This window comes from Ruegeria sp. D4 (assembly GCF_056534475.1).
Map to the genome: position 1 here is coordinate 450,095 of NZ_JBQFPJ010000001.1, position 340,102 is coordinate 790,196.

The window sequence follows — 340,102 nt, forward strand, 5'->3', positions numbered from 1 at the left end:
CTTGCGCCAGAGCGAATGCGGTTTCAAGTGATGAGACCGTGTCCTGTGCGATCGGCAGCATTCGCACCTCGGCGCCCAACCCCTGCAGCAATGCATGCAAGCCAAAGGTGTTGGAGGCGATGATCTGATCCGGGCCGGGTATTTCGCCGGGCATCACGAGTTCATCGCCCGTCGAGATCAACGCAACCACCGGTTTGCGTGTCACCGGAACGACCGGGATGTTCATGGCAGCCATCAGCGCCATGTCTTCGGCACGAATCTGGCGCGGCGCGGTGATTTTGGCACCGGCTCTGAAATCCACTCCGGCAGGACGTATGTTCGTTTTCTGACCAGGTGTATCCGTTATGGTGATCAGATCCCCCCGGCGCTCGACATCTTCTTGAATGACCACGAAATCGGCACCATCCGGTACCGGGGCGCCGGTGAAAATCCGAACGGCCTGTCCCGGGCCGACAGTTCCTTCGAAACGTTGGCCTGCTGCCGATTCACCCACCAGTTTGAACATCGCATGAAGTTCAACTTCGGTCGATTTGACGGCGTACCCGTCCATTGATGATGCCGCGAATGGAGGCTGATCACGCGTGGCTGCTACCTCTTGATTCAGAACGCGGCCTGCGGATTGGGCAAGCGGGACATGTTCGACTGGCAATGGTTCAACCAGGTCAAACAGCAGTTCCCGGGCTTCATCAACGGTGATCATTCCGCCTCATAACGCCCTGATTTTCCTCCGTCTTTCAGAAGAACGTGGATGCCTCCGATCTCCATCGCCTTGTCCACGGCCTTGGCCATGTCATACACCGTCAATGCAGCGGTAGACACGGCGGTCAGCGCCTCCATCTCGACGCCGGTCTGGCCGGACGTCTTAACCGTCGCCTCAATCCGAACACCCGGCAGATCGGGATCAAGCATCAGTTCCACCGATACTTTCGTCACAGGCAGGGGGTGGCACAGAGGGATCAGGTCTGGCGTCTTTTTTGCACCCATGATGCCCGCAAGGCGCGCAATACCCAGTACATCACCCTTTTTGGCCCGACCTTCGGAAATAATTTCAAAGGTTTCCTGTGCCATCCTGATGTGGCCGGTTGCAACGGCGATACGGTCCGTCACGGCCTTGTCCGACACATCCACCATATGCGCCTGACCCTGAGCGTCAAAATGGGTCAATGGCATCACATCACCCCGGGAACCAGAGGACGCGCCAACAGGGCGCGGGTCGCTGCCTCGACATCATCCTGACGCATCAGGCTTTCGCCGATCAGGAAGCAGCGCGCGCCGTATCGGGCAATATCAGCCAGATCTTCTGGCGATCCCAGACCGCTTTCACAGACGATGGTTCGATCGGCCGGAACCAGCTTCGATAGTCGCCGCGTTGTGTCAAGAGTGGTCTCGAACGTCTTGAGATTACGGTTGTTTATTCCGATCAACGGGCTTTTCAAAGCTGCCGCGCGTTCAAGTTCTGCCTCGTCATGTACTTCGATCAGGACGTCCATGCCCCAATCGAATGCGGTCTGTTCTAATTCGGCGGCCTGAGAGTCCTCGACGGACGCCATGATGATCAGAATGCAATCGGCACCAAGCGCACGGGCCTCAATCACCTGATAGGGGTCGTACGTGAAATCCTTGCGCAGAACCGGCAGGGAAACGGCCTCGCGCGCCTGAACAAGATATTCCTTCGCGCCTTGGAAACTGGGGGTATCGGTCAGAACAGAAAGACAGGCGGCACCACCATCCTCGTACGCTTTGGCCAGTGCGGGCGGATCAAAATCCGGGCGGATCAACCCTTTCGACGGGCTGGCTTTCTTGATCTCTGCGATCAGCCCATACCCAGAACGCGCGGCGGTGTGCAATGCTTCGGCGAACGCACGAACTTCGGGTGCTTCGCGTGCCTCACTTTCCAGCGTTTCCAGGGACTTATTCGCCTTGTCTGCCGCAACCTCTTCCAGTTTGTAGGCTTTGATTTTGTCCAGAACGGTCTCGGTCATGCGGCTTCCTGTGTAATTCGGGCAAGAGTTGTGATTTTTTCCCGGGCTTTGCCGCTGTCGATACTCTCAACGGCCATTTCTACGCCGTCGCGCAAGTCACTTACAGCATCCGCAACGACAAGCGCTGCAGCAGAATTCAGCAGAACGGCATCACGATAGGCCGATGGTGCGCCATCCAGTAGTGCCCGGAACGCAACTGCGTTTTCTTCCGGTGTGCCGCCAAGGATATCTTTGAACGGATGCACGGGCAGTCCGGCATCTTCGGGGTGCAGTTCGACCTCCTTAACGGTCCCGTCTTCCAAAGAGGCAACCCAACTGACGCCGGTGATTGTCAGTTCATCGGTTCCGTCCGAACCGTGAACCAGCCAGGCGTGCTCCGCCCCCAACAAGCCCAGGGTTTCGGCCATGGGCCGGATCAGATCGCGGCTGAACGCGCCGGTCAGTTGCCGTTTTACTCCGGCGGGGTTCGTAAGCGGGCCGAGGATATTGAAGATCGTTCGTGTGCCAAGTTCCTGTCGGCTTGGCATCACATGGGCAATTGCCGGATGATGCATGGGCGCCATCATGAAGCCAATGCCAGATTCTTTCAAAGCTTTTTCAACTGTTTGCGGACCGACCATCACGTTGATGCCCAGTTGCCCCAGCGCATCTGCCGCACCGGATTTAGAGCTGAGATTGCGATTGCCGTGTTTTGCCACAGTTACACCTGCGCCCGCCACAACAAAGGCGGTTGCGGTTGAGATGTTCAGCGTACCCTTGCCATCGCCACCGGTGCCAACGATGTCAATTGCCCCGGGTGGTGCTTTGACGGCATTGCATTTTGCGCGCATGACGGCGGCGGCCGCGGCGTATTCATCCACGGTTTCACCGCGTGTGCGCATGGCCATCAGCAACCCGCCAATCTGACTGGGCGTGGCTTCGCCATCAAAAAGAATGCCAAAGGCCTGCTCGGCCTCGGCACGGGTCAGTGGGCGGTCGGCCGCGGCCCCGATCAGCGGTTTCAGTGCGTCGCTCATGCGGGGACTTTCAGTTCTTGCAGGAAGTTTTTCAACAGTGCGTGCCCATGCTCCGATGCGATGGATTCGGGGTGGAATTGGACGCCATGGATCGGCAAATCCCGATGCTGCAGACCCATGATGGTGCCGTCCTCCAGTTCGGCCGTGATCTCAAGGCAATCAGGAAGGCTTTCGCGCTCCACGATCAGTGAATGGTACCGGGTTGCTTCGAACGGGGAAGGCAGGCCCGAGAAGACCCCTTTGCCTGTGTGGTGCATGATGCCCATCTTACCATGTACGATCTCGTGGCACCGCACGACTTTCCCGCCAAAGACCTGTCCGATGGTTTGATGTCCAAGACAAACACCCATCAACGGAGTCCGTGTCTCGGCGGCCGCCTGCGTCAGGGCCAGGCAAATCCCGGCCTGATCCGGGTCGCAGGGACCGGGGCTGAGCAGAATGCCGGCCGGGTTCATGGCCATTGCCTCCTGCACGTCCAGCGCATCATTGCGGCGAATGACCATTTCGGCACCGAGTTCGCCCAAATAATGTACCAGGTTGTAAGTAAACGAGTCGTAGTTGTCGATCAGCAGCAGCATTTGGGCACTTGTCTCAGCTTGGGCATTTCGGGCTGGCGATGCAACCACGGGCCACGGTATAATGTCGGGACATACATGCTCAGGCTTGTGGGGCAGCGTCAAGGGGACATCCCGCAAAGGACAGACCTGACAGGGAATTGCCGCAGCAGACGGCGCAGAAGCGATCGACGCAGAGAAAGACGAGAGGCAAAAGAAATGGGCGGATTTGTCGGAGGAATAATCGCCGGTGCGGTTGTCGTGCTGGCTTTGGGCGCGGTTCTGTCGTTGAACACGCCTTTGTCGTCAAAACCGGCCGTCTCAACGCACGCACCCGAACCTGCGCCGCTCGAGGATCCGGTGTCGACGGCCGATGCACCGGATGCCGGAACCGACGCCGATCTGGTCGAACTTCCGCCTGAAGCACCGGAACCCGTCGATGAACAATCAGATTCCCTTGCAGGGGTGACAAATGTCGACCCCACGCCGGATACGCAACCCGTCGTAGGAGAGAGTGAGCCCGCAATCGAAACGCCGGACGTAGCGCCCGAACCTGAAGTTGCGGTTGCCCCGGACGCACCGGTTGCACCACCCGCCCCTGCAATTCCCGCTGGCACGCCACAGGTCGAATCTTTGCCTGAGGTGGCCGATACCGCGCCGGAGCCTCCGGCACCACCAGCCGAAGAAGTCGCTGTTCTGGAACCGGAAGCAGAGCCTGCACCACTGCCGGGCACGCCGGAAGAACCGAAGGTTGAGAATCCGTTTGAAAACAGCCCCATTGCCGTGGAAGGGGATGAGGATACTCTTCCTCGCAATCTGCCCCGTATCGCGACCCTGCCGCAGATCGGGGGCGATCAGCCCGCAACGGCGGGCTCGACAATTGGCAGGCGTGTGGTTCCCTTGACTGAACGGGACGACCCTGTTGTGGAAGCCGAAGAGACCGAGCAGGTGCCGGTCGGAAAACCGATTGAGGCATACGCGGCAAGCTTCGAAAACCCCGAATCCAAGCCTTTGATGTCGATCATCCTCATAGACGACGAAGGTGCATTTGGGGCCGAAGCTTTACGTGATTTTCCCTATCCGCTGAGTTTTGCGATCAGCCCGTCGGATCCTGACGCCGCTGAAAAGATGGCGCGCCACCGCGAGGCCGGTTTTGAAGTAATGGCCATCGCGGACTTGCCGGAAGCCGCAAATGCACAGGACGCCGAGGTGTCTTTGGCGGTCTGGTTCGAGACGCTGCCGGAAACGGTGGGTATTCTGGAAGGTGTAAACACCGGCATTCAGGGTAATCGTCAGGTGGCGGATCAGGTGGCGGCGATTGCGGCCGGAACCGGGCGCGGTCTGATCACGCAGGACAACGGTTTGAACACGGTTCAGAAACTCGCTGCCCGCAACGGGACACCTTCAGGTGTCGTATTCCGCGACATTGACGGAGCAAGGCAGGACCCGAAGATCATGCGCCGCTTTCTGGATCAGGCTGCATTCCGGGCCGGGCAGCAGGGAACGGTTGTGATGCTGGGACGTTTGAGACCAGAAACGATTTCCGCACTGCTGCTGTGGGGGCTCGAGGATCGCGGCAACCGGGTTGCAATGGCACCGATCTCGGCCGTGATGTTGAAAGAAGTTCAGTAAACGTCAGGGAAAATTCAATAAAAGGCGGCTGGTCAGTGGATCGCCGCCTTTTTCTTTAGCTGTTTCCTGATCCCGTAAATCGGGCGGCGTCCGCCGCAGCGCGCCGGATCGCGTTCGATTTATGGACCGTTTCCATATATTCAGCCTCGGGGTCGCTGTCATAAACAACACCGCCGCCGGCCTGAATGTACAGTTTCTGGTCCTTCACAATTGCCGTCCGCAGGGCGATGCACATGTCCATGTCGCCACCGGCGCTGAAATACCCGACGCCGCCGCCGTATACACCGCGCTTTTCGGGTTCCAGTTCATCAATGATTTCCATCGCGCGCACCTTCGGGGCACCCGAGACCGTGCCCGCAGGCATCCCTGCAAAAAACGCGTCCAGCGCGTCTTTGTCCTCTGCCAGTTCGCCAACCACGTTCGAGACGATATGCATCACGTGGCTGTAGCGTTCGATGATGAACTCTTCCGTGGGGCGCACGGTGCCGATTTTGGAAACGCGCCCGGTGTCATTGCGGCCCAGATCCAGCAGCATCAGGTGCTCGGCCAGCTCTTTCTTGTCGGCAAGCAAATCGACTTCGTTCGCCTTGTCCTCTTCCGGCGTCGCTCCGCGCGGACGGGTGCCGGCGATGGGGCGGATCGTAACTTCATCCCCGAAGACACGTACCAGAATTTCCGGGCTTGCGCCGACAACCTGAAATCCGCCGAAATTGAAATAGAACATGAACGGCGAAGGGTTTGTGCGCCTCAGGGATCGATACAGCGCAAAAGGCGGCAGCGGGAATTCCTGTGTCCAACGCTGGGCCGGAACCACCTGAAAGATATCGCCTGCGCGGATATATCCCTTGGCCTTCTCCACCGCTTCCATATAGCCGGATTTGGTGAAGTTCGAAACGGGCGGGGCGATCTCATGCGCGTCGCCCAGATCCCTGGATTCGGTCGGCATCGCGCGTTCCAGATCGCGGACAGCATCCATGACGCGTTCGGCAGCCTGCGCATAGGCGGCCTTGGCGGATTGACCTTCGCTGACCCAGGCAGGGGACACGACCGTCACGTCGCCTTTGACCCCATCCAAAACCGCGATCACCGACGGGCGCAGCATCACCGCATCCGGCAGGCCCAACGGGTCGGGGTTCACATCCGGCAGGTATTCGACCAGCCGCACCATGTCATAGCCAAGATAGCCGAACAGGCCCGCCGCAGCCTGCGGCAGTTCTTCAGGCAGGTCGATGCGGGATTCGGCCAGGAGCGACCGCAGGTTGTCCATAGGATTGCCGTCCTGCGGCACGAAGGCGTCCGGATCGAACCGGGCAGAGCGGTTCAGCGAGGACGTCTTACCATGGCAATGCCAGATGAGGTCCGGCTTCATACCGATGATCGAGTAGCGCCCGCGGACTTCGCCCCCCGTGACCGATTCCAGAACAAAAGCGTCCTTCTGAGCCCCCGTCAGTTTCAACATCAGCGAGACGGGCGTGTCCAGGTCGGCGGCCAGGCGGGTATAGACGACCTGATTCTCGCCTGCCTCGTAGGCACGCGCGAATGCGTCAAATTCTGGGGTCAGGGCCATGTCCGCTCTCTTTTAGTAGCTCGCCTGCACGGCGTTCAGCGCACGCTGATCAATAACCGGGCGGGCACGAGTCTGGGCATCGCGCACATAGGCGTCAAAAATGTTCTGAGCCAGCGCCTGGTTCATCTGGACTTCCAGCGCGGCTTTCATCTGGCGCAGTTCGTCGGTCTCAGCCGGCGGCAGCAGTTTGTCCAGCCTGACGATCAGGGCGGCATCATTGCCGGGGACAACCCGCAACTCACCCGGCTCCATTTCAAAGACCTGGGTCATGAATCCGACCGGAGCGTCATCAAGGAAGGCGGTGCGGGTCAAAGCGTTCTCTACCCGGAACGGCAAACCTGTCGCGGCAAAGTCGCTGTCGGTCGCCAGTTGGGTCAAGACAGTGTTGGCCTGATCCTGCAGGGCCTTGCCTGTTTCAGCCTGAACCCATGCCTCGGCCACACGGTCACGGGCGGTCTCAAGCGGTTCAGGCCGCTGCGGCAGAACCTCATTCAGGCGCAACGCGAAAATCGAGCCGTCTTCGAGAAAGCCGATTTCGGGGAAGTCGCCTTCGCGGACGGCTTCGGCGGCGGCGCGAAAGCCCTCATACGCGGCGACACCTTCTTCGTTTTCACGGGTCCAGTCGATCTGGCCCAGTTCCATCTCGGTTTCGCCTGCCAGTTCTTCCAGGGTGGCCCCACCGGCAAGCATGTCGTTGATGTCCTCGGCCTGCGCCTCGATCAGACGCCGTGCACGCTCGGCTGCCAGTTCCTCGCGCAGGTCAGGGGCAGCGTCTTCAAACGGGATGTTGTTTGCTGCCAGTGATCCGTTGATCCGGAACAGCGCAGGGCCAAACACGGATGGCAGAGGTCCAACCACCACATCAAGATCTGCCCCAAAAACAGCATCGGCCGCTTCGCCGAGGTCCTCGCGGGTCACGTCGCCCAGATCAATATCGCTCAGTTCGAGCTCGCGATCACGCACGAGTTGTTCAAATGTCGTGCCGCCAACCTCGATCTGCGCCAGGGCATCCATAGCGGCCGCTTCGTCCGAAAAGGCCAGCCGTTCGACGAGGCGTCGTTCCGGTTGCTGGAATTCGGCGATGCGCTGATTGTAGAGGCTGCGCAAGGCGTCGTCCTGGACTTCAACGCTGTCGAGCAACATTTCGGGCGACAGGATCGCGTAGGTCAGGCGTTTGGTGCGGGGCAGGGTGAAACGATCCGTGTTTTTGTCGTAATACGTTTGCAACTGCTCGTCCGTGGGTTCAGCAATCGGTGCGGTCAGGGCATCGGCCCCAAGTGTCGCGACGGTAAAGCTGCGCCGTGCGCCGACATAGCCCGTCAATACGTCCGACAGCGTTGCGGGCATTACGACGCCGCCAACAACCGCCCCCTGGACAATGGTCCGCGCGGATTCCTTGCGAAGATCAGATTCGAACTCGGCATCGGTCATCCCCGCCTGTTCCAGTTGGAACTGGTAGGTTTCGCGGTCGAAATTTCCGTCCACGCCCTGAAATGCCGGGATCGCGACGATTTCCTTCTGCAGGTTTTCATCGCCAATCGAAACGCCCAGCTGAGCCACTTCGTTGTTCAACGCAGCCAGAGCCGTCAGACGGGACAACGCCAGTTGGCCCAGCCCCAACTCCTGTGCCTGCGACATTTGCAGGGCCTGACCTGTCTGGGCCTCGACTGCGCGGATTTCACGCTGCAGTTCGCGCACATATGCGTTGATAGGGACCACTTCGTCGCCGACCTGCGCCACCGTCCGCACCGTACCGCTGAGGTTTACGGCGCCGAACCCTGCAAGTCCAAGCATCAGCAAGCCCATGAGAATCCAGACGAAGGTCTTTGATAGGTTTTTCATGCCTGCGGCCATGGACGCCCTCTTTCATGCTTTTGTCGGCAGATGACTGCCCTGTTGGTTGCGGCCCTGAATACGACGCGGACCGCCGGGGGGCAAGATCAGATGGAAAGCGCCTGAAGACGGTCGAACAAACGTTCGATACCGACGCGGTCGATGTTGGCAAAAGCGATGCGAACCTGCCGTTGGCCCGCCGCATCCTCAGTGGGTGTGAACATGGTACCTGGCAACAGCAGAACACCAGCCTCGGCCACCAGCTTTTGGGCAAACTCATCTGACGGAATGTCGAATGGATGTTCAAGATATGCGAAATACGCCCCCAGACCAAGCAATCGCCAGCCCCTGGCCGTCAGTCTGGGCATCTCTTCCGCGATGGCTGCACGGCGATCCAGGATTTCATCACGTTCAGACGCAAGCCATTGTGACAGGTTCTGCATCCCCCACAGCGCGGCGAACTGGCCGATCTGACTCGGGCAAATAGCAACCGTGTCCAGAAACTTTTCGATCTCGGCCAAAAGTTGCGGACTTGCCGCGATGGCTCCGACCCGGTGGCCGGTCAGACGGAAGGCCTTGGAAAACGAGTAGAGATGAACAAATGTATCCTGCCAATCGGGCTGACGGAACAGTTCATGCGGAGCACCGGACCGGCTGTCGAAATCCCGATAGGTCTCGTCCACCAACAGTTTGATGCCGGCCTCACGCGCAAGATCATAGAACGCCCCAACCAGTTCCGAGGGGTATTCGACGCCGCCTGGATTGTTCGGAGTGACCAGCGCAATCGCGCGTGTCTTTTCGGTGATCAGGTCTCGGGCCCGGGCCACGTCCGGCAGCAGATCATCACCCGTGGGAAGATCAACAGCCCGCACACCAGCCATGTCGAGCCACATTTTATGATTGAAATACCAAGGGGTTGGCAGGATAACCTCGTCCCCCTGATCCGTGATCGCGGCGATCACAGCAGAAAATGCCTGATTGCATCCTGATGTGATTGCGACCTGTTCCGTGTCGACATGGGACTGATAATGTGCCCCGATCTGGCGGGCCAGCTCTGTGCGAAGGTCGGTATTGCCCAATACAGGCCCGTAAAGATGGGCGCTGTTTTCGGAAATCGCGAACTCTGCCATTGCCTTTCGCAGTTCGAGTGGCGGAGGGTCCACCGGCGCGGCCTGACTGACATTGATCAGAGGCCGGTCTTCGGGAAACTCGACGCCTTCCAGCCAGCGTCGCGCCTCCATCACCGGAGGGGCGAAAGTGGCGGTGGTGCGTGTATGTGTCATGCGGTTTTTGCGAGGCACTGCCCCGCGCTCCGAGGTATTTTGAACAGAAGAAACCGCGGCGTGGGATCAATCGGTGCCGCGATAAGGCTCGACATATTGCAGGGCCATGTCCCAGGGGAAGAAAATCCACGTGTCCTGGCTGACCTCGGTGATGAAGGTGTCCACCATCGGACGACCTTTGGGCTTGGCGTAGACTGTGGCGAAATGCGCGTTGGGATACATGTCGCGTACAAGTTCCAGCGTTTTGCCGCTGTCGACCAGATCGTCGATGATCAGCACACCAGTTCCGTCGCTCATCAGCTTGGCATCCGGTGCCTTGAGCACTTCGGCCTCGCCTTGTTCCTGATGATGGTACGAGCGGACGCTGATCGTATCGACCGTGCGAATATCCAGTTCCCGGCTGACGATCATCGCAGGAGCCATACCGCCCCGAGTGATGGCCACGACCGCACGCCAGGCGCCGTCGTCGGGCCCCTGGCCATCGAGACGCCACGCCAGGGCGCGGGAATCGCGGTGAATCTGGTCCCAGCTGATATGAAACCCTTTTTCGTGCGGCAAGCGGTCTTTGGCGCTCATCTGATCAACCCTTTTCAATATCCGGCGCATCGACGGCTTTCATGCCGACGATGTGATACCCCGAATCCACGTGCAGATTTTCACCGGTTACACCGCTGCTGAGGTCGGACAACAGGTATAGGGCGGATTTGCCGACATCGTCGATGGTCACGTTCCGGCGCAGGGGCGAATTATATTCGTTCCACTTCATAATATAGCGGAAATCGCCGATACCGCTGGCCGCCAGTGTTTTGATCGGACCCGCGGAAATAGCGTTTACGCGAATCCCGTCCTTACCCAGGTCTTCAGCCAGATATTTGACCGATGCCTCCAGCGCGGCCTTGGCGACGCCCATCACGTTGTAGTGCGGCATCACCTGCTCGGCCCCGTAATAGGTCAGCGTGATTGCGCTGCCGCCTTCGGACATCAGTTTTTCTGCGCGTTGCATCACTGCGGTGAAGGAATAGACCGACACGTCCATCGTCAGGTTGAAATTAGCCCGCGACGTATCGACATAGCGCCCGCGCAGTTCGTTCTTGTCCGAGAATCCGATGGCATGGACGATAAAGTCCAGCTTGCCCCATTTTTCAGAAAGCTGCGCGAACAACCCGTCAATGGATGCCTCATCACTGACGTCACAGGGCAACACGATATCGCTGCCCAACTGGGCCGCCAGTGGGTCAACCCGTTTTTTCAACGCATCGCCCTGATACGAGAACGCCAGCTCAGCGCCTGCTTCGGACAGGGCGCGGGCGATTCCCCATGCGATTGATTTGTCATTGGCCAGTCCCATGATGAGGCCGCGTTTTCCGGCCATCAACTGATTAGACATATTTGGATCTCCGCCTGTCCCGGTTTTATCAGAGTGGTTTAGGCCATTGGATGCGCTGCTTCAAGGCTGAGCGGGTCTTGCCCGCAGCGGGTTCTCGCCTTAGGGTCGTCAACATTACTTTCCAGGGGATGGAAATGAACGAGCGTAGCGGCATTTTTGCCGGAACTGATCCGTTTGAATTGGCGGAGCGGTGGCTGGGCGAGGCCAGAGAGTCTGAACCTAACGATCCGAATGCGATTGCTTTGGCGACCGTAGATTCGGACGGGATGCCCAATGTGCGCATGGTTCTGCTTAAGGAAATCGAGCCGGACGCCTTTGTATTCTACACGAACTATGAAAGCGCCAAGGCGGTCGAACTGGAAAGTGCCGGCAAAGCGGCTTTTGTCATGCACTGGAAATCCTTGCGGCGGCAGATCCGAGTTCGTGGTACAATATCGCGCGAGGATGGTCCGAAGGCGGATGAATACTATGCCTCGAGATCACTGAAAAGCCGTTTGGGGGCCTGGGCTTCCAAACAATCGCAGCCGCTGAGCAGCCGATCGGTTCTGATGGCGGAAGTGGCAAAAGTAACGGCGAAGCTTGGACCCAATCCGCCACGCCCGCCGTTCTGGGGCGGGTATCGGTTGGAGCCGACGGAAATCGAGTTTTGGGCCGATGGTGCATTTCGTTTGCATGATCGGTTCAGATGGCGGCGGGATCAATCGGGTTCCGCGTGGCAAGTGCAGAGGTTGAATCCATGACGTTCGCGTATCGTGAAATGCAACACGCAGAAAACAATGATTTTTTTCAGCTTGAATTTGCGCGCCATTCCCATACACATCAAACCCTTAACGAAGTGCTAATTTTCGCGATGGGAAAACAGTGCCAGAAGATCTGAACAACATGTACCGCGTACGTGGACACGTTAAATGGTTCGATCCCGCAAAGGGGTACGGATTTGTTGTGTCCGACGAAGGCGGCCCGGATATTCTGTTGCATGTGAACGTGTTGCGCAATTTCGGGCAAAGCTCGGTCGCCGATGGCGCCGGTATCGAGATTATGACGCATCGCACTGATCGCGGAGTTCAGGCGGTCGAAGTCGTGAGCGTCGATCCTCCCGCACGTGCAGATGCCATGCTGCTGGCCGATTTCGCCGATCTTGACCCGGTCGTGATTGCCAACGCACCGCTTGAGGCGGCGCGCGTCAAATGGTTCGACAAGGGCAAGGGCTTTGGCTTTGCAAATGTCTTTGGCCGTGATGAAGACGTTTTTCTTCACATTGAGGTTCTGCGCCGGTCCGGGCTGGCCGATCTTCAGCCGGGCGAGGCCCTGGCGATGCGTGTCATCGACGGCAAGCGGGGACGTATGGCGGCGCAGGTTCTGGCCTGGGAAGCTGCTCTGGACGCATAAGTGCCAATGATCAGGTTTCTCTCGGTTCTCATTATTCTTTCAGTAATGTGGGCTGAAACCGCGTTGGCGGCCTGTCGAGAAGACAGGATCTATGTCCGGAACGACAAAACTCACATTCGGTTTGATATCGAACTTGCGATCTCGCCTCAGGACCGTGCGCGCGGATTGATGTTTCGGGAATCACTGCCGACACAGTCGGGGATGCTGTTTGTCTTCGATCCGCCGCAACCCGTGGCGTTCTGGATGAAGAACACGCTGATTCCCTTGGACATGATTTTTCTGGATCAGTCCGGGTCCGTAATGAAAGTGCACCACAATGCGGTTCCGGGTGATCTGACCCCTGTCGACGGCGGGGGTAAGGTATTTGCGGTATTGGAAATTAATGCCGGTCTCGCGGCGCGGTACCTGATAACGCCCGGTTCCCAGATGCGGCACAAAGTTTTTTCGCGCGGACCTGCGATTTGGCCCTGTTAGGGCTTTTCAAATCAAATCGGCACGTTTAGGAAGGCGCACGGTCCGGGGCGTGGCGCAGTCTGGTAGCGCACCTGTTTTGGGTACAGGGGGTCGTAGGTTCGAATCCTGCCGCCCCGACCACTTCCAAGATTAAATTGGGTTTCCACCAAATTCGGTGTACAGCCGCGAAAAATCGCGATTAACCATCTCGCTTTGCACTGGAATCTTCACGGTCTTCCCACTTTTCTGCGGAACCAAAAAAAACAACTCGGCATCAACCCGATAGCCAGCCTGGATCTTGCTGGAATGCAAATAGGTCACGATCTGCGGCAGGTTCTGAGGATAACCGTCAAAGTTGAGAATCAGATAGGCCGTCATGTCGGGGGGCAGCAACTCGCGGCATTCGACGGTGTTTCGGTCGGTTTTTACATATTTGTTGCCAGGGCCCGCGCAGTCGGTTTCAAACGCACTGAACAGCTTTTGGGGATACTCCGGGAATTCAGCGCTGCGCGATGACGGGGACGTGTCTTGTGGTGTGCAGGACACGATCAGCGCGGCAACAGGCAGCAAATGAAGCAGATTCATATGTAAAACCAACAGGGTTCAGATTTTAGCGATGATTTCACTATGGCATGGGACCGGCGCGCGGGACGATGATTCTCTGGCCCGAGCATTAACATCGTGTTGCTTGATCATTGGCCGATAACCATGGCGAGAAAAAAGAGAAATCAATTTGAGCCGCCCGGCGGTCGGGTCCCTCGTGGAAGCGTCTTACCTGTGGAGGAATCGTGGACAAGTGAATTGCGAGTTCCTCATGGGATGAGGTCAACATAAAAGATTTGAAAAAAGATCGAAAAAGCCCGTTGACCACATATGGGTATATACGTCAGATTGTATGGGCCGAAAGACGTGCCACAATATCTGGTAGGCACTTACCAGAATAAGGCAACGGGCGAGGGACGGAAAGCATACCAATGCCACGTGCAGCCGAATTGTTCGGCTATGCGCTGTCAAAGGCAGCGACCGATACCCTTTTGTCCGGAAATCGGTGGCAGGCGGTCGACACCCCGCAAACAAGATTTGGTGTCGAAAACCGAAAATTAAGCTGGTTGTAGCTAGGGCGGCGGACATGAAGATTGACAGAAAATTCACCAAATCCGGGCAGGATGCATATGCAGATCTGGAGTTTGTTTCGGCAACATCCGAAATCCGCAACCCGGATGGGACAATTGTTTTCCGTCTCGAGAATATCGAAATCCCTTCAAGCTGGAGCCAGGTTGCCAGCGATGTCATCGCCCAAAAATATTTCCGCAAGGCTGGTGTTCCGTCCAAGCTGAAGAAAGTCAAAGAAAAGGACGTTCCCGAATTCCTGTGGCGCTCGGTTCCCGCTGAAGACGCTGAGTTTGACGGAGAAATCTCGTCCAAGCAGGTGTTCGACCGTCTGGCCGGCGCTTGGGCGTATTGGGGCTGGAAAGGCGGTTATTTCTCGACCGAGGATGACGCGCGCGCTTACTTTGATGAGATGCGCTATATGCTGGCGACCCAGCGCGCAGCACCGAACAGCCCGCAGTGGTTTAACACCGGTCTGCATTGGGCCTACGGGATCGACGGCCCGGCGCAGGGTCACCATTATGTCGACTACAAAACCGGCAAGCTGACCAAATCCAAATCCGCTTATGAACATCCGCAGCCGCACGCGTGCTTCATCCAGTCCGTTGATGATGATCTGGTGAACGAAGGCGGCATCATGGATCTGTGGGTGCGCGAGGCGCGCCTGTTCAAATATGGTTCGGGTACCGGGACCAACTTCAGCCATCTGCGTGCAGAAGGTGAGGCGCTGTCGGGTGGTGGCAAGTCCTCGGGCCTCATGGGCTTTCTCAAGATCGGCGACCGCGCCGCTGGCGCGATCAAATCAGGCGGGACAACCCGTCGAGCAGCAAAGATGGTGATCGTCGATGCAGATCACCCGGACATCGAGCAATTCATCGAATGGAAGGTGATCGAAGAGCAGAAGGTGGCCTCGATCGTTGCCGGATCGAAGATGCACGAGAAGATGCTGAACGGCATTTTCGAGGCCATCCGCAGCTGGGACGGCGCGCAAGACGACGCGTACGACCCCAACAAGAATGACAGGCTGAAGAAAGCGGTGCGCGAGGCGAAGAAAGTCGCGATCCCAGAGACTTACATCAAGCGTGTGCTGGATTACGCCCGGCAGGGCCACGATAGCATCGAGTTCCCGACCTACGACACAGACTGGGACTCGGAAGCCTATAGCTCGGTTTCGGGTCAGAACTCGAACAATTCCATCCGCGTGACCAACGCGTTCCTGACTGCTGTTGAGAAAGACGCTGATTGGGAGTTGATCAACCGGACGGATGGCAAGGTCGCCAAGACCGTCAAAGCACGCGATCTGTGGGAAAAGGTAGGCCACGCCGCATGGGCCTGCGCTGACCCGGGCATCCAGTTTCACGACACCGTGAACGAATGGCACACTTGCCCCGAAGATGGTGAGATTCGCGGCTCGAACCCGTGCTCGGAATACATGTTCCTCGACGACACGGCCTGTAACCTGGCCTCGTTGAACCTGCTGACCTTCCTCAAGGATGGTGAGTTCCAGGCGGCGGACTATATGCACGCCTCGCGCCTGTGGACGCTGACGCTGGAAATCTCGGTGACGATGGCGCAGTTCCCGTCGAAGGAAATCGCGCAACTGTCCTATGACTTCCGCACCTTGGGTCTGGGTTATGCCAACATCGGCGGCCTGTTGATGAACATGGGCTACAGCTATGACTCGGATGAGGGGCGTTCGATCTGCGGCGCGTTGACTGCGATCATGACTGGTGTGGCTTATGCGACCTCGGCCGAGATTGCCGGAGAGCTTGGCCCGTTCAAGGGTTACGAGCGTAACGCCGACCATATGCTGCGCGTTATCCGCAACCACCGCCGCGCGTCGCAGGGTGTGACCGAGGGCTATGAGAAGCTGGCCGTGAAGCCGGTACCTCTCGACCACGGAAACTGCCCGGATAAGCGTCTGATTGATCTGGCCATGTCGGCCTGGGATGAAGCGCTGAGTCTTGGTGAGAAGAACGGTTATCGCAACGCGCAGGCGACCGTGATCGCACCGACCGGCACCATCGGTTTGGTGATGGATTGCGACACTACCGGGATCGAGCCTGACTTCGCTCTGGTCAAGTTCAAGAAGCTGGCCGGTGGTGGTTACTTCAAGATCATCAACCGCTCGGTGCCGTCGGCGTTGGAAAAGCTGGGCTATTCCTCGTCTCAGATCGAAGAGATCGTGGGTTACGCGGTTGGTCACGGCACCATCGGCAACGCGCCGGGGATTAACCACACCTCGCTGACCGGACATGGCTTTGGTCCGAATGAATTGGCCAAAGTGGACGCCGCGCTGGAAAGCGCTTTTGATATCCGGTTCGTGTTCAACCAGTGGACGCTGGGTGAGGACTTCTGCACCGGCGTTCTGGGCATCCCGGCGACCAAGCTGAATGACCCGACATTCGATCTGCTGCGCCATCTGGGCTTTACCAAAGCGGATATCGACGCGGCGAACGACCATGTCTGCGGAACCATGACGCTGGAAGGTGCGCCGCATCTGAAAGAAGAACACTATTCGATCTTCGACTGCGCCAACCCGTGCGGCAAGAAAGGCAAGCGTTTCCTTGGGGTTGATAGCCACATCACCATGATGGCGGCGGCGCAAAGCTTCATCTCGGGTGCGATCAGTAAAACGATCAACATGCCGAATGACGCAACCATCGAGGATTGCCAGAAGGCATATGAATTGTCGTGGTCGTTGGGTGTGAAGGCCAACGCGCTGTATCGCGACGGCTCGAAACTGTCGCAGCCTCTGGCCGCGGCGCTGGTCGAGGATGACGACGAAGCGGCAGAAGTGCTGGAGAGCGGATCGGCACAGGAGAAAGCCGTTGTTCTGGCCGAGAAAGTGATCGAGAAGGTTGTGGTCAAAGAGATGATCCGCAGCCATCGCGAGAAACTGCCGCATCGCCGCAAGGGTTATACCCAGAAGGCGATCGTGGGCGGGCACAAGGTTTATCTGCGAACGGGTGAGTTCGAAGACGGTAAACTCGGCGAGATTTTCATCGATATGCACAAGGAAGGTGCTGGCTTCCGTGCGATGATGAACAACTTTGCCATCGCCGTGTCGGTTGGCCTGCAATACGGCGTACCGCTGGAAGAGTTCGTCGATGCCTTCACCTTCACCAAGTTTGAACCGGCGGGGATGGTACAGGGCAACGACTCGATCAAGAACGCGACGTCGATCCTGGATTACATCTTCCGCGAACTGGCGGTGTCTTATCTCGACCGCACCGACCTGGCCCATGTGAAGCCCGAAGGCGCAACCTTTGATGATCTGGGTCGAGGAGAGGAAGACGGGTTGTCGAACGTTTCGGAAATCAGCGAAACTGCGGCGTCCAAGTCCTTGGAAGTACTGAAGCAAATCAGTTCGACTGGCTACCTTCGCAAGCGATTGCCGCAGGACCTGATGGTGTTCAATGGCGGGCAGTCCGGCGCGAACGGCATGGCCGAATCTGCAGCACAATTTGCGGCACCGGTTGCGGAGACAGCCGTTGCGACCAGCATGGACGCCCGTACGAAGGCAAAGATGCAGGGATACGAGGGTGACCCGTGCGGAGAATGCGGAAACTACACGCTGGTGCGCAATGGCACCTGCATGAAATGCAACACCTGTGGCGCGACAAGCGGGTGTAGCTGAAGTTTAGCGCCCTGGCACCCCGGGGCGCAGGGGTCGGATGCTGCCTCAGTGACCGGCCCCGACGAATACGGAGAAAGGCTCTGAGACTTACCAACTGACCTTTCTCCACTCGGCCGACATGCCCGTGTTGGCCGGGAACAGGGTGGGGCGGAATATCGGTCCTTCCCACTCTTTCACGGGGCGGGTGCGCTCGTCCCATGCGCAGTCCAGGCCGCAGGCAAAAAAACACCGGGCGGTCAACGATACGAGCCTGGAAGGCGAAACTGACAGGGGGCTTCGGCCCCCTTTCTTTTTTGACCTGAGCAAAGCCTTGCCGGAATGCGCTCCTGTCATCGGGCAAGATCCGCCGAACAGAACCTCGAGTGTTTTTCTTGGCGGTGGACCGCAGATGCGACTCTGCAAAACACGCAATGATTGGCCTTAATTGCACACCCTCAACCATTGCGACTGACAGAAGACGTCACTCGGGTGTTTCTGGGGCCTGTCCGGACAGAAAACAGACAACAAAACTCTCAGGAGGCACCGAAATGAAACGCCAAAATCTGGCTGTATTCTCAGCAATCGTACTTGGATTGCCCACACTGGCCGTCGCTCAATCCTCAGTGGACACAAACGGGGATGGCGTACTGACAATCGAAGAAGTGCAGGCAATTCTGCCCGATGTCGACGCAGACGGGTTCTCGGCCATGGATGCAAATGGCGACGGCGCGCTGGATCAGGCCGAGATTGCCGTCGCACAGGAAGCGGGTTTGCTTCCATCCAGTGACGGCTAAATCCGGGTGCGGGAAAGCGGCCTGAGCATTTCAGGCCGCTTTTCAGTGTCTCATCTCGGCAAGTGAATGTTGAATCTGCTTCGAAGTTCAGCATCCAACAGCGGGTCGAATTGTGCCGGCGACGGTGCTGACAGGATTTCCTCTTTTCGCTTGATCGCTTTCTCAATCAGATCAGGTTTGCCGAGTTCCACCCATTCCTTGGGTGAGGAGCGATCTCCGAAGGTCGGATAGACATAATCTGCCTGCATGCGGCTGAGCGTTGCATCCGTGCCAAGATAGTGACCCGGTCCGCCCATGCAGACGGCCGCCATCTGGTCCAGCGCCAAAGTTTCGTCCGTCACTTCGATCCCGCGCACGCAGCGCTGCGCCTGGCCGATCAGGTCATCACTGAGGATCAGGCTTTCGAAGCAGAATCCCAACAATGAGGCGTGCATTCCAGCCGCTTCGTAGACCATGTTCAGGCCCGACAATCCGGCCATAACGTTCGAGCACATCTGCTCCCACCCGGCCTGCATGTCCGGCAGTTTCGCATCCGATGCTCCGGCGGCGGCACCGCCCGGAAGGTCGTAGAACCTGTGCATCTGGGCGCAGCCTGCGGTCAGAAGGGCCTGTTCACCCGAACCGATTGACATCGCGCCGGTGCGCAGGTCCAGACCAAAGGGCCAGGTGCCAAAAACGGCTGGCGCACCGGGTTTGACGGCATTGACGTAAACCAGACCGGCCAGGCATTCCGCCGTTGCCTGAGTGATTGCGCCCGCAATCGTCGAGGGCGCAGTTGCCCCGGCCATTCCCGCCGACAGCAGCAGGACCGGCATCCCGGCCTTAATGCATTCTTCCATGACTTCGCAGCTTTCCGTTGCGAATTTCATTGGCGGAACGACAAAGCAGTTCGAGTTGGACATGAACGGCCGCTCGCGCCATTTGTCCTCGCCGCCCGCGATCATGTGCAGCATTTCTATCGCCGGGGCCACATGGCTGGGTTCGGTAAAGGATGTGCCGATATGTTTGAACGTGCCCGAGGTCGTGGCGTAGACCGTGTTCAGATCCATCTCAAGGTTGTCCGCAATATCGCGGCAAACCATCGGACGCTGCACAAAGTGAATGTTGTCAAGCTGCTGGCAGATGCGTGATGCGTCATGCAGATCCTGCACGGTCGAATCGCGGTATTCCTGACCATGTACATCGACCATGCTGACAGCAGCGCCGGCCGTGCCGTAATGAACACGCGTGCCTGACAGTTCCAGATCGGTCTTTCCATCCCGGCTGTAAAGCGTCACGGAACGATTGGCTTTGGCGATGGTATCTTCCACCAGCGCACGCGGGAACCGGATGCGACCGTCATCACCCAGGGTACAGCCTGCGGCAACAAGATAATCGATCCCGCTTTGCGGCGCATCCGCAAGGCCAATCGTTTCCAGCGCTGTCAGCGCAGCTTCGTGAATGCGTTCCAACTGTGCCTGAGTCAGCACGTTCAGGGTGCCGCCCTCCATTCCGGGCCGCACGGGGCGCAGGTGATCGGGCAGGGCAGAGGCACGGGCGGCACGGCGCGCGGAGCGTCCGCCGCTGCGAGAGGAAGTACGGGTTTGGTCGTTCATGTGTTTGGTCCGGGTTAAGAGCTGTTCCTGAAGAGTGGCTTAATTCACCCTCAGAATGGCCTTCCCCGCGCCGCACGTCCGCGGTCCGCACCAATGGTGCGGCTGATCAAGCGGATTTTCCAGTAGTCGCTTTTCATGCGGACCTCTTTCGTTGGCCGTAGTTATCCTTCACCCGGCGACATGATCTGTCCTGTTTGCGACCCAAACTTAGAAATAGGTCGCCATTGCTCCCTTTCTTTGTCGAAAGGGTTTCAGCGTGAGATTTCTTCCCGTTCGGGTGGAAATCTGATATAGTCGGATCACTATTTATTAACCTGTCTGTTGTCAGAATTGAAATATCGGTTCTCGGACCCAATGTTCGGGTAAATGGTTTGTAAGCGCCTCGAAATTCCCGCTCATTGGGGCTGTAACATGTTGGAGACGTGAATGAAATTCAGCACGGCCCTCATTGTCGCAGTGACAATGTTAAGCGCCGTCCCGGCAGTCGCCGAGGATTGGACCGGGGGTTATGCAGGATTCAGCTTTGGGTATACTGAAGCGGATGGCCCCAACGGATCCAGCGGTGACGATTCCAGTTTTGGACTCCATGTCGGCTATGACCACGATTTCGGAAGCTTCGTTCTGGGAAGCGAATTGGAATACAATCACCTGTCGCTGAGCCTAGGTCAGGGGGAAGGGACATTAGACAGTCTGACACGGCTGAAACTGCGCGGCGGGTACGATTTCGGACCGGCGCTGGGGTATGTAGTGGTTGGGGCCGCACGGATCGATACCTCCGCCGACAATGACACAGCAGCGGTCTACGGAATTGGCGTTGCCTATCCGGTCAATGACAGATTTATCATCAGTGGCGAGGCGCTACGTCAGAATTTTGACAACGTGACCCGATCAAATGGCAGTCTTGGCGCCAACACGTTCAATCTGCGAACGACCTTCCGGTTCTGATCACTGGTTCGGCTTCTCCCGGGAGCGTTCATTGCCAAATCACGCAGTGTTTGCAGCGCTGCAATCAAGAGGTCGTTTGCGATCGTCATCGCAACCCGGATGTGACCAGCCGCAACGCTGCCCAAGCTCTCACCTTGCCTCACCGCAATGGAATGCGTTTCGAGCAGCGCCTTTGCAAATGCCTCACCACTTCGCCTGTTGACACGAACATTCAGCATCAAATACATGTCCCCTGTTCGGGCACCAGCCTGACAACGTTCCGAGTGCTCAACAGTTCGATAGCCAAGGTTCGCCGATTGCGGGCGAGTTCCGAGAATTCCTGTTTCATATCACTGCCCGAGTTCAACGCAATACTCGCGGCGTCCTGAATAGACCCGGGAACACCATTCATGGTGTGTGTTGCCAGATTAACCAGTTGGGTGTTGACGTCTTCAATCTCGACGATCCAACTGCGGCGCGAACCTGTCGTAAAATGTGATTTGGACATTGAGCCGACGACTAAGATGCGTTCGGCCATACCCGGCTCAGTACGAGGCGAAATATGGACGCCACCCCAAACCTGAGTATCATCGACTTCGTCCGAAATCAGTCAAAGGTCGCGTGTTCGGCAAATATCAGAGATGCTTTGAAACGGGTCGGCGGAAAAGACCGCTCCGGTTGGGTTGGTGGGCAAGGTTGATCTGCAAGGACAACGCCCCCGTCGGCTGCGGTATCGCTCCGTTCTGGGCGTGGCGCGAACTCGTTTTCCGGCCGGGTCTGAATGGCGTTGTATTGTCAATCAGCTACGAGGTGGCAACTCAGCCTGTACTTTTTTGGTAAGCGATTTGCGCACAATGTCATAGGAAGCGGTCAGCCGGTGGCGCATCTCGTCGGCATCCGTTTCCCATGGCAGCAGCAACCAGCTGCGGTGGAAATAGGGCGCTTTGGTGCCGACGCCCGCTTCGATCAGCATCTGCGCAGTGTCGACATCAGGGGTTTTTACTGAAACGCCGGTGCCCGCCGTGCCAATGCAGGCAAACATCTTGCCGCCAATCTTCCACGCGTCATGACCGCCACCCCAGGGGTCGGACACTTCCGCTCCGGGTAGGTCACGGCATATGGAGTTCACGAGATCTCGGCTCATACAAGGCAGAGTGCCCCGCCATCCGCGCGATCACAAGCCTTGGCTTGTCGTGCTTTACGTGGTAATCGGTCCTCATGAACCGGATGACCTGCATCATTATCTGCTGCATTACCTGCTGATTTCTCGAGCGGGCCGGTTTCTTTCGTTTTCATCCCTGAGACAAGTTGCTAAGCCCGCGCCAACGCGCAAGCTACTGCTGTTTCTTAGGAGCCCACCAGATGACGACCATCAGACTGCACAACACACGGACGCGGACGAAGGAAGATTTCGTGCCGATCGATGCCGACAATGTGCGGATGTATGTCTGCGGCCCGACCGTCTATGACCGTGCGCATCTGGGCAATGCCCGGCCCGTGGTGGTGTTCGATGTACTTTATCGATTGCTGCGGCATGTCTACGGCCCGGAACATGTGACCTATGTGCGCAACTTCACGGATGTGGATGACAAGATAAATGCGACGGCGCTGGCCCGAAAGCAGGCAGGCGCGTTCGGGTCGCTTGAGCAGTTGGTGCAGGAGCGTTCGGATGAAACCATCGGCTGGTATCTGCACGACATGGGCGCCCTGGGGGCGCTGGAGCCGAACGAGATGCCGCGAGCGACACAATTTGTCGATCAGATGATTGAAATGATCGAAGACCTGATCGCAAAGGGGCACGCTTATGCGGCCGAAGGTCATGTGCTGTTCGCGGTGGACAGCTGGAAGGAAGAATACGGAAACCTGTCTGGGCGGTCGGTCGACGACATGATCGCAGGCGCGCGGGTCGAGGTTGCGCCCTACAAGAAGAATCCGATGGATTTTGTTCTGTGGAAGCCCTCGACCGATGAGTTGCCTGGTTGGGAGTCGCCCTGGGGCCGTGGACGTCCGGGATGGCATATCGAATGCTCGGCCATGGCCTATGAACTCTTGGGCGAAAGCTTCGACATTCATGGGGGCGGCAATGACCTTATGTTCCCGCATCATGAGAACGAAATCGCCCAGAGCAAATGCGCTCATCCGCATGGTGAGTTTGCAAGGGTCTGGCTGCACAATGAGATGCTGCAGGTCGAAGGGAAGAAAATGTCCAAATCGCTGGGTAATTTCTTTACCGTCCATGATCTGCTGGAGCAGGGTGTGCCGGGCGAGGTGATCCGCTTTGTGTTCCTGCAAACTCACTACCGCAAGCCCATGGACTGGACCGAGAAAAAGGCGCGCGAGGCCGAGGGGACGCTGCGGAAATGGCGGACGCTGACAGCGGGCATCGAGCCCGCCGCCAGCGTGACGCCCGCGTTTGTGGAGGCGCTGGCCGATGATCTGAATACTGCGGGTGCCGTCGCGGAACTGCACCGGCTCGCAGCGAAAGGGGACGCTGCTGTTCTGTTGGCTGGCACCCGTCTTCTTGGTCTTCTGACGGATGAGATGGGGGACTGGGCGCATACAGATAGCGTCGATTTGTCCGGCCATGCCGAAAAGCTTGTTCAGGCACGGGCTGCTGCCATGCAGAGCAAGGATTTCGCTGAAGTGGATCGTCTGAAAGCCCTGTACGTTTCAGCAGGCATTGAAGTTCGGATGGGCAAGGATAGTGTCGAATTGGTCCCCGGCGCGGGCTTTGACGCATCCAAGCTGGAAGGTGTGTGATGACCAAGGAACGGCTCTATCTTTATGACACCACCCTGCGCGATGGGCAGCAGACACAGGGCGTTCAGTTCTCGACCGCTGAAAAGGTGCAGATCACACAAGCGCTGGATGCGCTGGGGATTGACTATATCGAAGGCGGCTGGCCGGGTGCCAACCCGACGGACAGTGCGTTTTTCGATGTGGCACCAAAGACTTCGGCCTGTCTGACCGCGTTCGGGATGACCAAACGTTCGGGTCGGTCCGCAGACAATGATGACGTTCTGGCGGCGGTGATGAACGCAGGGACGCAAGCGGTTTGTCTGGTGGGGAAATCACATGATTATCACGTGACCGACGCGCTTGGTATCGACCTTGCGGAAAACACCGAGAACGTGCGCGCCTCGGTCGCGCATGTCGTGGCGCAGGGTCGCGAGGCTTTGTTCGATGCCGAGCATTTCTTTGATGGATACAAGGACAATCCTGACTATGCGATCTCGGTTTGTCGCGCTGCACTGGACGCTGGTGCGCGCTGGGTTGTATTGTGTGACACTAATGGTGGTGCCTTGCCTGCGGAGGTCGGGCGCATCGTTTCCGAGGTGATCGCTGCCGGGCTGCCTGGGGACCGTCTAGGTATTCACACCCATAACGACACGGAAAACGCGGTAGCCTGTTCGCTAGCCGCTGTAGATGCAGGCGCGCGCCAGATACAGGGTACGCTGAACGGATTGGGCGAGCGATGCGGTAACGCCAATCTGACCGCCCTGATTCCTACGCTTTTGCTGAAGGAACCCTATGCCTCGACCTATGAGGTTGGCGTCAGTCACGAAGCTTTGTCAGGTCTGACGCGGATCAGTCGGATGCTGGACGACATATTGAACCGGGTGCCCAGCAAGCAGTCGGCTTATGTCGGGGCCTCAGCCTTCGCGCACAAAGCAGGGCTGCATGCCAGCGCGATTCTTAAGGACCCGTCGACTTATGAACATGTCGACCCGGCGACTGTTGGCAATTCGCGCATCATTCCGATGTCAAACCAGGCCGGGCAATCGAACCTGCGCAAACGCCTGACCGAAGCCGGGCTGACGGTCGAAGCCGGCGATCCGGCGCTGGGGCGCATACTGGAGCGGATCAAGCAGCGCGAGGCGGTTGGGTATTCCTACGACACCGCGCAGGCGAGTTTTGAATTGCTGGCCCGTGCGGAACTGGGGCAACTGCCTCAGTTCTTCGAGGTCAAGCGTTACAAGGTCACGGTTGAGCGGCGCAAGAACAAATACAACAAGATGGTCAGCCTCTCCGAGGCCGTCGTTGTAGTGAAGGTCGACGGGGAAAAGAAACTGTCGGTCAGTGAATCGCTGGACGGCGACGGCAGCGACCGGGGCCCGGTCAACGCCCTCGCCAAGGCGTTGGCCAAGGATCTGGGTCAGTATTCGCGGATACTGAATGACATGCATCTGGTCGACTTCAAGGTGCGCATTACTCAGGGCGGCACCGAGGCGGTCACGCGGGTCATCATCGACAGCGAAGACGGGCAGGGACGCCGATGGTCAACTGTTGGTGTCAGTGCCAACATAGTTGATGCCTCGTTTGAGGCGCTGCTGGATGCGATCCAGTGGAAACTGATACGCGACTGCAATCCGCGTTCGGAAGCGGCAGAGTGAGCGTGCAATTCGACGACGATCTCAAGGCCTGTGCGCAACTGGTGCACCGGGCGGATCCGGATCGATTCATGGCGGCAATGGCCGCCCCGGTTCCTGCACGCGCGGTCCTGTTTCCCATTTACGCACTGAATGTCGAAGTTGCGAGGGCGCCGTGGGTGACGCAAGAGCCGATGATCGCGGAAATGCGCCTGCAATGGTGGCGAGATGCGCTTCAGGAAATCGCCCAAGGCCCGACGGTAAGACGGCATGAGGTCGTGACGCCGCTATCCAGGGTTCTCAGCCCTCATCTGGCCTCGGCTATGGATGAATATGTGGCGGTAAGGCGTTGGGATATATACAAAGACTCTTTCGAAGATGAAGAGCACTTCGATACCTATATCGACCAGAGTGCGGGAACATTGATGGTCGCGTCAGCGCAGGCGCTCGGCGCTGCAGATGAAGCCGTTTTGCGCGATTTTGGCTATGGCGTCGGGGTCGCCAACTGGTTCCGCGCCATCCCCGAGCTTGAGGCGCGCGGCCGCATTCCTTTGTTGAAGGGAACACCCGATGCCGTACGCGCATTGGCGCAGGCTGGGCTGGATCGGCTGAACAGCGCGCGCGCAAGGCGGGCGGATGTTTCAGTGCAGGCCAGACCCGCGCTATTCGCTGGCTGGCAGGCGGACTGGGTGTTGAAGCAGGCGTTGGCGCAGCCTGAACGCGTCGCCAATGGCACATTGTGGCAAGGGGAAGTCAGTCGCCGCGCGTCACTGATGTGGCGGTCCGTCAGCGGTCGCTGGTAATACGTTTGTCAGGCTGTTTCGGCCTCGGCCGGTTTAAGAACCAGCCACAACAATGCGCCACCGGCCAGCGTCAACAATGGGATCATGGCCAGATTGACGGCCGTCCATCCCTCGACCGGTGAACCGCCCGAGCAGTTCATCAGTCCCCCCGATGCCAGCGACGCCAGAGTAACACCGCCAAATACCAGCAGATCGTTCAGTCCCTGCATCCGTCCACGCTCGTTCAAGGCGTGCGAGTCCGCGAGCATGCTGGTCGCGCCGATAAAGCCGAAATTCCAGCCGATCCCGAGCAGGATCAGGGCAACAAAGAAATTGCCAAGCTCAACGCCTTGCAGGGCAACGACGCCGGCCGCTGCCAGAATGGCCAGCCCGAGCGCGACGATCTTTTCAACCCCGAACCGGGCTATCAGTTGGCCGGTGAAAAAGCTGGGGACATACATCGCCAGAACATGGCTGGTCACGATATCCGCCGCGTCATTCGGGCTGAAACCGCAACCTACAACCGCCAGTGGAGTGGATGTCATTACAAGGTTCATCAGCGCATAGGACACCATGGCGCAAATCACCGCCACCGCGATGCGCGGCGTTCTGAGCATTTCGATCCGCGTTCTGCCCTTCGGCGCGTCTTCGGCGGGTTTTTCCGGTGTGGGAATATCGAGGAAAAAGAACAGGGCCGACCCGAATACGTTTACGGTAATCACGGCCAGATAGGTGCCGAGAAATGGAATGACATACGCTTGCGCCGTCAGCTTGACGATCTGGGGTCCTATGATTGCAGCGGCAAGCCCACCAGCCATGACGTAGGAAATCGCCTTCGGACGAAAGCCGTCTGACGCAGTGTCGGCGGCGGCAAAACGGTAAAAGCCGTGTGCGCTCATATAGATACCGGTCAGCAGGCTGCCCAGCAGGAAGATCGGGAAAGACCCCAGGTACAGGCCGTACGCCCCGACAACGCCACCACAAGCTCCGGCAGTTGCACCAACAAGAAAACCCACCCGGCGACCCCATTTCTGCATGATCGCCGAGATCGGTGTGGCGGCCAGCATCGACCCCAGCACGATCAGTGAGATAGGCAATGTTGCAAGGCAGGGGTTGCTGGCCAGCGACTGCCCCGCCAACCCGCCGACAATGAACATCATCGGCATTTGCGCGCCCAGAATGGCCTGCGCGGCAACCAGAACCGCTACGTTGCGTTTGGCCTGAGAATTGTCGGGAGAGGCAGTGATCATCGTCATGGGGCATGGGTATCGGTGAAATCCCCGGCACACAAGCGGGTTGCATATGCGGCATATGTGCCTAACGTGCGGCCCGTATCACATTATGGAGAGGCCATGTCCGTCGGACGCATCATCGAAACGCCCGAATGCGTTGCCGAAGGGGCAGGGTGGCTGGCAGAAACCTGTCCGCGCATGGCCTACGCGATGGACCAAACCGGGCCATTGCCCTTGCGTCGTCGCCCGGATGGATTTGCGCAGCTGCTCAGTGCGATTGTCAGCCAGCAAGTCAGCGTGGCCTCGGCCAATGCGATCTGGAAACGGCTGCAGGATGCCAAGCTCACTGGACCGCGCAAGATCATGTGGGCGACCGATGACGATCTGCGCGCCGTGGGGCTGAGCCGTCAGAAAATCCGATACGCCCGCGCGCTGGCCGAAGCACGTATTGATTACAGGGCATTGCGCGATGCTCCTAACGCGGATGTTGTGGCCACATTGACCGAAGTGCCAGGCATCGGCGTCTGGACCGCCGAGATCTACGCGATGTTCTCGTTGGGCCGCGCGGACGTGATCGCGCCTGGGGACCTGGCATTGCAGGAGGCTGCGCGAATTCTGTACGACCTGCCAAAACGCCCGACGGACAAGGAGTTGCGCCAAATGGCCGAAGCCTGGTCACCGTGGCGGTCGGTTGCGGCGCGGGTATTGTGGGCCTATTACCGGGTCGCGAAAGAACGAGAAGGGATCAGATGACACGGGTTTTGAATGCGCTCCGGAAAGAGCCGGTTTCGGGGGATACACGCTCGGTCGTGGTATTCGTGCACGGTTACGGCGCCAATGGGGCTGATTTGCTGGGCCTTGCCGACCCGCTGGGCGAACATCTGCCCGACACGCTGTTTGTGGCCCCGGATGCGCCGGAACAGATACCCGGAATGCCCAACGGGTTTCAGTGGTTTCCGATCCCGTGGATCGATGGCTCGTCCGAGGAAGAGGCGCGCCGGGGCATGGCGATGGCGGTTGAAGACTTCAACGCCTTTCTTGATGCTTTGATGGTGGATGAGGATCTGTTGCCGGAACAATTGGTTTTGTTCGGCTTTTCACAAGGCACCATGATGAGCCTGCACGTCGCCCCCCGGCGCGAAGACCCGGTGGCGGGTATCGTCGCCTTTTCGGGCCGGCTGCTGGAACCGGACATGCTGGTGGACGAAACTGTCAGCCGCATGCCGGTCCTGCTGGTGCATGGCGACGCCGATGACGTGGTGCCGCCGCAATCGCTACCCGAGGCCGCCGAAGCCCTGCAATCGGCGGGTTTCAAAGAGGTTTACGCCCATGTCATGAAGGGCACGGGCCACGGGATCGCTCCTGACGGGCTGAGCGTGGCGCTGGCCTTCATGCGCGACAAGCTCAGCCTGTAAGTCGTTCTTTGATCAACGATAAACAAGAAATGGATGCGATTTCACCGCCGCTTCCATTCAACAGAGATTCAAACCAAGAGCAGAGATCTGTCCGGCTTCTCGGATCATAGGCTCGCATTGCCCGGTGGTCGTATCCGCACCCGGATCGGCTATCTGGTCCAAGTCCACGGGTCAAAACCAGTATTTCGATCCCTCAAAATCCGGCCAATATCCCGAACGGCAAAGAAGTGATTTGGCAATTTTCATCCGATCCGGTTCAATGCCGGTGAAGGGGATTATCATGAAGAATTCTGAATCTTTCGAAAAGTTCTATTTCGCCAAAGTCGGTATGGGCGAAGCATGCGGCTGCGCCGAGCGGATTATCGATGTGTTCGAGTTCAACAGAACAGCCGGCGCGCATTCGAAGAAATCGGTAAAACAAGACCGGCGAAAACGCCGGTCCTTTCGGTCCTGGGCTGTCAAATACGGTTTTTTGAGCCGCAAGCGTCAGCTTTAGGAGCAGGACAAGCGCTTTAGAAATTCAGATATTGATGGGCGTCGCAGGTGACAAATGCCGAAAACGCGACGACGAACCCGGCCGCAATATCCGTCATTTTGCGCGGCCGTTTCTTTGGCTCCAACGACCATTCAGCCCATTTTTTATGGTCATCTTTGAGGTCAATATTGTCGCTACGCACCATGTTACCCCGGTTCAACTCTCACAGAATTACTGTTGTTTGTTTGGAAACAGTTTGTCCGGGAGAGGCTGAACGCACAAAAAACGCCTTGTTCACCTTGTGTTAACTTTTCCATGCGCTGCGCCAGTAGTGTGCTGCTCGCGTTATTGCCTGGTCTGACGAAACAATGGCGTGGGGTGTTGCCGGCACGATTGTTGATCGTTCAAGAAAGCCAGGAGAGCGCATCCTCAGTTGGTCCACACACCGATCCGTAACGCGCCGGGAAGATTAAAGGGAAATCATTTATCTGTTTTTGAAGATCAGAAATTACACTTCGATCCCTGTAGATATCTCCCAAAAGCAATATCTTATCGCAATCTGTGGTGCCCAAGGAGAGACTCGAACTCTCACGCCCGTGAAGGCGGGGGATTTTGAATCCCCTGCGTCTACCATTCCGCCACTTGGGCCACGAACACTGGATTATCGCCCAACGCGGGGAAGGTCCAGAGGCAAAAAACAACCAGTATCCGGATTGTTTGCCTTTGAACGGTTGACGCCCCGATGGGTGCATGGTTTGCCTTGCCGGGTGTGAGATTTGGACCTTAGTGTTTTATGTTGCGATCCCTTTATGACTGGACCATCCGTCTGGCCGAACATCCGCATGCTCTTTGGGCGCTGGCCATTGTGGCATTTGTGGAAAGCTCGTTCTTTCCGATCCCGCCGGATGTGCTGATGATTCCAATGATCCTGGCGCGGCCGTCGCGGGCATGGCTCATCGCGACCGTTGCCCTCGTGGCGTCGGTGCTGGGGGGGATGCTGGGATACGCGATCGGAGCCTTCTTCTATGAAAGCATCGGCCAACCGGTCCTTGAGGCGATGGGCAAAGGCCATGCCATGGAAGAGTTCAACGAGCGTTTCAACGATTTCGGATTCTGGGCTGTGCTGACCGCAGGTGTTACGCCATTCCCCTACAAGGTCATCACGATCATGTCCGGCTGGACCGGGATGCCCTTTGGGACGTTTGTTGCGACCTCAATTCTGGCACGGGCCTTGCGGTTCTTTGTTGTTGCAGGGCTTTTGTGGGGGTTCGGCGAACCGATACGCGATTTCATCGAAAAGCGCCTAGGCCTGATGTTTACCCTGTTCATCTTGCTGTTGTTCGGCGGATTTTTCGCGGTGAAGTACCTATGACCAACCGAAACAGATTAGTGCTGATTGCGGCCGCTGGGTCTGTCGCCTTGCTGTTGGGGGCATGGGGATTCCAGTACCTTGGCGGGTTGGCACCCTGCAAGATGTGCATTTGGCAGCGGTATCCGCACGCCGCCGCAGCGTTGATTGGTGCCGTGGCGCTTGCCTTGCCTCGGGTCACGGTTCTGCCGCTTCTGGGGGCTTTGGCCGCTGCGACCACGGCGGTTATCGGTGTGTATCACGCCGGCGTCGAGCAGAAGTGGTGGGAAGGTCCCAGCAGCTGCACGTCCAGCGACATTGGTGGGTTGTCGACGACCGAGTTGATGGATCAGATCATGAACGCGCCGCTGGTGCGCTGTGACGACATCCCGTGGGAAATGCTTGGCCTGTCCATGGCAGGATGGAATGCCGTATTGTCGGCCGGTTTGGTTCTGGTCTGGCTTGCAGCTTGGCGGGCCCGGTAAACGTCAGATCTGATCCAGTTCCGCATCCCAGTACAGGAAGTCGATCCAGCTGTCGTGCAGATGGTTGGGCGGGAACTTGCGCCCGATATTGCGCAGCGCCTCGGCATCGGGTTGGCGGGGTGGCTTGCGCAGAGACATGCCAGCTTGCCGCAGCGATTTTGACCCTTTTCGCAGGTTACATGGGCTGCATGCTGCCACCACGTTCTGCCAGCTGGTCACGCCGCCCGCCGCGCGCGGAACAACGTGGTCAAACGTCAGGTCGCCTCGGCTGCCGCAGTACTGGCAACAGAATTCATCCCGCAGAAATAAATTAAAGCGCGTGAAGGCCACGCGCTTTCTGGGTTTTACATAGTCTTTCAGAACAACGACCGAAGGTATTCGTATCTCGGTACTGGGACTGCGGACAACTTCGTCATATTCGGCCACGATGTCGACCCGATCGAGCCAGGCGGCCTTGATCGCCTCCTGCCATGGCCAAAGAGACAGAGGATAATAGGACAGGGGGCGATAATCAGCGTTCAGGACCAGTGCCGGATGACGCCTGAGTGCACCGGGTTCCCTGACAAATTCGGTCCTGAAGTCTCCGTCCATAACAGAATCGCTCCTCGCTCTGCACTGCCCGTTTTTTGACATCAGAGCGGGGAACACCCGCCCCGGCCTTAACTTAACTATATATCGTGTTAAAACTCTGACAAGCCCTGATTTTCCACAATATCTCGGGGATTGATTAATGCGAATCCGTAACAATCGCGTGACAGTTATCCACAGCTTGCGCTAGGTGGTTTCTGCGCGCTATGGCGTAGTTCATGTCCTGGTTCATTCGCTTCAATAAACCTTTCGATGTCCTGCCGCAGTTTACCGACAGGGCGAACGGAGATTCGCCGCGCAGCACGCTGTCCGACTACATCGATCTGCCCGGTGTCTATCCGGCCGGACGACTGGATCGGGACAGTGAGGGTTTGCTGCTGCTTACGGATCACGGAAAGCTGCAGGCGCAGATTTCCGACCCGAAACACAAGATGCCCAAGACCTACTGGGTTCAGGTCGAGGGTATTCCGGACGCTGCCGCGATGAAGGCGCTGCGCGAAGGGGTCGAACTGAATGATGGGTCAACCCGGCCCGCAAAGGCGCGGGTGATTGACGAACCGGAAAGTCTTTGGCCCAGGACGCCGCCAATCCGGGTGCGTCAGACGGTTCCTGATTGCTGGATCGAACTGACCCTGCGCGAAGGGCGCAATCGGCAGGTGCGCCGGATGACGGCAGCGGTCGGACATCCCACATTGCGTCTGGTTCGCGCCCGCATCGGGGATTGGACGCTGGAGGGATTGCAGCCGGGGCAATGGGAAAGCCTGCCCATGCCTGAGGTTTCCGCAGCACCGCAACGAAAGAGGGACCGCAGACCGCGACGGTGACAGAAGGCAGGGCCTGAGGTACACTGGGCTCATGAAAGTCACACCGGACATACCGCGCCCGTCGGCAGTTCTGGAGGCGGCGCTTTACGTCAATGATCTGGACGCGGCAGAGCGTTTTTACGGCGACATTCTGGCGTTGGAGAAAATCCAGCGCGTGGACAACCGGCACGTGTTCTTCCGCGTGGGCCGTTCCGTGTTGTTGTTGTTCAACGCCGAGGAAACGGAACAAGCACCGCGAAATCCTGACTTGCCGGTGCCGCCGCATGGCGCGCGCGGGCCCGGGCATGTGTGCCTTGCCATTTCGCGGGTCGAAATGGACGCAATGCGCAAGCATCTGCTCGATTGGAACGTACCCCTGGATGCCGAGTTTGATTGGCCAAACGGGGCCCGTTCGCTGTATGTGCGGGACCCGGCCGGCAATTCGGTCGAGTTTGCCGAACCGCATTTGTGGGGCTGAAAGGGACTGTCCTTGGATCGTCCGGGGGAAAGTTCGGGAAACACCGTCAGATATGCGGCTTTGCGCGGGCTTGCGGGATGCGGGGGTTGACAAGCGATGTATTGGAATGAAACGTCGTAAGTGTTGGGAGATTTTTGAAATTCAGGTGCGTGAGCCCGTTTTGTCGACGGGGGAACTTGCTGTGTTGACAAGCTCTTAGGAGGGGTTGTTTACGGATCTTCCGACCACAATAAAGATTTGGGAGATCACGAAAATGAAAAACAACAGCAAACTGGGCCTTGGCGCGCTTGTAACCGCTGCGCTGATGGCGCCTGCTGCTTTTGCGGAGGAATTCATCACAATCGGCACCGGTGGCGTGACTGGCGTTTACTATCCGACCGGCGGTGCGATCTGCCGTCTGGTGAACAAGGGCCGCAAGGAACACGGGGTACGCTGCTCGGTCGAATCGACCGGCGGTTCGGTCTACAACATCAACACCATCCGCGAAGGTGAACTGGAGTTTGGTGTGGCCCAGTCCGACTGGCAGTACCATGCATATAACGGTTCCTCGAAATTTGAAGAGGCTGGCCCGTTCGAAGGCCTGCGCGCCGTATTCTCGGTTCACCCCGAGCCGTTCACCGTTGTTGCGCGGGCCGATTCCGGTATCACCAACTTCGAGGACCTGAAAGGCAAGCGCGTCAACATCGGTAACCCCGGTTCCGGTCAGCGCGGCACCATGGAAGTCCTGCTGGGCGAAATGGGCTGGACCACCGGCGATTTCGAGCTGGCAACCGAGCTGAAGGCAGCCGAACAGTCTGCTGCCCTGTGCGACAACCAGATTGACGCGATGGTCTACACTGTTGGTCACCCGTCGGGTTCGATCCAGGAAGCAACCACCGCTTGTGACTCAGTTCTGGTGAATGTCAGCGGCGATGCGGTCAACAAGCTGGTTGAAAACAACTCGTTCTATCGTACTGCTACAATCCCCGGCGGGATGTATCGTGGATCGGATGGCGACACCCAGACCTTTGGTGTGGGCGCGACATTCGTCACATCGGCTGACGTTTCGGAAGACGCTGTATATGCAGTTGTAAGCTCGGTCTTCGAGAATTTCGATGACTTCAAAAAGCTGCACCCCGCATTTGCCAACCTCAAGCCGGAAGAGATGATTGCGGACGGCCTGTCGGCTCCGCTGCATCCGGGTGCCGAGAAGTACTACAAAGAAAAAGGCTGGATTCAGTAATCCGTCCTAAACAATTTGACGAGGCGCTTTTCGGCGCCTCGTTTTTCAACCGGTGAAACACCGGAACAAAAAACCGCGCCGGAAACCGGCCGCTGAACGGGGAGAGATTTGATGAGCGCTGATCAGCAGGGCAATCGTCCGCTATCCGAAGAAGAACTTCAGGAATTGGTCGCATCTTCGGATGCAGGGGCCCGTGATCCAGCCGGAAACGTGGGCCTGTTTCTGGCAATTGTCGCCGCGATCTGGTCGATTTTTCAGGTGCTTCTGGCGTCACCGATCGCAAACTATGTTCTTCCCGGCAGCATTGTGAATAACGCACGGCAGTTCCATCTTGCTTTTGCGATGTTCCTGGCCTTCGCGGCCTATCCTGCGTTGAAATCCAGCCCCAGAAACTACATCCCGATCCAGGACTGGATCATGGGAATTCTGGGCGCGTTTGTCGCGCTTTACGGTTTCTTCTTCTACGACAAGATCGTCAATGCGGGCGGTCTGGCAGACGACACGGACAAATGGGTCGCTCTGGGTGGTCTATTGCTGCTGTTCGAGGCCGCGCGCCGCGCGCTTGGCCCGGCGATGGCGATCATTGCCACAATCTTTCTTGCCTATGTATTCTTCGGCTCTTCCGAATGGGTGCCCGAAGTAATCCGCTGGAAAGGCGCGAGCCTCAAGAAGGCGATGAGCCACATGTGGATCACGTCCGAAGGTGTCTTTGGCATCGCCCTTGGTGTTTCGACGAAATTCGTGTTCCTGTTCGTGCTGTTCGGTGCATTGCTGGATAAGGCCGGGGCAGGGAACTACTTTATCAAAATGGCCTTTGGCGCGCTTGGCCACCTGCGCGGTGGCCCGGCCAAGGCGGCCGTGGTGGGTTCGGCGGCGACCGGCCTGATTTCGGGCTCGTCCATCGCCAATGTCGTGACCACCGGAACATTCACTATCCCACTGATGAAGCGCGTCGGCTTTTCCAGCGAACAGGCCGGATCGGTCGAGGTCGCCAGTTCGGTCAATGGTCAGATCATGCCGCCCGTTATGGGGGCCGCAGCCTTCCTGATGGTGGAGTATGTGGGCATCTCTTACGTCGAGGTGATCACCCACGCGTTCCTGCCTGCCGCGATTTCCTACATCGCACTGGTATACATCGTCCATCTTGAGGCGGTGAAGCGGAACATGCCAACGCTGGGCGACCGCGACGTACATCTGGCGCGAACCGTAGTCGGGATGCTGTCCTTCTTCCTGATCTTTGCCGGGCTCTGCTATGGCTCGCAATTTCCGGTCGATGCCGTGACCAGCTGGGTGCCGACGCAAGCCGGGCTTATCCTCAGCCTGATTGTCTGCGCGATCTATGTTGGCCTTTTGTATCTGGCGGCGCAGGTTCCGGATCTGGAGCCTGATGATCCCAATGCCAAGGAAGTCACGCTGCCGGTCATTGGCGAGATTTACAAGGCAGGTCTGCATTACCTTCTGCCAATCATCGTTCTGGTCTATTTCCTGATGATCGAACAGAAGTCGCCCGGTCTGTCGGCTTTCTGGGCCACGGCACTGCTGTTTGTGATCCTTCTGACGCAGAAACCGCTCAAAGCGCTGTTCCGGGGACAAACCAACATGTCCGCGACATTCAAGGAAGGAGTTGCTGACCTGTGGCAGGGCCTTATCGACGGTGCGCGCAACATGATCGGTATCGCGCTGGCCACGGCCACTGCGGGTGTGATCGTGGGGACTGTGACGCTGACGGGTGTCGGACAGGTTATGGCTGACTTGGTCGAGTTCCTTTCGGGCGGCAACCTGATCCTGATGCTGGTGATGGTGGGGCTACTCAGCCTGATCCTGGGCATGGGCCTGCCAACCACGGCGAACTACATCGTCGTCAGCTCGCTGATGGCGGGTGTCGTGGTTGAACTGGGCGCTCAAAGCGGCCTGATCGTTCCGTTGATCGCCGTGCACCTGTTTGTGTTCTACTTCGGTATCATGGCCGACGTGACGCCGCCGGTTGGTCTGGCCAGCTTTGCGGCTGCCGCCGTGTCGGGGGGCGACGCAATCAAGACCGGATTCACCGCGTTCTTCTACAGTTTGCGCACCGTGGCTCTGCCGTTTGTGTTCATCTTCAACACAGATCTTCTGTTGATCGATGTGACTTGGGTCGAAGGCATCATCGTGGCCATATCCGCGACGATTGCGATTTTGGTCTTCACGGCTGGAACGATGGGATACTTCCTGACCCACAGCCGTATCTATGAGAGCGTCGCGCTGATCTTTGTGGCCTTTGCGCTGTTCCGACCGGACTTCTTCATGGATCGCATTTCACCGCCATTTGAAACGGTCGAACCGTCGGCATTTGTCGAGGCGATGGGTGAAACACCTCCGGGCACCGAGGTTCGGATGGTCATCAGCGGGCCGGATTTCGACACCTTGCAGATGGTTGACACAACCATCGTCGTCCCGGTCGGCAGTGAAGAAGGCGGTGCCGCGCGTGTCGAGGCGATGGGCTTGCTGCTGATCGAAGAAGACGGATTGGTCAAACTGGAAGAACCCCTGTTCGGCTCGCCAGTGGCGGATGATCTGGGCAATTTCGACTATTACGGGGACGAGGCCGTGCGCCTGTCCTCGGTCAGTCTGCCGTCCAGCCAGCCGCCGAAACAACTGGTCTTCATCCCGGCGATGATCCTGCTGGGTCTGATCGCCTTCCTGCAACGCGGCCGCGCCGCAAGACAAGAGGTGCCCGCATGACACGTTCCGTTCTTTGCGCTGTTGATATCAGCAACGGGGATTTGGATGTCCCGGTCCTGAAAAAAGCCGGGGCGCTGGCCGAGATGGAGGGCGCGCAACTGGATGTCGTGTCGATCGTTCCGGATTTTGGTGAAACCTGGGTGTCCGGCTTCTTCGAACCCGATCATCACGAAAAGGCGCTACAGGACGCCCATGCCAGACTGTCGGAATTGTGCGAGGCCACACTGGGCAAAGAACGCAACGAAAAAGTGCGTCACGTGGTGGCAACCGGAACAGCCTATCAGGAAATCCTGAAGACAGCAGAAAGCGCGGGCAGCGATCTGATCGTGATCGGCGCGCATAAGCCCGATCTCAAGGACTATCTGCTGGGGCCCAATGCCGCCCGCGTCGTGCGGCACGCGAACGTTTCAGTTTATGTCGTCCGCTAGGTCAGCGCTGCTTCAGTAGCCTGTCATCTCAAGGTACCCACGACCTTCGTGGGTGCCTTTTATTTTGATCGGGCCTTCCCAGTATTCGAACCGGGTGCCCATCCACGCTTTTGGTGTCAGGGCCGATACTTCGACATCCAGGTCACGATCCGGTAACGTGACACGCCACCGAACCGGAATACCGCGTTCTGCGACGATTGCGGTTTCCAGCGGCGTCATTGAAACAGACCCATTCGGCAGGCTGGTAGCCTCTCCGTCCGCGCCGATCCAAGTGGCCGAGGTGAAGTCTCCGCGCGCGCCGCGAAGACGGAACGCCATGAGCTTGTCGCCACCGTCAAAGCTGAGCGAGAACCAGTCCCAGCCGGTTTGGTCCGCAGCCAAAGGTTGCGATGACCATTCGCGATCCAGCCACCCCTGACCGGTGACTTCCACATCCCGGTCCGGCAAGTGCAGTGTGCCCCGGACCGTGTAGGCGGGCTGAGAATAGTAGTAGCTGGCCTGACCATCTGCGGATTTGACTGAATACCCATCCTCACCGTGAAAAACCAGCGGTCCATCGGCTGTCAGCGACAGGTCATATCCAAAGGTTTCGCCATTTGCTGTCAACGACAGGGTATTCAGGTCCGGACCACCCATTCGCCACTCGTCAATCCATGCCTCGAAGGGGTGCGAGGAAACCCCGGCCTGCCCGATACCGCCACGCGACAGGCGCTCGGCAAAATAGTGGGTATCGGGCGTTGTGACAGCGGCGTGTCCCATCCAGATCTGAGGGCTCTGCCAACCACCAGTTTCAACCGGTTTCAGCGCTGAGCGAAACAGGGTCCACTGTACACCGTAATCCAGTCCATCTTCACCGCGCAGATTTGCCGTCAGGTACCACCATTCGATGCGAAAGGACGGATGCGGGCCGTGATCCTGCGGAAAATTGAATTGGTAGCCGGGTTCAGGAACATCAAAGCCCTCGGCGGAGCCGCCCAACCCGGCATAGCCCTGTGCCAAAGCCGGACAGGGAAGCGCCAATAGCAACATGAAAAGCATGGTCCTAACGTTCATTGGCAAACACCTTCAGCAGGTCCGCCGGGGGCAGGCGCAGCAGTCGCAAGGCGGGCAGGGCTGCGGCGGCAAGCGCTGCGACAACGGTCAATCCAAACAAACCCAGCCATTCCCTTGGAAACAGGAACATTGGTAACTGCCAGCCAAAAGCCTGCACATTGATGACAGTCAGCAGAACCCAGGCCAGAACAAGGCCCAGCGGCAGCGCCAGGCAGGCCGTCAGGATGGCCAACAGCCCGCTGCGCAGCAACTCCAGCCGGGCCAGGTGCGCGCGGCTCAGCCCAAGTGCCCAGACCGGCGCGATCTGCGGCAGCCGTTGTGTCCACAATGTCAGAAGGCTGGTCAGGATGGCGAATCCGGCAACGCCGAGTGTCAGAATGTTCAGCGCCGAAGTCACAACAAATGTCTTCTCGAACACAGTTATGGATTGCGCCTTCATCGCTGCCTGTTGGACAACGCTTTCGCGTGGTAATTCGAAACGGTCTCGGATTGCCTGCGCCAGCTTGCCAGCGGCTTCCGGGGAAACGCGTACACCAAAACGCCGAGCCGGAGTATTGGGCGCGATTTCATTTAGCTGTTCCATCGACACGATGGCCTGACCCGTCGGATTGCCGTAGTCGGAATAGACACCAGCAACTTCCAGCATCCGACCGGGTGTCAGGGCCAACTGATCTCCGGGCCACAGATCGGAACGGCGGGCCAGTTGCTCGTTTATCAGAACAACCTCTCCGGCCATGACGCGATCCCAGACATCCTGCGACGAAGCGATCAGCGGCCAGTGCTTCCGGTATGTCGCGTGATTGATCACACCGTATAGGAACAAGGGACCAGTTTCATGGGGCAGTTCGACCCGGCGGATCGGAAGAATGGCATCCACCTGTGGGGCGAGCCACTCGACGATTTCCTGGCTTTGTTCGTCATCTATGGCCGTGACGTACAATTCGGACGTCAGGCGCTGATCCAGCCAGCCAGTAAATGTCAGCCGAAAGCTGGACACCATCGTCCCGACACCGATATTCGCGGCCAACGCCAGCAGCAAAGCCATCAAGGCAAGTGAAAGGCCGGGAAGCTGCGCCCTCATGTCCGCCCAGACCCATTGCGCAACAGGACTGCGGGCCTTGCGCTCAAGGACATGAATGATCGCTGAAAGAAACGCAGGCAGCAGCAGGGCCGATCCGGTCAGGATACCAGCCAACAGGGCAAACCCGCCGATCAGCCCGGGGAAAACCAACAAGGCGAGGCAGCCCGCAACGATCAACCCGAGGCCGGTGAAGCCCGCAATCCGGCGTGAGCTTGAGACCTTGCCCCACGCCTGCAGGCCCGGACCCGCAAGAAGCGGCGTTCGAGACAGTCGCCATAGCGCGTGTCCACTGGCCATCAGCGTACCGGCAACGGCCATGGCGATGCCTACAGCGGCCCATTGAGGCTGCAACGACAACTGTCCGCTGACAGGGGCGCCATACAAACCGCGCAAGGTGGCTGCCACGTCAGGAAGTAACGCACCTGCCAGAAAGAAGCCAAGCAAAAGGCCCAGCCCGCCGCCGACCAGAGCAAGCATGGTCAACTCTGCGAAGATCAGGCAAACCAATCGACGCATGGAGACGCCCAAGGCCCGCAAAGTCCGGATCATGCCGCGTCGCTGGGCAAAGGCCAGTCCAACCGTACCGTGAACGATGAACAGGCCCACGGCGAAAGACAGCAGGCCAAAGGCCGAAAGGTTGAGATGAAAGCTTTCGGTCAGTTGCGCAGTATCCAGCTGCGATGACGGGCTGATCCGTTCCAGTTCGGGTGCGAGTTCCGACAAAGGCGGGACCGTGCGGGGTTGAACGGGCAATATGACCAACCGGCTTATTTCACCCCGTCTGTTCATAAGGGTTTCGGCAACGCCGATGTCGGTCAGGATAACGTCCGGTGGCAGAGACGCGCTCGTGATCGCTTTGGGCAGTCCGGAGTGTTCAGCGATCACAGGTTCCAACACCGGCGAGATCAAAAGCACCCCCGGGGCTGTCAGCACGTCGACCGGTTCGGGCGGCTCGGCGCTTTGTTCTGCCTGCGTAATTGCGGGCAGGGCGGGGTAGGAGATCATGTCCACGCCCATCAGGCGCAGCGTTCGATCAGCGATGCGAAACGGCCCTTCCAGAACCGCTGCAACCTGCCACCCGGCCTTGCGCAGCGCGACATAGCGTTCGATGAGGATCGGGCCCGCTGGGTTTCTCAGAATGTCATACTGGCCAATTGCCAGTTGTGAATTGGCGCGATCATAACTGGCCCGCGCCTCGGCATTGATGCCCTGCACTGCTGACCAAAGACCGGTTGCCAGCGCAATTCCAATCAGCAGCGTTGCCAGTTGCAACAGATGCCTACGCCAGTGAGACCACAGCGCCTGAACGACCACAAAGGTCATGCGATGTGTCCGCCAGCAAGGTGGGCGTGCTGGTCCAGTCGCGCGGCAATGGCATGGGAATGGGTGACCAGCAGCAGTGCCGTTCCAGTATCTGCGACCAGTGACAGCATCAGATCCAGTACCGCCGCGCTGGCGGTCTCGTCCAGATTGCCCGTTGGCTCATCCGCCAGCAAAAGCTTGGGCCGAACGCCCAATGCGCGCCCTATGGCGACCCTTTGTTGCTGTCCGCCGGACAAGTTTTCCGGATAGCGGTGCACCAGATCGGTCAGCCCCAGCCTGTCGGCCAGATGCGCAATCCAGTCCGGGTCGTGGCGATTGGCCAGCCGGGCGTGAAAGGACAGGTTTTGCCCGACGGTCAGCGAAGGGATCAGGTTGAACTGCTGAAAAACCAGCGCGACACTGTCGCACCGCAAAGCGGCGCGTCCCGGATCGTCCAGTGCCGACAGCGCTGTGCCGTCCAGAGTTATTTCGCCGTTATCAAAACTGTCCAACGCGGCAGCGAGGTTCAGTAAGGTGCTTTTGCCGCTGCCGCTTTCCCCGGTCAGCGCCAATGTCTGGCCTGCATCAAGTGACAGAGAAACGCCATTCAGAACCGGGCGGCCACCCGCGTACGATTTCCTGACCTGATCAACTACAAGCAACATCCGGGCATCCTGACTGGTTCCTGTCACAATGTGCAACGGGACGCGCCAGTGTCCAGTGCGCATGCTTTCCCGGTTCCTTTCGCCGCAGGTGCGGCACTGGTCGATGGCCGGGGTTGTTCCCGGCCGGGCAAAAGTCCATGCTGTGCCAACGGTTTCACCCTTCGGCACGAGGCGCGAGCGGATGTCCTTATCCGACCAGATCATCTGGGGCAGCATCTATCTGGGCATATGCTTTCTGATCGAGATTGCTTTGCTGACATGGTGCACGCAGTTGATTGAAAAACTGACTGAAAAGTGGCAGGACACGCACCGCTTTTTCACTACTGCCGCGCCGATCAGCGTGGCGCTGGTGTTCATCGTTCTGATTCACACCCTTCAAGTCTGGCTTTGGGCCATTGTCTGGGTCTTTGGTGATGTCTTGCCCGACTGGAACTCGGCTCTCTACTTCTCGTTGGTGACGTTCACGACGCTTGGATACGGCGACATCGTTCTGGGTGAAGAACTGCGTATCTTCGGGGCATTCGCATCCGTGACCGGCCTTTTGGCGTTTGGCTTGTCCACCGCTTTCATGGTCGCGTTGATGACTCGGGTGTTTCAGGAGGAGTTGTTGTTAAAGGATAGGGGCGAATAGACGCGCCAGAGGAGCTCCAAAGCGGATATGTGCCGGTTGTTGTTGCAGGGTGCGGGTCAGTTCGTAACTTTTCTCAAAGTCTGTGCGCAGCATACTTGCAGCAGCTTCAGCGGCCCGGGCGTCGAAGAACAAGGCCATCGCTTCGAAATTCAGGCGGAAGGACCGATTGTCCAGATTGGTCGTTCCCACCGCTGCCAAAGTATCATCAACCACGAAAACCTTCTGGTGCATGAACCCGTCGGCATATCGAAACACACGAACACCGCAGTCACGGATTTCGTCGAAATAGGCAAAGGCTGCAAGCCAGGGCAGGCGATGGTCGATCATGTCAGGGACCAGAATCCGCACGTCCACACCGCGCAGGGCGGCGTGTTGAAGGGCCGTCATGATGTCAATGTCCGGGACGAAATACGGCGAGGCGATCCATAACCTCTCTTTCGCTTCGGCGATGGCGGCAAAGAACATCATCGCGCCGGTCTCGGTCTCGTCCCCCGGGCCGGTGGCAACCAGCAGGGCGTTCATGTCCTGATCGGATTCACTGCCGGCCCAATCCAGATGGTCGATCAGGTCCTCTTCATGGGCCCAGTGCCAGTCTTCGGTAAAGATCAGTTGCAACTGGCGAACGATGTGACCGGTAATCCGGACATGCGTATCGCGCCAATGGCCAAAATGCGCGTTCTGACCCAGATATTCCACGCCGACATTATGCCCGCCTATAAACCCGGTCTCGCCATCAATGATCACAGTTTTGCGGTGGTTTCGGTAGTTCAGCTGAAACCGAAACTTCGGACCACGGCGCTCCTTGGGGTTTGCAACATCAATTCCCGCTTGCTGCAGCGATTCAAGATATGCGGTGGGCAAGCCATAGCTACCCACGGAATCGGTCAGGAAGCGTACGTGCACCCCACGTTCCGCCGCCGCAACCAGCCGATCCTTTAATTGCTGGCCCAACGTGTCATCACGTACGATGTAGAACTGGATCAGGACATAATTCTTGGCGGCATCGATTGCCTCAAAAATTGCGTCAAAGGTCGCCTGACCGTCGATCAGCAACGACGCGCCATTGCCACGGGACACCGGCAGATGCGCCAAGGCTTCGAAGGGGCGCGGATTGATCTGCATGCTTTCTCTGTCCGGCTTTGAGAAGTCTGCAAAGGTCTTGATGCCTTCGACAACCCGTTCACTTTCCTTTCGGGCAATGCGGTATCCGCGAAATCGGTGATGACCCAGAAACAGGTACATTGGCACTGCGAGCATGGGGGTTGCGATCAGAAAAACCACCCAGCCGACCGCACCTTGTGGCGTGCGGGCCGTCTGTGCAGCCCGTATCGAGAACACCACAGCGGTGACGTAGAGAAATATCAGAAACGCGGAAACAAGCAGTGTCCACATGAGGTTGAAAGCTCCGAACCTGTTCAGTTCGCCCCAGTGTAGATGCGCGACCAGTCTTGCGCCATATCAACAATGACCCATCCCATCCCGGGCCCTTTGTCCAGACCGTCGGCCAGTTTCCCAATCGGGCTTTCGCGGTCATATGCCCATTCGCGTTTGTCATCCGTGTGATGTATCAGGATGCCCAGTCGTGGTCCTTCGCCCGACGTCGTCCACTCCATCATGGCGAAATCTCCGTCCGAGTTTCCTCCTGCCAAAATCGGGCGTTTGCCGATTGTGCGTTCGATGTTGATTGGCTTGCCTTCCTTGTCGTCGATAAAGGCGATGCCCGGTGCCTTGACCAGAACTGGTGAGCCATCGACCGTTTCATAGCTGGTATTGCCGTATGTGCCGAGGACCTGCCAGGGCGGAATGCCATAGGCGCTTTCGGCAAAAACACGCATGAAATGAAGGCCGCCGCCGGAAACGATGTATGTCTTGAACCCTTCATCACGCAGGTAGCGCAGCAGCTCGATCATGGGTTGATAGGTCATCTGATCATAGCGGAGATCAGTTTGCGGATGGCGAGACTCGTCGAGCCATTGTGCGACCGTGTCCTGAAACTCGGCGACGGTCATGCCCGAATGCGAGGCGTTGACGACTTCGATCAAAGCATCATGTCCACCTTCCAGGACAGCCGCCAGATCTCCTTGCGCTGCTGCTTTCAGGATGGGTGTTGTTAGGATTGAGGGATCCTGTTCGGCCTTTTCGGCCAGACGGTCCATAGCGAAAATAAACTGAAAATACACAGGTTGCTCGGCCCAAAGGGTGCCATCATTGTCGAAAACAGCAATCCGGTCGGCAGGAGTGACATATGCTGGCCCGGACGGATCCGTTACCGATTCTACAAATGAAATAATCTGATCGCGGGTCTCGGTGTCTTGCCAGCTTGGCAGGGGATCAGCACTGCCGGTGACAGGAAAGGTCAAGGCAAAGACGATGGCAGACAATCGCAGCATTACACAACACTCCGTTCAAAATGACCGGGGCCACCCTTGCAGGCGGCCCCGAGTTGTTTGCAGTTTTAGTTGCTGGTTGGCGTTGACAGTTTATCCATCACCTGATCCAGGCTGAAGCTGGCAGCTTTCTGCCGCGGCGGGAATTCCTGGAACGTGCTCAGGAATTGCCCGACATATTGCTGGGCAGGCACTAGGAAATAGACCCGGTCGATCATCCAGTCGTAATATGTGTTGGACGTGCGATAGCCACGCTCGTACGGATCGCGGCGCAGATTCACGATGATCGGGACGCGCAGCGGGGTGAAGGGTTCCATCCAGGCGCGCAGGGTTGCCCATGCTTTCTGCTCGAGAAAGATCAGCTTCCAGTCATCGAACCGCAAAGCCGAAAGGTCGCCGTCATCGGTGAAATAGAACACCTCCCGGCGCGGACTTTCAGCGGTCTCACCTGTCAACAGCGGAAGAATATTGTAGCCATCCAGATGCACCTTGTAATCGCGACCCATCGCGGGCGAGGAATAGCCGGCCATCAGCTTTTCCTTGATCTCCGGATCACCGGCGACAGCAAGGTATGTCGGCAGCCAGTCCATGTGGTGCACGATCTCATTGGTCACAGAACCCGGCTCGATCTTGCCGGGCCAGCGCACCATTGATGGTACGCGCCATCCGCCTTCCCAGTTGGTGTTCTTTTCGCCCCAGAACGGGGTCGACGCCGCATCAGGCCAGGTGTTGTAATGCGGGCCATTGTCGGTGGAATAGTGGACGATTGTATTGTCGGCGATGCCGAGTTCGTCCAGCAGGTCCAGCAACTGACCGACCTGGATGTCATGTTCGATCATGCCGGCTGTATATTCATCGGCCACGCCGCCCATGATCTCATTTGCCTGATTGCGCATTTCCTCTTTTACATGGGTGCGGAAATGCATGCGGGTGCCGTTCCACCAGACATAGAAGGGTGTTCCATCCTGATTGGCCTTGCGAATGAACTCTATGGCAGCCTCGAGCGTTTCCTCATCCACCGTTTCCATGCGCTTTTTCGTCAGCGGACCAGTGTCTTCAATCGGACCTCCTGCGGTCGAGCGGATAACACCGCGCGGGCCATAAGCCTCGCGGAAGGTGCGCCCGTCGGGCAAAACCGCGTCTCCGGGATAGTCTTCATGTTCGGGCTCTTCCTCGGCGTTCAGGTGATAGAGATTCCCAAAAAACTTATCAAAACCGTGGTTTGTGGGAAGGTGCTCATCCCGGTCGCCAAGGTGGTTCTTGCCGAACTGGCCGGTGACGTACCCGTGGTCCTTCAGCAAACCCGCAATTGTCGGGTCTTCGACCTGCATCCCTTCTTTTGCGCCAGGCAGGCCAACCTTGGACAGGCCGGTGCGAAAAACCGATTGACCCATAATGTAAGATGACCGGCCTGCGGTGCAGGACTGTTCACCGTAGTAGTCGGTAAAAATCATACCCTCATTGGCAACGCGGTCGATATTGGGTGTCCTGTAACCCATCAAACCCATCGTATAGGCCGAGATATTGGATTGACCGATATCGTCACCCCATATCACAAGGATATTGGGCTTTTCATTCTGTGCCCATGCCGGAATTGCAAGGCACGCGGCAAATGTGGCCGCAGCTAGCCTACGTAATAGTGGGGTTGGTCTGAGTTCTTCTGATGACATCTTACGCTCCTGAAATGGCGGGTCGGAACCCGGTCGTTTCGAAATTGAGGTCTCAGCCGGAAAACTGCTGAAACATCATTTGTAAGGCGCTGATTCTCGTATTGAATTCTTTTTCTGAGAGAGCCTCGGGAAATGATTGAATAACTGTACCTGCGAAGGCAGAACTATCACATAGGAAGATTAAAATATACTAATTTCAGGTTAAACTTAGCGGAGGGGTGACCGGACCAAGTTAACTACTTTTCGTCGGACCCATCTTCACCCAATTGCCCGTCCAGTGACATCAGAATTGCAACCGGTCGCAATGCGGGAATATGGCTGAAAACGATCAAAATGCAGACGGTCAGCGGTACACTCAGGAATGCTCCGATCAGGCCCCAAACAGTTGTCCAGAAGGTCAGGGCCAGTATGACCAGAAACGTGGACATATTAAGCGATCTTCCCAGCAGGGCAGGGTCCAGGAAGTTGCCAATCAGAAACTGGATGGTGCCGCAGCCAAAAACGATGATCAGAAACGGGCCGATGGTTTCATACTGAACCAGTGCAATCATGGCCGGGAAGACAACGGCGATGATGGATCCGATCGAGGGAATGAAATTCAGCGCAAATGTCAAAACAGCCCAGGTTTCAGCGTATTCAAGGCCAAGAAGCCGGAACACCGCATAACTGATGCCGGCGGTAATCAGGCTGATAAAGGTTTTGACACCGACATAGCGTTGAAGACTGTCGGTAATTGCGTCCAGAATTGCGGCGAACTCGGCCCCGGCCAACGGGTTGCCTGCGGCCAGTTGGATCTTTTTGCGAAAAGCAAGTCGTTCGGCCATCAGAAAGGCGACGTATAGGCTGATGAGAAAGAAGTGATTGAGCAGAGAGGTGGCGCTGCCCAGCAGAATCCGGGCCACATAAGTCATGTCCAGGCTGACCAGATTGTCCCGTATGAATTTCGTGACATCGTTGCCGACCAACCCTGTGACGCGCTCTACCGCGCCGTCGAACTGACTTTCGTATGTGGTGACAGAACGGGCGAACTGCGTGGCTTGGCTGCCCACAATGTACATGATCATGAACAGACCTGCCAAAACCACGGTCACACCGGCAATGTTGGCCAGCCAGACCGGTGCGCGGGTAACGGCTATCACCCGGTCGCTGAGGGCAATGATCAGAACGTTTATCAGCAACGCCATGGTCAGCGGAATCAGGAATGCGGAACCGGCATATAGGCCAACCACGATCAGAGTGATGACAATCACAATGTCTCGCAGAACCGACAGCCTGAGCATGGGGCGGTCACTCGATTCTTGGGCTTTCAGATCCATGGAACGAACAGTTTCCGGTACATTTGTTAAGGGTCACGGTCCGATTCTGCACAGCGCGGCGGGTTTATGCAATGCGCTCAGGCATTTATACGCGTCTATTCGGCAACACAGGCCTGCACGCGGGTTCTTTGCAAGACTTATGCGGGTTAGACTCGCGACATGCACGCGTTCATGATTCCCTCGTTTGATCGTCCGCTTCGTGCCCTGTGGTTGGCAATCCGGCGGTTCGTCGACAAGAATGGTTTTGTGATGAGCAGCCATGTCGCCATGTCCTTGATGATGGCCTTGTTTCCCTTTGTCCTTTTCACCGTCGCGTTGGCTGGTTCGTTGTCGCAGGGCTACGTCACTGACGATCTGATCGACCTGATTTTCGGAGCGTGGCCTGAAGATGTGGCCAAACCGATCGTTGCCGAACTGCGCGCGGTGCTGGACAACGCCGGCTCGGGCGTCATAACGCTGGGCGGTTTGCTCGCCATCTATTTTGCGTCAAACGGGGTGGCCGCTGTGCGCGCCGCTATGAACCAAGCCTATCATGACAGTGACAGCTGGCCGTTCTGGAAGACCCGGCTTTTGTGTATCGGCCTCGTCATCCTCGGCGGTGCCTCCGTTCTGATCATCGCAATGGTAGAAGTTGTGCTTCCCTTTTACACAAGGCTGGTGACGGAAAACACGGCCGTTGATGTATCAGGGTGGTTGTCCGTGGACAGGCTGGGCTGGATTTTTACAGTTGCCGTGCCTGCGGGCTTGGTGATCATCGCACATCTGGTGTTGCCCACACGTCGGCATCGGTTGACCCAGATTCTGCCGGGCGCATTTCTGACCCTTTCGTTATGGGCCGCAGGCGGATGGGCTTTCTCCATCTATATCGGCAAATTCGCGACTTACAGCGCGACCTATGCCGGTCTTGCTGGGGCTATGGCGGCCCTGATTTTCCTGTACCTGTGCGCCGCCATGTTGATCCTGGGGGCGGAATTCAACGGTGCATTGATGGATCTTGAAAACGAGTCCCAAGCGAAAGACTAACAAAAGAAGGGCGCGCTGCCGGCGACCTGTTTGCTCGCATATAGGAGGCATTTGGCGTGAAATGCCGCTTTGTTCGGCATGTCAGCGCCTGTATTGCGCCATGTTGATGGCAAATTCCGCTGGCAATCTCAGGGCAGGGTACAAATCCCGGCATTCTTCATGAGGTCAGCCATGCCAGAACAACCAGCGCCCGAACCAAAGCGCACACGCCGCGTCACAATCGATCAGCGGATTGCGGAACTACAGGCCAGACCGCCCGTTTACATCAATCACGGTGAAGCTCTGCTTATTCAGGGGATGGCCACCGCCTCCTTCCGCGAACAACGCCTAAGCGGAAACCGGATACTCCTGGACGATTGAGTTCAGCCCCTAAATCCAGTTGCGACAACGAATTTTTCCGAACTATCTGACCGCGATGCAGGTGGTTTGACATTAGCCACCTTCTCGAATTTCTGTTTCAACAGCTTTTGTAGATCGCCCTCAGCGCCGCCGGCTAGAACCTTGGCGACAAAGGTGCCGCCTTCCTCGAGAACGTCAAATGCGAAATAGGCTGCGGTCTCGCACAGCGCCATGATCCGCAAATGGTCGGTCTGTTTGTGCCCCGAGGATGCAGCGGCCATGTCTGACATTACCACGTCAGCCTTGCCGCCCAGCCAGTCTTTGACCTTCTGGTCAGCGTCGTCCTCCATGAAGTCCAGCACATGAGCTGTCGCACCGGCGACCGGTTCAACCTCCTGTAAATCGACACCCAGAACAGTACCGATCCGCTTGCCGCTTTTCTCGCCCAGCGCGTTGACCCGTTTGACCGCGACCTGCAGCCAGCCGCCAGGTGCGCAGCCCAGATCCACGACACGGGCACCCGGAACCAGAAAGCGGAATTTCTCGTCCAGCTCCAATATCTTGAATGCGGCACGCCCACGATAGCCTTCGGCCTGTGCGCGTTTCACATAAGGATCGTTCAACTGCCGCTCGAGCCAGCGGGTCGAGCTGAGCTTGCGCCCGCGTGCAGTCTTGACCTTGACCTTAAGGTCGCGCTGTCCGCGACCCGAGGTATTTTTGCCAGTTGGTGTCTTCGCCATCAGAACGGTCCGTCTTCCAATACGCCGTCCGCGCTCATCTGTGCATATAGCAGACCTTCGCGCAGCCCCCGGTCCGCCACGGAAAGACGGTCGGTGGGCCAGCATCGTAACAAAGCCTGCAAAATGGCCGAGCCGGACATGATCAGGGCCTGCCGGTCATCGCCGATGCGCGGATCCCGGCGCCGACCCTGAGGGCCGAGTTCTAGATACCCACGTATGACTTTGTCAATCTGATCGCTGGTCATGCGCAGACCGTCCACTTTCGTCCGGTCATACCGTTTAAGACCAAGATGCGAGGCCGCAACGGTTGTCACCGTGCCACTGGTGCCGACGATCTGGAAGCCTTCCCGCGCCTGTTCGTCCTTGTAGGGCGCGAAGTCGGCAAGGTTTTCCTCGAAAAACCAACTCATCAGGGCAAAGCGGGCCGAGTCGTCTTCGACATCGTGAAACTGATCGCGCAAAGTGGCAACGCCCAGCGGAACGCTGATCCAATCCACCACCTTGGCAGCGGGAAAGGGGCTTTCAGCCGCGTGAAAGCCGTTGTGAAGACGCATGATTGCAGCAGGGCGATCCCGGCGCGGCACGGATGAGATATCGATCCACACCAGCTCGGTCGAACCGCCACCGATGTCTACAACAAGCAGCTGCTCGGTCTTGGTCGATACCAACGGAGCGCAGGAGATGACTGCCAGACGGGCTTCTTCCTCGGGCTGTATGATTTCCAGCGTCAAGCCGGTTTCGCGTTTGACCTGGCGGATGAACTCGCGCGAGTTCTTGGCGCGCCGACAGGCCTCGGTCGCGATCAGGCGCATTCGCTTGACGCGGTTCCGTTTGAGCTTCTGTTGACAAATCCTGAGCGCCTGAACGGTACGCGCCATAGACGCCCGAGACAGACGTCCGGTGCGTTCAAGCCCCGCACCCAGTTGCACGGACTTGGAGAAACTGTCTACCACATGAAACCCGCTGCCCTTGGGCTGGGCTATCAGCATGCGGCAGCTATTCGTTCCCAGATCCAGTGCCGCATATAGTGCATCCGGATCGGGTTTTGCCGGCGCGGGGCTTTCGACCGCTTTCGGGAACGCGCCCGCACCTTTGGGACGCTTGGGCGCCATCTTCACGCCCTCCGATTTTCGAGTTAACCTGACCCTAGGCGGCACATCGCCGTCGTGCAAGTGATTTCAAAACTCAATTTAAGGTGAATGTCACGCATCGTTCACACTGAAGTGCAACCTGTCTTGTCAGAACCCTGTTCGGGGTTCTTTACAAGCTTACAGCCAGATACGGAGTCTGCCATGAAAGACGAGCGCACCCTTTCTTTTGACGAGTATGATGAACTCATAAACCCACGCCCAGAGGAATGTGATTTTGACCGCGTCGTCGAACGCGCCCTGTCGCGCCGTGGATTTATGGGAAGTGTTCTGGCGATGGGCAGCTTTGCTGCGGTTGGGGGCTCGATTCTGCCGACAGGCGCGCGTGCCGCTGCCAACCGTTTCTCGTTCGACGCGATCCCTGTATCCACAGCGGACGATGTCGTTGTGCCCGCCGGTTACAAGGCAGAGGTCATGGTGCGCTGGGGCGATCCGCTGTGGTCGGATGCGCCCGAGTTTGATCACGCCACGCGCGGCACTGGTGCAAGTCAGGAACGCGCCTTCGGCGACAACACCGACGGACAGGATGTATTCTTCCATGATGGACACGTGCTGTTGGTGGTGAACAATGAATACACCAATCGCGATATCATTTGGGGCAACAACCCTGACGCCAAGCCGGCATCTGACGATGACGTGGCCAAAGGCATGATGGCACATGGTGTCACCGTTGTTGAGATTGCCAACACCGACGGCAAGTGGGGCATTGTCAAGGACAGCCCGTATAACCGCCGCGTCACTCCGCAGACCGACATGACGATCACCGGGCCCGCCGCTGGTCATGACCTGATGAAAACCGAAGCCGATCCATCGGGCACAGCTTGCAAAGGGACATGGAACAATTGCGGCAACGGGATGACACCGTGGGGCACCTATCTGGCCTGTGAAGAGAACTTCAACGGCTATTTCTCGACCGAAGATGAAAACCACGAAACCAGTGCCGAGCTTAAGCGTTACGGCGTGTCCGCCAAAGATTGGGGTTACGGCTGGGCAAGGATCGACGACCGGTTCGATGTCGCAAAGAACCCCAACGAACCAAACCGCGCAGGTTATGTCGTCGAAATCGATCCGAGAGATCCCAACTCGACCCCACGTAAGCTGACCGCCCTGGGCCGTTTCAAACACGAAAACGCTGACACCGTGGTCAACAACGATGGTCGCATCGTAGTTTACATGGGCGATGACGAACGTGGCGAGTTCTTGTATCGCTTTGTATCCGACGGCGTCTATGCGGCTGGAGTAGATACCAATGCGCTGCTTGAAAACGGGACGCTTTCGGTCGCTAAGTTCAACGATGATGGTACCGGCGAGTGGCTGGAGCTGACGCCCGAGACCACCGGGCTGGCTTCACAGGCCGAGGTCAGTATTCACACGCGCCTGGGCGCCTCGGCGGTGGGCGCAACTACGATGGACCGCCCGGAATGGGTCGCCTCGAACCCGAATGCGCCCGAGGTCTACTGCTGCCTGACCAACAACAAGAACCGAGGCGTCAAACCGAATGCTGGGGGCGACGACACATCCGCCAATGGCCCGAACCCGCGGGACAAAAACAACTATGGTCAGATCGTTCGCTGGCGTCCGGATGGCGGGGACCACACCGCCGCTGGATTTGGCTGGGATCTGTATGTTCTGGCGGGCAACCCCACGGTGCACAGTGACGCTTATGCCGGATCCGACAACGTAAACGCCGACAACATGTTCAACTCGCCCGATGGCCTCAAGTTTGACAGCAATGGCCTGCTTTGGATCCAGACTGACGGTAATTACGGCAACGACGGTGACTTTGCCGGCCAAGGCAACAACCAGATGCTGGCAGGGGACCCGGTGACAGGTGAGATCCGCCGCTTTCTGGTTGGCCCCAATGAATGCGAGGTCACCGGTCTGAGCTGGTCTCCGGATCGCCGAACCATGTTTGTCGGCATTCAGCACCCGGGTGAGGATGGAAACAGCCACTGGCCCGAAGGCGGTGACTCGGTGCCGCGTTCGGCGATCATCGCCATCACGCGCGAGGACGGTGGCCTGGTCGGTTAAGCCCCGCGTCTGAGTTGAATCATTCCCCGGACGGCAGGTTTGGTCCGGGGAATTTCTGTTTATGTGCCGTTTTCATCGAGAACTTGAGAATTTTGAGGTGCCCGCAGAGCACCGAAACGGGTTAGAACCCGCGGTATCCCGTTGTGGGCCGAAAAGGTCGCTTGAAAAGCGTTGTGTGTCGAAAACCGACCGACCCGAGCCCATATTGAAGTTTAGAACCGGTCCATCTGGTAAGGAGGAATCAAAGGCGATGCCTGACGTCACAATCGTTTTTTGGCGCGACATCCCCGCTCAGGTCATCGTTGGCAAAGGCCGGCGTGGCGCCAAGCGGCAGTTGGAGGAGCGGTTCGAGCAAGCCATTGACCGGGCTGCGATGAAGGTAAATGCCAAGGACAGTGATGCCTACCTGGCCGAATGGCGCAAGGCCGACCCGTTCGAGGTCGAGGGTGATCCGGCAGAAATCGCCGAAGCCGAGGCCGTGCGCCTTGAAACGGAATACGATCAGGACCGCATCAAGGCCCTGATCGCCAACGACGGTTGGGCATAGGCCCGGTTTTTACAAAGGGAGGCCTCAATGGCTTTGCTGAATTTCAAGAAACGTGATGTGGCCGAGAAGGCCCCGGTGAATCCGACCGTCGAAGCCTTTCTGCAAGGTTATTCGATCGAGGTGATGCCCCGCACCGCCGAGAAGGTCGAGGATTTCCGCGCGTTGCTGCCCGAAGGCACCCGCGTCTACATCGCCCATATCGAGGGCACACCGATCGAAGACATGGTCCAAACCGCCAAGCGCATTGCCGCCGAAGGCTATCCGGTCATGCCGCACTTCCCGGCGCGCATCATCAAGGATGCCGCGACGCTTGAGAACTGGATTTCGATGTACCAGGGCGAAGCAGGGGTCGATCAGGCGCTGATGCTGGCCGGTGGTGTTGCCAAGCCGCACGGCGATTTTGACAGCTCGATGCAGCTGCTGGAAACTGGCCTGTTCGACAAGGCAGGCTTCAAACGTCTGCACGTTGCCGGCCACCCCGAGGGAAACAAGGACATCGACCCGGACGGTTCGACCAAGAATGTCGACGACGCGCTGCGCTGGAAACAGAAGTTCAGTGAAACCACCGACGCGGAGATGGCGCTGGCAACCCAATTCGCCTTTGACGCCAAGCCGATCATCGCATGGGCCGACGGTCTGAAAGCGGCGGGCATTGATCTGCCGATCCACATTGGTATCGCTGGACCAGCCAAGTTGCAGACGCTGATCAAATTCGCGATTGCCTGTGGTGTCGGCCCGTCTCTGAAGGTTCTGCAGAAGCGTGCCATGGATGTCTCCAAGCTTCTGCTGCCCTATGAGCCGACCGATGTTGTGACCGAGCTGGCCAACCACAAGGCCGCCAACCCTGACTTCAACATCACCAACGTACATTTCTTCCCGCTTGGTGGTATCAAGACCAACGCCAACTGGGCAATCGACAACGGCGGCGCTTCGGCACAGCCTGTAAACTCCTAAGGAACGGACATGACCCGTACAGTCGTAGAATCAAAAACAAAAACCGCCGTTCTGGGCTTTGATGAACCGTTTTGTGTGATCGGTGAGCGGATCAACCCGACCGGCCGCAAGAAACTGGCCGCTGAACTGGAAGCGGGGGACTTCTCGACCGTTGAGAAGGACGCCATCGCTCAGGTTGCTGCAGGCGCGACCGTTCTGGATATCAATGCAGGCGTTGTCTACAACTCGAACCCCAACCCGAACGAGACCGAGCCGCCGCTGATGCGCAAGATCGTCGAACTGGTGCAGGGTCTGGTCGAAGTGCCGCTGTGCATCGACTCGTCGGTTCCCGGAGCCTTGGAAGCCGGTCTTGAGGCAGCTCAGGGCCGCCCGCTGCTGAACTCGGTCACTGGCGAAGAAGAGCGTCTGGAACTGGTTCTGCCGCTGGTCAAGAAATACAACGTTCCGGTTGTTGCGATCTCGAATGATGACACCGGCATCTCGGAAGACCCCGATGTCCGTTTCGAAGTGGCCAAGAAGATTGTTGAGCGCGCCGCCGATTTCGGCATCCCTGCGCATGACATCGTCGTCGACCCGCTGGTCATGCCCATCGGCGCGATGGCAACTGCTGGTCAGCAGGTGTTCGCTCTGGTCCGTCGCCTGCGCGAGGAACTGGGCGTGAACACCACTTGCGGTGCGTCGAATATCTCGTTCGGTCTGCCGAACCGCCACGGCATCAACAACGCGTTCCTGCCGATGGCGATGGGCGCTGGCATGACTTCGGCGATCATGAACCCGGTCGCGCTGCCGGTGACGCAGAAGAAGATCGCAGAGAAGAAAGAGCAGGTCACGGCGGCTGGAATCATCCTGCCTGAGGGCATGGATGATGAGGCCTTTGTTCAGATGTTCGGTCTGGGCTCGACCAAGCCACGCGCTGGTAAGGAAATGGAGGCCATTCGTGCTGCCAACCTGCTGACCAACAATGACGCGCATGGCGGAGAGTGGATCCGGTTCAACAAAGACCCGGAAGAAGCCGGTGCAGCCGGTGCTGCAGGTGGCCGTCGCGGTGGTGGCCGTCGTCGCCGCGCCTGAACCGTTTGCGACTTTTTTCAAAAGGCCGGGTTCTCCACCCGGCCTTTTCTTTTTGATATTGATCAATGCTGTTTTTCCATGCTGCCGCAGAATATCGTGATCGGAACGCTGCGATCAGGTGATTTCATGACCAAACATATTCCACCAAAACTGTCCGATGCGGACCTCAGCAAGAGACTGACCAAAAAGGAGTATTTCGAGCGGCTTGAGGGGCTTCAGGCGCAGCTTGCAAAGATACAGCAGGCTTTTTTGTTCCACGACCTGAAAGGCGTGATTGTGTTCGAAGGCTGGGACGCCGCAGGGAAGGGCGGAACCATTCGTCGGATCAGTCAGGCGCTGGACCCGCGCAGTTTCAAGGTCTGGCCGATCGGAGCGCCCCGAAACTACTATCTCAACCGGCACTACCTGCTTCGGTTTTGGGAACGTCTGCCACCTTCGGGCGCAATTTCCGCATTTGATCGAAGCTGGTATGGCAGGGTCCTGGTCGAACGGATCGAGGAGCTTACACCTGAAAAACGCTGGCGCGAAGCATATCAGGAGATCAACGATTTCGAACGCATGTTGGTGGATGACGGGACCCGGATTGTGAAGCTGTTCTTTCACATTTCAGAGGATGAGCAGATGCAACGTTTCACCCAACGGCTGACAAACCCGCTGAAACGCTGGAAACTGACCTACGAAGATTTCCGTAATCGTGAGAAATGGGAGATAACCGAGGTCGCCGTGAATGAAATGTTGGCCAAAACCTCGACGCTGAAAGCGCCGTGGCATGTGATCCCCGCGAACAACAAGAAATACGCAAGAATCAATGCTATGAACGTCATTGTTAAGGCGTTTGCAGAAGATGTTGATCTGAACCCGCAACACCTTGACCGGCAAACACTGGACGCGGCGGGCAAGGCATTAGACGTAGATCAATCGCTGATTGAAAGCCTGCGTGCCCGCACCGAGTAACGATCCTGCTTGATCCCGATCCGGCGACGATGCTATGCCAGCCAAAGAGGCGGGTATGGTGAAAAGGTATCACACGAGCTTCCCAAGCTCTTGTTACGGGTTCGATTCCCGTTACCCGCTCCAAGAAAATACTATAAGCGTCTATAAAATTTTAATAAAGTGCGCCTTCACTGCGCAAATTTTGAGTTTTGATAAACGCAGATTATGCAGCGTTATCTTCGATCAGATTCTCTGGTTCTTCAATTTGACCGTGTCTGCGCCGCTGACCTGTGGTCTTCAATCAGCTACCTCTTTTGGCCCGATTGATCGAGTGCCGCAATAAACCTGGTCGTCAAATAGGCACAGTGACACCAATCTTTGGCGCTTTGAACCAGCCTGACGATCCTGTTTTGGAGGTAGTCTCGGAAGCCCTTTGAATTTCTGCACCAGATGTTCAGATCAGGAACATCGGCATGTTTTCAACACTGCCTAACTCAATCTGGCAACGTCGTGACCGTCGATAACAATAGCAAAGTTCCAGAATTTCCCGACCTCTGCTTCAGCTGACCGTGCCGCTGTTTCCTCGTCAGGGATGCGTTCAATTCGAAAACCAAACTGTTCGAGCCCGCAATAATCAACTCGGCTCAGAATAATCGGAACCACATTTCTTTCGATTGCTGCGGCGGCGAGTAATCTTGCAACAGTATATGGAGACTTCGAAGGCTCAACGATCCTGACGCCAATATATGTGTGGTCCTCAACTTCGCGTTCCCAAAGTGCGGTTGACGGAAGTAAGTCCATATCGGGGAACAGAACTTTTCCAAATTGCCGCGTAGCTCGATCTCGGAGGATAACGTCATCCAAATTAGCCGGTTGTTCCGGCGTGAAGGTGTTGACTATCTTGTACCAGTTGTTTTCAGCCATTTTTTCAGCTCGTCGCTATGATTTCAGCAGCTGCGGACACACCGGATTCAGGCAGCTCTATTTGTTGCAGTGTTGTACGAAAGTCTTCCGCGCCCCCGTCATCCAGACAAACCTGTACCGTTCGTTCCAGCTTCATGAATTCCGCTTCCGTAATGGTTGCGCAAAGATTGCGGTCAGATAGTGCTCTTGCGCGTCGTTCCTGGTCGTCCAAATAAGGCGCAGACTGTGGGATAAGTATTGCGGGAATCTTGTGGTAGAGGATCTCGTGGACCGAATTGTACCCGGCGGCAGATATTACCAAGTCGGCGGATAGACATAGCTTTGTAGCCTCTAAAGTATGAACCACCTTTGAATTTTTCCAACCAAACGCGGCTGCCTGAACCGCGCTACCGGGCCAGGTTACGACCAGGTGAAGGCAGTCTGCGCGGCACTCAAGCATTCCTGAGATTGCTTGCAGTTGGGCGGACCTGTCAGAGGCAACTCCTCCGCCTAACATGCTGACAATCAGCAGCTTAAAGTCGTGACCAAACCGCTCGGCCAGGCGCGCACGTAAGTTTTCGGAGTCCTCGGGCGACTGCACTACCTGCCGAAAAATTGGCCCTATGTTGTGAACATGTTCACCGTAACTGTAAGCGTCGTTAAGCTCCTCAAAAGCCTCTGACGGCACGATGACCCGGTCGAATATGCCCTCACGACGAAGCATGATATGTCGGGACCGACCCTTGGGCCAAAGGCCACGGCGGATCCAGACTGCGGATAATCTGTGTTCCCGGATTACGCGATTGACGGAATCGAACACATAGCCACCGTCAAAAACGAACCGGTCGCCTTCTTGTAATGCGGCGTTCAAACGCCGGTAAGTCAGGATGTCATTCGCGTTGGAACCGTCGTTTACGTCTGATCGGGCGACCAGCGGTATACAGTCGATCCCCTCGCGTCGAACCATAGGAACACAACTTGGGAAGGCCGCGAACACCGGGGACATGTGTTTTGGCAAAGCCTTGGCGATCACAGTGCACCGCTGCGCATGTCCTAACCCAACTCCGTTAGTGGGTAAGAACAAGGTTCTCGGCGACGTCCGCTTGGGTGGTCGCGGTTTGGCGCTAAGCCCTGCGGCGGTCTCGAGCCGGGATATGTCTACTGTCCGCAGCCACGGAGACTTTCGTGTTTGGTCAGCGATGTGTGGTGTATTCCCGATAATTTTCCCTATCAGGTATCCGTCCAAAGCAAAAAGCGTCTTGGGTCCAAGTAACGCCGGCGCTCCGGACGATGTCAAAACCTCGTCTTCGGTGCAGTCGATCACGACGCCACCGGCTGCAATCACTTCAAGCGCAAGCTCGGCCATCCGATCGCCTGCGATGCCATTCCCAAACATCGCGAGGATATCCGTTGAATTTGCGAGGGTTAGAGGCGAAAGATCAGTATAAAGAACTCTGGGGAGATCGTTGAATTTTGACGCCTTTAGGAACTCATTCTGCGCACCGCTCACAACCAGCTTAAAGCCATAGCTGCCCTGATTGCTCATCCGGGACAGACAGGACAACGTTTCAGAGTCGTCCAACTCCAAGGAACCCAACACGACGGTTACATTCGCCAATTCACCAATTGGCCGGGTGATCGGTCGGGTTTCAGTTACCAGGGGGCTGACAGCTGAAGGTGAAATAGAACGCGGCTGAAGGTCCGATAGATCAATGACCGTTGCTTCGCGCCCCAGTGCAAACGCGAGACGGGCTTTTGCACTAATGTAGCTTTGCTGAGTACTGAACCGGCCAGTTGCGATTACCGGAACATCCGTCCCAAGTTGCTTTTGTCGCAATGAGGCAAGCAGCCGGTCATCTACTTCTTCCGCGCCGAGGATAAACACGGCTTCCGCTTCGAGTTCCTCCGTATCAGCGAGAAGTGTTGCAGCCTCGTAGTGTCTTCCGCGCCCTGCATCCTCAGGAAAATAGGTTGCATCGATGCAAACATCGAAACCACGCTTTCTGAGTTTCAGAGCAAATATCAACTGTGCGTCAAAAGACCGAACTGAAAGTGTACCCGCCTCAACAAAAATCATGTCAGCGCCTCTCTGTCCGCGGTCAGAATGGCGCCCAATCGCTCTTTGAATTTTTGGCCCGAGTAGCGCTCAAGCAGCGGCTGTGCCTCGGCAACTTTCTCATGATACCGGTTGGGGGACGAAATCAGGTCAGAAATGATCCGGTCCACATCCCCGGGGCTACAGGGGATTACGGCATTTCCGAATGTCTTTGCGGTTTCCGGATCCGTCAAGACGACCTTGCCGGCTGCGATAGCCTCCGCAATTACGCGCCCGAAACTCTCTCTCCAAGTCGGCGCTGTAAAGTAGACAAAAAAATCTATCATCTCAAAAAAATCTTCCAGACTGATCGCGTCAAATGGAAACAAAGTCCAATGCGGACGAACGATGTTCGTGTCCATCAACGCGTTGGCACCAAGAATGACATTGGACTTCGCGTGTTTGGGAAAACACAAATCAAGATCGGCGACAGATGGAAACTTTTCGAAGCCAGGCCGCGAGTGTCGACCGCGTCGGTCCTTTGGCTTTTCACATGGTTCGTCCTTGTCACTGAAAAAGATGTTGAACCAGTCATCTTCCAGGACATTCCAATGGCGGGCCCTGCGAAATTTGGACAACCAGCCTGTAACAGTCTCACGGTTATACGACGAAATTGGCGCTAGCGTTTTCCTAAGTGCGAGGGTCGACAAGTCTATCTGATCCAGGCAGTTTGAAACGTCGAAGCCTTCTTCGCCGCCCGGACGCAAGAAGTTTTCGTGGGTTACAACGACTATTTCCTGCGCATAAATCTCTGCGCTCAAAGAGTTTTGAAACTTCAGGAAAGACGGATTGTGCAAGATAACAAAATCAGCGCATATCCGGGGGGCGTCCCAAACCATTGGAATACGAAGCTCGTCCAACACTCGCTGCAGCACCGGCGCGACATGCTGACTGCTGCCAAACATCTTGGAGGTCCTCGCATGCACCACCAGATCAGCGAACTCGGTGGCCACGCGCAGTTCGGCAGCGACTGCCATGGAAGTGCCACCTAAAAAGCGGGGCTCAATAACATACGCGATCTTCACTTTATTAGGATATCGAATGCTTTGAAATTGCGTCATGATTTCAGTGCTGGGAAGAAGTGGCAAGCGCAGCGCTGCCAACCTGTGAAACCTCTGCACTGTTTGTGGCATTGCCAGCAAAACCGTAATCCACCTGGCCCCGTGAAACGGTGTCAAAAAAACTGCGCAACTCAAGTGATAATTCGTCATCACCCAATAACAAGTCCGGGTTCTTTTGAAGATAATCCCACAAAGCCTGGATGTTATTCTCGGACAAAAACTGATCTATCGTCAGCAATTGCTCCAATGTAATTTCGGCACGCACATGCTGAGACGGTAGTAAGAACAATAGGGCAGTTACTATCGCAACAAGTTTAGAGTTAGGCATCTTAAACCCCGATCTCCGATTGTTAACCTACATCGTTTTTGCCTCTTACACCAGAAACTGGCCGGTATTCATTGGTTTGTCGCCGTTTTTAGTTTGCTTAAAACCTGCCTTTTCAGCTGATCGACTTGATCCGAAGCAGAAGCGCTGAGACGAACCTTTTTCACTTTGGATTTCGTAGCACTATTGCCGGCCAACCATAATTCCACGACGCCGTTTTGCGTCTTGGACTTAGAGCCCGTGAAATCGCGCAACAAAGCACCGGCATCTTCTGCAAGCGCCGTTGCCTGAGCGGCATCTTCCTTGTGATAGAACCTGACGTTGGATTGTTTAACGCCAAAGCCAACGCGCGCTGTTCCACTTAACTCATGACCTGCCGCTACGAGGTTATTGACCACTGAGTTCACTGTCCGTGCGCCAAGGCTGTTTGGTATAAACAGCTTAAATTCTGCGCCGCTGCTGCTGGCAATCACTTCCGCTGATTCAGTGTCCTCGCGAGGCTTTGTTGCGCCATCTGTCGTCTCAGACGAAGTTAAAGGTGGTTCCAAATTTTCTTGCAATCTGACCACTGATTTTGGCGACACTTCTTCTGTTCTTGGTATGGGGGCTTTTGAAAGCTCTCTTAGATCAATTCCTGTTCGATCATTTGAATCAGGCGCGTCCGGCGGACTTACCTTGCCTGGAATGACGAGATTCAATTTCGGTAGATTATCAAGGCTGTTCAGGGCAAATTCCGTTTCGCTTGGCGCAGACCGAAACGCTACAGCTTGTTTCAGCGTTGAAGGTTGGTCTTCGGCATAGACCAATGAGACCAGCTCGACTGAAATCTCGGGAGCGCTTGAGCCTGGATCAGTCGCATTTGCGATAACAGCTTTCAAACTGTCGAAGATCGCAGGAACATCAGGCAAAACGATTGACGCTCTGAAATGCAAAGACGCTTGCGCTAATTGATCGTGTGACCAAGCTGAATTCAGGACGGAGCCTTGTGGATTCTGTGTGGCGGGAGTCCCGATTGGCCGCTTTGGCGTCTCAAGGGTCAGCAGATCCGGACGAAGCGAAGGAGCGACCGGCGGTAGCATTGGTTCGAACAGCTTGGGATCAGGCGACATCTCCTTCATGGGGAGTAAAGCAGACGCGACTATGCTTGAGTTCTCTGTCGTTGCCAAAATATTTCCGATGGAAGTCGAATTCGGCGACGCATCCGGTTGTGTCAACGACCAAACCGTCAGACGTGGCGGGAATTCTGGCCCCTTTATTTGCGAACTGGTTGATTGCGTAGAACTCTTTTCCGGCAGTGTACTGGTCCTGGAAGTGTCCACATCCAATTTACTGGAAGCGAATGGTTTTTCTCCATTATTTGATTCCCACCGGGCCAATACAAACATTGTCGAAAATGAAAATACGACACCAATTCCACACCCAATGGCTATTGAAGTTAATCGGCCTCTGTCCGGAGGTTGTTGTTTGGGCCAGCGGAAACTAAGCTTTCTGCGAATGTTTTCAGCGGCATCTTCGACCGGCTGGCCTGCACTTGAGGGCGAGCGAACACGACTCTCATGTTCGACACTCGTTTCGTCGTCTTTGGCGGGAACATCCCCAACCGGAAACAAACGTTCAAAGCCACTGTTTCTTTCTGAATTTGCGCCATTCAAAGACGCAATACTGGGCGCAAGCTGTTGATGTCTTTTTTGACCGGATGCCGCTGAGCCTGTTTTCTTTTGCAGGACTTCAGGAGGCGCGGCAGTTGCTCTTCCAGCACCATAGCCGACTTGCTCACCACCACCGACGTCCGACTCACTTGGCGCATGCTTTTCGGCTTCAGCCGAGGGACGCGCAAGCACCGCCTGCCTTCGCCTACGCGCTTCTTCCAGCCTGTCCCACAAGTGCTGTGGTCCGGAGTCATTCACCCTTTTGGTTGAGTGATCCTTTCCCGATTGATCAGGTTTGCGGCCCGAATTTTCATTGCGGTTCCCATCAAGTTCCGCAAGTTTTTTCTTCCGCTGTTTCCGCGCGTTTTCAATCTTCTGCTGCCATTCTTCTGACTGCAGAAAATCATGAATTTGTGACGCGTCATCACCGCCATCACCAGCAACTTCAGGTAGCGTACTCGTGTCGCTAACCTTAGACATAAGCAACCCCCAAAACGGTCATTGCGCTATGCTCTACATTATTGAAACAAGAGCAAAAAAAAGACGTTTTGCACAGTCTCTAATTATCTAACAATACACGAGAAGAGGTTATTAAAAATGCTGGTCAAAGACAAGTAAGCAGCCGGGATGCGTCGCAAACTGCTTTGACGGACGGTTCGGAGCTCGGAGGACAGTTGAAAAATGCCAGCCTTATCCTGCTTGCCTGTCTGCGACCATTGGGAACCGTGAACACGGGGCCATCGGTTTTGTTCGCCGCGGCACAATACGCGTCCGGTAGGTCGCCATGTTCACTGCGCCGGATCGTTCTCGGGGCTGAGTGGACACCGCGTCAGTGTCCTAGATGTCGTAACTTGGCAGATATATGTCTGAGCGTTCACAGTAGAAATGTTCCGGTTATTGTGAAACGACAGGCCCGCTGGTATCGCCCGTTTGCGTGGTCAGTCAGGGCACTAAGTTCACAAGCAATATGCTACGCGTTGCCCCGGTTTCGATCCTCGAGCCTTCAAGTGGTCCGGCGGGCCTGGAACAGGTTGATGGCAGCAGGGATGCGGATGCCATCATCTGTGGCGTACGTCGCGAAAGCTTCGGCGACTGCGGTCCGGATCGCCTCGATATCTTCGTCTGAGGCGCCAAAATGAGAAATGACCCGCGAGGCTGGGCCGACGCGCATACACAGTGCCGCAGTTTCCTCGAGTGTGTCCGGCCCGTGAAGGAACAGGGATACGGTTTCACCGCGAACGTCGCACAGTCCGGCGCGCGACATCATATCTGTCACATGTTCGATATCGTGGAAGGCCAAGGGGCCGGGCGCATAGCGATCTACTTTTGGGGGTTGGCCAAGCTGATTTGTGGCCGCGATATGGGGCAGCTTGAACCAGGGGTTGTCCGACAATGGTCCCCATGCTGCAAACGTCATCTGCCCGCCGGGTTTCAGCGCACTTGCCATATTCGCGAAGGCGGCGACCGGGTCCTCGAAGAACATCACGCCAAAACGGGAAATCACGGCGTCCTGCGTCTCTTCGGAAAAACCAAAAGTCTGGGCGTCCGCGCATTCTACTTCAACCTGCGTCAGCCCCAAATCCAAGGAACGTTCGCGCGTGCGATGTGCAAAGGGTTGTGAGAAATCGGCAGCCAGAACGCGGCCATTCCGACCGACTTCTTGCGCTGAAGCGATTGTGCTGGCTCCGGTTCCGCAACCGATGTCCAACACCCGCATTCCCGGCTTCAGCTCTGCTCGTTCCAGCACAAGACCAAGTACTGGCGCAAGAAGATGGTCAAGCTGGTCCTCGTGGATCAACCATTTGGCCCCAAGAACCGATTTTCCCCAATACTCAGCTTGCTCCTCATTTGCTGTAGTCATGACGGCCCCCTGTCAATGGCCGGATTATGACCTCCGGCGGCGGCGCCGGCCAGATTTTTCGTCATCTCCGCCACCTGTGTTGAACGATGGCGATGGCAGGGTGACAACTTGCGCCAGCTCCGGGAACGGATCTGATTTGTGTGGGATCGCGTTGGCGGCGACGAAGTGATCCTGGAATTTCGGCTCGATAGCGGTTTCGATCTTGGTGATTTCGCGCACAACACGTTCGATTTCGGACCGGGATGAGATGTTGCACAATGCAATGCGCGCGCCGGTCCCGGCGGCGTTACCTGCGCTGGAAACCTTTTCCAGCGGCGCATCCGGGATCATTCCCAATACCATCGCATGTTTGGTCGAGATATGCGCGCCAAAGGCTCCGGCCAGCACCACGCGGTCGACCTTGTCGACCTTCATTTCGTCCATCAAAAGGCGTGCACCGGCATAGAGCGCCGATTTCGCCAGTTGGATTGCCCGGATATCGCCCTGGGTTACAGTAATGCGCGGGCCGCCATCGGCACTGGCGTCGTGGATCAGGTACGAATGCGTCCGCCCCTCGGGGATGCAGCGCAGCGTGCCGGTCTGTTCGGCCGATCCGATCAGGCCGCCTTCGTCCAACAGTCCTGCAATGCGCATCTCGGCTACGGCCTCGATGATGCCGGAGCCGCAAATGCCGGTGATTCCGGTTGTGGCAACATCCAGATCGAAACCGTCTTCGTCGGACCATTTTTCCGATCCAATGATCCGAAAGCGCGGCTCCTTGGTGGCGGGATCGATTTCAATGCGTTCGATGGCGCCGGGGGCAGCGCGCTGGCCGGAACTGATCTGGGCACCTTCGAAAGCAGGACCGGTCGGCGACGAGCAGGCCAGAACGCGGCTGGTGTTGCCCAACAGGATTTCCGCATTTGTACCGACATCCACGATCAGGACCAGATCTTCGGATTTGCCGGGTTCTTCCGATAAAGCGACCGCAGCGCAATCCGCGCCTACATGGCCTGCGATACAAGGCAGGATATAGACCTGCGCGCGCGGGTTCATGTTGGTCAGATCCATCTGGCGGGCGGGCAGGGACATGCTTTCGGATGTGGCCAGTGCGAACGGCGCCTGTCCCAGTTCGACCGGATCAAGGCCAAGCAGCAGGTGGTGCATGACCGGGTTGCAGACAAACACGGTTTCCACAATCAGGGCGGCGTCGATCCCGGCCTCGTCCGCGATCGAGGTAGTCAGGTCATTGATCGCCTCACGCACGGCTTTCGTCATCTCCCGATCGCCGCCGGGGTTCATCATTGAATAGGAAACCCGGCTCATCAGGTCTTCGCCAAAACGTATCTGAGGGTTCATCAGCCCCGAGGACGCCTTGACCTCGCCCGTTTCCAGATCGGTCAGGTGCGCAGCGATCGTGGTCGAACCCAGGTCGATGGCAAGGCCGTAAAGGCCGCTCTCGTGCAGACCCGGCCAGATTTCGACAATACGCGCGACGCTATCGTTGTGGCCCTTGTGGACGGCGACCGTGACTTCCCACTTTCCCTTGCGCAGCACAGGCTGAAGCTTGGACATCAGCGACAGGTCTGCCGTCACGGCGTCAATCTTCCACTGTTCGCGCAGGGCCCGTTCCAACCGCTCCAGATCGCCGGTGGGCGAGTGCATGTCCGGTTCCTCGACCACCACGAAATACAGGCGCGTTGCGGGGTCCATTGTGATGGCGCGGGCGGCGGCTGCCTTGCGAACAACCTGACGGTGGACCTGGCTTTCGGGTGGGACATCAATCACCACATCGCCCTGGACCGATGCCTGGCACCCCAGACGGCGACCGGGTTTCAGGCCACGCTTGTCGTCATAGCGCTGCTCGACCGCGTTCCATTCGCTTAGCGCGCCGTCGGACACGGTGACGCCGTGCTTGGGAAACTCACCATAGCTGGGTGTGATCTGGCATTTGGAACAGATGCCACGCCCGCCGCAGACCGAATCGAGGTCCACACCCAACTGGCGGGCCGCTGTCAGGATCGGAGTGCCGATGGGGAAATGCCCGCGTTTGCCCGATGGGGTAAAGACGACAAGTGGGTCGGTGGTCATGGAAGGGCTGCCTTTTTGTATTCGCGTGTATGCCGGGCAAGATATGAGTTTGCGCGCAAAGGGAAAGGGCATTCAGCGGCACGTTTTGCGCAGCTTGCGTCGTTTTTTACCAGAGCGCCCGCCAACCGGGGCAAACTATTGGCACGCGGGGCTTTCCCTTGGGCTGAATCCGTGCAATAGGGTCGCCGTCAAACGGGGTTTTGCATGGGGTTAGCAAATGCAGATTCGTGAGGCACTCACCTTTGACGATGTTCTTCTGGTTCCGGGGGCATCCAGTGTCCTTCCTGCGACGGCAGATACAACCACGCGTGTGACGCGCAACATCAGCATGAACATCCCATTGCTCAGTTCGGCCATGGACACCGTGACCGAGGCGCGTATGGCCATTGCAATGGCACAGGCGGGCGGAATTGGCGTCATTCACAAGAACCTGTCGGTCGAGGAACAGTCCCGCGAGGTTCGGCGTGTCAAACGGTTTGAATCCGGCATCGTGTACAACCCCGTAACCCTGCGGGCGGATCAGACGCTTGCGGACGCCAAGGCGTTGGTCCAGCGCTACAATTTCACCGGATTTCCGGTAGTCGATGGCGATGGCCGCGTTGTTGGTATCGTGACCAACCGCGACATGCGGTTTGCTACGTCCGAGGACACTCCGATTCACATGATGATGACATCGGACAATCTGGCCATGCTGAAAGAGCCTGCGGACCTGGAAGAGGCCAAGAGCCTTATGCGTGCGCGCCGGATCGAGAAGCTTCTGGTTGTTGATGGCAGTGGCAAGCTGACGGGCCTTCTGACACTGAAAGACACCGAGCAGGCTGTTCTGAACCCCACGGCGTGCAAGGATCATCTGGGTCGCTTGCGGGTTGCAGCCGCAACCTCGGTCGGAGATGCGGGTTTCGAGCGTTCCGGAGAGCTGATTGACTCGGGCGCGGACATCATCGTCGTAGATACGGCGCATGGGCATTCACAGGGCGTTCTTGATGCCGTAAAGCGCGTCAAGGCCCTGTCGAATGAAGTCCAGATTATCGCGGGAAATGTCGCGACAGGTGAGGCAACCAAGGCACTGATCGACGCGGGGGCCGATGCCATCAAGGTTGGGATCGGTCCGGGGTCGATCTGCACGACACGGATGGTCGCAGGGGTCGGCGTGCCGCAGTTGACGGCCATCATGGATTGTGCCGCCGCCGCTGGCGAGGTTCCGGTGATCGCAGATGGCGGTATCAAGTTTTCCGGCGATTTCGCAAAGGCGATTGCAGCCGGCGCATCCTGCGCCATGGTCGGTTCGATGATTGCAGGTACCGACGAAAGCCCCGGCGAGGTGATCCTTTATCAGGGACGCTCTTTCAAATCCTATCGGGGGATGGGCAGCCTTGGTGCAATGGCACGTGGTTCAGCCGACCGCTATTTCCAGAAGGATGCCGCCAATGACAAGCTGGTGCCTGAAGGGATTGAGGGGCAGGTGCCCTACAAAGGGTCGGCCAGCGCTGTTGTGCATCAGCTTGTGGGCGGGCTGCGTGCCGCAATGGGCTATACCGGATGTGCTTCGGTTGAAGAAATGCGCCGCAACTGCACCTTTGTAAAAATTACTGGCGCGGGGCTGAAGGAAAGCCACGTTCATGACGTCCAGATCACGCGTGAAAGCCCGAATTATCGCGTTATGTAATTGCGATGGTTCAACAAGTGGCGCCCTTTACCGGGCGCCGTTTTGGTTTTTGCGATGATCTGTTCCGACCATTCGTTTGACGACGGAGTTGCCTTATGACCCCTGCCGCCCGCATTCAGGCCGCCATCGAAATACTGGATGAGATTCTGGATGGCGCACCGGTCGAAAAAGCATTGACCGGATGGGCCCGGCGCAGCAGGTTTGCAGGCTCGAAAGATCGGGCAGGGGTTCGGGATCACGTGTTTGACGGCCTGCGCTGCAAGCGCTCGTTTTCGGCACTGGGCGGATCTGAAACCGGTCGGGGTCTGATGATCGGGTCGGCGCGTGCCAAGGGCGAGGATATCGCCGGGTTGTTTTCCGGTGCACGCCATGCACCTCCCCCTGTTGCCGAACACGAGACAAGCCGGGGTTTTTCCTCGAAAGCTGAGGAATTTGACATCCCGGAATGGCTTTGGCCAAGGTTCAGCGCGTCTTTGGGTGAGGATGCAATTCCTGCCGCCCACGCCCTGCAGTCCCGGGCCCCCGTTCAATTGCGTGTTAATCTGGTCAAGTCCGATGTGACTGAGGCTGTTCGAGTGCTTGAGTCCGACGACATCCTGACCAGACCGCACCCGGCCTGCGACACAGCGCTTGAGGTGATCGAGGGTGCCCGCAGAATCTCGCAAAGCCGGGCATTTGCGTCCGGGATGGTCGAATTGCAGGATGCCGCGAGTCAGGCAGTCGCCGCATCAATCGACCTTGAACCCGGGATGCGCGTACTGGACTATTGCGCGGGCGGCGGCGGAAAAGCGCTGGCATTGGCGGCCCGGCCCGGAGTTCAGGTTTATGTCCATGATATCAACGAAGCCCGGATGCAGGATATTCCAACACGGGCAGAACGGGCAGGGGTCAAAGTCGAGCGACTGTCCGCTGACGACATCCTGCGGCAAGCCCCATTTGACGTCGTCTTGGCGGACGCGCCATGTTCCGGCAGCGGATCTTGGCGCAGGGCACCGGCTGGAAAATGGGCGTTGACCGAAGCAAAGTTGCAGGATCTTTGCGTCATTCAAGCACAAATACTCGAGCAGATTTCACAACTGACCCATTCAGGCGGGCTGCTGGCTTATGCGACGTGTTCTATGCTTGTCGACGAAAACGAGGCAATTGTGAACGCGTTTCAGACAATGCACCCGGATTGGCGCCTAGCGTTTCAGAAGTCATGGCAGGTGACACACAGAACGGATGGGTTTTTTACGGCACACTTGACGCGACAAGAAACGGACCATTAACAACCTTAACGAGAGAGTCCTGCATTGATGTTATGTTAAGCGGGAATTAACCGTATTGGGTCCGTCATACTCGGTATCCAACATTCCGAGTCGTTTATGTCTGACACCACTGAGTTTTTTCCTGATCCTTCCGTTCGTCACACACCTTACGTATCGCGCCTTTTGGCGCTGGCCTTGGTTGCGCTAGGATTGTGCTTTGCACCGTTTCTGAATGCGGTTCCGTCTGAATGGTCGATTGGGTTGATTGTTGTTGGCGGATCTTTGGCAGCTGCTGGAAGTATTGTCGTGTTTCGCGGGCAGTTGGCGGACAGGTGCGCAAGAAACGCAAAATCCGTTATGGCTGCGTTTGTTGAAAAGGACTTGTCCCCATGTCTGATCGCGGACAGTCAGGGTAATATTCAGATCATCAACCAGGCAGCCGTCAGGCGGTTTGGTGCAACGCAGGGGCAGCGTCTCGACCATTGTCTACGATCTGTCTTTGCCAACCCCGCAGCACTCTTGTTGCGGCTGCAATCGAAGGTCGCCCAAAATGGCCGTGCGCGCGAGGATGCCGTGACGCTGGGTTCGACCATCCCTGTCAGCGTTTTTGGCTTTGGCAATGGGTTGTACTGTTGGCGGTTCGGATTGGACGAAAGCTCGCGTTGGGAAGGTTTGGATATTCCGGTTCTGACGGAAGGTAGAAACGGATCCGTTCTGCAAGCCAATAGCGCTGCGCAGGCACTGTTGGGGGGACAACCCGAAACGTTGGATCAGGCCATTGCCGGTGACGTTCCCGAGCCGGGCAGCATTCTGCAGATCAAGACAGGTGAGGGCGCTGTCCCTGGAACGTTTGTTCAGGTTTCGCGATCGGGTATGGTGCGCGATCTTGCCCTTTTGCCGCTGAAAATCGCGCCCAAAAGCCGGACCCGGATGACATTCTCGGATTTGCCGGTGCCGGTTCTTTGTCTCTCTCCTGACGGATGCATTCTTGAAGCCAACATATTGGCCAACAAACTGATCGGAGATATTGAGCCCGGTGTGACCAATGTCGTCGCAATCATGCAGGGGCTGGGGCAGCCGGTTCCCGATTGGCTGTCACGCACGGTCGCCGGTGAGGATGGCCCGCGTTCCGAGTTCCGGAAACTGACGCGGAAGGACAAGGATATCTTTATCCAGGTTACACTTAGCCGTGTCCTGCATGAAGGGCAGGTTTGCCTGATTGCGGTTCTGAACGACGCGACCGAACTGAAGACGCTTGAAGCCCAGTTTGTGCAGGGACAAAAGATGCAGGCGGTCGGACAACTGGCCGGTGGCGTTGCGCATGACTTCAACAACCTTCTGACGGCGATCTCGGGTCACTGTGACTTGCTGTTACTGAGGCACGATCAGAATGATCCGAACTACGGTGATCTTGTTCAGATCAACCAGAACGCCAATCGCGCTGCGGCGCTTGTCAGCCAGTTGTTGGCATTTTCCCGCAAACAAACGCTCAGACCCGAAGCGTTGGATCTGCGCGACACGATTTCCGATCTCATCCATCTTCTGAACCGTCTTGTCGGGGAAAAAATCCGATTGACGCTCAATCATGATCCGGTGCTGAAGCCAGTTCGGGCAGACAAGCGGCAGCTTGAGCAGGTGTTTATGAACCTGGTGGTCAATGCGCGGGACGCGATGCCAGAAGGCGGTGAAATCCGGATTGAAACTGAAGTGATCGAGATGAGCCAACCGCTTAGGCGGGACCGGGCGACCGTTCCGCCGGGTGAGTATGTGACGGTCAAGGTGATCGACAGCGGTGTCGGAATTGCAGCGGACAAGCTGCAAAAGGTTTTTGAGCCGTTTTACACAACCAAAAGAACTGGCGAAGGCACCGGGTTGGGCCTGTCGACTGTTTACGGAATCGTAAAACAGACCGGCGGCTTCATCTTTGTCGACAGTGCCCAGGGCTTCGGAACCGAGTTCACTGTATTTCTGCCGGTTTCGGTGGCCCCGGCTGAGCCAGTGCCAGCGCAGCAGGATAGTCGGATTCCGCAAAATGCAAAACAGGGTGACGGAGTCGTCTTGCTGGTCGAGGACGAAGCGCCCGTTCGCGCTTTTGCCACGCGCGCATTGAGGTTGAAGGGGTACAAGGTGCTCGAGGCGGATTCCGGAGAAGAGGCTTTGCGCCTGCTCGAAGATTCCACTCTGAAAGTCGACGCATTCGTAACCGATGTCGTCATGCCGGGATTGGACGGTCCGACGTGGGTGCACAAAGCGATGGAAACCCGGCCCGATGTCAGCGTGATCTTCATGTCAGGTTATACCGAAGGCGCGTTCAGCGGTTCAGGTCCCGAAATCGCCAGATCGACCTTCCTGCCCAAGCCGTTTTCGTTGAATCAGTTGACTGAAGCGGTCTTCCAGCAACTGAATTGAACGACTTAGAGCGCGGAGTCATGCAGGGCGAACTCGGCGCCATGTATGTTGCGGAACATCTGTTCGGTTTCTTCTGACAGGGCCAGGTCGCCAGGAGGAGACACATTCTCCCACTGCAGATCAATTTTGACGCTCAGACGGTCCTGAAGAAAGTCCAGAATTTTGTCCTGATGCTCGTATTTGAAAACGTGACGTGCGCCGAAACCATTGCTGCGGGTGCGAAAGAACTGGCTTTGACTGCCGACATCCGCAAACTCAGGTCGCGGAACTTGCATGTAGGCTTGCACGAACTCATCAAAAGTCAGGCCACGTGTTGAGTGCGGATGACCAACGCGATCCTGGCGGCTGCGAAACCTGTACCAACTGCCCAGCCAATCTACGGGTTCGCGTACAACGGCCATGATTTCCATCTCGGTATCGAACACTTTGCGGAAAATGTGCTGAAAAAAGCGATCGTAGCGGCGAACGGGCGCATGTTTGAGTTCAGGCGGGCCAGTGACGACGATATCCGCATGATCCCGAAGGGCGGTGTGATAGGCGGTGCTGCCGGTTTTGGGGACAGACAAAAAAGCCAGTCGTTCTTTATAAAAAACAAGCATTTACCTGCGTCCTTCTTACGTTCGGCTTTGACGCAGATTGGCGTAAACGGATATTTAACACAATTCCGGAACAGTGAGTTACATAAGTTTTTGTTGAAATGTTCTACTTTTGGTCCCATAAGGAACAAGAGGCGAACAAAGCAGCGATTGCCGCCCGTTCAAGGGTGTGACAAAAGGGAAAGCGACAGGACAATGGCGGATCTTCTGACGATGAGCGACAAGAAAAACGCAGACAAGCAAAAGGCGCTGGACAGCGCCCTGGCCCAGATCGAACGCCAGTTCGGCAAAGGGTCGATCATGAAGCTGGGCGAAGACGCCAGGCAGGACATCGAAGCAAGCTCAACCGGATCGCTGGGACTGGACATCGCGTTGGGTATTGGCGGTCTTCCGATGGGCCGGATCGTGGAAATCTACGGCCCAGAAAGCTCGGGCAAGACCACGCTGACCCTTCACTGCATTGCCGAACAGCAAAAGCGCGGTGGTGTCTGTGCGTTTGTGGATGCCGAACACGCGCTGGATCCGCAATATGCCCGTAAGCTGGGCGTCGACCTTGATGAACTACTGATCTCGCAGCCTGACACCGGCGAGCAGGCGCTTGAGATCACCGATACGCTGGTACGATCAGGGGCCGTGAACATGGTTGTCGTCGATTCGGTTGCGGCACTGACGCCGAAGTCGGAACTCGAAGGCGACATGGGCGACAGCAGTGTCGGCGTGCAGGCCCGCCTGATGAGCCAGGCAATGCGCAAACTGACCGGCTCGATCAGTCGTTCGAAGTGCATGGTGATCTTCATCAACCAGATCCGGATGAAGATCGGCGTCATGTTTGGCAGCCCGGAAACCACCACTGGTGGTAACGCGCTGAAATTCTACAGCTCGGTCCGTCTGGATATTCGCCGTATTGGCGCGATCAAGGATCGGGATGAAGTGGTTGGCAACCAGACCCGCGTCAAGGTCGTGAAGAACAAGGTGGCGCCGCCCTTCAAGCAGGTTGAATTCGACATCATGTATGGCGAAGGCATCAGCAAGATGGGTGAATTGCTGGACCTCGGCGTCAAAGCCGGTGTGGTCGAAAAGTCGGGTTCGTGGTTCAGCTATGGCGACGAACGGATCGGGCAGGGCCGAGAAAACGCCAAGCAGTTCCTGCGTGACAACGCCCGTGTGGCCCTGGATATCGAGGATAAGATACGGGCGGCTCACGGCTTGGATTTCGAAATGCCCCCCAATGCGGACGAGGATGATATTCTCGAAGCGTAATCGTCGCGCCGGAGCGAACGACAGAAATCCCACGGTTCCTTTCAGAAGGATGTAGAAAGCACGGAACAGGGCGGTCCTCCGGGGTCGCCTTGTTTCGTTCCGCCAAACCAATGCTGTGGACACTGCGAGGGCACGGGGCTAAACCTTCGCAGACAAAGATGATTGCGCGCTGAGAGAGCCTTATGCCCACGCTGAACGATATCCGATCCACCTTCCTGAACTACTTTGCAAAACAGGGGCACGAAGTGGTGGCATCCAGCCCGCTGGTCCCACGCAACGACCCGACACTGATGTTTGTCAACTCGGGCATGGTGCAGTTCAAAAACCTGTTCACCGGAGTTGAAACTCGCGATTATCAGCGTGCCACTACTGCGCAGAAATGTGTGCGTGCGGGCGGCAAGCACAACGATCTGGACAATGTGGGATACACCGCGCGGCATCACACGTTCTTTGAGATGCTTGGGAACTTTTCATTCGGCGATTACTTCAAGAATGATGCAATCCCGTTTGCGTGGGAGTTGATCACCAAGGAATTTGGGATCGACAAAAGCCGTTTGCTGACAACGGTGTATCACACCGATGATGAGGCGTTTGAGATTTGGAAAAAGGTCGGTGTGCCCGAAGCCCGGATAATCCGCATCGCAACCAATGACAACTTCTGGCAGATGGGGCCGACTGGCCCGTGCGGCCCGTGCACCGAGATTTTCTATGATCATGGCGATCATATCTGGGGCGGTCCTCCGGGTTCGGCCGAGGAAGATGGAGACCGGTTCATCGAAATCTGGAACATCGTTTTCATGCAGAACGAACAGTTCGAAGACGGTTCGATGGTTGAACTCGACATGCAGTCGATCGACACCGGCATGGGGCTAGAACGGATTGGTGCGCTTCTGCAGGGCAGCCACGACAACTATGACACCGACTTGTTCAAGACGCTGATCGAAGCGTCCGCGGCGGCAACCGGCGTGGATCCGTACGGTGACCAGAACGTGCATCACCGCGTTATCGCGGATCACCTGCGGTCAACCTCGTTCCTGATTGCCGATGGCGTAATGCCTTCAAACGACGGGCGTGGTTATGTTCTGCGTCGAATTATGCGCCGGGCCATGCGGCATGCCCATCTGCTGGGTGCCAAGGACCCGGTTATGCATCGCCTTGTGCCTACGCTGGTCCAACTGATGGGCGCGCAATACACCGAACTGGGGCAGGCGCAATCGCTGATCGAGGAATCTTTGCTGCTTGAAGAAACCCGTTTCAAGCAAACCCTGGACCGCGGATTGAAGTTGCTGGACGAAGAGATGTCCGGACTGCCTGAAGGCGCGCCGCTGCCGGGGGATGCCGCGTTCAAACTGTATGACACCTATGGCTTTCCACTGGACCTGACGCAGGACGCGCTGCGCGAAAAGGGTCGGACAGTCGATACCGACGGTTTCGATGCGGCCATGGCCGAACAGAAGGCCAAGGCGCGCGCCGCCTGGGCCGGGTCCGGAGAATCGGCGGATCAGGCTGTGTGGTTCGATGTTCTTGATGCTGCCGGGGCCACGGATTTCCTGGGATACGACACCGAAAAGGCCGAAGGTCAGATCGCTGCGCTGATTGTTGATGGTTCATTGGTCGACACCATCGGGCAGGGCGACAGCGGCTGGGTCGTTGTGAACCAGACGCCGTTCTATGGCGAGGCCGGCGGTCAGGTCGGCGACGCGGGCGAAATTCGCCGTCTGGAGGACCGTGATGATGTGGCGCTGGTCGATGACACCAGAAAATTCGCCGACGGCAAAGTCTACGCCCACAAGGTGACCGTGGATCAAGGTACGCTTTCCAAGGGCGACGTAGTCGAACTTGAGGTCGATCACGTCCGCCGCACGGCAATTCGCGCGAACCATTCGGCCACGCACCTGCTGCATGAGGCTTTGCGCGAAACGCTGGGCGATCATGTGGCGCAGCGCGGCTCGCTCAACGCAGCGGATCGGCTGCGGTTCGACTTCAGCCATTCCAAGGCTCTGACACTGGAAGAGGTTAAGAAAGTCGAACGAGAGGTGAATGATTTCATTCGCCAGAACTCGGCCGTCGAAACTCGGATCATGACGCCCGACGATGCGCGCGAACTTGGCGCGCAGGCATTGTTCGGCGAAAAATATGGCGATGAAGTCCGCGTGGTGTCGATGGGCAAGGCGCCGACTGGCAAAGGCAGCGACGGGGAAACCTGGTCGATCGAACTGTGTGGCGGAACGCATGTGCGCCAGACTGGGGACATCGGCACATTCGTTGTGCTTGGTGACAGTGCCAGTAGTGCGGGTGTACGCCGGATCGAAGCCCTGACCGGGGATGAAGCGTTCCGATATCTGTCGGCACAGGATCACCGCGTCGCCCAGATCGCGTTGGAACTGAAGGCTCAGCCTGACGATGTTGTGGGGCGTGTGAAGTCCCTGCTGGATGAACGAAAGTCCTTGCAAAATGAGGTCGCTCAGTTGCGCCGTGATCTTGCCATGGCTGGTCCGTCGACCGGCGGTGGCGCAGAGGCCAAGCAGGTGAACGGCGTCAAATTCCTGGCTCAGGCCTTGAGCGGCGTTTCCGGGAAAGATCTTCCGTCGCTGATTGATGAACACAAAACCCGCCTCGGGTCAGGGGCGGTGCTGCTGATCGCCGACGCCGGCGGCAAGGCGGCCGTTGCGGCGGGTGTCACGCAGGATCTGACGGATCGAGTCTCCGCAGTCGACTTGGTGCGGGCTGCCGTGGCTGAACTGGGCGGAAAGGGCGGCGGTGGCCGTCCGGATATGGCGCAGGGCGGAGGCAAGGATGCCTCGAATTCGGATGCGGCGATCAAGGCTGCGGAACAGGTATTGGGAGGATAAAATGGCTGCACTCTGGATTGCGCACGTAACAGTGACTGATGCCGAGGCATATGGAAAATACGCCGAGTTGGCCGGCCCAGCCATCGCCAAGCACGGGGGTGAGTTTATTGCCCGTGCTGCGCGTTACGTTCAACTGGAAGGCAAAGAGCGTCCTCGCAATGTTGTCGCCCGCTTCCCGTCACTAGAATCAGCGGTCGAGTGCTACAACTCGGACGACTACCAGCAAGCGCTGAATCATGCCCGTGAGGCGAGCGAGCGCGAGCTGGTTGTGGTTGAAATCACTGAGTAACTGTCAGGTTACCAAGCTCGTCTTGTAGATTTCTCTAGGATACGGCGACAGATCGGCAATCTTCAGCCTATGCCACAATCCATTTCAAAAGCGCGGCCCGCCTATGCGGGTCGCGCTTTTTTAGCTAATAATAACAATACCTTAATCATATGGAGTTGCGCAGTCTTAAGGGTTTCGCGCCGCAATTGTGACCGCGCCATCTAATTTCTAGCGCGAAAAAGTCAGATTGAAGATCGAATTTTCGCCCTTTTTTCTGTCCAATTTTTTAAAGTGATTGCCCAAGCTGGGATGTTCGCAGGTCGTTTCGCAAGACGGAGTGCGGCCCTGTTTAATGCGCGATCGTGCAAAAAACACAGGATTGGGGTGTAGGAATGTCACTATTTATTACACTTGCGAAGCGCTTCCGCACCAGAGTTTTCCCAATATCGGCGGGCGTCACGACCGTTTGCATCTTGAGTATCTGCACGTTTATCGCGGCCCCGACAGCACACGCATCCGAGGGCGGCTTTATTCCAAGTGTCGCATCTTCACCGCCACCTTCCGGCGCCATCAATCTTTGCAGTCAATATAATTGGGCCTGTGTAGGAAAACGTTCTGTATCCATGTCCAGTCAACAGGAATTGAAGGTTGTGGAGCAGGTTAATCGGCGCGTGAATAACTCGACCCGCGAAGTGACCGATCAGTCCCAGTATAACACCCGCGAGAGATGGGCACTGCCAACGGCAAGAGGCGGTGATTGCGAAGACTTTGCCCTGCTGAAGAAAAGAGATTTGATCCACGCAGGGGTAGATCCAAGCAAACTGCTAATCGCTACAGTATTGGACAGACGCCGGGGGCCGCATGCAGTTCTGGTTTATCGTTCAGCCAACGGCGATTTGGTATTGGACAACCTCACAAACCGGATCAAGCACTGGACAGCGACGCGGTACCTGTTTCTTCGCATGCAGGACCCAAAACGACCTAGCCACTGGGTGGGTGTTTACGGTCATAGCTGAGCCCAACGCATCGTATTTGAGTTGCTGAGAAACGTTGCATGGGTGCAAATTCTTTGCACCCATGTTTTTCAGGTAGGTTTCAAAACACGAAGAGCTACGTGTGCGCTGCTAACTGTGCTATCTAGGATCAAACCCGGACGTCTGGCCGTAACTTCCGTGGTTCCTCAAGTTGGCTCTTCTTCACCGCCTGGTTCTTCACCGCCTGGTTCTTCACCACCCGGCTCTTCACCACCTGGCTGCTCGCCACCGGGCTGTTCACCACCGGGTTGTTCACCACCTGGCTGTTCACCACCGGGTTGTTCACCACCTGGCTGCTCACCGCCGGGCTGTTCACCACCCGGCTGCTCACCACCGGGAGTTCCTACTCCTGTGGTTTCTGGACCACCACTTGGACCGGTCGCTTCAACTCCGCCGCCCGAGCTTTCTCCGCCGGGAGTACCGGTATCGCGGTTTTCATCTGGGTGACCGTCCCCGGATCTTTGATTTGAGGTTCCGGTAGACGCTGTTGGAAAATCCGTAAGCAGTGCAGCCAGAGGCGCACACTCAGCGCCAAGTCGTGCCACGATCTTGTCGAAATCGGCGCGACGTTGGACATAACGTATCATTCTACTCGTAACCGCATCACATTCGCACAAGACTTGAGATGATGCGCCGGACTGGCGCGCAGTTTTTACGTCGCACACACCGGCAGCGAAAGACTCGTCAGCCGAAACGACTAAGAAAGCAGTCGCCACGAGGTAAATCGGAAAGTTGCGGGACAGGGTTCCCATGTTGCACTCCTTGGTACTTTTTACTCAACCATGCCGATCATAAGCACCGTCTAGTTCAAGGCGCGTATGAAGAGCATCACACAATTGACGCAAATACACCTTGATAAAAACCAAACCACAAGATGTAGTTTGGGGGAGCGATTGCGAATTAATGCAATTTAAGGGAGAGTCGTTATTCTTTTCAAAGGAAACCGGGCAATTTGCCCAAGTTTCCGCTTTTTAGTTTTAATCTTTGTTGGAAGCAAAAATGCCACACAATCGCCATTGTTTCCGTGTCGGACATGTGCAGCCTGCAGTTGATCAGGCTGATTTTGCCATACGTTTACGCTCATGCGGGTCCAGAAAACGCTTACGCAGGCGGACCGCGTTGGGGGTGACTTCGACCAGTTCGTCATCGTCGATATAGGCAATCGCCTCTTCCAGAGAAAACTGTACATGCGGCGTCAGACGCACGGCGTCGTCCGAACCGCTGGCGCGCACGTTGGTCAGCTTCTTGCCTTTCAGAGGGTTCACTTCCAGGTCGTTATCGCGCGAATGCTCACCGATCACCATGCCCTGATACACGTCGGTCTGAGGAGCAACGAACATGCGGCCACGCTCTTCGAGGTTCCACAGCGCATAGGCGACTGCCTGGCCGTTTTCCATCGAGATCAGAACACCGGCGCGCCGGCCCGGGATAGGGCCTTTGTGTGCCGCCCAACCATGGAAGACGCGATTCAAAACGCCGGTTCCACGCGTGTCGGTCAGGAATTCGCCATGATAGCCGATGAGACCACGAGAGGGGACATGAGCAATGATGCGGGTTTTGCCTGCACCAGCAGGGCGCATCTCGACCAGTTCACCTTTACGTGCACCTGTTACCTTTTCGATTACGGCTCCGGAATATTCGTCATCCACATCGATGGTGACTTCTTCAACCGGCTCCAGCCGTTGTCCGTTTTCCTCGCGGAAAAGAACCTGCGGGCGCGAGATGCTGAGTTCGAACCCTTCACGTCGCATGTTCTCAATCAGAACGCCCATCTGCAATTCGCCGCGGCCTGCGACCTCGAATGCGTCGCCGCCGGGCGTGTCGGTGACGCGAATGGCAACGTTGGACTCGGCTTCTTTCATAAGACGGTCCCGGATCACTCGAGACTGGACCTTTTTCCCGTCGCGTCCGGCAAGCGGAGAATCGTTGATCCCGAAGGTCACTGTGATGGTCGGCGGGTCGATCGGTTGCGCGGGCAGGGCCTCGTCAACCTGAGGCGACACCAGCGAGTCCGCCACGGTGGCCTTGCTCATACCTGCGATGGTGACAATGTCGCCGGCTTCGGCCACATCGATCGGCTGCTGGCTCAGGCCGCGGAAGGCGAGAATTTTGGACGCGCGGAAGTTCTCGATCAATTTACCGTCCCGGCTGAGCGCCTTGAGGCTGTCGCCCGCCTTCAGGGTGCCACTTTCCACGCGACCGGTCAGGATGCGGCCGATGAAGGGGTCGCTGCCCAATGTGGTGGCGAGCATGCGGAAGGGTTCGTTTTTCTTCTCTGCCTGCTTTGGGGCAGGGACGTGATCAACGATAAGATCGAACAGGGCGGTCAGGTCCTTGCGCGGCCCGTCCAGTTCCATGTCGGCCCAGCCCGAACGGCCCGAGGCATACATGGCCGGGAAATCCAGCTGGTCATCGTCGGCGCCAAGGTTGGCAAACAGGTCGAAGCATTCATCCAGAGCCCGGTCGGGTTCTGCATCCGGCTTATCAACCTTGTTCAGAACCACAATGGGACGCAGTCCCAGCGCCAGCGCCTTGGAAGTCACGAACTTGGTCTGCGGCATCGGTCCTTCGGCAGCGTCAACCAGCAAGACGACGCCATCCACCATGCTGAGGATACGCTCAACCTCGCCACCGAAATCGGCGTGGCCCGGGGTGTCGACGATGTTGATGCGCGTGCCTTTCCATTCGACCGAGGTTGCCTTGGCCAGAATGGTGATGCCACGTTCGCGTTCCAGATCGTTGCTGTCCATGGCGCGTTCGGCTACGGCCTGGTTTTCCCGGAATGCACCGGATTGTTTGAGCAGCTCATCCACCAGGGTCGTCTTGCCGTGGTCAACGTGAGCGATGATTGCGATATTGCGCAGGTCCATGAGAGGTCAGCCTTTGAACTGGAAGTTGTCGCGCGCATAACGCGGCGCGACAAAATATACCAGCCCTAACGCGCGTTCAGTGGCCTGCGGTCTTGGAAAACAGATGAATGATCAGGATTCCGGATAGAATAAAGGTCAATCCGATCACGGCTGGCCAGTCCAGCCTTTGGCCGAACACCACGAATCCAATGATGGCTATCAAAAATATTCCAAGCCCGGACCAGATTGCGTAAACGACGCCAACCGGCATGAATTTCAGTGTCAGTGCCATGAAGTAAAAGGCGAACCCATACCCCACAACAACCAGAACCGACGGCCAGAAGCGTGTAAACTGCTGGCTGGCCTGCAATGCTGTGGTTCCGATCGTTTCGGACAAAACGGCTACAAGAAGGAAGAGATAGGCTTTGGGCAATGGAAAACTCTCACAACGAATGTTCAGGTGTGCTTGAGCATAAAAACCTGTCAAACGGCAAGAATATTCTGTCATGCGGGGCAACGACAGTAGACGTCGAAAGGTGACCAAAGGTCAGGATTACCAGACTATTTGCAGAAGTCTGAATGTGATATGTCAGCTTTTGTATTAAGTTTAGTAGTTTGAAGAGTTTGTCATGACGAATTTTGCAAGAACCGTCATTATTTTATCGGTGTTGGTAGCGGCGCTAGGGTGGCTTGCAGACGGGGGGTCCGTCGACAGTGATGTAGCCCAGGTTGTTGAACGGTTAAAGGGTACACAGGTTTAAGTGTCCGCGAAACGCCAGAAAAAGGGGCTTCTGCCCCTTTTTCTTTTTGATGCACCCTTATCCGGCCGTAACTTCGAAAAACTCGGCTATTCTGGGTCTGAGCCAGCCCCAAAGCCGTGGAGCCCCGCGTTGAATGGGAACCCCCACCCGCTTTTCGATTTGCCCAAAAGTGACGTTGTAGTCGGCCCAGGTGCCGCCTTGGGTTTCCAGATTTCCAACAGGTGCCTGAAACCGGTCAACCGCTTTTGCGAACTGGGCGTCCGGGCTTTGCGCCGCTTCAAATTCTCGCCACAATGAATGGAACATTTGCCGTTGTGTCGCCGGCAAAAGTCCGAACAGACGTTCGGCTGCGGCTTCTTCCTCGGCGGCCTGCGCGGCGTGATCGACCTGCCCGTGGATCGGGTGATCACCGGCGTCGATTTCGACGATATCATGCAGTAACAGCATGCGCAGAACCCGATCGATTGACACAGATGGATCCGAGTATTCCGACAGGACCCAGGCATAGAGCATGATATGCCAGGAATGCTCGGCCGAGTTTTCGAACCTTGGATCGTACAAAAGACGCGAGGCACGGTATACGGTTTTCAACTGATCTGTTTCGGCCAGAAACGGCAGTCGGTCCCAGAAAGGATCGGTTTCTTGCAAGTCTGCGCCATCCAGCATTGCCCGGGACCGTCGGTACGCAAACGGAAATGCGGTTTCGAGATAGGCAGCGCGTCCACCATCCAGATTGTTCTGCACAACGGTCAGGTGTTCGGGGTCAGGATTTGGTGCGCAGAGCACCTGAAACATCGGCTGGCACCGATCAAGGATTTTGGCGAAACGGGCATCAGGTGTCGCATCGGCCTCGAACTCTGCCCAAAGGGACAAGAACTCCGAGGTCTGATCGAACGGTAGCAAGCCAAAAAGCGTTTCGGCGGCAGCCCGTTCTGCCTGCTCCACCGCTGACCAATCTGTCGCCAGATGGATCGGATGATCGCCAACGATGATTTCGACCAGATCGTGCAGCAGAAGCATTCGGATGACGCGATCAATATCGACATCTTCCTCAGCCAAGGGCACCATCACCAAAGCCCACAATGCCAGATGCCAGCTGTGTTCCGCTGAGTTTTCGTGCCGGGACTGATCCAGCAGTGTATTTGCCCGATCAACTGATTTAAGCCTGTCCGCTTGTTTCAGAAACGCGATCTGTGCGGACAGTCTGTCAGTCATTGTTTTTCAATAGCCTTGAGTTTCGAGCGATGTGCGGACAGGTGTTTGACCAGGAATTGTCGCGCCTTTCGCTCGGCCATGCGGACCCGGATTTCGGTCAGGAACGCCTCTTCCAATGATTGGGAAGCCGCCGCAAGAACCTCGCCAACTTCCACAAAGAACCGGTCATTGCCGGTTTCATCCATAACCTTCAACGTATCTTCGGCCAGCCTTGCCGCCAGAGTGCCGATGGTGTCCGACATCAGCGGGTGTTCTCGGTCAGGCGGCGCTTTACGTAGTCGGTTGTGGTATCGATCAGCGTGTCCATATGGCGGTCCTGGAAGAAGTGGTCTGCGCCTTCCACCTCGGTATGCGTGATGGTGATACCTTTTTGTTCGTGCAGCTTGCTGACAAGCGAAGTGGTATCGGCCGGCGGTGCGACCCTGTCCGAGGTGCCGTTGATGATCAGGCCCGAAGACGGGCAGGGCGCCAGGAATGAAAAGTCATACATGTTCGCCGGGGGCGACACGCTGATGAAACCGGTGATTTCCGGGCGACGCATTAGCAGTTGCATTCCGATCCATGCGCCGAATGAAAACCCAGCAACCCAGCAATGCTTGGAGTTGTTGTTCATCGATTGCAGGTAATCCAGCGCGGATGCCGCATCGCTCAGTTCACCCACGCCCTGATCGTATTCACCCTGGCTGCGGCCGACGCCGCGGAAATTGAACCGCAACACGGTGAAGCCCATGTTATAGAACGCGTAGTGCAGGTTATAGACCACCTTGTTGTTCATGGTCCCGCCAAATTGAGGATGCGGGTGCAACACGATGGCGATCGGTGCGTCTTTTTCCTTTTGCGGGTGGTAGCGGCCTTCCAGGCGGCCTTCTGGTCCGGGAAAGATCACCTCGGGCATATGTGCTTTAGTCCTGTCTTTGTACTACTGGCGGCCGGAAATACTTGACGGTTATCGTCGGACACCTTAGAACGGTTCTAATTAAGTTGCATTGCGTATGACGCTGCCTGACGGAGATACGCATTGGTAGCGGCGGCGTCAATGATTTCGCACTGAACTTGCCACGAAGGAAAGTGAATGAAGCTGTCGACCAAAGGCCGCTACGCAATGGTTGCTCTGGCTGATATCGCTTTGCAACCGACAGACGGGCTTGTGACACTGGGTGAAATCTCTGAACGGCAAGACATTTCCCTGCCATATCTTGAACAGTTGTTCGTCAAACTCCGGCGCGCAGAACTGGTGGCTTCGGTTCGCGGACCGGGGGGCGGTTACCGACTGGCACGCCCTGCGTCAGAAATCCGCGTTGTCGAAATTCTGGCCGCAGTGGATGAGTCCCTGGATGCTCTGCAAAAGGGCGCGGGCGCTTCGGGGGCTTCATCGGGAAGCCGGGCCCAATCCCTGACCAACCGCCTGTGGGAAAGTCTCAGCGCGAATGTCTATGTGTTTCTGCATCAGACGCGTCTCTCGGATGTCATCAAGAACGATCTGGCGCCGTGCCCGGCGGTTCCCAGTCTGTTTGCGGTTGTGGACTCATAAAAAATGAGTATCTCGGGCGGCAAAACGGCTTGTGCTTCTAACTTGGAAAAGATGCATCTATGAATCGCATTTATCTGGACCATAACGCTACCACGCCGTTGCAGCCCGAGGCGCGCGACGCGATGATCGCGGCGATGGATGTCTGCGGAAACCCGTCATCTGTCCACGCGGAAGGACGTGCCGCTAAGGCGCTTGTTGAACGCGCACGCGCTCAGGTGGCAGCCGCATTTGGGGCTGATGGGGCCGACATCGTGTTTACTTCTGGCTCCACAGAAGGCGCTGCTTTGGCGTTGTCGGGGCGCGGACTGCACGGATCAGCAGTTGAACATGATGCCGTAAGATCATGGATCGTTGAAGATTTGTCGGTTCTTCCTTCAGGTGAAGTTAAAGTGCTTGAACCCGAGAACTCATGCTTGCAGCTGGCCAATTCTGAAACCGGTGTCGTGCAATCCTTGCCCGCAGGGCTGGCCGTAACGGATGCCACGCAAGCTTTTGGCAAACTTCCCGTGGCGTTCAACTGGCTGAATGTGCAGATGGCCCTGATCTCGGCCCATAAGATGGGTGGGCCCAAAGGGGTTGGTGCGGTTGTGATGAAACGCGGAACGGATCTGCCGGCCCAGATCAAGGGCGGCGGGCAGGAAATGGGGCGTCGATCCGGGACGGAAAATGTCATAGGAATTGCAGGGTTCGGGGCTGCAGCTGAAGCAGCGGCGCGGGATCTGGCCAACGGCGTTTGGGATGAAATCGCAGAATTTAGAAATATTCTAGAAAACGCTCTTGAGGCCGGCTCCAAATCGACTATTTTTGTCGGAAAAGGTCATGAGCGCCTTCCAAACACGTTGTGTTTCGCGTCGCCCGGTTGGAAGGGCGAAACGCAAGTCATGCAGATGGATCTGTCAGGATTTGCGGTCAGCGCGGGTTCGGCCTGTTCAAGCGGAAAGGTTCGGGCCAGCACCGTATTGACCGCCATGGGATATGACGAGGTGACGGCCGCAAGCGCGATCCGCGTGTCGCTGGGTCCTCGGACGAGTGAAGAAGATGTGCTGCGTTTCGCCGAAACGTGGCTTGAAAAAGAGAAAAAGCATCGCGCGCGTGCCGCGTGATCTGACGGAGGGTGTCATATGGCCGCTTTGGACCAGACCCAGGTAAAAGAAGGTGTCGATCAGGAAACCGTGGATGCGGTGCGTGAGGTCGGGACCTACAAGTACGGCTGGGAAACCGAAATCGAAATGGAATACGCGCCCAAGGGCGTGAACCCGGATATCGTCCGCCTGATCTCAGAAAAGAATGAAGAGCCGGAATGGATGACTGAATGGCGCCTGGCCGCGTTTGACCGCTGGACCCAGATGGACGAACCGACCTGGGCGATGGTCAATTATCCCAAGATCGACTTTCAGAATCAGTATTACTATGCCCGCCCCAAGTCGATGGAAGAGAAGCCCAAGTCGCTGGATGACGTCGACCCTAAGCTGTTGGCCACATACGAAAAGCTGGGTATCCCACTGAAAGAACAGATGATTCTGGCTGGCGTTGAAGGGGCGGAAGACGCCCCTGCAGAGGGCCGCAAAGTCGCGGTGGACGCGGTTTTTGACTCGGTTTCTGTCGGCACGACCTTTCAGGCAGAACTGAAAAAGGCCGGTGTGATCTTCTGTTCGATTTCAGAGGCGATCAAAGAGCATCCCGAACTTGTCAAAAAATATCTCGGCACCGTGGTTCCGGTATCCGACAACTTTTATGCCACTCTGAACTCTGCCGTGTTCTCGGACGGATCGTTCGTATACATCCCCCCGGGCGTGCGCTGCCCGATGGAGCTGAGCACCTATTTCCGCATCAACGCGGAAAACACCGGTCAGTTCGAGCGGACCCTGATCATCGCCGACAAGGGCTCGTATGTGTCCTACCTGGAAGGCTGCACTGCGCCGCAGCGCGACACCGCGCAACTGCACGCAGCCGTGGTCGAAATCATCGTCGAAGAAGATGCCGAGGTGAAATACTCGACCGTTCAGAACTGGTTCCCCGGGGACGAGAACGGCAAGGGCGGCATTTACAACTTCGTGACCAAGCGTGCTGATTGCCGGGGCGACAGGTCCAAGGTGATGTGGACGCAGGTCGAGACCGGTTCTGCCGTGACCTGGAAGTATCCGTCCTGCATCCTGCGCGGTGATGACAGTCAGGGCGAGTTCTACTCGATCGCCATCACCAACAACTATCAGCAGGCCGATACCGGTACGAAGATGGTTCATCTGGGCAAGAACACCAAGTCGCGGATTGTGTCCAAGGGGATCAGCGCGGGTAAGGCTCAGAACACTTATCGCGGGCTGGTGTCGATGCACCCCAAAGCCAAGGACAGCCGCAACTATACCCAGTGCGACAGTTTGCTGATCGGCGACAAATGCGGGGCCCACACGGTGCCGTATATCGAGGTCAAGAACAACTCGAGCCGGGTTGAACACGAAGCGACGACGTCCAAAGTGGACGACGACCAGCTGTTCTACTGCCGCCAGCGCGGTATGGACGAAGAAGAGGCCGTGGCGCTGGTCGTTAACGGTTTCTGCAAGGACGTGCTTCAGGCGCTGCCGATGGAATTCGCGATGGAAGCGCAGCAGCTGGTTGCCATTTCTCTGGAAGGCTCGGTTGGCTGATGGCGCGTAAGCCTGGCAAGACCATCCGAAAGGATGACGTGTTGACCCTGTTGGGTTACGCACTCCCGGTTTTGGGCGGATTGCTGGGTGTTGCCTATGTCAACATCAATCACATGGACTTCATCAACCCGGTTTGGGCAGTCGGTGGAGGAGCGATCCTGGGATGGGTTGCTGCACGCCTCATGCGCCGGATGCTAGGATAGACATTGACTGGGGCTATCGGATGCCCCTTGCGGTACGCAAAAGGACAAAAAATGCTGGAAATCAAGAACTTGCACGTGAAACTTGAGGAAGAAGAGAAGCAAATCCTCAAAGGCGTCGACCTGACCGTCGAGGCAGGTAAAGTGCATGCGATTATGGGTCCGAACGGCTCGGGCAAGTCGACACTCAGCTATGTGCTGTCGGGCCGTGATGGTTACGAAGTGACCGAAGGATCGGCCACCCTGGACGGCGAGGATCTTCTGGAAATGGAACCGGAAGAGCGTGCCGCCGCGGGTATCTTTCTGGCGTTCCAGTACCCAGTCGAAATCCCCGGCGTGGGCAACATGACGTTCCTGCGCACTGCCGTAAACGCTCAGCGCAAGGCGCGCGGTGAGGAGGAGCTTTCGGCCGCCGACTTCCTGAAAGAAGTTCGCGCCAAGGCGAAATCGCTGAAGATCGACGCGGATATGCTCAAGCGTCCTGTCAACGTCGGCTTCTCGGGTGGTGAGAAGAAGCGGAACGAAATTCTGCAGATGGCGATGCTGGAGCCTAAGATGTGCATCTTGGACGAAACGGACTCGGGTCTGGACGTGGATGCGATGAAGCTGGTTGCCGAAGGTGTGAACGCACTACGCGACGAAGGCCGTGGTTTCCTGGTGATTACGCACTATCAGCGTCTGCTGGACCATATCAAACCCGACGTCGTGCACATCATGGCAGACGGTCGGATCGTCAAAACCGGTGGCCCGGAACTGGCGCTGGAAGTTGAAAACAACGGCTATGCCGACATTCTGGCCGAGGTGAACTGATGGGGCTGCCCGAAGTTAAACAAACCGCGACCGAGGCGCGGCTGGCCAGTTTGGTCATGCCCGACGCCGGATGCACGCGTGCCGCCCGCGAAGATGCGCTGGCGCGAGTTCTGGAAATGGGCCTGCCGGGACGGCGCGATGAGTATTGGAAATACACCCGCCCGGACACGCTGATTTCGCCCGAGGCCCCTCAGGCCGCTCTGTTCCGGTCCGACGAGCCGTTGCTGTTCCATGATCTCGACCGTTTGAAAATTGTGTTCATCGACGGTGTGTTCAGCCCTGAAGATTCCGATGACCTGACGCTTGAAGGTGTGACGATCGATCGGATCGAAGACATCTGCTGCAAAGATATCCATTGGGCCAAGGAGTTGTACGGCGTTCTTGAAGCGCGCGGGCAGACCCCGGTTCAGCGACCTCTGGCGGCGCTGAATACGGCCTTTGCGGCCGATGGTGTTGCGATTCACGTGACTGGCACGCCCAGCAAGCCAATCAGCCTGATCTATCAGCATGCCTCTGAAACCTCGGACGCCATGTTGCATCACATCGTGCGCGTCGAAAGCGGAGCCGAGGTGACCATTCTGGAAAACGGTCCGGCAGCGTCACGGTTTAACAAATGCATGGAGATCGACATCGCCGACGGCGGCACGCTGCATCACGTGCGCGCGCAGGGTCGGGATCATGAGCGCCGCGCAGCCACGCATATGTTCACGCGTCTGGGCCACGAGTCGGTTTACAAATCCTTTACTCTGACGGTGAACGGAGTTCTGACACGAAACGAGCAAGTGGTCGAGCTGACAGGCGATGACGCAGTTGCTCATGTGGCGGGTGCCTGCGTCGGAGATGGTAATTTCCATCACGACGACACGGTGTTCGTGACCCACGACGCGGTAAATTGTGAAAGCCGCCAGGTCTTCAAGAAAGTTCTGCGGAATGGCGCAACAGGCGTGTTCCAGGGCAAAATCCTTGTGAAAGCGGGGGCCCAGAAAACTGACGGCTATCAAATCAGCCAGTCCTTGCTGCTGGATGATGACAGCCAGTTTCTGGCCAAGCCCGAACTGGAAATCTACGCCGATGATGTGGCCTGTTCGCACGGGTCCACATCGGGTGCGATTGACGAAACGGCCTTGTTTTATCTGCGGTCGCGTGGGGTATCGCTCAAAGACGCCACGAACATGCTGACGCTGGCCTTTCTGGCCGAAGCGGTGGACGAGATTGAAAACGAGGTGCTTGCCCAAGCCATCGTGACCCGTCTGGAAGGCTGGCTGGCGCGTCGCAGCTGATGCCTGTGACGACGGATATCGTGGCCACGTACAGGGGGCCGGGGCGTGTCATGCGCCGGCTTCTGGATATGGGGCCACGTGAAGACCGGGCGCTGGCTTTTGTCATGGCCTTCTGCACAATCGCCTTTGTCGCGCAGATGCCTGGAATGGCCCGGCGCGCGCACCTGGAAGGTGTCGAGCTGAACATGCTGCTGGGCGGTGCCTTGTTGGGGTCGGTTATCATACTGCCATTGCTTCTGTATTTTGTGGCCCTTGTGTCTCATTGGGCTGCACGGCTTATGGGTGGGAGCGGTTCCGCCTACGGCGCGCGGTTGGCTTTGTTCTGGGCGTTGCTGTCGTCCGCGCCGTTGGTTCTTTTGAACGGTTTGGTGGCCGGATTTATCGGTCCGGGGCCTACCTTGTCCGTAGTTGGGCTACTTTGGGTTGCAGTCTTTGTCTGGTTCTGGTTGTCAGGCCTCAGACAAGCACAGAGGCCTGAGACATGAATCTGAGTTTTCTGGGGAACCTCGCGGTGATGACTTTGGTCAGCCCGGCCGAGGCAGCCCGACGCCTGATGAAACTACGCCCAGGGCGCGAGATCCTGTGGCTGGCGTTTTTTCTGGCTGTCGTGCTCAACTCCATTGTGCAGTTCGGCCTTGACTACTTTGTGTGGCTGTCTGGCCCGGATGTGGCGCAGGCACCCGGTCCGGTCCTCATGAATCTGGTAACGTCAGCGGGTGCAATGCTGCTTAGCGTCGCGTCATTTCTGTTTGTCGGACGACTTCTGGGCGGACGCGCGACGTTTGAAGACATCATGGTTCTGATGATCTGGCTGCAGTTCCTCCAGATACTTGCCTTGCTGGCTACGCTGGTCATTGCAATGACACTGCCGTTCCTGATGGTTCCAATGTTGCTGGCAACGGCGTTGGTCAGTTTTTATATCACCCTGCATTTCCTAAACGAGGCGCATCAGTTCGCATCCTTGGGAAAGGCGTTTGGCCTGATCGTGCTGGCCGCGCTGATTGCGATACCTTTTGTCCTCCTCCTGACCCCAAGCGGGCCCGTATAGGGAATATGACCATGTATGATGTTCAGAGAATCCGCTCTGATTTTCCCATCCTGTCGCGAGAGGTGAATGGGAAACCCCTGACTTATCTGGACAATGGTGCCTCGGCGCAGAAGCCACAGGTGGTGATTGATGCAGTTACCCGCGCCTATGCCGAGGAATACTCGAACGTGCATCGCGGTCTGCACTATCTGTCCAACCTTGCAACGGAAAAGTATGAGGCCGTCCGCGGCACGGTTGCCCGGTTTCTGGGTGTGGCGAACGAGAATGAAATCGTTCTGAACTCCGGCACAACCGAAGGCATCAACCTTGTCGCCTATGGCTGGGCCATGCCGCGCCTGAAAGCCGGGGATGAAATCGTTCTGAGTGTCATGGAGCATCACGCCAATATCGTTCCATGGCATTTCCTGCGGGAACGTCAGGGCGTGGTCCTGAAGTGGGTTGATGTGGACCCGGACGGCGGACTGGACCCGCAGGCCGTGATTGACGCCATCACACCGCGCACAAAACTGGTCGCAGTAACGCAATGCTCGAACGTGCTGGGAACGGTCGTTGACGTGAAGGCGATCACAAAAGGAGCCCACGCAAAAGGTGTGCCTATTCTGGTGGATGGCAGTCAGGGTGCCGTGCACATGCCTGTCAACGTTCAGGATATTGGCTGTGATTTCTATGCCATTACGGGGCACAAGCTGTACGGCCCCTCCGGTTCAGGTGCGATCTACATCACGTCCGACCGCATGGTCGAAATGCGCCCCTTTATCGGCGGCGGCGACATGATCAAAGAGGTCAGCAAAGATCAGGTGATCTATAACGATCCGCCTATGAAGTTCGAGGCTGGTACACCCGGGATCGTTCAGACAATCGGGCTGGGTGTGGCGTTGGATTATATGATGGATCTGGGGATGGAGAACATTGCCGCCCACGAATCCGCCTTGCGGGACTATGCCATGCAGCGTCTGACCGGCCTGAACTGGGTACAGGTGCAGGGCACACGCCCGGACAAGGCCGCTATTTTCAGTTTTACACTGGACGGGGCAGGGCACGCGCATGATGTGTCGACCATTCTGGACAAAAAAGGCGTCGCCGTTCGCGCCGGTCATCACTGCGCCGGTCCGTTGATGGATCATCTGGGGGTAACGGCCACATGCCGCGCCAGCTTCGGGCTTTACAATACCACTGACGAGGTCGACACACTGATCGATGCACTGGAACTGGCCCACGATCTGTTCGCGTGAAACCTGATGTCGGGCGACAGATTTGCAGTTGCACCCGGAACGGAACAAGGTTAGCTAACGGCCAAGGCACCTGTAGCTCAGCTGGATAGAGCGCTGCCCTCCGAAGGCAGAGGCCAGAGGTTCGAATCCTCTCAGGTGCGCCACATCACTAAATTAGATGTTCCGGGTTCATGGGCGTATAGCCTTTCCGCAGCTATTGCTTTGTCCGAACTCCCAACGTGTTCGTGCCTTCATCTACAAAAAAAGAGCGCCCAAAGGCGCTCGTCACTTCGAAATTGTACGTATTGGTTAGCCGCCCCAGCTGCGGACTTCGCCGCAGTCCATGTGGACAAAATTCGAGCGGTAGTATTTGCCGACGCCCCCCGCGCGGCAGGAAATGGCGGCTTTGGCCATTTGCGAAACCGAGCGTGAAGACAACCGCAAGTCAGCCGCCTGACCCTTCATGTGCAGGGAGTTCTTGGCAACGCGGCGGGATTTCGATCGCAGCATCGCGTTAGTCTGAGGGGACCGGTAGCCGGACAACAGCATATAGGGTTCGTTGACATCCAGCAGGTTGTGAGATGCGGCCATGATGTCAATTGTGCGCAGGTCCATGGACTTGGACTGATCGGTACGCCAGTCGCGCATGAAGTGGTTCACTTCCTTGACGGCGTCTTTGATGTAATTGCCGTCAACCCAGTAAATCATGTCAATGCGTTCACCGGTGCGCCCGGAATACATGCGAATGCGGCGAATATCACCGCCGCCGCGAAGGAATCCTGCTGCATTGGAATAGGTCGGTGCGGCTACTACCGCTGTGGCCGCGAACGCACCCAATAGGGCACGCCGGGTCAAGCCCGAAGCACTGCTCTTGGTCATTTCGTTTTTCGTCCCGTACTAGTTCCTGCCTGCACACGATGTTACGTGCGCCGTATTAATTTTTTCCCATCCCAGATGCGGAAGTTATGACACAGACGGATTCGTCCGCCAAGAAATCTTTCGGATACACCAATTCAAGGGGGAAATATCGGCAGGTTTTTGCGCAACTGATGCAGTGATGCATAAATTACAGAAGGTTAGGGAAATCACTTTCCAAGGCGATGCAATCACGCATCAGCAGATGTTAGAAGCGCAGATTTGATGAATTTGTGAATAGACAATCGGGCGGTCCGCCAATCATACTGGCTCGGCGCTGAATGTATCGGCGCAAAGCATTGAATAACCAAGGCCATCTCATGTTTTCTGTTTTCCGGACCTGTACCAGTATCCTCGCGACCGCCTGTTTCGCAGCAACAGCGGCCTTTGCCGATTCCAGGACAAACCCACCGACCGCCTTCCGCATGGCGGTTGCCGAGTCGTTGGATTCGGGGTCTTCGCTGGCTGAATATTACAAAACAAACGGGTTTTCGCCGATCTGGGCCGGGCAGACCGAACAACATGCTGAACGCCGGGCCGCTTTGATTAAGGCCCTGTCCAATGCCGCGTTCCACGGGTTGCCGGATGCGCGTTATGATGTCCAGGCTCTTCTGGACCAGATGCGCGCTGCCCGTTCCCAGAGGGACTTGGGTGCTGTCGAAGCGGATTTAAGCCGGGTTTTCCTGCGTTATGCTACGGATATGTACTCGGGCGTGTTGAGCCCTTCACAGATTGACGATGGTTTGGTGCGCGAAGTCGATCGCAGGTCGCCGCAGGAACATTTGCAAGGTGTCGCATCAGCCACAGGGGCGACGTACATAGAACAGCTGGTGCCAGAGTCCCTGCAATACCGGTCTTTGCTGAAACAGAAAAAGGTTCTTGAAAACCTGGTTGAGCAGGGCGGTTGGGGGCCGACTGTACCGGTTGCAAAACTCGAATACGGTGATACCGGACCCAATGTCATTCGGCTGCGTGACCGATTGGTGGCTATGGGTTACCTGAGACCAACCGCCAGCCCGGAATTTGATGCCGCAATGCTGGGGGCCGTGCGAGCGTTTCAGACTGCCCATGGGCTCGAAGCGGATGGCGTTGCCGGAAATGGAACCCTGACCGAAATCAACCGTCCGGCCAGCGACAGGCTCAAAGCTGTCTACGTCGCGCTTGAGCGGGAGCGCTGGTTGCCGCACTCACGAGGCGCGCGTCATATCTTGGTGAACCAGGCTGACTTCTCGGCAAAGATCGTGGATGAAGGTCAGGTATCATTTGAGACGCGGGCCGTCATCGGCAAGAACACCCATGATCGGCGCAGTCCCGAATTCTCGGACATGATGGAACACATGGTGATCAACCCGAGCTGGTACGTACCACGCTCGATCATCACCAAGGAATATTTACCAAAACTTCAGTCCAACCCTAATGCGGTCGGCCACATTCAGATCACGGACCGAAGTGGTCGGCAGGTCAATCGTGGTGCCATGGACTTTACGCAATTCACTGCACGGGATTTTCCGTTCGCGATGCGGCAACCACCCAGCAAAAACAATGCGTTGGGCCTGGTGAAGTTCATGTTCCCAAACAAGCACAACATCTATCTGCATGATACGCCGCACAAAAACCTGTTTGCCCGCGAAGTTCGCGCTTTCTCGCACGGTTGTATCCGCCTGGCGCAGCCCTTCGAGTTTGCCTATGCCTTGCTGGCCCGGCAGGAAGAAGACCCCAAGGCCTTTTTTCACAGGGTTCTGAATACCGGCAAGGAAACAAAGGTAAACCTCGCGCAGTCGGTTCCTGTTCACATCATCTATCGGACGGCGTATGTCGGTCCAAAGGGTGAAGTTCAGTACCGCCGGGATGTCTACGACCGCGATCGCAAGATCTGGGAGGCTCTGCAAAAGGCAGGGGTGGTCCTGCCGGACGTTCAGGGGTAATCACTGGGGCAAGTCCTGATACAAGGAAGCCCTCTATGCAATTCACAATCAAGCAAATCGCCGAAGCGCTGGACGCCGAATGCCTGGGCGATACCAGCCTGATCGTCTATCGTGCCGCCGAACCGGGCGATGCAGGCGCAGATGATCTGGCCATGGCCATGTCGCCCAAATACGCCGACGCATTGTCCGGTGGGTCGGCAAAGGCTGCGGTTGTGTGGGAAGGCGCGGACTGGCAGGGGATGGGCTTGCAGGCCGCTATCTTTGTGCCACGCCCGCGGATGGCGATGGCAGGAATTACGGCGATGCTGGACCGAGGCCAGGGGGTCGCTCCGGGTATTCACCCTTCGGCCGTAGTCGACTCGACCGCAACGATTGCCGAAAACGTTTCGATTGGCCCACTTACGGTCATTGGTGCGCGGGCTCGCATTGGGGCCGGTTCGGTTATCGGCGCGCATTGCGTTGTCGGCATGGACGCCGTTCTGGGAGAATCTGCGGTTCTGCGAGAAATGGTCAGCATCGGTGCACGTGCAAAGATCGGTGACCGCTTCGTCGCGCAACCGGGTGCGCGCATTGGCAGCGACGGGTTCAGCTTTGTCACTCCGGAAGTGTCTGGCGTGGAAAACGTTCGCAAAACGATGGGAGATGCGGGGGATGCCAAGGCCCAGAACTGGCTGAGAATCCATTCGCTGGGCGCGGTGGAAATCGGCGATGATGTTGAGGTCGGCGCGAACTGCACCGTTGACAACGGCACCATACGCAACACCGTCATCGGCTCAGGTTCCAAGCTGGATAACCTGGTCCACGTGGGACACAACACGCGCGTTGGGCAGGACTGCCTGTTGTGCGGGCAGACCGGTGTTTCGGGGTCCGTTGAGATCGGAAATCATGTTGTGCTGGGCGGCCAGACCGGCGTCGTGGACAACATTTTCATCGGGGATGGCGTGATTGCCGGCGGGGGCACCAAGATCCTGTCCAATGTTCCGGCAGGGCGCGTAATTATGGGCTATCCGGGCATAAAAATGGAATCTCATACCGATATCTACAAGGCCCAACGCCGCTTGCCGCGCATGGCGCGTGACGTAGAGGCGCTGAAAAAGGCTGTTTTCAAACAGTCTTTGAGCGATTAAATCACAACCACCGTGATAATCAGAGGACCGATATGAGCATCACCGACCGCGTCATCTCCATCATTGCTGAGCAAGCCGTGCTGGAGCCTTCGGATGTGACGCCCGAAAGTACGCTCGAGGACCTGGGTATCGACAGTCTGGGCCTGGTTGAAAGCATCTTTGCCATCGAGGAGGAGTTCGACATCTCGGTGCCGTTCAATGCCAACGAACCGACGGCCAGCGATTTCGACATCTCAAATGTTGCAGCCATCATTGCAGGTATCGAAAAGCTTGTGTCGGAAAAGGTCTGACTGAGCCTCATGAAACGCGTTGTCATTACCGGGGCGGGCACGATCAACTCGCTGGGCCATTCCGTTCCCGATACGCTGGAGGCCATGCGCGAAGGCCGCTGCGGCATCTCTGAACTTGAGTTTCGCGATGTCGATCGTTTGGCTATCAAGATCGGCGGGCAGGTCAGGGGGTTCGAGGCCGAAGGCCGGTTCAATCGCCAGCAAATGTCGCTCTATGATCGGTTTACCCAATTCACATTGACGGCTGCCAAAGAGGCCATCGATCAGTCCGGGATCGAATTTCATGGCGATCTTGCGGCGCGTTCCGGTGTCGTTCTGGGAACGGCCGGTGGCGGTGTTTCCACATGGGACGACAATTACCGGTCGGTCTACGAAGACGGCAAGAACCGCGTACATCCTTTTGTTGTTCCCAAGTTGATGAACAACGCAGCCGCCAGCCATGTGTCAATGGAGCATAACCTCAAAGGCCCGAGCTTTACCGTTTCGACGGCGTGCGCCTCGTCAAATCATGCTATGGCACAGGCTTTCCAAATGGTTCGCAGCGGGGCTGCGCCCACGATGATCACTGGCGGTTCGGAATCCATGTTGTGTTTCGGGGGCGTAAAGGCCTGGGAAGGCCTGCGCGTTATGTCCAAGGACGCATGTCGACCGTTCAGTGCCAATCGAAACGGTATGGTCCAGGGCGAGGGCGCCGGGGTGTTCGTGTTTGAAGAATATGAACATGCGCGTGCGCGCGGCGCTGACATCCTGTGCGAGGTTGTGGGTTTTGCAATGTCGTCTGATGCATCCGATATTGTCATGCCCAGCAAACAGGGGGCATCCCGTGCGATGGCCGGGGCCCTGGCTGATGCAAAGCTGAACGCGAGCGAAGTGGGCTACATTAACGCCCATGGGACCGGCACCGCCGCCAACGACAAAACTGAATGTGCAGCGGTCGCGGACGTTTTTGGACCGCATGCGGATGATCTTATGATCTCGTCCACAAAGTCCATGCATGGACATCTGATCGGCGGGACCGGAGCGGTGGAACTGCTGGCCTGCATCATGGCTTTGCGGGACGGGATAGTTGCCCCGACAATCGGCTATGAGGAGCCTGATCCGGAATGTGCGCTGGATGTGGTCCCAAATATTGCGCGCGAAGCAAAAGTTGACGTTGCACTAAGCAACGCGTTTGCCTTTGGCGGATTGAATGCAGTCCTGGCATTGAAGCGGATCTGAAGCCAAAATAGCTTACAAACCAAAAACGCCGCCGAAGATTATTCGACGGCGTCTTTGATTGTTGGTCCGGATGATGTTCAGTTGATTTCCAACTTGTCGAATCCTGCAGTGAACCCTGCCAGAGAAATCTCAATCTCAAGAAGTTGGTTGGGTGCCAGAACCGAGACGACAGACATTTTGGCCGTGCTGCCGGCTTTCATGGCATCGACATCGCCTTGAGTGAACCCAAGCTGGGCCACGCAGCCGATGGGGTTGCAATGGTGGTAGTCATAACGTTTCCCCGGAGCGCCATCGATCGACAAAGCCAGTTGCGCTTGCAACATGATTTCGAGCGGTACAATGACTGTTGCGCCTGCAACTGCTGCGACACCTTCGGGCAATTTGTTGACCGATATCTCCGCAATTGGCTGGCCTTCTTGCCCGGACAGCGTCTGCCGCAGCAAGCAGGGGTCCTTACCTGCTTCTGTTTTGAGGCATCTGATTTCCCAGTCGCCGCTTTGCTCTTTGACGTATTGTTCACCTACGCGCGGACCGGTTTCGCCCAGGTCGAGATCGGAAGCCGCTTCCGTCTGCGGTGTCTCTGCCGGAGTTTGGTCGTCCTGAGATGTTTCCTGCGCGGCTGCGGTGCTGCACCAGAGTGCCGCGGAAACAAGGCTGAAAGACAGGATGTTCTTGATCATGAGTGCCTCGGTTGCGTGATTGAGCTTTTTGCCCGGTCTATCACCGTTAAAACAGGGTGTCAGTCACTAAGCTGCATTATTGGACGGATGTGAACGGATTCTTGCCCATTTGCACTGGTATTTACAACGTCCGGGCCAATGAAAAAGGGAGCCGGTGGAGCGGCTCCCTTCCTAGAATTTTCTCCCCGTCGGACTGGCCGACTTATTTATGCGCAGACGTTACGAAAGGGGGGCGCACGGGTCAACTGCTAACCTGAATTTTTAATATACTGACCAGTTCATTTTAATGCGGGCCGAAAACAAAAATGCCGTGCCCGAAGGCACGGCCAGTCGACAGGGAGGAAGTCTGCCACCCCGGAGCCTTCGCCCATGAGGCGGCAAATAAACTATCGCAGTCAAAGGTTAACTTTGTATGCTGTCGTGGGATCGGTGATAAGCAAGGCGAATAATTCATGAACAACAGTATTTTCCTGGGTGGCGGTGGCAAGGATTACGCTGAACCGCAGGGTCTGACGCTGAAATATGCCAACCGACACGGTTTGATCGCCGGGGCCACCGGGACAGGCAAGACCGTTACGCTACAAATTCTGGCCGAAGGTTTCTCTAAGGCGGGCGTGCCTGTGTTTCTGTCAGATATCAAAGGTGACCTGTCTGGTCTGGCCTTGTCAGGAAGCCCGGATCACAAATTGCATCAGGCGTTTCAGGATCGCGCGCAACGCATCGGGCTGACTGATTTCGCCTACGCTGCCTGTCCGGTGACGTTCTGGGACCTGTTTGGCGAGCAGGGACATCCGGTCCGAACCACCGTCACCGAGATGGGTCCCTTGCTGTTGTCGCGTCTGATGGAACTGAGCGAGGCACAGGAAGGAATCCTGAACATCGCATTTCGTGTGGCCGACGAAGAAGGTATGCCGCTGCTGGACCTCAAGGACCTGCAGGCTCTGCTGGTCTGGATCGGTGAAAACCGCGCGCAGCTGTCCCTGCGATACGGCAATGTATCGACAGCGTCGATCGGGGCGATTCAGCGCCGTTTGCTGGTTCTTGAAAACCAGGGCGGAATCAAACTGTTCGGAGAGCCAGCGCTGGATCTGGCGGATCTGATGCGAACCGATCAGAACGGGCAGGGGATGGTGAATATTCTGGCCTCGGACAAGTTGATGGGCGCGCCTCGACTATACGCAACGTTCCTGCTGTGGCTGCTGAGCGAGCTGTTCGAAGAACTGCCCGAAGTGGGCGACCCCGAGAAACCCAAACTGGTTTTCTTTTTCGACGAAGCCCATCTGCTGTTCGATGATGCCCCGAAGGTTCTGGTGGACAAAGTTGAACAGGTCGCGCGCCTGATCCGGTCAAAGGGGGTCGGTGTGTATTTCATATCCCAAAACCCGGCCGACATACCCGAGGATATTCTGGGCCAGTTGGGCAACCGCATTCAGCATGCTTTGCGGGCTTTCACGGCGCGGGATCGCAAGAACCTGCGGTTGGCTGCGGAAACCTATCGTGAGAATCCCGAGTTCGATACCGAGGAAGCCATCCGAGAGGTCGGTGTGGGTGAGGCGGTAACGTCAATGCTGCAGAAGAAGGGCATACCCGGGATCGTCGAGCGCACATTGATCCGGCCACCGGGGTCCCAGCTTGGCCCGATCACGCAAAGCGAACGGCAGGCGATCCTTGATGCGTCGAGGATGCGGGCAAAATACGATCAGCCCGTCGATCGAAAGTCGGCGTTTGAAATACTTCAGGCCCGGGCCGACGCAGCAGCAAAGGAAGCCGAAGCTGCCGAGGCAGAAGAGCTGTTTGAAACACAGACACCTGCCGAGCGCGAGTTTGCCGCGGCCCGCAGGTATTCAGGGCAGCGCGTCAGCCGATCCTCTTCCCGCGTTTCGCGGAAACAGGATACGTTTGCATCAGCCATGAGTCAGGCGGTGATCAAGGAACTGAAAGGGACGACAGGCCGTCGCATCGTGCGTGGCATACTTGGCGGGTTGTTTCGCAATCGCTGAGTGAATGCGCCGTTCCTAATTGAGGCGGCGCTGACCTTCCTGTCGGCAGTATGCGTCCGCCTCGGCGACTGACATCTTGGTTGCCGGATAATCGATGGCCCGATCCCAAATGACCCGGTTCAGAGTATAGAGCTGGCAGGTCACAACCCCTTTTGGTGTTTGGACCTGGACAGGTGTTGTTTCAAGGCTTTCTGGGGACGGAACGCAGGCTGTCATAGCCGCGAGAACAGGCAGAATCAGGGCTGCTTTGGTGGTTGGTGCTTTCATGGTGGAACACAACTTTTCTAGGTTAACATACAGAATCGTTACAGATCGGCGGTTTAGGTGTGAGTGAGTGCCGAACAACAGCCAGAAACCATCTGGCTGATATACCCGTCTAGTCAGTTTTTCCTATCGATGCAACAAACCGCGCCGGCCAGCCGGCGCGGTTAACTCAATTGTAAGAAGTTTGAAATTATTTTTCGGGGATCAAACCACGCGGGCTGAATCTAAGAACAATCAATAGAATCAATCCCATGGTAAACAACCGCATATGCGCGGCGCTGTCGATCAGGTGCGCTTTGAGTGCACTTCCGTCAGGCATACCCGCAGTGATCAGATTCATCAGCCACAGACCGATGGGCTCTACCTGAACCCAAAGGAACCAGATCAGGAACGCACCAAGGACGGCGCCAAAGTTGTTGCCCGATCCGCCCACGATCACCATGACCCAGACAAGGAAGGTGAACCGCAGCGGGTTGTAGGTGCCTGGCGTCAGTTGCCCGTCCAGCGTGGTCATCATCGCGCCCGCTATGCCACAAATGGCCGATCCCAGAACGAAGATCTGCAGGTGGCGGCGGGTGACGTCTTTGCCCATCGCCTCGGCGGCGACCTCGTTGTCGCGAATGGCGCGCATCATGCGACCCCACGGGCTTTTCAATGCCATCTGCGCCATCCACAGCAGAACCAAAAGGACAATTAGGAACAGCAAGGAATAGCCAAGTTTCACGGACAGTGTTGAAGCCGTCACAGGGTCCAGTCCGAACCATTCGGCACGGGCAACGAAGCCGGGGTCATTCTGCAGGTCGACCTCATACCCGACCACAGGGGAAGGGCGGGGAATGCCGTAGACGTTCTTGACCCCACGCGCCAGCCAGTCCTCGTTCTTCATGATCGCGATAATGATCTCGGCGATACCGAGCGTCGCAATTGCCAGATAGTCCGAGCGCAAACCCAGCGCGGTTTTGCCAATCAGCCAGGCCGCTCCGGCGGCCAGCAGACCGCCAGCAGGCCAGGCCAGCAGAACGGGCAAGTTCAGACCGCCGATATTGCCTGCAACGGCAGGGTCAATCGCCTCGATTGCGGCAACGTTGGGATCGAAGATGGCGCGGTAGATAAAGAAACCAACGACCAGAATACCAATGATGGCGAGGGTCTGTGTACGTCCCTTGGGCATCTTCTGTGCAACCATCACGGCCGCAACGACGGTTGCGGCCCCCAGCAACAGCGCGAGGATCACACCAAAGCCACCACCGGACCAGGCGCCCGGCGTTGGCGCGGTCGAAACCAGCACAACAGCCAGACCGCCCAGCGCGACAAAGCCCATGACGCCGACATTGAAGAGGCCCGCAAAGCCCCATTGCAGGTTCACCCCGATGGACATGATGGCCGAGATCAGGCCCATGTTCAGGATCAGGATCGCCGCGTTCCAGCTTTGCGTGAACCCGGTCAGCAGGATCAGAGCGCCAACGACAACAAATAACAGTGTGTTTTTGACGGGCTCGCTCATATCACTTTCCCCTTAAACAGACCCGTGGGCTTAAACAGCAGCACAATCAGCAGGATCGCAAAGCTGACGGCGAATTTGTAATCGGTGGACAGGAACTGGACCAAGCCTGACGGCTCCAGACTTTCCGGCGCCAGATAGGTCAGTACCTTTTTCCACGCGTAGGTGATCGTCACTTCGGAAAACGCGATGATGAACCCGCCCGCGATGGCACCCAGAGGGTTGCCAAGCCCGCCTACGATCGCCGAGGCAAAGATCGGCAGCAGAAGCTGGAAATAGACAAAGGGCTTGAAGCTTTTGTCGAGGCCGTAAAGCACACCGGCCGTTGTCGCTAGCGCAGCCACGATGATCCAGGTGATCATCACAACACGTTCGGGGTTGATGCCTGACAGCAAAGCCAGATCCTCGTTGTCCGAATAGGCCCGCATCGATTTACCGGTGCGGGTCTTGTTCAGGAACCAGAACAGCAGCGCCACGGCAACAACCGCCACGATCACGGTAATGCCCTGAGAGGTCTTGATCGCCAGCCCTTCTTGCAGGCCGGTCATCGCCTTGAAATCCCGCGCCGAAACAATGAACCGCGCGCCGTCAGAGAACCTTTGGTCATCCGGCCCGATGATGAACCGCACAAGCCCGTTCATGATGAACATCACGCCCATCGATACGATCACCAGAATGACCGGCTTGGCCTTTTGTTCCCTATAGAACCGATAGACCAGCCTGTCCGTGATCAGTACCAGAACGATACAGCCCAGAATGGCAAAGGGCAGGGCCAACAAGGCGGTCGGCAGCGGCCCGAAACTGACCCCGGCGGCCTGCAGGCCCCATGTGACCAGCACGGCGATCATCGCGCCAAAGGCCATCGTATCGCCATGGGCAAAGTTCGAGAACCGCAGGATACCGTAGATCAGCGTCACACCCAGAGCGCCCAGCGCCAACTGGCTGCCATAGGCGATCGCGGGAACAAGGACGAAGTTGGAGAGCGCCACAAAGGCGTTGAGAAAGTCCAAGTGCTATTCTCCGCTCGAGGGTTGTTTAGACAAGTTCATATTGGCTCTGACTCTGTCACTGATGTCACAGAGGACGCCTAGCGCTAGTCCGGCTAGGAGCAGCAAGAAGCCTTGGTTCAGGAGTGGGATTTTGGGGCCGGTAGGCAGGCCGTGGACCTCGGAGAACTGAGCGTCAATTGATAACAACAACTTGACGCCCAGAAAAATTGATATGAGCGCAAGAGTGCAGGTCAATAAAGCGAATATCCGTCCTATGGATGAAAAACTCATTGCTCACCCCCCCAAGAAACTCTTACGGACTTCGGGATCTGCCAGCAGTTCCCTGCCCGTGCCAGTATAGGCATTCCGCCCCTGAACCAGCACATATCCCTTGTCCGCGATCTCCAGCGCCTGACGGGCATTCTGTTCCACCATCAGGATCGGCAGGCCGGTGCGCGAGACCTCGATGATCCGGTCAAACAACTCATCCATCACGATGGGCGAGACCCCGGCGGTGGGTTCGTCCAGCATCAGGACTTTCGGCTGAGTCATCAGCGCACGGCCCACGGCAACCTGTTGGCGCTGTCCACCCGACAGCTCTCCGGCGGCTTGGTTGCGTTTGTCGCGCAGGATGGGGAACAGGTCATAGACCTGCTCCATCGTCTGGCTGATATCATCGCGCCGGATGAAGGCGCCCATCTCCAGATTTTCTTCCACCGTCATCGAAGTGAAGATGTTCGAGGTCTGCGGCACAAACCCCATCCCCCGGATCACACGGTCCTGCGGGGTGAGGTTGGTAATGTCCTCGCCGTCCAGTCGCACCGAACCGGACCGGACGTCCAGCATTCCGAAAACGGCCTTCATCGCGGTCGACTTGCCAGCGCCGTTCGGGCCAACGATCACGGCGATTTCGCCCTTGTCGACGGCGATGGTGCAGTCATGCAGAATGTCCGGACCCTTGCCGTAGCCACCCGTCATCGTGTCGCCGATCAGAAAGGGACCACCTTCGACCCTGTGGGTTTCGCCGCTTTTGCTGTGTGCCGGCGTCATGGTGCCGGCACCGCGGGTGTTGGTGATCGAGGCGTCCTTGTTGCCGTGGTCATCCTGATAGGGATTGTCGCTCGTGCCAGCGGTCATGATTGGGCCTCCAGCTTGTCCTTGTTTTTCAAACCGGTGCCCAGATATGCTTCGATCACGTGCTCATTGGCCTTGATCTCGTCCAGAGTACCCTCGGCCAGCACTTTGCCCTCGGCCATACAGATGACCGGGTCGCAGATCTTGCCGATGAAATCCATGTCGTGCTCGATGACGACAAACGTATAGCCGCGCTCTTTGTTCAGACGCAGGATCGTGTCAGCGATGGTCATCAGCAGGGTGCGGTTCACGCCCGCGCCGACCTCGTCCAGAAACACGATCTTGGCGTCGACCATCATGGTACGGCCCAGTTCCAGCAGCTTCTTCTGCCCGCCCGAAACCTGACCGGCCTTGTGGTCGGCCAGATGCTCGATGGTCAGGAACTCCAGAACCTCGTCGGCTTTCGCGCGCAAAGCGCGTTCCTCATCTGCGATGCGCTTGCGTCCGAACCACGTGTTCCACAGCGATTCCCCTGATTGGGCACCGGGAACCATCATCAGGTTCTCGCGGCAGCTCATCGATGAGAATTCGTGCGCGATCTGGAAGGTGCGCAGCAAGCCCTTGTGAAACAGCTCATGCGGAGGCAGGCCGGTGATGTCCTCGCCATCCATGAACACTTTTCCGCTTGTGGGGGGCAGTACCCCGGCGATCACGTTGAACAGAGTGGTTTTTCCGGCCCCGTTCGGCCCGATCAGACCGGTGATTGAACCCTTTTGGATTTCCAGCGATGCCCCATCCACCGCATGAAACCCGCCGAAATGCTTATGCACGTCTTCGACGACGATCATATTATCCCCTTGCCGCCCTGTTCGGCGTTCTTGTTGTCCCATCCCCAGAGAAGAGGTGCGGTCTTTTGTCATTGAAACAGCCCGGACACAAGGCCCGGGCTGCTCGATTTATAACTTGTACTGAGGCGTCAACGGAAGTTGACTGTCTTGTTTTCGCCGTCGGTCACTTCGATCTCGCGGTAAGAACCAGCGCTCTCGCCGGGGCCGATCAGTTCCACGCCCGAGGCGCCGACATAGTCGATGTCCTGACCTGCGGCCAGCAGTTCCAGACCCTTGGCCAGTTCACCCGGATAGATCTTTTCACCCGGAGCGTTGGCGACGTCCATGATCTTGGCGCCGTAGTCCGCCGGGTTGGTCGACCCTGCGGCCTGCATGGCCAGCATGAACAACGCGGCGGCGTCATAGGATTCAGGCGAGTAGGGCGACGAGCCGTCGAAGCCACCGGCCTCGGCCATGGCAAAGTACTTCTCGGCACCTTCACCACCCGAACCGGCGATCTGACCGAACGAGCCGTTCAGGTCGGGTCCGACATTTGCGGGCAGCGAGTCACCGATCATGCCGCCGGGCAGACCGAACGTGTCGAATGCACCGCTGTCCAGTGCAGACTGGATGATGCCCAGACCGCCCTGGTCCAGATAACCGGCAACCACCAGAATATCGCCACCTGCCGACGCCAGAGCGCCAACTTCGGCCGAATAGTCGGCTTTACCGTCTTCGTGCGCCGCAACTATGGTGATTTCACCGCCAGCTGCTTCGAACGAAGTCTGGATCGCGTCCGCCAGACCCTTGCCGTAGTCGTTGTTGGTGTAAGTCAGAGCGATCGAGTTGATGCCGCGGTCTTTCAGAATGTCTGCCATCACCTGACCTTCGCGCGCATCCGAAGGTGCGGTGCGGAAGAACAGGCCGTTGTCTTCCATGGTCGACAGACCGGGCGACGTTGCCGACGGCGAGATCATGACCATGCCGTTCGGGATTGCGACGTTCTGCAGGATCGCGCCGGTCACACCCGAGCAGTCGCCGCCGATGATGCCGGCAACGCCATCGGCAATCATGCGTTCGCCGTTCGAGGTGGCCAGACCGTTGTCGATGCAGCCGGTATCGGCCCGGGTTCCGGTGACGGTTGCGCCATCCAGAAGTTTGCCGGATTCCGTGACTTCGGCCATCGCCATTTCTGCGCCGGACCCCATCGCCGGTGCCAGAGATTCAATCGGGCCGGTGAAGCCAAACAGGATGCCAAGTTTGACATCTTCGGCCATGGCGGTACCGGCCAGCAAAGCGGTTGCTGCAGTTGCTGTTAGCAGCTTTTTCATAAGGTTACTCCCATATTGGAACGTTAACGTCCGGCCATGACCCTAGGCAAGCAATGCGAAAAAGGGAAGTCCTAACGAAAAAGTGCTTTTGCTTGTCCTAACTCTATTTGTTTTGTTGGGTTTAACCAAAACTTGGGCGTCTGGCCAAAGCAGGAGGGTAATGATGATCAGGGTTTGCGCGATTCTTTCGCTGCTGGGGATTGCTGTGACCGCATGGGCGGATGAACTGCAAACCTCGCAAGGCCCGGTAAGTGTCGAGGAAATGGCCACCGGGCTGGATACGCCGTGGGCGATCGGGATAATCTCCGACGACATATTTCTGGTGACGGAGCGAGACGGCGATCTTTTGTATTTCGACGGGGACAGAAGCCAACAGGTCTCGGGCGTGCCTGCCGTGGTCGCATCGGGGCAGGGCGGTTTGCTGGATGTCACAATCGCCCGTGATTTCGCGCGTAGCAGAGAGATCTTTCTTACCTTCTCCAAAGCTCAACAGGGTGGTGCAGGCACAGCGGTCGCGGTGGCTCGTCTTTCGGAAGACGGAAAAAAGCTCACCAACGTCCGCATCATTTTCGAGGCTATTCCAGGCGGATCAGGTGGCCGCCATTTCGGCTCGCGCGTGGTCGAAGCAACGAATGGCAGATTGTTCGTGACGCTGGGCGAGCGTGGGGACCGTCCTGCGGCCCAGGACAGGTCCAATCATCTTGGAACGGTCATTCGGATCAACCGCGATGGCACGGTTCCCGCAGACAATCCCTTCGTTGGTCAGGCCGCGATACGGCCCGAAATCTGGTCTTACGGCCATCGAAACCCGCAGGGCGCAGGGCTGGACGCCCGGGGCCGTTTGTGGGTATCGGAACATGGGGCCAAGGGTGGTGACGAGGTCAATCTGGTTCAACCCGGCACCAATTACGGTTGGCCGGTTATCTCGTACGGTGTTCACTATTCCGGTCAGAAGATCGGTGAAGGCACGTCAAAGCCGGGCATGAAGCAGCCCGAACATTACTGGGACCCCTCCATCGCCCCTTCGGGATTGCTGGTCTATTCCGGCAATATGGTGCCCAAGTGGAAGGGGGATATCTTTGTCGGGTCGCTCAAGTTTGACTACATCGCGCGTCTGGCAGGTTCTCCGCTGCGCGAAGTGGAGCAGATCAAAGGCCCGATGACCGAGCGTGTGAGGGACATCGTCGAAGGTCCCGATGGGGCAATCTGGTTCATTTCCGTAGGACAGGGCGCGGTCTACAGGATGTCACGCTGAGCGCGCCAACCCCGCGGTCCTTAGACCGACAACCGCCCGCTTTGCGTTCCACGCTCACGATAAGGGGTGGTGTTGTAGTGCGCCCGGTAGCATTTCGAGAAATGCGAAGGGCTGGCAAAGCCGCAGGCGAGTGCCACGTTGATGACGCTCATATCCGTCTGCATCAGCAGGTTGCGGGCCTTGTGAAGACGCAGTTCCATATAATACCGCTTGGGTGATCGGCTCAGGTAGCGACGGAACAGACGCTCCAGCTGGCGGGTCGACATGCCGACTTCTTTCGCCAGAATCGAAGGCGAAATCGGCTCTTCGATGTTCTTTTCCATCATCAGAATGACCTGACTCAGCTTGGGGTGCCGCACACCGATCCGTGTCGGGGTCGACAGCCGCTGTGTATCCTGATCTGTGCGGATCGATGAATAGATCATCTGGTCGGCCACGGCGTTTGCCAGATCCTCACCGAATTCATCTGCGATCAGCTTGAGCATCAGGTCGATGGACGAAGTACCACCTGCAGTCGTCATGCGATTGCCGTCGATCAGGAACACCGATTTGGTCAGTTCCACTTCATCGAACTCCTCGATGAAACTGTCGGAGTTTTCCCAGTGGATCGTCGCCCGTTTTCCGTCCAGAAGACCGGCCTTTGCCATCGTGTAAGCCGCTGTACACAGCCCGCCGACCTTGAGCCCTCGGCGCGCCTCGCGACGCAACCAGTTCAGCACTTTTTTCGTTGTTGCGGTCTGAACATCGACACCGCCGCAGATCAGGACAACCTCGTCGCGGCGCAGTTCGATCAGATCGGCGTCCAGTTTGAAGGTTGTTCCGGCGGAACAACTGACGGTGTCACCGCCTTCGCCCACCAGTGACCACGTATAAAGCTGGCGACCGGCCATGCGGTTGGCGATCCGCAGGCTGTCCAGCGCGGACGCAAAGGACAAAAGTGAGAATTTGTCCAGCAAAACGAAAACGAAGTTTTGCGGATTGGACGCAGTGTCTGGCACCGTGACAACTTGGCGTTGCTCTTTCATGGCGTGATGTCCTTGATTCGGCGCCGGGTGATCGTTTTCCCGGCGTCAGCTTTATCAGTCACCATGACCAAAGCTTGTTTGCGGCGTCAAGGGGCGCAAATGGGATATGGTCACTCTTCAATACATTTTGTATAGAGGCGACCTGACTACTTCAGCGGAGATCAAAGCTATGACAGAATGGCAAAAAACGGACTGGCGCAACAAGCCACGGGTTCAGATGCCAGACTATACCGACGCGGCCGCCCTGGCCAAGGTCGAGGCCCAGCTTTCACAGTATCCCCCGCTGGTTTTTGCCGGTGAGGCGCGGCGCCTCAAGCAACATCTGGGTGCCGCCGGTCGCGGCGAAGCCTTCCTGCTGCAGGGCGGGGATTGTGCGGAAAGTTTTGAACAATTCAGCGCGGACGCGATCCGCGACACCTTCAAGGTGATGCTGCAGATGGCGATGGTGCTGACCTATGGCGCCAAGGTGCCGGTGGTCAAAGTCGGCCGCATGGCCGGCCAGTTCGCCAAGCCGCGCAGCGCCCCGACCGAGGTGGTGAATGGCGTCGAACTGCCCAGCTATCGTGGTGACATCATCAACGAACTGGCCTTCACGCCCGAGGCGCGGATTCCGAATCCGGACAAGATGCTTCAGGCCTACACGCAGGCGGCGGCCACGCTGAACCTGTTGCGCGCATTTTCGACCGGCGGATTCGCGGACATGAGCCGTGTCCATTCCTGGACTCTGGGCTTCACCGACAAACAGGATGTCCAGAAATATTCCGAGATCGCGGATCGTATTCAGGACACCATCGATTTCATGGGCGCAGCCGGGATCACGGCGGATACAACGCATGAGTTTTCGACGGTTGAGTTCTACACCAGTCACGAAGGGCTGCTGCTGGAATATGAAGAGGCCCTGACGCGTCTTGATTCCACATCCGGCAACTGGCTGGCTGGCTCCGGTCACATGATCTGGATCGGCGACCGGACCCGTCAGCCTGACGGCGCGCATGTCGAGTTCTGCCGTGGCGTTCAGAATCCGATCGGGTTGAAATGCGGCCCGACCACAACGGCCGAAGACCTCAAGGTTCTGATGTCGAAGCTGAACCCGGAGAATGAAGAAGGCCGCCTGACCCTGATTGCACGCTTTGGTGCGGGTAACGCGGGCGAGCATCTGCCGCGCCTGATCAAGGCCGTCAAGGAAGAGGGCGCCAAGGTGACCTGGGTCTGCGATCCGATGCACGGCAATACGATCAAGTCGGCCACGGGCTACAAGACCCGTCCGTTCGACTCGGTCCTGCGCGAAGTGCGCGACTTCTTCGGTGTGCATCAGGCCGAGGGCACCATCCCCGGCGGCGTTCATTTCGAGATGACAGGTTTGGACGTGACCGAATGCACCGGTGGCGTGCGGGCCGTGACCGAAGAAGACCTGTCAGACCGCTATCATACCGCCTGCGACCCACGCCTGAATGCGTCCCAGTCGCTGGAGCTGGCGTTCCTGGTCGCTGAGGAACTGACCAACCTCCGCCGCGACCGCGTTAAGCGCGAAGCCAGCTGATAGTGCTTCCCAGAAAAGCAGAACGGCGGGCCATGGTGCCCGCCGTTTTCATTTGATCGGATTAGTTCAATCCTTTCGCGAAACGACAAGCCGCAAATGAGAGGCGGGGTGTTTGAACCCTTCTTGTTTCTCGGCAAACCCCTCCACCAACTGTTTCTGTGCGATTTGGGGGGCTTGGATTTCGGAAACAGCGCGGATCCGACTTTCCTTGATCGCAAAACGTCTGGGTGTGGCACCAATGGTGCCGTCGCTGACCATCACGCCCAGTATCCGGCTGACATCGCCCAGATCGCTTCTCAGTGGCAAAAGGATCATGCGTGCCTGCAAACGCGCGCTGCCCAAACGTCCTTTTGAGATCAGGTCCATCTCTGCCAGCGCGGGTTCCGAAAAAACCCGTTCCAGAACTTCGGTAATCTGCCGCCTCGCAGAGGTCTCGAAAAATGCGGTAAGGGGCATGCCGCGGACTTCCATGCCAGCCAGTTTGGTCTGATGGCTGCCTGCAAGGCGGAACCGCGCCAGACCGGGGGCGATACGTTCAAGAACAAAGGTGTATTCCAGAATATTCTCAAGTCCGCGCGGGTCGATCTGTGACCGCATCGGAACGCCGTCACCGGTTAAAAGAGCCGTCCAGTAGGCTTCGGCCTGACGGATCGGAGTAAGACTGCGCCCACTGTCAAAACGATCCATTGCAACGATCTTTCCAAATTTGGACCCGGAACCATTCCCGAAAAGAGACTTCACTTTCGTCACCCCGTACCAATCAAACGCCATTTTCATAAAATGCTACGCATTACGGCCATAGGCGTTCCAACAACCATGAAAGGAAGATTGGCACGGGTTAACTCAATCTTGGAGGAATTCTTTAACGAATGGTTAACTTCCGGGAGTTCACGCAATCACAGCAAGGTCTTGCCCTGTGGCGGTCTATGGCATTAGGTGCGGCAAGCACGCAGGAAATGGCATCGACAGAAAGGGCAGGCATGATCAGATCCATGACCGGATTTGCCTCGGGTAAGGGGGCTTTCGGGCCGCATAGCTGGACGTGGGAGCTCCGCAGCGTGAATGGCAAGGGTCTGGACATGCGCCTGCGCCTGCCGGATTGGCTGACCGGATTGGAAGCCGCCTTGCGGGGAGAACTGTCCAAATCTCTTAGCCGCGGCAATGTGACTTTGTCGTTGCGGCTGAGCCGCGAAGAAACGGCACCAGATCTTGTGCTGAATGAAACCGCGATGGAATCGGCGCTGGATGCGCTGGCTCGAACAGAAAACATGGCTGCAGCGCGGGGTTTGACGCTTGCGCCATCCTGTGCCGCAGATTTGCTTGCGTTGAAAGGCATGATGGAAGCGGGCAATGATACGGACGATGCCGCGCCTTTGGTCGCACATCTTCAGTCTGAATTTCCTGCACTTCTGGGCGCCTTTATCGACATGCGGCGGGCCGAGGGGAAAGCGTTGGCCGGTATACTTGACGGGCAACTGGATCAGGTCGCGGCGCTGACAGCTCAGGCGGCTGAGTTGGCCGAAAAGCGCAAAGGCAAGGCTGCCGAGGCGTTGCAGGAGAACCTGGCCCGCGTTCTGGACAACGCTCAGGGTGCGGACCCGGACCGCGTCGCGCAAGAGCTTGCGCTGATCGCCGTTAAGGCGGATATCACCGAAGAGATTGACAGACTGGGTGCTCACGTGACCGCCGCCCGCACTTTGCTGGCGCAGGACGGGGCGGTAGGACGCAAGCTAGACTTCCTGATGCAGGAGTTCAACCGCGAGGCCAACACCTTGTGTTCCAAGGCGCAAAGCGCGGAGCTTACTGCCGTAGGTCTCGAACTTAAGGCTGTGATAGATCAGATGCGCGAACAAGTGCAAAACGTGGAATAAGATCGGAGCGTAAGGATATGGCGGATAGACGAGGCCTTCTTATCATTCTGTCCTCGCCATCGGGCGCGGGCAAATCCACGCTGGCCAAACGGTTGATGAGTTGGGACACAGAGCTGGAGTTTTCAGTTTCGGCAACAACCCGCGCGCCGCGACCGGGTGAAGAACACGGGCGCGACTACTATTTTTTAAGCGAAGACACGTTCCGTCAGCAGGTTTCAGACGGTCAGATGCTGGAACACGCGCATGTTTTCGGAAACTTCTATGGTTCTCCCGCAGGTCCGGTTCGCGAGTCGATCAACAGTGGCAAGGATGTCCTGTTCGATGTCGACTGGCAGGGTGAGGTGCAGATCCGGAACTCGGATCTGGGCAAACATGCGCTTTCGATCTTTATTCTTCCGCCTTCGATTCCGGAATTGCGTCGCAGGTTGGAAAGCCGGGGGCAGGACAGTGAAGAAGTGATCGCCAAACGGATGCTCAAAAGCTGGGACGAAATCAGCCATTGGGGGTATTACGATTACGTGCTGATCAATGACGATCTGAATGCAACCGAAGAAAAGCTGAAGACGATCGTCAGCGCCGAGCGAATGCGCCGCATTCAGCAACCCGCGTTGCAGGATCATGTACGGACATTGCAAAGTGAATTCGAGGGTTTGTCATGACCATCTACGCACTGGGCGAACACACACCGCAACTTCACGAGGATACCTGGGTTGCGCCCGACGCCAATTTGATTGGGAAGGTCGTGCTGGAGCAAGGCGCCTCGGTCTGGTTCGGCTGCACCATCCGCGCCGATCACGAGGAAATTCGCGTAGGTGCGGGCAGCAATGTGCAGGAAAACTGCGTCATGCATATCGACGCCGGTTTCCCGCTGACCATCGGGGCCAATTGCACCATTGGCCACAAGGTCATGCTGCACGGCTGCACAATCGGTGAGAATACCTTGATCGGGATGGGTGCCATCGTTCTGAACGGGGCCAGGATCGGCAAGAACTGCCTGATCGGGGCCGGGGCGCTGATCACCGAAAACAAGGAGATTCCGGACAATTCCCTGGTCATGGGATCGCCCGGAAAGGTCGTGCGCCAGGTGGATGAGGCGACGGCGCAGCGGCTTACACTCAGCGCGCAGCACTATCAGGAAAATATGCGGAGATTTCGTGAATCCCTGAAGCCGATTTCATAGGCCTTTTGACGAGACAAGTAGAAAGGCTGCAGCAATGGCAGAAAATCAGCTAAACGAATTTGTTTCGGCCATTCCCATGCCAGCATTGATGGTCGACCAGACAGAGCGGATCGTTGCCGCCAACACTGATGCCATAACTCTGTTAGGCCGCAACATTCATGGCCGGCATTTCGCAACCATCCTGCGGCAGCCTCAGGTTATCGAAGCGATGGAGCAAAGCCTGAGCACGAAAGGGGCCGCGAAAACAAAGCATCTGTCCAACGACGGTGCGCAGGACACCACGTTCGAGGTCCAGTGCAGATACGTAAACGGGGTCGGTGCCGTTTCGGGCGGGGCAGTTTTGGCCATCTTCCAGGACGTGAGCCATCTGGAACAGGCCAGCCAGATGCGGCGGGACTTTGTAGCGAATGTCAGTCACGAGTTGCGCACCCCCTTGACCGCCCTGATGGGGTTCATTGAAACACTGCGTGGCCCGGCCCGAAAGGATGAGGCCGCGCGGGACCGGTTCCTGCAGATCATGATGGATGAGGCGAACCGGATGAACCGTCTGGTGGGCGATCTGTTGTCGCTAAACCGGGTCGAGAGCGAGGAACGTATCCGGCCAAAGGAAGCAGTGGACCTGACGGGGCTGTTGCAATCAACGATAAATACGCTGCGCCCGCTGGCAGAGGATGTGCAAGTCGCTTTGTCTCTGAACGCGCCGCCGGATTCCGTGTCGCTGCCGGGTGATGCCGATCAACTGCGTCAGGTCTTCACCAACCTTATCGAGAACGCCATCAAATACGGCAGCAGCGGCGGCGTCGTTGATGTCACGCTTGAGCTTTTGGAGCGTGACGCGACCGTACGTGGCCCGTCTGTGCGTGTTCAGGTGGCGGACAAGGGGCCAGGTATCGACTCAGTACATTTGCCCCGGCTGACGGAACGGTTTTATCGGGCCGACAGCCACCGGTCACGTCAGTTGGGGGGGACGGGACTTGGGCTGGCGATCGTAAAACACATCGTCAACCGGCATCGCGGCCGGTTGCGTGTGGAAAGCGAATTGGGGCAGGGCACAACGTTCACTGTGATCCTTCCCATCGGGCACAGCGAAACCTGAAACCTGCTCACGGAAGCCTTGCGTCGAGTGCATGACAGCTTTGCGCAAAGTTATGCAACTTTCCTCCGGCTTGTCATGAAACTGTTACACACCTGTCACACAAGGCTTACGCGCGCCTCTTAGAGGTTCGCCCAAGATCATCATGGGGATGATCACTACATATCTTTGTCAAGGAGACTGAAATGTCCTTTGTAAAACTGTCGGCTTCTGCACTGGCCATCGCGGCCGTTTCGGCGACTACTGCTGCTGCGCGTGATCAGGTACAGGTTGCCGGTTCGTCAACCGTGCTGCCTTACGCTTCGATCGTTGCTGAAGCCTTCGGTGAAAACTTTGACTTCCCGACACCGGTTGTTGAATCGGGCGGTTCCTCGGCGGGTCTGAAGCGTTTTTGTGAAGGTGTAGGCGAAAACACCATCGACGTTGCGAACGCTTCGCGTGCCATCCGCGAAAAAGAGATCAAAGCCTGCGCTGAGAACGGCGTGACGGACATCATCGAAGTTCAGATCGGTTATGACGGCATCGTTTTCGCATCCGACATCAACGGCAACTCGTTCGAGTTCACGCCGGAAGACTGGTACAGAGCCCTGTCCGCTCAAATCGTCGTCGACGGCGAACTGGTCGACAACCCGAACAAAACCTGGGCCGACGTGAACCCTAACTTCCCGGCACAGCCGATCGCAGCCTTCATCCCGGGCACCAAGCACGGCACCCGTGAAGTGTTCGAAGACAAGGTGATCCTGGCCGGTTGTGAGCATCTGGGCGACTTTGACGTCTACAAGGCTGCCAACGGCGACGACAAGAAAGCAGCTGAAAAAGCCTGTATCGCGCTGCGTACCGACGGCGTTTCGGTCGACATCGACGGCGACTACACCGAAACCCTGGCCCGTATCGAAAGCAACAAGGACGGCATCGGCGTCTTTGGTCTGGCGTTCTATGAGAACAACACCGACAAGCTGCAGGTCGCGACCATGTCTGGCATCGTTCCTTCGACCGAGTCGATCGCATCCGGCGAATACCCGGTTTCGCGCCCGCTGTTCTTCTACGTGAAGAAAGCCCACATCGGCGTAATCCCCGGCCTGAAAGAGTATGCCGAGTTTTTCGTCGCTGACGAGATCGCAGGCCCCGATGGCCCGCTGGCAGAATACGGCCTGGTATCCGACCCAGAGCTGGTCAAAGTACAGGAAACAGTAGCCAACGAAACCGTTCTGGGCGGCGGCTCCTAAATACTCATATGAACGGAGCCGGGGCGTTTTCTTCGCGTCCCGGTTCCTTTTGACTCCTACTCTGCCATACTTACGGAGTTCTCATGGCGCTATCCTGGCTGTTGGTTATCCTGCTTGCACTGGCAGTGATTGGATTTTTCGCGGGCCGGTCCCGAGCATTGGCAAGCGCGGCCGGAGAGGCCCGTGATTTGCATTCTCTGCCATCATACTATGGCTACAACGTTGCTCTGACAGCTTTGGTTCCGGCATTGGGTGTGCTGATCATCTGGCTTCTGGTGCAGCCGATGATCGTGAACAGCACTGTTTCCGGCCTTATTCCTGATCAAGCGATCCCCGAGGGTTCGGACCGCGGCTTGGTCATGAGCGAGGTCCGCCGTGTGGCTTATGGTCTGGACGGCGCTGTGGCCACTGGCGCGATGGCTGAGCCGCAGGCCCGGGATGGCAATGCCGATATCGAAGCCCTGACCAAAACGCTGAAAGAGTCCGGACAGGTTCTGACGCAAGACATCACACAGCCAATTTTGGTGGCAGCGCAGAAGTACCGCAGCATGACGTCAACCGGGAAGGTGGCAATGCAGGTCGTCGTTCTGGCGATTGCTCTGTTTGGTGCCGCTTTTGCCTATATCAGAACGCACAAGGATTTCCGGGCTCGCAATGTGGTCGAGCAGGGGGTTCTGGCGCTGTTGCTGCTCGCCGCGTCGATTGCAATCCTGACAACCGTCGGCATCGTTCTGTCGATGTTGTTCGAGACCATGAACTTCTTCCAGCTGCATTCCTGGAAAGACTTTTTCCTGGGAACCACCTGGGCCCCCAACTTCCGTGGCGGAAGTGAGCTGTCGATTCTGCCGCTGCTCTGGGGCACGCTATACATCTCGCTGATTGCGCTGCTGGTTGCTGTGCCGATCGGTCTGTTCGCCGCAATTTACCTGTCGGAATATGCATCCGGTGCGACCCGGTCGATCGCCAAACCTCTGCTCGAAATTCTGGCGGGTATCCCGACCATCGTTTACGGTTTGTTTGCCTTGCTGACGGTTGGTCCCGCGCTTGTTTCCCTTTTCGGTGATGGTGGCGCTTTGGGGGTGGGCTGGATGGCCAGTTCCAACGCGGTTCTGACGGCCGGTCTGGTGATGGGGATCATGCTGATTCCGTTCGTGTCCTCGCTGTCGGACGACATCATCAACGCTGTACCGCAATCCATGCGTGACGGTTCTCTCGGCCTTGGGGCCACGCATTCGGAAACCGTGCGCAATGTGATCCTGCCCGCAGCGCTGCCGGGCATCGTCGGGGCAATTCTGCTGGCCGCCAGCCGTGCCATTGGTGAAACGATGATCGTTGTGATGGCCGCCGGTGCGATAGCAAAGTTCTCGGGCAACCCATTCGAGGCGATGACCACCATCACCACTCGGATCGTCAGCCAGTTGACAGGTGATACCGACTTTGCCAGCCCTGAAACGCTGGTCGCGTTCGCGCTGGGTCTGACACTCTTTGTGATCACGCTGGGCCTGAATATCCTCGCCCTCTACATCGTACGCAAATACCGGGAGCAGTACGAATGACCGATATTTCCCAAACACCTGGCGCTGCTCCGACCGCGAAAACCAAGGACGGATCGCTGTTCGAAAAGGACGCGCGCACCAAGCGGCGCAATGCGGCTGAAAGCCGGTTCAAGATGTACGGTATCGCCGCCATCGGTATCGGGCTGCTGATGCTGGTCGTTCTGGTTACGAATATCGTAACCGCCGGCACCGGGGCATTTCAGCAAACCTATCTTGAGCTGGATGTCGACCTGAAGGCCGACAAGTTGGACAAGAAGGGCAACCGCAATATTGAGGACATCAAGAAGGTGTCGACCTTTGGTTATGCGCCTCTGATCGCGTCTGCGCTGGAATCCGAAGTTGCAAAACTGGGCATCCAGACTGAACTGACACCTAAACAGATGGGCGGTATCCTGTCCAAAGCTGCGCAGGCGGAATTGCGGAACTACGTCATCGCCAATCCTGATGAGATCGGCAATACGGTCAGCTTCCGGTTTCTGACCAACAGCCGCGTTGATGGTTACATGAAAGATCGAGTAACCCGCGACTCGATTGCCAACGACAAGAGCATCTCGGTCGAACAACTTGATTTCGTTGACCAGTTGCGGGATGCCGGTGTTCTGTACAAGGCGTTCAACCCCGACTTCATCCTTGGTGCTGATGCGTCCGACCAACGGCCCGAGGCGGCAGGGATCGGCGTCTCAATGCTGGGTTCGCTGTTCATGATGTTCGTCGTGCTGGCGCTGGCGCTGCCGATTGGCGTTGCAGCCTCGATCTATCTTGAGGAATTCGCGCCGCAGAACCGGCTGACCGATATTATCGAGGTGAATATCTCGAACCTGGCTGCCGTTCCGTCCATCGTGTTCGGTATCCTGGGTCTTGCCGTGTTCATCAACTACATGCACCTGCCAACGTCCGCTCCGCTGGTCGGCGGTTTGGTGCTGACGCTGATGACCTTGCCGACGATCATCATATCGACCCGAGCGTCGCTGAAGGCCGTGCCGCCGTCGATCCGCGATGCAGCGCTTGGGGTAGGGGCCTCGAAAATGCAGGCGGTGTTCCACCATGTTCTGCCCCTGGCCGCACCCGGTATTCTGACCGGAACCATCATTGGTCTGGCGCAGGCGCTGGGTGAAACGGCTCCGCTGTTGCTGATCGGAATGGTGGGCTTTATCGCCTCGAACCCGCCCGACGGCATCGTTGCGGGCTTCCTGTCCCCGAACTCGGCCATGCCGGCGCAGATCTACGAATGGTCCAAGCGCGCCGACCCGGCCTTTTACGAACGCGCATGGGGGGGCATCATCATTCTGTTGATCTTCCTCGTCACAATGAACACGATTGCGGTCATCCTGCGCCGCCGCTTTGAACGCCGCTGGTAAGTGGAGGCAATAATGAACGACATGACACGAGTGGAGAGAACCGTGGACTCCGAAGAAATCAAGATCGCCGCGAAAAACGTTCAGGTCTATTACGGCGATGCCCACGCCATCAAGGACGTGAACGTGGAGATCGAAGACAAGAAGGTGACGGCCTTCATCGGCCCGTCGGGGTGCGGCAAATCCACCTTCCTGCGCTGCCTGAACCGGATGAACGACACCATTGACATCTGCCGGGTCGAAGGAGACATCCTGCTGGACGGCGAAGACATCTATGACAGGCGTGTCGACCCGGTGCAGCTGCGCGCCAAAGTGGGGATGGTGTTCCAGAAGCCCAACCCGTTCCCCAAGTCGATCTACGACAATGTCGCTTACGGCCCTCGCATCCACGGCCTTGCCAAGAACAAGGCAGAACTGGATGAGATCGTTGAGAAATCCTTGCGCCGGGGTGCGATCTGGGATGAGGTGAAGGACCGGCTGGATGCCCCGGGCACAGGTCTGTCCGGTGGTCAGCAGCAACGCCTGTGCATCGCTCGCGCCGTCGCGACCGAGCCCGAGGTTCTGCTGATGGACGAACCCTGTTCGGCGCTGGACCCGATTGCAACGGCGCAAGTCGAGGAACTGATCGATGAGCTGCGCGCGCAATATTCTGTGGTGATCGTGACCCATTCTATGCAGCAGGCCGCCCGTGTAAGCCAGAAGACCGCTTTCTTCCATTTGGGAAACCTGGTCGAGTTTGGCGAAACCGGCCAGATCTTCACCAACCCGGTGGATCCCCGCACGGAAAGCTACATTACAGGCCGGATCGGCTGAGTACAGGTAACCAGATATGACCGAACAACATATTGCATCCGCATTCGACCGCGACCTTGAAACGATCCAGGCCCACATCATGAAGATGGGCGGTCTGGTCGAGGCCGCAATCATGAGCTCGGCCCGCTCGCTTGAGACGCGCGACGAGGAACTGGCGCAGCAAGTCCGGCAGGGCGACAAGGCCATTGACGCGCTTGAAGAACTGATCAACGAAGAAACCGCGCGTCTGATTGCGCTGCGGTCCCCGACGGCCGGCGATCTGAGGCTGGTGTTGTCGGTCCTGAAGGTTTCGGCCAACCTGGAACGCATTGGCGATTATTCCAAGAACATTGCCAAGCGTACCACGGTTTTGGTCAACGCAGGCGAGATCAACGGAAGCGCTGCGGCTCTGCGCCGTATGGCGCGCGAGGTCGAGCGTATGCTGCGGGACGCGCTGGATGCCTATATCCAGCGCGATGCCGAACTGGCGGCTGACGTGATCGAACGGGACGAAGAGGTGGACCAGATGTATAATGGTCTGTTCCGCGAATTCCTGACGTTCATGGCCGAGGATCCGCGCAATATTTCGTCGTGCATGCATTTGCATTTCATCGCCAAGAACATCGAGCGTATGGGCGACCATGTCACTGCAATCGCTGAGCAGGTTGTTTATCTCGTGACCGGTGAACGACCCTCCGAGGCGCGGCCCAAGGCTGATATCACCTCGCAAACCGTCTAGGAGATCGCGATCATGTCCGCTGATCAGCCCACAGTTCTGGTTGTCGAGGATGAACCGGCGCAGCGCGAAGTGCTGGCCTACAATCTTGAAGCAGAAGGGTTTCGCGTCTCAAAAGCCGCCAACGGTGACGAAGCCCTGCTGCTGGTCGATGAGGATAGCCCGGACATCATCGTGCTAGACTGGATGATGCCAAACCTCAGCGGGATCGAAGTCTGTCGGCGTCTGAAAACCCGGTCGGATACGCGCTCCATTCCGATCATCATGCTTTCGGCCCGTACGGAAGAGGTGGACAAGGTGCGCGGGTTGGAAACCGGCGCGGATGACTATGTGGTCAAACCCTATTCAGTCGTCGAACTCATGGCACGGGTGCGATCCCAACTGCGGCGTGTGCGTCCGGCGACGGTTGGTCTGCGGCTGGAGTATGACGACATCGTTCTGGATTCCGAGACACACAAAGTCAGCCGCAACAGCAAACCGCTGAAACTTGGCCCGACCGAGTTTCGCCTGCTTAGCACTTTCATGGAAAAGCCAGGCCGGGTCTGGAGCCGCGAGCAATTGCTGGACCGGGTCTGGGGGCGGGACATTTATGTCGATACCAGAACAGTTGACGTGCATATCGGACGCCTGCGCAAGGCTTTGACACAGCATGGGGGCGACGATCCGGTGCGCACGGTACGTGGTGCTGGCTACGCCTTGGGCTGAACAAGGGGTAGGGCGGCCCGGTCAGAAACTATGCGATTCACTCATGGGTGATTGCTAAACTCTTGCTGTCTTTTGCCAGCGCTCCGGGTTATTTTGCCGCGAAGCCGACTGAGCGGAGAATGATCATGAACGCCCCGACCCCCAAACCCACCTTGCGCGCCAAGGATACCCCGGATCTTGGTAAATTTGCCTGGGATGATCCTTTTCGCCTGTCTGATCAGCTGAACGAAGACGAACGCATGATTGCGGACAGCGCCCGTGCTTATGCTCAGGAAAAGCTGCAACCCCGGATTACGCAGGCGTTCGAGGAGGAAAAGACAGACCCCGAGATCTTTCGCGAGATGGGCGAAATGGGTTTGCTGGGCGCCACGATTCCCGAAGAATATGGCGGGATCGGTGCCGGCTATGTCTCGTACGGGCTGGTGGCGCGTGAAGTCGAGCGTGTGGATTCCGGCTATCGATCGATGATGTCGGTGCAAAGCTCACTGGTGATGTATCCGATCTATGCCTATGGCAGTGAAGAACAGCGGCAAAAATACCTGCCCAAGCTGGCCAGCGGAGAGTGGATTGGTTGTTTCGGTCTGACCGAAGCAGACGCGGGTTCGGATCCGGCGGGTATGAAGACCCGCGCTGAAAAGATCGATGGTGGCTATCGGTTGAACGGCAGCAAGATGTGGATTTCCAATGCACCGATCGCGGATGTGTTTGTTGTGTGGGCCAAATCCGATGCGCATGACGGCAAAATTCGCGGTTTTGTGCTTGAAAAAGGCCTCAAGGGTCTGAGCGCCCCTAAGATTCAGAACAAGCTGAGCCTGCGTGCATCAATCACCGGTGAAATCGTCATGGATGGCGTCGAAGTTGGTGAAGACGCATTGCTGCCCCATGTTCAGGGTCTGAAAGGTCCATTCGGCTGTCTGAACCGCGCAAGATACGGCATCAGCTGGGGGGTCATGGGGGCTGCTGAATGCTGCTGGCATGGCGCACGCCAGTATGGACTGGACCGCAAGCAATTCAATCGTCCCCTGGCGCAAACGCAATTGTTCCAGCGCAAACTGGCCGACATGCAAACCGAAATCGCGCTGGGGCTGCAGGCCAGCCTGCGGGTCGGACGCCTGATGGACCTGGCCGAAGCTGCGCCGGAAATGATTTCGATCGTGAAGCGCAACAATTGTGGCAAAGCTCTGGATATCGCGCGTCTGGCACGCGACATGCACGGTGGCAACGGGATCTCTCTGGAGTTTCACGTTATCCGCCACATGGTCAATCTGGAGACCGTGAATACCTATGAAGGCACTCACGATGTCCATGCATTGATCCTGGGGCGGGCGCAAACCGGCTTGCAGGCGTTTTTCTAAGCGCCGGATTTCGACGGCGAACATTCTGCCACTCGGCTGCTATATTAGCAGCCGGGTGGTTGTCGTTGGTAAGATTTTATTCAGAGGTTCGTGAGTTGACGTCAGCTTGGCCGTCAATTTTACAGGATACACAAATTCGTATAATCGGTATTATGGTAAAAAGTCTCCTTCGCGTTCTTGGTGACACGTTCTTGGTGACACGTTGCTAATCAAAAGTAGTCTAACATCATAACAATCGGTTAGAAGAGATCTCTAACCTTGTTTGACAGCCTTCCGCATCAGGCCTTCCTGTGCGACAGAAGCCACAAGTTCGCCATTCTGAGAAAAGATCGAACCGCGGTTAAAACTGCGACCACGGCCTGTCCAAGGTGAATCCATCGAATACAAATGCCAGTTCTCGAAGTGAACCGGTGCATGGAACCACAACGCATGATCTAGGCTGGCGCTGTTGACTTCGCCAGTATACCAGCTCAGGCCATGCGGCCGCATCCCTGACGTCATCAGGTACATGTCTGACGCGTAGGCCAACAACAGATGTTGTGTGATTGGATCAGTGTCAGCCGCTGCTGACATGCGAAACCAGATTTGGTTGCGGTCATCGGATTTCACCGGATGGATCGGACTGTGGTGATTGACCTCACGAACTTCAATCGGACGTTCCCGAAGCAGTTCGCCATGCAGCCGTTTCGGAACTTGATCCAGCAACTTGTGATACAACTCTGATCGCGCGGGATACGAGTTCGGTGAATTCGACTCTGGCATGGGATGTTGGTGATCCCACCCATCATCCTGAATATGAAATGACGCCGACAAGTTCAGGATTTGTTTCCCGTTCTGGATTGCTACAACCCGGCGAGTCGTGAAAGAACCTCCATCTCGTGCTCTATCCACTTGATATATTATCGGAATATCAGGATTTCCGGGTCGTATGAAATACGCATGAAGCGAATGGCATAGCCGGTCGTCCACTGTCCTGTATGCCGCAGCCAGTGCTTGAGCTATGACCTGACCGCCGAAAACTCTTGTTGGGGTTTCCCCGCCGGATCCGGTGCCCCGAAACAGGTCTTGTTCAAGCCTTTCAACGTTGAGAAGATCAAGAAGGATACGCTCGGCTTCGGTCATATTGTGTCTCACTGGTGTATTTCTTCAGGCGAAGTAACAGTCGCCGACCGGTCATTCAATGATTGTACCCAAAACCAGTGATTTTAGCTCGGCACGGGACGGGTACGAACTAGAAGGAGACAACTGTGTGAAGAACACCGAAGTCAGATCGTTCTGGTAGTCGATCCAGAAAAACGTAGAAGCCATTCCGCCCCAACTGAAATCCCCTTGGGACCCGGCAACCCGGGTGCGACCCGGTTGGATAACAACAGCGCCCGCAAGTCCAAACCCCATTCCCTCCATTGGTTGTTCCGCAAAACTGCGCGGGCCCATCGATGCGATGTCACCCGGCAATTGGTTATGCATCATAAACTCAACGGTCTTGGGGCCCAACAGGCGGTGGCCGTTCCCCTGCCCCCGATTTCGCAGCATTTCCGCGAAACGGGCATAGTCATCGATCGTGCTTACCAGACCGCCACCTCCGGAATACATCGTCGCGCGTTCAAACGGAGATTTCCCGGCTTCGTCTACAAGCCGCAGGCTGTTTTCCCCGACATCGGCGGAATTGAGGGCCATGGCATCGCCAGCCAAGGGGGTGTAAAGCGACGCAAATCTGCTGGATGCTCCATGTGGGACTGAAAAACCGGTCTTTGTCATGCCCAATGGGTCAAAAACACTTTGCAGAAGGAACCCGTCCAAGGACTGTCCGGATACGATTTCGACGATCCGGCCAAGAACGTCTGTCGCGACGGAGTATTCCCACCTGGTCCCTGGTTGGAACGCCAGTGGCAGGGTCGCGAGTTTTGTTACGTTGTCCGCCAGAAAGCCCTGATCCGGCTTGAAAAATAGTTCCTGCGCTTCCATGGCTTCCGGCAGTATTCCGGGGTTAAAGGAATAGCTAAGGCCACTTGTGTGTGTCAGTAGCTGGTGCACCGTCGGGGTCGTGGCAGGTTCTGTCTGATCAATCCTTGTTGCGTCAGACACAAGCGCCTGCATATCCGCGAACTCGGGCAAAAAGTCAGATACCAGCGCGTTCAGAGGAAACAAACCGCGTTCAACCAGCATCATGATGGCGACGGACGTGATCGGTTTGGTCATCGAATAAATTCGAACCACTGTGTCACGTTCAAAAGGCAGTTCGCGCGCAAGATCCCGATGCCCGCAGGTATGGAAAAACGCCTCTCTACCGCCCTGGATCAGCAACAACGAAGAACCTGCGTATTTGCGCTGATCGACATAGCGTTGCATCCAGTGGCGGATGTGTTGCGTCCTGTCAGGGTCAAGTGTCGACTGGCGTGCCATGTATTTCCAAACCTGTGTTGTATTGCGGATTTCGCTGCTCCAGCCAGCCAATGCAGGTGTCGGCCGCCGTTTTGTATGTATCGCAACGGAGTTATTACATATTTTTATACAACAATGGCATGTAGACATCTTCCCCATTTCACGTTTATCAAACTGTTATGGGGACAGTAAAATAATGCGCAAAATTCTGGTATTAAATGGGCCAAACCTCAATTTGCTGGGTACGCGGCAACCTGAGATTTACGGCAGCGTCACTTTGAAAGACGTCGAAGATCTGTGCATAGCGCATGGAAAGTCGATTGGGCTGTCAGTATCACATCTTCAGTCCAACCACGAAGGCGCGCTTATTGATGCCATCCACGCGGCGCGTGGGGTTTATGATGGGCTGGTACTGAACGCCGGCGCCTATACGCACACTTCAATTGCATTGCTGGACGCGATTTCGTCGGTCGAGCTGCCGACGATTGAGGTCCACCTGTCAAACATTCATGCGCGAGAATCCTTCCGCCACAAGTCCTACATCGCCAAGGCGGCGCTTGGTCAGATTTGCGGATTTGGGGCGCAAAGCTATGTGCTGGCTTTGGATGCGTTGGCTTCGCATCTCAATGACGGAGGTGGCGCGGCGTGAACCTGAAAGAATATCTTCATTTCCTGAGCTATACGAAAACTCTGGAAGAGCTATGGGACGCACACTGCCGTCAAATGGCTGAGTTTGGGTTCGAGCGTCTTTTGTACGGCTACACGTTGTTCCGGACAGAAACGTCGCTGGGAGACCCCGAAGATTTTGTCATCCTCACAAACCACGGCCGGGCGTATTTGGATGGTTTTTTGCAGGGTGGACTGTATTTCCATGCGCCAATGTTGAAATGGGCGCTGAACAATGAGGGTGCGCAAAGTTGGAATCTGGCACAATCTTCGCAGAGCAACGGTTCGTTGTCTCCTCAGGAGAAGCAGGTTCTGGATTTCAACAAGTCCATGGGCGTTGTTGCCGGATATACTGTCAGCTTCAATTCCGTGTCGATGCGCACCAAGGGCGCAATCTCTCTGGCGGCCGGAAGTGATCTGAGCCAGGATGATGTTGACGCGATATGGGATGAGCACGGCGAAGACATTCTGCTGATGAACAATGTCGCCCATCTGAAGATCCTGACACTGCCCTATCACGCCCCCAACCGGGCCCTGACAAAGCGCCAGCGTGAGGCGCTGCAATGGGTCGGCGATGGCAAGACAACGCAGGATATTGCTCTGCTCATGGGGCTGACTTCAGCGACAGTAGAAAAGCACCTCAGGCTCGCGCGCGAGTCACTTGCAGTTGAAACAACAGCGCAGGCTGTCCTGAAAGCTTCGCTGCAGAACCAGATGTTCGTTATGGAGGCATAACGCATCAATTTTGACGCTAAATTGCGTCAATTTACCTTAGGTAAGGAAATCATGACTTTCCGAATCCTTACCATAAGTTGCAAAGTGAGAGTGTTCCGTGAGTGGTGGCTTTAGCCAGGGAACAATTGATCGGATCTTTGCAATACCAGGGCTCTCCGGTCGCTCTGACTCAAATGCGTCTATTGGTCCACGTAGTTGAGTCGGAAATTTTGGGGGGCCTCGACCATCCCCATCATGCGGGGCCCCTCAATCAACCTTTTCTCCAATTTTGCGGTAGTCGGCAGCGTTCTGCGTACGTGCATCCGGAATACAAAAAACCGGTCACGCTTTCACGTAACCGGTTCCTATTTCTTAGTGGGGGTATCTGTTGATACCCCGCATTCTCAGCCCTGAGCAGCCTTGGCCACTTCGGCTGCGAAGTCTTCTTTTTCGACAACGATGCCTTCACCCACTTCCAGACGGACGAAGCCGGTGATGGTCGCGCCAGCTTCTTTGGCAGCGGCTTCAACAGTCAGGTCAGGGTTCACAACGAACTGCTGGTTCAGCAAAGTCGATTCTGCGACGAATTTCTTCATGCGGCCTACGATCATCTTTTCGATCACCTGCTCGGGCTTGCCGGATTCGCGGGCGATGTCCATCTGAACCTGCTTTTCCTTCTCGACAACAGCCGGGTCCATATCATCTTCGGACAGGGCCGCCGGGTTTACAGCTGCGATGTGCATTGCAACCTGTTTGCCGATTGCTTCGTCACCACCGGTCAGAGCAACCAGAACACCGATTTTGCCCATGCCATTGGTGGCAGCGTTGTGCACGTAAGACACAACGGTGTCGCCCGACAGTTTGGCCATGCGGCGAACCGACATGTTTTCTCCGATGGTGGCGATCTTGTCGGTCAGCGTGTCGGCAACGGTCTTGCCGCCCAGATCAGCAGCCAGCAGCGCCTCGACATTGTCCACGCCTTCGGCGGCGTAGGCGATTTTGCCAACCATTTCCTGGAACTCGCCATTCTTCGCAACGAAGTCGGTTTCCGAGTTCACTTCGACAGCGACACCGGTGCCACCGTCCACGTGAACTGCAACCAGACCTTCTGCCGCGGTACGGCCAGATTTCTTAGCCGCTTTGGCCAGGCCCTTGGTGCGCAGCCAGTCAACGGCTTCGTCCATGTTGCCGCCGGTTTCGGTCAGCGCTTTTTTTGCGTCCATCATGCCTGCGCCGGTCGAGTCGCGCAGTTCTTTAACCATTGCTGCTGTGATTGCCATCTTTTGGCTCTCCTCAATTCAAACGGAATTGGGGCAGGTCTACCCTGCCCCATATGTCATTTTGGTGACGGGCAGCTTACGCTTCAGCAGGTGCTTCTGCTTCGGCCTCTTCAGCAACGGCTTCTTCAACCGGAGCTTCTTCGAACGCACCCAGGTCAACGCCCGCAGCACCCATCTGAGCGGTCATGCCGTCCAGTGCGGCGCGTGCGGCCAGATCGCAGTACAGAGCGATTGCGCGTGCAGCGTCGTCGTTGCCGGGGATGATGTAATCAACGCCGTCGGGCGAGCAGTTGGTGTCGACAACTGCCACAACCGGGATACCCAGCTTGTTGGCTTCGGCGATGGCCAGTGCTTCTTTCTTGACGTCGATGACGAACAGCAGATCAGGAACGCCGCCCATCTCGCGGATACCGCCCAGCGAAGCCTGCAGCTTGGACTGGTCACGCTCCATGCCCAGACGCTCTTTCTTGGTCAGGCCTTCGGCGCCCGATTCCATTGCTTCGTCGATCTGGTTCAGACGGTTGATCGATTGGGAAACGGTTTTCCAGTTGGTCAGGGTGCCGCCCAGCCAGCGGTGGTTCATATAGTACTGCGCCGACTTTTCAGCGGCTTCAGCGATCGGCTGAGCAGCCTGACGCTTGGTGCCAACGAACAGAACGCGGCCACCTTTTGCGACGGTGTCACGAACAGCCTGCAGAGCCTGATCCAGCATCGGAACGGTCTGGGTCAGGTCCATGATGTGGATGCCATTGCGCGAGCCGTAAATGAACGGGCCCATGCGGGGATTCCAACGCTGTGTCTGGTGACCAAAGTGAACGCCAGCTTCCAGCAGCTGACGCATGGTGAACTCGGGAAGAGCCATGCTTTACTTTCCTTTTCCGGTTTACGCCTCGGCGGGGGTGAAAGAAGCGGATGCTCCAACCGGCGGTCTTGATGAGGATGTCTCCCTCAAAAAGGCCAAACCCCGCCTGCGGGTTTGAATGGCGCGCGTATACGGCAGGTTGAGTGGCAGCGCAAGGGTCTTTCGCCCTTATTTTTCGAGCCGCGCCAGGCTATGTGCGTGCCGAACCGCCTCCTCGCAATGTGCAGCCAAAGCCTTGCGGTTCTCAAAGTCGCTGACTTTTGCGGGGGCGTGATAGATCAACTCAACCGAGCCTTGCTTGTGTGCGCCGAGTGTCTTGAGAAGGTGCGGTCCGAAATCCATGTCGCCCCACCAGCCATAAAACCGCGCAGGCCGCCCATCCGGTGCATGGAAAACCACCGTGACCGGCTGGACATACATGAACTCTCGCAATTCTTTTGTAAAGAACGCCTCGAAAAGTGTTGTTTTAAATGGCAAAACACGCAAACCATCAGTCGAGGTGCCTTCGGGGAAAAACAACAGCTTGTGCCCGGCTTTCAGTCGGGTTTCGAACACCTTGGTCTGCTCGCGCGCTTTCTTTCGGTCACGTTCAATGAACACGGTGCCGGTTGCGCGGGCCAGCCACCCAATGCCGGGCCATTTGGCAACTTCGGCCTTGGAAACAAAGTAGACGCGCTTGCGCGCATTGAGTGCGAAAATGTCCAGCCAAGAGGTGTGATTTGCCACAACCGCGCCTTGTTCCCGCATCAATTCGCCTGAGGTTCTATACCCCATTCCGAGTATTCGAAATGCATTCCTGCAGACGAACTGTGTGATGAAAGGTGTAACCGGCCTTCGAACGTCGTAAAGTGGCCGTTCGATCAGGCGAAGGGCCAAAAGGATGATCAGACCACCAAACACCAAAACCGCCAAAGGCAGCCCGCGCAGGATCACCAGAAGCCAACCGCCCAGACCCAATCGGATGGGATCCGGCGCATTCTCGCTATTCCAAAGCGGGTCGTTCACAGGATTACGCCCCGCTGTAGATGCGCTTTTGACGCTGGTTCATGCGGGCTGTGTCCAGGATCAGGCAGACATCGGTGGTGTTGAAGGCATGATCAATAAAGGCCCCCTCGCCCACAAATCCGCCCAGCCTCAGGTACGCTTTGATGAGTGATGGCACCTGCACCATGGCAGCACGCCGATCCAGATCCTCGGGGGCGACAAGGTTCATGTCCTGAAAGACACCTGGCTGGGTACGTACCCGCAGATCAGGTGGTGCCAGATGGTTGTGATGCAGCATCGACAGGGGTTGAGCAAGCGCCTGAACATCCGTGCCGTGAAAACTGGCGACACCAAACAGAACTTCGATGTTGCGGTCTTCAACGTATTTCGCAAGTCCATTCCAGATGTAATACATCGCCGTGCCGCCCCGATAATCGGGGTGCAGGCACGATCGCCCAAGTTCCAGCAGCTTGCGCCCGCTTTCTTTCAGGACAGTCAGATCATATTCATCTTCCGAGTAGAACTGCCCCAGTTCAGCAGCCCGATCACCGGGCAACAACCGATAGACACCAATCACTTCGCCCGTCGTATCGTCATAAGCCAGCATGTGATCGAAATGCGGATCGAAGCTGTCCTGCTCCAAACCGGCATCATGGTCAACCATCCGCCCACCGCCGCCCAACTCGCGCACGAACACGTCATAGCGTAGCCGCTGCGCCGCCCGAAGCTCCGCCTCGTTTTCGGCAAGTTTGACTGTGAAAGATGGGCCTGCGTCGGGCATGTGCGATGTTTGATCCTTTTTGGTACTGGTCCGCCTGATACAGCAGTTTTTTGCGGCTTAGCAACATGCGCTGCTCTGGCAGGTTCCGTTAACTTTTCCTAAACCAGTTTCAGAGATCAAAGACCGGCACCAGGGCAATACGTGTCCCGTCAATCACCACTTTCCCCTGCTCGCGAAAGTTCACGGTGATCTTGCCTGCGATGTTGGACTGAACCTGTCCGACGCCCCAATCGGGGAAATCCGGGTGGCGGACATACATGCCCGGTGCAAGAATAGCATTGAGGTCTGTCATGCGGTGGCTCCGGTCCGGCGGCAGATACAGCAGGAGGTACGCATGGGCGGCACGGACGTCAACCTGGCCGAGTTGATCGGTTCCCGGATCTGTCACGATCTGATCAGCCCTATAGGTGCGATCACCAACGGGCTGGAACTGCTTGAGATGGTTGGCAGCGTGCAAGGTCCTGAGATGGAGTTGATTTCCGGCAGCGTCGGCAGCGCCGGTGCCAGAATTCGCTTTTTCCGCGTGGCGTTCGGCGCTGCGGGCGACCAGCCGCTTGGACGAACCGAAATTGCAGATCTGTTACGGGATATCGAACGCGCAGGCCGCGTTCGGATCAATTGGACCCTGGGCGAACCCGCACCCCGCAATCAGGTGAAACTCACCTTTCTGGCATTGATGTGCTGCGAAAGTGCAATGCATATGGGAGGCGAGGTCGAGATTTCCCTGCATGACGGGAAATGGACCGTGGCCGGGAACGCGGACAAACTGAATATCGATTGCGATCTGTGGAAGCACGTCGCGACCGGTCGGTTTCCCGGCAAGATAACACCAGCTCAGGTGCAGTTTGCCCTGCTGCATGAGACTTCGGCGGCCATGGGACGGCGGATTGCGGTTGAAACTTCCGCAACCCGGGTTGCTTTGCGCTTTTAGGTTCGGGTCGTCCCGTTCCCGCGAACAAGATACTTGAAGCTGGTCAATTGCGCTGCCCCCACCGGGCCGCGTGCATGCATCTTGCCGGTGGCAATCCCGATCTCAGCGCCCATTCCGAACTCCCCGCCGTCGGCAAACTGAGTTGAGGCATTGTGCATCAGAATAGCACTGTCCAACCGCTCGAAAAAACGCGCGGCTGCGTCGGCGTCCTCGGTCATGATGCAATCGGTATGGTTTGAGCCATTGGCCCGGATATGCGCGATGGCCGCGTCGATGTCGGCAACCGGTTTTGCCGCGATAATGCTGTCGAGGAACTCCTTGCCCCAATCCTCATCGGTCGCGGCGATTGTGCCTTCGATGGCCAGATCGCCCTCGGCATGGACTTCGACACCGGCCGCCATCAAGGCGGATACAACGTCGCGTCCCAGTGTCTTCGCAACGTCCTCGTGAACAAGAAGACATTCTGCAGCGCCACAAATGCCGGTGCGTCGCGTCTTGGCGTTCAGGACCACATCCAGCGTTTTTTGGGGATCGGCAGCCTTGTCCACGTAGATGTGAACGATGCCTTCGAGATGCGCAAAAACAGGCACACGTGCTTCGCGTTGCACCAGCCCTACAAGACCCTTGCCGCCGCGGGGGACGATGACATCCACGTAATCGGTCATGGTCAACAGTTCCTGAACCGCAGCCCGATCCCGGGTCGGGATCAACTGTATCGCGTCCTCGGACAGGTTGGCGGCTTTAAGACCCTCAACAAGGCAGGCGTGGATCGCTGTCGACGAGTGAAAGCTCTCGGAACCGCCCCGAAGAATCACGGCATTGCCGGATTTCAGGCAAAGTGCACCGGCATCGGCGGTTACGTTTGGCCGGCTTTCATAGATCACACCGATCACGCCAAGCGGTGTGCGCACACGCTGAATATTCAGACCCGACGCCATATCCCATTCAGACAGAACTTCGCCCACGGGATCTGGCTGTTCAGCGACGGCGCGCAAACCGTCGACCATGCCGCGGACACGGTCCTCATCCAGCATAAGGCGGTCCATCATGGCGGCGCTCAGGCCCTTTTCGCGACCAAACTCCAGGTCTTTCCGGTTGGCCTCAATGATTTGCGCGCGGTTTTCCCAAACCGCATCGGCGGCTGCAATCAGCGCAGCGTGTTTACGTTCGGCGCTGGCAAACCCAAGCGCGTTCGACGCTTGCTTGGCGCGTTTTCCGAGATCGGCCATCAGGGCGGGAATGGTGTCGAAATCCTTCATGTCATGTGCCTTTCAGGTCCGAGTGTTCTGCGTTGCGGGGAACGTCACTATAGCGCCAGATCGTCGCGATGGATCAGGGCGGCCCTGCCCGGATAACCGAGCGTCGCCTCGATTTCCGAAGATTTGCGCCCCTTTATCGCATCGGCTTCCTGCGCAGTGTAACGGCTTAGGCCCTGCGCCAGACGCCGCGCCACGGGATCCAGAATCGCTACGGGATCGCCACGCCCGAAATCACCGGTCACTTCGATAACACCTGCTGGCAGCAGGCTTTTGCCGTTGGCCAGCGCACGCGCTGCCCCCTCGTCCACTTTGATTTCTCCGCGCGGCTTCATCGCCGAAATCCAGCGTTTGCGCGCGGCGTGCGGATCCAATGTCGCCGTGAACCATGTGCAATTTGCGCCGTTCTCGAGCGTTTTCAGCGGGTTCAGCGGGGAACCTTCGGTAATCGCCATATCGCAGCCGGCGGCGATTGCCATCTTGCCAGCCAAAAGTTTCGTCTTCATACCGCCCTTTGACAGCCCGGAACCCGCATCGCCTGCCATGGCCTCAATCTCGGGCGTGATCTGTTCGATCACGTCATAGCGGGTCGCCTTCGGGTCGTCGTTGGGATTTCCGGTGTAGAACCCGTCAACATCAGACAACAGGATCAGCTTGTCGGCCCCAACCGTCACAGCAATCTGCGCGGCCAGACGGTCATTGTCGCCATAGCGAATTTCATCCGTTGCAACGGTATCGTTTTCATTGACGATCGGGACCACGCCCAGGCTCAACAGCGTCTCAAGCGTCGCCCGCGAATTCAGGTAACGGCGCCGGTTTGCGCTGTCTTCCAGCGTTACCAGAACCTGAGCGGTTTTGATGTCATGAGGCGCAAGAACCTCTTCATACGCGCGGGCCAGCCGAATCTGACCGACAGCAGCAGCGGCCTGCGACTGCTCTAATGGCAGGTTGGCCATAGGCAGGCCCAACACGCCACGCCCCAGAGCGATTGAGCCCGAGGACACCAGAATGACATCCGTCCCCTGATTCTTGAGCCAGACCACATCCTCGGCCAGAGAGCGTAGCCACTCGGATCGAAGCAGGCCCGTCTCGCGGTCCACCAGCAACGCGGACCCGATTTTGACAACCAAACGTTTTGCAGTGGTCAGGGTTGCCAAGCTTGTGCCTCCTCGTTGGGCTTTTGGCGCAGGCGGTCTTCGTCGATCTGCGTTCTCAGGGCGCGGAGCACCTCGGTCACACCCAGATGCGCGACGCCCGACATGGTCATGACGGGGCCGCCGACCGCCTCTTCCAGTTCGGCCTTGACCATTTCCGTTTCATCGGCATCCAGCGCGTCGACCTTGTTCAGCACGGTGATGCGCGGCTTTTCCGCCAGTTCGCCACCATAGGCTTCGAGTTCGTGAATGATGGTGCGAAAATCCTCGGCCACAGTTTCCGAGGTTCCGTCAACCAGATGCAGCAGAACCGCGCACCGTTCGACATGGCCCAGAAAGCGGTCGCCAATCCCGCGCCCTTCATGGGCACCTTCGATCAGGCCAGGAATATCGGCCACGACGAATTCCACATTGTCGACGCCCACGACCCCCAGGTTCGGGTGCAGTGTCGTGAAGGGGTAGTCGGCGATCTTTGGGCGCGCGTTCGACGTTGCCGCCAGAAAGGTCGACTTGCCGGCGTTGGGCATCCCAAGCAGCCCCACATCGGCAATCAGTTTCAGCCGCAACCAGATCGTGCGGTCGATACCTGCCTGCCCCGGGTTCGCCCGTCGTGGCGCCTGGTTTGTCGCCGATTTGAAGTGCAGGTTGCCAAAGCCACCATTGCCGCCCTTGGCCAACAGTACGCGCTGGCCAACCTCGGTCAGGTCGCAGATGACCGTTTCTTCATCTTCGTCCAGAATCTCGGTGCCGACGGGCACGCGCAAAACAATGTCGTCGCCATCTTTGCCGGTGCGCTGCTGCCCGCGTCCGGGCTGGCCGTTTTTGGCAAAGAAATGCTGCTGATAGCGAAAATCGATCAGGGTGTTGAGCCCGTCCACGACCTCGGCCCAGACAGACCCGCCTTTACCGCCGTCTCCGCCATCGGGACCGCCGTATTCAATGTACTTTTCGCGCCGAAAGCTGACGCACCCGCCACCGCCGGCCCCGGACCGGATGTGGACCTTTGCAAGATCGAGAAATTTCATGACTGTCCCCTACTGCAAAGGCCCCATCGGCCACAAGTCAGAGTTTTTTGCTGTATGTCCAGGTGGGCACATTCGCGTCGCGCGCCACCGAATAGCTTTCCGCATCACCCAGATACTGGAACCCGCAATGTGTCAGCACTCGGGCCGAAGCCGGATTGTCCTGAAACACGCTGGCGAACATGGTGGCGTTCTCGAGCGGGTTGGCATTGACCAGGGCCTCGACGGCCTGAGAGGCAATGCCAGTGTTCCAATACAGGGGCGCGACCCAATATCCGACCTCGGACTGATTGCGATCCAGCCGCATCAGTGAGATCACACCGATCAGCTCAGGCCCGCCATCCTTGGTGGCGTCCATGGCCCAGACATCCTCGTCGCGGTCGTCGGCCATTGAGCGGGTCACAAATGCCTCGACCGAGCCGGGCGGCAATGGGTGCGGGATCGACGTCGTCATGCGCGCCACGCGTTTTTCGCCTGCATAATACTCGATGAGACCCATATCCGACCTGCGCAGCGGGCGCAGATCGAACCGCTCGGTTTCAATGACCGGCTGATTGATTATTGTCTCAAGCTTCATGAGTTCGTTCCTCCTCCGAACAACACAAAAAATACGGACGCAACTGTCAAACTCGCCAACGTCCACATCAGATATTTTTCCACCGGGCGACCTTCAACCGCATGGGCAATTCTATCTCCGGCAAATGTCCAAATCGGGTGCAAAATCACCTGGCAGGACAATAAGCAGAGAGCGATCGTGAGCGTCGCGTCAAAACTCGACGTTCCGGCAGCAACAAAACCAGTAAACCCGGCGACGATCATCGCCCAGGCCTTGGGATTCAGCGGGTGAACAATCAGCCCCGCCCAGAACCCCGGAGCGGCTTCACGCGTGGTACCGCGCGACAGACGCAAGTTCGCAATTTTCCACGCAAGCCAGCAAATATAGGCCGCTGAAGCGTATTTCAGGACTGAAAACACCAGGGGCGCCTGTTCAGCCAATTGCAGCAGTCCAAAACCCACGGGCCAAATGATCAGTTGTTTGCCCAAGATGACGCCGGCCACAAACGGCAACGCCGCCCGAAAGCCATAACGCGCACCGGTTCCGAGCAGGACCATGTTGGCCGGTCCCGGCGTACCGACCTGACTGGCGGCAAAGATCAAGAAACTGGTGGTGGCGACTGTCATCGGTTCTTGTGATCACGACTGCGTTAAAACGAAAAAGGGACCGGCATTTTCTGCCGGTCCCCCATGAATTTTTTATTAAACCTTCTGGGTTTCGGCTTACTCTGCGGCCTCCGCCACTGGCAGGACCGAAATAAAGGTGCGGTTCTTGAGGCCCTTGTGGAACTTCACGGCGCCATCGACAGTTGCAAAGATGGTGTGATCTTTGCCCATGCCTACGCCTTCGCCCGGCCAGAACTTGGTGCCGCGCTGACGCACGATGATGTTGCCTGCAATGGCGGCCTGACCACCATAGAGTTTCACGCCAAGGCGACGACCTGCTGAGTCGCGACCGTTACGGGAGGAACCGCCAGCTTTTTTATGTGCCATTCTCTCTCTCCTTAGCCTTTGGCCAGCTCTTTGGCCTGCTCAACCCATTCGGGTTTCACTTTGACCGTTTCGATAGCAGCAATCTGCTCGTCCGACAAGGCGGCCAGAGCGGCAAAGCTCTCGATACCGGCCTCGGCCAGCTTTTTGGCAGCGGCAGGACCAACACCGTTCAGCTGGGTCAGATCGTCAGCGGAAGCAGCCGCAACGGGTGCCTCTGCTTTGGCTTCAGCTTTCTTGGCAGGCTTTTTTGCCGCCGGAGCAGCTTCACCAGCCGGAACGGAACCGGTTGCAGCTTTGATGCCCGACTTGTCAGCGCCCGACGCCAGGATGTCGGTGATTTTGACCAGAGTCAGTTTCTGACGGTGGCCAACAGTACGCTTCGAGCTGTGCTTACGGCGGCGTTTGACGAACTTGATGACCTTGTCACCTTTGACCTGTTCGATCACTTCGGCCTGAACGCCTGCGCCTTCGATGAACGGTGCGCCGACAACCGGAGCGTCGCCGCCCAGCATCAGAACATCGTTGAATTGAACTTTTTCACCTGCGTCGGCAGCCAGTTTTTCAACGCGGAGCACGTCGCCCGCCTGAACTTTGTACTGCTTGCCGCCAGTCTTGAGGACCGCAAACATGCGTCTTTCCTTTTCCATACCGCGTTCTGTGGTCCCCTTTTGGGCGTTTTGGCCGAAGCCACCTCGAACAGCGCGCCCTTTTCGGGCTGTGTGACGACCTAGGGCAAAACCCTGAGGTCAAATAATAACGAGACCCGGCGCGGAGATTCCGGCCGGGATGCGCGCTTATCCATAGATTGCCCGAGAAAGTCAACACCAATGCGGTGCTAAAGATCAGATGCCCTCATCGAGTGCGCAACCGCCCTGCCCAGTTGATACGAAATCTCGTCAAACATTTGGTCAAAGCCCGTAAACAGCGCCTTGTTCAGGGCTCGGCCTGTGTCTGTACGGGAAAAGGCGATGTTCTCTCGCATTTGCGCCTCGGTCAGGGGTTGATAGGCCAGAAGAAGGAAGGAATACAGCCAAACGGTAGCGTCCTCAGTCCTTTCCTTTGTCTGCGCCAATAGCTGGGCCCAGAGTTCGGCGTCATCCTGGCTTTCTTCCAGATCAAGGCCGCGAAAGAAAAAGAAATCAGCGCTGAGAGAGTTCTGAACGTTCTGATTGATCAGGTCATTGACCTGAATGTACTCATCCACCAGCTTGAAGAACTTGTCGTCGCGGGGCTCATTTTCATACGCGTGCCGGGCCATCTCCTCGATCGTTTCGTCCGAGATTGCATCCCGCGCCGAGTTTTCCAGTGACACCACAGTTTTGCCGACAGCGCTTTCGAAAAACAGAATAGCCTGATCCATATGAACGCTGGTCAGATTCTCGGTCAGGGCCGAGGTTATCTGGGACTGCATCCAGACGGTGTCGTAAATATCCTCGACTTGCGCTTCCAGGAATGAGCCGCCCTTTTGGTCCAGATGGGTTTCATCCAGTTCCTGCCGGTGCGCCTGACCTTCCTTCCGAAGGATCTCCATGATTTGGCTCAGCTGCAATGCCTCGGCAAGTTGATCCACCTTTTCGGATGCAGCGACCGTTCCGCATGCAAACAGTCCAATAAGTAATCCTATAACAAGACGCATCAGATATCCTGAGCTGGATGCAATTCTGCCATCCGGGCCGCCAGAATTTCGAATTTCATGGCCATGATTTCGTATTGAATTGCATTCAGCAGCTCATAAACTTCCTGCATTTGCGGATGCTCAAGAGCTTTTGTGTAGGCTTCGACATCCTCGTCCGAGAAGTCCTGATAAGTATATGCGGCGCCTGCCAGAGCCGACAATTGCATCGCCTGACGCATCCCACTTTCGTTACGGCGCAGCATTTCCCGCAATTCATCGGCGCTGAACTGCAGGTCGATAACTCCAGACGCGCTGGCCGCCAAAAGAAAGCGCAGTTGCACTTCCTGCAGCGCACGAAGGGCGGTTCCACTTGAATCGACGGCACGATTCATGCGCTTCAGGGTTTCGACCCTGTGCGAGCCGTCTTTGACAAGCTCTGAAATGATCTCCTGCCCCTGTTTTTGTTTGTCGTCCTCGTCTTCGTACAGATGAGAGGCATTTTCAGCCTCGACAAGCCGTTGGCCGAGGTCCGACGCATAAAACTCTACGGCGTGGTTCAACGAGTCGTCGCTCAACGTCTGTTCAAGGATTGATACGGCGATTTCGTGCATATCCTTGAGGTCAAAAACTTCTTCCGCCAGGCGCGTCCAGTCCGATCCGAACCCCTCAGGATCGATACCAAGCATTTTGGGGGCTGACGCCGACGTCAGAGCTATACTTTCCAGCGCAACATCAAACCCGGTCGTTGTCAGGAAGGCCTCAATCCGGTCCCTGCTGGCAGCAGAAGGCGATTGCGCCATAGCTGCCACCGCAATCAACGGCATCAGCACGGACAGAAGGACGTTTCGAACAAGCTTCATCATGAGTAAGAGCCTAGGTGATTTAGAATGACAGGCAATGGAAAATCAGTCCAATTCGAAATTCGGGAATTTTCCGCTTGCACCCCTGCGCGTTCCTCACTAAATCCCCCCCTCACAGACCCCCGCGGAGAGGTGCCGGAGTGGTCGAACGGGGCGGTCTCGAAAACCGTTGTGGGTGCAAGCCCACCCAGGGTTCGAATCCCTGTCTCTCCGCCATACTCCCCACAAGTATTGTTTGAGCCGACTTAGGAGGTTGGTGCATCGGCGTGTTGTGGCTTTTGTCGCGTTAACATTCGCCTGTACGCGGTTGAAAGAAGACAAAATCATTGCCTGAAAAACATGAGAGTGTTTCTTTCTAAACAGCCCGACGTCAATCACCGGATCGGTCTTTTTCAAGAAAGCCAACACCCAGGACCAACGTAGCGGCACATTCTTGCCGCTGTTGCACAGTCGGATCAGCGTGCTGTGGCCCAAGATCCGAATTTGCAAAGAAATCCAGAGATTTCCCCCTTTGCCCGAGGATAGATTTGACCCATCTCGACCGAGTAGAATTGAAGGAGACACTCATGTCGCGCACTTTAATTATCGGAATCGCCATCGCCGCCATTGGCGCAGGCGCCTATTACATCCTGAACCAACCCGAGCCGACACCGGCAGAACAGTTGCAATCGGCCGCCGAGGATGCAGCCGACGCGGCCAGCGAAGCTGCATCCGCCGTGCAGGATGCCGCCAGCGAAGCGCTGCAAAACGCAACGGAGCAGGCCAGTGAAGCCGCCTCATCCATCTCGGATCAGGCGGCAGAGCTTGCCGAGCAGGCCGGACAGACCGCAACAGACCTGGCCGATCAGGCCGGCGAGCAGGTCGCATCGCTGAGCAGCGAAGGCCAAGAGTTGCTTTCGTCCTGGATCGAAGAAGGCGCATTGACCCTGCAGAACTTTGACTATGACAAGATGGTTGCAGCGGTTCAGGAAAGCACTCTGACTCAAGACGTCAAGACACAGACGATCAAGATTCTGGATGAAATCAAGGCTTCGCCGGAAACGATTGCTTTGAAAATTCAGGAACTGCAGCAGCTGTTCACGCAGCAATAAATCTGATGGGGTCGGTTTCCGGACCGGCCCCCGTCTTGCATTATCCAACAATGCACTTGTTCCCATTTTCCCAAGGCCCTTTGCGGAGAATGAGCGCTGGAAAAATGAAATTTCAGAAAGGCTTATCTCGGGAAATTTTGCCGTCAACCTACTGGGGCCGCGAAAAAAGAGTTACGAAACGGTGATTATCGCGCCATAGTATTTTCAAGCCGCGGCGTCCTTCGAACGACCGGGCACCAATGATGCCGGACATACCGGACGTGGGAGGTGATTTTGGACAACGCGCAGTTGCTGGTCAGCGGGTTGGCAAACGGATGTGTCTACGGTCTGATCGCGCTTGGCTTTGTGCTGATCTACAAAGCAACGGAGGCCGTGAATTTCGCACAGGGCGATTTCATGATGCTTGGGGCGTTCGTGACCATCGGCCTGACGAATACCGAATATATGGGACTGCCTTTCTGGCTTGCTCTGCCAATTTCCTTCACGGTGATGGGCGCTTTGGGCTATCTGCTCGAGCGTCTGATTATCCGACGCCTGTTTGGTGAAAGTCAGACTGCCGTTGTAATCCTGACAATTGCTCTGGGCTTTGTCATCCGGTTCGCCGCCGGTTTGATCTGGGGGCACGAGCCGCAAACTCTGCAAAACCCGTTGGCGGGCAAAGAGGTCCGGTTCGGCGGACTGGTTCTGGGGATGGAAGACGTGGCCGTCATTGGCGTCACTTTTGTTCTGACCTGGGGTCTTTATGCGTTTTTCAACAGAACAAAGCTCGGGCTGGCGATGCAGGGGGCTTCGCAGAACCAACTGGCGGCCTATTACATGGGCATCCCGGTGCGGCGCGTTCAGGGCTTTGTATGGGCACTGGCAGGTGTTGTCGCAGCTATTGCGGGTGTTCTGTTCGCCGCCAAGGGGTCGGTCGACCCGACAACAGGATTGCTTGGCATCAAGGCCTTCGCGGCTGCGGTTATCGGCGGCTTCGGAAGCTTGCCCGGCGCTTTGGCGGGTGGGTTGATTGTTGGGGTCATCGAACCGTTTGCAAGCCGTTACATCGCGGCGGGTTACAGCCAGATCGCCCCTTACGCCTTGCTTCTGGCCGTGCTGGTTTTCCGACCCAACGGATTGTTCAGCCAAGTACGTATCAAGAAGGTCTGATCATGCGTGTTGTTTTCAAAACAAGTTACTTGCAGGACATCAGACCGTGGAAGGACGGGTACCAGTTGGGAATGTATCTGGCCTTGCTTGCCATCGCCGCCGCCGCACCCTGGTGGCTGGACGATTTCTATCTTGGTGAACTGACAAACGTTCTGATCTGGGCGGTCGCAGGACTGGGATTGATGCTGCTGACCGGCCACACCGGTCAGGTCAGCCTGGGTCACGCTGCCTTTCTGGCCGTTGGATGTTACGCCAATGTCATTCTGATCGAGGCTGGAATTCCCTTTGTGGTCGCGTTTCCGCTGGCCGGGGTTCTGACCGGCATCGCCGGAGTAACTGTTGCCATCCCTGCCCTGCGGTTGCATGGGATTTACCTGGCGATCTTCACGATGGCTTTGTCCATTCTCATGGATGACATAATAGTGCTGGCCGAACCCATTACCGGAGGTGTCTCGGGTAAGTATTTGGGCGGGGTCGAGATTTTCGGGCATCCGGTGGATCGCTGGGCAACGCCGTCCTGGTTCTACTGGCTGGTTCTGTCAATTTCGGTTGTTGTCACATTGGGCTATATCAACCTTCTGCGCTCGCCTTTGGGGCGCAGTTTTATCGCCGTGCGGGATTCCGAGGTATCCGCACAGGCCATGGGCGTGGATATTGCCCGAACCAAAATGATCTCGTTCGCCTTGTCCTGCATGGTCACGGGCTGGGCTGGCGCGCTGATGGGCATGTTTGCCGGCGCATTTAATAACGAGACTTTCAGTGTCCTGATTTCGATTCAGTTGCTGATGATGATCGTGATCGGCGGGCTTGGATCAATCCACGGTGCCTTTCTGGGCGCGATCGTCATTGGTTTCCTGCCGCAATTCCTTTCCATTTTTAAGGAATACGTCGGGGCCTTGATCGGCGGGAACACGGTCGCCATTCCGGGACTGGAGTTTGGTATTTTCGGGATGATCCTGATCGGGTTCATTCTATTTGAACCGATGGGCATTTACGGCCGTTGGCTGAAAATACGCACATGGTTTGAGCTGTTTCCCTTCTACCGAAGAGATATGTTCAAAAGGCAGAAATCCTATCTCAGAACGGAGCGTCTGAGATGAGTTTTCTGAACTTCGAAAACGTCACCCTCAAGTTTGGCGGACTGACGGCCGTAAATGACTTGTCGTTTTCAGTTGAAAAGGGTGAGGTTTTCGCAATCGTTGGTCCGAATGGTGCGGGAAAATCTACCGTTTTCAACCTGATATCCCGGTTTTATGATCCAGTTTCCGGATCCATCAAATTCGACGGACATGATCTGCTGAGGGTTAAACCCTCTAGCGTTGCCGGTTTTGGTGTTGCGCGCACATTCCAAAATATCGAACTGTTCGAGCATGCCACGGTCCTGCAAAACCTGCTGGTCGGGCGGCATCGGCATCGTAAAGCTAATTTGCTTTCTCAGGTTCTGTTCACACCGTCCGCAAAAAGACAGGAGGTTGAAAACCGTGAGAAGGTTGAAGAGATCATTGAATTCCTCGACCTGCAGGCCTTTCGCGACAAGATGATATCGAGCCTGCCCTACGGTGTCCGCAAAGTCGTCGAGGTAGCGCGGGCATTGGCCACCGAACCCGGCCTTTTGATGCTGGACGAACCGGCCTCGGGTCTTTCCGTTGAAGAGACAACTGACATGCGATGGTGGATCGACGATATCAGGCGGCAAATGGGAATCACTGTGCTGATGGTGGAACATGATATGGGGTTGGTGTCCGGCGTGTCAGATCGGGTTCTGGCCATGGCGGATGGTGCCCGGCTGGCCTTGGGAACACCGGCAGAAGTTCAGTCGCATCCGGCCGTTATCGAAGCGTACCTGGGGAAGGCTTCATGAGCGAACCGATCCTGACCATCCGCAATGTAGAAAGCTTCTACGGCCCTATCATGGCTATACGCGGTGTATCTTTGGAGGTACACGAGGGCCAGATCGTTTCCATCCTGGGCGCGAATGGTGCTGGCAAAACGACCCTGATGAAAACGATCTCGGGTGTAATGGACCCGGAAAAGGGGCAGATCAGCTTTGAAGGTTGCGACATTCAGGGGGCCGAACCGCACATCGTCGTTCGGAAAGGAATTGTGCACGTCCCTGAAGGGCGCGAAGTTTTTCCGTTGCTGACAGTGGACGAGAACCTGAGCCTTGGAGCCTATACTTCGACCGACAGAACACGTGTCGAGCAGGACCGGGAACTGGTTTTTTCCTATTTCCCGATCCTGAAAGAAAGGCGGCATCAGGAGGCCGGGACGCTTTCGGGGGGGCAACAGCAAATGCTGGCAATCGGGCGCGGACTGATGGCGAACCCGAAGATCATGCTGTTGGATGAGCCGTCGCTGGGGCTATCACCCATTTTGGTGCAGGAGATTTTTGGCATCCTGAAACGTCTGAACGAAGAACAGAACATGACAATGATGCTGGTTGAACAGAACGCAAACGCAGCGCTGGAACTGGCACATTATGGATACGTGATGGAAGTCGGCCGCATCGTCATGGACGGCCCTTCCGGCGATCTGATGAAATCCGACGATATCAGGAACTTCTATCTGGGCGTGCAAGAGGACGGTGCGCGCGAAAACCGGCGTTGGAAACGCAGAAAGACGTGGAGGTAGGCGATGAATATCAGCCCCCTGCCCCCTCAGACTACGATCAACGGTGTTCAGTACAATGCAATGCCAGGTCAGCGCCCGGTTTGCGTGGATGGCTGCATCACCATCGGTCAGTTGTTCCGAAAACGTTGTTTGGAACTGGGTAGCCGGACGGCACACCGCGAAAAGGATTATGGTATCTGGAAGTCCTACTCGTGGAATGACTACTGGAAACATGCCGAATGGATCGGGCTTGGACTGCGGAAACTTGGCCTGCAACGGGGCGAGGTCGTTTCAATCCTTTCCGAGGACCGCAAAGAATGGGCCTGGTTCGACATGGGCATTCAGGCCGTCGGTGGCATCGCTTCAGGGGTTTATACAACTGACTCGGCCAAGCAGTTGAACTATTTGATAAATGACAGCGGCAGCCGATTTCTGATTGTCGAAAACGAAGAGCATCTGGACAAGTATCTCGAGATACAAGGCGACGTCCCCGGTCTTTTGAAGGTCATCATCCTTGAGGACGAAGGCCTGCACGACCTGGATCATCCACATTGCCTGATGGTCGATGACCTGTATGAGATCGGGAGACAGGCCGCTGCAGAAGAACCGGATCGGTTTTCGGCAGAAATTGCCAAAGCCTCACCTCCGGATACGGCATTGCTGGTCTACACGTCCGGCACCACCGGAATGCCGAAAGGCGCAATGCTGAGTCACGAGAACATTCTGGCCGCCATCGAAGCCGGAGCGCACTCCATGCCGACCATGGCCAGTGACGAACAGCTTTGTTTCCTGCCTCTGTGTCACATTCTGGAACGGGATGTATCGGTATTCTTCCCCCTGGCCGCGAAGTGCACGGTGAACTTCGCGGAAAGCCCGGAGACGGTTTTTGCCAACCTGCAGGAGGTTTCGCCCACAACCTTCACGGCGGTTCCGCGGGTATGGGAGAAGATCTTCTCACACGTTCAGATCATGGCGCAGGAGGCTACGCCGATAGGGCGCGCAGCCTATGGAATGGCCCTGAAGGCCGGCTACCGCCGCGCTGAATACCTGCTTTCCGACAGGCCTGTTCCGATGGGTGTGTCCGCGTCCTTCTGGCTTTGGGACGGGCTGGTGCTGCGAAATCTCAGGCGCATGCTGGGGCTGGATCGAATTCGGCGCGGTGGCACAGGGGCAGCGCCGATTTCGCAAGAGCTGCTGAATTGGTACTGGGCCATCGGCGTGCCGTTGATCGAAGGGTTCGGCATGACGGAAACAGCCGGGCTGGCGTCCATCAACACGCTGACAGACAACAAGATCGGTTCTATCGGCAAGGCTGTCGCGAACAACGACATCCGGATTTCGGACGAAGGTGAAATTCAGATCAAAGGGTTGAACATCTTCCAGGGTTACTGGCGCAACAACGCGAAAACGGCCGAGACATTTACGGCCGACGGTTGGCTTAAAACAGGCGATATGGGCCGCATCGACGAAGATGGCTTTGTGTCCATCACGGGACGCCTGAAAGATATCATCATCACAGCTGGCGGCAAGAACGTCACCCCGGCCGAAATTGAAAGCCGCCTTAAGTTCAGCCACTACATTTCGGACGCGGTCATCATCGGGGATCAGCGCAAGTATCTGACCGCCCTGATCATGATTGACCAGGAAAACGTAGAAAGATACGCGCAAGGCCGGAAAATCCCGTTTTCAAGCTTTGCGTCCCTGTGTGCAGCCCCCGAAATACGGGATCTGATCGGCGCCGAGGTTTCGTCGGTCAACGACGACTTTGCCCGCGTTGAGCAGATCAAGGACTTTCGCCTCATCGACGTTCTGCTAACTGCCGATGATGACGAACTGACCGCCACGATGAAACTCAAACGGAGTTTTGTTGAAAAGAAGTACGCACATCTCATTGAAAATATGTACGAATAGACATGGTGTACCCCAAAGGGAGGATGAACATGAAGAACGTGATGAAAGGACTGGCAGCATTCGCCGCCCTTTCGGTTTCGCCGAATCTGGCGATGGCCGAAACGCAGGGCGTCACTGATAGTGAAATCGTCATCGGTTCGGTCAATGATCTGAGCGGGATCTTCGCTGCAGTTGGTGTTCCTGCCACAAAGGGCGCAAATGTGGTCTTTGACCGCGTGAACGCCGAAGGTGGCGTTCATGGCCGGACTATCCGCTTTGTCGTCGAAGACAACGGCTATCAGATGCCACGCGCCATGCAGGGCTATAACAAGCTGCTGAATCGCGACAAGGTTTTTGCCATGTTGCAATCGCTGGGAACACCAATGAACTTGGCGGGGTTCAAGCTGTTGGATCCAAAGGGGATTCCCAACGTTGCCCCTCTGACAGCCGCGCGTCAGATGTTGCAGGAGCCCATGCGCAACAAATTCACGTCCTTCTCGACCTACTTCGATCAAAGCCGTGTTGGTGTGAAGTATCTGGCCGATCAGTTCGGGTCTCAGGCGGTGTGCAGCATGTATCTGCCAACAGACTTCGGGGAAGAAATCCTTGAAGGAACGAAGGCAGGTGCGGAAGAAGCAGGCATCAGCTTTGCCGCCGAGACCACGCACAAGCCGGATGAGACGGATTTCGTCGGCTCGCTCAGCAAATTGCGGGATGAAGGCTGCGATATCGTGACGATAGCGCTTGGGGTAAGGCAGGCGATTACCGTTGTGGGCACTGCCAAGAAGATGGGCCTTGAGGATATGAAATTCCTCGGCACCTCGGCCAGCTTCCTGACTGTGGTCGCCCAGGTGCCCGGCGGCGTGACCGAAGGCTTTTACGCCGCAGCCTCCTGGCAGGACTTGTGGGCGCGGGCAGATGAACCTGCGCCCGAAGCCTTCATTGAAGAATACAAAGCGGCTACCGGCGAAGACCCGGTGGGCTTTGCGATGCTGGGGTATTCAGCGGCGGAAATGATGGTCATGGCGCTTGAGGCCGCAGGCCCTGATCTGACGCACGACAGCTTCATCGCCGCGATGGAAACGTTGGACTATCAGGACGAGTTGATCGGGAATCACATGTCATTCGGCCCCGATGATCATCAGGGCGCCGATTCAGTCTATGTCAACGTGGTTGAAAACGGAGCCTGGAAACTGGTTTATGAGGAATAGCTCAGGGACACTCCTTACCTGAATTCAACAACAACGACCCGCCCGCTTGGGCGGGTCTTGCGTATTGGAGGCATGGCGCTGATCTCGGCACCCGCTAAGCTTGCGCTGTTACGAAACTGTTATTATCTGGCGGTATGGCTACATCTCGAATCGAAAATCGGCTGAACCTGCAAAACTGCGAAGTCATAGCGCAGGGAAACCGTCAGTTTGTTTATCAACACCCTGACTCGCCGGACACGCTTCTGAAAATTCCGCAACCGCATACCCAGGACGAAAACGCGAACCTGGTGACGGACACGTGGTTCGACCGTCATTTTCGCCGGTCTACTGTGTTCAAAGGGTTCTTGCGCGAATTTCATGAGTCCTTTGACCTGATGGTTCGCTATCAGAACCGAGACGAACCTATTCCGGTCTGTGAAGTCCGCGGCGTCATCCAAACCAATCTGGGTCTTGCGCTGATGTATGAGCGTATCTCGGAACCGGACGGCCAATTGTCACCCAGCCTTAAGGAGCTGGCCCAAAGCGGGCGTCTCACGCAGGAGCATCTGGATTCACTGAACAAACACTTTGACATGTTGGTCGAAGAACAGGTCCTTATCAGCAACAAGAATGCTGGAAATATTGTCTATCAGTCGTTCTCGGACGGGTCCGGGCGATGGGTATGGATCGACAGTTTTGGCAGCAAGCAGATGATACCCATACGACGCTGGTCGCGCCGTATGAACAAGCGCAAACTTGATCAGATTAGGCAAAGGTTCATGGGCCTCGCCGAAGCGGCGGTGCAACAAAGCAAAGCTGAACATTAACCTGCGTTCAAACGAAACCAGCGGTTTATCACCTGCAACTGGCGCAAGCGCCTGAACAAAAAAACGGTCGCAATTTCTTGCGACCGTCTGAATTCTGAATCTCTGTAGCTTATTAACGCTTCGAGAACTGGAACGAACGGCGTGCCTTGCGCTTACCGAACTTCTTACGTTCCACAACGCGGCTGTCGCGGGTCAGGAAGCCAGCGGCTTTCAGGGCGCCGCGCAGGCTGGGATCGTACAGCTGCAGGGCTTTCGAGATGCCGTGCTTGACCGCACCGGCCTGACCGGTCAGGCCACCGCCTTTGACGGTTGCGACAACGTCGAACTCACCTTCCACGCCGGCAACCTGGAACGGCTGGCGCAGGATCAGCTGCAGAACGGGACGTGCAAAGTAGACGTCCTGATCCTTGCCGTTCACGGTAACCTTGCCGGAACCCGGCTTGATCCAAACGCGGGCAACAGCGTCTTTACGCTTGCCGGTAGCGTAGGAACGGCCCAGCTCGTCACGTACGGGTTCACGCACGATGACTTCTTCGGCCACGGTTTCAACGCCTGCGACGGCGCTCAGCTCTTCGAGAGTATTGATCTGATCAGCCATCGGTCATTAGCTCCGGGTGTTTTTCTTGTTCATGGACTTAACGTCCAGAACTTCGGGGGCCTGGGCTTCGTGCGGGTGCTCGGCACCGGCATAAACGCGCAGGTTGGTCATCTGCCGGCGCGCCAGACGGTTGCCCGGCAGCATGCGCTTGACCGCCTGGGTCACGACGCGCTCGGGGTGTGCACCCTCGAGGATCTGCTGCTTGGTGCGCGATTTGATGCCGCCCGGGTGGCCAGTATGCCAGTAGAAGTTTTCTTCGCGCTTCTTGCCGGTCATCTGGATTTTGTCAGCGTTGATTACGATGACGTTGTCGCCCATGTCCATGTTCGGGGTGAACGACGCTTTGTGCTTGCCACGCAGACGCATGGCGACGATCGAGGCAAGACGGCCCAGAACAACGCCCTCGGCGTCGATCAGGATCCATTTCTTGTCGATGTCTGCAGGTGTTGCAGAAAAGGTTTTCATGGCAGGATAGTCCTGTTTGATGTGAAAGACCGCCCCTGGAGGAGCGGCCCGAATTCGATGGATGGGGTTTAGACCTACTGCAATCCCCGGTCAATACATGCAAACGTGATTTAATTAAGTAATTACAGCAGGTTAAAAAATAGGTATTATTTTACCCCAAAAAACTTGGTCCAAAATGGCCATCATTCACCACACTGATACAGTCACAGGTATTTCATGTCTCTTGGATGCGGAGAAGTCGAATGAAGGAACTGACCCGGACAATAGCCAAGTATGGAGCTGCCTGGCAGGAAACTGATGCGAATAAGCGCCTTGAATTGCTGACGCAGTGTTTCGCAGAAAATGGTCGATATGTAGATCCAACCGCTGATGTTTCGGGCCGAAAGGAATTGTGCGCGCATATTGGGAATGTCCTGAAGGATGCGAATGGCCGCGTCGACATTACCAGCGGCCCGACATCACATCATGACGTGGTCCATTTTACGTGGCACATGGTGGCGCCCGATGGCTCGGTCATGGTTGCGGGACATGATTTTGTTCATCTGGATGCACAAGGAAAAATTGCGCATTTGGCCGGATTCTTCGGGGACCCATCGCCTCTGCCTTAGCAATCAGACACTGATTTGTTCGGGTGGGTTGTCTAGCAGAGCCCGTAAGCGGTGCATCGCATCTTCAAATCGTTCAAGTGACACGTGCCCGTTCATGGCAATGCGTACCGCGTTCGGGGCGCGACCATCGCGCAGTGCGAATTCATCTGCCGAGCGCAGTTGAATTCCTTCACGCTCCGCCGCGCGGCTGAAGGCTGCGGCGCGCCACCCCGATGGAAGGTTTAGCCAGACAAACGGCACGTCCGGTGCCCAGTTCAGATCGAAGCCGCCCAGTGCGTTTACCGCCACGCGCACATATTCCCCCATCCGTTTGCGCACATCCTGCGTCACCTTTCGGGTCCGGGGATCTGACAGCAACAGACGTGTCAGTTCGGCCAGCGGCTGCGCCAGGCCGAAATATCCGTATTCTGCCGAACGGCGCAGATCCACGCTACGCTCCCTTGGTGCGATGGCGAACCCGACCCGCAGAGCCGGCGTCAGAGTTTTCGAGATCGAAGAAACGTGCCATCCCCTTTCTGGCGCCAACGCGCGATAGCTTGGCTCGCGGGCGTCCCCCATGCGATAACAATCGTCCTCGATAATCTGAACGTCATAGCGGCGGGCGACCTCGACAACCTCTTTTCGCCGTTCCAGTGGCGTGTGTGACCCGGTCGGGTTTTGTACTTCGGGCGAGACGCAAACAGCCTGTGCCGGGGTCTGGCGCAAAACATGCTCCATCGCGTCCGGATCAATTCCCCACCGGTCCATTTTGACGCCGACAACTTGCGCGCGCATCAACTCTCCGGCCCGGCGGAACCCGGCGTAAGACAAGTCTTCGACCAGAACGACCGGCTTTGGGCCACGCAAGATAGTCTGAAACACCAGGCACAGCCCGTTCTGTCCGCCGTGTGTCAGTACAATATCATCATGGGTCAATGCGCCCAGCGGCAGATCTGAAAGCCAGTTGACCACCGCCTGACGCATCGGCTTGTACGCGTCACGCGTTGGGTAGTTCAGGAAAAGGCCGGGATCGGACTGAGCCACCTTCTGGAGGCATTCCCGGATCAAAGCCACCTGCCCTGCATCGGCCAGGCGTGGGCTGAACAGACTTACATTTGCGTTGTACTTGTCATCCCGCAAATGCAGTTGCCTGGCCCAGACATCGTCCAGAATGGGCGATTGTGGCGGGGCTACAAATGTACCACGCCCGACCTCGGCGTGTAGCAAGCCCTCGTCCGTCAGAATCGTATAAGCGCGTGCAACAGTGCCGGGCGTGATCTGCAGTCGATACGCAAGCTCGCGGACCGGAGGTAGTTTCGCACCAACTTCCAGAATATTGTTATCAATGGCTTTTCGGATTGTGTCGGCCACCAATGTATACTTGGGGCCTTTGGATTTGGGCAATGACTCTGGCCAAATTGTATCCATTACAATTCTTCCTTTGATTTTGACACAATCCTGAATGTATCAATCATATGTACCGAACATTTACGCTTTGTGTCAATACAATTTGAAAGGAACCATGACATGACACGCGCAATGCACAACCCCGCTCTTATGCTGCTGACCGACAGCCCCCGGCTGCCGCTGATCGCCGCGCTGGCAGTGCGGTTTGCAGCGACGGTCACCAAATGGGAACAACGCCGCCGCAGCCGCGTCAATCTTGGAAAGCTGGACGATAAATTGCTGCAGGATGTCGGTTTGACCCGGCATCAGGCCTATCGCGAAACCAAACGCTATTTCTGGATGAACTAGAAATCCCCAGTCCCATTATTGGGACCTCTTCCCTGGCCGGGGCATGCCCCCGGCCTTTTTTATCCAAAAGCGGCCGCAGCCGATCCGTCCGGCGGAAGAGAATATGTCATGCTGGCCCGCGCGGCGGGTTTGTCCGAGCCTTCTGAAAACATCAGAACGTCACCGACAGCCAATGTCCGCCCCAGTTTCAGCAAACTACAATGTGCAATCATGTCCGCGCCGCCATCGGGTTTGCGCAGGAAATCCATTGAAGCGCTGGTCGTAACCGCTAAAGCCTGCCGCCCTTTTCTGGCCAGAACCATCGCATAGACACTGACATCGGCGAGCGCAAAGATGGAAGGGCCCGAAATGGTACCGCCGGGCCGAAGGTGCCGGTTAGCAACAATCAGGCGCATTTTGACCGAGTCGCAAGACAATTCTTCGACCATGAAATCCTCGCGAACCTGCGGAAAGACCTGCGCCAGATAATCAGACAGTTCTTTTTTGTTCAGCGCCAACGACATACTTCCACTCCTCGCCTTGTCGCCCTAGAGTTGGCGCACAGCCAGCAGGAGGGCAAGATGGCAATTCTGGAACGTAACGACACCGGCGCAATCGCACATCTGAAAATGAACGCGCCCGAACGCCTGAATGCCCTGAGCGACGAAATGCTGGCGGCGCTGCAGGCCGAGCTTGACGCTCTGAAATCCGATGCCTCGATCCGCGCAGTGATCCTTTCCGGTGCCGGGAAAGCATTTTGCGCAGGCCACGACCTGAAGCAAATGACCGCCGGTCGCCAGGCTCCGGACCGTGGGCGGGGGTATTTTCAGGACCTGTTCGCGCGGTGTGCCCGGATGATGATGTCCATCCAGTCCCTGCCCCAGCCCGTCATCGCGCAGGTACATGGCATCGCGACCGCCGCGGGCTGCCAGCTTGTCGCGACTTGCGATCTGGCGATTGCGGCCGAAGGCACGCGGTTTGGCGTCAATGGGGTAAATATCGGGCTTTTCTGTTCAACGCCGATGGTTGCGCTTAGCCGGAACATCCCGCGCAAGCATGCATTCGAGATGCTGACCACCGGCGACTTCATTTCTTCCGAAAGGGCAGCTGAGATGGGGCTTGTGAATCGGGCAGTGCCGGAAATGCTGTTGGAACATGAAACGATGTCTTTGGCCGAACACCTGGCGACCAAACTCGGAACCGCCGTAAAAATTGGGAAAGAGGCGTTTTACCAGCAACTCGAAATGCCAATCCAGCAGGCCTATTCCTATGCCGGCGACGTAATGGCGGAAAACATGCTGCATCGGGATACCGAGGAAGGAATCTCGGCTTTTATCGAAAAACGGCCGCCAAATTGGCACCAATGAGGCAATTGTTTTACATTTTTTTCCTCACTGTCCGTATTTTTGCACTTTTCAAAAGGGCGACACTGTGGCAATGCTGGTTCGAGGCTAAGGCCTCAACGATACTTTTGGGTCGCCGTGGGCGGAAGGTCCCTCCGAGCTGGTCTCTCTCACCGGCGCAGACATTCCCGCAGCGGCGACCCCAAGATCCCCCTCTCAATCCGCACTCTATTCGACGCGTGCAGTTCTGTTGCGTCGGTCAGCACTCTGCCCTATGTGGCAGATTATGACACAGAAACTGCATATCGTGGGCGGCGGCATGGCCGGGTCCGAGGCGGCCTGGCAGGCTGCGGAGCTTGGCGTGGATGTCGTGATTCACGAAATGCGGCCCAAGGTGGGCACATTTGCGCATCAGACCGGCAATCTAGCCGAGATGGTTTGTTCGAACTCTTTCCGGTCCGATGACGATGAACAGAACGCCGTCGGTCTGCTGCACTGGGAAATGCGCGCTGCAAACGGGTTGATCATGACGACCGCAGATGCGCATCGACTGCCCGCCGGTGGCGCGCTGGCGGTTGACCGCGATCCGTTTGCCGAGGCTGTTACCGCTAAATTGCGGGCGCACCCTCGTATAGAGATCACCGGAGAGGAAATCACCGCCCTGCCCGATGACGGACAATGGATTTTTGCGACCGGGCCGCTAACATCGCCGGAATTGGGTGAAGCCATCCGCAAAGAGACCGGAGCCGAGTCGCTGGCCTTTTTCGATGCCATCGCACCGATCGTCTACGCCGACAGCATCGATATGAGTCGGGCCTGGATGCAGTCGCGCTATGACAAGGGCGAAACCGAAGAGGAACGAACGGCATACCTGAACTGCCCCATGGATCGCGATCAGTATGACGCGTTCATCGACGCGTTGCTGGCTGCGGACAAAACCGAGTTTCACGAAGGCGAAACTGCAGGGTATTTTGATGGCTGCCTGCCGATTGAGGTCATGTCGGAACGCGGTCGTGAAACCTTGCGGCACGGGCCCATGAAGCCAGTTGGCCTGACGAACCCGCATCAACCGGACGTGAAGCCCCATGCGGTGGTTCAGTTGCGCCGCGACAACGCGCTGGGAACGCTGTTCAACATCGTCGGCTTCCAGACCAAAATGAAGTACGGGGCCCAGACGGAGGTGTTTCGCATGATCCCGGGGCTGGAGAACGCCAGTTTCGCGCGTCTGGGTGGCATTCACAGGAATACCTTTATCAACTCTCCGACATTGTTGGATTCGCAGATGCGACTGAAATCCAAGCCAAATATCCGATTTGCTGGCCAGATCACGGGTGTTGAAGGCTATGTCGAAAGCGCGGCGATGGGTCTGTTGGCCGGTCGTTTGGCCGCCGCTGAAATCATGCGTCTTTCGAAACCTGAAGTGCCGCAGGACAGTGCCATGGGTGCCCTGATCCATCACATCACCGGAGGGGCCGAGGCCAAGACTTTCCAGCCGATGAACGTAAATTTCGGCCTGTTTCGCCCAGTTGACGGCCTCAAAGGCGGACGGCGCGGGCGAAAGGACCGTTACAAAGCCTATACGGACCGAGCTAAAGCTGAATGGAAGAACTGGCTTGCGCATTGGTGACTGGACGCGCCGGGCAAACCGGGCCTAACATACCGGTATGAGCGACAAATACCTCAAAGACACTTACGATCTGGATGGCCCACAGGAAACCCGGGCACATTATCAGAAATGGGCCCCGTCCTACGATGACGAGGTTGGCGCCAATGGCTATGCCACGCCGGGACGTGTTGCCGAAGCGCTTTGGTCCAAAATGCCCGAGGCGCAGACACCAATTCTTGATTACGGGTGCGGTACAGGCCTGTCCGGGGTCGCATTGCGGGATGCCGGTTTTCAGATCGTCGACGGTGCTGACCCGACGCCGCAGATGCTTGAAGGGGCCAAGGCGAAAGGGGTTTATCGCAACCTGAAGACCTTCGACATCACAAACTCAAAACCTTTGACGGCTGGTGAGTACAAGGCAATCACAGCGATTGGCGTGATCGGCATCGGCGCAGCCCCGCCCGAGACATTGGATATGCTGATGCATGCGCTTCCCAAGGGCGGGTTGCTTGCATTTTCTTTTAACGATCATGCGCTTGCGGATCATACTTACACCGTTCGATTGAATGACTGGCTGGATATGGGCGCGGCGCGCCTATTGTTCCGCGAATACGGTCCGCACCTGCCCGGCCTGGACCTGAAGTCCGAAGTGTATGTCGTAGAAAAGACGTGACTTTTGTAACCCGGTTTGCTCCGTCACCCACAGGTCCGTTACATCTGGGGCACGTGTACTCTGCCTTGCTTGCCGGTGAAATGGCCATTGCCGAAGGCGGAGAGTTTCTTCTGCGCATTGAAGATATCGACCGTTCCAGATCGCGGTTGATGTGGGAAGACCAGATTTATGAGGACCTGAGATGGCTGGGCCTGCATTGGCCTGAACCAGTCATGCGCCAATCCGCGCGTTCGGCGATTTATGAAAAAGCGCTTGATGATCTTTGGGTTCAGGGCCTGCTTTACCCTTGTACTTGCAATCGAAGGGACATTCTGGCTGCCGCCAGCGCTCCACAAGAAGGTGCGCCGTTGCATGGTCCGGATGGAATCATCTACCCCGGAACGTGTCGTGGAACTCTGAAAGAACGAGGTTCAGGCCGAGACAGGCGGCCATCGGACATCCCGCTTCGTCTGGACATCTCGGCAGCAACCAAAAAAGCCGCCAGCCTTTTCAAAGACCGCAGGATACCAGGAGGACCGGTGAAATCGGTAGCGAGTTTCACGGAATTGGGTGAAGGCCCGAACGGCGAGACCGGAGTGATTGAGTTCACTCCGGAGGAGATGGAAACCTGCATCGGTGATGTAGTCCTGTCTCGGCGTGATATGGGAACCTCATACCACCTTTCCGTCGTTCTGGATGATGCGGCACAGGGCGTCTCGCATGTTGTTCGCGGACAGGACCTGTTCGAAGCCACCCGAATACATGTTCTGCTGCAGGCGCTGCTTGGTCTTCCGACGCCATTCTACCACCATCACCGCCTGATCCGGGATGATACCGGCAAACGGTTGGCCAAGCGTGATGATGCCAGGGCGATCGCCAAATACCGCGCCGAAGGGGTCAGCCCCGGTGATATTCGTGCGATGGTCGGACTATAGCGGCCGCTACGACATCGGGGCCATCAATTCGACTTCCTCACCATCTCTTACGGCAGTGTAGAAACAACTGCGTCTGTTGGTATGACAAGCCGGTCCTTTCTGGCGCACAAGAACCAACAGGCAATCCCGGTCGCAATCGACCCGGAAATCCACCAGTTCCTGGACGTTCCCCGAGGTTTCACCCTTGACCCAGAAGGACTGACGGGACCTGGACCAATACGTAACGCGGTGCGAATCCAGCGTGCGCTGAATGGCTTCAGCGTTCATCCATGCCATCATCAGAACGTCGCCTGTCTGCTCATCTTGAGCGATGGCGGGGACCAGACCGGATTCGTTGTATTTCAGGTTGGACGGATCAAAGACGGGTGTTTCAGACATGACAAAAACCTTTTGCATCCCGAGGGCTGGCCACTATGTATGAGGAACAGCCAATGAGGGAAAGCCATGTCCGGCGAGAACGATCTAATCAAGCTCTATTCCGGCCGCATTCTGGCGCTTGCATCGGATATTCCGCATTTGGACCGGCTGGATCACCCTGACGCGAGCGTCAAGAAAAGGTCGCCGTTGTGCGGGTCCACTGTCACCGTTGACGTCAAACTGCGTGATGGGCGGATTTCTGATTTTGGACAGGATGTGAAAGCCTGCGCGCTTGGGCAAGCCTCTGCTTCGGTTGTGGGTCAGGCCATTATTGGCGCGACCCGGGCGCAAGTGGAACTGGCGCGCGAACAGTTGTCGGCTATGTTGAAAAAAGCGGGCCCTGCTCCCGATGCGCCGTTTGACGGGCTTGAGGTGCTGATGCCTGCCCGCGATTACAAGAACCGGCATGCCTCGATCTTGCTGGCGTTGGACGCGACGGCCGAGGCGATGGAAAAAGCAGAACAGGCCAACTGCGCCTGAACGTGGTATTTTTTTGAAAATCTCTCTAGTCTCCGGGCTGAAATTGGGGAGAGAGAGTTTTGGATAATTTACTTGAGCATTTCGTGACCCTTTGGGTTGTGATCGACCCGATCGGTACAATTCCAGTCTTTGTTGCCGTCACGGCGGGTATCGAGGCTTCGGCACGTCGCAAGACGGCATTACTCGCTGCGTTGATCAGTGCCGGTGTGTTGCTGTTTTTTCTTGTGTTCGGTCAATTGCTGATCGAAGCGCTGGATATCGGCCTGAACTCGTTTCAGGTGGCTGGGGGGATCATCCTGTTCCTGTTCGCGCTGACGATGATTTTCGGGGAAAGTAAATCGGAAACCGATCAGCGCCTGGTCGAAGAGGATTCTGCGATCAGCACAAGTAAGCCCAACCCGGCAATCTTTCCGCTGGCGGTGCCGTCCTTGGCGTCACCCGGCGCTATGCTGGCTGTTGTCATTCTGACCGACAACAATCGATACAGCTTTGCGGATCAGGGAATTACCGCGCTGGTGATGCTGGTGGTTTTGGCAATTGCCGCGGTATTGATGTTGTTGGCCGACCCCATCATCCGGGTCATCGGGCATTCCGGATCGGCCATCATCAGCCGCGTCATGGGAATGATCCTGGCCTCGGTCGCGGTCAATTCAGTTCTATCGGCGCTGATGGAAATCTTCAGAACGGGCCAGTTGTAAAAAAAACCGCCGCACCTTCCGGGCGGAAAGGGCGGCGGCAGGTAATGCGTTTCTCGTGGGGGTCCGGATATCCGCGTGGGGCCGAGGCATGGCCCCTCAAGGGAATTGGGACAGGCAGGTCACCCTTGACTGAAATGGGGAAACAAGCGCGGCTTAATCGGCACGAGATCGCAGGCAGAAAGGCTTAGAAACCCACGGGAAGGTGAAGGGCAACCACCAGCATGACGACCAGTGACACCGCGCCCGCCGCATCCTGAACAAGTGTGGCTTGGGAGCGGGTAATGGCGGATTTGATCTGGGTCAGCATGGGTTCACCTCCGGTCAGGGCTTTAATCCTTTGTTGACCTTTTGTTCTCATATTTTGCCGAGTCGGTAAAGAACTTTTTGAGAACATTTGTGAACTAAACGGAACTTCTCACCTAACCTACTGAAATCAAACGGATGGCCTGATCCTGTTTCATCAGCCATAGCAGAACTCGCGCGGCCTTGCCCCGGTCTGACGTCAGATCCGGATCCGCAGACAGCAATGCCCTGGCGTCTGACTGGGCAACCGCCATCAATCCGGCCTGACGTTCCAGATCGGCAATACGGAACTTCGGCAAACCGGATTGCGCGGTTCCAATCAGATCCCCGGCTCCTCGCATCTGCAGGTCGGTCTCAGATATGCGAAACCCGTCCTCCGTCTCGCGCAAGACTTCAAGACGTTTGCGCCCGCCTTCGCTCAGCGGTGGTTGATACATCAACAGACAGGTGGATGCGTCCTGGCCCCTGCCGACCCGCCCACGCAATTGATGCAATTGCGCCAGCCCGAATATCTCGGCGCGTTCGATTACCATGATCGTGGCATTTGGAACGTTTACGCCCACCTCGATCACCGTCGTTGCTACCAGAACTTTGGTGTTGCCAGATTGAAAGGCTTCCATCGAGGCGTCTTTTTCGGCCGGGGGCATTTGTCCATGCACTAGGCCGACCACGTCATCCCCCAGTATCGCGCGCAGCCGCTTGAACCGTTCCTCGGCAGCAGTCAGGTCTGAAACCTCGGATTCGTCCACCAGGGGGCAAACCCAATAGCACTGCCTGCCTTCTTCGATGGCGTGCCTCAGGTGGGCCACAACCTCATCCATGCGTTGCGTGCTGACAACGGCTGTTTTGACAGGCTTGCGTCCGGGCGGCTTTTCATCCAGCACCGAGACATCCATGTCTCCGTATTGCGCGAGCGCCAGACTGCGCGGAATCGGCGTGGCGGTCATGACAAGGACATCGGCGCCCTTCCCCTTGTCCGACAATTCCATTCGCTGGCGCACACCAAACCTGTGCTGCTCATCCACAATGGCCAAATGCAGGGCTTTGAATTCCACATCGCCCTGAAAAACGGCATGTGTGCCGACAAGTATCTGAATATCACCCTTTCTCAGCGCGGCCAGCTTGGCTTTGCGTTCAGCGCCTTTGTCCCGTCCGGTCAGGATTTCCAGCACGACACCAGCCTCGTCCGCGAGTGGGCGCAATCCCTCCAGATGCTGCCGCGCCAGAATCTCGGTCGGCGCCATCATGACGCCCTGCCCGCCGGCCTCCACCGCGATCAGCAACGCCATGAAAGCGACCAACGTTTTGCCGGCGCCAACATCCCCCTGCAGCAAACGGTTCATTCGTGCGGCTGACGCCATGTCGGCGGAAATCTCCTCGATGGCCCGCAATTGTGCACCTGTGGGGCGATATGGCAGGCTGCTCAGCACCTTCGATTGCAAAACGCCGGTTGCCGTACTGACAATTCCGCGCGACTTCCTTTCCCGGCTTCGGGCCAGGGCCAGCGTCAACTGATGGGCCAGCAATTCGTCATAAGCCAGACGCTCACGCGCGTGTGCAAACATTGCTACGTCATCTGCACCTTGCGGATGATGTGCCGATTGGATGGCGGTTTTCCAGCTCTGCCAGTTCTGACGCGCCACCTGCGCCGGATCGATCCATTCGTCCAAATCCGGTGCGCGGGCCAAGGCGCTTTGCGCCGCCTTGTATGCGGTCTTCTGGGTCACGCCTTGGGTCAGATGATAGACAGGTTCAAACTCCGGCAGCTCTCCGGCCTGTTCCGGCGAAACCACGTGATCGGGGTGTACCATTTGCGCCATTCCGTCGAACAGCTCCAGTTTACCTGACACCAACCTGCGTGCCCCTGGCGGCAGAATTTTTGTAAGGTAGTCGCCACGCGCGTGAAAAAACACCAGCTGGAAATCGGCCTGACTGTCCTCGACGTGAATACGATACGCGCCGCCTTTCGTTCTTGGGGGGCGATGCGTGCCGACCGTGACCTCGACCGTCAGTGTTGTTGGCAGGTTTGCACCCTGAATAGTGTCACGCCGCCGCCGGTCGATGACGGCATATGGCAGAGCAAACAAAACGTCACGAGGTGACTCGATTCCGATCTGCCCCAACAACTGAGCTGTTTTCGGACCCACACCTTCAAGTGTTTCAAGCCGGGCGAAAAGTGGGAACAGGGGTTCAGGGCGGCCGCTCATGCATCCCCGATCAGCTGCAGCCAGCCGTCTTCATCCAACGTCGTAATCCCAAGATCCGCCGCTTTCTTGGCCTTTGACCCCGCGCCGGGACCTGCCACAAGCAGGTCGGTTTTCTGACTGACCGAACCTGAAACCTTGGCACCCAACGCTTCTGCCCGAGCTTTAGCTTCCGCACGCGTCATCTTTTCAAGCGTTCCGGTGAATACAACCGTTTTTCCGGCAACCGGGCTGTCGGATGCCGGGGCCTCCGGCGTTATGATCGTCAGGTGTCTGCGCAAATCGTCAAACGCCTGACGCTCTTCCGAGTTTGCGAAAGCATCGGACAAGGACAGCCCCAAAGTCGCACCGATGCCGTCAATGCCTGTCAGATCGGACCAGGCCTGTGCAGCCGCCTTCGGGACATCCAACCCGGTTATCGCGGCATCGCGCGCTTCCTTGATCCGTGCTCTTCGGTTGCCGGCTGTCGCGGCTTGGCGCTCAGCCTCCTCTGCTTCATCCGCAGCGCGTTGGGCCAGGGCAGCCGGCCGGGCTGCATCAATGGCCTGCGCCATCGCTTCCCAATCCCGATAGAACAACGCAAGATCCCGTGCGCCCACTTCACCAACGTGGCGTATCCCCAGCGCAAACAGTAGTCGCGCCAACGGGATCGTGCGCTTCTCCTCAATCGCTTCAAACAGATTTCCGGCCGAGGTCTCGCCCCACCCATCCCTGTTTTTCAACCGCGCCAGGTTTTTGGCGTCACGCTCTTTCAGAGTGAAGATATCCGCAGGCGTGTTGATCGGTAGCGTCGGGTCGTCATGAAACATTTCGATCTGTTTGGCGCCCAGACCTTCGATATCGAAAGCCTTGCGAGATACAAAATGCTTCAGCTTTTCAACGGCCTGTGCCGGGCAAATCATACCTCCCGTACAGCGGCGAACCGCATCCCCGTCCTCCCGGATCGCTTCGCTTCCGCATTCAGGGCACCGTGTTGGAAATTCGAAAACAACAGAGTCGACGGGACGCTTTGACAGATCCACGTCCGCCACTTTTGGGATCACATCGCCTGCCCGATAGACCTGAACCCAGTCGCCAACCCGAATATCTTTACCATCTCGGATTGTTCCGCCTTTTGCATCGCGACCGGCTATGTAGTCTTCGTTGTGCAGCGTCGCGTTGGAAACGACGACCCCGCCAACCGTCACTGGGTGCAGCCGGGCCACGGGGCTAAGCGCGCCGGTTCGGCCGACCTGAATATCGATGGCCTCAAGCCGGGTCCAGGCCAGTTCTGCGGGAAACTTGTGCGCCACCGCCCAGCGAGGTGTGGTCGACCGAAACCCAAGCCGGGCCTGAAGAGCTAGTTCGTTCACCTTGTAAACAACGCCGTCGATGTCATAGCCAAGCGTTGCGCGTTGCGCCTCGATGTCCCGATAATGGTCCAGCATCTGACCGGTTGTTTCACACAGCCGGGTCAGCGCATTTGTGGCAAACCCGAAACCTGCAAGCCGTTCAATCGCAGCCATTTGCGTGTCGGCCAAAGGTTCTGACAATTCGCCCCAGGCATAGGCAAAGAACCGCAACGGGCGCGTCCGAGTAATTGAGGCATCCAACTGACGCAAAGACCCGGCCGCGGCGTTGCGGGGATTGGCAAATGTTTTGTCGCCAGCCTGTGACTGACGCGCATTCAGGTCGTCGAAATCGACATGTGACATGTAAACCTCGCCCCGAACCTCAAGAACTTCTGGTGCGTTTTCAATGGTTTGAGGAATGTCCGAAATCGTGCGCGCGTTTTCGGTTACGTTCTCGCCCACCTCACCGTCGCCACGCGTTGCGGCCTGAACCAGTTTTCCACCCTCATACCGCAAGGACAAGGACAGACCGTCAATCTTCGGTTCTGCAGTGAAGGCAAGCGGCGCATCATCCCGCAACCCCAGGTATTTCCGGATCGAACGATCAAAATCCCTGACGTCTTCGTCGTCAAAGGCATTGCCCAGGGACATCATCCGCACAGAATGTGCAACTTTGGAAAACCCTTCAGCGACGCGCGCACCAACCTGTTCGCTTGGGCTGTCCGGACGTTTCAGATTCGGAAACCGCGCCTCGATTTCTGCGTTTCTGCGCTTGAGCCGGTCGTACTCCGCATCCGAAATCTCGGGCGCGTCTTCTGTGTGATATTGGGTATTGGCGCGCAGCAGAAGGTCAGAAAGGCGCGCCAGTTCTTCCTGCGCTTCCTGTTCTGTCAGGTCGGTTACCGAAATGGAGTTGCTCATGGCCTCGCCCTGTCACGTGATCTTGGACCTCAGTGATAGGGCGAGGTCATGGCCAGGTCCAGTCGTGCTGTTCGTGAGTGAGGGTGCCGCCCTGAACCGGCAGCGGCATTTTCAGATTTCGCTCAGGCGCCGACTGCCATTCGGGTTTCATCGAGGTTGTTGTTTTGCGGATCGCGCAAAACATAGCCCCGCCCCCAAACCGTATCGATGTAATTTTCACCTCCGGTTGCATTGCTCAGTTTCTTGCGTAGCTTGCAAATGAAGACATCAATGATCTTAAGTTCCGGTTCGTCCATTCCGCCGTATAAATGATTTAGAAACATCTCCTTTGTCAGGGTTGTTCCCTTTCGAAGGCTCAGCAGTTCGAGCATTTGATATTCTTTGCCTGTCAGGTGAACCGCTTTCCCCTCGACCTCAACAGTTTTTGCGTCAAGGTTGACCGCGACACGCCCGGTGTGAATGACGGACTGTGAATGCCCCTTCGAGCGCCGAATGATCGCGTGAATACGGGCAACCAACTCTTCACGATGGAAAGGTTTGGTCAGATAGTCATCGGCACCAAAACCGAACCCTTTGATTTTGCTTTCAGTATCGTCCGCGCCCGAGAGAATCAGGATCGGAGTTTCGACCCGAGCGATCCGCAATTGCCGCAACACTTCATGTCCGGTCATGTCCGGCAAGTTGAGGTCCAGCAATATCAGGTCGTAGTCATAAAGCTTTGCCAGATCGATGCCTTCTTCGCCGAGATCCGTTGCGTAAACGTTCAGGTTGGCATGTGTCAGCATCAGTTCGATGCTTTTGGACGTTGTCGGATCATCCTCGACAAGAAGTATACGCATTCACTGCTCCAATTCAGGTCAATATTGCAATTTCAATTCAACCTTGATCAAAAATAGTTAACCCGGTGTTACCGTTGAATCATTTATTCATGCTCTACCTTGGGTTGTCTATATTTTTTTAACGCTGTCACTTTTAATGCGTCCACCCCGTAGTCTGCGACGGCGGCGACCCACCCATTGAATTCCTCGTCACTGATTCCATATCGTTTCTTTGCGTCCGATAGGGTAATCAGCCCATACACAACGCCCCGAACGACAGTTGCCTTGCGCGAGGCGACCCAGCGGCGCGTTTCCGCCGGAGGCAGATCAGCCCGTGATAAAACCGTTCCATCCGGCAGGGTTACCGATCTTGGCCCCTCAACTTTGTGCAAATACATCGTTCGCCTCACTTTCTGCTGCGACAAAGCTGCGTCCAGCATACTTAAAGCCACATGAAACCGCCCCTTGAGAGTGTCTAGAATTTTCCTATATTCTGCCGGTCTTTCTTAATCCGCACTGGAAATGCCATGGCCCTCGATACCGAGACTCCGCTGAACTCGCTTGGATTTGCCAAACCGCCCTCGGAAACCCGGGTGGTCGTGGCCATGTCCGGTGGTGTGGACAGCTCTGTTGTGGCCGCCTATCTGGCTGATCAGGGGTATGACGTCGTGGGCGTAACGCTGCAGCTTTACGATCACGGCGCGGCACTGGCCAAGAAGGGTGCCTGTTGTGCCGGTATCGATATTCACGATGCACGTCGCGTGGCCGAAGAGCGGGGCTTCCCGCATTACGTGCTGGACTACGAAAACATCTTCAAAGACGCAGTGATCGACGAGTTCGCTGACAGTTATCTGGCGGGCGCAACGCCCGTTCCCTGTATTCGTTGCAATGAGCGTGTGAAATTCAAGGATCTGCTGGAAACCGCTAAGGATCTCGAGGCCGACTGCATGGCAACCGGCCACTACATCCAGCGCAAGGTTGGTCCCAATGGGCCCGAGCTGCACAGCGCTGAAGATGCAAACCGCGATCAGTCTTATTTCCTGTTCTCGACCACGCCGGAACAACTGGATTTCCTGCGTTTCCCTTTGGGGCACCTGCCTTCCAAGGACGCAACCCGCGAGATGGCCGCGCAGTATGGCTTGTCCGTTGCAGATAAACCTGACAGTCAGGACATCTGTTTTGTTCCTGATGGAAACTATGCCGGCGTGATCGAAAAGCTGCGCCCCGGAGCTGCCGAACCGGGTGAAATTGTTCATGCGGACGGTCGCGTTCTGGCACAACACAACGGCGTCATTCACTACACCATTGGCCAGCGGCGTGGGCTGGGCATCGGTGGGCTGAGCGAACCGCTTTATGTCGTCAAACTGGACGTGGACAAGAAACAGGTTGTTGTTGGTCCCAAGGAAATGCTGGCCACACGTACCGTTCCCGTACGCGAGATCAACTGGCTGGGGGACACTCCGTTCACGTCACAAAAAGAATGGCATGTCTCGGTCAAGGTTCGTTCGACCCGCCCACCGCGCGAAGCGATTGTCAGGCCACTGTCGGACACGACCGCCGAGGTGGAATTGCTGACCCCGGAAGAAGGCATCTCGCCCGGTCAGGCTTGTGTGTTCTATGAAACAGATGGAAGCCGCATTTTTGGCGGCGGATGGATCTGGCGGGGATACTAACGTGGCTTCTGGCCTCAGTCTGTCTGGGGCCTAAAGGGCATCCGTCCCGGTATTGAGAAGAATATACAGACCGACCGCGACCATAATATAGGGTGCGATCCGGTCCAGCCGGGCCATTCTGGGTGCAAACAATTTGGCCTTAGGTGCCCCCCAGGCCGCAACTCCTGTCAGTAGACAAGCGGCGGTGACAGCACCAAACAGCCCTGCCCATCTGTATGAGGCCGAGGATTCCGCAAGAAGCGGTGTCATGACTGCAAACGTGTCTATGGACAGGCTGAGAAACAACAGAACAACCGAGATCACGGCCCCTTGCGGCTGGGTGTCGGTTTTTCCTCGCCCGGAAATCTGCAACCAGATGCCCCGGATACCCAATGCAAGTGGTACAATGCCAAGGTATCCAATAGTCGTTGGATATGTGCTGTGGCTCAGCCCGATGGCGACGGCGGTTGCCAGTAGAAGAACGACGGTTTGCGCGACGGCGAACCCCACGACCGGACGACGTCGGCCCATGACAACGATCAGACCGAACAGCACTGCAAGGTTGTCCAGATTTGTCGAGACCTGCGCGATTCCCGCAGACAGTGCAAACAGAGCGTGATCAATCATGCCCGTTTCGCATCCGTGCCAGCACGGCGCGGGCCGCACGCAACCCCGGGGCCTCTCCACCTCGCCCAAGACGGTCCATCGTGAGGGCCATGGCCTCCTGCTGAGCCTCTGGTACTTCCATGACCTTTGACAAGGCTGCGGCAATCTTGTCGGGGCGGCAATCGTCCAAAAGGCATTCGGGCACAGTGCGGGTGTCTGACACCAGATTGACCAAAGTCACCGTATCCAGCTTGACCATGCGTTCGGCCATCTTCTGGGTTAGCCAGGTCAGTTTATAGGCGATGACCATTGGGGTGGATTGCGCAGCGAGTTCCAGCGACACTGTGCCAGACGCGGCCAGTGCGACATCTGCCGCTGCAAACGCAGCACGCTTGCGAGACGCCGCATGAACCGCCTCTAGCTCGCGTGGGTCGATCACTACGGGTTCGCCCGGCCATGATCGGATCTGATCGCGCACCGTATCGACGATGTGCGCAACTGCCGGGACCACGACGCGCATGTCCGGATGATCGCGCAAAAACAAACTCAGGGCTTCACCAAACACCGGGGCAAGCCGTTCGACTTCCCCGCGGCGTGATCCGGGAAGCGCCAGCAGGATCGGTGCTTCTCCCAGATCATAGGCGCTTCGGAATTCCGATATGTTCGTATCCGTTGCAATAGGTTCGTTGACGACTGGATGGCCGACGAAATCGCATTCCATGCCGGCCTTTGTCATGTATTGCGGCTCGAACGGCAACAAGGCCAGAACGTGGTCGATGACCTTGGCCATTTTGTCGGCCCGACCGGGACGCCAAGCCCAAACGCTAGGCGCAACATAGTGAACGGTGCGAATGTTGCTGCCCGCCTTCACCAGCTTGGCCACACGAAGCGAGAAATCCGGGCTGTCGATGGTAATCAGTACATCAGGCTGCGTATCCAGCACCGCTTGTGCGGTTTCGGCAATGCGGCGTTTGAGGTGGAAGAACTTCGGCAGCACTTCAACCAGGCCCATGACAGACAGTTCTGACATTGGGAATCGGCTGTTCAATCCCTGCGCCTGCATCAAAGGGCCGCCTACCCCGTCGAATTCGACATCCGGGACAAGCGTCTTCAACCCTTCCATCAACGCGCCGCCCAACCGGTCGCCCGAGGGTTCACCGGCGACCAGAAACACGCGCATCAGACCGACCGCTCACGAACGAGAAGGAAAAGACCCAGTCGGTTGCATTCCTCGACGACCCGGTTGCGTTGAAGGACGATGACCCCACCTTTTACGACAACGATCCCCGATAGACCTGCTGCAACCGCATCTGACACTGTATCAGGCCCGATTGCAGGCAGATCAACACGATGGTCCTGAGAGGGTTTTGGGGCTTTGAACAGAATGCCGCCGCCAGCATCCGGCCTTTGGGTCAGGGATTGCAGCATCCAGGCGGTTCCGAAAATCCCCTCAACCGCCATGGCCTGCCCCTTGGAAACCACGCAGGCCTGACCAATGTCGGCCGCTCCCATGGCCCGCACGATCCCGGCAGCGCGGTCCGCATCCGCCAGATCCGCATCAGAAGGCTGGGTTTCGGTCAAACATCCCAACGGGGGCAACAGTTCAGGCGCGAGATCCTGTGCCGCACGAACCGAAAGCCCACTGTCTTCCAGAATACTGATCACAGCGCGCAACGCGCCGTCGTCGCCAGAGACAATTGCCTTCTGAATAACCGGAACCAATGGCATCGTCGCCGCATCGATCCGCGAAGGATCAATGTTCGGGCGACGCACCGCGCCGGCCATGCAAATCTCGGTCACTCCACGGGTTTGAATATCAGCAATGAAACTGCCGAACCGCTCTATAGGGAAAACGATGTCTGGCGTCAGGTCATCAGGCAGAAAGCCCTCGAGCGCACAGATCACAGGGCGCTCGGGCAAATGGCTCAACACCTCGGTCGGCAATTTCCCGGTTCCTGCGATCAGAGCCAGCACGGTCCTACTTCCCCGGTGTCAGGAATGAACGGTCACTGTGTCCGGTCACGAAATCGACGATGCGCCGCACATACTCACTGTTGTTGCCTTCGCCGATCCGGTGGGCCCGGTCCATGAACGTCCCCTCGCCGCTCGACAGCTCGCGGAAAGCCGCGCGCAAGGCGGCGATATCTTCGCGCGGAACGCCCCGGCGTTTCAAACCAACGAGGTTCAACCCGTCGAGTTCGCCACGAGGTGCCTGAACAAGTCCATATGGAATTACGTCGTTGGCGACCATTGTCAGCGCCCCGATAATGGCACCGCGACCAACGCGGACCCATTGGTGCAAACCGGATATGCCGCCGACGATTACGTCATCTTCGACAATGCAATGCCCTGCAGCCCCGGCGTGGTTGACCATGATGACCCGATTGCCGATCTGCACATCATGCGCCACATGAACACCCGCCATCAAAAGACAATCGTCGCCTACCCGCGTAACACCGCCACCACCATCTGTTCCGGTGTTGATTGTCACATGTTCGCGAATGCGGTTCCGCTGACCAATTTCCAGCCGGGTGTTTTCGCCACCGAACTTCAGATCCTGCGGTATCTCACCGATGACCGAAAAATTGAAGATAACGGTATCCTCGCCAACCGACGTATCGCCGGTCACGACAACATGCGATTTCAGTTCCACGCGATCTGCCAGTTTGACCTGCGGACCGACATAACAGAACGGACCGATGGCACAGTCCTGCCCAATCTGCGCGCCGTCTTCGATGATTGCGCTGGGATGGATGCGGCTCATGTTGTTTTTTCCATGTCCCAGTCGACATAGGCGGAAAACTCAGCCTCGGCCGCAACCTCGCCATCTACGGTTGCCCGACCGCTGAATTTGAAGATCTTGCCGCCCTTTTTGCCACGCACGGTTTCAACGTGCATTTCGAGCACATCTCCGGGAACCACTTTCCGGCGAAATTTGCACTTGTCGATGTTCATGAAATAGATCAGCAGCTCGCTGTCGATGACATCCATTCCGACACCCAGCATGACACCGGCGGTCTGGGCCATTGCCTCGACAATCGTCACCCCCGGCATGATCGGCGTTCCAGGGAAATGACCCTGAAAATGAGGCTCGTTCATGGTGACGTTCTTGACGCCGACCGCGGACTGATAGCCGGAAATGTCTACCACCTTGTCGACCAGCAGAAACGGATAGCGATGCGGAAGGATCCGCTGGATCAACTGAATGTCGGCGCTCTTGGTTTCCGTCGTCATGGTAAACGAGTCCCTTCGTGGATTTCTCTTTTTCGAGTGGTTAGCAAGACCCGCGAACAAGGGCAAGCAAGCCTATTCGCTTGCCTTGTTATCCAATCTTCTACCATCGCCGATCATCGCATTGATCCGACGGATGGCCATGTTGGTGATATCGGACGATTCCGCACGGAACAAAACATTCGACTGTTCGAGGATTACCGATGCCCCGGTCTCTCGCAAGAGGTCGACCAGAACCGGTTGCACCATCTCAAAAAACAGCTTGCGGGAGTTTTCGCTCCGGCGGGCGAGCGCATCAAGTTTGGCCCGCTGTCCTTCGCGGTGGGATTGCACCTTGTCATCGAACGCTTCGGCGAGTGGCCGGAACTCTTCGGCTGTCAACGTCGACCGCCTTTCCGTCAGTTCCTTTTCTTCCTTGCTCAATTCGGCAACGATTCGTTCGTTTTCTTCCGCCAACAAGGCACTTTCGGCGTCAATTTCGCGCAGGATGCGCTGACCGAATTCTGACCCAGCGAAAAGGCGTTCGCTGGACAATGTCAAAACACCAGATTGCGGCACACCCAGTTGCTGTGCCGTACCTTGCGTTGCAACTCCGCCAAGCAAAAGCAGAATGACAAAAAGGGCCCGAACCGGGCCCTGAATGTCTGGAATAAACCGCATGACCATCAAAGGATCAGAACTGAGCCTGAATGGTCAGGTCAAAGCTGCGCTCCTGGTCAAAGTCTTCCTTTTTGAGTGCTTTGGAGAAGTTAAAGCGCAATGGGCCAAACGGTGTATCCCAAAGAACTGACACGCCCAGAACATGGCGAATTGAGCCATCAGCACCGACGATATTCGCCCCTGCGGTATTGACGTTGTCGATGTTGTAGAGGTTGCCGACGTCGTAGAAAACACCACCGCGCAGGCCCAGTTCTTCGGGGAGGCCAAGCGGGAAATCAGATTCGAAGCGGGCCACCCAGTAATAGTTGCCGCCAATCGCATCATCCTGACCGTTCGACAGATCGCGCGGGCCGATACCAGCCGGATCGAAGCCGCGGAAGGTACTTGGGCCAAGAACAAAGCGATCCACGGTTCGGCTGAAATCGTTGCCTCTCCAATGGAATGCGCCCATTTCCAGTGAAGCGCGCAGGACGACCTCTTCGCTCAGAACACGTGTCTGGGCGATGCCGCGCGCGGTCGATTTGATGAACTTGTCGTCGCCCCCAAGTCCGGCCGCGTCCACACCGACCTCAAACAGGACACCAGCGTTTGGATTCAGACCGGCGAGCCGGCTGTCATACACATAGGAAATACCCAAGGCACTGCTGCTGCGTTCCCCTTGCGCAATTTCCGAGGCAATCACGGCACCGTTGATCTGGTTGTCCTGCTGCGTCATTTCACTGCGGTCCCAGCTGTAACGCAGGCTCAGCGACGAAAGTTCGCCAATCGCATAGCTGATTTGCGGGGTGAAGAAGACTGTGTCGGTGTCATAGCTTGCAAAGCTCGAATTGGTTGTCGAAAGACCAAGGCCTAGATCGAAGCGCAGCTTCCGGCCCAACAGATAGGGTTCGGAAAAGTTGATGACGTATTGTTCCGAATCCTGCGCGGTTGAAAGCGAAAGACCCAAGTTCTGTCCGCGTCCCAGGAAGTTGGATTCGTTCAGACCGATCGCAATACCAAATCCGTCAGCGGCCGAGAAACTACCGCCAAGGCTGAGAGAGCCGGTTGGCTGTTCTTCGACGTCCACATCAACGATGACCTGACTGGGCGATGACCCTTCACGAGGTTCCACATCCGCCGTTGCGAAGAAACCAAGGGCACGAATACGCTCGGCGCTCTGGCGAATTTCGCGGGGGTTGAACGGATCACCTTCGACGGTATCGAACTGACGGCGGATCACACGGTCCAAGGTCGTCGTGTTTCCTTCAATGTCGATCCGTTCGACAAAAATCCGCGGACCGCGGGTCAGAACAAATTCGACGTTGAGCGTCAGATCTCTCTCGTTACGGGTAACACGCGGCTCTACCCGCAGGAAATCAACGCCCTGCTTCAGACCCAACCGTTCCTGCCGGGCGATCGAGTTTTCGACCAGAGAAGGCGAATACGTTACGCCCGGCTTGATTTTCAGGGCTTGCTGGTACGCGGCAGCGTCTACGCCGGGAATTTCGCTGACAGTCGTGATTTTTCCAAACGAGAACTTCTGGCCTTCGGTGATGTTCATCACCAGAAAGAACGCATCCCGTTCGCGGGTGAATTCTACATTTGCGCTGTTGACCCGAAAGTCGACATAGCCCCGTGACAGGTAAAAGTCGCGAATAACCTGTTTGTCGAATTCGATACGGTCCGCGATAAACGTGTCGCCGCGCAGGAAAGTCCGCAGGATGTTCGCTTGCTTGGTCTCCAGAACCCTGCGCAGGCGCCGGTCGGAATATGCGCGGTTGCCGACAAAGCTGACCCGCTCAACTTCGATCGTTGTGCCTTCGGCAATTTCGAACACCAAGTCGACACGGTTATCGCTGCGCCGGATAATGCGCGGAATGACAGTTGCAGCAACGCGACCCTGTGCCGAGTAAATATCAGCAATCAGGTCCGCGTCCGCTTCGGCAACCTGAGGCGTAAAGACCCTGCGCGGCTGCGAGGAAATCGCATCCATCAGGACATTGTCCTTAACGCGACGATTGCCCTCGATGCTGATCTGGTTGATCGTGGGGTATTCCTGAACCTCGATTACCAATATCGACCCGCGCGGTGTCAGTTCGACTGTTTCAAAAACACCACTGTCAAGCAATCGCTGATAGGCATCATTCAACTGTCCTGCCGTCACGGTTTGACCCGGTTCGATTCCGGTCCGCGAGATAATCGTCGAGGTTTCGATGCGTCGGTTACCTTCCACCTGGAAGGAATTGATCGTGAAGTTCTGGGCATGTGCCGTCTGCGGCGCAGCCACGAAACTCATTGCACTAAAAAGAAAAAGAAACGTTAGTGTGCGCCACAAAATATTGTTTGCAGTCTTGTTCACACCGCAGAATATGCCCACGCCCCGCCTGTCCGTCATTTTTTTCACTACCCAGAATTTTCAGACTTTTAATGCTGAGTAACGGGATTGAAGGGTCTTGTCAAAAGCGCAAAAACACAAAACGGCCCAGCGGGCCGTCTAAATCAATCAACATGTTGGGCGAGAATCACATACCTGCCAGGTATGCCCCACCTGCAAGCGCCAGAGCTGTCGCGCCAAAGCACAAAAGAACATCCCAGTTCAATATGAACAGAACGCTGAACCCTTGATAGGATTTTTGCAGAGTCTTTGGCATCGGTCTCTAAACCTGTCTTTCAATACACCAAACAATCTTAGCCATGGATTTGGGCAAGATTGCGGCATCAATGTGCGCGGGGCGTCACATTCAGCAGAACAGGTCGTTGCTAACAGAAAACAGCATCAGTCCAAGTATCAAACTGATCCCTACTCCCATCAGAATCCGCAAGACTGCGTCGCTTGGCGGTTTGCCCGCGACCGCTTCATACGCGTAGAACACCAGATGACCGCCATCCAATGCCGGGATCGGGAACAGATTCAGAAGGCCTACGGCCGTCGACAGAACCGCGATGAAGAACACAAAACTCTGCGCGCCCTGACTGGCCATTGCTCCGGATGTCTCGGCAATACCGATAGGACCGGACATGTTGCAGGTGCTGATCGCCCCAGTAATCATATGCCAGATGCCAGACAAAGAACCGTTGATCACGCGCAAAGTCTGTCGTGCACCGCCCGTCAGGGAATCCAACAAACCCGCCGGAACGGTAGCCGGTTCCAGCATCATCCCGCCAACGATCCCGATACGCCAATGCGTTACGAATCCGCCGTCCGGCTGAGGTTCATCCGTACGTCTTGGGGCTAAGGCAAATTCCAGATCGGCGCCGTCCCGCCAGACGTTCAGCAACAGCACACGCCCGTCAGATCCTTCGACCCGCTCTTTCAATTGCTCGAAGGCAAAAATGTGGTCTCCATCCACTGACGTAATCACGTCGCCCGATGCCAGTTGAATGTCCATTGCAGCACTGCGCGGTGTAACCTGCTGGATCAGCGGCGGAAACAGCCAGGGCGCGGACACATTCAGTGTCTCGCCGTCCCGGATGATGGTGTATTCCAGGCTCGGTTCAACCGGCAGAGACTCGGTAAACTCGGTCCACGAGATTTCCTCGTCGAAATCCGGGGTAGGAATACCGGCAATTGCGATGATCTCATCGCCTTCCCGCAACTCCTGAACAGAACCGGGCAATGGTTGGAGTTTGCCCACCGTTAGTGGCTCTCGTGAAACACCCTGAGACCAGAAGATCAGCCCGAAAACCAGGATGGACATTGCGAAGTTGAACGCGGGCCCCGCCGCGACGGTCGCCGCACGGGCCCACAAAGGTGCACCGTGCATGGTACGGCGTACTTCTTGAGGGCTTTGTTCTGTAATTTCGTGCATCGCAGCTTCGTCCTTGCCCGAAGCAGCGTTGGCATCCCCCAGAAACTTGACGTAACCGCCGAACGGCAACAGTGCGATCTGCCATTTTGTCCCGCGCTTGTCCATGCGGCTCCACAGGACAGGCCCGAATCCGATGGAAAACACCTCGGCATGAATGCCGGACCAACGTCCAACGATATAATGGCCGTATTCGTGCACCGCGACGATGACGGACAGTGCAACCACAAAAGCAACAATCGTGTACAGCAGGCTGCCGAATTGAGGGATCAGGGAAAGAGTGTCCAAGGGTTTATCCTGCTCGTTGGAGTATGGCTTCGTCGACCCATTGACGTGCCAGATGGTCCGTTTTTTGCACATTATCAAGGGTCATAGGGGCATCAATAAGGCCATCTTCTGTATCAAATCTGTCCAGAACCGCTGCAACGGTATCGCCCATCTCAAGAAATCCGATGTCCTTGGCGATAAATCTGTCAAGAGCACGTTCTTTGGCCGCGTTGAAGACGGCACCGGAAAGACCCCCACGGGCCATCACCTCGCGCGCCAGCCGCAACGCGGGGTACCGCGATTCGTCAGGGTCCTGAAACCGAAGCTGCCCAAGCCGTGCTAGGTTCAGACGGTCGACCGGCAGGCTCTGCCTTTCGGGCCAGTGCAGAGCGTAGCCAATGGCATGGCGCATATCCGGTGCACCCATATGGGCCATGACAGCGCCGTCACTAAACCCGACCAGTGCATGTACAATCGATTCCGGGTGGATCAGAACTTCGATCTGGTCCGGGTCTATTCCAAAGAATTCTTTCGTTTCAATTACCTCCAGCGCCTTATTGAACATTGATGCGCTGTCGATGGTAATCCGTTGTCCCATGTTCCAATTGGGGTGACTCGACGCTTGCTCGACCGTCGCGAGGGCCAGGTCCGACAAGGGCCAATCACGAAACGCCCCGCCGCTGGCGGTAATGATCACCCGTTCGACGGTCTCAATGTTTTCTCCGACCAGCGCCTGAAACACGGCCGAATGTTCACTGTCCACAGGCAGCAGGCGCGCGTTGTGTTTGCGCGCAGTCTCCAGAACCAGAGAACCAGCACACACCAGCGTCTCTTTGTTTGCCAAGGCCAGCGTCGCCCCTTGTTTCAGGGCTTCGATGCCCGGAGTTAACCCGGCTGCACCCACAATGGCCGACATTACCCAGTCGGCCGGGCGGGATGCAGCCTCGGCCAGTGCTTTTTCGCCTGCCGCGACCGCAACCCCGCTGCCGGAAAGGGCGTCCCGCAAATCCTCAAGCCGGTTTTCATGGGCGGTCACGGCCAGATCGGCGCCGAGCCGGCGCGCATCTTCGGCCAGTTGTCGGATGTTTGCCCCGCCCGTCAGAGCAACAACATCGTAGGACGAGGGATTTCGGGCGATCAGGTCAATGGTGTTTTGACCGATGGAACCGGTCGCGCCAAAAATTGAGATCTTGCGCATTACATAACCCCGGGGGCGTAGAACAACCCTGCGATCAATACGAACAAGGCAGCCCCCATCATTCCATCGAACCGGTCAAGAAAGCCGCCATGCCCTGGTATCAGGTTCGAGCTGTCCTTGACGCCAAACTTTCGTTTAACCGCGCTTTCCACGATATCTCCGGCCTGACTGGCCATCGACGCCAGCACCGTAATCAGCACAAACAACACACCAAAGCCTGCCTGCATCGCGACAACACCGCCAACAATGGCTGCGGCAACCCAACCGCCGGCCGTACCGGACCATGTTTTCTTCGGGCTTACCTTGGGCCAAAACTTAGGGCCGCCAAACGTTTTGCCAACAAAATACCCTGCAACATCTGTTGCGACGACAACGGCGATCAGCCAGACCATCCAGCCAAAACCCATGGTTTCACGGATCGAGATGAAACCCAGGCCAGCAGCAGCGATCCAGAAGGCAAACGCGGCATAAAGCCCTTTTGCCCGACTGATCTGCCCTGCCCCGACCAGCGCAGGTGCCAGCAAAAACGGCAACGTGTAAAGCGCAGGCAGGTGATAGCTGAGAACAACGGCAACCCCGGTCAAAATCCCCAACTGAACCGCCAGACCGGTTTGACCCGGATCAATCATGCGAACCAGTTCCCAGGTCATGATGGCGCAGGCCGCAGCGATGAATGCTTCGAACCACAATCCGCCAAGCCACACTTCCACAGCACCGATAGCAACCAGAACAGCTGCCGACAGAATTCGGGCCGTCAGGTCAGACCATCGACCATCACTCATGCGAGAACTGCGCCAAAGCGGCGCTCGCGCGAGCCAAAGTTCCGACACAAATGTTCAAGTTCAGCTGCTGTGAAATCCGGCCAAAGCGTGTCGATGAACTCATATTCGGAATAGGCTGACTGCCACAGAAGAAAGTTCGAAATCCGCGCTTCGCCGCTGGTGCGAATTACAAGGTCCGGATCCGGAAGAACATGCGTATCCAAGTATCTTGGAAGCGTTTCTTCATCCACATCTTCGGGGCGCAACCGGCCCGCTGCCACGTCGCGCGCCAGACGTTGCGTAGCGCGGGCAACTTCATCCCGCCCGCCGTAGTTCAGGGCAACCGTGAGATGGACCAAGTCATTGTCTCGGGTTTCTTCCTCAAGCGAGTCCATCAGTCTGGTCAGCTTGGAATCCAGACGCACCCTGTCACCGATAAAGCGAACGCGAATACCGTTTTCCTTCAGCGTTCGCGTTTCTTTGATGATGTATCGGCGAAACAGGCTCATCAGTCCGGCGACTTCAACCTGTGTTCGTTTCCAATTCTCTGTCGAAAAGGCGAATACGGTCAGATACTTCACGCCAAGACCGGGGCAAGCTTCGACCACCTCGCGAACACGCCGCGCACCTGCGTGATGTCCATACAGCCTAGGCCGGCCACGTGCTTGAGCCCAACGACCATTGCCATCCATAATGATGGCGACATGGCGCGGTCCGGCGGCGATAGGAGTGCGGGGATCGTTGGGCATTCTTCCGGCTCAGACCTGCATAATTTCTGCCTGTTTGGTCTCTAGTGCGGTATCAACCGATTTAATCATCTCATCGGTCAAATCCTGCACCTCGGTCTCCCAGAATTTCTGGTCGTCTTCAGACATGCCGTCGGACTTGGCCTTCTTGATCTGGTCCATGCCATCCCGGCGCACGTTCCGAATGGAGATCCGTGCGCTTTCAGCGTATTGCCCTGCAACCTTGCCCAGTTCGCGACGACGCTCTTCGTTCAACTCGGGGATCGGCAGCATGATGATGGTGCCGTTCAGTTGAGGATTTATGCCCAACCCACTTTCCCGAATGGCTTTTTCCACTTTGCCGACAAGGGACTTGTCCCACACGTTCACGGTGACCATCCGGGGTTCCGGCACGTTGACGGTACCCACCTGGTTGATCGGGGTCAGCGAACCATAGGCATCTACCATGATCGGCTCCAGCATCGACGCTGATGCCCGGCCAGTCCGCAGGGAAGCAAATTCGGTTTTCAGGTTTGCCATTGCGCCGTCCATGCGGCGTTTCAAATCATCAGTGTCCAGTTCAAAATCGTCAGACATGCTGCTCACTCCCCGTTTTCAGGTACTGTTGGAATGGGTCTTAAGCCATCGCAAATGGGATGTATAGCAATGATGAGCCGGAATTGCGCCAATGACCAGAGGTGTTTCCGGCATTTTTGAGGTGTTTCCTCGGCAAAAGAACCGGCCAGCATTGGCGCTGGCCGGTTAGAAAATCACTGGCTGCGTCACGCGTTTACATCAACGACAACACGGCCCTGAACCTGTCCTTGAAGAATATCCGCGCCAAGTTTGGGCAAATCGCTTAGGGATGCAGGCTGTACCATGGCGTCCAGTTTTTCCATTGGCAGGTCTGTCGCGGTACGTTTCCACGCACGCACCCTGTTGTCATAAGGCTGCATCACGCTGTCGATTCCCAACAGGTTGACGCCCCGCAGCAGGAACGGGATGACCGTCGCAGGCAGGGCCGCCCCACCGGCCAGACCAACCGCGGCAACCGATGCGCCATATTTCATCTGTCCCAGAACCCGGGCCAGCATCGCACCGCCTACCGCGTCGATGCAGCCTGCCCAGGTCTCGCTTTCCAGCGGGCGTTTTGTGGTCTCGTTCAGATCCTCGCGCGGAACGATCGTGGTCGCGCCCAGAGATTTCAGATAATCGGCAGCTTCCGCGCGCCCCGTTACTGCGGCAACTTCATAGCCCAGGTTGGCCAGTATCGCAGTTGCCACGGACCCAACGCCGCCGGCCGCGCCTGTTACCAGCACAGGACCCTGACCCGGCTGCAGGCCATGGTCCTCCAGCGCCATGACCGCAAGCATGGCAGTGAAACCAGCTGTTCCCACAGCCATCGCCTGCCGCGCGTCCAACCCATCGGGCAACGGAACCAGCCAGTCGGCCAGTGCGTTGGCTTTCTGCGAATAGCCGCCCCAATGGGCCTCACCCACGCGCCAGCCGGTCAGAACCACTTTGTCGCCCGGATTGTATCTGTTGTCCGAAGACGTCTCGACCGTTCCTGCGTAGTCGATGCCGGGTATATGCGGATAGCTGCGGACCAGCCCGCCGCCTTTGGCCGACAAGCACAGACCGTCCTTGTAATTTATGGTCGAGTATTCGACGGCGACTGTAACCTCGCCATGGGGCAGATCATCAATCGACAGTTCTTTGATCGACGCACTGGCCAACCCGCTTTCTTCGTCTTTCTCCATTACCAACGCATTGAACATCGTGCTTTCCTTTCCTTTTCACAGCCAGGACATCGCATTTACCTGGTAAGATTTTTCGGGGTGGTGTGCAGTGACGAGGGCATAGCCCCTGCCCGTCAGGCCCAGAATTTGGCCTGAACAACCGCCTTGCGCATGCCCCGTGAAGTTTGAATTTCCAGTTCCGTACCCGCAGCCCAATGGCTGGCGTGTACCATTCCGATTGCAACATTTGTTTCGAAATCCGGCGACCAGACGGCCGATGTGACCTGCCCGACCCTGTTCCCTTCGCTGAAGGCTGGCCAGGCCCGGTCGCACGGGGGTACTGGATCGCCGTCAATCGCGACCGGCCGGATCTGCTGTTTGGGACCCTTCTCGGAGGCCGTCACCAGAGCGTCCCGACCCACACATTCCGTCACGACGTCCGTATTGCAGAACTTGCCCAACCCGCATTCATGCGGGGTGTTTTCGTGGGTCATGTCGTTACCATAAGACAAAAGCCCGCCTTCGATGCGTTCAATCAGGTTTGGGCAACCGGCGCGCACATGCAGATCTTCCCCGGCTTGGAAAAGGGCGTTCCATAGCGGCATACCGATATCACTGCCGTCTACATAAACCTCGAACCCGCCCTGTTTCGAATATCCGGACCGCGCGATAACAAGATCGCGCCCTTGAAACTGGAACAGGCCGAACCGGAAAAACCGGATGTCGCGGATCCCATCGCCGATAACACGCGCCATCAACTCATCAGATTTTGGGCCTTGAATCGCCAGAGGCGAGACATCCGGTTCCCAAACCTGAACATCCAGTGCAAGCCCATTCGCCAAGCCATTGACCCAGAACAACAAGTCACTGTCCGCTATCGAGATCCAAAAGCGGTCTTCGGACAATTTCAGCGCGACGGGGTCGTTCAGCATACCTCCGGCTTGGTTCACGATCGGAACATAGTAGCACTGACCGGTCACCATTCTGCTCAGATCACGCGGGGTGAGCATCTGCAGCAGGCGCGCCGCATCAGAACCGCGAACCTCGATCTGACGCTCGCAAGAAACATCCCAAACCTGAACGTGGGTCTTGAGATGGCGACAATCCGCTTCAAGCGACTCGAACACCGTCGGCAACAACATCCTGTTGTAAACCGTGTACGCTTTGACACCCGCTTCCTCGACGCCTTCGGAAAAAGGTGTTCGGCGCAGTCGGCGTGACGGTGAAATCAGGGCCATTCAGGCACCCTCCGGCAGAAAAACCAGATCACTGACCGGCGCGGATGAGCCGGCTTCCGTCAACATCTTGTGCAACTGTCCCCGATGATGGGTCTGGTGATTGAACATGTGGATGACGCATTGCGCGTAAGGCTTTGTAACATCAGCTTCTTTTGCGGCTGAAAACCAGGTAAAGTCTCCGGTCAAGACGTCGTCACCCAACTCGTCGGCCCATTTGGCAATACGGACATCAACAGTCTCACGAAGCGGTAGCCAATCGGACAGACCAGCGCAGACAGAAGTGCTTTCCGGGATCCCGCCACCCGGTCCCGTTCCCTTGTCAAAGCGCGAAATCCAGATCCAGTCACCCCACAAAAGATGGTTGGCCGTTCCCATGATCGAGCCAAAGAACGCACCACGCTCACGCGTCAGTTCTTCTTGTGGCAGCGCTTGCAGGAATCCTTTTAACTGGCTGTTCTGCCAGTTATTGTATCTGGCCATTTGACGCGCATAGGCACCTGTAATCATCATTTGGGCCCATGCCAGTCGATGGGGCAGATTTCAGCGGACTTGCCACCAAAATCCCAGACCCGGCCATAATCGCGAACCTTTGATTTGTTTCCCTTCGCGACAATGATGTCCGGTCCCATCCAATACTTCGAGTTGGAGACCATCACCGGATGCTCGGGGTCTTTGCCTGCCAGCATTTCAATTTCACCCTGAATCTTCCGGCCGATCATTATGCGACGTTTGGTACCGTCCCGCTCAATCTCGACCGGAGCACGCTCGGCCCCGATGATTTCACTGACCAGCATTGTAAAAAGCCCGGTCGTTCCGCCGGCCTGCCCGCTGAATATCTGAAGCAAGCCATTATACGCCTTGCCGCTGGCGCGTTCGTCCACATACGCGGCCACTTTCCACTGGCCTTCCCCCATACGGCCGGGAATATCGACCAGCAATCCCACGTTCAGGCCCGACAGGTCCTCACCTTCATAGTGCCCCTCATCAATGATGATACCCATCCAGGCGTGGCAGTGTCCCTCGGTCGGGGGATGCGCGCCCAGCGAAACCACGCAGGGGCAAAACACATCGCAGGAGCAATTCAGGATCAGCTCACCCTTGATGGACCAGTCCGTCGGGCTCATCTCGCGGCGTTTGGGGTTCGGCATGCGACTGTCGATCCGCTGGCTGATCGGAAGCTTGTCGGAATCCTTTTTTCTGTTTTTAGCCATAAGCTTACCCTCCGTAAATAATAGGATACACGAGCAGAAGAAGGCCACCCGTGATCAATGCGAACCCCAGCGGTCGTGTGACCGCGTGACCGATCTGGGGTAGTTTTTCCAAAACCATGAACAGGGTCGCCAGACCCATCCACAACAGGCTCATGACACCGCCCACAAACCCCAGCGCCATGAAGCCCCAGCAACAGCCAACACAAAATGCGCCCAGCCCAAGCCCCATCCGCAAGCCACCCAGGAAACCGGTCTTCCAGTGGCCAAGGAAGTACGTCATCGGGGCGTGACACACACCATGACACACCTCTTTGGCGCGACTGAACTGAAAAGCGCCCACAACGATCATAAGTCCAGCGGCGAAATAGCCGGATTTGGCGATACCGAGCATGTCGATAATGCCGCCAAAAAGCAGCGAAAGCTGAACCGCGGCGATAAAGGCGGCAAATCCAACCCAAACCAGAAAATACCCAGCCAAAACGCCGACCCAACCGGCACGCGTTCCATTGGCGCTGTGGATAAGATCATCGTAACTGCGCAGCGTCGGAACCAAAGTCGGCAACATCATGGCCGCCATCATGATAGCCCACATCCAGAACAGAGGACCAAACTCCGCCATGGGCATGTACATGTCCATGCGCGGGTCCATCACGCGCATCGCCTCGCCCATCGGACCCGGACGCCCGATCAGATCGAGGTCCATGTCGCGGCTCATTGAGAACATCATCCACCACGCCCAGAGGATCGTGATGTAGAAACTCAGCCAAAGACCGCTGCGTAAAACTGCGCGACTCACTCGCTCCTCCCGACTCAGTCCTTGCATTTCAAATGTCAGACTTTTAAATGTCAGACAAATAAAAACTGAGTTTTGGCGTGTCGGACATGAAAGTTGATCCCAAAAAACCGGCTGACTTGTCGGCACAGATCGCTCAGGCCATTCGCGACGCCATTGTCTCGGGTGAGTTGATTGTCGATGCGCGCCTGCCGTCCGAGGCCGAGTTGTCGGAACAGTTTGAGGTCTCACGGCCGACCGTGCGCGAGGCGCTCAAAAGGCTCGCCGCGCAATCGCTTATCCGAACCCAGCGTGGCGCTTCAGGTGGTGCTTTTGTCAACAAACTGAGCTTTGAGGACGCCTATTCGCAGCAAGTCACCACCTCGACCCTGTTGCTGTCAATGAATGCTGTCAGCTTCGACACCGCCTGCGAAGCCCGTTACGCGCTCGAGCGGGCCTGTGCCGCCCTTTCGGCAGAGCGTCACACCCCGGATCACCTGGCCACAATGCGGGCCGAAATCTATCGTCAGTCACAACCCGGGCTGACGGATGAAGCTTTTTGTGCCTCGGATGTTGCCTTTCATCGCGCTTTGGTCGACGCCGCAGGCAATCCGGTTTTGTCCTACCAGCTGGCGGGTGCGGTCGAAGCGATGCAGCCGCTGATGAACATGATCACCTTCTCCGCCCGCTCCCGGGAAGAGATCATTGCGCTGCACAACCGGATCGCCGATTCGATTGAGGCGCGGGATGCGGTGGCGGTGGACCGCACGCTCGTCGAACTGGAAACCTACACGAGGCAACTGGCCCATGACGTGGCTGAACGCCGACGCAACCCAGCCTGATTTCGCATCAGATAAAGCTTGACGGAGGAGGCAGACGAAAACGACACTCGGGCAGGCAGCATGACAGCCGGCATGAAGACCGGATCTCTCAATGCAAATTGAATTACAATTACTTACGGGAGGACGTTATGAACCAAAGACCGGACCCAACCTTTTACCCATCCGCCAAGCTGGCGATGGAGGGCCCAACGGAAACTCTGGCCTTCACGCTGATGCTCAGCCCCGACTTTTCGCAACCGGATGGTCTGGCTGTCGTTAACGTCGATCCGACTTCGGCGGATTACGGAAAAATCGTTCATGAGGTGATCATGCCCGAAAAGGGTGACGAGTTTCACCATTTCGGCTGGAACGCCTGCTCATCATCGCTGTCGCCGCTCAGCGGCCATGCATTTCTAGAACGCCGCTATCTGATCATTCCCGGCATACGGTCCAGCCGCATTTACATCATCGATGTCAAAAACCCGCTGGAAGCGAAGATTCACAAGATCATCGAACCCGAGGAAGTTTTTGCCAAGACTGGATATTCCCGGCCTCATACCATTCACTGCGGCCCCGAAGGCATCTACGTCAGCACATTGGGTGGCGGTGGCAAAGACGGCACAGACGGCCCGCCGGGTATCTTCATCATGGATTGCGAAAGCTTCGAGATCATAGGCCGATATGAAATCGAACGCGGGGTTCAGGACAAACACTATGACTTCTGGTGGAACCTGCCGCGCGATTACATGGTCAGTTCCGAATGGGCGCTGCCGCCGCAGTTTGAAAACGGGATCGTGGCCGAGGATCTGCTGTCGAACAAGTACGGCCACCGCATCCATTTCTGGAACCTGCGCAGCCGCACGAATATCCAAACCATCGATCTGGGTGAAAACCATCAGATGGCGTTGGAAATCCGCCCGGCGCATGATCCGGTCAAACAACACGGCTTCTGTGGGGTTGTGGTCGATACCACGAATTTACAGGGGGCTATTTTCACCTGGTGGCGCAACGATGACGGGACATTCGAAGCCAAGAAGACCATCACAATCGATCCGCAACCCGCTGATCCCGATGATCTTCCCGATCTTCTCAAGGGGTTCTCGGCCGTTCCGCCTCTGGTCACGGATATCGATCTGAGTCTGGACGACAAGTACCTCTACGTCGCCTGTTGGGGCACCGGTGAGATGCATCAATACGATGTGTCGGACCCGATGAACCCGACCCTGGCCGGCAAGGTCGAGATCGGCGGGATCGTCAAAAAGACCAAGCATCCCAACGGCAATGATTTTGGTTACGGACCGCAGATGGTTGAGATCAGCCGGGATGGCAAACGCGTCTACTGGACCAACTCGCTGTACTCCACCTGGGATGATCAGTTCTATCCGGGCGAACGCGGCGCAGCCATGGTCAAGGCCGATGTCGGTGACAATGGCGGCCTGACACTGGACCCGAAGTTCTGGGTCGACTTCCCCAAGGGCTATCGCAGCCACCAGATCCGGCTAGAAGGCGGCGACTGTTCGACGGACAGTTTCTGCTACCCGTCCGTCTGATTTGGAGTTCCTGATGACATCAACGGCCGGCCTGTGGCTGGCCGTTGTGCTTAGCGGTGCATATCACGGCCTGAACCCCGGCATGGGCTGGCCGCTGGCCGTTTCAGCGGCATTGATGGAGCAGAAGCAATCGGCCCTTTGGCGGGCGCTGACTGCCTTGGCTGGGGGGCACTTTCTGGCCATGCTCGGGGTCTTGCTGCCGTTCGCGCTGATGGCGGTTTTGGTGGATTACCAGCGCGAAATTAGGATCGGCGCAGCCCTGATCGTTATCGCCATGGGCCTTTACATCGCGATTGTCCGTCGCCACCCCCGCGCCCTGTCCCGGGTTGCTCCGGGAAAGCTGGCATTGTGGTCATTTCTTGTCGCTCTGGCCCATGGCGCCGCGCTGATGTTGGTTCCAATCTATCTGGGACTATGCAATCTGGATGAGCTGGACGCCGGGCATCGTGCGGTTTCCGAGATCATGACGACCAACGGTCTTCTGGTGCTGGCCGTTGCCGCGCTTCACACAGCAGCGATGGTTTTGGGCGGAGGCATTCTGGCCTATGCCGTCTATCGCTGGTTGGGTCTGCAATTCCTGTCACGAAGTTGGTTCAACCTTGAACTCATCTGGGCACTTAGCCTTATCTTTGTGGGGATACTGGGCCTGTGGTCGGCAATTTAGGTTCTTTCCTTTGCGAAGATGCGCATTACTCTCCCTTTCAACAAAAACGACATGAGACCGGAATGACCCCGACCCTGAATATGCTTGCCGCAATACTGACAATCGGCTTTGGCCTTTTCGGCTTTCTGGCTCCAGCCTGGACTGCGGCTTCACTGGATTTAGCCCCAACAAACAGCACCATGGGCCTGAGCGAGATGCGCGCTTCAGTTGGCGGATTGTTCGTAGTCACCGGTCTTGCCGTCTTGTGGTTCAGTAGCCCAATGGCCTACACGATGCTTGGCGTGGTCTATGCCGGCGCGGCATTGGGCCGGTTCGTATCGATTGCGCTGGACAACCCTCCGTTGGCCAAGGCGATGGTTTTCGGCGGAATCGAACTGGCGTTGGCAATCTGGCTGATCCTGGCAAACTTGAACAAATCAGTTTAATATTCTGAAAAGAAACAATTACATCTGTCAAATTCTGGGTTTGCATCCAATCGGAACGTCACTTATATATGAAGGGTCCTTCGGGACTATGGACATAAACGCGCTCGTAATAAGCGGATCGGACCCGGGGGCGGTACCCGGCGGCTCCACCAATATCCTTCGTTTGGGGAACATGGGGCCGAAACAGGATCGACGAACGTCTAAAGGGGTTAGCTTTGTCTCGGCTGTCTGCCACCGTTATCGGCGAAAATAGTACAATTGCAAACGACAATCGTGCTCCGGTTGCAGTTGCTGCGTAAGCAGTAGCAAGACCGAAACTTAAGTCCTTGCGCCTAGCAGCGTAAGGCGGGGTTCGCAGGTACCTGGCAACAGAAACCTGCATTTCAATGCAATTTGTCCGGTCAGAAACACTCTCTTGTTCAGGGATTGTTCATTCCTTTTTGCCATCGTCACTTCCATCAGAAGGGAGAGCGGCGATGTCACATTCCGAATTGCTCAGGCAGTGGTATTCAGAGGTTTGGGAAAACGGCAACACAGAAGCCATCGGACAGTTCTTTGCCCCCGACACGCTGGCCGAGGGGTTGATCCCGGAAATGCAGGTCGGCGCTGACGATTTCCGTGATCTGGTGACCGCATTCCGGCATATCCTTGGCGACATAAAAGTCGACCTGCCGAAGATAATCGAAGACGGTGATTGGGTTTCTGCCATTGTCCATCTACAGACGACCCGCGCCGACAATGGCGCACCACTACAGGCAAGCGGCAGCGTCATCGCGCGTATCAAAGACGGGTACATGGTCGAGGCTTATAATCAGTTCGACTTTATTTCTTTTTTTGAACAGCTTGGACAGTTTCCCGAAGATACCCTGCCCGTCTGCATGACCGGACAACGACTGGACTGGGCCTGATCAAAACCTGCGACCTTGACCATGAAAGCCGTTCCACGTTAGCAAAGGGTATGGGGTAACATTGCGAACGCCCCGTGAGGCGTCAGCCCAAGTTTCGCATGTATCCGAACGCGACAGGAGACATGCCATGGCTGCGCCAAATTCCATCACCTCCAAACAACTGCTGCGACTGATCGGAACACCGACAGCGCCGGTTTTGGTGGATATCTGCCTCGAGGAAGACTTTGCAGCGGATCCGGTCCTGATTCCGGGTTCAGTACGGCATTCCGCGTCAGACATGCAGGGCCTTATGGCGACGATCGATGGGCGCTCCAGTGTAATCATTTGCCAAAAAGGCAAAAAGCTGAGCCAGGGCGTAGTTTCGTGGCTGCGCAGCGAAGGACAACAGGCCGAGTTTCTGGAGGGCGGTATACAGGCTTGGCGCGATACGCCGGGGGCGCCAAGCGTCCCCTACTCCGCTATTCCGCCCCTGGTTGACAATCGGACGCTTTGGGTGACCCGACACAGGCCCAAAATAGACCGCATCGCATGCCCTTGGCTGATCCGGCGTTTTGTCGACCCCAACGCGCGTTTTCTGTTTGTCGCGCCGTCGGAAGTGAAGGAAGCGGCCAGAATATTCAGTGCCACCCCATTTGATATTGAAAACACGGTCTGGGGCCATGACGGGGACAAATGCACCTTTGACACAATGCTGGACAAGTTCGACCTTCACACGTCCGCGCTTGACCGGATGGCGACTGTTGTCCGGGCGGCGGACACAGATCGTCACTGTCTCGCACCCGAGGCGGCCGGTCTGCTCGCTCTTTCCGTTGGCCTGTCCCGCCAATACCGGGATGATCATGAGAACCTGTCGGCTGGCCTTGCACTGTATGATGCGCTGTACCGCTGGGCCCGGGACGGGTATGAAGAAGGCCATAACTGGCCCGGCGAGCAAAAATAATGACACCCGACTATTCCAATTTGATCCGGGTTTTCGGCCGGATTGGGCTGCTGTCGTTTGGTGGTCCCGCAGCACAGATTTCACTTATGCATCAGGAACTGGTCGAACGCAGACCATGGCTGGACGAACAAAGCTATTTGCGCGCTTTGTCCTTATGCATGTTGCTACCGGGGCCCGAGGCGATGCAGCTTGCAACCTATGCCGGCTGGCGCCTGCGCGGTGTGCTTGGCGGATTGATCGCGGGTGGCCTTTTCGTCATACCTGGCGCCATCATCATTGCGGTTCTGGTTGGTCTTTATGTCGCCTTTGGAGAACTTCAGGTTGTACAGGCCGGGTTTGTGGGCATCAAGGCGACTGTAATCGTCATCGTCCTGCAGGCTTTGCGTAACCTGTCGCGAAAGGCTCTGTCCGATGCCGAACATCGCATCCTTGCATTGCTGGGCTTTCTGGCAATTTTCGCACTTAACCTGCCGTTTCCACTTATCATATTTGCAGCCGCTCTCTGGGGCTTCGCGACCTTCAAAGGTCAGCACCCTTTGACACCCGCGCCAGCTGCCCTGACCATGTTCCGTCCGATCAGAACTGCGGTGATTTGGCTGGCCCTCTGGCTTGGGCCCTTGGCAGTTCTGACCCTGACGGGGCAGCAACTTCTCAGCGATCTGGGGTGGTTCTTTGCGCGCCTCGCAGTTGTGACTTTTGGTGGTGCCTATGCCGTTCTGGCATACATGACGCAAACAGTCGTCGACACATATCAATGGATCAGCACGGATCAGATGATCGATGCGCTTGGGCTGGCTGAAACGACACCGGGCCCATTGATTTTGGTGACTCAATTCGTGGCCATGTTGACGGGTCAGTTGTCTGGGGGCGCATCCATGGCTATCGCGGCGGGTGCCGTGGCCCTTTGGGCCACGTTTGTTCCCTGCTTTCTGTGGATTTTTCTTGCCGCGCCGTTCCTGGATCAACTGGCGGCCCGCCCGCGCCTGTCTGCGGCTCTGCACGGGATTACCGCTGCGGTTGTAGGGGTGATTCTCAACCTATCCTTGTGGTTCGCCCTCAATGTTCTATTTGGACAAGTTCCGGAAAGAACTCTGGGTCCTGTATCAATTCCCGTACCCGATATTTCGACTTTGGACGTCGCCGCTTTGATACTGACGTTAGCTGCCGGAGTGTTGATTTTCCGCCTAAAAATATGGATGGTTCCGACTTTGGGTCTGATGGCCTGCGCCGGAATCTTACTGAACCTCCTATGAACAATCAGGTGGAACGCGGCCTTTCGTTTCCTTTGAAATCCCCTATGCTAGACGCTACCACTTTTGAGGATGACACATGTCGCAAGACATCGACTATGGAAACCTGATGCACACCGCCATGCGCGGTCTGATCAAAACGGTTTTGACCGGCGTATCGGAACATGGACTGCCAGGCGCGCACCACTTTTTCATCACCTTCGATACCCGGCATGATGGTGTTGAACTGGCCGACTGGTTGCGTCAACGCTACCCGCAGGAAATGACGATCGTCATGCAGCATTGGTTCGAAAACCTTGAAGTGGGCGATGCAGGGTTTTCCATCACTCTGAATTTTGGTGATGCGCCTGAACCGCTTTATATTCCGTACACGGCCATCAAGACTTTTGTTGATCCGTCTGTGGAATTCGGGCTGCGTTTCGAAAGTCCGGAAGACGAGGAAGAAGCGGACGAAGATATCGAAGAAATCATCGAGGTCGAAGAACCGGATGAGCCGCATGACGCGGATGTGGTTTCCCTGGACAGTTTCCGGAAATAACCAAGCTTCTGCGTGCAACAGACCCCGCCTTGGGCGGGGTTATTCTTTTTTCAGAAACGTTTCCACCGAACGGGATTTAACCCCATCGCGAAACCGCGAAAACGACAGGTTCAAACCGCCTTCGGCCAGGGTTCGGTCAAACTGCTGCAATTCGTACCCACCGGTTTCCGAGATAAATAGGGAAAACACGGTCAGCGTTTCACCATCAATACGCCCCCAGACAAATGGCTCTCCTTTCATGGGGTCCAGGGGAACCTCGTGCCCAAACACGTTGCGTTTCATCGCAGCAGAAAACACGTCTGGCCGGTCCGACGGTTGAAAGTCGATCGAGAATTTCTGTTCCTTGATCCGCCCGTCAGCCTTGTAGGTGGTCGTCGTCCAACTCACATTGAAGCCGTTGTCGGTTTCGTGAATTGAAACGCTCATGTCTCTGGGCGTCTCGCTCCCGTCTTCGTCCACGAGATTGGCTGACCCAGTATAATCACCCAAAAACGGCGCGATGCTGGACGCCTGCGCCGGATGGCTGGAAACAAGCACCCACGCAAAAGCACACATCACTATTGCGACAAGTGTCGGGGAAAATGTCGTGCGGAAAACGTGCATCAGATCCTCCATCGCAATAATGCTTATATTGTAGCTCAGCATGGCGCGGGCACAATGGGACGGATGCGCCCGCCGACAACAAAATTGTCGCTGCTCTCTGCCTATACCTTTGTCACCCTTGAGTTTAAGGTGCGCGCAACTGGCCGATTGCGTTGCAACCCGCTTGGCGCTAAACGGCATACAATTGCATACATGACGGAGTGACAGATGTCTCAGACCCGCACCGAATCCGACAGTTTTGGCCCGTTGGAAGTGCCCGCTGACAAGTATTGGGGCGCTCAGACACAGCGTTCGATCATGAACTTCCCGATCGGGTGGGAAAAGCAGCCGGTTGCCATCGTTCGCGCGCTGGGTGTGATCAAAAAAGCTTGCGCGATGCAGAACAAAGCCACCGGTAAGCTGGATGCGAAAATTGCGGACGCGGTCATTCAGGCGGCCGGAGAAGTGATCGAGGGCAGGTTTGATGACAACTTCCCTCTGGTCGTTTGGCAAACCGGATCCGGCACCCAGTCGAACATGAACTCGAACGAGGTCATCGCGAACCGCGCCATCGAGATTCTGGGTGGCGTTATCGGTTCGAAAGAGCCCGTACATCCGAACGATCACTGCAACATGGGGCAGTCATCCAACGATACCTTCCCCACTGCGATGCACATCGCAACAGCAATGAGCGTTCGCGACGTCCTGCTGCCGGGTCTTGAAAAGCTGGCTTCCGGGCTCGAGCAGAAGGCCGAGGAATTCAAGGACATCATCAAGATCGGACGCACGCATACGCAGGATGCGACGCCCCTGACCCTGGGGCAGGAGTTTGGCGGGTACGCTCATCAGATTCGCCAGGGAATTTCCCGTGTGCATGCCGCAATGCCCGGCATTTATGAATTGGCGCAAGGTGGTACCGCTGTTGGTACCGGTCTGAACACACAGCACGGTTGGGACCAGGCGGTTGCCGCAAACATGGCCGAAATCACCGGCCTGCCCTTTGTCACGGCACCCAACAAGTTCGAAGCACTGGCCGCGCATGACGCGATGGTGTTCCTGTCGGGGGCTTTGGCCACGATTGCCGGTAGTTGCTACAAGATCGCCAACGACATCCGCTTTCTGGGCTCGGGTCCCCGGTCGGGGCTGGGCGAACTGATCCTGCCGGAAAACGAACCGGGTTCGTCGATCATGCCGGGCAAGGTAAACCCGACCCAGGCCGAGGCGCTGACGCAGGTGGCCGCCCATGTCATGGGTAACGACGCCGCAATCAAGTTCGCTGGCAGCCAGGGTCATTTCGAGTTGAACGTCTACAACCCGATGATGTCCTACAATCTGTTGCAATCCATTCAATTGCTCGGCGACGCCGCTGACAGCTTTACCGAACGGATGCTGCTGGGCATCAAGGCCAACGAGTCGCGCATCGAAAAGCTGATGACGGAATCGCTGATGCTGGTCACTGCGCTTGCGCCGACCATCGGTTATGACAATGCCACGACCGTTGCCAAGACTGCCCACAAGAACGGTACCACCCTCAAGGAAGAAGCCATCGCACTTGGCTTTGTGGATGAGGCCACTTTCGACGCAGTGGTACGCCCTGAACAGATGATTGGCCCGAAAGACTGATGGGTAAACCGGTAAATTTGAACCGGTATCGAAAACAGAAAGCGCGGGCTGAAAAGAAGGCCCGCGCAGATCAAAACGCTGTGGCTTTTGGACAGACCAAGGCCGAGAAAGAGGTTGTCAGGCTTCGACAAGACAAACAGAAGCGTGACCTCGACAATCACGAGCTGAAGGAATGAGTGGCCGCCCGGTCAAACGCTCGCTGACCCTTCAGGGACACCGCACTTCGGTTTCTTTGGAAGACGAATTCTGGCGCGCGTTCCGTGACATCGCACAGGAAAAAGATAAGCCGATCAATTCCTTGGCGGCGGAAATTGATGCGGCCCGCGATCCTGAAACAGGTTTGGCTTCCGCCATTCGAGTCTTTGTTCTGAACTGGTATCGCAACCGGGATTGAGGCTTGTAAAGGTCTGGCAGGCAAGTGTACCTTGATTTGGAACAAAATAGGTACAGACATGAGCAAAACGACCACCGGGCCTGACGGTCAACCGCGCTGCGCCTGGTGTCAGGCCGCGCCGGAGTTCTTTGAGTATCATGATCAGGAATGGGGCTATCCGGTCTCAGACGACCAGCGTCTATTCGAAAAATTGTGCCTTGAGAGCTTTCAGTCAGGACTGAGTTGGCGCACCATCCTGTCAAAGCGCGAAAATTTTCGGGAAGCGTTTTGCGGCTTTGATTTCAACAGGATTGCAGAGTTTACTGAAGCAGACGTTGAACGCCTTTTGCAGAATGCGGGCATCATCCGGCACCGCGGCAAAATCGAGGCTGTCATCAACAACGCCCGCCGCGCACAGGAACTGATCAAGGTTGAGGGTTCTCTGGCCGCATATGTCTGGCGGTATGAGGCTGAAACTCCCCCACCGCCGCAAACAGCGTCAACTTCACCGGAATCGGTCGCAATGTCGAAAGACCTGAAGAAGCGCGGATGGAAGTTCGTGGGGCCCACCACCGTTTTCGCGTTCATGCAGGCTATGGGATTGGTCAATGATCACGCCGAAGGCTGCATCATGCGTGAAAAAGCGGCGCAAATGCGCCGCGATTTCAAGAAGCCGAATTAGATACGAGTCAGACCGAAGCTTGATAGATCTTGTCGATATTGCCGCCCAGGGCCGCGTTGAACTCGGCATCGGACTGCTGTTTTGAGAGACCTTCGGTCAGCGCGCGCGAGAAGGAAGCGATCATCTTTCCATTCTGGTTCAACAGGTCGCAGGCCTGTTTTGTGGAATAGCCGCCTGACAGGGCCACAACCCGCAGAACGCGCGGGTGATCTGCCACTTCGTCATACAGATTGGCTTCGCTTGGGATCGTCAGCTTTAGCATGACGTCTTGGCCCTCGGCCAACTGGTCCAGATTCTTGAGGATCTCGGCTTTCAGGATGCTCTCAGCCTCGGCCTTGGTTTCCGAATGGATGTTCACCTCGGGTTCGACAATCGGGACCATACCCGCGCTGATCACCTCGCGTGCGACGTCAAACTGTTGAGCCACAACAGCGGCAATACCTTCTGCGTTGGCCTCGTGAATGACCGAGCGTTCTTTTGTTCCAAAGACACCATCAGCCTTGGCCAGCGTTTCTGCCAGACCGGGGATCGGTTTCATCATCTGAACGCCGTTGGCCTGATCCTCCAGTCCCTTGTCGATTTTCAGAAATGGAACGATGCCCTTGGCCGACCACAGAAAATCGGCGACTTTGCGGCCTTCGATTTCCTCGTTCAGGGTGCGTTCGAACAGGATAGCGCCAATCACCTTAGCTTTGGTGAAGTCGTCTGCCAGAATGATGCGTGCGCGCATCTTCTGGATTTCTCCGAACATCTCTTCTTCCGAGGTGTAGTCCGAGGCTTCAACACCATAAAGCGCCAGCGCCTTGGGTGTAGAACCGCCGCTTTGATCCAGTGCCGCGATGAAACCTGCACCGTCGGACATTTGCGCGCGCTGTTCTGCTTTGGACATATCTGTTTCCCGTTCAATAATGATTCCGTGTTTTCCATCGCATACAACAAGGCGTTGACCGATGGTAGTTTGTTAGCGCTCAACCAGCCGCAGCCATATCCCGTCTTTCGAGCGAACCGTCAGATGCGCGACCGGAACAGGATCGCGTCCGGTCACTGGCTCAAACCGATAGTGCTTTATTAGCATCGACAGGATCAGCGGCCCTTCAATCATCGCAAACCCTGCCCCGGTACAAACCCGCGATCCGGCGGAGAAGGGAATGAAGGCGTTCCGCTGGCAGGTCTTGCCGTTTTCCGTCTCCCACCGCGCTGGATCAAAGGCATCCGGGTTTTCCCACAGGCGCTCATGACGGTGCAAATGCCACGGGCTGATAACAATTTGCGATCCCTGCGGGACATCCCGATCTCTGAAACGCTCGGGACAGGTGGCTTCTCGCACCATCATGGGCACGGGTGGATAAAGGCGCAGGGTCTCGCGAAACACACTGCGACTGAGCTTCAAGCCTGAAACGGCGGCAAATGAAGGATCGTCCAATGCCGTCGCCTCTGCCGCGACCTTATCCTGCCATTCCGGATACAGCGCCATCAGATAAAGTGCCCAGGCCAGTGCCGAGGCGCTGGTTTCGTGCCCGGCCAGAAAGAAGATGGCCACCTGGTCGATCATCTCCTGCGTCCCGAAACAACGCCCTGTTTCCGGGTCTGGCGTGGTCATGATCTTTGTTGCAAGGTCATCGGGTGCTTTCCCCAGGGCTATTGCCTCCGCCCGCTCGTCCGTGAGGCGCGCAATCAGGTCCCTGATTTCCCGCGCTGTCCTTCGGGTCTTGCGGGAATGAAACCGGGGCACCCAGCTAGGGACAGGTACAAAGGCCGCAAGGTTTAGCAGCGGTTGTTCCCGCTGATAGGTGCGAAACTTGTCAAACACCTGTGTCGCCACGGTGTGTTCGATCGGAACCGAGAACAAAGTACGAAAGATAACATCTGCGGCAACGTGGCTGGTGACTTCTTCGCATTCGATGTCCTGGCCGACGCGCGTTCGCAGTCGGTCAACACTGGCCTGCGCCGCTGCATACATGGCCGGAAACGTATCCTTCAACCGCCCCCCCTCAAACGCCGGATCAATGATGCGGCGTTGGCGTTTCCAGGTTTCGCCATTGGTCAGGAAAACGGAGTCGCCCAGCAGCGGGCGCAATCCCTCGCTGATCCGGCCGGATTTCGGAGAATCGTCGGGGCGTTGTTTCAGCACCAAATCAATGAGTTCAGGCTGATTGATCATGTAAGACCGAAAGAACGGCGTCCTGAACTCGGCCATCCAGGCCCGATACAAGCGTTGCGGTTGTGCCGAGAGGATATCCTGACGAAAGAGCTTCAGATAGCGCCACAAAGACACCTTGTCGGGACGAGAGACGGGTTTTGGCGGGGTCACGAGTGCACCGACGTGTAACCTGACACCGCCTCTTCGATCCGCGAACGCGATGGTGCCCGGTTGCGAAACCGTTCCCCCAATGTCAGTGGCCCGGCAGTGATGCGGAAATAGTCATAATCGCCGGGCTGGTCGAAGGCGCAGAGATATTGAAAATGCAGTCGAAAAAACCGCCAGCGTAATGCCTTCCAACGGTCTGCTGAAAGGGTTTGCGTGAACGCAGCAGACAGAACCAGAGGCCAGCGCTTATCAGATCCGGCGACGCCGCTGACGCACACAGGATCGCACAAGGCAAATGCGCAGCCGTCGCCCGGGGCCGAGACATCGATCCAAGTCAGGTCTGTCCTGGACGACATGAATTGTAGATCACTGCGCAACTGATGGGCATCGGGCAGAAAGGACACCATAGGGACCACCTGCCCCAATGTCAGAAAGGATAACACAGGTCCGTCTTCGGACACGGGTTCTGACCGCAATAGGTCGGCCAGAACCGATACGCCCAGATGCGCGCCCGAGCTGTGCCCGACCACCAGAACCTCGTCCACTTCTGTTTCCATAGCTTGCCCGATCAGTTCAACAAACTGGCGCATTCGAGATTGCATTTCCGGCGACACACCGCCCCATTCGCGCGAGGAGTAGGCGTAGTCATGCATCAGGTAATAGGCCAACAGCCGATTATCGATTTTTCGAAACCAGCGCAGCAATACAAGCGCCACCAAAAGCCCCGCTGCCAGACCGGGCCAACCCAGCAAGGTAAAACCAGCCCAGACCACGCCAAAAGCCGCCATCAATTGCGCCAGCAACATGCCCACCGGGTAAAGCGCTGCAATTACCGGGCCTTTGCGCAAGCGCATCAGGCGCCAAATTGCCCCCGTGGACAGGTAGATCCAGACCGTCCGCGCCAATTGAAGATAAGTCGCGGCTATCGAGGTATCCATGCTGTCGCGGACAATGTCTGACCAAACCAGAACTTCAAAATCGGTATCGACCGCAAGCCCGTCCTGACATGAGGAAACATGCCAGCCATATGGACCGTCATTCGTTCGGGCCGACAACGAAATGTCATAGCCGGAAATTTCGCCCTGTGCGCGCCCTTCCTTCCGATAAAGCTCGCGATATCGGCGCGGGTGAATGGGATCGTATCCCGGAATGTAGAACACCCGGCGCTTGCGCACCTGCGACTGGTTTTTCTGACTGCTCATGCTCGTACCTTCTGCGACGCAGGTTAGCGCAGCATTACGGCCAAGGTAAGATGGATCGGAAAATCAGCCCAGCGTCGCCAGCGCAGGAAAGGTTTCCAGCAGCCACCAACTGAACTCGGTGAAAAGGCCGGTTATCAACATGATACCGACAAACAGAAGAAGCCCGCCCATCGCCTTTTCAATCGTACCCATATAGGGCTTGATGCGGTTCATGACCGACATTGACCGGTTCAGGAACATAGCGGCCAGAAGGAACGGAATTCCAAGCCCTGCGGCGTATATACCCAGCAGGAATGTTCCCCGGGCCACCGAAGCCTCAGACGCGGCCAGCGACAGAATAGCCCCCAATTGCGGTCCGATACAGGGCGTCCAGCCGAATGCAAACGCAAGGCCCAGAATGTAGGCTCCGAACACGGACCCGCTGGAATCGCCGGTTTCCATGCGCGCCTCGCGGTCGAGGATCGGAATGCGGAATACGTTCAGAAAGTGAAGCCCGAACACGATGACAACCGCGCCAGACAACTTGGCGAACAGTACCTGATTGGTCAGAACAAAGGCGCCAAAAGCTGAAGCTGTGAAGCCCAACAGCAAAAACACCGTCGACAGGCCCATGACAAAAAACAGGGCCGCCAGCGTTGCCTTGCGGCGGGCTTTGGTTTCATCCTGCATCTCGTTGATGGTCACACCACTCATATACGCCAGATACGGCGGAACGATCGGCAAAACGCAGGGTGACAGAAAACTGATCAACCCGCCGATCATGGCGATGAACATGGCAGGCAAAAGTCCCGCATCGATGATTTCAATTCCGAACATGAAACAGCACATAGGGTATGAAACCGGCGGCGTCACGAGGCCATTCGGTCACATCCTCGTGCTTGCCTGCTGGACACCGTGACAAAGTGGAAATATCTGAACGATATGTCTGAACCGACCGAAACCCTTGATGCCTTGGGGCTGTTGTGCCCGTTGCCCGTGCTCAAAGCGCGCAAACGTCTGAAATCCATGCCGGCGGGTGCTGTGTTGCGCATGTTGGCCGACGATCCCGCTGCAATCATCGATGTCCCCCATTTCTGTGCGGAAAGCGGACACAGCCTGCTGTCGCAGCAGGAAATCGACGGACACCAGGTTTATCTGATCCGGAAATCGGCCTGAATTTGAGATCATGCCGTAAATTAAAAAGGCGGGCATTGTGCCCGCCTTCCGTATTATTGGCCCAACGACCACCATCCGCGCCGCTTGGGCTTTGGTGGCTGGGCGGGTTCACGTTCTTCGACCACGGTTTCCAGAACAGGTTCCGGAGTTTCCTCGGCAGCTTGCACGGGCTCCTCAACAACGGGTTCAGAAACGTCTTGCGCTGCTACCGGTTCGGCCTTCGGCTCCTCCGGAACGACAGGTTCCTCTTGCGCTGTTTCGTCCACCTGCGGCTCTGAGGTTTCTTCTTCCGCGCCCGCCTCAGGTTCAGCCGCAGCAGTCTCCACTTTTCCCTCAGCTTCCTGCGGCTCATCCGCAGTATCTTCCGAAACCGGTTGATCAGCCAGAGCCTCGGGTGCCTCTACTGGTGCTTCTGCAGCAACCTCGGCCTCGGCGTCTTTTTTGCGGCGACGAGGTGCGCGACGTTTCTTGGGCTTGGGTTCCGGCTTTTCGCTTTCATCCTCACCCTCGGACACACTTGCATCCTGGGTTTCGACATCAGCAGCCGCAACCTCAGTTGTTTCCGTTGGTGCATCGTTGTCATCAGACGCCGCCTCTTGGGTGTCCGATACTCCGTTGTTCTTTTTCCGGCGACGGCGGCGACGCTTGCGTTTTGGCTTGCTTTCGTCTTCGGCCTGCACCGTTTCTTCTTCCGGCTGATCCTCATCTGTTGCATCGACCAGATCCATCAGTGACGCATCAACGGAAACGACAGGTGCCGTTGCCTCGGGAACGATCCGGCTGGCGGTCTTGAACTTCTCCAACGAGAAATCCGGGCTAACCAGATGCACATCGCCTTCGATGCGAACCGACAGCCCATAACGCGATTCAATCTGGGCGATATGTTCGCGTTTCTGGTTCATCAGGAAGTTAGCGATGCTGACCGGGCACCGAACCAGCACCTCGCGCGAGCGGCGGCGAGTGCCTTCTTCTTCGATCTGACGCAGAATGGTCAGCGCCATGTTGTCGTCCGAGCGGATCAGTCCCGTACCATGGCAGGCCGGGCAAGGTTGCGTTGTCGCCTCCAGCATACCCGGCCGCAGCCGCTGACGGCTCATCTCCAACAGACCAAAGCCCGAGATCCGGCCAACCTGAATGCGGGCCCGATCTGTCTTCAGCTTCTCTTTCAGACGCTTTTCGACAGAGGCGTTGTTCTTCCGCTCGTCCATGTCGATGAAGTCGATCACGATCAAACCAGCCAAATCGCGCAGACGCAACTGGCGCGCCACCTCTTCGGCAGCTTCAAGGTTCGTCTTGAGAGCGGTTTCCTCGATCGAGCCTTCCTTGGTGGCGCGACCCGAGTTCACGTCAATCGCAACCAGTGCCTCGGTGACGCCAATGACGATGTAGCCACCCGATTTTAGCTGCACGGTCGGGTTGAACATCCCCGCCAGGTAGCTTTCAACTTGGTAGCGCGCGAATAACGGCAGCGCGTCTTCATACCTTCTCACGTTTTTGGCGTGTGACGGCATGATCATCTTCATGAAGTCCTTGGCGATGCGATACCCGCCCTCGCCCTCGACCAGAACCTCATCGATATCGCGATTATAGAGGTCACGGATCGAGCGTTTGATCAGGTCGCCTTCTTCGTAAATCTTCGCTGGCGCGATGGACTGAAGTGTCAGTTCCCGGATCTGTTCCCACAGGCGCTGAAGGTATTCATAGTCCCGTTTGATTTCGGATTTGGTTCGCTTGGCGCCCGCGGTACGGATGATCAGCCCCGCACCCGTCGGCACGTCGATTTCTGCCGCGATTTCCTTTAGCTTCTTCCGGTCTGGCGCATTGGTGATCTTGCGGCTGATCCCGCCGCCACGGGCGGTGTTTGGCATCAGTACACAGTAGCGCCCAGCCAGAGACAGATACGTGGTCAGAGCGGCACCCTTGTTGCCCCGTTCTTCCTTGACGACCTGAACCAGCAGAACCTGGCGAACCTTGATGACTTCCTGAATCTTATACCGACGCGGGCGCGGTTTGCGCGGCGGGCGGATATCCTCGCTGTCATCTTCATCCGCCACGGACTCGATCGTTTCATCTTTGGTGGAGGCATCCAGCAAAGCTTCGGAATCATCCGCGTCCTCGGCGCCTGCCCTGTCGTCCTCGGCGTCGTCCTCGACCGCTTCTTCAAGCTCGGAAGCTACGGCGTCTGCCTCGCTGGCCACTTCTTCAGATGCAACGGCTTCCGATCCATCTTCCGGCTTGGCCTCAATTGATTCTTCCTGGTCTGCTGTGTCGACGGGTTCAGCCTCAGGTTCTTGCCCGGCATCCTCAGCCGCGCCTTCCGCCTCCTCGGGCGCGTCAGCATCGTCAACGGGTTCTTCAACCGGGGTTTCGCCAACAAGCTCAACCGGAGAGGTTCCTTCGGGAACGGCCAGATCAGCCGCCTCTTCACCTTCATCAAGATCGATCGTTTCCATGCCCGTGGGTTCGGACGAAACCTCGATGCTCTCGACGGCATCGTCGGATTTCACATCCGCCGCCTTGGTCCGCGAACGGGACCGGCGCTTTTTGGGCTTTGATTCTTCGGCTTCGTCCCGCGCCTTCATCGCTTCGGCGTAGGCGCGTTCCTCTTCCATCAGCGCTTCGCGGTCAGCGACAGGGATCTGATAGTAATCCGGGTGGATCTCGGAAAACGCCAGAAAACCGTGTCGGTTTCCGCCGTAGTCCACAAACGCCGCCTGAAGCGACGGTTCAACCCGTGTTACTTTTGCAAGATAGATGTTGCCGGCAAGCTGACGTTTGTTTTCGGATTCAAAATCGAATTCCTCGACCTTGTTTCCGTCGACCACCACGACGCGGGTTTCCTCCGCGTGGGTGGCATCGATAAGCATTTTCTTAGCCATTTGTCCTTGGTGCACCGCGCCAAACGCGTTGTCCTTACCCGTCCGGGGGGACAGGCGCTTTTGGGGTGGTGTCTTGTCAGGGCGATATCGGACGGCGCGCGGCAGGGTCTGGCGCTTTGGCCCCCTGCCCGGTCACTCAATCGTTGCGCGCGCGTCATCGCGGTTCTTCTCCGACAGGCGCGGTCGTCCGCTACCTGCCCATTTATTCCTTTCACCCGCCATTTAACGGGTTAAGGCGTTCAGATGCCCCTATTGGGGCACAATCGGTCTGCGTCGCCTGGCGGGAAGGTGCACCACCTTTTGCGGCGTCGCAGCGAAACTCAAAGATTCGGGACTTTAGAGCGCAAAAACTGCCCTGCCCGTCCGGACACAATAAAAGCAGTCCTGTGGAAAAGACAATGGGCAAACTGCATCTGACCGCACGGACACATCCGACGCCCGGCTTATTCTGTTCAAAAATGCCTCAAGAGGGGGCTGGCCCCCTCTGAAATACGTCACAGGTAATCAGAACGTTGCAGGCCGTATTTGGCCATCTTTTCGTTCAGTGTCCGACGCGGCAGGCACAATTCGTCCATAACAGACGCAATCGAACCTTTGTGGCGGCGCATCGTGTTGTCGATCAGCATCCGTTCAAACGCCTCGACATACTCTTTCAGCGGCTTGCCCTCGGTCGTCATCACCGGTTGCATCTCTTCATGATCAGACATCAGCAAAGACGCAATGGTGCCAGACCCACGCCGAGATTGCAAAACCGCGCGTTCGGCAATGTTTATCAGTTGACGCACATTTCCGGGCCATGGAGCCTGCAATAGCTGCGCCGCCTCCTGCGCGCTGACCTGCGGCGCATCACAGCCATATTCTTCGGCGAATTGCTCGCTGAGACGTGTGAACAACGTCAGAATGTCCTCACCCCGCTGGCGCAACGGCGGCATGGTGATCCGCAAAGCCGCAAGACGATAGAACAGGTCGGGACGCAGCACATCCTCGCTTGTCTTGCCGGCTTCCTGCAGGTTCGAGATCGCGACAATCCGCGTTTCGGCCGGAGTACCCTGATCGTTCATGACACTCAGCAGACGTGCCTGCAGCGTATCGCTCAACGCTTCGACATCCTCCAGAACAAGCGTGCCGCCGCGCGCTTCTTCGATGGCTGGCAACTGTGCGTCTTCCGGCATCATCGGGCCAAACAAACGCTTGGACAGCGCCTCTTCCTCAAGCGCAGCACAGGAAACCAGAACGAATTTCTTGCCTGCGCGGCTGCCCACTGCGTGCAGTGCATGCGCCACCAGCGTTTTGCCCGTGCCGGTCTCACCATCGATCAGAACGTGACCATCAGCCTGACCCAAATCGAGAATATCCTCGCGCAGGCGCTCCATCACCGGGCTGGCACCGATCAGCTTATTCATGATCTGCGTACCACCTGACAACTCGCGCCGCAGTGCGCGGTTATCCAGGGTCAAACGACGCGCATTGCTGGCGCGCTTTGCCAGTTCGGACATACGATCCGGATTGAACGGCTTTTCAAGGAAGTCGAACGCCCCGACCCGCATAGCCTCGACCGCCATCGGCACATCGCCGTGGCCCGTGATCATGATGACGGGCAACGTGCTGTCGGCCCCCATCAGCTTCTTCAGCAACTGAATGCCGTCCATTCCCGGCATCTTGATATCCGAAATGACGATACCGGGGTAATCCGGACCCAGAACCTTGAGCGCGTCTTCGGCGCTGGAAAAGGTCTCGGTGTCATATCCTGACAACGCCAGCCATTGGCTGATCGACTGGCGCATGTCCTGTTCGTCGTCCACAATGGCGATTTTCATGGCCTGTGCCATAGTCATTCCTCGTTATTCAGCGGCCTCAAGGCCGTCGCTTCCAAGTATCGGCAGCTGCATCTCGAAAACTGCACCACCGTGCTGTCCGTTGCGTGCGGTCAGCCGTCCGCCATGGTCGTTCACGATCCCCGACGAGATGGCAAGCCCCAGTCCAACACCGTCACCCGGCTGCTTGGTGGTGTAGAACGGTTCGAACAGGTTCTCGATATCTTCTATACCATACCCGTTGTCGCGCACCGTCAGTACCGCAGTATCGCCCGCCGCAAGGATAATTTCCACATCCGGGTCTGCCACCGATTTGGTGGCGTCCAGCGCGTTCCGCAAGAGGTTGACCATCACCTGTTCAATTCGCATCCGGTCGCCCATCACGACCACCGGCTCCTCGGGCAGAATTTGCGTGATCTTCACCTGCCGTTGGCGCAGTTGCGGCTCCATCATCGACAAGGATGAGGCCAGCGCTTCTCCAAGATTTACAGGGGAAAACGCGTCCGCTCCCTTGCGTGCATATGACTTGAGCTGCCGCGTGATCGCGCCCATCCGTTCGATCAATCCGTCAATGCGGCCAAAGCTTGCAAGCGCTTCTTCCGGGCGGTTGCGGCGCAACAAAAGACGCGCGCCGGCCAGATAGGTTTTCATGGCGGCCAGCGGCTGGTTCAACTCGTGACTGACGGCGGCCGACATCTCACCCAAAGCGGCCAGTTTCGAGCTCTGGGCCAGCGTTTGTTCGGCCACTTCCAGTGTCTTTTCAACCCGTTCCCGCTCAGCGATTTCCCGCTGCAACCTTGCGTTCAATGCGCGAAGCTCTGCCGACTCGCGCTGAATCGATACCATCCGAACAGCAGCGCGTCGGCTGAGCGCATAGAAGGCCAGCGCCAGAAGAATCGCAAAGCCCATGATCTCCAGGGCCAAAACGCTGTTCACCTTCTCCCGGATCGAGGAATAAGTCGTGAAGGACGTCATCTGCCAGCCACGGAACGGAATGCGGGTCTCCATCCGCATCACAGCCTCACCTTGCAGATAGGCATCGGGCGGAAGGACCGTCCAGTCAGTGGTCGCGCGTATGGCGCGCTGAATCGCGCCCTGCGGAGGCTGGCGCAGCATCGCGGCCTTTTCGTCCAGTCCCCGCCATTGCGGTTCGGTCGAAAGAATGATGGTGCCGGTGCTGTCCACGACCATGACCGCATCGGAGATCCCAGCCCAGGCGCGTTCGAATTTTTGCAGGTCGACCTCGACAACGATCACGCCCAAGGTCTCGGTTCCGGCTTCCATGCGACGGGAGTAGACAAAGCTGTAGCCGCCCGATTCCCGTTCGATCACGGTAAAGATCGTCGAGTTCGATCGCGCCGCATCGACAAAATACGGCGAGTTGCGATGCAACTCACCCAGACGATTGCGGTCAGTGGCGGCGACCGAGCGACCATCACGGTCCAGCAGCATCAGCGAGGCCGCGCCGATCTCTTCAACGAAGGAAATCAGGCGTTGGGTCGAAAGGGAAAAATCGCCCGACTGCAATGCCGCGATCAATGTCGGGTCGCGCGCCAGCAACTGCGGAACGATCGAATTTCTGCGCAGCTCGCTCAGCAGGTTTCCGGAATACAGAGTCAACCGCAACTCAGCCCGGTTGCGGGTGGATTCGGTAAACCTGTCTGTCAGTAAACGGTTCGTGACCCACACGGTGGCTGCGGCGGCCACCAGCAAAACGATAACCGCAACCCGCAACCGCCATCCAAGCGGCGCGCCGCGAAGCGGTTTTGCGATTTTGGGCATGTTCGTGGGCGCGTCGGAGCTCATACGTGAAATTTACGCGTCCGGCGTTGCGACCTCAAGTCACGCTGGTGCCAAAACCCCGGACAATGCGCGGAACAACGCCGTTCCGTCGGTGCCGCCGTGCCCTTCGTCCGCTGCCCGCTCGGGATGGGGCATCATTCCGAGAACGCGACGGTTTTCCGAAAGAATGCCCGCAATATCGCCGACCGACCCGTTCGGGTTCTCGGCATAGGTGAACGCAATGCGGTCATGCTCTCGCAGCGCCGACAATGTTGCGTCATCAGCGAAGTAATTTCCATCGTGATGAGCAATCGGAATTCCGATCACATCCCCCGAATTGTAGCCTTGCGTAAACGCGCTGTCGCTGGTTTCGACCTTCAAGCCGACTGTGCGGCAGATGTATTTCAACCCGGCATTGCGCAGAAGCGCCCCGGGCAGAATGCCGGTTTCGGTCAGAATCTGGAATCCATTGCAAACGCCAATGGCGTAACCACCACGCTTGGTGTGGTTGACAACGGCCTTGCAGATCGGCGACTGGGCAGCAATTGCACCGCAACGCAGGTAGTCGCCGTAAGAAAATCCGCCGGGCACACCGACAATGTCGACGCCTTCGGGCAATGTGGCATCCTTGTGCCAGACCATCTCGACCTGGAAACCCGCCTGTTCAAAAGCAACTGCAAGGTCCCGATCGCAATTGGATCCGGGGAATACGATTACGGCTGCGCGCATGGCCGACCCTCCTTGATCAGATCCGAGAAAGCTCAGACCAGTTCGATTTCGTAGCGTTCGATGACCGTGTTAGCCAACAGCTTTTCGCACATCTCGGTGATGTCCGCCTCGGTCGCGCCGTCTGCAAGTTCCAGATCGATCACCTTGCCCTGACGCACGCCCTGGACCTGATCAAAGCCCATGGCACCCAATGCATGACGCACCGCTTCGCCCTGAGGGTCCAGAACCCCGTTCTTGAGCATGACATGCACCCGTGCTTTCATTTTCGAAACTCCACCTGTGGGGCGAAGGTCCAGGCCCCATTTCGTTGCGCGGGGGATAGCGCGGTTGTGGGCGCTGGACAACCCTTCTTGGCGGCTACGGGGTATGCAGTTTGACGCAGAGGCATCTGTCACCTTTTGAAAGAACCCCAGACATGCTCCAACACGCCGGATTGGCAAATGCCGAACTGAACAAAGAAAAAGCGCCCCCTCAACCGAGGCAGCGCTTTGTTCCAAATCGAACAGACCTGCTAGGTCAGTTGATCAATGTCGGCTTGGTCACGTTACTTTTGGGCAGAACGCCCAGGCGCCGGGCGACCTCGGAGTAGGCGTCGGTCAAATTGCCCAGATCGCGCCGGAACACGTCTTTGTCGAGCTTCTGGCCGGTTTCGATGTCCCACAGTCGGCAGCTATCCGGGCTGATTTCATCCGCCACGAGCAATCGCTGAAAATCACCTTCGAAGACGCGGCCTATCTCGATCTTGAAGTCGATCAGGCGGATACCCACAGCCAGCATCACACCGCTCATGAAATCGTTCACGCGCAGCGCCAGGCTAAGGATATCTTCCATATCCTGCTGGCTAGCCCAGCCAAAGGCCGCAATGTGTTCTTCCGAAACCAGCGGATCGCCGAGCGAGTCATCCTTGTAGCAGTACTCGATGATCGGACGCGGCAACTGTGTCCCTTCGGCGATGCCCAAACGCTTGGACAGCGAGCCTGCGGCATAGTTGCGAACGATCACTTCCAACGGCACAATCTCGCAGCTGCGCACAAGCTGCTCGCGCATGTTCAGACGGCGAATGAAATGGTTCGGCACGCCAATCTGGGTCAGGCCGGTCATGAAAAACTCGCTCAGCCGGTTGTTCAACACGCCTTTTCCGTCAATGACGTCTTTCTTTTCGGCGTTGAAAGCCGTGGCGTCATCCTTGAAATACTGAACGATTGTGCCCGGTTCCGGGCCTTCATACAGGATCTTGGCCTTGCCTTCATAGATTTTCTTGCGACGCGCCATGTGCGACCTTTCCAGTCTGCTGAGCGGGAATGAGTCCCCTCACGTTGGCGTTCTCATAGTCCAAGCCCCCCTTTCCCGCAAGTTCGTCAACCCGAGAGGCTTTGACGCAGCGCAAATCCCTTGCGTCCACAACGTGCAATAGTCATATCATGAAGACAGAATTCGAAACTCAAGGGGTCCCCGACAAATGACCACATTTGACGAACGTGAAGCCGCGTTTGAAAACAAATTCGCGCATGATGAAAAAATGCAGTTCATCGCCAGAATGCGCCGGAACCGCTTTATGGCCGTTTGGGCATCCACGCTTAAGGGTGAGACGGTAGAACAAGCCCGCAAATACGGTCAGGAACTGGTGCACACAGATCTTCAAAACGTAAGCGAAGACGACGTTGTCGACGCCGTCAAAGGGTATCTGGGCGACCTTGCTGACGAAAAGACCATCCGCGTAAAGATGGCTGAGTTGTTGGTGGAAGCCAAAGAGCAGGTCATGGCGGAAGTAAACATCTGACCTCCAAGATACAAAGCTCATGATCTTCATGAGTTTTATGAATTTGATTTAACGCCCCGGTCGTGAGACACGGGGTGTCTCAATTTTCAACGGTCGAATGCACCTTTATTCGGACGACTCGCATGACAAACGCGCTTAGCACACTTTTGGAAACCAAGGATGCCATTCTGGCGGACGGGGCAACCGGCACCAATCTGTTCAATATGGGACTGCAATCGGGCGACGCGCCGGAATTGTGGAATGTGGATGCACCGGACAAGATCAGGGCGCTGTACCAGGGATCCGTTGATGCCGGCAGCGATCTGTTTCTGACCAACACTTTTGGCGGAACAGCCTCGCGTCTGAAACTGCACGATGCACAGGATCGCGTTGCAGAACTGAACCGAATCGGCGCCGAACTGGGCCGTGAAGTCGCCGACAAATCAGGTCGCACGGTGATCGTCGCTGGGTCGGTCGGTCCCACCGGTGAAATCATGGAACCGGTCGGAAGCCTGTCACACGCGGATGCCGTCGAGATGTTTCATGAACAGGCCGAAGCCCTGAAAGCAGGCGGCGTCGATGTTCTCTGGCTGGAAACCATCAGCGCGCCCGAGGAATTCCGGGCCGCAGCAGAAGCATTCGCGCTGGCTGACATGCCCTGGTGCGGTACCATGAGCTTTGACACCGCGGGTCGCACCATGATGGGCGTGACATCGGCCGATTTTGCCTCGCTGGTTGAAACGTTGCCCAATCCGCCCGTGGCTTTCGGCGCCAATTGCGGGACCGGGGCGTCGGATATCCTTCGCACGGTGCTGGGTTTTGCGGCACAGGGAACAGAACGGCCTGTGATCTCGAAAGGGAATGCGGGCATACCGAAATATGTCAATGGTCACATCCACTATGACGGAACGCCCGAGTTGATGGGCCAGTACGCGGCCATGGCTCGTGACGCGGGGGCGACCATCATTGGCGGCTGTTGCGGCACGATGCCTGAGCATCTTCGTAAGATGCGCGAGGCGCTGGACACAACCGCACCGGGAGATCGACCGACACTGGATCAGATAACGGGCGCACTGGGTCCGTTCTCTTCAGCCTCTGACGGCACTGACGAGGATGCGGCAGTCCCGGACCGCCGCGCGCGCCGTCGCCGCCGGGCTTGAGCTTCAGCGCCCCTCGAATTTCGGGGGGCGTTTTTCCATGAATGCAACGACGCCTTCGGCAAAATCGCGGGTGCGACTGCAATCTCCCTGCAAATGAGCCTCGGTCGTCAATTGCTGCGTCAGGGATTTGTCGTAAGTTCCGCGAATGGCCTTCTTCATCGCAGCAAACGCAGCGGTTGGCCCATTGGCCAGATAAGACGCCCGCTTGCGCCAGTGCGCGTCAAACTCTGCATCACTGACGGATTCCCAGATCAGCCCCCAGTCATCGGCTTGACGCGCGGTGATCTTGTCCGCGAACAGCGCCGCGCCCATCGCTTTGGCCATCCCCATCTGACGCGGCATGAACCATGTACCGCCGGCATCCGGCAGCAAACCGATCCGCGCGAATGCCTGTAAAAAATAAGCGCTTTCAGCCGCAATCACGACATCCGCGCACAAAGCCAGATTGGCCCCAGCCCCGGCGGCTGCCCCATTTACCGCGGCGATTGTCGGAACCGGGCAATCGTGGATCGTTTCCAGCATCGGTTCGTATTCGTCGCGCAAAGACCTTTCCAGGTCGATCTTGCCAGTGCTTGAAGCATCCCCAAGATCCTGCCCCGAGCAAAACGCGTTGCCAGCCCCGGTTATCACGATCGCCCTGGCGCGACGGGCCGCATGTTTCATCGCATGCATGATCTCGGCCCGCATTTGCGTGGTCAGCGCGTTCATCTTATCCGGCCGGTTCAGCGTAAGAACCGCCAGATCGTCCGCAATGTCCAGAAGGACCGTTTCATATTCCATGGTTTCCTCCCAAACTCAGAACCCTGGGTGAACCTGATGGATAAATGCGGGAAGGAAAAGCTAAACCGAACGTCAGTCTTCGAGAATTTGGCGCAGACGCTCTTTCTCGTCTTCGCTCAGGGCGTCTGCTTCGGACGCGCCCTGCCCTTGTGACCGCTTACGCAAAAAGTTCCAGCCCATTCCGGCGGCGATCAGCAGCATTATGGGACCGGCCAGCCAAAGCATCAGGTTTGACCCGGTCACTTTCGGCTTCAAAAGAACATATTCGCCGTAACGGTCAACGATATAGGCCACAGCCTCTTCGTCGCTGTCCCCGGCCACCAACCGCTCACGCAACAACAGGCGTAAATCGCGCGCCAGTTCGGCATTGCTTTCATCAATGCTTTCATTTCGGCAGACAAGGCAGCGCAACCCGGTGCTGATGTCGCGTGCCCGCGCTTCGAGTGCCGGGTCATCCAACACTTCATCCGGTTGAACAGCCATCAACGGGGAAGCAACAAGCATCAGGATCAGAGCCAGACGTCTCATTCCGCAGGTACTCCGCCAGCCGGGGACTTGCGGGCGCCGGCAGCCACACGAAAACGACGATCAGACAGGCTGAGAACTCCGCCAAGCGACATCAGAATACACCCGCCCCAGATCCAGTTCGCCAGTGGTTTGATGTAGGTTCGCATGACCCAACCGCCATCGGCCTGCTGGTCGCCGATCACGACATACACATCCCGCAGGAAACGATAGTCGATCGCCGCTTCGGTCGTGGGCATCCGCGCCACGGGATAGTCGCGTTTTTCCGGATGCAGCGTTGCGATGGGCCGCCCGTTCTTTTCAACGATTACATCTGCCATGGTCGAGAAGTAGTTCGGCCCCTGTACCCGGCGCACATCATTCAGGGTCAGGGTGAACTGCCCGACTTCAAATGGCTGGCCCGGTTGCGCAACGCGTATGTCTTCGACCTCCCACGCGGTCAGGCCTGCAATGGCAAATATCGTTACCCCCAACCCTGTATGAGCGACCGCCTTGCCCCAATCCGCACCTGGAAGACGCACCAGGCGGTTCAAGTTGTTTTTGCGGCCCGTGCGGCTCCACAAATCCACGATTGCACCGAATGTGATCCATGCGCCAAGGAACAGACCTACCGGCCCCAAAGCGCTGCGTCCTGTCTGCATCGCCCAGACCAGCAACGCCAGTGCAAGCGCCAGCAGAAACGCGTAGCGCAGCGACCAGGCCGTTTTGCCAAGCTTGCCCCGTTTCCAGGGCAGCATGGCACCAACGGGCAACGCAATGCCCAACGCGACCATGAAGGGCGTAAAGGCCGCATTGAAGAAAGGTGCCCCAACAGAAAGCTTACGATCAAAGGCCATTTCCGCCACCATCGGCCACATGGTTCCCACAAAGACGACAAAACAGCTGACAGCCAGAAGGATGTTGTTCAGTATCAACGCGCTTTCGCGGCTGACCATTCCAAACACACCCTTCGCCTCCATCGCCTGTGCGCGGGTGGCAAACAGGGTCAGCGAACCGCCGATAAAGAAAATCAGAATCAGCAGGATGAACACGCCCCGTTCCGGGTCGTTTGCAAAAGCGTGAACCGAGGTCAGCAGGCCGGACCGTACAATGAAGGTTCCGATCAGCGAAAATCCGAAGGCTATAATGGCCAACAGAATCGTCCAGCTTTTAAGGGATTCGCGCTTTTCCACAACAATCGCCGAGTGCAGCAATGCGGCAGCCAGCAGCCACGGCATGAACGAGGCATTTTCTACCGGATCCCAAAACCAGAAACCGCCCCAGCCCAGTTCATAGTAGGCCCACCATGACCCCAGCGCGATGCCGATCGTCAGAAACACCCAGGCCGCCAATGTCCACGGTCGGACCCAACGCCCCCATGCCGCATCGATTCTGCCCTCGATGAGGGCTGCAACGGCAAAGCTGAACGCCATGCTCAGCCCGACATACCCCAGATACAGGAACGGCGGGTGGAACGCGAGGCCGGGATCCTGCAACAGCGGGTTCAGGTCGCGGCCGTCAAACGGCGCGATGACCAACCTGTCAAACGGGTTCGAAGTGAACAGAATAAAGGCGAAAAACGCGACAGCGATGGCCGATTGAACCGCCAGCACGCGCGCCTTGAGCGTTGGTGGCAGACCACCCCCGAAGAACGCGGCCATGGCACCGAAAATGGTAACAATCAGCACCCACAACAGCATCGAACCTTCGTGGTTCCCCCATGTGCCGCTGATCTTGTACAGCATCGGCTTGGCGGAATGACTGTTCTCTACCACGATACGCAGCGAAAAGTCCGACGTGATGAAGGCCCACGTCAACGCACCAAATGAAAACGCGGTTAGCAAGAACTGAGAGATCGCAGCCGGTTCCGCAAACGCCATCCAGCCGGTCCATCGTTTTGCAGCACCGATCAAGGGCACCACGCTTTGAACGATGGCGACAAAAAAGGCGAGGATCAGGGCAAAGTGGCCAAGTTCTGTAATCATGGCCAACGATATAAACCTGTCGCGGGGCAAGCACCAACAACAATCGCCAGGATTTGGCGCACATAGTGTCGCGGGTCAGTCACCGCGCAGGCGCTTCCAGTCCTCCAACGCGCGGTTTTCGTCAAGGTCGACGGCCGCCTCGACCTCGGGTTGGTCCGCTCCGGCGTCTACATGCGTCGGCATATCCTTGTCCAACGTTTGCAGGGTTCTGAGATTCTCGACGACGACAGGAACCCGCGTCATACCGGCGGCAATTTCCCGTTGCAGATCCTGCACTTTGCTGTGGTGACGCGCGCCAAAATAAAAGGAAACGATTACCCCCAACAGCCACCACAAAGGTTCAGGTACAAGCGCAATCCCCTGCATGCGGGCCGCAAACCAGATCGGGTCGACCATGGCCGCCACAAACAATCCCAACGTCCCCAAAGCCAGCGCCGGTCGCGGAACTCGGTTCAACCCATCCATAAACCGATCGAATGCACCTTTTTGCACTTTGTGAAACTCAGCGCCGAACTGAGACATCGCCTGCCCCTGGACTGTTATGGAGCGCTCAGCTGCCGCATCGGCGTTCTCGTGGAAAACTTCGACTGTTTCCCGCACAAGATTTCGCCCGCCCCCGAACAGAAATGCCAATACGCCCGAAATCAGTCCCATCGTGCAACTCTCCTTTGAAATTCCGCGTCGCTTAGGTGGTAGTCGGTTGAAAGGAATTCTTCCGCCCGTCGAATCCAGCCCCCCTTTTCCCCCAAGACCGGGTGCGCGCATATTTGCGGGACTCAGGACGCCGATCTGCCAGTTGAAAGTAGTAGTTTCGTCGGGCGACACCGTAGGCATCACGCAGCGCCGCCGCATCAGGCATCGCCGCTTCCCGGCAAGCTTCTGCCGTCTGCGGACCAACCACGCCATCCACCGTGACCGCGAAACCCATTTGCACCAACAACCGTTGCAGGATTCGGACGGCATGCGCACCGGCATTTACGTACATGTCAAAAACAGTCGCGTGCAGCATTTCTGGCAACAACCCAAGGCGGGGTTCCTCGAAATAGTATTGCAGAAAGATCTCAACTGCCTGATTTCGCGACAATGCACGCACGTCAGCGTGCGAAATCTCTCCGTCTCCGGTCAGGTCCAATCCCAACCGCCGCAGCGTGCTGATTGTAACACCGAACTTCGTGGGTCCGCCGGGGTCATCCGGATCATCCACATACCCGCCTTCCCGTGCCACTATGCCCCTGGCGATTTGCCGAACCGTCTGCATGCCGACCTCATTTCAACTATCAGGTCAGACGGTCAGTCAAAGGCATTAACAACGCGCAAAAAGAAAGGGCGCTGCATGTCCGTCACATGCAACGCCCTACTTCTTTTTGTTCAAGGTTACGCTGCCGCCGGAGGCATGCGGATCAGATGAGGTCAGCTCTCATCGGCCTCTTTGTAGACCCCTTGTTCTTTCAAGGCATCCACGACCTCTTTCGGCATATAGGTCTCATCGTGTTTTGCCAGTATTTCCGTGGCTTCAAAGACACCGTTCACGTAACTTCCGGTTCCCACCATACCCTGATTTTCCGAAAACAGGTCCGGCAGTACACCCGTGAATGCCACTTTGACGGTTTCGCCGCCGTCTGTGACGCTGAAATAGACCGTCTCGCCCTGTCCGCGAATGATTGACCCTTCTTCGACCAGCCCGCCAATCCGGAATACTTCGGTCGGTTTGGGAGGTTCCGCGATGACCTGACTTGGCGAGCGGAAAAAGTTGATGCCGTCCCGCATGGCGTACCCAATCAACGCCGTCGACAATGCCAGGGCAACAGCTGCCAGCAAAATGATCTGTACTCGACGGCGTTTCTTGAGCGTTTTCATCTTTTCCTCACGGGAACAACGGGGCCATCATCAGCCCGGCGGTTTCATTTTCACCTAACATCAGGTTGGCGTTCTGCAAGGCTTGGCCACTGCTACCTTTTGTCAGGTTATCAAGTGCCGCGACCACAATCGCGCGACGTTCAATCCGATCTGCAACCACGCCGATATGGCAGAAGTTTGACCCCCTGACATGGTGGGTCGAAGGCGTTTCACCAAAGGGAAGCACCTGCAGAAACGGCTCTGCTTCATAGGCCTTGCTCAGTGTTTCATAAATGCTGTGTGGGTCGCCCTTTACATAGGTCGTTGCCAAAATCCCCCGATTGGCGGGGATCAGATGCGGTGTGAACTGCACATGCACGGTCCGCCCCGCCAGTTTCGAGAACTCCTGATCGAACTCTCCCAGGTGACGGTGCGTCCCGCCTACGGCATAGGCGTTGTACCCTTCACTGAGCTCTGCGTGCAAAAGGTTTTCTTTCAACGACCGACCCGCCCCTGAAACGGCGCATTTCAGGTCGAGAATGATGTCATCGAGATCAACCACACCCGCTGTTATCAGCGGCCGCAATGCGTATTGCCCGGTCGCCGCGTTGCAACCTGTGCCAGCAACCAGTCGCGCAGCCCGGATTTCATCGCGGTAGAATTCGGTCAAGCCATAAACAGCCTCTTCCTGCTGTTCCAATGCAGCGTGCGGGTTGCCGTACCACTTCTCGTACTCCGCCGGATCGCGCAGGCGGAAATCAGCGGACAGGTCGATAATCTTCAGGTTTTTCGGCAGATCACGGATTATTTCCTGGCTGGTTTTGTGCGGCAATGCGCAGAAACACAGGTCAATCTGCGAGAAATCAATTTCCGAAATCTTGCACAGATCCGGCAGGTTCATATGCCGCAGATGTGGGAAAACCTGCGCCATAGGCTGCCCAGCCTTACGTTCAGCGGCCAGAGCGGTGATTTCCATATTCGGGTGCTCGGCGATCAGCCGCACCAGTTCCGCACCGGTATAGCCGGAAGCGCCAAGAATTGCGATTTTGTGGGTCATGTCAGACCTCTTGCATGAGTGTGTCACATATCACGACCGCCGATGTGACGGTCATCGGATTAAGGAATGGGGGTCCGGGCGTCCTTGACCTAAGTCAGGCCGCCTCAAATGTGATTTGTCGTCGGAGAAACTGAGTGGCCCGATCGCTGACAATGCCCGGTTTGCCGGTCGTCAGAAACCCGCCCCCGCCCCCGCCCGAGCCAAGCATGTTCGGATGGCGTTGCAGGTAATCCGCAAGGCTTTCCGCCACCAGATCTCCCTGACTGAACACTTGAACATCCGGACCAAGCGCCTGCTGAAACGTTTTGGCCATCAAAGGGTAATGCGTGCAACCCAGAATGGCGGCCTGTGGTTCGGGCATCTTCCGCTTCAGGGCATCCACGTGGCTGCGCACCAGCGCTTCGGCCAGAATCATGTCGCCATCTTCGATCGCGTCAACAACACCGCCACATGCCTGCGCCTCGACATCTACACCGATGGCCCGAAAGGCCAGTTCCCGCTGAAACGCACGACTTGAAACGGTGGCCGGGGTCGCAAACAGAGCAACATGCTTCACGGCGACCTCTCGCGGGGGCGAGTTGTCGCCCCATTGGCGTTCCGTCAGGGCCTCGATCAGCGGCACAAAGACGCCGAGAACCCGCTTGCCGTCGGGCACGCCCTCTTCCTGCATCCGCCGCAACGCAGCCGCGCTGGCGGTGTTGCAGGCGAGAATCACAAGATCACAGCCCTTTGCCCACAGGTCATGAACTGCCTTGCGGGTCAGTTGATAGATATCCTCAGCATCGCGCACACCGTACGGTGCGTGCGAACTGTCCGCGAAATACAGGAAATCCACGTCCGGCAGACGTTTCCGTGCGGCGTCCAGAACGGTCAGCCCGCCGAGACCAGAATCAAATATACCTACTGCCATTTGCCCTTCAGGCGCGATGCCGTTCCTCGAATTCATACCCGTAGTCATAGGACTTTAACGGTTTCGGAGACAGCTCATACGTCGCTTTGCGCAAGAAATCCATCATCTTGCGCGTGTCCTTGCCCAAAGGGTCCAGAACATCCCGGCCAATGGGCTCACCGATGACCACCTTAACCGGCGTGTCGACCCGGTTCTTGAACTCTTTGATCAGCAACCCCATGCGCAGCGTATTGTGCAAATGACTGGCAATCTGAAACAGGCGTGAGGTGTGCCCGTCAAAAAAAACCGGCACAACCGTCGCATTCGATTTCGCGACCATTCGGGCCGTAAAGCCGCGCCAGCCTGGATCCATTGGGTGCGAGAACGGTTTGGCTCCGGTGCTGACCGTTCCGCCCGGGAAGATCCCGATGGCACCGTCACTACCCAGATAATCCAAGGTCGTCTTCCGCGTTTCGAGGTTTAGCCTCATCGCCTCCTTCGTATTATCGAACGAAATTGGCAGGATGATACGATTCAGATCCTCGGCCTTTGTGAATACATGATTGGCCAATATCCGAAAATCTCCGCGCGTCCGAGACAGGATGTGACCCATCATCAGACCATCCAGAATTCCGTACGGATGATTTGCAATCAGGATCAGCGGCCCTTCAGCGGGTATGTTCGACAAAGATCCGCCGACGATATCCAGTGACAATCCGTACCGCTCGACCATAACCGCCCAGAAATCCCGGCCGTTGGCGACTTCGCGCTCGTACCCATCCGCCCGTTTGATCAGACGCAAACGCCCGGTCGTATTCTCCATAAGCTTGATGACCATCTTCCCGCCTCTGGTCTCGGCGGAATAGGCATAGGAAATGTCACGGGCGACATGACGGCGCGAAGGCATGCGATACTCCGGTCTGTTTCACGCAATCTAGGTGCAGGTGAGCCTTTTGCACAGATGCCGTTACAGGATTATGACATGTCATTCGGCCGCGGCACGCATCTCGGGACCGCCGTCGCGGATGATCGCCAGCAATTCCTCGCGCTTTTTGGCTGCTTTGGCTTCGTTCTCCCTCAGAACAGGTCCAAATCCGCGAATCTCCAGCGGAAGCCGCGCGAGGGCCGCAAATGCGTCACGTGTGTCGGCCGTGATCAATGGCGTGATCTCTCGCAGGTCGGATTCGTACTGACGGATCAATGCACGTTCCATCTTGCGTTCGGCACTGTAACCAAAAATGTCGAAGGGTGTACCGCGCAGGAATTTCAGTTTGGACAGAAGCTTCATCGGTCCAAGCATCCATTCCCCAAAAGCACGCTTGCGCGGTCGCCCGTTCGGTCCGGTCCCTCCCATTATTGGCGGTGCCAGATGAAAGGTCATCTTGAAGTCGCCATCGAACTCGGACTTTGCCTGTTCCCGGCTATCCAGGAGAAGGCGAGCAACCTCATATTCGTCCTTGTAGGACAGCAGTTTGTGATAACCTTTGGCCACAGCCTCGCGAACCGAGGCGTCCTCGAAAGCGTCAACCACCTTGCGGTAACGTTTTGCCAGACGATTGCCCTGATATTTCTTCAGATGATCGGTCCTGAAGTCGATCATCTGCTCCAGCGATTTGGGCAACTCTGCAACGGAAGGCGACAGTATCGCATCGACTTCCTGGGAATGCAGAACTGCCCACCGGCCAATATCAAAGGCGCGTTTGTTGCGTTCGACCGCAGTGCCGTTCAGTTCGATGGCTTGCAGTACGGCCTGATGTGAAACCGGCAGCAGGCCCTTTTGCCAGGCAGCACCAAGGACCATCATGTTTGAATAGATCGAATCTCCCATGACAGCGCGCGCCAGCTCAGTTGCATCGAACATCGACACGCCGTCCTTCAACCGCGCCTGCAGCGCCAGTTCCAGCCGGTCGCTGGGGATCTGGAAATCGGTGTCCCGGGTGAAGTCGCCGGTGATCGTTTCATGGCTATTGACCACCGCGCCGGTTTGGCCGGTTCGGGTCAGACCCAGTGTTTTGGCCCCGGCAGACACGACCAGATCGCCGCCGATCAGCGCATGTGCTTCTCCGGTCGCGACACGGATGGCGCTGATGTCTTCGGGACGGTTGGCCAACCGGCAATGGATGTGCACCGCACCGCCTTTTTGCGCCAAACCCGCCATTTCCATCATGCCAGCACCCTTGCCGTCGATCTGGGCCGCCTGCGCCAGAATGGCACCCAGCGTCACAACCCCGGTGCCGCCGACGCCAGTGATGACAACGTTATGAGTTCCATCAATACGCGGAAGTTGCGGCATAGGCAGATCGGGCAAGTCGATCTCGGTCGTCGCTTCCTTTCGGATCTGAGCGCCTTCCAACGTCACGAATGAAGGGCAAAACCCGTTGAGGCAGGAAAAATCCTTGTTGCAGCTGGACTGATCAATGGCGCGCTTGCGACCAAGTTCCGTGTTCTTCGGAATGATCGAGACACAGTTCGACTGAACACCGCAATCCCCGCAGCCTTCGCAGATGTCAGTGTTAATGAACACCCGCTTATCCGGGTCGGGAAATGTTCCGCGCTTGCGGCGGCGGCGTTTTTCGGCGGCGCAGGTCTGCACGTAGACAATAACCGACACGCCCTCGATCTCGCGAAAACGTTCCTGCACCCGCATAAGTTCGGCGCGCTCGAAGGTTTCGACATTCGCGGGCAGCGCCTTGAAGTTCACGTCTTCCTTTTCGTCATAAACAACAGCCACCGTCTGAACGCCCATTGCCTTGACCTCGGCCACAATACGTTCGGCCGTCAAACCGCCCTCATTGTCCTGCCCGCCGGTCATGGCAACTGCATCGTTGAACAGGATCTTGAAGGTGATGTTTGTCCCCGCCGACAATGCCGCCCGGATCGCCTGAACGCCCGAGTGGTTGTAGGTTCCGTCCCCAAGGTTCTGGAACACATGCTTGGTGGTCGAAAACGGCGCTTCCCCAATCCAGTTTGCGCCTTCACCGCCCATCTGAGTGAACCCTGTCGTCTCACGATCCATCCACTGAACCATGTAGTGGCAGCCGATACCGGCATAAGCGCGGCTTCCCGTCGGCACGCGGGTAGAACTGTTGTGCGGGCAACCCGAACAGAAATATGGCAGGCGCGTCGCGATTTCCTGGGCGTTGTCGGCCCTGCGGGCTTCGGACAGTTTTGCCAGCCCGGCGCGAACGCCGTCTGTATCGTGCCCCTCTTCGATCAGGATCTCACCGATTTTCTCGGCGATCATGATCGGATCCAGCGCGCCGCGTGTCGGGAACAGTTCTTCTCGGTGCAAGGTGCCGGCACCGCCCTTGTACCAGCCATAGACACGGCGGCCGCGGCGATCGTCGAAAATGGCCTCTTTGACCTGAACCTCGATCAGCTTGCGCTTTTCCTCGACAATCACGATCAGATCCAGGCCTTCAGCCCAGTCGTGGAACCCAACCATGTCTAGCGGGAAGGTCTGCCCCACCTTATAGGTGGTAATGCCCAGCCGCTCGGCCTCGTTTGCGTCGATGTTCAGCAGGGACATGGCATGAGTCAGGTCCAGCCAGTTTTTGCCCGCCGCAACAAACCCGATTTTCGCACCCGGCTTGCCCCAGATGCGCTTGTCCAGCTTATTGACATGGGAAAACGTTTCCGCCGCAAAACGCTTGAAGTCGATAATGCGCCCTTCCTGCAGGTGAGGCGTGTCGCCCAAACGGATGTTCAACCCGCCCTCGGGCATGTCGAACTCGGGCATCACCAGCCCCATGCGATCCGGGCTGCCGTCCACGACGGAAGTCACCTCGATCGTGTCTTTCATCGTCTTCAAGCCAACCCAAACGCCGGCAAAACGGCTGAGCGCAAAGCCGTAAATACCGTAATCCAGGATCTCCTGAACACCTGCCGGACTGACCACAGGCATGTACATGTCGACCAGAGACCATTCCGATTGGTGCAACACGGTCGAGCTTTCACCGGTGTGATCGTCGCCCATTGCCATCAGCACACCGCCATGGCGCGCGGTTCCGGCCATATTCGCATGCCGCATCACGTCACCGGACCGGTCCACGCCAGGGCCCTTGCCGTACCACAACCCGAACACGCCGTCGTACCTGCCATCTCCACGCAACCCGGCCTGCTGGCTGCCCCACAGGGCTGTTGCCGCCAGATCCTCGTTCAGACCGAACTGAAAGGTGACATCGCTTTCCGAAAGCTCTTTTTGCGCTCGCATCATCTGCTGATCGACCGCGCCAAGCGGCGAACCACGATAGCCCGTCACCAGTCCGGCGGTGTTCAAACCCGCCTTCTGGTCGCGCGCTTTTTGCATCAGCATCAGCCGAACAAGCGCCTGCGTTCCGTTCAGAAGAACGGGATTTCTGGTCAGATCAAAGCGGTCATTCAGCGTAATCTTGGGCTCGCTCATCGGACGCCTCCCCTCGTCAGATCAGGTTGCTAACTTAACACATATTTTAGGTCATAATTTCTGACCTGTATAGACGCTATCCTCTGAATTGTAACGATTTCACAGTTTGAATGTAGAACTTGTTACCTATTTCATATAGGGCTTCCTTAGGATAACGAAAGTTGCGGCGATGGACTGGGACAAGCTTAGGATATTTCACGCGGTTGCAGACGCGGGCAGCCTGACGCACGCCGGAGACAAGCTTAACCTGTCCCAATCGGCCGTCAGCCGCCAAATCCGCGCTCTGGAAGAATCACTCGATGCCACCTTGTTTCATCGCCATGCCCGAGGTCTGATTCTGACCGAACAGGGCGAATTGCTGTTCGATGCGACCTCGGCCATGTCCAAACGTCTGGACGCTGCCGCCGCGCGCATCCGCGATAGTGAAGAAGAAGTGTTTGGGGTTCTTCGAGTAACAACCACTTTCGGTTTCGGAACCCTTTGGCTGGCCCCTAGGCTGCCGAAATTATATGAACAATATCCCGACCTGAACATCGACCTGATGTTGGAAGAACGGGTTCTGGACCTTCCCATGCGCGAGGCCGATGTTGCCATCCGTATGAAAGAACCCAGCCAGGCGGATCTTGTACGAAAACGCCTTATGACCGTCCAAATGCAGCTTTATGCAACCAAGGAATACCTGGACACACATCCCTCACCTGCAACGATTGAGGAAATCTCCAATCACCGGCTAATTTGCCAGACCCCCGCCGCGCCGCAGGTCGGCGCCAGCGCAGCAATGGTCAGGCATTTAATGACGCACAACCCCAGCTCCCTGCTGACGGTCAACAACTACTTCGGGGTTTTACAAGGTGTACTGCATAACCTTGGCATCGGTGTTTTGCCCGACTATGTCACGCAGAACTTTCCGCATCTGATTTCTATCCTGGCAGATATCGAAAGCGCCGAAGTTCCGGTCTATCTCGCATACCCCGAGGAATTGCGTCACTCGAAACGTGTCGCTGCCTTCCGGGATTTCGTTCAGGATGAGATCATCGAACAGCGGAAACAGTTGAAGAGGCTGGGAAAACTGTAGCTATGCACATTTGGCATAGCGGGCATGAGCAGCAAACAGCCTAATAAATCTTGAACGAAAGAAAACCGCACACTAAATGAGCACTCGAAGGCGGTGATGCTGAAACGCTCATCATCTTCATACCTCCCTGTTGGACTACGGCCGAGCTTATTGCTCGGCCTTTTTTTTGGCCCGAAAGCCAAGCCCTCTGAAAACAAGCCAATTTTTCTGGGAATCGTTCCACACTCCCTCTATGCTGCCGGAAAACAAAAATTTTCTACTTTCGAGGGAAATCTCATGTTCAATCTGCTTCGCCTAATGCTGGCGATGATCGTATCCGTGTTTATTGTGGGTACGGCGCTGGCTCAGGAGTCTGACACAGGCTCATCCTCTACGGTGGCGGCCCCGGTCGTTCCTGATGACCTGAGCCCCGAGCAGGTGGACGATTTGGTTGCGCGCATGTCTGACGATCAGGTGCGCGCCCTTTTGTTAGAGCGGTTGGATGCCGTAGCCGAGAAGAGGGCCAAGGAGGCAGAAGGACAGGAAGACCCGCTGACCGAAATCAACGAAATATGGGCGGCGATGGTTGCCTCATGGACTAATGTTCTGACGACACTTCCAAACATTTTCAGCGCGCAGGTTAAAGCATTTAGCAACTTTTCCGAAACTCTCGGATCGACCGGTGTGCTTACTTTGATCGGGCTGGTCGCAAGCGTTCTGGTTGTGGGATTCATAGCTGAAAAGTTGTTCGATCTTTTAACCAGAAGATGGCACAAACACACCGAAGTCGGGGATGAGGCCGACCTTTGGGGTGCCGTGAGCTTTTTGTTCCGCCGGTTTTGCCGCGAGATCGCCGGGTTGATTGTTTTTTATATCGTCATCCGGACTCTGGGCCGGATCCTTTTGACACCCGAGCAGCTCAAATTTGCGGGCCCTTTCGTATTCTATCTTATCTGGATCCCGCGATTGGGCGCGGCGGCGTCGCGGTTCATTATGGCACCAAACAACCCAAAATTCAGACTGGTCAACATTGACGATCACTGGGCAAAATACCTGCATCGGAATCTGATTGGTTTGCTGATCCTGATTGGGGTTACGCTGTTCGTTGTCCGCTTTAATGGTTTGAACGGTATCACTCCCGGCGATACCCGCATCGGTTTCTGGCTAAATAGCGCTATTCATATCTACATTGGCGTGATCGCCTGGACCGCGCGCGAGGGCCTGTCGCAGATGATGCTGGGCACCGATCCGGATCACACAAAATTCGATGAAGAAGTCGCGCAATATTATCCGTACTTCGCAATCGGCGTTTCGGCGGTGACCTGGCTGCTGGTCGAGTTCCTTGCCGCACAGCGCGACCCGGCAATCCTGGCGCTGTTGGTCAAAGGCCCGCATTTCACGACTATGTTCTGGTTGCTGATTGCACCCGCCCTCGACACTCTGATCCGTGGATTGGTGCGCCATCTGCAACCGCCGATGTCCGGCGAAGGCCCGCTTGCCGAACGCGCTTATCGGTCGACCAAGCGCAGCTATATCCGCATCGGCCGTGTTCTGGCAGGCCTGTTTGTCGTGATGATGATTGCGCAGGCATGGCAGTTGGATTTGCGGCATGTCGCTTCCGCTGGCATCGGCGCCGAAGTTGGTGGGGCCGTGATCGAGTTTCTGCTGATTATTGCCGTCGGTTATATCATGAACGAGGTCGTCTCGCTTTGGATCAACCGTCGTCTGGCCAAAGAACAGACAGCCGCCGAAGCTTTGGACGAAGAAGCTGGTGGCGAAGGCGGCGGTGCGGGCGGCTCGCGTCTGGCGACCGTTCTGCCATTGCTGCGCATCACCGCGCAGGTGACGATTGCCGTCATCTTCGGCCTGCTGGCGCTCGGGGCACTGGGCGTCAACATCACGCCGCTCCTCGCCGGTGCCGGTGTTCTCGGCCTGGCCATCGGCTTTGGTGCGCAGAAGCTGGTTGCCGACATTGTCGGCGGCATCTTCTTCCTGATCGATGACGCCTTCCGCGTTGGTGAATACGTGGATGTGGGCGGCACTATGGGAACCGTCGAAAAGATCTCGATCCGTTCGATGCAATTGCGCCACCATCGCGGGCCGGTTCACACGATCCCTTATGGTGAAATTCAGAAGCTGACGAATTTCAGCCGTGACTGGGTCATCATGAAACTGAAGTTCACGGTGCCATTCGACACTGACCCCAACAAGGTCAAGAAGATCTTCAAGAAGATCGGGGCCGATATGATGGCGGACGAAACTCACAAGGAAGGTTTCTTGCAGCCCTTCAAATCTCAGGGTGTGTTCGACTTTGACGATGTCGGGATGATCATCCGAGGCAAGTTCATGGCCAAACCGGGCAAGCAGTTCACGCTGCGCAAGGAAATCTTCAACCGGGTCAAGGCTGCCTTCAACGAAAACGGAATCGACTTTGCCCGCCGCGAAGTCCGTGTTGCGATCCCCGGCCTGGAAGAGGCGGAAACCCTGACCGAAGAGCAAAAGGCCGCAGTTGGCGCCGCCGCTGCTGACTCGTTGAACAAGCAGCAAGGTGGTGCTTGATAAGCTCTGCGCGCGGTAGCTGCCCTAGCTGTCGGGTTTTGGACCAAATTCTTGAAGAACCGGCGCACCGCGCCGGTTCTTTTTTGCCCGGGTAATTGCTCTCCTCCTAGCTTTCGGCCCGGTTCTTGCGCCCTGCGCGGTCTTGACCCTTCCCACGGGCGCGCCCATGGCCTAAAAGGCGCGCAATCTCGGCCATCTCGGACACAGGACAAACCATGCAAGAGCCCGCCATCACCCCGGATCTGATTGCAGCACACGGGTTGAAACCCGAAGAATATGACATGATCCTGGAGATCATCGGGCGCGAGCCGGCATTTACCGAGCTTGGCATCTTTTCGGCCATGTGGAACGAACACTGTTCCTACAAGTCCTCGAAGAAATGGCTGCGCACGCTGCCCACCTCGGGGCCTCAGGTCATTTGCGGCCCTGGTGAGAATGCGGGCGTGGTGGATATCGGCGACGGTCAGGCCGTCGTCTTCAAAATGGAAAGCCACAACCACCCCTCGTATATCGAGCCCTACCAAGGGGCGGCGACCGGCGTGGGTGGCATTCTGCGCGATGTATTCACCATGGGTGCGCGTCCCATTGCGTCGATGAACGCACTGTCCTTTGGAGAGCCGGGCCACCACAAGACACGCCAACTGGTCAACGGCGTGGTTGAAGGGATCGGCGGCTACGGCAACTGTTTCGGTGTGCCCTGTGTGGGCGGCGAAGTCCGTTTTCACCCTGCCTATAACGGCAACTGCCTTGTGAACGCGTTCGCCGCCGGCCTCGCTGACAGCGACAAGATCTTCTATTCTGCCGCATCGGGCATCGGTATGCCTGTCGTTTATCTGGGAGCCAAAACCGGCCGCGATGGCGTTGGCGGTGCGACAATGGCTTCGGCTGAATTCGATGACACCATCGAAGAAAAACGCCCCACCGTGCAGGTTGGTGACCCTTTCACCGAAAAGCGTCTGATGGAAGCAACGCTGGAATTGATGCAGACCGGCGCGGTGATTTCGATCCAGGACATGGGCGCGGCCGGTCTGACCTGTTCGGCTGTTGAAATGGGCGACAAGGGCGGCCTTGGTGTGCGTCTGGATCTGGAAAACGTGCCTCAGCGCGAAGAAGACATGACCGCGTATGAAATGATGCTGTCGGAATCCCAGGAACGGATGCTGATGGTCCTCAAGCCGGAACTTGAGGCCCAAGCCCGTGCAGTATTCGAAAAATGGGATCTGGATTTCGCGATCGTTGGTGAAACGATTGCCGAAGACCGCTTCCTGATTATGCACAATGGCGAAGTCAAAGCTGACCTTGTCCTGTCGAAACTGTCCTCGACCGCACCGGAATATGACCGCCCGTGGGAGCCGACGCCGGAGGCCGAGGAACTGGCCGACGTGCCACAGATCGATCCGATCGACGGATTGAAGGCCCTGCTGTCCTCTCCCAACTACGCGGGCAAGCAATGGGTTTATGAACAGTACGACACCATGGTGATGGCGGATTCCACCCGCACACCGGGATTGGGCGCTGGCATGGTTCGCGTTCATGGCACTGACAAGGTATTGGCCTTCACCTCGGACGTTACCCCGCGCTATGTGCGCGCCAACCCGGTTGAAGGCGGCAAGCAGGCCGTGGCCGAAGCCTATCGCAACCTGACAGCCGTTGGGGCCAAGCCGCTGGCCACGACCGACAACCTGAATTTCGGCAACCCGGAAAAGCCCGAGATCATGGGCCAGTTTGTCGGCGCCATTCAGGGCATCGGCGAAGCCGTTGGCGCGCTGGACATGCCCATCGTGTCCGGCAACGTGTCGCTTTACAATGAAACCGACGGTCAAGCGATCCTGCCGACCCCGACAATTGGCGCCGTGGGTCTGCTGCTGAATTCTGACGAGATCATCGGCAACGAAGTCCGCGAAGGGCATGTGGCACTGATCATCGGCGAAACCAAAGGCCATCTGGGTCAGTCCGCCCTGCTGGCCGAGGTGTTCAACCGTGAAGACGGTGATGCGCCCCATGTCGATCTGGCGGCTGAGGCCCGCAACGGTGATTTCATCCGCGCCAACCGCAACATGATCAAGGCGTGTACCGATCTGGCCGACGGCGGCCTTGCTCTGGCCGCTTTCGAACTGGCCGAAGCGTCTGGCGTCGGCGTTCAGTTGGACGAGGCGTCGACCGAGTTCCTGTTCGGTGAAGATCAGGCCCGTTATCTGGTCGCCTGCAACTTCGATCAGGCCGAGGCGCTGATGATCGCCGCCGGTCAAGCCGGAGTCCCTCTGGTCTCGGTTGGCAGGTTCACGGGCGATGCTGTCAGGATCGGAAGTTCGGAAGCGCCGCTGTCGGAACTGGCGGATATCTTCCGTGGCAGCTTTGCCGCTGCGGTGGCCTGAAGCCCACCCTGCATACATCCTAAATTCAGAAATCCTGCGCGCGCGACCGGGCGCGGGATTTGTAAACGGGGTACCCCCGAGGCACCTTGCACGCCCCTGCGCATCGCTCTACATCTTGGGAAAGACCTTCAGGAGTAACCTTTATGCCAATGAGCGCCCACGAAATCGAACACCTGCTGCGCGAAGCCTTTCCGGATGCGGAGATTCAGGTTGGCGGGCATGATGGTGTTCATATGTCTGCCATGGTCGTTGACGAAAGCTTTCGCGGAAAGAACAGAGTGCAGCAACAGCGCGCAGTTTACGCCGCGTTGAAAGGCAAAATGGATGGCCCGGATGGTGAGCTGCACGCGCTGGCGTTGACTACAAAAATTCCGGAATGATCAGACCCGGCGTCATCACTCGCAAACCCCAGTGGAGGCCTGAACATGAGTGATCTGATGCTTGGCGTTTGCATTGTAGTTGGATTGATTGTTGCCGCAGCACTTATTGAAGCCTATTTGAAGCGCAACAAGAAACGCTCGCTGGCCGATATCCGTCCTGATCCGGACGAAATCAGCCAGGTGGGCGGAATAGAGAGATACGGGCTGGATCCGTTGTCTTTGGCGCAGGCCGAGCATCGGCGGCTCGAAGCGGAAGGATGGGGTCCAGAGGCCCCACAAAACGAAACAACCGCCCCGGATGCGGGTGAAGAGGACAAGCAAGATGAGCGACGTTAAGACCCAGATCGACGAAACCGTCAAAGCCAATGATGTGGTGCTGTACATGAAGGGCACCAAGGAAATGCCGCAATGTGGTTTCTCGTCTCGTGTGGCCGGTGTTCTGAACTATATGGGTGTTGACTACACCGACGTGAACGTTCTGGCCGACGAAGAAGTGCGTCAGGGCATCAAGGACTATTCCGACTGGCCGACCGTGCCGCAGCTTTTCGTCAAAGGCGAGTTCGTAGGCGGCTGTGACATCGTTACAGAAATGACCCTGTCGGGTGAACTGGACACGCTGTTTGACGAAAACGGCGTCGGCTACAACAAGGAAGCAGCCGACAAAATCCGCGAAGCAAACGCCTGATCGGCGCTTACCGGCTGCTGCATTCCTGATAAATGACCTGCTCACTGGCGGCGCTTCCTGCCGCCAGATAGCTGATCGAAGCGTTCCAGCCCTTGGAACGCAGAATATACGTTCCCTCTGTCCCCAGAGACTCGTAGCGAATCCCAGATCCGCTTTCGACTTGGCGCATGGCGACCAGAGTGTTGTCGACCATGACCGCCGCAGCACCTGATCCATCGGTCGAATTAAAGTAGCTCACATGCAGCGGCACTTCGTTTTCGCAGGTGAAAGTCACTGATAATATGTCGATCTCGGCCATAGCGGCCGATCCTGATATCAGCAGTCCAAAGTATGCCAGATTGCGCAGCATTCTCATCCCGCGGACTTCTCTTCCAGCATTGACGCCAGCGCTTCGGCCCGCGCAGCCAGTTCTCCCAAGGTGTCGGTCACCGATGGCGGCACGACTGCCACTTCAACACGCTCGGGTTCCGGCGGTGGTGCATTTCGCAGCGTCTCTAGCTCCGCTTGGAACTCGGCGAGCTTTGCCTCAAGGGATTTGACCTTTTCTTCGGTTCCGGCGGTTTTGTCCGCCAGCATCAGGCCAGCCATCAGCAGCATTCGTGATTCCGGCATGCGCCCAATCTGGTCCGACAGAACCTGAGCCTCGTCGTCCAGCATTTGGGCCGCTGCCTGCAGAAATTGCTCTTCACCCTCCTGGCACGAGACGTCAAAACCACGACCACCGATATGAATGGTTACTTCGGGCATCACTCCACCTCACCTTCTGCCAGCTTTGCCTGTGACAACAAAGGTTCCAGCCGTGCCAGAACCGCATGCGCCTCGGCTGCATCCGTCGCCTGAGCGGCACGCGTTGCTTCCAACTCGGCAACTGTGGCGCGGTTCAGCATCTCCGCATCCGGCAGACCGTCCTGCACGGCGGCGCGCAACTCATCAACCGAACGCCGCAACTGTTCGTTGGCTTTGCGCATGCGCTGCAGGTCGTCATCCAACCGCGACATCGCGGCCCCATGGCTTGACCGTTCCGCCCTCAGCATTTCCAGTTCGGCGTTAAGTTCTTCCAGACGCTCGGTGTCGGCGATCTCTGACAGCAGCCGGGCATTTTCGGCCTCAATCTCCTGCAGCTTTCCACTCAATGCTCTTAACCGAGTGTTTTCGGCCTTCAGCGCCTCCAGTTCCTCACGGTTGTCCAGCGCAGCCTTGGCGTCGGCAAGCTCTGCCCGCGCAGCCTCAACCGAGGCCAGTCTGTCATTGGCATCGGCAAGTTGTTGGCGCAGGGCCGTTTTCTCGGCGTCATCAACAGGAAAGTTGCGCAAAGCCTCCATATCGGCGCGCATCGCGTCGACTTCCTGTTCGTGACGTTCTTTCAGAGATTTCAGCCGCTCTTCCAACTGCGCATTCGCCACACGCTCGTCCTCAAGCGCGACGCGCAGTTCGTCATCTGCGCCTTCTTTGGCTGGTGCTGTGTCCTGAATGGCCGCTACACCCGCGCCAATCCGCTCCATCGCGGCGGTCAGGCGACGCTGTAGTTCTTCGATCTGGCTCATGCCCCTGTCACCTCATTATCAAGGTTCGTTATCTCTCGGGTTTGTCCGAATCAATGCAAACCACTTCTCTGCCTAGTCTAACGGATTGTTCCGGAAAATACCCACTGTTTGCTTTCAAAGACTTGGACCGTCTTCTTGAAGCGGCCACCTCATGGAATGCCCGGTTCCACTTGAACTTTGGGGGCTGAGTGTTATTGAGCGCGCAACCTGCCTGTAACCCAAAGGAACAACGCCCGTGGACCTGACTGCGCTGCGCAATGCCAACCCCGAACACTGGGACAAGGCTGCGGCCATCCGCACCCTGACCCTCGACGCCGTCGCCGCCGCCAATTCCGGCCATTCCGGCATGCCGATGGGCATGGCCGATGTTGCGACCGTACTGTTCGAAAAGCACCTGAAGTTTGATGCGTCAGCCCCGAACTGGCCCGACCGCGACCGGTTCATTCTGTCGGCGGGTCACGGCTCGATGCTGGTTTATTCACTGCTGTATCTCACCGGCCATGCAGATGTGACGCTGGATGAGATCAAGAACTTCCGCCAGTTGGGCGCAAAAACGGCGGGCCACCCGGAAAACTTCCTGATCGAAGGTGTTGAGACAACCACCGGCCCGCTGGGTCAGGGCATCTCGAACGCCGTCGGCTTTGCCATGGCCGAGGAGATTCAGCGCGCGCATTACGGCAAGAAGGTCGTCGACCACTACACCTACGTGATAGCGGGCGACGGCTGCCTGATGGAAGGCGTCAGCCAGGAAGCCATCACTCTGGCCGGCCGTCATGAGTTGAGCAAGCTGATCGTCTTCTGGGACAACAACAACATCACCATCGACGGCACCGTCGATATGGCCGACCGCACCGACCAGGTGCGCCGTTTCACGGCTTCGGGCTGGCAGGTGATCGAAATCGATGGCCATGATCCCAAAGCTATCGACGCCGCCATCGTACAGGCAAAGAAATCCAACAAACCGACCATGATCGCCTGTGAAAGCCATATCGCACTGGGTCATGCGGCGCAGGATACATCCAAAGGGCACGGCGCACTGACCGATCAGGATCAGTTGAAGGCGGCAAAAGACGGCTACGGCTGGCCTCATGACGCATTCGAAATCCCCGCCAACGTGAAGTCTGCCTGGGAAGTCATCGGCGCCCGTGGCGCGACCGAGCGCGCCGCATGGCAGGAGCGTTTTGCACAACTGTCCGAACGCAAGCAGGCCGAGTTCAACCGCGCCTACGCGTTTGAAGCACCCAAAAAACTGGCCGGTGCTATCCGCTCGTTCAAGAAACAGATGTCGGAAGACCAGCCGAAACTGGCAACTCGGGCCTCGTCCGAGAAGGTTTTGAATGTCGTGAACCCGATCATGACCGAGACCGTGGGCGGTTCGGCTGACCTGACCGGTTCGAACAACACCAAATCCGCCGATATGGGCGTGTTCCTGCCGGAAAACCGCAAGGGCCGTTACATTCACTACGGCATTCGCGAGCACGGTATGGCCGCTGCGATGAACGGCATGGCGCTGCACGGCGGCATCCGCCCTTATGGCGGCACATTCATGGCCTTCACCGACTATGCCCGCCCGTCCATGCGCCTAGCCGCACTGATGAAGGTGCCTTCGGTCTTCGTCATGACCCACGACTCGATCGGTCTGGGTGAAGACGGCCCGACCCACCAGCCGGTCGAGCATCTGGCGATCTCGCGCGCGACACCAAACACCTACGTGTTCCGCCCCGCGGATACGGTTGAGACAGCCGAAGCCTGGGAACTGGCACTGACGTTCAAAGAAAGCCCCTCGGTCCTGTCCCTGACCCGTCAGGGCGTGCCCACCGTACGCAAGGACCACAAGGCCAGAAACCTGACCGCACAAGGCGCATATGTTCTGGCCGACGCGGAAGCCAAGCGTCAGGCCATCCTGATCGCCACCGGTTCGGAAGTCTCGCTGGCGATGGAAGCCAAGGCGATGCTCGAGGCCGAAGGCATCGGCACCCGTGTTGTGTCAATGCCCTGCATGGAACTGTTCGCCGAACAAGACGAAGCCTATCGCAAACGCGTTCTGCCCGCAGGCGCCGTTCGTGTCGGTATCGAGGCCGCCGTCCGCGCCGGTGGCTGGGATCGCTGGCTGCTGGGCGAGCGTGGTCGCGAGGCCAAGGTCGGTTTCATCGGCATGTCGAGCTTCGGCGCTTCGGCCCCGGCTGGTGAGCTTTACAAGCATTTCGGTATTACTGCCGAGGCTACTGTTGCCAAGGTCAAGGAACTTCTGGGCCTTTAAGCGCAACCAGAACAAACAAGCGAAGGGCGGCTCTGGCCGCCCTTTTCCATTTGGTTTCAGTGAGATCCGGACTTTCCAAAGATCGGCATTATCACTTTGGTTGCAAGCGGGATAAGGATCAGACCCCAGACCAAACCGAACACGCCGTCCATAGTGGCCTTGGATATCCACTCCACCGCTCCAACCCACTGATCGGACACGGAATGACCGATGGCATAGGCCCAATCATGGATGTGGTGGCCCAGCCAGCCAAACCCAAGAACTTCCATCCCGTGGATTACAATTGAACCTCCGACCCACAGCATCGCGGCAGTTCCCACAATCGACAAGGTTTTCATCACAGCAGGCATGGCCCGCACAAGTCCCCTGCCCAGCCCCCGGCCAATAGGTGTCGGGGCGTTTTTCGCCAGATAAAGTCCCACGTCGTCCATTTTCACAATCAACGCGACCGAGCCGTAGACCGCTACCGTCACCCCGATCCCGACAACGGCCAGTGTTGCGGCCTGCATCCATAAGTTCGGGGCCTCGATCGCCGCCAGCGCGATGGTCATGATTTCAGCAGACAGGATAAAATCGGTTTTGATGGCACCCCTGACCTTCTGTTCCTCAAGATGGCCCGGATCGCGCACGCTCATATCCTGTTCAATCGCGTGGCTTCCGTGCGGGAACAGAACATGAAAGATCTTTTCGGCCCCTTCGAAACACAAGTATGACCCGCCAAGCATCAAAAGTGGTGTGATCAGCCAGGGTGCGAAATTGGCCAGCAGCAAAGCCACCGGCAGCAACAGAATGATCTTGTTGAAAATCGAGCCGCGCGCGATACGCCAGATGATCGGCAACTCCCGTGCTGGCGCAAAGCCCTGCACGTATTTGGGAGTAACAGCCGCGTCATCAATGATGACCCCTGCGGTCTTTGCCCCGGCCTTGCCGGCGGCAGCCACCACATCGTCCACCGAAGCTGCTGCTACCTTGGCAATCCCTGCCACATCGTCCAACAGGGCCAACAGACCACTCATCGCGCTTCCTTTCCTGTCACCTGCCGCAATCGAGACCCTACCCGATCTCACGGCTAGCGCAAGCGTTAGCGCAATCGCGTGAGGTTTGCGCTAACACCTTAAAAATATGCCATTTTTGCCCTTTTGAGAATTCGCTTTCACCGTTATATGGCCCCCAAAGCAAGCGCATTTGGAGACGTCATATGACCATCAAGGTCGGTATCAATGGTTTTGGCCGCATTGGCCGCTGTACCCTGTCACATATCGCGGCATCCGGCCGTAACGACATCGAGGTGATCAAGGTCAACGCCACCGGACCGCTGGAAACCTCGGCACACCTGCTGAAATATGACAGCATTCACGGACGTTTCCCGCGTGACGTTTCCATCAACGGCAACACCATGGATCTGGGCCGCGGCCCGATGCAGATGTTCTCGACCTACGACATGAGCGAACTGGACTGGGAAGGCTGTGACGTCGTTCTGGAATGCACCGGCAAGTTCAATGACGGTCTTAAAGCAAAGACCCACCTGGACCGTGGCGCGCAGAAAGTTCTGTTGTCGGCACCGGGCAAAAACGTCGACAAGACAATCGTGTTTGGCGTGAACCACAACGGTCTGACTGCTGCGGATAAAATGGTTTCCAATGGCTCCTGCACCACCAACTGCCTTGCTCCGCTTGCCAAGGTACTGGACGAAGGCATCGGCATCGAACACGGCATCATGACCACGATCCACGCCTATACCGGTGACCAGCCGACCCTGGACCGCCGCCACAGCGACCTATACCGCGCCCGCGCAGCCGCCATGTCGATGATCCCGACCAGCACCGGTGCCGCCAAGGCGCTGGGTGAGGTTCTGCCCAACCTGAAAGGGCGTCTGGATGGGTCAGCCATCCGCGTTCCAACACCGAACGTTTCCGCCGTGGACCTCAGCTTCCGTGCGTCGCGCGATGTCACGGTCGAAGAGGTTAACGCGATCGTGCAGGAAGCGGCGCAAGGCCCGATGCAGCGCGTTCTGGGCTACGAACCCGCGCCGCTGGTCTCGACCGACTTCAACCACACCGAGGAAAGCTCGATCTTCGCGCCGGACCAAACCCGCGTGGTCGACGGACGTATGGTCCGCGTTCTGGCATGGTACGACAATGAATGGGGCTTCTCTGTCCGCATGGCGGATGTCGCTGTTGCAATGGGTCGTCTTAACTAAACCAGCCGACTGTTATTGAACATTTTGGCCCGCTCAGGTTATCTGGGCGGGCTTTTTCCTGCGGTGCGCAAATGACCAATCAAATCGCCATCTGGCTCGGCCTGTTCATCCTCGGCGGTTTCTTCCTCGACTTTGCATTGTTCGGAACCGAACATTTGTTGTTCCTTGCCAAAAAACTCTACAGCTTTCTCGACTGGCTCGCTTTCTGGCGCTGACAGAGGTTTTACTTGACATTTCCTGTTATCTGGCTTTGTTAGCGCTAACCTTATCCAGGCCCACAATCGACGGAGCAGAAAATGACACTAAAGCTGGCAATCAACGGATTTGGGCGGATCGGACGTGGTGTGTTGCGCGCGGTCATGGAAACAGGCCGTACAGACGTCGAGATCGTGGCAATCAACGATCTGGCAAAACCGGAAATAAACGCCCATCTTTTCGAATTCGACAGCGTCCATGGGCGTTACACACGGCCTGTTCGGTTGACAGATGCCGGATTGGATGTCGGATCCGGACCGATCAGACTTTCCAGTGAACGCGACCCCGAAAACCTGAACTGGTCCGATGTGGACGTGGTTCTTGAATGCACTGGAGTATTTCGCACGCGCGAAGCTGCATCGCGTCACTTCGAAAACGGTTCAAAGAAGGTCCTGATTTCGGCCCCTGCGCGCGGTGATGGCGCGGTCAAGACAATCGTATTTGGGGTGAACGACAAAGACCTGACGGCCGCTGACACTGTTGTATCAAACGCGTCGTGCACAACGAACTGCCTGGCCCCTGTTGCCGCGGCACTGGATTCCGGGCTGGGCATTGTGCATGGCAACATGACGACGGTGCATGCCTATACGGCCAGTCAGCCGGTCCACGATACCGCAGGCAAGGACCCTTACCTGTCACGGGCCGCCGCGTTGTCGATGATTCCCACTACGACGGGCGCAGCATCTGCTGTCGGCCTCGTGCTGCCCCAACTGGCCGGCAAACTGACGGGCCAGGCCATTCGCGTTCCCACACCGAATGTGTCGGTCGTTGACCTGGTCGCCGAGGTGTCGCGACCAACCACGGAGGCCGAAGTAAATGCGCTGTTTACGGGTGCTGCTTCCAGGATCCCGGGTGTTCTGGCTGCCGAGACCCGTCCGCTGATTTCAGTGGATTTCAACCACGATGCCCACAGCTCGACCGTGTCCCTGCCGGAAACAAAAGTCACTGACGGAACACTGGTCAGGGTTCTGGCGTGGTATGACAATGAATGGGGCTTTTCGAACCGGATGCTGGATACTGCCGCCGCGATGGGTGCCCTAGCCTAACCTCTTGCGCAAGGCGTCATTGACGAGGGGCGTAACGAATTTCGATACGTCCCCGTCCAGCCGGGCAATCTCTTTCACAAGTTTCGAGGCAATGGCCTGGTGTCGAGCCTCGGCCATCAGGAAAACGGTCTCAACCGTATCATCCAGCGCCCGGTTCATTCCGACCATCTGGAATTCATATTCAAAATCCGCCACAGCGCGCAATCCGCGCACAATGATCTGGGCGCCAACATCGCGCGCGCAGTCGATCAGCAGATTTTCGAATGGATGGGCGACGATCTCGGTCCCGGTCTGATCGCTCAGATGGGCACATTCGGCCTCGATCATGGCCACGCGTTCTTCCAGCGAGAACAACGGCCCCTTGTCGCGGTTGATTGCAACGCCGATGACCAGTTTATCAACCAGGGCCGAGGCGCGGCGGATAATGTCGATATGTCCCAGGGTGATTGGGTCAAAGGTTCCCGGATATAATCCAACCCTCATCGAGACCTCCTGCGCAATAAAATTTCTGCGCAAGCAAACACAACTCTGCCGCAGGTGCAAGAGGCCCCGTTACATGCAAAGGGCATCAATGCCCCATGATCATGCCTTCCAGCGCATCTTTCTCCATCGCCAGTTCGGACAGCTGCGCTTTGACAACGTCGCCCAAAGTGACGATGCCGACCAGCTTGCCATCTTCTATCACCGGCATGTGTCGAAAGCGCCCTTCGGTCATGCGCGACATGATGTCCTGCACGGAATCCTGCCGCGATGCGGTCACAAGCTCGCGGGTCATGTACGTGCTGACCGGCTGGGTCAGGCATCCGCTGCCGCTTGCGGCAAGTTCGCGCACAATGTCGCGTTCCGACAAGATACCGGCCGCTGTTTCTCCGCCATCATCTGACACAACCACCGTACCGATCCGTTTATCCGCAAGGATCTGGGCCGCCTCGGACACGGTAGCCGAAGGTTGAACGGTCACTACCCCGCTGGTCGCCTTGGATTTGAGAATGGCCTGTACAAGCATTTGCAAAAAACCTCCGGACTAACGTACTGTTTTTTCAAAGCCTTGCCCGAATGTTTGCACCTGTCAAGGTGCAGCTTGAGCCTCAAGCCGCGCGACCTCTTCGCGGATGCCCTGCGTCAACGCGTCGGCAAAGCGATTCAGTCGCTCATTGCGCTGATCTCCGAGGTGCCGGACCAGATGGAAACTGCGTGTCAGACTGACCTGATCCGTCAATATTTTCCGCAGGTTCGGATGGAACGGAAGCGTGAAATCATGCGCGACGCAGATGCCGCTGCCAAGCGTGACCTGGCGCAGCTGAACTGAGACGGAATTCGATGCAAGCGCGACACGGTCAACGCCAAGATCGACGAGATAATCCAGTTCACGATCAAAGATCATATCAGGAATGTAACCAATCATCCGGTGCCCTCGCAGGTCGTCCACAGAATGAATGGCGTCATGCTGTGCCAGGTATTCCTGCGTGGCAACCAGATGCAGTCGGTAATCACTGATCTTCTGGACAAGCAATTTCCCTGCCGTCGGGGCGCTGACGGTAACCGCCATGTCAGCCTCGCGCCGGGACAGATTGATGACCCGCGGCAGGGCCAGAATCTGGATGTCCAGATCCGGGTTTGCATCACAGATCTTTGCGCAGACCTGGGGCAGCAGGTAATTGGCGCTGCCATCAGGTGCACCGATCCGTATCTGACCGCTCAGCGTTTTGGAGGATCCCGTAACTGTTCCGGCTGCTGCCCGCATCGCCTCTTCGGCTTGTAATCCATGCTCGACCAACCGTTCGCCGGCAGTGGTCAGAATGTATCCCTGCTGAGATTTTGAGAATAGCGGTGTTTCCAGCGCGGTTTCCAGCCGGGCGATTCTACGCCCAACGGTTGCAGCGTCGATCTTCAACAGGCGGCCGGCGGCAGACAGGCTTTGTTCACGGGCCACCGCCAGAAACACCCGCATATCATCCCAGTTCCGGTTCATCCAAGGCCTTTGCATTTTTGCAAAACTTCTTTGAGACATTGCCTCTGTTCAAGTGATTTATGCAAGCCTATTGTGCGCGCAACTTACTTCGGAGGAATTCGCTATGACTGAACTGACCCATTTCATTAACGGCGAAAACGTGGCGGGATCGTCCGGCCGCTTTGACGACGTCTTCAACCCTGCAACGGGCGAAGTGCAGTACAAATGCCCGATGGCAAGTGCCGCTGAAACCACTGCTGCAATTGCCAGCGCCGCCGCCGCACAACCGGCCTGGGGCGCGACCAACCCGCAGAAGCGTGCGCGGGTGATGATGGCCATGGTCGGCCTGATGAACCGCGATATGGATAAACTGGCCGAGGCGCTGAGCCGCGAGCATGGCAAAACCATTCCCGACGCCAAGGGTGACCTGCAGCGTGGTCTGGAAGTCATCGAATACTGCATCGGTGCGCCTCAGATGCTGAAGGGTGAATTCACCGACAGCGCCGGTCCCGGCATCGACATGTACTCCATGCGCCAGCCGCTGGGCGTTGTCGCCTCGATCATGCCGTTCAACTTCCCGGCAATGATGCCCCTGTGGCATGTCGGCCCTGCCCTGGCCTGCGGCAACGCCGTGGTGCTGAAGCCGTCCGAGCGTGACCCGTCCGTGCCGCTGATGCTGGCCGAACTGTTCGTCGAGGCCGGTCTGCCGAAAGGCGTGTTCCAGGTCGTCAATGGCGACAAAGAAGCTGTGGATACGCTGCTGGACAGCGAAGTCATTCAGGGCGTGTCCTTTGTTGGATCGACCCCGATCGCGCAATACATCTATTCGCGTGCCACCGCGAACGGCAAGCGCGCGCAGTGCTTTGGCGGCGCAAAGAACCACATGATCGTCATGCCTGACGCGGATCTGGATCAGGCGGCCGATGCGCTGGTTGGCGCAGGCTTTGGCGCGGCGGGCGAACGCTGCATGGCCATTTCCGTCGCCGTTCCGGTAGGTGAGGAAACAGCCGACGCGCTGATCGAGAAACTGATCCCTCGTGTCGAAAAGCTGAAGGTCGGCCCCTACACCGCGGGCGACGATGTCGACATGGGCCCGGTTGTCACCGGCGCCGCGAAAGAGCGTATTCTCGGCCTGATCAATTCCGGCGTGGAGCAAGGCGCGAAACTTGTCGTCGACAACCGCGACTTCAGCCTGCAGGGCTATGAGGACGGCTTCTTTGTCGGCCCACACCTGTTCGACCACGTGACGCCAGAGATGGACATCTACAAGCAGGAAATCTTTGGCCCGGTTCTTTCGACTGTCCGTGCCGGCTCCTATGAAGAAGCGCTGAAGCTGGCGATGGACCACGAGTACGGAAACGGGACCGCGATCTTCACCCGTGACGGTGACACCGCGCGTGACTTTGCCAGCCGCGTGAACATCGGCATGGTGGGCATCAACGTTCCGATCCCGGTTCCGCTGGCCTACCACACTTTTGGCGGCTGGAAGAAATCCATGTTCGGCGACCTGAACCAGCACGGTCCGGACAGCTTCAAGTTCTACACCCGGACCAAAACCGTAACGTCGCGCTGGCCGTCCGGCATCAAGGAAGGTGGCGAGTTCAACTTCAAAGCGATGGACTGATCTGCACATCGGACCTGAAAAACGATATGCCCGGCCTGCCACAGGCCGGGCTTTTTTCGGCGAAGCGTCGCCAACGGGGACCATTTCACGAAAAATTCAGACGAAAAGCTCTGGAAAACCGAACCGGCGGACAATATTTTAGCGCCAAATAAATACCCGAGCAGTTCCTGAACCGGAGGCCAACTTGTCAAATCCCCGCATGACCCGCCGCTCTGCATTGCTGGGCGCAGCGACCTTTCTGGCGACGCCTGCCCTGGTACGCGCGCAAAGCTCTGATGCGTTTCCGCAGGAAGAAGAAGCCATCAGCACGCAGTTGCCGGTGCGCCGCAATGTGTCCTCGTTTTCGCAGCAGAACTGGCAGGATCACTTCAATGAATTGGGCGTCGGATGCCTGCTGGCCGATATTACCAGCCGCGCCGTTCACTACTGGGCCCCGGATGGGACCTATAAACTCTATCCCAGCTCGGTTCCGATGAGCGAGGAATTGACCAAACGCGGGTATACCGAAGTTGTGCGCAAGCGGGAAAACCCCAGCTGGACCCCGACTGCATCTATGCGCGAGCGTGATCCGAACCTGCCTGTGCGAATGGAAGGTGGCGACCCGGGCAATCCGCTGGGAACCCGCGCAATGTATCTGGGCTGGCCTGCCTATCTGGTGCATGGAACGCATGATACGCGCAAAATCGGTCGTCAAAGCTCGTCCGGCTGCATTGGTTTGTACAATCAGCATGTCGAACAATTGTACCCGCTGGTGCAGATCGGCACACAAGTCAGACTGATCTGACAAAAAAACCCCGGCCTCAAAGCCGGGGTTTTTCATTTTTTGTTGGGAAACTTATTCAGGCAGGATTACCGCGTCGACAACGTGGATCACGCCGTTGCTGGCTTCGATATCAGCCTGAACCACCTTGGCACCGTTAACCTTGACGCCGTTCTTGGCGTTCACACTAAGGCGGTCGCCCTGAACGGTAAGCACCTTCGCGCGCTTACCTGCGATGTCCCCTGACATAACTTTGGCCGGAACCACGTGATAGGTCAGGATGGAAACCAACTGATCTTTGTTTTCAGGCAGCAGAAGCGATTCAACGGTACCCTCGGGCAAAGCCGCAAACGCCTCGTCGGTCGGGGCAAAAACAGTGAAAGGTCCGTCGCCTTTCAAAGTGTCAACCAGCCCTGCAGCCTGAACTGCGGCGACAAGAGTGGTGAATGATCCGGCCGAGACGGCGGTATCAACAATATCGGACCCGGCACGAGCCTGCATTGGCAAAGTCAGTGCAATCGCGGCGGCGGCGCCCAGGAATGTGCGGCGAAACATGGCTGTCATCTCCTCTCCAGCTTGTTATGGAAAGGGTTACGGCAGCCCCGGCGTGGCGGATCACTTTGAAGTCAAGATTTTCTGAGCTGAACCCAAATACTCTGCGCCCGACCATCCTTCAGGAATGGCAAGGCCTCGACCGCGTCCGGGCGTTCCCGCTGAAGGTAATATCCCGGCCAAAGCATTGAATATAAACTCGATTGCAGCAATGCGTGCAGCATGTACTGTTCGCCCCATCCGGGGCAATCATAGAAGAAACGAGTGGGGTATTCGTAGGGCAAAAAAACATCGTGCACGTGGATGACGACACCTGGTTTCAGGGCCGGAATGATGCGACAGAACAGATGCGCGACGTCGTTGCTCATGCGGACCACATGGCTGGAATCGATGAAAAGAACGTCGCCTTCTTGCAGGTTTTCAAACAGCGTCGGATCGACCTCTTCCAGTCGTTTTTGTTCAAAATCATCCACGACATGCGCAATATCCGCCCTCGGATACGGATCGATTGCCGTAATGCGGGTGTTCAGCCCGCCATCAATGATCGCCTGTCGCGTGACGCGGGTTGAATTGCCACACCCGACTTCGATCACATGTTTCGGCTTGAATCTACGGATCATCAGATAAAGCGCGTCCGCATCCGGGCTGTCATAGTATCCGTTCCCGATGCGATAGCCGGTCTTGTTGCGCGACGGGTCCTTCAATGCCGCAAGCGCATCGGCATGTTCGTGATATTCCTCGACCAGCGGGCCGACATCGAACCCATCCATTCCCGGAGAAAGGGCATATGCAGGGCGTTCCAATCCGCCAGCCCGTTCAAAGCTTTCCAGCCGGGCGCGCTCATCCCGTTCAGTGACTTTGTCGATCAGCTTGACGCCGAAGCGATCCAGAATTGCATTGGTCCGCGGGAATTTCCTGGGTTTCACGCCGCCGTCTCCGATCCGTGGTTGAACACTCCCCGCTCCTTACCTGTGCCGACCAAGGCTTCGCAAGCACCTGCGCGGCAAACACTTGGCAAAAGGGCAAATTCCGTATTCACTGGCGTGAACATAAAGACCGGAGGGCCGCCATGCAGCAGGAATTCACGCTGGGTATTGAAGAGGAATACCTGCTTGTGGACCGCGACAGCCTGCAATTGTCCGAAGCACCTGCCGCTTTGATGGATGCTTGCCAGGCCGATTTTGAAGGTCAGGTCAGCCCTGAATTCCTGCAATGCCAGATCGAGGTGGGAACCCGCCCTCATGCCACGATTGGCGCGGCCCGTGAGGACCTCAAGCGGTTGCGGTCTTGCGTTGCCACGCGCGCCGCTGAATACAATCTGGCTCCGATTGCCGCATCCTGCCATCCCTTTGCAAAGTGGAAAGACCAGCATCATACACGCAAGGATCGCTATGACGCCTTGCAACATGCCCTTGGCGGTGTTGCGCGACGCATGCTGATCTGCGGCATGCATGTTCACGTCGGCGTCGAAGACAAGGCGCTGCGTGCCGATCTGATGCCACAACTGTCCTACTTTTTGCCGCACCTGCTGGCTCTTTCCACATCCTCTCCGTTCTGGAGCGGTGAAGACACAGGGTTGTCCTCCTATCGGCTGACCGTGTTCGACAACCTGCCCCGAACCGGATTGCCTCCGGTACCGGCCAGTTGGGCTGAATACGAGCGTACGACAGGAATCCTTGTGGAACTCGGCGTCATCGAAGACACCTCAAAGATATGGTGGGACCTGCGCCCCTCGCATCGGTTTCCGACGTTGGAAACCCGTATCATGGATGTGCAGCCCCGGCTGGAACACGCCCTTTCGCTGGCTGCGATGATCCAGGCGCTGACCCGGATGCTGTGTCGTTTGAAAGACCGCAACCTGCGCTGGCGTCACTATGACCGGTTCCTCATCGGCGAAAACCGCTGGCGTGCACAACGGTACGGCGTTGGCGAAGGGCTGATCGATTTTGGCGACCGGTCAATCAAGCCAATGCCTGAACTGATTGGTGAACTGATGGGAATGCTTGCGGAAGATACCGAGGCGTTGGGCACGATGACCGAATTGGCCCGCCTTCGGCAAATTGCGGAAAACGGAACGTCCGCCACACGCCAGCGCCGTGTACACGCCGAGGCCGTGGCAAAAGGGGACGATCCCGGTCAGGCGGTCGTGAAGCACCTGATCGAGGAATTCCACGAAGATCTCTGATATCGCGCACCCGGGCCGATCAATACCATAACCTTACTTCCCGTGATTGCTGATCGTGCAAAATTTCTGTAACGATTGGGAAATAAACAATCGTTCAATTCAGCATCGACGGGAAGGATTGGCATGGATTTCGCGCTGACCGAGGAACAGACAGCTATCTTCGACATGGCCTATGCATTTGGGCAGGAAAACATCGCTCCGTTTGCACGGCAATGGGAGGCGGATGGAACCATTCCCAAAGACCTTTGGCCCCGGATCGGCGAACTGGGCTTCGGTGGCTTGTATGTCTCTGAGGACGCAGGAGGATCGGGTCTGAGCAGGCTGGATGCAACGCTGGTTTTTGAAGCTTTGTCCATGGCCTGCCCGTCGGTTGCAGCCTTTCTGTCGATCCACAACATGTGCGCAAAGATGCTGGACAGTTTCGCCAGTGACGAGCTGAAATCACGTATCATGCCGCAGGTGCTCAGTCTTGATACGGTCCTCAGCTACTGCCTGACCGAACCGGGCTCGGGCTCGGACGCTGCAGCCCTCAAAACCCGCGCCGAGCGTACAAACGAAGGTTACACGCTGAACGGCACCAAGGCGTTTATCTCGGGCGGTGGCTACTCTGATGCTTATGTCTGCATGGTGCGCACAGGTCAGGATGGTCCAAAGGGGATTTCGACCGTTTATGTCGAAGACGGAACGCCCGGTCTCAGCTTCGGGGCGCTTGAGCAGAAAATGGGTTGGAAAAGCCAGCCGACGGCGCAGGTGCAGTTCGATGACTGCAAGATACCATCGGGGAACCTGGTCGGCACCGAAGGGGATGGATTCAAGTACGCCATGATGGGACTGGACGGCGGGCGTTTGAATATCGCCTCCTGCTCTCTGGGTGCGGCGCAAACCGGCTTGGACATGACCTTGCAATACATGTCCGAGCGTAAAGCATTCGGTCAATCCATCGACCAGTTTCAGGCCCTGCAGTTCCGCCTGGCCGATATGGAGATTGAACTGCAGGCCGCGCGCGTCTTCTTGCGGCAGGCCGCGTGGAAGCTGGATCAAGGCACGCCCGATGCCAGCAAGTTCTGCGCGATGGCCAAAAAGTTCGTTACCGAAACGGGATCAAAAGTCGTCGATCAATGTCTGCAGTTGCATGGCGGGTACGGCTATCTGGCCGATTACGGGATCGAAAAGCTTGTGCGTGATCTGCGTGTGCATCAGATATTGGAAGGCACCAACGAGATCATGCGCGTGATCGTCGCCCGCCAGATGCTTGCCCAACGCTGAGGATCAAATGCCAGATATCGACATCCGTGTGACAGGCCGCGCCGGGCGCATCACTTTGACTCGGCCCAAGGCGCTCAACGCTCTTAGTTATGACATGTGCATGGCCATAGACAGCGCCCTGCGGAACTGGCGCGAAGATGACTCGGTTGACCTGATCATTATTGATGCCGAAGGCGACAAGGCCTTTTGCGCCGGAGGTGACATTGCCGAGCTTTATGAAACGGGCATGAAAGGCGATTTCGCCTATGGTCAAACCTTCTGGCGCGATGAATACCGGCTGAATGCCCTGATCTTCGAGTACCCCAAACCGGTGATCAGCTTTCTGCAGGGTTTCACAATGGGCGGCGGTGTTGGCATCGGGTGCCACGGAAGTCACCGGATCGTGGGCGAGACCGCGCAGATCGCATTGCCTGAATGCTCCATCGGACTGGTTCCGGATGTCGGCAGCACGCTGATGCTGGCCCTGGCGCCCGGCCGGTTAGGTGAATATCTGGGGACAACCGGACGACGCATGGGGCCAGGTGATGCGATTTATGCCGGATTTGCCGATCACTATATCCCGCAGTCCCAATGGTCCGATCTCATGGAGCTGCTCGAAGCCTCTGGTGATGCCGAGATACTGGCCAAACACGCGCAGACTCCGCCGGAGAGTACATTGGAGCAGGACCAACCTGTGATCGATGACATATTCTCGGGCGAGGCGCTGGGCGACATCCTGACCAATCTGCGTAACGCTGATCCGGAATTTTCCACCAAAACTCTGGCCACACTCGGACGGCATTCACCTTTGTCGATGGCGTGTTACGTAGAAATGCTGCATCGATTGCGTGGGCCATCGCTGACGATACGCAAAGCGTTGGAACTGGAATTCCGGTTTACGTTCCGCGCCATGGAACACGGGGATTTTCTGGAAGGCATTCGCGCGCAGATCATAGACAAGGACCGCAATCCTCGGTGGAGCTTTGCGGATCAATCCGTACCCGCAGTCGTTGTTTCGAAAATGCTGCAACCACTGGGCGCGGACGCACTGACATTCGAGGAGGAATAAGGATGAAAATCGGGTTTATCGGCCTTGGCAACATGGGCGCACCGATGGCCGCCAATCTGGCGAAGGCCGGGCATGTCGTGGTTGGCTTTGACATGGCAGACGTCACGGTCGAAGGGGTCACCATGGCATCTTCCGGGGCCGAGGCCGTCGCCGGAGCAGACGTGGCAATTACGATGCTTCCAAACGGTCAGATCTTGCGATCTGTCGCGGACGAGATTGTTCCGGCCATGCAGAAAGGCGCCACCTGGATTGATTGTTCAACCGTCGACGTCGACAGCGCGCGTGCGGTGGCGGATCAGGCCCTAGCTGCCGGGCTAAGAGCCGTTGACGCTCCGGTTTCAGGCGGTATCGGGGGCGCCGCCGCTGGTACGCTGACTTTCATGGCAGGTGGTTCGGAAGAAGCGTTTGCAACGGCTGAACCGCTGTTCGACATCATGGGCCAGAAGGCCGTTCATTGCGGCGACTCCGGCGCAGGTCAGGCGGCAAAGATCTGCAACAACATGATCCTCGGCGTCACCATGATCGCGACCTGTGAGGCTTTTGCACTGGCCGACAAGTTGGGGTTGGATCGCCAAAAGATGTTTGATGTCGTCAGTACATCGTCCGGATATAGCTGGACAATGAACGCCTATTGCCCTGCCCCCGGTGTTGGCCCCACCAGTCCGGCCGACAACGGCTACAAACCAGGTTTTGCAGCAGAGCTGATGCTGAAGGATTTACGCCTTAGCCAGCAGGCCGCGGAAGGGTCGGATGCGGACACACCCATGGGCCAGGCTGCAACGGCCTTGTATGAACAATTTGTCGAAGCTGAAGATGGGTTGGGGAAAGACTTTTCCGCCATGCTGCCCCGGTTTGAAAAGAGAGGCCGGAGCTGAGGCGCGTAAAGCAGTTTTTTGCTGACCCGAAAATAGTTGTTTGTCGTCACTTCTTTGTCCCGGTCTGTACGTGCTAAAACCAGTGCAGAATAATTGCAGGGGCCGCCGATGAAGACTCTGAGAATTTTTGGATCCATCGCTTTGCTGGTGATCAGTACGGCTGCGGTCGAAGCTGGCAACGGAAAGGCCGGGCACTGCCCGCCCGGTCTGGCCAAAAAGGCAGTCCCCTGCGTGCCACCAGGACAGGTCAAAAACCTATATCGGACGGGCGACCGTATCGAACGGGACTATGTCTGGATCGACGATCCCTATCGATACGGCCTGAAACGAGGCGGCAATTACGTTCGCGCCGGCGACTATGTCTACAGAATCGATCCTGAAACGCGGAAAGTTCTCAACCTGATCGGCGCCGTGGCGGATATCCTGTACTAGGAAACTGACGGGCCGCTATTCTGCAGCGACCCGGTCCAAATTCAACATCGGCCTGAGGTAGTGCCCGGTATGGCTGCCCTCACACTCCGCAACTTGCTCGGGTGTGCCCTCGGCAACAATCTGTCCGCCGCCATCGCCACCTTCCGGGCCAATATCGATGATCCAATCGGCGGTTTTGATCACATCCAGGTTGTGTTCGATCACAATGACCGTATTTCCCTGATCTACCAGTTCGTGCAGTACTTCCAGAAGCTTACGGACATCTTCAAAGTGCAGGCCGGTGGTCGGTTCATCCAGAATATACAGCGTCCGCCCGGTCGAACGTTTGGACAGTTCCTTTGAAAGCTTGACCCGCTGCGCCTCACCACCCGAAAGCGTGGTGGCCTGCTGTCCGACCTTGATATAACCCAGACCAACCCGCGCCAGTGCGTCCATCTTGTCGCGAATGGAAGGCACAGCTTTGAAGAAGTCCTGCGCGTCTTCCACCGTCATATCAAGAACATCCGCGATGGACTTGCCCTTGAATTTGATCTCCAGTGTCTCGCGGTTGTACCGCGCACCCTTGCAGGTTTCACAGGTCACGTAGACATCCGGAAGGAAGTGCATCTCGATCTTGATGACCCCGTCACCCTGACAGGCCTCGCACCGACCTCCCTTGACGTTGAAGCTGAACCGTCCCGGTTTGTACCCTCGTGCCTTGGCCTCGGGCAGACCGGCAAACCAGTCGCGGATCGGGGTGAACGCCCCCGTGTAAGTTGCTGGATTTGAACGCGGAGTCCGCCCGATCGGCCGCTGGTCGATGTCGATGACCTTATCCAGATGCTCCAGTCCCTTGATCGTGTCGCACGGCGCAGGTGTCTGGCGCGCGCCATTCAGTCGCATCGACGCCGTTTTGAACAGCGTCTCAATGGTCAAAGTGGATTTCCCGCCGCCGGAAACTCCGGTCACACAGACAAACTTGGCCAAAGGAAACTCAGCCGTCACATTCTTCAGGTTGTTCCCGGTCGCATTGACCACCGACACCTTCTTCTTGTTGCCCTTGCGCCGTTCAGCGGGCACTGCGATCTCGCGCGTTCCGGCCAGATATTGCCCCGTGATCGAGGCCGCATCCGCCGTAATTTCCGCAGGTGTTCCGTGGCTTACGACCTGCCCGCCATGCACACCGGCGCCGGGACCAATATCAAAAACGTAATCAGCCTCACGGATGGCTTCTTCGTCATGCTCAACAACGATCACGGTATTCCCTTGATCGCGCAGGTTCTTGAGCGTTCCAAGCAGACGGTCATTGTCGCGCTGGTGCAACCCGATTGACGGCTCGTCCAGCACATACAGAACCCCTGTCAGACCCGAACCGATCTGGCTGGCCAACCGGATCCGCTGGCTTTCGCCACCAGACAGGGTTCCACTTGAACGTGACAGCGTAAGGTATTCCAAACCAACATTATTCAGGAATCCAAGTCGTTCGCGGATTTCCTTCAGAATTGCGCGCGCTATCTCGTTTTTCTGCGTGTTCAGATGGTTCGGAGCATCCTCGATCCAGGCCAGAGCCTCCTTGATCGACATCTGAACCACCTGCCCAACATGCAGGCCCGCGATTTTGACGGCCAGGGCTTCGGGACGCAGACGGTAGCCATCACATGTCCCGCAGGGGCGGTTATTCTGATAGCGCTCGAATTCTTCACGGATCCAGGCGCTGTCGGTCTCGCGGTAACGGCGTTCCATATTGGGAATTACGCCCTCGAAACTGCGAGTCACTTGATAAACCCGTCCACCTTCGTCGTAACGGAACTGTATTTCCTCGTCGCCCGACCCCCGAAGAAACACCTGCTGCACCTTCTCCGGCAGGTCTTTCCATGGGGTGTTCTTGTCGAACTCAAAGTGGCGGGCGATGGCTTCGATGGTTTGAAGGAAGTACGGCGATTTACCCTTTCGCCACGGCGCCAGTGCACCATCATACAGTTTCAGTGTCTGGTCCGGCACCACGAGACGCTCATCGAAGAACAGTTCCACTCCCAGACCGTCACAATCCGGGCATGCCCCAAAAGGTGCGTTGAACGAGAACAGGCGCGGCTCGATCTCGGGGATCGTGAAGCCACTGACCGGACAGGCAAAATTCTCGCTGAAAGTGATACGTTCGGGGTCTCCTTCGCGTGGCGCGGTTTCCAGAATCGCGATTCCATCGGCCAGATCCAGCGCGGTCCGCAGGCTGTCGGCCAGACGTGTTTCCATCCCTTCGCGTACAACCAGACGGTCGACTACGACGTCGATGTCATGGCGAAACTTCTTGTCCAGAGTGGGCGGCTCATCAAGTTCATAGAACTCCCCGTCCACCTTGACGCGCTGGAAGCCCTGCTTACGCAGTTCGAGGAATTCTTTTTTGTACTCCCCTTTCCGGTCCCGCACGATGGGTGCCAGAAGGTATCCGCGCGTCCCTTCCTCCATCGCCATGATGCGGTCGACCATGTCCTGCACCTGCTGCGCTTCAATGGGCAGACCCGTGGCAGGGCTGTAGGGCGTCCCTGCACGCGCGAACAACAGTCGCAAATAATCATAGATCTCGGTGACCGTACCAACGGTGGAGCGTGGGTTCTTCGACGTCGTTTTCTGCTCGATGGAAATCGCCGGGGACAGGCCGCTGATATGGTCAACGTCGGGCTTTTCCATCATGTCCAGAAACTGGCGCGCATAAGCGGACAGGCTTTCGACATAGCGCCTTTGACCTTCGGCATAGATGGTATCAAAGGCCAGCGACGACTTGCCCGAACCAGACAGACCTGTAATCACCACAAGCTGATCCCGTGGAATGTCAACATCAATACTTTTGAGGTTATGCTCGCGCGCTCCGCGCACCTCGATATTCTTCAGCTCAGCCATTTCGGCCCCCAACAGACAAGTGTCCTAGAAATAGGCGAGCCAGGCTGAGTCTCCAACACAAAAGTTAGAACAAAGTGTGAACAGTCGGATTATTGCCGACAACTCCTGACATTAGCCCCATGTCGATTGCCCCAATGGGCAACTGTTTTCGGTCATTCAACGAAATCAGGGAAATGGCGCGGTTGACGGGGCTCGAACCCGCGACCCCCGGCGTGACAGGCCGGTACTCTAACCAACTGAGCTACAACCGCGCATTTAGGGTCTATGTCTGATCCATTGACCCGGATCAAAGGCTGGCAGCGATGGCGCGGTTGACGGGGCTCGAACCCGCGACCCCCGGCGTGACAGGCCGGTACTCTAACCAACTGAGCTACAACCGCCCGCTGCCCGTTCGCTCTGAACGTTGGGGTGTATTATGGCCACGCCCCGGCATCGTCAAGCGGCGTTTTCAAGTTTTTTGCCTTATCCTGATTTTTTCCCGAACCCACCCTTTGAACAGGCGCCGGGTTCTGCGTGAAATGCGCTGAGGGCAAGCAAAGTTTCTGCGCCACCTGCATCTGATCTTGCGAACCGGACTGACACACTGTAAGAGGCGGCCTCACGGGTGATTAGCTCAGTGGTAGAGCGCTTCGTTCACATCGAAGATGTCAGGAGTTCAAATCTCTTATCACCCACCATCTTTTCAATGACTTGTCGGATCTGGCGACAGGAATGGGTGCCAGAAGCCAAAACGCGGCCAGGCGTCCAAGCCTCATTTCTCTAAAAGAACCGCCTCTACGATCAGTTGCAAAGTGATACTTCGCTATCTAATCTGCAGACATTGATAGAGGGTATTGCGATGAAACATATATTTGCGGCGTTAGCCGTGTGCTTGGCCAATGCAGCCAGTGCTTTGACGGTTACGTTCGATCACAACCCGGTTTATCCCAATGCGGGTGGTGGACCTGCGACGTCCAACGGGTTCATCTACGATTACAGCACGACCTATCTGGGAGGGAACTACCTGTACCTGCATTCCGATAGTGGCATTCTGACGTCAACAATCAGAGCCATAAGCGGAACAACATTCACGGCAAAATCTATTGATGTTTGGGGCGCATTGCGGATTTTCATGTCGGGATCGGGGCCTAGACCGGCAGACGATAACAGCCAAGCCTACTTCCAGTGGGCAACGTCAGGAATTGCGCCGGTGGCAACTCTGACTTTCACTGGAGTGCGAAACGGGGCTACGGTGGCTACGCAGTCGATCGGCCCGACGCAGACACAACTTACGTCGGACAGTGTCATACCGAAACTAAAGAAGCTTAGGTTATCTAGCGGGTTCTCTCATATCGATCAGTTGATACTTACCGTGAACAACCCGATCAGTGGCCCCTATTGGAATGACTTGTACGACCCGTTCGGACCCAACACGGTTTGGTGTAACGATTGGTGTGCCAGTTATCGGGTGGACAATCTAAAAGTATCAGCCGTTCCGCTGCCCGCCAGCGGACTGCTACTGATAGGCGCAATAGCTGGGCTGTTTGGAATCAGGCGACGTAGAATAACCGCCTACTAGAGTCTGGCTGGGAGCCCGGTGACACCTAGGCTGGCTTACGCGTGCCGCCAGAACTGTCTCAATACCAACAAGTTGAGCTGATTGAGGGTTGCTCGAGAGCAAGCTTGTCACAGCGCGATCCCCCCGCCTATCCTGACCGGAATTGATCGGTAATTCCGGGCATTGTTTTCAGGATTGTTTATGGCTGAATTGAAGCGCGATATTGGTCTTGTTGGCCTGACGTTCATTTCGGTTGGTGGCATTATTGGCTCGGGCTGGCTGTTCGGGCCTATGCTGGCCGTGCAGCATGCTGGTCCTGCGGCCATCCTGTCCTGGATTATCGGCGCGGTTGCCATGTTTGTTCTGGCCATAACATTTGCCGAAATCTCGGCCATGCTGCCGATATCCGGTGGAATTGCACGGGTGCCTCAGTTTTCGCATGGCAACATAGTCTCGATGGCCATGGGGTGGACAGCCTGGATCGGATATAACACCACCGCACCAATCGAAGTTGAGGCGATGTTGAAATACCTCGCGCCCTATGCGCCCTGGCTGCATGCTGCGGATACCGGCGATCTGACCGGGGCTGGCATCGCGGTTGCGCTGGTTTTCATGCTTCTGTTCGTCGCGGTCAACGCATTGGGGGTGAAGTTTTTCACGCAGGTCAACGCTGCGCTGACGTGGGCCAAAATCGCTATCCCTATCGTTCTGTCGATCCTGCTGATCGCGACACGGTTCAACACCGAAAACTTCACTCAGCCAGGTGGTTTTGCGCCCTATGGATTGCAGGGCATCATGGCAGCGGTGTCGACCGGAGGCGTGATATTCTCTTTCATCGGATTTCGCCACGTCGTCGACATGGCCGGTGAAGTTCGAAACCCCAAATTCGCCATCCCCGCAGCCCTGGTTCTATCCATCGTTATGTGCGCGGCCCTGTATCTGGGACTTCAGATCGCATTCATCGGCGCGCTTGATCCCGAAATGCTGAAAAACGGTTGGGCACAATTGAACTTTGGCGGTCAGGGTCCGCTGGACGGAATAATCATGTCCGTGGGGATCATCTGGTTTCTCAGCCTGCTCAACATCGGCTCGGTAATCGGACCTTTTGGCAACGGATTGGTGGCCACTGGCTCGAACGCGCGTATTGCCATGGCGTTGTCCAAAAACGGCTTCCTGCCGCAACGCCTGCAAATGCTGTCTTCGTTCGGCGTGCCGCTTTGGGCACTGGCGCTGAATTTTCTGATCGGAACGCTCTTCCTGCTGACCGTACCTTTCGCCACAGTAATCGCGTTGAACGGAGCGGCCATCGTCCTGTCATTCGCCGTCGGCCCAATCGCCGTGGTCTGCTTGCGCCACCTCATGCCCGATCACCCACGTTCGATCCGCATCCCGGCCGTCAAGGTGGTCGCCGTCACGGCCTTTGCCGTTGCCACATTGGTCGTCTACTGGAGCGGTTGGGACACGGTCTGGCGACTTGGCATTGCATTGATCGTTGGAATGGTTCTTCTGCTGCTGCGGTTCCGCAACCGTCTTGACGAAATGGACGTGACCGAAGCTTTGTGGCTGGCGCCCTATTTTGCCGGTATCGGGCTGATCTCTTTCCTTGGGCAATTCGGCGAAGGCGCGCAAAAGCAGATCCCCTTTGGTTGGGATATTCTGCTGTGTATCCTGTTTTCCGCCGTGATCTTCAGTCTTGCCGTCCGTTCAGCCCTATCCACTGAAAAGTTTCAGGAATACATCGCCGAAGAAGAAATACTGGATCCCAAGGAACCCGTTGTCGGGTTCTGAATAACCGAGTGACCCAAATGAAAAAGCCCGCCGCAATTGCCGCAGGCTTCTCCATATTCTCTTAGGTGGCCAGTATCCCGGCCCTGACTTCCGGTAACTTAATGTGCAGTCGCCGACGGTCCGGTGCTTTCGGGTGCCTTGGCGGCGGCTGCCGCTGCTTCCTCGGCCGCTTCGTCCCATTCGATGGGATCTGGCGCGCGAACAAGTGCCTGTTCCAGAACTTCCGAGACATGCTTGACCGGAATGATCTTAAGGCCTTCCTTAACGTTATCCGGAATGTCCGCCAGATCCTTCTCGTTCTCTTCCGGGATCAGCACCGTCTTGATGCCTCCCCGCAGGGCAGCTAGCAGCTTTTCTTTCAAACCGCCAATCGGCATTGCATTCCCGCGAAGCGACACCTCGCCCGTCATGGCAATGTCCTTGCGCACCGGAATTCCGGTCAGGACCGATACGATCGACGTTACCATCGCCAAACCGGCCGAAGGACCGTCCTTGGGGGTTGCCCCATCCGGAACGTGCACGTGAATATCCAACGTGTCGAACTTGGGCGGTTTCACACCGATCTGAGGTGAAATCGACCGCACGTAAGACGAGGCCGCGTCGATGGATTCCTTCATCACGTCGCCCAGCTTGCCGGTGGTCTTCATCCGCCCTTTGCCGGGCAGTTTCAGCGCCTCGATATGCAGCAGATCACCCCCTACCGAGGTCCAAGCCAGACCGGTAACAACACCAACCTGATCGTCCTGCTCAGCAAGACCATAGCGGAACTTCGGCACGCCCAGGAATTCATCAAGATTGTCCGGCGTCACCGTGACGGATTCAGCCTCTTTCTTGATGATCTTGGTCAGCGATTTCCGCGCCACCTTGGCGATTTCACGTTCCAGGTTCCGCACCCCGGCTTCACGGGTGTAGATGCGAATGATCTTCTGGAGCGCCTCGTCAGTCAGATCAAACTCCTTGGTTTTCAGACCATGGTTCTTGACCTGTTTGCCGATCAGGTGCTGTTTGGCGATCTCGCTCTTTTCCTCTTCTGTGTAGCCGGCCAGCGGGATGATCTCCATCCGGTCCAGCAAAGGCCCGGGCATGTTGTAGCTGTTCGACGTGGTCAGGAACATCACGTTCGACAGGTCATATTCCACTTCAAGATAGTGGTCCATGAACGTGCTGTTCTGTTCCGGGTCCAACACTTCCAGCATTGCCGAAGCCGGGTCGCCACGGAAGTCCTGCCCCATCTTGTCGATTTCATCGAGCAGGATAAGCGGGTTCGTGGTCTTCGCCTTCTTCAGCGCCTGGATAATCTTACCCGGCATCGACCCGATATAGGTTCGACGGTGGCCCCTGATCTCGGATTCGTCGCGCACGCCACCCAGCGAGATTCGAATGAACTCGCGCCCCGTGGCTTTAGCAACGGATTTACCGAGCGAGGTCTTACCCACACCCGGAGGGCCAACGAGGCACAGGATCGGACCTTTCAGCTTCTTCGAACGCTGCTGCACCGCGAGATACTCGACGATCCGTTCCTTGACCTTCTCAAGCCCATAGTGATCGGCATCCAGAATATCCTGCGCCCGGCCCAGATCCTTTTTGACACGGGACTTGGTGCCCCATGGCAGCGACAGGATCCAGTCCAGATAGTTGCGCACAACGGTCGCTTCGGCAGACATCGGCGACATGTTCTTGAGCTTCTTCAGCTCGCCTTCCGCCTTTTCCAGCGCCTCTTTCGACAGCTTGGTCTCGGCGATCTTGGCTTCCAGTTCGGCAACTTCATTGCTGCCGTCTTCGCCATCGCCAAGTTCCTTCTGAATGGCCTTCATCTGCTCGTTCAGATAATACTCGCGCTGCGTCTTCTCCATCTGGGATTTGACGCGGGTCTTGATCTTTTTCTCGACCTGCAGAACCGACATTTCGCCCTGCATCAGGCCGTAGACCTTCTCGAGCCGTTCGCTGACGGACAGAGTTTCCAGCAACTCCTGCTTTTGCTCGACTTCAATGCCCAGATGACCCGACACGAGGTCAGCCAGCTTGGCGGGCTCAGTTGTCTCGCCAACTGCTGCAAGCGCTTCTTCGGGAATGTTCTTGCGCACTTTGGCATAGCGCTCGAACTCGTCCGCAACGGTGCGCAGCAGCGCCTCGGTCGTGGTCACATCGCCGGGTATCTCGGTCAGATACTCCGCACGAGCTTCGAAGAAATCGTCGTTTTCGAGGAATTCGGTGATCTGCACGCGTGCCTGCCCTTCAACCAGCACCTTGACGGTGCCATCGGGCAGTTTCAGCAGCTGCAGAACGTTCGCCAGAACACCGGACTGGTAAATCCCTTCGATGGTGGGATCGTCGTCACCCGGATCAATCTGGCTGGACAGCAATATCTGCTTGTCGTCCTGCATCACTTCTTCCAGTGCACGGACGGATTTTTCCCGCCCCACGAACAGCGGCACGATCATGTGCGGAAAAACCACGATGTCGCGCAAAGGCAGTACGGGGTATGAGGAATTCAGAGGCTCTTGCATGCTCAATCCTTATCATTGGCAAGACGGCACTGGTCCCTAGAAAGGCAACCTTTGGCCATCTCCTGTCTTGGACGATAAAGGTGGGGCGCTGACCGCCTGTTTTCAACCTCATCGCCGTTTGTCGGCAATCAGAATGACCGGATGATTTACCGACTGCAAGGCGTCGCGCTGACATATCCACGAATTTTGTTGAAACCCAACCCGATTTGCCGCCTAAACAGGCTCAATATCCCCTTCCGCACGCTGCGCGTGAAAGTCACCTTGCCAAGCCGCAAACCGACCTTCGTAAATAGCGTCTCGCATTCCCTGCATAATCTCTTGAAAATAGTGCAGATTGTGCCATGTCAGCAGCATCCCCGAAATCATCTCGTTCGAACGGAAAACATGGTGAAGGTAAGCGCGCGAGTAGTTTGAACAGGCCGGGCAACTGCAGGCTTCATCCAGCGGGCGCGGGTCGTCCGCGTGACGGGCATTCTTGATGTTGACCACACCGCGACGGGTGAAAACCTGCCCTGTTCGCCCAGACCGCGACGGCAGCACGCAATCCATCATGTCGATCCCGCGTGCGACGGCACCCACGATGTCGTCAGGCTTGCCAACACCCATCAGGTAACGGGGCTTGTCCGAGGGAAGATAGTCCGGCGCGTATTCAAGGCAGTCGAACATGGCTTCCTGCCCCTCGCCCACGGCCAGACCGCCGACGGCATAGCCTTCGAAGCCGATTTTCTTCAATGCCTCGGCGCTTTCCTCGCGCAGGTCGCGTTCCAGCCCGCCTTGCATGATCCCGAACAGTGCATGGCCCGGACGGTCCCCGAACGCCTCGCGCGACCGGCCGGCCCATCGCATCGACAGGCGCATGGATTCTGCGATGCGGTCCCGATCGGCTGGCAACGCTGGGCACTCATCGAAACACATGACGATGTCCGATCCCAAGAGCCGCTGGATTTCCATTGACCGCTCGGGCGTCAGTTCATGTTTTGATCCGTCGACATGGGATTTGAAGGTCACGCCTTTTTCCGTCAGCTTGCGCAGCCCGGCCAGCGACATGACCTGAAATCCACCCGAGTCCGTCAGAATTGGCCGCTCCCAGTTCATGAATTTATGCAATCCGCCCAGGCGATCGATCCGCTCAGCGGTGGGGCGCAACATCAGGTGATATGTATTGCCCAACAGGATATCGGCCCCCGTCGCGCGCACGCTTTCCGGCATCATCGCCTTGACGGTCGCGGCTGTCCCGACCGGCATGAAAGCAGGCGTGCGAACCTCACCCCTCGGGGTATGGATCACACCGGTTCTGGCCTTGCCGTCGGTGGCCTTTAGGTCAAAGGAAAAACGGTCTGTCATTGTGTCGCCTCGGGGTCGCTGAACCGGGCAGGATTTGCCTGATCCGCCTGCCCTTTGCAACCCGTCAGGGCAAAGTGACAACGCGCTCCGTGAACAACGCCACAACGCCTTCGCCGTCGACATCCCTGCAAACGCGAACTGCGGGACGCGAGGGATCCGGCCGCGTGGCACCGTTTTCCTCCCCACCGACGATCACGCGCAGGCCTGTCTGGACCGTGTCGAACATCGGTTCGTGAGAGCATGCAATTACGGCGGTCGAGTCGTGCAACCCGCATCCTTCCAGCCCACCGACTTCCTTATAGAACTTGAGGTAGAACTTTGAAATGTCGCGCAAAAAAGCGCCCATGTCTGTTGACTTTTCGGCCAGCGCATCGAAGTCCGCGCCCCGGTACAAGGTCTTCAGCGTGACGTCCAATCCAACCAGAACCGTATTCGGGGGGGCCGCAAAAACGAAATCCGCTGCTCGGGCATCGTGGTAAATGTTGGCTTCTGCGTGGGCGGTAATGTTTCCGGGGCAATACACGGCGCCCCCCATGATCACCAGCCGACCCAGATTTTGGGAAAACTCCGGGTCCAAGCGCATCGCATCGGCGATGTTGGTCAACGGACCAACCGCACAAACGACCAGTTCGCCTTTGTGTTCGCGTGCCATTTCGACCAGAAATTCTGCCGCTGGCAGGGGATGGTTTTCACCGATCTGCGGGATCTCCGTCAGGTCTCCGAACCCTTCCGGCCCGTGGACATGTTCGGACGGCACATGTGCGTCCGTCTCAAGCGGAAAGGCTGCGCCTTCCGCGACTGCAGCATCAAGGCCGAGTTTGTGCAGCAAAAACCGCGCATTACGGCTGGATTGATGCACATGCGTGTTTCCGAAAATGGTCGTCAGACCAATCAGGTCAATTTCCGGCGCGGCGGCGGCGTAGGCAATAGCCATCGCATCGTCGATTCCCGGATCAGTGTCGATAATCAGTTTCATATGCGCCCGATACCGCAATCATGGCGGGATGCAAAGCGGACACATCTGTTGTTTTCCCTCGAACTTCGACGCCTTCACTGGTTTGCATCCGAGTCCAATCTGTCCATACCAGAGTTGAAATCGGGCGACTCAACCCCCAAGTGTATACCATAGTACACAATAAAGAGGACAGAAATGACCGAAGATCAAATCATCGGATTGCTTTCATCGAACATCATTTACCTGCTGGCGGCGGCCCTAATCGTAATCGTCATCCTGAAGGGCATTAAGATCGTCCCGCAATCCGAAAAGTTCGTGATTGAACGCTTCGGTCGGCTGCACTCGGTTTTGGGGCCCGGAATCAATTTTATCGTTCCTTTCCTGGATGTTGCGCGCCACAAGATATCCATTCTTGAACGTCAGCTTCCAAACGCGACGCAGGATGCGATCACCAAGGATAACGTTCTGGTCCAGATCGATACATCGGTGTTCTACCGCATTCTTGAGCCTGAAAAGACAGTCTACCGAATCCGTGATGTCGACGGTGCGATTGCGACCACGGTGGCAGGTATCGTGCGCGCTGAAATCGGTAAAATGGATCTGGATGAAGTACAGTCGAACCGCGCCCAGTTGATCTCCCAAATCCAGGAAAGTGTCGAAACAGCCGTCGATGACTGGGGGATCGAAGTGACCCGCGCCGAAATTCTGGACGTTAATTTGGACCAAGCGACCCGTGACGCCATGCTGCAGCAGCTGAATGCCGAACGCGCGCGCCGGGCTCAGGTAACCGAAGCCGAAGGCATGAAACGCGCTGTTGAACTGCAGGCAGATGCCGAACTTTATGCGGCGGAACAAACCGCCAAGGCCCGGCGTATTCAAGCCGAAGCCGAGGCTTATGCGACCGGTGTCGTTGCCAAGGCAATTCAGGACAACGGTATCGAGGCCGCTCAATATCAGGTCGCTCTGAAACAGGTCGAATCGCTTAACGCATTGGGCAACGGGACCGGAAAACAGACGATCGTCGTGCCGGCAAACGCCCTTGAGGCTTTCGGTGATGCGTTCAAGATGCTGAAAGGAGCAAAATGATGGCAGATCCCTTCTGGCTGACCTGGTGGATCTGGATGGCCGCCGCATTGGCCTTGGGAATCCTTGAAATCGTGCTGCCGGGTTTCATCTTTCTTGGCTTTGCCATCGGTGCCGCAATCACGGGTATCCTGCTGATTTTGCCGGGGCTTACACCCTCGCTGCCGATACTGTTGCTGATCTTCGCGGTGTTGTCGCTGGTGTCCTGGCTGGTTCTTCGGCGCATATTCGCGCTGCCTCATGGTCAGGTCAAAACGTTCAACCACGATATCAATGACTGAACGGGGGTGGCGCCCAAGGCGGGCGCCATTGCCGCACTGGACGCTGGTCCGGCCTTTCCCTATATATTTTCTCAGGTAACAAACCCGAGGCAATAATGACGCATCCCAGTGAACAGTTTGAGGGCACGCCGCTGATTGCCCCTTCGACCATCGAACACCCCTTGTACGAGGCCGTGGTCGAGGCATGCCGAACGGTTTATGATCCTGAAATTCCAGTGAATATCTATGATCTCGGGCTAATCTACACAATCGAGATTGCCGAGGACAATGCAGTCAAAGTCATCATGACCCTGACCGCACCGGGCTGCCCCGTCGCCGGAGACATGCCGGGCTGGATCGTTGAAGCCGTTGAGCCTGTTGCCGGCATCAAGGAAGTCGACGTTGAACTGACCTGGGAGCCACCCTGGGGAATGGAAATGATGTCTGACGAAGCCCGACTGGAACTCGGATTTATGTGACCAGAGAATTATCTTCAAAAAACAATCTGTTGTCCTCAAAAAGTCATCCAACTGTTACACAGCTGTAGCAAATCTTTCATACACCTGCGCAACAAATCGGTGTGTCGACGAAATAGTGCATTCCATTTGTCGCTCGCACGGGCTGCTGGATCGCCTGCCCTCCTTGAAATCTCCGGCCCGAATATTGGACCGCTCTTGCCCGAGGGCGGTCCAGAACGTTCAGGGTAAACTGCAATTTACTGATTGCCGCAGGTCGATTTGATCTCTGCTGCCCTATCGTCCAATTGCTTGACGTAATCTCCGGACAGCATTTGCAGTCTTTTGCCTTCGGTGCCGGTAACCAGTCCAAGCAATGCGCCCGCAGGCGTAATTGCCGCCACACTTTCCAACTGCTTGTCTTCGGCATGCTTCTTTTCTGAGGCAATCGCGCGCAGATCGCCTTCAGCGGTTGCGCAATTGACAGGGTGTCTGGGCCCGTCCGACGCAGCCCACGCAGTGCCAGCCAAAACGGCAAAACTCAGCCCCAACAGCGCCAGCGGCGCATTTGATTTCAGATATTTTGACCGCACTGCCATATTTGCAAACCTCGTGATTGTTGTTGCACCAAAGGACGGATATCTGTTGCCCCTCCGGATCAGGCTAATCCGGCCAGCGGCGCTGGTGCAAGGCGACCGGTGCCCGCAAACCGGCTGTTTCAAAGTAAATCTTCGCATTCATAGGCCGCGCTCACTTGAGCCCGGTGATCGAAAGCCCTAAATTAGTGTCAACGCGACGACGGAGATCCCCTGATGTTTGGCATTCCTGGCAAACAGGCTGTAACCATGACGCCCAAGGCGGCCGAGCAGATTGCTCGTCTGATGGCCTCGGCCGGACATGCCGGGCTGCGCATTGGCGTGAAAAAAGGCGGATGCGCCGGCATGGAATATACCATGGACTATGTGGATCAGGCGGACCCTAACGACGAAGTTGTCGAACAGGACGGTGCACGGGTCATGATTGCACCCATGGCGCAAATGTTTCTGTTCGGGACCGAGATCGACTACGAGGTCACTCTGTTGGAGTCCGGCTTCAAGTTCCGCAATCCAAATGTTGTTGATGCATGCGGCTGCGGCGAGTCGATCAAGTTCGACGAGGCGCTGACTGAACAGCGATAAGGCGTCTGTGCGTCGCATCAACATTCTCCCCAAGGTTCCCGGGTTTCCGGCCACCTATTGAACAGGTGTGCCGTATGTATTGGCGCAGACGGAATTTCCGGCGTTTGACCGTCCAGCACCCCTTGCGCGGAATTGTCAGGTGGGGCGTAGGGTGCTATCCGAAAATGAAATGATGTCAAAATGAAGAGGTGCAGGGATGCGGCGCAAGTTGGCGGCTGGAAACTGGAAAATGAACGGAACCAGCGAAGCGCTGGGCGAGCTTGAGGTGCTGGCCAGCACCCACCCTGCCCCAACTGTCGATATTCTGATCTGCCCTCCGGCCACACTGGTTCACCGCGCCGCGCAGGCGACGCAGGGAACCGGCATTACTATCGGCGGCCAAGATTGCCACGCGGCCCCGAACGGCGCCCACACCGGCGATATCAGCGCCGACATGCTGGTCGACGCTGGCGCAACGACCGTCATTCTGGGGCATTCGGAACGACGCGAGGATCATTCCGAACAGAATGAGGACATTCGTGCCAAAGCCCGCGTCGCGATGGACGCCGGTCTTAAGACCGTTATCTGCGTTGGTGAAAGTCTGGAACAACGCGAAGCCGCCAATACGCTTGATATTATTGGCGGCCAGATGTCGGGGTCCATTCCGGATCAGTCGACCGGTGAGAACCTCATCGTCGCATACGAGCCGATCTGGGCCATCGGAACCGGAAAAGTTCCCACGCTCAACGAGATCGGAGAGGTCCACGACTTTATCCGCGCGCGTCTGGAGCGCCGCTTTGGCGAAGGTGTGGGGCGCTCGGTCCGGTTGCTTTATGGCGGTTCGGTAAAGCCCAGCAACGCAGCAGATATTTTCGCCGTCTCCAATGTCGATGGTGCGCTGGTTGGCGGCGCAAGCCTGAAAGCCGCAGATTTCTCGGGGATCATCGAAGCGCTGGAAAACGCCTGATCAGGCAAGCTTCATCGTGATCATCCCCGCCACGATCAAAACCGCCGCGCAAATGCGCGTGGCGGTTACCGCTTCGCCCAGAAACAGGATACCGACCAGAAACGCGCCAACGGCGCCAATCCCTGTCCAGACGACATAAGCTGTGCCCAATGGCAGCGTGCGCATTGCCAGCGCAAGCAGGGCGAACGATCCCAACATCGACACGCCCATAATCGCGGTGGGCCAAAACCGGGTAAAGCCGGCCGATTGCTTCATGGCAAAGGCCCAGACGATTTCAAGCAGTCCGGCAGTTAACAGAATGATCCAGGGCATATGAGAGACCTCGTTTTGCCCGGGCCGTCCCGGAGAATTTCCCATTTTGGGGAGGTCGTCCTCTGAGTGGCAGATAGTCACTCAATTCTGTTCTTCAAGACAAAACCGGGCGGATCGCGCCGCCCGATTTTTGCGTTGTCATGTAGACGCTGTCTAATTGGTCACGATTTCGGGCCCCATGAAGGTATTGGGCAGGAAGGTCGACAACCACGGAATGTACGTCACCATGATGAGGAAGACGAACAGCACCGCAAGGAACGGCAGCGCGGCCTTCACAACGCCCATCATCGGCATCCCCGCAACACCCGAGGTCACGAACAGGTTCAGGCCGACCGGTGGCGTGATCATTCCAATCTCCATGTTCACCACCATGATGATGCCCAGGTGGATCGGATCGATGCCCAGTTCGATGGCAATCGGGAACACCAGCGGCGCAACGATGACGAGCAGGCCCGAGGGTTCCATGAATTGACCACCGATCAGTAGGATCACGTTGACCACAATCAAAAACGTAACCGGTCCCAGGCCTGCCGACAGCATTGCGCTGGCGATATGCTGCGGCACCTGTTCGTCGGTCAACACATGTTTCAGGATCAGTGCGTTGGCAATCACGAACAATAGTGTGACGGTCAGCTTTCCAGCCTCGAACAGCGTGTGCTTTGTATCCGGGTGAAAGAGCGCCGTGACCAGTGCATAGGGTTTCTTCAACAGTGAGATATTCTGCGCGTCACCCTCGCTGCTTAGCGGTCCCATGTCCTTGTAGACGAAGCAGGCGATCAGGAACGCATAAACCGCGGCCACCGCTGCAGCTTCGGTCGGCGTGAAGATGCCGCCGTAAATGCCGCCCAGGATGATCACGATCAGGAACAGGCCCCAACCAGCTTCACGCGCTGATGCGAATATCTCGCCCCAGCCTTTCCAGTCGCCCTTAGGCAGGTTCTTGACCTTCGCCATCACATAGATTGCGACCATCAGCATCAAACCGGCCAACAGGCCCGGAATGACGCCTGCCAGGAACATGCGGCCGACCGAAACCTCGACTGCCGCTGCATAAACCACCATGACGATAGAAGGCGGGATCAGGATACCCAGGGTTCCTGCGTTGCAGATCACACCGGCCGCAAATTCTTTGGAATATCCAACCTGTCGCATTCCAGCGATAACGATCGAACCGATGGCGACCACCGTTGCAGGGGATGACCCCGACAAGGCTGCAAACAACATACAGGCAAAAACGCCCGCAATCGCCAGCCCGCCGGGCAAATGGCCCACACAGGCAATCGAAAAGCGAATGATCCGGCGTGCCACGCCCCCTGTCGTCATGAAGGACGACGCCAGGATAAAGAACGGGATCGCGAGCAGAGTGAAGTGCCCCTCGAACGCCTCAAACAGCGTACCAGCAACCGAAGCGAGCGAACTGTCGGAATAGATCAGCAGGAACAGAGTAGAGCTGAGGCCAAGTGCAACCGCGATCGGAACGCCGATCAGCAGCAGGCCAATGACCATCGAGAAAAGAAGAACTACATCCATCAGTCATGCTCTCCTTGCTGAGCCCGGACTTCTTCGATCTCGTCCTCGACTTCGTGGCTGGCGACCAGACGATCGGTTTCACCGCGCCAGATTTGCACTGCGACTTGCGAAAAGCGGATCACCAGCAGCAGCATGGAAACTGGCAACACCAGATACGGCACCACCTTGGGAAGCTTCTCGTATTCCTCGCCATAGTTGATGAGGCCCTCAAGAAAGCGCAGCGGCGCGACCATGGGAATATCGTCAACCTCGTAGAAACTCTGGCTGCGCGCTCCGGTATCGAACCCTGTCGGGAACCAGCGTCCGGATGTGGGTGGCAGGTCGGCAAACACCGCCCAATAGTCATACGACCCTTTCAGCAGCAGCAGCGAAAACACCAGACAGCACGCTACGGCGATCAGCGCCAGTATGCGGCGCGGCGCCGGGGCCAGCATATTCAGGATGGCGTCGACCCCCAGATGCGCGTGCTTCTTCACCGCATAAGATGCGCCAAGCAACACCAGCCAGCCAAACATGAACACTGTCAGTTCAAGCGCCCACAATATGTTCGAATTAAAGAAGAAACGCGCGATCACATTTGCAAATGTAACGGCCGTCATCAGGCCCAGGAGCAACGCAATCATGGTTTCTTCGATATGGTCGACCAGCCCGCCATGGCCGGATTTCGCACCAGACATCTATCTGTCCCCACATTTTTATTGTTGAGAAGGATTGGGGCGGGCCTTTTCGGCCCGCCCGGCCTGCGCGTCGATAACTCCCCAGTCCCCTGACGCGCGGCCTTGACCGGGATCAGAACCCGGCGTTGATTGCCTGAGCGGCGTCGATCTTTTCCTGACCTACGTCATCAGCGAACTTGTCCCAAACGGGCTTCATTGCATCGACCCAGGCCTGACGTTGTTCAGGGTTCAGTTCGCGAATAATTCCACCGGCGTCCGTGATTGAGGCTTTGGCCGCTTCGTTCACGGCAAAGGCTTCCTTGTTCCGGGTCTCGGTCACTTCGCTCAGAATGGTCAGGAACTGATCACGCACTTCCGGCTCGAGGCTGTCCAGCCAGTCGACCGACGTCACCACCAGATAATCGATGATACCGTGGTTGGTTTCGGTGATGCCGTCCTGCACCTCGAAGAACTTCTTGCCGTAGATGTTCGACCAGGTGTTCTCCTGTCCGTCCACAACGCCCTGCTGCAGCGCGCCGTAAACTTCCGAGAATGCCATCTTCTGCGGGCTGCCACCGATGGCTTCCATCTGCGCAACCAGAACGTCCGAAGACTGAACCCGGAACTTCAGGCCATCCGCATCAGATGGGTCAACCAGCGGTTTGTTCGCCGACATCTGCTTCATGCCATTGTGCCAGAAGGCCAGACCCTGCAGGCCGCGGCGCTGCATACTGTCTTTCATCGCCTGACCGTCCGCCGAGGCCTGGAAGGCATCCACGGCGTCGATATTCTTGAACATGAACGGCAGGTCGAACAGGCGGAACTGTTTGGTGAACTTTTCGAACTTCGATAGCGACGGCGCGGCCAATTGAACGTCGCCCTGCAACATCGCCTCAAGAACCTTGTCGTCATTGTAGAGCGTTGAGTTCGGATAGACCTCCACGCACATGACGCCCTGCATCTCGTCGTTGACGCGTTGTTCCAGCAGCGAAGCAGCGATACCTTTCGGATGCTTGTCGGTGTTGGTCACGTGTGCAAACTTAACGACAATTTCGCCATCTTCGCACGCCGCCATCCCGGCAGTAGCCGTCACAGTCAGCGCAAGTGCGGTTGCAGCTGTTGTCAGGATTTTCATCTGTATTGTCCTCCCAGACTTCCTAGAACCCTTCATCGGGCACTCTTCCAGCGCCCCATGACGCGAAGTGAACCGAATCAAATCTCTTCTCACAACTTTTTGTTTCATAGCTGTTCTTTTGATATTCTATTGTTTTTTATTAGATACTTATATGAACTGAATACCTGAAACTTCAGGTTCTCCAAGAAGCCATGTGCGGAAATCCGCACAGACGTTTGGCGCACTGTGCGGATTTCCGCACTACAGCGACTCACGAGTTCCGAATCAAACACCCGGAGATTCGCACCGGTAGCAGCTCCCTTGGGGGGGGATACTCCGCCAAGCGCGCATAACCGTAGAATTTTTAGGTGAAGCTGGGCCGCACGGCCGCGTCACCGCCGATAGTCTTCCGGGCGGATGCCGTAGCGTGCCAGTTTGTCGTAAAACGTCTTTCGCGGCAGCTTCAGTGCACGCGCCGCTTCCGTGGCCTTCCCGTTATGCCGACCCAAGGCGGTTATCAGCAGCGAACGTTCGACACGCGCCATCTGCTCGCTCAGCCCCAGATCAGCAGCCTGCGCCACATCTTCGGGCATTCCCAGAACAAATCGCATCGCAGCGGACATCAGCGACCGCGCATTGCCCGGCCAGTCGCTGGCCATCAAGGACGCCAGATGTTCCGAGGTGATCTCGGGCGCGGCAATCCCCGCCTGCTCAGCGGCCTGCGCGACATAGTGGCGAAAGATCACCGGAATATCCTCGGGACGCTCTGCCAGCGACGGGATGCGCACCCTCATGACGTCAAGGCGATAGAACAGATCCGCATGAAAGCGGCCCTGCGAAGACAATGCCGACAGGTCCGCTGTGGTGCCCGCCAGAATGCGGACCCCGGCGCCCTGCTCGACAATCTCAAGCGCGGCGTACTGCGTGGCCTCGGGCATGGCCGACACTTCATCCAGAAACAGCGAGCCACCAGCGGCGTCATGACAGACCTGCACCAGCTCCGCCGCGGTCAGACCCGAGGATGGCCGCTTGACAAAGGGCCCCTGCGCCTGCGGCGACATCATATGGACCACTTCGGCAACCTTGGATATTCCACTTCCAGCCGGCCCGGTTACCAGAACCTCGGCGTTGGTCGGGGCTACGGTGCGGACACGTTCGCGCAGAGCTTCGGCCTGCTGGGACAGTCCGAACAACAATCGGGCGGCGGGATCGCCCCGCTCCAATTCGCGTTTTAGCGCGCGCTGTTCCAGAACCTGCGCACGGGCTTCAATGGCCCTCTTAAGAACCGCCAGAAGGTCGGTAGCGGCACAGGGTTTTTCAAGGAAATCGAAAGCACCCTGCCCCATGGCCTGCACCGCCATCGGAATGTCGCCCTCTCCGGTCAGAAGTATGACCGGCAGATCGGGGTCGATTTCATGCGCGTAATTCAGCAGATGAAACCCGTCTCGCCCCGGCATGCGGATGTCCGAGATGATGACACCGGGAAATTCGGCCTGGATATGGTCCTTCGCGGCCACAAATGACCCTGCTGGAATCGGAGCGTAATCGGCCAGTTCCAGCGTCTGCGCCAGGGCGTCCCGAACCGCCGCATCGTCGTCAACCAGTAGGACTTTGTGCATCATGCGGCCTTGTCATCCTCGTAATAATCCAGCTCGACAGTAAAACACGCGCCACTCTGCGAATTGTAACCCCGAATGTCGCCGCCGAAACTCTGAACCAGCCCATAAGAAATCGACAGGCCCAGCCCCATCCCCTCGGACGAACCAACGGCCTTGGTCGAATAGAAGGGTTCAAACAGCTTTTCGGGATCCTCGATTCCCGGACCGTTGTCGCGCACGGTGACGGATACTCGCGCATCGGTGTCGATCCATATGCGAATATATCGATCGTCCTGTTCGATCATGGCATCTGCGGCGTTGTTGATGAGGTTGACGAAAACCTGAACAAGCCGAACCTCACCACCCCAGGCGAAGACCGGTTCAACATCGGGCTGCCAATCCACTGTGACCCCTTCAGCGTGCAACCGTGCCGAGGTCAGTTCGACGGCTGTATTGATGACTTGAACAAGATCCACCTTTCCCATCGGTTCGCTTTCATTTCTGGCGAAGGCGCGCAGGTTCTTGATGATACGGGCCATACGCGCCGCCATTTCTGAAATACGCCCCAGGTTTTCGCGGGCCTTTTCACTCCGACCGCGCTCCATGAACGCGGCGCCATTATCCGCAAACTGCTGAATGGCCATAAGCGGCTGGTTCAACTCGTGGCTGATACCGGCTGACATTTGCCCCAACGCGCTCAGCTTTCCGGCCTGCACCAGATCAGATTGCGCGCGCTTCAGTGCGGCTTCCGCTTCCATCCGCTCGGACACTTCGCGCCGCAAGGCCAGGTTTGCATCCGTCAGATCACGGGTCCGCCGCGCGACTTTGCTTTCCAGAACAGTGTTTGCCTCGGCCAATGTGCGCCTGCGCTCAGTTGCCAGAAAAAGTAACGCCCCAAAGGCCAGACAGATTGCGGCAACTGCGGCGGCCTGTAATCCCGCCAAGCGCCGGGCCGGTGCTACGTCCACCAGCACCTCGGCCGTCATATCGATAACCGGCAGGTCAAGCGTCAGGTGCAGCGCGTGACGGGGCAAATAACGCCCCCAGTTCAGCGTCCACAATTCATGCCCGGCGACCCGGGTCGAGCTGAAATCGACCGTGCCGCCATCCGGCGGTGAAAGCCCTTGTTGTCCCTCTGCGCGCCGCCAGAACAGAAGATCGGACCTGTTCGAGATGAAGACAACGCCTTCCGCATCCACGAAGAATACCGCTTCGGTGCTGCCGCGCCAGGTTTGCTCAACATCCTGCACGTCCGCGACAACCATCAAAGCACCCTCAACCTGCCCCGACGGTCCAAAGGTCGGAGCCGCATAGGAATAAATCCGATCACCGCTTTCCGGCAGGGCCCCATGGGCACTTCCCATGGCCCCCTGCATGGCGCGCTCAAAAGCAGGATATCCGGCCATGTCGGGCTGCCTTACCGGCTGGGCCGCGACCAGAACCTGCCCGTTGGAATCCAAATACATCATGTTCACTGCAGCAGTCTTGTCGGACACATCCAGCAGCAGGGACCGGGCCGCCAGCCTGTCTGCCGGGGTTTCTAACTCGTGCAGGGCTGGATGATCGGCCATCAGGACCGCGAGTTCCTGATACACCTGCATCTGCGTGCTCAGCCGGTCTGCTGCAAGTTCAAGATCTGCCTCGGCCTTTTCGCTCAGTTGCGACAGGGCTTGACGATAGGCGTAGGACCAGACCCCGGCAGACAACAGTCCGACGACAAACAGAAATCCAAGGATCACCCAGACTCGATACATGACATAGGGTCTTGCATTCGACGCGCCTCATGGCAAGTCTGCGCCGCATGAAGACGATTTTTCAATCGCCGGTCGAGCCCGGCTTCGTGCAGAACCCCTACCCATTCTATGACGAGGCGCGCCAGTACGGCGACCTTGTGTATTGGGGTGACTACAACAAAGTGGCCGCTGTTTCTTATCGCGCTGTGCAGGCCCTGCTGAAGGATCGGAGGTTTGGCCGAGAGGTTCCGGCAGAATTGCAAGAACCCGGGCCAGCCCATCTGGCGCCGTGGTTGAATGTCGAAGCGCATTCCTTGCTTGAAGCTGAACCTCCACGGCACACGCGGCTGCGCGCCCTCGTCATGCGCGCCTTCACCACACGTTCAATCGCGTCCCTGGCGCCTTCGATCGAGCAGCTTTGCCACACCCTGATGGACCGGTTCCCCGCGACAGAGTTCGACCTTCTGTACGCCTATTGCACTCAGGTACCGGTCATTACGATCTGCCGACTTCTGGGCGTCTCCGAGGACATTTCACCACAGTTGCTGCGATGGTCGCATAACATGGTCGCGATGTATCAGGCCAGCCGGAATCACCAGACCGAGGACAACGCGGCCAGGGCCGCACAGGAATTTACCGATTTTCTGACCCGCTATATCGAACAGCGCCGCAGCGATCCCCGCGACGATCTGATCACGCGCCTGATTGCGGCCGAAGAGGACGGAGAAAAACTGTCCCGCGACGAACTGGTTGCCACTTGCATCCTGTTGCTGAACGCCGGGCACGAGGCCACGGTTCACTCCCTGGGGAACGGGGTGAAAACCCTGTTGCAAACCGGATTCCGTCCACTTGCGCCCGACGATAACGATGCCGCCGTTGAAGAAATTCTGCGATATGATCCCCCACTGCACATGTTCACGCGTTATGCCTATGAGGATGTGGAGATCTTTGATCACCGCTTCAGCCGTGGCGATGAGGTTGCGCTGTTGCTGGGTGCCGCAAACCGCGACCCCGCGGTCTGGAATGCACCGAACACCTTCGATCCAACCCGGCCCATTGTCACAAACACCAGTTTCGGCGGCGGCCTGCACTTTTGCGTCGGCGCCCCGCTGGCCCGTCTCGAGATGCGCATCGCACTGCAGGTGTTGTTTCAGCGGGTGCCAGAATTACGACTGTCGGCACAGCCGGAGTATTCGAACAGCTATCACTTTCATGGGCTTACCCGGCTGCTTGTTCACGTCTGAGTTCCAGAACATGCTGACTGAATAGCGCATAATGCGCTATCGCTCCGGCGGGAATATTTATAGCCAGATGAAATCCGGATCCTTTATTCATCTGGCCCCAAATATCCCGGGGGAGACGCGCGGCAGCGCGGCGGGGGCAGCGCCCCCCCACTTCGTTAACCAACTACCAACGCACCCAGCGGCAGCATCGTCGTCGATTTGATCTCTTCCATCGACAAAAGAGCCGTGACGTTGTGCACCCGCACTTCCGAGATCAGGGTCTGATAAAAATCGTCATAGGCGCGGGCATTTCTGACGCGTACCTTGAGGATGTAGTCGATGTCCCCAGCAAGGCGGTGCGCCTCCTGCACTTCTGGACGGTCCCGCAGCGCCTTTAGGAACTTTCGCTGCCACTCGGCCTCATGTTCGGAAGTTCGGATCAGAACAAAGAACGTCGCCTCGAACCCCAGTGCCTCGGCATCCAGCAACACTGTCTGTTGACCAATGACCCCTGCGCTTTTGAGTTTTCGGATTCGGTTCCAGACCGGTGTCTTGGAACTGCCGACCCTTGCAGCGATTTCATCCAGTGACTGACTGGCGTCGCGTTGCAGCTCAACCAGAATTTTCCGATCCGTATCATCAATCCGCACCGACATTCCAATTTCCTTCCATTTCCGGAACCCGCGTCCCAAAGCCCATCCTATTTGGAACGTATGTTCTTATTTGTTCGCCCATATGGCGTTATTTCGGGAATATTTCCTATATTGAGGGTCAAGTCAAACACAGGTCGAGATCCTCAGATGCGGCAATCGCACACATATACGGATACAGGGCACGTCGATTTCGTCGGCGCAGGTCCGGGTGATCCGGAATTGCTGACGCTTAAGGCGCTGAACGCGTTTGAGCGTGCGGATATCGTTCTGCATGACCGCCTGATCAGCCCCGAAATTCTGGCGCTGGCCGGCAAGACCGCTGAACTGGTCGATGTTGGCAAGGCCGGCTTTGGACCTTCATGGAAACAGGAAGACATCGACGCATTGTTGGTGGACTACGCACTGAAGGGTCAGCGCGTGGTCCGCCTGAAGTCGGGGGACCCAACTGTATTCGGACGTCTGGATGAAGAAATCGAAGCGGTCGAGGCTGCAGGTGTTTCCTGGCAGATCATTCCCGGCATCACTGCCGCCTCTGCGGCTGTTGCTGGCATCGGTCAAAGCCTGACGCGTCGTGGTCGCAATTCCTCGGTGCGATTCCTGACGGGTCACGACATGAAGGGTTTTGCCGATCACGACTGGAATGCACTGGCGCGTCCCGGTTCCGTGGCTGCAATCTATATGGGCAAGAAATCCGCCCGTTTCATTCAGGGCCGTCTGATCATGCACGGTGCTGACCGCGCAACCCCTGTCACCATCGTCGAAAACGCGTCGCGCCCAGGCCAAAGGGTGCTGTCCACGACGCTGGACCAATTGCCCACCGATCTGCATGCCGCCGCAATGGACGGCCCCGCACTGACCTTTTATGGCCTCGCACCGCGCCGTGCAGCCGAGGCCCTGACCGAATTCAACAAGGAGCTTGCCTGATGGCCCGCGCTTTTACACCCAAAGTGGTTACAGCCAACGACCTGCTGGAAGGAGACGTCATTTATCTGACTGAAGACGATCGCTGGTCACGCGATCTGTCCGAGGCTGAACTGATTACTGACGAAGCTCACGCACAGGTGCGTCTGCTGGATGCCGCACGTCAGGCGAATACCATCGTTGGCGCCTATCTGGCCGACGTGGTCGCTGGCGAACGCGGCCCCAAGCCCACTCATTTTCGGGAAGACTTCCGCCGGACTGGTCCGTCCAACTATGCCCACGGCAAACAGGAAACTTCCCCGCAGCCCCGGGCCTGACCTCTGGCCCCTCACTCTCCCCTACAAGGCCCCATGGTTCGGGGCTGCAACTAAGGACAGCTAATCATGTATCGCTACTCCGAGTTCGACACAGCATTTTTGGCAGAACGTAACGCGCAGTTCCGCGCGCAGGTCGAGCGTCGCATCGACGGCTCGCTCACCGAAGACGAATTCAAACCTCTGCGCCTGATGAACGGCCTGTATCTGCAACTGCACGCCTACATGCTGCGTGTGGCGATCCCTTACGGGACGCTGAACAGCGCTCAGATGCGTCAGCTGGCCCTACTGGCCGAAAAGTGGGACAAGGGCTATGGCCATTTCACCACCCGTCAGAACATCCAGTACAACTGGCCGAAACTGAACGACGTGCCGGACATGCTGGACGCGTTGGCAGAGGTTGGCATGCACGCCATCCAGACCTCGGGCAACACCATCCGCAACGTGACCGCCGACCATTTCGCCGGTGCCACCGCGGATGAGGTCGCCGACCCGCGCCCCTATGCCGAACTGCTGCGCCAGTGGTCGACCGACCACCCGGAATTCCAGTTCATGCCCCGAAAGTTCAAGATCGCCATCACCGGCTCGGAAAACGACCGCGCCGTGATTAAGGCGCATGACATCGGCCTGCAACTGGTCGAGCGTGACGGCGTTCTGGGGGCTCGTGTCATCGTGGGTGGCGGTTTGGGCCGTACGCCAATGATTGGCAAGGAACTGTCCGAATTCGTCGCCTTTGACGACCTGCTGGCTTATCTCGAAGCCACCGTTTCCGTGTGGAACCAGATCGGCCGCCGCGACAACAAATACAAGGCGCGCATCAAGATCACCGTGCATGAGCATGGCATCGACGCCATCCGTGCTAAGGTGAACGAGCGGTTCCTGAAGGTCCGCCCGCAGTTCAAAGGCGCGGACATGTCGCTGCTGGACGAAATCAAGGCCCATTTCGCTGCCCCTGCCTTCCGAGAGGGTTCGGTTGCGTCGTTTGAATCCGCCTACACCAACGATCCGGTTTTCCGCTCGTGGGTCGATACCAACATCGCGTCGCACAAGAACGCAGACCACGCGATTGTCACCATCTCGATCAAGAAGCACGGCCAGACGCCGGGCGATGCAACGGCCGAGCAGATGCGGGTCATGGCCGATATGGCCGAAGAGTTCGCCTATGACGAACTGCGCATCAGCCATGAGCAGAACGTGATCCTGCCGCATGTCCATAAATCGGACCTGCCTGCGGTCCACGCGAAGCTGAAGGAACACGAACTGGCCACCGCCAATATTGGCCTGATCAGCGACATCATCGCCTGCCCCGGCATGGACTACTGTGCGCTGGCGACGGCTCGTTCGATCCCGGTTGCGCAAGAGATTGCAACCCGCTTCGACGAGTTGAAGCTCGAGCATGATATCGGCCACCTGAAGATCAAGATTTCAGGCTGCATCAACGCATGTGGTCACCACCACGTGGGCCACATTGGCATCCTGGGTCTGGATCGTGCCGGCGTCGAAAACTACCAGATCACTCTGGGCGGTGATGCCACCGAAAGCGCGGCCATCGGCGATCGAACTGGTCCGGGCTTTGCTTACGATGAGATCGTCCCCGCCGTGGAACGCATCGTTGAAACCTACTTGAACCAGCGTGAAAGCGCAGAGGAGACGTTCCTGGAAACATACCGCCGCGTTGGCATGGCGCCGTTCAAGGCGGCGCTTTACCCCGAGGCACAGGCCAATGCCGCTTGACCTGATCCAGACGGAACTGGGTAAAGACCGAAGTGAACTGACTGAACGGGTCGAGGACCTCAACGCCCGATTCCGCCACCACAGTGCACACGACGTGATGCATGGCGCGATTGAAGAGATCGATGAGCTTGCCCTTGTGTCAAGCTTTGGGGCGGAATCGGTGGTGTTGCTGCACATGGCCGCTGTTGTCGACAAGGCAACGCCTGTCCTGTTCATCGACACTCAGATGCTTTTCACCGAAACGCTGGAATATCAGCAGGAGGTCAGCGAGCGTCTTGGACTGAGAAACGTTCGGATCGTCAGGGCGGACGATGAAGACATCCTGCGCGATGACCCCTATGGCGCCTTGCGCCTGCGCGACACGGATGCGTGCTGCAACCTGCGCAAGACATTCCCGCTGCAAAAGGCTCTTATGGGCTATTGCGGCTGGATCACCGGGCGCAAACGGTTTCAGGCCGGCACCCGCGCCGCGCTCGACTTTTTCGAGGTCGAGGACGGAACAGGCCGGATCAAGGTCAACCCGCTGGCGCATTGGGCACCTGAAGATGTGCGCGCCTACATGGACGAAAACCGCCTGCCCCGGCATCCGCTGGTGGCAAAAGGATATCCTTCGATCGGCTGTGCGCCCTGCACCTCGCCGGTCAAAGAGGGCGAAGACCCCCGCGCCGGACGCTGGCGCGATCAGAACAAGGAAGAATGCGGCATCCATTTTGTCGACGGCAAGATGGTGCGTGTTGGAGAAAAGCAATGAATGTAATCGTAACGGATCAGGGGTTTTCCCCCGATGATTGGACCGACGGCTTTGTTTCGCTGGATGATGCCGCCAATGACGTGGTTGCCCTGGATGTAAGTTCAGACACCGACCCGGATGAACTCTACGATCGTCTTGGCCGAGCCGAACTGGTGCGGGTCGATTTCCCGTCCTTCGCAGATGGCCGCGGCTTTACCATCGCCCGCACCCTGCGCCTGAAAGGCTATACCGGGCGTCTGCGCGCCAAGGGGCACGTTCTGGCAGACCAATACGCGATGGCGCGGCGCAGTGGCTTTGACGAGGTCGAGATTGATGATGGCCTTGCCACCCGTCAGCCCGAAGATCAGTGGCTTGCCCGCGCCAACTGGAATGAGAACAACTATCAGGCCCGCCTGCGCGGTTAAGGCCGCACATCGCCAGCTTGTGACAGAAAGGGGGCAATCTGTCCCCTTTTCCTGACTTGGATCAACGATTAAACGGAGATGTCGGTTTAGCAGACCGGCAGGTAAACGATGACAGAGATGAAGCCCGTGAGCGAAGTAACTGCCGTAAAGGCCCCCGTCCTGCCGGACGCGCAAACTGTAATTGACGTGAAACACTGGACCGACAGCCTGTTTTCTTTCAAGGTGTCGCGCCCTGCCTCGCTGCGGTTCCGTTCGGGCGAATTCGTGATGATCGGGTTGTTGGGCGATAACGGAAAGCCGCTGCTGCGCGCCTATTCCATCGCCTCGCCTTCGTGGGACGAGGAACTCGAGTTCTACTCGATCAAGGTGCAGGACGGTCCGCTGACCTCGAAGCTGCAACACATCAAACCCGGCGACCAGATCATCCTTCGCCCCAAGCCCGTTGGTACCCTGGTGCACGACGCGCTGCTGCCCGGCAAACGCCTGTGGTTCTTTGCCACCGGCACTGGTTTCGCGCCCTTCGCTTCGCTGCTGCGCGAGCCGCAGACCTATGAGGATTATGATGAGGTCATCATCACGCACACCTGCCGTGAAGTGGCTGAACTGGAGTACGGCCGCCAGCTGATCGAAAGCATCCGCCAGGACGAACTGCTGGCAGAACTGATCGGCGAAGGTTTTGCAGACAAGATCCGCTACTACCCGACCACCACCCGGGAAGAGAGCCCCAAGATGGGCCGCATCACCAACCTGCTGAAAGACGGCACCGTATTTGCCGATCTGGGCATCGATGGCGGAATCAAACCCGAAACCGACCGCGCGATGGTTTGCGGCAGCCTGGCTTTCAACCTCGATATCAAGGAAATTCTGGAAGAGTTTGGACTGCGCGAAGGCGCAAATTCCGACCCCAAGGAATTCGTCATCGAAAAAGCCTTTGTCGGCTGATCTTTGGAGCTGGCCGGGTAATTGACGACCCGGCCAGCTCAATCCCGCCAACAAAGGCGGGTTTTTCGTGTTTTCCGGCCTTTATGCTGCTTGAAACGCCTTTCGCACCGGTCTAAATTCCGGTCTCGAAATTCTGCAATCATCAAAGGAATGAACCCATAGCCCGCAGACCCCACAACGCGCCGCCGCAGAGAGACACCGGACCGCGCGTCAATGAAAAGATCCGTGCCCCTGAAATCCGCCTGATCGGCGCTGACGGTGATAACGTAGGGGTGGTTCATCCCGCCAAAGCTATGCAGATGGCCGCTGATGCCGGACTTGATCTGGTCGAGATCTCGCCCAATGCCAATCCTCCGGTTTGCAAAATCATGGATTTCGGCAAGTTCAAGTACGAACAGCAGAAACGCGAAAGCGAAGCCCGCAAGAAGCAGAAAATCATCGAGGTGAAAGAGGTCAAGTTCCGGCCCAACACCGACACGCATGATTACGACGTCAAGATGAAGAACGTCGTCAAGTTTCTGGAAAAGGGCGACAAGGTCAAAGTCACCCTGCGCTTCCGTGGCCGTGAGATGGCGCACCAAAACCTGGGTCGCGAGCTGTTGGAGCGTGTTGCCGAAGACATCAAGGAAATCGGCAAGGTCGAGAACATGCCGAAGATGGAAGGCCGTCAGATGATCATGATGATCGGCCCGCTTCCGCAGAAATAAGTTCTGCAAGCAACCAATTTCAAACCCTGTCAGAGTTGCTCTGGCAGGGTTTTTTGTTCACCGAAAATTCAATCCTCGCGATTTGTACACACCTGTCCCCGTCCGCAAATCTTTAAGGCTGGAAAGCGACAATAGGTCGATTTCAGGCGATCTGATTTCGACCGCGCGCTGGCGAAAACTGGAATGCGCGGAATCGCAATGCGGTTAAGCGTGAGGTGCCGGATAAAGGGGAGGTAACGATGGGTGAAATGTCATTCGCGGGCGGCGTTTATCAATCGCTGCCGACGCAGGCCTATTGCGATGAGGCCGTTTTTTCCCAGGAACGCACCCGGATATTCAGGCGGTCCTGGCATTTGGTAGGCCATTTAACCGACATCCCCAACTTCGGTGACTATGTTGTCGAAGACATCAGCGGCGTCTCAGTGATCGTGATTCGGGGCCAGGACGGCGATATCCGCGCTTTTTACAATGTTTGCGTTCATCGCGGCCATGAATTGCTGAATGGCAAGGGTTGCACCAAAAAGATGACGTGCCCCTATCACGCATGGACCTATGACACGACCGGACAGTTGCGCGCCGCGCCGAATGCCACCGCGTTTCCGGGCTTCGACAAAAACCGGTACAAGCTGCGCCCGGTTCAGGTTGAACTGTTCTTCGGACTCATTCTGCTGAACCTGGACCCGGACGCCCGGCCAATGGCCGAACTGGCCGAAAGCGCGTTTGGCGAAATCGCTGAATACGCGCCCAACCTTCCCAACTATAAACGAGCGGACCGGACGGAACGGTTGGCCAGCGCGAACTGGAAAGTCGTCGCCGAGAATTTCAACGAATGCTATCACTGCGCTGTGGTTCACAAGACTCTGACAACTGGTGTGGTCGATCCGGACCAGTACCGGACGCGCGGCCATGATTACGGCATTCGCCATGCAAGCCCGGCCCGTCCGGACAGTCAGAAATCCTACAGCTATGTCGCCGACCCCGAAGCGCGCACGGACAAGTTCCTGACCTGGTGGTTCTTTCCTCTTTTTGCCCTGCAAGTTTACCCCGGTGGGATCGTGAACACCTATCGCTGGACCCCGGTCAGTGTGAACAAAACCAAGATCGAAGTTGACTGGTGGCTGCCCGAATCCGAACCGAACGCCGTTGAACAAGAGATCATCCTGCAACACCGCAACACCACCTTTGCCGAAGATGGCCCGATTGTGGATTCGGTTCAGAAAGGGTTGGAAAGTGGCGCGATCGGATTTGGGGCACTGGTGGTCGATGACGCGTGTTCATCGCAATCAGAACACCCGATCATGGCGTTCAATGCGCATTACCAGAGGGCCATGGAAGGCACGGCCCTCTGAGAATTCTCTGACTTGATCAGGCCGGCAGCGAAACCTGGATGGCTTTGCTTAGTTTTGCGACCAGTTCATCAATCTGCTCGTCCTCGATGATAAAGGGTGGTGCCAGCAGGACGTGGTCACCTTTCCTACCGTCGCGCGTTCCGGACATTGGGTAACAGATCAGCCCTTCGGCCAAAGCGGCCTTCTTGATCTTTCCCGCGACACCCAGCGCAGGGTCAAAAGGCGTGCGGCTTTCCCGATCGGCCACCAGTTCCACCCCGCGGAACAACCCCCGGCCGCGGATATCGCCAATATTCGGATGCTGTCCAAACGCAGCCTCAAGCGCTGATTGCAGCTTTTCACCCATCACGCCAGCTCGGGTCGGCAAATCGCGGTTAGTCAGCTCCCTTACAACAGCCAAGGCAGCAGCCGTCGCAACCGGGTGCCCGATATAGGTGTGTCCGTGCTGGAAGAAACCGGACCCATCCCGGATCGCATCATAAATTGCACCGGAACACAGCATCGCACCAATCGGCTGATACCCCGCGCCCAGACCCTTGGCGATGCACAGGATGTCCGGCGCCACCCCATCATGGTTGCAGGCAAACAGATGCCCAGTCCGGCCCATGCCACACATCACTTCGTCCAGAATCAACAACACGCCATACTTGTCGCAGATCTCACGAATGCGTTTAAAATACCCCTCAACCGCAGGAACTGCACCCAATGTCGCGCCAACAACCGGCTCTGCCATGAAAGCCATCACGGTATCGGGACCAAGCCGTAGAATCTCGGTTTCCAACTCATTGGCGACGCGCTGACCATAGTCAAAGCTACTCTCACCATCGGGTTTTTCAGCGTATTCGAAACAGGGCGCGATATGGGTCATCTCGATCAGCATCGGCGCGAACTGCGCCCGCCGCCACGCGTTTCCACCTGCCGACAACGCACCCAGAGTGTTGCCGTGATAGCTCTGCCGCCTTGCGATCACATGCCGGCGTTCGGGCTGACCGATTTCAAGATAATACTGGCGCGCCAGCTTGATCGCGGCTTCGGTGGCCTCAGACCCCCCGGAAACGAAGTACACCCGGTCCAGATCACCCGGCGCGTGTTCGATCAGCAAATCCGCCAATTCCTCTGCCGGTTCCGAGGTCATGAAGCCTGTATGGGCAAAGGCGATCTTTTCAACCTGTTCCTGTACCGCCTTGATCACGGCCGGGTTGGAGTGCCCCAGACAGGAAACCGCCGCATCCCCACAATCCAGATAGCGCCGCCCGTCAGCGTCAATCAGGTAACATCCGTCACCGCCTGCTGCGACCGGCAGTTCGGCCTTGGTGTGACGTGGAAATACATGGCTCATATCAAAATCCTCTCAATTTTTGCGACCAGCGCTGCTACCGATGCCGCATTGTCTGTCCATGTTCGACCTTGTGCGTCGGTCAGGCTGTTTTCGAAACCAACCCGCACATCACCGCCTCGCTTTGCGGCTTCGGCAAGGCACATATGTTCCTGTTTCCCAAAGGCGCAGATCATCCACGGCGCCGGATTTTGCGGGAAACCATCAATATCTTCAGGTGTCGATTCTCCACCTGTTGTGTAGCGGCCCAGAACCAGCAGGCGATCCGCCTGCTCTTGTCGCACAATCCCTTTGTCCCGCCACTGATCCAGCAAAGCAGTATCTTCTGCATCATAAAGGATGTGCTGAACCCGTGTACCCTGTTCCGCACAAAGTCCATAAAGCCGTGCCGCAAGCTCCGGCGCGCGGGCAGTTTCACGGACGGAAATCGAAGCCCAGCCAGGGTTGACCTGCTTCACACATTCAAACTGCGCCGCGACATCAAAAACGCCCGCGGCCTCGGTTGTGATCTGAATGTCCATCTCCGGCACAGTGCGGCTCAACTCGGCAATCGCTTCTCGGTATCGCCCAGCATCCAAAGAATGGGCACCTTGGTCGTCACGGACATGCAAATGCAGCCCCTGTGCACCGGCATCAAAACACGATTGGGCCGTCGCCAATATTTCATCCAGCGAAACAGGCAGCTTCGGATGATCAATGTGACTACGCCGCGCGCCATTGGGCGCGACCATTACGTAAGGTCTGAATGATTCATTTTCCGGACGTTGCATTCCCTGCTCCAACCCCAGCCGCATTCCTGCACCCCATTTACTTGCCGACCGCGTGTTTTCAACTTGCCTTTTTCATAACATATGTTTTTCTAGAAACATGCCGGAATCTCCAACCCAACTGACCAGCCGCCTTCGCCGCACCATCGATGACCTGCCGACACAGCTTCAGGCAGCCGCAAAATACATTATCGATCATCCGGCAGATTTCGGTATCGACCCGGTTCGAGTTACCGCCCAAAAGATCGGCGTCAGTTCCAACGTTCTGGTCCGATTGGCACAGAGGCTGGGCTTTGACGGGTTTGACGCCTTTCGTCAGCCATTTCGGCACGCTCTGGCCACAGACCGAGAGGAACAGCTGGGACAGGACTGGCTGTCCAGCCTCAGACAAGAAGGGCAATTCGCTACGGCTCAATCCCAATTCGCACGGAATGAGTTGAACGTCGTCACCCGCTCGTTGCGGCAGATAGACCCCAAGAAAATGCAGATGGCCACGGATATCATATCCAATGCAAAGCGTTGCTTTGTGACGGCCACACGGGCCAGCCATGCACTGGCCTCGTATTTTTGCTACGCCGGACGCATGGCACAACCCGGAATGCAGCTTATCCCTCGGCAAATGGGCTCCGCGATTGATGATCTGATCGAAGGGGACACGCAGGATTGTCTGTTCGCAATCACGGTCCAGCCTTATTCAGCGGACACGATTCAGGCCATGCGGTATGCCCGCGACATGGGAATGAAGATCATACTTTTGTCGGACAGTGACGTCATCGCCCCGGGCGTCAAACCCGACGTTGTACTGGCAGTCAGCACCCGATCCCTGCACCACTTCTCAAGCTTTTCGGGCGCAATGGCCGTTCTGGAATGCTTGCTTGGTCATCTCTTTGACGCCGGCGGCGACGCCGCACGAATTCGCGTGGAAGAATATCAGAAGGCTCGTGAGGAAACCGGCGCGTACTGGCGCCCTTCAAAGCCGCCCAGAGTGCGTCAAAAGATCAACCCCCGGTAAATCCGGGGGTTGCACCTGTTCATAGCGCTGTTTACATCGTCGCTTCGACAGCCCGTCTGGTCATCACGTTGACCAGATGTGCGCGATACTCCTTGCTGCCATGCAAGTCCCCAATCATGTTCGCGGGATTGACCCTCAGATCCATCAACGCATCCGGCCGGAACTCCTTGTTCAGGGCCTGCTCAGCCTCACCCCATCGAAACACGCCATCTTCGCTGGCCCCGGTTACGGCAACCCGAACACCGTCAGCGAAACGGGCAAGAAACACACCCACCAACGCAAAACGCGACGCCGGTTGCAGAAACTTCTGGTAACTCGCCGCCTGTGGCACCGGAAAGCGGACAGACGTAATGATTTCACCCTCATCCAGCGCAGTGGTGAACATGCCCTGAAAAAAATCATCTGCCGCAATCTGGCGTGTATTGGTAACGATGGTCGCACCTGATCCCAGAACACCCGCAGGATAACAGGCTGCAGGATCATTGTTTGCCACCGACCCGCCAATTGTACCGCGGTTGCGCACTGCCGGATCGCCGATCTGACCAGCCAGCGCCGCCAGTGCCGGGTACGACCCCGCCGCATCACGCGCCACCGAGGCATGAGTCGTCGCCCCACCGATCGCAACCGAGCCATCGTCTTCAATGCAAACACCCTTCATCTCGGCAATTCCGCTCAGGGATACCAGGGATGACGGCGCCGCCAGTCGCTGTTTCAGCGTCGGGATAAGGGTCTGCCCTCCTCCCAACGCTTGTGCATCCTCGGCCGCCAACGCGGCAACCGCATCGGCTATGGTCGAGGGTTTTTCAAACTCGAAACTGTACATTTCGCTTTTCCTTTCCGAAGGGCGTTTCCCGGCCCTTCATCTTTTTGGAAATACTCCGGGGGTCCGGGGGCTGGCCCCCGGTCCACCCTCTCAACTCAGCCGTTCATGGCTGCCCAGACGCGCGACGGGCTGACCGGCATGTCGATGTGGTCCACCGCCTTCCCGCCCGAATTCAGCGCATCCAGCACCGCATTGACAACTGCCGGCGGCGATCCGATCGCGCCCGCTTCGCCACAGCCCTTCACACCCAATGGGTTATGCGTGCACGGCGTCTGGCTGGAATGGTCGACACCATAGAATGGCACATCATCGGCACGCGGCATGGCGTAATCCATGAAGGACGCACTCAGCAACTGGCCATTCTCGTCATAGGCGCAGTTCTCCAGCAGGGCCTGACCGATGCCCTGACCGATACCGCCATGGACCTGGCCGTCAACGATCATCGGATTGACGATATTGCCAAAATCATCCGCGGCCGTGAATTTCTCGATGCTGACCTGACCGGTGTCCGGATCAACCTCGACCTCACAGGCATAAGCACCTGCCGGGAAGGTGAAATTGGCAGGGTCATAGAAGGCGGTTTCCTCAAGCCCCGGCTCGACCTCCAGCGGATAGTTGTGCGGGACATATGCCGTCAGGGTCACATCCCCCCAGGCAACCGATTTATCGGTGCCCGCGACACTGAACTGACCTTCCTTCAGCTCGATATCGGCCTCGGACGCCTCAAGCAGATGTGCAGCGATCTTTTTCGCCTTATCGATCACCTTCTCGGTCGCCTTGACCATGGCCGACCCACAGACCGCAAGCGAACGTGAGCCGTAGGTGCCCATCCCGAACGGGATCTTGGACGTATCCCCATGCACGATCTCGACCATCGACTCGTCGATGCCGATCATGTCCGCCACGACCTGCGGGAAGGCGGTTTCATGCCCCTGCCCATGGCTGTGCGCACCGACCATGACGCTGATCGAACCAGTCGCGTTCACGCGCACCGTCGCAGCGTCATAGAGACCCGCGCGGGCCCCCAGCATCCCAACGATGTTCGAGGGCGCGATGCCGCAGGCCTCGATATAGCAGTTGATCCCAAGACCGCGTAGCTTGCCTTTGGCCTCACTCGCCGACCGACGTGCAGCAAAGCCCGCCAAATCGGCAGCGGCCTCAAGCTTGTCCATCGTCCCGTTGTAGTTTCCAGTGTCATAAGTCAGCGCCACCGGCGTGTCATAGGGGAACTGAGTGATGAAGTTCTGACGGCGCAGTGCAATCGGATCGACGCCCAGCTCACGTGCGGCCTTGTCCACGACGCGCTCCAACTGGAAGGTCGCCTCGGGGCGGCCTGCACCGCGATAGGCATCCACCGGCACCGTGTTGGTGAACATCGCTTTCACGTTTACCTGAATGACCGGCGTCTTGTAGTTGCCCGCCATCAGTGTGCCGTGCAGCCAGGTCGGAACCGAGCTGGAGAAGGTCGACAGATACGCGCCCAGATTGGCATAGGTGTTGGTCCGCAGGCCGACAAAATTATTGTCCGCATCCAGCGCCAGCTCGATCTTGCTGACGTGATCCCGACCCTGCGCATCCGACATGAATGCCTCGGACCGGCTGGCGGTCCACTTGACCGGACGCCCGCAGGCTTTTGCCGCAAAGGTACAGAACGCTTCTTCGGCATAGTGGAAGATCTTGGTGCCAAAGCCGCCACCCACATCCGGGGCCACCACGCGGACCTTGTGTTCGGGCAGACCCAAAACAAAGGCACACATCAGCAGACGGATCACGTGCGGGTTCTGCGACGTCGTGTACAGAGTATACTCTTCGGTCGCGCGGCTGTACTCGGCCACGGCCACGCGCGGCTCCATCGGGTTGGCGACCAGACGGTTGTTGACCAGATCCAGCGAGGTCACATGAGCCGCGTTGGCAAAGACCTCGTTGACCTTGGCGTCGTCCGCTTCGCCCAGCTGCCAGTCGTAGCAGATGTTGTTCTTGAGGTCGTCATGAACCAGCGTCGCGCCATCTTGCGCTGCGGCCTTCATATCCATGACGGCTGGCAATTCATCGATATCCACGTCGATTGCCTCGGCCGCGTCGCGCGCCTGTTCAAGGCTATCGGCCACAACGGCGGCGATGGGATCGCCAACGTGACGCACTTTGCCCTGCGCCAGAATGGGGTGCGGCGGTTCCTGCATGGGTGCGCCGTGTTTGTCGGTGACTTCCCAGCCGCAGGGCATCCCGCCCACGCCTTCAAAGTCCTTACCGGTGAACACTTTGACCACACCTGGCATGGCTTCCGCCGCAGATGTGTCTATGGATTTGATCCGGCCATGTGCGATGTCGGATCGCAGAAAATGTACATAGGCCTGACCACGTACGTTGATGTCGTCGGTGTAATTGCCCGCTCCGGTCAGAAAGCGCACGTCCTCGCGCCGCTTGGAACTGGCTCCGATGCCACTGTCTTTGGGCATTGCTTGTTCTCCTCCCTGGGAAAGAATTTTCGCTGAAAATTCTTTGCGACCGCTTTATTCGGCGGCGATGCTGGAAACGTCCTGGCCCGATGCGGCCATGATCGCCTTGACGATATTGTGATACCCGGTGCAGCGGCACAGGTTGCCTTCCAGATATTTCCGGATCTCGGCCTCGGTCGGACGCGGGTTATCTTTCAGCAGCGCGGCGGCGCTCATCACCATGCCGGGCGTGCAAAAGCCGCACTGAAGGCCATGGTGATCCTGAAACGCCTGCTGGATCACGTTCAGCGAACCGTCCGGGTTGGCCTGCCCCTCAATCGTGCCGACGTCGGCACCGTCCGCCTCAAGCGCCAGCATGTTGCAGGATTTGACCACCTCTCCGTTCACGTGAACGACGCACGCGCCGCACTGCGCGGTGTCGCAACCAACATGTGTCCCGGTCAGCGACAGGTGATCGCGCAGAAAGCTGGACAACAAGGTCCGGCCTTCGACATCACCGCTCACGGGTTTTCCGTTCACGGTCATTGAGACCTGTGTCATAAGTTCCTCCCATTTCGTTTTTTTGCTTGTGCCGAGTTAAACACGGGAATTTTCGTTTGAGAACAAAAATCTTTGGCAGGTGCACGAACAGGGGGATTGGCCAAACACAACAGCTTAGCCCGCAATGGCGACCGGGCAAAATGCCCCTACGTCACACCTTCTTTCTGGCCCGGGGCTGCGGTCGTGTCGGAATTTCCTTGAGCAATCCCCCAACCCCCATCCCGGCGATATCCGCACTGGTCACGGGGATACCGCAGGCCACGCGGGACAACACCCAGTCGGCCCCGTTCAAGGCAGGCGCACGCGCACATCCCGGCAGACCAATGACGGGACGATCCGACAAGCTGCCAAGAAACAGCAGGTTGCCGGGATCGACCGGCATACCAAACCTGTCTACCTGACCCCCAGCCGAGCGCACGGCTTCGGGGGCCACGTCGGCGGGGTCCGATGTCGCAGACCCCGTCAGAATCATTACGATATCCTCTTGCATGGCGGCAATGGCTTCGGCCAGATCTGGCGTTCGATGCGGCACGATGCGGATATCGTTCAACTCCATCCCAAGCGCTTCGACACGTCCGCGCATCGAAGCAATGCCCTTTTCATTCGGTGGACCGCCGGGGATGTCGGTCACGATCAATCCGGCAGTGCGGTGGACAGGCGTGGCCAGCCGGATCGAGTTCTCGGCCAGTCGCGATGCCCGCAACACGTCACCGCCGGGAACCGCATACGAGATCACCTTGATCGTTGCGACCATTCCACCGGCTTCCATCTGCTGGTGCTGGGGGACAGTGGCGACCGTTATCATTGGATTGACCAGATTGAACTGCCGCAGAGCATCTGTATCCAGAACCACGACGCCGGGCCCGTCCGCCAGCAGGTTGACGCGCCCGGTAAATGGCTGCGTTACCCGAAGACCGGCAGCGGCCGGGTCTGGCGCCAGAGCCTCGGCCAGCATTCGGGCGGCTTCGTCCTCGTGGCGATCCCCTGGTTCCAGCCGGGCCACGATAACCTCGGAATGGCCGGCTTGTGTCAGTTGTTCAAGGTGTTCACGCGACAGGATCACGCCTTTGCGCAGTTTGGTTGTACCAGCCTGAATCGAGTGCGCCAAAACTGTCCCTTCGGCTTCGGACACCAGAACCGGCCCGAATTTCACGCCTTGCCCCGCAATACGGCGGTCATTTGCGCCAGTATGGCAACCGCTATTTCCGAAGGATCCGCAGCGCCGATATCCAGTCCGATCGGACCGTGGATTCTGGCAATCTGCGCATCTGTAAAACCAGCCTGCGTCATGCGGTCCACTCGTTTGGCGTGTGTGCGTGTAGAACCAAGTGCGCCTATATAGAACACATCAGCCTGCAACGCGGCCTGCAACGCCGGATCATCCAGTTTGGGATCGTGGGTCAGCAAAACCACTGCGGTCCGCGCATCCAGCCCCAGTTGAGCGACCGCCTCGTCTGGCCATTCCGTCAGAATGGTTTCACCGGGAAACCGCGCGCTGGATGCGAAAGCCTCTCGCGGATCAATGATTGCAGGATCATACCCGGCGACCCGCGCCATTGGAACAAGCGCCTGCGCAATGTGGACCGCGCCCACGATGATCAGCCGCAGCGGAGGGTTGTGGACAGCCACAAAGGTCTTGCCGTCCGCTTCAAAACCGGACCGGTCCATGCGGAGCCTCTCGTGATACGCGTTCCGGCGTAAAGCCCGGTGCCCTGTGTCGATATTGACTTCATACGCGACGGCTTCACGCTCTGCGCGCGCCGCAACCAGATCCGTCAGCATGTTTTCCGTCAGAACCGAGCCGACAGGCTCGACCAGAACACGTATCGTGCCGCCACAGGCCAGACCGACGGCAAAAGCGTCCTCGTCACTGACACCGAATTCCAGCAAGCGCGCCTCGCCTTCATCGATGGCTTCCATTGCTTCGACGATCACGGCGCCCTCGACACATCCACCGGAGACCGACCCTTCGATCCGGCCATCTCCCCCGATCACAAGCTGCGATCCCACCCGGCGCGGTGCACTGCCCCAGGTATCGACGACGGTCGCCAGGGCCGCGCCACGGCCCTTGCGGAACCAGTTCAGTGCTGTCTCCGGGCTATTGTCGAATCGGTCCATCGAAACCTCCTGGCGTTTCCCGTTCCAACATAGGCAGGTTTGCTGCAATGAAAAGTCAGCCCTGCGGCGAGGTCAGCAAGAAAACCATTGCTGGAAGACAAACGGATCCTCGGGGCAATCTGACGGCTTCATCATATTCAAATAACCCTAGGATTGATTGTTTTCGGCGCAGGATTTAGCCTAACCCCCGCATCTGGCAAGCTGCCTGATGTTCTGCCACTTTTTTTGAATCGGAGAGAAAATTGAAACGTATTCTTTCACTGGGGACCGCATTGGGGCTGATGGCCTCGACTGCTGTATGGGCTGATACATTCGAACGGTATGGAGAAGTCGAGGGCTGGAAAGTCTTTGTGGACAAGGAAAAGAAGTCCTGTCTGATTGAAGCCGTGGACAGTGCCGAAAACGTGGTTCAGATGGGGTTGACCGAAGACCGCGGGGTTGGCTACGTCGGCATATTCACCAAGGAAAAAACCGATATCAAACGCGGTGAAAAAGGTGCGGTCGCAATCATGCTGGGTGACAACCTGTATGTCGGCGAAGGTACTGGCATGAAAGGGAACATCACCAAGGGCTATTCCGGTGGCTATGTCCTGTCGGACAACCCGCAATTCGCCGACGATCTGGCCAAACAGAAGGTCATGGTCGTTTTTCCGGAAAAGGAATTCGCCTTTACCGTCGATCTAACGGGCACCTACAAAGCCATGGAAATGGCACGAGAGTGCAATGAAAAGCAGCTAGGCTAAGCCTGCTCTGAAAGCGCGGTCAACAGCCGCGCTTTCTCGCCGTTGTCGTCGGTCTGCGATATGACTTGGGCCAGTTCCTCAAGCGAGGCGATGGAATGACCCGCCCGGAAGCTGTCGACATGGGGCAGCATGGCCGCAATTCCCTTGGCTTTGGGTGCAAAGCCATCCCATCGCAGCAGGGGGTTCAGCCAGATCAGGCGCCTTGCAGAGAGATGCAGCCTCTCAATTTCCTTCGCCAGTGCATCCGGCTCACCGCGATCCAGCCCGTCTGAGATCAGCAGAACCACCGCGCCCTGCCCCATGACCCTTCGGGACCAATCACGGTTGAAAGCATGAAGGCACTCCCCGATACGGGTTCCTCCTTCCCAGTCCTGCGCCTCGGCCCCGGCGGCGGCCAGCGCTGCATCGACATCGCGCTGATGCAGGTGTCTGGTGATGTTCGTCAGTCGGGTTCCGAAAGTGAAAGCATGAACCCTGGCCCAGCCCGCGCCGCGCGCATTCGAGACGGTGTGCAAAAAATGCAGGATGATCCGGCTGTATTGACTCATCGAGCCCGATATATCGCAAAGAACGACAAGGTTGGGCCAGCGCGGTCTGGGCCGTTGCCGGGCGATGTCCCGCATGTCCCCACCCTGCCGCATCGCGGCCCGCAACGTTCGGGCCCGGTCGATACGATGACCCAGATGGCTGACTTGACAACGGCGTGAAGCAATGGGTTTGACCGGCAGAGACAAGCGCGACAGCATCCGTTTGGCCTGTGCGATTTCGTCGGTGCTCATCTGTTCGAAATCCAGATTTCGCAGTCGTTCTTCGGACGACGCGGTCTGAGAGGCATCAATGTCGAGTTCGGTTTCCTCACCCTGATCCTCGACTTCCGGCAGATCCTTTTCGACACCATCCAGCAGGGCCTCGGCTGCCCGCTTTTCGGCTGCATCCGCTTTGCGCTCCTCCTGAACACCGCGAATGGCCGGCAGCATCATGGACATCATGTGTTCGAGATAGCGTGGATCCCGCCAATACAGGCGAAACACCTGTGCAAACACGGTGCGGTGTTCCGGACGACTGACGAAACAGGCGTGGAGGGTCCAGTAGAAATCCTGCTTGCGGGTAAAACCGGCGGCTTCAACGGCGCGGATGGCATCAATGACGCGGCCGGTTCCTATCGGCAACCCGGCCTTGCGCAGAGCGCGGGCAAAATGGGTGATATTCTGCGCCAGTTTGGGATCATCGGGAATGTCGATAGGCAGTTGCTCGGCCATCACAATGCATGGGGGCGCTGCCCTCATACCCCCGGAGTATTTCGGAAAAGATGAAGCATCACGCCGGTTCGAGTGAGGCTTTGGCCTGATCCAGAATGCGTTTCGCCTCGGACCCCTGCAGTTTCTGGATATCGTCCTGGTATTTCAGGATTGCGCCCAGTGTGTCGCCGATCACTTCGGGGCTGAGATTGATGACATCCAGCGCCAACAGGCACTTGGCCCAGTCGATCGTTTCGGCGACGCCGGGCTTCTTGAACAGGTCCTCGGTCCGCAGATGCTGGACAAAGGCCACAATTTCACGACTGAGGGCGTCGGCAGCCTCGGGCGCGCGGGCATGCAGGATTTCGATTTCACGGTCGAAATCCGGATAGTCGACCCAATGATACAGGCACCGTCGTTTTAGCGCGTCGTGGACCTCGCGCGTTCGGTTCGACGTGACGATCACAATTGGAGGTTCCGGCGCTTTGATCGTACCGAGCTCCGGGATCGTCACCTGAAAATCACTGAGAGCTTCCAGCAGAAAGGCTTCGAATGGCTCGTCCGTCCGGTCCAGTTCGTCAATCAGAAGTACAGGCGCGCCGTTTTCATCAGGCTGCATAGCCTGCAGCAAGGGGCGTTCCACGAGGTAGTCTTTGGAAAACAGTTCGGCCTGCAGGGCGGATCTGTCGGCAGCACCTGCCGCTTCGGCTGTCCGGATTGCTACCATTTGCGCAGGAAAGTTCCACTCGTAAACGGCCGATGCGGCATCCAGCCCCTCGTAGCACTGCAACCGGATGAGCCGCCGCCCCAGACCGGAAGCCAGCGCCTTGGCGATCTCGGTTTTGCCAACCCCGGCCTCGCCTTCCAGAAACAGCGGGCGACCCAGTTTGAGAGACAGAAACACAACGGTCGCCAGAGACCGGCCGCAGACGTATCCCTGCGCGCCCAACATCTTCTGAACCGCATCAATGGATTGGGGGTGGTTCATCAGCCAATCTCCTTTCGCACACAAGGGCATGGTGCCGGTCTTGCGTCAACCCCACGGGTCTTTCTGGACTTACTGCGATCAGATGGTTCGACAAGGTCTTTCACGATTGCGACCCTTGTGCTAGCCGGGGCACATGACAGACAGCATCACGATCCGCCGCCCCGACGACTGGCATCTGCATCTGCGCGATGGCGCTATGTTGCAGACCGTTTTGCCCGAAACAGCACGCCATTTTGCGCGCGCCATCATCATGCCGAACCTTGTGCCCCCTGTCGTCACCGGCGCACAGGCCGCAGCCTATCGGGAGCGTATTCTGGCCGCGCTGCCGGAAGGAATGAGTTTCGAGCCGTTGATGACGTTGTATCTGACTGAAGATACGGACCCGGATGATCTGGCCGCCGCCCATGCCAGCGGTCTGATCAAGGCTGTCAAGCTGTACCCGGCAGGCGCGACGACGAATTCTGCCTCGGGCGTGCGCGATTTCGACAAGGTCCGCCATGTACTGGAAAAAATGGCGAGCATCGGTTTGCCGCTTTGTGTGCACGGCGAAGTAACCGATGCAGAGATCGATATTTTCGACCGTGAGGCTGTGTTCATCGACCGCGTTCTGGATCCGATCCGCAAGGCGACGCCCGAACTGCGTGTTGTGATGGAGCATATTACGACGAAAGACGGTGTCGATTATGTCAAATCGAATGAGGCCGGACTGGGCGCAACGATTACGGCGCATCACCTGATCATCAATCGCAACCACATTCTGGTTGGCGGCATCAAACCACATTATTATTGTCTTCCTGTCGCAAAACGGGAAGAACACCGCCTTGCATTGCTGGCCGCAGCGACCTCGGGCGATGCGCGGTATTTCCTGGGCACGGACAGCGCGCCGCATACGGATGCTAACAAGGAAATGGCCTGCGGCTGCGCCGGGTGTTTCACGGCGACAAACACCATGTCGCTGCTGGCGGAAATGTTCGAGCGTGAAAACGCGCTGGACAAGCTGGAAGGGTTTGCCTCGCTCAACGGTCCGGCATTCTATGGCTTGCCTGTGAATGAGGACAGCCTCACCCTGACGAAGGGTGACGCGGTGACCTACCCGTCCAAAATTGAGACAGGGGATGGCCCTGTGACCGTGTTCGACCCGGGCTTCCCGCTGCACTGGCGGGTTGATTAACCTACAGGATTGATTGGCAATTCGCGGGCGCGGCCCCCGGTGCGCAGCATCGACCAGACCGCGTCCGCGTCTTCGTGTCCGATAAGTTTGGCGGCCTTGCCGCGGACGCGGTCTTCGCGGTCCGACAGAGCCATGGGCGTCAGCAGATCATGCTTCGCCTTACGCCGGACGCCATCGCGGCGCAGAAGAGATATCTGCGCTTGCGTTTCAGACAGGCTGTCATCGGCATCGACTGAAATCCGGTTTCGCAGGGACACAATGCGCGGGTCGGCGCAGGTTCTGGCCGAATAGCTTTCCGGCAATGCGGTATCGAATCCCAGCGCCTGCATCGCAATCACCGTTCGATAGGAAAACTTGGCACCCAATCCGGTGTCCGGCGACATCTGGTTACACACGCTCATCCAGCGCGGGTGCGTCTTGATCTTGATCTCGGCCACTTCGGGTTCCGCGATGTCAAGGTCACGCGCCGCTTCCAGCGCGGCGTGCAACCCGTGGCAGCAGGCATGGAACTTGTGGCTGACGGACTCGAACAGCCATTCATCGCCCAAACCCTCGAGTGCAGAGACGATGTCGCCCTCTCCGTGATGAGTGGCGCCAAACCCGTACTGCCCTTCAAGCGCGGCAGAGTTCGGTTCGAACCCGTGCTGAACGAGCAGCGCCGCCTCGACTCCGGTAGATGATGCCATACCGGCGTTATATGGTTTACCCATGGTTCCAAACTGCGCCTTAAGCCCGGCGGCGCGTGTCGCAGTAAGCCCCAGGGCTCTTTCCATTTGCCCGGCATCGAAGCCCAATATCCGCCCGGCGGCAACGGCCGCACCAAACGCACCCGCCGTTGCGGTCTGGTGAAACCCAGCTTGATAATGACCGCGTCCCAGCCACAGCCCGATGCGGATGGAGACCTCCATACCAACCAGCGCGGCCTCAAGAAGGTCAACGACAATACGGTCGTCCCATTCTGCCAAGGCCAACGCAGCAGGCAAAACCGCTACCGAGGGGTGTCCGATATGGGCAAAATGCGTGTCGTCGTAATCCAGCGCATGTGAGACCGCACCGTTGACCAACGCGGCCGCGCGCAAGGGCGCCGAACCGCCGCCGAACAAGCGGGCCTGTTGTAGGCCGGCCTCGGCCAGAACCATTGCGCGGACGGTTTTCGACACAGGTTCGTCCGCGCCCGCCCGCCCTACCGCGATCCAGTCGAGCACGGACAGGGATGTTACGATCCGGGTCTGGGATGAGGTCGAAACGGGGCCAGCGGCGAAAGCGGCAATCTTGGTAGTGAAATCGGTCATGAGCGCAGTCTAGCGTGCGCCCGTCTCCGGTAAAGCCTCAGGATTGGGACATTAACCGTAAAGTTCCGCGGCCCGGGCTTCGAACGCGCGTACGATCCGCTGCATTGCTTCGTTGAATACAACGCCGATGATGCCTTGCAGGATGGCATTCTTGAATTCGAAGTCCACATGGAAAGCGATATTGCAGCCGCCATCCGGGGCGTCCTCGAACTGCCAGTCGGACTTCATGTATTTGAACGGACCATCCAGGTATTCGGTATCGATCCTTTTCTGATCCGCAAACAAAGTCACGCGGCTGCCGAAACGCTCGCGAAAGACTTTGAAAGAGATGACCAGATCGGCCTCCATCACCTGCGCTTCTCCAACAGCAAAGGTCTTGCGGACCCGCGCCGCGGCACACCATGGCAGGAATTCCGGATATTTGGCCACATCGGCAACCAGATCATACATCTGCTGAGCGGTGTAAGGCAGGTGGCGGTTTTCCGAATGAATGGGCATGGCGTCCGGTATTTGCAGGTGACAATGGCGCGTCATGTCGTATGTTGCGCGCCAAAGATCAAGGGGGCAGCAATGAGCGACCGCGCATATGTGATAGATGAGATGATCTCGGCCAAGGCGATTGCCGCGCGGATCGAAGAGCTCTGTCGCGAGATCACCGATGAGTTTGGCGGTACGGACAAACTTGTCGTTGTTGGCTTGCTGCGCGGCAGCTTCGTGTTCATCGCCGACCTGGTGCGGGAACTGGACTTGCCGATTGAGGTCGATTTTCTCGAGGCATCCTCGTATGGAGACTCGATGGAAAGCAGCCGGGAAGTACGCATTCTCAAAGACTTGCGCGGCGCAATTGAAGGCCGGGACGTGTTGGTTGTCGAAGACATCGTCGACACGGGCCACACCCTGAACCATGTCACCCACCTGCTGCTGAGCCGGAAACCCAAACGACTGAAGTCTATTGCTTTGCTGGACAAGCCCAGCCGACGCGAAGTTGACTTCCGCTCGGACTGGATCGGGTTCGAAATTCCGGATGATTTTGTCGTGGGATACGGAATCGACTACGCACAGCGTAACCGCAACCTGCCTTTCATCGGCAAGGTTCGTTTTGTCGAGAATTGACCGAGGACCGTACGGACCCTCGCCGCGTTCTGCGCAGTTTAGGTGGGGCCTACAAGCTAGTATTCGGCGTAATATTTCAGGGTCTTTCAATCGCCGTATTGTGTGCTTGGCTTGTTGGTCAGGTAGTCCGTGACTAACCCCTGAAATGTCTACTGTACGAAAAGTCAATAAATTCAAGCAACCGAATATCAATGGACAATGTGCTCAACCGCAGACTACCCTTAGAAGAACAAAGGAGGTTTCTGCTGATGAAAGTGTCGTCTATTGGTCTTGTGGCTGCCTTTACAGTCGCTCTGACAACTGGTTTTGCGGATGCAAAAGATAACAAAGGCAAAGCTAAAGGTGCGGACAAATCCAAAGTCGAAAAGGCGATAAAATCCAATAATGGCGTCGCTGTTCCGCCCGGGCAGGTAAAGCGTTACACGCGAGGCCAAAAACTACCGAAAGATCTGCAATTCGACTACTTGGATGACCTTGATGGCTGGAAGTTGAAACCGTTACCTCCCGGTCAGAGATACGTCCGCGTGGATGACGAAATTTTGTCGATCTCGGACGACACACAAACCGTCATTGAGGCTGTGGGAATTGTCAGCGATTTGGTGAATTGAGCGATCAACCAACCAGTGAGCGAATTGCAGCCGAAAAAACCGTGGCACCAACCGGGATCAGCGCATCCGGGAAATCGTAGTCGGGATTGTGCAGTTGCGGGTGATCGGCCCCTGCCCCAAGCCAGAACATCGCCGTTTTCGCCGCTTTGCCGAACTGCCCAAAATCCTCAGAAAATTTCTGCGGCTCGGAAGTAATCTGGTAGGCCACATTCCGAGACGCGCAGGCGTCGGAAAGGATTTTGACCGCCTCGGTGTCGTTCGTGCACGCCTCGAAGATGTCATCATAGGTAATTTCGACCTGCAGCCCTGCTTTGTTTGCCGCTCGTCCGACCAGCGTCTCGGCCTCTTCGACCAGATTTTTCATCCGCCCATCCGAAACGGTTCTTAAGGTCACCCAGATTTCCGCCTGCCCAGGAGCGACGCCAAAAGTCTGCTCGCCCAAGCTGGCATGCGTCACGGTTGTCAGGGCAAAATCATCGGTCAGCGGACCGCCTGTCCCCAACCCGGCCAGTTCCGGCAACAACCAAGCAAGCGCACCGATCGGCGAAATCCCGTCCTCGGGCGCGGCGGCATGTGAGGTTTTTCCCGTCAGAACCACCCGCATACCGCGCGAGGCGCAGTTCGCCGCGCGCTGGCAGATTTCGACATGACCCAGGTCAAGCCCGGGCAGATTGTGCAGCGAAAACACATAATCCGGGGAAAACTCAGAAAACCTCGGATCGGCCCGATAAGCGGCGGCACCCTTTCCCGTCTCTTCCGCGGGTTGAAAGATCAGAACCACACGACCGGATTTTGGCGGGTTATCTCTGAGGTCTTGGGCCACGCCCAGCACCATTGCCATATGGCCGTCATGCCCGCACAAATGACCTTTGCCCGCGACCCGCGAAACGTAGGGCGCGCTCGAAAGCTCCTGAATAGGAAGCCCGTCCAGTTCGCACCTGATGGCAACACAGGGCCCCGGATGGCCGCTGTCATATACTGCTGCTACGCCATGGCCGCCGATATCAGTCAGAACACGACCCGCACCAAGAGACCGCAGCAGGTCGGCAACCCGAGCGGCTGTTTTTTGTTCTTCACCGGACAGTTCCGGAAATTGATGCAATTCGTGTCGCAGCGCGGTCAGGCGCGACAGGGTTTCAGGTTTCACCCTTGCTCCAGCTTCTTTTGGCGCGCGGCGCGCAGCCGAGCGAAGTCATCCCCAGCGTGGTACGAAGACCGCGTCAGCGGAGTGGCCGAAACCATAAGGAACCCTTTGCCGTAGGCCGCCTTTTCGTACGAAGCGAATTCTTCGGGAGTGACAAACCGGTCCACACCATGGTGTTTGGGCGTCGGTTGCAGGTATTGACCGATGGTCAGAAAGTCGATGTCGGCAGCACGCATGTCATCCATGACCTGCCGTACTTGCTGCTCGTCCTCTCCCAACCCGACCATGATGCCCGATTTGGTGAAGATCGAGGGATCCAGTTCCTTGACCCGTTGCAGCAGACGCAACGAATGGAAGTAACGGGCACCAGGACGCACTTCGGGATAAAGACCCGGGACCGTTTCCAGATTGTGGTTGAATACATCTGGCTTGGCCTCGACAACAACTTCCAGAACTGCCGGATCGCATTTCAGAAAATCTGGTGTCAGAATCTCGATCGTCGTTTTGGGCGAACGATGGCGCACAGCCCTAATGGTCTGGGCGAAGTGATCCGCCCCGCCATCTTCAAGATCATCACGATCGACCGAGGTGATGACAACGTGGTTCAGTCCCAACTTCTCGACTGCATGTGCAACGCGCCCCGGTTCGAACACATCCAGAGTATCCGGCCGTCCGGTCGCGATGTTGCAGAAGGTGCATCCGCGCGTGCAGATGTCACCCATGATCATCATGGTGGCGTGGCCCTGGCTCCAGCATTCGCCGACATTGGGACAACCGGCTTCTTCACACACCGTTACAAGGTTGTTGTCCCGCATGATCCGCCTGGTGTCGGCGTATCCTTTGCCACCAGGCGCCTTCACCCGAATCCAGCTTGGCTTTTTCGGCTGAGCGTTGTCGGGGCGATGCGCTTTTTCAGGGTGGCGTTGTTCGGGAATCTTCAGATCACGCACGGCTCGGTATCCTGACTTTGGGTCAATTTTCTTTCCCTAACATAGTCCGCATAGCCGATCTACACCACAGGTGCATAGCCGCCATGCTGCCGATTGATGCAGGCGCAGCATCCTCTCAGCCGATTAATGCTAAAACTTTCAATTCCAGTGGCTTCCGATGGCATCCGCCAACCGTGCAAATGCAGAATAACGGTCATTGATTGCGATTTAGAACTGTTTTAGATCACACCTCAATCAGACTTGAATCACAGGAATACGACTATGAAAACCGGTGCAAAACTCCCTGACGTCACCTTCCACACCCGCGTTCGCGACGAAGCCATCGGGGGACCAAACCCGTTCCGCTGGGAAGACAAAACCACGGCTGACTATTTTGCCGGCAAGCGCGTCATCCTGTTTTCGCTTCCGGGTGCATTTACGCCCACATGTTCGACCTATCAATTGCCCGGATTCGAAAACGGCCATGCCGACTTCGCCGCCCAAGGTATCGACGAGATTTACTGCATGTCTGTCAATGACAGCTTTGTCATGAATAAATGGGCACAGGATCAGGGCCTGAAAAACGTCAAGGTCATCCCGGACGGTTCGGGTGAGTTCACCCGCAAAATGGGAATGCTGGTCGACAAGGACAATCTGGGCTTTGGCATGCGTTCGTGGCGCTATGCAGCCATCGTCAATAACGGTGTGGTCGAAGCGTGGTTCGAAGAGCCCGGCCTGATGGATAACTGCCCCGAGGACCCCTATGGCGTTTCGTCGCCCGAGACCCTGATGGCGCATCTGAGCGAGGCGAAAGAGCCCGCACTGGCCTAAGTCCGAAAGTTGAAAAGGCCCGCCCAAGTCGGGCCTTTTTCTTATTCGCGGGTCGCGGTCACGATCTCTTCGCCGACCTGTCTGATTACACCGGCCAGTTTGTCGAACCAGTCCTCTCCGGTTGTGGATTTTCGACGTACCAATCCCACGGTCCGTGCCGGTTGTGGTGCCCCGAACCGCATGAGTTGTAGCCCCGGCACGGCCTCGGTTTCAGAACGGGCGGCCAGTTCGGGCATCAAAGTCAGGCCAAATCCCTCGGCCACCAGTCGCGACAGGGTCGCCAGAGAAGACGCGCCCATATTGATCAAACCGCTGCTTCTGTCCTGCCCACACACGTCCAGCGCCTGATCCGTCAGACAATGGCCGTCTTCCAACAGCATCAGTTGCGCAGTCTGCAGATCGACAGGTCGCAGGGTTTCCGGATTATCCGCCAGTCTCTGTACGCGGGCCGCGCTGCCTGCCAGCAGAAACCTGTCCTCGAACAAGGGCAGTTCAAACAATTCGCTACCGCCCGACGGAAGCGCCATCAGCCCAGCGTCAATTTCACCGCCCCGCAACATGTTCAGCAAGCGTTCGGTTCGGGCTTCGCGAATCTGAACGCGCAACGACACGTCTGCTGATCTCAGACCAGCCAGAACTCCGGGCAACAGATACGGTGCGATAGTCGGAATGATGCCGATCGACAGGGACCGGTGCCCGCCCGAGTGATCCCTTGCAAACTGATCCAGCCTGTCCGCAGCGCCAAGCACCTGACGGGCGTGTTCAAGAACGTCCCGACCCAGCGGGGTCAGCAGGATGTCCCGGGCCTGACGTTCGAACAATGTACCGCCCAGTGTTTCCTCAAGCGTTTTGATCTGCACGGACAAAGCCGGCTGCGACACATGACAAATTTGTGCCGCACGCCCAAAGTTCCGCTGTTCTGCAACAGCCCTGAAATACTGCAACTGCCGGAGGGTGAAGTTCATAATCATTGACTATCACTTACCCCAACCAACGCAAGACTCTCATATCGCCAAGGGGGCCGCTCATCCGATCATGCGATTGAGCCCGGTCTGCGTTTCATAGTGGCGTTTGAGACGTTGCAGCGCGATGCGCAGAACGATCTTTCCTGACCGGGCAGACCATCCCATACGTTTTTCGGCCAATTCCAACCCTTCAAGGTAACAACAGCACCGCAACGCCACATCGCTCAAGCCCGGCCCTAGGTCCGACAGCGCCCGCGCGACGCGATCTCATGCATCCGACGATCCGTTTCCAACATGGGGGCTGTTGCCGAAAGAACCACGTCCACCGCCTGTCAGATACAGGTCCCAGTTCTGCGCCACCTTTGGTCCGATCTGGGCAAGTTCGAAGTCCTCGCGCAGACGCTCACCTGCGGCGACCAGTGTTTCGTCCAGGAAAAGCTTGCCGTCCCGATCGCGCCTGCGGGCCAGCGCGATCAACGGGCTTTCAGTGGCGCTATACCGGATTCGCCGGGCGCGCTCGGGCTGAGATGCAGTCGTGTTGCCCGAAGCCGAGTGCGCCTGAAACGACGCCTGCGCTTCGGCCATGCCAAGATCATTCCCGGCGCGAGCCTTGTTTTCGGCTTGGGCAATCAGACGGGTCAGAGCCGCCCGTCCTTGCGCCGTAATTCGGTACCGTGAAATCCGACCCGGGTTGTCGCAGTTGATCCAGTCCTTCAGCGCAAGCGCCTGGGCGATCCGGCAATCAACTACTGCGGTCCGGGTGGCAGCGCTGTTGCCGGTATCGCGAACAACGACGGCCTTGTCCATTTCTTCGGCGACCGCCAGTACCGCTCCGGTTTCGCAAAGCCTGCGCAAAACCCTGAGAGCTTCGCGAGTGAACTCCTCATCCCGGGCGGCGGCCAACCCCTCGGGCGTCCCGTCTGAAACATCGGAACTGAAACCGCCGCTGACTTTGGATTCAGAGAAATGTGTCTCGGCCAGAGACTGGAGCGCCGCGTCCACAAGGGGGTCATCCCGGCGCGTCTCGATCCGTCTGATCTGCCTTAGAATCGTCGAAGCATGGCACCCTGCTGTTCGCGCAATTTCTCGGATCGACCGGCCGGTTTCCGTGTGATCCAGATAACGTTGCGCGCCTTCCGGCACCCATGCCGGAACAGTGAAAGCCATGTTGTTTTCCATAGTCATTTGTCCTCGCCGACAAGAAATTCTGTCTAAGATCGCCCTCGGAGTATGAGTTAACCAATTCTAACTAGGGTTTCTTTCGTTACTCGTTCGTTAACCCCTGAAGGCGAAAACCAGATTTGATTCAAATTGATAAACACTCATGAAAGCAGCGTTTGGCGCGAATATAAACAAGGCAACACGCGCTTAGATTGTGCAACAACTGGCCTCGCAAAATCAAAAGTTACGGAGCCCGAGAATGCAGGACCTGATGACAATGATCACGACGCTACGCCGCCCACGCCTGTTGACTCGCGCGGCCAAGTTCGGGGCGCAGGAGTACAACCGTGACCGGCATTTGCAACGTATTCTGGGATACGGATCACTACCCGGAACCGGTTCGGCCCTTGTGCGATTGATGGATATGGAGAAGGAAGTAGAGGCGCAACGACAGAGCGATGACGCCGCCTATTCACTGGTGCGGCATCTGGATCTGCTGATTGCGATTTCAGGCGAGGCGCAGCTGTATCAGGCCAGCCGCGCCTCGCAGTTTCAGTAATCTATCAGGTGAAGGCGTCCGGCATCGAGGCTTTCTTTTCCGCCACATACGCATTCAGCGCTTCGTTGATTGCGGGATCGAGTTGCGGCTGCTGGTAATTGGCCAGCAGGTGTTCGACCCGAGCCGAGGCCAGTTGCCTCGTGTCGCGCCCACCTTCGTCTTCCCAGGTCTCGTAGGGCTTGTAATCCAGCAGGTCAGACTTCCAGAACGCTTCTTTGAAGTTCGCCTGTGTGTGGGCACAGCCCAGATAGTGACCGCCGGGTCCAACTTCACGGATGGCTTCCATGGCTTGCGCGTTTTCGTCATAAGCCACGCCTTTGGCCAGGTGGTGAAGAACACCCAACTGGTCAGCGTCCATGACAAATTTTTCAAAGTCGGCAACCAGACCGCCTTCGAGCCAGCCACAGGAATGCAGCATGAAGTTCACACCGGCCATCAGCCCCATGTTCAGCGAATTCGACGTCTCATAAGCCGCCTGCGCATCCGGCAGTTTCGAGCCGCAGAATGAGCCGGCCGAGCGGTAGGGCAAGTTAAGCCGCCGCGCCAGCTGACCGGCACCATAGGTGATATGCGCGGCCTCCGGCGTACCAAAGGTTGGTGCACCCGAGTTCATGTCGATTGAAGTAACGAACGCGCCGAAGATCGCAGGTGCACCCGGGCGGATGATCTGGCTGTAGGCAACGCCTGCCAGAACCTCGGCCAGAACCTGAGTCAGTGTGCCGGCTACCGAAACCGGCGCCATCGCGCCGCCTACGATGAAGGGCGAGATGATGCAGGCCTGGTTGTTCTTCGCATAAACCTCAAGCGACCCCATCATCACATCGTCAAAGGTCATCGGCGAGTTGATGTTGGTCAGCGAGGTCATGACCGTGTTTTCCTGAACGAACTCTTTGCCGAACAGGATTTCACACATTTCTACCGAATCCTGCGCGCGGCTGGGATCAGTGACCGATCCCATGAACGGCTTGTCCGACAGGGTCATGTGCGCCATCAGCATATCCAGATGGCGTTTGTTGACCGGAATGTCGGTCGGCTCGCACACGGTGCCGCCCGAATGGTGCAGCCACTTGGACATATACGCCAGCTTCACGAACTTGTTGAAGTCATCCATGGTCGCGTAGCGGCGGCCGCCCTGTGCGTCACGCACAAACGGCGGGCCATAGACCGGGGCAAGAACCATATTTCGGCCGCCGATGACAACCGATTTTCCCGGATCGCGCGCGTGTTGCGTGAACTGGCTGGGCGCTGTCTTGATCAGTTGGCGGGCCAGTCCGCGCGGGATGCGCACACGCTCTCCATCGACATCCGCACCGGCCTCTTTCCAGCGTTCCAGAGCGGCGGGATTGTCGACGAAGTTAACGCCGACCTCTTCCAGAATGGTCTCGGCGTTGGTCTCGATGATTTCCAACGCTTCTTCGTTGAGAATCTCGAAGTTGGGAATATTGCGCTCAATGTACTTGGCGGTTTCGATCCGAACCGCAGTGCGCTCTGCCCGGCGGGCGGCTCCGCCCCCACCGCGACTCCGGCGACGTGCTGATGCTTCAGCCATTTGCTTTCCCCATACTCAGGTAATTTCAGATTGTGTTCCTATTTATCGTGACAACTGTTCGGAACATTGGAAGATAACGGCCATTGGAACATAAAAGCGACATAGTTTGTGCCCCGGATCAACGTCAGCTTTCGGTAAATCGAACCGCTCGAAAGGAATTATGAGATAGAGATGAAGAGGCCAAAGTGCGCGTTTCACCCCCGCGATTTTAGAATCCCTGCCTCGCCCGCCTGCCAAAGCTGATAGACCAGCAGCGTCAGCCCAAGGTGGCAAGCATCCCCCGTCAGCATCGCAACCTGCACTTCCGACCTGATCTGCACGACGACGATGACCTTACACTTGCGAAATTCCCGTGCTTGGCCTATGGCGCGGACATGAGTGATACATCCCATGACCGCCTTCTGATCATCGACTTTGGTAGCCAGGTTACGCAGCTGATCGCTCGTCGCCTGCGCGAACTGAATGTCTATTGCGAAATTCACCCCTATCAGAATGTCACGATGGAGTTTGTTCGGGAAATGGCCCCCCGGGCCGTAATCTTCTCGGGCGGTCCTGACAGTGTGACGCGGGAAGGTTCTCCGCGCGCGCCGCAAGAGATCTTTAACTACGGTGTTCCGATCCTTGGCATCTGTTACGGCCAGCAGGTGATGATGCACCAACTGGGCGGCAAAGTCGAAAGCGGGCACGGCACAGCGGAATTCGGGCGCGCCTTTGTCACCCCCAAAGGGCAGTTGGATATCCTGAATGAATGGTTTGCCGACGGTGACGAGCAGGTCTGGATGAGCCATGGAGACCATGTCAGCGAAATCGCCCCCGGCTTTGAGGTGTTCGGCACCTCGCCCAACGCGCCATTTGCGATCACTGCCGACACCGATCGCCATTTCTATGCTGTGCAGTTCCACCCCGAGGTGCACCACACCCCCAAGGGCGCGAAGCTGTACGAGAATTTCGTGAAACTGGCAGGTTTCAGCGGTGACTGGACCATGGGCGCCTACCGCGAGCAAATGATCGAAAAGATTCGCGAGCAGGTCGGCAACAAAAAAGTCATCTGCGGCCTGTCCGGCGGTGTAGACAGCTCTGTAGCCGCAATCCTGATTCACGAAGCGATCGGCGATCAGCTGACCTGCGTCTTTGTCGATCACGGTCTGCTGCGCAAGAACGAGGCTGAAGAAGTCGTCGGCATGTTCCGAGACAACTACAACATCCAGCTGATTCATGCAGATGAGAGCGAGTTGTTCCTGGGCGAGCTCGAAGGCCAGAGCGATCCGGAAACCAAACGCAAGATCATCGGTAAGCTGTTCATCGATGTGTTCCAGAAACACGCCGACACCATTGATGGGGCCGAGTTTCTGGCTCAGGGGACGCTGTATCCCGACGTAATTGAATCGGTGTCTTTCTCGGGCGGCCCATCGGTGACCATCAAATCGCACCACAATGTCGGCGGGTTGCCAGAAAAGATGGGCCTGAAGCTGGTCGAACCCCTGCGCGAACTGTTCAAGGACGAGGTCCGCGCGCTGGGCCGGGAACTGGGCCTGCCGCAGAGTTTCATCGGTCGCCACCCCTTCCCCGGCCCCGGTCTTGCGATTCGGTGCCCCGGCGAAATCACCCGCGAAAAGCTGGCGATTCTGCGCGAAGCCGACGCAGTTTACATCGACCAGATTCGCAAACACGGGCTGTATGACGACATCTGGCAGGCATTTGTGGCGATTCTTCCCGTTCGCACGGTCGGTGTGATGGGCGACGGACGCACCTACGATTATGCCTGTGCGCTTCGTGCCGTAACGTCAGTGGATGGAATGACAGCGGATTACTATCCGTTCAGCCATGAATTCCTTGGCGAAACGGCCACTCGGATCATAAACGAAGTCAAAGGCATCAACCGCTGCACTTATGACATAACATCCAAGCCGCCGGGTACAATCGAATGGGAATGACAAAAAGCCGGGTCCACCCCGGCTTTTCTGTTTATTTCCCTTTGAATTTATTGTTCCTTTTCAATCGCATGATCCACTAACATCATGGACTTGACGTGAACGGGACCAAAACTCAGACGGGCAAAGCTGCCCTATGGATGACGGGTGCGATTGCATCCTTTTCGTCAATGGCTGTCGCCGGGCGCGAACTAAGCCTGTTTCACGACACCTTCGAAATCATGATGTATCGCAGCATCGTGGGCTTTGCGATCGTTGCAACCGTACTGACCCTGACAGCCAATTGGCATCAGGTTACTGCCCAACGACTTGGGCTTCACGCCCTGCGAAATACGCTGCATTTCACGGGTCAGAATCTGTGGTTCTACGCGGTTGGTGTTATTCCGCTGGCGCAGGTCTTTGCATTGGAATTCACCCAGCCGATCTGGGTTATCCTGCTTTCCCCACTGCTGCTGCGCGAGCGTCTGACCGCGTTGAAAATGCTGTCCGCTTTGATAGGATTTGCCGGAATCCTGCTTGTCACGCGTCCCGGTGCCGCCCCGCTTAGCCCGGGTCTTGTTATGGCCGCCGCGTCTGCTGTTTTCTTTGCGTTTACAACGATTACCACCAAGAAACTCACACAGACCGCACAGATCGGCTGCATTGTTTTCTGGCTCACCGCGATGCAAGGCGTACTGGGTTTTGCTGCCGCTGGTCTTGATGGCGAGATCGGGCTGCCAAGCGTACAGACCGCGCCCTATTTGGTGCTGGTAGGCATAGCCGGCTTGCTGGCGCATTTCTGCATCACCAACGCGCTGGCGATTGCACCTGCCACCGTGGTCATCCCGTTTGACTTTGCCAGGCTGCCGACCATCGCCATCGTCGGCATGGTGCTCTACTCCGAACCGTTGGATAATTGGACGCTTGTGGGGGCGGCTGTAATCTTTTCGGGGATATTTCTGAATGTCTGGTCCGAGAATCGTAACAGTTCGGCAACAGTCAGTCAGGATAGTCGCAGCCAGTAACGCACCGTCACCGATTGACGTTAAAACAAACGAAAAGCGAGTATCCGCAAATCTTACTACCGGGGCTCACTCTGCCATTCACTCAACCCAAGCAGAGCGACCGTTATGAGGCAAACAGGGAGGAATACATGAAGAGAGCGCTACTACAGGCGTGCATGATATGTGCCGGTGCATCAGCCGCGCAGGCTGGGGGGCTGGACCGAAGCGGACAGGGTATCAACCTTATTTTCGAAAAAGGTACGGTTGCCCAATTCCGTTTGGGGTATACCGACCCAAGCGTCAGCGGCACCATGCCCAGCTTGAATCCTGCCACCCTGGGCCAGCCCGTTGATTCAGGCGATGTGGCCAACAGTTTCTTCACACCCCACCTCGGCTTCAAAACGTCACTGACCGACAAGCTTGATTTTGCGGTCATGTACGATCAGCCGTTCGGGGCGGACATTTCATACGCAAACAATTACCCGTTGTCATTGAACCCAATTCCGGGCGGCCGCTCCGGTGTTCTGGAAGCAACGGCTGATACCGACGCAATCACGGCGCTGCTGCGCTACAAGTTCGACGGTGGCTTCAGCGCCATCGGTGGTATTCGCGCTCAACGTGTTGAGGCATCCGTTACCGTTCCGCTCGCCGCCGGATATCAAGTGGATACCGATGCCGATATCGCGTTTGGCTATGTGGTTGGTGTGGCGTGGGAGAAACCCGAGATCGCGGCACGCGTAGCACTGACCTACAACTCGAAAATCAGCCATGACTGGTCGCAGACGGAATCGCTGAACCCTCCACCGCGCCCCCCGATCACACCGGGAACCGTGGCAACATTCGACACGTCGAGCGAGATTGAAACACCGCAGTCCGTAAACCTGGACTTCCAGACCGGTGTGGCGCCTAAGACCCTTCTGTTTGGCTCGATTCGCTGGGTCGACTGGCCTCAGCTGGTATATAATCCGCCAAACTATCCGCCGACCTCGAACCTGGTCGATTACGACGAAGCCACGTTCACCTACTCTCTTGGTCTGGGATATCAGTTCTCGGAAGAATTCTCGGGAGCTGTGACACTGGGCTACGAATCCTCGTCAGGCAATCCGGTTTCCAACCTGGGGCCGACCGACGGGTTCTGGAGCATTGGCCTGGGCGGAACGTACTCGCTTGAAAAGGCCAAGATCTCGGGCGGCGTTCGCTACACCGATATCGGCGATGCGACGGCAGACGGCGCGGGACCGTTGGCACGGGCAGACTTCTCAGGCAACAGTGCGTGGAGCGTGGGCTTCCAGATCACATACGCTCTGGACTGATCGCCAAGACACGGAATTGACCCCGCATGACGTGCGGGGTCTTTTTTTTCGCAGGATCCGGGTCGTCGTGCACGTCCGGACGTGCGAACACAAACCATGACTTCTCAAAAACACTTCTCCGCCCGCGCCTGGTCCGAACTTTGTCTGTTGGGCCTGATTTGGGGCGCATCCTTCGTTGCCATTCGTATCGCGCTGGACTCGGTGCCTTTCGTGACTTCGGTTCTGCATCGGGTGTTCTGGGCAATGCTGGTGCTTTGGGCTGTGGTTTGGTTTCAACGGCTTCCTGTTCCCCGTAACCCACGCGTCTGGGGGGCGTTTCTGATCATGGGTCTGCTGAACAATGCCATTCCGTTTTCGCTGATGGCATGGGGGCAGCTTTATGTGACATCCGGTTTGACGTCGATATTGAATGCCGCAACCGCCATTTTCGGCGTGATCGTGGCGGCACTATGCTTCAACGACGAACGTTTGACGCCAGCTCGTATCGTCGGTGTTGCGCTTGGCTTTGCAGGCGTCACTATCGCCATTGGACTTCAAAATTTCACAAGCTTCTCACTGCAAAGCACGGCACAGATCGCGATTGTCGCGGGAACAGTCTCCTACGCTCTGGCCGGGGCATGGGCCAGGGCAACCCTGTCCGACCTGCCGCCACAAGTCGCTGCGGCTGGAATGCTGACGGCGTCGACGATATTGATACTGCCGTTCGCTCTGTTTCTGGATGGTGTCCCGACGCTTGACCTGCCCGTTTCCGCATGGGTGGCAATCGGGTATTACGCATTGATTGCTACTGCCGGGGCCTATCTGCTGTATTACCGGATTCTGGCGATGGCAGGCAGTGGAAACCTGATGCTGGTGACATTGATAATTCCACCCGTCGCCATCGTGCTGGGGGCAGTTATTCGTGGCGAAACGCTGCAGCCCAATGCGTTTGCGGGATTTGCTGTGCTGGCACTGGGCCTGCTGATCCTCAACCGCTCGGGTCCGCGAGATTGACGCCGCTCGCTGCCCGATTTAGCTAGGTTCCAAAAGGAACGGCGGGTCATGATCTACAAATCAGCGAAAGACTGGCGCGAGGCTGCGCGGAAAAAGGTTTTGTTCTTCGGCATGTCGGGCTTGGGCAAGACTTACGTATCGAACGTTTTGCGTGACTCGGGGGATTGGTTTCACTACTCGATCGATTACCGGATCGGGACCCGTTACATGGGTGAGTACATTACCGACAACGCCAAGGCGCAGGCGATGAAGGTGCCCTTTCTGCGCGACCTGCTGCTGTCGGACTCGATCTATATCGGGTCGAACATCTCATTCGAGAACCTCAAGCCCGTCGCGACATACCTGGGCAAACCGGGCGACCCGGAATTGGGTGGAATGGAACTGCAGGAATATCGCCGCAGGCAAGAACAGTTCCGGCTGGCAGAAATCCACGCTTTGCTGGATACCGAGTATTTTGTCGACCGGGCTCAGCGGCTTTATAAATACCCGCACTTCATCTGTGACACGGGCGGATCGATCTGCGAGTGGGTCGACCCAAGCGATCCCAGAGATCAGGTCTTGTCAGAACTGTCCGGCCAGACACTGATGATCTGGATCAAGGGCGACGAAAACCACACCTCCGAACTGATCCGCCGCTTTGACAAAGCCCCAAAGCCAATGTCCTATCAGCCGGAGTTTCTGACCCGCGTATGGGACGAATACCTGACCCTGAATGACTGCGCCCCGACCGAGGTCGACCCCGATGCCTTCATCAGGTGGACCTATGCGCAGGCTCTGGCGCACCGCCAGCCGCGTTACCAGGCAATGGCCGACAATTGGGGCGTCACTATTCCCGCGCGTGAGATTGCGTCGGTCCGGGACGCCGGAGATTTCGACGAGTTGATCGAACGCACACTTGAGACCCGCCGCAACCGAACATAGTTTTCAAACTTACCTTGTTCCCGCAAAGGCTTGACCAGTATGCCAATCAAGATCCCATCTGACCTTCCCGCATTTGACGTCCTCAGCAACGAGGGCGTCATGGTCATGGCCGAGGATCAGGCAATGCGGCAGGACATCCGGCCATTACGCATCGGGTTGCTGAACCTGATGCCGAAGAAGATTCAGACCGAAAACCAGTTCGCCCGCCTGATCGGCGCAACGCCTTTGCAGATCGATCTGTCGCTGATCCGCATGACCGAGCACCAGACCAAGAACACCGCCGCCGAGCATATGCAGGAGTTCTATCGCCCTTTTCAGGAGGTGAAGGACGAGAAATTCGACGGTCTGATCATAACCGGCGCGCCGATTGAACATCTGGATTTCAACGACGTCACCTATTGGGACGAGATCAGTGAAGTCTTCCAGTGGACACAAACCAACGTGCATTCCACTTTCGGAGTGTGCTGGGGCGGAATGGCCATGATCAACCATTTTCATGGCGTCAGGAAACACATGCTGGGCGCGAAGGCATTTGGCTGCTTCCGTCATCGCAATCTGAAACCATCCTCGCCCTTTCTGCGCGGGTTTTCAGACGATTGCGTGATCCCTGTCAGCCGTTGGACCGAGATGAAACAGGCTGAGATAGACGCAGCACCCGGATTGATCACCTTGCTGGGCAGCGATGAAGTCGGGCCTTGTCTGGTCGAGGACAAGGCCCACCGCGCGATCTATATCTTCAACCATTTCGAGTATGACAGCGACACGCTGAAACAGGAATACGATCGCGACGTCGCCAACGGCATGCCGATCAATGTCCCGCTGAACTACTATCCCGATGACGATCCAACAAGGACACCGCAGAACCGTTGGCGAAGCCATGCGCATCTGCTTTATGGTAACTGGATCAGCGAAATCTACGAAACCACCCCCTATGATATCACTCGGATCGGTATGGAAATGACCGACCTGCGGGCCTGACGCGGGTCGATGCGTGTTGCCGTCATCCTCCTGACTGCCCTCGCCCTGTTCTGGGCCTTCACCCTGTGGCGAGCCGCGCGATATCAGGAAAGCGCAGAGGCCGCTTTTCCGCCCGAAGGGGAAATCCTGACCGTTGACGGCATTGCGGTTCACGCGGTGGTCATGGGCCAAGGACCGGATGTGGTGTTGATCCACGGCTCCAGCGGAAACACGCGGGACATGACGGTTGCGCTGGCTCCGATCCTGGCACAAAGCTTTCGCGTCATCGTGTTTGACCGGCCCGGCCTCGGATACAGCCAAAGCTTTAACCCGAATGGCGAAACCATCACGGAGCAAGCCGAAATCCTGCAACGTGCGGCCGCCCAGCTTGGGGCCGAGAAACCCATTGTCGCCGGGCAAAGCTATGGTGGTTCCGTTGCATTGGCATGGGCCGTGACCCGGCCCGAGAACATTTCGGCGCTGGTTTTGATCGCGCCGGCAGCCATCCCTTGGGAAACACCACTGGATGGTTTCAATCGGCTCGCCTCGACCACGACGGGGCGCCTTGCGGCATTGCCGTTCGTGTCCGCATACACGCCGGACTGGTTTGTCGAACGCGCATTGGATGAAGTGTTCGCGCCGCAGAAAGCCCCGGAAGGCTACGCCGCGCATTTCGGCCCCGGGCTGACGATGCGACCCGATTCAATGCATGCCAATGCACGGCAACGCGCCAACCTGCTGAACGAGATCACTGAGCTGCAACCACGGTACGGAGAGATTTCCGTGCCAACCGAGATCGTACATGGCACGGCTGACACGACGGTTGAAACCGACTGGCACGCGGAACCGCTGACCCAACAGATCCCCGCTGCGGAATTGATCCTGCTTGATGGAATCGGGCATATGCCGCAAGTGGTCGCCGCGCCCGAGGTTGCCTCGGCCATCGACCGGGCCGCACAACGCGCCGGTTTGCGTTAGGCTTCCGGCTAATCCATAGTCAGGTATGGATTTTATCGCGAGGTAAGGCATGGCCCGTTCGGACAAAGGTTTGATCGAAGACTACTACCGGAATGATGCGCCCAAAGACGTTCGCTCTGCGATTGAGGATGCCGGAAAACGCGAAATTCTGAACCCCTCTTTTCCCTACTCGGAAAAAATGAAGGGCAAGGAATACGATCGGCAGATGGAGGCTTTGCAGATCGAGTTGGTCAAGATGCAAGCCTGGCTGAAAGAATCGGATCATCGCGTGGCGCTGATCTTTGAAGGCCGCGATGCGGCGGGTAAAGGCGGCACCATCAAACGCTTTCGCGAAAACCTGAACCCGCGTGGCGCGCGGGTTGTGGCGCTCAGCAAACCATCGGATGCCGAACGCAGCCAGTGGTATTTCCAACGCTATATCCAGCATCTGCCCTCGGCAGGTGAAATCGTGTTCTTTGATCGCAGCTGGTACAACCGGGGTGTGGTGGAAAACGTTTTTGGCTTTTGCACCTCTGAAGAACGGGAGCGCTTTTTCCGTCAGGTCGCCCCGCTGGAAACCGGGTTGGTAAATGACGGCATTCATTTCTTCAAGTTCTGGCTGAATGTCGGGCGCGCGGAACAGCTCAATCGCTTTCTGGATCGCGAAAATGACCCGCTCAAGCAATGGAAACTCAGCCCGATCGATGTTGCCGGTCTTGGAAAATGGGATGAGTACAGCCAATCCATCGCAGAAACGCTGAGCCGCACCCACTCGGATCACTGTCCCTGGACCATCATCCGCTCGGATGACAAGAAACGTGCGCGACTGGCCGCCATTCGTACGGTGTTGCACGCGCTGGACTATGACGAAAAGGACAAGAGCGCGATCGGAGAGATCGATCCCCTGATTTGCGGCGGGCCGGACATCTGGGAGTCGTAGGCGTACGATTGACTGGCAAACATGGTGCAGTTGTTGGACGGGCCAGCCTGCTTACTTTACAAGTTATGACAACAAAAGACGCCTGAGGCCTGGATGACAAAACGCGGGTATCACCACGGAAACCTGAAACAAGCGCTGATCGAGGCGGCATTGTCCTTGATCGAAGAAAAGGGTCCCACCGGGTTCACCCTGTCCGAGGCTGCCAAGACGGCGGGCGTAACGCCTGCCGCAGTGTACCGGCATTTTCACGGTCGCGAAGACCTGATCGCCGAAGCTGCGCGTCAGGGGTTCGAGATGTTTGCGGATCTGATGCAGTACGCATACGACAAAGGCCAACCCTCGGCCCTGGCCGCGTTCGAGGCGACCGGGCGTGCATATCTGGCCTTTGCCCGCAAGCATCCCGGTCACTACATTTCGATGTTTGAAAGCGGTATTTCCCTGAACCGGACCCCGGAACTGGCGATGGCCGCCAACAGGGCCAAGGCCGTTCTGGAAAAAGCCGCCAGTGAGCTGTCCAAGCACATTCCGCCGGAAAAACGCCCGCCCGCATCGATGTTCAGCGCCCATATTTGGGCAATGAGTCATGGAGTCGTGGAACTGTTTGCCCGAAATACCGGCGCAAGCTCTCCCTTTCCGCCCGAAGACCTTCTGGAGACCGGCATCGGCATCTACCTGAGGGGGCTTGGCCTGGTTCCGCAGGACGACTGAACCCGATCAGAAGACCTTTCTGGGTTGCGGTACGCTCAGGCCGGACGTCACATTGATCAGGTCCATTTCACCCATGCCCTTGATTTCCACGCGCCCAAGATCGGAGACCTGAAATTCGTCAATCAACGCATACTTCATTTCTTCCGGAGCAACAATTTTCATCGGGTTCGCAAAGACTTGCAATCTGGACGCAATGTTCACGGCCGGGCCAAAAACGTCGTAGACGTATTTCTGGATACCGACCACCGACCCCACCGCGGCGCCCATGCCCAACCCGATACGGGCCTGCCATTTGTGGGGGTGTGTCTCGTTGCGCCGCTCGAGATACCTGAGGAACCGGACCGCGCAATGGGCGACAGCCGTTGCATGGTCCGGCGTCGCATCGGGCATGCCGGACACCGCAAGATAGGCATCTCCGATCGTTTTGATCCTTTCACATCCATATTGTTCCACGATGCGGTCAAATGCCGTGAAAATATCATTCAGCTCGCTCAGCGTGACTGTCGGGTCTGTTTTCGCAGCAAAATCGGTGAATCCGACGAAGTCCAGCATAACCACCGACACTTGTTCATAAAGCTGCGGTGTCACAACGCCGAACGTCTTGAACTCCTCGTAAACCGCACGAGGCATCAGGTTCAGCAGCAACCGCTCGACCCGCTCCTTTTCCCGCTCAAGTTCGCGCGTATTGCGTTCCACCATGGTCGAGTAGCTGTCAATCATGCTTTCCAGTTCACGAATGCGGGTGATGTTCTGGCACTCAACAACCAGGACCTGCTCGGAAAGGCCATTGGCAAGGGAAACGGCCGTGGCAAATATCAGGGTCCTGCGTTTCGGCTTGATCTGCAACTCCACTGAATAACGCAGACCGGATTGTTTCACATCCTCCAGTTCGCGCATATCCAGGTCCGGAAGGAAGTCCATCAGGGTTTGTCCTTCGGCTGGCGTGCCGAACCATTCGCTGAAGGGTCCATTATAGAAGACAAAACTTAAATCTGAGGCACGGACAACAGCCACTCCTACCCCGATTGCACGCAGCAGTTGTTCATTGATTGCAAGAATACTCATGCAGCGTCCCGCGCCACGATGATAGCGCGCTTCCCTTCGATTGCAGCCAGCGCCGTTTTCACATCACCGTCCGACATTCCGTGCATCGACAATGCCTGCCCGAACAATTCGGCCATCTCGTCAAAGTCCGAGTGGCTGATGTTCAGGTTCCGATGCACCGCCTCGATCCGTTCATCACTGAACGATGCCGGTCCGCCGACCAGTGACGAAACGAACTTGGTTTGGTGATCGATCAGACGCGGCATGTCGATGTCCTCGAAGAACCCCCCGATTTCATCGGAGTCCAGCGCCATTTCGTAGAATGTCATCACGATACGGCTGATGGTTTTGAACCCGCCGTATTTTTCATAAATAGTCTGACCCACACCAATTACCTGCGCGTTAATTCTTCATAACACTGCAAGGTTATATCAAATTGACAGTTTTGTTAACGATTATGACCGGAACACAGATTTCAACGACATGAATGGCCCGGTAGCCGTAGACGTCAGACTCTCAAATCTTCGGCGCAGGGAATGAACCCTGCATAGCCGCCCTGACTCAGCAGACGCTTTTGCCGCCCCATTCGCCAGCGCAATTTTCGACCCGCCGCCTGCAGTTCGCGCCGAACCCGAAACCAACGCGGCCCCTTGTCCAGACCGCTATTCGTTGTCTTGTCCTGTGACCGTTCGCTGACTTTGACAGTTTCCACCGTCTGACCCTGTTGCTTCGACCAGATCATCTGTACGCCAACCGCAGGGAACACCTGAAACATGCGCCAGTCGGGGCGCGGAATAGATACGAAATCGTCCAAATGATCCGAGTAGGTTTCCGACCACGACAAGAGCTTTCGGCACCCGTCCTGCGAAAGAATGTACGCAGCCGCACTGGGTGCCATTTCCAGCATCGGTCTCGCCATTACACCACCAATGGTCTCCTGTGGCCCGAAACGCAACGGTTTGGGGGAATAGTCAAGCTTCACAAAATCAAAGACCTGGCCATTTGAAAGAACTGTCTCAATCACCTGTCCGGCGCTGGCAGACATTTCCACATCGTCTTCGAAAATCGCGGCAGCTTGCAGTCCCTGGTCCACGATCTGTTTCCAGACAGCACGGTGGCTTTCAAAACAGGCAATCTCGCTTTGCTTCAGGCCCCAACGGCTGCCAGTTCCGGGGACATATCCGTTCCCCTCAAGCGCCCCTTCTGCCTGCGCGTCCGTCGCACTGAAGCGAATTGCGTTGCTCAACCCGGCTTTGGCGAACTCGGCCTCCATGAACTCCCGCCGCTCGGGAACGCGGTCCAGGTTGATATAAAACACACCGGTCAACTGATCCTGCCTCTGACGCTCCACTACCGTTCCTTTCGTTCAATTAGCGCAGGCCGGTCCTGCCTGATCCGGAAATCAACCCTGTACGCGGGCCACGATATGGCAGGCCGAGGATTCGCGGATCAAAATTCGCCAAAGCTGCCTGACATGCGCTTGCGTCTCCGCAAGATGGAATGCTGATACGCACGTTTGCTAAACAGCGTCAAAGGCAGAAGAACCCTTTCACCCAGCCCGTCAATCACGACCAGACGCCCGCCCCTTTGTTCAGCGCGAACAACGTTTTCCAACCCCATGTCGCCCATCAGAATGTTGCCGCGTTCCAGATCATCCAAAAGTTCCATAAACTCGTCGTGCAGCGTACGGATTTTGTCTTTGTCGCCGTCGTACGAGACAAATTCCTGATACACCGTCGGTGCCAGATCGCCGCCCGGGCCGGTCATCTTCTCCACGACCAATGCCGGTCCCGCTGATGTCGACGCGTATCCCATAAACCGGGCCAGACGCTCGATTTCGGGGCATCCTCGGCTCAGTGCGGCCAGGTACTCATTTGCCTCGCGGTTCCACTGCCGCAGATTGCCATAACGCCATTCGGCGTATCGCGGTAAAAAATGACTGCGAACCGGTTTATCCGTTCTGACCTTGAGCAGCGCGTTGTCTTGTTCAGGGTGCTGGAAAATCAGGTAATTGCGGCTTTTTCGCAGTGGTTCAAAAGAACTCAGATCGATCATGAAGCGTTATTCCAGTAGGTCAAATTCACCGCAACTGTCTTGCAAAGCCACAGCATGTGCCAGCCAGATATAAAAGCGCCGCTGTCTTGATACAATGCAGCATCCAGTCAATTCACCACTGATCGCCCCATCAATCCACGCGCGACCAACCGACATGACGAACAGTGATCCAGGGTGGTAGGAATGGGGCTGGCGCCGTACGTTCTCTGACGAATAGTTCGGCCTGAAAACGTAGACGCATTGTCCTACATCACGCTGTAACCGCCATCCACCGGTATCGTCACGCCTGTCACAAATCCGGCCAGATCTGATGATGCAAGGTAAAGAACTGTCCCGGTCATTTCCTTTGGCTCACCCCAGCGCGCCAAAGGTGTTCGCCGGACGATGGAAGCACTGAACGTGTCGTTTGCCTGCGATCCTGCGGTCAGGTTGGTCCGGATCCATCCTGGCGCAATGGCGTTTACCCGTACGCCGTCACGCGCATAAGCGACCGCAAGCGATTTGGTCAGGCCAACGATCCCGGTTTTGCTTGCAGCATAGGCTGGCCCCGATCCGCTTCCGAAGTAGCTGTACATCGAGGCGATATTGATGATGCATCCCGGCCGTTTGGCCAATTTCGGGTACAGGCCGTGGCTTAGGCGATAAACCGAGTTGAGGTTGATAATCATGTTTCGATCAAACCCCTCGGGTGAGAGGCCTTCAGGAGGATCAACAAAGGTTCCCGCATTGTTGACAAGAACATCAACCTGACCAGTCGCGGCGACCAGGGAAGCTACCGAGGCTTCGTCTTCCATGTTCACCTGATGGTATCGGAAGGAGGAAAGGTCCGCCTGATACTCCCCGACCGATCCCCTTCTGCCGGTAACCGTTACCGTAGCTCCAGCGTCTGCGAACGCTTCCGCGACGGCGAGCCCGATGCCGTTTGAGCCGCCTGTCACCATGACGTTCTGCTCTGAAAAATCCAGAATGCGCGCCATTTCTCTCCTCCTGTCCAAAGTAAGCCGCCGTCGGGATCCTGTGGGCCAGCATTCAGGGGAAACTCGACAGCAAGTCCTTTCAATCTGCACGCGCCCATTCCAGCACGGCCGTTCCACGTTTCCCTCCAAACGTCGCGTTCTTGCCACGAAGCGTAAGCCGATCTTTTGCGACCTCAATTTCCCGCTGCAAGGTCAGGCCTACAAAATCCTGCAAAACCGAGACTAGTACTTCATGATTGACCGTTTGGTCAGAGACTTGAAACGTACCGCAATAGGAGATGTGGCTGCCGAGTGCCGCTTGGGCGGCCTCGCCTGTTGCGGTCGAACTGTCCGAACCAAGAGGTTGTCTACCAGCCGCCATCATGTGCACGAATACATGCCCGTCCTCAGAATAGTGAAGCATTCCAATCGGATCGGGCCCGTATGGTTCCTCGTGCGTGCCATCGTCGTAGTCAAAGCGATAAGCGACAAGTTTCCATGTTCCGAGAACAGACTTTTCCGAGAGCCTTTCCGAGCCGTTCATCCAAAAACTCCAGCTTCAATGCGTGGATCGGCATCAAACGCCGTGCGCCTGACGCAGTCGACAAAAGCGGCCTTTTTGAATGGGTAATTTGTTATTGAAAGAAGGACCGCTGGTCAGTCAGCTGCAAGGATATGACTCGACCAAAATAGGTCAAACGAAAAAAGTCTGAATCAGCGGCTCTCAGAAGACGGCTGGATCTCGGCTTCGTTCGGTTTATGGCGGTGCTGGGAGACCAATGCGAACCAGTCTCTACTAAAATGGCGGCACGCGAGAGCACCCGGCGAACTCCGGGCGATTTCCTAACTTTCTGAATTTTTTCGGTTTTGATCGAGCGAAACGACTTCGAACTGAAGGTCGCTCTACTCAGGAGTGCCCCGCACCTGGTGCGAAACGCCGCCTACTCGTTTTCACCAGCCCCTGCCCCGGAAGTTCCGAGAAGGCCGTCCAAAACATCGAGCAACTGAAGAAGGGCCTCGCGAGTTTCGTGAAGTCCCGCCCCTACCTTCAACTCGCTCCGCCCGGCCAACGAAAGCACAGCGTCCGACACCTCGTTCGAATTCCGCATGAGCTCGACCAGGTGCTCACCAGCCGGGCCATGGGCGCCCGCGATCCAGTTCTTCGCCGTTCGCTCCGAGACACCCGTCCAACGCATCACAATCTTGATCGCCCGGTGAGAACCACCGAGCTCCCGCTTCAGCGCAGCCGCAGTGGCCATTTGATATTTTAGTCGATTGACCTTCGCTTCGTCGTCATCTGGAAAAGTCTTGCCCATCTTAGGAAACATTTTCCCGAACCTCCGCGTCTATGCTTCGGCTCCATGGAATCACATGCATTCCCAGCGACTTGGCGATTGATGAGAATGAAAGGCTCAGCACTTGAGTTGGAAGGTCGGACATGACGGAGGCGCGATGACGCCAAAGGGAGCGCAGCCTCGGCGCGCCGCTCAATACGTCCGTATGTCGACCGAGCATCAGCGCTATTCTACAGAAAACCAGTCTGACGCCATGGCGCACTATGCAGAGCAGCGCGGCATAGAAATTGTTCACACGTATTCGGATGCAGGAAAAAGCGGGCTACGCATCCAAGGGCGCGATGGCCTGAAGCAACTGATTGATGACATTCAGTCCGGTCGCGCGGATTTCGAAGTGGTGCTCGTTTACGACATCAGCCGCTGGGGCCGGTTTCAGGATGCGGACGAAAGCGCTTATTACGAATACATCTGCAAACGCGCTGGCATCTCCGTCATCTATTGCGCCGAGCAATTCGAAAACGATGGCAGCCCCGTCTCGACGATCGTCAAAGGCGTCAAGCGCGCCATGGCCGGAGAGTACAGCCGAGAGCTCTCGCAAAAGGTTTTTACAGGCCAATGCCGCCTGATCGAGCTCGGCTATCGCCAAGGCGGTCCGCCCGGCTTCGGTTTGCGGCGCATGCTGATCGACGAACAAGGTATCACAAAAGGAATCCTGGAGCGCGGTGAGCACAAGAGCAATCAGACGGATCGTGTCACCCTGGTCCCGGGGCCAGCCGAGGAAATCGCCGTTGTTCAGGAGATATTTCACCGCTTCGTCGACGATCGAAAGTTCGAGACCGAGATTGCCGAGGTTCTGAATGCCCGTGGCATCCTGACGGATCTCGGTCGCGCCTGGACGCGCGGGACCGTCCACCAAATCCTGATCAACGAGAAATACATCGGCAACAACGTCTGGAACCGCAGCTCCTTCAAACTGAAGAAGCGGCGTGTGCAAAACGATCCCGGCATATGGGTTCGCGCCGAGGGTGCTTTCGAGGGGATCGTCGATCCAGATCTGTTTGCAGCCGCCAACGCCATCATCAGCGCGCGATCAAGCAAGCTGACCGAAGACGAAATGCTCGAAGGTTTGAAAGAGGTTTACGAGGCTCAGGGCTTCCTGTCCGGCCTCGTTATCGATGAAGCGGAAGCGCTGCCATCGAGCAGTGCGTACCGATCAAGGTTCGGGAGTCTGCTGCGTGCCTATCAACTCGTTGGGTTCAAACCGGATCGGGATTACAGATACATTGAGATCAATCGACGCTTGCGCGAGCTTCATCCGGATATTGTCGCCGAGACTATTGCAGGTATCGAGGCGTCGGGCGGCAAGGTGGAGCGGCATCCAGGAACAGACCTGCTCACCATTAACGGCGAATTCACCGCGTCTCTTGTCATCGTCCGTTGCAACGAAACCAATGCGGGGTCTCTGCGTTGGAACATCCGCTTCGACATGAGCCTCAAACCCGACATAACGATTGCCGTCCGCATGAATCGGCCAAACCTACGGCCGCTCGACTACTACCTGCTCCCCAGCCTCGACATGACTCTTCCCCGCATCCGGCTGGCCGAGCACAACGGCTTGTCGGTCGATGCCTATCGCTTCGAGAAGCTGGACCCGTTGTTCGACATGGCGATCCACGTCCCAGTACCGGAGGTGGCCTGATGCCAGACCCGCAATCGCAAACCGCCGAATTGATCCCGATGAATCGCATCACTGTGGTGAACCCGCGGGTTCGCAATCGGAAAGCATTTAGGGAGATCGTCGACAACATCGCCGAGCTCGGACTGAAACGGCCGATCACCGTCGCAGCCCGCCAGAGCGATGATGGCTTGCGATACGATTTGGTCTGTGGCCAGGGGCGCCTCGAGGCTTTCCAGGAACTCGGACAAACAGAGATCCCTGCGATCGTGATCGATGCCAGCAGCGAAGATTGCCTGGTGATGAGTCTCGTGGAGAACCTGGCGCGTCGTCAACATCGCGCCCTTGATCTTCTGCGCGATATCAAAGGCTTGAAGGAGCGTGACTATTCTGGCCCAGAGATCGCGCGGAAAACGCATCTGTCCCTCAAATATGTCCGTGGCGTTCTTCGGCTCCTTGAGAGCCGCGAGCATAGATTGCTCAGAGCTGTTGAAAGCGGAAAGCTTCCTGTCAGTGTCGCCGTCGATATCGCGGAAGCAAAAGACTCGGACGTGCAGGACGTTCTCCGCGAGGCCTATGAGAACAACCAGCTGCGCGGAGGTCGACTGATGGCCGCAAAACGCCTGGTCGAGGCACGTCAGCAATATGGGAAAGGACAACCCAGCGCAGACCGAACGAAGAGACGAACGCTGTCGGTCGAAAGCTTGATCCGGACCTATCAAAACGACGTCGAGAAGAAACAAGTCCTTCTGCGTAAGGCGACCGCGACACGTAACGAGCTAATGTTCATCACGGAGGCCCTTCGCAAACTCTTGAATGACGAAAACTTCGTCACGCTGCTCAGGGCCGAAGGGTTGGCGACGATCCCCAAGAACCTCTCTGACCGCCTAGCCGCTCGAACGGGAGACCTCTGATGGCGCGATCCGGACTCACCAAATCGATCAACATGGCGTTTGAGAAAGAGCTCATTCAGTTGCCGATTGAACAGATTTGCCCGCTCTACGCCGTTCGGAAAGAAACCAAGGATACGGTGAAATACCGCCAGGTCGTCGCCTCCATCAAAGAAGTCGGGCTCGTCGAGCCCCTCGTCGTCGTCCGCGACCAATCCGATCCCGAGAAATACATGCTGCTTGATGGGCACGTGCGCCTCGCGATCCTGGCGGATCTCGGCGTGCAGGATGCGCCGTGTCAGGTTTCGACGGACGACGAAGCCTTCACATACAACAAGCGCATCAGCCGCCTCGCCACCATTCAGGAACACAAAATGATCCTGAAAGCACTCGAGCGCGGCGTTCCCGAAGAACGGCTGGCCCGGGCGCTCAATGTGAACGTCAAATCCTTGCAGGACAAAAAGCGCTTGCTAGATGGCATCTGCCCTGAGGCAGCTGAGCTTCTCAAGGACAAGCAGGTCGCGCTGACCGGGTTTCAAATCCTGAAGAAGATGAAGCCGATGCGTCAGATCGAAGCCGCAGAGCTCATGGTGACGATGAACAAATATACCGTCAATTACGCCCGCTCACTTTTGGCTGCGACGCCGGCCACCCAGTTGAAAGATCCGGAGAAGCCGAAAGCTGTGAAAGGGGTCTCCCGCCAGCAACTCGAGCTGATGGAGCGCGAGTCCGCGAATTTGGAGCGAGAGTTGCGCCTGGTCGAGGACACATACGGCAGTGATCACCTCGATCTGGTTCTTGCGCGTGGCTACGTCTCCAAGCTCATCACCAATGCACGCGTCACGCGGTATCTCGAGATGTATCACCCCGAGTTTCTGCCTGAGTTCGAAAAGATCACGGAGACGGAGGCGCTGGCCTCCTGATCCGAGCAGTTCGGTCAATTTCGGCTGAGCTGCATTCGGGGACCCGGACCCATAGAAGCGCGGGGACCGCAGGAGACGCCGCACTGTGGGGCGGATCAAGTGCGGCGGTGGGGATGGCGGCGATCCCGCGCGGGGCCCACCAAGCCGAGATTATCCACTCGGTTGTACGCGCGAGAATTATCTCGCATTGGAGCCGAAGCAACTGACCTGGCGGCAGACTGCTTCGGCTCATCATTCCTAGCAGCCTTATACGAATTGTTCCGAATTCAATGGGTTGGAGGAATCATTTGATACGTTAGACTGCTCTGGAGGTGACCGGAATGGCGCGCGAGCGAGCAGACAGTTTTTTATCAAGATTTTTGTTTCGTGGTTCCAAGGAGCGCGAGCAAGAGGCCGTGGGCGCCGGTATTGAGGCCACACTCGCGTCCGAAAGCGTCACCGAGCATGAATTGGTCTGGGCGACGAACGGTGAGCAATCCGTCCAAAAGCTCGTTGAGCGCACTCTGAATGGATCAGGCGCTCTCGTAGTGACCGGATACCAGGACTTCCTGTCCGCGATGTCGATCATACTTCGCGTTCGGCCAAGCATTGCATCCGAGCCCCCTGGAACGATCCGGATCATATTTGGGACGAATACTGACAATCAAAACCGCATGGACGGTGGTGGGCGTGAGCTGTCGGAAGAGGCCCGTGACTATTACCTCGAAGCACGTGGGCTTTCGCTACACTCACTCGACGATCTACGGGCTGTCCTCGCCTACGATGCGATCGCATCGGGAGCTATCTCGCTCCGCATCTTCGATACTGACTTGGCCCGGGAGCGGTTTGGGCGGGGTCACGCGATGCTTCACGCAAAACTCTTTATCAGTGACTCCGGCGTGCTCGCAGGTAGTGCCAACTTTTCGGTAGGCGGACTGAGACGCAACCTTGAGTACGTCGATGATCTTCAAGCTTTCCCAGACCTTGCTGCAACACGTCGCGCGGCCGCCGACGACTTTTGGACGTTTGGTGCCGACTGGACTGAACAGGCTCTTGAGATCCTGCGTGCGCTTCTGAGGCCCGTGAGCGCCGAAGAAGCCCTCACCCGAACAGTTCACGAAATGACATCTTTTGCACCTTGGCGCGTCGGCGGAGATGGCGCTGCAGGGCGTCCGCCTCTACCGTTCCAAACAGACCTCGTCTATGAGGCAGCCGGCACGGCTTACGAACACGGTTTTGCTTTCGTCGAAGCACCGACAGGTGCAGGTAAGACAGACATCGGCAAGCACCTGGCGACGGTACTGCCGACAATGCACTCCAGTGTAGTGCTTCGGCATGGCACCGAACGACCTGATCAAACACGCAATGGCGCGCTCGGGATTATACCAGCAAGCGTTCTAAGCAACTGGATCAAGAACAAGCCTTCGAACCTCGATCTCATCAAGCACAGCCAATTGTCCAAAAAGAAGGACGATTTGGACGAAGAGCTGGCTGAGATCAATCGAGGCGCTCGATCGTCAGCCTCTATGATCGTGGACGAAAGCCATCGATTGAACTCCCGCTATCTCGCCCCGTCGAGACGTTCTCTTGTCTTTGAACAAAGCCCTGCGATCTGGACGTCGTGCCTGTCAGCGACCCTTATGGGAAACCAGGGCTTGGACGGATTGCTCGCCTTTCATGAACGACGCGCGTCGATCTACGTACCCCCCGAAATCACGGCAAGGATCAACGACAACCTCAAACGTGGCCGAGAGCGGGCGACGGAATTGAACCAACTCCGCGCGCTCCGTCAGCACTTTGATGATCGTCAGCGATCTGGCATGGAAGACATGTTTCTGTCTGAAGCAGACATCGCGCAACCAATCAAAGAAGCCGAAGAACGTCTCGCCGGCAAACGGCTCGAGCCGCGCGAAATCCAGGCCAACATGGCGGAAGCACTGGCGCCCTATGTCGTTAGGCGTCAGCGCCATTGCGTCGGACAATCTAAAAAACGCGGACCCGGTATCTATGCGTATCCTGAGATCGAAAGCATCAGAATCGACGCCGATCTCACGCCCGAGCAATCGGCCATCCTAGACGAAATCAGAATACTAGCTGAGAGCATCTCGACGGGCACAACCCTGGTTTCTGCCGACCCAAAACGAGCGGGCCATACAGAAGTCCGTTTTCATGACAAGGCGCGGATCCACATTCGGAACTTTCTGGCGATCTTGAGGTCGTCGATCACCTTCGCAAGGGAAGATTGGGACCGTAGGCGGGCCTCCGATGCAGATGCGCGCGGCCGCACGTCGATTGGCGAGAGCCTTAGGCGCTCGGAACGTGAAAGCCGCGGCGGGAAAACCGCAATAATTACAATCAAACCGAAGAGCGGCGAGCTTCCTCTCGACAAACGAACGACGACGCCGATTTGCGACCGCATCGGTGAATTGCTGCAGAGCCCGGAACTTGATGCGATCGATGAGCAGCGTGCCGAACATATGGCAGAGATACTCAATGAGCATCGCCAGGTGATCTTCCTTTCTGAGCGGATTGGCGTTCTGGAGGGCTACGCGCGCCTCCTCTCTTCCCGTAAGGGCCCTAAGCCGGACGTGATCCTAGTAGCTGCCAACCACAAGTTGGGCCCTGGTACTGGCATTACCGTCGCCCGAAATGGTGCAGAAGCCCAAGAATACCTTGCTCTCGATGGCAAGAAGGCGTCCGATGACAAACGCCGAGCCATGTTCATGACCTTTCAAATGGCAGAAGGCATCAACCTTCAGCGCGCACGCGCCCTCGGTATCGTCGGCGTGACCTCGGACATAAAGAGCATGCTTCAAGGCCTGGGGCGGATCGACCGGATTGATAGCCCGCACGCCAAGATCACCTACACCACCTTCGATCTTCCCGGGCTTGTCCTGTCGTCCGACAAGAAAGGCCGTGATCGCATCGAGTCGATCGCTCTGCTTTCGGGGGTCGGTGCTTCAGATCTCGCGGACGAATACCTCGAATTCTCTGCTGGCGACCTGACAGACCTGATCCTGGAGCAGCACAAGAAGCCGCGGCCACTTCGCCGGAACAACCTCTACGATCTGGTTGAAGACATGCGGCGCACGCTGCCAAACGATCTCCTCAAATCCATGGAGCGCATCAAACCTCAAAGTCTTTGGGGCGCTGAGCTTTGTCTTCTCGCCGGCAAATCACCGATGACGATCATTGCCCTTGGTGGGCGCGCGCCTTCGCTGGTCGAGGCATCCTATTTGCCACCCCGACTATTGGCCGTTCGCGAGACCGGCGATCGTCAGGAAATCATCCGGGATCAGCCAGAAGTGACAAGACTGCTGCGCGAGTCCTACGGCGAGACCGTCAAATCCGGGAAACACCGGGACCGACCGACAGAAACAGAGCTGAGCTATGTGATCGAGGGCCTCCAGCCGACTTTGGAAGGTCTGGCTCACTGGGATATTCGTCCCGAGCGAACGGTTTCACTCTTAGAGTCTTTGGATAGGTTTCTCGCGTCGGGCCCCTCCAAGAACCAAGGTTACAATCGGTTTGGACATCTGACGCTCCCATCTTTGGAGAAACTGGCAGAGGCCTGGGCCCAAGAGCTCGATCCCCACTGGATTGAAGCCAAGAAGGACGTTAGCCAACGCAGCGAAAAAGAAAGAGATATCCCGGATTATCTGGGGATCGATGCGATTTACGGTTTCTTTGAGCAGCAGCCATCAAAGACTCTCTCAGAAGTGCGTGCTCGAATGGAAGAGTTGTTCGGCGCGGCGGAACAAGCGTCAAGAAACGCAAACACGCAGATCTTGGATAGGGTCGCTGTAATATTTCTAAGCAAATAGCTGAGATACGTGAATGACAAAAGAAAACGATTTCAAGAAATGGCTCGAACAGGGCGGTGCTCAAACGGAGGCAGGACGCAATTCCCGCGCATATGCGATCCGAACGATCGACCGAAATCTTGCTGAACTCGGCATGCCTTACCAAAACCTCAATGAGGCGTGGGAAGCTGATAGATTTGAGGCGCTTAGGGACAGAATTAGAAAAATCCGAGAGAACGCCCGAGACGGCGGTCAGGACTATCGAATTCTGATGCCGGATTCCGACAATCCCCACAATCGGCTCTCAAATTGGGGAAGTTGGCTTGGGCAGTACGGGCGGTTCTTGGCAGGTGACCCTCCTGGAGCAGCGAAGGACGCCGATCGAATCCGCCAATATGTTCTGGAGCACTATATCGAACCCGCTCGCGAGGAAGGTCATGACCACGTCGAGGTTCTTGTCAGAGACGTAAATGCTGCTCTAGGCCTCAAGGAAGGCTGGCCGAATATCTGCCAAGCACTTGGTGGACGGATATTTCAGGATATGGCGCGGATCCCGGAACCTGAGCGGATCGGCGCGGACCAAAGCTCAGCTACGGTGTTTCGCTTCAAGCTTGATGAAGCCGTTCGGTCCGGCGATGGCCGCCCATTTGTCCTTTTCGATGCGACGGGCGCCCCTTTTCAGCCGGTTAGGAACTTCAATCGCACCTCTGGTGTCTCGGCATTTCGGATCAAGCCGCGGGGCGCAGGCAACAGGGCGGATGAGGCTATTGAGACCGAAGACATCGTCGATGTTGCCCGCGCGATGCTCGTGGATGGCCTGGCATCGCGGGTTAAAGCGATCGCTGGCGGACCTGTGAATTACCTGACCTACGGAGGCGACAAGCTCGTCAGCTACGAGCTTGCTCCGGAAATAGCTCAGGCGATCGGCGTTCCACCACGAGGCGGCGTAAACGGAGTGAGTAATGCAAACAACAACGGCGCGAGTGACGCCAGTATCCAGCAGGAATTGCCCCCTATGAACCTCATTCTTTACGGCCCGCCCGGCACAGGTAAGACCTACACCACCGCCGCAGAAGCGGTGCAGCTTTGCGGCGAACTCGTTCCGGACGATCGAGCCGAGCTTATGGCAATCTATCAGAGGCTCACAGCGGCTGGGCGAATAGAGTTCGTCACCTTCCACCAGTCGATGAGCTACGAAGAGTTCGTTGAGGGCCTTCGACCGGAAACACAAGGCGCAGAGGGCCAAGAGCTGGACGTCGAAGAACTGGATTCAGCTGGTTTTCGGCTGAAGGTTGAGGACGGCGTTTTCAAGCGAATCTGCGAACGGGCGCGCTTGGATTCAGGCGAGGATCCGGGCGATCACCGACTGGATCGAACGCGTCCAATCTTCAAAATTGCGCTGGGAAGACGATTCCAAGAAGAGGCGCAAATCACCAAAGCCCTCGATGCAAAAGAGATCCGCCATGGCTGGGGTGGAAGTATCGACTGGTCAGAAGAGCGTTTCGAAGACTGGGCGGAGATCAAGAACGAGCTGGAACAACAAACTGGAAAGGAGGTTAGCAGTCACGCCGGTGAACTCGTTTGCACCTATTCCTTTAGGTCGGATATGCAATTGGGTGACTATGTCGTCGTCTCAGACGGGCGTGACAGAATGCGCGCCTTCGGTAGGATCACCAGCGACTATTTCTTCGAGGCTGATGCCAAGCACCACCCCCACCGCCGTAGCGTCGAATGGCTATGGCGCGACGACCAAGGAACAGAGCGCTCACGATTTTATTCAAATGGTTTCCGACAGCACACTGTTTACAAGTTAAACGGTGGCCTGGTCGACTGGGACGGGCTGGAGGAAGTCGTCTTTGGTGTCGACCGATCAATACCTGCGGAAGGCGCTCGCCCACACGTACTCATCATTGACGAGATCAATCGGGCGAACATATCTAAGGTCTTTGGAGAGCTTATTACCCTTCTAGAGCTTGATAAGAGGCTTCGGGCTGACAATGAGATCAGGCTCACACTACCCTATTCCAAGCGCCTTTTCGGAGTGCCGGCAAATCTGAACGTGATTGGCACAATGAACACTGCGGACCGGTCAATTGCGCTTCTCGACACCGCGCTTAGGCGGCGCTTCACCTTTAGGGAGATGATGCCTGATGCTTCTGTGCTTCGGAATGCCGCTCAGAGATGCGGTATCGATCTACCGCGGCTCCTATCCACGATCAACGAGCGGATCGAGTATCTGTACGACCGTGAGCATCAGATCGGCCACGCCTACTTCACCGGGTGCAGTTCCCGAGCCGAGTTAGACGAAGTGATGCGCCACAAAGTCATTCCGCTATTGGCGGAGTACTTCTTCGAGGATTGGGCCAAGATCGCTGCGGTGCTGGGTGATTTAGAAACTCACGAAGGCCTTATCACTGGTGGATTCCTCAAACGGTCGATCTTGAAGGCACCTCCGGGTCTTGAGGATGGAGGCGCGGTTCCCCGGTTTCGTTGGGATGTGCGGTCCATGGATGAGGGCTTCGACTACGGGAAGTTAGTCGGAACATGACCCGTCACACTATCCGGGAATGGGAGCACCTTACATACGGGTCAGGCGAACGCGAGATCCCGGAAGCGCAGGCTGATCGGATCGCAGCAGTCGCGCGGGCCTCGGTCTTTTCCGGTCGTGGGCATGAGGGTGTGCTGGAACATGGTCGCAAGGGACTTCGCGCTCGAGGCATCGTTGGGGTTATCGCCACACCAGACTGCCAGCTCGAAATTCTTCCGAAGATCGAAGGTAGAGGCGAGACCAACGTTTCCGATGCGACCCTAAGGGCCAGACTGATACACATGCTCGGAGTGACCTATGATCTGCCAATCGAGGCAGGGTCCATGACACAGCTTGGCTGGCAGCGCGAAACCGTTCTCGAACTGCTGATCCGACTGTTTTGCGGTAAGCTCACTGACGCAGTACGGCAAGGAATGCCGCGGCACTACCTCGAACACGAAGATGATTTGTCTGCGCTTCGAGGGCGCCTGAACGTAACACGGCAATTCTCTTCACTTGCGGTGTCGCCGCAGAAACTCGCTTGCCGTTTTGACACGTTGTCGCCGAACATTGCGTTGAACCAAGTGATGCGTGCAGCAGTCAGCAAACTTTCACGTTTGTCCGGAGCGCCGGATAACCAGCGTTCGCTACGCGAGTTGAGTTTCGTATACGCCGATGTCAACGACATTCCTACGAGCGCACTTGGTTGGGATCGGATCGTCCTCGATCGCACTAACCGGCGTTGGCAAGAACTTCTATCACTGGCACGTCTATTTCTTTCGGATCGGCACCAACAGACCAGTGCCGGGACCATCGATGGCCACGCGTTGCTCTTCGAAATGAATGTTCTATTCGAGAAATATGTCGAACAAATCATGTCGCGGGCGTTAGCCGGTACGGGCTTTCGCGTGTCGTCCCAGGGGGGGCACCTGGACTGCCTCTACGATGGTGAAATCGGGCGTTTCCGTACGCGGCCGGACCTAATAGTCCGGCAAGGCGATGAAGTCGCGATGATCATAGACACAAAGTGGAAGCGCATCACCCCGCGTGTCGATGACCCAAAGCAAGGCGTCAGCCAGTCGGACGTATACCAGCTGATGGCCTACAACAGGCTTTATGACTGCTCGAACGTCGTGCTGCTCTATCCGCATCATGGTGACCTGCCCCATGACGCGATCCAGCGGCGGTACTCAATCGCGACCAAAGACGCGGACGATACGCTAACAGTCGCAACTCTGGATCTAGCCGGAACACAGCATGACCATCGGCATGCCCTTCAAAAGCTAGTCATGGATTGCTTAGGTGTGGAGGACAGAACCGGAGCAGAAACCAGATCGCAGGACGTGCTTGCCAGCGCGACATGAGAGCCTCCTTGCTCTTCAGACGCCGACCTCCGTCTTCGACTTAGCGGGACGCAGCATTCGGCTGCCGCGCAACAAATTACAAACGATCATGTACCTTGGTTCTTAGCGACCTAAACTGCAAATCATCTACGGTTTTGAATTCTCGAGTTCGCATGCAAACTCAAGGTACCTGCAGAATGCGTTGGCAAGTTGTATCTGCCGCGGAGTCCGACATTCCGCAATGAAAGTGGAAACCGGATGTAAAGCATCACCGCAAGACGAATGATCTCGGGACTGGTCTTGAAATATTTGAATGGTGCTGTCAGACAAATTCGAACCAGTCTCTGTTAGGCCAGTGACGCTGTCCTTTATTCCGTGCCAAGTTCGCGCCACTCGGCGAGAGCAGCACTGCGTGTCAGCTTGAAGGTGTCTCGGCTGGTGAGCGATCTCTCCTGGTTGAAGTGGTTGTAGACGGAGGAATGAACGGCAGCGAATTTCTGCAAACTTCGCATACGCCTGAAACGCTGCATTGCGCGTTCTCGTCGTCGGAACGGCAGGTGAGAGTTCTCAACGCGGTTGTTGAGCCACCTGCCCGTACTTTGTTTTTCGAGTGCGCCCATTTCTCTTAGCGCAGCCTTGTAGGAAGCGAAGCGATCCGTCACGATCTCCTCCGCACAGCCATGGCGCTTCATCAGTTTCCTGAGGAATTTCAGTGCTGCGGCTTTGTTTCGACGTTTCGTGACGACAGCTTCGAGCACCTCTCCTTCGTGATCGACGGCGCGCCAAAGATAATGCCGCTTGCCATTCACCTTCACGAATACTTCGTCCACGTGCCATTTCCATTTTGAGAATGCACGCAGTTTCTGGACCCGCTTTCGTCTGATCTCGGAGGCAAACATCGGACCAAATCGGTTCCACCAGTAACGGACGGTTTCATGGCTCACGTCGATACCACGCTCGTGAAGGAGATCTTCGACATTCCGCAACGAAAGTGGAAACCGGATGTACAGCATCACCGCAAGACGAATGATCTCGGGACTGGTTTTGAAATACTTGAAGGAGGCAGGTTTGGTCATTCCCAAACGCTACGCAAACCCCCTGCCCGCCTCAACCCAAGTTCTTCTGACAAGACCGGTGCGAATTCTCAACCCGGTTGTTGAGCCACCTGCCCGTACTTTGTTTTTCGAGCGATCCCATTTCTCTAAGTGCAGCCTTGTAGGATGCGAAGCGATCTGTGACTACTTCTTCAGCTTTGCCGTGCCGCTTCATCAGTTTCCTGAGGAATTTCAATGCTGCGGCTTTGTTTCTGCGCTTCGTGACGACTGCTTCCAGCACTTCACCCTCATGATCCACCGCGCGCCAGAGATAATGTCTCTTGCCATTCACCTTCACAAATACCTCGTCCACGTGCCATTTCCATTTCGAGAATGCGCGCAGTTGTTGAACCCGCTTTCGTCTGATCTCGGAGGCAAACATCGGCCCGAACCTGTTCCACCAGTAGCGGACGGTTTCATGGCTCACGTCGATACCACGCTCGTGAAGGAGATCTTCGACATTCCGCAAGGAAAGTGGAAACCTGATGTACAACATCACCGCAAGGCGGATGATCTCAGGACTGGTCTTGAAATACTTGAATGAGGCAGGTTTGGTCATTCCCAAACGCTACGCAAACCCCCTGCCCCGCTCAAGCAAAGTTAATCTGACATGACCCCTTTTAGAGTGCGGCTTCCGAATGATAGTCTAGTTCTCATTATGGTTTGGCTTGCTCTGTTTTTCCTTGAAGTCGTGGCGATTTACTTCGCTTGGCGATCAATACAGACAGCGAGAACGCCTCAAGGTGCTGTAGGTTGGGCAGTATTCTTGGTGACCGCCCCATATCTTGGTGTGCCCTTGTACCTTTTCCTTGGGCATCACAAATTTCGTGGGTATGAAATCAGCCGTCGCGATAGCGAACGTATTGTCGAAGCTGTCGCGGACTTTGGGAAAAGGCATAAGCCCCTTCGGAAAACTGAAAAAGACACAATTCTTTTCGAAAAACTTGGAGATCTTCCCGGTGTTTCGGGAAACGGCCTAAAAATTCTTATCGACGGCGATGAGGTTTTTGGTCAGATTTTTGAGGCGATTGACCAAGCCAGCACCTATGTTTTGGTACAATCTTACATTGTAAACAATGATGGCGTTGGACGTCAGCTTGCTTCACGAATGATTGCAGCGTCAAAACGGGGTGTGATTGTGCGCTTCATTGTTGACGCGATTGGAAGCAAGGGTTTGCCAGATAATTACTTTGATGAGCTGAGGAGCGCCGGCGTCCAGTGTGTCGACCCAAAATCAATGCGCGGACCAAAGAACCGGTTTCAGCTTAACTTTAGAAATCACCGGAAAACCATAGTTATCGATGGACATGTAGCTTTTACCGGAGGTTTGAATTTTGGGGACGAATACAAAGGGTTAGATCCAAGGTTTGGCCAATGGAGAGACACACATGCTCGTCTGACTGGGCCAGTGGTATCTCAGCTCCAACTTGTGTTCTCCGAAGACTGGCATTGGGCCACTGATGAACTGTTAATCGACGAATTGAATTGGGATGCAAAATTGGACCCAGAGGACATGACGGCTCTAGTCGTCGCGACGGGTCCAGGAGATGAGCTCGACTCGGGCGCGCTTTTTTTTATAAGTTGCCTTGCCGAGGCCAGAGAAAGGATATGGATCGCTTCACCATACTTCGTTCCGGATATAGACGTACTTAGCGCAATGAAACTCACTGCGCTCAGGGGCGTCGATGTTCGCCTTTTAGTGCCGGAGGTGATCGATCATAGAATCCCTTGGCTAGCCGCGTTTGCTTATTTCGATGAAATCCGCGATGTCGGTGTAAAAGTCATGCGCTACAACGAAGGTTTTATGCATCAAAAGGTGGTCCTTGTTGATGACGCTCTGGCAGCTGTGGGGACTACAAACCTGGACAACCGCTCCTTCCGGTTGAATTTCGAGGCAATGGCCGTTTTCTTCGACAAGCGTGCTGCAAAAGAAGTTCAAGACATGCTCGAAGCCGATTTCGCAAGATCATTTGAGTTAACCAAATCTTTAAATGAACAGCCTTGGAAAATTCGAGTGGGAGCACCTCTGTCGCGGCTACTCTCACCGCTTTTGTAGACCGCGCTCGTTTTCAAGGTACGTCATTAAAGTAGTATGTGCATTTACTTCGACTACATTTGTTTGCGAATAGTAAGAAGAATTTGGCCCAAGGCAGGCTGTGAGCTCGCCTCACTTCTTCAATGTTTTCAGCAAGATTGATAACAATGGACCCAACAGATTCTGACCTGCGACGCTCCACGGGTCCTTTGTAAACTGACCGAAGCCCTTAGCGAGATCTCTCACTTCGTCCACAGCGTTTTCAACTTCCGCTTCGATGTCCTCCAATGCGAGGTCTCGCACCTCAATTGCCGGTTCCAGCTCGGGCTCCGCAGTCAAGCGTACCGCGATCATAACCAAGACACCGGCGATCAAAAAGTCAATCAGGCCAACGAGAAGCCCAGCGGTAGTATTTCCAAACCGTTCGGACAGAAAAAAGAAGAACGCGATACTAATCATGATAACGCCGATCCCGGCGATAAGACCGGCGAATGCCATTAATCCTGTCTGAGTTCTTACTACAGCTAAACGACGTCGCGCTATTACTCGTTCCGCGCGGAATGCCACGGTTAAGTTCCGTCCGATACGACCTTTGCTTTTTCGGATTTCCTTTGTGATGTCTCGGTTCATGGTGTCATTCTCATTTCGATGATCTGCCCAGCAAAAAGCCTAATGCAAATGCTGCGGCAACAGTCAAGACGGGCTTCTGTTTGTGAAGGTCGTCCAGCTCGTGAACAAGTTGCCGAAAAATTTCCTCTACACTTTCTCCATTCGACCCAAAATCCAAAAGTTCCTTCGAGAGGTCGGATTTATCTTCTGCAGAGCGGTTTGATTGGGGTGCAGTTACGGATAACTCTTCATGGTCTTCGCGTTCTTTCAGTTTCTCTCGCAAGTCTGCCAATTCTGCTTCAAGTTCGGCTTTGGTGACCATGGTTTTCCTCACACTAAAACTTTTTGAATCGTGAGTGACCGAGAACTCAAAATCCAATGAGGCACAAAAGGTTCAGAACTGTCTTTGGTGATTTGGGAGATTAAATCACTCTATGACTTTTTCATTCGGTCGTACGCTTCCTTCATTTTCAAGCCGAGTTCTTTTGCAGCTTCTCCGACTTCATCGGCACTTTTCTCAAACTGGGCACGGCTCAAGAACTTGTCCCAATCTTGCATCAAAGTTTCCCACTCATCCTCTGCTTCACGCGCACCCAGATGTAGTTGCAGACGCAGTTCGTCCCTTTTCTTTTTCAGCTCATCAATAAGGTTTGAATTACCAGACATCTTAAAGTCTCCTAGAGGTTCATTGGTAATTCTGTGATTAGGAATAATGCATCAAATTCTTTGAAAAACATAACGAAATATCGTGATACAGTAATGAAAATGGCACGCGTCAGAGGGCTTGGACATGGCAAAACCTACACCTGAAGCTCTACGATGGTTTGCGTTATTCTCAATCACTCTAATAGTGTCAGCGTTGTTTTTTGGAATGGTGCAACCGTTTTTGGTCGCACTTGTTCTGGCAGCTATAACTTCAGCGATGTCAGCGCGTATTTTTGCTAGAATGATCGTCCTGACACGTCGTCGAAGTGCTTTGGCGTCTGGGTTGACACTTGCTCTTCTCACCATCGCCGTCATAGCCCCATTGATGGGAATCGTCTGGATCTCTGTATTGCAGGCCCAGGGAATAGCAGATGAGGCTAGTAGACTGGTTGTACAGCTGACCAACTTGTCGACAGATGAGCCTTTGCCTGATTGGGTACCATTTCGTGACTTTTTGGGCGAAAGAAGCGCTCAAATAATGGCTAAGCTTGGCGAAGTAGCCAGCGCGATAGGCGGATTTTTCGTTTCGGCTCTTGGTGACATAACGCGCGGCACAGCAAGTTTTTTCTTAAGCCTCTTTGTATACTTTTATGCTGTGTTCATTTTCTTACAAATGGATCGTCCGGTCATCGATCTTATCCTCGCTTACACTGGTTTGGATCACAAAACCCAATTTGCACTTCGCGATCGAATGGTTTCGGTCAGCCGAGCTACGATCAAAGGAACTCTGGTCATCGGCATTGCGCAGGGCGTTCTAGGTGGCCTAGGCTTCTGGGTCGCAGGAATAGAGGGTGCAGCGTTTTGGGGAGTAGTTATGGCCGTTCTGTCGGTCATCCCAGGACTGGGTCCTTTATTTATAATTTTCTGCGGAGTAATATGGCTTTTTACGCAGGGTGAAACGACCGCGGCAATCGGCCTGGCCATTTGGGGTATGGCTGTAGTTGGGACAATCGACAACATTTTAAGGCCAATTCTTGTCGGTAGGGATGCTGCGCTTAACGATATAATAATCTTGATTTCTACTCTTGGCGGCCTTGCGTTTTTCGGAGCCTCAGGGCTGATCTTAGGACCGGTGCTGGCCGGGTTATTCGTAACACTTTGGGACACATTGGCCGAGCAGTCCGGCAACTCTGATGTCAAGGCAACGCCTAGTTCTGACGTTGACGAAAAGACTGAAATTGGCACCAGTTCAGTTCTGGACGATGAGCTTGCAAAAGAACTAGATGAACTAAAAAAACGTAGAGACGAACGGGTTCAGCGAGACGAAGAAGACTAGCTCGCGGCCAGTGTTCTCAGCTTCAATTTTCTTTTACGCCCTCGGCCAGATGTATCGTTTGGGTGGGATAGGCTAACTCCGTGCCTGCTCGTGCGACGGTTTCGATAACCTCTAGGGTCAGTCGTTCACTTGTTTCAAGGTAGTCCAAATAAGTCCCAGACTTAGTCCAAGCATAGAATTGAATGTCGATGGAACTGTTGCTTATGCCTAAGACGTTGACGTATTTTGGAGCGTCATCATGGAGCGCGAAGTCGCCACTGTTCTTCAAGAACTCATCCAGATCACATCGAACTTTTTCGACTTGATCACGGGTCGACGACAAAACTAGCGGAATTGTAACCAGGATACGCCGATGCTGCATTCTTGAGTAATTTTTAACAACAGAATTTGACAGGTCCGCATTCGGAACATGGCGGGGCACTTGGTCGAAACCAACAACGAGTGTGGAACGCAGATCGATCCTTTTGACCGTCCCCAAAAACTTGCCATCAACTTCAATTGCGTCTCCGGTGACAAATCGAGCCTCGCTTTGGTTGGTCATTCCCGCGATCAAATTTCGTACTAAGTCCTGCGCAGCGATCGCAAGCCCTGCGCCTAAAACACCGACGCCAGTAAGAGCTCCACTGATATCGACGTTCCAGACCTTCAAAATCGCAGTAAGTCCAAAGATAAAAATAGCGAAGCGAGTAACTCTAGTGGTCCAATCTGCTTCAAGGGTAACGTCCTGAAACTCACCCGTTTTTAAAATTGAAACAAAGTTACCCGCTAATTCGTACCAAGTTGCAAACACAGCCACGATGGCAGCAGTCGCTAGAACGCTCCTAAAGAGACCACCGGTAAACTCGGGAAGTTCCAGAGCTTCAGAGACAAGGAAAATCGATAGGGTTATAAGAAGTACCTGCGTAGCCGAAACGAGGCGTTCACGCGTCGCCTCACCAATCTCGGAAGATAAGTTTGACAACAATGCGTTAAGCGCTGACACCACCGCCCTAGCAAGCGCGCGACGAAAAACCAAAATCGCCGCGCAAAACACCATCGCGGCAAGCGCCGCGGGTTGATCCACTGAGATCCACCATCGTGACAGAGTATCACCGTACGAAGAAAGTGGCTCTCTAATACTGTTTTCTTCCATAAATTCGATTTGTAACTCCAGCAAACGGATGTGTCGAACCCGCTTTGGAATTTGGCGGGTTCGTTATCCCGTTAGCTGAGTGCCTCGCCTGCCAACTTAGCTGCTTTGCTCAAAAGAGCTTTTCTTTGAGAGTATTCCTCTTGAATCTCTGCTTTTCTTTTTTGGAACCGGTCTTTTGTTTTTTCTGTCGCCGAGGCGATTTGTTGGTCGATCGCATCCAACCTGGCATCAAACTCCGCGTCGATCTCGTCTACCCGAGCGTTAATACGGTCATTCGTTTCCTTGACCTTTGCTTTGGTCTTTTCAATTCCTTCCTGAATGTCTGCTGATATTTCGTCAGCAGCTTCGGCTAGTTCGTCTTCCATGGAAGTCAGCTCTTTGTCCAATGCAACCATTTCTGCTTCTATCTGCTCATCAACTGCATCAGTCCGAAGCTTCCTGAAAATGGTTCCGCCATTTTCCTTCATTTTCACATCAAGCGGAGCGGTCCAGACCTCGTCAACAGAGGCGACTATGCAATATTTGCCGGGCAAGAGCTCGACTGCAACGTTGTCCAGCATTGCAACATCAACACCCGAAACCCAAAGATCTCGGTATGCACCAAAAACACCGCCCGTCATCGAGCCCAAAGCCATACCACTTGCAGCAGCCTGAGCAGCTGCCGCCGAACCCGCCACTGCCGCTCCAGAAGCGACTGCCGCCGGTCCTGCCAAGACACCTACCATTGCGCCAAGCATGAGCCCGAAAGCAGTTCCAATTGGCCCTTCATCTGCAGATTTCTTAACCTCGACATTACCCTCATTGTCTTTTGCAATGATACCGGCCGCATATACAGCAAGTTCGCCATTACTATGCAGGTCGCGTATTGCATCTGCACCTTTGTACGCGGCCTCTTCAGTATCAAAGACTACAGCAATAAACTTTTCCATCAGGTTCTCCCTTCTTCTCATAAGTATGGAAACAACTCATTTTTGAAATTGCATATTAACAGCGAAATACACTTGCGTTTTTGGCAATCCTGCGCCGCGATCCGCTATGGACCACTGTGGTTCCAAAAATAGATTGAAAATGGTTTTGTCCCGTTTGAAGACTTTTCCTATTCGGATTCCCAGAGGCACCGAGTACGCGTCATTCTGAAAGTTGTAGGTCCAAATTGGTGCTCCGCCGGTGTACCAACCTTGCCCAAGCTGGTAAAAAGCAAAAGGTTGAAAAGCCCCGAGGCTCACGCGTGGGTTTCCATCTGTATCGCCAATGCCGCCGCGCCAAGTTAACAAGTATCCATATTGAAACTTTGGTGACTTGGCGTTGAAGTATACATTTGCGACGCCCAGTTGCCATTGATCCGAACCAAGTAGATCACTTGTAGCGGTAGGAGCTACTAACTCCGGGCCTATAGCAAAACTGACCGCTGGATCTCCGGTGTTGATCTGATAGGCCGCGAATACATCAAAATCACCCAACCCGCTTTCGGTTGATCCATTAGCGCCAACAGGAAAGCTGTTGTAAGGAAGGGAGGCTCTGATCAGCCATTGCGAGTTTCCGATGGAAACTGGCTGCGCATACCGCAAGACGAACTGATTTCCACTTTCTCCGCTCGGCCCAGTAAACTCGTCTATGTAATAGTTTTGCAAATTAAACGCAGTGATGTTCGCCAGAGGGTTGTTTGCCTGAGCGGCTGCTTCAGCGTCATTTTGCGCAAAGGCAGCTTCGTAGCCTGACAAAAGCCAGATACACCCCATTATTGCGATCAGGTAGCTTTTTCTCAAAATGTATTTCATTCGAAAGCTCTACTAATTGGCTATTCAGACCAGATTGAAACTTCGTGCTGCAACTGGAACACGGTTGAAGATCAAAGTGAGGCCTACAAAGCCAAACTAGGTTTCTCGCGAACTCTGAAGCTCTGACCTTTCACGGCGAATACCAGATTGGCGAAGTGTATGCGCGGTCTTGCAATTGCATCCGAGTACCCTCTGGCATTTGGACATTAAAGAATTTCGCGTCGTAAGCCGTCCAACGCGGCGTAGGAATTTCGATGACGCGAACATAGTAAAATGCGCTCTTTTCCGGATCAAACTCCGGATCAATCCAAAACCCGGTCAAGAGCGGCTCACCGATCGTATTGGTGTAGGAAGCATTTGCCACGTCAACAGTGTTGCCCACATCACCATCACAGTTGTCATCAATGATCGCCCGATCACCGCAGGCTACGTCAAAGATTTTTTCTGAGGTCGTTCCGTCGGGGTTCAGCCAACCTTTCACGATCTGAACGCGATCGAGATTGGCACCGTCGGGGTCTCGCAGAGCCCGGATCATCAATGTCGGAGCGCCACCTGCAGGTGCGTTGGTCAAATCTCCACCCATTGGCACGCCGCGCGCATAGCCGGTGCGAGCGAAATCAGGGCGCGAAACCTCTTCGGCTTTGAAGTCCCAACCCGCAAAAACCCGTACAGTCAGACGCGTACCCGATGTTGCATAGGTTTCCTTACGAGCCATTGCGTCCCAAATAGACTCCCGAGTGTTTTCTCGAGCCCAAACCGCGGCAAGACCCGAGGCACCAACATCGGCTTCCATAATAGACAACGCGGGGTCGTCTGCAGCAACGAGTGGGTGGAAAGCGCGATCGGGGGCTGGTTCCACGAATGAAGCTTTGGAAAAGTTATTCTCCTCTCGCGATGTGGGCAGTGCTGTATGATTGTCAGTCGAACCGATCATGCCAAATTTGAAAGGGTTAACACCAAGACTTGCCTCGACTATGAGGCCGGTCTTCAATGCCTCTCGGGCGTATTCTGCTGGGAGCATCTCCCGCGTTTTCGCGCCTTGACCGTTAAGATTACCGGCGTCGATTGTTTCAAAGTCGGCAAATGCATCGTCGGGGGACAAAAGCGGATGAGCCTCACCATCACCTTTTTGTTGAGTGACTTCCGCTATAGGTTCCCATCGAATGCGCTTTGCAGCGTAGTCCGCATCGATCGGTTCCCCTGAAAGAGTGGACCCTTCAATGGTTTCTAACGCAAACATAAGCCCATTCGACAAATTGCCGTTGTGCGGGATCGCTAGGACTTGACCACCGGTTTTTTCCTCGTACGCCGCCATGTAGTCCCATAGATCTTCGGGATTAGTTGAGTCGTACTGCGAAAATGGGAACACTTGCGAGGTGCGGTCTTTGCCATCGCGGAAGATCACTACGCGATGCATGTTGTTGCCACCGGGATGCGAAGTCCACTCAAAGCCGTGAAATGTGGTGAAAGTGCCTGGCCTGTAGTATTCGTCAGCATTGGTTGTTGCACCGTCCCATGCGGTAGCAAGTAACTTCGGCTCGTTGATCAGGTCGTTGTCGTTCGCGCGCAGCCACTCAAGGAACGCGTCATATCCGTTCCCGGCTTTTACCATATCATGCCAGCGTTTGCCGGTCTCATTAGCCAAAATGAGCGGGTCAGAGCGGCGGATAAAGTCGGCTAGGCCGAGGTTCTCAGCGTGATCGGCCATCACCACAAAGTCGAGAGGTCGGATCAGCTTTACGCGCCAGCCGAGCGCACTTATCACTTCCTCGCCGCGTGATACGCGATACCCAGCATCCTGGTCCAATACTCCGCCGGCCATACCAGAGTCCGTAGACCACGAGGAGTGTAGGTGCGTATCGCCAAAAAGAACACGATTTGGAAAATGGTCATCGGCGTAAGGCGAATATTCTAATCTTGGCGCATCGACAACATCAGCGGGCGGTAAAAGGTCCTGTGCAGAGGCTGCTGTCAGCGTGGCGGCCAGCGTAAAGACCGTAACTACGGTGGAGTTTCTGAATTGCATTAACGACCTCCATTTCCTCGGTTTTGATCCAATCTTCATCGGTCAATTACCCTCAACCAGGTGTGTACCAAATCGGTGAGGTGTAGGCGCGGTCCTGCAGGAACATCGGAACTTCGGGATCCATTGCGACCCCGTAATAGGCTGCGTCGTGGGCCTGCCACGTGGGTTTCGGTATTTCTAGCACGCGAACATAATAAAAGGCGCGCTGTGTTGGATCAAAGTCGGGGTCGGTCCAAACGACGTTCAACATCGGGTCGCCGATGGTGTTGGTGTAAGTGGCATTCTCCACGTCCACTGTGTTGCCCACTTCACCGTCGCAGACGTGATCGACAATCTCGCGCCCGTCGGAGCAAGCCATGTCGAATACAATCTCTGAGGTTGTACCATCCGCGTTTAGCCAGCCCTTAACCATCTGTACGCGGTCGAGATTGGCGTTGTCAGGGTCACGAAGAGTTCGAACCATGAAGGTCGGGGCCTTTCCCTCGGGAGCGCTCATCAGGTCACCCCCCATTGGCACACCTGCTGCATAGCCACGCTGGGCGAAGTCAGGCCGTTCAACTTCGTCAGGTGCAAAGTCCCACCCACCAAAGACGCGCACTTGAATGCGAGAGCCGGTGGTTGCATAGACTTCCTTTCGATTCATGGCGTCGAAAATCGCCTCACGAGTATTCTCCCTCGCCCAAACGCCGGTCAGGCCAGAAGCCAGTGTTTCCCAGTTGTAGTAATCCGTACCTTCCAGCTCGCCCTTCATGAAGACATGGCTCCAGCGGTTCGGATCGGGCTCAGCGGGTGGGTTCTTACCGAAGAAGTTATCCTCGCGAGTTGTCGCCAATGACGTATGAGCATCTGTCGAGCCAATCATTCCAAACTTGAACGGGTTGGTGCCAAGTTTCGCCTCATGATTAAGTCCAAGGCGCAGTGCGGACCGGGCGTATTGATGCGGTAGCATCTCTTCAGTTATTCGGTTTCGCCCACCGAGATCGCCCTTGTCCCATGTTCCGAAATCCGCCCACGGATCGTCTGGAGACAGCGCTGGATGGGTTTCGCCGTCGCCCTTGATCTGGGTCATCTCGTAAATCGGTTCGAACCGCATCCGCTTTTTGGCATATGCTTCGGTCAGCGGCTCGCCATTGTTGCGATTGTCCGCAAACATTAATCCGGTTCCCCAGTTGCCGTTGTGTGCGGCGGCAATTGTACGCCCACCAGTGTTGGCCTCATAAGCTTCCATCCAGTCCCACAAGTCCTCTGGATCGTCGGAATCAAAGGTGGAAAATGGTATGTTTTTGCCGGCACGGTCAACGCCATCGCGGAACATGACTACTCGATGTAGATTGTTTCCGTTTGAGGACGATGACCACTCAAATCCAATAATCGAAGTGAAGACGCCGGGGTTGTAGTAATGTTCAGCATAGGCGGTTGACATGTCCCAAGCGGACCGCTGGATTGAAGGGTTTTCAACTAAGTTTTCAAGACGTGCCGCAGAATCTACGACTTCGTAGAAGGCCTGCATCCCTTGGTCTGGGTCACCGCTTTGGCGCATATCGTACCAACGCTTGGTCACCGGGTCTTCCATGATGACCGGACTTCCTTTGGCCAGCATGTCGGCAAGTCCAAAGTATTCAGCGTGATCTGCAACAACGAGCCAATCGAGTGGACGGTGAAGTTTCACTCGGCTCCCTGTACTAGAAACCAATTCCTCACCGCGTGCAAAACGGTATGCATCTCCCGGATCAAGCGTATTTCCAAAAAAGCCACCATCGATCGAATAGGAGGTATGCAGATGAGTGTCACCCCAATAAACACGGTGGGGCATGTGCTGATCGACAAACGGAGAATAATCGGGCGTTTCGACGTTGACATCCGTGGAATCGAGGGTGCCATAACCAAGGGCCTCTTCCCGATCCTGAGCAGCTGCGGATGACACACTAACGGTCAGCGCTCCCAACGAAATTGCCGTAATGGTTCTAAGTTTCATAGTACCCTCCCGAAGTGAACAACATTTTGATTTTGTGCCGGCTACTCAGGTTCGAACGGTCGCACTCCGCGGAACTTGACCGGGAATGCACCGCATCAATTCACATATTCGTCGAAGCTATCAACGCGTTGAATGTTCGGCAGTTGGTACGTGCCGTCGAAGAACTCTGCGTGTGCTCCGTAGGCCCTGATGTAAGGGAACCAGCCGCGACCAGGCAGCGTACGAACATAGTTGCTTTCCCAGCCATCGGGAGCAGTGTCAGGCCCAAGCATCACAGCAAAGGAACCATCTTCGTTCTTCCTTGGTTTGTGCCCGAGACTATCTATGGTTACGTCATCGCCGGACTCCAGTCCTCGATTGTCGAGAAGAACACGTGTGTCGGGATCGTAAATCGTCAGAGACCAGAACAAGTCGGTTTTCGGTTCTCGGTCGAACAGCATGACGTAACGTTCTTCGCCCTTGAGCCGTTCGCCGTTCGAGTCCTCGAATTTAGCGACATAGCCTTGCGCTTTCCCTGGCCGTGGCACTGTCATCGAAGGTGAGGTCAATTGCGCTTCGTAGGTATACCGAGCTCGGGGATCAAAAATATCAAAATTCTGAGTGCTTTGATCGTACTTGATACCGTCGCCCCATTCGCCGCCAAGCACGTAGCGCCAGTCGAACTCACGGAGGACACCATCCAGCCGCTCGCTGAACACGAACGACTTTGCCATCATCTCGCCCACCTTGGCACCGTCCAGCAATGCCGCTGTTTGACGCTCATTCGGATCAAACGGCTTTCCACGCTCAATGCCGAGGGAGCGCAGCCAATACATAAACAGGCGGTCGCGTTCGGCGAGGTGCTCATTGTTGATTGCGGCGTGTACGACCTCCCAGAAGGCCATTCCACGAGGTTGGATCGTCGGAAGGAACTTGTCCTCGCCGGCATGCACTGTGGTAGCTGGTTCGTCACCATAGCGATACATCTGGATCTGGTTCCAGGTTTTCTGAACCGTATCCACATCTGCACCGGCCACACGCGCTAGAACGACGGCCCTATCAGTTCCAATCTCATGAACCTGGAAGTCATCGCCTAGCTTTTTCTGATCAGGTCGCATGTGTTGCGGCGTGTTTGGCCCCACAATGACGTGCTTTCCCCCTTTGCCTTCGAAGGGCCCAAAGATTCCAATGTCGGTGGGCGATTCCTGCCACATGTCAATGACCATGCCGATAACCACACCCGGTGGAATATCGAGCACCGTCGCGGCTCCGTTGGTGTTGAGCAGGCCTAAGGCGTAGTTAGTGGTCTCATTGGCGGTCAGGTATCCGCGCCTTTCGTTAAATGACTCGATGCGTACGAAATCACCGTAGTCAAAGTCAAAGTTATTGAAGTAGTTCTGGGCAAGCCGTTCCTGCGCCACGATTGGCAAAGCCCAAAGATAGAGTTGCGACGCACGCTGGTGGTCAATCAGTTCGTAAATCCGGTCAGCGGTCTCTTCTGTGGGGAAGCTGTGTTCTAGATCAAAGTTCCCAAAATAGGTTTCGACAGATCCCGTGACCGGCATTGCACCGGCGAACTCCTCATCGCTTTGGATATCAGAAAGCCGGATCTCGTCGGCTTTGGTAAGTGTGCCTAAAAAAGCAAAGCTAGTTAATGCAGATGCCAGATACAAGTTTCGTGTTTTCATAATCTAAACCTCCAACTCAAGGCAACTAGACAGCTTGATTGCCCATAGAATAGGTACCCACTCGAAAGATAGATCATTTCCCGGTGGGTGTGTGATCGATCAGCTGCCAAGATCCAGGTTGACTACGACCTTTTCTATCCCGCCTGGGAAGTCGATTGGCACATGGTAACTTTGGCTCACTGGCTTGCCTGCATCCGACCCAAAATCGAAAGTATCAGCAAGCGATATCCGGTAAACCATCAGCTCACGCATCAGAGATGTCAGCGATTCTTCCTAGACCATAATGCACGGCCTGCCTCCGCTAAACAGCAGTTAACTTTATCCCAAAAATGCAATCTGGCTTTCAGAATTCATCTTTAGTTGAAATTTCCGCTTCAAAACCCCTAAGATATTGAGATGCTTGAGTTACGGACGGAGACCATTGACGGTTATGCAATTCGTGCAGCATTCGACCTACGAAACAAACGATTTCGAGGACCTGCAAAAAGCAGCATCTGCTTGGGATCAGGAGTACACCCAGCTTTCACCGGGAAAGTTCTACGGCAGCATTGAACTTACAGAAGTCGGCACGACACAAGTGATGCGCGAGAAGTGGGGGCGCAAAATGAGGTACCGAGGTGCTGGTGTACCGAGTGGATTTGGTTTTGCACTGCCGCTGGGATCAACGGACTCGGTGTTTTGGCTTGGCAGCAAAGTTGAGCAAAACTCGGTTGTCATACAGTCGCCCTATCTGGAAGGTCAACTTGTTTCCGACGACGAATGGGACAGTTTAGTTTTATCATTCTCGGAGGAAGAGGTTTGGAGCATTGCGTCGGCTCTTTCTGGTGGCCTAGACTTGAAGCGTAAGCTCCATGGAAACCTTGTCTTGGATAGGTTGACCGCCAAAAAGATCAAACGTGCAGGTCTGAGCTTTTTGCAAGAAACAAAGTCCTGTTCCGAAAAAGCCTATATCATGTATGCTGTGCAAGTAGATCAATTCAAGAAACTGTTCATTTGGGCACTGTCAGAAGCCCTCAACGAAACCAAGGTTTCTTCTCCACCCTCAAAACGGGGGGTAATCGTTCGACAAGCGACGGACCTAGTCTTTGCTGATCCTCAAAAAGTCCCTGGGCTGACAGAGATCTGCAAACATCTGGGGATCAGCCTTCGCTCGTTGCACTACGCTTTCCAAGATGTCACAGGAATGTCTCCCGCAACGTGGCTTCGCCGCATTCGGCTGAACCACGTCTACAAAACCTTAAAATACACTGACCCAAAGGAAACTAAGATTAAGCGCATCGCTGCAGAACATGGCTTCCTGCATCTCGGGCATTTCAGCAATCAGTATAAGCATCTTTTTGGGCACTTGCCGTCGAAAACTCATCGGATGAAATGAAGACTTCCTCTGTGCTCAAACGAAATTAAATCTGTAAATTTGCTATTGCATTTGGCAGCGCTTCAGCTGGAAGTGCTGGACCTATCCGTTTCTGTTTACAGCCAGTTTTCAAAAAGCACACAAGTAGTGGATGATAAGCCCGCAGATCTTTTGCTGCTGAGAGTCGTGGGAATGCACACTATATGCCTTGGTTTGAATCAAGTAATGCACTGCTCGCCTTAACAAAGCATTTGTTTGGTTCGCGGTTGCGCTCTTTACGAATTGCGACCCACCTAGTATCTGCCTGTTATGTTGCACCAATTTGAAGTTTTAGCGGATACAATTGCTTTCACGCGTCTTCGAAATTTGAGGTATAGATGTCGAGATCAAAGCAGATAGCGGCAAAGTCACAAGATTCACGTTATGTCCGCCAATCCCAATAATACATCCGCAGCCACGCCTATGTGGTTTATGTTGACGATATCGATACCGATCGTTGTCGGTTTGTTGTGGTTCGGACGAGGTTTTCTAATCCCGCTTGCGGTCGCGGGGCTTCTTTTCATCCTGTCTTTAGCTTTGATCGATAGGTTTATGCGGTTTGAGCTTCTTGGCTGGTCGCCGCCGGGATGGCTGGCCCGGTTGCTAAGCGTAGCGACGGTATTCGCCGCAGTCTTATTGTTTGGCATTGTTGTCTCTTCATCAATTGATGAAGTGCAGGATGCCCTGCCATTGTACCAAGAGCGCTTAAAAGGGTTGGCCAATCAGGTCGAGTCGTTTGTCGGGCCCCAGGTGATCTCGACGGTTAGCGGCGCGTTTGCAGAGACCGACGTAGGTGCATGGCTTGGCGCGGCAGCAAACCAGCTGTTCGGTGTGATTTCGACTGTCGCGCTTGTGGTGCTGTACCTGGCCTTCCTGCTGTCGGAGCAGCATGCCTGGGTGGAAAAACTACCGCGTCTCGCTGGAACAGCTGAAGGGACTAAACAGGCGCAAAAGGTGCTGGGTCGGATTTCTACTGGTGTGAAGCAATACATGTGGGTCAATGCGGTGACCAGCGCTATGAGCGGAGCGGTTGCTTTCCTGATTTTCTCGTGGATTGGGCTCGATTTCGCGCCTCTCTTGGCGCTAACGGTGTTTGTCGCTGGTTTTATCCCGAATATCGGCGCCTTCATCGGGATTGCCTTGCCTTCTCTCGTAGCGCTTATCCAGTTCGACACCTTTACCCCGTTCCTGATCGTATTCTTTGGCTACGGCTTTGCAGACCAGTTCATCGCGAATGTCGTTCAGCCGTCAATGCAAGGCCGTTCGCTAAACCTAAGTACCTTCGTGGTCATGATATCCCTCACGTTCTGGGCAACGGTTTGGGGCGGGATCGGTGCATTTCTTGCAATTCCAATGATGGTGGTGGCCATGGTCGTATGCGCCGAAATTCCTGCTGTTCGCTGGATCGCAGTCCTTATGTCGACCGATGGGCTCTTGGATGTTGAAGATTCTGTCCAGCCGGGGCTCCTTAAGGAAAACCTTGTACCGGCGGGCGGCGGCCGGCGCCAAAGAAAGCAAGCCGAATTCGAGGCAGAAATCAGAGAATTGCGCGCCGAGCTTGAGAACCGCGACACCTGAACCCGCGCGTGGCTACTGTAAGGTGCATTCGAACCAGTAATGGCACGTTAAGTAAGCTGATTTACTGTTGTCGTGCCAATCCGTTCCCGAATATTAAACACATCAGTCCGCTTGATGAGCGCGTGCGTAACCAACCGTTCCCGCCCCAAGCCAAATGCTCCCCAAAAGACCACTTTTCTGAGAACTTTGAGGCCCGAACAGTGATGTATTGCGTCAACAGCACACGGAAAACGCGACGATCCTAGTTGGGATTTTCTTGTGCAGCCCGCATTGTGGAATTCAACTTCGGGTACGTAGCGAACGAGGGCTAAGAAATGAAAAACAAAATCTTATGGATTCTCATGGCGGCAATATCGATTCTGGGCGGCATCTATGCGTTGGCGAACCCAGTGCTGGCCAGTGGTTTCGCAACTATTCTGGTTGGCTGGGTATTCATAGCGTTGGGCGTCGTTCAAGTCGTTACTGGATTTCGAGCGGAAAGCGCCGGTGCAAAGGTTTGGACCATCCTGCTTGGAGCACTTGCCGTATTCCTCGGCGTCACAATTCTTGGACATCCGCTGAAGGGTATGATGGCTTTGACGACGATGCTCGCAATTTTGTTCCTTTTTGGAGGCATGGCGAAAATCGTTCTATCCTTCGCACTTGAAGACAGAAGGTTTTTCTGGGCCGTTCTGATTTCCGGTATCGCGTCTATCGCATTGGCGGTAATCATTTTTATGAACTGGCCGGTTTCCGCAATTTCCGCTCTTGGCATCTTGTTGGGAGTTGAACTAATTTCCGACGGAATCTCTTCTCTCGCGATGGCATTCAGCGACGACGGCGAAGAAGCGCAATCCGCTTAAGCGGCCGAACTCGGCAGCGTTCAACACGATGCCTGATATCACTACCGGAAGAATCGCGCCCAAAGAGCCGTCACAAGCTCTTTGAGCGTAAGATTACTCCGCCTAGTCTTGTTCGCCTGGACCAAGCGGCAAGTTCGAGACAGAAAAACTCTCGGGCTTCTGCCGTTGCGGAAATTCTTTGAACGTCGCCACCAGCTTGGCCATCTGTGCCTGAGCAAGCTGAATTGTATACATGCGAGAGGCGGACCATTTTGTATACATACCGCCAACATTCACAGCGGTCTCAAATGGATCGGCGCGTAAGTTGGTCACATCGGGCCAAGCCAGAGGTGTCAATGGCTGTTTCCAAACACCGAAGCCATGACCTTCTTGCTTAGAGAACATGACTTTAAGATCGCCTACACGTACGGCCGAAATGTCGCCTGTGTCGGTAAAATAGTAGATCTCGTTTCTTGGACCTGCTCCTTCGCCACCAGATTTCAGGTACTCAAGCATGTTGTAGCCATCCAGATGTACTTTGAAATTTTTGTCTCCAGCTTGATAGCCGTCCAGAAGCTGTTCTTTAACGCCTGGAACGCCCGCGGCTGCCAAAAGGGTCGGCATCCAATCCATGTGGTGTACAATTCCGTTTACGACTTTGCCTTCTGGAAATTTACCGGGCCACCGCACCAAAGCAGGAACACGAAAGCCGCCTTCCCAAGTGGTTGCTTTTTCGCCATGGAAAGGGGTTTGGCCTCCATCAGGCCAAGTAAACACTTCTGCACCGTTGTCCGTGGAGTAGAGAACGATGGTGTTGTCGGCTACCCCAAGTTCGTCGAGTTTATCGAGAAGTTGGCCAACATGACCATCGTGTTCAACCATTCCATCCGCGTATAGACCAACGCCTGTCACGCCTTGAGACTCAGGCTTGAGGCGTGTCCAGACGTGCATCCTACTGGCGTTGTGCCAAATGAAAAATGGCTTTTCTTGTTGAACAGCCCGTTCCATGAAGTCAATTGATGCTGCAAGAAACTCTTCGTCTGCAGTTTCCATCCGCTTTTTCGTCAGATGTCTTAGCCCCGTAAAACTGTGCCACTATTTTGGTGTCACGGAAGGGATGATGGATGGCTCGGAAGCGGTATTCGGATGAAGATGCGTTG

At 56.7% G+C, this 340,102-nt stretch carries 327 protein-coding genes, 8 tRNA genes, 1 other RNA gene and 3 pseudogenes (1 of these 339 only partly in view); 163 read left to right on the plus strand and 176 right to left on the minus strand.

Annotated elements, in window-relative coordinates; genetic code table 11:
- The 5 genes in view from ACR0MI_RS02255 to ACR0MI_RS02275 are tightly spaced (each overlapping or abutting the next) and all read right to left on the minus strand, a layout consistent with a single transcriptional unit that may run on beyond the window.
- Window positions 1-700, minus strand: partial view of a molybdopterin molybdotransferase MoeA gene (locus ACR0MI_RS02255; protein ID WP_170614925.1) — the 5' portion only. The gene continues 473 nt to the left of window position 1, outside the view; the window shows 700 of its 1,173 coding nt (coding positions 1-700); it begins with the start codon at window positions 698-700; its stop codon lies beyond the left edge, outside the window.
- Window positions 697-1,170, minus strand: coding sequence for a cyclic pyranopterin monophosphate synthase MoaC (gene moaC, locus ACR0MI_RS02260; protein WP_170816557.1), 474 nt, complete (start codon window positions 1,168-1,170; stop codon window positions 697-699). Before moaC ends, ACR0MI_RS02255 begins: the two co-directional genes overlap by 4 nt.
- Window positions 1,170-1,982: an indole-3-glycerol phosphate synthase TrpC gene (gene trpC / locus ACR0MI_RS02265; protein WP_170816556.1), complete on the minus strand. Its 813-nt coding sequence runs from the start codon at window positions 1,980-1,982 to the stop codon at window positions 1,170-1,172. The genes moaC and trpC overlap by 1 nt, the downstream gene beginning before the upstream one ends.
- Window positions 1,979-2,998, minus strand: a complete 1,020-nt coding sequence (gene trpD / locus ACR0MI_RS02270) for an anthranilate phosphoribosyltransferase (RefSeq protein WP_480853522.1) — start codon at window positions 2,996-2,998, stop codon at window positions 1,979-1,981. Before trpD ends, trpC begins: the two co-directional genes overlap by 4 nt.
- Window positions 2,995-3,576: an aminodeoxychorismate/anthranilate synthase component II gene (locus ACR0MI_RS02275; RefSeq protein ID WP_170805641.1), complete on the minus strand. Its 582-nt coding sequence runs from the start codon at window positions 3,574-3,576 to the stop codon at window positions 2,995-2,997. The genes trpD and ACR0MI_RS02275 overlap by 4 nt, the downstream gene beginning before the upstream one ends.
- A 195-nt stretch (window positions 3,577-3,771) precedes the next feature.
- Here ACR0MI_RS02275 and ACR0MI_RS02280 point away from each other — a divergent pair, with 195 nt between their 5' ends.
- Entirely contained in the window at window positions 3,772-5,184 is a 1,413-nt protein-coding gene (locus ACR0MI_RS02280; RefSeq protein WP_170816555.1) for a polysaccharide deacteylase family 2 protein, read from the plus strand.
- Window positions 5,185-5,239: 55 nt separating this feature from the next.
- Here the strand turns inward: ACR0MI_RS02280 and trpE are convergent, their stop codons facing one another.
- The 5 genes from trpE to fabI form a co-directional block, all read right to left on the minus strand.
- The gene (gene trpE, locus ACR0MI_RS02285; protein WP_170614931.1) at window positions 5,240-6,751 is read right to left on the minus strand and encodes an anthranilate synthase component I; all 1,512 of its coding nucleotides are present in this window, start codon (window positions 6,749-6,751) and stop codon (window positions 5,240-5,242) included.
- A gap of 12 nt (window positions 6,752-6,763) precedes the next feature.
- Window positions 6,764-8,605 (minus strand): SurA N-terminal domain-containing protein, encoded by a 1,842-nt coding sequence (locus ACR0MI_RS02290; protein WP_480853525.1) that lies wholly within the window; start codon window positions 8,603-8,605, stop codon window positions 6,764-6,766.
- 86 nt (window positions 8,606-8,691) lie between these two features.
- Entirely contained in the window at window positions 8,692-9,867 is a 1,176-nt protein-coding gene (locus ACR0MI_RS02295; protein ID WP_170618968.1) for an aminotransferase, read from the minus strand.
- A gap of 66 nt (window positions 9,868-9,933) precedes the next feature.
- On the minus strand, window positions 9,934-10,443 hold the full coding sequence (gene gpt, locus ACR0MI_RS02300; protein ID WP_170614934.1) for a xanthine phosphoribosyltransferase: 510 nt from the start codon (window positions 10,441-10,443) through the stop codon (window positions 9,934-9,936).
- A 4-nt stretch (window positions 10,444-10,447) separates the two neighbouring features.
- Entirely contained in the window at window positions 10,448-11,254 is an 807-nt protein-coding gene (gene fabI, locus ACR0MI_RS02305) for an enoyl-ACP reductase FabI (RefSeq protein ID WP_170614935.1), read from the minus strand.
- Window positions 11,255-11,388: 134 nt separating this feature from the next.
- On the opposite strand from fabI, the gene pdxH reads away from it, so the two are divergent.
- The 4 genes from pdxH to ACR0MI_RS02325 all read left to right on the plus strand — a co-directional run bounded on the left by pdxH (window position 11,389) and on the right by ACR0MI_RS02325 (window position 13,237).
- Window positions 11,389-11,994 (plus strand): pyridoxamine 5'-phosphate oxidase, encoded by a 606-nt coding sequence (gene pdxH / locus ACR0MI_RS02310; protein WP_170618969.1) that lies wholly within the window; start codon window positions 11,389-11,391, stop codon window positions 11,992-11,994.
- A 142-nt stretch (window positions 11,995-12,136) separates the two neighbouring features.
- Complete coding sequence (locus tag ACR0MI_RS02315) at window positions 12,137-12,643, plus strand: cold-shock protein (RefSeq protein ID WP_480440326.1); 507 nt, start codon at window positions 12,137-12,139, stop codon at window positions 12,641-12,643.
- Between the two features lie 6 nt (window positions 12,644-12,649).
- Complete coding sequence (locus ACR0MI_RS02320; protein ID WP_170614938.1) at window positions 12,650-13,117, plus strand: DUF192 domain-containing protein; 468 nt, start codon at window positions 12,650-12,652, stop codon at window positions 13,115-13,117.
- Between the two features lie 43 nt (window positions 13,118-13,160).
- A tRNA-Pro gene (locus tag ACR0MI_RS02325) sits at window positions 13,161-13,237 on the plus strand.
- Between the two features lie 9 nt (window positions 13,238-13,246).
- On the opposite strand, the gene ACR0MI_RS02330 is transcribed toward ACR0MI_RS02325, so the two are convergent.
- Window positions 13,247-13,666, minus strand: a complete 420-nt coding sequence (locus ACR0MI_RS02330; protein WP_480535378.1) for a hypothetical protein — start codon at window positions 13,664-13,666, stop codon at window positions 13,247-13,249.
- Window positions 13,667-14,225: 559 nt separating this feature from the next.
- Between ACR0MI_RS02330 and ACR0MI_RS02335 the strand changes: the two genes are divergently transcribed.
- Together ACR0MI_RS02335 and ACR0MI_RS02340 are read left to right on the plus strand one after the other, a co-directional pair.
- Window positions 14,226-17,846 carry a vitamin B12-dependent ribonucleotide reductase gene (locus ACR0MI_RS02335; protein ID WP_170614940.1) on the plus strand — a complete coding sequence of 1,207 codons (3,621 nt, stop codon included), beginning with the start codon at window positions 14,226-14,228 and terminating at the stop codon, window positions 17,844-17,846.
- Between the two features lie 527 nt (window positions 17,847-18,373).
- Window positions 18,374-18,619, plus strand: coding sequence for a penta-EF hand family protein (locus ACR0MI_RS02340; RefSeq protein ID WP_170614941.1), 246 nt, complete (start codon window positions 18,374-18,376; stop codon window positions 18,617-18,619).
- A gap of 50 nt (window positions 18,620-18,669) precedes the next feature.
- Here the strand turns inward: ACR0MI_RS02340 and ACR0MI_RS02345 are convergent, their stop codons facing one another.
- A complete protein-coding gene (locus ACR0MI_RS02345) occupies window positions 18,670-20,214 on the minus strand; it encodes a trimethylamine methyltransferase family protein (protein ID WP_170614942.1) in 1,545 nt (514 codons plus the stop codon).
- A 426-nt stretch (window positions 20,215-20,640) separates the two neighbouring features.
- Between ACR0MI_RS02345 and ACR0MI_RS02350 the strand changes: the two genes are divergently transcribed.
- Window positions 20,641-21,159, plus strand: a complete 519-nt coding sequence (locus ACR0MI_RS02350; RefSeq protein ID WP_170614943.1) for a porin family protein — start codon at window positions 20,641-20,643, stop codon at window positions 21,157-21,159.
- A gap of 217 nt (window positions 21,160-21,376) precedes the next feature.
- On the opposite strand, the gene ACR0MI_RS02355 is transcribed toward ACR0MI_RS02350, so the two are convergent.
- Both ACR0MI_RS02355 and ACR0MI_RS02360 read right to left on the minus strand, forming a co-directional pair.
- Window positions 21,377-21,676, minus strand: a complete 300-nt coding sequence (locus ACR0MI_RS02355) for an aminotransferase class I/II-fold pyridoxal phosphate-dependent enzyme (RefSeq protein ID WP_170614944.1) — start codon at window positions 21,674-21,676, stop codon at window positions 21,377-21,379.
- Between the two features lie 261 nt (window positions 21,677-21,937).
- Window positions 21,938-22,282: an MmcQ/YjbR family DNA-binding protein gene (locus ACR0MI_RS02360; RefSeq protein ID WP_170614945.1), complete on the minus strand. Its 345-nt coding sequence runs from the start codon at window positions 22,280-22,282 to the stop codon at window positions 21,938-21,940.
- Between the two features lie 218 nt (window positions 22,283-22,500).
- On the opposite strand from ACR0MI_RS02360, the gene cysS reads away from it, so the two are divergent.
- Genes cysS through ACR0MI_RS02375 form a run of 3 tightly spaced genes read left to right on the plus strand, consistent with a single transcriptional unit; the run spans window position 22,501 to window position 26,311 of the window.
- Window positions 22,501-23,898 carry a cysteine--tRNA ligase gene (gene cysS, locus ACR0MI_RS02365; protein WP_170618970.1) on the plus strand — a complete coding sequence of 466 codons (1,398 nt, stop codon included), beginning with the start codon at window positions 22,501-22,503 and terminating at the stop codon, window positions 23,896-23,898.
- Entirely contained in the window at window positions 23,898-25,532 is a 1,635-nt protein-coding gene (gene cimA, locus ACR0MI_RS02370; protein ID WP_170614947.1) for a citramalate synthase, read from the plus strand. The genes cysS and cimA overlap by 1 nt, the downstream gene beginning before the upstream one ends.
- Window positions 25,533-25,534: 2 nt before the next feature.
- Window positions 25,535-26,311 carry a squalene/phytoene synthase family protein gene (locus tag ACR0MI_RS02375; RefSeq protein ID WP_170615109.1) on the plus strand — a complete coding sequence of 259 codons (777 nt, stop codon included), beginning with the start codon at window positions 25,535-25,537 and terminating at the stop codon, window positions 26,309-26,311.
- An 8-nt stretch (window positions 26,312-26,319) separates the two neighbouring features.
- On the opposite strand, the gene ACR0MI_RS02380 is transcribed toward ACR0MI_RS02375, so the two are convergent.
- The gene (locus ACR0MI_RS02380) at window positions 26,320-27,546 is read right to left on the minus strand and encodes an MFS transporter (protein ID WP_170816553.1); all 1,227 of its coding nucleotides are present in this window, start codon (window positions 27,544-27,546) and stop codon (window positions 26,320-26,322) included.
- Window positions 27,547-27,642: 96 nt separating this feature from the next.
- Between ACR0MI_RS02380 and ACR0MI_RS02385 the strand changes: the two genes are divergently transcribed.
- From ACR0MI_RS02385 to ACR0MI_RS02395, 3 genes are all read left to right on the plus strand, one after another.
- On the plus strand, window positions 27,643-28,275 hold the full coding sequence (locus ACR0MI_RS02385) for a DNA-3-methyladenine glycosylase family protein (RefSeq protein ID WP_170614949.1): 633 nt from the start codon (window positions 27,643-27,645) through the stop codon (window positions 28,273-28,275).
- On the plus strand, window positions 28,272-28,937 hold the full coding sequence (locus ACR0MI_RS02390) for an alpha/beta fold hydrolase (RefSeq protein ID WP_170614950.1): 666 nt from the start codon (window positions 28,272-28,274) through the stop codon (window positions 28,935-28,937). Before ACR0MI_RS02385 ends, ACR0MI_RS02390 begins: the two co-directional genes overlap by 4 nt.
- A gap of 280 nt (window positions 28,938-29,217) precedes the next feature.
- Window positions 29,218-29,433 (plus strand): hypothetical protein, encoded by a 216-nt coding sequence (locus ACR0MI_RS02395; RefSeq protein WP_170614951.1) that lies wholly within the window; start codon window positions 29,218-29,220, stop codon window positions 29,431-29,433.
- A 541-nt stretch (window positions 29,434-29,974) separates the two neighbouring features.
- On the opposite strand, the gene ACR0MI_RS02400 is transcribed toward ACR0MI_RS02395, so the two are convergent.
- Window positions 29,975-30,060, minus strand: a tRNA-Leu gene (locus tag ACR0MI_RS02400).
- A 145-nt stretch (window positions 30,061-30,205) separates the two neighbouring features.
- Between ACR0MI_RS02400 and ACR0MI_RS02405 the strand changes: the two genes are divergently transcribed.
- Both ACR0MI_RS02405 and ACR0MI_RS02410 read left to right on the plus strand, forming a co-directional pair.
- Window positions 30,206-30,784, plus strand: coding sequence for a YqaA family protein (locus ACR0MI_RS02405; RefSeq protein WP_170614953.1), 579 nt, complete (start codon window positions 30,206-30,208; stop codon window positions 30,782-30,784).
- Window positions 30,781-31,245, plus strand: a complete 465-nt coding sequence (locus tag ACR0MI_RS02410; RefSeq protein WP_170816552.1) for a disulfide bond formation protein B — start codon at window positions 30,781-30,783, stop codon at window positions 31,243-31,245. Before ACR0MI_RS02405 ends, ACR0MI_RS02410 begins: the two co-directional genes overlap by 4 nt.
- A gap of 3 nt (window positions 31,246-31,248) precedes the next feature.
- Here the strand turns inward: ACR0MI_RS02410 and ACR0MI_RS02415 are convergent, their stop codons facing one another.
- A complete protein-coding gene (locus tag ACR0MI_RS02415) occupies window positions 31,249-31,836 on the minus strand; it encodes an HNH endonuclease (protein WP_170614955.1) in 588 nt (195 codons plus the stop codon).
- Window positions 31,837-32,051: 215 nt separating this feature from the next.
- Between ACR0MI_RS02415 and ACR0MI_RS02420 the strand changes: the two genes are divergently transcribed.
- From ACR0MI_RS02420 to ACR0MI_RS02440, 5 genes are all read left to right on the plus strand, one after another.
- Window positions 32,052-32,657 carry an rRNA large subunit pseudouridine synthase E gene (locus ACR0MI_RS02420; RefSeq protein WP_170614956.1) on the plus strand — a complete coding sequence of 202 codons (606 nt, stop codon included), beginning with the start codon at window positions 32,052-32,054 and terminating at the stop codon, window positions 32,655-32,657.
- A 31-nt stretch (window positions 32,658-32,688) separates the two neighbouring features.
- Window positions 32,689-33,114, plus strand: a complete 426-nt coding sequence (locus ACR0MI_RS02425; RefSeq protein ID WP_170614957.1) for a VOC family protein — start codon at window positions 32,689-32,691, stop codon at window positions 33,112-33,114.
- A gap of 253 nt (window positions 33,115-33,367) precedes the next feature.
- Window positions 33,368-34,336 (plus strand): TAXI family TRAP transporter solute-binding subunit, encoded by a 969-nt coding sequence (locus ACR0MI_RS02430; RefSeq protein WP_170614958.1) that lies wholly within the window; start codon window positions 33,368-33,370, stop codon window positions 34,334-34,336.
- Window positions 34,337-34,447: 111 nt separating this feature from the next.
- Window positions 34,448-37,057, plus strand: coding sequence for a TRAP transporter permease (locus ACR0MI_RS02435; RefSeq protein WP_170614959.1), 2,610 nt, complete (start codon window positions 34,448-34,450; stop codon window positions 37,055-37,057).
- Window positions 37,054-37,485 carry a universal stress protein gene (locus ACR0MI_RS02440; RefSeq protein ID WP_170614960.1) on the plus strand — a complete coding sequence of 144 codons (432 nt, stop codon included), beginning with the start codon at window positions 37,054-37,056 and terminating at the stop codon, window positions 37,483-37,485. Before ACR0MI_RS02435 ends, ACR0MI_RS02440 begins: the two co-directional genes overlap by 4 nt.
- Window positions 37,486-37,497: 12 nt before the next feature.
- Here the strand turns inward: ACR0MI_RS02440 and ACR0MI_RS02445 are convergent, their stop codons facing one another.
- The 3 genes from ACR0MI_RS02445 to ACR0MI_RS02455 are packed head-to-tail and all read right to left on the minus strand — an operon-like array spanning window position 37,498 to window position 41,586.
- Complete coding sequence (locus ACR0MI_RS02445; protein WP_170614961.1) at window positions 37,498-38,538, minus strand: lipocalin-like domain-containing protein; 1,041 nt, start codon at window positions 38,536-38,538, stop codon at window positions 37,498-37,500.
- Window positions 38,528-40,942, minus strand: a complete 2,415-nt coding sequence (locus tag ACR0MI_RS02450; RefSeq protein ID WP_480853537.1) for an ABC transporter permease — start codon at window positions 40,940-40,942, stop codon at window positions 38,528-38,530. Before ACR0MI_RS02450 ends, ACR0MI_RS02445 begins: the two co-directional genes overlap by 11 nt.
- Entirely contained in the window at window positions 40,939-41,586 is a 648-nt protein-coding gene (locus tag ACR0MI_RS02455) for an ABC transporter ATP-binding protein (protein ID WP_170614963.1), read from the minus strand. The genes ACR0MI_RS02450 and ACR0MI_RS02455 overlap by 4 nt, the downstream gene beginning before the upstream one ends.
- Window positions 41,587-41,767: 181 nt before the next feature.
- On the opposite strand from ACR0MI_RS02455, the gene ACR0MI_RS02460 reads away from it, so the two are divergent.
- The gene (locus ACR0MI_RS02460) at window positions 41,768-42,217 is read left to right on the plus strand and encodes an ion channel (RefSeq protein ID WP_170614964.1); all 450 of its coding nucleotides are present in this window, start codon (window positions 41,768-41,770) and stop codon (window positions 42,215-42,217) included.
- Here ACR0MI_RS02460 and cls (ACR0MI_RS02465) read toward each other — a convergent pair.
- From cls (ACR0MI_RS02465) to ACR0MI_RS02480, 4 genes are all read right to left on the minus strand, one after another.
- Window positions 42,197-43,609: a cardiolipin synthase gene (gene cls, locus ACR0MI_RS02465; RefSeq protein WP_170614965.1), complete on the minus strand. Its 1,413-nt coding sequence runs from the start codon at window positions 43,607-43,609 to the stop codon at window positions 42,197-42,199. The two genes, ACR0MI_RS02460 and cls (ACR0MI_RS02465), sit on opposite strands and share 21 nt — an antisense overlap.
- A 23-nt stretch (window positions 43,610-43,632) precedes the next feature.
- Complete coding sequence (locus tag ACR0MI_RS02470) at window positions 43,633-44,607, minus strand: HAD family hydrolase (RefSeq protein ID WP_170614966.1); 975 nt, start codon at window positions 44,605-44,607, stop codon at window positions 43,633-43,635.
- 65 nt (window positions 44,608-44,672) lie between these two features.
- The gene (locus ACR0MI_RS02475) at window positions 44,673-46,274 is read right to left on the minus strand and encodes an arylsulfatase (protein WP_321252850.1); all 1,602 of its coding nucleotides are present in this window, start codon (window positions 46,272-46,274) and stop codon (window positions 44,673-44,675) included.
- Between the two features lie 236 nt (window positions 46,275-46,510).
- Window positions 46,511-47,554: an AI-2E family transporter gene (locus ACR0MI_RS02480; RefSeq protein ID WP_480440315.1), complete on the minus strand. Its 1,044-nt coding sequence runs from the start codon at window positions 47,552-47,554 to the stop codon at window positions 46,511-46,513.
- Window positions 47,555-47,761: 207 nt separating this feature from the next.
- Between ACR0MI_RS02480 and ACR0MI_RS02485 the strand changes: the two genes are divergently transcribed.
- Together ACR0MI_RS02485 and ACR0MI_RS02490 are read left to right on the plus strand one after the other, a co-directional pair.
- On the plus strand, window positions 47,762-48,613 hold the full coding sequence (locus ACR0MI_RS02485) for a YihY/virulence factor BrkB family protein (RefSeq protein ID WP_480440313.1): 852 nt from the start codon (window positions 47,762-47,764) through the stop codon (window positions 48,611-48,613).
- Window positions 48,614-48,784: 171 nt separating this feature from the next.
- Complete coding sequence (locus ACR0MI_RS02490) at window positions 48,785-48,973, plus strand: hypothetical protein (protein WP_170614969.1); 189 nt, start codon at window positions 48,785-48,787, stop codon at window positions 48,971-48,973.
- Window positions 48,974-48,975: 2 nt separating this feature from the next.
- Here the strand turns inward: ACR0MI_RS02490 and ACR0MI_RS02495 are convergent, their stop codons facing one another.
- Both ACR0MI_RS02495 and ACR0MI_RS02500 read right to left on the minus strand, forming a co-directional pair.
- A complete protein-coding gene (locus tag ACR0MI_RS02495) occupies window positions 48,976-49,692 on the minus strand; it encodes an RlmE family RNA methyltransferase (protein WP_170614970.1) in 717 nt (238 codons plus the stop codon).
- Entirely contained in the window at window positions 49,692-50,804 is a 1,113-nt protein-coding gene (locus ACR0MI_RS02500) for a Ppx/GppA phosphatase family protein (RefSeq protein WP_170614971.1), read from the minus strand. Before ACR0MI_RS02500 ends, ACR0MI_RS02495 begins: the two co-directional genes overlap by 1 nt.
- Window positions 50,805-50,984: 180 nt before the next feature.
- On the opposite strand from ACR0MI_RS02500, the gene ACR0MI_RS02505 reads away from it, so the two are divergent.
- From ACR0MI_RS02505 to ACR0MI_RS02530, 6 genes are all read left to right on the plus strand, one after another.
- Window positions 50,985-52,871 carry a PhoX family protein gene (locus ACR0MI_RS02505; protein WP_170614972.1) on the plus strand — a complete coding sequence of 629 codons (1,887 nt, stop codon included), beginning with the start codon at window positions 50,985-50,987 and terminating at the stop codon, window positions 52,869-52,871.
- A 250-nt stretch (window positions 52,872-53,121) separates the two neighbouring features.
- Complete coding sequence (locus ACR0MI_RS02510) at window positions 53,122-53,418, plus strand: virulence factor (RefSeq protein WP_170614973.1); 297 nt, start codon at window positions 53,122-53,124, stop codon at window positions 53,416-53,418.
- Between the two features lie 27 nt (window positions 53,419-53,445).
- On the plus strand, window positions 53,446-54,372 hold the full coding sequence (locus ACR0MI_RS02515; RefSeq protein WP_170614974.1) for a methylenetetrahydrofolate reductase: 927 nt from the start codon (window positions 53,446-53,448) through the stop codon (window positions 54,370-54,372).
- Window positions 54,373-54,381: 9 nt separating this feature from the next.
- Complete coding sequence (locus ACR0MI_RS02520; protein ID WP_170614975.1) at window positions 54,382-55,443, plus strand: methyltetrahydrofolate cobalamin methyltransferase; 1,062 nt, start codon at window positions 54,382-54,384, stop codon at window positions 55,441-55,443.
- Between the two features lie 78 nt (window positions 55,444-55,521).
- Window positions 55,522-56,397: a polyphosphate kinase 2 family protein gene (locus ACR0MI_RS02525; protein ID WP_480440311.1), complete on the plus strand. Its 876-nt coding sequence runs from the start codon at window positions 55,522-55,524 to the stop codon at window positions 56,395-56,397.
- Between the two features lie 49 nt (window positions 56,398-56,446).
- Window positions 56,447-56,520: transfer RNA gene (locus ACR0MI_RS02530), tRNA-Gly, on the plus strand.
- 345 nt (window positions 56,521-56,865) lie between these two features.
- On the opposite strand, the gene ACR0MI_RS02535 is transcribed toward ACR0MI_RS02530, so the two are convergent.
- The 7 genes from ACR0MI_RS02535 to ACR0MI_RS02565 all read right to left on the minus strand — a co-directional run bounded on the left by ACR0MI_RS02535 (window position 56,866) and on the right by ACR0MI_RS02565 (window position 66,340).
- On the minus strand, window positions 56,866-57,300 hold the full coding sequence (locus tag ACR0MI_RS02535) for a hypothetical protein (RefSeq protein ID WP_170614977.1): 435 nt from the start codon (window positions 57,298-57,300) through the stop codon (window positions 56,866-56,868).
- A gap of 4 nt (window positions 57,301-57,304) precedes the next feature.
- The gene (locus ACR0MI_RS02540) at window positions 57,305-59,356 is read right to left on the minus strand and encodes a glycosyltransferase (RefSeq protein ID WP_170614978.1); all 2,052 of its coding nucleotides are present in this window, start codon (window positions 59,354-59,356) and stop codon (window positions 57,305-57,307) included.
- The gene (locus ACR0MI_RS02545; protein ID WP_170815623.1) at window positions 59,353-60,477 is read right to left on the minus strand and encodes a glycosyltransferase family protein; all 1,125 of its coding nucleotides are present in this window, start codon (window positions 60,475-60,477) and stop codon (window positions 59,353-59,355) included. Before ACR0MI_RS02545 ends, ACR0MI_RS02540 begins: the two co-directional genes overlap by 4 nt.
- Complete coding sequence (locus ACR0MI_RS02550) at window positions 60,440-60,763, minus strand: hypothetical protein (RefSeq protein ID WP_170614980.1); 324 nt, start codon at window positions 60,761-60,763, stop codon at window positions 60,440-60,442. Before ACR0MI_RS02550 ends, ACR0MI_RS02545 begins: the two co-directional genes overlap by 38 nt.
- A gap of 68 nt (window positions 60,764-60,831) precedes the next feature.
- The gene (locus ACR0MI_RS02555; RefSeq protein WP_480853546.1) at window positions 60,832-62,889 is read right to left on the minus strand and encodes a hypothetical protein; all 2,058 of its coding nucleotides are present in this window, start codon (window positions 62,887-62,889) and stop codon (window positions 60,832-60,834) included.
- A 523-nt stretch (window positions 62,890-63,412) separates the two neighbouring features.
- The gene (locus ACR0MI_RS02560) at window positions 63,413-64,270 is read right to left on the minus strand and encodes a class I SAM-dependent methyltransferase (RefSeq protein ID WP_170614982.1); all 858 of its coding nucleotides are present in this window, start codon (window positions 64,268-64,270) and stop codon (window positions 63,413-63,415) included.
- 24 nt (window positions 64,271-64,294) lie between these two features.
- Window positions 64,295-66,340, minus strand: a complete 2,046-nt coding sequence (locus ACR0MI_RS02565) for an ASKHA domain-containing protein (RefSeq protein ID WP_170614983.1) — start codon at window positions 66,338-66,340, stop codon at window positions 64,295-64,297.
- A 217-nt stretch (window positions 66,341-66,557) separates the two neighbouring features.
- Between ACR0MI_RS02565 and guaB the strand changes: the two genes are divergently transcribed.
- The 3 genes from guaB (at window position 66,558) to ACR0MI_RS02580 (ending at window position 71,662) form a co-directional block, all read left to right on the plus strand.
- Window positions 66,558-68,006, plus strand: coding sequence for an IMP dehydrogenase (guaB, locus tag ACR0MI_RS02570; RefSeq protein WP_170614984.1), 1,449 nt, complete (start codon window positions 66,558-66,560; stop codon window positions 68,004-68,006).
- A 95-nt stretch (window positions 68,007-68,101) separates the two neighbouring features.
- A complete protein-coding gene (locus tag ACR0MI_RS02575) occupies window positions 68,102-69,274 on the plus strand; it encodes an RsmB/NOP family class I SAM-dependent RNA methyltransferase (RefSeq protein WP_170614985.1) in 1,173 nt (390 codons plus the stop codon).
- Window positions 69,275-69,370: 96 nt separating this feature from the next.
- A complete protein-coding gene (locus ACR0MI_RS02580; RefSeq protein WP_480853550.1) occupies window positions 69,371-71,662 on the plus strand; it encodes an ATP-binding protein in 2,292 nt (763 codons plus the stop codon).
- Window positions 71,663-71,667: 5 nt separating this feature from the next.
- On the opposite strand, the gene ACR0MI_RS02585 is transcribed toward ACR0MI_RS02580, so the two are convergent.
- The gene (locus tag ACR0MI_RS02585; RefSeq protein ID WP_170614987.1) at window positions 71,668-72,261 is read right to left on the minus strand and encodes a sulfotransferase family 2 domain-containing protein; all 594 of its coding nucleotides are present in this window, start codon (window positions 72,259-72,261) and stop codon (window positions 71,668-71,670) included.
- A 192-nt stretch (window positions 72,262-72,453) separates the two neighbouring features.
- Here ACR0MI_RS02585 and recA point away from each other — a divergent pair, with 192 nt between their 5' ends.
- From recA to ACR0MI_RS02605, 4 genes are all read left to right on the plus strand, one after another.
- Entirely contained in the window at window positions 72,454-73,518 is a 1,065-nt protein-coding gene (gene recA, locus ACR0MI_RS02590) for a recombinase RecA (protein WP_170614988.1), read from the plus strand.
- A gap of 182 nt (window positions 73,519-73,700) precedes the next feature.
- The gene (gene alaS / locus ACR0MI_RS02595; RefSeq protein WP_170816549.1) at window positions 73,701-76,370 is read left to right on the plus strand and encodes an alanine--tRNA ligase; all 2,670 of its coding nucleotides are present in this window, start codon (window positions 73,701-73,703) and stop codon (window positions 76,368-76,370) included.
- A 1-nt stretch (window position 76,371) separates the two neighbouring features.
- Window positions 76,372-76,659 (plus strand): DUF1330 domain-containing protein, encoded by a 288-nt coding sequence (locus ACR0MI_RS02600; RefSeq protein ID WP_170614990.1) that lies wholly within the window; start codon window positions 76,372-76,374, stop codon window positions 76,657-76,659.
- A 371-nt stretch (window positions 76,660-77,030) separates the two neighbouring features.
- Window positions 77,031-77,654 carry a transglutaminase-like cysteine peptidase gene (locus ACR0MI_RS02605; protein WP_170614991.1) on the plus strand — a complete coding sequence of 208 codons (624 nt, stop codon included), beginning with the start codon at window positions 77,031-77,033 and terminating at the stop codon, window positions 77,652-77,654.
- Between the two features lie 164 nt (window positions 77,655-77,818).
- Here the strand turns inward: ACR0MI_RS02605 and ACR0MI_RS02610 are convergent, their stop codons facing one another.
- From ACR0MI_RS02610 to ACR0MI_RS02635, 6 genes are all read right to left on the minus strand, one after another.
- Window positions 77,819-78,259 (minus strand): hypothetical protein, encoded by a 441-nt coding sequence (locus tag ACR0MI_RS02610; protein ID WP_170816521.1) that lies wholly within the window; start codon window positions 78,257-78,259, stop codon window positions 77,819-77,821.
- A gap of 465 nt (window positions 78,260-78,724) precedes the next feature.
- Window positions 78,725-80,542, minus strand: coding sequence for a translational GTPase TypA (typA, locus tag ACR0MI_RS02615; RefSeq protein WP_170816548.1), 1,818 nt, complete (start codon window positions 80,540-80,542; stop codon window positions 78,725-78,727).
- A 76-nt stretch (window positions 80,543-80,618) separates the two neighbouring features.
- Window positions 80,619-80,954 carry a DMT family transporter gene (locus ACR0MI_RS02620; protein WP_321252898.1) on the minus strand — a complete coding sequence of 112 codons (336 nt, stop codon included), beginning with the start codon at window positions 80,952-80,954 and terminating at the stop codon, window positions 80,619-80,621.
- A gap of 385 nt (window positions 80,955-81,339) precedes the next feature.
- Window positions 81,340-82,497: an HD domain-containing protein gene (locus ACR0MI_RS02625; RefSeq protein WP_170614994.1), complete on the minus strand. Its 1,158-nt coding sequence runs from the start codon at window positions 82,495-82,497 to the stop codon at window positions 81,340-81,342.
- On the minus strand, window positions 82,494-82,739 hold the full coding sequence (locus ACR0MI_RS02630; protein WP_170614995.1) for a hypothetical protein: 246 nt from the start codon (window positions 82,737-82,739) through the stop codon (window positions 82,494-82,496). The genes ACR0MI_RS02625 and ACR0MI_RS02630 overlap by 4 nt, the downstream gene beginning before the upstream one ends.
- Complete coding sequence (locus ACR0MI_RS02635) at window positions 82,739-83,392, minus strand: alpha/beta hydrolase (RefSeq protein WP_170614996.1); 654 nt, start codon at window positions 83,390-83,392, stop codon at window positions 82,739-82,741. The genes ACR0MI_RS02630 and ACR0MI_RS02635 overlap by 1 nt, the downstream gene beginning before the upstream one ends.
- 177 nt (window positions 83,393-83,569) lie before the next feature.
- Between ACR0MI_RS02635 and iscR the strand changes: the two genes are divergently transcribed.
- The 10 genes from iscR (at window position 83,570) to ACR0MI_RS02685 (ending at window position 91,383) form a co-directional block, all read left to right on the plus strand.
- Window positions 83,570-84,028 (plus strand): Fe-S cluster assembly transcriptional regulator IscR, encoded by a 459-nt coding sequence (gene iscR / locus ACR0MI_RS02640; protein ID WP_170816547.1) that lies wholly within the window; start codon window positions 83,570-83,572, stop codon window positions 84,026-84,028.
- 59 nt (window positions 84,029-84,087) lie between these two features.
- Complete coding sequence (locus tag ACR0MI_RS02645; protein WP_170614998.1) at window positions 84,088-85,131, plus strand: cysteine desulfurase family protein; 1,044 nt, start codon at window positions 84,088-84,090, stop codon at window positions 85,129-85,131.
- An 18-nt stretch (window positions 85,132-85,149) separates the two neighbouring features.
- Complete coding sequence (gene sufB, locus ACR0MI_RS02650; protein ID WP_170614999.1) at window positions 85,150-86,670, plus strand: Fe-S cluster assembly protein SufB; 1,521 nt, start codon at window positions 85,150-85,152, stop codon at window positions 86,668-86,670.
- Window positions 86,670-86,873 carry a hypothetical protein gene (locus ACR0MI_RS02655; RefSeq protein WP_170615000.1) on the plus strand — a complete coding sequence of 68 codons (204 nt, stop codon included), beginning with the start codon at window positions 86,670-86,672 and terminating at the stop codon, window positions 86,871-86,873. The genes sufB and ACR0MI_RS02655 overlap by 1 nt, the downstream gene beginning before the upstream one ends.
- 51 nt (window positions 86,874-86,924) lie before the next feature.
- A complete protein-coding gene (gene sufC / locus ACR0MI_RS02660) occupies window positions 86,925-87,680 on the plus strand; it encodes a Fe-S cluster assembly ATPase SufC (protein WP_170615001.1) in 756 nt (251 codons plus the stop codon).
- Window positions 87,680-88,960: a SufB/SufD family protein gene (locus ACR0MI_RS02665; RefSeq protein WP_170615002.1), complete on the plus strand. Its 1,281-nt coding sequence runs from the start codon at window positions 87,680-87,682 to the stop codon at window positions 88,958-88,960. The genes sufC and ACR0MI_RS02665 overlap by 1 nt, the downstream gene beginning before the upstream one ends.
- Window positions 88,960-89,445 (plus strand): YIP1 family protein, encoded by a 486-nt coding sequence (locus ACR0MI_RS02670; RefSeq protein WP_170615003.1) that lies wholly within the window; start codon window positions 88,960-88,962, stop codon window positions 89,443-89,445. The genes ACR0MI_RS02665 and ACR0MI_RS02670 overlap by 1 nt, the downstream gene beginning before the upstream one ends.
- On the plus strand, window positions 89,442-90,008 hold the full coding sequence (locus tag ACR0MI_RS02675) for a Yip1 family protein (RefSeq protein WP_170618983.1): 567 nt from the start codon (window positions 89,442-89,444) through the stop codon (window positions 90,006-90,008). Before ACR0MI_RS02670 ends, ACR0MI_RS02675 begins: the two co-directional genes overlap by 4 nt.
- 11 nt (window positions 90,009-90,019) lie before the next feature.
- Entirely contained in the window at window positions 90,020-91,240 is a 1,221-nt protein-coding gene (locus ACR0MI_RS02680) for a cysteine desulfurase (RefSeq protein ID WP_170615005.1), read from the plus strand.
- Window positions 91,241-91,306: 66 nt separating this feature from the next.
- A tRNA-Arg gene (locus ACR0MI_RS02685) sits at window positions 91,307-91,383 on the plus strand.
- Window positions 91,384-91,528: 145 nt separating this feature from the next.
- Here ACR0MI_RS02685 and mepK read toward each other — a convergent pair.
- Complete coding sequence (gene mepK / locus ACR0MI_RS02690) at window positions 91,529-92,098, minus strand: peptidoglycan L,D-endopeptidase MepK (RefSeq protein WP_170615006.1); 570 nt, start codon at window positions 92,096-92,098, stop codon at window positions 91,529-91,531.
- Between the two features lie 356 nt (window positions 92,099-92,454).
- Here mepK and ACR0MI_RS02695 point away from each other — a divergent pair, with 356 nt between their 5' ends.
- Genes ACR0MI_RS02695 through ACR0MI_RS02710 form a run of 4 tightly spaced genes read left to right on the plus strand, consistent with a single transcriptional unit; the run spans window position 92,455 to window position 96,694 of the window.
- Window positions 92,455-94,059: a L,D-transpeptidase scaffold domain-containing protein gene (locus ACR0MI_RS02695; protein ID WP_170615007.1), complete on the plus strand. Its 1,605-nt coding sequence runs from the start codon at window positions 92,455-92,457 to the stop codon at window positions 94,057-94,059.
- Window positions 94,060-94,094: 35 nt separating this feature from the next.
- On the plus strand, window positions 94,095-95,186 hold the full coding sequence (lpxD, locus tag ACR0MI_RS02700; protein WP_170615008.1) for a UDP-3-O-(3-hydroxymyristoyl)glucosamine N-acyltransferase: 1,092 nt from the start codon (window positions 94,095-94,097) through the stop codon (window positions 95,184-95,186).
- A 32-nt stretch (window positions 95,187-95,218) separates the two neighbouring features.
- On the plus strand, window positions 95,219-95,476 hold the full coding sequence (locus ACR0MI_RS02705; RefSeq protein WP_170615009.1) for an acyl carrier protein: 258 nt from the start codon (window positions 95,219-95,221) through the stop codon (window positions 95,474-95,476).
- A gap of 9 nt (window positions 95,477-95,485) precedes the next feature.
- The gene (locus ACR0MI_RS02710) at window positions 95,486-96,694 is read left to right on the plus strand and encodes a beta-ketoacyl-[acyl-carrier-protein] synthase family protein (protein WP_170615010.1); all 1,209 of its coding nucleotides are present in this window, start codon (window positions 95,486-95,488) and stop codon (window positions 96,692-96,694) included.
- A gap of 77 nt (window positions 96,695-96,771) precedes the next feature.
- On the opposite strand, the gene ACR0MI_RS02715 is transcribed toward ACR0MI_RS02710, so the two are convergent.
- On the minus strand, window positions 96,772-97,374 hold the full coding sequence (locus ACR0MI_RS02715) for an invasion associated locus B family protein (RefSeq protein ID WP_170615011.1): 603 nt from the start codon (window positions 97,372-97,374) through the stop codon (window positions 96,772-96,774).
- A 452-nt stretch (window positions 97,375-97,826) separates the two neighbouring features.
- Between ACR0MI_RS02715 and ACR0MI_RS02720 the strand changes: the two genes are divergently transcribed.
- Window positions 97,827-99,374, plus strand: a complete 1,548-nt coding sequence (locus ACR0MI_RS02720; RefSeq protein ID WP_170615012.1) for a helicase HerA-like domain-containing protein — start codon at window positions 97,827-97,829, stop codon at window positions 99,372-99,374.
- A gap of 15 nt (window positions 99,375-99,389) precedes the next feature.
- Here ACR0MI_RS02720 and ACR0MI_RS02725 read toward each other — a convergent pair whose 3' ends face one another.
- The 6 genes from ACR0MI_RS02725 to ACR0MI_RS02750 all read right to left on the minus strand — a co-directional run bounded on the left by ACR0MI_RS02725 (window position 99,390) and on the right by ACR0MI_RS02750 (window position 105,360).
- Window positions 99,390-99,641: a hypothetical protein gene (locus tag ACR0MI_RS02725; RefSeq protein ID WP_170615013.1), complete on the minus strand. Its 252-nt coding sequence runs from the start codon at window positions 99,639-99,641 to the stop codon at window positions 99,390-99,392.
- 187 nt (window positions 99,642-99,828) lie between these two features.
- The gene (locus tag ACR0MI_RS02730) at window positions 99,829-101,142 is read right to left on the minus strand and encodes a branched-chain amino acid ABC transporter permease (protein ID WP_170618984.1); all 1,314 of its coding nucleotides are present in this window, start codon (window positions 101,140-101,142) and stop codon (window positions 99,829-99,831) included.
- Window positions 101,139-102,149 (minus strand): branched-chain amino acid ABC transporter permease, encoded by a 1,011-nt coding sequence (locus ACR0MI_RS02735; RefSeq protein ID WP_170615015.1) that lies wholly within the window; start codon window positions 102,147-102,149, stop codon window positions 101,139-101,141. Before ACR0MI_RS02735 ends, ACR0MI_RS02730 begins: the two co-directional genes overlap by 4 nt.
- A gap of 273 nt (window positions 102,150-102,422) precedes the next feature.
- Window positions 102,423-103,265 (minus strand): ABC transporter ATP-binding protein, encoded by an 843-nt coding sequence (locus ACR0MI_RS02740; protein WP_170615016.1) that lies wholly within the window; start codon window positions 103,263-103,265, stop codon window positions 102,423-102,425.
- Entirely contained in the window at window positions 103,262-104,050 is a 789-nt protein-coding gene (locus tag ACR0MI_RS02745) for an ABC transporter ATP-binding protein (protein ID WP_170615017.1), read from the minus strand. Before ACR0MI_RS02745 ends, ACR0MI_RS02740 begins: the two co-directional genes overlap by 4 nt.
- A 128-nt stretch (window positions 104,051-104,178) precedes the next feature.
- Complete coding sequence (locus tag ACR0MI_RS02750; protein ID WP_170615018.1) at window positions 104,179-105,360, minus strand: ABC transporter substrate-binding protein; 1,182 nt, start codon at window positions 105,358-105,360, stop codon at window positions 104,179-104,181.
- Window positions 105,361-105,523: 163 nt separating this feature from the next.
- On the opposite strand from ACR0MI_RS02750, the gene ACR0MI_RS02755 reads away from it, so the two are divergent.
- Window positions 105,524-106,615 carry a PQQ-dependent sugar dehydrogenase gene (locus ACR0MI_RS02755; RefSeq protein ID WP_170615019.1) on the plus strand — a complete coding sequence of 364 codons (1,092 nt, stop codon included), beginning with the start codon at window positions 105,524-105,526 and terminating at the stop codon, window positions 106,613-106,615.
- Between the two features lie 20 nt (window positions 106,616-106,635).
- Here ACR0MI_RS02755 and ACR0MI_RS02760 read toward each other — a convergent pair whose 3' ends face one another.
- Window positions 106,636-107,640: a GlxA family transcriptional regulator gene (locus ACR0MI_RS02760; RefSeq protein ID WP_170615020.1), complete on the minus strand. Its 1,005-nt coding sequence runs from the start codon at window positions 107,638-107,640 to the stop codon at window positions 106,636-106,638.
- A 169-nt stretch (window positions 107,641-107,809) separates the two neighbouring features.
- On the opposite strand from ACR0MI_RS02760, the gene ACR0MI_RS02765 reads away from it, so the two are divergent.
- Window positions 107,810-109,180, plus strand: coding sequence for a class II 3-deoxy-7-phosphoheptulonate synthase (locus ACR0MI_RS02765; protein WP_170615021.1), 1,371 nt, complete (start codon window positions 107,810-107,812; stop codon window positions 109,178-109,180).
- 66 nt (window positions 109,181-109,246) lie between these two features.
- On the opposite strand, the gene ACR0MI_RS02770 is transcribed toward ACR0MI_RS02765, so the two are convergent.
- A complete protein-coding gene (locus ACR0MI_RS02770) occupies window positions 109,247-109,867 on the minus strand; it encodes a PAS domain-containing protein (protein WP_170615022.1) in 621 nt (206 codons plus the stop codon).
- Window positions 109,868-110,160: 293 nt separating this feature from the next.
- Here ACR0MI_RS02770 and ACR0MI_RS02775 point away from each other — a divergent pair, with 293 nt between their 5' ends.
- The 11 genes from ACR0MI_RS02775 to ACR0MI_RS02825 all read left to right on the plus strand — a co-directional run bounded on the left by ACR0MI_RS02775 (window position 110,161) and on the right by ACR0MI_RS02825 (window position 121,049).
- Window positions 110,161-111,051, plus strand: a complete 891-nt coding sequence (locus ACR0MI_RS02775; protein ID WP_170615023.1) for a YicC/YloC family endoribonuclease — start codon at window positions 110,161-110,163, stop codon at window positions 111,049-111,051.
- 17 nt (window positions 111,052-111,068) lie between these two features.
- Window positions 111,069-111,710, plus strand: a complete 642-nt coding sequence (gene gmk, locus ACR0MI_RS02780; protein WP_170615024.1) for a guanylate kinase — start codon at window positions 111,069-111,071, stop codon at window positions 111,708-111,710.
- A complete protein-coding gene (locus tag ACR0MI_RS02785; RefSeq protein ID WP_170615025.1) occupies window positions 111,707-112,231 on the plus strand; it encodes a gamma carbonic anhydrase family protein in 525 nt (174 codons plus the stop codon). Before gmk ends, ACR0MI_RS02785 begins: the two co-directional genes overlap by 4 nt.
- A 34-nt stretch (window positions 112,232-112,265) precedes the next feature.
- On the plus strand, window positions 112,266-113,327 hold the full coding sequence (locus ACR0MI_RS02790; protein ID WP_170615026.1) for an ATP-binding protein: 1,062 nt from the start codon (window positions 112,266-112,268) through the stop codon (window positions 113,325-113,327).
- Between the two features lie 182 nt (window positions 113,328-113,509).
- Complete coding sequence (locus ACR0MI_RS02795; RefSeq protein ID WP_170615027.1) at window positions 113,510-114,550, plus strand: substrate-binding domain-containing protein; 1,041 nt, start codon at window positions 113,510-113,512, stop codon at window positions 114,548-114,550.
- Between the two features lie 83 nt (window positions 114,551-114,633).
- On the plus strand, window positions 114,634-116,106 hold the full coding sequence (gene pstC / locus ACR0MI_RS02800) for a phosphate ABC transporter permease subunit PstC (protein WP_170615028.1): 1,473 nt from the start codon (window positions 114,634-114,636) through the stop codon (window positions 116,104-116,106).
- Entirely contained in the window at window positions 116,103-117,464 is a 1,362-nt protein-coding gene (pstA, locus tag ACR0MI_RS02805; RefSeq protein ID WP_170615029.1) for a phosphate ABC transporter permease PstA, read from the plus strand. Before pstC ends, pstA begins: the two co-directional genes overlap by 4 nt.
- Window positions 117,465-117,476: 12 nt before the next feature.
- The gene (gene pstB / locus ACR0MI_RS02810) at window positions 117,477-118,274 is read left to right on the plus strand and encodes a phosphate ABC transporter ATP-binding protein PstB (protein ID WP_170615030.1); all 798 of its coding nucleotides are present in this window, start codon (window positions 117,477-117,479) and stop codon (window positions 118,272-118,274) included.
- 16 nt (window positions 118,275-118,290) lie between these two features.
- Entirely contained in the window at window positions 118,291-118,992 is a 702-nt protein-coding gene (gene phoU / locus ACR0MI_RS02815) for a phosphate signaling complex protein PhoU (protein WP_170615031.1), read from the plus strand.
- 12 nt (window positions 118,993-119,004) lie between these two features.
- Window positions 119,005-119,694 carry a phosphate regulon transcriptional regulator PhoB gene (phoB, locus tag ACR0MI_RS02820; RefSeq protein WP_170615032.1) on the plus strand — a complete coding sequence of 230 codons (690 nt, stop codon included), beginning with the start codon at window positions 119,005-119,007 and terminating at the stop codon, window positions 119,692-119,694.
- A 125-nt stretch (window positions 119,695-119,819) separates the two neighbouring features.
- Window positions 119,820-121,049: an acyl-CoA dehydrogenase gene (locus ACR0MI_RS02825; RefSeq protein ID WP_170615033.1), complete on the plus strand. Its 1,230-nt coding sequence runs from the start codon at window positions 119,820-119,822 to the stop codon at window positions 121,047-121,049.
- 252 nt (window positions 121,050-121,301) lie between these two features.
- Here the strand turns inward: ACR0MI_RS02825 and ACR0MI_RS02830 are convergent, their stop codons facing one another.
- Complete coding sequence (locus ACR0MI_RS02830; protein WP_170615034.1) at window positions 121,302-122,171, minus strand: acyl-CoA thioesterase; 870 nt, start codon at window positions 122,169-122,171, stop codon at window positions 121,302-121,304.
- 51 nt (window positions 122,172-122,222) lie between these two features.
- Window positions 122,223-123,452 (minus strand): serine hydrolase domain-containing protein, encoded by a 1,230-nt coding sequence (locus ACR0MI_RS02835; RefSeq protein ID WP_170615035.1) that lies wholly within the window; start codon window positions 123,450-123,452, stop codon window positions 122,223-122,225.
- 175 nt (window positions 123,453-123,627) lie between these two features.
- Between ACR0MI_RS02835 and aroQ the strand changes: the two genes are divergently transcribed.
- On the plus strand, window positions 123,628-124,080 hold the full coding sequence (gene aroQ / locus ACR0MI_RS02840) for a type II 3-dehydroquinate dehydratase (protein ID WP_170615036.1): 453 nt from the start codon (window positions 123,628-123,630) through the stop codon (window positions 124,078-124,080).
- Complete coding sequence (locus tag ACR0MI_RS02845; RefSeq protein WP_170615037.1) at window positions 124,077-124,832, plus strand: autoinducer binding domain-containing protein; 756 nt, start codon at window positions 124,077-124,079, stop codon at window positions 124,830-124,832. Before aroQ ends, ACR0MI_RS02845 begins: the two co-directional genes overlap by 4 nt.
- Before the next feature lie 383 nt (window positions 124,833-125,215).
- Here ACR0MI_RS02845 and tsf read toward each other — a convergent pair whose 3' ends face one another.
- The 5 genes from tsf to ACR0MI_RS02870 form a co-directional block, all read right to left on the minus strand.
- Window positions 125,216-126,091: a translation elongation factor Ts gene (gene tsf / locus ACR0MI_RS02850; RefSeq protein WP_170615038.1), complete on the minus strand. Its 876-nt coding sequence runs from the start codon at window positions 126,089-126,091 to the stop codon at window positions 125,216-125,218.
- Between the two features lie 76 nt (window positions 126,092-126,167).
- The gene (rpsB, locus tag ACR0MI_RS02855; RefSeq protein WP_170615039.1) at window positions 126,168-126,953 is read right to left on the minus strand and encodes a 30S ribosomal protein S2; all 786 of its coding nucleotides are present in this window, start codon (window positions 126,951-126,953) and stop codon (window positions 126,168-126,170) included.
- A 168-nt stretch (window positions 126,954-127,121) separates the two neighbouring features.
- Window positions 127,122-127,958: a lyso-ornithine lipid O-acyltransferase gene (olsA, locus tag ACR0MI_RS02860; protein WP_170615040.1), complete on the minus strand. Its 837-nt coding sequence runs from the start codon at window positions 127,956-127,958 to the stop codon at window positions 127,122-127,124.
- A gap of 4 nt (window positions 127,959-127,962) precedes the next feature.
- Window positions 127,963-128,718 (minus strand): L-ornithine N(alpha)-acyltransferase, encoded by a 756-nt coding sequence (gene olsB, locus ACR0MI_RS02865; RefSeq protein WP_170615041.1) that lies wholly within the window; start codon window positions 128,716-128,718, stop codon window positions 127,963-127,965.
- Between the two features lie 109 nt (window positions 128,719-128,827).
- Window positions 128,828-129,010, minus strand: coding sequence for a DUF3553 domain-containing protein (locus ACR0MI_RS02870; RefSeq protein ID WP_170615042.1), 183 nt, complete (start codon window positions 129,008-129,010; stop codon window positions 128,828-128,830).
- A gap of 42 nt (window positions 129,011-129,052) precedes the next feature.
- Here ACR0MI_RS02870 and ACR0MI_RS02875 point away from each other — a divergent pair, with 42 nt between their 5' ends.
- The gene (locus ACR0MI_RS02875) at window positions 129,053-129,649 is read left to right on the plus strand and encodes a histidine phosphotransferase family protein (RefSeq protein ID WP_170618987.1); all 597 of its coding nucleotides are present in this window, start codon (window positions 129,053-129,055) and stop codon (window positions 129,647-129,649) included.
- On the opposite strand, the gene ACR0MI_RS02880 is transcribed toward ACR0MI_RS02875, so the two are convergent.
- The 9 genes from ACR0MI_RS02880 to ACR0MI_RS02920 form a co-directional block, all read right to left on the minus strand.
- Window positions 129,646-130,908, minus strand: a complete 1,263-nt coding sequence (locus ACR0MI_RS02880; protein WP_170615044.1) for a glutamate-5-semialdehyde dehydrogenase — start codon at window positions 130,906-130,908, stop codon at window positions 129,646-129,648. The two genes, ACR0MI_RS02875 and ACR0MI_RS02880, sit on opposite strands and share 4 nt — an antisense overlap.
- Window positions 130,909-130,955: 47 nt before the next feature.
- On the minus strand, window positions 130,956-132,062 hold the full coding sequence (gene proB / locus ACR0MI_RS02885) for a glutamate 5-kinase (RefSeq protein WP_480853575.1): 1,107 nt from the start codon (window positions 132,060-132,062) through the stop codon (window positions 130,956-130,958).
- The gene (gene obgE, locus ACR0MI_RS02890) at window positions 132,050-133,084 is read right to left on the minus strand and encodes a GTPase ObgE (protein WP_170615046.1); all 1,035 of its coding nucleotides are present in this window, start codon (window positions 133,082-133,084) and stop codon (window positions 132,050-132,052) included. The genes proB and obgE overlap by 13 nt, the downstream gene beginning before the upstream one ends.
- Window positions 133,085-133,121: 37 nt before the next feature.
- Window positions 133,122-133,658: a GNAT family N-acetyltransferase gene (locus ACR0MI_RS02895; RefSeq protein ID WP_170615047.1), complete on the minus strand. Its 537-nt coding sequence runs from the start codon at window positions 133,656-133,658 to the stop codon at window positions 133,122-133,124.
- The gene (locus ACR0MI_RS02900; protein ID WP_170615048.1) at window positions 133,655-134,263 is read right to left on the minus strand and encodes a LysE family translocator; all 609 of its coding nucleotides are present in this window, start codon (window positions 134,261-134,263) and stop codon (window positions 133,655-133,657) included. The genes ACR0MI_RS02895 and ACR0MI_RS02900 overlap by 4 nt, the downstream gene beginning before the upstream one ends.
- A gap of 96 nt (window positions 134,264-134,359) precedes the next feature.
- On the minus strand, window positions 134,360-134,629 hold the full coding sequence (rpmA, locus tag ACR0MI_RS02905; RefSeq protein WP_010440093.1) for a 50S ribosomal protein L27: 270 nt from the start codon (window positions 134,627-134,629) through the stop codon (window positions 134,360-134,362).
- A gap of 11 nt (window positions 134,630-134,640) precedes the next feature.
- Window positions 134,641-135,258 carry a 50S ribosomal protein L21 gene (locus tag ACR0MI_RS02910; protein WP_170618989.1) on the minus strand — a complete coding sequence of 206 codons (618 nt, stop codon included), beginning with the start codon at window positions 135,256-135,258 and terminating at the stop codon, window positions 134,641-134,643.
- A gap of 206 nt (window positions 135,259-135,464) precedes the next feature.
- Window positions 135,465-136,265, minus strand: coding sequence for a DUF2059 domain-containing protein (locus ACR0MI_RS02915; RefSeq protein WP_480853579.1), 801 nt, complete (start codon window positions 136,263-136,265; stop codon window positions 135,465-135,467).
- On the minus strand, window positions 136,265-137,107 hold the full coding sequence (locus ACR0MI_RS02920) for a DUF2059 domain-containing protein (RefSeq protein ID WP_170615051.1): 843 nt from the start codon (window positions 137,105-137,107) through the stop codon (window positions 136,265-136,267). The genes ACR0MI_RS02915 and ACR0MI_RS02920 overlap by 1 nt, the downstream gene beginning before the upstream one ends.
- Window positions 137,108-137,230: 123 nt before the next feature.
- Between ACR0MI_RS02920 and ACR0MI_RS02925 the strand changes: the two genes are divergently transcribed.
- From ACR0MI_RS02925 to ACR0MI_RS02965, 9 genes are all read left to right on the plus strand, one after another.
- Window positions 137,231-137,320 (plus strand) — tRNA-Ser (locus ACR0MI_RS02925).
- Between the two features lie 350 nt (window positions 137,321-137,670).
- Window positions 137,671-138,195, plus strand: a complete 525-nt coding sequence (locus tag ACR0MI_RS02930; protein ID WP_170615052.1) for a hypothetical protein — start codon at window positions 137,671-137,673, stop codon at window positions 138,193-138,195.
- A gap of 273 nt (window positions 138,196-138,468) precedes the next feature.
- The gene (locus tag ACR0MI_RS02935) at window positions 138,469-139,344 is read left to right on the plus strand and encodes a branched-chain amino acid ABC transporter permease (protein ID WP_170615053.1); all 876 of its coding nucleotides are present in this window, start codon (window positions 138,469-138,471) and stop codon (window positions 139,342-139,344) included.
- Window positions 139,345-139,346: 2 nt separating this feature from the next.
- Window positions 139,347-140,444, plus strand: coding sequence for a branched-chain amino acid ABC transporter permease (locus ACR0MI_RS02940; RefSeq protein WP_170618990.1), 1,098 nt, complete (start codon window positions 139,347-139,349; stop codon window positions 140,442-140,444).
- Entirely contained in the window at window positions 140,441-141,205 is a 765-nt protein-coding gene (locus ACR0MI_RS02945; RefSeq protein ID WP_170615055.1) for an ABC transporter ATP-binding protein, read from the plus strand. The genes ACR0MI_RS02940 and ACR0MI_RS02945 overlap by 4 nt, the downstream gene beginning before the upstream one ends.
- Window positions 141,202-141,975, plus strand: coding sequence for an ABC transporter ATP-binding protein (locus ACR0MI_RS02950; protein ID WP_170615056.1), 774 nt, complete (start codon window positions 141,202-141,204; stop codon window positions 141,973-141,975). The genes ACR0MI_RS02945 and ACR0MI_RS02950 overlap by 4 nt, the downstream gene beginning before the upstream one ends.
- 3 nt (window positions 141,976-141,978) lie before the next feature.
- Window positions 141,979-143,865: an AMP-dependent synthetase/ligase gene (locus ACR0MI_RS02955; protein WP_480853583.1), complete on the plus strand. Its 1,887-nt coding sequence runs from the start codon at window positions 141,979-141,981 to the stop codon at window positions 143,863-143,865.
- Window positions 143,866-143,894: 29 nt separating this feature from the next.
- Complete coding sequence (locus ACR0MI_RS02960) at window positions 143,895-145,055, plus strand: ABC transporter substrate-binding protein (protein WP_480853586.1); 1,161 nt, start codon at window positions 143,895-143,897, stop codon at window positions 145,053-145,055.
- A 134-nt stretch (window positions 145,056-145,189) separates the two neighbouring features.
- Window positions 145,190-145,861, plus strand: coding sequence for a YrbL family protein (locus ACR0MI_RS02965; protein ID WP_170615059.1), 672 nt, complete (start codon window positions 145,190-145,192; stop codon window positions 145,859-145,861).
- A 112-nt stretch (window positions 145,862-145,973) separates the two neighbouring features.
- Here the strand turns inward: ACR0MI_RS02965 and rpsI are convergent, their stop codons facing one another.
- Together rpsI and rplM are read right to left on the minus strand one after the other, a co-directional pair.
- Window positions 145,974-146,459 (minus strand): 30S ribosomal protein S9, encoded by a 486-nt coding sequence (rpsI, locus tag ACR0MI_RS02970; protein ID WP_170615060.1) that lies wholly within the window; start codon window positions 146,457-146,459, stop codon window positions 145,974-145,976.
- A 6-nt stretch (window positions 146,460-146,465) separates the two neighbouring features.
- Window positions 146,466-146,924, minus strand: a complete 459-nt coding sequence (rplM, locus tag ACR0MI_RS02975) for a 50S ribosomal protein L13 (protein WP_170816544.1) — start codon at window positions 146,922-146,924, stop codon at window positions 146,466-146,468.
- A gap of 242 nt (window positions 146,925-147,166) precedes the next feature.
- Between rplM and ACR0MI_RS02980 the strand changes: the two genes are divergently transcribed.
- On the plus strand, window positions 147,167-147,532 hold the full coding sequence (locus ACR0MI_RS02980) for a nuclear transport factor 2 family protein (protein WP_170615061.1): 366 nt from the start codon (window positions 147,167-147,169) through the stop codon (window positions 147,530-147,532).
- A 3-nt stretch (window positions 147,533-147,535) separates the two neighbouring features.
- Here ACR0MI_RS02980 and ACR0MI_RS02985 read toward each other — a convergent pair whose 3' ends face one another.
- Entirely contained in the window at window positions 147,536-148,939 is a 1,404-nt protein-coding gene (locus tag ACR0MI_RS02985; protein ID WP_170615062.1) for an aminotransferase-like domain-containing protein, read from the minus strand.
- A gap of 99 nt (window positions 148,940-149,038) precedes the next feature.
- Between ACR0MI_RS02985 and ACR0MI_RS02990 the strand changes: the two genes are divergently transcribed.
- A complete protein-coding gene (locus ACR0MI_RS02990; protein ID WP_170615063.1) occupies window positions 149,039-149,266 on the plus strand; it encodes a DUF1127 domain-containing protein in 228 nt (75 codons plus the stop codon).
- Window positions 149,267-149,325: 59 nt separating this feature from the next.
- Here the strand turns inward: ACR0MI_RS02990 and ACR0MI_RS02995 are convergent, their stop codons facing one another.
- A complete protein-coding gene (locus ACR0MI_RS02995) occupies window positions 149,326-149,769 on the minus strand; it encodes a PaaI family thioesterase (RefSeq protein ID WP_170615064.1) in 444 nt (147 codons plus the stop codon).
- Between the two features lie 30 nt (window positions 149,770-149,799).
- On the opposite strand from ACR0MI_RS02995, the gene ACR0MI_RS03000 reads away from it, so the two are divergent.
- From ACR0MI_RS03000 to gluQRS, 4 genes are all read left to right on the plus strand, one after another.
- Window positions 149,800-150,612 carry an enoyl-CoA hydratase gene (locus tag ACR0MI_RS03000; RefSeq protein WP_480440271.1) on the plus strand — a complete coding sequence of 271 codons (813 nt, stop codon included), beginning with the start codon at window positions 149,800-149,802 and terminating at the stop codon, window positions 150,610-150,612.
- Window positions 150,613-150,874: 262 nt separating this feature from the next.
- Window positions 150,875-152,215 carry a methylenetetrahydrofolate--tRNA-(uracil(54)-C(5))-methyltransferase (FADH(2)-oxidizing) TrmFO gene (trmFO, locus tag ACR0MI_RS03005; protein WP_170615066.1) on the plus strand — a complete coding sequence of 447 codons (1,341 nt, stop codon included), beginning with the start codon at window positions 150,875-150,877 and terminating at the stop codon, window positions 152,213-152,215.
- A 37-nt stretch (window positions 152,216-152,252) separates the two neighbouring features.
- On the plus strand, window positions 152,253-152,867 hold the full coding sequence (locus ACR0MI_RS03010; protein WP_170615067.1) for a methyltransferase domain-containing protein: 615 nt from the start codon (window positions 152,253-152,255) through the stop codon (window positions 152,865-152,867).
- Window positions 152,864-153,781: a tRNA glutamyl-Q(34) synthetase GluQRS gene (gene gluQRS / locus ACR0MI_RS03015; RefSeq protein ID WP_170615068.1), complete on the plus strand. Its 918-nt coding sequence runs from the start codon at window positions 152,864-152,866 to the stop codon at window positions 153,779-153,781. The genes ACR0MI_RS03010 and gluQRS overlap by 4 nt, the downstream gene beginning before the upstream one ends.
- Window positions 153,782-153,787: 6 nt before the next feature.
- Here the strand turns inward: gluQRS and hisI are convergent, their stop codons facing one another.
- Complete coding sequence (gene hisI / locus ACR0MI_RS03020; RefSeq protein ID WP_170615069.1) at window positions 153,788-154,177, minus strand: phosphoribosyl-AMP cyclohydrolase; 390 nt, start codon at window positions 154,175-154,177, stop codon at window positions 153,788-153,790.
- A gap of 48 nt (window positions 154,178-154,225) precedes the next feature.
- Between hisI and ACR0MI_RS03025 the strand changes: the two genes are divergently transcribed.
- Both ACR0MI_RS03025 and ACR0MI_RS03030 read left to right on the plus strand, forming a co-directional pair.
- Window positions 154,226-154,678, plus strand: coding sequence for an iron-sulfur cluster assembly scaffold protein (locus tag ACR0MI_RS03025; RefSeq protein WP_170615070.1), 453 nt, complete (start codon window positions 154,226-154,228; stop codon window positions 154,676-154,678).
- 59 nt (window positions 154,679-154,737) lie between these two features.
- Window positions 154,738-155,376 (plus strand): MarC family protein, encoded by a 639-nt coding sequence (locus ACR0MI_RS03030; protein ID WP_170615071.1) that lies wholly within the window; start codon window positions 154,738-154,740, stop codon window positions 155,374-155,376.
- A 184-nt stretch (window positions 155,377-155,560) separates the two neighbouring features.
- On the opposite strand, the gene ACR0MI_RS03035 is transcribed toward ACR0MI_RS03030, so the two are convergent.
- From ACR0MI_RS03035 to sciP, 5 genes are all read right to left on the minus strand, one after another.
- Window positions 155,561-155,683, minus strand: a complete 123-nt coding sequence (locus ACR0MI_RS03035) for a hypothetical protein (protein WP_321253024.1) — start codon at window positions 155,681-155,683, stop codon at window positions 155,561-155,563.
- 112 nt (window positions 155,684-155,795) lie between these two features.
- Window positions 155,796-157,886, minus strand: coding sequence for an ATP-dependent DNA helicase RecG (recG, locus tag ACR0MI_RS03040; RefSeq protein ID WP_170615072.1), 2,091 nt, complete (start codon window positions 157,884-157,886; stop codon window positions 155,796-155,798).
- Window positions 157,883-160,135 (minus strand): NAD-dependent DNA ligase LigA, encoded by a 2,253-nt coding sequence (gene ligA / locus ACR0MI_RS03045; protein ID WP_170615073.1) that lies wholly within the window; start codon window positions 160,133-160,135, stop codon window positions 157,883-157,885. The genes recG and ligA overlap by 4 nt, the downstream gene beginning before the upstream one ends.
- Window positions 160,136-160,257: 122 nt before the next feature.
- Window positions 160,258-160,974: a response regulator transcription factor CtrA gene (ctrA, locus tag ACR0MI_RS03050; protein ID WP_170615074.1), complete on the minus strand. Its 717-nt coding sequence runs from the start codon at window positions 160,972-160,974 to the stop codon at window positions 160,258-160,260.
- A gap of 83 nt (window positions 160,975-161,057) precedes the next feature.
- Window positions 161,058-161,351 carry a CtrA inhibitor SciP gene (gene sciP, locus ACR0MI_RS03055; RefSeq protein ID WP_170619092.1) on the minus strand — a complete coding sequence of 98 codons (294 nt, stop codon included), beginning with the start codon at window positions 161,349-161,351 and terminating at the stop codon, window positions 161,058-161,060.
- 129 nt (window positions 161,352-161,480) lie between these two features.
- Between sciP and mnmA the strand changes: the two genes are divergently transcribed.
- On the plus strand, window positions 161,481-162,626 hold the full coding sequence (gene mnmA / locus ACR0MI_RS03060) for a tRNA 2-thiouridine(34) synthase MnmA (protein ID WP_170615075.1): 1,146 nt from the start codon (window positions 161,481-161,483) through the stop codon (window positions 162,624-162,626).
- 30 nt (window positions 162,627-162,656) lie between these two features.
- Here mnmA and ACR0MI_RS03065 read toward each other — a convergent pair whose 3' ends face one another.
- From ACR0MI_RS03065 to ACR0MI_RS03150, 18 genes are all read right to left on the minus strand, one after another.
- Window positions 162,657-163,232 carry a hypothetical protein gene (locus tag ACR0MI_RS03065; protein ID WP_170615076.1) on the minus strand — a complete coding sequence of 192 codons (576 nt, stop codon included), beginning with the start codon at window positions 163,230-163,232 and terminating at the stop codon, window positions 162,657-162,659.
- The gene (lpxB, locus tag ACR0MI_RS03070) at window positions 163,225-164,391 is read right to left on the minus strand and encodes a lipid-A-disaccharide synthase (RefSeq protein WP_170615077.1); all 1,167 of its coding nucleotides are present in this window, start codon (window positions 164,389-164,391) and stop codon (window positions 163,225-163,227) included. The genes ACR0MI_RS03065 and lpxB overlap by 8 nt, the downstream gene beginning before the upstream one ends.
- Window positions 164,391-165,185: a UDP-2,3-diacylglucosamine diphosphatase LpxI domain-containing protein gene (locus ACR0MI_RS03075; protein WP_170615078.1), complete on the minus strand. Its 795-nt coding sequence runs from the start codon at window positions 165,183-165,185 to the stop codon at window positions 164,391-164,393. The genes lpxB and ACR0MI_RS03075 overlap by 1 nt, the downstream gene beginning before the upstream one ends.
- 4 nt (window positions 165,186-165,189) lie before the next feature.
- Entirely contained in the window at window positions 165,190-165,975 is a 786-nt protein-coding gene (gene lpxA, locus ACR0MI_RS03080; RefSeq protein WP_170615079.1) for an acyl-ACP--UDP-N-acetylglucosamine O-acyltransferase, read from the minus strand.
- Window positions 165,972-166,445: a 3-hydroxyacyl-ACP dehydratase FabZ gene (fabZ, locus tag ACR0MI_RS03085; protein WP_170615080.1), complete on the minus strand. Its 474-nt coding sequence runs from the start codon at window positions 166,443-166,445 to the stop codon at window positions 165,972-165,974. The genes lpxA and fabZ overlap by 4 nt, the downstream gene beginning before the upstream one ends.
- 72 nt (window positions 166,446-166,517) lie before the next feature.
- The gene (locus ACR0MI_RS03090; protein WP_480440266.1) at window positions 166,518-167,102 is read right to left on the minus strand and encodes an OmpH/Skp family outer membrane protein; all 585 of its coding nucleotides are present in this window, start codon (window positions 167,100-167,102) and stop codon (window positions 166,518-166,520) included.
- Between the two features lie 13 nt (window positions 167,103-167,115).
- Window positions 167,116-169,476: an outer membrane protein assembly factor BamA gene (bamA, locus tag ACR0MI_RS03095; RefSeq protein ID WP_170615082.1), complete on the minus strand. Its 2,361-nt coding sequence runs from the start codon at window positions 169,474-169,476 to the stop codon at window positions 167,116-167,118.
- A 127-nt stretch (window positions 169,477-169,603) separates the two neighbouring features.
- Entirely contained in the window at window positions 169,604-169,732 is a 129-nt protein-coding gene (locus ACR0MI_RS03100) for a hypothetical protein (protein ID WP_480713544.1), read from the minus strand.
- Between the two features lie 90 nt (window positions 169,733-169,822).
- Complete coding sequence (rseP, locus tag ACR0MI_RS03105; protein ID WP_480853597.1) at window positions 169,823-171,175, minus strand: RIP metalloprotease RseP; 1,353 nt, start codon at window positions 171,173-171,175, stop codon at window positions 169,823-169,825.
- Window positions 171,176-171,179: 4 nt separating this feature from the next.
- Complete coding sequence (gene dxr, locus ACR0MI_RS03110; RefSeq protein WP_170615084.1) at window positions 171,180-172,352, minus strand: 1-deoxy-D-xylulose-5-phosphate reductoisomerase; 1,173 nt, start codon at window positions 172,350-172,352, stop codon at window positions 171,180-171,182.
- On the minus strand, window positions 172,352-173,134 hold the full coding sequence (locus tag ACR0MI_RS03115; RefSeq protein WP_170615085.1) for a phosphatidate cytidylyltransferase: 783 nt from the start codon (window positions 173,132-173,134) through the stop codon (window positions 172,352-172,354). The genes dxr and ACR0MI_RS03115 overlap by 1 nt, the downstream gene beginning before the upstream one ends.
- The gene (locus tag ACR0MI_RS03120) at window positions 173,131-173,862 is read right to left on the minus strand and encodes an isoprenyl transferase (RefSeq protein WP_170615086.1); all 732 of its coding nucleotides are present in this window, start codon (window positions 173,860-173,862) and stop codon (window positions 173,131-173,133) included. Before ACR0MI_RS03120 ends, ACR0MI_RS03115 begins: the two co-directional genes overlap by 4 nt.
- A 9-nt stretch (window positions 173,863-173,871) precedes the next feature.
- Window positions 173,872-174,435: a ribosome recycling factor gene (gene frr, locus ACR0MI_RS03125; RefSeq protein WP_170618994.1), complete on the minus strand. Its 564-nt coding sequence runs from the start codon at window positions 174,433-174,435 to the stop codon at window positions 173,872-173,874.
- A gap of 185 nt (window positions 174,436-174,620) precedes the next feature.
- Window positions 174,621-175,616, minus strand: coding sequence for an acryloyl-CoA reductase (gene acuI / locus ACR0MI_RS03130; RefSeq protein ID WP_480853600.1), 996 nt, complete (start codon window positions 175,614-175,616; stop codon window positions 174,621-174,623).
- A 95-nt stretch (window positions 175,617-175,711) separates the two neighbouring features.
- Window positions 175,712-176,815: a dimethylsulfoniopropionate demethylase gene (locus ACR0MI_RS03135; protein WP_170816540.1), complete on the minus strand. Its 1,104-nt coding sequence runs from the start codon at window positions 176,813-176,815 to the stop codon at window positions 175,712-175,714.
- The gene (locus tag ACR0MI_RS03140; RefSeq protein ID WP_170615112.1) at window positions 176,816-177,322 is read right to left on the minus strand and encodes a DinB family protein; all 507 of its coding nucleotides are present in this window, start codon (window positions 177,320-177,322) and stop codon (window positions 176,816-176,818) included. It abuts the gene before it with no gap.
- The gene (locus tag ACR0MI_RS03145; protein WP_170615090.1) at window positions 177,322-178,026 is read right to left on the minus strand and encodes a DUF1326 domain-containing protein; all 705 of its coding nucleotides are present in this window, start codon (window positions 178,024-178,026) and stop codon (window positions 177,322-177,324) included. The genes ACR0MI_RS03140 and ACR0MI_RS03145 overlap by 1 nt, the downstream gene beginning before the upstream one ends.
- A 4-nt stretch (window positions 178,027-178,030) precedes the next feature.
- On the minus strand, window positions 178,031-178,822 hold the full coding sequence (locus ACR0MI_RS03150; protein WP_480552756.1) for a DUF2182 domain-containing protein: 792 nt from the start codon (window positions 178,820-178,822) through the stop codon (window positions 178,031-178,033).
- Between the two features lie 86 nt (window positions 178,823-178,908).
- On the opposite strand from ACR0MI_RS03150, the gene ACR0MI_RS03155 reads away from it, so the two are divergent.
- From ACR0MI_RS03155 to ACR0MI_RS03195, 9 genes are all read left to right on the plus strand, one after another.
- Entirely contained in the window at window positions 178,909-179,640 is a 732-nt protein-coding gene (locus ACR0MI_RS03155; RefSeq protein WP_170615113.1) for a FadR/GntR family transcriptional regulator, read from the plus strand.
- A 128-nt stretch (window positions 179,641-179,768) separates the two neighbouring features.
- Complete coding sequence (locus tag ACR0MI_RS03160) at window positions 179,769-181,169, plus strand: selenium-binding protein SBP56-related protein (RefSeq protein ID WP_170615092.1); 1,401 nt, start codon at window positions 179,769-179,771, stop codon at window positions 181,167-181,169.
- Window positions 181,170-181,182: 13 nt separating this feature from the next.
- Window positions 181,183-181,833 carry a hypothetical protein gene (locus ACR0MI_RS03165; protein WP_170615093.1) on the plus strand — a complete coding sequence of 217 codons (651 nt, stop codon included), beginning with the start codon at window positions 181,183-181,185 and terminating at the stop codon, window positions 181,831-181,833.
- A 62-nt stretch (window positions 181,834-181,895) separates the two neighbouring features.
- Window positions 181,896-182,258: a DUF4345 family protein gene (locus tag ACR0MI_RS03170; protein WP_170615094.1), complete on the plus strand. Its 363-nt coding sequence runs from the start codon at window positions 181,896-181,898 to the stop codon at window positions 182,256-182,258.
- 36 nt (window positions 182,259-182,294) lie between these two features.
- Window positions 182,295-182,641, plus strand: a transfer-messenger RNA (tmRNA) gene (gene ssrA / locus ACR0MI_RS03175).
- Between the two features lie 93 nt (window positions 182,642-182,734).
- Window positions 182,735-183,166, plus strand: a complete 432-nt coding sequence (locus ACR0MI_RS03180) for an ester cyclase (protein ID WP_170615095.1) — start codon at window positions 182,735-182,737, stop codon at window positions 183,164-183,166.
- A 127-nt stretch (window positions 183,167-183,293) separates the two neighbouring features.
- Window positions 183,294-184,106 carry a sulfurtransferase/chromate resistance protein gene (locus ACR0MI_RS03185; RefSeq protein WP_170618997.1) on the plus strand — a complete coding sequence of 271 codons (813 nt, stop codon included), beginning with the start codon at window positions 183,294-183,296 and terminating at the stop codon, window positions 184,104-184,106.
- Window positions 184,106-185,359 carry a chromate efflux transporter gene (gene chrA / locus ACR0MI_RS03190; protein WP_170615097.1) on the plus strand — a complete coding sequence of 418 codons (1,254 nt, stop codon included), beginning with the start codon at window positions 184,106-184,108 and terminating at the stop codon, window positions 185,357-185,359. The genes ACR0MI_RS03185 and chrA overlap by 1 nt, the downstream gene beginning before the upstream one ends.
- A 76-nt stretch (window positions 185,360-185,435) precedes the next feature.
- Complete coding sequence (locus tag ACR0MI_RS03195; protein ID WP_170615098.1) at window positions 185,436-185,894, plus strand: ClpXP protease specificity-enhancing factor SspB; 459 nt, start codon at window positions 185,436-185,438, stop codon at window positions 185,892-185,894.
- Window positions 185,895-185,933: 39 nt separating this feature from the next.
- Here the strand turns inward: ACR0MI_RS03195 and ACR0MI_RS03200 are convergent, their stop codons facing one another.
- On the minus strand, window positions 185,934-186,449 hold the full coding sequence (locus ACR0MI_RS03200; protein ID WP_480440515.1) for a hypothetical protein: 516 nt from the start codon (window positions 186,447-186,449) through the stop codon (window positions 185,934-185,936).
- Window positions 186,450-186,704: 255 nt separating this feature from the next.
- Here ACR0MI_RS03200 and fumC point away from each other — a divergent pair, with 255 nt between their 5' ends.
- From fumC to ACR0MI_RS03220, 4 genes are read left to right on the plus strand one after another with little or no spacing between them, the layout of a single operon-like run.
- On the plus strand, window positions 186,705-188,099 hold the full coding sequence (gene fumC / locus ACR0MI_RS03205; RefSeq protein WP_170615100.1) for a class II fumarate hydratase: 1,395 nt from the start codon (window positions 186,705-186,707) through the stop codon (window positions 188,097-188,099).
- Window positions 188,099-188,275 (plus strand): DUF4169 family protein, encoded by a 177-nt coding sequence (locus tag ACR0MI_RS03210; protein ID WP_170615101.1) that lies wholly within the window; start codon window positions 188,099-188,101, stop codon window positions 188,273-188,275. The genes fumC and ACR0MI_RS03210 overlap by 1 nt, the downstream gene beginning before the upstream one ends.
- Entirely contained in the window at window positions 188,272-188,493 is a 222-nt protein-coding gene (locus ACR0MI_RS03215; protein WP_170615102.1) for a ribbon-helix-helix domain-containing protein, read from the plus strand. The genes ACR0MI_RS03210 and ACR0MI_RS03215 overlap by 4 nt, the downstream gene beginning before the upstream one ends.
- Window positions 188,494-188,551: 58 nt before the next feature.
- Window positions 188,552-189,154 carry a DNA-3-methyladenine glycosylase I gene (locus tag ACR0MI_RS03220; RefSeq protein ID WP_170615103.1) on the plus strand — a complete coding sequence of 201 codons (603 nt, stop codon included), beginning with the start codon at window positions 188,552-188,554 and terminating at the stop codon, window positions 189,152-189,154.
- 7 nt (window positions 189,155-189,161) lie between these two features.
- On the opposite strand, the gene ACR0MI_RS03225 is transcribed toward ACR0MI_RS03220, so the two are convergent.
- The 4 genes from ACR0MI_RS03225 to ACR0MI_RS03240 form a co-directional block, all read right to left on the minus strand.
- Complete coding sequence (locus ACR0MI_RS03225; protein WP_170615104.1) at window positions 189,162-190,043, minus strand: fructose bisphosphate aldolase; 882 nt, start codon at window positions 190,041-190,043, stop codon at window positions 189,162-189,164.
- 72 nt (window positions 190,044-190,115) lie between these two features.
- The gene (locus ACR0MI_RS03230; RefSeq protein ID WP_170816539.1) at window positions 190,116-191,465 is read right to left on the minus strand and encodes a cytochrome P450; all 1,350 of its coding nucleotides are present in this window, start codon (window positions 191,463-191,465) and stop codon (window positions 190,116-190,118) included.
- Window positions 191,462-192,664, minus strand: a complete 1,203-nt coding sequence (locus tag ACR0MI_RS03235) for a hypothetical protein (RefSeq protein WP_170619000.1) — start codon at window positions 192,662-192,664, stop codon at window positions 191,462-191,464. The genes ACR0MI_RS03230 and ACR0MI_RS03235 overlap by 4 nt, the downstream gene beginning before the upstream one ends.
- Before the next feature lie 63 nt (window positions 192,665-192,727).
- On the minus strand, window positions 192,728-193,480 hold the full coding sequence (locus tag ACR0MI_RS03240) for a cytochrome c biogenesis CcdA family protein (protein WP_170615107.1): 753 nt from the start codon (window positions 193,478-193,480) through the stop codon (window positions 192,728-192,730).
- A 105-nt stretch (window positions 193,481-193,585) separates the two neighbouring features.
- Here ACR0MI_RS03240 and ACR0MI_RS03245 point away from each other — a divergent pair, with 105 nt between their 5' ends.
- On the plus strand, window positions 193,586-193,819 hold the full coding sequence (locus ACR0MI_RS03245) for a sulfurtransferase TusA family protein (protein WP_170615108.1): 234 nt from the start codon (window positions 193,586-193,588) through the stop codon (window positions 193,817-193,819).
- Between the two features lie 53 nt (window positions 193,820-193,872).
- Here the strand turns inward: ACR0MI_RS03245 and ACR0MI_RS03250 are convergent, their stop codons facing one another.
- From ACR0MI_RS03250 to purC, 6 genes are all read right to left on the minus strand, one after another.
- Complete coding sequence (locus tag ACR0MI_RS03250; RefSeq protein WP_170619001.1) at window positions 193,873-196,698, minus strand: Rne/Rng family ribonuclease; 2,826 nt, start codon at window positions 196,696-196,698, stop codon at window positions 193,873-193,875.
- A gap of 494 nt (window positions 196,699-197,192) precedes the next feature.
- Entirely contained in the window at window positions 197,193-198,527 is a 1,335-nt protein-coding gene (locus tag ACR0MI_RS03255) for a sigma-54-dependent transcriptional regulator (RefSeq protein ID WP_170616909.1), read from the minus strand.
- Between the two features lie 12 nt (window positions 198,528-198,539).
- A complete protein-coding gene (locus tag ACR0MI_RS03260) occupies window positions 198,540-200,294 on the minus strand; it encodes an ATP-binding protein (RefSeq protein WP_170616907.1) in 1,755 nt (584 codons plus the stop codon).
- Between the two features lie 60 nt (window positions 200,295-200,354).
- A complete protein-coding gene (purQ, locus tag ACR0MI_RS03265; protein ID WP_170616905.1) occupies window positions 200,355-201,023 on the minus strand; it encodes a phosphoribosylformylglycinamidine synthase subunit PurQ in 669 nt (222 codons plus the stop codon).
- 32 nt (window positions 201,024-201,055) lie between these two features.
- A complete protein-coding gene (gene purS / locus ACR0MI_RS03270; RefSeq protein ID WP_170616903.1) occupies window positions 201,056-201,286 on the minus strand; it encodes a phosphoribosylformylglycinamidine synthase subunit PurS in 231 nt (76 codons plus the stop codon).
- A gap of 253 nt (window positions 201,287-201,539) precedes the next feature.
- Window positions 201,540-202,295, minus strand: a complete 756-nt coding sequence (gene purC, locus ACR0MI_RS03275) for a phosphoribosylaminoimidazolesuccinocarboxamide synthase (protein ID WP_170616901.1) — start codon at window positions 202,293-202,295, stop codon at window positions 201,540-201,542.
- 187 nt (window positions 202,296-202,482) lie between these two features.
- Between purC and ACR0MI_RS03280 the strand changes: the two genes are divergently transcribed.
- Complete coding sequence (locus ACR0MI_RS03280; protein WP_170616899.1) at window positions 202,483-202,803, plus strand: DUF1476 domain-containing protein; 321 nt, start codon at window positions 202,483-202,485, stop codon at window positions 202,801-202,803.
- Window positions 202,804-202,925: 122 nt separating this feature from the next.
- A complete protein-coding gene (bmt, locus tag ACR0MI_RS03285; RefSeq protein ID WP_170616897.1) occupies window positions 202,926-203,942 on the plus strand; it encodes a betaine--homocysteine S-methyltransferase in 1,017 nt (338 codons plus the stop codon).
- Window positions 203,943-203,945: 3 nt separating this feature from the next.
- Here bmt and ACR0MI_RS03290 read toward each other — a convergent pair whose 3' ends face one another.
- The 10 genes and pseudogenes from ACR0MI_RS03290 to ACR0MI_RS03335 form a co-directional block, all read right to left on the minus strand.
- A complete protein-coding gene (locus ACR0MI_RS03290) occupies window positions 203,946-204,722 on the minus strand; it encodes an enoyl-CoA hydratase-related protein (RefSeq protein WP_170616895.1) in 777 nt (258 codons plus the stop codon).
- A 72-nt stretch (window positions 204,723-204,794) separates the two neighbouring features.
- A complete protein-coding gene (locus tag ACR0MI_RS03295; protein ID WP_170619002.1) occupies window positions 204,795-205,250 on the minus strand; it encodes a cytochrome c-type biogenesis protein in 456 nt (151 codons plus the stop codon).
- Complete coding sequence (locus ACR0MI_RS03300) at window positions 205,247-207,211, minus strand: heme lyase CcmF/NrfE family subunit (protein WP_170616891.1); 1,965 nt, start codon at window positions 207,209-207,211, stop codon at window positions 205,247-205,249. The genes ACR0MI_RS03295 and ACR0MI_RS03300 overlap by 4 nt, the downstream gene beginning before the upstream one ends.
- Window positions 207,212-207,286: 75 nt before the next feature.
- Entirely contained in the window at window positions 207,287-207,865 is a 579-nt protein-coding gene (locus ACR0MI_RS03305) for a holin family protein (protein WP_170619003.1), read from the minus strand.
- Window positions 207,856-208,469 (minus strand): annotated as a pseudogene (locus ACR0MI_RS03310) (holin-associated N-acetylmuramidase). The gene ACR0MI_RS03305 and the pseudogene ACR0MI_RS03310 overlap by 10 nt, the downstream one beginning before the upstream one ends.
- A 152-nt stretch (window positions 208,470-208,621) precedes the next feature.
- On the minus strand, window positions 208,622-209,068 hold the full coding sequence (ccmE, locus tag ACR0MI_RS03315) for a cytochrome c maturation protein CcmE (protein WP_170619004.1): 447 nt from the start codon (window positions 209,066-209,068) through the stop codon (window positions 208,622-208,624).
- Window positions 209,069-209,075: 7 nt separating this feature from the next.
- On the minus strand, window positions 209,076-210,104 hold the full coding sequence (gene argC / locus ACR0MI_RS03320; protein ID WP_170616885.1) for an N-acetyl-gamma-glutamyl-phosphate reductase: 1,029 nt from the start codon (window positions 210,102-210,104) through the stop codon (window positions 209,076-209,078).
- A 94-nt stretch (window positions 210,105-210,198) separates the two neighbouring features.
- Window positions 210,199-211,014, minus strand: coding sequence for an aspartate/glutamate racemase family protein (locus tag ACR0MI_RS03325; RefSeq protein ID WP_170816537.1), 816 nt, complete (start codon window positions 211,012-211,014; stop codon window positions 210,199-210,201).
- Between the two features lie 7 nt (window positions 211,015-211,021).
- Complete coding sequence (locus ACR0MI_RS03330; RefSeq protein WP_170616881.1) at window positions 211,022-211,900, minus strand: lysophospholipid acyltransferase family protein; 879 nt, start codon at window positions 211,898-211,900, stop codon at window positions 211,022-211,024.
- 78 nt (window positions 211,901-211,978) lie between these two features.
- Complete coding sequence (locus ACR0MI_RS03335; RefSeq protein WP_170616879.1) at window positions 211,979-215,398, minus strand: indolepyruvate ferredoxin oxidoreductase family protein; 3,420 nt, start codon at window positions 215,396-215,398, stop codon at window positions 211,979-211,981.
- A gap of 169 nt (window positions 215,399-215,567) precedes the next feature.
- On the opposite strand from ACR0MI_RS03335, the gene ACR0MI_RS03340 reads away from it, so the two are divergent.
- The 6 genes from ACR0MI_RS03340 (at window position 215,568) to grxD (ending at window position 222,451) form a co-directional block, all read left to right on the plus strand.
- Window positions 215,568-216,473 carry a LysR family transcriptional regulator gene (locus tag ACR0MI_RS03340; RefSeq protein ID WP_170616877.1) on the plus strand — a complete coding sequence of 302 codons (906 nt, stop codon included), beginning with the start codon at window positions 215,568-215,570 and terminating at the stop codon, window positions 216,471-216,473.
- Window positions 216,474-216,749: 276 nt separating this feature from the next.
- Window positions 216,750-219,011, plus strand: a complete 2,262-nt coding sequence (locus ACR0MI_RS03345) for a mechanosensitive ion channel family protein (RefSeq protein ID WP_170816536.1) — start codon at window positions 216,750-216,752, stop codon at window positions 219,009-219,011.
- Between the two features lie 215 nt (window positions 219,012-219,226).
- On the plus strand, window positions 219,227-221,386 hold the full coding sequence (gene purL, locus ACR0MI_RS03350; RefSeq protein WP_170616873.1) for a phosphoribosylformylglycinamidine synthase subunit PurL: 2,160 nt from the start codon (window positions 219,227-219,229) through the stop codon (window positions 221,384-221,386).
- Window positions 221,387-221,529: 143 nt separating this feature from the next.
- Window positions 221,530-221,766 (plus strand): BolA/IbaG family iron-sulfur metabolism protein, encoded by a 237-nt coding sequence (locus ACR0MI_RS03355; protein ID WP_170619006.1) that lies wholly within the window; start codon window positions 221,530-221,532, stop codon window positions 221,764-221,766.
- Between the two features lie 45 nt (window positions 221,767-221,811).
- Complete coding sequence (locus ACR0MI_RS03360) at window positions 221,812-222,102, plus strand: hypothetical protein (protein WP_170616869.1); 291 nt, start codon at window positions 221,812-221,814, stop codon at window positions 222,100-222,102.
- On the plus strand, window positions 222,089-222,451 hold the full coding sequence (grxD, locus tag ACR0MI_RS03365; RefSeq protein WP_170616867.1) for a Grx4 family monothiol glutaredoxin: 363 nt from the start codon (window positions 222,089-222,091) through the stop codon (window positions 222,449-222,451). Before ACR0MI_RS03360 ends, grxD begins: the two co-directional genes overlap by 14 nt.
- A 7-nt stretch (window positions 222,452-222,458) precedes the next feature.
- On the opposite strand, the gene ACR0MI_RS03370 is transcribed toward grxD, so the two are convergent.
- Genes ACR0MI_RS03370 through ACR0MI_RS03380 form a run of 3 tightly spaced genes read right to left on the minus strand, consistent with a single transcriptional unit; the run spans window position 222,459 to window position 223,995 of the window.
- Window positions 222,459-222,800 carry an MliC family protein gene (locus ACR0MI_RS03370; protein WP_321253131.1) on the minus strand — a complete coding sequence of 114 codons (342 nt, stop codon included), beginning with the start codon at window positions 222,798-222,800 and terminating at the stop codon, window positions 222,459-222,461.
- A 2-nt stretch (window positions 222,801-222,802) separates the two neighbouring features.
- Window positions 222,803-223,198 carry a cell division protein ZapA gene (locus ACR0MI_RS03375; RefSeq protein ID WP_170616863.1) on the minus strand — a complete coding sequence of 132 codons (396 nt, stop codon included), beginning with the start codon at window positions 223,196-223,198 and terminating at the stop codon, window positions 222,803-222,805.
- Entirely contained in the window at window positions 223,198-223,995 is a 798-nt protein-coding gene (locus tag ACR0MI_RS03380) for a hypothetical protein (protein WP_480853618.1), read from the minus strand. The genes ACR0MI_RS03375 and ACR0MI_RS03380 overlap by 1 nt, the downstream gene beginning before the upstream one ends.
- 235 nt (window positions 223,996-224,230) lie before the next feature.
- Here ACR0MI_RS03380 and tkt point away from each other — a divergent pair, with 235 nt between their 5' ends.
- On the plus strand, window positions 224,231-226,255 hold the full coding sequence (tkt, locus tag ACR0MI_RS03385) for a transketolase (RefSeq protein WP_170616859.1): 2,025 nt from the start codon (window positions 224,231-224,233) through the stop codon (window positions 226,253-226,255).
- A 56-nt stretch (window positions 226,256-226,311) separates the two neighbouring features.
- On the opposite strand, the gene ACR0MI_RS03390 is transcribed toward tkt, so the two are convergent.
- On the minus strand, window positions 226,312-227,271 hold the full coding sequence (locus ACR0MI_RS03390; protein WP_170616857.1) for a DUF808 domain-containing protein: 960 nt from the start codon (window positions 227,269-227,271) through the stop codon (window positions 226,312-226,314).
- A 182-nt stretch (window positions 227,272-227,453) separates the two neighbouring features.
- Between ACR0MI_RS03390 and gap (ACR0MI_RS03395) the strand changes: the two genes are divergently transcribed.
- The 3 genes from gap (ACR0MI_RS03395) (at window position 227,454) to gap (ACR0MI_RS03405) (ending at window position 229,756) form a co-directional block, all read left to right on the plus strand.
- Window positions 227,454-228,455: a type I glyceraldehyde-3-phosphate dehydrogenase gene (gene gap / locus ACR0MI_RS03395; protein ID WP_170816535.1), complete on the plus strand. Its 1,002-nt coding sequence runs from the start codon at window positions 227,454-227,456 to the stop codon at window positions 228,453-228,455.
- 71 nt (window positions 228,456-228,526) lie between these two features.
- Window positions 228,527-228,670, plus strand: a complete 144-nt coding sequence (locus ACR0MI_RS03400) for a hypothetical protein (RefSeq protein ID WP_170616853.1) — start codon at window positions 228,527-228,529, stop codon at window positions 228,668-228,670.
- A gap of 81 nt (window positions 228,671-228,751) precedes the next feature.
- On the plus strand, window positions 228,752-229,756 hold the full coding sequence (gene gap, locus ACR0MI_RS03405) for a type I glyceraldehyde-3-phosphate dehydrogenase (protein WP_170616851.1): 1,005 nt from the start codon (window positions 228,752-228,754) through the stop codon (window positions 229,754-229,756).
- Here the strand turns inward: gap (ACR0MI_RS03405) and coaD are convergent.
- From coaD to ACR0MI_RS03420, 3 genes are all read right to left on the minus strand, one after another.
- Window positions 229,748-230,239, minus strand: coding sequence for a pantetheine-phosphate adenylyltransferase (gene coaD / locus ACR0MI_RS03410; protein ID WP_170616849.1), 492 nt, complete (start codon window positions 230,237-230,239; stop codon window positions 229,748-229,750). The two genes, gap (ACR0MI_RS03405) and coaD, sit on opposite strands and share 9 nt — an antisense overlap.
- An 85-nt stretch (window positions 230,240-230,324) precedes the next feature.
- A complete protein-coding gene (locus ACR0MI_RS03415; RefSeq protein ID WP_170619007.1) occupies window positions 230,325-230,762 on the minus strand; it encodes a CBS domain-containing protein in 438 nt (145 codons plus the stop codon).
- Window positions 230,763-230,825: 63 nt separating this feature from the next.
- Window positions 230,826-231,728, minus strand: a complete 903-nt coding sequence (locus ACR0MI_RS03420) for a LysR family transcriptional regulator (RefSeq protein WP_170616845.1) — start codon at window positions 231,726-231,728, stop codon at window positions 230,826-230,828.
- Between the two features lie 103 nt (window positions 231,729-231,831).
- Between ACR0MI_RS03420 and ACR0MI_RS03425 the strand changes: the two genes are divergently transcribed.
- Window positions 231,832-233,331, plus strand: coding sequence for a CoA-acylating methylmalonate-semialdehyde dehydrogenase (locus ACR0MI_RS03425; RefSeq protein WP_170616843.1), 1,500 nt, complete (start codon window positions 231,832-231,834; stop codon window positions 233,329-233,331).
- Between the two features lie 199 nt (window positions 233,332-233,530).
- The gene (locus ACR0MI_RS03430; protein WP_170616925.1) at window positions 233,531-234,115 is read left to right on the plus strand and encodes a L,D-transpeptidase; all 585 of its coding nucleotides are present in this window, start codon (window positions 233,531-233,533) and stop codon (window positions 234,113-234,115) included.
- A gap of 51 nt (window positions 234,116-234,166) precedes the next feature.
- On the opposite strand, the gene ACR0MI_RS03435 is transcribed toward ACR0MI_RS03430, so the two are convergent.
- Both ACR0MI_RS03435 and ACR0MI_RS03440 read right to left on the minus strand, forming a co-directional pair.
- The gene (locus tag ACR0MI_RS03435; RefSeq protein ID WP_170616841.1) at window positions 234,167-234,646 is read right to left on the minus strand and encodes a fasciclin domain-containing protein; all 480 of its coding nucleotides are present in this window, start codon (window positions 234,644-234,646) and stop codon (window positions 234,167-234,169) included.
- Window positions 234,647-234,717: 71 nt separating this feature from the next.
- Window positions 234,718-235,569, minus strand: a complete 852-nt coding sequence (locus ACR0MI_RS03440) for a class I SAM-dependent methyltransferase (protein ID WP_170616839.1) — start codon at window positions 235,567-235,569, stop codon at window positions 234,718-234,720.
- Between the two features lie 143 nt (window positions 235,570-235,712).
- Here ACR0MI_RS03440 and ACR0MI_RS03445 point away from each other — a divergent pair, with 143 nt between their 5' ends.
- The 5 genes from ACR0MI_RS03445 (at window position 235,713) to ACR0MI_RS03465 (ending at window position 240,449) form a co-directional block, all read left to right on the plus strand.
- The gene (locus tag ACR0MI_RS03445; protein WP_170616837.1) at window positions 235,713-236,828 is read left to right on the plus strand and encodes a carboxylate-amine ligase; all 1,116 of its coding nucleotides are present in this window, start codon (window positions 235,713-235,715) and stop codon (window positions 236,826-236,828) included.
- 123 nt (window positions 236,829-236,951) lie between these two features.
- Window positions 236,952-238,094: an acyl-CoA dehydrogenase family protein gene (locus ACR0MI_RS03450; RefSeq protein ID WP_170616835.1), complete on the plus strand. Its 1,143-nt coding sequence runs from the start codon at window positions 236,952-236,954 to the stop codon at window positions 238,092-238,094.
- 7 nt (window positions 238,095-238,101) lie between these two features.
- A complete protein-coding gene (locus ACR0MI_RS03455) occupies window positions 238,102-239,142 on the plus strand; it encodes an enoyl-CoA hydratase/isomerase family protein (protein WP_170616833.1) in 1,041 nt (346 codons plus the stop codon).
- A 2-nt stretch (window positions 239,143-239,144) separates the two neighbouring features.
- Complete coding sequence (gene mmsB / locus ACR0MI_RS03460; RefSeq protein WP_170616831.1) at window positions 239,145-240,017, plus strand: 3-hydroxyisobutyrate dehydrogenase; 873 nt, start codon at window positions 239,145-239,147, stop codon at window positions 240,015-240,017.
- 108 nt (window positions 240,018-240,125) lie between these two features.
- A complete protein-coding gene (locus tag ACR0MI_RS03465) occupies window positions 240,126-240,449 on the plus strand; it encodes a hypothetical protein (protein ID WP_170616829.1) in 324 nt (107 codons plus the stop codon).
- A 15-nt stretch (window positions 240,450-240,464) separates the two neighbouring features.
- Here the strand turns inward: ACR0MI_RS03465 and uvrA are convergent, their stop codons facing one another.
- From uvrA to ACR0MI_RS03480, 3 genes are all read right to left on the minus strand, one after another.
- The gene (gene uvrA, locus ACR0MI_RS03470) at window positions 240,465-243,323 is read right to left on the minus strand and encodes an excinuclease ABC subunit UvrA (protein ID WP_480853623.1); all 2,859 of its coding nucleotides are present in this window, start codon (window positions 243,321-243,323) and stop codon (window positions 240,465-240,467) included.
- A 174-nt stretch (window positions 243,324-243,497) separates the two neighbouring features.
- Window positions 243,498-243,574 (minus strand) — tRNA-Asp (locus ACR0MI_RS03475).
- A 52-nt stretch (window positions 243,575-243,626) separates the two neighbouring features.
- Window positions 243,627-243,703: transfer RNA gene (locus ACR0MI_RS03480), tRNA-Asp, on the minus strand.
- A 222-nt stretch (window positions 243,704-243,925) separates the two neighbouring features.
- On the opposite strand from ACR0MI_RS03480, the gene ACR0MI_RS03485 reads away from it, so the two are divergent.
- The 3 genes from ACR0MI_RS03485 (at window position 243,926) to ACR0MI_RS03495 (ending at window position 246,648) form a co-directional block, all read left to right on the plus strand.
- Window positions 243,926-244,000 (plus strand) — tRNA-Val (locus ACR0MI_RS03485).
- A gap of 161 nt (window positions 244,001-244,161) precedes the next feature.
- Window positions 244,162-244,881 carry a VPLPA-CTERM sorting domain-containing protein gene (locus ACR0MI_RS03490; RefSeq protein WP_170616826.1) on the plus strand — a complete coding sequence of 240 codons (720 nt, stop codon included), beginning with the start codon at window positions 244,162-244,164 and terminating at the stop codon, window positions 244,879-244,881.
- Between the two features lie 180 nt (window positions 244,882-245,061).
- Entirely contained in the window at window positions 245,062-246,648 is a 1,587-nt protein-coding gene (locus ACR0MI_RS03495) for an APC family permease (protein WP_170816533.1), read from the plus strand.
- 98 nt (window positions 246,649-246,746) lie between these two features.
- Here the strand turns inward: ACR0MI_RS03495 and lon are convergent, their stop codons facing one another.
- From lon to ACR0MI_RS03510, 3 genes are all read right to left on the minus strand, one after another.
- Entirely contained in the window at window positions 246,747-249,155 is a 2,409-nt protein-coding gene (gene lon / locus ACR0MI_RS03500) for an endopeptidase La (protein ID WP_170616822.1), read from the minus strand.
- 213 nt (window positions 249,156-249,368) lie between these two features.
- The gene (tgt, locus tag ACR0MI_RS03505; RefSeq protein WP_170616820.1) at window positions 249,369-250,499 is read right to left on the minus strand and encodes a tRNA guanosine(34) transglycosylase Tgt; all 1,131 of its coding nucleotides are present in this window, start codon (window positions 250,497-250,499) and stop codon (window positions 249,369-249,371) included.
- Window positions 250,500-250,563: 64 nt separating this feature from the next.
- Entirely contained in the window at window positions 250,564-251,475 is a 912-nt protein-coding gene (locus ACR0MI_RS03510) for a nucleoside hydrolase (RefSeq protein WP_170616818.1), read from the minus strand.
- A gap of 174 nt (window positions 251,476-251,649) precedes the next feature.
- Between ACR0MI_RS03510 and ACR0MI_RS03515 the strand changes: the two genes are divergently transcribed.
- The 3 genes from ACR0MI_RS03515 to ACR0MI_RS03525 all read left to right on the plus strand — a co-directional run bounded on the left by ACR0MI_RS03515 (window position 251,650) and on the right by ACR0MI_RS03525 (window position 253,276).
- Entirely contained in the window at window positions 251,650-252,540 is an 891-nt protein-coding gene (locus ACR0MI_RS03515) for an SPFH domain-containing protein (protein WP_170616816.1), read from the plus strand.
- Window positions 252,540-252,818, plus strand: coding sequence for an NfeD family protein (locus ACR0MI_RS03520; protein WP_170616814.1), 279 nt, complete (start codon window positions 252,540-252,542; stop codon window positions 252,816-252,818). The genes ACR0MI_RS03515 and ACR0MI_RS03520 overlap by 1 nt, the downstream gene beginning before the upstream one ends.
- Before the next feature lie 95 nt (window positions 252,819-252,913).
- Window positions 252,914-253,276, plus strand: a complete 363-nt coding sequence (locus tag ACR0MI_RS03525; protein ID WP_170616812.1) for an SUF system Fe-S cluster assembly protein — start codon at window positions 252,914-252,916, stop codon at window positions 253,274-253,276.
- A 236-nt stretch (window positions 253,277-253,512) separates the two neighbouring features.
- Here ACR0MI_RS03525 and ACR0MI_RS03530 read toward each other — a convergent pair whose 3' ends face one another.
- The gene (locus ACR0MI_RS03530; RefSeq protein ID WP_170806265.1) at window positions 253,513-253,851 is read right to left on the minus strand and encodes a hypothetical protein; all 339 of its coding nucleotides are present in this window, start codon (window positions 253,849-253,851) and stop codon (window positions 253,513-253,515) included.
- 213 nt (window positions 253,852-254,064) lie between these two features.
- Here ACR0MI_RS03530 and ACR0MI_RS03535 point away from each other — a divergent pair, with 213 nt between their 5' ends.
- Both ACR0MI_RS03535 and tpiA read left to right on the plus strand, forming a co-directional pair.
- Window positions 254,065-254,430, plus strand: coding sequence for a HesB/IscA family protein (locus tag ACR0MI_RS03535; RefSeq protein WP_170616808.1), 366 nt, complete (start codon window positions 254,065-254,067; stop codon window positions 254,428-254,430).
- A 196-nt stretch (window positions 254,431-254,626) separates the two neighbouring features.
- Window positions 254,627-255,376 carry a triose-phosphate isomerase gene (gene tpiA / locus ACR0MI_RS03540; RefSeq protein WP_170616806.1) on the plus strand — a complete coding sequence of 250 codons (750 nt, stop codon included), beginning with the start codon at window positions 254,627-254,629 and terminating at the stop codon, window positions 255,374-255,376.
- On the opposite strand, the gene ACR0MI_RS03545 is transcribed toward tpiA, so the two are convergent.
- The 6 genes from ACR0MI_RS03545 to ACR0MI_RS03570 all read right to left on the minus strand — a co-directional run bounded on the left by ACR0MI_RS03545 (window position 255,377) and on the right by ACR0MI_RS03570 (window position 262,340).
- Window positions 255,377-255,688 carry a DMT family transporter gene (locus ACR0MI_RS03545; protein ID WP_170616804.1) on the minus strand — a complete coding sequence of 104 codons (312 nt, stop codon included), beginning with the start codon at window positions 255,686-255,688 and terminating at the stop codon, window positions 255,377-255,379.
- Between the two features lie 153 nt (window positions 255,689-255,841).
- Window positions 255,842-257,218 carry a TRAP transporter large permease gene (locus ACR0MI_RS03550; RefSeq protein ID WP_170616801.1) on the minus strand — a complete coding sequence of 459 codons (1,377 nt, stop codon included), beginning with the start codon at window positions 257,216-257,218 and terminating at the stop codon, window positions 255,842-255,844.
- On the minus strand, window positions 257,218-257,895 hold the full coding sequence (locus ACR0MI_RS03555; protein ID WP_170616799.1) for a TRAP transporter small permease: 678 nt from the start codon (window positions 257,893-257,895) through the stop codon (window positions 257,218-257,220). Before ACR0MI_RS03555 ends, ACR0MI_RS03550 begins: the two co-directional genes overlap by 1 nt.
- A 112-nt stretch (window positions 257,896-258,007) precedes the next feature.
- Complete coding sequence (locus ACR0MI_RS03560; protein ID WP_170616796.1) at window positions 258,008-259,009, minus strand: DctP family TRAP transporter solute-binding subunit; 1,002 nt, start codon at window positions 259,007-259,009, stop codon at window positions 258,008-258,010.
- 371 nt (window positions 259,010-259,380) lie between these two features.
- On the minus strand, window positions 259,381-260,610 hold the full coding sequence (locus ACR0MI_RS03565; RefSeq protein WP_170616794.1) for a sigma-54-dependent transcriptional regulator: 1,230 nt from the start codon (window positions 260,608-260,610) through the stop codon (window positions 259,381-259,383).
- A complete protein-coding gene (locus tag ACR0MI_RS03570) occupies window positions 260,607-262,340 on the minus strand; it encodes an ATP-binding protein (RefSeq protein WP_170816532.1) in 1,734 nt (577 codons plus the stop codon). The genes ACR0MI_RS03565 and ACR0MI_RS03570 overlap by 4 nt, the downstream gene beginning before the upstream one ends.
- Window positions 262,341-262,387: 47 nt before the next feature.
- Between ACR0MI_RS03570 and ACR0MI_RS03575 the strand changes: the two genes are divergently transcribed.
- A complete protein-coding gene (locus ACR0MI_RS03575) occupies window positions 262,388-263,563 on the plus strand; it encodes a cytochrome P450 (protein WP_480853635.1) in 1,176 nt (391 codons plus the stop codon).
- Between the two features lie 155 nt (window positions 263,564-263,718).
- On the opposite strand, the gene ACR0MI_RS03580 is transcribed toward ACR0MI_RS03575, so the two are convergent.
- Window positions 263,719-264,198 (minus strand): Lrp/AsnC family transcriptional regulator, encoded by a 480-nt coding sequence (locus ACR0MI_RS03580; RefSeq protein ID WP_170616790.1) that lies wholly within the window; start codon window positions 264,196-264,198, stop codon window positions 263,719-263,721.
- 144 nt (window positions 264,199-264,342) lie between these two features.
- Here ACR0MI_RS03580 and cobA point away from each other — a divergent pair, with 144 nt between their 5' ends.
- From cobA to ACR0MI_RS03620, 8 genes are all read left to right on the plus strand, one after another.
- Window positions 264,343-265,119 carry a uroporphyrinogen-III C-methyltransferase gene (gene cobA, locus ACR0MI_RS03585; RefSeq protein WP_170616788.1) on the plus strand — a complete coding sequence of 259 codons (777 nt, stop codon included), beginning with the start codon at window positions 264,343-264,345 and terminating at the stop codon, window positions 265,117-265,119.
- Complete coding sequence (locus tag ACR0MI_RS03590; protein ID WP_170616786.1) at window positions 265,119-265,433, plus strand: DUF2849 domain-containing protein; 315 nt, start codon at window positions 265,119-265,121, stop codon at window positions 265,431-265,433. Before cobA ends, ACR0MI_RS03590 begins: the two co-directional genes overlap by 1 nt.
- Window positions 265,434-265,499: 66 nt before the next feature.
- A complete protein-coding gene (locus ACR0MI_RS03595; RefSeq protein ID WP_170616784.1) occupies window positions 265,500-267,164 on the plus strand; it encodes a nitrite/sulfite reductase in 1,665 nt (554 codons plus the stop codon).
- Complete coding sequence (locus ACR0MI_RS03600; protein ID WP_170616781.1) at window positions 267,154-267,915, plus strand: phosphoadenylyl-sulfate reductase; 762 nt, start codon at window positions 267,154-267,156, stop codon at window positions 267,913-267,915. The genes ACR0MI_RS03595 and ACR0MI_RS03600 overlap by 11 nt, the downstream gene beginning before the upstream one ends.
- Window positions 267,912-268,319 carry a DUF934 domain-containing protein gene (locus ACR0MI_RS03605; RefSeq protein WP_170616778.1) on the plus strand — a complete coding sequence of 136 codons (408 nt, stop codon included), beginning with the start codon at window positions 267,912-267,914 and terminating at the stop codon, window positions 268,317-268,319. The genes ACR0MI_RS03600 and ACR0MI_RS03605 overlap by 4 nt, the downstream gene beginning before the upstream one ends.
- Window positions 268,320-268,427: 108 nt before the next feature.
- Window positions 268,428-269,261, plus strand: a complete 834-nt coding sequence (locus ACR0MI_RS03610; RefSeq protein WP_170616777.1) for a ferredoxin--NADP reductase — start codon at window positions 268,428-268,430, stop codon at window positions 269,259-269,261.
- Window positions 269,262-269,506: 245 nt separating this feature from the next.
- Complete coding sequence (gene infC / locus ACR0MI_RS03615; RefSeq protein WP_321254933.1) at window positions 269,507-269,968, plus strand: translation initiation factor IF-3; 462 nt, start codon at window positions 269,507-269,509, stop codon at window positions 269,966-269,968.
- 239 nt (window positions 269,969-270,207) lie between these two features.
- The gene (locus ACR0MI_RS03620) at window positions 270,208-271,317 is read left to right on the plus strand and encodes an aromatic ring-hydroxylating oxygenase subunit alpha (RefSeq protein ID WP_170619009.1); all 1,110 of its coding nucleotides are present in this window, start codon (window positions 270,208-270,210) and stop codon (window positions 271,315-271,317) included.
- A gap of 16 nt (window positions 271,318-271,333) precedes the next feature.
- On the opposite strand, the gene ACR0MI_RS03625 is transcribed toward ACR0MI_RS03620, so the two are convergent.
- Window positions 271,334-272,656, minus strand: a complete 1,323-nt coding sequence (locus ACR0MI_RS03625) for an aspartate aminotransferase family protein (RefSeq protein ID WP_170616773.1) — start codon at window positions 272,654-272,656, stop codon at window positions 271,334-271,336.
- Window positions 272,653-273,423 carry a beta-keto acid cleavage family enzyme gene (locus ACR0MI_RS03630; RefSeq protein WP_480440236.1) on the minus strand — a complete coding sequence of 257 codons (771 nt, stop codon included), beginning with the start codon at window positions 273,421-273,423 and terminating at the stop codon, window positions 272,653-272,655. The genes ACR0MI_RS03625 and ACR0MI_RS03630 overlap by 4 nt, the downstream gene beginning before the upstream one ends.
- A gap of 97 nt (window positions 273,424-273,520) precedes the next feature.
- Here ACR0MI_RS03630 and ACR0MI_RS03635 point away from each other — a divergent pair, with 97 nt between their 5' ends.
- Window positions 273,521-274,432, plus strand: a complete 912-nt coding sequence (locus ACR0MI_RS03635; protein WP_170816530.1) for a MurR/RpiR family transcriptional regulator — start codon at window positions 273,521-273,523, stop codon at window positions 274,430-274,432.
- A 31-nt stretch (window positions 274,433-274,463) separates the two neighbouring features.
- On the opposite strand, the gene ACR0MI_RS03640 is transcribed toward ACR0MI_RS03635, so the two are convergent.
- The 5 genes from ACR0MI_RS03640 to ACR0MI_RS03660 all read right to left on the minus strand — a co-directional run bounded on the left by ACR0MI_RS03640 (window position 274,464) and on the right by ACR0MI_RS03660 (window position 280,369).
- Window positions 274,464-275,255 (minus strand): FAD binding domain-containing protein, encoded by a 792-nt coding sequence (locus ACR0MI_RS03640; protein ID WP_170616769.1) that lies wholly within the window; start codon window positions 275,253-275,255, stop codon window positions 274,464-274,466.
- 95 nt (window positions 275,256-275,350) lie between these two features.
- On the minus strand, window positions 275,351-277,711 hold the full coding sequence (locus ACR0MI_RS03645) for a xanthine dehydrogenase family protein molybdopterin-binding subunit (protein ID WP_170616767.1): 2,361 nt from the start codon (window positions 277,709-277,711) through the stop codon (window positions 275,351-275,353).
- Window positions 277,712-277,765: 54 nt separating this feature from the next.
- Window positions 277,766-278,251, minus strand: a complete 486-nt coding sequence (locus ACR0MI_RS03650) for a (2Fe-2S)-binding protein (protein ID WP_170616765.1) — start codon at window positions 278,249-278,251, stop codon at window positions 277,766-277,768.
- 151 nt (window positions 278,252-278,402) lie between these two features.
- The gene (locus tag ACR0MI_RS03655; protein WP_170616763.1) at window positions 278,403-279,404 is read right to left on the minus strand and encodes a molybdopterin-binding protein; all 1,002 of its coding nucleotides are present in this window, start codon (window positions 279,402-279,404) and stop codon (window positions 278,403-278,405) included.
- Window positions 279,401-280,369, minus strand: a complete 969-nt coding sequence (locus ACR0MI_RS03660; protein ID WP_170616761.1) for an XdhC family protein — start codon at window positions 280,367-280,369, stop codon at window positions 279,401-279,403. Before ACR0MI_RS03660 ends, ACR0MI_RS03655 begins: the two co-directional genes overlap by 4 nt.
- A gap of 242 nt (window positions 280,370-280,611) precedes the next feature.
- Here ACR0MI_RS03660 and ACR0MI_RS03665 point away from each other — a divergent pair, with 242 nt between their 5' ends.
- The gene (locus ACR0MI_RS03665; RefSeq protein WP_170616759.1) at window positions 280,612-281,112 is read left to right on the plus strand and encodes a hypothetical protein; all 501 of its coding nucleotides are present in this window, start codon (window positions 280,612-280,614) and stop codon (window positions 281,110-281,112) included.
- Here ACR0MI_RS03665 and ACR0MI_RS03670 read toward each other — a convergent pair.
- Both ACR0MI_RS03670 and ACR0MI_RS03675 read right to left on the minus strand, forming a co-directional pair.
- A complete protein-coding gene (locus ACR0MI_RS03670) occupies window positions 281,109-282,371 on the minus strand; it encodes a vWA domain-containing protein (RefSeq protein ID WP_170616757.1) in 1,263 nt (420 codons plus the stop codon). The two genes, ACR0MI_RS03665 and ACR0MI_RS03670, sit on opposite strands and share 4 nt — an antisense overlap.
- A gap of 58 nt (window positions 282,372-282,429) precedes the next feature.
- On the minus strand, window positions 282,430-283,338 hold the full coding sequence (locus tag ACR0MI_RS03675) for an AAA family ATPase (protein WP_170616755.1): 909 nt from the start codon (window positions 283,336-283,338) through the stop codon (window positions 282,430-282,432).
- Between the two features lie 133 nt (window positions 283,339-283,471).
- Here ACR0MI_RS03675 and pyrC point away from each other — a divergent pair, with 133 nt between their 5' ends.
- Window positions 283,472-284,509 (plus strand): dihydroorotase, encoded by a 1,038-nt coding sequence (gene pyrC / locus ACR0MI_RS03680; protein WP_170616753.1) that lies wholly within the window; start codon window positions 283,472-283,474, stop codon window positions 284,507-284,509.
- Here pyrC and ACR0MI_RS03685 read toward each other — a convergent pair.
- Together ACR0MI_RS03685 and ACR0MI_RS03690 are read right to left on the minus strand one after the other, a co-directional pair.
- On the minus strand, window positions 284,506-285,801 hold the full coding sequence (locus ACR0MI_RS03685; protein WP_170816529.1) for an MmgE/PrpD family protein: 1,296 nt from the start codon (window positions 285,799-285,801) through the stop codon (window positions 284,506-284,508). The genes pyrC and ACR0MI_RS03685 overlap by 4 nt on opposite strands.
- A gap of 51 nt (window positions 285,802-285,852) precedes the next feature.
- Window positions 285,853-286,299: a type II toxin-antitoxin system RatA family toxin gene (locus tag ACR0MI_RS03690; protein WP_170616917.1), complete on the minus strand. Its 447-nt coding sequence runs from the start codon at window positions 286,297-286,299 to the stop codon at window positions 285,853-285,855.
- 72 nt (window positions 286,300-286,371) lie between these two features.
- Here ACR0MI_RS03690 and hpt point away from each other — a divergent pair, with 72 nt between their 5' ends.
- Both hpt and ACR0MI_RS03700 read left to right on the plus strand, forming a co-directional pair.
- Window positions 286,372-286,914 carry a hypoxanthine phosphoribosyltransferase gene (gene hpt, locus ACR0MI_RS03695; RefSeq protein WP_480853645.1) on the plus strand — a complete coding sequence of 181 codons (543 nt, stop codon included), beginning with the start codon at window positions 286,372-286,374 and terminating at the stop codon, window positions 286,912-286,914.
- Between the two features lie 248 nt (window positions 286,915-287,162).
- Window positions 287,163-287,522, plus strand: coding sequence for a hypothetical protein (locus ACR0MI_RS03700; protein WP_170616745.1), 360 nt, complete (start codon window positions 287,163-287,165; stop codon window positions 287,520-287,522).
- 4 nt (window positions 287,523-287,526) lie between these two features.
- Here the strand turns inward: ACR0MI_RS03700 and ACR0MI_RS03705 are convergent, their stop codons facing one another.
- Both ACR0MI_RS03705 and lipA read right to left on the minus strand, forming a co-directional pair.
- A complete protein-coding gene (locus ACR0MI_RS03705; RefSeq protein ID WP_170616743.1) occupies window positions 287,527-288,669 on the minus strand; it encodes an amidohydrolase in 1,143 nt (380 codons plus the stop codon).
- The gene (lipA, locus tag ACR0MI_RS03710) at window positions 288,666-289,616 is read right to left on the minus strand and encodes a lipoyl synthase (protein WP_170616741.1); all 951 of its coding nucleotides are present in this window, start codon (window positions 289,614-289,616) and stop codon (window positions 288,666-288,668) included. The genes ACR0MI_RS03705 and lipA overlap by 4 nt, the downstream gene beginning before the upstream one ends.
- 261 nt (window positions 289,617-289,877) lie before the next feature.
- Between lipA and ACR0MI_RS03715 the strand changes: the two genes are divergently transcribed.
- Window positions 289,878-290,426 (plus strand): peroxiredoxin, encoded by a 549-nt coding sequence (locus ACR0MI_RS03715; RefSeq protein WP_170616739.1) that lies wholly within the window; start codon window positions 289,878-289,880, stop codon window positions 290,424-290,426.
- Between the two features lie 41 nt (window positions 290,427-290,467).
- On the opposite strand, the gene ACR0MI_RS03720 is transcribed toward ACR0MI_RS03715, so the two are convergent.
- Both ACR0MI_RS03720 and ACR0MI_RS03725 read right to left on the minus strand, forming a co-directional pair.
- The gene (locus ACR0MI_RS03720) at window positions 290,468-291,391 is read right to left on the minus strand and encodes a hydrogen peroxide-inducible genes activator (protein ID WP_170616737.1); all 924 of its coding nucleotides are present in this window, start codon (window positions 291,389-291,391) and stop codon (window positions 290,468-290,470) included.
- Between the two features lie 60 nt (window positions 291,392-291,451).
- Window positions 291,452-292,570 (minus strand): annotated as a pseudogene (locus ACR0MI_RS03725) (DUF6456 domain-containing protein).
- A gap of 241 nt (window positions 292,571-292,811) precedes the next feature.
- On the opposite strand from ACR0MI_RS03725, the gene ACR0MI_RS03730 reads away from it, so the two are divergent.
- Entirely contained in the window at window positions 292,812-293,111 is a 300-nt protein-coding gene (locus ACR0MI_RS03730; protein WP_170619012.1) for a DUF6477 family protein, read from the plus strand.
- A 4-nt stretch (window positions 293,112-293,115) separates the two neighbouring features.
- Here ACR0MI_RS03730 and ACR0MI_RS03735 read toward each other — a convergent pair whose 3' ends face one another.
- Both ACR0MI_RS03735 and ACR0MI_RS03740 read right to left on the minus strand, forming a co-directional pair.
- Complete coding sequence (locus ACR0MI_RS03735) at window positions 293,116-294,660, minus strand: trimethylamine methyltransferase family protein (protein ID WP_170616733.1); 1,545 nt, start codon at window positions 294,658-294,660, stop codon at window positions 293,116-293,118.
- A 194-nt stretch (window positions 294,661-294,854) separates the two neighbouring features.
- Window positions 294,855-295,052: a hypothetical protein gene (locus ACR0MI_RS03740; protein ID WP_170616731.1), complete on the minus strand. Its 198-nt coding sequence runs from the start codon at window positions 295,050-295,052 to the stop codon at window positions 294,855-294,857.
- On the opposite strand from ACR0MI_RS03740, the gene guaA reads away from it, so the two are divergent.
- The 9 genes from guaA (at window position 295,035) to ACR0MI_RS03785 (ending at window position 304,363) form a co-directional block, all read left to right on the plus strand.
- Complete coding sequence (guaA, locus tag ACR0MI_RS03745) at window positions 295,035-296,594, plus strand: glutamine-hydrolyzing GMP synthase (protein WP_170616729.1); 1,560 nt, start codon at window positions 295,035-295,037, stop codon at window positions 296,592-296,594. The two genes, ACR0MI_RS03740 and guaA, sit on opposite strands and share 18 nt — an antisense overlap.
- A 95-nt stretch (window positions 296,595-296,689) precedes the next feature.
- Window positions 296,690-297,595, plus strand: coding sequence for a DMT family transporter (locus ACR0MI_RS03750; RefSeq protein WP_480440225.1), 906 nt, complete (start codon window positions 296,690-296,692; stop codon window positions 297,593-297,595).
- A gap of 128 nt (window positions 297,596-297,723) precedes the next feature.
- Window positions 297,724-298,887, plus strand: coding sequence for an outer membrane protein transport protein (locus ACR0MI_RS03755; RefSeq protein WP_170616728.1), 1,164 nt, complete (start codon window positions 297,724-297,726; stop codon window positions 298,885-298,887).
- 96 nt (window positions 298,888-298,983) lie between these two features.
- Window positions 298,984-299,880 (plus strand): DMT family transporter, encoded by an 897-nt coding sequence (locus ACR0MI_RS03760; RefSeq protein WP_170616726.1) that lies wholly within the window; start codon window positions 298,984-298,986, stop codon window positions 299,878-299,880.
- Between the two features lie 48 nt (window positions 299,881-299,928).
- A complete protein-coding gene (locus ACR0MI_RS03765; protein ID WP_170616724.1) occupies window positions 299,929-300,801 on the plus strand; it encodes an ATPase in 873 nt (290 codons plus the stop codon).
- Window positions 300,802-300,840: 39 nt separating this feature from the next.
- Window positions 300,841-301,779 carry a homoserine O-acetyltransferase MetA gene (metA, locus tag ACR0MI_RS03770; protein ID WP_170616722.1) on the plus strand — a complete coding sequence of 313 codons (939 nt, stop codon included), beginning with the start codon at window positions 300,841-300,843 and terminating at the stop codon, window positions 301,777-301,779.
- A gap of 9 nt (window positions 301,780-301,788) precedes the next feature.
- On the plus strand, window positions 301,789-302,736 hold the full coding sequence (locus tag ACR0MI_RS03775; protein WP_170616720.1) for an alpha/beta fold hydrolase: 948 nt from the start codon (window positions 301,789-301,791) through the stop codon (window positions 302,734-302,736).
- A 49-nt stretch (window positions 302,737-302,785) separates the two neighbouring features.
- On the plus strand, window positions 302,786-303,655 hold the full coding sequence (ppk2, locus tag ACR0MI_RS03780) for a polyphosphate kinase 2 (protein ID WP_170619014.1): 870 nt from the start codon (window positions 302,786-302,788) through the stop codon (window positions 303,653-303,655).
- A 93-nt stretch (window positions 303,656-303,748) separates the two neighbouring features.
- Window positions 303,749-304,363, plus strand: coding sequence for a TetR/AcrR family transcriptional regulator (locus ACR0MI_RS03785; protein ID WP_170616716.1), 615 nt, complete (start codon window positions 303,749-303,751; stop codon window positions 304,361-304,363).
- A 6-nt stretch (window positions 304,364-304,369) separates the two neighbouring features.
- Here ACR0MI_RS03785 and ACR0MI_RS03790 read toward each other — a convergent pair whose 3' ends face one another.
- From ACR0MI_RS03790 to ACR0MI_RS03820, 7 genes are all read right to left on the minus strand, one after another.
- Complete coding sequence (locus tag ACR0MI_RS03790) at window positions 304,370-305,428, minus strand: adenylate/guanylate cyclase domain-containing protein (protein ID WP_170616714.1); 1,059 nt, start codon at window positions 305,426-305,428, stop codon at window positions 304,370-304,372.
- Window positions 305,425-305,793: a group I truncated hemoglobin gene (locus tag ACR0MI_RS03795; RefSeq protein WP_170616712.1), complete on the minus strand. Its 369-nt coding sequence runs from the start codon at window positions 305,791-305,793 to the stop codon at window positions 305,425-305,427. Before ACR0MI_RS03795 ends, ACR0MI_RS03790 begins: the two co-directional genes overlap by 4 nt.
- A 122-nt stretch (window positions 305,794-305,915) precedes the next feature.
- A complete protein-coding gene (locus ACR0MI_RS03800) occupies window positions 305,916-306,758 on the minus strand; it encodes a glycosyltransferase family 25 protein (protein ID WP_170619015.1) in 843 nt (280 codons plus the stop codon).
- Between the two features lie 98 nt (window positions 306,759-306,856).
- A complete protein-coding gene (locus ACR0MI_RS03805) occupies window positions 306,857-307,462 on the minus strand; it encodes a YrbL family protein (protein ID WP_170616708.1) in 606 nt (201 codons plus the stop codon).
- Between the two features lie 245 nt (window positions 307,463-307,707).
- Window positions 307,708-308,439 carry an SDR family oxidoreductase gene (locus ACR0MI_RS03810; RefSeq protein WP_170616706.1) on the minus strand — a complete coding sequence of 244 codons (732 nt, stop codon included), beginning with the start codon at window positions 308,437-308,439 and terminating at the stop codon, window positions 307,708-307,710.
- A gap of 79 nt (window positions 308,440-308,518) precedes the next feature.
- Complete coding sequence (locus ACR0MI_RS03815; protein ID WP_170616704.1) at window positions 308,519-308,962, minus strand: lipocalin-like domain-containing protein; 444 nt, start codon at window positions 308,960-308,962, stop codon at window positions 308,519-308,521.
- Between the two features lie 397 nt (window positions 308,963-309,359).
- Window positions 309,360-309,746: an XRE family transcriptional regulator gene (locus ACR0MI_RS03820; protein ID WP_480853656.1), complete on the minus strand. Its 387-nt coding sequence runs from the start codon at window positions 309,744-309,746 to the stop codon at window positions 309,360-309,362.
- Between the two features lie 124 nt (window positions 309,747-309,870).
- On the opposite strand from ACR0MI_RS03820, the gene ACR0MI_RS03825 reads away from it, so the two are divergent.
- The 6 genes from ACR0MI_RS03825 to ACR0MI_RS03850 all read left to right on the plus strand — a co-directional run bounded on the left by ACR0MI_RS03825 (window position 309,871) and on the right by ACR0MI_RS03850 (window position 320,874).
- Window positions 309,871-311,412, plus strand: a complete 1,542-nt coding sequence (locus tag ACR0MI_RS03825; RefSeq protein WP_480853658.1) for a recombinase family protein — start codon at window positions 309,871-309,873, stop codon at window positions 311,410-311,412.
- A complete protein-coding gene (locus tag ACR0MI_RS03830) occupies window positions 311,412-312,302 on the plus strand; it encodes a plasmid partitioning protein RepB C-terminal domain-containing protein (protein WP_480853661.1) in 891 nt (296 codons plus the stop codon). Before ACR0MI_RS03825 ends, ACR0MI_RS03830 begins: the two co-directional genes overlap by 1 nt.
- Window positions 312,302-313,201 (plus strand): plasmid partitioning protein RepB C-terminal domain-containing protein, encoded by a 900-nt coding sequence (locus ACR0MI_RS03835; RefSeq protein ID WP_480853663.1) that lies wholly within the window; start codon window positions 312,302-312,304, stop codon window positions 313,199-313,201. Before ACR0MI_RS03830 ends, ACR0MI_RS03835 begins: the two co-directional genes overlap by 1 nt.
- 320 nt (window positions 313,202-313,521) lie before the next feature.
- Window positions 313,522-317,004 carry a phospholipase D family protein gene (locus ACR0MI_RS03840; protein WP_480853665.1) on the plus strand — a complete coding sequence of 1,161 codons (3,483 nt, stop codon included), beginning with the start codon at window positions 313,522-313,524 and terminating at the stop codon, window positions 317,002-317,004.
- A gap of 13 nt (window positions 317,005-317,017) precedes the next feature.
- Window positions 317,018-319,531: an AAA family ATPase gene (locus ACR0MI_RS03845; protein ID WP_480853667.1), complete on the plus strand. Its 2,514-nt coding sequence runs from the start codon at window positions 317,018-317,020 to the stop codon at window positions 319,529-319,531.
- A complete protein-coding gene (locus ACR0MI_RS03850; protein ID WP_281972368.1) occupies window positions 319,528-320,874 on the plus strand; it encodes an McrC family protein in 1,347 nt (448 codons plus the stop codon). Before ACR0MI_RS03845 ends, ACR0MI_RS03850 begins: the two co-directional genes overlap by 4 nt.
- A 209-nt stretch (window positions 320,875-321,083) precedes the next feature.
- On the opposite strand, the pseudogene ACR0MI_RS03855 reads toward ACR0MI_RS03850, so the two are convergent.
- From ACR0MI_RS03855 to ACR0MI_RS03865, 3 genes and pseudogenes are all read right to left on the minus strand, one after another.
- Window positions 321,084-321,179 (minus strand): annotated as a pseudogene (locus ACR0MI_RS03855) (IS6 family transposase); the annotation flags it as partial.
- Between the two features lie 42 nt (window positions 321,180-321,221).
- Window positions 321,222-321,929, minus strand: a complete 708-nt coding sequence (locus ACR0MI_RS03860) for an IS6 family transposase (protein WP_170506587.1) — start codon at window positions 321,927-321,929, stop codon at window positions 321,222-321,224.
- 31 nt (window positions 321,930-321,960) lie between these two features.
- The gene (locus tag ACR0MI_RS03865) at window positions 321,961-322,506 is read right to left on the minus strand and encodes an IS6 family transposase (protein WP_480853669.1); all 546 of its coding nucleotides are present in this window, start codon (window positions 322,504-322,506) and stop codon (window positions 321,961-321,963) included.
- Window positions 322,507-322,557: 51 nt separating this feature from the next.
- On the opposite strand from ACR0MI_RS03865, the gene cls (ACR0MI_RS03870) reads away from it, so the two are divergent.
- Window positions 322,558-324,003 carry a cardiolipin synthase gene (gene cls, locus ACR0MI_RS03870; protein WP_170507179.1) on the plus strand — a complete coding sequence of 482 codons (1,446 nt, stop codon included), beginning with the start codon at window positions 322,558-322,560 and terminating at the stop codon, window positions 324,001-324,003.
- 111 nt (window positions 324,004-324,114) lie between these two features.
- Here cls (ACR0MI_RS03870) and ACR0MI_RS03875 read toward each other — a convergent pair whose 3' ends face one another.
- From ACR0MI_RS03875 to ACR0MI_RS03885, 3 genes are all read right to left on the minus strand, one after another.
- Window positions 324,115-324,612, minus strand: coding sequence for a phage holin family protein (locus tag ACR0MI_RS03875; protein ID WP_170507176.1), 498 nt, complete (start codon window positions 324,610-324,612; stop codon window positions 324,115-324,117).
- Window positions 324,613-324,622: 10 nt separating this feature from the next.
- Window positions 324,623-324,913, minus strand: coding sequence for a hypothetical protein (locus ACR0MI_RS03880; RefSeq protein WP_170507173.1), 291 nt, complete (start codon window positions 324,911-324,913; stop codon window positions 324,623-324,625).
- Window positions 324,914-325,023: 110 nt separating this feature from the next.
- Window positions 325,024-325,257 carry a hypothetical protein gene (locus tag ACR0MI_RS03885; RefSeq protein WP_170507170.1) on the minus strand — a complete coding sequence of 78 codons (234 nt, stop codon included), beginning with the start codon at window positions 325,255-325,257 and terminating at the stop codon, window positions 325,024-325,026.
- Between the two features lie 124 nt (window positions 325,258-325,381).
- Here ACR0MI_RS03885 and ACR0MI_RS03890 point away from each other — a divergent pair, with 124 nt between their 5' ends.
- Window positions 325,382-326,572, plus strand: a complete 1,191-nt coding sequence (locus ACR0MI_RS03890) for an AI-2E family transporter (protein ID WP_170507167.1) — start codon at window positions 325,382-325,384, stop codon at window positions 326,570-326,572.
- Between the two features lie 22 nt (window positions 326,573-326,594).
- Here ACR0MI_RS03890 and ACR0MI_RS03895 read toward each other — a convergent pair whose 3' ends face one another.
- The 7 genes from ACR0MI_RS03895 to ACR0MI_RS03925 form a co-directional block, all read right to left on the minus strand.
- Window positions 326,595-327,635 (minus strand): mechanosensitive ion channel family protein, encoded by a 1,041-nt coding sequence (locus ACR0MI_RS03895; RefSeq protein WP_170507164.1) that lies wholly within the window; start codon window positions 327,633-327,635, stop codon window positions 326,595-326,597.
- A 140-nt stretch (window positions 327,636-327,775) separates the two neighbouring features.
- Window positions 327,776-328,633 (minus strand): DNA recombination RmuC family protein, encoded by an 858-nt coding sequence (locus ACR0MI_RS03900; RefSeq protein ID WP_170507161.1) that lies wholly within the window; start codon window positions 328,631-328,633, stop codon window positions 327,776-327,778.
- Between the two features lie 36 nt (window positions 328,634-328,669).
- Window positions 328,670-329,482: a hypothetical protein gene (locus tag ACR0MI_RS03905; protein ID WP_480853674.1), complete on the minus strand. Its 813-nt coding sequence runs from the start codon at window positions 329,480-329,482 to the stop codon at window positions 328,670-328,672.
- 130 nt (window positions 329,483-329,612) lie between these two features.
- Window positions 329,613-331,508, minus strand: a complete 1,896-nt coding sequence (locus tag ACR0MI_RS03910) for a DUF3604 domain-containing protein (protein WP_170507158.1) — start codon at window positions 331,506-331,508, stop codon at window positions 329,613-329,615.
- Between the two features lie 52 nt (window positions 331,509-331,560).
- Window positions 331,561-333,453, minus strand: coding sequence for a DUF3604 domain-containing protein (locus ACR0MI_RS03915; RefSeq protein ID WP_480853677.1), 1,893 nt, complete (start codon window positions 333,451-333,453; stop codon window positions 331,561-331,563).
- A 125-nt stretch (window positions 333,454-333,578) separates the two neighbouring features.
- Window positions 333,579-335,150 carry a DUF1214 domain-containing protein gene (locus ACR0MI_RS03920; protein ID WP_170507152.1) on the minus strand — a complete coding sequence of 524 codons (1,572 nt, stop codon included), beginning with the start codon at window positions 335,148-335,150 and terminating at the stop codon, window positions 333,579-333,581.
- A 99-nt stretch (window positions 335,151-335,249) separates the two neighbouring features.
- A complete protein-coding gene (locus tag ACR0MI_RS03925; RefSeq protein WP_170507149.1) occupies window positions 335,250-335,402 on the minus strand; it encodes a hypothetical protein in 153 nt (50 codons plus the stop codon).
- Window positions 335,403-335,580: 178 nt separating this feature from the next.
- Here ACR0MI_RS03925 and ACR0MI_RS03930 point away from each other — a divergent pair, with 178 nt between their 5' ends.
- The 3 genes from ACR0MI_RS03930 to ACR0MI_RS03940 all read left to right on the plus strand — a co-directional run bounded on the left by ACR0MI_RS03930 (window position 335,581) and on the right by ACR0MI_RS03940 (window position 338,963).
- Window positions 335,581-336,525, plus strand: a complete 945-nt coding sequence (locus ACR0MI_RS03930) for a helix-turn-helix domain-containing protein (RefSeq protein ID WP_170816524.1) — start codon at window positions 335,581-335,583, stop codon at window positions 336,523-336,525.
- 402 nt (window positions 336,526-336,927) lie between these two features.
- Window positions 336,928-338,121, plus strand: a complete 1,194-nt coding sequence (locus ACR0MI_RS03935) for an AI-2E family transporter (protein WP_170507142.1) — start codon at window positions 336,928-336,930, stop codon at window positions 338,119-338,121.
- Between the two features lie 314 nt (window positions 338,122-338,435).
- On the plus strand, window positions 338,436-338,963 hold the full coding sequence (locus ACR0MI_RS03940; RefSeq protein WP_170507139.1) for a DUF308 domain-containing protein: 528 nt from the start codon (window positions 338,436-338,438) through the stop codon (window positions 338,961-338,963).
- Between the two features lie 102 nt (window positions 338,964-339,065).
- On the opposite strand, the gene ACR0MI_RS03945 is transcribed toward ACR0MI_RS03940, so the two are convergent.
- Complete coding sequence (locus tag ACR0MI_RS03945; RefSeq protein ID WP_480853682.1) at window positions 339,066-339,995, minus strand: sulfatase-like hydrolase/transferase; 930 nt, start codon at window positions 339,993-339,995, stop codon at window positions 339,066-339,068.
- Window positions 339,996-340,102 lie beyond the last annotated feature (107 nt).

Excerpts from the sequence above, each read along its gene's own strand:
- moaC (WP_170816557.1), bottom strand. The coding sequence starts at position 1,170 with ATGCCATTGACCCATTTTGACGCTCAGGGTCAGGCGCATATGGTGGAT.
- trpC (WP_170816556.1), bottom strand. The coding sequence starts at position 1,982 with ATGACCGAGACCGTTCTGGACAAAATCAAAGCCTACAAACTGGAAGAG.
- trpD (WP_480853522.1), bottom strand. The coding sequence starts at position 2,998 with ATGAGCGACGCACTGAAACCGCTGATCGGGGCCGCGGCCGACCGCCCA.
- ACR0MI_RS02275 (WP_170805641.1), bottom strand. The coding sequence starts at position 3,576 with ATGCTGCTGCTGATCGACAACTACGACTCGTTTACTTACAACCTGGTA.
- ACR0MI_RS02280 (WP_170816555.1), top strand. The coding sequence starts at position 3,772 with ATGGGCGGATTTGTCGGAGGAATAATCGCCGGTGCGGTTGTCGTGCTG.
- trpE (WP_170614931.1), bottom strand. The coding sequence starts at position 6,751 with ATGGCCCTGACCCCAGAATTTGACGCATTCGCGCGTGCCTACGAGGCA.
- ACR0MI_RS02290 (WP_480853525.1), bottom strand. The coding sequence starts at position 8,605 with ATGGCCGCAGGCATGAAAAACCTATCAAAGACCTTCGTCTGGATTCTC.
- ACR0MI_RS02295 (WP_170618968.1), bottom strand. The coding sequence starts at position 9,867 with ATGACACATACACGCACCACCGCCACTTTCGCCCCTCCGGTGATGGAG.
- gpt (WP_170614934.1), bottom strand. The coding sequence starts at position 10,443 with ATGAGCGCCAAAGACCGCTTGCCGCACGAAAAAGGGTTTCATATCAGC.
- fabI (WP_170614935.1), bottom strand. The coding sequence starts at position 11,254 with ATGTCTAATCAGTTGATGGCCGGAAAACGCGGCCTCATCATGGGACTG.
- pdxH (WP_170618969.1), top strand. The coding sequence starts at position 11,389 with ATGAACGAGCGTAGCGGCATTTTTGCCGGAACTGATCCGTTTGAATTG.
- ACR0MI_RS02315 (WP_480440326.1), top strand. The coding sequence starts at position 12,137 with ATGTACCGCGTACGTGGACACGTTAAATGGTTCGATCCCGCAAAGGGG.
- ACR0MI_RS02320 (WP_170614938.1), top strand. The coding sequence starts at position 12,650 with ATGATCAGGTTTCTCTCGGTTCTCATTATTCTTTCAGTAATGTGGGCT.
- ACR0MI_RS02335 (WP_170614940.1), top strand. The coding sequence starts at position 14,226 with ATGAAGATTGACAGAAAATTCACCAAATCCGGGCAGGATGCATATGCA.
- ACR0MI_RS02340 (WP_170614941.1), top strand. The coding sequence starts at position 18,374 with ATGAAACGCCAAAATCTGGCTGTATTCTCAGCAATCGTACTTGGATTG.
- ACR0MI_RS02345 (WP_170614942.1), bottom strand. The coding sequence starts at position 20,214 with ATGAACGACCAAACCCGTACTTCCTCTCGCAGCGGCGGACGCTCCGCG.
- ACR0MI_RS02350 (WP_170614943.1), top strand. The coding sequence starts at position 20,641 with ATGAAATTCAGCACGGCCCTCATTGTCGCAGTGACAATGTTAAGCGCC.
- ACR0MI_RS02355 (WP_170614944.1), bottom strand. The coding sequence starts at position 21,676 with ATGGCCGAACGCATCTTAGTCGTCGGCTCAATGTCCAAATCACATTTT.
- ACR0MI_RS02360 (WP_170614945.1), bottom strand. The coding sequence starts at position 22,282 with ATGAGCCGAGATCTCGTGAACTCCATATGCCGTGACCTACCCGGAGCG.
- cysS (WP_170618970.1), top strand. The coding sequence starts at position 22,501 with ATGACGACCATCAGACTGCACAACACACGGACGCGGACGAAGGAAGAT.
- cimA (WP_170614947.1), top strand. The coding sequence starts at position 23,898 with ATGACCAAGGAACGGCTCTATCTTTATGACACCACCCTGCGCGATGGG.
- ACR0MI_RS02380 (WP_170816553.1), bottom strand. The coding sequence starts at position 27,546 with ATGACGATGATCACTGCCTCTCCCGACAATTCTCAGGCCAAACGCAAC.
- ACR0MI_RS02385 (WP_170614949.1), top strand. The coding sequence starts at position 27,643 with ATGTCCGTCGGACGCATCATCGAAACGCCCGAATGCGTTGCCGAAGGG.
- ACR0MI_RS02390 (WP_170614950.1), top strand. The coding sequence starts at position 28,272 with ATGACACGGGTTTTGAATGCGCTCCGGAAAGAGCCGGTTTCGGGGGAT.
- ACR0MI_RS02395 (WP_170614951.1), top strand. The coding sequence starts at position 29,218 with ATGAAGAATTCTGAATCTTTCGAAAAGTTCTATTTCGCCAAAGTCGGT.
- ACR0MI_RS02405 (WP_170614953.1), top strand. The coding sequence starts at position 30,206 with ATGTTGCGATCCCTTTATGACTGGACCATCCGTCTGGCCGAACATCCG.
- ACR0MI_RS02410 (WP_170816552.1), top strand. The coding sequence starts at position 30,781 with ATGACCAACCGAAACAGATTAGTGCTGATTGCGGCCGCTGGGTCTGTC.
- ACR0MI_RS02415 (WP_170614955.1), bottom strand. The coding sequence starts at position 31,836 with ATGGACGGAGACTTCAGGACCGAATTTGTCAGGGAACCCGGTGCACTC.
- ACR0MI_RS02420 (WP_170614956.1), top strand. The coding sequence starts at position 32,052 with ATGTCCTGGTTCATTCGCTTCAATAAACCTTTCGATGTCCTGCCGCAG.
- ACR0MI_RS02425 (WP_170614957.1), top strand. The coding sequence starts at position 32,689 with ATGAAAGTCACACCGGACATACCGCGCCCGTCGGCAGTTCTGGAGGCG.
- ACR0MI_RS02430 (WP_170614958.1), top strand. The coding sequence starts at position 33,368 with ATGAAAAACAACAGCAAACTGGGCCTTGGCGCGCTTGTAACCGCTGCG.
- ACR0MI_RS02435 (WP_170614959.1), top strand. The coding sequence starts at position 34,448 with ATGAGCGCTGATCAGCAGGGCAATCGTCCGCTATCCGAAGAAGAACTT.
- ACR0MI_RS02440 (WP_170614960.1), top strand. The coding sequence starts at position 37,054 with ATGACACGTTCCGTTCTTTGCGCTGTTGATATCAGCAACGGGGATTTG.
- ACR0MI_RS02445 (WP_170614961.1), bottom strand. The coding sequence starts at position 38,538 with ATGAACGTTAGGACCATGCTTTTCATGTTGCTATTGGCGCTTCCCTGT.
- ACR0MI_RS02450 (WP_480853537.1), bottom strand. The coding sequence starts at position 40,942 with ATGACCTTTGTGGTCGTTCAGGCGCTGTGGTCTCACTGGCGTAGGCAT.
- ACR0MI_RS02455 (WP_170614963.1), bottom strand. The coding sequence starts at position 41,586 with ATGTTGCTTGTAGTTGATCAGGTCAGGAAATCGTACGCGGGTGGCCGC.
- ACR0MI_RS02460 (WP_170614964.1), top strand. The coding sequence starts at position 41,768 with ATGTCCTTATCCGACCAGATCATCTGGGGCAGCATCTATCTGGGCATA.
- cls (WP_170614965.1), bottom strand. The coding sequence starts at position 43,609 with ATGTGGACACTGCTTGTTTCCGCGTTTCTGATATTTCTCTACGTCACC.
- ACR0MI_RS02470 (WP_170614966.1), bottom strand. The coding sequence starts at position 44,607 with ATGCTGCGATTGTCTGCCATCGTCTTTGCCTTGACCTTTCCTGTCACC.
- ACR0MI_RS02475 (WP_321252850.1), bottom strand. The coding sequence starts at position 46,274 with ATGTCATCAGAAGAACTCAGACCAACCCCACTATTACGTAGGCTAGCT.
- ACR0MI_RS02480 (WP_480440315.1), bottom strand. The coding sequence starts at position 47,554 with ATGCTCAGGCTGTCGGTTCTGCGAGACATTGTGATTGTCATCACTCTG.
- ACR0MI_RS02485 (WP_480440313.1), top strand. The coding sequence starts at position 47,762 with ATGATTCCCTCGTTTGATCGTCCGCTTCGTGCCCTGTGGTTGGCAATC.
- ACR0MI_RS02490 (WP_170614969.1), top strand. The coding sequence starts at position 48,785 with ATGCCAGAACAACCAGCGCCCGAACCAAAGCGCACACGCCGCGTCACA.
- ACR0MI_RS02495 (WP_170614970.1), bottom strand. The coding sequence starts at position 49,692 with ATGGCGAAGACACCAACTGGCAAAAATACCTCGGGTCGCGGACAGCGC.
- ACR0MI_RS02500 (WP_170614971.1), bottom strand. The coding sequence starts at position 50,804 with ATGGCGCCCAAGCGTCCCAAAGGTGCGGGCGCGTTCCCGAAAGCGGTC.
- ACR0MI_RS02505 (WP_170614972.1), top strand. The coding sequence starts at position 50,985 with ATGAAAGACGAGCGCACCCTTTCTTTTGACGAGTATGATGAACTCATA.
- ACR0MI_RS02510 (WP_170614973.1), top strand. The coding sequence starts at position 53,122 with ATGCCTGACGTCACAATCGTTTTTTGGCGCGACATCCCCGCTCAGGTC.
- ACR0MI_RS02515 (WP_170614974.1), top strand. The coding sequence starts at position 53,446 with ATGGCTTTGCTGAATTTCAAGAAACGTGATGTGGCCGAGAAGGCCCCG.
- ACR0MI_RS02520 (WP_170614975.1), top strand. The coding sequence starts at position 54,382 with ATGACCCGTACAGTCGTAGAATCAAAAACAAAAACCGCCGTTCTGGGC.
- ACR0MI_RS02525 (WP_480440311.1), top strand. The coding sequence starts at position 55,522 with ATGCTGCCGCAGAATATCGTGATCGGAACGCTGCGATCAGGTGATTTC.
- ACR0MI_RS02535 (WP_170614977.1), bottom strand. The coding sequence starts at position 57,300 with ATGGCTGAAAACAACTGGTACAAGATAGTCAACACCTTCACGCCGGAA.
- ACR0MI_RS02540 (WP_170614978.1), bottom strand. The coding sequence starts at position 59,356 with ATGATTTTTGTTGAGGCGGGTACACTTTCAGTTCGGTCTTTTGACGCA.
- ACR0MI_RS02550 (WP_170614980.1), bottom strand. The coding sequence starts at position 60,763 with ATGCCTAACTCTAAACTTGTTGCGATAGTAACTGCCCTATTGTTCTTA.
- ACR0MI_RS02555 (WP_480853546.1), bottom strand. The coding sequence starts at position 62,889 with ATGTCTAAGGTTAGCGACACGAGTACGCTACCTGAAGTTGCTGGTGAT.
- ACR0MI_RS02560 (WP_170614982.1), bottom strand. The coding sequence starts at position 64,270 with ATGACTACAGCAAATGAGGAGCAAGCTGAGTATTGGGGAAAATCGGTT.
- ACR0MI_RS02565 (WP_170614983.1), bottom strand. The coding sequence starts at position 66,340 with ATGACCACCGACCCACTTGTCGTCTTTACCCCATCGGGCAAACGCGGG.
- guaB (WP_170614984.1), top strand. The coding sequence starts at position 66,558 with ATGCAGATTCGTGAGGCACTCACCTTTGACGATGTTCTTCTGGTTCCG.
- ACR0MI_RS02575 (WP_170614985.1), top strand. The coding sequence starts at position 68,102 with ATGACCCCTGCCGCCCGCATTCAGGCCGCCATCGAAATACTGGATGAG.
- ACR0MI_RS02580 (WP_480853550.1), top strand. The coding sequence starts at position 69,371 with ATGTCTGACACCACTGAGTTTTTTCCTGATCCTTCCGTTCGTCACACA.
- ACR0MI_RS02585 (WP_170614987.1), bottom strand. The coding sequence starts at position 72,261 with ATGCTTGTTTTTTATAAAGAACGACTGGCTTTTTTGTCTGTCCCCAAA.
- recA (WP_170614988.1), top strand. The coding sequence starts at position 72,454 with ATGGCGGATCTTCTGACGATGAGCGACAAGAAAAACGCAGACAAGCAA.
- alaS (WP_170816549.1), top strand. The coding sequence starts at position 73,701 with ATGCCCACGCTGAACGATATCCGATCCACCTTCCTGAACTACTTTGCA.
- ACR0MI_RS02600 (WP_170614990.1), top strand. The coding sequence starts at position 76,372 with ATGGCTGCACTCTGGATTGCGCACGTAACAGTGACTGATGCCGAGGCA.
- ACR0MI_RS02605 (WP_170614991.1), top strand. The coding sequence starts at position 77,031 with ATGTCACTATTTATTACACTTGCGAAGCGCTTCCGCACCAGAGTTTTC.
- ACR0MI_RS02610 (WP_170816521.1), bottom strand. The coding sequence starts at position 78,259 with ATGATACGTTATGTCCAACGTCGCGCCGATTTCGACAAGATCGTGGCA.
- typA (WP_170816548.1), bottom strand. The coding sequence starts at position 80,542 with ATGGACCTGCGCAATATCGCAATCATCGCTCACGTTGACCACGGCAAG.
- ACR0MI_RS02625 (WP_170614994.1), bottom strand. The coding sequence starts at position 82,497 with ATGACTGACAGACTGTCCGCACAGATCGCGTTTCTGAAACAAGCGGAC.
- ACR0MI_RS02630 (WP_170614995.1), bottom strand. The coding sequence starts at position 82,739 with ATGTCGGACACCATCGGCACTCTGGCGGCAAGGCTGGCCGAAGATACG.
- ACR0MI_RS02635 (WP_170614996.1), bottom strand. The coding sequence starts at position 83,392 with ATGCCCGAGGTGATCTTTCCCGGACCAGAAGGCCGCCTGGAAGGCCGC.
- iscR (WP_170816547.1), top strand. The coding sequence starts at position 83,570 with ATGAAGCTGTCGACCAAAGGCCGCTACGCAATGGTTGCTCTGGCTGAT.
- ACR0MI_RS02645 (WP_170614998.1), top strand. The coding sequence starts at position 84,088 with ATGAATCGCATTTATCTGGACCATAACGCTACCACGCCGTTGCAGCCC.
- sufB (WP_170614999.1), top strand. The coding sequence starts at position 85,150 with ATGGCCGCTTTGGACCAGACCCAGGTAAAAGAAGGTGTCGATCAGGAA.
- ACR0MI_RS02655 (WP_170615000.1), top strand. The coding sequence starts at position 86,670 with ATGGCGCGTAAGCCTGGCAAGACCATCCGAAAGGATGACGTGTTGACC.
- sufC (WP_170615001.1), top strand. The coding sequence starts at position 86,925 with ATGCTGGAAATCAAGAACTTGCACGTGAAACTTGAGGAAGAAGAGAAG.
- ACR0MI_RS02665 (WP_170615002.1), top strand. The coding sequence starts at position 87,680 with ATGGGGCTGCCCGAAGTTAAACAAACCGCGACCGAGGCGCGGCTGGCC.
- ACR0MI_RS02670 (WP_170615003.1), top strand. The coding sequence starts at position 88,960 with ATGCCTGTGACGACGGATATCGTGGCCACGTACAGGGGGCCGGGGCGT.
- ACR0MI_RS02675 (WP_170618983.1), top strand. The coding sequence starts at position 89,442 with ATGAATCTGAGTTTTCTGGGGAACCTCGCGGTGATGACTTTGGTCAGC.
- ACR0MI_RS02680 (WP_170615005.1), top strand. The coding sequence starts at position 90,020 with ATGTATGATGTTCAGAGAATCCGCTCTGATTTTCCCATCCTGTCGCGA.
- mepK (WP_170615006.1), bottom strand. The coding sequence starts at position 92,098 with ATGACCAAGAGCAGTGCTTCGGGCTTGACCCGGCGTGCCCTATTGGGT.
- ACR0MI_RS02695 (WP_170615007.1), top strand. The coding sequence starts at position 92,455 with ATGTTTTCTGTTTTCCGGACCTGTACCAGTATCCTCGCGACCGCCTGT.
- lpxD (WP_170615008.1), top strand. The coding sequence starts at position 94,095 with ATGCAATTCACAATCAAGCAAATCGCCGAAGCGCTGGACGCCGAATGC.
- ACR0MI_RS02705 (WP_170615009.1), top strand. The coding sequence starts at position 95,219 with ATGAGCATCACCGACCGCGTCATCTCCATCATTGCTGAGCAAGCCGTG.
- ACR0MI_RS02710 (WP_170615010.1), top strand. The coding sequence starts at position 95,486 with ATGAAACGCGTTGTCATTACCGGGGCGGGCACGATCAACTCGCTGGGC.
- ACR0MI_RS02715 (WP_170615011.1), bottom strand. The coding sequence starts at position 97,374 with ATGATCAAGAACATCCTGTCTTTCAGCCTTGTTTCCGCGGCACTCTGG.
- ACR0MI_RS02720 (WP_170615012.1), top strand. The coding sequence starts at position 97,827 with ATGAACAACAGTATTTTCCTGGGTGGCGGTGGCAAGGATTACGCTGAA.
- ACR0MI_RS02725 (WP_170615013.1), bottom strand. The coding sequence starts at position 99,641 with ATGAAAGCACCAACCACCAAAGCAGCCCTGATTCTGCCTGTTCTCGCG.
- ACR0MI_RS02730 (WP_170618984.1), bottom strand. The coding sequence starts at position 101,142 with ATGAGCGAGCCCGTCAAAAACACACTGTTATTTGTTGTCGTTGGCGCT.
- ACR0MI_RS02740 (WP_170615016.1), bottom strand. The coding sequence starts at position 103,265 with ATGACCGCTGGCACGAGCGACAATCCCTATCAGGATGACCACGGCAAC.
- ACR0MI_RS02745 (WP_170615017.1), bottom strand. The coding sequence starts at position 104,050 with ATGATCGTCGTCGAAGACGTGCATAAGCATTTCGGCGGGTTTCATGCG.
- ACR0MI_RS02750 (WP_170615018.1), bottom strand. The coding sequence starts at position 105,360 with ATGAAAAAGCTGCTAACAGCAACTGCAGCAACCGCTTTGCTGGCCGGT.
- ACR0MI_RS02755 (WP_170615019.1), top strand. The coding sequence starts at position 105,524 with ATGATCAGGGTTTGCGCGATTCTTTCGCTGCTGGGGATTGCTGTGACC.
- ACR0MI_RS02760 (WP_170615020.1), bottom strand. The coding sequence starts at position 107,640 with ATGAAAGAGCAACGCCAAGTTGTCACGGTGCCAGACACTGCGTCCAAT.
- ACR0MI_RS02765 (WP_170615021.1), top strand. The coding sequence starts at position 107,810 with ATGACAGAATGGCAAAAAACGGACTGGCGCAACAAGCCACGGGTTCAG.
- ACR0MI_RS02770 (WP_170615022.1), bottom strand. The coding sequence starts at position 109,867 with ATGGATCGTTTTGACAGTGGGCGCAGTCTTACTCCGATCCGTCAGGCC.
- ACR0MI_RS02775 (WP_170615023.1), top strand. The coding sequence starts at position 110,161 with ATGATCAGATCCATGACCGGATTTGCCTCGGGTAAGGGGGCTTTCGGG.
- gmk (WP_170615024.1), top strand. The coding sequence starts at position 111,069 with ATGGCGGATAGACGAGGCCTTCTTATCATTCTGTCCTCGCCATCGGGC.
- ACR0MI_RS02785 (WP_170615025.1), top strand. The coding sequence starts at position 111,707 with ATGACCATCTACGCACTGGGCGAACACACACCGCAACTTCACGAGGAT.
- ACR0MI_RS02790 (WP_170615026.1), top strand. The coding sequence starts at position 112,266 with ATGGCAGAAAATCAGCTAAACGAATTTGTTTCGGCCATTCCCATGCCA.
- ACR0MI_RS02795 (WP_170615027.1), top strand. The coding sequence starts at position 113,510 with ATGTCCTTTGTAAAACTGTCGGCTTCTGCACTGGCCATCGCGGCCGTT.
- pstC (WP_170615028.1), top strand. The coding sequence starts at position 114,634 with ATGGCGCTATCCTGGCTGTTGGTTATCCTGCTTGCACTGGCAGTGATT.
- pstA (WP_170615029.1), top strand. The coding sequence starts at position 116,103 with ATGACCGATATTTCCCAAACACCTGGCGCTGCTCCGACCGCGAAAACC.
- pstB (WP_170615030.1), top strand. The coding sequence starts at position 117,477 with ATGAACGACATGACACGAGTGGAGAGAACCGTGGACTCCGAAGAAATC.
- phoU (WP_170615031.1), top strand. The coding sequence starts at position 118,291 with ATGACCGAACAACATATTGCATCCGCATTCGACCGCGACCTTGAAACG.
- phoB (WP_170615032.1), top strand. The coding sequence starts at position 119,005 with ATGTCCGCTGATCAGCCCACAGTTCTGGTTGTCGAGGATGAACCGGCG.
- ACR0MI_RS02825 (WP_170615033.1), top strand. The coding sequence starts at position 119,820 with ATGAACGCCCCGACCCCCAAACCCACCTTGCGCGCCAAGGATACCCCG.
- ACR0MI_RS02830 (WP_170615034.1), bottom strand. The coding sequence starts at position 122,171 with ATGACCGAAGCCGAGCGTATCCTTCTTGATCTTCTCAACGTTGAAAGG.
- ACR0MI_RS02835 (WP_170615035.1), bottom strand. The coding sequence starts at position 123,452 with ATGGCACGCCAGTCGACACTTGACCCTGACAGGACGCAACACATCCGC.
- aroQ (WP_170615036.1), top strand. The coding sequence starts at position 123,628 with ATGCGCAAAATTCTGGTATTAAATGGGCCAAACCTCAATTTGCTGGGT.
- tsf (WP_170615038.1), bottom strand. The coding sequence starts at position 126,091 with ATGGCAATCACAGCAGCAATGGTTAAAGAACTGCGCGACTCGACCGGC.
- rpsB (WP_170615039.1), bottom strand. The coding sequence starts at position 126,953 with ATGGCTCTTCCCGAGTTCACCATGCGTCAGCTGCTGGAAGCTGGCGTT.
- olsB (WP_170615041.1), bottom strand. The coding sequence starts at position 128,718 with ATGCCCGACGCAGGCCCATCTTTCACAGTCAAACTTGCCGAAAACGAG.
- ACR0MI_RS02870 (WP_170615042.1), bottom strand. The coding sequence starts at position 129,010 with ATGACAGACCTCAATGCTATTCTTGCACCGGGCATGTATGTCCGCCAC.
- ACR0MI_RS02875 (WP_170618987.1), top strand. The coding sequence starts at position 129,053 with ATGGGCGGCACGGACGTCAACCTGGCCGAGTTGATCGGTTCCCGGATC.
- ACR0MI_RS02880 (WP_170615044.1), bottom strand. The coding sequence starts at position 130,908 with ATGAAGGATTTCGACACCATTCCCGCCCTGATGGCCGATCTCGGAAAA.
- obgE (WP_170615046.1), bottom strand. The coding sequence starts at position 133,084 with ATGAAATTTCTCGATCTTGCAAAGGTCCACATCCGGTCCGGGGCCGGC.
- ACR0MI_RS02895 (WP_170615047.1), bottom strand. The coding sequence starts at position 133,658 with ATGAAGCTTGAGACAATAATCAATCAGCCGGTCATTGAAACCGAGCGG.
- ACR0MI_RS02900 (WP_170615048.1), bottom strand. The coding sequence starts at position 134,263 with ATGACAGTCGCCACCACCAGTTTCTTGATCTTTGCCGCCAGTCAGGTC.
- rpmA (WP_010440093.1), bottom strand. The coding sequence starts at position 134,629 with ATGGCACATAAAAAAGCTGGCGGTTCCTCCCGTAACGGTCGCGACTCA.
- ACR0MI_RS02910 (WP_170618989.1), bottom strand. The coding sequence starts at position 135,258 with ATGTTTGCGGTCCTCAAGACTGGCGGCAAGCAGTACAAAGTTCAGGCG.
- ACR0MI_RS02915 (WP_480853579.1), bottom strand. The coding sequence starts at position 136,265 with ATGCGTCTTGTTATAGGATTACTTATTGGACTGTTTGCATGCGGAACG.
- ACR0MI_RS02920 (WP_170615051.1), bottom strand. The coding sequence starts at position 137,107 with ATGATGAAGCTTGTTCGAAACGTCCTTCTGTCCGTGCTGATGCCGTTG.
- ACR0MI_RS02930 (WP_170615052.1), top strand. The coding sequence starts at position 137,671 with ATGTCGCGCACTTTAATTATCGGAATCGCCATCGCCGCCATTGGCGCA.
- ACR0MI_RS02940 (WP_170618990.1), top strand. The coding sequence starts at position 139,347 with ATGCGTGTTGTTTTCAAAACAAGTTACTTGCAGGACATCAGACCGTGG.
- ACR0MI_RS02945 (WP_170615055.1), top strand. The coding sequence starts at position 140,441 with ATGAGTTTTCTGAACTTCGAAAACGTCACCCTCAAGTTTGGCGGACTG.
- ACR0MI_RS02950 (WP_170615056.1), top strand. The coding sequence starts at position 141,202 with ATGAGCGAACCGATCCTGACCATCCGCAATGTAGAAAGCTTCTACGGC.
- ACR0MI_RS02955 (WP_480853583.1), top strand. The coding sequence starts at position 141,979 with ATGAATATCAGCCCCCTGCCCCCTCAGACTACGATCAACGGTGTTCAG.
- ACR0MI_RS02960 (WP_480853586.1), top strand. The coding sequence starts at position 143,895 with ATGAAGAACGTGATGAAAGGACTGGCAGCATTCGCCGCCCTTTCGGTT.
- ACR0MI_RS02965 (WP_170615059.1), top strand. The coding sequence starts at position 145,190 with ATGGCTACATCTCGAATCGAAAATCGGCTGAACCTGCAAAACTGCGAA.
- rpsI (WP_170615060.1), bottom strand. The coding sequence starts at position 146,459 with ATGGCTGATCAGATCAATACTCTCGAAGAGCTGAGCGCCGTCGCAGGC.
- rplM (WP_170816544.1), bottom strand. The coding sequence starts at position 146,924 with ATGAAAACCTTTTCTGCAACACCTGCAGACATCGACAAGAAATGGATC.
- ACR0MI_RS02980 (WP_170615061.1), top strand. The coding sequence starts at position 147,167 with ATGAAGGAACTGACCCGGACAATAGCCAAGTATGGAGCTGCCTGGCAG.
- ACR0MI_RS02985 (WP_170615062.1), bottom strand. The coding sequence starts at position 148,939 with ATGGATACAATTTGGCCAGAGTCATTGCCCAAATCCAAAGGCCCCAAG.
- ACR0MI_RS02990 (WP_170615063.1), top strand. The coding sequence starts at position 149,039 with ATGACACGCGCAATGCACAACCCCGCTCTTATGCTGCTGACCGACAGC.
- ACR0MI_RS02995 (WP_170615064.1), bottom strand. The coding sequence starts at position 149,769 with ATGTCGTTGGCGCTGAACAAAAAAGAACTGTCTGATTATCTGGCGCAG.
- trmFO (WP_170615066.1), top strand. The coding sequence starts at position 150,875 with ATGACACAGAAACTGCATATCGTGGGCGGCGGCATGGCCGGGTCCGAG.
- ACR0MI_RS03010 (WP_170615067.1), top strand. The coding sequence starts at position 152,253 with ATGAGCGACAAATACCTCAAAGACACTTACGATCTGGATGGCCCACAG.
- hisI (WP_170615069.1), bottom strand. The coding sequence starts at position 154,177 with ATGCAAAAGGTTTTTGTCATGTCTGAAACACCCGTCTTTGATCCGTCC.
- ACR0MI_RS03025 (WP_170615070.1), top strand. The coding sequence starts at position 154,226 with ATGTCCGGCGAGAACGATCTAATCAAGCTCTATTCCGGCCGCATTCTG.
- ACR0MI_RS03035 (WP_321253024.1), bottom strand. The coding sequence starts at position 155,683 with ATGCTGACCCAGATCAAATCCGCCATTACCCGCTCCCAAGCCACACTT.
- recG (WP_170615072.1), bottom strand. The coding sequence starts at position 157,886 with ATGAGCGGCCGCCCTGAACCCCTGTTCCCACTTTTCGCCCGGCTTGAA.
- ligA (WP_170615073.1), bottom strand. The coding sequence starts at position 160,135 with ATGAGCAACTCCATTTCGGTAACCGACCTGACAGAACAGGAAGCGCAG.
- ctrA (WP_170615074.1), bottom strand. The coding sequence starts at position 160,974 with ATGCGTATACTTCTTGTCGAGGATGATCCGACAACGTCCAAAAGCATC.
- sciP (WP_170619092.1), bottom strand. The coding sequence starts at position 161,351 with ATGTATTTGCACAAAGTTGAGGGGCCAAGATCGGTAACCCTGCCGGAT.
- mnmA (WP_170615075.1), top strand. The coding sequence starts at position 161,481 with ATGGCCCTCGATACCGAGACTCCGCTGAACTCGCTTGGATTTGCCAAA.
- ACR0MI_RS03065 (WP_170615076.1), bottom strand. The coding sequence starts at position 163,232 with ATGATTGATCACGCTCTGTTTGCACTGTCTGCGGGAATCGCGCAGGTC.
- lpxB (WP_170615077.1), bottom strand. The coding sequence starts at position 164,391 with ATGCGCGTGTTTCTGGTCGCCGGTGAACCCTCGGGCGACCGGTTGGGC.
- lpxA (WP_170615079.1), bottom strand. The coding sequence starts at position 165,975 with ATGAGCCGCATCCATCCCAGCGCAATCATCGAAGACGGCGCGCAGATT.
- fabZ (WP_170615080.1), bottom strand. The coding sequence starts at position 166,445 with ATGACGACGGAAACCAAGAGCGCCGACATTCAGTTGATCCAGCGGATC.
- ACR0MI_RS03090 (WP_480440266.1), bottom strand. The coding sequence starts at position 167,102 with ATGCGGTTTATTCCAGACATTCAGGGCCCGGTTCGGGCCCTTTTTGTC.
- bamA (WP_170615082.1), bottom strand. The coding sequence starts at position 169,476 with ATGACGGACAGGCGGGGCGTGGGCATATTCTGCGGTGTGAACAAGACT.
- ACR0MI_RS03100 (WP_480713544.1), bottom strand. The coding sequence starts at position 169,732 with ATGCCAAAGACTCTGCAAAAATCCTATCAAGGGTTCAGCGTTCTGTTC.
- dxr (WP_170615084.1), bottom strand. The coding sequence starts at position 172,352 with ATGCGCAAGATCTCAATTTTTGGCGCGACCGGTTCCATCGGTCAAAAC.
- ACR0MI_RS03115 (WP_170615085.1), bottom strand. The coding sequence starts at position 173,134 with ATGAGTGATGGTCGATGGTCTGACCTGACGGCCCGAATTCTGTCGGCA.
- ACR0MI_RS03120 (WP_170615086.1), bottom strand. The coding sequence starts at position 173,862 with ATGCCCAACGATCCCCGCACTCCTATCGCCGCCGGACCGCGCCATGTC.
- frr (WP_170618994.1), bottom strand. The coding sequence starts at position 174,435 with ATGTCTGACGATTTTGAACTGGACACTGATGATTTGAAACGCCGCATG.
- acuI (WP_480853600.1), bottom strand. The coding sequence starts at position 175,616 with ATGTTCAATGCGTTGGTAATGGAGAAAGACGAAGAAAGCGGGTTGGCC.
- ACR0MI_RS03135 (WP_170816540.1), bottom strand. The coding sequence starts at position 176,815 with ATGGCCCTGATTTCACCGTCACGCCGACTGCGCCGAACACCTTTTTCC.
- ACR0MI_RS03140 (WP_170615112.1), bottom strand. The coding sequence starts at position 177,322 with ATGATTACAGGTGCCTATGCGCGTCAAATGGCCAGATACAATAACTGG.
- ACR0MI_RS03145 (WP_170615090.1), bottom strand. The coding sequence starts at position 178,026 with ATGGCTAAAAACAGAAAAAAGGATTCCGACAAGCTTCCGATCAGCCAG.
- ACR0MI_RS03155 (WP_170615113.1), top strand. The coding sequence starts at position 178,909 with ATGAAAGTTGATCCCAAAAAACCGGCTGACTTGTCGGCACAGATCGCT.
- ACR0MI_RS03160 (WP_170615092.1), top strand. The coding sequence starts at position 179,769 with ATGAACCAAAGACCGGACCCAACCTTTTACCCATCCGCCAAGCTGGCG.
- ACR0MI_RS03165 (WP_170615093.1), top strand. The coding sequence starts at position 181,183 with ATGACATCAACGGCCGGCCTGTGGCTGGCCGTTGTGCTTAGCGGTGCA.
- ACR0MI_RS03170 (WP_170615094.1), top strand. The coding sequence starts at position 181,896 with ATGACCCCGACCCTGAATATGCTTGCCGCAATACTGACAATCGGCTTT.
- ACR0MI_RS03180 (WP_170615095.1), top strand. The coding sequence starts at position 182,735 with ATGTCACATTCCGAATTGCTCAGGCAGTGGTATTCAGAGGTTTGGGAA.
- ACR0MI_RS03185 (WP_170618997.1), top strand. The coding sequence starts at position 183,294 with ATGGCTGCGCCAAATTCCATCACCTCCAAACAACTGCTGCGACTGATC.
- chrA (WP_170615097.1), top strand. The coding sequence starts at position 184,106 with ATGACACCCGACTATTCCAATTTGATCCGGGTTTTCGGCCGGATTGGG.
- ACR0MI_RS03195 (WP_170615098.1), top strand. The coding sequence starts at position 185,436 with ATGTCGCAAGACATCGACTATGGAAACCTGATGCACACCGCCATGCGC.
- ACR0MI_RS03200 (WP_480440515.1), bottom strand. The coding sequence starts at position 186,449 with ATGTGTGCTTTTGCGTGGGTGCTTGTTTCCAGCCATCCGGCGCAGGCG.
- fumC (WP_170615100.1), top strand. The coding sequence starts at position 186,705 with ATGTCTCAGACCCGCACCGAATCCGACAGTTTTGGCCCGTTGGAAGTG.
- ACR0MI_RS03210 (WP_170615101.1), top strand. The coding sequence starts at position 188,099 with ATGGGTAAACCGGTAAATTTGAACCGGTATCGAAAACAGAAAGCGCGG.
- ACR0MI_RS03215 (WP_170615102.1), top strand. The coding sequence starts at position 188,272 with ATGAGTGGCCGCCCGGTCAAACGCTCGCTGACCCTTCAGGGACACCGC.
- ACR0MI_RS03220 (WP_170615103.1), top strand. The coding sequence starts at position 188,552 with ATGAGCAAAACGACCACCGGGCCTGACGGTCAACCGCGCTGCGCCTGG.
- ACR0MI_RS03225 (WP_170615104.1), bottom strand. The coding sequence starts at position 190,043 with ATGTCCAAAGCAGAACAGCGCGCGCAAATGTCCGACGGTGCAGGTTTC.
- ACR0MI_RS03235 (WP_170619000.1), bottom strand. The coding sequence starts at position 192,664 with ATGAGCAGTCAGAAAAACCAGTCGCAGGTGCGCAAGCGCCGGGTGTTC.
- ACR0MI_RS03240 (WP_170615107.1), bottom strand. The coding sequence starts at position 193,480 with ATGTTCGGAATTGAAATCATCGATGCGGGACTTTTGCCTGCCATGTTC.
- ACR0MI_RS03245 (WP_170615108.1), top strand. The coding sequence starts at position 193,586 with ATGTCTGAACCGACCGAAACCCTTGATGCCTTGGGGCTGTTGTGCCCG.
- ACR0MI_RS03250 (WP_170619001.1), bottom strand. The coding sequence starts at position 196,698 with ATGGCTAAGAAAATGCTTATCGATGCCACCCACGCGGAGGAAACCCGC.
- ACR0MI_RS03255 (WP_170616909.1), bottom strand. The coding sequence starts at position 198,527 with ATGGCACAGGCCATGAAAATCGCCATTGTGGACGACGAACAGGACATG.
- ACR0MI_RS03260 (WP_170616907.1), bottom strand. The coding sequence starts at position 200,294 with ATGCCCAAAATCGCAAAACCGCTTCGCGGCGCGCCGCTTGGATGGCGG.
- purQ (WP_170616905.1), bottom strand. The coding sequence starts at position 201,023 with ATGCGCGCAGCCGTAATCGTATTCCCCGGATCCAATTGCGATCGGGAC.
- purS (WP_170616903.1), bottom strand. The coding sequence starts at position 201,286 with ATGAAAGCACGGGTGCATGTCATGCTCAAGAACGGGGTTCTGGACCCT.
- purC (WP_170616901.1), bottom strand. The coding sequence starts at position 202,295 with ATGGCGCGTCGCAAGAAAATCTATGAAGGCAAGGCCAAGATCCTGTAT.
- ACR0MI_RS03280 (WP_170616899.1), top strand. The coding sequence starts at position 202,483 with ATGACCACATTTGACGAACGTGAAGCCGCGTTTGAAAACAAATTCGCG.
- bmt (WP_170616897.1), top strand. The coding sequence starts at position 202,926 with ATGACAAACGCGCTTAGCACACTTTTGGAAACCAAGGATGCCATTCTG.
- ACR0MI_RS03290 (WP_170616895.1), bottom strand. The coding sequence starts at position 204,722 with ATGGAATATGAAACGGTCCTTCTGGACATTGCGGACGATCTGGCGGTT.
- ACR0MI_RS03295 (WP_170619002.1), bottom strand. The coding sequence starts at position 205,250 with ATGAGACGTCTGGCTCTGATCCTGATGCTTGTTGCTTCCCCGTTGATG.
- ACR0MI_RS03300 (WP_170616891.1), bottom strand. The coding sequence starts at position 207,211 with ATGATTACAGAACTTGGCCACTTTGCCCTGATCCTCGCCTTTTTTGTC.
- ACR0MI_RS03305 (WP_170619003.1), bottom strand. The coding sequence starts at position 207,865 with ATGGGACTGATTTCGGGCGTATTGGCATTTCTGTTCGGGGGCGGGCGA.
- ccmE (WP_170619004.1), bottom strand. The coding sequence starts at position 209,068 with ATGAAAACGCTCAAGAAACGCCGTCGAGTACAGATCATTTTGCTGGCA.
- argC (WP_170616885.1), bottom strand. The coding sequence starts at position 210,104 with ATGACCCACAAAATCGCAATTCTTGGCGCTTCCGGCTATACCGGTGCG.
- ACR0MI_RS03325 (WP_170816537.1), bottom strand. The coding sequence starts at position 211,014 with ATGGCAGTAGGTATATTTGATTCTGGTCTCGGCGGGCTGACCGTTCTG.
- ACR0MI_RS03330 (WP_170616881.1), bottom strand. The coding sequence starts at position 211,900 with ATGCCTTCGCGCCGTCATGTCGCCCGTGACATTTCCTATGCCTATTCC.
- ACR0MI_RS03335 (WP_170616879.1), bottom strand. The coding sequence starts at position 215,398 with ATGAGCGAGCCCAAGATTACGCTGAATGACCGCTTTGATCTGACCAGA.
- ACR0MI_RS03340 (WP_170616877.1), top strand. The coding sequence starts at position 215,568 with ATGGACTGGGACAAGCTTAGGATATTTCACGCGGTTGCAGACGCGGGC.
- ACR0MI_RS03345 (WP_170816536.1), top strand. The coding sequence starts at position 216,750 with ATGTTCAATCTGCTTCGCCTAATGCTGGCGATGATCGTATCCGTGTTT.
- purL (WP_170616873.1), top strand. The coding sequence starts at position 219,227 with ATGCAAGAGCCCGCCATCACCCCGGATCTGATTGCAGCACACGGGTTG.
- ACR0MI_RS03355 (WP_170619006.1), top strand. The coding sequence starts at position 221,530 with ATGCCAATGAGCGCCCACGAAATCGAACACCTGCTGCGCGAAGCCTTT.
- ACR0MI_RS03360 (WP_170616869.1), top strand. The coding sequence starts at position 221,812 with ATGAGTGATCTGATGCTTGGCGTTTGCATTGTAGTTGGATTGATTGTT.
- grxD (WP_170616867.1), top strand. The coding sequence starts at position 222,089 with ATGAGCGACGTTAAGACCCAGATCGACGAAACCGTCAAAGCCAATGAT.
- ACR0MI_RS03370 (WP_321253131.1), bottom strand. The coding sequence starts at position 222,800 with ATGCTGCGCAATCTGGCATACTTTGGACTGCTGATATCAGGATCGGCC.
- ACR0MI_RS03375 (WP_170616863.1), bottom strand. The coding sequence starts at position 223,198 with ATGCCCGAAGTAACCATTCATATCGGTGGTCGTGGTTTTGACGTCTCG.
- ACR0MI_RS03380 (WP_480853618.1), bottom strand. The coding sequence starts at position 223,995 with ATGAGCCAGATCGAAGAACTACAGCGTCGCCTGACCGCCGCGATGGAG.
- ACR0MI_RS03390 (WP_170616857.1), bottom strand. The coding sequence starts at position 227,271 with ATGAGTGGTCTGTTGGCCCTGTTGGACGATGTGGCAGGGATTGCCAAG.
- gap (WP_170816535.1), top strand. The coding sequence starts at position 227,454 with ATGACCATCAAGGTCGGTATCAATGGTTTTGGCCGCATTGGCCGCTGT.
- ACR0MI_RS03400 (WP_170616853.1), top strand. The coding sequence starts at position 228,527 with ATGACCAATCAAATCGCCATCTGGCTCGGCCTGTTCATCCTCGGCGGT.
- gap (WP_170616851.1), top strand. The coding sequence starts at position 228,752 with ATGACACTAAAGCTGGCAATCAACGGATTTGGGCGGATCGGACGTGGT.
- coaD (WP_170616849.1), bottom strand. The coding sequence starts at position 230,239 with ATGAGGGTTGGATTATATCCGGGAACCTTTGACCCAATCACCCTGGGA.
- ACR0MI_RS03415 (WP_170619007.1), bottom strand. The coding sequence starts at position 230,762 with ATGCTTGTACAGGCCATTCTCAAATCCAAGGCGACCAGCGGGGTAGTG.
- ACR0MI_RS03420 (WP_170616845.1), bottom strand. The coding sequence starts at position 231,728 with ATGAACCGGAACTGGGATGATATGCGGGTGTTTCTGGCGGTGGCCCGT.
- ACR0MI_RS03425 (WP_170616843.1), top strand. The coding sequence starts at position 231,832 with ATGACTGAACTGACCCATTTCATTAACGGCGAAAACGTGGCGGGATCG.
- ACR0MI_RS03430 (WP_170616925.1), top strand. The coding sequence starts at position 233,531 with ATGACCCGCCGCTCTGCATTGCTGGGCGCAGCGACCTTTCTGGCGACG.
- ACR0MI_RS03435 (WP_170616841.1), bottom strand. The coding sequence starts at position 234,646 with ATGTTTCGCCGCACATTCCTGGGCGCCGCCGCCGCGATTGCACTGACT.
- ACR0MI_RS03445 (WP_170616837.1), top strand. The coding sequence starts at position 235,713 with ATGCAGCAGGAATTCACGCTGGGTATTGAAGAGGAATACCTGCTTGTG.
- ACR0MI_RS03450 (WP_170616835.1), top strand. The coding sequence starts at position 236,952 with ATGGATTTCGCGCTGACCGAGGAACAGACAGCTATCTTCGACATGGCC.
- ACR0MI_RS03455 (WP_170616833.1), top strand. The coding sequence starts at position 238,102 with ATGCCAGATATCGACATCCGTGTGACAGGCCGCGCCGGGCGCATCACT.
- mmsB (WP_170616831.1), top strand. The coding sequence starts at position 239,145 with ATGAAAATCGGGTTTATCGGCCTTGGCAACATGGGCGCACCGATGGCC.
- ACR0MI_RS03465 (WP_170616829.1), top strand. The coding sequence starts at position 240,126 with ATGAAGACTCTGAGAATTTTTGGATCCATCGCTTTGCTGGTGATCAGT.
- uvrA (WP_480853623.1), bottom strand. The coding sequence starts at position 243,323 with ATGGCTGAGCTGAAGAATATCGAGGTGCGCGGAGCGCGCGAGCATAAC.
- ACR0MI_RS03490 (WP_170616826.1), top strand. The coding sequence starts at position 244,162 with ATGAAACATATATTTGCGGCGTTAGCCGTGTGCTTGGCCAATGCAGCC.
- ACR0MI_RS03495 (WP_170816533.1), top strand. The coding sequence starts at position 245,062 with ATGGCTGAATTGAAGCGCGATATTGGTCTTGTTGGCCTGACGTTCATT.
- lon (WP_170616822.1), bottom strand. The coding sequence starts at position 249,155 with ATGCAAGAGCCTCTGAATTCCTCATACCCCGTACTGCCTTTGCGCGAC.
- tgt (WP_170616820.1), bottom strand. The coding sequence starts at position 250,499 with ATGACAGACCGTTTTTCCTTTGACCTAAAGGCCACCGACGGCAAGGCC.
- ACR0MI_RS03510 (WP_170616818.1), bottom strand. The coding sequence starts at position 251,475 with ATGAAACTGATTATCGACACTGATCCGGGAATCGACGATGCGATGGCT.
- ACR0MI_RS03515 (WP_170616816.1), top strand. The coding sequence starts at position 251,650 with ATGACCGAAGATCAAATCATCGGATTGCTTTCATCGAACATCATTTAC.
- ACR0MI_RS03520 (WP_170616814.1), top strand. The coding sequence starts at position 252,540 with ATGGCAGATCCCTTCTGGCTGACCTGGTGGATCTGGATGGCCGCCGCA.
- ACR0MI_RS03525 (WP_170616812.1), top strand. The coding sequence starts at position 252,914 with ATGACGCATCCCAGTGAACAGTTTGAGGGCACGCCGCTGATTGCCCCT.
- ACR0MI_RS03530 (WP_170806265.1), bottom strand. The coding sequence starts at position 253,851 with ATGGCAGTGCGGTCAAAATATCTGAAATCAAATGCGCCGCTGGCGCTG.
- ACR0MI_RS03535 (WP_170616808.1), top strand. The coding sequence starts at position 254,065 with ATGTTTGGCATTCCTGGCAAACAGGCTGTAACCATGACGCCCAAGGCG.
- tpiA (WP_170616806.1), top strand. The coding sequence starts at position 254,627 with ATGCGGCGCAAGTTGGCGGCTGGAAACTGGAAAATGAACGGAACCAGC.
- ACR0MI_RS03545 (WP_170616804.1), bottom strand. The coding sequence starts at position 255,688 with ATGCCCTGGATCATTCTGTTAACTGCCGGACTGCTTGAAATCGTCTGG.
- ACR0MI_RS03550 (WP_170616801.1), bottom strand. The coding sequence starts at position 257,218 with ATGGATGTAGTTCTTCTTTTCTCGATGGTCATTGGCCTGCTGCTGATC.
- ACR0MI_RS03555 (WP_170616799.1), bottom strand. The coding sequence starts at position 257,895 with ATGTCTGGTGCGAAATCCGGCCATGGCGGGCTGGTCGACCATATCGAA.
- ACR0MI_RS03560 (WP_170616796.1), bottom strand. The coding sequence starts at position 259,009 with ATGAAAATCCTGACAACAGCTGCAACCGCACTTGCGCTGACTGTGACG.
- ACR0MI_RS03565 (WP_170616794.1), bottom strand. The coding sequence starts at position 260,610 with ATGATGCACAAAGTCCTACTGGTTGACGACGATGCGGCGGTTCGGGAC.
- ACR0MI_RS03570 (WP_170816532.1), bottom strand. The coding sequence starts at position 262,340 with ATGTATCGAGTCTGGGTGATCCTTGGATTTCTGTTTGTCGTCGGACTG.
- ACR0MI_RS03575 (WP_480853635.1), top strand. The coding sequence starts at position 262,388 with ATGAAGACGATTTTTCAATCGCCGGTCGAGCCCGGCTTCGTGCAGAAC.
- ACR0MI_RS03580 (WP_170616790.1), bottom strand. The coding sequence starts at position 264,198 with ATGTCGGTGCGGATTGATGATACGGATCGGAAAATTCTGGTTGAGCTG.
- cobA (WP_170616788.1), top strand. The coding sequence starts at position 264,343 with ATGCGGCAATCGCACACATATACGGATACAGGGCACGTCGATTTCGTC.
- ACR0MI_RS03590 (WP_170616786.1), top strand. The coding sequence starts at position 265,119 with ATGGCCCGCGCTTTTACACCCAAAGTGGTTACAGCCAACGACCTGCTG.
- ACR0MI_RS03595 (WP_170616784.1), top strand. The coding sequence starts at position 265,500 with ATGTATCGCTACTCCGAGTTCGACACAGCATTTTTGGCAGAACGTAAC.
- ACR0MI_RS03600 (WP_170616781.1), top strand. The coding sequence starts at position 267,154 with ATGCCGCTTGACCTGATCCAGACGGAACTGGGTAAAGACCGAAGTGAA.
- ACR0MI_RS03605 (WP_170616778.1), top strand. The coding sequence starts at position 267,912 with ATGAATGTAATCGTAACGGATCAGGGGTTTTCCCCCGATGATTGGACC.
- ACR0MI_RS03610 (WP_170616777.1), top strand. The coding sequence starts at position 268,428 with ATGACAGAGATGAAGCCCGTGAGCGAAGTAACTGCCGTAAAGGCCCCC.
- ACR0MI_RS03620 (WP_170619009.1), top strand. The coding sequence starts at position 270,208 with ATGGGTGAAATGTCATTCGCGGGCGGCGTTTATCAATCGCTGCCGACG.
- ACR0MI_RS03625 (WP_170616773.1), bottom strand. The coding sequence starts at position 272,656 with ATGAGCCATGTATTTCCACGTCACACCAAGGCCGAACTGCCGGTCGCA.
- ACR0MI_RS03630 (WP_480440236.1), bottom strand. The coding sequence starts at position 273,423 with ATGCAACGTCCGGAAAATGAATCATTCAGACCTTACGTAATGGTCGCG.
- ACR0MI_RS03635 (WP_170816530.1), top strand. The coding sequence starts at position 273,521 with ATGCCGGAATCTCCAACCCAACTGACCAGCCGCCTTCGCCGCACCATC.
- ACR0MI_RS03640 (WP_170616769.1), bottom strand. The coding sequence starts at position 275,255 with ATGTACAGTTTCGAGTTTGAAAAACCCTCGACCATAGCCGATGCGGTT.
- ACR0MI_RS03645 (WP_170616767.1), bottom strand. The coding sequence starts at position 277,711 with ATGCCCAAAGACAGTGGCATCGGAGCCAGTTCCAAGCGGCGCGAGGAC.
- ACR0MI_RS03650 (WP_170616765.1), bottom strand. The coding sequence starts at position 278,251 with ATGACACAGGTCTCAATGACCGTGAACGGAAAACCCGTGAGCGGTGAT.
- ACR0MI_RS03660 (WP_170616761.1), bottom strand. The coding sequence starts at position 280,369 with ATGGACCGATTCGACAATAGCCCGGAGACAGCACTGAACTGGTTCCGC.
- ACR0MI_RS03670 (WP_170616757.1), bottom strand. The coding sequence starts at position 282,371 with ATGGCCGAGCAACTGCCTATCGACATTCCCGATGATCCCAAACTGGCG.
- ACR0MI_RS03675 (WP_170616755.1), bottom strand. The coding sequence starts at position 283,338 with ATGAACCACCCCCAATCCATTGATGCGGTTCAGAAGATGTTGGGCGCG.
- pyrC (WP_170616753.1), top strand. The coding sequence starts at position 283,472 with ATGACAGACAGCATCACGATCCGCCGCCCCGACGACTGGCATCTGCAT.
- ACR0MI_RS03685 (WP_170816529.1), bottom strand. The coding sequence starts at position 285,801 with ATGACCGATTTCACTACCAAGATTGCCGCTTTCGCCGCTGGCCCCGTT.
- ACR0MI_RS03690 (WP_170616917.1), bottom strand. The coding sequence starts at position 286,299 with ATGCCCATTCATTCGGAAAACCGCCACCTGCCTTACACCGCTCAGCAG.
- hpt (WP_480853645.1), top strand. The coding sequence starts at position 286,372 with ATGAGCGACCGCGCATATGTGATAGATGAGATGATCTCGGCCAAGGCG.
- ACR0MI_RS03700 (WP_170616745.1), top strand. The coding sequence starts at position 287,163 with ATGAAAGTGTCGTCTATTGGTCTTGTGGCTGCCTTTACAGTCGCTCTG.
- ACR0MI_RS03715 (WP_170616739.1), top strand. The coding sequence starts at position 289,878 with ATGAAAACCGGTGCAAAACTCCCTGACGTCACCTTCCACACCCGCGTT.
- ACR0MI_RS03720 (WP_170616737.1), bottom strand. The coding sequence starts at position 291,391 with ATGAACTTCACCCTCCGGCAGTTGCAGTATTTCAGGGCTGTTGCAGAA.
- ACR0MI_RS03730 (WP_170619012.1), top strand. The coding sequence starts at position 292,812 with ATGCAGGACCTGATGACAATGATCACGACGCTACGCCGCCCACGCCTG.
- ACR0MI_RS03735 (WP_170616733.1), bottom strand. The coding sequence starts at position 294,660 with ATGGCTGAAGCATCAGCACGTCGCCGGAGTCGCGGTGGGGGCGGAGCC.
- guaA (WP_170616729.1), top strand. The coding sequence starts at position 295,035 with ATGAGTGATACATCCCATGACCGCCTTCTGATCATCGACTTTGGTAGC.
- ACR0MI_RS03740 (WP_170616731.1), bottom strand. The coding sequence starts at position 295,052 with ATGGGATGTATCACTCATGTCCGCGCCATAGGCCAAGCACGGGAATTT.
- ACR0MI_RS03755 (WP_170616728.1), top strand. The coding sequence starts at position 297,724 with ATGAAGAGAGCGCTACTACAGGCGTGCATGATATGTGCCGGTGCATCA.
- ACR0MI_RS03760 (WP_170616726.1), top strand. The coding sequence starts at position 298,984 with ATGACTTCTCAAAAACACTTCTCCGCCCGCGCCTGGTCCGAACTTTGT.
- ACR0MI_RS03765 (WP_170616724.1), top strand. The coding sequence starts at position 299,929 with ATGATCTACAAATCAGCGAAAGACTGGCGCGAGGCTGCGCGGAAAAAG.
- metA (WP_170616722.1), top strand. The coding sequence starts at position 300,841 with ATGCCAATCAAGATCCCATCTGACCTTCCCGCATTTGACGTCCTCAGC.
- ACR0MI_RS03775 (WP_170616720.1), top strand. The coding sequence starts at position 301,789 with ATGCGTGTTGCCGTCATCCTCCTGACTGCCCTCGCCCTGTTCTGGGCC.
- ppk2 (WP_170619014.1), top strand. The coding sequence starts at position 302,786 with ATGGCCCGTTCGGACAAAGGTTTGATCGAAGACTACTACCGGAATGAT.
- ACR0MI_RS03785 (WP_170616716.1), top strand. The coding sequence starts at position 303,749 with ATGACAAAACGCGGGTATCACCACGGAAACCTGAAACAAGCGCTGATC.
- ACR0MI_RS03790 (WP_170616714.1), bottom strand. The coding sequence starts at position 305,428 with ATGAGTATTCTTGCAATCAATGAACAACTGCTGCGTGCAATCGGGGTA.
- ACR0MI_RS03805 (WP_170616708.1), bottom strand. The coding sequence starts at position 307,462 with ATGATCGATCTGAGTTCTTTTGAACCACTGCGAAAAAGCCGCAATTAC.
- ACR0MI_RS03810 (WP_170616706.1), bottom strand. The coding sequence starts at position 308,439 with ATGGCGCGCATTCTGGATTTTTCAGAGCAGAACGTCATGGTGACAGGC.
- ACR0MI_RS03815 (WP_170616704.1), bottom strand. The coding sequence starts at position 308,962 with ATGAACGGCTCGGAAAGGCTCTCGGAAAAGTCTGTTCTCGGAACATGG.
- ACR0MI_RS03820 (WP_480853656.1), bottom strand. The coding sequence starts at position 309,746 with ATGTTTCCTAAGATGGGCAAGACTTTTCCAGATGACGACGAAGCGAAG.
- ACR0MI_RS03825 (WP_480853658.1), top strand. The coding sequence starts at position 309,871 with ATGACGCCAAAGGGAGCGCAGCCTCGGCGCGCCGCTCAATACGTCCGT.
- ACR0MI_RS03830 (WP_480853661.1), top strand. The coding sequence starts at position 311,412 with ATGCCAGACCCGCAATCGCAAACCGCCGAATTGATCCCGATGAATCGC.
- ACR0MI_RS03835 (WP_480853663.1), top strand. The coding sequence starts at position 312,302 with ATGGCGCGATCCGGACTCACCAAATCGATCAACATGGCGTTTGAGAAA.
- ACR0MI_RS03840 (WP_480853665.1), top strand. The coding sequence starts at position 313,522 with ATGGCGCGCGAGCGAGCAGACAGTTTTTTATCAAGATTTTTGTTTCGT.
- ACR0MI_RS03845 (WP_480853667.1), top strand. The coding sequence starts at position 317,018 with ATGACAAAAGAAAACGATTTCAAGAAATGGCTCGAACAGGGCGGTGCT.
- ACR0MI_RS03850 (WP_281972368.1), top strand. The coding sequence starts at position 319,528 with ATGACCCGTCACACTATCCGGGAATGGGAGCACCTTACATACGGGTCA.
- ACR0MI_RS03860 (WP_170506587.1), bottom strand. The coding sequence starts at position 321,929 with ATGACCAAACCTGCCTCCTTCAAGTATTTCAAAACCAGTCCCGAGATC.
- ACR0MI_RS03865 (WP_480853669.1), bottom strand. The coding sequence starts at position 322,506 with ATGACCAAACCTGCCTCATTCAAGTATTTCAAGACCAGTCCTGAGATC.
- cls (WP_170507179.1), top strand. The coding sequence starts at position 322,558 with ATGACCCCTTTTAGAGTGCGGCTTCCGAATGATAGTCTAGTTCTCATT.
- ACR0MI_RS03875 (WP_170507176.1), bottom strand. The coding sequence starts at position 324,612 with ATGAACCGAGACATCACAAAGGAAATCCGAAAAAGCAAAGGTCGTATC.
- ACR0MI_RS03880 (WP_170507173.1), bottom strand. The coding sequence starts at position 324,913 with ATGGTCACCAAAGCCGAACTTGAAGCAGAATTGGCAGACTTGCGAGAG.
- ACR0MI_RS03885 (WP_170507170.1), bottom strand. The coding sequence starts at position 325,257 with ATGTCTGGTAATTCAAACCTTATTGATGAGCTGAAAAAGAAAAGGGAC.
- ACR0MI_RS03890 (WP_170507167.1), top strand. The coding sequence starts at position 325,382 with ATGGCAAAACCTACACCTGAAGCTCTACGATGGTTTGCGTTATTCTCA.
- ACR0MI_RS03900 (WP_170507161.1), bottom strand. The coding sequence starts at position 328,633 with ATGGAAAAGTTTATTGCTGTAGTCTTTGATACTGAAGAGGCCGCGTAC.
- ACR0MI_RS03905 (WP_480853674.1), bottom strand. The coding sequence starts at position 329,482 with ATGAAATACATTTTGAGAAAAAGCTACCTGATCGCAATAATGGGGTGT.
- ACR0MI_RS03910 (WP_170507158.1), bottom strand. The coding sequence starts at position 331,508 with ATGCAATTCAGAAACTCCACCGTAGTTACGGTCTTTACGCTGGCCGCC.
- ACR0MI_RS03920 (WP_170507152.1), bottom strand. The coding sequence starts at position 335,150 with ATGAAAACACGAAACTTGTATCTGGCATCTGCATTAACTAGCTTTGCT.
- ACR0MI_RS03925 (WP_170507149.1), bottom strand. The coding sequence starts at position 335,402 with ATGCGTGAGCTGATGGTTTACCGGATATCGCTTGCTGATACTTTCGAT.
- ACR0MI_RS03930 (WP_170816524.1), top strand. The coding sequence starts at position 335,581 with ATGCAATTCGTGCAGCATTCGACCTACGAAACAAACGATTTCGAGGAC.
- ACR0MI_RS03935 (WP_170507142.1), top strand. The coding sequence starts at position 336,928 with ATGTCCGCCAATCCCAATAATACATCCGCAGCCACGCCTATGTGGTTT.
- ACR0MI_RS03940 (WP_170507139.1), top strand. The coding sequence starts at position 338,436 with ATGAAAAACAAAATCTTATGGATTCTCATGGCGGCAATATCGATTCTG.
- ACR0MI_RS03945 (WP_480853682.1), bottom strand. The coding sequence starts at position 339,995 with ATGGAAACTGCAGACGAAGAGTTTCTTGCAGCATCAATTGACTTCATG.